This is a genomic window from Streptomyces sp. NPDC012637, assembly GCF_042954805.1.
Classification (GTDB): Bacteria; Actinomycetota; Actinomycetes; order Streptomycetales; family Streptomycetaceae; genus Streptomyces.
Genome location: NZ_JBIBDS010000003.1, coordinates 224,027 through 676,586, shown reverse-complemented (window position 1 = coordinate 676,586; position 452,560 = coordinate 224,027). Strand labels below are relative to the sequence as shown.

At 72.3% G+C, this 452,560-nt stretch carries 396 protein-coding genes, 1 tRNA gene, 1 other RNA gene, 11 pseudogenes and 2 riboswitches (2 of these 411 cut by a window edge); of the genes and pseudogenes, 197 read left to right on the top strand and 212 right to left on the bottom strand.

Annotation, left to right across the window (positions count from 1 at the left end; all coding sequences use genetic code 11):
- From ACFY8W_RS16110 to ACFY8W_RS16100, 3 genes are all read left to right on the top strand, one after another.
- Positions 1 to 403, top strand: the end of a protein-coding gene (locus ACFY8W_RS16110) for a hypothetical protein (protein ID WP_391105208.1). 734 nt of this gene lie to the left of the window's left edge; the window shows 403 of its 1,137 coding nt (coding positions 735–1,137); the start codon falls outside the window, past its left edge; it ends in the stop codon at positions 401 to 403.
- Positions 404 to 580: 177 nt separating this feature from the next.
- Positions 581 to 1,630 carry a pseudouridine-5'-phosphate glycosidase gene (locus tag ACFY8W_RS16105; RefSeq protein ID WP_391105206.1) on the top strand — a complete coding sequence of 350 codons (1,050 nt, stop codon included), beginning with the start codon at positions 581 to 583 and terminating at the stop codon, positions 1,628 to 1,630.
- 44 nt (positions 1,631 to 1,674) lie between these two features.
- On the top strand, positions 1,675 to 2,610 hold the full coding sequence (locus ACFY8W_RS16100) for a PfkB family carbohydrate kinase (protein ID WP_391105204.1): 936 nt from the start codon (positions 1,675 to 1,677) through the stop codon (positions 2,608 to 2,610).
- A gap of 175 nt (positions 2,611 to 2,785) precedes the next feature.
- Here ACFY8W_RS16100 and ACFY8W_RS16095 read toward each other — a convergent pair whose 3' ends face one another.
- On the bottom strand, positions 2,786 to 3,421 hold the full coding sequence (locus ACFY8W_RS16095; RefSeq protein WP_391105203.1) for a uridine kinase: 636 nt from the start codon (positions 3,419 to 3,421) through the stop codon (positions 2,786 to 2,788).
- A gap of 98 nt (positions 3,422 to 3,519) precedes the next feature.
- Here ACFY8W_RS16095 and ACFY8W_RS16090 point away from each other — a divergent pair, with 98 nt between their 5' ends.
- The gene (locus ACFY8W_RS16090; RefSeq protein ID WP_391105201.1) at positions 3,520 to 4,359 is read left to right on the top strand and encodes an SDR family oxidoreductase; all 840 of its coding nucleotides are present in this window, start codon (positions 3,520 to 3,522) and stop codon (positions 4,357 to 4,359) included.
- 26 nt (positions 4,360 to 4,385) lie between these two features.
- A pseudogene (locus ACFY8W_RS16085) lies at positions 4,386 to 4,721 on the top strand (MerR family transcriptional regulator); the annotation flags it as partial.
- Between the two features lie 242 nt (positions 4,722 to 4,963).
- Here the strand turns inward: ACFY8W_RS16085 and ACFY8W_RS16080 are convergent.
- Complete coding sequence (locus tag ACFY8W_RS16080) at positions 4,964 to 5,506, bottom strand: cupin domain-containing protein (RefSeq protein ID WP_391105199.1); 543 nt, start codon at positions 5,504 to 5,506, stop codon at positions 4,964 to 4,966.
- An 84-nt stretch (positions 5,507 to 5,590) separates the two neighbouring features.
- Entirely contained in the window at positions 5,591 to 6,238 is a 648-nt protein-coding gene (locus tag ACFY8W_RS16075) for a winged helix-turn-helix transcriptional regulator (protein WP_391105197.1), read from the bottom strand.
- A gap of 84 nt (positions 6,239 to 6,322) precedes the next feature.
- On the opposite strand from ACFY8W_RS16075, the gene ACFY8W_RS16070 reads away from it, so the two are divergent.
- The 3 genes from ACFY8W_RS16070 to ACFY8W_RS16060 all read left to right on the top strand — a co-directional run bounded on the left by ACFY8W_RS16070 (position 6,323) and on the right by ACFY8W_RS16060 (position 8,960).
- A complete protein-coding gene (locus tag ACFY8W_RS16070) occupies positions 6,323 to 7,534 on the top strand; it encodes an aminotransferase class I/II-fold pyridoxal phosphate-dependent enzyme (protein WP_391105195.1) in 1,212 nt (403 codons plus the stop codon).
- A gap of 85 nt (positions 7,535 to 7,619) precedes the next feature.
- A complete protein-coding gene (locus ACFY8W_RS16065; protein WP_391105193.1) occupies positions 7,620 to 8,078 on the top strand; it encodes a hypothetical protein in 459 nt (152 codons plus the stop codon).
- 222 nt (positions 8,079 to 8,300) lie between these two features.
- Positions 8,301 to 8,960, top strand: a complete 660-nt coding sequence (locus ACFY8W_RS16060) for a DUF2293 domain-containing protein (RefSeq protein ID WP_391105191.1) — start codon at positions 8,301 to 8,303, stop codon at positions 8,958 to 8,960.
- Positions 8,961 to 9,280: 320 nt separating this feature from the next.
- Here ACFY8W_RS16060 and ACFY8W_RS16055 read toward each other — a convergent pair whose 3' ends face one another.
- The 3 genes from ACFY8W_RS16055 to ACFY8W_RS16045 all read right to left on the bottom strand — a co-directional run bounded on the left by ACFY8W_RS16055 (position 9,281) and on the right by ACFY8W_RS16045 (position 15,277).
- Complete coding sequence (locus ACFY8W_RS16055) at positions 9,281 to 10,084, bottom strand: chaplin family protein (protein ID WP_391105189.1); 804 nt, start codon at positions 10,082 to 10,084, stop codon at positions 9,281 to 9,283.
- Between the two features lie 838 nt (positions 10,085 to 10,922).
- A complete protein-coding gene (locus tag ACFY8W_RS16050) occupies positions 10,923 to 12,356 on the bottom strand; it encodes an SWIM zinc finger family protein (RefSeq protein ID WP_391105187.1) in 1,434 nt (477 codons plus the stop codon).
- Positions 12,353 to 15,277, bottom strand: coding sequence for an SNF2-related protein (locus ACFY8W_RS16045; protein ID WP_391105185.1), 2,925 nt, complete (start codon positions 15,275 to 15,277; stop codon positions 12,353 to 12,355). Before ACFY8W_RS16045 ends, ACFY8W_RS16050 begins: the two co-directional genes overlap by 4 nt.
- Before the next feature lie 187 nt (positions 15,278 to 15,464).
- Between ACFY8W_RS16045 and ACFY8W_RS16040 the strand changes: the two genes are divergently transcribed.
- Positions 15,465 to 15,800, top strand: coding sequence for a hypothetical protein (locus ACFY8W_RS16040; protein ID WP_391105183.1), 336 nt, complete (start codon positions 15,465 to 15,467; stop codon positions 15,798 to 15,800).
- 12 nt (positions 15,801 to 15,812) lie between these two features.
- Here ACFY8W_RS16040 and ACFY8W_RS16035 read toward each other — a convergent pair whose 3' ends face one another.
- A complete protein-coding gene (locus tag ACFY8W_RS16035; protein WP_391105181.1) occupies positions 15,813 to 16,541 on the bottom strand; it encodes a methyltransferase domain-containing protein in 729 nt (242 codons plus the stop codon).
- A gap of 107 nt (positions 16,542 to 16,648) precedes the next feature.
- On the opposite strand from ACFY8W_RS16035, the gene ACFY8W_RS16030 reads away from it, so the two are divergent.
- Entirely contained in the window at positions 16,649 to 16,963 is a 315-nt protein-coding gene (locus ACFY8W_RS16030; RefSeq protein ID WP_391105179.1) for a DUF6343 family protein, read from the top strand.
- Positions 16,964 to 17,049: 86 nt separating this feature from the next.
- On the opposite strand, the gene ACFY8W_RS16025 is transcribed toward ACFY8W_RS16030, so the two are convergent.
- The 4 genes from ACFY8W_RS16025 to rpsA all read right to left on the bottom strand — a co-directional run bounded on the left by ACFY8W_RS16025 (position 17,050) and on the right by rpsA (position 20,966).
- Positions 17,050 to 17,469: a tetratricopeptide repeat protein gene (locus ACFY8W_RS16025; protein WP_391105177.1), complete on the bottom strand. Its 420-nt coding sequence runs from the start codon at positions 17,467 to 17,469 to the stop codon at positions 17,050 to 17,052.
- Between the two features lie 129 nt (positions 17,470 to 17,598).
- Entirely contained in the window at positions 17,599 to 18,204 is a 606-nt protein-coding gene (gene coaE / locus ACFY8W_RS16020) for a dephospho-CoA kinase (protein WP_391105175.1), read from the bottom strand.
- 31 nt (positions 18,205 to 18,235) lie between these two features.
- On the bottom strand, positions 18,236 to 19,174 hold the full coding sequence (locus tag ACFY8W_RS16015; protein WP_391105173.1) for a PAC2 family protein: 939 nt from the start codon (positions 19,172 to 19,174) through the stop codon (positions 18,236 to 18,238).
- Between the two features lie 298 nt (positions 19,175 to 19,472).
- On the bottom strand, positions 19,473 to 20,966 hold the full coding sequence (rpsA, locus tag ACFY8W_RS16010) for a 30S ribosomal protein S1 (RefSeq protein WP_031072721.1): 1,494 nt from the start codon (positions 20,964 to 20,966) through the stop codon (positions 19,473 to 19,475).
- A gap of 361 nt (positions 20,967 to 21,327) precedes the next feature.
- Between rpsA and ACFY8W_RS16005 the strand changes: the two genes are divergently transcribed.
- Positions 21,328 to 22,170 carry a methyltransferase domain-containing protein gene (locus ACFY8W_RS16005; protein WP_391105171.1) on the top strand — a complete coding sequence of 281 codons (843 nt, stop codon included), beginning with the start codon at positions 21,328 to 21,330 and terminating at the stop codon, positions 22,168 to 22,170.
- Positions 22,171 to 22,621: 451 nt separating this feature from the next.
- The gene (locus tag ACFY8W_RS16000; RefSeq protein WP_391105169.1) at positions 22,622 to 25,279 is read left to right on the top strand and encodes an ATP-dependent helicase C-terminal domain-containing protein; all 2,658 of its coding nucleotides are present in this window, start codon (positions 22,622 to 22,624) and stop codon (positions 25,277 to 25,279) included.
- Here ACFY8W_RS16000 and ACFY8W_RS15995 read toward each other — a convergent pair.
- The 3 genes from ACFY8W_RS15995 to ACFY8W_RS15985 all read right to left on the bottom strand — a co-directional run bounded on the left by ACFY8W_RS15995 (position 25,263) and on the right by ACFY8W_RS15985 (position 28,347).
- Positions 25,263 to 26,291 carry a porin PorA family protein gene (locus ACFY8W_RS15995; protein ID WP_391105167.1) on the bottom strand — a complete coding sequence of 343 codons (1,029 nt, stop codon included), beginning with the start codon at positions 26,289 to 26,291 and terminating at the stop codon, positions 25,263 to 25,265. The genes ACFY8W_RS16000 and ACFY8W_RS15995 overlap by 17 nt on opposite strands.
- Positions 26,292 to 26,302: 11 nt before the next feature.
- Complete coding sequence (locus ACFY8W_RS15990) at positions 26,303 to 26,443, bottom strand: SPW_0924 family protein (RefSeq protein WP_384419978.1); 141 nt, start codon at positions 26,441 to 26,443, stop codon at positions 26,303 to 26,305.
- 164 nt (positions 26,444 to 26,607) lie between these two features.
- Complete coding sequence (locus ACFY8W_RS15985; RefSeq protein ID WP_391105165.1) at positions 26,608 to 28,347, bottom strand: lytic murein transglycosylase; 1,740 nt, start codon at positions 28,345 to 28,347, stop codon at positions 26,608 to 26,610.
- 194 nt (positions 28,348 to 28,541) lie between these two features.
- On the opposite strand from ACFY8W_RS15985, the pseudogene ACFY8W_RS15980 reads away from it, so the two are divergent.
- Positions 28,542 to 29,381: pseudogene (locus tag ACFY8W_RS15980) on the top strand (DUF4184 family protein); the annotation flags it as partial.
- Between the two features lie 607 nt (positions 29,382 to 29,988).
- Here ACFY8W_RS15980 and polA read toward each other — a convergent pair.
- Positions 29,989 to 32,709, bottom strand: a complete 2,721-nt coding sequence (polA, locus tag ACFY8W_RS15975) for a DNA polymerase I (RefSeq protein WP_391105163.1) — start codon at positions 32,707 to 32,709, stop codon at positions 29,989 to 29,991.
- Between the two features lie 155 nt (positions 32,710 to 32,864).
- Here polA and ACFY8W_RS15970 point away from each other — a divergent pair, with 155 nt between their 5' ends.
- The 9 genes from ACFY8W_RS15970 (at position 32,865) to ACFY8W_RS15930 (ending at position 43,591) form a co-directional block, all read left to right on the top strand.
- On the top strand, positions 32,865 to 35,147 hold the full coding sequence (locus ACFY8W_RS15970; RefSeq protein ID WP_391105161.1) for an FdhF/YdeP family oxidoreductase: 2,283 nt from the start codon (positions 32,865 to 32,867) through the stop codon (positions 35,145 to 35,147).
- Positions 35,148 to 35,212: 65 nt separating this feature from the next.
- Positions 35,213 to 35,722 carry a hotdog fold thioesterase gene (locus ACFY8W_RS15965; protein ID WP_391105159.1) on the top strand — a complete coding sequence of 170 codons (510 nt, stop codon included), beginning with the start codon at positions 35,213 to 35,215 and terminating at the stop codon, positions 35,720 to 35,722.
- 237 nt (positions 35,723 to 35,959) lie between these two features.
- Positions 35,960 to 36,844: a trypsin-like serine protease gene (locus ACFY8W_RS15960; RefSeq protein WP_391105157.1), complete on the top strand. Its 885-nt coding sequence runs from the start codon at positions 35,960 to 35,962 to the stop codon at positions 36,842 to 36,844.
- A gap of 152 nt (positions 36,845 to 36,996) precedes the next feature.
- Entirely contained in the window at positions 36,997 to 37,281 is a 285-nt protein-coding gene (locus tag ACFY8W_RS15955; protein WP_391105155.1) for a hypothetical protein, read from the top strand.
- A 449-nt stretch (positions 37,282 to 37,730) separates the two neighbouring features.
- Entirely contained in the window at positions 37,731 to 38,966 is a 1,236-nt protein-coding gene (locus ACFY8W_RS15950) for an ABC transporter substrate-binding protein (RefSeq protein WP_391105153.1), read from the top strand.
- 131 nt (positions 38,967 to 39,097) lie between these two features.
- The gene (locus ACFY8W_RS15945; RefSeq protein WP_384418858.1) at positions 39,098 to 40,030 is read left to right on the top strand and encodes a branched-chain amino acid ABC transporter permease; all 933 of its coding nucleotides are present in this window, start codon (positions 39,098 to 39,100) and stop codon (positions 40,028 to 40,030) included.
- Positions 40,031 to 40,035: 5 nt separating this feature from the next.
- The gene (locus ACFY8W_RS15940; protein ID WP_391105151.1) at positions 40,036 to 41,802 is read left to right on the top strand and encodes a branched-chain amino acid ABC transporter permease; all 1,767 of its coding nucleotides are present in this window, start codon (positions 40,036 to 40,038) and stop codon (positions 41,800 to 41,802) included.
- 5 nt (positions 41,803 to 41,807) lie between these two features.
- Positions 41,808 to 42,878, top strand: a complete 1,071-nt coding sequence (locus ACFY8W_RS15935; RefSeq protein WP_391105553.1) for an ATP-binding cassette domain-containing protein — start codon at positions 41,808 to 41,810, stop codon at positions 42,876 to 42,878.
- Positions 42,875 to 43,591: an ATP-binding cassette domain-containing protein gene (locus ACFY8W_RS15930; protein WP_391105149.1), complete on the top strand. Its 717-nt coding sequence runs from the start codon at positions 42,875 to 42,877 to the stop codon at positions 43,589 to 43,591. Before ACFY8W_RS15935 ends, ACFY8W_RS15930 begins: the two co-directional genes overlap by 4 nt.
- A gap of 83 nt (positions 43,592 to 43,674) precedes the next feature.
- On the opposite strand, the gene ACFY8W_RS15925 is transcribed toward ACFY8W_RS15930, so the two are convergent.
- The gene (locus tag ACFY8W_RS15925) at positions 43,675 to 44,343 is read right to left on the bottom strand and encodes an ANTAR domain-containing response regulator (protein WP_385694913.1); all 669 of its coding nucleotides are present in this window, start codon (positions 44,341 to 44,343) and stop codon (positions 43,675 to 43,677) included.
- Positions 44,344 to 44,445: 102 nt separating this feature from the next.
- Between ACFY8W_RS15925 and ACFY8W_RS15920 the strand changes: the two genes are divergently transcribed.
- Both ACFY8W_RS15920 and ACFY8W_RS15915 read left to right on the top strand, forming a co-directional pair.
- A tRNA-Leu gene (locus tag ACFY8W_RS15920) sits at positions 44,446 to 44,528 on the top strand.
- 81 nt (positions 44,529 to 44,609) lie between these two features.
- Positions 44,610 to 45,398 (top strand): helix-turn-helix domain-containing protein, encoded by a 789-nt coding sequence (locus tag ACFY8W_RS15915; protein ID WP_391105147.1) that lies wholly within the window; start codon positions 44,610 to 44,612, stop codon positions 45,396 to 45,398.
- 3 nt (positions 45,399 to 45,401) lie between these two features.
- Here the strand turns inward: ACFY8W_RS15915 and pyk are convergent, their stop codons facing one another.
- Together pyk and ACFY8W_RS15905 are read right to left on the bottom strand one after the other, a co-directional pair.
- Complete coding sequence (gene pyk / locus ACFY8W_RS15910; RefSeq protein WP_391105145.1) at positions 45,402 to 46,832, bottom strand: pyruvate kinase; 1,431 nt, start codon at positions 46,830 to 46,832, stop codon at positions 45,402 to 45,404.
- 146 nt (positions 46,833 to 46,978) lie between these two features.
- A complete protein-coding gene (locus ACFY8W_RS15905) occupies positions 46,979 to 47,653 on the bottom strand; it encodes an SIMPL domain-containing protein (protein ID WP_391105143.1) in 675 nt (224 codons plus the stop codon).
- 126 nt (positions 47,654 to 47,779) lie between these two features.
- On the opposite strand from ACFY8W_RS15905, the gene ACFY8W_RS15900 reads away from it, so the two are divergent.
- Complete coding sequence (locus ACFY8W_RS15900) at positions 47,780 to 49,576, top strand: 5'-nucleotidase C-terminal domain-containing protein (protein WP_391105141.1); 1,797 nt, start codon at positions 47,780 to 47,782, stop codon at positions 49,574 to 49,576.
- Between the two features lie 19 nt (positions 49,577 to 49,595).
- Here the strand turns inward: ACFY8W_RS15900 and ACFY8W_RS15895 are convergent, their stop codons facing one another.
- From ACFY8W_RS15895 to ACFY8W_RS15870, 6 genes are all read right to left on the bottom strand, one after another.
- Positions 49,596 to 51,008: a SidA/IucD/PvdA family monooxygenase gene (locus ACFY8W_RS15895; protein WP_391105140.1), complete on the bottom strand. Its 1,413-nt coding sequence runs from the start codon at positions 51,006 to 51,008 to the stop codon at positions 49,596 to 49,598.
- Positions 51,005 to 52,381 (bottom strand): aminotransferase class V-fold PLP-dependent enzyme, encoded by a 1,377-nt coding sequence (locus tag ACFY8W_RS15890; RefSeq protein ID WP_391105138.1) that lies wholly within the window; start codon positions 52,379 to 52,381, stop codon positions 51,005 to 51,007. Before ACFY8W_RS15890 ends, ACFY8W_RS15895 begins: the two co-directional genes overlap by 4 nt.
- A gap of 167 nt (positions 52,382 to 52,548) precedes the next feature.
- Positions 52,549 to 55,032 (bottom strand): aminopeptidase N, encoded by a 2,484-nt coding sequence (gene pepN / locus ACFY8W_RS15885; protein WP_391105136.1) that lies wholly within the window; start codon positions 55,030 to 55,032, stop codon positions 52,549 to 52,551.
- A gap of 118 nt (positions 55,033 to 55,150) precedes the next feature.
- Complete coding sequence (locus tag ACFY8W_RS15880; protein ID WP_391105134.1) at positions 55,151 to 56,146, bottom strand: asparaginase domain-containing protein; 996 nt, start codon at positions 56,144 to 56,146, stop codon at positions 55,151 to 55,153.
- Positions 56,146 to 56,502: a chorismate mutase gene (locus ACFY8W_RS15875; RefSeq protein WP_391105132.1), complete on the bottom strand. Its 357-nt coding sequence runs from the start codon at positions 56,500 to 56,502 to the stop codon at positions 56,146 to 56,148. Before ACFY8W_RS15875 ends, ACFY8W_RS15880 begins: the two co-directional genes overlap by 1 nt.
- An 11-nt stretch (positions 56,503 to 56,513) precedes the next feature.
- On the bottom strand, positions 56,514 to 57,401 hold the full coding sequence (locus ACFY8W_RS15870) for a helix-turn-helix domain-containing protein (protein WP_391105130.1): 888 nt from the start codon (positions 57,399 to 57,401) through the stop codon (positions 56,514 to 56,516).
- A 95-nt stretch (positions 57,402 to 57,496) separates the two neighbouring features.
- Here ACFY8W_RS15870 and ACFY8W_RS15865 point away from each other — a divergent pair, with 95 nt between their 5' ends.
- Positions 57,497 to 59,326, top strand: coding sequence for a beta-galactosidase (locus tag ACFY8W_RS15865; protein WP_391105128.1), 1,830 nt, complete (start codon positions 57,497 to 57,499; stop codon positions 59,324 to 59,326).
- Between the two features lie 156 nt (positions 59,327 to 59,482).
- Here ACFY8W_RS15865 and ACFY8W_RS15860 read toward each other — a convergent pair whose 3' ends face one another.
- Positions 59,483 to 60,271 carry a trypsin-like serine protease gene (locus ACFY8W_RS15860; RefSeq protein WP_391105126.1) on the bottom strand — a complete coding sequence of 263 codons (789 nt, stop codon included), beginning with the start codon at positions 60,269 to 60,271 and terminating at the stop codon, positions 59,483 to 59,485.
- Positions 60,272 to 60,490: 219 nt separating this feature from the next.
- On the opposite strand from ACFY8W_RS15860, the gene ACFY8W_RS15855 reads away from it, so the two are divergent.
- Positions 60,491 to 61,330, top strand: a complete 840-nt coding sequence (locus ACFY8W_RS15855; RefSeq protein WP_391105124.1) for a hypothetical protein — start codon at positions 60,491 to 60,493, stop codon at positions 61,328 to 61,330.
- A gap of 67 nt (positions 61,331 to 61,397) precedes the next feature.
- Positions 61,398 to 63,311: an ankyrin repeat domain-containing protein gene (locus ACFY8W_RS15850; RefSeq protein ID WP_391105122.1), complete on the top strand. Its 1,914-nt coding sequence runs from the start codon at positions 61,398 to 61,400 to the stop codon at positions 63,309 to 63,311.
- A gap of 11 nt (positions 63,312 to 63,322) precedes the next feature.
- Here the strand turns inward: ACFY8W_RS15850 and ACFY8W_RS15845 are convergent, their stop codons facing one another.
- From ACFY8W_RS15845 to ACFY8W_RS15830, 4 genes are all read right to left on the bottom strand, one after another.
- Positions 63,323 to 65,077, bottom strand: coding sequence for a protein kinase (locus ACFY8W_RS15845; protein ID WP_391105120.1), 1,755 nt, complete (start codon positions 65,075 to 65,077; stop codon positions 63,323 to 63,325).
- Positions 65,078 to 65,205: 128 nt separating this feature from the next.
- Complete coding sequence (locus tag ACFY8W_RS15840) at positions 65,206 to 65,772, bottom strand: GNAT family N-acetyltransferase (protein ID WP_391105118.1); 567 nt, start codon at positions 65,770 to 65,772, stop codon at positions 65,206 to 65,208.
- 39 nt (positions 65,773 to 65,811) lie between these two features.
- A complete protein-coding gene (locus tag ACFY8W_RS15835) occupies positions 65,812 to 66,687 on the bottom strand; it encodes an SDR family oxidoreductase (RefSeq protein WP_391105116.1) in 876 nt (291 codons plus the stop codon).
- On the bottom strand, positions 66,674 to 67,456 hold the full coding sequence (locus ACFY8W_RS15830; RefSeq protein ID WP_391105114.1) for an SDR family oxidoreductase: 783 nt from the start codon (positions 67,454 to 67,456) through the stop codon (positions 66,674 to 66,676). The genes ACFY8W_RS15835 and ACFY8W_RS15830 overlap by 14 nt, the downstream gene beginning before the upstream one ends.
- Before the next feature lie 64 nt (positions 67,457 to 67,520).
- Here ACFY8W_RS15830 and ACFY8W_RS15825 point away from each other — a divergent pair, with 64 nt between their 5' ends.
- Genes ACFY8W_RS15825 through ACFY8W_RS15805 form a run of 5 tightly spaced genes read left to right on the top strand, consistent with a single transcriptional unit; the run spans position 67,521 to position 71,809 of the window.
- Positions 67,521 to 68,273 carry an enoyl-CoA hydratase family protein gene (locus ACFY8W_RS15825; RefSeq protein WP_391105112.1) on the top strand — a complete coding sequence of 251 codons (753 nt, stop codon included), beginning with the start codon at positions 67,521 to 67,523 and terminating at the stop codon, positions 68,271 to 68,273.
- On the top strand, positions 68,270 to 69,127 hold the full coding sequence (locus tag ACFY8W_RS15820; RefSeq protein WP_391105110.1) for a CoA-transferase: 858 nt from the start codon (positions 68,270 to 68,272) through the stop codon (positions 69,125 to 69,127). The genes ACFY8W_RS15825 and ACFY8W_RS15820 overlap by 4 nt, the downstream gene beginning before the upstream one ends.
- Complete coding sequence (locus ACFY8W_RS15815; protein ID WP_391105108.1) at positions 69,124 to 69,840, top strand: CoA-transferase; 717 nt, start codon at positions 69,124 to 69,126, stop codon at positions 69,838 to 69,840. The genes ACFY8W_RS15820 and ACFY8W_RS15815 overlap by 4 nt, the downstream gene beginning before the upstream one ends.
- Positions 69,841 to 69,851: 11 nt before the next feature.
- Entirely contained in the window at positions 69,852 to 70,898 is a 1,047-nt protein-coding gene (locus ACFY8W_RS15810) for a nitronate monooxygenase (RefSeq protein WP_391105551.1), read from the top strand.
- An 11-nt stretch (positions 70,899 to 70,909) separates the two neighbouring features.
- A complete protein-coding gene (locus tag ACFY8W_RS15805) occupies positions 70,910 to 71,809 on the top strand; it encodes a tyrosine-protein phosphatase (protein WP_391105106.1) in 900 nt (299 codons plus the stop codon).
- 58 nt (positions 71,810 to 71,867) lie between these two features.
- Here ACFY8W_RS15805 and ACFY8W_RS15800 read toward each other — a convergent pair whose 3' ends face one another.
- From ACFY8W_RS15800 to ACFY8W_RS15785, 4 genes are read right to left on the bottom strand one after another with little or no spacing between them, the layout of a single operon-like run.
- Positions 71,868 to 73,025, bottom strand: a complete 1,158-nt coding sequence (locus ACFY8W_RS15800; protein ID WP_391105104.1) for an acetyl-CoA C-acetyltransferase — start codon at positions 73,023 to 73,025, stop codon at positions 71,868 to 71,870.
- Between the two features lie 17 nt (positions 73,026 to 73,042).
- Positions 73,043 to 73,660, bottom strand: a complete 618-nt coding sequence (locus ACFY8W_RS15795) for a TetR family transcriptional regulator (protein WP_391105102.1) — start codon at positions 73,658 to 73,660, stop codon at positions 73,043 to 73,045.
- 15 nt (positions 73,661 to 73,675) lie between these two features.
- Positions 73,676 to 74,461, bottom strand: coding sequence for an SDR family oxidoreductase (locus tag ACFY8W_RS15790; protein WP_391105100.1), 786 nt, complete (start codon positions 74,459 to 74,461; stop codon positions 73,676 to 73,678).
- Positions 74,458 to 75,615, bottom strand: coding sequence for an acyl-CoA dehydrogenase family protein (locus tag ACFY8W_RS15785; RefSeq protein ID WP_391105098.1), 1,158 nt, complete (start codon positions 75,613 to 75,615; stop codon positions 74,458 to 74,460). Before ACFY8W_RS15785 ends, ACFY8W_RS15790 begins: the two co-directional genes overlap by 4 nt.
- 82 nt (positions 75,616 to 75,697) lie before the next feature.
- Here ACFY8W_RS15785 and ACFY8W_RS15780 point away from each other — a divergent pair, with 82 nt between their 5' ends.
- Both ACFY8W_RS15780 and ACFY8W_RS15775 read left to right on the top strand, forming a co-directional pair.
- Entirely contained in the window at positions 75,698 to 76,870 is a 1,173-nt protein-coding gene (locus tag ACFY8W_RS15780; RefSeq protein ID WP_391105096.1) for an acyl-CoA dehydrogenase family protein, read from the top strand.
- On the top strand, positions 76,870 to 77,856 hold the full coding sequence (locus tag ACFY8W_RS15775; RefSeq protein WP_391105094.1) for an acyl-CoA dehydrogenase family protein: 987 nt from the start codon (positions 76,870 to 76,872) through the stop codon (positions 77,854 to 77,856). The genes ACFY8W_RS15780 and ACFY8W_RS15775 overlap by 1 nt, the downstream gene beginning before the upstream one ends.
- An 18-nt stretch (positions 77,857 to 77,874) precedes the next feature.
- Here the strand turns inward: ACFY8W_RS15775 and ACFY8W_RS15770 are convergent, their stop codons facing one another.
- From ACFY8W_RS15770 to ACFY8W_RS15755, 4 genes are all read right to left on the bottom strand, one after another.
- Positions 77,875 to 78,402, bottom strand: coding sequence for a pyridoxamine 5'-phosphate oxidase family protein (locus ACFY8W_RS15770; RefSeq protein ID WP_391105092.1), 528 nt, complete (start codon positions 78,400 to 78,402; stop codon positions 77,875 to 77,877).
- A gap of 118 nt (positions 78,403 to 78,520) precedes the next feature.
- Positions 78,521 to 78,910 carry a VOC family protein gene (locus tag ACFY8W_RS15765; protein ID WP_391105090.1) on the bottom strand — a complete coding sequence of 130 codons (390 nt, stop codon included), beginning with the start codon at positions 78,908 to 78,910 and terminating at the stop codon, positions 78,521 to 78,523.
- Positions 78,911 to 78,977: 67 nt separating this feature from the next.
- Complete coding sequence (locus tag ACFY8W_RS15760) at positions 78,978 to 79,697, bottom strand: VWA domain-containing protein (protein WP_391105088.1); 720 nt, start codon at positions 79,695 to 79,697, stop codon at positions 78,978 to 78,980.
- Entirely contained in the window at positions 79,688 to 80,314 is a 627-nt protein-coding gene (locus tag ACFY8W_RS15755) for a helix-turn-helix transcriptional regulator (RefSeq protein WP_391105086.1), read from the bottom strand. The genes ACFY8W_RS15760 and ACFY8W_RS15755 overlap by 10 nt, the downstream gene beginning before the upstream one ends.
- Positions 80,315 to 80,431: 117 nt before the next feature.
- Between ACFY8W_RS15755 and ACFY8W_RS15750 the strand changes: the two genes are divergently transcribed.
- The 3 genes from ACFY8W_RS15750 to ACFY8W_RS15740 are packed head-to-tail and all read left to right on the top strand — an operon-like array spanning position 80,432 to position 83,156.
- Complete coding sequence (locus ACFY8W_RS15750) at positions 80,432 to 81,559, top strand: LLM class flavin-dependent oxidoreductase (protein WP_391105084.1); 1,128 nt, start codon at positions 80,432 to 80,434, stop codon at positions 81,557 to 81,559.
- On the top strand, positions 81,556 to 82,281 hold the full coding sequence (locus tag ACFY8W_RS15745) for a glucose 1-dehydrogenase (RefSeq protein ID WP_391105083.1): 726 nt from the start codon (positions 81,556 to 81,558) through the stop codon (positions 82,279 to 82,281). Before ACFY8W_RS15750 ends, ACFY8W_RS15745 begins: the two co-directional genes overlap by 4 nt.
- The gene (locus ACFY8W_RS15740; RefSeq protein WP_391105081.1) at positions 82,278 to 83,156 is read left to right on the top strand and encodes an alpha/beta hydrolase fold domain-containing protein; all 879 of its coding nucleotides are present in this window, start codon (positions 82,278 to 82,280) and stop codon (positions 83,154 to 83,156) included. Before ACFY8W_RS15745 ends, ACFY8W_RS15740 begins: the two co-directional genes overlap by 4 nt.
- A 236-nt stretch (positions 83,157 to 83,392) precedes the next feature.
- On the opposite strand, the gene ACFY8W_RS15735 is transcribed toward ACFY8W_RS15740, so the two are convergent.
- The 3 genes from ACFY8W_RS15735 to ACFY8W_RS15725 form a co-directional block, all read right to left on the bottom strand.
- Positions 83,393 to 84,853: a glutamate synthase small subunit gene (locus ACFY8W_RS15735; RefSeq protein ID WP_391105079.1), complete on the bottom strand. Its 1,461-nt coding sequence runs from the start codon at positions 84,851 to 84,853 to the stop codon at positions 83,393 to 83,395.
- Positions 84,846 to 89,423 carry a glutamate synthase large subunit gene (gltB, locus tag ACFY8W_RS15730; protein WP_391105077.1) on the bottom strand — a complete coding sequence of 1,526 codons (4,578 nt, stop codon included), beginning with the start codon at positions 89,421 to 89,423 and terminating at the stop codon, positions 84,846 to 84,848. Before gltB ends, ACFY8W_RS15735 begins: the two co-directional genes overlap by 8 nt.
- A gap of 512 nt (positions 89,424 to 89,935) precedes the next feature.
- Positions 89,936 to 90,664: a VIT1/CCC1 transporter family protein gene (locus ACFY8W_RS15725; protein WP_391105075.1), complete on the bottom strand. Its 729-nt coding sequence runs from the start codon at positions 90,662 to 90,664 to the stop codon at positions 89,936 to 89,938.
- A gap of 370 nt (positions 90,665 to 91,034) precedes the next feature.
- Between ACFY8W_RS15725 and ACFY8W_RS15720 the strand changes: the two genes are divergently transcribed.
- From ACFY8W_RS15720 to ACFY8W_RS15690, 7 genes are read left to right on the top strand one after another with little or no spacing between them, the layout of a single operon-like run.
- The gene (locus tag ACFY8W_RS15720) at positions 91,035 to 92,075 is read left to right on the top strand and encodes an ADP-ribosylglycohydrolase family protein (protein WP_391105549.1); all 1,041 of its coding nucleotides are present in this window, start codon (positions 91,035 to 91,037) and stop codon (positions 92,073 to 92,075) included.
- Positions 92,075 to 93,649 carry an ADP-ribosylglycohydrolase family protein gene (locus ACFY8W_RS15715; RefSeq protein ID WP_391105073.1) on the top strand — a complete coding sequence of 525 codons (1,575 nt, stop codon included), beginning with the start codon at positions 92,075 to 92,077 and terminating at the stop codon, positions 93,647 to 93,649. The genes ACFY8W_RS15720 and ACFY8W_RS15715 overlap by 1 nt, the downstream gene beginning before the upstream one ends.
- Positions 93,582 to 94,781, top strand: a complete 1,200-nt coding sequence (locus tag ACFY8W_RS15710; protein WP_391105071.1) for an ADP-ribosylglycohydrolase family protein — start codon at positions 93,582 to 93,584, stop codon at positions 94,779 to 94,781. Before ACFY8W_RS15715 ends, ACFY8W_RS15710 begins: the two co-directional genes overlap by 68 nt.
- A complete protein-coding gene (locus tag ACFY8W_RS15705) occupies positions 94,778 to 96,199 on the top strand; it encodes an ADP-ribosylglycohydrolase family protein (RefSeq protein WP_391105069.1) in 1,422 nt (473 codons plus the stop codon). The genes ACFY8W_RS15710 and ACFY8W_RS15705 overlap by 4 nt, the downstream gene beginning before the upstream one ends.
- Positions 96,196 to 97,089 carry a ribokinase gene (gene rbsK, locus ACFY8W_RS15700; RefSeq protein ID WP_391105067.1) on the top strand — a complete coding sequence of 298 codons (894 nt, stop codon included), beginning with the start codon at positions 96,196 to 96,198 and terminating at the stop codon, positions 97,087 to 97,089. The genes ACFY8W_RS15705 and rbsK overlap by 4 nt, the downstream gene beginning before the upstream one ends.
- Positions 97,086 to 98,303 (top strand): CoA transferase, encoded by a 1,218-nt coding sequence (locus ACFY8W_RS15695; protein ID WP_391105065.1) that lies wholly within the window; start codon positions 97,086 to 97,088, stop codon positions 98,301 to 98,303. Before rbsK ends, ACFY8W_RS15695 begins: the two co-directional genes overlap by 4 nt.
- Positions 98,300 to 99,106, top strand: a complete 807-nt coding sequence (locus ACFY8W_RS15690; protein WP_391105063.1) for an aldolase/citrate lyase family protein — start codon at positions 98,300 to 98,302, stop codon at positions 99,104 to 99,106. The genes ACFY8W_RS15695 and ACFY8W_RS15690 overlap by 4 nt, the downstream gene beginning before the upstream one ends.
- A gap of 159 nt (positions 99,107 to 99,265) precedes the next feature.
- Here ACFY8W_RS15690 and lgt read toward each other — a convergent pair whose 3' ends face one another.
- The 11 genes from lgt to hisI form a co-directional block, all read right to left on the bottom strand.
- Positions 99,266 to 100,273 (bottom strand): prolipoprotein diacylglyceryl transferase, encoded by a 1,008-nt coding sequence (gene lgt / locus ACFY8W_RS15685; protein ID WP_391105062.1) that lies wholly within the window; start codon positions 100,271 to 100,273, stop codon positions 99,266 to 99,268.
- Positions 100,274 to 100,361: 88 nt separating this feature from the next.
- Positions 100,362 to 101,210 carry a thioredoxin domain-containing protein gene (locus ACFY8W_RS15680; protein ID WP_391105060.1) on the bottom strand — a complete coding sequence of 283 codons (849 nt, stop codon included), beginning with the start codon at positions 101,208 to 101,210 and terminating at the stop codon, positions 100,362 to 100,364.
- Between the two features lie 64 nt (positions 101,211 to 101,274).
- Positions 101,275 to 102,096, bottom strand: a complete 822-nt coding sequence (gene trpA, locus ACFY8W_RS15675) for a tryptophan synthase subunit alpha (RefSeq protein ID WP_391105058.1) — start codon at positions 102,094 to 102,096, stop codon at positions 101,275 to 101,277.
- Positions 102,093 to 103,340: a tryptophan synthase subunit beta gene (gene trpB, locus ACFY8W_RS15670; protein WP_391105056.1), complete on the bottom strand. Its 1,248-nt coding sequence runs from the start codon at positions 103,338 to 103,340 to the stop codon at positions 102,093 to 102,095. Before trpB ends, trpA begins: the two co-directional genes overlap by 4 nt.
- Positions 103,341 to 103,754: 414 nt before the next feature.
- Positions 103,755 to 104,033: a tryptophan biosynthesis modulator TrpM gene (gene trpM, locus ACFY8W_RS15665; RefSeq protein WP_391105054.1), complete on the bottom strand. Its 279-nt coding sequence runs from the start codon at positions 104,031 to 104,033 to the stop codon at positions 103,755 to 103,757.
- A 7-nt stretch (positions 104,034 to 104,040) separates the two neighbouring features.
- Positions 104,041 to 104,850 (bottom strand): indole-3-glycerol phosphate synthase TrpC, encoded by an 810-nt coding sequence (gene trpC / locus ACFY8W_RS15660; RefSeq protein ID WP_391105052.1) that lies wholly within the window; start codon positions 104,848 to 104,850, stop codon positions 104,041 to 104,043.
- A gap of 121 nt (positions 104,851 to 104,971) precedes the next feature.
- Positions 104,972 to 105,616, bottom strand: a complete 645-nt coding sequence (locus tag ACFY8W_RS15655; protein WP_391105050.1) for a DUF2752 domain-containing protein — start codon at positions 105,614 to 105,616, stop codon at positions 104,972 to 104,974.
- 82 nt (positions 105,617 to 105,698) lie between these two features.
- Entirely contained in the window at positions 105,699 to 105,959 is a 261-nt protein-coding gene (locus tag ACFY8W_RS15650; RefSeq protein ID WP_391105049.1) for an HGxxPAAW family protein, read from the bottom strand.
- Positions 105,960 to 106,095: 136 nt separating this feature from the next.
- Entirely contained in the window at positions 106,096 to 106,752 is a 657-nt protein-coding gene (locus ACFY8W_RS15645; protein WP_391105047.1) for a TIGR02234 family membrane protein, read from the bottom strand.
- A 25-nt stretch (positions 106,753 to 106,777) separates the two neighbouring features.
- Entirely contained in the window at positions 106,778 to 108,271 is a 1,494-nt protein-coding gene (locus ACFY8W_RS15640; protein ID WP_391105045.1) for an anthranilate synthase component I, read from the bottom strand.
- 11 nt (positions 108,272 to 108,282) lie between these two features.
- Positions 108,283 to 108,651, bottom strand: coding sequence for a phosphoribosyl-AMP cyclohydrolase (hisI, locus tag ACFY8W_RS15635; RefSeq protein ID WP_384422606.1), 369 nt, complete (start codon positions 108,649 to 108,651; stop codon positions 108,283 to 108,285).
- 84 nt (positions 108,652 to 108,735) lie between these two features.
- Here hisI and ACFY8W_RS15630 point away from each other — a divergent pair, with 84 nt between their 5' ends.
- Positions 108,736 to 109,371, top strand: a complete 636-nt coding sequence (locus tag ACFY8W_RS15630) for a TIGR03085 family metal-binding protein (protein WP_391105043.1) — start codon at positions 108,736 to 108,738, stop codon at positions 109,369 to 109,371.
- A 22-nt stretch (positions 109,372 to 109,393) separates the two neighbouring features.
- On the opposite strand, the gene ACFY8W_RS15625 is transcribed toward ACFY8W_RS15630, so the two are convergent.
- The 10 genes from ACFY8W_RS15625 to hisD form a co-directional block, all read right to left on the bottom strand.
- On the bottom strand, positions 109,394 to 110,944 hold the full coding sequence (locus ACFY8W_RS15625; protein WP_391105041.1) for an MFS transporter: 1,551 nt from the start codon (positions 110,942 to 110,944) through the stop codon (positions 109,394 to 109,396).
- Between the two features lie 5 nt (positions 110,945 to 110,949).
- On the bottom strand, positions 110,950 to 111,537 hold the full coding sequence (locus tag ACFY8W_RS15620; RefSeq protein WP_391105040.1) for a helix-turn-helix domain-containing protein: 588 nt from the start codon (positions 111,535 to 111,537) through the stop codon (positions 110,950 to 110,952).
- A 117-nt stretch (positions 111,538 to 111,654) separates the two neighbouring features.
- Positions 111,655 to 112,410 (bottom strand): imidazole glycerol phosphate synthase subunit HisF, encoded by a 756-nt coding sequence (gene hisF / locus ACFY8W_RS15615; RefSeq protein WP_391105038.1) that lies wholly within the window; start codon positions 112,408 to 112,410, stop codon positions 111,655 to 111,657.
- Positions 112,407 to 112,802 (bottom strand): Rid family hydrolase, encoded by a 396-nt coding sequence (locus tag ACFY8W_RS15610; protein ID WP_391105036.1) that lies wholly within the window; start codon positions 112,800 to 112,802, stop codon positions 112,407 to 112,409. The genes hisF and ACFY8W_RS15610 overlap by 4 nt, the downstream gene beginning before the upstream one ends.
- Positions 112,799 to 113,521, bottom strand: coding sequence for a bifunctional 1-(5-phosphoribosyl)-5-((5-phosphoribosylamino)methylideneamino)imidazole-4-carboxamide isomerase/phosphoribosylanthranilate isomerase PriA (gene priA, locus ACFY8W_RS15605; RefSeq protein WP_391105034.1), 723 nt, complete (start codon positions 113,519 to 113,521; stop codon positions 112,799 to 112,801). Before priA ends, ACFY8W_RS15610 begins: the two co-directional genes overlap by 4 nt.
- A gap of 17 nt (positions 113,522 to 113,538) precedes the next feature.
- Complete coding sequence (gene hisH, locus ACFY8W_RS15600) at positions 113,539 to 114,186, bottom strand: imidazole glycerol phosphate synthase subunit HisH (RefSeq protein WP_391105032.1); 648 nt, start codon at positions 114,184 to 114,186, stop codon at positions 113,539 to 113,541.
- Positions 114,183 to 114,347: a hypothetical protein gene (locus ACFY8W_RS15595; RefSeq protein ID WP_391105031.1), complete on the bottom strand. Its 165-nt coding sequence runs from the start codon at positions 114,345 to 114,347 to the stop codon at positions 114,183 to 114,185. The genes hisH and ACFY8W_RS15595 overlap by 4 nt, the downstream gene beginning before the upstream one ends.
- A gap of 2 nt (positions 114,348 to 114,349) precedes the next feature.
- Positions 114,350 to 114,943 carry an imidazoleglycerol-phosphate dehydratase HisB gene (hisB, locus tag ACFY8W_RS15590; RefSeq protein ID WP_030492957.1) on the bottom strand — a complete coding sequence of 198 codons (594 nt, stop codon included), beginning with the start codon at positions 114,941 to 114,943 and terminating at the stop codon, positions 114,350 to 114,352.
- Entirely contained in the window at positions 114,940 to 116,070 is a 1,131-nt protein-coding gene (locus ACFY8W_RS15585; RefSeq protein ID WP_391105029.1) for a histidinol-phosphate transaminase, read from the bottom strand. Before ACFY8W_RS15585 ends, hisB begins: the two co-directional genes overlap by 4 nt.
- A complete protein-coding gene (gene hisD / locus ACFY8W_RS15580) occupies positions 116,067 to 117,410 on the bottom strand; it encodes a histidinol dehydrogenase (RefSeq protein WP_391105027.1) in 1,344 nt (447 codons plus the stop codon). Before hisD ends, ACFY8W_RS15585 begins: the two co-directional genes overlap by 4 nt.
- A gap of 173 nt (positions 117,411 to 117,583) precedes the next feature.
- Here hisD and ACFY8W_RS15575 point away from each other — a divergent pair, with 173 nt between their 5' ends.
- From ACFY8W_RS15575 to ybaK, 4 genes are all read left to right on the top strand, one after another.
- Positions 117,584 to 119,185: an oxidoreductase gene (locus ACFY8W_RS15575; RefSeq protein ID WP_391105026.1), complete on the top strand. Its 1,602-nt coding sequence runs from the start codon at positions 117,584 to 117,586 to the stop codon at positions 119,183 to 119,185.
- 146 nt (positions 119,186 to 119,331) lie between these two features.
- Positions 119,332 to 120,408, top strand: a complete 1,077-nt coding sequence (locus tag ACFY8W_RS15570) for a hypothetical protein (protein WP_391105024.1) — start codon at positions 119,332 to 119,334, stop codon at positions 120,406 to 120,408.
- A 5-nt stretch (positions 120,409 to 120,413) separates the two neighbouring features.
- On the top strand, positions 120,414 to 121,151 hold the full coding sequence (locus ACFY8W_RS15565) for an LON peptidase substrate-binding domain-containing protein (protein WP_391105023.1): 738 nt from the start codon (positions 120,414 to 120,416) through the stop codon (positions 121,149 to 121,151).
- 12 nt (positions 121,152 to 121,163) lie between these two features.
- The gene (ybaK, locus tag ACFY8W_RS15560; protein WP_391105021.1) at positions 121,164 to 121,661 is read left to right on the top strand and encodes a Cys-tRNA(Pro) deacylase; all 498 of its coding nucleotides are present in this window, start codon (positions 121,164 to 121,166) and stop codon (positions 121,659 to 121,661) included.
- 49 nt (positions 121,662 to 121,710) lie between these two features.
- On the opposite strand, the gene ACFY8W_RS15555 is transcribed toward ybaK, so the two are convergent.
- From ACFY8W_RS15555 to ACFY8W_RS15540, 4 genes are all read right to left on the bottom strand, one after another.
- Entirely contained in the window at positions 121,711 to 122,343 is a 633-nt protein-coding gene (locus tag ACFY8W_RS15555) for a DUF2567 domain-containing protein (protein ID WP_391105019.1), read from the bottom strand.
- Between the two features lie 97 nt (positions 122,344 to 122,440).
- Positions 122,441 to 123,268 carry an ABC transporter permease gene (locus ACFY8W_RS15550; RefSeq protein ID WP_391105017.1) on the bottom strand — a complete coding sequence of 276 codons (828 nt, stop codon included), beginning with the start codon at positions 123,266 to 123,268 and terminating at the stop codon, positions 122,441 to 122,443.
- A 55-nt stretch (positions 123,269 to 123,323) separates the two neighbouring features.
- Positions 123,324 to 124,295, bottom strand: coding sequence for an ATP-binding cassette domain-containing protein (locus ACFY8W_RS15545; protein ID WP_391105547.1), 972 nt, complete (start codon positions 124,293 to 124,295; stop codon positions 123,324 to 123,326).
- Positions 124,296 to 124,315: 20 nt separating this feature from the next.
- Complete coding sequence (locus ACFY8W_RS15540; RefSeq protein ID WP_391105015.1) at positions 124,316 to 125,620, bottom strand: NYN domain-containing protein; 1,305 nt, start codon at positions 125,618 to 125,620, stop codon at positions 124,316 to 124,318.
- 261 nt (positions 125,621 to 125,881) lie between these two features.
- Here ACFY8W_RS15540 and ACFY8W_RS15535 point away from each other — a divergent pair, with 261 nt between their 5' ends.
- Positions 125,882 to 126,055: a hypothetical protein gene (locus tag ACFY8W_RS15535; RefSeq protein WP_391105013.1), complete on the top strand. Its 174-nt coding sequence runs from the start codon at positions 125,882 to 125,884 to the stop codon at positions 126,053 to 126,055.
- A gap of 140 nt (positions 126,056 to 126,195) precedes the next feature.
- Here the strand turns inward: ACFY8W_RS15535 and dnaE are convergent, their stop codons facing one another.
- Positions 126,196 to 129,735: a DNA polymerase III subunit alpha gene (gene dnaE / locus ACFY8W_RS15530; protein WP_391105011.1), complete on the bottom strand. Its 3,540-nt coding sequence runs from the start codon at positions 129,733 to 129,735 to the stop codon at positions 126,196 to 126,198.
- Positions 129,736 to 129,926: 191 nt separating this feature from the next.
- Between dnaE and ACFY8W_RS15525 the strand changes: the two genes are divergently transcribed.
- The 5 genes from ACFY8W_RS15525 (at position 129,927) to ACFY8W_RS15505 (ending at position 136,190) form a co-directional block, all read left to right on the top strand.
- Positions 129,927 to 131,252: a DUF2252 family protein gene (locus ACFY8W_RS15525; RefSeq protein WP_391105009.1), complete on the top strand. Its 1,326-nt coding sequence runs from the start codon at positions 129,927 to 129,929 to the stop codon at positions 131,250 to 131,252.
- Positions 131,253 to 131,334: 82 nt separating this feature from the next.
- A complete protein-coding gene (locus ACFY8W_RS15520; RefSeq protein WP_391105007.1) occupies positions 131,335 to 132,075 on the top strand; it encodes a hypothetical protein in 741 nt (246 codons plus the stop codon).
- A 90-nt stretch (positions 132,076 to 132,165) separates the two neighbouring features.
- Entirely contained in the window at positions 132,166 to 132,981 is an 816-nt protein-coding gene (locus ACFY8W_RS15515; protein WP_391105005.1) for a thioredoxin domain-containing protein, read from the top strand.
- 250 nt (positions 132,982 to 133,231) lie between these two features.
- Positions 133,232 to 134,881 (top strand): alkaline phosphatase D family protein, encoded by a 1,650-nt coding sequence (locus ACFY8W_RS15510; RefSeq protein ID WP_391105003.1) that lies wholly within the window; start codon positions 133,232 to 133,234, stop codon positions 134,879 to 134,881.
- A 337-nt stretch (positions 134,882 to 135,218) separates the two neighbouring features.
- Positions 135,219 to 136,190, top strand: a complete 972-nt coding sequence (locus ACFY8W_RS15505; RefSeq protein WP_391105001.1) for a M43 family zinc metalloprotease — start codon at positions 135,219 to 135,221, stop codon at positions 136,188 to 136,190.
- 73 nt (positions 136,191 to 136,263) lie between these two features.
- Here the strand turns inward: ACFY8W_RS15505 and ACFY8W_RS15500 are convergent, their stop codons facing one another.
- Both ACFY8W_RS15500 and ACFY8W_RS15495 read right to left on the bottom strand, forming a co-directional pair.
- The gene (locus ACFY8W_RS15500; protein ID WP_391104999.1) at positions 136,264 to 136,833 is read right to left on the bottom strand and encodes a dienelactone hydrolase family protein; all 570 of its coding nucleotides are present in this window, start codon (positions 136,831 to 136,833) and stop codon (positions 136,264 to 136,266) included.
- A 99-nt stretch (positions 136,834 to 136,932) separates the two neighbouring features.
- On the bottom strand, positions 136,933 to 138,519 hold the full coding sequence (locus ACFY8W_RS15495) for a Na+/H+ antiporter (RefSeq protein ID WP_391104997.1): 1,587 nt from the start codon (positions 138,517 to 138,519) through the stop codon (positions 136,933 to 136,935).
- A gap of 111 nt (positions 138,520 to 138,630) precedes the next feature.
- On the opposite strand from ACFY8W_RS15495, the gene ACFY8W_RS15490 reads away from it, so the two are divergent.
- Positions 138,631 to 138,819 carry a hypothetical protein gene (locus ACFY8W_RS15490; protein WP_384422996.1) on the top strand — a complete coding sequence of 63 codons (189 nt, stop codon included), beginning with the start codon at positions 138,631 to 138,633 and terminating at the stop codon, positions 138,817 to 138,819.
- 161 nt (positions 138,820 to 138,980) lie between these two features.
- Here ACFY8W_RS15490 and ACFY8W_RS15485 read toward each other — a convergent pair whose 3' ends face one another.
- The 4 genes from ACFY8W_RS15485 to ACFY8W_RS15470 form a co-directional block, all read right to left on the bottom strand.
- Positions 138,981 to 139,460, bottom strand: a complete 480-nt coding sequence (locus tag ACFY8W_RS15485) for a GNAT family N-acetyltransferase (RefSeq protein ID WP_391104995.1) — start codon at positions 139,458 to 139,460, stop codon at positions 138,981 to 138,983.
- Positions 139,457 to 140,398 carry an RluA family pseudouridine synthase gene (locus ACFY8W_RS15480; protein WP_391104993.1) on the bottom strand — a complete coding sequence of 314 codons (942 nt, stop codon included), beginning with the start codon at positions 140,396 to 140,398 and terminating at the stop codon, positions 139,457 to 139,459. The genes ACFY8W_RS15485 and ACFY8W_RS15480 overlap by 4 nt, the downstream gene beginning before the upstream one ends.
- A gap of 44 nt (positions 140,399 to 140,442) precedes the next feature.
- Positions 140,443 to 141,015, bottom strand: coding sequence for a signal peptidase II (gene lspA, locus ACFY8W_RS15475; protein WP_391104991.1), 573 nt, complete (start codon positions 141,013 to 141,015; stop codon positions 140,443 to 140,445).
- Positions 141,016 to 141,077: 62 nt separating this feature from the next.
- Positions 141,078 to 141,545, bottom strand: a complete 468-nt coding sequence (locus tag ACFY8W_RS15470; protein WP_391104989.1) for a TraR/DksA C4-type zinc finger protein — start codon at positions 141,543 to 141,545, stop codon at positions 141,078 to 141,080.
- Positions 141,546 to 141,639: 94 nt separating this feature from the next.
- Between ACFY8W_RS15470 and ACFY8W_RS15465 the strand changes: the two genes are divergently transcribed.
- Positions 141,640 to 142,101, top strand: coding sequence for a hypothetical protein (locus tag ACFY8W_RS15465; RefSeq protein WP_391104987.1), 462 nt, complete (start codon positions 141,640 to 141,642; stop codon positions 142,099 to 142,101).
- Positions 142,102 to 142,627: 526 nt separating this feature from the next.
- Complete coding sequence (gene ileS, locus ACFY8W_RS15460; RefSeq protein ID WP_391104985.1) at positions 142,628 to 145,768, top strand: isoleucine--tRNA ligase; 3,141 nt, start codon at positions 142,628 to 142,630, stop codon at positions 145,766 to 145,768.
- A gap of 392 nt (positions 145,769 to 146,160) precedes the next feature.
- Here the strand turns inward: ileS and ACFY8W_RS15455 are convergent, their stop codons facing one another.
- From ACFY8W_RS15455 to rsmH, 16 genes are all read right to left on the bottom strand, one after another.
- A complete protein-coding gene (locus tag ACFY8W_RS15455; RefSeq protein WP_391104983.1) occupies positions 146,161 to 147,225 on the bottom strand; it encodes a DivIVA domain-containing protein in 1,065 nt (354 codons plus the stop codon).
- Positions 147,226 to 147,292: 67 nt separating this feature from the next.
- Positions 147,293 to 147,583 carry a YggT family protein gene (locus ACFY8W_RS15450; protein ID WP_361164094.1) on the bottom strand — a complete coding sequence of 97 codons (291 nt, stop codon included), beginning with the start codon at positions 147,581 to 147,583 and terminating at the stop codon, positions 147,293 to 147,295.
- A gap of 83 nt (positions 147,584 to 147,666) precedes the next feature.
- On the bottom strand, positions 147,667 to 148,290 hold the full coding sequence (locus ACFY8W_RS15445) for a cell division protein SepF (RefSeq protein WP_128982254.1): 624 nt from the start codon (positions 148,288 to 148,290) through the stop codon (positions 147,667 to 147,669).
- A gap of 138 nt (positions 148,291 to 148,428) precedes the next feature.
- Entirely contained in the window at positions 148,429 to 149,148 is a 720-nt protein-coding gene (locus ACFY8W_RS15440) for a YggS family pyridoxal phosphate-dependent enzyme (protein ID WP_391104981.1), read from the bottom strand.
- A gap of 8 nt (positions 149,149 to 149,156) precedes the next feature.
- The gene (gene pgeF / locus ACFY8W_RS15435; RefSeq protein ID WP_391104979.1) at positions 149,157 to 149,894 is read right to left on the bottom strand and encodes a peptidoglycan editing factor PgeF; all 738 of its coding nucleotides are present in this window, start codon (positions 149,892 to 149,894) and stop codon (positions 149,157 to 149,159) included.
- 4 nt (positions 149,895 to 149,898) lie between these two features.
- On the bottom strand, positions 149,899 to 151,113 hold the full coding sequence (gene ftsZ / locus ACFY8W_RS15430; protein WP_391104977.1) for a cell division protein FtsZ: 1,215 nt from the start codon (positions 151,111 to 151,113) through the stop codon (positions 149,899 to 149,901).
- A 282-nt stretch (positions 151,114 to 151,395) separates the two neighbouring features.
- Positions 151,396 to 152,193, bottom strand: a complete 798-nt coding sequence (locus ACFY8W_RS15425; RefSeq protein ID WP_391104975.1) for an FtsQ-type POTRA domain-containing protein — start codon at positions 152,191 to 152,193, stop codon at positions 151,396 to 151,398.
- 43 nt (positions 152,194 to 152,236) lie between these two features.
- The gene (murG, locus tag ACFY8W_RS15420; protein WP_391104973.1) at positions 152,237 to 153,331 is read right to left on the bottom strand and encodes an undecaprenyldiphospho-muramoylpentapeptide beta-N-acetylglucosaminyltransferase; all 1,095 of its coding nucleotides are present in this window, start codon (positions 153,329 to 153,331) and stop codon (positions 152,237 to 152,239) included.
- A gap of 6 nt (positions 153,332 to 153,337) precedes the next feature.
- Positions 153,338 to 154,678, bottom strand: a complete 1,341-nt coding sequence (gene ftsW / locus ACFY8W_RS15415) for a putative lipid II flippase FtsW (protein ID WP_391104971.1) — start codon at positions 154,676 to 154,678, stop codon at positions 153,338 to 153,340.
- A gap of 55 nt (positions 154,679 to 154,733) precedes the next feature.
- Positions 154,734 to 156,173: a UDP-N-acetylmuramoyl-L-alanine--D-glutamate ligase gene (gene murD / locus ACFY8W_RS15410; protein ID WP_391104969.1), complete on the bottom strand. Its 1,440-nt coding sequence runs from the start codon at positions 156,171 to 156,173 to the stop codon at positions 154,734 to 154,736.
- Entirely contained in the window at positions 156,155 to 157,225 is a 1,071-nt protein-coding gene (gene mraY, locus ACFY8W_RS15405) for a phospho-N-acetylmuramoyl-pentapeptide-transferase (RefSeq protein ID WP_391104967.1), read from the bottom strand. The genes murD and mraY overlap by 19 nt, the downstream gene beginning before the upstream one ends.
- Positions 157,222 to 158,652 carry a UDP-N-acetylmuramoyl-tripeptide--D-alanyl-D-alanine ligase gene (murF, locus tag ACFY8W_RS15400; RefSeq protein ID WP_391104965.1) on the bottom strand — a complete coding sequence of 477 codons (1,431 nt, stop codon included), beginning with the start codon at positions 158,650 to 158,652 and terminating at the stop codon, positions 157,222 to 157,224. Before murF ends, mraY begins: the two co-directional genes overlap by 4 nt.
- 4 nt (positions 158,653 to 158,656) lie before the next feature.
- Entirely contained in the window at positions 158,657 to 160,339 is a 1,683-nt protein-coding gene (locus ACFY8W_RS15395; protein WP_391104964.1) for a UDP-N-acetylmuramoyl-L-alanyl-D-glutamate--2,6-diaminopimelate ligase, read from the bottom strand.
- Between the two features lie 40 nt (positions 160,340 to 160,379).
- Positions 160,380 to 162,356 carry a penicillin-binding transpeptidase domain-containing protein gene (locus tag ACFY8W_RS15390; RefSeq protein WP_391104963.1) on the bottom strand — a complete coding sequence of 659 codons (1,977 nt, stop codon included), beginning with the start codon at positions 162,354 to 162,356 and terminating at the stop codon, positions 160,380 to 160,382.
- Between the two features lie 3 nt (positions 162,357 to 162,359).
- Complete coding sequence (locus tag ACFY8W_RS15385; RefSeq protein WP_391104962.1) at positions 162,360 to 162,959, bottom strand: septum formation initiator family protein; 600 nt, start codon at positions 162,957 to 162,959, stop codon at positions 162,360 to 162,362.
- Between the two features lie 88 nt (positions 162,960 to 163,047).
- Positions 163,048 to 164,007, bottom strand: coding sequence for a 16S rRNA (cytosine(1402)-N(4))-methyltransferase RsmH (rsmH, locus tag ACFY8W_RS15380; protein WP_391104961.1), 960 nt, complete (start codon positions 164,005 to 164,007; stop codon positions 163,048 to 163,050).
- Positions 164,008 to 164,311: 304 nt separating this feature from the next.
- Between rsmH and ACFY8W_RS15375 the strand changes: the two genes are divergently transcribed.
- From ACFY8W_RS15375 to ACFY8W_RS15360, 4 genes are all read left to right on the top strand, one after another.
- Entirely contained in the window at positions 164,312 to 164,866 is a 555-nt protein-coding gene (locus ACFY8W_RS15375; RefSeq protein WP_391104959.1) for a carbonic anhydrase, read from the top strand.
- Between the two features lie 202 nt (positions 164,867 to 165,068).
- Positions 165,069 to 166,097, top strand: a complete 1,029-nt coding sequence (locus tag ACFY8W_RS15370) for an AAA family ATPase (RefSeq protein WP_391104957.1) — start codon at positions 165,069 to 165,071, stop codon at positions 166,095 to 166,097.
- On the top strand, positions 166,097 to 167,467 hold the full coding sequence (locus ACFY8W_RS15365; protein ID WP_391104955.1) for a DUF58 domain-containing protein: 1,371 nt from the start codon (positions 166,097 to 166,099) through the stop codon (positions 167,465 to 167,467). The genes ACFY8W_RS15370 and ACFY8W_RS15365 overlap by 1 nt, the downstream gene beginning before the upstream one ends.
- The gene (locus ACFY8W_RS15360; protein ID WP_391104953.1) at positions 167,464 to 169,851 is read left to right on the top strand and encodes a transglutaminaseTgpA domain-containing protein; all 2,388 of its coding nucleotides are present in this window, start codon (positions 167,464 to 167,466) and stop codon (positions 169,849 to 169,851) included. Before ACFY8W_RS15365 ends, ACFY8W_RS15360 begins: the two co-directional genes overlap by 4 nt.
- 129 nt (positions 169,852 to 169,980) lie before the next feature.
- Here ACFY8W_RS15360 and ACFY8W_RS15355 read toward each other — a convergent pair whose 3' ends face one another.
- The 3 genes from ACFY8W_RS15355 to ACFY8W_RS15345 form a co-directional block, all read right to left on the bottom strand.
- Positions 169,981 to 170,379, bottom strand: a complete 399-nt coding sequence (locus ACFY8W_RS15355) for a DUF3040 domain-containing protein (RefSeq protein WP_384422039.1) — start codon at positions 170,377 to 170,379, stop codon at positions 169,981 to 169,983.
- A 330-nt stretch (positions 170,380 to 170,709) separates the two neighbouring features.
- Entirely contained in the window at positions 170,710 to 171,498 is a 789-nt protein-coding gene (locus ACFY8W_RS15350; RefSeq protein ID WP_391104951.1) for a methyltransferase, read from the bottom strand.
- An 84-nt stretch (positions 171,499 to 171,582) separates the two neighbouring features.
- Complete coding sequence (locus ACFY8W_RS15345) at positions 171,583 to 172,113, bottom strand: SAV_6107 family HEPN domain-containing protein (protein WP_391104949.1); 531 nt, start codon at positions 172,111 to 172,113, stop codon at positions 171,583 to 171,585.
- A 167-nt stretch (positions 172,114 to 172,280) separates the two neighbouring features.
- Here ACFY8W_RS15345 and ACFY8W_RS15340 point away from each other — a divergent pair, with 167 nt between their 5' ends.
- The 5 genes from ACFY8W_RS15340 to ACFY8W_RS15320 all read left to right on the top strand — a co-directional run bounded on the left by ACFY8W_RS15340 (position 172,281) and on the right by ACFY8W_RS15320 (position 178,348).
- The gene (locus ACFY8W_RS15340) at positions 172,281 to 173,255 is read left to right on the top strand and encodes an ATP-binding cassette domain-containing protein (RefSeq protein WP_391104947.1); all 975 of its coding nucleotides are present in this window, start codon (positions 172,281 to 172,283) and stop codon (positions 173,253 to 173,255) included.
- Positions 173,242 to 175,335 carry a YhgE/Pip family protein gene (locus ACFY8W_RS15335; protein WP_391104945.1) on the top strand — a complete coding sequence of 698 codons (2,094 nt, stop codon included), beginning with the start codon at positions 173,242 to 173,244 and terminating at the stop codon, positions 175,333 to 175,335. Before ACFY8W_RS15340 ends, ACFY8W_RS15335 begins: the two co-directional genes overlap by 14 nt.
- A 36-nt stretch (positions 175,336 to 175,371) precedes the next feature.
- Positions 175,372 to 175,980 (top strand): TetR family transcriptional regulator, encoded by a 609-nt coding sequence (locus ACFY8W_RS15330; RefSeq protein ID WP_391104943.1) that lies wholly within the window; start codon positions 175,372 to 175,374, stop codon positions 175,978 to 175,980.
- Positions 175,981 to 176,289: 309 nt separating this feature from the next.
- The gene (locus tag ACFY8W_RS15325; RefSeq protein ID WP_391104941.1) at positions 176,290 to 176,904 is read left to right on the top strand and encodes a DUF4126 family protein; all 615 of its coding nucleotides are present in this window, start codon (positions 176,290 to 176,292) and stop codon (positions 176,902 to 176,904) included.
- 10 nt (positions 176,905 to 176,914) lie between these two features.
- On the top strand, positions 176,915 to 178,348 hold the full coding sequence (locus ACFY8W_RS15320) for an FAD-dependent oxidoreductase (RefSeq protein ID WP_391104939.1): 1,434 nt from the start codon (positions 176,915 to 176,917) through the stop codon (positions 178,346 to 178,348).
- Positions 178,349 to 178,355: 7 nt separating this feature from the next.
- Here ACFY8W_RS15320 and ACFY8W_RS15315 read toward each other — a convergent pair whose 3' ends face one another.
- The 5 genes from ACFY8W_RS15315 to ACFY8W_RS15295 form a co-directional block, all read right to left on the bottom strand.
- Positions 178,356 to 179,123 (bottom strand): hypothetical protein, encoded by a 768-nt coding sequence (locus ACFY8W_RS15315; protein ID WP_391104937.1) that lies wholly within the window; start codon positions 179,121 to 179,123, stop codon positions 178,356 to 178,358.
- 51 nt (positions 179,124 to 179,174) lie between these two features.
- A complete protein-coding gene (metF, locus tag ACFY8W_RS15310) occupies positions 179,175 to 180,092 on the bottom strand; it encodes a methylenetetrahydrofolate reductase [NAD(P)H] (RefSeq protein WP_384422023.1) in 918 nt (305 codons plus the stop codon).
- A gap of 138 nt (positions 180,093 to 180,230) precedes the next feature.
- Entirely contained in the window at positions 180,231 to 180,881 is a 651-nt protein-coding gene (gene thiE, locus ACFY8W_RS15305) for a thiamine phosphate synthase (RefSeq protein ID WP_391104935.1), read from the bottom strand.
- Positions 180,882 to 181,002: 121 nt separating this feature from the next.
- Positions 181,003 to 181,377: an Rv2175c family DNA-binding protein gene (locus ACFY8W_RS15300; RefSeq protein ID WP_391104933.1), complete on the bottom strand. Its 375-nt coding sequence runs from the start codon at positions 181,375 to 181,377 to the stop codon at positions 181,003 to 181,005.
- A gap of 43 nt (positions 181,378 to 181,420) precedes the next feature.
- Entirely contained in the window at positions 181,421 to 182,710 is a 1,290-nt protein-coding gene (locus ACFY8W_RS15295; protein ID WP_391104931.1) for an FAD-dependent oxidoreductase, read from the bottom strand.
- An 83-nt stretch (positions 182,711 to 182,793) separates the two neighbouring features.
- Positions 182,794 to 182,906: riboswitch (TPP riboswitch) on the top strand.
- Here ACFY8W_RS15295 and thiO point away from each other — a divergent pair.
- The 5 genes from thiO (at position 182,904) to ACFY8W_RS15270 (ending at position 188,066) form a co-directional block, all read left to right on the top strand.
- Positions 182,904 to 184,097 (top strand): glycine oxidase ThiO, encoded by a 1,194-nt coding sequence (thiO, locus tag ACFY8W_RS15290; protein ID WP_391104929.1) that lies wholly within the window; start codon positions 182,904 to 182,906, stop codon positions 184,095 to 184,097. Its footprint overlaps the riboswitch before it by 3 nt.
- A complete protein-coding gene (gene thiS / locus ACFY8W_RS15285; protein ID WP_391104928.1) occupies positions 184,094 to 184,306 on the top strand; it encodes a sulfur carrier protein ThiS in 213 nt (70 codons plus the stop codon). The genes thiO and thiS overlap by 4 nt, the downstream gene beginning before the upstream one ends.
- 5 nt (positions 184,307 to 184,311) lie before the next feature.
- Positions 184,312 to 185,106 carry a thiazole synthase gene (locus ACFY8W_RS15280; protein ID WP_391104926.1) on the top strand — a complete coding sequence of 265 codons (795 nt, stop codon included), beginning with the start codon at positions 184,312 to 184,314 and terminating at the stop codon, positions 185,104 to 185,106.
- A 197-nt stretch (positions 185,107 to 185,303) separates the two neighbouring features.
- Positions 185,304 to 187,208 carry a Stk1 family PASTA domain-containing Ser/Thr kinase gene (gene pknB, locus ACFY8W_RS15275; RefSeq protein WP_391104924.1) on the top strand — a complete coding sequence of 635 codons (1,905 nt, stop codon included), beginning with the start codon at positions 185,304 to 185,306 and terminating at the stop codon, positions 187,206 to 187,208.
- A gap of 6 nt (positions 187,209 to 187,214) precedes the next feature.
- Positions 187,215 to 188,066 carry a deoxyribonuclease IV gene (locus ACFY8W_RS15270; RefSeq protein ID WP_391104922.1) on the top strand — a complete coding sequence of 284 codons (852 nt, stop codon included), beginning with the start codon at positions 187,215 to 187,217 and terminating at the stop codon, positions 188,064 to 188,066.
- A 56-nt stretch (positions 188,067 to 188,122) separates the two neighbouring features.
- Here ACFY8W_RS15270 and ACFY8W_RS15265 read toward each other — a convergent pair whose 3' ends face one another.
- A complete protein-coding gene (locus ACFY8W_RS15265) occupies positions 188,123 to 188,314 on the bottom strand; it encodes a hypothetical protein (RefSeq protein ID WP_391104920.1) in 192 nt (63 codons plus the stop codon).
- Between the two features lie 6 nt (positions 188,315 to 188,320).
- On the opposite strand from ACFY8W_RS15265, the gene ACFY8W_RS15260 reads away from it, so the two are divergent.
- Complete coding sequence (locus ACFY8W_RS15260) at positions 188,321 to 188,755, top strand: DUF4396 domain-containing protein (RefSeq protein WP_391104918.1); 435 nt, start codon at positions 188,321 to 188,323, stop codon at positions 188,753 to 188,755.
- A gap of 65 nt (positions 188,756 to 188,820) precedes the next feature.
- Here ACFY8W_RS15260 and ACFY8W_RS15255 read toward each other — a convergent pair whose 3' ends face one another.
- On the bottom strand, positions 188,821 to 189,462 hold the full coding sequence (locus tag ACFY8W_RS15255; RefSeq protein WP_386865010.1) for a sulfite oxidase-like oxidoreductase: 642 nt from the start codon (positions 189,460 to 189,462) through the stop codon (positions 188,821 to 188,823).
- Positions 189,463 to 189,650: 188 nt separating this feature from the next.
- Here ACFY8W_RS15255 and bfr point away from each other — a divergent pair, with 188 nt between their 5' ends.
- Positions 189,651 to 190,127, top strand: coding sequence for a bacterioferritin (gene bfr / locus ACFY8W_RS15250; protein WP_309549481.1), 477 nt, complete (start codon positions 189,651 to 189,653; stop codon positions 190,125 to 190,127).
- Between the two features lie 27 nt (positions 190,128 to 190,154).
- On the opposite strand, the gene ACFY8W_RS15245 is transcribed toward bfr, so the two are convergent.
- Both ACFY8W_RS15245 and ACFY8W_RS15240 read right to left on the bottom strand, forming a co-directional pair.
- Complete coding sequence (locus ACFY8W_RS15245; RefSeq protein WP_391104916.1) at positions 190,155 to 190,427, bottom strand: (2Fe-2S)-binding protein; 273 nt, start codon at positions 190,425 to 190,427, stop codon at positions 190,155 to 190,157.
- A gap of 122 nt (positions 190,428 to 190,549) precedes the next feature.
- On the bottom strand, positions 190,550 to 191,902 hold the full coding sequence (locus ACFY8W_RS15240) for a class II 3-deoxy-7-phosphoheptulonate synthase (protein WP_391104914.1): 1,353 nt from the start codon (positions 191,900 to 191,902) through the stop codon (positions 190,550 to 190,552).
- 160 nt (positions 191,903 to 192,062) lie between these two features.
- Here ACFY8W_RS15240 and ACFY8W_RS15235 point away from each other — a divergent pair, with 160 nt between their 5' ends.
- The 3 genes from ACFY8W_RS15235 (at position 192,063) to ACFY8W_RS15225 (ending at position 196,964) form a co-directional block, all read left to right on the top strand.
- Entirely contained in the window at positions 192,063 to 194,846 is a 2,784-nt protein-coding gene (locus tag ACFY8W_RS15235) for an N-acetylmuramoyl-L-alanine amidase (protein ID WP_391104912.1), read from the top strand.
- A gap of 25 nt (positions 194,847 to 194,871) precedes the next feature.
- Positions 194,872 to 194,970 carry a trp operon leader peptide gene (locus ACFY8W_RS15230; RefSeq protein WP_391104911.1) on the top strand — a complete coding sequence of 33 codons (99 nt, stop codon included), beginning with the start codon at positions 194,872 to 194,874 and terminating at the stop codon, positions 194,968 to 194,970.
- 95 nt (positions 194,971 to 195,065) lie between these two features.
- Positions 195,066 to 196,964: a chorismate-binding protein gene (locus tag ACFY8W_RS15225; RefSeq protein WP_391104909.1), complete on the top strand. Its 1,899-nt coding sequence runs from the start codon at positions 195,066 to 195,068 to the stop codon at positions 196,962 to 196,964.
- 125 nt (positions 196,965 to 197,089) lie between these two features.
- On the opposite strand, the gene ACFY8W_RS15220 is transcribed toward ACFY8W_RS15225, so the two are convergent.
- From ACFY8W_RS15220 to ACFY8W_RS15200, 5 genes are all read right to left on the bottom strand, one after another.
- Entirely contained in the window at positions 197,090 to 198,088 is a 999-nt protein-coding gene (locus ACFY8W_RS15220; protein WP_391104907.1) for an NAD(P)-dependent oxidoreductase, read from the bottom strand.
- A 102-nt stretch (positions 198,089 to 198,190) separates the two neighbouring features.
- A complete protein-coding gene (locus ACFY8W_RS15215; RefSeq protein WP_391104905.1) occupies positions 198,191 to 199,180 on the bottom strand; it encodes an ATP-dependent 6-phosphofructokinase in 990 nt (329 codons plus the stop codon).
- Positions 199,181 to 199,290: 110 nt separating this feature from the next.
- Positions 199,291 to 199,938, bottom strand: a complete 648-nt coding sequence (locus ACFY8W_RS15210) for a response regulator (RefSeq protein WP_391105545.1) — start codon at positions 199,936 to 199,938, stop codon at positions 199,291 to 199,293.
- 38 nt (positions 199,939 to 199,976) lie between these two features.
- Positions 199,977 to 201,209, bottom strand: a complete 1,233-nt coding sequence (gene macS / locus ACFY8W_RS15205; RefSeq protein WP_391104903.1) for a MacS family sensor histidine kinase — start codon at positions 201,207 to 201,209, stop codon at positions 199,977 to 199,979.
- A 31-nt stretch (positions 201,210 to 201,240) separates the two neighbouring features.
- Positions 201,241 to 201,972, bottom strand: coding sequence for a 1-acyl-sn-glycerol-3-phosphate acyltransferase (locus ACFY8W_RS15200; protein WP_391105543.1), 732 nt, complete (start codon positions 201,970 to 201,972; stop codon positions 201,241 to 201,243).
- A 237-nt stretch (positions 201,973 to 202,209) separates the two neighbouring features.
- Here ACFY8W_RS15200 and ACFY8W_RS15195 point away from each other — a divergent pair, with 237 nt between their 5' ends.
- Together ACFY8W_RS15195 and ACFY8W_RS15190 are read left to right on the top strand one after the other, a co-directional pair.
- The gene (locus ACFY8W_RS15195; RefSeq protein WP_391104901.1) at positions 202,210 to 203,001 is read left to right on the top strand and encodes an alpha/beta fold hydrolase; all 792 of its coding nucleotides are present in this window, start codon (positions 202,210 to 202,212) and stop codon (positions 202,999 to 203,001) included.
- Positions 202,994 to 203,839, top strand: a complete 846-nt coding sequence (locus ACFY8W_RS15190; protein WP_391104899.1) for a hypothetical protein — start codon at positions 202,994 to 202,996, stop codon at positions 203,837 to 203,839. The genes ACFY8W_RS15195 and ACFY8W_RS15190 overlap by 8 nt, the downstream gene beginning before the upstream one ends.
- Before the next feature lie 75 nt (positions 203,840 to 203,914).
- Here ACFY8W_RS15190 and ACFY8W_RS15185 read toward each other — a convergent pair whose 3' ends face one another.
- The 6 genes from ACFY8W_RS15185 to ACFY8W_RS15160 form a co-directional block, all read right to left on the bottom strand.
- Positions 203,915 to 204,667 (bottom strand): endonuclease/exonuclease/phosphatase family protein, encoded by a 753-nt coding sequence (locus ACFY8W_RS15185; protein ID WP_391104897.1) that lies wholly within the window; start codon positions 204,665 to 204,667, stop codon positions 203,915 to 203,917.
- Between the two features lie 86 nt (positions 204,668 to 204,753).
- On the bottom strand, positions 204,754 to 205,695 hold the full coding sequence (locus tag ACFY8W_RS15180) for an ROK family glucokinase (protein WP_391104895.1): 942 nt from the start codon (positions 205,693 to 205,695) through the stop codon (positions 204,754 to 204,756).
- A 77-nt stretch (positions 205,696 to 205,772) separates the two neighbouring features.
- Positions 205,773 to 206,267, bottom strand: coding sequence for a DUF5304 family protein (locus ACFY8W_RS15175; protein WP_391104893.1), 495 nt, complete (start codon positions 206,265 to 206,267; stop codon positions 205,773 to 205,775).
- 50 nt (positions 206,268 to 206,317) lie between these two features.
- On the bottom strand, positions 206,318 to 207,451 hold the full coding sequence (locus tag ACFY8W_RS15170; protein ID WP_391104891.1) for an ArsA-related P-loop ATPase: 1,134 nt from the start codon (positions 207,449 to 207,451) through the stop codon (positions 206,318 to 206,320).
- A gap of 89 nt (positions 207,452 to 207,540) precedes the next feature.
- Positions 207,541 to 207,984: an SRPBCC family protein gene (locus ACFY8W_RS15165; RefSeq protein ID WP_391104890.1), complete on the bottom strand. Its 444-nt coding sequence runs from the start codon at positions 207,982 to 207,984 to the stop codon at positions 207,541 to 207,543.
- A gap of 79 nt (positions 207,985 to 208,063) precedes the next feature.
- Entirely contained in the window at positions 208,064 to 208,819 is a 756-nt protein-coding gene (locus ACFY8W_RS15160) for a metallophosphoesterase (protein ID WP_391105542.1), read from the bottom strand.
- 271 nt (positions 208,820 to 209,090) lie between these two features.
- Here ACFY8W_RS15160 and ACFY8W_RS15155 point away from each other — a divergent pair, with 271 nt between their 5' ends.
- Both ACFY8W_RS15155 and ACFY8W_RS15150 read left to right on the top strand, forming a co-directional pair.
- Complete coding sequence (locus tag ACFY8W_RS15155; protein ID WP_391104888.1) at positions 209,091 to 210,887, top strand: AMP-binding protein; 1,797 nt, start codon at positions 209,091 to 209,093, stop codon at positions 210,885 to 210,887.
- 109 nt (positions 210,888 to 210,996) lie between these two features.
- Positions 210,997 to 211,521, top strand: coding sequence for a hypothetical protein (locus ACFY8W_RS15150; RefSeq protein ID WP_391104886.1), 525 nt, complete (start codon positions 210,997 to 210,999; stop codon positions 211,519 to 211,521).
- 44 nt (positions 211,522 to 211,565) lie between these two features.
- Here the strand turns inward: ACFY8W_RS15150 and ACFY8W_RS15145 are convergent, their stop codons facing one another.
- Entirely contained in the window at positions 211,566 to 212,708 is a 1,143-nt protein-coding gene (locus tag ACFY8W_RS15145) for a glycosyltransferase (RefSeq protein WP_391104884.1), read from the bottom strand.
- A gap of 87 nt (positions 212,709 to 212,795) precedes the next feature.
- On the opposite strand from ACFY8W_RS15145, the gene ACFY8W_RS15140 reads away from it, so the two are divergent.
- The gene (locus ACFY8W_RS15140; protein WP_391104882.1) at positions 212,796 to 214,121 is read left to right on the top strand and encodes a glycosyltransferase 87 family protein; all 1,326 of its coding nucleotides are present in this window, start codon (positions 212,796 to 212,798) and stop codon (positions 214,119 to 214,121) included.
- On the opposite strand, the gene ACFY8W_RS15135 is transcribed toward ACFY8W_RS15140, so the two are convergent.
- On the bottom strand, positions 214,073 to 215,557 hold the full coding sequence (locus ACFY8W_RS15135) for an MATE family efflux transporter (protein WP_391105540.1): 1,485 nt from the start codon (positions 215,555 to 215,557) through the stop codon (positions 214,073 to 214,075). The genes ACFY8W_RS15140 and ACFY8W_RS15135 overlap by 49 nt on opposite strands.
- Before the next feature lie 120 nt (positions 215,558 to 215,677).
- Between ACFY8W_RS15135 and ACFY8W_RS15130 the strand changes: the two genes are divergently transcribed.
- Complete coding sequence (locus ACFY8W_RS15130; RefSeq protein WP_391104880.1) at positions 215,678 to 216,256, top strand: helix-turn-helix transcriptional regulator; 579 nt, start codon at positions 215,678 to 215,680, stop codon at positions 216,254 to 216,256.
- A 37-nt stretch (positions 216,257 to 216,293) separates the two neighbouring features.
- On the opposite strand, the gene ACFY8W_RS15125 is transcribed toward ACFY8W_RS15130, so the two are convergent.
- The 5 genes from ACFY8W_RS15125 to ACFY8W_RS15105 form a co-directional block, all read right to left on the bottom strand.
- Entirely contained in the window at positions 216,294 to 217,508 is a 1,215-nt protein-coding gene (locus ACFY8W_RS15125) for a hypothetical protein (protein ID WP_391104879.1), read from the bottom strand.
- A gap of 44 nt (positions 217,509 to 217,552) precedes the next feature.
- A complete protein-coding gene (locus ACFY8W_RS15120; RefSeq protein ID WP_391104877.1) occupies positions 217,553 to 218,566 on the bottom strand; it encodes an NlpC/P60 family protein in 1,014 nt (337 codons plus the stop codon).
- A 205-nt stretch (positions 218,567 to 218,771) separates the two neighbouring features.
- Positions 218,772 to 219,800, bottom strand: coding sequence for an NlpC/P60 family protein (locus ACFY8W_RS15115; protein ID WP_391104875.1), 1,029 nt, complete (start codon positions 219,798 to 219,800; stop codon positions 218,772 to 218,774).
- Positions 219,801 to 220,055: 255 nt separating this feature from the next.
- Complete coding sequence (locus ACFY8W_RS15110; protein WP_391104873.1) at positions 220,056 to 221,420, bottom strand: NYN domain-containing protein; 1,365 nt, start codon at positions 221,418 to 221,420, stop codon at positions 220,056 to 220,058.
- Between the two features lie 43 nt (positions 221,421 to 221,463).
- Complete coding sequence (locus ACFY8W_RS15105; protein WP_128976779.1) at positions 221,464 to 221,706, bottom strand: hypothetical protein; 243 nt, start codon at positions 221,704 to 221,706, stop codon at positions 221,464 to 221,466.
- Positions 221,707 to 221,857: 151 nt separating this feature from the next.
- Here ACFY8W_RS15105 and ACFY8W_RS15100 point away from each other — a divergent pair, with 151 nt between their 5' ends.
- Entirely contained in the window at positions 221,858 to 222,601 is a 744-nt protein-coding gene (locus ACFY8W_RS15100) for a rhomboid family intramembrane serine protease (protein WP_391104871.1), read from the top strand.
- A complete protein-coding gene (locus tag ACFY8W_RS15095) occupies positions 222,598 to 222,879 on the top strand; it encodes an Lrp/AsnC family transcriptional regulator (protein ID WP_128976777.1) in 282 nt (93 codons plus the stop codon). The genes ACFY8W_RS15100 and ACFY8W_RS15095 overlap by 4 nt, the downstream gene beginning before the upstream one ends.
- Before the next feature lie 113 nt (positions 222,880 to 222,992).
- On the opposite strand, the gene ACFY8W_RS15090 is transcribed toward ACFY8W_RS15095, so the two are convergent.
- From ACFY8W_RS15090 to ACFY8W_RS15065, 6 genes are all read right to left on the bottom strand, one after another.
- Complete coding sequence (locus ACFY8W_RS15090; protein ID WP_391104869.1) at positions 222,993 to 224,393, bottom strand: aminotransferase class V-fold PLP-dependent enzyme; 1,401 nt, start codon at positions 224,391 to 224,393, stop codon at positions 222,993 to 222,995.
- Positions 224,394 to 224,573: 180 nt separating this feature from the next.
- A riboswitch (SAM riboswitch) is annotated at positions 224,574 to 224,690 on the bottom strand.
- Between the two features lie 87 nt (positions 224,691 to 224,777).
- Entirely contained in the window at positions 224,778 to 225,842 is a 1,065-nt protein-coding gene (gene trpD / locus ACFY8W_RS15085; RefSeq protein ID WP_391104867.1) for an anthranilate phosphoribosyltransferase, read from the bottom strand.
- 136 nt (positions 225,843 to 225,978) lie between these two features.
- Positions 225,979 to 227,604, bottom strand: coding sequence for a cytochrome b N-terminal domain-containing protein (locus ACFY8W_RS15080; protein ID WP_391104865.1), 1,626 nt, complete (start codon positions 227,602 to 227,604; stop codon positions 225,979 to 225,981).
- Positions 227,601 to 228,653: a Rieske 2Fe-2S domain-containing protein gene (locus tag ACFY8W_RS15075; protein WP_391104863.1), complete on the bottom strand. Its 1,053-nt coding sequence runs from the start codon at positions 228,651 to 228,653 to the stop codon at positions 227,601 to 227,603. Before ACFY8W_RS15075 ends, ACFY8W_RS15080 begins: the two co-directional genes overlap by 4 nt.
- Positions 228,650 to 229,459, bottom strand: coding sequence for a c-type cytochrome (locus ACFY8W_RS15070; protein WP_391104861.1), 810 nt, complete (start codon positions 229,457 to 229,459; stop codon positions 228,650 to 228,652). Before ACFY8W_RS15070 ends, ACFY8W_RS15075 begins: the two co-directional genes overlap by 4 nt.
- A 74-nt stretch (positions 229,460 to 229,533) precedes the next feature.
- Positions 229,534 to 230,154, bottom strand: coding sequence for a cytochrome c oxidase subunit 3 (locus ACFY8W_RS15065; RefSeq protein ID WP_391104859.1), 621 nt, complete (start codon positions 230,152 to 230,154; stop codon positions 229,534 to 229,536).
- Between the two features lie 187 nt (positions 230,155 to 230,341).
- Here ACFY8W_RS15065 and ACFY8W_RS15060 point away from each other — a divergent pair, with 187 nt between their 5' ends.
- Positions 230,342 to 230,743: a hypothetical protein gene (locus ACFY8W_RS15060; protein ID WP_391104857.1), complete on the top strand. Its 402-nt coding sequence runs from the start codon at positions 230,342 to 230,344 to the stop codon at positions 230,741 to 230,743.
- A gap of 15 nt (positions 230,744 to 230,758) precedes the next feature.
- Here the strand turns inward: ACFY8W_RS15060 and ACFY8W_RS15055 are convergent, their stop codons facing one another.
- The 4 genes from ACFY8W_RS15055 to coxB all read right to left on the bottom strand — a co-directional run bounded on the left by ACFY8W_RS15055 (position 230,759) and on the right by coxB (position 235,226).
- Complete coding sequence (locus ACFY8W_RS15055) at positions 230,759 to 232,015, bottom strand: Ig-like domain-containing protein (RefSeq protein WP_391104855.1); 1,257 nt, start codon at positions 232,013 to 232,015, stop codon at positions 230,759 to 230,761.
- Between the two features lie 117 nt (positions 232,016 to 232,132).
- A complete protein-coding gene (locus ACFY8W_RS15050) occupies positions 232,133 to 232,531 on the bottom strand; it encodes a cytochrome c oxidase subunit 4 (protein WP_391104853.1) in 399 nt (132 codons plus the stop codon).
- The gene (gene ctaD / locus ACFY8W_RS15045) at positions 232,528 to 234,264 is read right to left on the bottom strand and encodes a cytochrome c oxidase subunit I (RefSeq protein WP_391104851.1); all 1,737 of its coding nucleotides are present in this window, start codon (positions 234,262 to 234,264) and stop codon (positions 232,528 to 232,530) included. Before ctaD ends, ACFY8W_RS15050 begins: the two co-directional genes overlap by 4 nt.
- Complete coding sequence (gene coxB, locus ACFY8W_RS15040; protein WP_391104849.1) at positions 234,261 to 235,226, bottom strand: cytochrome c oxidase subunit II; 966 nt, start codon at positions 235,224 to 235,226, stop codon at positions 234,261 to 234,263. The genes ctaD and coxB overlap by 4 nt, the downstream gene beginning before the upstream one ends.
- 326 nt (positions 235,227 to 235,552) lie before the next feature.
- Here coxB and ACFY8W_RS15035 point away from each other — a divergent pair, with 326 nt between their 5' ends.
- Positions 235,553 to 236,938: an aminotransferase class V-fold PLP-dependent enzyme gene (locus ACFY8W_RS15035; protein WP_391104847.1), complete on the top strand. Its 1,386-nt coding sequence runs from the start codon at positions 235,553 to 235,555 to the stop codon at positions 236,936 to 236,938.
- Between the two features lie 52 nt (positions 236,939 to 236,990).
- Here ACFY8W_RS15035 and ACFY8W_RS15030 read toward each other — a convergent pair whose 3' ends face one another.
- On the bottom strand, positions 236,991 to 237,965 hold the full coding sequence (locus tag ACFY8W_RS15030) for a PfkB family carbohydrate kinase (RefSeq protein ID WP_391104845.1): 975 nt from the start codon (positions 237,963 to 237,965) through the stop codon (positions 236,991 to 236,993).
- Between the two features lie 131 nt (positions 237,966 to 238,096).
- Here ACFY8W_RS15030 and ACFY8W_RS15025 point away from each other — a divergent pair, with 131 nt between their 5' ends.
- Together ACFY8W_RS15025 and ACFY8W_RS15020 are read left to right on the top strand one after the other, a co-directional pair.
- Positions 238,097 to 238,303 (top strand): hypothetical protein, encoded by a 207-nt coding sequence (locus ACFY8W_RS15025; RefSeq protein WP_384421545.1) that lies wholly within the window; start codon positions 238,097 to 238,099, stop codon positions 238,301 to 238,303.
- A gap of 92 nt (positions 238,304 to 238,395) precedes the next feature.
- Entirely contained in the window at positions 238,396 to 239,889 is a 1,494-nt protein-coding gene (locus tag ACFY8W_RS15020; RefSeq protein ID WP_391104843.1) for a hypothetical protein, read from the top strand.
- Positions 239,890 to 239,985: 96 nt separating this feature from the next.
- Here ACFY8W_RS15020 and ACFY8W_RS15015 read toward each other — a convergent pair whose 3' ends face one another.
- On the bottom strand, positions 239,986 to 240,342 hold the full coding sequence (locus ACFY8W_RS15015; RefSeq protein ID WP_019885637.1) for an iron-sulfur cluster assembly accessory protein: 357 nt from the start codon (positions 240,340 to 240,342) through the stop codon (positions 239,986 to 239,988).
- A 269-nt stretch (positions 240,343 to 240,611) separates the two neighbouring features.
- Between ACFY8W_RS15015 and nadA the strand changes: the two genes are divergently transcribed.
- Positions 240,612 to 241,799 (top strand): quinolinate synthase NadA, encoded by a 1,188-nt coding sequence (gene nadA, locus ACFY8W_RS15010; RefSeq protein WP_391104840.1) that lies wholly within the window; start codon positions 240,612 to 240,614, stop codon positions 241,797 to 241,799.
- An 81-nt stretch (positions 241,800 to 241,880) separates the two neighbouring features.
- On the opposite strand, the gene ACFY8W_RS15005 is transcribed toward nadA, so the two are convergent.
- The 5 genes from ACFY8W_RS15005 to ACFY8W_RS14985 form a co-directional block, all read right to left on the bottom strand.
- Entirely contained in the window at positions 241,881 to 245,030 is a 3,150-nt protein-coding gene (locus ACFY8W_RS15005; RefSeq protein ID WP_391104837.1) for an efflux RND transporter permease subunit, read from the bottom strand.
- Positions 245,031 to 245,190: 160 nt separating this feature from the next.
- Positions 245,191 to 245,937, bottom strand: coding sequence for a response regulator (locus ACFY8W_RS15000; RefSeq protein WP_391104836.1), 747 nt, complete (start codon positions 245,935 to 245,937; stop codon positions 245,191 to 245,193).
- On the bottom strand, positions 245,934 to 247,172 hold the full coding sequence (locus ACFY8W_RS14995; RefSeq protein WP_391104833.1) for a histidine kinase: 1,239 nt from the start codon (positions 247,170 to 247,172) through the stop codon (positions 245,934 to 245,936). Before ACFY8W_RS14995 ends, ACFY8W_RS15000 begins: the two co-directional genes overlap by 4 nt.
- Before the next feature lie 79 nt (positions 247,173 to 247,251).
- Complete coding sequence (locus ACFY8W_RS14990) at positions 247,252 to 247,530, bottom strand: hypothetical protein (protein WP_391104831.1); 279 nt, start codon at positions 247,528 to 247,530, stop codon at positions 247,252 to 247,254.
- A 35-nt stretch (positions 247,531 to 247,565) separates the two neighbouring features.
- Positions 247,566 to 248,369 (bottom strand): PspA/IM30 family protein, encoded by an 804-nt coding sequence (locus tag ACFY8W_RS14985; protein ID WP_391104829.1) that lies wholly within the window; start codon positions 248,367 to 248,369, stop codon positions 247,566 to 247,568.
- Between the two features lie 259 nt (positions 248,370 to 248,628).
- Here ACFY8W_RS14985 and ACFY8W_RS14980 point away from each other — a divergent pair, with 259 nt between their 5' ends.
- The 3 genes from ACFY8W_RS14980 (at position 248,629) to ACFY8W_RS14970 (ending at position 252,197) form a co-directional block, all read left to right on the top strand.
- Entirely contained in the window at positions 248,629 to 249,231 is a 603-nt protein-coding gene (locus ACFY8W_RS14980) for a DUF3043 domain-containing protein (protein WP_391104826.1), read from the top strand.
- Positions 249,232 to 249,257: 26 nt separating this feature from the next.
- Positions 249,258 to 250,034: a methyltransferase domain-containing protein gene (locus ACFY8W_RS14975; protein ID WP_391104823.1), complete on the top strand. Its 777-nt coding sequence runs from the start codon at positions 249,258 to 249,260 to the stop codon at positions 250,032 to 250,034.
- A gap of 300 nt (positions 250,035 to 250,334) precedes the next feature.
- Positions 250,335 to 252,197 carry an ABC transporter transmembrane domain-containing protein gene (locus ACFY8W_RS14970; RefSeq protein WP_391104820.1) on the top strand — a complete coding sequence of 621 codons (1,863 nt, stop codon included), beginning with the start codon at positions 250,335 to 250,337 and terminating at the stop codon, positions 252,195 to 252,197.
- A gap of 328 nt (positions 252,198 to 252,525) precedes the next feature.
- On the opposite strand, the gene ACFY8W_RS14965 is transcribed toward ACFY8W_RS14970, so the two are convergent.
- Complete coding sequence (locus tag ACFY8W_RS14965) at positions 252,526 to 252,732, bottom strand: hypothetical protein (protein ID WP_391104817.1); 207 nt, start codon at positions 252,730 to 252,732, stop codon at positions 252,526 to 252,528.
- A gap of 91 nt (positions 252,733 to 252,823) precedes the next feature.
- On the opposite strand from ACFY8W_RS14965, the gene ACFY8W_RS14960 reads away from it, so the two are divergent.
- The 4 genes from ACFY8W_RS14960 to ACFY8W_RS14945 all read left to right on the top strand — a co-directional run bounded on the left by ACFY8W_RS14960 (position 252,824) and on the right by ACFY8W_RS14945 (position 257,762).
- The gene (locus ACFY8W_RS14960) at positions 252,824 to 254,026 is read left to right on the top strand and encodes a bifunctional adenosylcobinamide kinase/adenosylcobinamide-phosphate guanylyltransferase (protein ID WP_391104814.1); all 1,203 of its coding nucleotides are present in this window, start codon (positions 252,824 to 252,826) and stop codon (positions 254,024 to 254,026) included.
- Between the two features lie 73 nt (positions 254,027 to 254,099).
- Positions 254,100 to 255,167, top strand: a complete 1,068-nt coding sequence (gene cobT / locus ACFY8W_RS14955) for a nicotinate-nucleotide--dimethylbenzimidazole phosphoribosyltransferase (protein WP_391104811.1) — start codon at positions 254,100 to 254,102, stop codon at positions 255,165 to 255,167.
- 100 nt (positions 255,168 to 255,267) lie between these two features.
- On the top strand, positions 255,268 to 257,040 hold the full coding sequence (locus ACFY8W_RS14950; protein WP_391104808.1) for a phosphatidylglycerol lysyltransferase domain-containing protein: 1,773 nt from the start codon (positions 255,268 to 255,270) through the stop codon (positions 257,038 to 257,040).
- Entirely contained in the window at positions 257,037 to 257,762 is a 726-nt protein-coding gene (locus ACFY8W_RS14945; protein ID WP_391104805.1) for a hypothetical protein, read from the top strand. Before ACFY8W_RS14950 ends, ACFY8W_RS14945 begins: the two co-directional genes overlap by 4 nt.
- Here ACFY8W_RS14945 and ACFY8W_RS14940 read toward each other — a convergent pair.
- Positions 257,699 to 258,466: a hypothetical protein gene (locus ACFY8W_RS14940; protein WP_391104802.1), complete on the bottom strand. Its 768-nt coding sequence runs from the start codon at positions 258,464 to 258,466 to the stop codon at positions 257,699 to 257,701. The two genes, ACFY8W_RS14945 and ACFY8W_RS14940, sit on opposite strands and share 64 nt — an antisense overlap.
- Positions 258,467 to 258,558: 92 nt before the next feature.
- Between ACFY8W_RS14940 and ACFY8W_RS14935 the strand changes: the two genes are divergently transcribed.
- Both ACFY8W_RS14935 and ACFY8W_RS14930 read left to right on the top strand, forming a co-directional pair.
- Positions 258,559 to 259,323, top strand: a complete 765-nt coding sequence (locus ACFY8W_RS14935) for an adenosylcobinamide-GDP ribazoletransferase (protein WP_391104800.1) — start codon at positions 258,559 to 258,561, stop codon at positions 259,321 to 259,323.
- A gap of 68 nt (positions 259,324 to 259,391) precedes the next feature.
- Positions 259,392 to 260,606, top strand: a complete 1,215-nt coding sequence (locus ACFY8W_RS14930) for a hypothetical protein (RefSeq protein ID WP_391104797.1) — start codon at positions 259,392 to 259,394, stop codon at positions 260,604 to 260,606.
- Between the two features lie 61 nt (positions 260,607 to 260,667).
- On the opposite strand, the gene ACFY8W_RS14925 is transcribed toward ACFY8W_RS14930, so the two are convergent.
- From ACFY8W_RS14925 to ACFY8W_RS14905, 5 genes are read right to left on the bottom strand one after another with little or no spacing between them, the layout of a single operon-like run.
- Positions 260,668 to 261,456: an endo alpha-1,4 polygalactosaminidase gene (locus tag ACFY8W_RS14925; protein WP_391104794.1), complete on the bottom strand. Its 789-nt coding sequence runs from the start codon at positions 261,454 to 261,456 to the stop codon at positions 260,668 to 260,670.
- A complete protein-coding gene (locus tag ACFY8W_RS14920; RefSeq protein WP_391104791.1) occupies positions 261,453 to 262,070 on the bottom strand; it encodes a spherulation-specific family 4 protein in 618 nt (205 codons plus the stop codon). The genes ACFY8W_RS14925 and ACFY8W_RS14920 overlap by 4 nt, the downstream gene beginning before the upstream one ends.
- A 14-nt stretch (positions 262,071 to 262,084) precedes the next feature.
- Positions 262,085 to 263,569, bottom strand: coding sequence for a hypothetical protein (locus tag ACFY8W_RS14915; protein ID WP_391104788.1), 1,485 nt, complete (start codon positions 263,567 to 263,569; stop codon positions 262,085 to 262,087).
- A complete protein-coding gene (gene pelF / locus ACFY8W_RS14910) occupies positions 263,566 to 265,080 on the bottom strand; it encodes a GT4 family glycosyltransferase PelF (protein ID WP_391104786.1) in 1,515 nt (504 codons plus the stop codon). Before pelF ends, ACFY8W_RS14915 begins: the two co-directional genes overlap by 4 nt.
- A gap of 58 nt (positions 265,081 to 265,138) precedes the next feature.
- Positions 265,139 to 267,238, bottom strand: a complete 2,100-nt coding sequence (locus ACFY8W_RS14905) for a hypothetical protein (RefSeq protein WP_391104783.1) — start codon at positions 267,236 to 267,238, stop codon at positions 265,139 to 265,141.
- 306 nt (positions 267,239 to 267,544) lie between these two features.
- On the opposite strand from ACFY8W_RS14905, the gene ACFY8W_RS14900 reads away from it, so the two are divergent.
- The 6 genes from ACFY8W_RS14900 (at position 267,545) to ACFY8W_RS14875 (ending at position 277,361) form a co-directional block, all read left to right on the top strand.
- The gene (locus tag ACFY8W_RS14900; protein WP_391104780.1) at positions 267,545 to 269,053 is read left to right on the top strand and encodes a leucyl aminopeptidase; all 1,509 of its coding nucleotides are present in this window, start codon (positions 267,545 to 267,547) and stop codon (positions 269,051 to 269,053) included.
- Positions 269,054 to 269,361: 308 nt separating this feature from the next.
- A complete protein-coding gene (gene lpdA, locus ACFY8W_RS14895; RefSeq protein WP_391104777.1) occupies positions 269,362 to 270,750 on the top strand; it encodes a dihydrolipoyl dehydrogenase in 1,389 nt (462 codons plus the stop codon).
- A gap of 60 nt (positions 270,751 to 270,810) precedes the next feature.
- A complete protein-coding gene (gene sucB / locus ACFY8W_RS14890; RefSeq protein WP_391104774.1) occupies positions 270,811 to 272,574 on the top strand; it encodes a 2-oxoglutarate dehydrogenase, E2 component, dihydrolipoamide succinyltransferase in 1,764 nt (587 codons plus the stop codon).
- A gap of 132 nt (positions 272,575 to 272,706) precedes the next feature.
- Positions 272,707 to 273,330 (top strand): GntR family transcriptional regulator, encoded by a 624-nt coding sequence (locus ACFY8W_RS14885; protein WP_384423595.1) that lies wholly within the window; start codon positions 272,707 to 272,709, stop codon positions 273,328 to 273,330.
- A 330-nt stretch (positions 273,331 to 273,660) separates the two neighbouring features.
- Positions 273,661 to 276,363: a pyruvate dehydrogenase (acetyl-transferring), homodimeric type gene (gene aceE, locus ACFY8W_RS14880; RefSeq protein WP_391104771.1), complete on the top strand. Its 2,703-nt coding sequence runs from the start codon at positions 273,661 to 273,663 to the stop codon at positions 276,361 to 276,363.
- 35 nt (positions 276,364 to 276,398) lie between these two features.
- The gene (locus tag ACFY8W_RS14875) at positions 276,399 to 277,361 is read left to right on the top strand and encodes a WYL domain-containing protein (RefSeq protein WP_391104769.1); all 963 of its coding nucleotides are present in this window, start codon (positions 276,399 to 276,401) and stop codon (positions 277,359 to 277,361) included.
- A 46-nt stretch (positions 277,362 to 277,407) separates the two neighbouring features.
- On the opposite strand, the gene ACFY8W_RS14870 is transcribed toward ACFY8W_RS14875, so the two are convergent.
- Positions 277,408 to 278,337 carry an SDR family oxidoreductase gene (locus tag ACFY8W_RS14870; protein ID WP_391104766.1) on the bottom strand — a complete coding sequence of 310 codons (930 nt, stop codon included), beginning with the start codon at positions 278,335 to 278,337 and terminating at the stop codon, positions 277,408 to 277,410.
- Positions 278,338 to 278,447: 110 nt separating this feature from the next.
- On the opposite strand from ACFY8W_RS14870, the gene ACFY8W_RS14865 reads away from it, so the two are divergent.
- Entirely contained in the window at positions 278,448 to 278,969 is a 522-nt protein-coding gene (locus ACFY8W_RS14865) for a DUF4240 domain-containing protein (RefSeq protein ID WP_391105538.1), read from the top strand.
- Positions 278,970 to 279,005: 36 nt separating this feature from the next.
- Here ACFY8W_RS14865 and ACFY8W_RS14860 read toward each other — a convergent pair whose 3' ends face one another.
- Positions 279,006 to 279,800, bottom strand: coding sequence for an SDR family NAD(P)-dependent oxidoreductase (locus tag ACFY8W_RS14860; RefSeq protein ID WP_391104763.1), 795 nt, complete (start codon positions 279,798 to 279,800; stop codon positions 279,006 to 279,008).
- A gap of 143 nt (positions 279,801 to 279,943) precedes the next feature.
- Here ACFY8W_RS14860 and ACFY8W_RS14855 point away from each other — a divergent pair, with 143 nt between their 5' ends.
- Entirely contained in the window at positions 279,944 to 280,579 is a 636-nt protein-coding gene (locus ACFY8W_RS14855; RefSeq protein ID WP_391104760.1) for a TetR family transcriptional regulator, read from the top strand.
- 55 nt (positions 280,580 to 280,634) lie between these two features.
- Here ACFY8W_RS14855 and ACFY8W_RS14850 read toward each other — a convergent pair.
- Both ACFY8W_RS14850 and ACFY8W_RS14845 read right to left on the bottom strand, forming a co-directional pair.
- A pseudogene (locus ACFY8W_RS14850) lies at positions 280,635 to 280,946 on the bottom strand (GNAT family N-acetyltransferase); the annotation flags it as partial.
- A 270-nt stretch (positions 280,947 to 281,216) separates the two neighbouring features.
- A pseudogene (locus tag ACFY8W_RS14845) lies at positions 281,217 to 281,393 on the bottom strand (GNAT family N-acetyltransferase); the annotation flags it as partial.
- A 46-nt stretch (positions 281,394 to 281,439) separates the two neighbouring features.
- Here ACFY8W_RS14845 and ACFY8W_RS14840 point away from each other — a divergent pair.
- Both ACFY8W_RS14840 and ACFY8W_RS14835 read left to right on the top strand, forming a co-directional pair.
- A complete protein-coding gene (locus ACFY8W_RS14840) occupies positions 281,440 to 282,360 on the top strand; it encodes a TIGR01777 family oxidoreductase (protein ID WP_391104757.1) in 921 nt (306 codons plus the stop codon).
- A gap of 205 nt (positions 282,361 to 282,565) precedes the next feature.
- A complete protein-coding gene (locus ACFY8W_RS14835; RefSeq protein WP_391104754.1) occupies positions 282,566 to 283,969 on the top strand; it encodes an FAD-dependent oxidoreductase in 1,404 nt (467 codons plus the stop codon).
- A 24-nt stretch (positions 283,970 to 283,993) separates the two neighbouring features.
- Here the strand turns inward: ACFY8W_RS14835 and ACFY8W_RS14830 are convergent, their stop codons facing one another.
- Positions 283,994 to 285,526 carry a regulator gene (locus ACFY8W_RS14830; RefSeq protein WP_391104751.1) on the bottom strand — a complete coding sequence of 511 codons (1,533 nt, stop codon included), beginning with the start codon at positions 285,524 to 285,526 and terminating at the stop codon, positions 283,994 to 283,996.
- Positions 285,527 to 285,889: 363 nt separating this feature from the next.
- On the opposite strand from ACFY8W_RS14830, the gene lipB reads away from it, so the two are divergent.
- From lipB to ACFY8W_RS14810, 4 genes are all read left to right on the top strand, one after another.
- Positions 285,890 to 286,741 (top strand): lipoyl(octanoyl) transferase LipB, encoded by an 852-nt coding sequence (lipB, locus tag ACFY8W_RS14825; protein WP_391104748.1) that lies wholly within the window; start codon positions 285,890 to 285,892, stop codon positions 286,739 to 286,741.
- Between the two features lie 102 nt (positions 286,742 to 286,843).
- Complete coding sequence (gene lipA / locus ACFY8W_RS14820) at positions 286,844 to 287,812, top strand: lipoyl synthase (RefSeq protein ID WP_391104745.1); 969 nt, start codon at positions 286,844 to 286,846, stop codon at positions 287,810 to 287,812.
- Between the two features lie 155 nt (positions 287,813 to 287,967).
- On the top strand, positions 287,968 to 288,177 hold the full coding sequence (locus ACFY8W_RS14815) for a hypothetical protein (RefSeq protein ID WP_391104742.1): 210 nt from the start codon (positions 287,968 to 287,970) through the stop codon (positions 288,175 to 288,177).
- 10 nt (positions 288,178 to 288,187) lie between these two features.
- Positions 288,188 to 288,901, top strand: a complete 714-nt coding sequence (locus ACFY8W_RS14810; protein WP_391104740.1) for a DUF4191 family protein — start codon at positions 288,188 to 288,190, stop codon at positions 288,899 to 288,901.
- A gap of 196 nt (positions 288,902 to 289,097) precedes the next feature.
- On the opposite strand, the gene ACFY8W_RS14805 is transcribed toward ACFY8W_RS14810, so the two are convergent.
- Positions 289,098 to 289,565, bottom strand: coding sequence for an RDD family protein (locus tag ACFY8W_RS14805; protein ID WP_391104737.1), 468 nt, complete (start codon positions 289,563 to 289,565; stop codon positions 289,098 to 289,100).
- Between the two features lie 234 nt (positions 289,566 to 289,799).
- Between ACFY8W_RS14805 and glnA the strand changes: the two genes are divergently transcribed.
- On the top strand, positions 289,800 to 291,209 hold the full coding sequence (gene glnA, locus ACFY8W_RS14800) for a type I glutamate--ammonia ligase (protein ID WP_391104734.1): 1,410 nt from the start codon (positions 289,800 to 289,802) through the stop codon (positions 291,207 to 291,209).
- Positions 291,210 to 291,287: 78 nt separating this feature from the next.
- On the opposite strand, the gene ACFY8W_RS14795 is transcribed toward glnA, so the two are convergent.
- Positions 291,288 to 292,574, bottom strand: a complete 1,287-nt coding sequence (locus ACFY8W_RS14795; protein ID WP_391104732.1) for a Cys-Gln thioester bond-forming surface protein — start codon at positions 292,572 to 292,574, stop codon at positions 291,288 to 291,290.
- A gap of 232 nt (positions 292,575 to 292,806) precedes the next feature.
- Here ACFY8W_RS14795 and ACFY8W_RS14790 point away from each other — a divergent pair, with 232 nt between their 5' ends.
- The 3 genes from ACFY8W_RS14790 to ACFY8W_RS14780 all read left to right on the top strand — a co-directional run bounded on the left by ACFY8W_RS14790 (position 292,807) and on the right by ACFY8W_RS14780 (position 295,892).
- A complete protein-coding gene (locus tag ACFY8W_RS14790; RefSeq protein WP_391104730.1) occupies positions 292,807 to 293,781 on the top strand; it encodes a helix-turn-helix transcriptional regulator in 975 nt (324 codons plus the stop codon).
- Between the two features lie 189 nt (positions 293,782 to 293,970).
- Positions 293,971 to 294,708, top strand: a complete 738-nt coding sequence (locus ACFY8W_RS14785; RefSeq protein ID WP_391104728.1) for a tRNA-dependent cyclodipeptide synthase — start codon at positions 293,971 to 293,973, stop codon at positions 294,706 to 294,708.
- A complete protein-coding gene (locus ACFY8W_RS14780) occupies positions 294,705 to 295,892 on the top strand; it encodes a cytochrome P450 (RefSeq protein ID WP_391104726.1) in 1,188 nt (395 codons plus the stop codon). The genes ACFY8W_RS14785 and ACFY8W_RS14780 overlap by 4 nt, the downstream gene beginning before the upstream one ends.
- Positions 295,893 to 295,959: 67 nt before the next feature.
- Here the strand turns inward: ACFY8W_RS14780 and ACFY8W_RS14775 are convergent, their stop codons facing one another.
- On the bottom strand, positions 295,960 to 296,235 hold the full coding sequence (locus ACFY8W_RS14775; protein WP_384423373.1) for a hypothetical protein: 276 nt from the start codon (positions 296,233 to 296,235) through the stop codon (positions 295,960 to 295,962).
- Between the two features lie 136 nt (positions 296,236 to 296,371).
- On the opposite strand from ACFY8W_RS14775, the gene ACFY8W_RS14770 reads away from it, so the two are divergent.
- On the top strand, positions 296,372 to 296,731 hold the full coding sequence (locus ACFY8W_RS14770) for an ArsC/Spx/MgsR family protein (RefSeq protein ID WP_391104724.1): 360 nt from the start codon (positions 296,372 to 296,374) through the stop codon (positions 296,729 to 296,731).
- Between the two features lie 2 nt (positions 296,732 to 296,733).
- Here the strand turns inward: ACFY8W_RS14770 and ACFY8W_RS14765 are convergent, their stop codons facing one another.
- Positions 296,734 to 297,693: an alpha/beta fold hydrolase gene (locus ACFY8W_RS14765; RefSeq protein ID WP_391104722.1), complete on the bottom strand. Its 960-nt coding sequence runs from the start codon at positions 297,691 to 297,693 to the stop codon at positions 296,734 to 296,736.
- Between the two features lie 76 nt (positions 297,694 to 297,769).
- On the opposite strand from ACFY8W_RS14765, the gene ACFY8W_RS14760 reads away from it, so the two are divergent.
- Positions 297,770 to 298,252: a MarR family transcriptional regulator gene (locus ACFY8W_RS14760; protein ID WP_391104721.1), complete on the top strand. Its 483-nt coding sequence runs from the start codon at positions 297,770 to 297,772 to the stop codon at positions 298,250 to 298,252.
- Here the strand turns inward: ACFY8W_RS14760 and ACFY8W_RS14755 are convergent.
- Positions 298,203 to 299,180 (bottom strand): Gfo/Idh/MocA family oxidoreductase, encoded by a 978-nt coding sequence (locus tag ACFY8W_RS14755; RefSeq protein WP_391104719.1) that lies wholly within the window; start codon positions 299,178 to 299,180, stop codon positions 298,203 to 298,205. The genes ACFY8W_RS14760 and ACFY8W_RS14755 overlap by 50 nt on opposite strands.
- 330 nt (positions 299,181 to 299,510) lie before the next feature.
- On the opposite strand from ACFY8W_RS14755, the gene ACFY8W_RS14750 reads away from it, so the two are divergent.
- The 4 genes from ACFY8W_RS14750 to ACFY8W_RS14735 all read left to right on the top strand — a co-directional run bounded on the left by ACFY8W_RS14750 (position 299,511) and on the right by ACFY8W_RS14735 (position 304,260).
- A complete protein-coding gene (locus tag ACFY8W_RS14750; protein ID WP_391104717.1) occupies positions 299,511 to 300,932 on the top strand; it encodes a hypothetical protein in 1,422 nt (473 codons plus the stop codon).
- The gene (locus ACFY8W_RS14745; protein ID WP_391104715.1) at positions 300,929 to 302,116 is read left to right on the top strand and encodes a hypothetical protein; all 1,188 of its coding nucleotides are present in this window, start codon (positions 300,929 to 300,931) and stop codon (positions 302,114 to 302,116) included. Before ACFY8W_RS14750 ends, ACFY8W_RS14745 begins: the two co-directional genes overlap by 4 nt.
- 140 nt (positions 302,117 to 302,256) lie before the next feature.
- Entirely contained in the window at positions 302,257 to 303,288 is a 1,032-nt protein-coding gene (gene glnII, locus ACFY8W_RS14740; protein WP_391104712.1) for a glutamine synthetase, read from the top strand.
- 456 nt (positions 303,289 to 303,744) lie between these two features.
- A complete protein-coding gene (locus ACFY8W_RS14735; RefSeq protein WP_391104710.1) occupies positions 303,745 to 304,260 on the top strand; it encodes a winged helix-turn-helix domain-containing protein in 516 nt (171 codons plus the stop codon).
- Here the strand turns inward: ACFY8W_RS14735 and ACFY8W_RS14730 are convergent, their stop codons facing one another.
- Both ACFY8W_RS14730 and ACFY8W_RS14725 read right to left on the bottom strand, forming a co-directional pair.
- Positions 304,261 to 305,781 (bottom strand): PepSY domain-containing protein, encoded by a 1,521-nt coding sequence (locus tag ACFY8W_RS14730; RefSeq protein WP_391104707.1) that lies wholly within the window; start codon positions 305,779 to 305,781, stop codon positions 304,261 to 304,263. It abuts the gene before it with no gap.
- A gap of 99 nt (positions 305,782 to 305,880) precedes the next feature.
- On the bottom strand, positions 305,881 to 306,504 hold the full coding sequence (locus ACFY8W_RS14725; RefSeq protein WP_391104704.1) for a hypothetical protein: 624 nt from the start codon (positions 306,502 to 306,504) through the stop codon (positions 305,881 to 305,883).
- 278 nt (positions 306,505 to 306,782) lie between these two features.
- On the opposite strand from ACFY8W_RS14725, the gene ACFY8W_RS14720 reads away from it, so the two are divergent.
- The 4 genes from ACFY8W_RS14720 (at position 306,783) to ACFY8W_RS14705 (ending at position 311,944) form a co-directional block, all read left to right on the top strand.
- Positions 306,783 to 307,583 (top strand): tyrosine-protein phosphatase, encoded by an 801-nt coding sequence (locus ACFY8W_RS14720; protein ID WP_391104702.1) that lies wholly within the window; start codon positions 306,783 to 306,785, stop codon positions 307,581 to 307,583.
- 221 nt (positions 307,584 to 307,804) lie between these two features.
- Positions 307,805 to 309,766 carry a hypothetical protein gene (locus ACFY8W_RS14715; protein WP_391104700.1) on the top strand — a complete coding sequence of 654 codons (1,962 nt, stop codon included), beginning with the start codon at positions 307,805 to 307,807 and terminating at the stop codon, positions 309,764 to 309,766.
- A 184-nt stretch (positions 309,767 to 309,950) separates the two neighbouring features.
- A complete protein-coding gene (locus ACFY8W_RS14710; RefSeq protein ID WP_391104697.1) occupies positions 309,951 to 310,841 on the top strand; it encodes a metal-dependent hydrolase in 891 nt (296 codons plus the stop codon).
- Positions 310,838 to 311,944, top strand: a complete 1,107-nt coding sequence (locus tag ACFY8W_RS14705; protein WP_391104695.1) for a 2Fe-2S iron-sulfur cluster-binding protein — start codon at positions 310,838 to 310,840, stop codon at positions 311,942 to 311,944. The genes ACFY8W_RS14710 and ACFY8W_RS14705 overlap by 4 nt, the downstream gene beginning before the upstream one ends.
- A 6-nt stretch (positions 311,945 to 311,950) precedes the next feature.
- Here ACFY8W_RS14705 and ACFY8W_RS14700 read toward each other — a convergent pair whose 3' ends face one another.
- Positions 311,951 to 312,259 carry a hypothetical protein gene (locus tag ACFY8W_RS14700; RefSeq protein ID WP_391104692.1) on the bottom strand — a complete coding sequence of 103 codons (309 nt, stop codon included), beginning with the start codon at positions 312,257 to 312,259 and terminating at the stop codon, positions 311,951 to 311,953.
- Positions 312,260 to 312,297: 38 nt separating this feature from the next.
- Between ACFY8W_RS14700 and ACFY8W_RS14695 the strand changes: the two genes are divergently transcribed.
- Positions 312,298 to 313,011 carry a TetR family transcriptional regulator gene (locus tag ACFY8W_RS14695; protein WP_391104690.1) on the top strand — a complete coding sequence of 238 codons (714 nt, stop codon included), beginning with the start codon at positions 312,298 to 312,300 and terminating at the stop codon, positions 313,009 to 313,011.
- Here ACFY8W_RS14695 and ACFY8W_RS14690 read toward each other — a convergent pair.
- Positions 312,996 to 313,328 (bottom strand): 5-carboxymethyl-2-hydroxymuconate Delta-isomerase, encoded by a 333-nt coding sequence (locus ACFY8W_RS14690; RefSeq protein ID WP_391104687.1) that lies wholly within the window; start codon positions 313,326 to 313,328, stop codon positions 312,996 to 312,998. The two genes, ACFY8W_RS14695 and ACFY8W_RS14690, sit on opposite strands and share 16 nt — an antisense overlap.
- Positions 313,329 to 313,381: 53 nt before the next feature.
- On the opposite strand from ACFY8W_RS14690, the gene ACFY8W_RS14685 reads away from it, so the two are divergent.
- The gene (locus ACFY8W_RS14685; protein ID WP_391104685.1) at positions 313,382 to 313,894 is read left to right on the top strand and encodes a GNAT family N-acetyltransferase; all 513 of its coding nucleotides are present in this window, start codon (positions 313,382 to 313,384) and stop codon (positions 313,892 to 313,894) included.
- 63 nt (positions 313,895 to 313,957) lie between these two features.
- Here ACFY8W_RS14685 and pulA read toward each other — a convergent pair whose 3' ends face one another.
- From pulA to ACFY8W_RS14650, 7 genes are all read right to left on the bottom strand, one after another.
- Complete coding sequence (gene pulA / locus ACFY8W_RS14680) at positions 313,958 to 319,264, bottom strand: pullulanase-type alpha-1,6-glucosidase (RefSeq protein ID WP_391104682.1); 5,307 nt, start codon at positions 319,262 to 319,264, stop codon at positions 313,958 to 313,960.
- Between the two features lie 69 nt (positions 319,265 to 319,333).
- Positions 319,334 to 321,034, bottom strand: a complete 1,701-nt coding sequence (locus ACFY8W_RS14675) for a carbohydrate-binding module family 20 domain-containing protein (RefSeq protein WP_391104679.1) — start codon at positions 321,032 to 321,034, stop codon at positions 319,334 to 319,336.
- A gap of 170 nt (positions 321,035 to 321,204) precedes the next feature.
- Positions 321,205 to 322,272: a substrate-binding domain-containing protein gene (locus ACFY8W_RS14670; protein WP_391104676.1), complete on the bottom strand. Its 1,068-nt coding sequence runs from the start codon at positions 322,270 to 322,272 to the stop codon at positions 321,205 to 321,207.
- Positions 322,260 to 323,942, bottom strand: a complete 1,683-nt coding sequence (locus ACFY8W_RS14665) for an alpha-amylase family glycosyl hydrolase (protein WP_391104673.1) — start codon at positions 323,940 to 323,942, stop codon at positions 322,260 to 322,262. The genes ACFY8W_RS14670 and ACFY8W_RS14665 overlap by 13 nt, the downstream gene beginning before the upstream one ends.
- 63 nt (positions 323,943 to 324,005) lie before the next feature.
- Positions 324,006 to 324,920 (bottom strand): ABC transporter permease subunit, encoded by a 915-nt coding sequence (locus ACFY8W_RS14660; RefSeq protein WP_391104670.1) that lies wholly within the window; start codon positions 324,918 to 324,920, stop codon positions 324,006 to 324,008.
- On the bottom strand, positions 324,917 to 325,930 hold the full coding sequence (locus tag ACFY8W_RS14655; RefSeq protein WP_391104667.1) for an ABC transporter permease subunit: 1,014 nt from the start codon (positions 325,928 to 325,930) through the stop codon (positions 324,917 to 324,919). The genes ACFY8W_RS14660 and ACFY8W_RS14655 overlap by 4 nt, the downstream gene beginning before the upstream one ends.
- A 57-nt stretch (positions 325,931 to 325,987) precedes the next feature.
- The gene (locus ACFY8W_RS14650) at positions 325,988 to 327,265 is read right to left on the bottom strand and encodes an extracellular solute-binding protein (protein ID WP_391104664.1); all 1,278 of its coding nucleotides are present in this window, start codon (positions 327,263 to 327,265) and stop codon (positions 325,988 to 325,990) included.
- A 303-nt stretch (positions 327,266 to 327,568) separates the two neighbouring features.
- On the opposite strand from ACFY8W_RS14650, the gene ACFY8W_RS14645 reads away from it, so the two are divergent.
- Together ACFY8W_RS14645 and ACFY8W_RS14640 are read left to right on the top strand one after the other, a co-directional pair.
- Positions 327,569 to 328,609 (top strand): substrate-binding domain-containing protein, encoded by a 1,041-nt coding sequence (locus tag ACFY8W_RS14645; RefSeq protein WP_391104661.1) that lies wholly within the window; start codon positions 327,569 to 327,571, stop codon positions 328,607 to 328,609.
- 87 nt (positions 328,610 to 328,696) lie between these two features.
- Positions 328,697 to 329,635, top strand: a complete 939-nt coding sequence (locus tag ACFY8W_RS14640) for a phosphatase PAP2 family protein (protein ID WP_391104659.1) — start codon at positions 328,697 to 328,699, stop codon at positions 329,633 to 329,635.
- On the opposite strand, the pseudogene ACFY8W_RS14635 reads toward ACFY8W_RS14640, so the two are convergent.
- Positions 329,619 to 330,372: pseudogene (locus ACFY8W_RS14635) on the bottom strand (amidohydrolase family protein); the annotation flags it as partial. The gene ACFY8W_RS14640 and the pseudogene ACFY8W_RS14635 sit on opposite strands and share 17 nt — an antisense overlap.
- Here ACFY8W_RS14635 and ACFY8W_RS14630 point away from each other — a divergent pair.
- Together ACFY8W_RS14630 and ACFY8W_RS14625 are read left to right on the top strand one after the other, a co-directional pair.
- Positions 330,348 to 330,812 (top strand): annotated as a pseudogene (locus ACFY8W_RS14630) (TetR/AcrR family transcriptional regulator C-terminal domain-containing protein); the annotation flags it as partial. The pseudogenes ACFY8W_RS14635 and ACFY8W_RS14630 overlap by 25 nt on opposite strands.
- A complete protein-coding gene (locus ACFY8W_RS14625) occupies positions 330,806 to 330,988 on the top strand; it encodes a hypothetical protein (protein ID WP_391104656.1) in 183 nt (60 codons plus the stop codon). The pseudogene ACFY8W_RS14630 and the gene ACFY8W_RS14625, both read left to right, overlap by 7 nt.
- An 81-nt stretch (positions 330,989 to 331,069) precedes the next feature.
- Here ACFY8W_RS14625 and ACFY8W_RS14620 read toward each other — a convergent pair whose 3' ends face one another.
- A complete protein-coding gene (locus ACFY8W_RS14620) occupies positions 331,070 to 334,072 on the bottom strand; it encodes a bifunctional [glutamine synthetase] adenylyltransferase/[glutamine synthetase]-adenylyl-L-tyrosine phosphorylase (RefSeq protein ID WP_391104653.1) in 3,003 nt (1,000 codons plus the stop codon).
- A gap of 110 nt (positions 334,073 to 334,182) precedes the next feature.
- On the opposite strand from ACFY8W_RS14620, the gene ACFY8W_RS14615 reads away from it, so the two are divergent.
- Positions 334,183 to 334,614: a VOC family protein gene (locus tag ACFY8W_RS14615; protein WP_391104650.1), complete on the top strand. Its 432-nt coding sequence runs from the start codon at positions 334,183 to 334,185 to the stop codon at positions 334,612 to 334,614.
- A 6-nt stretch (positions 334,615 to 334,620) separates the two neighbouring features.
- On the opposite strand, the gene ACFY8W_RS14610 is transcribed toward ACFY8W_RS14615, so the two are convergent.
- The gene (locus tag ACFY8W_RS14610) at positions 334,621 to 335,124 is read right to left on the bottom strand and encodes a GNAT family N-acetyltransferase (RefSeq protein ID WP_391104647.1); all 504 of its coding nucleotides are present in this window, start codon (positions 335,122 to 335,124) and stop codon (positions 334,621 to 334,623) included.
- 92 nt (positions 335,125 to 335,216) lie between these two features.
- On the opposite strand from ACFY8W_RS14610, the gene ACFY8W_RS14605 reads away from it, so the two are divergent.
- A complete protein-coding gene (locus ACFY8W_RS14605; RefSeq protein ID WP_391104644.1) occupies positions 335,217 to 336,263 on the top strand; it encodes a LuxR C-terminal-related transcriptional regulator in 1,047 nt (348 codons plus the stop codon).
- Positions 336,264 to 336,444: 181 nt separating this feature from the next.
- The gene (locus tag ACFY8W_RS14600; protein WP_391104642.1) at positions 336,445 to 336,867 is read left to right on the top strand and encodes a proteinase inhibitor I36 SMPI; all 423 of its coding nucleotides are present in this window, start codon (positions 336,445 to 336,447) and stop codon (positions 336,865 to 336,867) included.
- Positions 336,868 to 336,949: 82 nt separating this feature from the next.
- On the opposite strand, the pseudogene ACFY8W_RS14595 reads toward ACFY8W_RS14600, so the two are convergent.
- A pseudogene (locus ACFY8W_RS14595) lies at positions 336,950 to 337,036 on the bottom strand (glutamine synthetase); the annotation flags it as partial.
- 433 nt (positions 337,037 to 337,469) lie between these two features.
- On the opposite strand from ACFY8W_RS14595, the gene ACFY8W_RS14590 reads away from it, so the two are divergent.
- From ACFY8W_RS14590 to ACFY8W_RS14575, 4 genes are all read left to right on the top strand, one after another.
- Complete coding sequence (locus ACFY8W_RS14590) at positions 337,470 to 338,867, top strand: UvrD-helicase domain-containing protein (protein ID WP_391104640.1); 1,398 nt, start codon at positions 337,470 to 337,472, stop codon at positions 338,865 to 338,867.
- A complete protein-coding gene (locus ACFY8W_RS14585) occupies positions 338,864 to 339,547 on the top strand; it encodes a DarT ssDNA thymidine ADP-ribosyltransferase family protein (protein ID WP_391104638.1) in 684 nt (227 codons plus the stop codon). The genes ACFY8W_RS14590 and ACFY8W_RS14585 overlap by 4 nt, the downstream gene beginning before the upstream one ends.
- Before the next feature lie 22 nt (positions 339,548 to 339,569).
- Entirely contained in the window at positions 339,570 to 341,408 is a 1,839-nt protein-coding gene (locus ACFY8W_RS14580; RefSeq protein WP_391104635.1) for an ADP-ribosylglycohydrolase family protein, read from the top strand.
- Positions 341,409 to 341,567: 159 nt separating this feature from the next.
- Positions 341,568 to 342,344 carry an NUDIX domain-containing protein gene (locus ACFY8W_RS14575; protein ID WP_391104633.1) on the top strand — a complete coding sequence of 259 codons (777 nt, stop codon included), beginning with the start codon at positions 341,568 to 341,570 and terminating at the stop codon, positions 342,342 to 342,344.
- A 93-nt stretch (positions 342,345 to 342,437) separates the two neighbouring features.
- Here the strand turns inward: ACFY8W_RS14575 and ACFY8W_RS14570 are convergent.
- Positions 342,438 to 343,037 (bottom strand): annotated as a pseudogene (locus tag ACFY8W_RS14570) (helix-turn-helix domain-containing protein); the annotation flags it as partial.
- 616 nt (positions 343,038 to 343,653) lie between these two features.
- Between ACFY8W_RS14570 and ACFY8W_RS14565 the strand changes: the two are divergent.
- The 13 genes from ACFY8W_RS14565 to ACFY8W_RS14505 all read left to right on the top strand — a co-directional run bounded on the left by ACFY8W_RS14565 (position 343,654) and on the right by ACFY8W_RS14505 (position 354,479).
- Complete coding sequence (locus tag ACFY8W_RS14565) at positions 343,654 to 343,923, top strand: hypothetical protein (protein WP_391104631.1); 270 nt, start codon at positions 343,654 to 343,656, stop codon at positions 343,921 to 343,923.
- Positions 343,920 to 344,108, top strand: coding sequence for a hypothetical protein (locus ACFY8W_RS14560; protein WP_391104629.1), 189 nt, complete (start codon positions 343,920 to 343,922; stop codon positions 344,106 to 344,108). Before ACFY8W_RS14565 ends, ACFY8W_RS14560 begins: the two co-directional genes overlap by 4 nt.
- Positions 344,105 to 344,347 (top strand): hypothetical protein, encoded by a 243-nt coding sequence (locus ACFY8W_RS14555; protein WP_391104628.1) that lies wholly within the window; start codon positions 344,105 to 344,107, stop codon positions 344,345 to 344,347. The genes ACFY8W_RS14560 and ACFY8W_RS14555 overlap by 4 nt, the downstream gene beginning before the upstream one ends.
- Positions 344,344 to 345,540, top strand: a complete 1,197-nt coding sequence (locus ACFY8W_RS14550; RefSeq protein WP_391104626.1) for a hypothetical protein — start codon at positions 344,344 to 344,346, stop codon at positions 345,538 to 345,540. The genes ACFY8W_RS14555 and ACFY8W_RS14550 overlap by 4 nt, the downstream gene beginning before the upstream one ends.
- An 80-nt stretch (positions 345,541 to 345,620) precedes the next feature.
- Positions 345,621 to 347,936 carry an FtsK/SpoIIIE domain-containing protein gene (locus ACFY8W_RS14545; protein ID WP_391104623.1) on the top strand — a complete coding sequence of 772 codons (2,316 nt, stop codon included), beginning with the start codon at positions 345,621 to 345,623 and terminating at the stop codon, positions 347,934 to 347,936.
- 228 nt (positions 347,937 to 348,164) lie between these two features.
- Positions 348,165 to 348,758 (top strand): hypothetical protein, encoded by a 594-nt coding sequence (locus tag ACFY8W_RS14540; protein WP_391104621.1) that lies wholly within the window; start codon positions 348,165 to 348,167, stop codon positions 348,756 to 348,758.
- Positions 348,755 to 349,111 carry a hypothetical protein gene (locus ACFY8W_RS14535; protein WP_391104619.1) on the top strand — a complete coding sequence of 119 codons (357 nt, stop codon included), beginning with the start codon at positions 348,755 to 348,757 and terminating at the stop codon, positions 349,109 to 349,111. Before ACFY8W_RS14540 ends, ACFY8W_RS14535 begins: the two co-directional genes overlap by 4 nt.
- Before the next feature lie 28 nt (positions 349,112 to 349,139).
- Entirely contained in the window at positions 349,140 to 349,328 is a 189-nt protein-coding gene (locus tag ACFY8W_RS14530; RefSeq protein ID WP_391104617.1) for a hypothetical protein, read from the top strand.
- Between the two features lie 9 nt (positions 349,329 to 349,337).
- Complete coding sequence (locus ACFY8W_RS14525) at positions 349,338 to 350,003, top strand: hypothetical protein (RefSeq protein ID WP_391104614.1); 666 nt, start codon at positions 349,338 to 349,340, stop codon at positions 350,001 to 350,003.
- A gap of 84 nt (positions 350,004 to 350,087) precedes the next feature.
- Entirely contained in the window at positions 350,088 to 350,933 is an 846-nt protein-coding gene (locus tag ACFY8W_RS14520) for a bifunctional DNA primase/polymerase (protein ID WP_391104612.1), read from the top strand.
- Between the two features lies 1 nt (position 350,934).
- Positions 350,935 to 352,410: an ATP-binding protein gene (locus ACFY8W_RS14515; protein WP_391104609.1), complete on the top strand. Its 1,476-nt coding sequence runs from the start codon at positions 350,935 to 350,937 to the stop codon at positions 352,408 to 352,410.
- A gap of 487 nt (positions 352,411 to 352,897) precedes the next feature.
- The gene (locus ACFY8W_RS14510) at positions 352,898 to 353,128 is read left to right on the top strand and encodes a helix-turn-helix domain-containing protein (protein ID WP_391104606.1); all 231 of its coding nucleotides are present in this window, start codon (positions 352,898 to 352,900) and stop codon (positions 353,126 to 353,128) included.
- Between the two features lie 85 nt (positions 353,129 to 353,213).
- On the top strand, positions 353,214 to 354,479 hold the full coding sequence (locus ACFY8W_RS14505) for a tyrosine-type recombinase/integrase (RefSeq protein WP_391104604.1): 1,266 nt from the start codon (positions 353,214 to 353,216) through the stop codon (positions 354,477 to 354,479).
- Between the two features lie 75 nt (positions 354,480 to 354,554).
- Here ACFY8W_RS14505 and ACFY8W_RS14500 read toward each other — a convergent pair whose 3' ends face one another.
- On the bottom strand, positions 354,555 to 355,916 hold the full coding sequence (locus tag ACFY8W_RS14500) for a glutamine synthetase family protein (protein WP_128983329.1): 1,362 nt from the start codon (positions 355,914 to 355,916) through the stop codon (positions 354,555 to 354,557).
- Positions 355,917 to 356,218: 302 nt separating this feature from the next.
- Here ACFY8W_RS14500 and ACFY8W_RS14495 point away from each other — a divergent pair, with 302 nt between their 5' ends.
- The 4 genes from ACFY8W_RS14495 to ACFY8W_RS14480 all read left to right on the top strand — a co-directional run bounded on the left by ACFY8W_RS14495 (position 356,219) and on the right by ACFY8W_RS14480 (position 358,491).
- Positions 356,219 to 356,554, top strand: a complete 336-nt coding sequence (locus ACFY8W_RS14495; RefSeq protein WP_391104601.1) for a hypothetical protein — start codon at positions 356,219 to 356,221, stop codon at positions 356,552 to 356,554.
- Between the two features lie 76 nt (positions 356,555 to 356,630).
- Positions 356,631 to 357,305 carry a DUF3105 domain-containing protein gene (locus ACFY8W_RS14490; RefSeq protein ID WP_391104599.1) on the top strand — a complete coding sequence of 225 codons (675 nt, stop codon included), beginning with the start codon at positions 356,631 to 356,633 and terminating at the stop codon, positions 357,303 to 357,305.
- Positions 357,302 to 357,934, top strand: coding sequence for a DUF305 domain-containing protein (locus ACFY8W_RS14485; RefSeq protein WP_391104597.1), 633 nt, complete (start codon positions 357,302 to 357,304; stop codon positions 357,932 to 357,934). Before ACFY8W_RS14490 ends, ACFY8W_RS14485 begins: the two co-directional genes overlap by 4 nt.
- A 137-nt stretch (positions 357,935 to 358,071) precedes the next feature.
- Positions 358,072 to 358,491: a CBS domain-containing protein gene (locus tag ACFY8W_RS14480; protein ID WP_391104595.1), complete on the top strand. Its 420-nt coding sequence runs from the start codon at positions 358,072 to 358,074 to the stop codon at positions 358,489 to 358,491.
- 150 nt (positions 358,492 to 358,641) lie between these two features.
- Here ACFY8W_RS14480 and ACFY8W_RS14475 read toward each other — a convergent pair whose 3' ends face one another.
- The 3 genes from ACFY8W_RS14475 to ACFY8W_RS14465 form a co-directional block, all read right to left on the bottom strand.
- Complete coding sequence (locus ACFY8W_RS14475; RefSeq protein WP_391105536.1) at positions 358,642 to 359,490, bottom strand: alpha/beta fold hydrolase; 849 nt, start codon at positions 359,488 to 359,490, stop codon at positions 358,642 to 358,644.
- A gap of 71 nt (positions 359,491 to 359,561) precedes the next feature.
- Positions 359,562 to 360,341: a DUF998 domain-containing protein gene (locus ACFY8W_RS14470; protein WP_391104593.1), complete on the bottom strand. Its 780-nt coding sequence runs from the start codon at positions 360,339 to 360,341 to the stop codon at positions 359,562 to 359,564.
- A 13-nt stretch (positions 360,342 to 360,354) separates the two neighbouring features.
- On the bottom strand, positions 360,355 to 361,845 hold the full coding sequence (locus ACFY8W_RS14465; RefSeq protein WP_391104591.1) for an amino acid permease: 1,491 nt from the start codon (positions 361,843 to 361,845) through the stop codon (positions 360,355 to 360,357).
- A gap of 209 nt (positions 361,846 to 362,054) precedes the next feature.
- Here ACFY8W_RS14465 and ACFY8W_RS14460 point away from each other — a divergent pair, with 209 nt between their 5' ends.
- Positions 362,055 to 362,915, top strand: a complete 861-nt coding sequence (locus ACFY8W_RS14460) for a DUF4352 domain-containing protein (protein ID WP_391104588.1) — start codon at positions 362,055 to 362,057, stop codon at positions 362,913 to 362,915.
- A 65-nt stretch (positions 362,916 to 362,980) separates the two neighbouring features.
- Positions 362,981 to 364,762, top strand: coding sequence for an NAD+ synthase (locus ACFY8W_RS14455; RefSeq protein WP_391104585.1), 1,782 nt, complete (start codon positions 362,981 to 362,983; stop codon positions 364,760 to 364,762).
- Positions 364,763 to 364,769: 7 nt separating this feature from the next.
- Here ACFY8W_RS14455 and ACFY8W_RS14450 read toward each other — a convergent pair whose 3' ends face one another.
- From ACFY8W_RS14450 to ACFY8W_RS14440, 3 genes are all read right to left on the bottom strand, one after another.
- Positions 364,770 to 365,792, bottom strand: coding sequence for an endonuclease/exonuclease/phosphatase family protein (locus ACFY8W_RS14450; protein WP_391105534.1), 1,023 nt, complete (start codon positions 365,790 to 365,792; stop codon positions 364,770 to 364,772).
- Between the two features lie 199 nt (positions 365,793 to 365,991).
- Positions 365,992 to 366,699, bottom strand: coding sequence for a TetR/AcrR family transcriptional regulator C-terminal ligand-binding domain-containing protein (locus tag ACFY8W_RS14445; RefSeq protein ID WP_391104582.1), 708 nt, complete (start codon positions 366,697 to 366,699; stop codon positions 365,992 to 365,994).
- A gap of 22 nt (positions 366,700 to 366,721) precedes the next feature.
- Positions 366,722 to 368,296 carry a DHA2 family efflux MFS transporter permease subunit gene (locus tag ACFY8W_RS14440; RefSeq protein WP_391104579.1) on the bottom strand — a complete coding sequence of 525 codons (1,575 nt, stop codon included), beginning with the start codon at positions 368,294 to 368,296 and terminating at the stop codon, positions 366,722 to 366,724.
- Between the two features lie 373 nt (positions 368,297 to 368,669).
- Here ACFY8W_RS14440 and panB point away from each other — a divergent pair, with 373 nt between their 5' ends.
- From panB to ACFY8W_RS14425, 3 genes are all read left to right on the top strand, one after another.
- Positions 368,670 to 369,533 carry a 3-methyl-2-oxobutanoate hydroxymethyltransferase gene (gene panB / locus ACFY8W_RS14435; protein WP_384413802.1) on the top strand — a complete coding sequence of 288 codons (864 nt, stop codon included), beginning with the start codon at positions 368,670 to 368,672 and terminating at the stop codon, positions 369,531 to 369,533.
- A 158-nt stretch (positions 369,534 to 369,691) separates the two neighbouring features.
- A complete protein-coding gene (locus tag ACFY8W_RS14430; protein ID WP_391104576.1) occupies positions 369,692 to 370,705 on the top strand; it encodes an ATP-binding cassette domain-containing protein in 1,014 nt (337 codons plus the stop codon).
- Positions 370,702 to 371,565, top strand: a complete 864-nt coding sequence (locus ACFY8W_RS14425) for an ABC transporter permease (RefSeq protein ID WP_391104574.1) — start codon at positions 370,702 to 370,704, stop codon at positions 371,563 to 371,565. The genes ACFY8W_RS14430 and ACFY8W_RS14425 overlap by 4 nt, the downstream gene beginning before the upstream one ends.
- A gap of 34 nt (positions 371,566 to 371,599) precedes the next feature.
- Here the strand turns inward: ACFY8W_RS14425 and ACFY8W_RS14420 are convergent, their stop codons facing one another.
- A complete protein-coding gene (locus tag ACFY8W_RS14420; RefSeq protein ID WP_391104571.1) occupies positions 371,600 to 375,004 on the bottom strand; it encodes a BTAD domain-containing putative transcriptional regulator in 3,405 nt (1,134 codons plus the stop codon).
- A gap of 144 nt (positions 375,005 to 375,148) precedes the next feature.
- Here ACFY8W_RS14420 and ACFY8W_RS14415 point away from each other — a divergent pair, with 144 nt between their 5' ends.
- Positions 375,149 to 375,946, top strand: coding sequence for a site-2 protease family protein (locus ACFY8W_RS14415; protein ID WP_391104568.1), 798 nt, complete (start codon positions 375,149 to 375,151; stop codon positions 375,944 to 375,946).
- 81 nt (positions 375,947 to 376,027) lie between these two features.
- Here the strand turns inward: ACFY8W_RS14415 and ACFY8W_RS14410 are convergent, their stop codons facing one another.
- Both ACFY8W_RS14410 and npdG read right to left on the bottom strand, forming a co-directional pair.
- The gene (locus tag ACFY8W_RS14410) at positions 376,028 to 376,255 is read right to left on the bottom strand and encodes a hypothetical protein (protein ID WP_391104567.1); all 228 of its coding nucleotides are present in this window, start codon (positions 376,253 to 376,255) and stop codon (positions 376,028 to 376,030) included.
- A 36-nt stretch (positions 376,256 to 376,291) separates the two neighbouring features.
- Positions 376,292 to 376,993, bottom strand: a complete 702-nt coding sequence (npdG, locus tag ACFY8W_RS14405) for an NADPH-dependent F420 reductase (RefSeq protein WP_391104564.1) — start codon at positions 376,991 to 376,993, stop codon at positions 376,292 to 376,294.
- Between the two features lie 101 nt (positions 376,994 to 377,094).
- Here npdG and ACFY8W_RS14400 point away from each other — a divergent pair, with 101 nt between their 5' ends.
- Positions 377,095 to 377,700 (top strand): hypothetical protein, encoded by a 606-nt coding sequence (locus tag ACFY8W_RS14400; protein WP_391104562.1) that lies wholly within the window; start codon positions 377,095 to 377,097, stop codon positions 377,698 to 377,700.
- A gap of 173 nt (positions 377,701 to 377,873) precedes the next feature.
- On the opposite strand, the gene ACFY8W_RS14395 is transcribed toward ACFY8W_RS14400, so the two are convergent.
- A complete protein-coding gene (locus tag ACFY8W_RS14395; RefSeq protein WP_391104560.1) occupies positions 377,874 to 378,374 on the bottom strand; it encodes a hypothetical protein in 501 nt (166 codons plus the stop codon).
- 22 nt (positions 378,375 to 378,396) lie between these two features.
- The gene (locus tag ACFY8W_RS14390; RefSeq protein WP_391104558.1) at positions 378,397 to 378,900 is read right to left on the bottom strand and encodes a copper-binding protein; all 504 of its coding nucleotides are present in this window, start codon (positions 378,898 to 378,900) and stop codon (positions 378,397 to 378,399) included.
- A gap of 113 nt (positions 378,901 to 379,013) precedes the next feature.
- Between ACFY8W_RS14390 and ACFY8W_RS14385 the strand changes: the two are divergent.
- A pseudogene (locus ACFY8W_RS14385) lies at positions 379,014 to 379,586 on the top strand (RNA polymerase sigma factor); the annotation flags it as partial.
- Positions 379,587 to 379,756: 170 nt separating this feature from the next.
- Positions 379,757 to 380,458: a zf-HC2 domain-containing protein gene (locus ACFY8W_RS14380; RefSeq protein WP_391104556.1), complete on the top strand. Its 702-nt coding sequence runs from the start codon at positions 379,757 to 379,759 to the stop codon at positions 380,456 to 380,458.
- A gap of 248 nt (positions 380,459 to 380,706) precedes the next feature.
- On the opposite strand, the gene ACFY8W_RS14375 is transcribed toward ACFY8W_RS14380, so the two are convergent.
- Positions 380,707 to 380,982 carry a hypothetical protein gene (locus ACFY8W_RS14375; protein WP_391104554.1) on the bottom strand — a complete coding sequence of 92 codons (276 nt, stop codon included), beginning with the start codon at positions 380,980 to 380,982 and terminating at the stop codon, positions 380,707 to 380,709.
- Between the two features lie 57 nt (positions 380,983 to 381,039).
- Here ACFY8W_RS14375 and map point away from each other — a divergent pair, with 57 nt between their 5' ends.
- Entirely contained in the window at positions 381,040 to 381,897 is an 858-nt protein-coding gene (gene map, locus ACFY8W_RS14370) for a type I methionyl aminopeptidase (protein WP_391104552.1), read from the top strand.
- Between the two features lie 124 nt (positions 381,898 to 382,021).
- On the top strand, positions 382,022 to 382,675 hold the full coding sequence (locus tag ACFY8W_RS14365) for a biliverdin-producing heme oxygenase (protein WP_391104550.1): 654 nt from the start codon (positions 382,022 to 382,024) through the stop codon (positions 382,673 to 382,675).
- 42 nt (positions 382,676 to 382,717) lie between these two features.
- On the opposite strand, the gene ACFY8W_RS14360 is transcribed toward ACFY8W_RS14365, so the two are convergent.
- Complete coding sequence (locus tag ACFY8W_RS14360; protein ID WP_391104548.1) at positions 382,718 to 383,404, bottom strand: PhzF family phenazine biosynthesis protein; 687 nt, start codon at positions 383,402 to 383,404, stop codon at positions 382,718 to 382,720.
- 442 nt (positions 383,405 to 383,846) lie between these two features.
- Between ACFY8W_RS14360 and efeO the strand changes: the two genes are divergently transcribed.
- From efeO to ACFY8W_RS14340, 4 genes are read left to right on the top strand one after another with little or no spacing between them, the layout of a single operon-like run.
- The gene (gene efeO, locus ACFY8W_RS14355) at positions 383,847 to 385,013 is read left to right on the top strand and encodes an iron uptake system protein EfeO (protein WP_391104547.1); all 1,167 of its coding nucleotides are present in this window, start codon (positions 383,847 to 383,849) and stop codon (positions 385,011 to 385,013) included.
- Between the two features lie 14 nt (positions 385,014 to 385,027).
- Positions 385,028 to 386,320, top strand: a complete 1,293-nt coding sequence (gene efeB / locus ACFY8W_RS14350) for an iron uptake transporter deferrochelatase/peroxidase subunit (RefSeq protein ID WP_391104544.1) — start codon at positions 385,028 to 385,030, stop codon at positions 386,318 to 386,320.
- A gap of 18 nt (positions 386,321 to 386,338) precedes the next feature.
- On the top strand, positions 386,339 to 387,223 hold the full coding sequence (gene efeU / locus ACFY8W_RS14345) for an iron uptake transporter permease EfeU (protein ID WP_391104542.1): 885 nt from the start codon (positions 386,339 to 386,341) through the stop codon (positions 387,221 to 387,223).
- Positions 387,183 to 388,193 carry a hypothetical protein gene (locus ACFY8W_RS14340; RefSeq protein ID WP_391104539.1) on the top strand — a complete coding sequence of 337 codons (1,011 nt, stop codon included), beginning with the start codon at positions 387,183 to 387,185 and terminating at the stop codon, positions 388,191 to 388,193. Before efeU ends, ACFY8W_RS14340 begins: the two co-directional genes overlap by 41 nt.
- A 198-nt stretch (positions 388,194 to 388,391) precedes the next feature.
- On the opposite strand, the gene ACFY8W_RS14335 is transcribed toward ACFY8W_RS14340, so the two are convergent.
- Positions 388,392 to 389,171: a bifunctional DNA primase/polymerase gene (locus ACFY8W_RS14335; RefSeq protein ID WP_391104536.1), complete on the bottom strand. Its 780-nt coding sequence runs from the start codon at positions 389,169 to 389,171 to the stop codon at positions 388,392 to 388,394.
- Positions 389,172 to 389,268: 97 nt separating this feature from the next.
- Positions 389,269 to 389,895: a TetR/AcrR family transcriptional regulator C-terminal ligand-binding domain-containing protein gene (locus ACFY8W_RS14330; protein ID WP_391104534.1), complete on the bottom strand. Its 627-nt coding sequence runs from the start codon at positions 389,893 to 389,895 to the stop codon at positions 389,269 to 389,271.
- A 185-nt stretch (positions 389,896 to 390,080) separates the two neighbouring features.
- Here ACFY8W_RS14330 and ddaH point away from each other — a divergent pair, with 185 nt between their 5' ends.
- The gene (ddaH, locus tag ACFY8W_RS14325) at positions 390,081 to 390,914 is read left to right on the top strand and encodes a dimethylargininase (RefSeq protein ID WP_391104531.1); all 834 of its coding nucleotides are present in this window, start codon (positions 390,081 to 390,083) and stop codon (positions 390,912 to 390,914) included.
- A gap of 146 nt (positions 390,915 to 391,060) precedes the next feature.
- Here the strand turns inward: ddaH and ACFY8W_RS14320 are convergent, their stop codons facing one another.
- From ACFY8W_RS14320 to ACFY8W_RS14310, 3 genes are all read right to left on the bottom strand, one after another.
- Positions 391,061 to 392,050, bottom strand: a complete 990-nt coding sequence (locus ACFY8W_RS14320) for a small ribosomal subunit Rsm22 family protein (protein ID WP_391104528.1) — start codon at positions 392,048 to 392,050, stop codon at positions 391,061 to 391,063.
- A gap of 9 nt (positions 392,051 to 392,059) precedes the next feature.
- Positions 392,060 to 393,442 carry a Bcr/CflA family efflux MFS transporter gene (locus ACFY8W_RS14315; RefSeq protein WP_391104526.1) on the bottom strand — a complete coding sequence of 461 codons (1,383 nt, stop codon included), beginning with the start codon at positions 393,440 to 393,442 and terminating at the stop codon, positions 392,060 to 392,062.
- 112 nt (positions 393,443 to 393,554) lie between these two features.
- Entirely contained in the window at positions 393,555 to 395,189 is a 1,635-nt protein-coding gene (locus tag ACFY8W_RS14310; RefSeq protein WP_391104523.1) for an alkaline phosphatase D family protein, read from the bottom strand.
- A gap of 133 nt (positions 395,190 to 395,322) precedes the next feature.
- Between ACFY8W_RS14310 and ACFY8W_RS14305 the strand changes: the two genes are divergently transcribed.
- Positions 395,323 to 396,066: an SDR family NAD(P)-dependent oxidoreductase gene (locus tag ACFY8W_RS14305; protein ID WP_391104520.1), complete on the top strand. Its 744-nt coding sequence runs from the start codon at positions 395,323 to 395,325 to the stop codon at positions 396,064 to 396,066.
- A gap of 239 nt (positions 396,067 to 396,305) precedes the next feature.
- Here the strand turns inward: ACFY8W_RS14305 and ACFY8W_RS14300 are convergent, their stop codons facing one another.
- Complete coding sequence (locus ACFY8W_RS14300; protein WP_391104517.1) at positions 396,306 to 396,638, bottom strand: nuclear transport factor 2 family protein; 333 nt, start codon at positions 396,636 to 396,638, stop codon at positions 396,306 to 396,308.
- 127 nt (positions 396,639 to 396,765) lie between these two features.
- Here ACFY8W_RS14300 and ACFY8W_RS14295 point away from each other — a divergent pair, with 127 nt between their 5' ends.
- The gene (locus ACFY8W_RS14295; protein ID WP_391104514.1) at positions 396,766 to 397,134 is read left to right on the top strand and encodes a MazG-like family protein; all 369 of its coding nucleotides are present in this window, start codon (positions 396,766 to 396,768) and stop codon (positions 397,132 to 397,134) included.
- Positions 397,135 to 397,334: 200 nt separating this feature from the next.
- On the opposite strand, the gene ACFY8W_RS14290 is transcribed toward ACFY8W_RS14295, so the two are convergent.
- A complete protein-coding gene (locus ACFY8W_RS14290; RefSeq protein WP_391105532.1) occupies positions 397,335 to 397,688 on the bottom strand; it encodes a hypothetical protein in 354 nt (117 codons plus the stop codon).
- Positions 397,689 to 397,704: 16 nt separating this feature from the next.
- Entirely contained in the window at positions 397,705 to 398,961 is a 1,257-nt protein-coding gene (locus ACFY8W_RS14285) for a helix-turn-helix domain-containing protein (RefSeq protein ID WP_391104512.1), read from the bottom strand.
- A gap of 347 nt (positions 398,962 to 399,308) precedes the next feature.
- Between ACFY8W_RS14285 and ACFY8W_RS14280 the strand changes: the two genes are divergently transcribed.
- The 5 genes from ACFY8W_RS14280 (at position 399,309) to ACFY8W_RS14260 (ending at position 402,294) form a co-directional block, all read left to right on the top strand.
- Positions 399,309 to 399,515 carry a hypothetical protein gene (locus tag ACFY8W_RS14280; protein ID WP_391104510.1) on the top strand — a complete coding sequence of 69 codons (207 nt, stop codon included), beginning with the start codon at positions 399,309 to 399,311 and terminating at the stop codon, positions 399,513 to 399,515.
- A gap of 79 nt (positions 399,516 to 399,594) precedes the next feature.
- Positions 399,595 to 399,855 carry a putative ATP-grasp-modified RiPP gene (gene tgmA / locus ACFY8W_RS14275; RefSeq protein ID WP_391104509.1) on the top strand — a complete coding sequence of 87 codons (261 nt, stop codon included), beginning with the start codon at positions 399,595 to 399,597 and terminating at the stop codon, positions 399,853 to 399,855.
- Between the two features lie 5 nt (positions 399,856 to 399,860).
- Positions 399,861 to 400,820, top strand: a complete 960-nt coding sequence (tgmB, locus tag ACFY8W_RS14270) for an ATP-grasp ribosomal peptide maturase (protein WP_391104506.1) — start codon at positions 399,861 to 399,863, stop codon at positions 400,818 to 400,820.
- Positions 400,817 to 401,980 (top strand): ATP-grasp peptide maturase system methyltransferase, encoded by a 1,164-nt coding sequence (tgmC, locus tag ACFY8W_RS14265; protein WP_391104504.1) that lies wholly within the window; start codon positions 400,817 to 400,819, stop codon positions 401,978 to 401,980. Before tgmB ends, tgmC begins: the two co-directional genes overlap by 4 nt.
- Positions 401,981 to 401,997: 17 nt before the next feature.
- Positions 401,998 to 402,294: a DUF6087 family protein gene (locus ACFY8W_RS14260; RefSeq protein ID WP_391104502.1), complete on the top strand. Its 297-nt coding sequence runs from the start codon at positions 401,998 to 402,000 to the stop codon at positions 402,292 to 402,294.
- A 276-nt stretch (positions 402,295 to 402,570) separates the two neighbouring features.
- Here ACFY8W_RS14260 and rnpB read toward each other — a convergent pair.
- Positions 402,571 to 402,969: RNase P RNA component class A (gene rnpB, locus ACFY8W_RS14255), an RNA gene on the bottom strand.
- A 54-nt stretch (positions 402,970 to 403,023) separates the two neighbouring features.
- A complete protein-coding gene (locus ACFY8W_RS14250) occupies positions 403,024 to 403,602 on the bottom strand; it encodes a Uma2 family endonuclease (protein WP_391104499.1) in 579 nt (192 codons plus the stop codon).
- Between the two features lie 134 nt (positions 403,603 to 403,736).
- Here ACFY8W_RS14250 and ACFY8W_RS14245 point away from each other — a divergent pair, with 134 nt between their 5' ends.
- Both ACFY8W_RS14245 and ACFY8W_RS14240 read left to right on the top strand, forming a co-directional pair.
- Positions 403,737 to 404,486 (top strand): MerR family DNA-binding transcriptional regulator, encoded by a 750-nt coding sequence (locus ACFY8W_RS14245; protein ID WP_391104497.1) that lies wholly within the window; start codon positions 403,737 to 403,739, stop codon positions 404,484 to 404,486.
- Entirely contained in the window at positions 404,483 to 405,388 is a 906-nt protein-coding gene (locus tag ACFY8W_RS14240) for a hypothetical protein (protein WP_391104494.1), read from the top strand. Before ACFY8W_RS14245 ends, ACFY8W_RS14240 begins: the two co-directional genes overlap by 4 nt.
- Here ACFY8W_RS14240 and ACFY8W_RS14235 read toward each other — a convergent pair.
- Complete coding sequence (locus tag ACFY8W_RS14235) at positions 405,333 to 406,778, bottom strand: RNB domain-containing ribonuclease (protein WP_391104493.1); 1,446 nt, start codon at positions 406,776 to 406,778, stop codon at positions 405,333 to 405,335. The genes ACFY8W_RS14240 and ACFY8W_RS14235 overlap by 56 nt on opposite strands.
- Positions 406,779 to 407,203: 425 nt before the next feature.
- Here ACFY8W_RS14235 and yaaA point away from each other — a divergent pair, with 425 nt between their 5' ends.
- Entirely contained in the window at positions 407,204 to 407,971 is a 768-nt protein-coding gene (gene yaaA / locus ACFY8W_RS14230) for a peroxide stress protein YaaA (protein WP_391104492.1), read from the top strand.
- Between the two features lie 264 nt (positions 407,972 to 408,235).
- The gene (gene eda, locus ACFY8W_RS14225; RefSeq protein WP_391104491.1) at positions 408,236 to 408,871 is read left to right on the top strand and encodes a bifunctional 4-hydroxy-2-oxoglutarate aldolase/2-dehydro-3-deoxy-phosphogluconate aldolase; all 636 of its coding nucleotides are present in this window, start codon (positions 408,236 to 408,238) and stop codon (positions 408,869 to 408,871) included.
- A 39-nt stretch (positions 408,872 to 408,910) separates the two neighbouring features.
- Here eda and ACFY8W_RS14220 read toward each other — a convergent pair whose 3' ends face one another.
- The 5 genes from ACFY8W_RS14220 to ACFY8W_RS14200 form a co-directional block, all read right to left on the bottom strand.
- The gene (locus ACFY8W_RS14220; protein WP_391104489.1) at positions 408,911 to 409,702 is read right to left on the bottom strand and encodes a GNAT family N-acetyltransferase; all 792 of its coding nucleotides are present in this window, start codon (positions 409,700 to 409,702) and stop codon (positions 408,911 to 408,913) included.
- A gap of 229 nt (positions 409,703 to 409,931) precedes the next feature.
- On the bottom strand, positions 409,932 to 411,371 hold the full coding sequence (locus ACFY8W_RS14215; protein ID WP_391104488.1) for a bifunctional RNase H/acid phosphatase: 1,440 nt from the start codon (positions 411,369 to 411,371) through the stop codon (positions 409,932 to 409,934).
- Entirely contained in the window at positions 411,371 to 412,114 is a 744-nt protein-coding gene (locus ACFY8W_RS14210; RefSeq protein WP_391105530.1) for a C4-type zinc ribbon domain-containing protein, read from the bottom strand. Before ACFY8W_RS14210 ends, ACFY8W_RS14215 begins: the two co-directional genes overlap by 1 nt.
- Positions 412,115 to 412,161: 47 nt before the next feature.
- On the bottom strand, positions 412,162 to 412,980 hold the full coding sequence (locus tag ACFY8W_RS14205) for a Nif3-like dinuclear metal center hexameric protein (RefSeq protein ID WP_391104485.1): 819 nt from the start codon (positions 412,978 to 412,980) through the stop codon (positions 412,162 to 412,164).
- 149 nt (positions 412,981 to 413,129) lie between these two features.
- Positions 413,130 to 414,167, bottom strand: coding sequence for an ABC transporter substrate-binding protein (locus tag ACFY8W_RS14200; RefSeq protein ID WP_391104483.1), 1,038 nt, complete (start codon positions 414,165 to 414,167; stop codon positions 413,130 to 413,132).
- Positions 414,168 to 414,534: 367 nt separating this feature from the next.
- On the opposite strand from ACFY8W_RS14200, the gene ACFY8W_RS14195 reads away from it, so the two are divergent.
- Complete coding sequence (locus tag ACFY8W_RS14195; RefSeq protein ID WP_391104481.1) at positions 414,535 to 415,704, top strand: hypothetical protein; 1,170 nt, start codon at positions 414,535 to 414,537, stop codon at positions 415,702 to 415,704.
- Between the two features lie 50 nt (positions 415,705 to 415,754).
- Positions 415,755 to 415,877, top strand: coding sequence for a hypothetical protein (locus tag ACFY8W_RS14190; protein ID WP_391104479.1), 123 nt, complete (start codon positions 415,755 to 415,757; stop codon positions 415,875 to 415,877).
- Between the two features lie 144 nt (positions 415,878 to 416,021).
- Here ACFY8W_RS14190 and ACFY8W_RS14185 read toward each other — a convergent pair whose 3' ends face one another.
- Genes ACFY8W_RS14185 through ACFY8W_RS14175 form a run of 3 tightly spaced genes read right to left on the bottom strand, consistent with a single transcriptional unit; the run spans position 416,022 to position 418,949 of the window.
- A complete protein-coding gene (locus ACFY8W_RS14185; protein ID WP_391104476.1) occupies positions 416,022 to 416,966 on the bottom strand; it encodes a 3-oxoacyl-ACP reductase in 945 nt (314 codons plus the stop codon).
- 29 nt (positions 416,967 to 416,995) lie between these two features.
- Positions 416,996 to 418,072, bottom strand: a complete 1,077-nt coding sequence (locus ACFY8W_RS14180) for an alcohol dehydrogenase catalytic domain-containing protein (RefSeq protein ID WP_391104474.1) — start codon at positions 418,070 to 418,072, stop codon at positions 416,996 to 416,998.
- A 22-nt stretch (positions 418,073 to 418,094) separates the two neighbouring features.
- Complete coding sequence (locus ACFY8W_RS14175) at positions 418,095 to 418,949, bottom strand: MaoC/PaaZ C-terminal domain-containing protein (RefSeq protein ID WP_391104472.1); 855 nt, start codon at positions 418,947 to 418,949, stop codon at positions 418,095 to 418,097.
- 550 nt (positions 418,950 to 419,499) lie between these two features.
- Between ACFY8W_RS14175 and ACFY8W_RS14170 the strand changes: the two genes are divergently transcribed.
- From ACFY8W_RS14170 to ACFY8W_RS14160, 3 genes are all read left to right on the top strand, one after another.
- Positions 419,500 to 420,477 (top strand): ATP-binding cassette domain-containing protein, encoded by a 978-nt coding sequence (locus ACFY8W_RS14170; RefSeq protein ID WP_391105528.1) that lies wholly within the window; start codon positions 419,500 to 419,502, stop codon positions 420,475 to 420,477.
- Positions 420,474 to 421,196, top strand: coding sequence for an ABC transporter permease (locus ACFY8W_RS14165; protein WP_391104469.1), 723 nt, complete (start codon positions 420,474 to 420,476; stop codon positions 421,194 to 421,196). The genes ACFY8W_RS14170 and ACFY8W_RS14165 overlap by 4 nt, the downstream gene beginning before the upstream one ends.
- Positions 421,197 to 421,276: 80 nt before the next feature.
- Positions 421,277 to 422,440: a histidine kinase gene (locus tag ACFY8W_RS14160; RefSeq protein ID WP_391105526.1), complete on the top strand. Its 1,164-nt coding sequence runs from the start codon at positions 421,277 to 421,279 to the stop codon at positions 422,438 to 422,440.
- 10 nt (positions 422,441 to 422,450) lie between these two features.
- On the opposite strand, the gene ACFY8W_RS14155 is transcribed toward ACFY8W_RS14160, so the two are convergent.
- The gene (locus ACFY8W_RS14155; protein WP_391104466.1) at positions 422,451 to 422,687 is read right to left on the bottom strand and encodes a hypothetical protein; all 237 of its coding nucleotides are present in this window, start codon (positions 422,685 to 422,687) and stop codon (positions 422,451 to 422,453) included.
- A gap of 341 nt (positions 422,688 to 423,028) precedes the next feature.
- Here ACFY8W_RS14155 and ACFY8W_RS14150 point away from each other — a divergent pair, with 341 nt between their 5' ends.
- The 3 genes from ACFY8W_RS14150 to ACFY8W_RS14140 all read left to right on the top strand — a co-directional run bounded on the left by ACFY8W_RS14150 (position 423,029) and on the right by ACFY8W_RS14140 (position 425,196).
- Positions 423,029 to 423,448 (top strand): tyrosinase family oxidase copper chaperone, encoded by a 420-nt coding sequence (locus tag ACFY8W_RS14150; RefSeq protein ID WP_391104464.1) that lies wholly within the window; start codon positions 423,029 to 423,031, stop codon positions 423,446 to 423,448.
- 147 nt (positions 423,449 to 423,595) lie between these two features.
- A complete protein-coding gene (locus tag ACFY8W_RS14145) occupies positions 423,596 to 424,423 on the top strand; it encodes a tyrosinase family protein (RefSeq protein WP_391104462.1) in 828 nt (275 codons plus the stop codon).
- Between the two features lie 140 nt (positions 424,424 to 424,563).
- Positions 424,564 to 425,196, top strand: coding sequence for a response regulator (locus ACFY8W_RS14140; RefSeq protein WP_391105524.1), 633 nt, complete (start codon positions 424,564 to 424,566; stop codon positions 425,194 to 425,196).
- A gap of 37 nt (positions 425,197 to 425,233) precedes the next feature.
- On the opposite strand, the gene ACFY8W_RS14135 is transcribed toward ACFY8W_RS14140, so the two are convergent.
- The 4 genes from ACFY8W_RS14135 to ACFY8W_RS14120 all read right to left on the bottom strand — a co-directional run bounded on the left by ACFY8W_RS14135 (position 425,234) and on the right by ACFY8W_RS14120 (position 434,044).
- On the bottom strand, positions 425,234 to 428,851 hold the full coding sequence (locus ACFY8W_RS14135; protein WP_391104460.1) for a FlgD immunoglobulin-like domain containing protein: 3,618 nt from the start codon (positions 428,849 to 428,851) through the stop codon (positions 425,234 to 425,236).
- A gap of 140 nt (positions 428,852 to 428,991) precedes the next feature.
- A complete protein-coding gene (locus ACFY8W_RS14130; protein WP_391104458.1) occupies positions 428,992 to 430,533 on the bottom strand; it encodes a DHA2 family efflux MFS transporter permease subunit in 1,542 nt (513 codons plus the stop codon).
- Positions 430,534 to 430,630: 97 nt separating this feature from the next.
- Positions 430,631 to 431,824, bottom strand: coding sequence for a beta-ketoacyl synthase N-terminal-like domain-containing protein (locus ACFY8W_RS14125; RefSeq protein WP_391104455.1), 1,194 nt, complete (start codon positions 431,822 to 431,824; stop codon positions 430,631 to 430,633).
- 39 nt (positions 431,825 to 431,863) lie between these two features.
- Positions 431,864 to 434,044 (bottom strand): acyl-CoA dehydrogenase family protein, encoded by a 2,181-nt coding sequence (locus ACFY8W_RS14120; protein ID WP_391104453.1) that lies wholly within the window; start codon positions 434,042 to 434,044, stop codon positions 431,864 to 431,866.
- A 286-nt stretch (positions 434,045 to 434,330) separates the two neighbouring features.
- On the opposite strand from ACFY8W_RS14120, the gene ACFY8W_RS14115 reads away from it, so the two are divergent.
- Positions 434,331 to 434,750 carry a DUF4259 domain-containing protein gene (locus ACFY8W_RS14115; RefSeq protein WP_391104451.1) on the top strand — a complete coding sequence of 140 codons (420 nt, stop codon included), beginning with the start codon at positions 434,331 to 434,333 and terminating at the stop codon, positions 434,748 to 434,750.
- Positions 434,751 to 434,942: 192 nt separating this feature from the next.
- Here ACFY8W_RS14115 and ACFY8W_RS14110 read toward each other — a convergent pair whose 3' ends face one another.
- Entirely contained in the window at positions 434,943 to 439,238 is a 4,296-nt protein-coding gene (locus ACFY8W_RS14110; protein WP_391104449.1) for an FG-GAP-like repeat-containing protein, read from the bottom strand.
- Between the two features lie 837 nt (positions 439,239 to 440,075).
- On the opposite strand from ACFY8W_RS14110, the gene ACFY8W_RS14105 reads away from it, so the two are divergent.
- A complete protein-coding gene (locus tag ACFY8W_RS14105) occupies positions 440,076 to 446,372 on the top strand; it encodes a polymorphic toxin-type HINT domain-containing protein (protein ID WP_391104446.1) in 6,297 nt (2,098 codons plus the stop codon).
- A gap of 71 nt (positions 446,373 to 446,443) precedes the next feature.
- Positions 446,444 to 446,917, top strand: a complete 474-nt coding sequence (locus ACFY8W_RS14100; protein ID WP_391104444.1) for a hypothetical protein — start codon at positions 446,444 to 446,446, stop codon at positions 446,915 to 446,917.
- 237 nt (positions 446,918 to 447,154) lie between these two features.
- On the opposite strand, the gene ACFY8W_RS14095 is transcribed toward ACFY8W_RS14100, so the two are convergent.
- The 3 genes and pseudogenes from ACFY8W_RS14095 to ACFY8W_RS14085 form a co-directional block, all read right to left on the bottom strand.
- Positions 447,155 to 448,399: a tyrosine-type recombinase/integrase gene (locus ACFY8W_RS14095; protein ID WP_391104442.1), complete on the bottom strand. Its 1,245-nt coding sequence runs from the start codon at positions 448,397 to 448,399 to the stop codon at positions 447,155 to 447,157.
- Complete coding sequence (locus ACFY8W_RS14090; RefSeq protein WP_391104439.1) at positions 448,399 to 448,623, bottom strand: helix-turn-helix domain-containing protein; 225 nt, start codon at positions 448,621 to 448,623, stop codon at positions 448,399 to 448,401. Before ACFY8W_RS14090 ends, ACFY8W_RS14095 begins: the two co-directional genes overlap by 1 nt.
- Positions 448,623 to 450,066, bottom strand: a pseudogene (locus ACFY8W_RS14085) (replication initiator). The gene ACFY8W_RS14090 and the pseudogene ACFY8W_RS14085 overlap by 1 nt, the downstream one beginning before the upstream one ends.
- A gap of 186 nt (positions 450,067 to 450,252) precedes the next feature.
- On the opposite strand from ACFY8W_RS14085, the pseudogene ACFY8W_RS14080 reads away from it, so the two are divergent.
- Positions 450,253 to 451,101, top strand: a pseudogene (locus ACFY8W_RS14080) (transposase); the annotation flags it as partial.
- Between the two features lie 247 nt (positions 451,102 to 451,348).
- On the opposite strand, the gene ACFY8W_RS14075 reads toward ACFY8W_RS14080, so the two are convergent.
- Both ACFY8W_RS14075 and ACFY8W_RS14070 read right to left on the bottom strand, forming a co-directional pair.
- Complete coding sequence (locus ACFY8W_RS14075) at positions 451,349 to 452,287, bottom strand: alpha/beta hydrolase fold domain-containing protein (RefSeq protein ID WP_391104437.1); 939 nt, start codon at positions 452,285 to 452,287, stop codon at positions 451,349 to 451,351.
- Between the two features lie 98 nt (positions 452,288 to 452,385).
- On the bottom strand, positions 452,386 to 452,560 hold the final stretch of the coding sequence (locus ACFY8W_RS14070; RefSeq protein ID WP_391104434.1) for a hypothetical protein. Its footprint extends 251 nt past the window's final position; only the last 175 of its 426 coding nucleotides appear in the window; the start codon falls outside the window, past its right edge; it ends in the stop codon at positions 452,386 to 452,388.

The window sequence follows — 452,560 nt, the reverse complement described above, 5'->3', positions numbered from 1 at the left end:
GCTGCCCACGCCGGTGGCCGCGCTGCGCGACATCCGCTCGCTCGTCTCCGACGGCAGCACCTGGGCATGGGTCGAGGGCGAGACCGAGCCCCGCCTGATGGTGTGGCGCACGGGCGACGCACGGCCCTGGGCCGCCGTGACCACCTCGCCCGCCGCGGACGGCATGGACCAGCTGCGGATCGCCGGCCGGCTGGTCACCTGGCGCACGCCGGAGACCTCGTACGCCCTGGACCCCGGCCCCGGCTCGTACGCGCGGATCACTCCCCCGTACGGCTATGCGGCGGCCGACGGGAGCGCCCTGGTCCTCGCGTACAGCGTCGGCAACGCCAAGACCGCGGGCGCGCGAGCCGTGGTCCAGGTCGTGGACGCCGCCCGGCTGCCCGCGCTGCCGCGCTGCGGCTGATGGCCCTGAACATGGCTGCGGCCGCGGCTGATACCGCGGCTGCGGCTGACTGTGACCCTGACCGTGCCCCCCCTGGCTGGGGTTGCGGCTGCGGCTACGCCTGACGCCGTGGCTATGGCAGTGGCTGATGTACGACGCCGAGGTTTGCGAGGCGCGTGGGTGCGCCAGAGATCCAGCATGCCCACACAGGTGTCCGAAGAGGTACGGGAGGCGCTCCATGAGGGGCGGCCCGTCGTCGCGCTGGAGTCGACGATCATCGCCCACGGCCTGCCGCGTCCGCGCAACCTGGCCGTGGCGAGGGAGCTGGAGGGCCTGGTACGGGACGGCGGGGCGGTGCCCGCGACGATCGCGGTGCTCGACGGCGTCGCCCGGATCGGCCTGGACGGGGCCGCGCTCACCCGGATCGCCGAGGACCCCTCGGTCCGCAAGCTCGGCCACCGCGATCTGGCCCCCGCGCTCGCCGTCGGGGCGTCGGGCGCGACGACCGTCTCGGCGACGGCCTGGCTCGCCGACTCCGCCGGCATACGGGTCTTCGCGACGGGCGGTCTCGGCGGGGTGCACCGGGAGTGGACCGAGACCCAGGACGAGTCGGCGGACCTGCGCCTGCTCGCCGAGGTCGGCATCACCGTCGTCTGCGCGGGCGTGAAGTCGATCCTCGACGTGCCCGCCACCCTCCAACGCCTGGAAACCCTCGGCGTGACCGTCGTCGGCTACGGCACGGAGACCTTCCCCGGCTTCTACCTCTCGTCCTCCGGCGAGCGCGTCGACTGGACCGTGCGGACACCGCAGGGCGTGGCACGGGTGATGCGGGCCAGGGACGAGCTGGGCGGGCCGTGTTCGGCGCTGGTCGTAGGCAACCCCGTACCGACGGAGCAGCAGCTCGACCCGGCGCTGCACGACCGGGTCCTCGCGGCCGGCCTCGCGGCGGCGCGGGAGAAGGGGATCACGGGGCAGGCGGTGACGCCCTTCCTGCTGGAGTACCTGACGGTGCACACGGAGGGAGCGTCCCTGGAGGCCAACCTGGCGGCGGTACGGGGCAATGTGTGGCTCGCGGCCCGGATCGCCGCCGCCTACCACGGACAACTGGACGCACTCCCCGACGAGCGCGGAAACAGGCAGAGGCACGGGCAGAGGCAGGGACAGGGACACGGGAAGGGGCAGGGAGAGGGACAGGCGCAGAGGCAGGGACACGGACTTGGCCACGGACGCGGGCACGGGCAGCCGTGACCGATCGGTGGACGCGGCCCGGATCCGGTTCGGGGACGGAGCCCGTGCCCGGGCCTGATCCCGGGCCTGATCCCGGACCCGCGACCGGGCCCGGCGGCCCGGGGGCCCTGCTGGTCGTCGGGGACGTCGTCACCGACGTGGTCGCCCGGCACCGCACGCCGCTCGCGCCCGCGACCGACACGGCCGCCGAGATCCGCACCCTGCCCGGTGGCGCCGGGGCGAACGTGGCCTGCTGGGCGGTGCGTTCGGGCTGCCCGGAGGCACGGCTCCTCGCCCGGGTCGGCACCGACTCCGCCGTCTGGCACGACCTGGAGCTGCGCCGCGCGGGCGTACGGCCGCTGCTCGTACCGGACTGGGAGGCGCCGACCGCGACCGTGATCGCCCTGGTCGGCGCGGACGCGGAGCGTACGTTCCTGACGGACAGCGGTGCGGCACTGCGGCTCTCGCCAGGCGACTGGTCGCCGCGGCTGCTCGACGGGGTCGCCCGGGTGCACCTGTCCGGCTACCTCTTCTTCGGCGACCGGAGCCGCGAGACGGCCGGGCGGGTGCTGCGTGACGCGGCCGCGGCGGGGGTTCCGGTGAGCGTCGACCCGGCCTCGGCGGGCTTCCTCTCGGAGCTCGGCGCCGAGGCGTTCCTCGCCGCCGCGGCCGGTGCCGAGTGCCTGCTGCCCAACGCGGACGAGGCCCGCACCCTGACCGGTCACGCGGACCCCGCCACGGCTGCGGTGGCGCTGAGCACGCGCTTCCCGCTGGTCGCGGTGACCCTGGGCGCCGACGGCGCCCTACTCGCCGCCGACGGCCGGGTGACCGCGCGGGTCCCGGCTCCAGCCGCCCGTCCGGTCGACACCACCGGCGCGGGCGACGCCTTCACCGGCGCCTTCCTGGCGGCCCGGCTCACGGGCACGGCCCCGGCCGGCGCGGCGGAGGCGGGCTGCCGCGCGGGGGCACGGGCGGTGACGGCGGTGGGCGGGCGGCCCTGATCCACGGACCGGGTCGCCGTGGGCGCCGGGTGGTCTCGCCCTGCCCGTGGAGCCCTGGCGGTCAGTCCACAAAGCCGGTACAGCCCTGCCGTCCAGCCACACCGGTCCAGCCCTGCCATCCAGTCCTGGCCATCGAGCCCTCCCGGTCCAGCCCTGGCCATCGAGCCCTGGCCCGTCAGTCCATGAAGCCGGTCCAGGCCGGCCGCCGCGGGTCGTCGACGCGGACGACGGCGTCGGCGACGTCGGCGGGCCCGACCTCCTCCTCGTACCGCGCGAACGCGGGCAGCGTCCACGGGTCCTCGGTGCGGCGGGCCAGCGCACCCGGCGAGAGCCGCAGGTGCAGCTTCACGTCGAAGGGGAACCAGTGGCCGAGCAGGAACGGGCCGTGGACCACGAGGACTCCACCCGGCCGCAGCGGGACGGCGGGGCTGCGTGTGGCCCGGTCGGTCACGGGGTTCCACAGGTCGGGCAGCACCCGCCCGCTGCCGCCCGGCTCCAGCGGGCCGAAGACCTCCCGCCACAGCGCCCCGGTGTCGTACCAGCCGCTGTAGTACGCGTCGGGGTCCTGCCTGCCGTGCTCGAAGCGCAGCGACGCGGGGCGCAGGAAGCCGCCGGTCGCGACGACGAGCACGGACCTGCCGCGCAGCCGCAGCACCTCGGCGACGCGTTCGGCGAACTCCCCGCCCGGCGTGGCCGGGGCACCGTCGACACCCACCTTGAGCCAGTCGCTGCCGTCGCCGGGTTCGGCCCGCTCGACGCGGTCGGCCACGGTGTCGGCCAGCCGCTCCCAGCTGATCGCTTCGAATCGCATCCGCCCCATCCTGCCGTACGGATCCGGCCCGCCCGCTCCAAGCTTGGTGGCGGACGGTCTTGACCTTGCCACTGGCGGCAGGGTTCGACGATCACCCCATGAACAGCGAGACGCAGACGGAGCACATACCGGCACCGACGCGGACGGAGACGCAGACGCAGACAACCACACCAGCACAAGCCCCGGCGCAGACGCGCGGCACCGCCCGGGTCGTCGTGGTCACGGGCGCGGGCACCGGGATCGGCCGGGCCACGGCGCGGGGCTTCGCCCGGCAGGGTGCGACGGTCGTCGCGGTGGGCCGCAGGCCGGGCCCGCTCGACGAGACGGCGGAGGGCTTCCCGCGGATCCGGCCGCTGGTCGCGGACATCACGGCGCAGGGCGCGCCGGAGGACGTCGTCCGCGCCGCCGTCGAGACGTACGGACGGCTCGACGTGCTCGTCAACAACGCGGGGATCGCCTGCGGCGGTCCGCTCGGCACCCTGGGCCGCGAGGTGATCGGCCCGCTCGTCGAGACCAACCTCGTCGCGCCGGTGCTGCTCACGCAGGCCGCCGTGCCGGCCCTCGAGGCCTCGCGGGGCGTCGTCGTCAACGTGACGACGACGGTCGGTCAGCGCGGCTGGCCGGGCAACTCCGTCTATCCGGCCACGAAGAGCGCCCTGGAGACGCTGACCCGCTGCTGGGCCGTGGAGCTCGCGCCGCGCGGGATCCGGGTCGTGGCGGTCGCACCCGGGGCGATCGAGACGCCGATCGCCGACCACATGGGGCTCTCCGCGGAACAGCGCGAGGCGGTCCGGAAGTGGCAGCTGGCGCACATCCCGCTGGGCCGGATCGGCCGCCCCGAGGAGGTGGCCTGGGCGATCACGGCGCTGGCCGCGCCGGACGCCGGGTACCTGACGGGCACGGTGCTGCCCGTGGACGGCGGGGCGCTGGTGTCGTGATACGACTGCGCGGGGAGGTGGGGGCCTTGCGCATCGGTGAACTGGCCCGGAGGACCGGGACGACGGCACGCGCGCTGCGCCACTACGAGCAGGCGGGGCTGATCTCCTCGGTACGAGCGGCGAACGGGTACCGGGTGTACGAGGCGGACTCCGTGGTCCGCGTGGCCAACATCCGCTACCTGCTCGGCGCGGGTCTGACGCTGGACGACGTGGCCGCGTTCGCGAGCTGCCTCGACGGGGACATGCCCGCGACCCGGCCCTCCGTCGGCGGTCTGCGGATCGCCCGCGAACGCCTCGCGGTGCTCGACGCGCGGATCGCCGCGCAGACGGAGGCGAGGGACCGCCTGGCCGCGGCCCTGTCCCGCTATCCGGAACCGGCACCGCCGGACCCGCACGACGGGGACGACGGGAACGGCGGGAACGGCGGGAACCGCGGGAACGGCGGGAACGGCGGGAACGGCGGGAACGGCGGGAACGGCGGGAACGACCCAGACGGCCACAACGAAGGGGACAGCCTCGCCTGCCGGGAAGTCCCAGAGGCCGCTGACCTCGCGGACCTCGCGGACGCCAAAGACGTCAGGGACGTCACGGACGTCGTACCCGGTCATCCCTTCGGCGCCTCCTGCGCCGTCGCGCACGCCGGGGCCGGCTCGTCGACCGACAGCGGCGCGCCCTTCGGCAGCAGATAGGTCACGTGGAGCACGACGGGCTCCGTGCCGAGGTTGCGCCCGATGTGGACGTGGTGCGCGCCGGACGGCTCGACGAAGGCCTCGCCCGCCGAGGTCTCCTCGACCGAGCAGTCGTCGAGCGTACGCGTCAGGGTGCCGGACTGGACCACGGCGATCAGCTGGCCGGGGTGGTGGTGCCAGCCGGTGGAGCCGCCGGGCACGACGGTGATGGTGCGGACGACCACGTCGGTGTCGCCCTTGGGCGGCTTGATCGTGAGCCTGCCGTCCGATGTGCCCTTCGCGAGCACCGTGCCGCTCACGCCGCTGCCCGTCGTGGCAACGGCCGCCGCCGGAACCACCGCCACCGCGGCGACGGTGCCCGCGACGACGAGAGCCTTGCGCAGCCGTGCGCCGCGCCCTTCCTCGCGTATGCCCTGCGCCGTGTCCCGTCCCGCGCCCGCCCCAATGCCCTGCTCCATTGCCGTGCCCCTCCAACTGCTCGACGTGGCCGTCCGGTTCACGACGTCGATATCCAGCCACACGCTACCGCCGGAGGGGAGGAGTCAGGAGGCGTACGCCTCGTCGCGGAGTTCGGCGCGGCCCGTTTCGACCGCCTGGGCGAGGGTCAGTTCTCCGTCCGCGAGCGCCCGGCAGGTGGCCGCGTCCGTGCGCAGCCACACCTCGGCGTCCGCCGCCGGCCCTTCCCCGTACGAGAGCACTCCGCCTGCCCCGGCGCGTACGTGGAACTCGCCCTCGTCCAGCGTCACCTGGACGACCTTCGCGCCGAGCCCGGCCAGGGCGTCGAGCAGCGGGATCGCGAACCAGTGGGCGCGGACGGCGTCGGTCGGCCGGGGTTCGCCGAGCGCGGGCGCGCCCCACGCGGCGAGGGCGCGCAGCACGGGCTGCAGCTCACGCCCGCGCTCGGTGAGCTCGTACACGTACGCGGAGACGGGCGGCGGCAGCCTGCGCCGGGTGACGAGTTCCGCACCCTCCATGTCCTTGAGCCGGCCCGCGAGCATGTCGGTGCTGACGCCGGGGAGATCGGCGTGCAGATCGGTGTAGCGCCGTGGACCCGCGAGGAGTTCACGGACGATCAGCAGCGTCCACCGGTCACCTACGGCGTCGAGGGCGCGCGCTGCGGCGCAGTACTGGTCGTAGCTCCGGCGGCGCGGTTGACGCGACGAGCGTGACTGAGGCGACTGAGGTGGCATGCGACGCAGTCTAGACATGTTGTTGGACTTTCCAAGCTCGAACTTGGTAAAACCAAGCATCAACACTTCTGGGGAGGTCGGCGCATGGAGTTCCGGCAGTCGAGCAAGCTGAGCGAGGTCTGCTACGAGATCCGCGGCCCGGTCATCGAGCAGGCCAACGCCCTGGAGGAGGCGGGCCACAGCGTCCTGCGCCTCAACACCGGAAACCCGGCGCTCTTCGGCTTCGAGGCGCCCGAGGAGATCGTCCAGGACATGATCCGGATGCTCCCCAAGGCGCACGGCTACACCGACTCGCGCGGCATCCTGTCCGCCCGCCGCGCCGTCGTCCAGCGCTACCAGTCGATGGGCCTGACGGACGTGGACGTCGACGACGTCTACCTCGGCAACGGCGTCTCCGAGCTCATCTCCATGGCCACGCAGGCCCTCCTGGAGGACGGCGACGAGGTCCTCATTCCGGCCCCCGACTACCCGCTGTGGACGGCGGTCACGACCCTCGCGGGCGGCAGGCCCGTGCACTACCTGTGCGACGAGTCCGCCGACTGGTACCCGGACCTCGACGACATGGCCTCGAAGATCACCGACCGGACCCGGGCCGTCGTCATCATCAACCCGAACAACCCGACCGGCGCGGTGTACCCGAAGGAGATCCTGGAGGGCATCCTCGACCTCGCCCGCCGGCACGGCCTGATGGTCCTCGCCGACGAGATCTACGACCAGATCGTCTACGACGACGCCGTCCACCACCCGGTCGCCACCCTCGCCCCCGACCTGGTCGTCCTCACCTTCGGCGGCCTGTCCAAGACCTACCGGGTGGCCGGCTTCCGCTCCGGCTGGCTGGTCGTCAGCGGCCCGCGGGAGCACGCCAGGAGCTATCTGGAGGGCCTGACCATGCTGGCCTCCATGCGGCTCTGCCCCAACGCGCCCGCCCAGTACGCCATTCAGGCCGCGCTCGGCGGAAGGCAGTCCATCCACGAGCTCACCGCCCCCGGCGGCCGGCTGCGCGAGCAGCGCGACCGGGCCTGGGAGAAGCTCAACGAGATCCCCGGCGTCACGTGCGTGAAGCCGAAGGGCGCGCTCTACGCCTTCCCGCGCCTCGACCCGGCCGTGCACCGGATCCACGACGACGAGAAATTCGTCCTCGACCTGCTGCTGCGGGAGAAGATCCAGGTGGTGCAGGGCACCGGCTTCAACTGGGCGCGCCCGGACCACTTCCGCATCCTCACGCTGCCGTACGTCGACGACCTGGACGCCGCGATCAGCCGCATCGGCCGCTTCCTCGGCGGCTACCGGCAGTAGCGTCCGGACTCGCCGCGACTCCGCCCCTCCTGCGATGATCTGACGGATCATCGCAGGAATGACCGGAGAAAGGGGCCGATCCGCCATGGACGCCGCGCTGATAGCCGTCGCCGGAACCCTGCTGGGCGTGGTGGCCACCCACTGGTTCCAGGGCCGCGCCGCCGAGCGCACGGCCTCGCTTACCAGGACCGAGCAGCTGCGGCAGGAACGGATCGCGAGCTACAGCTCCTTCGCCGGAGCGGTCGTCGACTACCGGCAGAGCCAGAACGACCGCTGGTTCCGGGCCCATCTGGAACCCGGCACGGAGGAGGCGGAGCAGTCCCGCCACGCCTCGTACCGGCAGCGCAGCGCCGCCCGGCAGGCGCTCTTCCGGGTCCAGCTGATCTGCGACGACTCTGAGACCCGACGGCTCGCCCAGGAAGCCTTCGTGAAGACCCACTGCATGCACGAGGCGACGGACGACGAGGACCGCGTGCGGCGTTCGGACGAAGCGAAAGAGGCCCTGGCGCGCTTCATCGAGTCAGCCGCGCCGAGCGTGCGCTGAGCCGACGGCGGAATGCGCCGAGCCGATGGCGGAATGCGCGAAGTCCGCGGGCGGAATGCGCGAAGTCGGCGGCGTGATGCATCGATCCGGCGTCGGCGTCCGGTGAGCTGACCGCGCGACGGGTGCGCGACGCGGGCGATGCGAAGAGTCCTCCACGCGCGCGCGTGCGCGAGTGCGCGCGCGGGAAGTCTGCGCGTACTGACCCGCGGGTAGGACATCCGTGTGGATCTCGTCGCTCCCGTCGTGGTCGAACCGCTCAGGCGGCGCCGCTGCTCGGAATGCCACCAGGGCCCGCTGGAGCGGATGATCGTCGAGTTCAACGCGCCCGTCTGCCTGGACTGCGCCGACCTCGGACACCTCGTCTTCCTGCGGCGCGGCGACACCGCGCTCACCCGCCGCGCCCGCGAGGGCAGTTCGCTGTGGGCGGTGGTCGTACGGCACAACCGGCGCCGCACCCGCTACGAGCGCCAGGGCCTGCTCGTCGAGGAGGCCGCGCTCGCCCGTGCGGAGGCCGCCTGCCTCGCCGACGCCGAGGCCCGGGCGCGCCGCCGGGCCCGGGACGCGGCGCGCAGGGCCGGGCGGGACGCGGAGATCACGGCTGCCCTGGAGGCGGAGATCCTGCGCCTGTTCCCGGGCTGCCCGGCCGAGCGGGCGGAGCGGATCGCCTCGCACGCCTCGGCCAAGGGCAGCGGACGGGTGGGGCGTACGGCGGCCGGCCGGGCCCTCGACCCGGGCGCGGTCACGGCCGCGGTGCGGGCCGCCGTACGCCATGTCGACACCGACTACGACGCCCTGCTGATGGCCGGGGTGCCCCGGCACCAGGCCCGGGCCCGGATCGCACCCACCGTCGAGACGGTGCTCCGTTCGTGGCGGACGGGATGAGGGACCGGCGGACAGAGGCGCGGGCGGACAGAAGGACGATCGACTGAGGGCGACTGCCTGAAAGACGATCGGCTGAGGGGTGATCGACTGCAGGACGATCGGCTGAGGGACGGGCGGGCTGAGGGACGGGCGGGCTGAGGGGCGCGGCGACGCGGCGCCCTGAACTCGGCCCTGGCCCGCCCTCGGCGGGCGGGGGTCCGGCTGCGCGACCGGTGCGAGCACCGGCGCGAGTCGGTACGGGCGCCGGTGCGGGGGTGCAGGTGTCGGTACGAGCCGGTGCGCACCGGCGTGAGCCGGTACGGGCGGTACGAGCCGGTGCGTCAGGCCTGGTCGGCCGCGCGGCGGGCCCTGCGGTACAGCAGCGCTCCGCCGAGGAGCAGGGCGGCGCTCGCCGGTGCCGCGTAGCCGAGGGAGTCGGCGCCGGTGCTGGCGAGCTGGACCGAGCGGGACTGCGGCGCCGGGCCGGGGAGCTGCTCGGTGCTCGGGGCGGGCGGCAGGTTGCGCACCGGGGTCTGCGGGCGCGGGGTCGGGGTCTCGGGGTGCTCGCACTCCTCTTCGGGTCCCGACTCGTTCACCGAGGTGTTGCCGAAGGCGGGGTTGCCGATGCCGACCACGTTGAGCGAGTTGCCGCTGAGGTTGACCGGGAGGTCCACGGGCAGCTGGATGCCGTTGCCGGAGAGGACGCCCGCGGAGCCCTCGGTGTGGCTCCCGGCGTTCGCGCCGCCGCCGTTGTGGGCTCCGCCGCCGTGGTGGGATCCCCCGTGCCCGGGACCGCCGCCCGCGCGGGAGTCGCTGTCGGACGAGCCGGACCGCGGGGTGCCCGGCAGGTCCTTGTGGGCCGGGCGGCCGGCGGCGCGGTCCTCGGAACCGTGACCCGACCCGGAGCGGTTGGCACAGCTGTTGCCCGCCGCCGGGTTGAGCAGACCGACGACGTTGACGGTGTTCCCGCAGACGTTCACGGGGACGTGCACCGGCAGCTGAACCGCGTTGCCGGAGCCGACCCCCGGCGAACCTGCGGCGACGCCCTGCGCCGCGGAGTCCGCGTGGGCGGCGCCCGCCGACAGCGCGAGCGCGCCGCCGGTGACCAACAGTGTGGCCAGACCACTTCGGCCAATCTGCCTCATGGTTTCCTGCCTTCCGGATGTCTTCACGGGCCCTCGCCCGTATCCGAAATAACGCCATCCGCTGGGTGGCCGGATCCGACCGTCCGCGTGTTTCACTCCATCGAGGGAGCGTGAGGCGGTCGATCATGGCCCGACGTCGGGCGTTCGCGGTGCGTCACGGTGACGCGGGAGGGGGGTGAGGTGACCGTGGGGACGGAGCGACCGGGGGTACCGGTGGGGCGGGACACGGCGCGCCGGCGGACGCTCGGGACCACGCACACGGGTGCTGCCCGTCGTCCACGACGTCACCTCGGCGACCCCGACTGCCCGACGTACTCCCCCTCTTCGACGACGCCACGTACGTGCAGACGCCGGCCACCTGCACCGACTCGTCCCCGTTCCCGGCCGGGGGCGACGAACTGCTCCGCACGGCCGGGCTGGCGGTGAACCCCGGGGAGCAGGCGACGGCACTGGCCGCCGAGAGCCGCGTGGACCTCGCGATCAGCGCGAGCCACGGAAACGAACTCCATCTCTCCCAGGGGAAGTTGACCATCTTCTCACATGGCCCTGGATGCCACCGGCTCCCGGGCGCGGGGCGCGGGAGCCGCGCGGCTGGACCGTCGAATGCGCCGCTCCCGCCGCGGACTTCGGGTGGGCGCCGGTGTTCGTCATCGATCCGGAGTGCCTCTCCTGACCACGCTCCCCCGCCCCGACGGTTTCGCCGCCCCCTGCGCCCCCTTCGCCCAGGCCTCGGCCGCCGCCCAAGCCTGGAGGGCGAGCGGCCGCCGCGGCGACCGCGGCGGCAAGGTGGTGGCGCAGCAGCCGTCCCACGGCGACGGCCGAGCGGGTATGGCGGCGGTCACCTTCCGAGCAGGTCGGTGATCACGCCGACCGGGTCGGCGTCGGGGGTGCCGCGCGGCCACCAGTCCTCGCGGTCGGCGTCCGACTCGTACCCGTACCAGAGTCCGTCGCGGCCGAAGCGGAGCTGGAGGGAGCGGATGGAAAGCCGGTTGCGCCAGGGGCGGAAGGCCGGCAGGTCGGCGGCGAGCAGGGCGGGCCTCGCCCGGTCGAAGGGCCCGGCGGGCGGGTCCCAGGCCTCCTCCAGGACGGCGAGTCCGGCGGGGCCGCCCTGCCGCCAGGCGGCGACCGCGCGGGACAGGTCCGTGGGAGTGCGGTCGAGGGCGTAGGCGAGGTCGCGGTAGAGGGCGCGGGTGGAGGCGGTGAGGCCGGAACCGGGGTGTGCGGCGGCCAGCCGTACCGCGTCCTGCCAGGGGGTGAGCGCGGCGACGGGGTCGTGGCCGGTGGTGAGGAAGGTGTGGGCGCGGGCGGCGGCCTCGCCGGCGAGGAGGTCGAGCGCGAGCGGGTCGGGGGCGTCGGGGTCGGCGGGGAACACGGCGGGCCGGCCGGGCCGCGCGGGCGCGGGCAGCGGCGGGGGCAGCGGCGGCAGGCTGTGGCCGGTGGCCGGGGCGAGCACGGTGCGCGCCGGGACGGTGGGAAGGGCCGGGGCGGCCGCCGCGGCCAGGGCGCTCTCGGCGGCGGAGCGCGCCGCGTTGCGCCGGGTGAGCTCGGCGAGGAGTTCCTGTTCGCCCCGGCCGCGCATCAGGAACAGGACGAAGGGGTCCTCGTCGAGGAGGCGGGCGGCCTGGTAGCAGAGGGCGGCGGCGTGCTTGCAGGGATAGCCGTCGTCGGGGCAGGTGCAGTCGGGGACGAGGTCGCCGGGGGCGGGCAGGAGTCCGGTGACGGCCTCCAGGGCGTGGGGCACGTCCTTGTCCAGGAGGGCGGCGATGTGCTCGGGCCGTGCGGTGGCCTCGTCGAGGAAGCGCTCCCAGTCGTCGTCGCCGAGGGTCCTCAGCCGGATCTCCGCGCGGTACGGCCGGGCGCGGCTGCCGTGTACGTAGGCGACGACCCGGCCGGGGGTGACGGTGATCGCGTCGACGTGGCCGCGCTGGGCGTAGGCCCTGCCCCGGGCGAGACGGGCCGGGTCGAGCGCGGTGTCCTCCAGGGCGTCCACCCACGCGTTGCCCCACCAGCTGGCGGCGAACCGTCCGTCGGGGGCTTCGTGCGGGACGAGCTGGGGGAAGCTCCTCCGCCGGTCGTCGTGGCGGGGCAGGGCACCTCGGGCCCCACCCGCGCGCAGACGGGAGGGCCCGGCACGCCCGGGGAGGCGGGGGCCTTCGGCGGGACGGCGGCCTTCGGTGGGACGGGAGCCGTTGGCGGGACGGCGGCCTTCGGCGGGACGGGAGCCGTCGGCGGGACGGGAGCCGTCGGCGGGACGGGGGCCTTCGGGGCTCATGCGGGCCTCCTCAGGGACACCAGATCGGCCAGCTCGCGGTCGGTGAGCTCGGTGAGTGCGGCCTCGCCGGTGCCGAGGACGGCGTCGGCGAGGGCCCGCTTGGCGCGCAGCATCTCGGCGATCCGGTCCTCGACGGTGCCCTCGGCGATCAGCCGGTGGACCTGGACCGGCTGGGTCTGGCCGATCCGGTAGGCGCGGTCGGTGGCCTGCTCCTCGACGGCGGGGTTCCACCAGCGGTCGTAGTGCACGACGTGGCCGGCCCGCGTCAGGTTGAGGCCGGTGCCGGCGGCCTTCAGGGACAGCAGGAAGACGGGGATCTCCCCGGCCTGGAAGCGGTCGACCATCCGCTCGCGCTCGGCGACGGGCGTGCCGCCGTGCAGGAGCTGGGTGGCGATGCCCCGGCCCGCCAGGTGGTCGGCGAGCAGCCGCGCCATCGACACGTACTGCGTGAAGACGAGGACCGAGCCGTCCTCGGCGAGGATCGTGTCGAGGAGCTCGTCGAGCAGGGCGAGCTTGCCCGAGCGGCCGGCCAGCCGCACGCCGCGGGCCGTGGCGCGGGCGGCGGAGCCCGGTGCGGGCCGCTCCTTGAGGAAGAGCGCGGGGTGGTCGCAGATCTGCTTGAGCGAGGTCAGCAGCTTCATGACGAGACCGCGCCGGGCCATGCCCTCGGCGCCCTCGATGTGCGCCATCGTCTCGCGCACCACCGCCTCGTAGAGCGAGGCCTGTTCGCGGGTGAGGGCCACGGGATGGTCGGACTCGGTCTTCGGCGGCAGTTCGGGGACGATGCCCGGGTCGGACTTGCGGCGGCGCAGCAGGAACGGCCGGACGAGCCGCGCCAGACGCTCGACCGCCTCCTCGTTCTCGATCTCCTCGCCGTTCTCCACCGCGCGGGCGTGCCGCGAGCGGAAGGCCTTCAGGGGGCCGAGGAGACCGGGCGTGGTCCAGTCGAGGAGTGCCCACAGCTCGGAGAGGTTGTTCTCCACGGGCGTGCCGGTGAGGGCGACCCGGGCGGGGGCGGGCACGGTGCGCAGTGCCTTGGCGGTCGCCGAGAAGGGGTTCTTGACGTGCTGGGCCTCGTCGGCGACGACCATGCCCCATTCCTGCTCGGCGAGGCGGGGCGCGCTGGTGCGCAGGGTGCCGTAGGTGGTGAGGACGAATCCGCCGTCGAGTCCTTCGAGGGTGCGGTCGGCGCCGTGGAAGCGGCGGACGGGAACGCCGGGGGCGAAGCGTTCGATCTCGCGCTGCCAGTTGCCGAGGAGCGAGGCAGGGCAGACGACCAGGGTCGGCGCGGAGCGTGCGCGGCGCAGATGGAGGGCGATGAGGGTGACGGTCTTGCCGAGGCCCATGTCGTCGGCGAGGCAGCCGCCGAGGCCGAGCGAGGTCATGAGGTCGAGCCAGGCGAGGCCGCGCAGCTGGTAGTCGCGCAGGGTGGCGTCGAGGCCGGGCGGCTGGGGCACGTCCTCGGGGCCGGCGAGCAGCCGGTCCCGGAGGGCGGCCAGAGCGCCGACGGGGACGGCGGGAACGGTCTCTCCGTCGACGTCGGCGGTGCCGGTGAGGGCGACGGCGAGCGCGTCGACCGGTTCGAGCAGGCCGAGTTCGCGCTTGCGGGCCTTGCGGACGAGATCGGGATCGACGACCACCCACTGGTCGCGCAGCCGGACCACGGGCCGGTGGGCCTCGGCGAGGGCGTCCATCTCGCGGGCGGTGAGCGGGTCGCCGTCGAGGGCGAGCTGCCAGTTGAACCGCAGGAGTTCCGTGCTGTCGAAGAAGGCGGTGCCGTCGGTGGCCGAGCCGGGCGCGGCACGGTCGGGCCTGACGACGGCGGAGGCGGTGAGGGCGCGCGCGAGGTCGCGGGGCCAGTGGACGGCGACGCCCGCGTCGGAGAGCCGGGCTGCGGCCGGGCCGAGCAGCTCGTACAGCTCGTCCTCGGCCAGGGACAGGACGTCGGGCACGCCCCGTTCGAGCAGGCGGCCGAGGGGCGGCCAGACGCGGGCGGCCCGGCGCAGTGCGAGGACGGCGTCGATCCGGGCGCGCGGACCGAAGTGCTCGTCGCCGTCGCCGGCCCAGAGGGCGGCTGCGTCGATGACGAGGGTGGGGTCGGCGAGGCTGTGCACCTGGAGGAGTGCCGCCGCGGCCTGCCGCACCTCGCCCGTCCCGGCGGCGTCCGCTCCTGCGGACGCGTCGAAGAGCTCGAACGGGGACAGGTCGAGCCGGAGCGAGATCCGGACGCCGGCGTCCATGCCGGCCGCGGCTTCCGCGGCCCAGGCCCGCGCGTGCGGCAGCCGGCTGGCCTCGCGCGCGGCGAACGGCGCTCCGGCCGCGTGGGGCGCGGCCGGGGTGCGGGGCAGGGTGTCGGCGACGGCGTCGAGGAAGGCACGGACCAGTGCCTCGGGCTCGGGCAGCCGGAGGGGTCCCGGTCCGGGCACGGGCGTCGCGTGGGCCTCGTAGGGCATGGCGGCGGCGACGGCCCGCAGGTGGGCGATGTCGTCGGCGTCGAGCGGCCCGGCCCGCCAGGCGTCGTGGTCGTCCGCGGTGAGTCCCGGCAGCAGCCGCCCGCGGGCGACCAGGTGCAGGGCGTGCAGGGCGGCGGCGCCCCAGCAGGCGGTGGCGGGGTGGGCTTCGGGGTGGTGGCGGGCGGCGACGAGGTGGGGCAGGGCGTCGGCGACGGGCAGCAGCACGGCGGGCACGGTCCGGCCGCGTGCCCCGGCGCCGTGTCGCCGCACCACCGTGAGCTCGCCGCGCTCGGCGGTGGCGGGCAGGCCCGTCCCGCCGTCCGCGCCGGGAGGACCGCCGGGCAGGCTGCCGCCGTCGGGCGCCCAGAAGGCGACCCGGCCGTCCCTGGGCAGGGCCGCGGGCAGGAAGACGGCGGCGGCGCCGGGGAAGACGCGAGGTGTCGCCGACGGGGTCACTGCTGGGGTCACGGCGCTGCTCACCTCCCGGTCCGCGACGGATTCCGACTGGACTTCCGACCTTACGGGTGGGGTCTGACAACGGCCTCACGCGGCGCTTCCCCCATGCGGCCCAACAGAACATGACACCCGGACCGGGAGGCGGCAGGGTGGCGGGGAACAGGCTTCGTCCACCTCTCGACAGACGAGGAATCCCGCCATGTCCCTTCACCGGCGTCTCACCATCGCCACCGGGGCCGCCCTGCTCTCGCTCGCGGTCGCGGGCTGCTCGGGGCTCGGCCGCAGTGCGGTGGGCACGATCTCGTACGAGACCGGGCGGGATGTCGGGGTGATGGTGACCAGCCCCTCCGTGAAGGGGTGCCACCGGCTGGCACCGGCGGGCGCGACGAAGATCGAGAACTCGACCCTGGTCGACATCATCCTCTACCGGACGCGGGACTGCCGGGGCAAGGACCCCATCTACGTCGCGAGCAACAGCGGGAACGAGATCACGCCGGGCACCCTGCCCTGGCGAAGCTACACCGTCGTCCACTGATCCCGGCAGGCTTCAGACGCCGCCCCCGGCGGGCCGGGCCAGGACCCAGATGCCGTCGTCGGTCAGATAGCGGTCGACGACCAGTCCGGCCTGCTCGAGGTGCCCTTCGAAGGCCTCGGTCGAGAGCTTCCTGGACAGGAAGGTCTGGGTCCAGCGCGCATCCGGGAAGACGTACTCGCACCGCACCCGGTCGACGCCGTCGCCGACCGGCTCCGCCGACACGATCCGCACCGTGTAGCCGGCCGGATCGTGCCGCTCCCGCGGCACGTCGTCGTGGTAGTCCGCGCCCTCGCGCTGGATGAGGACCCGGCCGTCGTCCTTCACGTGGCGGCGACAGGTCTCCAGGAGTCCCTGCCGGGTGCGGTGGTCGGCGGTGTGCACGAGGAACGAGCCGAGCACCACCGCGTCGAAGCGGCGGGGCAGCCGCAGGTCCTCGATGGGACTGAGCACGGTCTCGACGCCCGGGGCGCGCTCGCCGACGACGGCCAGCATCTCGGCGGACTCGTCCACGGCCGTCACCGCGAAGCCGCGTTCGGCGAGCGGTGCGGTGACCCGGCCCGCTCCGCTGCCGAGCTCGAGGAGCGAGGCGCCGGCCGGCAGCGCCGCCTCGATCACCTCGGGTTCCGTGCCGACCGACAGCCGCCGGTAGAGATCGACGGCACAGCCGTCCGGGGTGATCGGACCCGGGCCGCTCCCTCCGTGCCCGTCGCGCTTCCGCTGGTCGTTCCGGGGTTCGCTCATGCCCTCTCACGTCCTCTCGGCTCAGTGGTCGACGTGCTTTCGGATCGCGCTCTACGGGTAGATGCTGGAAGTGCCCGGGGGGACACCTCACCCGGGAGATGTGAGTCATGCGTACGGGGAGTGAACCGGCGACCGCGCGCAGTGCGCTGCGGCTGCGGTTCTGGCTGAGTCTGTGGGGCGTGCTGTGGGCCGCCTTCGGGACGGTGGTGTTCTCGCTGGTCGAGCGGCCCGGCTGGGCGGCCGCGTGCGCGGTGCTCTTCGTGGTGGCGGCCGTCGATCTGACGCTGGTCACGCGCCACATCCGGCAGGGCCCGCACTGGCAGCCGGGGCGCGACATCCCGCCGTACGAGCCCGATCACGGCGGCCGCGGCCGCTGGGGCCGTCCGGCCGACGTCGACCGGGAACCGCCGAAGCGGCCCTAGGGTCTGTCCGCCTCTGGCCGGCGTGTCAGGCCCCAGGGTCTGTCTGGCCCCTGGGATCTGTCTGGTTCCTGGGGTGTGTGTGGTCCCTAGGGTCTCTCTGGTGAAGCGGGCCCTGATCCGCCGCCGGGCAGGCCCTGTCCGTCCGCGGGACCGAAGCGGGCCGCCTCCAGGTACTCCGGCTTGGGGTCCAGTGCGGCGGCGAGGCGGAAATGGCGCACGGCCTGGTCGGGGCGGCCGGAGCGTTCGAAGGTACGGGCGAGCGCGAAGTGCGCGAACGCGTTGTCCGGCTCCCTCTCCAGGACCAGGCCGAACTCGAGCTCGGCCGAGCGCAGTTGGGCGGCGGCGAAGAAGGCGCGGGCACGCAGCAGCCGCGCGGCGGTGTTCTCGGGGTGAGCGGCGATCACCGAGTCCAGGAGCTTGACGGCGCCTCGCGGGTCCCGCGCGGCCAGCAGCTGCTCGGCGGCACGGAAGTCGATGACATGGGTGTCCGGGTTGCTCTCGGCCACGGTGGATTCCTTCCCCTCGCTCCGGCGGTTCAACAGCGGGCACGGTGGCCGTATTCCGTCGGGCCCGCGGCGGCGGGCCCTCGCGAGGGTCATCTCTACCCAGTCCGGAGGGTCTTGTGCCCCCGAGGGTCAGGAGGCGTCCGCGGCCCGCTGCCTGAGCTCCTCCCAGACCTTGCGGACCTGCGGCTCCAGTGCCTCCAGGGGGCCGTCGTTGTCGATGACCAGGTCGGCGACGGCCCGCCGCTGGGCGCGGGTGGCCTGGGCGGCCATGCGGGCGCGGGCCTCGGGCTCGGTCATGCCGCGGAGCCGTACGAGCCGGTCGAGCTGGGTCTCGGGCGAGGCGTCCACGACGACGACCAGGTCGTAGAGCGGGGCGAGGCCGTTCTCGGTGAGCAGCGGCACGTCGTGGACGACGACGTCGCCGGGGCCGGCGAGGCCCTCGAGCTCGGCGGAGCGGGCACCGACGAGCGGGTGGACGATCGCGTTGAGGGCGGCGAGCCGCTCGGCGTCGGCGAAGACGATCGCGCCGAGCGCGGGCCGGTCGAGGGTGCCCTCCGGGGTGAGGATGCCCTCCCCGAACTCCGCGACGACGGCCGCGAGCCCGGGGGTGCCGGGCTCCACGACCTCGCGGGCGATCCGGTCGGCGTCGATCAGGACGGCCCCGTACGACACGAACAGCCGGGACACTTCGCTCTTGCCGGCGCCGATACCGCCGGTCAGACCCACCTTCAGCATGAGCGGCAGCTTAGATCCCGCCGCCGGCCGGCTAGGCGTCGCCCTCCCGTTCGGCGAGGAAGCGCTCGAACTCGCGGCCCAGCTCGTCGGCGGAGGGCAGGTCGACCGGCTCGGCGACCAGGCTGCCGCGGGTCTCGGCGCCCGCCATCGCGTCGTACTGGTGCTCCAGGCCCTGGACGAGCGCGATCAGCTCCTCGTCGCCCTCGCCGATCTGGCGGTCGATCTCGGTCTGGGTCCGCCGGGCCTCGGTGCGCAGGGCGTGCGCGACGCCGGGAAGAACCAGCCCCGTGGCGGCGGTGACCGCCTCGAGGGCGGTGAGGGCCGCGTCCGGGTAGGGCGAGCGGGCCACGTAGTGCGGGACGTGTGCGGCGACGCCGAGGGTGTCGTATCCCGCCTCGGTGAGGCGGAACTCGATGAGGGACTCGGCGCTGCCGGGCACCTGGGCCTCGTCGAAGGGGCTGCGGTGGCCGGGCATGAGGTCCGTGCGGCTCCCGTGCGGGGTGAGGCCGACGGGGCGGGTGTGCGGGACGCCCATGGGGATGCCGTGGAAGTTGACCGAGAGCCGGACGCCCAGGCGCTCGACGATCTGGCGCACGGCGGCGGCGAAGCGCTCCCACTCGACGTCCGGCTCGGGGCCGGACAGCACCAGGAAGGGGGCTCCGGTGGCGTCCTGGACGATGCGCACCTCGATCGCCGGCGTCTCGTACGAGGTCCAGCGGTCGCGGCGGAAGGTCAGGAGGGGGCGACGGGCCCGGTAGTCCACCAGCCGGTCGTGGTCGAAGCGGGCCACCACCTGGTGGGGCAGCGTGTCGAGCAGGCGCGTGACGATCTGCTCGCCGGTCTCACCGGCGTCGATGTAGCCGTCGAAGTGGTAGAGCATGACCAGTCCGGCCGACTCCTGCGCCAGGGCCATGTCGACCACGGCCAGACCCTTCTGGTCCCATTCGTACAAATCCTGGGGATCAAGCACGATTTCCGCTCCTCCTCGCGTTCTTCCTGGACAACGCCGGCCGGTGCGGCGCCATTCCCCGGTCTGCGGTGAAAGGCCGCGAAGACCGAGGCGGTGAACGGTGAGGGCCGAGACGGCGAGGGCCGAGCCGGAGGAGGCCGAGACGGTGAGGGCCGAGCCGGAGGAGGCCGAGCCGGAGGACGCCCCACGCGGAAGACACCCAAGCGAAAGACACCCGAGCGGAAAACGACCGAGGCCCGCCTCCCCGGAGGGAGGCGGGCCTCGACGCTAGCTACTGGAGCTCAGCGGAGAGCCGGATTCAGCTCTGGCCGCCGGCCAGCTTCTCGCGCAGGGCGGCGAGGGCCTCGTCCGACGCCAGGGCGCCGGAGTTGTCGTCCGACTCCGAGGAGTAGGAGCCACCGGTCGGCGCGGCGGCCGGAGCGGCGGCGCCACCCTCGGCAGCAGCGGCCTCGTCGGCCTCGCGGGACTTGATGACCTGAGCCTGGTGCTGCTCGAAGCGCTGCTGCGCCTCGGCGTACTGGGTCTCCCACGCCTCGCGCTGGGCCTCGTAGCCCGGCAGCCAGTCGTTGGTCTCGGGGTCGAAGCCCTCGGGGTAGATGTAGTTGCCCTGGTCGTCGTAGGACGCGGCCATGCCGTACAGGGTCGGGTCGAACTCGACCGAGGCCGGGTCGGCACCGAAGGACTCGTTGGCCTGCTTCAGCGAGAGGCTGATGCGACGACGCTCGAGGTCGATGTCGATGACCTTGACGAAGATCTCGTCGTTGACCTGGACGACCTGCTCCGGGATCTCCACGTGGCGCTCGGCCAGCTCGGAGATGTGGACCAGACCCTCGATGCCCTCGTCCACGCGGACGAACGCACCGAACGGAACCAGCTTGGTGACCTTACCCGGAACGACCTGGCCGATCTGGTGGGTACGGGCGAACTGCTGCCACGGGTCCTCCTGGGTCGCCTTCAGCGACAGGGAGACGCGCTCGCGGTCCATGTCCACGTCGAGAACCTCGACGGTGACCTCCTGGCCGACCTCGACAACCTCGGACGGGTGGTCGATGTGCTTCCAGGACAGCTCGGAGACGTGCACGAGGCCGTCGACGCCACCCAGGTCCACGAAGGCACCGAAGTTGACGATCGAGGACACGACGCCGGAGCGGACCTGACCCTTCTGGAGGGTCGTGAGGAAGGTCTGGCGGACCTCGGACTGGGTCTGCTCGAGCCAGGCGCGGCGGGACAGGACCACGTTGTTGCGGTTCTTGTCCAGCTCGATGATCTTCGCCTCGAGCTCCTTGCCCACGTAGGGCTGGAGGTCGCGGACACGACGCATCTCGACCAGGGAGGCCGGGAGGAAGCCGCGGAGGCCGATGTCGAGGATGAGACCACCCTTGACGACCTCGATGACGGTACCGGTGACGATGCCGTCCTCTTCCTTGATCTTCTCGATGGTGCCCCAGGCACGCTCGTACTGGGCGCGCTTCTTCGAGAGGATCAGGCGGCCTTCCTTGTCCTCCTTCTGGAGAACCAGGGCCTCGATCTCGTCGCCGACCTTGACGACCTCGTTCGGGTCGACGTCGTGCTTGATCGAGAGCTCGCGGCTCGGGATGACACCTTCGGTCTTGTAACCGATGTCGAGCAGGACCTCGTCCCGGTCGACCTTCACGATGACGCCGTCGACGATGTCGCCGTCGTTGAAGTACTTGATCGTCTCGTCGATCGCGGCGAGGAAGGCTTCCTCGTTACCGATGTCGTTGACCGCAACCTGCGGGGTGGTGGCGGTGGTCTCGGTGCTGCTCGTCATGTGGGAAAGGGCTCCGGTACGGACATGAAGTCGTAGGTACTGCTACGCCGAGAGCCCGTATCGCAGCTGAAGAAGCCGGACAGCAAAGGAAGCACCTGGCCCGGTGAAGGGCGGCGCCTCGAGAACCGAGGGGACATACAACAGATGCGAGCGCGGCCTGCTCCGTCTGAGGCGCGCAGGCCCGCAGCGCAACCTTTAGCATACGGGGGCGGCCGGACAGGGTCAATGCGCGAAGCGCACACCCGGGGCGGATCGCCGCATACCCGGCACAACTCATGTCGGCCCAGGCCATCCTGGCCACGGGCGAGCCGCGACGCGCACCCGCTCGCGGTTCTGAGCGCAAACTACATCGACGGGCGAGATGAACCAAGAGTACGGACAGGAAGACGGCCCCGGCGGGGCCGCGGACGAGGCGGAGGCGACCCGGCGTGACGCCGGGGACGCGGAGAGCAGCCGGGCGAGCCGGGGCTGGTGGGACCGCAACGCCGACGAGTACCAGAGCGAGCACGGCGCGTTCCTCGGGGACGACCGGTTCGTCTGGGGTCCGGAGGGTCTGGACGAGGCGGAGGCCGGGCTGCTGGGCCCGGCCGGCTCGCTGAAGGGCCTCGCCGTGCTGGAGATCGGCGCGGGCGCGGCGCAGTGCTCCCGCTGGCTGGCCGCCCAGGGCGCCAGGCCGGTGGCTCTGGACCTCTCGCACCGCCAGCTGCAGCACGCGCTGCGGATCGGCGACGAGGTGCCGCTGGTGGAGGCGGACGCGGGGGCGCTGCCGTTCCGTGACGGCAGCTTCGACCTGGCGTGCTCGGCGTACGGCGCGGTGCCGTTCGTGGCGGATCCGGTACGTGTCTTCCGCGAGGTCCGCCGGGTGCTGCGGCCGGGCGGGCGGTGGGTCTTCTCGGTGACGCACCCGATCCGCTGGGCCTTCCCGGACGAGCCGGGGCCGGAGGGGCTCTCGGTCGCGGCCTCCTACTTCGACCGGACGCCGTACGTGGAGCAGGACGAGAAGGGACGCGCGGTCTACGTCGAGCACCACCGCACGATCGGGGACCGGGTGCGGGACGTGGTGGCCGGCGGTTTCCGGCTGGTGGACCTGGTGGAGCCGGAGTGGCCTGCCTGGAACAGCCAGGAGTGGGGCGGCTGGTCCCCGCTGCGCGGCAATCTGATCCCGGGCACGGCGATCTTCGTGTGCGAGCGCGCGGACGACTGAGCCAGGCGGACGGCAGAGCTTGGCGGACGGCAGAGCTTGGCGGACGGCTGATTTGGCGGACGGCGGACGGCGGACGATGGACGGCCGACGGTGGACGGCCGACGGTGGACGGCGGACGGCGGAGCCGGGCGGGGTGAACAGCCGAGTCCGGTGGCTGGCGAAGCCCGGCGGACGGCGGACAGCCGAGCCTGGCGGACAGCCGCGCCCGGCGGACGGTGAACGACCGAGCCCGGCAGCCGGCAGAAGGCCGAGCCAGGCGGACGGCCGATCCCGGCGGACGGCCGATGGCGAGCCCGGTGGCCGGCAGGGGTCGGGGCCGGGCCCCGCACGTCCGGATTCCGTCGGCCGCTCCGGCCGCGGCCGGTCAGCCGCACACCATTAGTCATATGAATCGGTGTTGCCTGTGGACAACCGGACGCACCCGGTCGGCCCGTCGTACGAGACTTGCGACGTGATCCGAAACGACGCACTCGACCTGCTTCCCGTCCGCCATGCCGTCCCCGAGCTGCTGACCGCGCTCGAGGAGCGCGGCACGGCCGTGCTGCACGCCCCGCCCGGGACCGGCAAGACCACGCTGGTCCCGCTGGCGCTCGCGGGGCTTATAGGGGACGGACCGGAGCGGCGGGTGCTGGTGGCCGAGCCGCGCCGGATGGCGGTGCGGGCGGCGGCGCGACGGATGGCCTGGCTGCTGGGCGAGGAGGTCGGCGGGGCCGTCGGCTTCTCCGTGCGCGGGGAGCGGCGGGCCGGTCCGGCGACCAGGGTCGAGGTGGTGACCACGGGAGTGCTGCTCCAGCGGCTCCAGCGCGACCCTGAGCTGTCCGGGGCGGACGTGGTGCTGCTCGACGAGTGCCACGAGCGGCATCTGGACGCGGACACGGCGCTGGCGTTCCTGGTGGACGTGCGGGCGACGCTGCGGCCCGAGCTGAAGCTGATCGCCGCGTCGGCGACGAGCGACGCGGAGGCCTGGGCGAATCTGCTGACGGTCCTGGACGGCAGCGGCGGCCCGGCTCCGGTCGTGCGGGCCGAGGGCAGGATCCACGGCTCGGCGATCCACTTCGCGCCACCGCCGTCCGGCGTGCGGCCGGCGCACGGCACCTGGGTGGATCCCGCGCTGCTGCGCCATGTCGCGGCCACCGTCCGGGAGGCCCTGGAGCGGCACGAGGGCGATCTGCTCTGCTTCCTGCCGGGCACCGGGGAGATCGCCCGGACGGCGGGGCTGCTCGCGGACCTGGACGTCGAGGTGCTGCAGCTGCACGGGCGGGCGCCGGCGGCTGTGCAGGACGCGGTGCTGCGGGGAGCCGGGCCGGGCGGGCGGCGCCGGGTGGTCCTGGCGACCTCGGTGGCGGAGTCGAGCCTGACGGTGCCCGGAGTGCGGATCGTGGTGGACTCCGGGCTCTCCCGGGAGCCGCGTATGGACCACGCGCGGGGCCTCGGCTCGCTGGCCACGGTGCCGGTGTCGGTCGCGGTCGCGACCCAGCGGACGGGCCGGGCCGGGCGCGAGGGTTTCGGGACCGTGTACCGCTGCTGGTCCCTCGTGGAGGACGCGCGGCTCGCCCGGTTCCCCGCGCCCGAGATCAAGGTCGCCGACCTGGCCGACTTCGCCCTGCGGGCCGCGTGCTGGGGCGATCCGTCGGCCGCCGGGCTCGCGCTGCTCGACGCGCCGCCGGCCGGGGCGATGGCGGCGGCCCGGCAGGTCCTCACGGCGATCGCGGCCGTGGACGAGGACGGCCGGGCCACGGACCGGGGCGTGCGGATGTCCCGGCTCGGTCTGCATCCCCGGCTCGGCCGGGCCCTCCTCGACGGGGCGCCCGAGGTCGGGGCGCGGCGCGCCGCGGAGGTGGTGGCGCTGCTGAGCGAGGAGCCGCCCCGGGAGTACGGGGACGATCTGGCGGCTGCCTGGCGCGAGGCGCGCCGGGGCGGCGACGGGTACGCGGCGCGCTGGAAGGCGGAGGTGCGTCGCCTTGAGCGCTCGGCCGGCGAGGAGGCCGGTGCCGGCGCGGGTGGCGGGCGGCGCTCGGCCGGCGAGGAGGCCGGTGCCGGCGCGGGTGGCGGGCGGCGCTCGGCCGGCGAGGGGGCCGGTGCCGGCGCGGGTGGCGGGCGGTCCGGGTCTTCCGACGGGGGCGGCGGGGAGGACGCGGTGGCGGGGCTGGTGACGGCCCTGGCGTTCCCGGAGCGGGTGGCGCGGGCGCGGGAGCAGGGCGGCCTGCTGATGGTCTCGGGCACGGGGGCGCGGCTGGCGGAGGGTTCGGGACTGCGGTCGAGTCCGTGGCTGGCCGTGGCGGTGGCGGACCGTACGGCACAGAGCGCCACGGCGCGGGTGCGGCTGGCCGCCGTGGTGGACGAGGAGGTGGCGCGACGCGCGGCGGGGCATCTGCTGAGCGTGGGCGAGGAGGTCCACTGGGAGGACGGGGACGTGGTGGCCCGGTCGGTGGAGCGGCTCGGGGCGGTGGAGCTGACGGTCCGGCCGCTGCGGGACGACGCGGATCCGGCGCTGGTGCGGGAGGCGCTGCTCGACGGGCTGCGCCGCGAGGGCACCGGGCTGCTGCGCTGGAGTCGGGACGCGGAGGAGTTGCGCCACCGACTGGCCTTTCTGTACCGGGAGTTGGGCGAGCCGTGGCCGGACGTGTCGGAGGAGGCGCTGCTCGGCCGGGCCGCCGACTGGCTGGAGCCCGAGCTGTCGCGGGCGCGCCGGCGGGTCGATCTGGGGCGGATCGACGCCGGTGAGGGGATACGGCGGCTGCTGCCGTGGGCGACCGGCGAGGCGGTTCGCCTGGACGAGCTGGCGCCGGAGCGGATCGAGGTGCCGAGCGGTTCGCGGATACGGGTGGAGTACGGCGGGGAGCGGCCGGTGCTCGCGGTGAAGCTCCAGGAGATGTTCGGGCTCGCGGAGACGCCGCGGGTGGCCGGGGTCCCGGTCCTGGTGCATCTGCTCTCCCCCGCCGGGCGGCCGGCGGCCGTGACGTCCGATCTGGCCTCGTTCTGGCGGGAGGGCTACCGGGCGGTGCGGGCGGAGCTGCGGGGTCGCTATCCGAAGCATCCGTGGCCGGAGGACCCTTCGGCGGCGGAGCCGACCCGGCACACCAGCGCCAGGCTCAGACGGGAGCGGTGACGGGTGCCGGTCCCGGGCCGGCGTCCGGTCCCGGGCCGGCGTCCGGTGCGGGACCGGTGTCCGTACCGGGTGCGGGGCGGCGGGAGCGGGCTTCGAGCCAGAAGGAGAGGGCGAGCAGGAGGACGGCGAGGACGGTGAAGGTCCACGGGAGATAGGAGACGAGCATCAGGACCATCAGCCGGTTGCTCTCGACCAGGTCGACGACGTAGGCGATGTAGTCCTCGCGCATCTTCACGTGGCCCTCGAAGACGGTGACGGTGTCCTGGCCCATCAGGGCGCGGGCGTTGCGGAGCTCCTCCTTGTGGATCTCCTCGCCGTTGACGGGGGCGCCGGTGACGGGGTCGATCCAGAACATGCGCTTGGTGCTGTACCAGCGGGTGAGGCCGGTCTTGGCGAGGACGTCGGGTGCGATGTCGATGGGCATCGTCTTGGGCATGGGGACCTTGGTCCAGGGAATGGTCTGCTCGAAGTAGTAGACCTCCAGGCCGCGGAAGGTGCGGGTGCCCTTGTAGTGGATGGGGGCGGAGGTGCGGGTCTGGGCGTCGAAGTACTGGTAGTCCCGCTTCTCGGTGAGGAAGGGCCACTTGAACTCGATGCCCTCGCGGCGGACCGGGTCGCCGTCGACCGTCTCGCCGGTGGCGTGGACCGGGTCCTGGGTGTGGGCGTCGAAGATGTAGCGCTCGGGGATCTTGGAGACCATCTTGCCGTCGGGGCCGAGGACGTAGGAGAGGGAGTCCCAGACGACGACGTCGCGGCCGGCGTCGCGCTCGATCTTCTTCGACTCCTCCACGTTGCCCTTGAGGGTCTGGACGATGGTGATCTTGTCGACCTTCTCCGCCTTGAGGGTGGAGTAGTCGAGCAGGGTCGCGGGCTTCGCCTCCAAGACCGTCTCCTGGTACTGGTTCGGCGGGATCTTGGCCAGGCGGGGGAAGGCGTACCAGCGCATCGTGGGGGCCATGGCGACGAAGAAGACGGCGAAGGCGAGCAGGACGAGGCTGGCTCTGCGGCGCATCGGGCGGCCCCTCACTTCTTGGGGCCGGGATCGGCGGTGAGCAGGGGCTGCGGCGAGGTGGGCCCGTCCGGCGGCAGATCGACGAAGGAGACGAGGAGGATGAACAGGAGGACGGGAACGAGTCCGATGGCGGCGGCGGCAAGAGCGCGCAAGGTCGGCCTCCCGGTGCTCGATCTGATACATCGTCAGGGCGGGGGCACCGTAGCAACGTCGCCGCGAGATGAGAACACGTTGCACTCGGAACACGTGCGCCGCCCTCGCGTCCGATGGGGGACACGAGGGCGGCGTGTGGTGACGAGCGGGAGACCTCGGAAGGTCAGGAGGTCGGCGTGGCCTCCGGGGTACCGGTGGACGAGGAGGGCGACGGCGTCGGCGTCGGCTCGGGCGCCGGGGCGGTCACGTTGATCGTGATCGTCACCGTGCCGCCGCCGGGCGCGGTCAGCCGGAGCAGGAAGGTGCCGGTCTTGTCGCCCGCGAAGATGTCCGGCAGCTCGTAGGTGCCGTCGGCGCGGGTCGTCAGGCCGGTCAGGGTGCGCACGGCGCTGCCGTCGGCGGCCTTGAAGTAGGGGCCGTCGGTGGCGGGCTGCGGGTCGGTCGCGGACGTGACGAACTCGGCGGTGAGGGCGACGCCCGCGGCGACGGCCCCGCCGGCGGTGGCCTTGACCGTCACCGGGCCGGTGACGGCGGCACCGGTGGTGGCGGTGAGCTCCTTGGCGTCGACGTGGGTGAGGGTGTCGGCGGAGCGCTCGGTCACGGTCGCGGAGAACTCGGCCGCGTTCAGGGCGCGGCCCACGACGGTGGCGCTGACCGTGAAGCCGCCGGTCAGCTCGCCGGCCTTCAGGGTCGGCGCGACGGCCTTGCCGTTCGACCCGGTGACGGCGGTGACCTCGCGCGCACCGACGGCGAACCGGGTGTCCGTCTCGCCGGTGATCCGGAAGCGCACCTGGACACCGGCGACCGGCCTGCCGGCCAGGTCGACGGCGAGCACCGTCGGCCGGGTGGCGAAGGTGCCGCCGGCGTTGGCGCGGAGGGCGGTGGCGCCGTCCTTGTTCAGGCGCACCACCTTGGCCGCCGGGTCGGTGGTGGGCGGCGTGGTCGGCTTGGTGGGCGTCGGCTCGACCGGCTTGGACGGGGTCGGCTTCGGCGTGGTCGGCGTCGGCCTCGGCGACGCGGGGGCCGTCGGCGTCGGCCGGGCGCCGTGCCTGCTGCCCGGGTTGTCACTGCGGTTGCCCGGGAGCACTCCGGTGCCGTCGGGCACCTGGTGGGTGCCGCGCTTGTAGTACTCGAACCAGGACAGGACCGTGTTCAGGTACTCCCGCGAGCGGTTGTAGCTGAGGACCGCCTGGTCCAGGTCGGCCTTGACGGCGAGGTTGCGGCCGTTGGCGCAGAGGTAGAGACCGGCGGCCTGGGCCGCGTCGTAGATGTTGTTCGGGTCCTTCTTCCCGTCGCCGTTGGCGTCCTGGCCCCAGGTGGCCCAGGTGGACGGGATGAACTGCATCGGGCCGACGGCCCGGTCGTGCGTGCTGTCGCCGTCGTAGGCACCGTTGTCGGTGTCGGAGATGTTGGCGAAGCCGACGCCGTTGAGGACGGGGCCGAGGATCGGCGAGTTGGTGGTGCCGTTGGCGTCGACGGCTCCGCCGCGCGCCTGCCCGGACTCGACCTTGCCGATGCCGGCGAGCAGTTGCCAGGGCAGGTTGCAGCCGGGGTCGGTGGAGCGTATCGACTGCTCGGCGCGCTGGTAGGCGGCGAGGACGGACGCGGGTATGCCGGCCGCCGCGGGGCCGGTGACGATCGGCAGCGTGCCGGTCGGAGCGCCCGGCTTGTTGGGCGTGTTCAGCGGAGGCAGCTCGGTGTAGTAGGGCGAGTCGCCGGAGGCCGAGCCGTCCGGGGACGTCGCGGTGTCGCCGGCCCCGATCGGGAGGTCACCGCTCGCGCCGTCGGCGGGCGGCTGAGTCGTGCCCGGCCCCTGCGAGGCGGCCAACGCCGCGACCGCCGCGGCCACCACCGCACCGCTGGTGGCTCCCCTGCGCAGCCGGCGGCCCAAGTGCGCTGCCATACGTGTGGTCCCTCCCCGAGTCCCGCGTCCGCGCTCCCCGCGCGAGTCCGACCCGCCGACCCTATGCCAACTCCGAGGCACGGAACACCGCGCCCTGACCGTGTTTCACGGTTTCGTCACCACTTGGCCGTCCGGGCTTTCCGCTCGGGACGGTCAGGAATACTTGGCTGGCACATCGGACGAGGGGGAGCTCGGTGCCTTTCACGCTCAGTCATGCCGCCGCGGTGCTTCCGGGACTCCGGCGGGACGCCACGGCACGGGGGCCGTTGGTGGCATCGGCCCTGGTGGCAGGCTCGTTCTCGCCCGACATGACCTACTTCGCCGCCTCTGTCGTGCCCGGGGCCATGCTGTTCGGGAAGGTGACGCACTCGTTCCTCGGAGTCGTCACGGTCGACGTGCTCATCACCGCCGTGGTGGTGGCGTTGTGGCTGATGGTGCGTGAGCCCCTGGTGGCGCTGCTCCCGCCGCGGTGGCGCGGGCGGGTGTACGGCTTCGTTCGCGGCCGGTCGTGGCGGGAGCGCCGCCCGGTGGCCCTCGCCGGCTGGTTCGCCGTGTCGGCGGCGATCGGTGCGACCACACACGTCGTCTGGGACGCCTTCACCCATCTCGACCGCTGGGGCACCCGGCTGATCCCGGTCCTCGGCGAGGTGGTGGGCGGATTCCCCGTCTATCTGTACGCGCAGTACGGGGGTTCGGCGCTGGCCCTGGTCCTGCTGGGCTGGTTCACGCTGCGGGCGCTGCGCGCCGTGCCCGCCGACGGGCCGCCGCACGCGCGGGTCCCGGTCCTCGACCGGCGCGGGCTGCTGCTCGCGGCGGGCGTGATCGGGGCGTGCGTCCTGGCCGGGGTGGTCCAGCGGGTGCTGCGCTTCTACGCGTACTGGGGCGGGATCGGCACGCCCGTGGACATCATCCCGACGATCTGCTTCGGAGCGGGCTCGGGCCTCATCCTCGGCGTGCTGCTCTACGGCGCGGGGATGCGCCTGTGGGCGGCGCGGGCGGCCTCGCGTCCGGCTCCTCGCGCGGAGGAGGGCCTCTGTGCGGAGGAAGACCGCCGTACGGAGGACGGCCGTACGGAAGACGGCCGTACGGAAGGCCGCCCTACGGAAGACGGCCGTACGGAAGGCCGCCCTACGGAAGACGGCCGTACAGAAGGCCGCCCTACGGAAGACGGCCGTACAGAAGGCCGCCCTACGGAAGACGGCCGTACAGAAGACGGCCGTACGGGAGACGGGCGAACGGATGGCCTCCGTGCGGAAGGTCCGGCCTCGGGGCGGCGGCCGGAGCACTCCCGCCCGGGACCTCGCTGATCCCCTCCGCCGCAGTGGAGCCGCGGGCCGCCGCGCCTCCGCCGAGGCGCCGGTGGACGGCGAGCGCGACCCCCTCCAGGGTGCGCAGCTCCCGGGTGCGCCCCCGTACCTCATGGTCTCGTTGTCGTGGCCGAGCAGGGCGAGCCGGTAGTCGAGCCGGTGCCGCGGACGAGGCCGGTGCTGTGCACCACCCGCCAGGTCCATCTGACCCCCACCGGCGCCGGCCGCGGACCCACGCCATGGCCCGTGCACGCCGGCCACAGGGCCCCACGCCGCCGCCCATGCGCGGGCGGCGGCGGGTGCGGCGCCGGGCGGTGCGGCGCCGCGATTTCCGTCAGTGGGCCGCCGAGTCCCAGTTCGGGCCCACGCCCACCGAGACGTCCAGGGGGGCGCGGAGGTCGACCGCCGTGGACATCTGGGCGCGGACGAGGGACTCGACCTGGTCCCGCTCGCCGGGGGCGAGTTCCAGGACGATTTCGTCGTGGACCTGGAGCAGCATGCGGGAGGCGAGGCCGGCCTCGGTCAGGGCGCGGTCGACGCCCAGCATGGCGACCTTGACGATGTCCGCGGCGGTGCCCTGGATGGGGGCGTTGAGCGCCATGCGCTCGGCGGCCTCGCGGCGCTGGCGGTTGTCGCTGTTGAGGTCCGGGAGGTAGCGGCGGCGGCCGAGCATCGTCTCGGTGTAGCCGGTGGCCCGGGCCTCGTCGACGACGCGGCGGAGGTAGTCGCGCACCCCGCCGAAGCGCTCGAAGTACGTCTCCATCAGGCCGCGGGCCTCGGCCGGTTCGATGCCCAGCTGCTGGGAGAGGCCGAAGGCCGAGAGGCCGTACGCCAGGCCGTACGACATGGCCTTGATCTTGCGGCGCATCTCGGCGTCGACGGCGGACCGCTCGACGCCGAAGACCTGCGAGGCGACCGTGGTGTGCAGGTCCTCGCCGGAGGTGAAGGCCTCGATCAGGCCCTCGTCCTCGGAGAGGTGGGCCATGACGCGCAGCTCGATCTGGCTGTAGTCGGCGGTCATGAGGGCGTCGAAGCCCTCGCCGACGACGAAGCCGTGCCGGATGGCGCGGCCCTCGTCCGTCCGCACCGGCACGTTCTGCAGGTTCGGGTCGGTGGAGGAGAGGCGGCCCGTGGCGGCGACGGTCTGGCTGAAGGTGGTGTGGATGCGGCCGTCCGCGGCGACGGTCTTGATCAGACCCTCGACCGTGGACCGCAGGCGGGCCTGCTCACGGTGGCGGAGCATGATCACCGGGAGCTCGTGCTCGGTCTGGCCGGCCAGCCAGGCCAGGGCGTCGGCGTCCGTCGTGTAGCCGGTCTTGGTCTTCTTGGTCTTCGGCAGGTTGAGCTCGCCGAAGAAGACCTCCTGGAGCTGCTTGGGCGAGCCGAGGTTGAACTCGTGGCCGACGGAGGCGTGGGCCTCCTTGACCGCCTGCTGCACGGCGCCCGCGAACTGCTGCTCCAGTGCCTCCAGGTGGTCCCGGTCGGCGGCGATGCCGTGCCGTTCCAGGCGGGCGAGGAGGACCGAGGTGGGCAGTTCGACGTCGTGGAGGAGGTCCTTCGCGCCGACCTCCGCGAGCTTCTCCTCGAAGGCCGTGCCGAGGTCCAGGACGGCCCGGGCCTGGCTCATCAGGGCCTCGGCCTCGGCGGTGTCGTCGGCGCCGAACGCGAGCTGGCCGTCGGCGGCCGCGGCGGGCGCGAGCTCGCGTCCCAGGTACTCGACGGACAGCGCGTCCAGCGCGAAGGAGCGGCGGCCGGGCTTCACCAGGTACGCGGCGAGCGCGGTGTCCATGGTGACGCCGGCGACGCTCCAGCCGTGCTCGGGGAAGACCCGCATGGCGCCCTTGGCGTTGTGCATGACCTTGGGCCGGGCGGGGTCGGCGATCCACGCCGACCAGGACCGCTCGTCCGCCTCGTCCAGCTGGCTCGGGTCGAACCAGGCGGCGGCGCCGTCGCCGGACGCGAGGGCGATCTCCGAGACGTTCCCGGTGCCCAGGGCCCAGCTGTCGACGGTGGCGATGCCGAGGGGCTGCGCGCCGTGCTCGGCGAGCCAGCCGGCGAGCTCGCCGGTGCCGAGGACGGTGAAGTCGAGCGCGACGCCGGGCGCGGGGGCCGGGGCGGCCTCCTCCGCGGCGCCGGGGTCGACGGCGAGGAGCCGCTCGCGCAGCGAGGGGTTGCGGATCTCCAGGGTGTCGAGGACGAGCGCGACGGCCGTGCGGTCGTACGGCTCGCGGGCGAGGTCCTGCACGGTCTTCGGCAGCTCGACGTCGCGGACCATCTCGGTGAGGCGGCGGTTGAGCCTCACCGACTCCAGATGGTCACGGAAGTTCTGGCCGGCCTTGCCCTTGACTTCCTCGGCGCGCTCGACCAGCTCGGCGAAGGAGCCGAACTGGTTGATCCACTTCGCGGCGGTCTTCTCGCCGACGCCGGGGATGCCGGGCAGGTTGTCCGACGGGTCGCCGCGCAGGGCCGCGAAGTCGGGGTACTGGGAGGGCGAGAGTCCGTACTTCTCCTGGACCTTCTCCGGGGTGAAGCGGGTCAGCTCGGAGACGCCCTTGGTGGGGTAGAGCACCGTGGTGTGCTCGGTGACCAGCTGGAAGGAGTCCCGGTCGCCGGTGACGATCAGGACCTCGAAGCCCTCGGCCTCGGCCTGGGTGGCGAGGGTGGCGATGACGTCGTCGGCCTCGAAGCCGTCGACCGCGAAGCGCGGGGCGTGCATCGCGTCGAGCAGCTCGCCGATCAGCTCGACCTGGCCCTTGAACTCGTCGGGCGTCTTGGAGCGGTTCGCCTTGTACTCGGGGAACTCCTCGGAGCGCCAGGTCTTGCGGGACACGTCGAACGCGACGGCGAAGTGCGTGGGCGCCTCGTCGCGGAGCGTGTTCGCCAGCATCGACGCGAATCCGTAGATCGCGTTCGTCGGCTGCCCGGTCGCGGTGGTGAAGTTCTCCGCGGGCAGTGCGAAGAACGCCCGGTACGCCAGGGAGTGCCCGTCCATGAGGAGCAGGCGCGGGCGGTTCTCTTCGGTCACATCGGTCTTCTTCGCTGCTGTCTCGGCCACGTGACGATCCTGCCACGCGTCACTGACATTCCCGTCCACTCCCGTCCCTCCCCCGGCCCCGCGCGAACCGTCACCGACGGTGCGTCGTGCGTTGTCGGTGGCGCGTGACAGGATCGGAGACGTACGACACTCGTCACCGCTCAAGGGAGAGCGCGATGGTCAGCAAGCCGCCCGCCGGCGACCCGGTACAGGACGCGCCGCAGGTCGCGGCGCCGCAGCACGCCGCGGCCGGGCTGCCCGCCATCGGGCACACCCTGCGGATCGCACAGGCGCAGATGGGCGTGCGGCGCACCGCGCGGACGCTGCTCAAGGTCAACCAGAAGGACGGCTTCGACTGTCCCGGGTGCGCCTGGCCCGAGGCCGACAAGCGCCATGTGGCGGAGTTCTGCGAGAACGGGGCGAAGGCGGTCGCCGAGGAGGCGACGCTGCGCCGGGTGACCCCGGAGTTCTTCGCCGCGCACCCGGTGGCGGACCTGGCGACGCGCAGTGGCTACTGGCTGGGCCAGCAGGGCCGGATCACGCAGCCGATGTACCTGCCGGAGGGCGGCGACCGGTACGAGCCGGTGAGCTGGGAACGGGCGTTCTCGATCCTCGCGGAGGAGCTGAGGGCGCTCTCCTCCCCCGACGAGGCCCTGTTCTACACCTCGGGCCGGACCAGCAACGAGGCCGCGTTCCTGCTCCAGCTGTTCGCCCGCGAGTTCGGCACCAACAACCTGCCGGACTGTTCCAACATGTGCCACGAGTCCTCGGGCTCGGCGCTGACGGAGACGATCGGCATCGGCAAGGGCAGCGTGTCCCTGGAGGACCTGCACCGGGCCGACCTGATCGTCGTGGCCGGGCAGAACCCGGGGACGAACCATCCGCGGATGCTGTCGGCCCTGGAGAAGGCGAAGGCGGCGGGCGCGCGGATCATCTCGGTGAACCCGCTGCCCGAGGCCGGTCTGGAGCGGTTCAAGAACCCGCAGACGGCGCAGGGCATGCTCAGGGGCGCCGCGCTCACCGACCTCTTCCTGCAGATCCGCATCGGCGGCGACCAGGCGCTGTTCCGCCTGCTCAACAAGCTGGTCCTGGAGACGGAAGGGGCGGTCGACGAGGCTTTCGTACGGGAGCACACCCACGGGTACGAGGAGTTCGCGGCGGCCGCGAAGGCGGCCGACTGGGACGAGACCCTGGCGGCGACGGGTCTGTCCCGGGCGGAGATCGAGCGGGCCCTGGAGATGGTGCTCGCCTCGGAGCGGACCATCGTCTGCTGGGCGATGGGGCTCACCCAGCACAAGCACTCCGTGCCGACCATCCGCGAGGTGGTCAACTTCCTGCTGCTGCGCGGCAACATCGGCCGGCCCGGTGCCGGCGTGTGCCCGGTGCGCGGTCATTCGAACGTGCAGGGCGACCGCACGATGGGGATCTTCGAGCGGCCGGCGCCGGCCTTCCTCGACGCCCTGGACAAGGAGTTCGGCATCGTCTCGCCGCGCCACCACGGTTTCGACGTGGTGCGTTCCATCCAGGCGCTGCGCGACGGCGAGGCGAAGGTCTTCTTCGCGATGGGCGGCAACTTCGTCGGGGCGACGCCGGACACGGACGTCACCGAGGCCGCGATGCGGAACGCCCGTCTCACGGTGCACGTGTCGACGAAGCTGAACCGCTCGCACGCGGTCACCGGCACGCGCGCGCTGATCCTGCCGACGCTGGGCCGCACGGACAAGGACGTGCAGGAGAGCGGCAAGCAGTTCGTGACGGTCGAGGACTCGATGGGACTGGTGCACGCCTCGCGCGGCAACCTGCCGCCGGCGAGCCCGCACCTCCTGTCCGAGCCGGCGATCGTGGCGCGGATGGCGCGGGCGGTCCTGGGCGAGGGCTCGGCGACGCCGTGGGAGGAGTTCGAGGCGGACTACGGGCGGATCCGCGACCGCATCGCGCGCGTGGTGCCCGGTTTCCAGGACTTCAACGCGCGGCTGGCCGCCGACCCGGGTGGTTTCGCGCTGCCGCACGCGCCGCGCGACGAGCGCCGTTTCCCGACGAAGACCGGCAAGGCGAACTTCACGGCGGCGCCGGTGGAGTACCCGAGGGTGCCGGAGGGCCGGCTGCTGCTGCAGACGCTGCGCTCGCACGACCAGTACAACACCACGATCTACGGTCTGGACGACCGCTACCGCGGCATCACGGGCGGCCGCCGGGTGGTCCTGGTCCACCCGGAGGACGCGGCGGCGCTCGGCTTCGCGGACGGGGCGTACGCGGATCTGGTGAGCGAGTGGACCGACGGCAGCGAGCGGCGGGCGCCCGGTTTCCGGGTGGTGCACTATCCGACGGCCCGGGGCTGCGCGGCGGCCTACTACCCGGAGACGAACGTGCTGGTGCCGCTGGAGTCGACGGCCGACGTCAGCAACACCCCCGCCAGCAAGTCCGTGATCGTGCGTCTGGAACAATCCGAATCCGCCTAAGCGTTTGCTCAGGCAGCTCGGAGTGATCGAGAGACCAGCCGTACGACGACGAACGGAGCCCGGCGATGGGTGAGCAGCAGCACGTGAAGTTCCCGCAGGAGGTCATCGACGAGTACGCCTCGCTCGGTGTGGACCTGCCGGCGCTCTTCTCCGCCGGGCACCTGGGCAACCGGATGGGCGTGCAGATCGTGGAGGCCTCGGCGGAGCGGGTGGTCGGCACCATGCCGGTGGAGGGCAACACCCAGCCGTACGGTCTGCTGCACGGCGGCGCCTCCGCGGTGCTCGCCGAGACCCTGGGCTCGATCGGTTCGATGCTGCACGGCGGAGTGTCCCGGATCGCCGTGGGCGTGGACCTGAACTGCACCCACCACCGCGGGGTGCGCAGCGGTCTGGTGACCGGCGTCGCGACGCCGGTGCACCGGGGCCGCTCGACCGCCACGTACGAGATCGTGATCACCGACGAGCAGGACAAGCGGGTCTGCTCGGCCCGGCTGACCTGCATGCTCAGGGAGATCGGCGCGAGCGACGCGAACAACCTCCCGGCGGCGGGCCGCCTGGACGGCGCCGGCGCCTGACCGCCGCCCCGGCCCTTTCGCGGCCCGGTACGGAACCTCCCGTACCGGGCCGCGGTGCGTTCCGGGACCTCCGCGACTTCCCGGAACCAATCGGCCTCACAGGACGGGTGGCCCCCAACTCCCTTGTCCACGTACCCCCTTGCCCTCGCGCGCGGCAGCCGCTTCACTGGCCAGCCTCCCCCCGCAGGAGAAGGCCCGATCCGCTCGTCCAAGCGTTCATCGACCAAGGGGTTCTTCTTGACCGCCGTACGCACCACGACCGTGGCGACCGCTGTGACCGCCGCGGCCTGCGCTGCCGTTCTCGCCACCGCGATCCCGTCCGCAGCGATCAACTCGTACAACGCGACACCCGCGCCCGAGCGCACCGAGGTCGGCGCACTGGTCGCCACCTGGGACAACGACGACGACCCGAGCACACCCGACCGGGTCGACTGGGTCTGTTCCGGAACCATGATCGACGCCGACACCTTCCTGACCGCGGCGCACTGCACGACCGACTGGCCGGAGAACGTGCGTTTCTACGTCTCGCTCGACCAGGACGTGCAGGCCGGCCTGGACCGGGCCGCCGCCGAGCACCCGGGCGACCCGGCGGCCGTGGCGCGCGCCGTCGCCGTCGAGGGCGTCGCGCACAGTCACCCTGCCTACCCGGGACCGGCCTCCGATACCCATGACATCTCGGTGATCGAGCTGCCCTCGGCCAAGATCAAGGAGCGCTGGAGCTTCACCCCGGCCGCCCTGCCGAAGGCCGGCCGGCTGGACGCGCTCGGCCCGCGGGGACTGAACGGCACCGACTTCCTGGTCGCCGGTTACGGCACCGAGGAGTCGCAGCGGGGGCCGGGCGGGCACACCCACCCGGGCGGCGGGGTCCGCATGAAGGCACCCGTGACCTTCGAGGCCCTGAACGACGCGTGGATCCGGCTCGGCATGACCGCTCCGCAGGGCAACGGCGGTGCCTGCTACGGCGATTCGGGAGGTCCGAACTTCGCCACGGTGGACGGCAGGCGGACCCTGGTGGCGACCACCATCACGGGCGACATGCCCTGCTACGCCACCAATGTCGTGTACCGGCTCGACACTCCCGGGGCCCGCGAATTCCTGAGGCCGTACGTCCAACTCCCGTGACCCCTGGACTGTCAGCTCCGGTCAGGGCCGCGCTCGCCGCGGCCCTGACCGGCTGCGTCCTGGCCCTGTCGGCCGGCTGTCAGGCGCCTCGCGAGCCGGCCGCGGCGCCGTCACCCCGTACCAGTTCACCCGCGGACGTCTGCACAAGTCTCGTGTCCTACTGGGTGAAAGAGGCCCTGAAGGGCAGCAAGTGGGCGGGGCTCGACTGGGAGCAGAAGGGGATGTCGAACGAGCAGTACGGGATCCACGACGAGGTGCTCGTCGCGGCGCGGTCGGAGGAGCGCCGCGCGGGCCGCGAGGCGGCCTTCGCGCTGACCGACCGTGAGACCCGGCGGCGCTGCGAGGCGGCGAGGGGCGCGACGGGAAGTTCGGAGAACTGGCGACCGCCCAGCGAACAGCGCGTACCTACCAGCGGTTCCCGGCCATCCCCCTCGTGACTCTGCGTGACGTTCCCACGAAGTGGCACCGGTGGCGGAACGGAGGCTTCCGGTCAGTCCCGCCGTTCGCTGAGATCAGCAGGGGTGTCCGCTATTCGGACAGCTGCTCAACTGCATCGTAAGCACCAAGATCTACCCAAGCCCCTTAGCGGAACTGGGCGTTCTCAGCATGTGAACACCAAGCCACCGACCCATTTGCCCCAGTTTGCCCACAGCCTGCACACCGGTTCCCCCTGTCGGCATAACAAGACAGTCACATCATGACCTCGGCGCTCCCGGTCCTTCCCTGGCTGCGCTTAGAGTCACGGCCAGTCACCGCGCCGCCGGGCGCATCCTCTGCACGGCCCTGCTCCACCAGTACGGCCCGGCATCGAAAACGGCACCTCTAGCTACACAGCTTCACGGCACCGCCTCAGCTTGAGGGGGCCGCGCCAGGGAAAGGAATCTTCGTGCGACACCGTTCTTTGCTCATCCTGACCAGCGTGCTCACCACGGGTGCGCTCACCCTCACCGCCTGCGGTTCGCGTGACGAGGGCAAGGGCGGCGGCGACAACGCCGGCGGCACCACCACCGTCGTCATCGGTGTGGACGCCCCGCTCACCGGTTCGCTTTCCGCCCTGGGCCAGGGCATCAAGAACTCCGTGGACCTGGCGGTCCAGACCGCCAACAAGAACAAGGAAGTCCCGGGCGTCACCTTCAAGATCGAGGCCCTCGACGACCAGGCCGTCCCCGCCTCCGGCCAGGCCAACGCCACCAAGCTGGTCGGCAACAAGGACGTCGTGGGCGTCGTCGGCCCGCTGAACTCCGGCGTCTCCCAGCAGATGCAGGGCGTCTTCGCCTCCGCCAACCTGGCCCAGGTCTCCCCCGCCAACACCAACCCCTCGCTCTCCCAGGGCGACAACTGGGGCAAGGGCGACTTCAAGCGCCCCTTCAAGACCTACTTCCGCACCGCCGCCACCGACGTGGTCCAGGGCAAGTTCGCCGCCCAGTACCTCTTCAAGGACGCCGGCAAGAAGAAGGTCTTCGTCGTCGACGACAAGCAGACCTACGGCGCCGGCCTCGCGGCGATCTTCTCCGACGAGTTCAAGCGCCTCGGCGGCCAGGTCGTCGGCACCGACCACGTCACCGTGAAGGAGACCGACTTCTCCTCCACCGCCGACAAGGTCAAGGGCACCGGCGCCGACTCCGTCTACTTCGGCGGCCAGTACCCCGAGGGCGGCCTGCTCTCCGACCAGATCAAGAAGACCGGCGCCAAGGTCCCCGTCATGGGCGGCGACGGCATCTACGACCCCGCCTTCATCAGCGCCTCCGGCGAGGCCAACGAGGGCGACCTGGCCACCTCGATCGGCTACCCGGTCGAGAAGCTCCCGACCGCCAAGAAGTTCATCGAGGACTACAAGGCGGCCGGCTACAAGGACCCGTACGCGGCCTACGGCGGCTACTCCTACGACGCCGGCTGGGCGATCATCCAGGCCGTCAAGGCCGTCGTCCAGGCCAACGGCGGCAAGGTCCCGACCGACGCCCGCGCCAAGGTCACCGAGGCCCTCGGCAAGGTCTCCTTCGACGGTGTGACCGGCAAGGTCTCCTTCGACGAGTACGGCGACACCACCAACAAGCAGCTCACGGTCTACAAGGTCGAGGGCGGCAAGTGGATCGACGTCAAGAGCGACACCTTCAACCAGTAAGCACCACCGCCCCGGCGCCGCACCCCACGGCCAGGCGCCGGGAGACCCGCACGAACTGAAGCAAGCCGCGCGAGGGCGCAAACAGCGCCCTCGCGCGGAGTCTTATCCGACAAGCTCATCGGAGGCCTGCGGTGCACGAACTGCCGCAACAGCTGGCCAACGGTCTGGCCCTCGGTGCCCTCTACGGCCTCATCGCCATCGGGTACACCATGGTCTACGGCATCGTCCAGCTCATCAACTTCGCCCACGGCGAGATCTTCATGATCGGGGGCTTCGGCGCCCTCACCACCTACACCGCTCTGCCGAGCGGAACGTCCCTTCTGGTGGCGATCCCGCTCATGATCCTCGGTGGCGCGATCGCCTCCGTGGCCGTCGCCACCGCCGCCGAGCGGTTCGCCTACCGCCCACTGCGCAACGCGCCGCGGCTCGCCCCGCTCATCACCGCGATCGGCCTCTCCATCGCGCTCCAGCAGCTCGTCTGGCAGTTCTACCCGGACGCCAAGAAGGCCGTCAGCTTCCCCGAGTTCAAGGGCGAAGCCTTCCAGATCACCGAAAGCCTCCAGATCCAGCGAGCCGACGCCTTCGTCCTCGTCCTCGCGCCGCTCTGCATGCTCGCCCTCGGCCTCTTCGTCTCGAAGAGCCGCAGCGGCCGCGCCATGCAGGCCACCGCGCAGGACCCCGACACCGCGAAGCTGATGGGCATCAACACCGACCGCATCATCGTCATGGCCTTCGCCATCGGCGCCGCGTTCGCCGCCGTCGCCGCCGTCGCCTACGGCCTCGACAAGGGCCAGATCAACTTCGAGATGGGCTTCATCCTCGGCCTCAAGGCCTTCACCGCGGCCGTCCTCGGCGGCATCGGCAACATCTACGGCGCCATGGTCGGCGGCGTGGTCCTCGGCATCGCCGAATCCCTCTCGATCGCCTACATCGAGGACATCCCCGGCATGCAGCAGCTCGGCGGCGGTGCCTGGTCCAACGTGTGGGCCTTCGTCCTCCTCATCCTCGTGCTCCTCGTCCGGCCCCAGGGCCTGCTCGGCGAGCGCGTCGCGGACAGGGCGTGAGCACCATGAGCGAGAACACCATCACCACCGAAGCCACCACGACCGTGGCCAAGACGTCCGTCGCGCCCGCCGCACTGCTGTGGACGATCGTCGCCGGCTCCGTCGCGACCCTCGCGAGCACCTTCCTCGCCTGGACGTGGACCACCGAGTTCCCCGGAAACCTCACGGTCTACGGCTACCCGGCCCCGCTCCAGATGCTGACCCTCGTCGGAGCCGCACTCACGGGCCTCCACGCCCTCGCCGCGCTCGGCATCAAGGGCCTCGGCTGGCTCATCCCGACCGGCGCCCGCAAGGCACTGTGGATCCTGGCCCTGGGCACCTTCGCCACCACCCTGTTCACCGCGATATCCATCATCGTGGAACTGGGCGCCCTGGTGGACCTCGAGCCCGGCGCCGGCGTCGCCGTCATCGCCGCCGCCGTCCCGGCCATCGCCGCCTACAGGCTGCCCGACGACACCCACAAGGCCGCACCCGCCAAGACGCTCCCCTCGTGGGCCGAGATCCTCGTCATCGTCGCCGTCTTCGCCCTCGGCCTCTACGTGGTCACCTTCGGCATCGACACCGAGGACTCGGAACCGCAGCTCTTCATCGCGTACCTGATCCTCGTCGGCTCCGCCGCCACGGCCCTGGTCAAGTCCGGCCTCACCCAGCGCCTCGCACAGATCACCGCACGCAACCGCCAGGTGACCATCGTCGCCAGCATCGTGATGGCGATCGCCTTCCCGTTCATCCAGCAGAGCGGCGACACGTACACGCTGATCGCCGTCAACATCCTGATCTTCGCGACCGTCGCCCTCGGCCTGAACATCGTGGTCGGCCTCGCGGGTCTGCTCGACCTCGGATACGTCGCCTTCCTCGGTGTCGGCGCCTACACCGCGGCCCTGGTCTCCGGAGCCACCTCCTCCGCCTTCGGAGTCCAGTTCCCCTTCTGGGCCGCCGCCCTCACCGGCATGGCCGCCTCACTGGTCTTCGGCGTCGTCATCGGCGCCCCGACCCTGCGACTGCGCGGCGACTACCTCGCCATCGTCACCCTCGGCTTCGGCGAGATCTTCCGCATCGCCATGGGCAACCTCGACGGCACCTCCGGCCCGCAGATCACCAACGGCCCGAACGGCATCCCGAACATCCCGCAGCTGGAGTTCTTCGGCTACAACTTCGGCGAGCCGCACACCGTCCTCGGCATCGAGCTCGGCGCGTACGCCAACTACTACCTGCTCATGATCCTGATCATGGCACTGGTCGTCCTCGTCTTCTCCCGCGCCGGCAACAGCCGCATCGGCCGCGCCTGGGTCGCGATCCGCGAAGACGAGACCGCCGCCACCGCGATGGGCATCAACGGCTTCCGGGTGAAGCTCGTCGCCTTCGCCCTCGGCGCGGCCCTCGCCGGCCTCGCCGGCACGGTACAGGCGCACGTCAACACCACGGTGGTCCCGGAGAACTACGTGTTCGCCGGACCCGTCCCGCCGAACTCGGCGTTCCTGCTCGCAGCCGTCATCCTCGGCGGCATGGGCACGATCACCGGCCCCATCGTCGGCTCCGCCCTGCTCTTCCTGATCCCGGCCAAGCTGCAGTTCCTCCAGGACTACCAGCTGCTCGGCTTCGGCATCGCCCTGATCCTGCTCATGCGCTTCCGCCCCGAAGGCCTCATCGCCAACAAGCGGGCGCAGCTGGAATTCCACGAGAACGACGACGACCAGCTCGCCGTACCGGAGCAGCGCCAGTCCGCCGAGGCGGACACGCAGGCCGACGGCACGGCGAAGGCGGGGGCGTGAACGACATGACGACCACCACCGAGACCGGTGCCGCCAAGACGGCGACCGCCGCGACCGTCCTCGACGCCAGCGGCGTGACCATGCGCTTCGGCGGTCTGACCGCCGTCCGCGATGTCGACCTGACCGTCCGCGAGGGCGAGATCGTCGGCCTCATCGGCCCCAACGGCGCCGGCAAGACCACCTTCTTCAACTGCCTGACCGGCCTGTACGTCCCGACCGAAGGCCAGGTCAGCTACAAGGGCACGGTCCTGCCCCCCAAGCCCCACCTGGTCACCCAGGCCGGCATCGCCCGCACCTTCCAGAACATCCGCCTCTTCTCCAACATGACGGTCCTGGAAAACGTCCTCGTCGGACGCCACACCCGGACCAAGGAGGGCCTGTGGTCCGCGCTGCTGCGCGGCCCCGGCTTCAAGAAGGCGGAAGCCGCCTCCCGCGAACGAGCCATGGAACTCCTGGAGTTCGTCGGCCTCGCCAACAAGGCCGAACACCTCGCGCGCAACCTGCCGTACGGCGAACAGCGCAAGCTCGAGATCGCCCGCGCACTCGCCAGCGACCCCGGCCTCCTGCTGCTCGACGAGCCGACCGCCGGCATGAACCAGAGCGAGACCCGCACCACCGAGGAGCTGGTCTTCGCGATCCGCGACCGCGGCATCGCCGTCCTGGTCATCGAGCACGACATGAAGTTCATCTTCAAGCTGTGCGACCGCGTCGCCGTCCTGGTCCAAGGCGAAAAGCTCGTCGAAGGCACCGCCGAGGTCGTCCAGGGCGACGAGCGCGTCGTCGCCGCCTACCTCGGCACGCCCTACGAGGGCGCACCGGGCGAGGCCGAGGTCGCCGAGGTCGAGGCCGCGGAGGCCCACGCGGAGGCCGAGGCCGCCGCCGAAGCCACCGAGGAGGCCGCCGAAGCCACCGAGGCCGCCGCCGACGAGGCGGAGACGGCCGAGGAGTCGGCCCAGGAGACGGACGAGGCCGCGGCCGAGGACGCTCCGGCGGACGCCGACGACGCCGAGCCCGCCGACGCGGCTCCGGCGGACGCGGCCGACGAGCACAGCACCACCGAAGGAGACTCCAAGTGACCGCTCTTCTCGAGGTCGAGGACCTCAGGGTCGCCTACGGCAAGATCGAGGCCGTCAAGGGCATCTCCTTCTCCGTCGAGGCGGGCCAGGTCGTCGCCCTGATCGGCACCAACGGCGCCGGCAAGACCACCACCCTGCGCACCCTGTCGGGCCTCCTCAAGCCCACCTCGGGCAAGATCACCTTCGACGGCCAGGCGCTCAACGGCGTCCCCGCCCACAAGGTCGTCTCCCTGGGCCTCGCCCACTCCCCCGAAGGCCGGCACATCTTCCCCCGGCTCACCATCGCCGAAAACCTCCAGCTGGGCGCCTTCCTGCGCAGCGACAAGGACGGCATCGAGCGGGACATCCAGCGCGCCTACGACCTCTTCCCCATCCTGGGCGAGCGCCGCAAGCAGGCCGCCGGCACCCTCTCCGGCGGCGAGCAGCAGATGCTGGCGATGGGCAGGGCACTGATGTCCCAGCCCAAACTGCTGATGCTGGACGAGCCCTCCATGGGCCTGTCCCCGATCATGATGCAGAAGATCATGGAGACCATCGCCACCCTGAAGGCGGAGGGCATGACCATCCTGCTGATCGAGCAGAACGCCCAGGCCGCACTGTCCCTCGCGGACCAGGCCTACGTGCTCGAGGTCGGCAAGATCAAGCTGTCCGGCACCGGCCAGGACCTGCTCGTCAACGACGACGTCCGCAAGACGTACCTCGGCGAGGAGTAGCCGCCACTCAAGGCAGAAGGCCCGCCCCACGACGACGTGGGGCGGGCCTTCTTCATGTCCGCGGGGCTTCATGCCCCCCGGCGCTACTGATCCTTGGCCTTGGCGGCCTTCTTCTCCTCGGCGTCCTCGATGACCGCCTCCGCGACCTGCTGCATCGACATCCGGCGATCCATCGACGTCTTCTGGATCCAGCGGAACGCCGCCGGCTCGGTCAGCCCGTACTGCGTCTGCAGGACCGACTTGGCACGGTCAACCAGCTTGCGGGTCTCCAGACGCTGCGAGAGGTCGGCGACCTCCTTCTCCAGGGCACGCAGCTCCGCGAAGCGGGAGACGGCCATCTCGATGGCCGGCACCACGTCGCTCTTGCTGAACGGCTTCACCAGGTACGCCATGGCGCCGGCGTCCCGGGCGCGCTCGACGAGCTCGCGCTGGGAGAAGGCGGTGAGCATCAGGACCGGGGCGATGGACTCGCCCGCGATCTTCTCGGCGGCCGAGATGCCGTCGAGGACCGGCATCTTCACGTCGAGGATGACGAGGTCGGGGCGGTGCTCGCGGGCCAGCTCGACGGCCCGGGCCCCGTCACCGGCCTCGCCGACGACGGTGTAGCCCTCCTCCTCCAGCATCTCTTTGAGGTCCAGGCGGATGAGGGCCTCGTCCTCGGCGATGACGACGCGGGTCGTCAGCGGCGGGACGTGCGACGCGGTCGCGGCGTCGTCGTCGGCGGCGGGCTGGGGCGACTCGGGGGCGGTCACGCGGGCTCCTCGTTCAAGGCCTCGGTAAAGGCGGTACTGCACATGAAGGGTACCTAGCTGCCACAGGGCTTACGCACCGGGTACACTCCGATCAGTTATCTGGCCGGGTTGGTGGAACGGTATACACGGAGGTCTCAAACACCTCTGCCCGTGAGGGCTTGCGGGTTCGAGTCCCGCACCCGGTACAGCTGAAGTGGAGGTTCACATTCTCGTGAATCTCCACTTTTTGTTACACAGAGACACGGTTGGCCACGCAAAGTGGCCGTATGAACTTCCATGGAACTGAAGTACGACAGCAGGCGCTCACACTTCTCCGCGGCGGGGCCCGGAACTGCGATGTCGCGCGGAGGCTGAGTGTGCCGTACGGCACCATCAGCTATTGGAAACACATCGACCTGGCCAAACGTGGCGAGAGTCCGGGCAGTCGCCGTGCGAGTGCACAGTGCCCCCGCTGCGAGGGAACGGAGTTCGACGAGGTCGCGTACGCGTACCTGCTCGGCCTCTACCTCGGTGACGGCCACATCGTCTCCCGTCACAAGCAGCACCACTTGTCCATCTACTGCAACGCGACCCAGACCGGCCTGATCGACGCGGCCGAGGACGCCATGCGCAGGGTGATGCCCCGGCCCCGCACCGGGAGGCGACACAAGACCGGCTGCGTCGAGGTGAAGTCCTACACCCAGCATTGGGTCTGCCTGTTCCCCCAGCACGGCCCCGGCAAGAAGCACGAGCGGCGCATCGTGCTCGAGCCCTGGCAGCAGGAGATCGTCGACGCGCACCCGTGGGAGTTCGTGCGAGGGCTGATCCACTCCGACGGGTGTCGGCTGATCAACTGGGCGAGTCGCGTCGTGCGAGGCGAGAAGAAGCGGTACGAGTACGTCCGCTATTTCTTCACCAATGTCTCCGACGACATCCGGCGCCTCTACACCGACACGCTCGACAAGCTGGGCGTCGAGTGGACGCACTGCACGCGTGCGGGCAGGCCGTACAACATCTCCGTTGCTCGCAGGGCCTCCGTCGCCCTCATGGACGCCCACGTCGGCCCCAAGTACTGAGCCTCAGTTCGCGACGGGGTCCCCGATGTGGTGGACCCGGACCATGTTGGTGGAGCCCGCCACGCCGGGCGGCGAGCCGGCCGTGATGACCACGATGTCTCCCTTCTTGCAGCGGCCGATGCGCAGCAGTTCCTCGTCGACCTGGGCGACCATGGCGTCGGTGGAGTCGACGTGCGGGCCGAGGAAGGTCTCCACGCCCCAGGTGAGGTTGAGCTGGGAGCGGGTCGCCGGGTCCGGGGTGAAGGCGAGCAGGGGGATGGGTGAGCGGTAGCGGGAGAGGCGTTTGACGGTGTCGCCGGACTGGGTGAAGGCGACGAGGAACTTGGCGCCGAGGAAGTCGCCGATCTCGGCGGCGGCGCGGGCGACGGCGCCGCCCTGGGTGCGGGGCTTGCTGCGCTCGGTCAGGGGTGGCAGGCCCTTGGCGAGGATGTCTTCCTCGGCCGCTTCGACGATGCGGCTCATGGTGCGGACGGTCTCGATCGGGTATTTGCCGACGCTGGTTTCGCCGGAGAGCATGACGGCGTCGGTGCCGTCGATGATGGCGTTGGCGACGTCGGAGGCTTCGGCGCGGGTGGGGCGGGAGTTGTCGATCATCGAGTCGAGCATCTGGGTGGCGACGATGACGGGTTTGGCGTTGCGCTTGGCGAGTTTGATCGCGCGCTTCTGGACGATCGGCACCTGCTCCAGCGGCATTTCGACGCCGAGGTCGCCGCGGGCCACCATGATGCCGTCGAAGGCGGCGACGATGTCGTCGATGTTCTCGACGGCCTGTGGCTTTTCGATCTTGGCGATGACGGGGACTCGTCGGCCTTCCTCGGTCATGATGCGGTGGACGTCCTCGACGTCGCGGCCGCTGCGGACGAAGGAGAGGGCGATGACGTCGGCGCCGGTGCGGAGTGCCCAGCGGAGGTCGTCGACGTCCTTCTCGGAGAGGGCGGGGACGGAGACGGCGACGCCGGGCAGGTTGAGGCCCTTGTTGTCGGAGACCATGCCGCCTTCGATGACGCGGGTGTGTACGCGGGGGCCGTCGACGGAGGTGACTTCGAGGGTGACGCGGCCGTCGTCGACGAGGATGCGTTCGCCGGTGGTGACGTCGTCGGCGAGGCCGGCGTAGGTGGTGCCGCAGGTGTGGCGGTCGCCTTGTACGGGTTCGACGGTGATGGTGAAGTCGTCGCCGCGTTCGAGGAGTACGGGGCCTTCGCGGAATCGGCCGAGGCGGATCTTCGGGCCTTGAAGGTCGGCGAGGACGCCGACGTTGCGGCCGGTCTCTTCGGCGGCCTTGCGGACGCGCTGGTAGCGCTCTTCGTGTTCGGCGTAGCTGCCGTGGCTGAGATTGAAGCGGGCCACGTCCATTCCGGCCTCGATCAATGCCTTGATCTGGTCGTATGTTTCGGTGGCGGGCCCAAGGGTACAAACGATTTTTGCTCGGCGCATAGGGCGAGCCTAGGCCTTACCAGCGGGTAGCGAGGTGGCTGGGCATGACTACTCAACAACCTTTCCGTGAAAGGTTGTTGACAAGTCTTGAATTTGTGCGGCGGGCTGCTCCGATGAGCGGTTTAAGGCCCGAAAAGCCGTTCGTCTCAGAGTGCGGGCGGCGTCATCGTGAATCGTGCCGCGACTTCCGCGGTGACCGTCTGCCGTTGCGGTTCCAGATCGAGCGGGGCGGGCGTTTCCGTCGCTTCCGCGGCGAAGGCCATGCGCATTCCGCCGGCGGGCGTGGGCATGCCGGGCGTGAGTCCCGTGTCGGAGAGTTCGAGCAGTGCCGCCAGCGAGGTGCCGAGTGCGTCCGTGTACTCGCGGGCCCGCCGCACCGCTTCCCGTACCGCCATGCGGCGGGCCTCCGCGTGGGCGGGCGAGTCGGGGCGCAGGGACCACCACGGGCCGTCGACCCGTGTCCACTCCAGGTCGGCGAGGCGCATGGTCAGCTCGCCCAGGGCGGAGAAGTCGGTGAGCTCGGCCGTGAGGTGCACCCAGCCCTGGTGGGCGCGGACCCGTTCCCCGCGGCCGTGCCGGACCGGCTCGGGTGTGACGGACAGGGCGCCGGTCTCCAGGGTGGCGACGGCTTCGCCGTACGACTTGATCAGGGTGATCGCCTCGGCGTTGCGGGTGGTCAGGGTGGCCAGGACTTCGGTCCGGTCGGTGCCTCTGGCGCGTACCGACACGCCGATGCGGGCGAGTTCCGGCTCCACTTCGAGACGGCCCTCGCCGCGGACCGTCACCTGGGGTGCTTCGGGGGTGGGGTGCGGCTGTGTCATACCGAACACTTTCCCACTCCGTAACCCGAAAGGGCTGTTGCGACAGTGCGGTCTGAGCCAGAATCTACGCGCGTTGTGCGCCACTGAAGGGCGCCTGCGCCGCAGATCACAAGGGGAGAAACGCACATGCCGCTGAACCGCCGGGCCTTCTTGGAGAGCTCCGCCGCCGTCGGAGCCGGAGTCGCACTCACCGCGGGGGCGGCCGCCCCCGCGGAGGCCCACGATGCCCGCCCCCGGCCGGCGAAGCGGTACTCGTTCACCGTGATGGGCACCACCGACCTGCACGGAAACGTCTTCAACTGGGACTACTTCACGGACAAGGAGTTCGACGACAAGGCCCACAACGACGTCGGCCTCGCGAAGATCTCCACCCTGGTCGACCAGGTGCGCGAGGAGAAGGGCCGTCGCAACACGCTGCTCATCGACGCGGGCGACACCATCCAGGGCACCCAGCTGTCCTACTACTACGCCAAGGTCGACCCGATCACCCAGGCCGGCGGCCCCGTCCACCCGATGGCCCAGGCCATGAACGCCATCGGCTACGACGCGGCCGCGCTCGGCAACCACGAGTTCAACTACGGCATCCCGGTGCTCCGCAAGTTCCAGGACCAGTGCGACTTCCCGCTGCTGGGCGCCAACGCGCTCGACGCGAAGACGCTGCGCCCGGCCTTCCCGCCGTACAGCATGCACTGCCTGCGCACCCCGCACGGCCGTGACGTCAAGGTCGCCGTGCTCGGTCTCACCAACCCCGGCATCGCCATCTGGGACAAGGCCAACGTCACCGGTCAGATGGTCTTCCCGGGCCTGGAGGAGCAGGCCGCGAAGTGGGTGCCGAAGCTGCGTTCCATGGGCGCCGACGTGGTGATCGTCTCCGCGCACTCCGGTTCCAGCGGCACCTCTTCTTACGGCGACCAGCTCCCGTACATCGAGAACGCGGCCGGTCTGGTCGCCGAGCAGGTCCCCGGCATCGACGCGATCCTCGTGGGCCACGCGCACACCGAGATCCCCGAGTACAGGGTCACGAACAAGGAGACCGGCAAGGACGTCGTTCTGTCCGAGCCGCTGAAGTGGGGTCAGCGCCTCACCCTCTTCGACTTCGACCTGGTGTGGCAGAAGGGCCGCTGGGTGGTCGAGAAGGTCGGCGCGAAGGTCCTCAACTCCAACACCGTGGCGGAGGACCCGGAGATCACGGCGCTGCTCTCCGACGAGCACAAGAAGGTCGTGGAGTACGTCAACCAGGTCATCGGCACGTCCACCGCCGTCATGACCACGGCCGACGCGCCGTGGAAGGACGAGCCGATCATCGACCTGATCAACGTCGTGCAGGCCGAGACGGTGAAGGCGGCCCTGGCGGGCGGCGAGTACGCGAACCTGCCGGTGCTCTCGCAGGCTTCCTGCTTCTCGCGTACGGCGCGCATCCCGTCCGGGCAGATCACCATCAAGGACGCTGCCGGGCTCTACCCGTTCGAGAACACGATGGAGGCCCGTCTGATGACGGGTGCCCAGCTCAAGGACTACCTGGAGTTCTCGGCGCGGTACTACGTGCAGACCGCGGCGGGTGCTCCGGTGGACACCGCGAAGCTGACCAACGCGAACGGCACTCCGGACTACAACTACGACGCCGTGTCCGGTCTGACGTACGAGATCGACATCGCCAAGCCGGCCGGCTCGCGGATCGTGAACCTGTCCTTCCAGGGCGAGCCGCTCGACCCGGCGGCGCGGTTCGTGTTCGCCGTCAACAACTACCGGGCGAACGGCGGCGGCGCCTTCCCGCACGTCGCCGCCGCTCCGAAGCTGTGGTCGAACTCGGACGAGATCCGCAACACCATCATCCAGTGGGTGAAGGCGAAGGGCACCGTCGACCCGGCGGCCTTCGCGTCGGTGGACTGGAAGCTGACCCGGGACGGCGTCCCGGTGTTCTAGTGGGTCCGTACCCCGTGCGTCAGTGTTGTACGAGAGGCGTCAGCTTCTGGCCCTGGGCCGGAATGCCCGGCGCCTCTCGCGCGTCCAGGCCGAAGGTGGTGAAGGCGGTGCGGCGCGGCAGCGGGTACGGCTCCTTGCCGGTCACCGAGTTGAGGATGACCGCGCTGCGCCAGGCGGCCAGTCCCAGGTCGGGCGCGCCGACGCCGTGGGTGTGGCGCTCCGCGTTCTGCACGTAGACCGAGCCGCTGACCGACTCGTCGAGGACCAGCCGGTACTCGGCGTCGATCCGGGCCCGGCCGGTGGAGTCGTGGCGCAGGTAGGGGTCGAGTCCGGCGAGCATCCGGTCGAGCGGGCGTTCGCGGTAGCCGGTGGCGAGGACGACGGCGTCGGTGGTCAGCCGGGAGCGGGTGGACTGCTGGACGTGCTCCAGGTGGAGCTCGACCTGGGTGGTGGCGACGCGGCCGGCGGTGCGGACGCGGACGCCGGGCGTGAGGACGGCGTCCGGCCAGCCGCCGTGCAGGGTGCGGCGGTAGAGCTCGTCGTGGATGGCGGTGATGGTGTCGGCGTCGATGCCCTTGTGCAACTGCCATTGGCGGGGCATGAGTTCGTTGCGGACGGGTTCGGGCAGGGCGTGGAAGTAGCGGGTGTAGTCGGGCGTGAAGTGCTCGAGTCCCAGCTTGGAGTACTCCATGGGTGCGAAGGCTTCGGTGCGGGCCAGCCAGTGCAGTTTCTCCGCGCCGGCCGGGCGGGCGCGGAGCAGGTCGAGGAAGACCTCGGCGCCGGACTGGCCGGAGCCGATGACGGTGACGTGGCCGGCGGTGAGCAGGGACTCGCGGTGGGCGAGGTAGTCCGCGGAGTGGATGACGGGGACGCCGGGGGCGTCGGCGAGGGGCTTGAGGGGTTCGGGGACGTACGGTTCGGTGCCGACGCCGAGGACGACGTTGCGGGTGTACGAACGGCCCAGGGCCTCGGCCTCGCCGTCGGCGTCGAGTTGGGTGAAGTCGACTTCGAAGAGGCGGCGTTCGGGGTTCCAGCGGACCGAGTCGACCTGGTGGCCGAAGTGCAGGCCCGGGACCTTCTCGCTGACCCAGCGGCAGTAGGCGTCGTACTCGGCGCGGTGGATGTGGAACTTCTCGGCGAAGTAGAACGGGAAGAGCCGGTCGCGGGAGCGGAGGTAGTTGAGGAAGGTCCAGGGGCTGGCCGGGTCGGCGAGGGTCACCAGGTCGGCGAGGAAGGGGACCTGGAGGGTGGAGCCGTCGATGAGGAGCCCGGGGTGCCACTGGAAGGCGGGGCGCTGCTCGTAGAAGGCGGTGGCGAGGTCGCCGGGGACGCCGTGGGCGAGCGCGGCGAGCGACAGGTTGAACGGGCCGATGCCGACGCCCACCAGGTCGTGCGGACGGTCGAGGTCGTGCTGCGGGGTGCTGCCGGTCATCGGTGGGTGCTGCCTTCCACGAGGGTGAGGATCTCTTCGAGGTCGCCGGGGGTGGCGTGGGGGTTGAGCAGGGTGGCCTTGAGCCAGAGCCGGCCGTCGGCGGCGGCTCGGCCGAGGACGGCGCGGCCCTCGGTGAGCAGGGTGCGGCGGATGGCCGCGACGGCCTCGTCGGGGGCGCCGTACGGCCGGAGGAGGACGGTGGTGAGGGTGGGCCGGGCGTACAGCTCCAGGGCCGGTGCCTTTTCGACGAGGTCGGCCAGGTGTCGCGCCTGGTCCATGCACGCGTCGACGAGCGCGCCGAGGCCGGTGCGGCCGAGGGCGCGCAGGGTGACGGCGGTCTTGACGACGTCGGGGCGGCGGGTGGTGCGCAGGGAGCGGCCGAGGAGGTCGGGCAGTCCGGCCTCGGTGTCGTCGTCGGCGTTCAGGTAGTCGGCGGTGTGCTCGAGTACGGCGAGGTCGGCGGCGTCCCGTACGGCGAGGAGTCCGGCGGCGGCCGGCTGCCAGCCCAGTTTGTGCAGGTCGACGGTGACGGTGCGGGCGTGGCCGAGGCCGTCGAGGAGGTGCCGGTGGGTGTCGCTGAAGAGGGCGGGGCCGCCGTAGGCGGCGTCGACGTGGAGCTCGGCGCCGTGCGCGGCGCACAGTTCGGCGATCCGCGGGAGCGGGTCGATCAGTCCGGCGTCGGTGGTGCCGGCGGTCGCGGCGACGAGGACGGGCCGCCCGGCGAGGCCGGTGAGGGCCTCGTCGAGGGCGACCGGGTCGAGGGTGCCGCGGGGGGTGGGGACGACGACCGGCTCGGGCAGGCCGAGGAGCCAGGCGGCGCGCTGGAAGGAGTGGTGGGCATTGGCGCCGATCACGGTGCGGACGGTGCCGTGCCGTTCCCTGGCGAGGAGCAGGGCGAGCTGGTTGGACTCGGTGCCGCCGGTGGTGACGAGGGCGTCGGGCGCCGGGGCGCCGGGGAACACCTCGGCTGCCAGGGTGGTGGTGACCAGGGCTTCGAGTGCGGAGGCGGCCGGGGCCTGGTCCCAGGAGTCCAGGGAGGGGTTGAGCGCGGAGGCGGCGAGGTCGGCGGCGACGGCGAGCGCGAGCGGCGGGGTGTGCAGGTGCGCGGCGCAGAGCGGGTGCGCGGGGTCGGCGGCACCGGCGGCGAGCGTCCGCACGATCGTTCGGAGGGCCTCGTCCTGGCCGGTGCCGTCCTGTGGCAGCACGGCGCCGACGGCTTCTCGCACCCGGCGCGCCACGGCGTCGGCGCCTCCGTCGGGGAGCGGGCCGCCGCGCGCGGCGGCGCCGTCGCGCAGGGCCCCGAGGACGATGTCGAGCAACGGGCGCAGGGCTTCCGGCCCGTGAGCGCCTCCGGCGAGGGGTATGGCACGCATGGACGACAGGGTGCCGGGGGTTGTCGGGGATTGTCCGGAGAGTGTGGTGGTGTGACCCGAAAGGGGGACGGGCGCCGGGGCGTGTCTTGCGGATCTTGCCGGCGTTCCGGCGTCCGGCGCGCGCGTCTGCCCGGCCCGATCCGGAAGACACGCCCTCGGCCCTGTCCCTAGCCGCGTGCTCGAAGGGCCCGGCGCAGGTCGTCCAGCTGGTCGGTCAGCTGGCGGTGGAGGGCCGGGATCATCGTGTCCTGCGCGAGGTGGCGCTCGCCGAGTGCCAGGGACTCCGCGTCGACCGCGTACGACGGGAAGCCCCGGCGGCCGGCGGCCTCCGCCATGGCGGGGCCGCGTCGCTGGGCCATCGCGGTGACGTCCGGGTAGAAGCGGGGCAGGTAGTCGCGCAGCAGCTCGGCCTGCTCGGGCTGCCAGAAGCCCTGGGCGGTGGCCGTGAACAGGTAGTTCGACAGGTCGTCGGAGTCGAACATGGCGGACCAGGCGGCCGCCTTCGCCTCGGCCGTCGGCAGCGCGGCGCGGCAGCGGGCCGCGCCCTCCTGGCCGGTGGCGCTGGGGTCGCGCTCCAGCTCGGCGGCGATGGCGGCCTCGTCCGTCGCGCCGAGGACGGCGAGCCGGGCGAGGATCCGCCAGCGCAGCTCCGGGTCGAGCTCGGGGCCGCCGTGGACGGTGCCCTCCTCCAGCCAGGAGGCGATCTTGTCGGGTGTGGTCGCGCTGTCGACGAGGACGCGCACGGCGGTCAGGCGCAGGCCCGGTGCCTCGCCGTCCTCGGTGCGGCGCAGCAGGTCGCGGGTGATCGCCGTGAGCGTGGCGAGGGCGGCGGGCCGCTCGTCCTCGGAGACGTAGCGGTCGGCGATCTGCGTACGGGCGAAGCCGAGCACGCCCTGGACGACGGCGAGTTCGGTTTCCTCGGGGAGGTGCGCGGCGGCGAACTCCAGGTACTCGGTGCCGCCGAGTTCGCCGTCGCGGACCATGTCGCGCAGGGCGTTCCAGACGACCGCGCGGGTCAGCGGGTCGGGGATGCGGGAGATGCCGCGCAGCCCGCTCTCCTCGGACACCTCGTCGAAGCGCATCTTGGCGTAGGTGAGGTCGCCGTCGTTGAGGACGACCAGCGCCGGGCGCGGGCCGTCGAGCGGGATCGGGGCCTCCTGCGGGACGTCGGCCCACACGCGCTCGCGCAGCACGAGGTCGCCGGCCGCGTCGTGGTCGTAGACGCCGACGGAGAGCCGGTGCGGGCGGCTGCCGCGGCGGTCGACGGTGAGCCGCCACTTGGTGCCCTCGCCTTCGAGGCGCGGCGTGAGGACGTCGACGCCCGTGGTGCGCAGCCACTGCTCGGCCCAGGCGTGGACGTCGCGGTCGGTGGCGGCGGCGAGGTTGTCGATGAAGTCGGCGAGGGTGGCGTTGCCGAACTTGTGGCGCTTGAAGTGGATGTTGATGCCGGCGAGGAAGTCCTCCTCGCCGAGCCAGGCGACGAGCTGCCGCAGTGCGGAGGCGCCCTTGGCGTAGGAGATGCCGTCGAAGTTGAGCAGCGCGGACGCGGTGTCGGGGACGGCGTCGGGGTCCGGGGCGACGGGGTGGGTGGAGGGCCGCTGGTCGGCCTCGTAGCCCCAGGACTTGCGGGTGACGCCGAAGTCGATCCAGGTGTCGGCGAAGCGGTCGGAGCAGGCCTCGTTGATGGTCTGGTAGCCCATGTACTCGGCGAAGGACTCGTTCAGCCAGATGTCGTCCCACCAGCGCAGCGTGACGAGGTCGCCGAACCACATGTGGGCCATCTCGTGGGCGATGACCATGGCGCGGGTCATGCGCTCGGTGTCGGTGACGGCGGAGCGGAAGACGAACTCGTCGCGGAAGGTGACGAGTCCGGGGTTCTCCATGGCCCCGGCGTTGAACTCGGGGACGAAGGCCTGGTCGTACGAGTCGAAGGGGTACGGCTCGTCGAACTTCTCGTGGTAGCGGTCGAAGCAGGCCTTGGTGACGTCGAGGATCTCGTCGGCGTCGGCGTCCAGGTGGGGTGCGAGCGAGCGGCGGCAGTGGATGCCGAAGGGCAGGCCGGCGTGCTCGGTGCGGACCGAGTGCCAGGGGCCGGCGGCGACGCAGACGAGGTAGGTGGAGAGCAGCGGGGTGGGTGCGGCCTTCCAGCGGCCGTCCGGCTGCTGCTCGGTGATGCCGTTGGAGAGGACGGTCCAGTCCTCGGGCGCGGTGACGGAGACCTCGAAGACGGACTTGAGGTCGGGCTGGTCGAAGGCGGCGAAGACGCGCTGGACGTCCTCCATGAACAGCTGGGTGTAGACGTACGTCTCGCCGTCGGTGGGGTCGGTGAAGCGGTGCATGCCCTCGCCGGTGCGCGAGTAGCGCATGGTGGCGGTGACGGACAGGGTGTGCTCGCCCTCGGTGAGGGTGAGCGGGAGCCGGTTGCCGTCCAGGGTGGCGGCGTCGAGCGGCTCGCCGTCGAGGACGGCGGAGTGGAGGGTGTCCGGCTTGAGCTCGACGAAGGTGGTCCCGGCGGCGCGGGCGCTGAACCGGATGAGGCTGGTGGACCCGAAGGTCTCGTCGCCGGTGGTGAGGTCGAGGTCCACGGTGTAGTGGTGGACGTCGAGGAGCTGGGCACGGGTCTGCGCTTCGTCGCGCGTCAATACGGACATGGGCCCATGCTGCCCGATGCCTCCCTGCCCCGGGAGGGGCGTTCACCGAGAGCTCAGGACCGGGGCGGGTCCGGCGGAGCCGGTCCTGGGTCGCCGGACGGGCTCCGGGACGGCCGGGTCAGGCGAGTCCCGCGCCGTCGAAGTGGGCGAAGGCGGCGGAGATGCGGGGCCGGTCGTAGCCGGCCGGGCCCTTGGCGCCGCTGGAGAGCAGGGCGTGCAGCAGCAGCCGGGCCTTGGCCGGGGCGAGCGGGCCCGCCGGGATCAGGCCGCGGTGCAGCAGGTCGTACTCGGAGCCGGGGCTCCGGTAGGTGTGGGAGAGGGTCGCGCCGGCGCCGGTGCGGGAGGCGAGGACGACCGGCATGCGCGCGGCGAGCGCCTCCAGCGGCTCGACGAACCAGGCGGGCACGTGTCCGGCGCCGAAGGCGGCGACGACGAGGCCGTCGTGGCGTTCGGCGACGGCTTCGAGGAGTTCGCCGCGGTCGCCGAGGGAGAGCGTCAGGAGGGCCACCCGTACGTCCGGGTCGAGGCGCAGCGGGCAGACCCGGGCGGGGACGGCGGGGCGCAGCAGGATCCGCGGCTCGCCCTCGACGACGACGCCGAGGGGTCCCGCGCCGGGTGAGGTGAAGGTGGCGACGGAGGTGGTGTGGGCCTTGTGGGCGAAGCGGGCCGCGTGGATCTCGTCGGCGAGGACGACGAGGACGCCGAGCCCGCGGCAGCCGGGGTCGGCGGCGACGGCGAGGGCGGCGGCCAGGTTGGCGGGGCCGTCGGCGCCGGGCAGGTCGGGGCGGCGCATGGCGCCGGTGACGACGACCGGCTCCTCGGTGGTGCAGAGGAGGTCGAGGAGGAAGGCGGTCTCCTCCAGGGTGTCGGTGCCCTGGACGACGACCGCGCCGGAGCCCTCGGCGACCGTCCTGCCGACCTCGTCGGCGAGGGCGGCGAGGTCCTCGAAGGAGAGGGTGGAGCTGGGGACGCGCCGGAAGTCCCGCAGCTCGACGTCCACGCCGACGGGCGCGACGCCGAGCTCGGCGAGCACCTCGGCGCCGGACATGCGGCTCGCGTCACCGCCGCGCGCGGAGATGGTGCCGCCGAGGGTGAATACGGTGACGCGTGCCATCAGCGTGCTCCGTCCGCGATCGTCCGGTCCGTCGTCGCCGCCGCGCCGTCCGCGGCCGTCCCGTCCGCGATCGTCTCGTGGTGGCGGATGACCTCCGCGATGATGAAGTTCAGCAGCTTCTCCGCGAACGCCGGGTCCAGTTTCGCGCTCTCGGCGAGTTCCCGCAGCCGGGCGATCTGGCGGGCCTCGCGGGCCGGGTCGGCGGGCGGCAGCTGGTGCTTCGCCTTGAGGACGCCGACCTGCTGGGTGCACTTGAAGCGCTCGGCGAGCATGTGGACCACCGCCGCGTCGATGTTGTCGATGCTCTCGCGCAGCCGGGTCAGCTCGGCCCGTACGGACTCGTCGATCTCGCTCATGACCAGCGAGCCTATCCGGATCCGGTGAGGATGGTGGGCGGGTGTTCGGGATCCGGAACGGTGTTGCTCCAGCCGCCCGGCACGGTCCGGCCCTGCTGCTCGCGGAAGCGGATCGGGGCGGTGCCGACCCGGCGGGTGAAGAGCCGGGAGAAGTAGGCCGGGTCGTCGTAGCCGACGCGGCGGGCGACGGCGGCGACCGGCAGATCGGTGGCGGCGAGGAGTTCCTTGGCGCGGCCGAGGCGGACGGTGAGCAGGTAGTCCTTGGGGCTGCAGCCGGCGGCCCGGCGGACGGCGGTGCGCAGCTCGGCGGCCGTCATGCCGTGCCGTGCGGCGTGCTCGGCGACGGACATGCGGCTGAAGGCGTCGCGGGCGAGGGCGGACAGGACCGGGTCGCCGTCGGCGTTGGTGTCGGCGCGGGCGCGGCGCAGCGCGACCAGGAGTTCGTGGACGGCGGCGGCGGTCTCGACCTCCAGGAGCGGGTTCCCCGGGCGGGCGGCGCGGGCGATGCGGCCGATGGCGGCGCGGGCGGGCGCGGCGTCGGCGAGCGGGACGACGGGCCGGTCGGGTTCGATGTAGCCGAGTTCGGTGTAGGTGGCGGTGGCGGGTCCGGTGAAGTCGACGAAGGACTCGTCCCAGCCGGTGCCGGGGTCGGCGGAGTAGTGGTGGGGCGCGCCGGGGGTGAGCCAGATCAGGGCGGGCGCGGTGACGGTGGTGCGGCGGCCGTCGGGGCCGCGGTACCAGCCGCTGCCGGAGCTGACGACGACGGCGACGTGGTGGTCGAGGGTGCGCGGGCCGACGGTGGGCAGGGCGCCGTGCTGGAGGCCGACGCCGAGGCAGACCAGGCCGAGGCGGTGGTGGACGGGGCTCGGCGTGAAGTAGCGCATCCAGGTGTGGTACATGGCGCGGCTTCCTCCCTGTCGTCCGCCTGAAGGTCCAAACTGCGACGATCTTTGTCCATGGACCGGTCCGCCGCCAGAGGGCGAAGGTGAGGCGCATGAGCGAGTTCAGCCAGTTCAGCCAGTCCGGCCGGTCCCGGCAGTCCGGCCCGTCCGGCCGGTCCGGGCGGTCCGGGCAGTCCGGGCGGTTCGTGGTGGGCGACGAGGACTTCCTTCTCGACGGGCGGCCGGTGCGGCTGCTCTCCGGGGCGCTGCACTACTTCCGGGTGCACGAGGGGCAGTGGGACCACCGTCTCGGGATGCTGCGGGCCATGGGCCTCAACTGCGTCGAGACGTACGTGCCGTGGAACCTGTACGAGCCGGAGCCGGGCCGGTACGGGGACGTGGCCGCGCTCGGCCGCTTCCTGGACGCGGTGGCGCGGGCCGGGATGTGGGCGATCGTGCGCCCGGGGCCGTACATCTGCGCGGAGTGGGAGAACGGCGGTCTGCCGCACTGGCTGACGGGGCCGCTGGGGCGGCGGGTGCGCACGGACGACGCGGAGTACCTGGCCCCCGTGGACCGCTGGTTCCGGCGGCTGCTCCCGCAGGTGGTGGAGCGGCAGATCTCCCGGGGCGGCCCGGTGGTCATGGTGCAGGTGGAGAACGAGTACGGCAGTTACGGCACGGACGCCGGCTATCTGCGGCACATGGCGGAGCTGCTGGTGGAGTGCGGGGTGGAGGTGCCGCTGTTCACCTCGGACGGCCCGGAGGACCACATGCTGACGGGCGGCTCGGTCCCGGGCGTGCTCGCGACGGCGAACTTCGGCTCGGGTGCGCGGGAGGCCTTCGCGGCGCTGCGGCGGCACCAGCCGACGGGGCCGCTGATGTGCATGGAGTTCTGGTGCGGCTGGTTCGACCACTGGGGCACGGAGCACGCCGGGCGGGACGCGGCGGACGCGGCGGCGACCCTGCGGGAGATCCTGGAGTGCGGGGCCTCGGTCAACGTCTACATGGCGCACGGCGGGACGAGCTTCGCCGGCTGGGCGGGGGCGAACCGGTCCGGCCGGCTGCACGACGGCGCGCTGCGGCCGACGGTGACCTCGTACGACTACGACGCGCCGGTCGACGAGGCGGGGCTGCCGACGGAGAAGTTCCGGCTGTTCCGCGAGGTGCTCGCGGAGTACGCGGAGGAGCCGCTGCCGGCGGTGCCGGAGCCGCCGGTACGGATCGGGGCGCCGGCGGCCGGCTTCCCGGACGGCTGGGCGCCGCTCGCGGAGGTCCTGGAGGTGCTGGGCGACGAGGAGTCGCAGACGCCGGTGCCGCCGGCCTTCGAGGAGCTGGGCGTGGACCGGGGTGTGGTCCGCTACCGGGTGGCGGTGCCGGGGCCGCGGCAGCCGTACCCGCTCTCCGTGACGGGGCTGCGGGACCGGGCCGTGGTGTACGTCGACGGGCTCCCGGCCGGGGTCCTGGAGACGGAGGACGCGGTGCTCGCCGAGCCGGTCGCGGGGCCGGCCGTCGTGGACCTGTGGGTGGAGTCGCTGGGGCGGGTGAACTACGGGCCGCGGCAGGCGGAGCCGAAGGGCATCACGGGCGGGATCCGGCACGAGCGGCAGTTCCTGCACGGGGTGCGGGCGCGGGGCCTGCGGCTGGACGCGTTCGAGGCGGCGGCGGTGGCGAAGGTCCCGTTCGGTCCCGTGGCCGCCGACGCCGGGCCGGGGCTGTACCGGGCCTCGGTGGAGGTCGGCTCGCCGGGTGACGCGTGGCTGCGGCTGCCGGGCCGGACCCGGGGGTTCGTCTGGGTCAACGGCTTCTGTCTGGGCCGCTACTGGAACGCCGGACCGCAGGACTCCCTGTACGTGCCGGGCCCCGTGCTCACGGCGGGCACGAACGAGGTGTGGGTGCTCGAGCTGGAGGGCGGCGGCGCGGCCGGGCCGGTGGAGCTGGCATAGGCCGTCTCTTCCGGATGCCGGCCCGGTCCGCGGCGTGTCCGGCCCTGGTCAGAAGGAGACGGCCTCGCGCGGGAGTGCCCGGGGCCTGTCGGTCCCGGGCACTCCGTACGGCTGCGAGCGGTGCCGCGGCGTGGCCGCGTGTGCGTGCGGGTGGTGCTACAGCGTGGCCGCCGCGGACTTGATCGCGGAGGCGAAGGTGGACACCTCGGTGTAGACGCCGGGGTAGCCCGCGCGGGCGCAGCCCTCGCCCCAGCTCACGATGCCGACCTGGATCCAGGCGCCGTTGTTGTCCTTGCGGAACATCGGGCCGCCGGAGTCGCCCTGGCAGGTGTCGACGCCGCCCTCGTTGTAGCCGGCGCAGATCTCCTCGCCGGGGACGAGGGAGCTGCCGTACGCGGACTGGCAGTCGGCGTCCGAGACGAACGGGACGGTCGCCTTGCGCAGGTACCGCTGCTGCGAGCCGCCCTCACGGGTGGCGCCCCAGCCGGCGACGGTGAAGGTGCCGCTGTTGTACGCGGTGGTCTCGGCGATCTTCAGGTTCGGCAGGCTGGTGATGGGCGAGGCCAGCTTGATGAGGGCCCAGTCCTTGCCCTGCCCGTTGTAGCCGGGGGCCTGGTAGACCTTGGTCGAGCGGACCTTGATGGCGCTGCCGGACTGGAGGTCCACGACACCGGCGGTGGCGGTGATGCCGGTGTTGTTGCCCGAGCCGCTGACACAGTGCGCGGCGGTGAGGACGACCTGAGGGGTGATCAGGGAGCCGCCACAGCCCATGGAGAGCCTGACCATCCAGGGGAACTCGCCCTGGGCGGCGCGGGTGCCTCCGACGACCGGCGCGGGCGCGGCGGAGGCGGTGGTGGTGGGCTGGAGGCTGACGGCGGCGAGGACGACGGCGCCCGCGGCGGCGAGTTTCTGCAGCGCGCGGACCAGCCTGTTCTTCTTCTGCATACGACTGCCTTCTTTCATGGGGGGTTGATCTTGATGGCATGTGCCCGTCAAGACGTGGTCCGGATTATGGAGAGGGCGCAACGGGCGTCACAAGAAGGCCTTTTCGGCCAGACGGGCGACGGCCCGGGCCGGGTCCCGTCCGGCGGACCGGGCCGCCATCGGCCGGAGGGGCCCAGGTCGGCCGGCGCCCGTACCCTGGACGGCAGGGGGTGATCCGGGATGCCGCACAGCGATGAAGTCTCTCCCGTGGTCCACGGGTTCCCGCACCTCGACACGGTCCGCTCGTCCATCACGGCGCTCTATCGGCGGCTCTCCCCGGACGGCGTACGGCGCTACGAGGTCAGCGTCCCGGCCTCCGACGTCCTGGTCGACGACAGCGACGGGCTGCACCTCGGCGCCCAGCGGGTGGCCCGCGCGCTCGTCCGCCAGCTGCGGCTGCCGGAGGCGCGGATGGTCGTGAGCTTCCGGGCCATGGAACACGCGGCGAGCGTCGAACTGAGCGCGGGCCCGGAGTACTTCGTCGAGCTCAACGAGCGCTTCGCCCGCCGCGAGCACCGGCGCGACATCGGCGCCGCGCTCGCCCACGAGATCACCCACGTCCTGCTGCACCGGCTCGGCCTCACGATGCCCACGACCGCCGGGAACGAGATCCTCACCGACGTCGCCGCCACCTACCTCGGCGCGGGCTGGCTGCTCCTGGACGCCTTCCGCCAGGACGGCATGTCCAGCCAGAAGCTCGGCTACCTGACGCCCGAGGAGTTCGGCTACGTGCTCGCCAAGCGGGCCGCGGTGTTCGACGAGGACCCTTCGCCGTGGTTCACCAGCGCCGTCGCGTACGAGGCGTGGCTGCGCGGCCGGGAGGAGGCCGCCCGCGACTGGCGCCGCCCGCCGCTGGCCGGCGCCGGCTGGGCGGCCCGGCGCAGGGCCCGGGCGGCCGGCGGGGACGGTGCGTTCCCGTGCCCGGTGTGCGGGCAGCGGCTCCGGGTGACCGCGGGCGGGCAGCGCCGGGTCAGGGCCAGGTGCGGGGTGTGCGGCACGGTCCTGGAGTGCGCGCCCTGACCGTGGGGAGTGCCGCGCGCCGCAATGCATTTGCGCCGTTCGGGTGCTTCGGGTGAGGGTCGGGCACATGAGCAGGTTGTGGGACGCGCTGTGGGCCGGGGACGACGACGGGCTGGTCCGGGCCCTGCGGGAGGGTGCCGACGCCGAGACCCGGGACGAGGGGGAGACGCCGCTGTACCGGGCGGCCGTCGGGAACCAGGCGGTCGCCGTGCGCGTGCTGCTCGCCGCCGGCGCCGACCCCGGGCGGGCGAGCGGCGAGGACGACGGGGACCTGCCGCTGTGCGGTGCGGCGTGCGGCGGCCACACCGAGGTCGTACGAGCGCTGCTCGCGGCGGGCGCGGACCCCGACCAGGAGGAGGGCTACGGCTTCACCGCCCTGGCCTGGGCCGTACGGCTCGGGCACACCGAGGCGGCCGGTGCGCTGCTCGCGGCGGGCGCGGATCCCGCCCGGCCCGGCCCCGACGGGCTCGCCCCGCTGACCGCCGCCGCCCGGCGCGGCTCGCCCTCGCTCGTCCGCGCACTCCTGGAGCACGGCGCCGGACGCGACCGCGGGGCCCTCGCGGAGGCGCTGGCCGAGGCCAGGCGCTGGATCGGCGTCGACATGGCGGCGGTGCTGCGGCGCGGTCTGGTCGGGAGCGGCGGCGCCGCGGACACCTACGAGGCGGTGGTGCGGCGCGTGCCGGAGGACGGCGGGATCACTGTGGTCGTGGAGCTGCTGCGCGAGGACGGCGCGCCGAGCCGCGGCGACGAGCGGCAGACCGGCCACGCCGCCGTCGCCACTCTCCTGGAGGGCGCCCTCGGCGAGTCCGTGCCGCCGGAGGAACTCGCCGGTCGCGCGCTGGCCTGCGGCGATCCCGAGCAGGACGACTGGACGACGGCGGTCGACGCGCTCGCCGCCCGCGCCGACGAGACGGTCTTCGTCACCGCCACCGGCTGGTGCGCGAGCCCCGACCCGCTGCGCCGCGCACTGGGCGCCCGCGTCCTCGCGGCCCTGCCCGGTTTCACGACGAGCGCCGTACCGATCCTGCGGCGCCTGGCGGCGGAGGAGGCGGGGGCATGGACCCTGGCGGGGGCAGGGGCCCTGACGGGGGCGGGGGCCCTGGCGGAGGCAGGGGCCCCGGCGGGGGCAGGGGCCCTGACGGAGGCGGGGGTCGGCGCTGAGGCCGGGGCCAGGGCAGGGGGCCGGAACGACGCCGGGGCGGGGGCGAGGGCCGGGGCGGGAGTTGCGTCCGCGGCCGGGAATGACGCCGAGGCCGGTGCTGAGGCCAGGGCCGAGACGGAGGCTGGGGCTGCGGCCGGGAGTGGGGCTGGGGGCGGGACTGGGGCTGCGGCCGCGGCCTGGCTCGGGGCCCGGACTGACGCCGGGGTCGAGCCGGAGGCTGCGGCCGGGCTCGGGGCCCGGACTGACGCCGGGGCCGGAGCTGCGGCCGCCGGAGCTGGGGCCGGGCCCGAGGCAGGGGCTGCGGGCGGTGCTGCGGCGGGCGCGGGCGGGCGGGAGCCGGTCGCCTCCGTTGTCGGCGCGCTCGGGCGGTGCGGCGACGGGAGCGCCGTGCCCGAACTGCTCGCCTTCGCCGGACATCCGGACGCCGAGGTACGGCGGCAGGTGGCCGCCGCGCTCACGGGCATCGTGCCGGCCGGGCACGCCGAGGCGGTCGGGACGATCACGGCGCTGAGCCGGGACCCCGACGCGCGGGTGCGGGACTGGGCGACGCTCGCGCTCGCCGAGCTGCCCGACGACACGCCCGTCGTCCGGGAGGCGCTGGCCGCCCGGCTCGCCGACCCGGACCCGGAGACGGCCGCCGAGGCGGCCCGCGGCCTGGCCATCCGTCAGGACCCGCGCGCCGTCGAGGCCCTGGCCCGCGTCCTGGCGGACGGCGACCCGGAGGGCCCGGCCCGCGAGACGGCCCTGTCCGCGCTGGAGCACGTGACGGACCCGCGCGTCAGGACCCGTCTGGAGTGGACGGCCCCGCGCTGCCGCTGACGCTCCCGCCTTCAGCGCCCGGCCGTGGCGCCCCGCTCGGTCGCGTTCGGCCAGACCGTCAGGTCGACCATCACGAAGCTCGGCAGGCGCCCGGGCATCGCGGTCGCCTTCACCTGGACCACCAGCAGCGCGATGTCTCCGGAAGGGTGCCTGACGCAGATCTCGCTGCCCGCCGACACCGCCGCCAGCGGCAGGCTGTGGCTCTTGCTGGCGGTGGCGAGGAGCCGGCACTCGTCGAGACCGGCCCCGGGATCGCCGTACATGAGGATGATCGTGCTGCTGTCGCTCTTCAGCTCGCAGTCGTTCTGGTCGCACTCCAGAAGAAGGTCGCCCTTGCGGTCCTTGCGGTCGACCGGCTTCCTGATGCCCAGCGAGTTCTTCTCGTCCAGGGTCCGTCCCGGGTAGCCCACCGGCCGCGGCGAGGCGGACGGTCCGGCCGTCACGGTCGCCGTGTCGCCCTTCCCGCCCGCCAGTCCCGCCGTTCCCGCCGACCCCGCAGATCCCGTCGAGGCCGTCGAGCCCGGCGAAGCCGAGGAGCCCGCGCCTCCCGTCGGGCGCGAGGAGGACGACGAAGGGTCCTGCGCGCCGCGGTCGGACAACCGGTCCAGGGCGTCTCCGACCAGCAGGCTCACCCCGGTCAGCAGCAGCGCCGCGGCCGCCACGGCCCCGGTCACGACCAGCGCGGTGCGCCGCCTGCGCGCCCGGCGCTCCCCGGGCGACTCCTCCGCGCGGCCCGACGGCGCGTGCGGCTGCGGCCAGGGAGCCGAGGGCGGCAGATGGACCGGTGCGGGCATCGCCACCGGTGTGAGCGCGGACGTGGGCATCGCCACCGGCACCACCGGCGCCACGGGCGTGGGCTCGGGGACCGGCGGCGGGATCTCCGGGTCGGGCCCCTTCACCTCCCGCCAGACGGCCGGGCCGACGCCCGCGTCGAGGTCCCCGCCGAGGTGCCGGCGGCACCACTCGACGACCTCCTGCGCGGTGACCCGGTCCGCCGGCGCGGCGGCCAGGCAGCGGGCGATCAGCGGACGGAGCTGTTCCGGCAGGAGCGACAGGTCGGGGTCCGAGTGGACGATCCGGTACAGCACGCTGACCCCCGGCCCGTCCCCGTACAGCGGCCGGCCGAGGGCCGCGAACGCCGCCGTCTGGCCGAGCGCGAAGATGTCGGTGGCCGGGGTGACCTCGCCGGCGGAGGCCTGCTCGGGCGCCATGAACGAGGGGGTGCCGACGGCGGCGCCGGTGGCGGTGTGCGAGGAGACGCCCGACGCCAGCGAGATCCCGAAGTCGATCACCCGGGGCCCGTCGGCGGCGAGCAGCACGTTCCCGGGCTTGAGGTCCCGGTGCACCACGCCCACGCCGTGGATCGCCTGCAGCGCCTCGGCCACGCCGGCCATCAGCCACAGCACCGCCGGGACCGGCAGGGGCCCGCGGCGGACGACGGCTTCCGCGAGGGAGGGCCCGGGCACGTACAGGGTGGCCAGCCAGGGCGGTGTGCCGTCCGCGTCGCCGTCGATCAACTCGGCGGTGTACGCGCCGCGGACGCGGCGGGCGGCCTCCATCTCCCGGCGGAACCGCCGCCGGAAGTCCGGGTCGTCGGCGAGCTCGGGCCGCACCACCTTGATCGCCACCGGCCGGCCGCCCTGCGTGTGCGACAGGTAGACCCGCCCCATGCCGCCGGCACCGAGCCGGGCGGCGAGGCGGTAGCCGCCCGCCTCCACCGGGTCGTCCGCCTGCAGTGGTTGGAACACCTCGGTCGCGCTCTTCATCCGCCTCGTCCCCCCGTTCCTCCGGCCGACCGGCGCGTCGACCAGGGCAGAAGCCTAGGCGAGCGGACCCGGCGGACCGACGGAAGGGGCCGGGTCAGCGGCCGTGGACCGCGGCGCGGTACGGGAGTTCAGGCGTCCCTGTGACGTGCGTGCAGATGGCCGTCGAGCGGGAAGTCGGGCGGTGACGCGGGCAGGACCCGGTCGAAGCCGTAACGGCTCTTCTGCGCCACGCGGCACGAGGCGAGGTTGTCCACCTGGTGCAGGAGTTCGAGCCGCCCGAGTCCGCCGTCCCCGAACGTGTCGAAGGCCCAGCCGGTGAGGGCCTCCAGCGCGCGGGGCGCGATGCCCCGTCCGCGTGCGTGCGCCGCGGTCCAGTAGCCGACTTCGGCCGACGGCGTGCCCGGCGCCACCCCCTTGAGGACCGCGCCCCCGGCCAGCTGTGCGTGGTCCGTGCCGGGGCGCACCTCCAGGACCGCGAAGCCGAACCGGTCCCCCGCCGCCCGTCCCCGCTCCTGTTCCCGCACCCACCGCGTCGCGTCGGCGTCGTTCTCGACGGCGATGCTGGTCCATTGGCGCAGTGCGGGATCCCGGCACACGTCGACGAGTGCGGCGATGTCCTCCGGGCCCCAGGGGCGGAGGACGAGGGCGGGGGCGGACGGCGTCGCGTCGGCACGCAGTAAGAGGGTGTCGTTCACCCCGTCATCCTAGGCACGGGGGCCGCGGGCGGGGCTTGGTCAGGTGCCGTAGACGGGATGCGGGGGCTCCGACGCGGCGAGGAGTTTCAGGGTGGCCTCGCCCGCTTCCCTGGGGGTCCAGCGGGTGGGGCTGGTCGCCGTGGGGCCCGGGCGCCAGCCTTCCATGACCGTCAGGCGGCCGCCCTCCGCCTCGAAGACGCGGCCGGTGACGCCGGCGGACGCGGTGGAGCCGAGCCAGACGACGAGGGGGGAGACGTCCTCGGGGAGTGCGGCGAGGTCCGCGAAGGTCTGCTCGGTCATGCGGGTGCGGGCCGCCGGGGCGATCGCGTTGACCTGGACGCCGTAACGGGCCGTCTCCGCCGCCGCGACCAGCGTGAGGCCGACGATGCCCGCCTTGGCGGCCGCGTAGTTGCCCTGGCCGACGCTGCCGAGGAGTCCCGCGCCCGAGGTCGTGTTGATCACGCGGGCGGCCACCTGACGGCCCGCCTTGGACTCGGCCCGCCAGTGCGCTGCGGCGTGCCGCAGCGGCAGGAAGTGGCCCTTCAGATGGACCCGTACGACCGCGTCGAAGTCGTCCTCGCCCAGGTTGACGAGCATCCGGTCGCGCAGGAAGCCGGCGTTGTTGACCAGGGTGTCGAGCCTGCCGAACGACTCGAGCGCGGTCCGCACCAGTGCCGCCGCGCCTTCCTCCGTCGCGATGTCGCCGCCGTGGGCGACCGCCTCGCCGCCCGCCGCGCGGATCTCCTCGACGACCCGTCCGGCGGGGCTGTCGGCGTCCGGCCGCCCGTCGAGCCCGACGCCGAGGTCGTTGACGACCACCCGCGCGCCCTCCGCGGCGAAGGCCAGCGCGTGCGCGCGTCCGAGCCCCCGTCCCGCGCCGGTCACGATCACCACGCGTTCGTCACACAGACCCATGTCCGTCCTCCTTGTCGGCTGTCGCGGCGTCCAGGAACGCGGGTCGCTCCCCGCCGCCGTGTACGAGCAGCGACGCCCCCGACACGTACGCCGCCCGGTCGGAGGCGAGGAAGACCGCCGCCTCCCCGATCTCGATCGGCTCCGCGAGCCGCCCGAGCGGCACGGTGCGGCCGACGGCGGCGATGCCCTCGGCGTCGCCGTAGTGCAGGTGGGACAGTTCGGTGCGCACCATGCCGAGGACGAGCGTGTTGACCCGTACGTCGGGGGCCCATTCGACGGCCATGGTGCGGGCCAGGTTCTCGAGCCCGGCCTTGGCGGCTCCGTACGCGGCGGTGCCGGGCGAGGGCCGGGTGCCGCTGACGCTGCCGATCATGACGACGGAGCCGCGGGCGGCGCGCAGCCGCTCGTACGCGGCGAGCGAGGTGACGAGCGGGGCGGTCAGGTTCAACTCCAGCACCCGGGCGTGCCGTTCGGCTTCCTCCGCTCCTCCCAGCGGTCGGTACGGCGTCCCGCCCGCGTTGTTCACGAGCGTGTCGAGCCGTCCGTACCGCTCGGCGACCCGGGCGAGGAAGGCCGTCACTTCCGCGGGTCTGCGCAGGTCGGCAGGCTCGAACACGGCCGTGCGGCCCGCTTCTTCCACCGGTTCGTCCGGTGGTCTGCGGGCGCAGACGACGACCTCCGCGCCGGCCCGCAGAAAGGCCCGGGCGATGCCCGCGCCGACCCCTCGGGTTCCGCCGGTGACGACGGCGACCCTCCCGTCCAGCTCCATGGGCTGCTACCTTCCTCCCAGCGTCACCTAACAAACGTTTGGTGGAAAGGTAGCTGATCCGCTCATGGGTGTCTCCACCTCCCGCCCGGACAAGGGCGTCGCACTCGTCACCGTCGACTTCCCACCCGTCAACGCCCTCCCCGTACAGGGCTGGTACGAGCTCACCGACGCCCTCCGCACCGCCGGGCGCGACCCGGAGATCCGCTGTGTCGTCCTCGCCGCCGAGGGCCGCGGCTTCAACGCGGGCGTCGACATCAAGGAGCTCCAGCGCGACCCGGGCCACGACGCGCTGGTCGCGGTCAACCACGGCTGCGCGGAGGCCTTCGCCGCCGTCTACGACTGCGAGGTGCCGGTGGTCGCGGCGGTCGGCGGCTTCTGCCTGGGCGGCGGCATCGGCCTGGTGGGCAACGCGGACGCGATCGTCGCCGCCGACGACGCCGTCTTCGGGCTGCCCGAGCTCGACCGCGGCGCGCTCGGCGCCGCCACCCATCTGGCCCGGCTCGTGCCGCAGCACCTGATGCGCGCCCTGTACTACACCTCGCGCACCGTCACCGCCCGGGAACTGCACGCCCACGGCTCGGTCTGGAAGGTGGTGCCGCGCGAGGAACTCCTCGCCTGCGCCAGGGAACTCGCCGGCGAGATCGCCGCGAAGGACGGCACGCTCCTCCGGCTCGCCAAGGCCGCCATCAACGGCATCGACCCGGTCGACGTCCGGCGCAGCTACCGCTTCGAGCAGGGCTTCACCTTCGAGGCCGCTCTCGCCGGAGTGGCCGACCGCGTCCGGGACACCTTCGGAAGGGACGGCGGGGAGCGGTGACCGACAAGACCATGACCCCGGACGAGGTCGTCGGTCGGCTCCGCTCCGGCATGACGATCGGGATCGGCGGCTGGGGCTCGCGGCGCAAGCCGATGGCACTGGTCAGAGCGCTGCTCCGGTCCGAGATCACCGATCTCACCGTCATCTCCTACGGCGGCCCCGACGTCGGCCTGCTCGCCGCCGCCGGCCGGATCCGCCGGCTCGTCGCGCCCTTCGCGACCCTCGACTCCATCCCGCTCGAACCGCACTTCCGGGCCGCCCGCGAGCGCGGCGCCTTCGCCCTCACCGAGCTCGACGAGGCCATGTTCATGTGGGGCCTGCACGCCGCCGCGAACCGGCTGCCCTTCCTGCCCGTACGGGCCGGGCTCGGCTCCGACGTCATGCGGGTCAACCCCGAACTGCGCACGGTCACCTCCCCCTACGAGGACGGCGAGGAGTTCGTCGCCGTGCCCGCGCTGCGCATGGACGCCGCCCTCGTCCACCTCAACCGCGCCGACCGGCTCGGCAACGGCCAGTACCTGGGCCCCGACCCGTACTTCGACGACCTGTTCTGCGAGGCCGCCGACACCGCGTACGTCTCCTGCCACCGGCTGGTCGACGGCTTCGGTCCCGACACCGTCCCCCAGACCCTGCTCGTCTCCCGGCACAGCGTCACCGGCGTCGTCGAGACCCCGGACGGCGCGCACTTCACCTCCTGCGTCCCCGACCACGACCGCGACGAGCCCTTCCAGAAGCTGTACGCGACCACGCCCTGGCCCGAGTTCGCCGAGCGCTTCCTGTCCGGCAAGACCGAGGACGACTACCAGGCCGCGGTGCGCGCCTGGCACGACGAGCGCACGGAAGGAAGGAAATGACCGTCACCCGAGCCGAGTACTGCGTCGTCGCCTGCGCCGAGGCCTGGCGCGACGACGGCGAGGTCCTCGCCAGCCCCATGGGCCTCGTCCCCTCGTTCGGCGCCCGCCTGGCCAAGCGGACCTTCTCCCCCGACCTCCTCCTCACCGACGGCGAGGCGCTGCTCGTCGGCCTCGACGGGCGGCCCGAGGGCTGGCTGCCGTACCGCCGCCACCTCACCATGGTCACCGGCGGCAGGCGGCACGTGATGATGGGCGCGAGCCAGATCGACCGCTACGGCAACCAGAACATCTCCTGCATCGGCGACTGGGAGCGGCCCGCCCGCCAGCTGCTCGGCGTGCGCGGCGCCCCCGTCAACACCCTCAACAACCCGGTGAGCTACTGGATCCCCCGGCACTCGCCCCGGGTCTTCGTCGAGCGCGTCGACATGGTCAGCGGAGTCGGTTACGACCACGCCGTCGGCCCGTACCACCGCCTGCCCCGGGTGGTCACCGACCTCGCCGTGCTCGACTTCGCGACGCCCGACCACCGCATGCGGCTCGCGTCCGTGCACCCGGGCGTCACCGTCGACGAGGTCCGGGCCGCGACCGGCTTCGAGCTGGTGACGGACGGCGAGGTGCCGTACACCCGCGAGCCGAGTGCCGAGGAGCTGCGGCTGATCCGCGAGGTCGTCGACCCGGGCGGGCTGCGCGACCGGGAGGTCGCGCCCCGATGACGGCCCCCGTCCTGAAGACGGCGCTCACCGAGCTCGTCGGCGTCGAGCACCCGATCGTGCAGACCGGCATGGGCTGGGTGGCCGGACCCCGGCTGGTCTCCGCCACCGCGAACGCGGGCGCCCTCGGCATCCTCGCCTCCGCCACCATGACCGCCGGCGAATTCCGGTCCGCCGTACGGGAGGTGAAGTCCCGCACCGACCGGCCCTTCGGCGTGAACCTGCGCGCCGACGCGGGCGACGCCCGCGAGCGCGTCCGGATCATCGTCGACGAGGGCGTCCGGGTGGCGTCCTTCGCCCTCGCGCCCTCCCGCGACCTGATCGCCGAGCTCAAGGACGCCGGCGTCGTCGTCATCCCGTCCGTCGGGGCGCGCCGGCACGCCGAGAAGGTCGCCGCCTGGGGCGCGGACGCGGTCGTCGTCCAGGGCGGCGAGGGCGGCGGACACACCGGCGAGGTGGCGACGACCGTCCTGCTGCCGCAGGTGGTGGACGCCGTCGGCATCCCGGTGGTCGCGGCCGGCGGCTTCCACGACGGGCGCGGCCTGGTCGCCGCGCTCGCCTACGGGGCGGCGGGCATCGCGATGGGCACCCGTTTCCTGCTCACCTCCGACTCCACCGTGCCCGAGGCCGTCAAGGCGAGGTACCTGGCGGCGACGGTCAGGGACGTCACCGTCACGACCGCCGTGGACGGGCTGCCGCACCGGATGCTGCGCACCGAGATGGTCGCCGCGCTCGAACGGGCGGGCCGGGTACGGGCCCTGGCGCAGGCCGTGCGCCATGCCTCCGGGTTCCGCAGGATCTCCGGCCTGTCCTGGTCCGCGATGGTCCGCGACGGGCTCGCGATGCGCCACGGCAAGGACCTGTCCTGGAGCCAGGTCCTGCTCGCCGCGAACACCCCGATGCTCCTGAAGGCTTCCATGGTCGAGGGCCGCACCGACCTCGGCGTCATGGCCTCCGGACAGGTCGCGGGGGTGATCGAGGACCTGCCGAGCTGCGCGGAACTCGTGACCCGCGTCATGTCCGAGGCCGCGCACGTGCTCCGTACCCTTCCACCCTCGTAAGGGAGTCAGCCATGTCTCTGTCGAGACGCGCACTGCTGAGCACCGCCGGTGCCACCGCCCTTCTCGCGGTCGCCGCCCCGCCCTCACTCGCCCGGCCCCGGCCCCGGGTCACCGCGAACGCCATCCGGCAGATCCCGCTCCAGGGCGCGGTCAACGTCCGTGACCTGGGCGGCTACCTCACGTACGACGGGGCCCGGGTCCGCGACGGCCTGGTCTACCGCGGCGACCACCTCGGCAAGCTGACCACCGCCGACGTGGCCGCGCTCGGCGCGCTGGGGCTCTCCCGCGTGATCGACTTCCGGATTCCGCTGGAGGTGCAGTACGACGGCGCGGACCGGCTGCCGGCCGGGGTCGCCGGGGTCTCCCGGTCCGTCACGGACAACGGCCTGTTCGGGCAGCTGCTCACCGCGATCGGCTCGCGCGACCCGGTCCGGCAGGAGGAGATGCTGGGCGGCGGCCGGGCCGCGGCCTTCATGACCGGGGTGTACCGCACCTTCGTGACGAACGCCGCGAACCGGCAGCAGTTCGGCGCGACCCTGCGCGAACTCGCCGCGCCGGGCTCGGGCCCCCAGCTCTACCACTGCACCTCGGGCAAGGACCGTACGGGCTGGGCGAGTTGGCTGGTGCTCACGCTGGTCGGGGTGCCGGAGCGCTCGGCCACCGAGGACTACCTGGCCTCCAACGTCTTCCGCGCCGCCTACGACGCGCGGGTGCGCGAGGGCCTGAAGCAGGGCGGGCTGATGCAGAACCCGGACCTGATCATCCCGCTCCAGGAGGTGCGCCAGGAGTACCTGGACGCGGCCCTCGCCGAGGTCCGGACCGGCTACGGCAGCCTCTACCAGTACGTGACGCAGGGCCTGGGCCTGGACCTGCGCACGCTCGCGGGCCTGCGGGAGCGGCTCGTCGGCTGACGCGCCCCGTACGCGGGAACGGCCCGCGCCCCTCCCGGGCGCGGGCCGCAGCCGTCGGTCAGAGCCGCTCGATGATCGTGACGTTCGCCTGTCCCCCGCCCTCGCACATGGTCTGCAGCCCGTAGCGGCCGCCCGTGCGCTCCAGTTCGTGCAGGAGGGTCGTCATCAGCTTGACGCCGGTCGCACCGAGCGGGTGGCCGAGGGCGATCGCGCCGCCGTTGACGTTGACGCGTTCGGGGTCGGCGCCGGTCTCCTTGAGCCAGGCGAGGACGACCGGGGCGAAGGCCTCGTTGATCTCGACGAGGTCCATGTCGTCGATGGTCATCCCGGTCTTCTTCAGGGCGTGGGCCGTCGCGGGTATCGGCGCGGACAGCATCCGGATGGGGTCCTCGCCGCGCACCGACAGGTGGTGGATCCGGGCCCGCGGGGTGAGCCCGTGCTCGCGTACGGCGCGCTCGCTCGCGACCAGCATCGCCGCCGCGCCGTCGGAGACCTGGGAGGAGCAGGCGGCGGTGATGGTGCCGCCCTCGACGACCGGGTCGAGCCCGGCCATCTTCTCCAGGCTGGTGTCGCGGCGCGGTCCCTCGTCGACCGTGACGTCCCCGTAGGGCACGGTCTCTCGGGCGAAGCGGCCCTCGTCGATCGCGCGGATCGCCCGCCGGTGCGAGCGCAGGGCGAACTCCTCCTGGTCGCGGCGGGTGATGCCCCACTTCGCGGCGATGAGCTCGGCGCCGTGGAACTGGTTGACCGGAGCGTCTCCGTACCGGGCGCGCCAGCCCTCGGAACCGGCGTACGGGCCCTGGGTGAGGCCGAGCGGTTCCGCGGCCTGCCGGGAGGCGAAGGCGATCGGGATCATGGTCATGTTCTGGGTGCCGCCCGCGACGACGAGGTCCTGGGTGCCGGAGAGCACGCCCTGGGCGGCGAAGTGGATCGCCTGCTGGGAGGAGCCGCACTGGCGGTCGACGGTGACGCCGGGGACCTCCTCGGGCAGTCCGGCGGCGAGCCAGCTGGTGCGGGCGATGTCGCCGGCCTGCGGCCCGACGGTGTCGAGGCAGCCGAGGACGACGTCCTCGACGGCGGCCGGGTCGACGCCGCTCCGCTCGACGAGCGCCTTCAGGACGTGGGCGCCGAGGTCCGCCGGGTGGACGGCGCCGAGTCCGCCCTTGCGCCGGCCCACCGGGGTGCGGACCGCTTCGACGATGTAGGCCTCGGCCATGGCTGTTCCTCCTGTGGCTACGGGGTACGTACGGCGATGCCGTCGAGCACCATCGACAGGTACTGACGGGCGATCTCCTCCGGGCTGTGCTGTCCGCCGGGGCGGTACCAGGACGCGGCGACCCAGACGGTGTCGCGCACGAAGCGGTAGGTGAGCCGGATGTCGAGGTCGGCGCGGAAGGCGCCGGACCGGACGCCGCGCTCCAGGGTGCCGAGCCAGGCCTTCTCGAACCTGACCTGCGAGTCGGTGAGGTAGTGGAAGCGGGGCTGGTCGACGAGGTGACGGGCCTCCTTCTGGTAGATCGCGACGGCGGCGCGGTGCCGGTCGATCTCCCGGAAGGACTCCGTGACGAGGGCCTCGATGGTCTCCCTGGGTCCGAGGCCGGCGGCGAGCACGGCGTCGTAGCCGTCCCACAGCTCGTTCAGGAAGGTGGAGAGGATCTCGTCGAGCATCGATTCCTTGGAGTCGAAGTGGTAGTAGAGGCTGCCGGCGAGCATGCCCGCCTCGTCCGCGATCCTGCGGACGGTGGTGGCGTTGTAGCCCTGGGCGGCGAACACCTCGGCCGCCGTCTCGAGGAGTTCCCTGCGCCGCTCGGGCGAGGCGGTCACCTGCGTGTTCTTCTTTGTCGTTGGCACGCTTCCATTCTGGTCCTAGGCGCGCCGGCTGCTGACGGAGACCGTCTCCCCCGTCATGTACGACGAGTAGCCGCTGGCCAGGAAGACGATGACGTTGGCGACCTCCCAGGGTTCGGCGTACCGCCCGAAGGCCTCCCGTTCGGTGAGTTCGGCGAGCAGCTCGGCGGAGGTGACCTTGACCAGGTGGGGGTGCATCGCGAGGGAGGGGGCGACGGCGTTGACGCGGACGCCGTGGGCGGCGGCCTCGACGGCGGCGCAGCGGGTCAGGGCCATGACGCCGGCCTTGGCGGCGGCGTAGTGGGCCTGGCCGGCCTGGGCGCGCCAGCCGACGACGGAGGCGTTGTTGACGATCACCCCCTCGTTCCCGCTGTCGCGGAAGTGCCGGAGGGCGGCGCGGGTGCAGCGCATGGTGCCGGTGAGCGTGACGTCGAGGACGCGGTCCCACTGCTCGTCGGTCATGTCGGCGAGTTCGGCGGTGCCGCCGAGGCCCGCGTTGTTGACGAGGACGTCGAGGCCGCCGTGGAGCCGCACGGCCGTGTCGTAGAGGGCCTGGACCTGGCTCTCGTCGGTGACGTCGCAGGGCAGGGCGGCGACCCGGTCGGCGCCGAACTCGGCGGCGAGGGCGGTCTCGGTCTCCTTGAGGCGGCGCGTGTGGGCGTCGCTGACGAGGACGCGGGCGCCTTCCTCCAGGAGGCGGCGGGCGGTGGCGCCGCCGATCCCGGCGCCGGCGGCGGCGGTGACGACGGCGGTGCGGCCGGCGAGCAGCCCGTGGCCGGGCACGTACTCCGGTGTGGTGCTCATGGGCGCGGCTCCTTCGGGAGGCCGAGCACCCGCTCGGCGATGATGTTCCGCTGGATCTCGCTGGACCCGGCGTAGATGGTGTCGGCGCGGGAGAAGAGGAAGAGCCGCTGCCAGTCGTCGAGTTCGTAGGGCTCGCCGGCGGCGAGGGTCGCGGCGGCGCCGCGCACGTCCATGGCGAGTTCGCCGAGGTCGCGGTGCCAGTGGGACCAGTAGAGCTTGGCCGTGGAGGGGTCGGTGCCGCACAGGGCGTTGGCGCGCATGGCGCGCAGCCCGGTCCAGGCGCGGACGAGCCGGTCCCGGATCAGCGGGTCGGCGGCGGCGCCGTTGGCGCGGGCGAGGCGGATCAGGGCTTCGAGCTCGCGGCGGAAGCCGACCTGCTGGCCGAGGGTGGAGACGCCGCGCTCGTAGCCGAGGGTGGCCATGGCGATGCGCCAGCCGTCGCCGGGCGCGCCGACCACGTGGCTCGCGGGTGTCCGGGCGCCGTCGAAGAAGACCTCGTTGAACTCGCTGGTGCCGGTGAGCTGGGTGATGGGCCGGATCTCGACGCCGGGCTGGTCGAGCGGGACGAGGAGGTAGGAGAGCCCGGTGTGCGGGCGGGCGCCGGGGGCGCGGGCCTGGGTGCGGGCGATGACGAAGCACCACTGGGATTCGTGGGCGAGCGAGGTCCAGGTCTTCTGGCCGTGCACGACCCACTCGTCGCCGTCGCGGACGGCGCGGGTGCGGACGGCGGCGAGGTCGGAGCCGGCGTCGGGCTCGCTGTAGCCCTGGCACCAGAGTTCCTCGACGGCCCGGATCCGGGGCAGGAAGCGGGCCTTCTGTTCCTCGGTGCCGTGGTCGATCAGGGTGGGGCCGAGGAGCTGTTCGCCGATGTGGTTGACGCGGGCGGGGGCGTCGGCGAGGGCGTACTCCTCGTGGAAGGCGATCTGCTCCTCGACGCTCGCGCCGCGGCCGCCGTACTCCTTTGGCCAGCCGACGCAGGTCCAGCCGTGGGCGGCCATGTGGCGCTCCCAGGCGAGCCGTCCGGCGAACGCCTCGTGCTCCCGGCCGGGTCCGCCCAGGCCCTTCAGCGCGGCGAACTCGCCGCTCAGCCGGTCCTCGAGCCAGTCGCGTACCGCGGCGCGGAACTCCTCGACGCCGCCCGTGGCGCTACTCATGGCCGTACGTTAACCTACCAAACACTTGTTAGGGAAGGATGCCCTTGTCCGACGATGCCGTCCGTACGGAGGCGAACGCCTGATGGACCTCACCCACGACGCGGACACGGAGGAGTTCCGGGCCGAGGCCCGCGCCTGGCTGCGCGACCACGTGCCCGCCCGGCCGCTGCCGTCCCTGGAGACCGAGGAGGGCTTCGCCGCCCACCGCGCCTGGGAGGCCGAACTCGCCGCCGGCCGCTGGTCGGTGGTCTCCTGGCCCGAGCGCTACGGCGGCCGCGGCGTGGACATCTTCCGCTGGCTGGTCTTCGAGGAGGAGTACTACGCGGCGGGCGCGCCCGGCCGGGTCTCCCAGAACGGCATCCACCTGCTCGCGCCCACCCTCTTCGAGCACGCCACCGAGGAACAGCGGGCCCGCGTCCTGCCGTCCATGGCGACCGGCGCGACGATCTGGGCGCAGGCCTGGTCCGAGCCCGAGGCGGGTTCCGACCTCGCCTCGCTCACCTCGCGCGCGGCGCGCACCGAGGGCGGCTGGCTGCTGTCCGGGCAGAAGACCTGGTCCTCGCGGGCCGCCTTCGCCGACCGGGCCTTCGGCATCTTCCGCACCGACCCGGCGCCGGCGGCGGAGGGCCGCCCGCACCGGGGCCTGACGTACCTGATGTTCGACCTCCGCGCCCCCGGCGTGACGGTGCGGCCCATCGGACGGCTCGACGGCCGGCCGGCCTTCGCCGAGCTGTTCCTGGACGAGGTGTTCGTACCGGACGAGGACGTCATCGGCGAGCCGGGCCAGGGCTGGCGGATCGCCATGTCCACCACCGGCAACGAGCGGGGCCTCACCCTCCGCTCGCCCGGCCGCTTCCTGGCCGCCGCCGACCGGCTCGTACGGCTGTGGCGGGAGCGGGCGGACGAGGGCGACACCGCGCTGCGCGACCGGGTCGCGGACGCGGTGATCGGGGCGCGCGCCTACCAGCTGTTCACGGCGGCCGGCGCCTCCCGCCTCGCGGCGGGCGAAGCCGCCGGGGCCGGCAGGGCCGTGGGTGCCGAGTCCAGCCTCAACAAGGTGTTCTGGTCGACGTACGACATCGCCCTGCACGAGACCGCGCTCGACCTGCTCGGCCCGGACGGCGAGCGGGCGGACACCGAGTGGGCCGAGGGCCATGTCTTCTCGCTCGCGGGACCGATCTACGCGGGCACCAACGAGATCCAGCGCGACATCATCGCCGAGCGCCTGCTCGGCCTCCCGAAGGGCCGCCGCTGATGCGTTTCCTGCCGACCGACGAACAGCGCGACTTCGCGCGCTCCCTCGACGCGATGCTGACCGCGGCGGCCGCTCCCACGGCGGTACGGGCCTGGGCGGCCGGCGACCCGGGCCCCGGGCGCGCCCTGTGGGGGCGGCTCGGCGGGGCCGGCGTCTTCGCGCTCGCGGCGCCCGAGGCGTACGAGGGGATGGGCCCGCTGCCCGTCGAACTCGCGCACGCCCTGGTGGAGTCGGGCCGGCACGCCGTCCCGGGCCCGCTGGTGGAGACGGTAGCGGCGACCGCGCTGCTCGCCGAGCTCGCGGTCCTGGGCGAGCCGGCCCCCGCGAAGCGGCTGCTGCCGGGACTCGTGTCCGGGAGCACGGTGGCGACGCTCGCGATGGCCGGCGTCTCGCCGTACGCGCTCGATCCCGACACCGCCGACCTGGTGTTCGCCGTCGACGGCGAGGAGCTGCGGCTCGCTCCCGGGCACGAGGACGTCCACGTGTCCGCCGATCCGGTACGACGGCTGGCGCGGCCCGCGCCGGGCGGCGAGCTGCTGGCGGCCGGGCCCGCCGTGGCCGCCGCGGCGCGGCACGCCCGGAAGTGGGCGCTGCTCGCGACGGCCGCCCAGTCCCTCGGCGTCGGCCTCGCGCTGCTGGACCGGACGGTGGCGTACGCGAAGCAGCGCACCCAGTTCGGCACGGTGATCGGCTCGTTCCAGGCGGTGAAACACCGGCTCGCGGACACCCTGATCGGCCTGGAGTTCGCCGGGCCCCTGCTGTTCGGAGCGGCGCTCACCTTCGCGAGCGGCGATCTCGCGGCGGCCAAGGTGGCGTCCGGCGAGGCGGCGCACACGGCGGCCGCGACCGCCCTCCAGATCCACGGCGCCGTCGGCTACACCGAGGAACTGGACCTCTCCCTGTGGCTGCGCAAGGCCCGCCCCCTGCGCGACGCCTGGGGCACGCCGTCCTGGTGCCGGGCGCAGGTGCTCGCGGCGCCCCGCTAGGGCCTGTCCGGCGCCCCGCTAGGGGGCGTCCTCGCGCGGCGGGCTGTCGTCGTTGCCGCGCCGGAGCGTGCGCACCCCGCGCCCCGGGGACCAGGTGCGCAGGACGATCTCCTCGCCGTCGACGTACGTCCGGACGACCTCCGTGAGCTCGACCCGGAAGACATGGAACGGCATCGGCATGCCGACCTCGGTCGCGTACCAGTCCAGCTTCCGCGGGTCGGTGACCTCGACCGCCCGCCCGGAGACGCGGACGTCGCCGCCGCCCATGCTCGTGCCCTCGCCCGGGTTGGCGAGCAGCGAGAAGCGCGGGTCGCGCCGCACGTCACGGGCCTTGAGCGAGTTGGGCATCATGCCGAGCCACAGCTCACCGGCCCGGAAGTCGGCCTCGATGCCGCTGAGCCGCGGCGAGCCGTCCTTGCGCAGGGTGGCGAGGGCGTGGTGGGTGTACTGGCCGAAGCGCTCGCGCACGGTGGCGGCGAGCTCGGGTTCGACGGCCTCGAAGTCGGACCAGGTGACGGCGGTCGGGGTGGTTCCGGTGGTTCCCATGGTTCCAGGGAACACCGGAAACCCGACATCTTCTGTCCGGATTACTCCGGACCAGGGCCTGGCCGGCGGATCAGGGTCGGATACGCCCCGGACCCGGCCGTGATCCGCCGGACGGGCCCTACGCCTGCGCGGGGGTGGCGGCGCGCTCGGCCTTGCTGCGCTCGACGCAGAACTCGTTGCCCTCCGGGTCCTGGAGGACCACCCAGCCCGTGCCGTCGGGCCGGCGCTGGTCGTCGAAGAGCGTGGCGCCGAGCGCGATCAGTCGCTCGACCTCCTCGTCGCGGGTGCGGTCCTGCGGCTGGAGGTCCAGGTGGACCCGGTTCTTCACCGACTTCTTCTCCGGGACCCGGATGAAGAGCAGGCCGGCCCCGGGCGTCTCGACCAGCGCCTCCGGGTCGCCGGGCTTGTCGTCTTCGGAGACCCTGGAGTCCAGGACCCCGGCCCAGAACGAGGCGAGGGCGTAGGCATCGGAACAGTCGATGGTGACGTGTCGCACGAGGGAAGTCATGCGGTCACTATCGCCCGCCGCGAACCCTCCTGACGAGTGGTTTGATCCCGCGTCACGGCCGTCCGGCTCAGCCCCGGACGATGCCCTGGGCGCGGGCGGCGGCGAGCCAGGCGGGAAGGTCGGCGACCAGCCGGTCGTACAGCTCCTCGTCCCGGACCCGCCGCGGGTCCTTCCCGGCGTGGAAGAACCCGGAGTTGTCGACCGGCCGTTTCGCCGGCACCGCCAGCTCGTCGAGCCGGCGCAGGAACTCGAACTGCCGGCTGCCCGGGTCGCCGAAGCCGACGAACTGCCAGAAGACCGGCAGCCGGGCCGCCTTGCAGACGTACCGCTCGGCGGCGAGCTTGTTGATCGGTCCGCCGTCGGTCTGGAAGACGACGAGGGCGGGCGCGGTCGACCCGCTGTCGAGGTAGTGGTCGATGACCGCGTCCATGGCCAGGTGGTAGCTGGTCTTCCCCATGTGGCCGAGTCCGGCCACGATCCGGTCGATCCGCCCCTCGTGCTCGCCGAGCACGATCTCGGTCTCCGCGTCGACGTCGGTGGAGAAGAACACCACCGGCACCCGGCCGTCGTCGTCGAGCTGCGCCGAGAGCCCGAGCACGCGGTCGGCGAGGGCCTGCACGGTGCCGTCGGCGTAGTACGGCTTCATGGAGCCGGAGTAGTCGACGACGAGGTAGACGGCGAGCCGCTGCCCGTCGATCCCGTGCCGGCGGAGCGAATCCCCCGCCTTCTTGTACAGGTCGACCAGCGCGGGCGCCGCCTCCTCGACCTTGCGCAGGCTCAGAGCCACGGACGGTCCCCCTCCTTCGTGCCTTCGGCGCCCCGCCGCCGCTCGCGCTCCGCCTCCAGCTCCTCGATGTCGGCGAGCATGGCGTCGGCGAGGTCGCGCTCGGCTGCGTAGTACCGCTCGGCCCACTTGAGGGTGAGCGTGGGGTAGGCCCAGGCCTCGTCGGCCCTGGCGCCCTCGGCGTCCTCCTCGGCGCGCTGCCGCATGGTCTCGGCGAACTCGCGGTGCCCGGCCAGGATCTCCCGCATCCGCTCGGGTTCCAGCAGGTGGCCGAGCCAGAGCCGCAGCATCGGCCCGTGCTTGAGGACGGGCGGGTCGAGCGGCGCGGTGCGGGCCCAGGCGCGCACGGCGGCGAGGCCCTCGTCGGTGATGCGGTAGACCCGCTTGTCCCGGGTGCCGACGTCCGGCGCGACCAGCCGCGAGCTCGCGTACCCGGCCTTCTCCAGGCGCTTGAGCTCGCCGTAGATCTGGCTGAACGACGGGCTCCAGTAGAAGAGGCCCAGTGACCGGTCCGACCACTTCTTCAGGTCGTAGCCGGACAACTCCCGTCCGAAGGACAGCAGTCCGAGCACCGCCCAGCTGGTCGCGGGAAGCCCCGGCACGCCCTCTTCGTCCACCACGGACGGCAGTTTACGGCCCTTCCCTCTCCTTCCTATGCCTGCTAGAAGCATTTCGATTAGGCATACACGTCGGCGGCCGTCGGCAGCCACGCCGGTCGGCACCGGGAGGAGCTCCCCGTGAAGTTCTCGATGATCTTCGAAGCACAGCTCGTCGACCCCACCCCCGAACGCGAACGCCAGGTCCTCCACGACTGCGTCGAACAGGCCGTCTACGCCGAGGAGATGGGCTTCGACCGGATCTGGGCGGTCGAGCACCACTCCCTCACCCAGTACGCCCACATGAGCGCGTCCGAGATCTTCCTGACCTGGGTCGCCGCCCGGACCAGGACCATCCGGATCGGCCACGGCGTCGTCACCATGCCCTTCGGCTACCAGCACCCGGTGCGGGTGGCCGAGCGCGCCGCCATGCTCGACGTCCTCTCCGGCGGCCGGGTCGACGTCGGCGCCGGACGCGGCGCGACCAGGCAGGAGATGCGGATGTTCGGGGTCTGCCCCGACGACACGCAGCCGCAGACGGAGGAGGCGCTGCGGATCTTCGCCTCGGCCTGGCGCGAGGAGGAGTTCGAGTGGCACGGCTCGCTCGACATCGGCCCCGGCACGGTCCTGCCCCGCCCCGTGCAGGCACCGCACCCGCCGCTCTTCATGGCCTGCTCCAGGCACGACACCCTCAAGGTCGCGGCCGAACTCGGCATCGGCGCCCTGGTGATGGGCTTCGCCGGCGCCGACGACGTCCGCGCGATGCGCCGGGTGTACGACGAGGCCATCGCCGTGCGCGACGGCTCGCGGCTCGTCTCCACCGAGGTCAACGACCACTTCTCGGCGCTCTGCCCGACGATCGTCCTGGACGACGCGGCCCGCGCGCTGCGGCTCGGCACCCGCGGACAGCGCTTCTTCGCCGAGTCGATCGCCCACTGGTACGGCGGCGCGCCCGCGCCCACCGGATACGCGGAGGACGAGGACCACGTCGGCGCCCTGGCCCGCGAACGCGACGAGCTGGTCGCCCGCCTCCACGAGGCGGACATCCCCGCCAGGCCCGTCGACACCGGCACGTACAACACCGACCACGCCTACGGCGACGCCGACACCGCCGTCGCCTACGTCGAGCGGCTGCGGCGGATCGGCGTCGACGAGGTGATGTGCCTGATCCAGATGGGCACCGTGCCGCAGGAGGTCTGTATGGAGACCATCCGCCAGTGGGGCGAGAAGGTCATCCCGCGCTTCCGCACGCCGAAGGCGGCGTCGTGAGCCCGGGACTCGCGGACAAGGTCGTGATCGTCACCGGCGCGGCCCGCGGTCAGGGCGCCGCCGAGGCACGGCTCCTGGTGGAGGCCGGGGCGCGGGTGCTCCTCACCGACGTACGGGAGGAGGAGGGCCGGGCGGTCGCGGCGGAGCTGGGCGCGGAGGCCCTGTTCGTCCGGCACGACGTGACCTCGGCCGAGGACTGGAAGACGGTCGTCGGGAGCGCCCTCGCCACCCACGGCCGGCTGGACGGCCTGGTCAACAACGCGGCCCTGTGGCGGACCGCGCCCGTGGGTTCGGAGACGTACGAGAACTTCGAACTCCTCCTCAGGGTCAACCTGCTGGGCCCCTTCCTCGGCATGCAGGCGGCGCTGCCGGCGCTGTGCGCCTCGGACGGGGCCTCGATCGTGAACGTCTCGTCGACGGCCGGCCTGGCAGGCATCCCCGGGCACGCCGCCTACGGCGCGGGCAAGTTCGGGCTCCGCGGGCTCAGCCGCTCGGCGGCCCGCGACCTCGCGCCGTACGGCGTCCGCGTCAACACGGTCCACCCGGGCGCCGTCGACACCCCGATGACGGCGGCGGTCACGGACCGGGACTGGTCGCACGTACCGCTCGGCCGCATGGGCCGGCCGCGGGAGGTCGGCGAACTGGTCGCCTTCCTGCTCTCGGACGCGGCCTCGTACGTGACGGGCGCCGAGTTCACCGTGGACGGAGGCCTCACCGCATGACGACCGACCCCTTGACCCCGGCGGCCCGCGCCCTGTGCGACGCGATGGCGGCCGCCTTCCCCCGCCCCGGGGCGGACCCGGCGGTCTTCCGGGCGGCGGCCCGGGCGCACCTCGGCGAACTCCCGGCGGGCTCCGTGGACACGGAGGCGCGCGGCGTCCCGGTCCGCGTGTACGAAGGGCAGGCCGGCCCGGTCGTCGTCTTCGCGCACGGCGGCGGCTGGGTCCTGTGCGACCTCGACACCCACGACCGCCTCTGCCGCGCGCTGGCCGCCCGCACCGGCGCCACCGTGCTCTCCGTCGACTACCGCCGCGCCCCCGAGCACCGCTTCCCGGCGGCCGAGGACGACGTGTACACGGTCCTGGAGTGGGCGGCGGCCCGGTATCCCGGACGCCCGCTCGTCGTGGCCGGCGACTCCAGCGGCGGCAGCCTCGCCGCGGCGGCGGCCCTGCGCGCCCGCGACCACGCCGGCCCGGCCGTCGCGGGCCAGCTCCTCGTCTACCCGGTCCTGGACCACCGCCTCGACGGGGAGTCGGCACGCACGTACGCGACGGGCTTCTTCCACACCACGGCCCATATGCGCTGGTACTGGGAGCAGTACCTGGGCCCCGGAGGCGACCCGGTCGCCGCCTCGCCCGGCCTGGCGGACGACCTCGCGGGCCTGCCCCCGGCCCTGATCGTCCTCGCCGACTGCGACCCGCTGCGCGACGAGGGCCTGGCCTGGGCCCGCCGGCTGTCCTCCGCGGGCGTCACCGCCCAGGTGCGGTTGCACACCGGTGTGTTCCACGGCTTCCTGGGCGGCCTCGGCCTGCTCCCGGAGGCGGCCGAGGCGCTGGACGGCGCCGCGGCCTGGCTGTCCACGCTCGCCCTGCCGTAGGCCGGGTCTCCTCACGTACCCCCGAGAACCGCCGGCCCCCACCGACCCGCGCCGCACCACAGCGGAAACCGTACGCGCGGGCGCGGCCACCACCCCGGCCCACCACAGAGGATCGCGGACCTCGGGCGCACGCACCGCGGCGCTCGCCCAGTCGTCCAGGTCGGGGACAGTGGGGCAAGCGCCGCGCTCAGTTCCGTACGTCGTTGTACGGGACGGATGAGGGGTGATCCGGCGGATCAGACCGTCAGTGCACGGTCCGTCGGGCGGATCGGGGCCGGCAGGGAGCTGGCGCCCGTCAGGTGGCGGTCCACGCCGCGGGCTGCCGAACGGCCCTCCGCGATGGCCCAGACGATCAGCGACTGACCGCGGCCGGCGTCACCGGCGACGAAGACGCCATCGACATTGGTGGCGAAGTCCGCGTCACGCGCGATGTTACCCCGCTCGTCGAGGTCCAGACCAAACTGGGCGACCAGGCCGTTCTCCACGTCCGTGCCGGTGAAGCCCATGGCGAGCGTGACCAGCTGGGCGGGGATCCTCCGCTCGGTGCCCGGCTTCTGGGTCAGCTTGCCGTCGACGAACTCGACCTCGACCAGGTGCAGGAACTGGACGTTGCCGTCCTCGTCGCCCTCGAAGTGGGTGGTGGAGACGGAGTAGACCCGCTCGCCGCCCTCCTCGTGCGCGGACGTGACCTTGTAGAGCATCGGGAAGGTCGGCCAGGGCTGGTTGGCGTTCCGCTCCTCGCCCGGCCGCGGCATGATCTCCAGCTGCGTGACCGAGGCCGCGCCCTGGCGGTGCGCCGTGCCGACGCAGTCCGCGCCGGTGTCGCCGCCGCCGATGACGACGACGTGCTTGCCCTCGGCGGTGATCGGCGGGGTGACGAAGTCGCCCTCGACGACCTTGTTGGCGAGCGGCAGGTACTCCATCGCCTGGTGGACGCCCTTGAGCTCGCGGCCCGGCACGGGCAGGTCGCGGGCGGTGGTGGCGCCGGCGGCGATCACGACCGCGTCGAACCGCTTGCGCAGGTCGGTGGCGGTGACGTCGCGGCCGACCTCGATGCCGGTGCGGAACTTGGTGCCCTCCGCGCGCATCTGCTCGATGCGGCGGTTGATGTGCCGCTTCTCCATCTTGAACTCGGGGATGCCGTAGCGCAGCAGACCGCCGATGCGGTCGGCCCGCTCGTACACGACCACGGTGTGGCCGGCCCGGGTCAGCTGCTGCGCGGCGGCGAGACCCGCCGGGCCGGAGCCGATCACCGCGACGGTCTTGCCGGACAGGCGCTCCGGCGCCTGGGGCCTGACGTCGCCGCCGTCCCAGGCCTTGTCGATGATCGAGACCTCGACGTTCTTGATGGTGACGGCCGGCTGGTTGATGCCGAGCACGCACGCGGCCTCGCACGGAGCCGGGCACAGGCGGCCGGTGAACTCCGGGAAGTTGTTCGTGGCGTGGAGGCGCTCGGACGCGGCCGACCAGTCCTCGCGGTAGGCGTAGTCGTTCCACTCGGGGATCAGGTTCCCCAGCGGGCAGCCGTTGTGGCAGAACGGGATGCCGCAGTCCATGCAGCGGCCGGCCTGCTTGCTGATGATCGGCAGCAGGGAGCCGGGGACGTAGACCTCGTTCCAGTCCTTGACGCGCTCGCCCACGGGCCGGGTCTTGGCGACCTCACGCCCGGTGGTCAGGAAGCCCTTCGGGTCAGCCATGGGTCGCCGCCTCCATCATCTTCTCGGTGGTCTCGGCCTCGGAGAGACCGGCGAGCTCAGCGGCGTCCTTGGCGGCGAGCACTGCCTTGTACGTGGTCGGGATGATCTTGCTGAAGCGGCTCACCGCCGCGTCCCAGTCGGCGAGGAGCTTCTCGGCCACGGTGGAGCCGGTCTCCTCCTGGTGGCGGCGCACGACATCGTGCAGCCACTCGCGGTCGGTGTCCGACAGGGCCTCGACCGCCTCCAGGTTGCCGGAGTTGACGTTGTCCCGGTCGAGGTCGATCACGTAGGCGACGCCGCCGGACATGCCGGCCGCGAAGTTGCGTCCGGTCTCGCCGAGGACGACCGCCGTGCCGCCGGTCATGTACTCGCAGCCGTGGTCGCCCACGCCCTCCGAGACGACCAGGGCGCCGGAGTTGCGGACGCAGAAGCGCTCGCCGGTGCGGCCGCGCAGGAACAGCTCGCCGCCGGTCGCGCCGTACGCGATGGTGTTGCCCGCGATGGTGGAGTACTCGGCCAGGTGGTCGGCGCCGCGGTCCGGGCGGACGATCACCCGGCCGCCCGAGAGGCCCTTGCCGACGTAGTCGTTGGCGTCGCCCTCCAGGCGGAGCGTGACACCGGCCGGCAGGAAGGCGCCGAAGGACTGGCCCGCGGAGCCCGTGAAGGTGATGTCGATGGTGTCGGCCGGCAGGCCCGCGCCACCGAACTTCTTCGTCACCTGGTGGCCGAGCATGGTGCCGACGGTCCGGTTGATGTTCCGGATCGGGACCTGCGCGCGCACCGGCTGGGCGGCCTCGGCGGACTCGGCGCCCAGGGCCTCGGCGGCGAGCTCGATCAGCTCGTTGTCGAGGGCCTTCTCCAGCCCGTGGTCCTGCTCGACCAGGGCGTGGCGGACCGCGCCCTCGGGCAGCTCGGGAACGTGGAAGAGCGGCTCCAGGTCCAGGCCCTGCGCCTTCCAGTGGGAGACGGCGCGGCTGGTGTCGAGCAGCTCGGCGTGGCCGACCGCCTCCTCCAGCGTGCGGAAGCCCAGCTCGGCGAGGAGCTCGCGGACCTCTTCGGCGATGAACTCGAAGAAGTTGACGACGTACTCGGCCTTGCCGGAGAAGCGGTCGCGCAGGACCGGGTTCTGCGTGGCGATGCCGACGGGGCAGGTGTCCAGGTGGCAGACGCGCATCATGACGCAGCCGGAGACGACGAGCGGCGCGGTCGCGAAACCGAACTCCTCGGCGCCGAGCAGCGCGGCGATGACGACGTCACGGCCGGTCTTCAGCTGGCCGTCGGTCTGGACGACGATCCGGTCCCGCAGCCCGTTGAGCAGCAGGGTCTGCTGGGTCTCGGCGAGACCCAGCTCCCAGGGGCCGCCCGCGTGCTTCAGCGAGGTCAGCGGCGAGGCGCCCGTACCGCCGTCGTGGCCGGAGATGAGGACGACGTCCGCGTGGGCCTTGGACACACCGGCGGCGACCGTGCCGACGCCGACCTCGGAGACCAGCTTCACGTGGATGCGGGCGACCGGGTTGGCGTTCTTGAGGTCGTGGATCAGCTGGGCCAGGTCCTCGATGGAGTAGATGTCGTGGTGCGGCGGCGGGGAGATCAGGCCCACGCCGGGCGTCGAGTGACGCGTCTTGGCGACCCACGGGTACACCTTGTGGCCGGGCAGCTGGCCGCCCTCGCCGGGCTTGGCGCCCTGGGCCATCTTGATCTGGATGTCGTCCGCGTTGACCAGGTACTCGCTGGTGACGCCGAAGCGGCCGGAGGCGACCTGCTTGATCGCGGAGCGGCGCTCCGGGTCGTACAGGCGGTCCGGGTCCTCGCCGCCCTCACCGGTGTTGGACTTGCCGCCCAGCTGGTTCATGGCGATGGCGAGGGTCTCGTGGGCCTCGCGCGAGATGGAGCCGTACGACATGGCGCCGGTGGAGAAGCGCTTGACGATCTCGGAGACCGGCTCGACCTCGTCGACGGGGATCGAGGGGCGGTCGGAGGTGAAGCCGAACAGACCGCGCAGCGTCATCAGCCGCTCGGACTGCTCGTTCACCCGCTCCGTGTACTTCTTGAAGATGTCGTACCGCTTGGAGCGCGTGGCGTGCTGCAGGCGGAAGACGGTCTCCGGGTCGAACAGGTGCGGCTCGCCCTCGCGGCGCCACTGGTACTCGCCGCCGATGTCCAGGGCGCGGTGCGCCGAGGGGACGCCGGTGGCCGGGTACGCCTTGGCGTGGCGGGCGGCGACCTCCTTCGCGACGACGTCGAGGCCGGCGCCGCCGATCTTGGTGGCGGTGCCGTTGAAGTACTTCTCGACGAAGGCCGTGTCGAGGCCGACGGCCTCGAAGACCTGGGCGCCGCGGTAGGAGGCGACGGTGGAGATGCCCATCTTGGACATGACCTTGAGGACGCCCTTGCCGAGGGCGTAGATCAGGTTCCGGATGGCCTGCTCGGGCTCGATGTCCGTGATGAAGGTGCCGGCCCGGACCAGGTCCTCGACGGACTCCATCGCCAGGTACGGGTTGACGGCGGCGGCGCCGTAGCCGATGAGGAGGGCCACGTGGTGGACCTCGCGGACGTCACCGGCCTCGACCAGCAGACCCACCTTGGTGCGCTGCTTGGTGCGGATGAGGTGGTGGTGGACGGCCGCGGTGAGCAGCAGCGACGGGATCGGCGCGTGCTCGGCGTCGGAGTGCCGGTCGGACAGGACGATCAGGCGGGCGCCGCCCTCGATCGCCGCGTCGGCCTCGGCGCAGATCTCCTCGATGCGGGCGGCGAGCGCGTCGCCGCCGCCGGTGACCCGGTAGAGGCCGGAGAGGGTCACGGCCTTCATGCCCGGCATGTCGCCGTCGGCGTTGATGTGGATGAGCTTGGCCAGCTCGTCGTTGTCGATCACCGGGAAGGGCAGCGTGACGCTGCGGCACGACGCGGCGGTGGGGTCGAGCAGGTCGCTGCCGGGGCCGAGCGAGGAGCGGAGGCTCGTCACGAGCTCCTCGCGGATGGCGTCCAGCGGCGGGTTGGTGACCTGCGCGAACAGCTGGGTGAAGTAGTCGAAGAGCAGCCGCGGGCGCTCGGACAGGGCCGCGATCGGCGAGTCCGTGCCCATGGAGCCGATCGGCTCGGCGCCGGAGCGGGCCATCGGGGCGAGGATGACGCGGAGCTCTTCCTCGGTGTAGCCGAAGGTCTGCTGGCGGCGGGTGACCGAGGCGTGGGTGTGCACGATGTGCTCGCGCTCGGGGAGGTCGGAGAGCTCGATCTCGCCGGTCTCGAGCCACTCCGCGTACGGCTGCTCGGCGGCGAGGGCGGCCTTGATCTCGTCGTCCTCGATGATGCGGTGCTCGGCGGTGTCGACGAGGAACATCTTGCCGGGCTGCAGGCGGCCCTTGCGGACGACCTTGGCGGGGTCGATGTCGAGGACGCCGACCTCGGAGGAGAGGACGACGAGGCCCTCGTCGGTGACCCAGTAGCGGCCGGGGCGCAGACCGTTGCGGTCGAGCACCGCGCCGACCTGGACGCCGTCGGTGAAGGTGACGCAGGCCGGGCCGTCCCAGGGCTCCATCAGGGTGGAGTGGTACTGGTAGAAGGCGCGGCGGGCCGGGTCCATGGAGTCGTGGTTCTCCCACGCCTCGGGGACCATCATCAGGACCGCGTGCGGGAGGGAACGCCCGCCGAGGTGGAGCAGCTCGAGCACCTCGTCGAAGGAGGCGGAGTCGGAGGCGTCCGGCGTACAGACCGGGAAGATCCGCTCGATGCCCCGGCCGTCGGCACCGGTGCCGAAGACGTCGCCGGCGAGCTGGGCCTCGCGGGCGGTCATCCAGTTGCGGTTGCCCTTGACCGTGTTGATCTCGCCGTTGTGCGCGACGAAGCGGTACGGGTGGGCGAGCGGCCAGCTCGGGAAGGTGTTGGTGGAGAACCGGGAGTGGACCAGGGCCACGGCGGTGGCGCAGCGGCGGTCCGACAGGTCCGGGAAGAAGGGCTCGAGCTGGCCGGTGGTCAGCATGCCCTTGTAGACGATGGTGCGGGCGGAGAGCGACGGGAAGTAGGTGCCCGCCTCGCGCTCGGCGCGCTTGCGCAGGACGAAGGCCTTGCGGTCGAGGGCGATGCCGGCGGCCTGGCCGTCGGCGTCCGCCACGAACAGCTGGCTGAACACCGGCATGGTGGCGCGGGCGGAGGCGCCGAGCAGCTCGGGAGCGACGGGGACCTCGCGCCAGCCGAGGACGGTCAGACCCTCCTCGGACGCCAGCGTCTCGATCCGCGAGACGGCCTGTGCGGAGCCGTCTGCGGGGAGGAAGGCGATGCCGACGGCGTAGGAGCCGGCCTCGGGGAGCTCGAAGTCGGTGACCTCGCGGAGGAAGGCGTCCGGGACCTGGAGCAGGATGCCGGCACCGTCACCGGAGTCGGGCTCGGAGCCGGTGGCGCCGCGGTGCTCGAGGTTGCGCAGTACGGTCAGCGCCTGCTCGACCAGCGCGTGGCTGGCAACACCGGTGAGGGTGGCCACGAACCCGACACCACAGGCGTCGTGTTCGTTACGGGGGTCGTACATCCCCTGCGGGGCGGGGCGACCGTCCATGGGCGACCAGGCGTCGGAACGCATCGGCTCTCCCGTCGTCGTCGTGGCATATGCAGCAGCCGAGGGACGACGTTGGCCCTCCGCGAAATTTCGTGCAGGTTACATGATGGCTGGCTTCTCGGAAAGTGGATAGCGCATTCCAGCATGCGGACACCGCCGATACGGGCGGTGGCGGGTGGTTCAGCTGTGAGACACGGGAACTACGGCGTTCCCGTAGGGGACGGAGCGAGGATTCCGGGGTGATTCCGGGTTCTCCGGCGGCCCGTCGCAAGAGCGGGCTTCATTGCCCGCGGCGCTTGTCCCTCATGCCCGGCGGCCGAGGTTTCGAAACCGGCAGGTAACCGGCTAGTTATGTGGCGCCGTGCATAGTGTCCCACCACGGAGGCCGATCCGCCCAGGGAGATACGTCACAGGGACAGGGCGGACGAACCGTGCGCGGGAACGCGCAAGGCCCCCGGCCGGGACGACCGGGGGCCTTGCGGAGGGGCCACGACGGCGGGCGCGCAGGCCCGGGCTGCGACGCGGGCGCCGAGCGGCTACAGCGCGGCGCCGAACAGCATGCCGAGCCCGTACGTGACGGCCGCGGCGGCGCCGCCCAGGACGAGCTGGCGCAGTCCGCTGAACCACCAGCTGCGGGCGGTCACCCGGGCGACGAGCGCGCCGCAGGCGAAGAGGCCGAACAGCGCGAGCAGGACGGCCGGCCACAGGGCGGTCGCACCGAGCAGGTACGGCAGTACGGGCAGCAGCGCGCCGAGTGCGAACGAGCCGAACGACGACACCGCGGCGACCGTCGGCGACGGCAGGTCGTCGGGGTCGATGCCCAGTTCCTCACGGGCGTGGATCTCCAGCGCCTGCTCCGGGTCGCGGGACAGCTGCATGGCGACCTCGCGGGCGAGCGCGGGCTCGACACCACGGGAGACGTAGAGCGCGGCGAGCTCCTCCATCTCGTCGACCGGGTGCTTGCGCAACTGGCGGCGCTCGACGTCCAGTTCGGCCTGGACGAGCTCACGCTGCGAGGCGACGGAGGTGTATTCGCCGGCGGCCATCGAGAACGCGCCCGCGGCGAGACCGGCGAGACCGGTGATGACGATGGTCTGCGAGGAGACCGCGCCGCCCGCCACACCGGTCATGAGCGCGAGGTTGGAGACGAGCCCGTCCATCGCGCCGAAGACCGCGGGACGCAGCCAGCCGCCGTTGACGTCACGGTGGGTGTGGTTGTCGCGGTGGGCCTCGTGGAGCGGCGCGACGGCTTCGATGATGGACATGCTTCTCCCCTTGTCTTTCTGCGGGTTCGGCTGCCCGCCCCCCTTCGACACCCTCGAAAATACGCCCGATGTAAGGGGCGTGCCAGCAAGGCAGGCCGTACTTAGTAAGGCTCGCCTTGGTGGGCGGCGACGACTGACGAGGTGTCAACGGGGTGACAGAAACGTTTCCGTGAGCTTCGGACGCACGCGCGTGGCAGGGATGTGGAGGGAGCGCGGAAGGGGAGCGCGAAAGGGAGGTGGAGGGGCGGGGGCCGAGAACGGCGGGGCAAAGAGGCGGGCGAGAAAGGGGAACGAGGACGAGATGACCGGGGAGACGACCGGGGAGACGACCGGCGGGCCGGCCGACGGGCCAACGCGTGGGGCCGCGACAGTGATGACGACGGCGGGCACGGCAACGACGGCGGGCAGCACGGCGGTCCTGGCGGCGGAAGGGGCCGGGGTCCGGGAGCGGGCGCGGGGTGCGCTGCTCGGACTCGCGGTGGGCGACGCGCTCGGCGCGCCCGCCGAGAACCTGCGGCCCTCGGAGATCCGCCGCCGCTGGGGCCGGATCGAGGGCTTCCTGACGGACCGGCCGGCGGGAACGGACGACACCGAGTACGCCGTCTTCTCCGGGCTGCTGCTCGCCCGGCACGGCTCGGCCCTCACCGTCGCGCACGTCGAACGGGCCTGGCACCACTGGATCGCCGACCTCGACGAGGGCCCGTTCCGGGGCGCCGGCTTCTCCGAGCGCGGCACTCTGGAGAACCTCCGCCGGGGCCTGGCCGCACCCATCTCGGCGCAGCACCGGCACGCGTGGAGCGACGGTCTCGCCATGCGGGCGGCGCCGTTCGGCGTCTTCGCCGCCGGGCGGCCCGCGGAGGCGGCGAGGCTCGTCGCCATCGACGGCAGCGTCAGCCACGAGGGCGAGGGCATCTACGGCGGCCAGGCGGTCGCGGCGGGCGTCGCGGCGGCGATGGACGGCGCCTCGGTCACGTCGGTGATCGCGGCGGCCCTCTCGGTGGTGCCGATGGATTCCTGGACGGCCCGTTCGCTGCGCCGCGCGGTGGTGGCGGCGCAGCGGGTCGAGCCGGATCCGCTGACGCGCGAACGCGCGGTCCGCTCGGCGGTCGTCATCGGCGGCTACCCGTGGACCGACCTGGCCCCCGAGGCCGTGGCCCTGGCCTTCGGCGCGTTCGCCGCGGCCCGGGGAGACTTCCGCACCTCGGTCCTGACCGCCGTCAACATGGGCCGCGACGCCGACACGACGGCAGCGGTCGCGGGCGCCCTCGCCGGCGCACTGGGCGGCGCCGCGGCGATCCCGGAGGAGTGGTCCTCCGCCATCCCCCCGGTCGCCGGCAGCTGCCTCCCTTCGATGCGTGGCTACCACGTCCTGGACATCGCGGACCTTCTGACCCCGGAGGAGGACTCCTGATGAGCGCCGACCTGACCACCACGGCACCGGCGGACACCCCAACGGAAGCCCCCGCCCGCCGGACGGGAGAAGACCTCGGAGCCCCCGCCGACGGCTCGCCGGGCAGGACGCCGGAGGGCCCGGCGTCACCGACGGCCGGCGGTGACGCCGCCGCGGCACGCGCCGGGGCCCTCGCAGGTCACCGACTCCCCCGGGACGAGAACGGGAAGCCGGGCCGTCCGACGTGGCCCGTCACGGACCACGGCGACCCCCCGGCGGACGCCCCACCGCACGACCCGCTCCAGCCCCCGGCCACCCCGGCCCGCGGCCGGGTGCGCGCCGGCGGGCCGGACGGGCGACGGCGGGCGCCCGTGCTCGGAGTGCGCAAGGGGCGCGCGGCCATGTCGTACCGCGAGCGGGTCGAGGGGCTGTTGCTCGGGCTGGCCTCGGGGGACGCCGCCGGGTGGCCCGCCGCGCGGCACCGGGCCGCCCGGATGCCCGAGTGGACGCGCCGCCTCACCCGCGAGCTCGACACCTTCGCCGAGGACAACGCGACGACCACCCTCCCCGTCCCGATCGCCCTCAACCAGCCGCCCGAGCCGCTCCGCCTCGGTCCCTCCGACGACGCCGAGTGGGCGGTGTTCACCGCCGAGGCGCTGCTCGCCGCGACCGGTCTCCTCTTCCGTACCCTCGCCCCGGAACGCCGGCTCCGCGCCGCCGTCGACCTCGCCTGGAACGCGCTGGCGAGCCAGGTCGCCGCGGCGGCCGACCGCGCGCCCGAGGTCGAGTCCGCCGTCCTCCCCCTCCGCGCCCGGATCTCCGTCCGGGCCGGTCTCGGCAATCTCGCGACCGGCCTGCGCCCGCCCGCCACCGGCCACGACAACCCGCACTACTTCGACGACGCGGCCTGCGTGCGTGCCGCGGTCCTGGCGCTCGCCCACCCGGGCGAACCGCTTCCCGCCGCCGAACTCGCCGAGTTCGACGCCCGCTACACCCAGGACGGCGACGGAGTCCACGGCGCCCGTGCGATGGCGGCGGCCGTCGCGGCCGCCCTCGGCGGTGCCTCGGCCGACGAGGCGGTGCAGGCGGCGCTCGCACAGCTCCCGCCCGCGACGGAGATCGGCCGCAACGGCCGGTACGCGGTGCGGCTCGCCCGTACCGCCGGCACCGCCTTCGAGCTGGTCCCGCTCCTGGAACACCAGATCGTGGACCACGTCTACAGCTACGGCATCGCCGCCGCCGAGACCGTTCCGGTCGCCCTCGCCCTGGCCCTCGCCGCCCGCGGGGAGCCGGCGGCAGCGGTGCCGGCCGCCGCCTGCCTGTCCCGGGTCGCCGACTCGGCCCCGGCACTCGTGGGCGCGCTCACCGGGGCGCTGGGCGGCGGAGCTTCGGTCCCGGCGACCTGGCGGGAGGCGTGCCGCAGGCTCGCGGGCTGCGCGCTGCCCCGCCTCGCGGGCACGGACCTGGTCGAACTCGCCGGTCTCCTCGCAGCCACGGAACCGGCCACCCCGGGTGGACAATTCCGCCATGACCCCTCAATCACACCAAACCCCTCACACCAGTCGAATCCCTCGATCTCTCCCCACTCTGGATGACCGGATCACCGGCAGTCTGCTCGGGGCCGCCGTCGGCGACGCCCTCGGCGGTCCCGTCGAGGGCTACACCCCCGAGCAGATCCTGGAACGCCACGGCGGCCGCGTCACCGGCGTCGTCGGCCCCTGGAACGGCGAGGCCTGGCGCACCGCGCGCCCCATCGCGCCGTACCACAAGGGCGACGGGCACGTCACCGACGACACCCTCATGACGCACGCCCTGATCAGGGTGTACGAGAAGGTCCGCGACCACCTCGACGCGTATGCCGTCGCCGAGCACCTGGTCCCCGAACTCATGGGCCGTACGGTCTGGATCCCGGAACTGGAGGCCGAGGCGCTCCCGCTCCAGCGGGTCTTCCTCGCCGAGAAGTGGATCGTCACCCGGCTCCACTACGGGCACGCCGACCCGCGCGAGGCCGGCAACGGAAACATCGTCAACTGCGGTGCGGCCATGTACATGACGCCGGTCGGCCTGGTCAACGCCGCCCACCCGGCCGGCGCCTACGCCGAGGCCCTCGACATCGCGGGCGCCCACCAGTCCTCGTACGGGCGGGAGGCCGCGGGCGTCTTCGCGGCGGCGGTGGCGGCGGCGTGCGCGCCCGGCGCCACACCGCGCTCGGTCGTCGACGCGGCGCTCGCCCTCGCGAAGGACGGCACCCGGGCGGCCATCGCGGCGGTCGCCGAAGTGGCGGACGGGCACCGCGACTTCGAGACGGCCCTGGCTCCGCTGCGCGCCGCCGTCAGCCCGTACGACTCGGTCGGCCCCGACTACCGTGCCCCGTCCCTCGACGCCCGCCGCCCGTCCCGCGTCCACGCGATCGAGGAACTTCCCGTCGCCCTCGGCATGCTGCTGGTCGGCGAGGGCGACTACCGCCGCACGGTCCTCGGCGCCGTCAACTACGGCCGCGACTGCGACTCGATCGCCACCATGGCGGGCGCGCTCGCCGGCGCACTGCACGGCGAGTCCGCCGTTCCGGCGGCATGGGCGAAGCAGGTCTCCGAGGCCAGCCGGCTCGACCTGCACGGCCCGGCCACCGCGCTGGCCGCGGTGACCCACGAGGTCTTCGCCCGCGACACGGCACGCCGCCGCGCCCACGAGTCCGCCTTTGCGGCCCTGACGGACGCCGCGCGATGACGCCCGGCGCGACGACGGACGCCGTCCGGCTCACCTGGGTCCAGCCCGAGGACCTGGTGGGCCACGAACTGCGCCAGGCGGCGGAGGACGGTCGCGACGTCCGCGCCCTCGCCGCCCGCTGGCACGCCGCCGGCGGCCCCGAGGCCCCGCCCACGGCAGGCGCCTCCCCCATCCCGTGCCCCGACCTGCGCCCCCTGGCCGAACACCTCCTCGACGCCCTGGCCGCCCTCCCCTCCCCCCTGGCCCCCCACGAACCCACCCGCCTCACCGACCTCACCGCCACCTGCCCCCACTGGCCCGCCCCTCGCCCGCCCGTCCCGGGAAGCGACCGGGTGGCGCAGGACGCGCAGGACGCCCTGCTCCGGCGACTGCACGCCGCCTGGCTCGGCCGCGCCGCCGGGTGCCTGCTCGGCAAACCCGTCGAGAAGCTGCCGCTGCAGGGCATCCGGGCGCTCGCCCGGGCCGCCGGGAACTGGCCGCTCGGCGGCTGGTTCACGGCGCGCGGCGTGCCGACGGAACTGCTCGCCGCCTACCCCTGGAACCGCCGTTCCGCCGGCACCTCCCTCGCCGAGAACATCGACGGGATGCCCGAGGACGACGACCTCAACTACCCCCTCCTCAACCTGCTGCTCCTCCAGCGCCACGGCCGTGGCTTCACCACCGCCGACGTCGCCCGGCTCTGGCTCGACGAACTGCCCGCCGGGCGGACCTTCACCGCCGAGCGGATCGCCTACCGCAACCTCCTCGACGGCGTCGAGCCGCCGCTCACCGCCTCCCGCCGCAACCCGTTCCGGGAGTGGATCGGCGCGCAGATCCGCGCCGACGTGCACGGCTGGACCAACCCCGGCGACCCGGCCGCCGCCGCCCGGCAGGCCTACCGGGACGCGGTGCTCACCCACACCGCCAACGGCGTGTACGGCGCCATGTTCGTCGCCGCGACCGTCGCCACCGCCGCCGACGGCACCGCGGACGTGCACGAGGCCCTGGCCGGCGGGCTCGCGGTCGTACCGCCGGGGTCCCGGCTCGCGAAGGCGGTCCGGTTCGGCATCACCACCGCCCGCGCACACCCCGCGCACCGCGACTTCGACACCGTCGTGGACCGGCTCCACGCCGAACTCGGCGGGTATCACTGGGTCCATGCCGTGCCCAACGCCGCCCTGCTCGCCGCCGCGCTCACCCATGCCGACGGCGACTTCACGCGCTCCGTCTGCGCGGCCGTCTCCGGCGGCTGGGACACCGACTCCAACGGGGCCACCGCCGGCTCGGTCGCGGGGCTGCTGGCCGGACACCCCGACCGGCTTCCCGAATCCTGGACCTCCCCTCTCAAGAACCGGCTCTCGACCTCGGTGCCGTCCTTCGACGGCATCGGCTTCGACACCCTGGCCGCACTGACGCACTCGGAGGCAGTACGCCCATGACCAGCAGCATCGTCGTGCTCGGCAGCACGAACATGGACCTCGTGGCCTATGTGGCCAAGGCACCCGCCCGCGGCGAGACCGTCACCGGCCGCGAGTTCCTCACCGTGCCCGGCGGCAAGGGCGCCAACCAGGCCGTCGCCGCCGCCCGCGCCGGCGCCGAGGTGTCGATGATCGGCGCGGTCGGCGCCGACGACTTCGGCGTACGGATGCGGGCCGCCCTGGAGCACAGCGGCGTCGACACCGACCTGCTGCGCACCGTCGAGGGCCCGTCCGGCACCGCGCACATCGTCGTCGACGACGAGGGCGGCAACGCGATCGTCGTCGTCCCCGGCGCCAACGGCACCGTGACCTCTCTCAGCCACGGCGACGAGGCGTTGATCGGCACCGCCGACGCCCTGCTCCTCCAGCTCGAACTCCCCCTCTCCGTCGTCGTCGAGGGCGCCCGCGCGGCCCGCGAGCGCGGTGTCCGCACCGTCCTCACGCCCTCCCCCGTTCGCGCCCTCCCTCCGGAACTGCTGGCCGCTACCGACCTGTTGGTGCCGAACGAGCACGAGGCCGTCGCCCTGACCGGCCGCACCGATCCGCACGCCGCCGCGCAGGCCCTCCTCGAGCAGGTGCCGGAGGTGGTGGTCACGCTCGGCTCGGCCGGCTGCCTCTACGCCGCACGCGGCACCGAACCGCTGACCGTGCCCGCGCCCAGCGTCCGGGCCGTGGACACCACCGCCGCCGGTGACACCTTCGTGGGCGTCCTGGCCGTGGCCCTCACCGAGGGCCGGCCGATGCCGGAGGCCCTCTCCTGGGCGGCGGCGGCCGCGGCGCTCTCCGTCCAGCACGCGGGCGCGTCCACCTCGATGCCGTACCGCGTCGCGATCGAGGCGGCCCTCGCATGAGCGACCTGCGCACCCCGGCTCCCGCCCCCGCCCGGCCGCTCGACGGGCTGCGCGTCCTCGACGTCGCCACCCTCTTCGCCGGTCCGCTCGCCGCGACGCTGCTCGGCGACTTCGGCGCCGACGTGGTCAAGATCGAGCACCCGCGCAAGCCCGATCCGTCCCGCGGCCACGGCCCCGCCAAGGACGGCGTCGGCCTGTGGTGGAAGGTCCTCGGCCGCAACAAGCGGACGATGACGCTCGACCTGTCCACCCCCGGCGGACGCGACACCCTCCTACGGCTCGCCGCCGACGCCGACGTGGTCGTGGAGAACTTCCGCCCCGGCACCCTCGAACGCTGGGGTCTCGGCTGGGAGGAGCTGTCCACGGTCAACCCGCGGCTCGTGCTCGCCCGGGTCACCGGCTTCGGCCAGTTCGGCCCGTACGCCCACCGGCCGGGATTCGGCACCCTCGCGGAGGCGATGAGCGGCTTCGCCGCCATCACCGGCGAACCCGACGGACCGCCGACCCTGCCGCCCTTCGGCCTCGCCGACTCGATCGCCGCCCTCACCACCGCGTACGCCGTGATGACCGCGCTCGCCGCGAGGCACACCACCGGCCACGGCCAGGTCGTCGACATGGCCATCATCGAACCGATGCTCTCCGTCATCGGACCCCACCCCCTCTGGTACGACCAGCTCGGCTACGTCCAGCCCCGCACCGGCAACCGCTCCCGCAACAACGCCCCGCGCAACACCTACCCGACCGCCGACGGCTCCTGGGTCGCCGTCTCCACCTCCGCCCAGTCGATCGCCGAACGCGTGCTGCGGCTCGTCGGCCGCCCGGAGCTGGTCGACGAGCCCTGGTTCGCCACCGGCACCGGCCGCGCCGCGCACGCGGAGGTCCTCGACGAGGCGGTCGGCTCGTGGATCGCCCGCCACACCCGCGACGAGGCCATGGCCGCGTTCGAGAAGGCGGAGGCCGCGATCGCCCCGGTCTACGACGTCCGGGACGTCCTCGACGACCCCCAGTTCCAGGCCCTCGGCACCGTCACCGAGGTCCCGGACCCCGAGCTCGGCCCGATCCGGATGCAGAACGTGCTCTTCCGGCTCTCCGACACCCCGGGCGCCATCCGCTGGACCGGCCGGCCGCACGGCGCCGACACCACGGAACTCCTCACGGAGCTCGGCCTCGGCCCCGACGAGATCGACACCCTGCGCGCGGAAGGAGCCGTATGAACCCGGGCACCCCTCCCCTCACCTGGCTCTACGCCCCGGGCGACCGCCCCGACGTGGTCCACAAGGCCCTCGCCTCCGGCGCCGACGTCGTCATCGTCGACCTGGAGGACGCGGTGGCCCCGGACCGCAGGGCCTACGCCCTGGCGGCCACCCGCGACCTGCTCGCCGACCCCCAGCCCGTACCGGTCCACGTCCGCGTCCACGCGCTCCGCGACATCCCATCCCTGGTCTCCCTCCCCGGACTCGTCGCTCTCCGTGTTCCCAAGGTGACACACGCCACTGACATCGCCCGGATCGTCGAGCTCTCCGCGGGCCTCCCGCTGTACCCGCTGTTGGAGAACGCCCTCGCGGTGGAGCACGCCTACGCCATCGCCTCGGCCCACCCCTCGGTCCACGGCATCGCGCTCGGCGAGACCGATCTCGCCGCCGACCTGGGCGTACGCGAGGACCGCGGGCTCGACTGGCCGCGCAGCCGGATCGTGGTCGCCGCCCGGGCCGCCGCCCTGCCGCCACCCGCCCAGTCCGTCCACCCCGACGTCCGCGACCTCGACGCCCTCGCCGAGGGCTGCGCGCGGGGCCGGGCGATGGGGTTCCTCGGCCGGGCCGCGATCCACCCCCGCCAGCTCCCGGTCATCGAGCGGGCCTATCTCCCCACCGCCGACGAGATCGCCGCCGCCGAGGAGGTCGTCAAGGCGGCGGAGGCCCAGGAGGGCGCCCTCGCCCTGCCCGACGGCCGCTTCGTCGACGCGGCCGTCGTCACCGGCGCCCGCCGCGTCCTGGCCCTTGCGTCCCGCCGGTCGTAGGAGGATCTCCCGTCCACCGCGCCGGGCAAGCCAGCTCGCGTGAACGACGGAAACCACGGAAGCCACGGAAATCGACGGAAACCAGGGAGACCGGGGAAACGACGGAGGGCCGCCGGGACCAGCTGGTCCCGGCGGCCCTCCGCCCTGTGTCCTGCGGGTTCAGCGCCCGCCGGCCCCGGCGCCGTTCCCGGCACCGTCCTTGTCCTTCACGTCCTCGACGGAGACCTCGTCCGCGGGCGCGTCCGCGTCGCCGGGAGCGGCGTCCTCGGCCGGCCCACCGTCGGCCGCCGCCTCGTCCGCCGGGTCCGCCTCGTCCGCGTGCTCGGCCTTCCCGGCCTTCTCGCCGTCCACGGCCTTCTTCGGCTCGACGGTCTCCTCACGGCCGGGACGCACCTTCGCCGAGATCACGATGTACGCGACGGCGAGCAGGCCCACGATGATCGCGGTCCACACGTTCAGCCGGAGGCCGAGGATGTGGTGCGCCTCGTCGACGCGCATGTACTCGATCCAGGCGCGGCCGGCGCAGTACGCGGCGACGTAGAGCGCGAAGGCGCGGCCGTGGCCGAGCTTGAAGCGGCGGTCGGCCCAGATGACGAGGAGCGCGACGCCGATGCACCACAGCGACTCGTACAGGAAGGTCGGGTGGTAGACGCCCTCGACCCGGTTGGTGCCGGCGCTGATCTCCAGGCCCCACGGGAGGTCGGTCGGCTTGCCGTACAGCTCCTGGTTGAACCAGTTGCCCCAGCGGCCGACGGCCTGGGCGAGGGCGATGCCGGGCGCGATGGCGTCCGCGTACGCCGGGAGCGGGATGCCGCGTCGGCGGCAGCCGATCCAGGCGCCGACGGCACCGAGCGCGATGGCGCCCCAGATACCGAGGCCGCCCTCCCAGATCTTGAAGGCGTCGACCCAGTTCTCACCCTCGCTGAAGTACAGCTGGTAGTCGGTGATCACGTGGTAGAGCCGGCCGCCGACGAGGCCGAAGGGCACTGCCCAGACGGCGATGTCGGCCACGGTGCCGGCGGTGCCGCCCCGGGCGATCCAGCGCTTGTTGCCGAGCCAGACGGCGACGAAGACACCGATGATGATGCAGAAGGCATAGCCGCGCAGCGGGATCGGTCCGAGGTGGATCACGCCGGTCGACGGGCTGGGAATGAAGGCAAGGTCCATGGCAGGACCGACGCTACCCTGCCGGGCGGGCCGTGCGGCAGCCAGCCCGGCAACTTCTCCGTAACGCCGTCGGGAACGACACCGGTCCTCAGCGGCCGACGGCGGCCCCGGCGGCCGGGGATCCGGCGGCCGGAGAGGCGGTGCCGGCCTTCTTGCCCTTGTTGGCCTCGGCGACCCACTTCTTCAGGTTCTCCACGGAGATCTGCTCGTTCCCCTTCTTCGGGAAGATCGATTCTCCGTTGAGGAGCACGGACGGCGTGCCGCTGAAGTCGCTGCTGCGGAAGGCGTCGTTCGACTTCTTCACCCAGCCGTCGTGCGTGCCGTCCTCGACGCAGCTGCGGAAGGCGGGCGTGTCGAGCCCGGGGACCTTCGCGGCGAGCTCGACGAGCTTGGCGTTGTCGGCGTAGGCGTCGTCGGTCTCCTGCGGCTGGTTCACGTACAGCGTGTCGTGGTACGCGGTGAACTTCCCGGCGTCCTGGGCGCAGGCCGCGGCGTTCGCGGCGCGCAGCGAGCCGCTGCCGCCCAGGTTGCCGTCGATGAGGGTGGCGAGGTGGTACTCGGCCTTGACCGCGCCGGCGGCCTCCAGCTCGTGGATCGTGTCCCGGAAGAAGTTCTCGAACTGGGCGCAGGCGGGGCAGCGGAAGTCCTCCCAGATGGCGAGCGTGGACGGGGCGTCCGGCTTGCCCTGCGGGATGGCGGGCTTGTCTCCGCCGACGGCGCCGGCCGGGGCGACGACGGGGCCTGCCTTGTCCGAGCTGTCCTTGCCCCCGCTGTTGGCCGCGATCACGCCGACGACCGCGGCCAGGCCGAGGACGCCGACCACCGCCGCCGACACGATGAGGACGCGGCGCTGCTTCTCGCGGGCCTTCTCGCGCTCGCGCTGCTGTTGGAGGCGCTCCCGCGCGCTCCGGTTACCGTCACGGTTCTTCTCGCTCACGCCCACGAGAACGAACCGGGGAGGCACGCGCGTGCCTCCCCGGTCACGAATCCACCCGTATGGGTTACTTCCTGCGACGGACTCCCTCGGCCAGTTCGGCCGCCAGTTCCCTTACGGCGCCGAGCGCGGCGGCCTCGTCGCCGCCCGCGTCGAGGATCCGCTTGACGAAGGCGGAGCCCACGATGACGCCGTCGGCGAAGCCGGCGACCTCCTCGGCCTGGACGGCGTTGGAGACGCCGAGGCCCACGCAGACGGGCAGCTCGCTGGTGGCCCGGGTGCGCCGGACCAGGTCGGCGGCCTGCTCGCCGACCGACTCGCGGGTGCCGGTGACGCCCATGAGGGAGGCGGCGTAGACGAAGCCGGACCCGGCGGCGGTGATGGTGGCCAGGCGCTCGTCCCTGCTGCTGGGGGCGACGACGAAGACGGTGGCGAGACCGTGCTTGTCGGCGTGCTCCCGCCATACGGCGGACTCCTGGACCGGCAGGTCGGGCAGGATGCAGCCCGCGCCGCCGGCCGCGGCCAGCTCCTCGGTGAAGCGCTCGATGCCGTACCGGTCGATGGGGTTCCAGTACGTCATCACGAGGACCGGCTTGCCGGTGGCCGCGTGGGCCTCCTTGACCGTGCGCATCACGTCGGCGATCTTCACGCCGCCGCGCAGGGCGATGTCGTCGGCGGTCTGGATGACCGGGCCGTCGAGGACCGGGTCGCTGTGCGGCAGACCGACCTCCACGACGTCGGCGCCGCCGTCGAAGACCGCCTTGATCGCGGCGATGCCGCCGTCGACGGTCGGGAAGCCGGCCGGCAGGTACGCGATGAGCGCGGCGCGGTTCTCGGCCTTCGCCTTGGCGAGGGTGTCGCTGAGCAGCTGGATGTTTCCGGTCGTCACTTGGAGCCCCCCTCGGCGCCGTTGTCGTAGAGGCCGAAGTAGCGAGCGGCGGTGTCCATGTCCTTGTCGCCGCGCCCGGAGAGGTTCACGACGAGCAGCCCGTCCTTGCCGAGCTCCTTGCCGATCTCCAGGGCCCCGGCGAGGGCGTGCGCCGACTCGATGGCCGGGATGATGCCCTCGGTGCGGGAGAGCAGGCGCAGCGCCTGCATGGCGGCGTCGTCGGTGACGGCCCGGTACTCGCCGCGGCCGCTGTCCTTCAGGAAGGCGTGCTCGGGGCCGATGCCGGGGTAGTCGAGGCCGGCCGAGATGGAGTACGGCTCGGTGATCTGGCCCTCCTCGTCCTGGAGGACGTAGCTCCTGGACCCGTGGAGGATGCCGGGCTCGCCGGCGGTCAGGGTCGCGGCGTGCTCGCCGGTCTCGACGCCGTGGCCGGCCGGCTCGCAGCCGATCAGCCGGACGGAGGCGTCCGGGATGAAGGCGTGGAAGAGGCCGATGGCGTTGGATCCGCCGCCGACGCAGGCGACGGCCGCGTCGGGCAGGCGTCCGGCGCGCTCCAGGATCTGCCGGCGGGCCTCGACGCCGATGACGCGGTGGAAGTCGCGGACCATGGCGGGGAAGGGGTGCGGTCCCGCGACGGTGCCGAAGAGGTAGTGGGTGTTGTCGACGTTGGCGACCCAGTCGCGGAACGCCTCGTTGATGGCGTCCTTCAGGGTGCGGCTGCCGGACTTCACGGCGATGACCTCGGCGCCGAGCATGCGCATGCGGGCGACGTTGAGGGCCTGGCGCTGGGTGTCGACCTCGCCCATGTAGATGGTGCAGTCGAGGCCGAAGAGGGCGCAGGCGGTGGCGGTGGCGACGCCGTGCTGGCCGGCGCCGGTCTCCGCGATGACACGGGTCTTGCCCATGCGCTTGGTGAGCAGGGCCTGGCCGAGCACGTTGTTGATCTTGTGCGAGCCGGTGTGGTTGAGGTCCTCGCGCTTGAGGAAGACACGGGCGCCGCCGGCGTGCTCGGCGAACCGCGGGACCTCGGTGAGGGCGGAGGGACGGCCGGTGTAGTCGACCATCAGGTCGTTGAGCTCGCGCGCGAACTCGGGGTCGTGCTTGGCCTTGTCGTACTCGACGGCGACCTCGTCGACGGCGGCGACGAGGGCCTCCGGGATGAACTTGCCGCCGTAGGCACCGAAGTAGCCCTCGGCGGACGGGACCTGACCCTCCGGGTCGGGAATGAAGAACTCGCTGGACATGCGGTTGCTCCTCGCGGGGCCGGTGGCCCCCATGACGTGCGGTTGATGGTCACGTTATGCGCGCGAGTCCCTGACGCCGGTCAGCAGACCGGTGCGGCGCGAACGGCGCCGGACCGGCCGGCCTCCGCCCTTCCGTTATGGGCGTCCGCCCCCGTTGTGGGCAGTCGTTCCGCGGGGCGGAACGGGTGGGCACAACGGACGGCGCCCCTTGCCGGGCCTGGGCTTCCGCGCCTTGACGGTCACCCGTAGGGCGCGGCGCCCGCGGGGTGCGGGCAGGCACACGGGCGGGGCGGCGGCCACACGGCGGGGATGGGGCGAAGGTCCGGCACGGGAGCTCCGACGGCACGGCAGGCCGCCGCGCGCCCACGCGGAGTGGGCGGGAGGCGGCGCAGGGGCCGGTTCGGCTGCGAGGTGTCAGGAAACGCGCGCGGGGCGCGGGCGCCATCGCATGCCGTTGACCTGGCCCGGCTCGTCGCCGATCACATAACGCACCCGGCGCCCGTGCACACGGCGCGCCGGCGCGCGGCAGCCGCGTGGGCGGCAGCCGCGGGCGAGCGGGGCGTGGGCGGGCACGGAGGCGGTACGGAGCAGGGTGCGGCGCCCGGGCGCGGCACCGACCGCCGACGGCGCGCCGACCGCGCCCCGGGCGGCGGGGCCCGGGACGTACGGCGGCGTGTCGTGGCGGAGGGTCATGACCGGGTCAGCTCCGGCCGTGGCGCAGGGCCGGGTGGGCGCCGGCGGCGACCAGATCGGCGACGGCGGCCTTCGGGTCGCGGCCGGTGACCAGGGACTCGCCGACCAGGACCGCGTCGGCGCCGGCGTTGGCGTACGCGATCAGGTCGTGCGGGCCGCGGACGCCGGACTCGGCGACCTTGACGACGCCGGCCGGGATCTCGGGCGCGACGCGCTCGAAGGTGGAGCGGTCGACCTTGAGGGTCTTCAGGTTGCGGGCGTTGACGCCGATGATCCGGGCGCCCGCCTCGACGGCCCGCTCGACCTCTTCCTCGTCGTGGACCTCGACCAGCGGGGTCAGACCGATGGACTCGGCCCGCTCGATGAGGGAGACCAGCGCCTCCTGCTCCAGGGCGGCGACGATCAGCAGCGCGAGGTCCGCGCCGTACGCCCGGGCCTCCCACAGCTGGTAGGCGGTGACGATGAAGTCCTTGCGCAGGACCGGGATGTCGACCCTGGCGCGGACGGCCTCCAGGTCCGCGAGCGAGCCGCCGAAGCGGCGCTGCTCGGTGAGGACGGAGATGACGGCGGCGCCACCCGCCTCGTAGTCGGCGGCGAGTCCGGCCGGGTCGGCGATGGCGGCGAGCGCGCCCTTGGACGGGCTGGAGCGCTTGACCTCGCAGATCACCTTGACGCCGTCCCCGCGCAGCGCGGCGACACCGTCCTTGGCCTGCGGCGCCTTTGCGGCGCGCTCCTTGAGCTCGTCGAGGGAGACCCGCGCCTGCCGCTCTGCGAGGTCGGCGCGCACGCCTTCGATGATCTCGTCGAGCACACTCACGCGAGAGGCCCCCTTCCGGGATTCGATGAACACGGTTCAGCCACGTCGATGGTATCCGCAGGTGGGCCACTGACCCGCATCGGTTCGCGTCGCGTCCCATCTGCTGGGACTTCGGACGGGCTCACGGGGCCAGCGCGGAGCCGAAGGGAAGGTTCCGTACGAGCGTGAACAGGGCCAGAACGCCGCCGATGCCCCACCACAGGACCGGGGAGACCTCCAGGCGCATGGGGAGGCCGCGGACGGCACGAACCAGCCAGAGGACCATGACGACGGCGAAGACGCCGTAGCCGACGACGGCGAGCGCGTTCGAGCCGAGGGCGGCGCCCAGGTCGCCGTGGACGAAGGCGTGGGCGCTGCGCAGTCCGCCGCAGCCGGGGCAGTAGACGCCGGTGAAGCGCAGCAGCGGGCAGACGGGGTAGTGGCCGGGTTCGTTGGGGTCGACGGTCCCGACGTACGCGAAGGCGGCGGCTACCGCGGCGAGCGTGCCGAGCGGCGCGAGGAGCCGCCGGGCGAGCGGCCTCGGCGGGGGCGGCGCGAACGGCACGTACGCGCCGGGGCCCTGCCACTGGCCCTCCCCGTGGCCGTGCCCGTGCTCACGCGGGCCGGAGGCGGCCGGGGCGGAGTGGGCGGGGGTGCCCGGGGCGGACGGGGCGGGGGCGGCCGCGCCGGAGGAGGCGATGGCACCCGGGGCTGGGGCGGCCGCGGCCGGCGGCTCGGGGGCGTGCTCGGGTTCGGTCACGGCTCCCGCCGTCGGATTCGGGTCCACCCGGTGATTCTCGCCCGTACGGCGCGAAGGCGCAGCCCCGCGTCGCGGGACTGCGCCTTCGGGGTGAACCGGGGCCGCGCGATCAGGCGCCGGCCCGCTCGAGCGCACTGCGGGTGGCGGCCTCGCGGGCGGCCACGACGGCGGCGGACTCCTTGGGCATGCCCATGCCCGCGACCTTCATCGCGCCACCGACGACACCGCCGAGCGCGATGACACCCATACCGGCCCAGAAACCGGGCACGTTGGCCGCCACCATGAAGACGCCGGCGATGCAGAAGCCGATGAAGGAGATGATGACACCGGTCCAGGCGGCCGGGGTGTGTCCGTGGGCGCTGCCCGCCATGAGTTGCTCCTCGTTGGTGTTGCTCGGTGGTGACGCCTCATTCTTCCGTACATGCGGGCGCCGTGATGCATCGGGGTGCCCGAACGATCACGCGTCGCGGTCACGTCGCGGTCACCGTACCGGGAGGAGACCCGGATCAGCTTCCGTGCGTCGGGTCCTCGCCGCGGTCGAGGGCCTTCCAGAGGTCCTCGGGGCGGTCCGGGTCGACGGTCGCGGGGCGGCGGGCGGCACGCGGGGCGCCGGAGCGTTCGTAGCGGCCGCCCATGGCGGGCCACGACGTGCCGAAGCGCAGCGCGAAGAGCCCGGCGGCCAGGATCAGGACGGCGCCGGCCGCGGTGACGTAGGGCCAGACGGTGTGGCTGAGGCTGCCCACGGCGGCGGCGGTGTTGCCGCTGATCCTGGCCGCCTCGGCGTTCAGCGCGGAGCTGTCGGAGGCGCCGAGGACGGCGGCGACGGCCGCTCCGGCGCCGCTCAGGGCGAGCAGCGCGGCGACCATGGTGCGGCCGGTGCGGCGGACCGCGAAGACGGCGACGAGCGCGGCGAGGCCGACGATCGCCAGGGCGGTCGGGACGCCGGTGACGGCTCCGCCGTCGGCCTCGACGGGGACGGTGCCGCCGCCGACGGCCGCGGTGCCCTCGGCCCAGATCTGGCCCGCGGAGAGCAGTACGACGGTGGCTCCGAGGGCGCCGAGCAGCAGGGCCGCGGCCAGGCTGCGGCGGGCACCGGAGGAGGCGGCGCCGCCCGTTCGGGCGGCTCGGGGCTGGGGTACGGGTACAGCACTCACGTACCCCACTATCCCTTACCGGCGCACCGCTCGTTCATCCGGTCGTGTGCATCCGGTTCGCCGTGTGGACGGCCCGGAGCACCGCGGCGGCCTTGTTGCGGCACTCGTTGTCCTCGGCGACCGGGTCGGAGTCGGCGACGACACCCGCTCCGGCCTGCACGTACGCGGTGCCGTCGCGCAGCAGCGCGGTGCGGATGGCGATGGCGGTGTCGGAGTCGCCGGCGAAGTCGAGGTAGCCGACGCACCCGCCGTAGAGGCCCCGGCGCGAGGGCTCCAGTTCCTCGATGATCTGCATGGCGCGGGGCTTGGGAGCGCCGGACAGGGTGCCGGCCGGGAAGCAGGCGGTGAGCACGTCGAAGGCCGTCTTCCCTTCGGCGACCTTGCCGGTCACCGTCGAGACGATGTGCATGACGTGCGAGTAGCGCTCGATCGACATGAAGTCGACGACCTCGACGGATCCGGGTTCGCAGACCCGGCCGAGGTCGTTGCGGCCGAGGTCGACGAGCATGAGGTGCTCGGCGCGCTCCTTGGGGTCGGCGAGCAGTTCCTCGGCGAGGTCGTGGTCCTCCTGCGGCGTGGCTCCGCGGTGCCGGGTGCCGGCGATCGGGTGGAGCATGGCCTGCCCGTCCTCGACCTTGACCAGGGCCTCGGGCGAGGAGCCGACGACGTCGAAGCCGTTCTCGAAGCGGAACAGGTACATGTACGGGGACGGGTTGGTGGCCCGGAGCACCCGGTAGACGTCGAGGGCGGAGGCGGAGCAGGGGGTCTCGAAGCGCTGGGAGGGCACGACCTGGAAGGCCTCGCCGGCCCGGATGCGCTCCTTGATGTCCTCGACGGCGTCCTGGTAGGCGGGGCCGCCCCAGAGGGCCGTGTACTCGGGGAGCGCGGACTCCGGCAGCGCGGCGGGGGTGGTGGCGACGGGGCGGGCCAGGTCGGCCTCCATCGCGTCGAGCCGGGCGACGGCTCCCGCGTAGGCCTCGTCGACGCCGGTGTCCAGGTCGTTGTGGTTGATCGCGTTGGCGATCAGCAGCACGGTGCCGTCCCAGTGGTCGAGGACGGCGAGGTCGCTGGTGAGCAGCATGGTGAGCTCGGGCAGCCTGAGGTCGTCGCGGCCGTGCTCGCCGATGCGCTCCAGGCGGCGGACGATGTCGTAGCCGAGGTAGCCGACCATGCCGCCCGTGAACGGCGGCATGCCGGACGCGAGGTCACGCGGGGTGTGCAGGGTCTCGACGGTGGCGCGCAGGGCGGCCAGCGGGTCGCCGTCGACCGGGACGCCGACCGGTGGCGTGCCGAGCCAGTGGGCCTCGCCGTCCTTCACCGTCAGCGTGGCGTCGCTGCGGACGCCGATGAAGGAGTAGCGGGACCAGCTGCGGCCGTTCTCCGCGGATTCGAGGAGGAAGGTGCCGGGGCGTTCGGCGGCGAGCTTGCGGTAGAGCCCGACCGGGGTGTCGCCGTCCGCGAGGAGCCTGCGGCTGACGGGGATGACGCGGCGGTCGGCCGCCAGCTTGCGGAAGGTCTCGAGATCCATGGCGCCAGACCCTACTCGGCCGCGAGGAGCACGTCGGCGTCGAAGCAGGTGCGCGCGCCGGTGTGGCAGGCGGCGCCGACCTGGTCGACCTTGACGAGGAGGGTGTCGGCGTCGCAGTCGAGGGCGACGGACCTGACGTGCTGGACGTGGCCCGACGTGTCGCCCTTGACCCAGTACTCCTGGCGGCTGCGGGACCAGTAGGTGGCGCGGCCGGTGGTGAGGGTGCGGTGCAGGGCCTCGTCGTCCATCCAGCCGAGCATGAGCACCTCGCCGGTGTCGTACTGCTGGGCGATGGCGGGGACCAGTCCGTCGGGGCTGCGCTTGAGGCGGGCGGCGACGGCCGGGTCGAGGTCGCTGGGGGTCCGGGGCGTGGTGCTCATGGCGCCATTGTGCCGTGACCGGGGGTGCTGTCCGGCGGTGCGTCCACTGGGCGGACCGGTGGCCGCGGTCGTACGCTGGCGAGCATGTCGACCCATGCCAAGCGTGAACGGCTTCTGCTCGCGGACCTGTTGGAGGCGGCCGGCCCGGACGCCCCGACGCTGTGCGAGGGCTGGCGGGCCCGGGACCTGGCCGCGCACGTGGTGGTGCGGGAGCGCCGCCCGGACGCGGCGGCGGGTTCGCTCGTCCCGGCGTTGAAGAGCCGGCTCGACCGGGTGCAGGCGGAGTTCGCCGAGAAGCCGTACGAGGAGCTGGTCCGGCTCATCCGTACGGGGCCGCCGCGGCTTTCCCCGTTCACGATCAAGCAGGTGGACGAGGGCGCGAACGTGGTCGAGTTCTACGTGCACGCCGAGGACGTGCGCCGGGCGCAGCCGGACTGGTCGCCGCGCGAGCTGGACCCGGTCTTCGCGGACGCGCTGTGGTCCCGTCTGGAGAAGTCGGCGCGGCTGCTCGGCCGCAAGGCCCCGGTGGGTCTGGTGCTGCGCCGCCCGGACGGGCGGACGGTGGTGGCGCACCGCGGCACCCCGGTGGTGACGGTCTCCGGGGAGCCGGGCGAGCTGATCATGTTCCTGTTCGGGCGGCAGGACGCGGCGAAGGTGGCGCTGGACGGCGAGCAGCAGGCCGTGGACCGGCTGCACGAGACGAAGCAGCTGGGCATCTGACCGGGGCCGTGGGGCGTCGGCGTCAGCCCGGCAGTTCGGCGCGGCGCAGGGCCGGGACGACGAGGGCGAAGACGCCGCTGAGTGCGCAGACGGCGGCGCTCACGGCGTAGACGGGTCCGGGGCCCCACACGCCGATCGCGGCACCCGTGAGCGGGAAGCCGAGCGGGGCGATGCCGAGCGAGCAGAGGCCGGCCACGGCGGTGACGCGGCCGAGGTAGGCGGGGTCGCACTCGGTCTGGAGGATGGCGTTGGCGAGCGCGCCGGAGAGTCCGGCGAGCAGGCCGACGGCCAGGGCGACGGCGACCGCGACGGGCAGCCGCGTCGCGTGGGCGAGGGCGCCGATGGAGACGGCGCCGACCGTCATCGTCCAGCCGCTGACGGCTCCGGCGCGCGGGACGCGTCCCCGTACGGTCAGGAGCAGGGAGGCGGCGCCCGCGCCCGTGCCGAAGCCGGCGAGGATCCAGCCGATGCCGGAGGCACCCCAGCCGCGCTGCTCGGAGAGGACGGCGAGGCCGACGTTGAGCGGGCCGACGAAGCCGAGGTCGCTGAGGGCGATGACGATCATCAGCGGGCCGAGGACGCGGTGCCCGCGCAGGTAGCGCAGCCCGTCGGCGAGATCGCGCAGGGCCGTGCGGTCGCCTGCCCGGTCCGTGACGGGCCCTTCGGTGGCGGGCCCGTCCGTGGCCGACGGGCCCGTCGCGGGCTCGTCCGTGGCCGACGGGCCCGTCGCGGGCTCGTCCGTGGCCGACGGGCCCGTCGCGGGCTCGTCCGTGGCGGGCAGCGGGCGCAGCCGGAGCGTGCTCAGCAGGGGTATCGAGAGGGCGAAGAGCGCTCCGGCGACGCCGAAGGCGGTGGCCGGGCCGCCGAGGGCGACCGCGAGGCCGCCGAGCGGGGCGCCGAGCACGGCGCCGCAGCGGTACGCCAGCCCGCGCAGGCCCTGGATCCGGGCGAGCTGGTCCTGCGGGGCGATCCGGGGCGGCAGGGCGCCGACGGCGGGCAGGAACAGGGCGTCGACGACACCGAAGACGAAGGCGACGGCGGCGAGCACCCACAGGGCGGGCGAGGCGAGGAACAGGGTCGCGGCGAGGCCGAGGACGACGAGGCCGCGGACGGCGTCGGACCCGATGACGACCCGTCGCGGGCCGAGTCGGTCGGCGACCACTCCCCCGCCGAGCATCAGCAGGGCGCGGGGCACGGCGCTGACGGCCATGACGAGGCCGGCCTGGGCGGGGGTGCCGGTGCTGACGACGGACCAGGACAGGGCGAGGTAGTAGACGCTGTCGCCGAGCGTGGAGGCGGTGTACGCGCCGGCCCAGCGCAGCACGTTGGGGTCGCGGTGGGCGGGGCGGGCGGGGCGGGCGGCGAGAGCGGTGGCGGCCGGGGCCGGGATCCCGGCCCCGGCCTCGGTCCCGGTCCCGCCCCTCGCCCCGGTCCCGGTCCTGGTCTGGGGCCCCGTCGCGGCCCGGGCCCCGGTCCCGGTGCCGGCCCTGGCCCCCGTCCCGGCCCTGGCCCCCGTCCCGGTCCTGCTCTGGGCCCCCGTCCCGGCCCTGGCCCCGGTCTCGGACTCGGTCATCGCGGTCATCCTCGGTAGGGGAAGCCGTGGAGGTGGACGGCGACGTTCTCGCGGCCCTCGGTGTCGCCCGCGGCCTCGGCGGCGCGGGCGGCCCGGTCGTACTTCGTGAGGACGGCTTCCAGCTCCTGGCCGAGCGCGGAGAGTTCGGCGGCGGTGAGCCGGGGCAGCCACTCCGAGCTGATGGACGCGGTGCGCCACTCCTCGGACCAGGTGTGCCGCTCGTCGAGGAAGCGACTGTGCAGCGCGGTGCGCTGTTCGTTGAGGGTGCGGCCGAAGGCGGCGCTCGCGGCGGCGAGTTCGGGGGCGCCGGCGATGTCCTCCTCGTGGATGCTGAACCCGTACGAGCTCGGTTGCCACCAGCGCTCGCGGCCGTCGGCGGACTGGGGCTCGGCCTCCTCGATGAGGCCGTGCTCGGCGAGCTTGCGCAGGTGGTAGCTGACGAGCGAGACCGCCTCGTCGACCTGGTCGGCGAGCTGCGAGGCGGTGGCGGTGCGGGCGACGAAGAGGGCGCGGTAGAGGCGCATGCGCAGGGGGTGCGCGATGGCCTTGAGGGTGCCGGCGTCGGTGATCCTGCGGTTCTCCTGCGAGGTCATGCCCCGACCGTAGATGCGAAAGAAATCTTGCGCAATGGAAGTTGCACAAATAATCCTGTGTATCTCGGCGAAGAAGAAGGGCCCCCTCAGGGGCCCTTCTACGAAGCGGAACGCGGCTCAGCGGACCTCGTGGCCCGCTTCCCGCAGCGCCTGCTTGACCTCACCGATCCGCAGGTCGCCGAAGTGGAAAACGGAGGCCGCGAGCACCGCGTCCGCGCCGGCCGCGACGGCCGGCGGGAAGTCGGAGAGCTTGCCCGCACCGCCGGAGGCGATCACCGGCACGGTCACGTGCTTGCGCACGGCCGCGATCATCTCGGTGTCGTAGCCGTCCTTGGTGCCGTCCGCGTCCATCGAGTTGAGCAGGATCTCCCCGGCGCCCAGCTCGGCGGCCCGGTGCGCCCACTCGACGGCGTCGATGCCGGTGCCCTTGCGGCCGCCGTGCGTCGTCACCTCGAAGGAGCCGGAGGCCGTACGCCGGGCGTCCACCGACAGGACCAGCACCTGGCGGCCGAAGCGCTCCGCGATCTCCTGGATCAGCTCGGGGCGCGCGATGGCGGCCGTGTTCACGCCCACCTTGTCCGCCCCGGCCCGCAGCAGCTTGTCGACGTCCTCCGCCGAGCGCACGCCACCGCCCACGGTGAGCGGGATGAAGACCTGCTCGGCGGTGCGGCGCACCACGTCGTAGGTGGTCTCCCGGTTCCCGGAGGAGGCGGTGATGTCGAGGAAGGTCAGCTCGTCGGCGCCCTCGGCGTCGTACAGCTTGGCCATCTCGACGGGGTCGCCCGCGTCGCGCAGGTTCTGGAAGTTGACCCCCTTGACGACCCGGCCGTTGTCCACGTCCAGGCAGGGGATCACGCGTACGGCGAGGCTCATGACGACGCTCCTCGGTAGGCCTCGAGCTCGACTTCGACGAGGATGCGGGGGTCGACGAAGCCCTCGACGACCATCAGGGTCGTCGCGGGGCGCACGTCGCCGAACACCTCCTGGTGGGCCCGGCCCACCGCGTCGACGTCCCGGGCGTGGGTCAGCAGCATCCGGGTCCGGATCACCGCTTCCGGGCCGAGCCCGAACTCGGCGATGGCCTCCAGGGCGGTGCCGAAGGCCACCTTGGCCTGCTCGTACGGGTCGCCCTCGCCGTAGAGCACCGAGCCCTTGAAGGAGGTGGTGCCGCCGACGACCACCCGGTCACCCGCGGCGACGGCCCGCGAGAAGCCGAAGACGTCCTCCCAGGGGCTCCCGCTCCGCACCCGCTCGATCGCGGTCATGCCGACGCCACCGCCTCCAGGGCCTCCTCCAGGGTGAAGGCCTTCGCGTAGAGCGCCTTGCCGACGATCGCGCCCTCGACGCCCAGCGGCACGAGCCCGGCGAGGGCCCGCAGGTCGTCCAGGGAGGACACGCCTCCGGAGGCGACGACCGGCTTGTCGGTGGCCGCGCAGACGTTCCGCAGCAGCTCCAGGTTCGGGCCCTGCAGCGTGCCGTCCTTGGCGATGTCGGTGACGACGTAGCGGGCGCAGCCCTCGGAGTCGAGGCGGGCCAGCGTCTCGTACAGGTCGCCGCCGTCGCGGGTCCAGCCGCGGCCCTTCAGCGTGGTGCCGCGCACGTCCAGGCCGACGGCGATCCGGTCCCCGTGCTCGGCGATGACCTTGGCGACCCACTCGGGCGTCTCCAGGGCGGCGGTGCCCAGGTTCACCCGGGTGCAGCCGGTGGCGAGGGCCGCTGCCAGCGAGGCGTCGTCGCGGATGCCTCCGGAGAGCTCCACCTTGATGTCCATGGCCTCGGCCACCTGGCGGACCAGGTCGCGGTTGTCACCCGTGCCGAAGGCGGCGTCCAGGTCGACCAGGTGCAGCCACTCGGCGCCGGAGCGCTGCCAGGCGAGGGCGGCCTCCAGCGGGGAACCGTAGGAGGTCTCGGTGCCGGACTCGCCGTGCACGAGGCGGACCGCCTGGCCGTCGCGGACGTCGACGGCGGGGAGGAGTTCGAGCACGTTTGCAGTCGACGCAGTCACAGGGTTCCGATCCAGTTGGTGAGGAGCTGGGCGCCGGCGTCGCCGGACTTCTCGGGGTGGAACTGGGTGGCCCACAGGGCGCCGTTCTCGACGGCGGCGACGAAGGGCTCGCCGTGGGTGGCCCAGGTGACCTTCGGCGCGCGCATGTTCGGGTTGCCGATCTCCAGGGTCCAGTCGCGCACCGCGTAGGAGTGCACGAAGTAGAACCGGGCGTCGGCGTCCAGACCCGCGAACAGCTCGCTGCCGGCGGGCGCGTCGACCGTGTTCCAGCCCATGTGGGGCACGACCGGGGCGTCGAGCGGCTCGACGGTGCCGGGCCACTCGTCGAGGCCCTCGGTCTCGACGCCGTGCTCGATGCCGCGGGCGAACAGGATCTGCATGCCGACGCAGATGCCCATGACGGGCCGCCCGCCGGACAGCCGGCGTCCGACGATCCAGTCGCCGCGGGCCTCCTTGAGGCCCTCCATGCAGGCGGAGAAGGCGCCGACGCCCGGGACGAGGAGTCCGTCGGCGTTCATCGCCTTCTCGTAGTCGCGGGTGATCTCGACGTCCGCGCCGACCCGGGCGAGCGCCCGCTCGGCGGAGCGCACGTTGCCGAAGCCGTAGTCGAAGACGACGACCTTCTTGGGAGTGCCCGTCGTCATGACCACACGTCCAGACGCAGGATGCCGGCCGACAGGCACATCGCGGCACCGATGGAGAGCAGCACGATCAGGCCCTTGGGCATCTGCTGCTTGACGAAGGAGTAGATGCCGCCGAGCAGGAAGAGCCCGACGACGATGAGGACGGTGGAGAGGCCGTTCACGGTTACAGGGCGCCCTTCGTCGAGGGGAGGATGCCGGCGGCGCGCGGGTCGCGCTCGGAGGCGTAGCGCAGGGCACGGGCGAGGGCCTTGAACTGGCACTCGACGATGTGGTGCGCGTTGCGCCCGTACGGGACGTGGACGTGCAGCGCTATCTGCGCCTGGGCGACGAAGGACTCCAGGATGTGCCGGGTCATCGTGGTGTCGTAGGAGCCGATCATCGGCGCCATGTTCTCGGGCTCGGTGTGCACCAGGTAGGGGCGGCCGGAGAGGTCGACGGTGACCTGGGCGAGCGACTCGTCCAGCGGGACGGTGCAGTTGCCGAAGCGGTAGATGCCGACCTTGTCGCCGAGGGCCTGCTTGAAGGCCGCGCCCAGCGCGAGGGCGGTGTCCTCGATGGTGTGGTGCGAGTCGATGTGGAGGTCGCCGTCGGTCTTCACGGTCAGGTCGAACAGACCGTGCCTGCCGAGCTGGTCGAGCATGTGGTCGTAGAAGCCGACCCCGGTCGACACGTCGACCTTTCCGGTGCCGTCGAGGTCGATCTCGACGACGACGGACGTCTCCTTGGTGGTGCGCTCAACGCGGCCTACGCGGCTCATGCGTTCTGCTCCTTCTTCAGCTCACGAACCGCGTCGAGGAACGCGTCGTTCTCTTCGGGGGTGCCGGCGGTGACCCGCAGCCAGCCCGGTACGCCATTGTCCCGGACCAGGACGCCCCGGTCGAGGATCTTCCGCCAGGCCTCGTGGGAGCCCTCGGCCCCGTCGAAGCGGCCGAACTGGACGAAGTTGGCGTCGGACTCGGTGACCTCGTAGCCGGTGGCACGCAGCTCGGCGACCAGCCGGTCGCGCTCGGCCTTGAGCTGCTCGACGTACCCGAGGAGGGTGTCGGTGTGCTCCAGGGCGGCGAGCGCGGTGGCCTGGGTGACGGCGGAGAGGTGGTAGGGCAGGCGGACCAGCTGGACGGCGTCGACCACGGCGGGGTGGGCGGCAAGGTAGCCCAGACGCAGTCCGGCGGCGCCGAAGGCCTTGGACATGGTCCGGGAGATCACCAGGTTCGGGCGGCCCTCGATCAGGGGCAGCAGCGAGTCCCGGTGGCTGAACTCCACGTAGGCCTCGTCGACCACCACCAGCGAGGGCTTGGCGGCCTGGGCCGCCTCGTACAGCGCGAGGACGGTCTCCGCCTCGACCGCCGTGCCCGTGGGGTTGTTGGGCGAGGTGACGAAGACGACGTCCGGCGCGTTCTCGGCGATGGCCTGCTCGGCCGCCGCGAGGTCGATCGTGAAGTCCTCGTTGCGCGGACCGGAGATCCAGCCGGTGCCGGTGCCGCGGGCGATCAGGGCGTGCATCGAGTACGAGGGCTCGAAGCCGATCGCGGTGCGGCCGGGGCCGCCGAAGGTCTGCAGCAGCTGCTGGAGCACCTCGTTGGAGCCGTTGGCGGCCCACACGTTCTCCCGGGCGACCGGGTGCCCGCCCGTACGGGTGAGGTAGCGGGCCAGCTCGGTGCGCAGCTCGACGGCGTCCCGGTCGGGGTAGCGGTTGAGGCCGCGGGCGGCCTCGGCGACCCGCTCCGCGATCCGGGCCACCAGGGGCTCGGGCAGCGGGTAGGGGTTCTCGTTGGTGTTCAGCTGGACGGGCACGTCGAGCTGGGGCGCGCCGTAAGGGGACTTGCCCTTCAGCTCGTCACGGATCGGCAGGTCGTCGATCCCGATGGTCTTGCGCTGGGTCACTTGCTCTCGGGGACCTTCCATCCGAACCGTGCCTTGATCGCGGCGCCGTGGGCGGGCAGGTCCTCCGCCTCGGCGAGGGTCACCACGTGGTGGGCGACCTCGGCGAGGGCGTCGCGCGTGTAGTCCACGATGTGGACGCCACGGAGGAAGGACTGCACGGACAGGCCGGAGGAGTGGCAGGCGCAGCCGCCGGTGGGCAGCACGTGGTTGGAGCCCGCGCAGTAGTCGCCGAGGGAGACCGGCGCCCAGGGGCCGACGAAGATCGCGCCCGCGTTGCGGACCCGGTCGGCGACGGCGGCGGCGTCGGCGGTCTGGATCTCCAGGTGCTCGGCGCCGTAGGCGTCGACGACCTTGAGGCCGTCGGCGAGGTCACTGACGAGGACGATCGCGGACTGCTTTCCGGCCAGTGCCGGGACGATCCGGTCGTCGACGTGCTTGGAGGCGGCGACCTGGGTCTTCAGCTCGGCCTCGGTGGCCGCGGCCAGCTCCTCGGAGTCGGTGACGAGGACGGAGGCGGCCATCGGGTCGTGCTCGGCCTGGCTGATCAGGTCGGCGGCGACGTGGACCGGGTCGGCGGTGGAGTCCGCGAGGATCGCGATCTCGGTCGGTCCGGCCTCGGCGTCGATGCCGATGCGGCCCTTGAGGAGGCGCTTGGCGGCGGCGACGTAGATGTTGCCGGGGCCGGTGACCAGGTTGACGGGGGCGCAGCCGGGCTCGCCGGCGGTGCCCTCGGTGCCGTACGCGAACATGGCGACGGCCTGGGCGCCGCCGGCGGCGTAGACCTCGTCGACGCCCAGCAGGGCGCAGGCGGCCAGGATGGTGGGGTGCGGCAGTCCGCCGAACTCCTTCTGCGGGGGCGAGGCGATGGCGACGCCCTCGACACCGGCTTCCTGGGCCGGGACGACGTTCATCACGACGGAGGACGGGTAGACGGAGCGGCCGCCCGGCACGTAGAGGCCGACGCGCTCGACGGGGATCCACTTCTCGGTGACCGTGCCGCCGGGCACGACCTGGGTCGTGTGGGTGGTGCGGCGCTGCTCGCGGTGGACGAGGCGGGCGCGCCGGATGGACTCCTCGAGGGCCGCGCGGACGGCGGGGTCGAGCTCGTCGAGGGCGCGGGTGATCGCCTCGGCCGGGACGCGCAGGCTCGCGACCCGCACGCCGTCGAATTTCTCCCCGTAGTCGATCACTGCCGCCGCGCCATGATGCCGTACGTCCTCGCAGATCGGCCGCACCGTCTCCAGGGCGGCTTCCACGTCGAACTCGGCACGGGGCAGCAGGTCACGCAGGGCGGAACCCTCGGGGAGGGCCTCGCCGCGCAGATCGATTCGAGAGATCACGGGTCAATTCTCTCAGACGGCCCACGGCGCCGGACGCCCGTATCACTGGCTGATACGGGCCACACTGGCGTCTTGTCGCCACTCCTGACCGTTAGCGTTCAGTCCGTCACTCAGCGGGAAGAACGGCTGTACGAATCCGGGGAAGCGGAATCGTGGGAAGCGAGGGGGCGGCAGTGACCGAGCCGCGCGAGGACGACGGGATGCCGGAGGGCCTGACCCGGCCGGAGCGGGTCATGTGGAGGGCGTTCCGGGTGGGCGGGACGTGCGACCTGAGGGAGGGGATCGCCGAGCGGGACGACCCGTTCGCGCTGCGGACGGCGTGGGGGCCGGCGCGCAGCGTCCGGGCGGAGATCGTGGCCCTGCTGCTGCTCGACGGGCCGCCGGCGGTGTCCGGGCGCGTCGCGGCGCTGAAGCTGCGCGGGGCGCGGATCACCGGTGTGCTGTACCTCGCGGGCGGCACGATAGGGCCGTACGTGGAGCTGCACGGCTGCCGCTTCGACAGCGAGGTGGTGCTCCCCGAGGCCCGCTTCGGGACGCTGCGGATGGTGGAGTGCGCGATACCGCGCCTGGAGGCGGCGCGGCTGCACACGGAGGGCGACCTGCATCTGCCGCGCTGCCGGGTGGAGCGGGGCATCCGGCTGACGGACGCGCAGATCGGCACGGACCTGCTGATCAACCAGATCCGGGTGTGGCCGGACCGGCGGGGCCGGGCGATCACGGCGGACGGCATGGTGGTCGCGCAGGACCTGCAGGCCGAGCTGATCGAGACGTACGGGGAGGTGAGCCTGCGCGGCGCGAAGGTCGGCGTGTCGCTGAGCCTGCGGGGCAGCGTGCTGCGCGGCGCCCAGCAGCGCCGCGCTCTCAACGCGCCGCAGCTGACGGTGGAGCGCACGCTCTACCTGAACGCGGCCTGGGTCTACGAGACCTCGGGGAACGCGACGGCCACCCCGCCCTACGGGGTGACGCCGGCGCAGGGCGCACGGCGCAAACCGGTCGAGTGCCACGGCGGGGTGCGGCTGGACGACGGCCGCTTCGGCGACTCGGTCGACCTGCACTACGCCCGGTTCGTGCTCGACGGCTCGCGCCGGGAGGAGCTGTCGCTGCGCCGGATCGTGACCCCGGAGCTGCGGTTCAACGGGGAGCGCCCCGAGGAGGGCCGGGTGGTGCTCAACGGGGCGAAGGTGGTGACGCTGATCGACCTGGCCGGCAGCTGGCCGGGCCCGGGCGGGCTCGCCATGGGCGGCTTCGTCTACGAGAACCTGGTGCCGTACGGGCACTTCCCGCTGGCCCGGCGCCTGGAGTGGGTCGCGGCGGCCACCCCGGAGTACGCGCCGGAGCCGTACGAGCGCCTGGCGACGGTGCTGCGCGGCAGCGGGGAGGACGCGGACGCCCGCGAGGTGCTGCTCGCCAAGCAGCGGCGGCGGCGCGAGACGCTTCCGCTGGCCGGGAAGCTGTGGGGCTATGTCCAGGACCTGGCGGTGGCCTACGGCTACCGGCCCGGCCGGGCGGCGCTGTGGATGGCCATCCTCTGGGCGGCGGGCACGGTGGCCTTCTCGCGTTACGACGCGGTGCCGCTGAAACCGGGCGAGTCGCCGCACTGGAACGCCACGCTGTACGCGCTCGACCTGCTGCTTCCGGTGATCGACCTGGGACAGGTGGGCTACTGGCGGCTGGAGGGCTTCTGGCAGTGGGCGTCCACGGTGCTGATCCTGCTGGGCTGGGTGCTCGCCACGACGGTGGCGGCGGGCGCGTCGCGGCTCCTCCGCAGGGGCTGACCGCTTCCGGTTGTGCGGACGGGGGGTGGTGTGCGCACCGATTCGCCCCTTTCTTTACGCTGTCTTGACCCCCGTCAGCACAACCTTCCCGCCGCCACCAAAGCTTCACAGTCCCCCACTGGCGCGGCCCTCACCTGCGGTTTTCAATGTTTCGCACCATGTCACTGCTCCGCGCCCTGATCGGCACCTCCCGCATGGTCCGGCACGCCCCGCGGCTCGCCGCCGCCCTCGCGCCGGACGACGACGTGCTGCTCGACGCGCCGGACGGGCGACTGGCCCCGGCGCTGGTCGCCGCGGCCCTCGCCGACCCGGAGCCGGCGGCCAAGCTGCTCGCCACCACCCGGGACGCCGCCGAGTGGGAGGACCGGGACCGCTACGTCACGCGCCTGAGCGCCTTCGCGTACCGCAGGGACGGCTGGCTCCGGCACTGGCTGTCGACCGCCCCGCGCGACCCGGACGCCCTGCTCGTGAAGGCGCAGCTCGCGGTCCGCCGGGCCTGGGAGTCACCCGCCAGGGCCGAGCGGCTGCGCGAGCTCGGGCCGCTGATCGAGGCCGCCGCCGAGGCCGCGCCGCGCGACCCGGTGCCGTGGCGGCTCGCCCTGGACCACGCGCGCGGCACCCACGCCGGGCACACGGTCTTCGAGGCGCTGTGGGAGCAGGCCGTGCGCCGCGCCCCGCACCACTACGGCAGCCATGTGGCCGCGCTGAAGTACCTGTCGGCGCAGTGGTACGGCTCGCACCGCGAGTGCTTCGACTTCGCCGAGCAGGCCGCGGAGGACGCGCTGCCCGGCTCGCTCGCCCAGGCCCTGCCGGTGCGGGCGGCCTTCGCCCAGCTGCTCGCCGGACCCGGCCCCGAGCACGGCGTGCCCGCCGACCGCATCGACGCGGCGGTCGACCGGGCCCTCGCGCTGTCGGCGGAGTACCCGGCGGGCGACCTGTGGCCGGCCGAGGTGCGCAACCTGCTGGTGCACGTCCTGGTGGAGCGCGGCCGCTGGCACGACGCCCTCGCCGAGTTCGGCCGGATCGGGCGGCAGGCCATCTCGTTCCCGTGGACGCTGGTCGCCGAGGACCCGCTGTGCGGCTTCCTGGACGCACGCGCCCTCGCCGTGCGGGAGGTGGCGCGGCGCACTCCGCTGGGCGCGCCGGCCGGGCGGCCGCCGGAGGTCCCTCCGGCCGTTGCGGGACGGGCCGACGGGGGCGGGCCCGGCGGCCATTACGCTTGACCGCTGTGACCACCGCCCGTCTGCCTCTCTTCCCGCTCAACACGGTGCTGTTCCCGGGGCTCGTGCTGCCGCTGAACGTCTTCGAGGAGCGTTATCGCGCCATGATGCGCGAGCTGCTCCGCACGGACGAGTCCGAGCCGCGGCGCTTCGCCGTCGTGGCGATCCGCGACGGCCGCGAGGTCGCGCCGACGGCGCCGGGCCTGCCGGACCAGACGGCGCTGCCGGAGAAGGGTCCCGCGGCCGGTTTCGGCCCGGACCCGATCCAGGCCTTCCACCGGGTCGGCTGTGTGGCCGACGCGGCGTCGATCCGGCAGCGCGCGGACGGCGGCTTCGAGGTGATGGTCACCGGGACCGTCCGCGTGAAGCTGCTCTCGGTCGACGCGAGCGGCCCCTTCCTCACCGCGGAGGTGGAGGAGATCCCCGAGGAGCGGGGCGAGGAGGCGGAGGCGCTGGCCGAGGGCGTGCTGCGCGCCTTCCGCTCGTACCAGAAGCGGCTCGCGGGGGCCCGGGAGCGGTCGATGACGACGAGCGAGCTGCCGGACGACCCCTCGGTCGTGTCGTACCTGGTCGCCGCGGCGGCCGTCCTCGACATCCCGGCCAAGCAGCGGCTGCTCCAGGCGCCGGACACGGCGACCCGGCTGCGCGAGGAGCTGACCCTGCTCCGCTCGGAGACGGCGGTGCTGCGCCATCTCCCGTCGCTCCCGGCGGTGGAGCTGACCCGCGCGCCGACCAGCCCGAACTGAGGAGGGCCCTCCGTGGCGAAGAAGCAGAAGAAGAACGGCGGCGGCACCCCGGCGACGGTGGCGCTGACGGCCGCGGGCACGCCGTACACGCTGCACGCGTACGAGCACGACCCGGCGAGCCCGTCGTACGGCGAGGAGGCGGCCGAGGCCCTGGGCGTCTCCCCCGACCGGGTGTTCAAGACGCTGGTCGCGGACGTGGACGGCGAGCTGACGGTCGCCGTCGTCCCGGTCGCCGGGCAGCTCGACCTGAAGGCGCTGGCCTCGGCGGTCGGCGGCAAGCGGGCGGCGATGGCGGACCCGGCGGCGGCCGAGCGCACCACCGGCTACGTACGCGGCGGCATCTCGCCGCTCGGCCAGCGCAAGCGGCTGCGCACGGTCCTGGACGACTCGGCGTCCGGGCACGCGACGATCTGCATCTCGGCAGGCCGCCGCGGCCTGGAGGTCGAGCTGGCGCCGGCGGACCTCGCGGCCCTGACCGGCGCGGTGCTGGCACCCATCGGCCGCGGCTGACGCGGACACCCGGCGACGGCGGGCCCGCGCGGCACCCCGGACCCGGCGGTCAGGCCGCCGGCGGCTTCGGCACCGGCGGCCAGGTCCCGTCCTCGGGCTCCGGGTCGCGCGGTCCGAACAGGGCGGTCAGGCCGAGGTGGACGATCATCGCGGCGACGGGCCAGGCCAGCATCGCCGCGGCCCACATCTTGAGCTCCAGCGGCGCCTCGAAGAACACGTCGGGGCCGACCGCCTTCGCGTGGGCGACGACGTTGCGCTCCGGGCCGAACCAGACGCCCACGCCCCAGCCGAGGAGCGAGCCGAGGACACCGCCGGCCGCGAGGCCGAGGACGAGCGCGACGCCGCCGTGCCGGTGGAACAGGAAGACCAGGACCGCGGCGAGCACGCCGAAGCCGAGGGCGATCAGGACGAACGTCCCGTCCATGCCGATGGCCGACTCGCCCTCGCTGTTTTTGAGGTAGACCGCCTTGCCGTCGGAGAACAGCGTCACCCGCGGCGCGAGCCACAGCCACAGCAGACCGAGCAGCGCTCCGGCCACCACGGACGCGGCGACCACCACGGCGGACTGCCGCAGCTCGGTCGCCGTGCTCGGGGCGCCGCCGGATGCGGGCGGCACCGGGTCGGGCGCGGGCCAGGCGGAGTCGTGCGGCGGCTGGTGCGGCGGAGTCAGAGGTGCGGTCACGACGCCATCGTGCCAGGTACGGCTGTGAGCCGCCTCAGCGGACCGGGACCCGCGGCGGCCCCGGGGCCCCGTCCGGCCCCGGCCGGCCGGCGGCCCCTCAGCGGACCGCGGCCCTCCGGTACGCCCAGGTCGCGATCGCGAGCGAGACGACGCCCACCGCCCCGCACACCGCGAGGTCGAGGCAGACCGCCGTCCAGTCCGGGTGGCCGTCGAAGGTACGGGCCAGGGCCTCCACCCCGTACGTGGAGGGCATCAGGTCCCGTGCCCAGCCGATCGGCGTGGGCAGCCGCTCGGCGGGCAGCACGCCGAGCAGCAGCGCCGCCGACATGCCGAGCTGGCCGAGCAGGGTGGCCAGCTCCTGCCGCGGGGCGAGGAGGCCGAGCGCCGCGCCGAGCCCGGCGAGCGCGGCCCCGGACAGCGGCACCACCGCCGCGAGGATCCACAGGTGGCCGAGCGGAAGCCCGAAGAGCACCGAGCCGGCGACCGCGGTCACCACCGTCCCGGGCACGGTGAAGGAGGCGTAGGCGCCCGCCGCGCCGAGCACCACGGCCGCGGGCGGCACGGGCAGCGTCGCGTAGTGGTCGAGCCCGCCGCTCGCACGCAGCTGCCCGAAGTACTGGGCGAGCAGGTTGAGCGCCACGAAGGCCACGACGAGGACGGAGGAGCCGGCGACCACGGCGCGGGCCTCCGAGCCGCCGTCCACGACGCCCCGCATCAGGACCATGATCCCGATCGACTGGAAGGTCGCCACGAAGAGCAGCGGGATCCGGGCGACCCGGGCGCGCGAGAGCTGGGCGCGGTAGACGGCGCCGAGCGCGGGGAACAGCCGGGCGCGCGGGGCGAGCGGTGCCGCGTCCGGCTCCTCTTCGCGGGCCTGGCCGACGGGCACGCCGGCCGTGAGGGCCTCGGCGGGCAGGGTGCTCAACTCGTCCAGCTCCTGACGGTCGACCCGTACGCGTACGGGTACGTCATGCGGTGCGTCATGCCTTCACCAGTCCCCGGGTCTCGCCGCCGAGCGCCAGGTACACGTCCTCCAGGCTGGGCGTCGCCAGGGTGAAGTCGTCCAGGGCCGCGAAGGCCGCCCCGCCGGTCACCGCGGCGACCGCGGCGCGGGCCTCGTCCGGGGCGAGCCGGAGCACCCAGCGGCGGCCGGACTCCTGCGCGGAGGTGCGCAGCGCGGCGACCTCGGGGACGTCCAGCGGGGGGCGCTCGCGCCAGACGAGTTCGACCCGCACCTCGCCCGCGACCCGCTCCTTGAGTCCGGCGGGTGTGTCGCAGGCGATGACCCGGCCGCGGTCGAGGACGGCGACCCGGTCGAGGACGGTCTCGGCCTCGATGACGTTGTGGGTGACGAGCAGGACGGTGGTGCCGTGGTCGGCGCGCCGCCGGTCGACGGCGGCCCAGACGGCCCGGCGGGCGACCGGGTCCATGCCGGTGGTGGGTTCGTCGAGGACGAGCACGGGCCGCTCGCCGACGAGGGCGGCGGCGACGCAGGCAAGCCGGCGCTGGCCGCCGGAGAGCTTCTTCAGGGGCCGGCCGGCAAGCTCGCCGAGGCCCAGCTCGTCGAGGACGGCGTCGCGCTCGGCGCGGGCCTCGCGGATGCCGAGGCCGCGCAGCCGGCCGGTGGTCTCGGCGGCGAGGGCGACGGTCAGCTCGTCGAGGGCCGTGGACTCCTGGCCGAGGTACGCGAGGAGCCGGGCGGCCCGCTCGGGGTGGCGGACCAGGTCGTGGCCGAGCATCCGGACGGTGCCGGAGTCGGGGCGCATGAGGCCGGTGAGCTGGCGGACGAGGGTGGACTTGCCGGCGCCGTTGGGGCCGAGCAGGCCGAAGATCTCGCCGCCGCGCACATCGAGGCTGATCCCGTCGGTGGCCCGTACCTCGGGGGTCGCGGGCGTGCCGCGTCTGCCGCGTGTGGCGGGGTACGTCTTCACCAGGTCCCGCACCGCGCACACCGTACTCACAAGGGATGAGCCTACGGGGTCCCCCGGCTCTCCTCGGGCGCGGGGGCGTGCTGTGCGGCGGCGTGGACGTCGATCTCGCGCCAGAAGCCGGCCCGGATCGCGTAGCGGTCGTGCTCGTCGATCTGGTCGTCCTTGTGGGCGAGCAGACCGAAGCGGGCCGCGTAGCGGAGGAGTTCGCCGTCGATGCGGTGCGGGATGCGCGGGTACATGGTGGCGAGCTTCGGGACGTGGCCGGGCTCGGGGAGCCGGTCGAGCCAGCGGCGGGCGAAGACCTGGCCGACCTCGTAGGGGTCGCCGCCGACGGTGGTGATGTCCTCCTCGCGGTCGGCCCAGCGCTGCTCGGCGCTGGTGAGCTGGGCGAGGGTGGGCAGGGACGCGGTCTCGGCGGGCTCGCCGAGGGGCGGGGCGGGGCGGTCGATCCAGCCCTTGTCGGAGGACCAGCGCAGGGTGGCGCCGTGTGCGTTCGGCGCGGCCGTCAGGGTGGGGCCGCGCAGGGCGGCGAGGTCCTTGGGGGTGGGGACGTTCCGGGCGCCGGCGGGCGCCGGGACGCCGGTGCCGTTGACCGGCTCGCCCGTGGGGGCCGGCTCGGGGTCCGGGGCCTCGGCGGGAGCGGCGGGCGCGGACGCGGCGGAGCCGTTGTGCGCGGCCGCGGCGGCCCGCTCGGCGGAGGCGGCGAGGGCGGACTCGGGCAGCGGCGCGGAGAGGATCGCGGCGATCTCGGGGCGGGGCGCGGGCTGCGGGGCGCACAGTCCGGCGAGGTCCCGGGCGCGGATGGCCCGGGTGATCCAGGCCCGGTCGAGGACGCGGCGCTCGTCGGCCTCGGCGACCAGGTCCTCCGACTGGTTGTAGTCGCCGTCGGCGGCCTGGACGGCCCACAGGTGGACGGCGACGCCGTGTTCCTTGGCGGACATCAGGCCGGGCAGCAGGTCGCCGTCGCCGGTGACGAGGACGATGTCGGAGCAGGCGCGGTTGCGGGAGAGCTCGGTGAGCTCGGTGTGCATGGCCGCGTCGACGCCCTTCTGGGCCCAGCGGCCGTCGCTGCGGGTCAGGGCGCCCAGCCGGACGGTGACGCGGGGCATGACGCGCAGCCGGCGGTGCTCGGGCTGCGGCACCCGGTCGGGGGCGCCGTCGAACCAGTAGATCCGCAGCAGGGGCTGCCGGGTGTCGGCCTCGGCGCGTTCGCGCAGCTGCTGGACGAGTGCGGCGTGGTCGACGGTGATCCGCGAGCGGGCCGGTTCTCCGGCGAGGAGGCTGGCGGCGGCGCCAAGGAGGTAGCCGGCATCCACCAGGACGACGCATCGGTCCACGTGTTCCACCCTCTTTCGGAAAGCGCTTCGGGAAGCTTCGGGAAGCCCTGCGGGAACCTCGGGATCGGAAGTGCTCCGGGTTCCTCCGAGTCTGCCCGACCGCGGTGGGGTTGACGTCCGGAACTGGATCATCGGCGTGGCGGATCTCACGTGAGGGTGCTCGAGAGGGGCGTTTACCGTCCGTAATGATCCAAAATGCGGCGCTTCCTGCCGTGTGTGAGTCTGACAGCGGCCCTGGCCCCCACACCCCCTTGAGGAGGCATCATCACCATGGCCAAGAACCGGAAGCAGGACCGCAGTCAGCAGCGCGGCTCGCAGGCCGAGCGCGGTGCGCAGCAGGCCCAGCAGTCTTCGATGGAGTCCCAGGCCGATCAGCGCGCCGCCCAGGTCACCCCGGGCGACATGGCCCGCAAGGGCCGGCAGAAGCGTTTCGGCCACAACTGACGAGCCGACGGCAGACAGCCGACGGCGCGCGAGCCGACGGCAAAGGGGCGCGCCCGTGACGACGGGCGCGCCCCTTGCGCGTGCGGCGGGTGCGCGTCCCCTGCGCGTGCGGCGGGGTCCGGGCGACCGGACCGGGTCCGCTATCCGGCCAGGCAGGACGGGCCGAGCAGCACCTTGAGGTCGCCGAAGAGCGCCGGGTCGGGCTGGACCCGGTGCCGGTCGAGCCGGAGCACGGTGGTCGAGCGCGGCCCCTGGAGCTTGATCCGGACCTCGGTGTTGCCCTTGTGGTGCTGGAGGATCTCGCCCAGGCGGCTGATCATCGGCGGGGTGACCTTGACCGTCGGGATGGTCAGGATGACCGGCGCGTTGGTGCCCGCGTTCGACAGGTCCGGGACCATCAGCTCCATGGCGACCAGACGGGGGACGTCCTCGCGCTTGTCGAGCCGCCCCTTGACGAAGACGACCGCGTCCTCGACCAGCTGGGTGGAGACCAGCTGGTAGGTGGCCGGGAAGAACATGCACTCGATGGAGCCGGCCAGGTCCTCGACGGTGGCGATGGCCCAGGCGTTGCCCTGCTTGGTCATCTTCCGCTGGAGGCCGGAGATGATGCCGCCGATGGTGACGACCGCGCCGTCCGCGTGCTCGCCGCCGGTGAGCTGGGAGATGCCGGCGTCGGTCTTGTCGGACAGGACGTGCTCGAGGCCGAAGAGCGGGTGGTCGGAGACGTAGAGGCCGAGCATCTCGCGCTCCTGGGCGAGCAGGTAGGCCTTCTCCCACTCGACGTCGGAGAACTCGACGTCGAGGCCGAAGCCCGGCTCGTCGCCGCCCTCGTCGCCCATGCCGCCGAAGAGGTCGAACTGACCCTCGGCCTCCTTGCGCTTGACCGCAACCACGGTGTCGATCATGGGCTCGTGCTGGGCGACCAGGCCCTTGCGGGTGTGGCCCATGGTGTCGAAGGCGCCGGCCTTGATCAGCGACTCGATGGTCCGCTTGTTGCAGACCACGGCCTCGACCTTGTCGAGGAAGTCGGGGAAGGAGCTGTACTTTCCCTTGCTCTTGCGGGTCTTGATGATCGACTCGACGACGTTGGCGCCGACGTTGCGGACGGCCGTGAGGCCGAAGAGGATCACGTCGTCGCCCTGGGCGGCGAAGTTCGACTCGGACTCGTTGACGTTCGGCGGGAGCACCTTGATGCCCATGCGGCGGCACTCGTTCAGGTAGACGGCGGACTTGTCCTTGTCGTCCTTGACCGAGGTGAGCAGTCCCGCCATGTACTCGGCCGGGTAGTTCGCCTTGAGGTACGCGGTCCAGTAGGAGACCAGGCCGTACGCGGCGGAGTGCGCCTTGTTGAAGGCGTAGCCGGCGAAGGGGACCAGGACGTCCCAGAGGGCCTGGATGGCCTCGTCGCTGTAGCCGTTCTTCTGGGCGCCGGCCTGGAAGATGGTGAAGTTCTTCGCCAGCTCGTCGGGCTTCTTCTTGCCCATGACGCGGCGGAGGATGTCGGCCTCGCCGAGCGAGTAGCCGGCGATGATCTGGGCGGCCTTCTGCACCTGCTCCTGGTACACGATCAGGCCGTAGGTGACGTCGAGGACCTCCTTGAGGGGCTCCTCCAGCTCCGGGTGGATCGGAGTGATCTCCTGCTGCTTGTTCTTGCGCAGGGCGTAGTTCGTGTGCGAGTTCATGCCCATCGGGCCCGGGCGGTAGAGCGCGGACACGGCGGAGATGTCTTCGAAGTTGTCGGGCTTCATCAGCCGCAGCAGGGACCGCATGGGGCCGCCGTCGAACTGGAAGACGCCGAGGGTGTCGCCGCGCTGGAGCAGTTCGAAGGTCTTCGGGTCGTCCAGCGGCAGGGCGAGCAGGTCGAGCTCGATGCCCTTGTTGGCCTTCACCATCTTGACGGCGTCGTCCATGATGGTCAGGTTCCGCAGGCCCAGGAAGTCCATCTTCAGCAGGCCGAGCGACTCGCACTGCGGGTAGTCCCACTGCGTGATGGTGACGCCGTCCGTGTGCCGCACCCAGATCGGGGCGTGGTCGACGATCGGCTCGCTGGACATGATCACACCGGCGGCGTGCACGCCCATCTGCCGGACCAGGCCCTCGACGCCCTTGGCGGTGTCGATGACCTTCTTCACGTCCGGCTCGTTCTCGTACATCGCCCGGATCTCGCCCGCCTCGCTGTAGCGGGGGTGACTGGGGTTGGTGATGCCGTCGAGGTCGATGCCCTTGCCGAGGACGTCGGCGGGCATGGCCTTGGTGAGCCGGTCGCCCATCGCGTACGGGTAGCCGAGGACGCGGGCGGAGTCCTTGATCGCGTTCTTCGCCTTGATCTTGCCGTAGGTGCCGATCATGGCGACCTTGTCGGCGCCGTACTTCTCGGTCACGTACCGGATCACCTCGACGCGCCGGCGCTCGTCGAAGTCGATGTCGACATCGGGCATCGAGATGCGCTCGGGGTTGAGGAAGCGCTCGAAGATCAGGCCGTGCGGGATGGGGTCGAGGTCGGTGATGCCCATGGCGTACGCGACGATCGAGCCGGCCGCGGAGCCTCGGCCGGGTCCCACGGCGATGCCCTGCTTCTTCGCCCACATGATGAAGTCGGCGACGACGAGGAAGTAGCCCGGGAAGCCCATCGAGATGATGGTGTCCATCTCGTACTCGACCTGCTTCATGCGGTCCTCGGGGATCCCGTTCGGGAAACGGCGGTGCATGCCCCGCATGGTCTCCTCGCGGAACCAGCTGACCTCGGTGTAGCCCTCCGGGATGTCGAACTTCGGCATGAGGTTCTTGGCCTCGAACATGCCGGTGGTGTCGATCTGTTCGGCGACCAGGAGGGTGTTGGCGCAGCCCTCCTGCCAGGCGTCCGAGGAGTCGATGGCGTACATCTCGTCCGTGGACTTCAGGTAGTAGCCGGTGCCGTCGAACTTGAAGCGGTCCGGGTCCGAGAGGTTCTTGCCGGTCTGGATGCACAGCAGGGCGTCGTGGGCGCCGGCCTCGTGCGCGTAGGTGTAGTGCGAGTCGTTGGTGACCAGCGGCGGGATGCCGAGCTTCTTGCCGATCTCCAGGAGGCCGTCGCGGACCCGGCGCTCGATCTCGATGCCGTGGTCCATCAGCTCCAGGAAGTACCGGTCCTTGCCGAAGATGTCCTGGTACTCGGAGGCGGACTTCAGGGCCTCGTCGAACTGGCCGAGGCGCAGCCGGGTCTGGAGCTCGCCGGAGGGGCAGCCGGTGGAGGCGATCAGGCCCTCCGACCACTGGGAGATGGTCTCCTTGTCCATGCGCGGCCACTTCTGCAGCCAGCCCTCGGCGTACGCGTCGGAGGACAGCCGGAAGAGGTTGTGCAGGCCGGTGGCGTTCGCCGCCCAGATCGTCTTGTGGGTGTAACCGCCCGAACCGGAGACGTCGTCCTTCTTCTGGTGCGGCTGGCCCCACTGGATCTTCCGCTTGTTGCGGCGGGACTCCGGGGCTACGTAGGCCTCGATGCCGATGATCGGCGTCACACCGGCCTTCTTGGCGCTGTGGAAGAAGTCGTAGGCGCCATGGAGGTTTCCGTGGTCGGACATGGCGATATGGGTCATGCCCATCTCGTTGCACGCGTTGAACATGTCCTTCAGCCGCGCGGCACCGTCCAGCAGGGAGTACTGGGTGTGGACGTGGAGGTGCGTGAAGGGCGGCTTGGTCACGGGGGATGCCTCCGATGAACTTCTGGGGGGTCAGCGTGGAAGTCTACGTCGCCCGACCGACAGTGGCCGGGCACTCGTGGGTACCGTCGCGCGTTGGGAGACAGAGAACACCTGTCCCATTTGTCATGCACAATTTTCAGCCATACCCCGCGCGGCCCGCACCCCGCGCTCCCCACCAGGAGGCTTCCTCGATGCCGGTCCCCCAGCCCACCGCCGCCGAGCGCGGTGAGCAGATCCTCGCCGTCTTCGACACCGCCTTCGGCGAGCTGCTCGCGGCCGACCCCGCCGCCTTCAAGGTCAAGTTCCGGAAGATGGCCGGTTCCGCCTTCGCCTTCTACCGGGGCACGGCCTGCCTGTTCTACAAGGACCTGGAGCGCGAGGCCCACGGCGGTCCCTACCTGGACGAGCGGACCGGCCGGGTGTGGATCCACGGCGACCTGCACGCCGAGAACTTCGGCACCTACCTGGACGCCAACGGCCGGCTGATCTTCAACGTCAACGACTTCGACGAGGCCTATGTCGGCCCCTTCACCTGGGACCTCAAGCGGCTCGCCGCCTCCCTGGCCCTGATCGGCTACGCCAAGGCGCTCAGCGACCGGCAGATCACCGAACTCGTCCGGATCTTCGCCGCCTCCTACCGGGAGCGGATCCACGCGCTGGCGACCGGCGCCAAGAGCGACGAGATCGCGCCCTTCACCCTGGACAGCGCCCAGGGCCCGCTGCTCGACGCGCTGCGCGAGGCCCGCTCGCTGACCCGCTTCGGGCTGCTCGACTCGATGACCGAGATCCGCGAGTTCGAGCGCCGCTTCAGCGCGGGCGGCGGCTCCATGGAGCTGGACGCGGCCACCCGCTACAAGGTGCTCGCCGCCTTCGACGGCTACCTGGAGACGCTGCCGGAGTCGAGCCTGGCCCGCCCGGACTCGTACCGGGTCAAGGACGTCGTCGGCCGCCGCGGCATCGGTATCGGCTCGGCTGGCCTGCCCTCGTACAACATCCTCCTCGAGGGCAACAGCGACGCCCTGGAGAACGACGTCGTCATCTACATGAAGCAGGCGCAGACCCCGGCGGTCTCCCGCCATGTGACGGACGCGGCGGTGCGGGCCTACTTCCACCACGAGGGCCACCGCACCGTGATCTCGCAGCGGGCGCTGCAGGCGCACGCCGACCCGTGGCTGGGGTGGACGGAGCTCGACGGCACCGGACAGCTCGTGGCCGAGGTCTCGCCGTACGCGGTGGACCTGGACTGGTCGGACATCGACGACCCGGAGGAGATCGCGGCGACCGTCGCCGACCTCGGCCGGGCGACGGCGGCCATGCACGCGGCGGCGGACGACTCCAGCGGCCACTCCCTGGTGCCGTTCTCGACCGAGCGGGCCATCGACGCGGCCATCGCGGCCGACGAGGAGGGCTTCGCCGAGCTCCTGGTGGACTTCGCCCACGCGTACGGGGCACGCGCGCGTGCCGACCACCAGATCTTCGTGGACCTGTTCCGCAACGGCCGGATCCCGGGCCTGTAGCGGGCGCGGGAGGGGCCCGGAGGCGCCTCACAGCTCGGCCTTAGGGACGCCTTACGGCCGGGCATGGCACACTTCCACGGCGATGAACATGGCAGGAATCCAGATGAGAGCCCTCCGGGCGGCGTTCTTCACGGCACTGGTCGTGACGCTGTCCGTGGCCTCGCACGTCCTGCTCTCCGGGGTGCCGCTGCCGCTCGGTGCGGTCGTCCCGGTCGCCGCGGCCGTCTTCGCGGCGGCGTTCGCCCTGGCCGGCCGCGAGCGCGGCTTCGGTCCCATCGCCGGGCTCCTCGTCCCGCTCGAACTGGCCGCCGACACGCTCTTCACCAGCGGGCAGGCCGCCTGTTACGGGCCCGCCGGCGGACCGGTCGCCGGTTCGCTGCGCGCGGTCGGCTTCGACGTGGACGCGCTGTGCGGCGGCGCCGTCGGCGGCCCGCTGCCGGGCGTGGCGGCTCCCGGGACCGGTACGGCCGCGGCCCTCCTGAGCTCGCCCGATCCCGCCGTGCCCTGGCTGCTGCTCGCCGCCCACGTGGCGGTCGGACTGGGCGCGGCCTCCTGGCTGCGCGGCGGCGAGCGGGCCCTCGCCCGGCTGCTGCGGGCGGCCGTGGCCTTCGCCTTCCGGCCGCTGCTCGTGGCGGCGGCCTTCTTCCGCGCCGCCGGGGCCCGCCCGCGGCGCGCCGGGCACCCCGTGGACCGGCCGCGCCGGTCCCGCACCCGGCTCTTCGCGCATTCCGTGGGGCGGCGGGGACCGCCTCGCAGCGCGCGCCCGGGGCGTACGGCTCCGGCCGGCGCGCCCGTACCCGCGCTCGTGCCCGCCCTCGTCTGAGCGACCCGCTCGACGGGCGGCACGCGGCGGGCAGTGCGCGCCTTCCCTCCCTTTCTCCCTTTTCTTCTCCCCGTCACGGAGTGCAGGACCATGAGCAAGCGCAACAGCCAGGCAAACAAGGCGGCCGCCCGCGAGCGGCTGCGGATCGAGCGCGAGAAGCAGGCCAAGAAGGAGAAGGCCCGCCGCCAGGTGATCGTCGCCGGATCGGCGCTCGGCATCCTCGCGATCGCCGGCGGCATCGGCTACGCGGTCGTCCAGGCGAGCAAGCCCGGCGCCTGGGAGACCGCCGCCGACGCGAAGAACGTCACGGCGCCGAAGAACACCGAGGGCACGGACGGCACGACCGTGGTCCTCGGCAAGCCGGAGGCCAAGCAGACGCTGGAGATCTACGAGGACTCCCGCTGCCCGGTGTGCGCGACCTTCGAGCAGAGCGTGGGCGCCACCGTCGAGAAGGACGTCGCCGACGGCAAGTACAAGCTCAAGTACGTGGGCGCGACCTTCATCGACAACGCCGACCAGGGCGAGGGCTCCAAGAACGCCCTGTCCGCGCTGGGCGCGGCCCTGGACGTGAGCCCGGAGGCCTTCCTGAAGTACAAGGCGGCGCTGTACTCGACGAAGTTCCACCCCGAGGAGAGCCAGGACAAGTTCGCCAAGGACTCCTACCTGCTGGAGGTGGCCGACTCCGTCCCGGTGCTGAAGGGCAACGCGGAGTTCAGGAAGAACGTCGAGAACGGCACCTTCGACGCCTGGGCGATGAAGATGTCCAAGGCCTTCGACGAGAGCGGGGTGCGCGGCACGCCGACGCTGAAGATGGGCGACAAGACGCTGACGGCCGAGGGCAGCGACAACCCGCCGCTGACGGTGGAGCAGTTCAACGCGGCGCTCGGGAAGGTCCTGAAGGGCTGACGCCCGCGCACCCGAACGGCCCCGGTAGCCCCTGGAGTTCACTGCTCCGGGGGCTTTCCCGTACCTCGGACGGGCGTCCGACGGGTGTCGACGGGTGTCCGACGCGTGTCCGACGTGCGCCTGACGGAGGCCTGAGGGACGCCTGACCAGGCGGTCCGGTGCGGGCCGGGAGGAACGGTCCGGGAAGAGTGGGCGAACATTTGCGCAGAGGTCTGCCAGTTCGCCCTACCAGTCGGTAATCTGACGGCCCGTGACCAGTCGTAACCACATATCCGCCCCCAGCCGCCGCACCGTGGTGAAGGCCGCCGCCGTGACGGCCGTCGCCGCGCCTGCGCTGGTGGCCGCCGCCTCGCCCGCACTCGCCGATGCCGGGGCGCCCTCCTTCCTGCACGGTGTCGCCTCCGGCGACCCGCTGCCCGACGGCGTCCTCCTCTGGACGCGCGTCACCCCCACTCCCGACGCCCTGCCCGGTTCCGGCCGGGGCCCTGACGTCACGGTCGGCTGGGAGCTGGCCGAGGACCGCGACTTCGCCCGTACGGTGACGAGCGGCACCGCCGTCGCCGGCGCCGCCTCCGACCACACCGTGAAGGTGGACGTCCGGGGCCTGCGGCCCGCCACGGCCTACTGGTTCCGCTTCACCGCGGGCGGGACCGTCTCCCCCGTCGGCCGCACCCGTACCGCGCCCGCCGCCGACGCGGCCGCGCCGGGAGTCCGCTTCGGCGTGGTGTCCTGCGCCAACTGGGAGGCCGGGTACTTCTCCGCGTACCGCCACCTGGCCACCCGGACCGACCTGGACGCGATCCTCCATCTCGGCGACTACATCTACGAGTACGGCACCGGCTCCTACCCCGAGGCCGAGTACACCGTCCGGCAGCACCAGCCGGCGCACGAGATCGTCTCGCTCGCCGACTACCGGCTGCGGCACGCCACCTACAAGTCGGACGCCGACCTCCAGGCACTGCACGCGGCGCACCCGGTCGTGGCGATCTGGGACGACCACGAGTTCGCCAACGACGCCTGGTCGGGCGGGGCCGAGAACCACACGCCCGGGACCGAGGGCGCCTGGGCGGACCGGGTCGCGGCGGCCAAGCGGGCGTACTTCGAGTGGATGCCCGTGCGCGCCTCCACCGAGGGCACGGTCTACCGGCGGCTGCGCTTCGGCCGCCTGGCCGATCTGCATCTGCTCGACCTCCGCTCCTTCCGCTCGCAGCAGGCGGGCGTGGGCAGCGGCAAGGTGGACGACCCGGAGCGCTCGATCACCGGGCGGGCACAGCTGGACTGGCTGAAGTCCGGCCTTTCGGCCTCGGACGCGACCTGGCAGCTGGTGGGCACGTCCGTGATGATCTCGCCGGTGGCCTTCGGCGCGCTGCCGGCCGACCTGCTCGGCCCGCTGGCCGAGTTGCTCGGGCTGCCGCAGGAGGGTCTGGCGATCAACGTCGACCAGTGGGACGGCTACACGGACGACCGCAAGGAGCTCCTGAAGCACCTGACGGACCGGGGCATCCGCAACACGGTCTTCCTGACCGGTGACATCCACATGGCCTGGGCCAACGACGTGCCGGTGAAGGCCTCGACCTATCCGCTGTCGGGCTCGGCGGCGACGGAGTTCGTGGTGACCTCGGTGACCTCGGACAACCTCGACGACCTGCTGCACGTGGCGCCGGGCACGCTCTCGGTGGTGGCCGCGGGCGCGATCAAGGCCGCCAACCGCCATGTGAAGTGGGTGGACATGGACCACCACGGGTACGGCGTGCTCGACGTGACCGCCGAGCGTTCGCAGATGGACTACTACACGGTCTCCGACCGGTCGGACCGGGACGCGACGGCGGCCTGGGCGCGTTCGTATCGCACGCTGACCGGAACGCAGCGTGTCGAGCGGGTGTACCAGCCGGTGCGCTGACGGAGACCACTGGACATCGCTACGGCGATTTTCAGCCATGATCTTTCGTGTTAACGGAAGATCACATCACTACGGCGGGTGGTGAGTTCGGAGGATCGAATCCGGACACACCACCCGCCTTCGGCGTCTCTTCTGTTACGTCCACGTCTCAAACTCCGGAAGCGGCGCAAGTTTTTCTTCCCGATGATCCGATTTGCCCGACGAATGATTGGGCTTGATCAATCCTCAACGACATATGACATGGACGCGTAATCTCCCCGGCGGTGGCGAGGAAGTACCTCTCCCCAACCCCCACGAGGAGTCACCCGTGCGTGCTCTTGCCCGTATATCCCCGCGTATGTCACGTCGTATGCTCGGCACCGCCGTCATGGCCGGAACCCTGGCCCTGGCCCCGCTGTCCGCCCCGGCGGCCGCCCCGTCGACCGCCACCCTGGCCGGCGCCTCCGCCGAGAAGTGCGAGGACGGCACCGCCGCCCTGTCCGGCGCGCGCAAGGCCAAGGGTGACGCCCACAAGGCCGAGCCCAACGAGGTCACCGCCGACCAGGCCAAGGCCATGGACGCGGACCTGAAGAAGAGAGTCGCCGAGGCCCGCCTGTCCGGCCGTGCCGACGCCTCCGGCGCCCTCGGCGCCACCGCGGTCTCGATCCCCGTCTACTTCCACGTCGTCCACAGCGGCACGACGGGCAAGCTCAGCGCGACCGACATCAACAACCAGCTCGCCGTCCTCAACGCCGCCTACGGCGGCCAGGGCACCGGCAACGTGAACTCGGGCTTCCAGTTCACCCTGGCCGGAACCGACTACACGGACAACGCCAGCTGGTACAACCTGGCCTCCGGCTCCACCGCCGAGAAGCAGATGAAGCAGACCCTGCGCAAGGGCGGCGCCAACGCGCTGAACTTCTACACCGCCAACCTCAGCGGCGGCCTGCTCGGCTGGGCGACCTTCCCGTCCTCCTACCAGTCCAACCCGTCGATGGACGGTGTCGTCGTCCTCGACACCTCGCTGCCCGGTGGCTCCGCCGCCAACTACAACGAGGGCGACACCGCGACCCACGAGGTCGGCCACTGGCTGGGCCTCTACCACACCTTCCAGGGCGGCTGCAACGGCAACGGCGACTACGTCGCCGACACCCCGGCCGAGAAGAGCGCTGCCTACCAGTGCCCGACCGGCCGTGACTCGTGCGCGTCCAAGACCGGTGTGGACCCGATCCACAACTTCATGGACTACACGTACGACTCCTGCATGTACCAGTTCACCGCCGGCCAGGTGGCCCGCATGAACGACGCCTGGACCGCGTACCGCGCCTGACGGACCGTCCGGACACAGACGTGGCCCCCGGGGAACCGCTCCCCGGGGGCCACGCCCCTTTTCCCGTACGGGCCTACAGGCTGTCCAGGAACGACAGCGCCACCGCCCAGGTCCGCTCCGCCGCCTCCGCGTCGTAGTCCGGCAGCTCCGGGTCGGTGTACAGGTGGCCGGCGCCGCGGTAGCGGTAGACCTCCACGTCCGCGCCCGCCCTGCGCATCTGCAGGTACCACGCCGACAGCCAGTCGTCCGTCTCGAACGGGTCCGGCTCGGCCACGTGGAGCTGCACCGGAAGCTCGTCCACCGAGGCCGACTCGGCGATGTCCGAGGTCCCGTGGAACAGCAGCAGGCCGCGCGCCTTCTCGTCGCCGAGCGCCAGCGTCTGCGCCACCGAGGCACCGAAGGAGAGGCCCATGTACACCAGGCCCCGCTCCGAGTAGGGCGCCGTCGCGAGGACGGCCCGCTTCAGCAGCTCGTCCTTGCCGATCCCGTCCCGGAGTTCCATGCCCTCCTCCACGGTCCCCACCGTCCGGCCGTCGAAGAGGTCGGGCGTCCACACCTGGTGCCCGGCGGCGCGGAGGCGCTCGGCGGCGGCCTCGACGGAAGGGGTCAGTCCGTAGACGGAGTGGAAGAGCATGATGTCCATGCGCCCCATCCTGCCACCCGCGGCCCGACGCCCCGGCCGCCCGCCGACCGTCCCGCCCCGCCGGGCCGGCGCGCTGTGCGGGAACGGCCCGGCGGCGCCTCAGCGCATGCTGCGCACGTCCAGCTGCCGCAGCACGCGGTCCACCACCTCCGGGTCCGCTCCCGGCTCGCTGCGCGCTGAGAGCACCGCGTGCCGGGCCGCCGACATCATCTCCTTCTGGATCCGCTGCACCGACCTCAGCCGCTCCACCCGCTGCGAGAACGCCGCCCGCCGCTCCTCGTCCACCATGTCCGGGCTGATCCGCGCCCCGATGTCGTAGGCCCCGCGCTGCAGCCTTTCGGCCACCTCCTCGGGCAGCTCCTCCAGCTCCTCGATCTCCTTCAGCCGGTGCTTGGCCGCCTTCGCCGCCCGGATCGCCAGATCCCGCTCGAAGGCCCGCTCGGCGTCCGTGTCCGCCTTCACACCGAGCGTGCGCACCAGCCAGGGCAGCGTGAGGCCCTGCACCACCAGGGTCGCGATGATCACGCAGAAGGCGATGAAGACCAGCTCGTCCCGGCCGGGGAAGGGCGAGCCGTCGTCCGTACGGAGCGGGATGGCGAGCGCGAGCGCCACCGAGGCCACCCCGCGCATCCCGGACCACCACATGACGACGGTCTCCCGCCAGCTCATCGGGATCTCCTCGGCGACGTCCCGGCGGTCGTGCATCCGCTGCGCCAGCCACGTGGCCGGCAGCAGCCACAGCAAGCGCACCCCGACCACCACCCCGACCACGGCCAGGCCCCACCCGAGCATCTGCGCCCCGCGCCCCTCGGCCACGCCGAAGACATGGACGAGCTCCAGACCGATCAGGCCGAAGGCGATGCCGGTGACCAGGGTGTCGACGACCTCCCAGAAGGTCTGGCCGGCCAGCCGCCCCATCACGTCGTCGGCGTCGGCCGCGTGCTCGGCCAGGAAGAGCGCCGTCAGGAGCACGGCGAGCACGCCGGAGCCGTGCAGCTCCTCGGCCAGGACGTAGGAGACGAAGGGCACGAGGAGGGTGAGCCCGGTCTGCAGGGTGGCGTCGCCGAGGAAGCCCATCAGCTTGTTGGCGGCCCAGCCGAGGGCGAGCCCCACGGCGACCGCGACGACGGCCGACAGGACCAGCTCGCCCAGCGCCTCGGGCCACGAGAAGCGGCCGCTGACCACCGCGGTGATCGCCACGTGGTAGAGCACGATCGCGGTGACGTCGTTGAACAGGCCCTCGCCCTCCAGGATCGACACGAGCCGCCGGGGCAGGCCGAGCGAGCCGGCCACCGCGGTCGCCGCGACCGGGTCGGGCGGCGCGACCAGCGCGCCGAGGGCCAGCGCGGCGGCCAGCGGGATCCCGGGCACCAGGGCGTCCGCGACGGCGCCGACGGCGGCCGTCGTGACGAACACCAGGGCCACCGCGAGCAGGAAGATCGGCCGTCTGTTGGCCGCGAACTGCCGCCAGGAGGTGCGCTGCACCGACGCGTAGAGCAGCGGCGGCAGGACCAGCGGAAGGATGAACTCGGGCGGGATGTCGACGTTCGGCACGAAGGGCAGGAAGGCCAGCACGATCCCGACGAGGGTCATCAGGACGGGGGCCGGCAGCCCGAGCCGGTCCCCGAGGGGGACCGTGAGCACGGCGCCGAGCAGCAGCAAGAACAGCAGGGCGAGCTGGTCCAAGACGTCCCTTTCGGCCTCACGGCAGGTCGGTGATCACCTTCTCACCCTGCCAGGCGAACCGGAGAGACATAGCATAAAAGGGACATTCCGCCAACTCGTCAGGAGGATGTCATGCAGATGAAGCGCATAGGGCGCGGCACGGCCGCTCTCGTACTGGCCATCACCGGCGTTCTCGGCGCCGGCTCGGCCGCGCTGGCGACCCCGCACCCGCCCACCAACGGCGGAAACGGCGGCGGCCAGAGCGGCCAGTGCACCGGACCCGCGGACGAGCGTCCGCACGGCTGCCACACCTGGAAGTAGCCGACACCACGATCAGCGAGCCCGGGGCGAGAACACCGTCCCCGGCGTCACACAGGGCCTGTTCCCCGCAGGCCCTCCTCTATGCCGGAACCCTGTGCCGGCACGGCGGCTCTTCCGCCCGCACCACGCTCCTCATGCCCGCGCGGCGGCTCTTCCGACGCCTACAGCGTCCGCCGCATCGCCCGGTGCGGCATCCCCGCGTCCGCGAACTCGGGACCGTAGGCCACGTACCCCAGCCGCTCGTAGAAGCCGAGGGCGTGCGTCTGCGCGTGCAGGTCGACGGCGCTCAGCCCGCGCTCACGGGCCGCTGCCTCGATGCCCCGCACCAGTGCCGCGCCCACCCCGAGGCCACGGGCGGCCTCGGCCACCGCGAGCCGCCCGAGCGAGCCCACCGACGCGTCGCCGCCGGTCTTGCCGACCGCGTCCGCCCCGAGGAGGAGCCGCCCGGTGCCCAGCGGCACACCGTCCGCGCGGACCGCCAGCACGTGCACGGCGGTCTCGTCGTACGCGTCGTACTCGAGCTCCTGCGGCACGCCCTGCTCGACCACGAAGACCTCACGGCGGACCGCGAAGCACGCGTCGCGGTCGTCGTTGCCCACGGCCTCCCGGACGTCGTACGGAGCCGGCTCCGGGGCGCTCACCGGCTCTCCGCGGCGATCCTGCCGAGGGCGGTCTCGAGGTCCGCCGGGTAGGTGCTCGCGAACTCGACCCACTGCCCGTCCCCGGGGTGCTCGAAGCCGAGGCGTACGGCGTGCAGCCACTGGCGGGTCAGGCCGAGGCGCTTGGCCATGGTCGGGTCGGCGCCGTACGTGAGGTCGCCGACGCACGGGTGACGGTGGGCGGACATGTGCACCCGGATCTGGTGGGTGCGGCCCGTCTCCAGCTTGATGTCGAGCAGCGAGGCCGCGCGGTAGGCCTCGATCAGGTCGTAGTGCGTCACGGACGGCTTGCCCTCGGCGGTCACGGCCCACTTGTAGTCGTGGTTCGGGTGCCGGCCGATCGGCGCGTCGATGGTGCCGCTCAGCGGGTCCGGGTGGCCCTGCACCAGGGCGTGGTAGCGCTTGTCGACCGTGCGCTCCTTGAACTGGCGCTTCAGCGACGTGTACGCGTACTCCGACTTCGCGACCACCATCAGACCGGAGGTGCCGACGTCGAGGCGGTGCACGATGCCCTGGCGCTCGGCGGCGCCGGAGGTGGAGATCCGGTAGCCGGCGGCGGCCAGGCCGCCGATCACGGTGGTGCCGGTCCAGCCGGGGCTGGGGTGGGCGGCCACGCCGACCGGCTTCATGATCACGACGATGTCGTCGTCGTCGTGGACGATCTCCATGCCCTCCACGGGCTCGGCCACCACCTGCACCGGGGCGGGCGCGCCGGGCATCTCGACCTCGAGCCACGCGCCGCCGCTGACCCGCTCGGACTTGCCGACGACGGAACCGTCGACCTGGACCTTGCCTGCGGCGGCCAGCTCGGCCGCCTTCGTACGGGAGAACCCGAACATGCGGGCGATGGCGGCGTCGACGCGCTCGCCCTCCAGGCCGTCGGGAACGGGCAGCGTGCGGATCTCGGGACTCGTGCTCACCCGTACGAGTATGCCTTGTGCGGCGAGTGCCCGGTCCGCCGCGCTCAGTCCTTGTGGACGGTGCCGTCGGGGTCCAGGCCCCGGAACGACAGCAGGACGATCAGGATGCCGCCGCACACGATCGCCGAGTCGGCCAGGTTGAAGACGGCGAAGTGGGCCGGCGCGATGAAGTCCACGACCGCGCCCTCGAAGACGCCGGGCGAGCGGAAGATCCGGTCCGTCAGGTTGCCCAGCGCGCCGCCGAGCAGCAGGCCGAGCGCGATCGCCCAGGGCAGGCTGTAGAGCTTGCGGGCCAGCCGGATGATCACCACGATGACCGCGGCCGCGATGCAGGTGAAGATGATCGTGAAGGCCTCGCCCATGCCGAAGGCGGCGCCGGGGTTGCGGACGGCCTCGAAGCGGAGCAGGTCGCCGATCACCCTGATCGGCTCGTGGCCCTCCAGCTTCGCCACCACGATCATCTTGCTGCCCAGGTCGAGGGCGTAGGCCAGCAGGGCCACCACGAACAGCGCGGCGATCTTCCGCTTCCCCTTCGGCTGCGGCCGCTCCTCGGGAGCGGCCGCCTCGTCGGCTCCTGCTGAATCCGGCGTACCGATGACGCTCTCCGCCTCTGCCACGTGAGTCCCTCAACCTAGGTGCCTGATGTGCACCGAGGGTACGTCACACCCGTCGGGCGGCGTCAGCCCCGGCGCTCCTGCTTCTGCTTGTCCTCCACGCAGAGGGTGGCGCGCGGGAAGGCCTGCATCCTGGCCTTGCCGATGGGCTTCCCGCAGACCTCGCACAGGCCGTACGTGCCCGCGTCGAGCCGCTCCAGGGCGTGCTCGGTCTGCTCCAGCATCTCGCGGGCGTTGGCCGCCAGGGCGAGCTCGTGCTCCCGCGTGATGTTCTTGGTGCCGGTGTCGGCCTGGTCGTCACCGGCACCGTCGCCGGAATCGCGCATCAGACCGGTCAGCTCCTCCCGGGAGTGCGCCAGCTCGCTGCGCAGCCGCAGCACCTCCGCCTGGAGCTCGTTGCGGGCCTCGGTGACCTCCTCAGGGGTCCAGGGATCCTCCCCGGGCCGTACGGCGAGCTCACCGGTACGGGCCGGAGGCACCGCGGCCTCGCTCCCGGCCGTCGTGACGCCAACCGCGGTCTTCTTCGCTGCCACCGTCCTGGCTCCTGTCTTCCGGTTCTTCGGGGCGGCCCCACCGGCCGGGGCCGCCGTCTCTGATGGCTCCGCCGTCTTGTCGGCGGACTGTTCGGTGGCCGTCTTCGTGGCGGCCGTCTTCTTCTCCGCCGTCTTCGTGGCGGCGGTCTTCCTGGTGGCCGTGCGCGTGGTGGCCGTCTTCTTGGCGGTCGTCGTCCCGCCTGCCGTCTTCTTCGCCGTCGCCTTCTTCGCGGCCGTCTTCTTCGCGGCCGTCTTCGTGGCGGGGGCCGCGGCGGTGAGGGCCGACGTGTCCGCCGGATCGGCGGCGGGCACGGGTGTCTTCCCGGCGGGTGCCTTCCTGGCCGGCGCTTTCCTGCCCGGCGCCTTCTTGGCGGATGAATTGTTGGCGTGTGCCTTCTTGGCGGGTGCCTTCGCCGCCTTCTTCGCGGGCGCGGTCGTCTTCGCGGGCGCGGTCGTCTTCGCGGCCGGTGCCTTCGCGGCCGTGGATTTCGTGGCCGTCGTCTTCCTCGCGGCGGTCTTCTTCGCCACCATGTCGCGGCCCCTTCACATTTTGTGATCTTGCTCGCGAATCGTGCTGGGACGATAAATCGGCCCAAGGCCCGCGGCAACGGGGCACGCCGCCCATTCCACCCGCTCCGGCGCCCTGCGGGGCGAGTCTGCATCGGTTGTGCCCAGCTCCCCGGCGGGTTATCCGCGCCGCACCTCCCCCACTTGGCCGCAGCCGAAGTCCGCGCGGTGCCGTGTGGCCATTCGGGTCACCGGAAAAGCGGTCGGCCGACCCCGCCGGGGGCCCGTACACTGGCCTGAGCGAAAGGCTTGGATGGGGACGAGTAGCGTCGTACGCAGCCATGAGCGACCCGGGGACGGTGCGAGCCCGGGGGCGAGCCCGATGTGAAGCATCACCCCGGAGCTGCCGGAAGAAAGCCGCGGTCGTCGATTCGGCCGTGACGAGTAGAACCGGTGTCGCGACCCCAATGAGGGGGCTCAGGGCATCCGTGCCCGGGGCCAAGGAGGGTGGTACCGCGGGAGCAGTGCTCTCGTCCCTCCGGACGGAACGAGGCACATCCGCCGGAGGAAGATCGATGTCTTCGCAGTACCGCCAGGTACCCGCCCAGGTAGACCTGCCCGCGCTCGAGCACGCCGTGCTCGACTTCTGGCGCGAGAACAAGGTCTTCGCCAAGACCCTGGAGCAGTCCGAGGGACGCCCGGAGTGGGTGTTCTACGAGGGCCCGCCGACCGCCAACGGCATGCCCGGCGCCCACCACATCGAGGCCCGCGTCTTCAAGGACGTCTTCCCCCGCTTCCGGACCATGCGCGGCTACCACGTCGCCCGCAAGGCCGGCTGGGACTGCCACGGCCTGCCCGTGGAGCTCGCCGTCGAGAAGGAGCTCGGCTTCTCCGGCAAGAAGGACATCGAGGCGTACGGCATCGCCGAGTTCAACGCCAAGTGCCGCGAGTCCGTGACCCGCCACACCGACGCCTTCGCCGAGCTGACCACGCGCATGGGCTACTGGGTCGACCTCGACGACGCCTACCGGACCATGGACCCCTCGTACATCGAGTCGGTCTGGTGGTCGCTCAAGCAGATCTTCGACAAGGACCTCCTCGTCCAGGACCACCGCGTCGCGCCGTGGTGCCCGCGCTGCGGCACCGGCCTGTCCGACCACGAGCTCGCGCAGGGCTACGAGACGGTCGTCGACCCGTCCGTCTACGTGCGCTTCCCGCTGACCTCCGGCCCGCTCGCCGGCAAGGCCGCGCTCCTGGTGTGGACGACCACGCCGTGGACCCTGGTGTCCAACACGGCGGTCGCCGCCCACCCCGAGGTGACCTACGTGGTCGCCACGGACGGCGACGAGAAGCTGGTCGTCGCCGAGCCGCTCCTCGAGAAGGCGCTCGGCGAGGGCTGGGTGACCACCGGCGAGTCCTTCACGGGCAAGGACATGGAGCGCTGGACGTATCAGCGCCCCTTCGACCTGGTGGAGTTCCCGGACACCGCCCACTACGTGGTCAACGCCGAGTACGTGACGACCGAGGACGGCACGGGTCTGGTCCACCAGTCCCCCGCCTTCGGTGAGGACGACCTCAAGGTCTGCCGCGCCTACGGCCTGCCGGTCGTGAACCCGGTCCGCCCCGACGGCACCTTCGAGGAGGACGTGCCGCTGGTCGGCGGCGTCTTCTTCAAGAAGGCCGACGAGGCGCTCACCGCCGACCTGGAGGCGCGCGGCCTGCTCTTCAGGCACATCGCCTACGAGCACAGCTACCCGCACTGCTGGCGCTGCCACACGGCGCTCCTGTACTACGCGCAGCCGTCCTGGTACATCCGCACCACCGCGGTCAAGGACCGCCTGCTCGAAGAGAACGAGAACACCAACTGGTTCCCGGACTCGGTCAAGCACGGCCGCTTCGGCGACTGGCTGAACAACAACATCGACTGGGCGCTGTCCCGCAACCGCTACTGGGGCACGCCGCTGCCGATCTGGCGCTGCGAGGACGACCACCTGACGTGCGTGGGCTCGCGCGCGGAGCTGTCGGAGCTGACGGGCACGGACCAGTCGGCCCTGGACCCGCACCGCCCGTACATCGACGACGTCACCTTCGCCTGCCCGGCGGAGGGCTGCGGAAGGACCGCGACGCGGGTCCCCGAGGTCATCGACGCCTGGTACGACTCGGGCTCGATGCCGTTCGCGCAGTACGGCTACCCGTACCAGAACAAGGAGCTGTTCGAGAGCCGCTACCCGGCGCAGTTCATCTCCGAGGCGATCGACCAGACGCGCGGCTGGTTCTACACGCTGATGGCCGTCGGCACCCTGGTCTTCGACAAGTCCTCGTACGAGAACGTGGTCTGCCTCGGCCACATCCTCGCCGAGGACGGCCGCAAGATGTCCAAGCACCTGGGCAACATCCTCCAGCCGATCCCGCTGATGGACCAGCACGGCGCCGACGCGGTCCGCTGGTTCATGGCGGCCGGCGGCTCGCCGTGGGCGGCGCGCCGGGTGGGCCACGGCACCATCCAGGAGGTCGTCCGCAAGACCCTCCTGACGTACTGGAACACGGTCGCCTTCCAGGCGCTGTACGCCCGTACGTCGGGCTGGGCGCCGAGCGCGGCGGACCCGGCCCCGGCCGACCGCACGGTCCTCGACCGCTGGCTCCTGTCCGAGCTGAACACGCTGGTGACCGAGGCCACCGAGGCGATGGAGGCGTACGACACCCAGCGCACCGGCAAGCTCCTGTCGGCCTTCGTCGACGACCTGTCCAACTGGTACGTGCGCCGCTCGCGCCGCCGGTTCTGGCAGGGCGACAAGGCGGCCCTGCGCACCCTGCACGAGGTCGTGGAGACGGTCACGCGCCTGATGGCCCCGCTCACCCCGTTCATCACGGAGCGGGTCTGGCAGGACCTGATCGTCCCGGTCACCCCCGACGCCCCGGAGTCGGTCCACCTGGCGACCTGGCCGGAGCCGGACACCGCCCTCGTGGACCCGCCCCTCTCGGAGCAGATGCTCCTGGTCCGCCGCCTGGTGGAGCTGGGCCGCGCCACGCGTGCGGAGTCGGGCGTGAAGACCCGCCAGCCGCTCTCGCGGGCGCTGGTGGCGGCCGCGGGCTTCGCGGATCTGTCCGAGGACCTCCAGGCGCAGATCACCGAGGAGCTCAACGTCTCCTCGCTCGCCTCCCTGTCGGAGGTGGGCGGCAGCCTGGTCGACACGACGGCGAAGGCGAACTTCCGGGCGCTGGGCAAGCGCTTCGGCAAGGGCGTCCAGGACGTGGCGAAGGCGGTGGCGGCGACGGACGCGGCGGCGCTGGCGCTGGCGCTGCGCGACGGCGAGGCGACGCTGGAGGTCAACGGCGAGCAGATCACCGTGACCCCCGAGGAGATCATCATCACGGAGACCCCGAGGGAAGGCTGGTCGGTGGCCTCGGACTCGGGCGCCACGGTCGCCCTGGACCTGGAGATCACGCCGGAGCTCCGCAAGGCGGGTCTGGCCCGTGACGCGATCCGCCTGATCCAGGAGGCCCGCAAGAACAGCGGCCTGGACGTCGCGGACCGCATCGCCCTCCGTTGGACCTCGACGTCGCCGGAGACGGCGGAGGCCCTCACGGCCCACGCGGCCCTGATCGCGGACGAGGTCCTGTCCACGGACTACGCGCAGGGCGAGGCCGACGGCACGTACGGCGCCGCCTTCGAGGACGAGTCCCTGTCCCTCGTCTTCCGCCTCCGCAAGGCGTAACCACCCCGGCAAGGGCCCGGCACCGAGCACCTCGGTACCGGGCCTTCGCCGTCTGCCCGGCGCCCCGCAGCCACCCCAGCAGCGAGCGCCGGCGCCCACCTACGCCTGGGGCCCCGCCCCGACCTCCCCGCCGCCCCGAGGCCAGGGGCCCGCCCTCCCGGAGGTCCGTGGCGGAGCCCCGGTTCGGGAAGGGGCGGGAAGGAGCGGGCGGGGCGGGGTGGCGAAGAGAGGCGCGCCGCAGGCGTGCCCACCGGAGCCGCAGGCGGAGGCCGCCCCGGCCCCGCCCACCCGTCCAGGTACGCCGAAGGGCCGGGCCCCGGTGTTCACCAGGGTCCGGCCCTTCAGGACTGCCGACGACGGCTACGCGTTCGACACGCGTTGATCCGCCGGCCTCAGTTGTCGTCCTCGTCGATCAGGAAACCGCGCATCGGCGCCGGTGCCTGCTGCATCGGCTGCGGGGCCTGCGGGCGGACCGGAGCCATCGGCTGGGTCATCGCCGGGGACATCTGCTGCTGACCGCCGTACGACGGGGCGCCGCCCATCGGGCTGTTGCCGCCGTAGGACGGGGCGCTCGCGCCGGCCGGGGCCATCGACGGGGACGGCGGAAGCGACGCGGTCGCCGGGGTGCGCGGCGGGGCCAGCGAGTCGTCGGCCTGGGTCTCCAGCTGACGCAGCTGGGACTCGAGGTACGACTTCAGACGGGTCCGGTACTCGCGCTCGAAGCCCCGCAGGTCCTCGACCTTGCGCTCGAGGGTGGCGCGGGCGGACTCCAGGGAGCCCATCGCGACGCGGTGCTTCTCCTGCGCGTCCCGCTCCAGGGCGTCGGCCTTGGCGCGGGCGTCCCGCTCCAGGCCCTCGGCGCGCGAGCGCGCCTCGCCGACGATCTTGTTGGCCTCGGAACGGGCCTCCGCGATCGCCTGGTCGGCGGTCTGCTGCGCCAGCGAGAGGACGCGCGCGGCGCTGTCGCCACCGGGGCCCTGCGGAGCCGGCTGCATCGGCTGCTGCTGCGGGTGACCCATGGGGCCGCCCTGCATCGGGCCGGGGCCCATCGGGCCGCCCTGCATCGGGCCGGGGCCCATGGGGCCGCCCTGCATGGGACCACCCTGCATGGGGCCGGCGGGAAGCGCGGGGGCACCGGACGGCAGCTGCGGCGGGCCCTGCATGCCCTGCTGCTGGGCCGGCGGTCCGGATATGGCGGCGGGCACGGGGGCGCCGGGACCGACGGGACGATCCTGCGGCTCCGGCGGCTTGCGCATGCCCTGCTGCTGCTGGTTCTGCGCGGCAGCACGGGTCGCCGCGGCCAGCTTGGCGCGCAGGTCCTCGTTCTCACGGAGCAGTCGGGTCAGTTCGGCTTCGACCTCGTCGAGGAAGGCATCGACCTCGTCCTCGTCATAGCCTTCTCGAAGGCGGACGGTCGTGAACTGCTTGTTCCGCACGTCCTCGGGGGTCAGCGGCATCTCTTCTTCACCTCTACGTAGTCGTCGGCAGTCGGCAAGACCGTATCGTCCACAGATTCCTCCACCCTCACCTCGCGAAGCTGCTCACGACGGAGATCAGGATGTAGACGATGATCATCAGAACGAAGAAGGACAGGTCGAGTGCCACGCCCCCGAGACGCAGCGGCGGGATGAGCCGCCGCAGAAGCTTGAGCGGTGGATCGGTCACAGTGTAGGTGGCCTCCAGGACCACCACCATCGCCTTACCGGGTTGCCATGACCGGGCGAACTGGAAGACGTAGTCCATGACCAGCCGGAAGATCAGCAGGACGAGGAAGCACATCAGCGCGATGTAGACCACCTGCAGTGCGACGCCCATCCCGCGGTTCCCTCTCCCCTGGCTCTCGTGCTCTCACATGTCCGGCCGCTCTCCGCGGCCGGGCCGTTCTCGGTCTCGTTCTTTCAGCTCTGGTTGAAGAATCCGCCCTCTGCGATGCGGGCCTTGTCCTCCGCCGTGACATCGACGTTAGCAGGCGACAACAGGAACACCTTCTGCGTCACGCGCTCAATGCTGCCATGGAGCCCGAACACGAGTCCGGCAGCAAAGTCGACAAGTCGCTTCGCGTCGGTGTCGTCCATCTCCGTGAGATTCATGATCACCGGGGTGCCCTCACGGAAGTGTTCCCCGATGGTACGGGCCTCGTTGTAGGTCCGCGGGTGCAGCGTGGTGATGCGGTACGGCTCCCGCTCGGACACGACCTTGGGCATGATCACCGGTGCGTTCTTCTCCAGGCTCGGACGTTCGGGTGTGATGGATGCCACGGGGGCAATTCGGGCAGGACGTCCGCTTTCAGCGTGTACCGGCACAGACTGAGCCACCGGCTCGCGCGGCGCCGGTGGCGTGACCACCCGCACCGGCTCCTCCCGCTCCACCTGGCGCGGAGGCTGGTGGTGGCGCCGGTCACGCTCGGGCTCGGGCTCCAGCTCGGGTTCGAAGTCGTCGTCGGGGTCGAATCCCCGGCCGTCGTAGCCATCGTCCTCCACGAGGCCGAGGTAGACCGCCATCTTGCGCATCGCGCCGGCCATTCTCTGCATCCTCCGCTCTGTGGTGGATCGCCCTTACCGAATGTCGCAGTGTCACCAAGTGCCCGCGATCCACGGGTCCGTCCGCCTTCTCGGCGGAATGACCATATTTTCTGCTGTGGTCCGACTTGCTTCGCGACGTTACCCGAGCTTCGGGCGGACTCCGAGTACCGCCGTACCGATGCGCACGTGTGTCGCTCCGGCCGCCACGGCCTCCTCGAGGTCCGCACTCATGCCTGCTGACACCATGTTCGCAGTTGGACGGGTCGCGCGCAGGACAGTCGACAAATCCATCAGCCGCTCGAAAGCGGCCTGTTGCCGGCCCGCGTACGGACCGGCCAGCGGCGCGACGGTCATCAGGCCGTCGAGCCGCAGCGAGGGAGCGGCGTCCACGGCGGCCGCCAACTCCTCGATCCCGTCCGGGGCCACCCCGCCGCGCTCGCCCCGGTGCCCGGACTCGGCGTCGAGGGCGACCTGGACCAGGCAGCCCAGCTCGCGCCCCGCCTTCTCCGCGGCCGCGGAGAGAGAGGAGACGAGCCGCAAACGGTCGACGGACTGCACCACATCGGCATAACCCACCACGGATCGGACCTTGTTGGTCTGCAACTGGCCCACGAAGTGCCAGGTCAGGTCGAGGTCCGCACAGGCGGCGGCCTTGGGGGCCGCGTCCTGGTCCCGGTTCTCGGCGACGTGCCGCACTCCGAGTTCGTGCAGCAGCCTGACGTCGCTCGCGGGGTAGGTCTTGGTGACCACGACGAGGGTCACGTCCTCCCGCGCCCGCCCGGCGGCGGCGCACGCGGCGGCGATGCGCTCCTCCACCCGGGCGAGGTTCTCGGCGAGTTCCGACTTGCGGTCCGTCATATCTCTTCTCAGATCAACCAGACATATCCCGCGAGTCGCCCTGTGGTGCGATCGCGGCGGTACGAGTAGTGGTCGCGGGACTCCAGGGTGCAGACCCCGGCGTCCTCGACGTCCCGGACCCCGAGACGCTCCAACTGGGCGCGCACTCCGGCGGCCACGTCGACGGCCGGGGTGCCCCAGCTCGTCACGGCGTGCGCGGCCGGCTCGACCGCGGCCACCTCGGCGCGCATCGGCTCGGGCACCTCGTAGCAGCGTCCGCAGACCGAGGGTCCGGTGCGGGCGGTGATGCGGGAGGGGTCGGCGCCGAGGTCGGTCATCGCCTTCACGGCGGCGGGCACGACGCCGGCCACCATTCCCGGCCGCCCCGCGTGGGCGGCGGCCGCGACCCCGGCGACGGGATCGGCGAGCAGGACCGGGACGCAGTCCGCGGTGAGGACGGCGAGGGCGAGGCCGCGGGTGGCGGTCACGATCGCGTCGACGGAGGGGACCACGTCGGCGGGCCCTCCGCTCCAGGGGCCTTCGACCACGGCCACGTCGGCGCCGTGCACCTGGTTCATCCAGACCACCCGCGCCGGATCGAGCCCGAGCTCCTCCGCCACCAGTGTCCGGTTGGCCCGTACGGCCGTCGGCTCGTCGCCCACGGCGCCACCGAGGTTGAGCTCCTCGTACGGAACGGCGCTCACCCCGCCCCACCGGTCGGTGAAGGCGAAGTGCGCGCCGCTCGTCTCGTAACGCTGCCCTATCAACGTGTCACTTCAGGAAGTCCGGGACATCAAGCTCTTCGGCCTGGGTGTCCGGGTACGGGCGGGCCGGCGGGACCACCGGCGGCGCGACGGGCGGCAGCGAGGTCTCGCCGACGGCCGGCGCGGGCTCGGCGGGGGCGGCCGGCTCCTCGCGCGGGGTCACCGTGCCCAGACCGCCGAGCGGGCGGGAGGTCTCGGTGGGGCGGGGCGCCGGGGCGGGCTCCTCGCGCTTGGCGGAGACCGAGCCGATGATGTTGTCGCGGCGGGCCGGCGGCTGGCCGCCGTCGAAGCCGGCGGCGATGACGGTGACCCGGACCTCGTCGCCGAGGGCGTCGTCGATGACGGCGCCGAAGATGATGTTCGCCTCGGGGTGGGCGGCCTCGCTCACCAGCTGGGCGGCCTCGTTGATCTCGAAGAGGCCGAGGTCGCTGCCGCCGGAGATGGACAGCAGGACACCGCGGGCGCCGTCGATGGACGCCTCCAGGAGCGGCGAGGAGATCGCCATCTCGGCGGCGGCCACGGCGCGGTCGTCGCCGCGGGCGGAGCCGATGCCCATGAGGGCGGAACCGGCCTCGGACATGACCGACTTGACGTCGGCGAAGTCGAGGTTGATCAGACCGGGGGTGGTGATGAGGTCGGTGATGCCCTGGACACCGCTGAGGAGCACCTGGTCGGCCGACTTGAAGGCGTCGAGCACGGAGACCTGGCGGTCCGAGATCGAGAGCAGCCGGTCGTTCGGGATGACGATGAGGGTGTCGACCTCTTCGCGGAGCTCGGCGATGCCGTCCTCCGCCTGGTTGGCGCGACGGCGGCCCTCGAAGGTGAACGGGCGGGTGACCACGCCGATGGTGAGGGCGCCGAGCGAGCGCGCGATGTTGGCGACGACGGGCGCGCCGCCGGTGCCGGTGCCGCCGCCTTCGCCGGCGGTGACGAAGACCATGTCGGCCCCCTTGAGGACCTCCTCGATCTCCTCGCGGTGGTCCTCTGCCGCCTTGCGGCCGACGGCCGGGTTGGCCCCGGCCCCGAGGCCGCGGGTGAGTTCACGGCCGACGTCGAGCTTGACGTCGGCGTCGCTCATCAACAGCGCCTGCGCGTCGGTGTTGATGGCGATGAACTCGACGCCCTTGAGACCGACCTCGATCATTCGGTTGATGGCATTGACACCACCGCCGCCGACACCGATGACCTTGATGACTGCGAGGTAGTTCTGCGGTGCTGCCACGTCGAAGGCCTCTCGCCTCGAGTTACGTGTCGCCGCTCCGCGGTGGTTAGACGCGTTGCTGACGACGGATGCCGATTGGGACGGTCCATGACGCCGACCCAAACCCTAACGTTGAAGTTTAGGGTTACCAGTGTCTCTGTTCGCTGGACTCTTCCGAACAGGACACTAAGTCGACAAGTGGCGCACGTTCAACGAACACGCCGAACCTCCCGTTTTTCTTTTCACCCTATGTGATCACCCGTAGCGCTGGCCAACCAGGGTGCTGGCCAGCACAGATGAGCGTCAACTTCCCGACGAGGCGGGTGCGGTGGGGGCACTTACATCGAAGTGCCCCGCTTTGGGAGTCGCTTTCATGAGCGCGGTGAGAACGCGGGCCTTCACGGGACCGTCCTCACCGCTGCCCCAGAAGACGCTGCGGCCCTTGCCGAGTTCCAGAGTGATGGAGTCGAACGACGTGATCCGGACGACACGGACGTCCTGGGCGATTTTCTCCGGGAGTTCGCCCGTCACGCCTACCGCGGCCTTCAGCAGCCGCTCGCTGTCGAAGCGGCGCAGGCTGGGAGAGGCGGCGGCGTCGAGGACGAGCCGGGGTACGCCGCGGGGCGGGGTGGCCACGGTGGCGAACCGCACGCCGCCCGCGTCCACTTCATCGTATTTCCGGCCGTTCTGGAGCAGCAGGACCGGGCGGCGTTCCGTCACTTTCAGACCGATTCCGTGCGGCCAGGACCGGACGACGTCCACGCTGTCGATGCGGGGAAGTTCCTCGCGCAGCCGGGCCTCGATGGCGTCGGTGTCGACCGAGACCAGCGGCGCGCCGAGCGGCACGGCGGCGATCCGCTCGACCTCGCCACGGGTGAGCACCTTCGTGCCGGAGGTGCTCACCTTCTCGACCCGGAACCAGCCGGAGCCGTAGAGCGCCCAGACGACGCCCGCCGCGAGGAGGACGGCACCGAGGACGGCCAGGAGCACGCGCGGGCCGGGCACCCGGAACTTCCGGGTGCCCGGTCGGGACGGCTGCCGCGGCGCCGCCTTGGACCTGCTCGTTCCACTCTTCTCGGCGGTCGTCGGTCCGGCTGCCACGGTGGCGTCTCCTGCCTGTTGCCTCTGCTCGGCGCGGCGCGCGCTACGCCTGTCGGCGGGCGGCGATCGCCTCGTACACCATGCCGACGAGCAGCTCGTCGGCGTCCCGGCGGCCGAACTCGGCGGCGGAGCGGGACATCTCGTACAGGCGGTGCGGATCGGCCAGTACGGGCAGGACGTTGGCCTGCACCCACTGCGGCGACAGTTCCGCGTCGTCGACGAGGAGTCCACCGCCGGCCTTGACCACCGGCTGGGCGTTGAGCCGCTGTTCGCCGTTGCCGATGGGCAGCGGGACGTAGGCGGCCGGCAGTCCGACGGCGGAGAGCTCGGCGACGGTCATCGCGCCCGCGCGGCAGAGCATCATGTCGGCGGCGGCGTACGCGAGATCCATCCGGTCCACGTACGGTACCGGCACGTACGGCGGCATTCCGGGCATGTTGTCGACACGCGGCAGTTCGTTCTTCGGGCCGACCGCGTGCAGGATCTGGATGCCGGAGCGCTGGAGCACCGGCGCGATCTGCTGGATGACCTCGTTGAGCCGGCGTGCGCCCTGGGAGCCGCCGGAGACCAGCAGGGTCGGCAGGTTCGGGTCGAGGCCGAACGCGGCGCGCGCCTCGGGGCGTACGCGGGCGCGGTCGAGGGTCGCGATGGAGTGCCGCAGCGGGATGCCGATGTAACGGGCGTTCCGCAGCTTGGAGTCCGGGGTGGCGACGGCGACACCGGCCGCGTAGCGCGAGCCGATCTTGTTGGCCAGGCCGGGCCGGGCGTTGGCCTCGTGGACCACGATCGGCACGCCGAGCCGCTTGGCGGCCAGGTAGCCGGGCAGCGCCACGTAGCCGCCGAAGCCGACCACGCAGTCCGCCTTGGTGCGCTCCAGGACCTGCTCGGCGGCCTTGATCGTGCCGCGCAGCCGTCCGGGGACGGTGATCAGCTCGGGCGTGGGCTTGCGGGGCAGCGGCACGGCCGGGATGAGCGCCAGCTCGTAGCCGCGCTCGGGCACCAGCCGGGTCTCCAGGCCCTTCTCCGTGCCCAGCGCCGTGATCCCCACGGAGGGGTCCTGCCTGCGCAGGGCGTCCGCGAGGGCGAGCGCGGGCTCGATGTGACCGGCTGTACCTCCGCCGGCGAGTACGACATGCACCGAAATTCACCGCTCTCCGGACGGACGCTTCTTGACGCGCCGTCGCATCGACTTCCATCTCCCCCCGACCCGCTTGCCCCATCCGGGGCGCCGCATGGCCAGGGCCGCTTTCGCGGCGGGATCCTGTCGCGCGAAGGCGATCAGGAGCCCGACGGCGAACATGGTCGGCAGCAGGGCCGACCCTCCGTAGGAGAACAGCGGGAGCGGGACTCCGGCGATCGGCAGCAGACCGAGCACCGCACCGATGTTGATCACGGCCTGGGCCGTGATCCAGGTGGTCACGCCTCCCGCGGCATACCTGACGAAGGGGTCCTCCGTACGTCCGGCCACGCGGATACCCGCATAGCCTAGAGCCGCGAACAGGGCCAGCACCGACAGCGTCCCCGCCAGGCCCAGTTCCTCCCCGGTGACGGCGAAGATGAAGTCGGTGTGCGCTTCAGGGAGTTGGCCCCATTTTTCCACACTTGCCCCGAGTCCGGAACCGAACCATCCGCCCGAGGCCAGGGCGTAGATTCCGTGCGCGGCCTGCCAGCACGGGTCTCCCGCGCCGCCCGGGTCGCTGGCGCCGAGGCAGCCGAAGCGCTCCAGACGGTGCGGGCTGGTCTTGATGAGCAGCCCGCCGATCACCGCGGCGACGGCGAGCACCCCGACGAAGAGCCGGGTGGGCGCGCCCGCGGTCCACAGCAGGCCGAACAGGATCGCCGTGAGAATGATCGCCGTGCCCATGTCACCGCCCAGCATGATCAGACCGAGCAGCAGGAACGCTCCGGGCACCAGCGGCACCAGCATGTGCTTCCACTGGGTGAGCAGCTTCATGTCCTGCTTGCGGGCCAGCAGGTCGGCTCCCCACAGGATCAGCGCCAGCTTGCCGAACTCGCTGGGCTGGAGCATGAACGGTCCGCCCAGCGAGATCCAGTTCTGGTTGCCGCCGACCGAGACCCCTATCCCGGGGATCTGGACCAGCACCATCAGGAAGATCGCGCCGACCAGGATCGGGTAGGCGAGCGCCCGGTGCAGCTTCACCGGCATCCGGGAGGCCAGGAACAGCAGCCCCGCGCCGAGCAGCGCCGCGAAGAACTGCTTGCGGAAGAAGTACGAGGGCACCAGGTCATAGCGGAGCGCCGTGATCATCGAGGCCGAGTAGACCATCACCAGGCCGAGCGCGGTGATGAGCAGTCCCGCGCCGACGATCACGTAGTACGCGGTGAGCGGCCGGTCCCAGGCCCGGCGGCCCCGCTCGTAGAGCCCCCGCACCCCGCCCGCGCGGCGCTTCCTCGGCGCCGCGGGGGCGCGGCCGGCGCCGCGTACGGCGGCCGGCCGGCGTGTCCCGGCGGTTCTGCTCGGCATGGTCGCTGTCCCCTCCAGTCGTGCCCGGCGCGGCCGGACCTCCTTGCTGGTCAGGTCAGGCGTCGCCGGTGGCGGCGAGGGCGCGGACGGCGTCCGCGAAGGCCTCGCCCCGCTTGTTGTAGTTGGCGAACATGTCCATCGACGCACAGGCCGGGGCCAGCAGGACCGTGTCCCCCGGCCGGGCGAGCGCGGCCGCCTCGCGCACCGCCGCGGACATCGCCCCAGTGTCGGTCCGGTCGAGGTCCACCACCGGGACCTCCGGGGCGTGTCGCGCCAGCGCTTCGCTGATCAGCGCCCGGTCCTGGCCGATCAGGACGACTCCGCGCAGCCGCTTCGCGGACTTCTGCACGAGCTCGTCGAAGGTCGCGCCCTTGGCGAGGCCGCCGGCGATCCAGACGATCGGGTCGTAGGCCGCCAACGAGGCTTCCGCCGCGTGGGTGTTGGTGGCCTTGGAGTCGTCGACGTAGGTGACGCCCTGGATCTCCTCGACCAGCTCGATGCGGTGCGGATCCGGCCGGAAGGCCCGCAGCCCGTCCCGTACGGCCTTCGGTTCGACGCCGAAGGCGCGGGCGAGGGCGGCCGCGGCGAGCGCGTTGGCGATGTTGTGCGGGGCCGGCGGCTGGACGTCGGAGACCTGGGCCAGCTCCTGGGCGTTCTTCTGCCGGTTGGGGACGAAGGCCCGGTCGACGAGGATGTCGTCGACCACGCCGAGCTGGGAGGGGCCGGGCGTACCGAGGGTGAAGCCGATGGCCCGGCAGCCCTCCTCGACGTCGGCCTCGCGGACCAGGTCCTCGGTCACCTCGTCGGCCACGTTGTACACGCAGGCGACCCGGTTGCCCTCGTAGACCCGGCCCTTGTCGGCGGCGTACGCCTCCATGGAGCCGTGCCAGTCGAGGTGGTCGGGCGCCAGGTTGAGCACGGCGGCCGAGTGGGCGCGCAGCGAGGGCGCCCAGTGCAGCTGGTAGCTGGAGAGCTCGACGGCGAGCACGTCGTACTCGTCCTCGCCGAGCACGGCGTCGAGGAGCGAGACGCCGATGTTGCCGACGGCGGCCGTCCGCAGGCCGGCCGCCTCCAGGATGGAGGCGAGCATCCGCACGGTCGTGGTCTTGCCGTTGGTGCCGGTGACCGCGAGCCACGGGGCCGCGTCCGGGCCGCGGAGCCGCCAGGCCAGCTCGACGTCGCCCCAGACCTCCACGCCCGCCGCCTCGGCGGCCCGGAAGAGCGGCTTGTCGGGCTTCCAGCCCGGCGCGGTGACGATCAGCTCGGTGCCGGGCGGCAGGGTCGCCCCGTCGCCGAGGCGGACGGTGATCCCCTCCGCCTCGAGCTCGGCCGCCTGCGTCCGGGAGCGCTCGTCGTCGCCGTCGTTGACGACCGTGACGACCGCGCCCAGGCCGTGCAGGACCCGGGCGGCGGGGATGCCGCTCACGCCGAGCCCGGCGACGGTGACCCGCTTGCCCTGCCAGTCCAGCTGCTCGCTCACTTTTCGGATGCCCATCCCGCGTAGAAGAGGCCCAGGCCCACGATCACGTAGATGCCCTGGATGATCCAGAAGCGGACGACGACCAGGACCTCGGACCACCCCTTGAGTTCGAAGTGGTGCTGGAGGGGCGCCATCCGGAAGACACGCTTGCCCGTCATCTTGAAGGAGCCGACCTGGATGACCACGGACATCGTGATCATCACGAAGAGGCCGCCGAGGATGGCGAGCAGCAGCTCGGTGCGGGAGCAGATGGCCAGACCCGCGAGCGCGCCGCCGAGGGCCAGCGAGCCGGTGTCGCCCATGAAGATCTTGGCGGGCGAGGTGTTCCACCACAGGAAGCCGAAGCAGGCGCCCATCAGCGCGGAGGCAACGACGGCGAGGTCGAGCGGGTCGCGCACCTCGAAGCAGGCGTTCGGGTTGGTCAGGGTCATGGCGTTGGCGCACGACTCCTGGAACTGCCAGAGCCCGATGAAGGTGTAGGCGCCGAAGACCATCACCGACGCGCCGGTGGCCAGGCCGTCCAGACCGTCCGTCAGGTTCACGCCGTTGGACATGGCCAGGATCATGAAGAGCGCCCAGACCACGAACAGCACCGGCCCGATGGACCAGCCGAAGTCGGTGATGAAGGAGAGCTTCTCGGAGGCCGGGGTGTTGCCGCGCAGGTCCGCGAACTGCAGCGAGAGCACCGCGAAGGCGATGCCGACGATCAGCTGGCCGGCCATCTTCGCCTTGGCCCGCAGACCGAGCGAACGCTGCTTGACGATCTTGATGTAGTCGTCGAGGAAGCCGACCAGACCCATGCCGGCCATCAGGAACAGCACCAGGACGCCCGAGTACGTCGGGTCCTCACCGGTGATGACCTTGGCCAGGGCGTACGCGATGAGGGTGGCCAGGATGAAGGAGATGCCGCCCATGGTGGGCGTGCCCTTCTTGCCGGCGTGGCCGCGCGGGCCGTCGTCGCGGATGAACTGGCCGTATCCCTTGCGGGCGAGCAGCTTGATGAGCAGCGGGGTGCCGATCAGGGTCAGGAAGAGCCCGATGGCCCCCGCGAAGAGGATCTGCCTCATCGGCCGGCCGCCTCACCCTCGGCGGTGTTCTCGAGCAGTGCCAGGGCGACCCGCTCCAGACCCACCGACCTGGAAGCCTTCACCAGGACGATGTCCCCCGGGCGCAGCTCACTGCGCAACAGGTCGACCGCCGCCTGCGCGTCGGACACGTGCACCGACTCCTCACCCCACGAACCCTCGTTATAGGCGCCCAGTTGCAGCCAGGACGCTTCCCTGTCCCCGACCGCGACGAGCTTGCTGACGTTGAGCCGGACGGCGAGCCGTCCGACCGCGTCGTGCTCGGCGAGCGACTCGTCTCCGAGCTCGGCCATCTTGCCGAGCACCGCCCACGTACGGGAACCCCGGTCCTGTGCGGACCGGCCCATGGCCGCGAGCGCGCGCAGCGCGGCTCGCATGGACTCGGGGTTCGCGTTGTAGGCGTCGTTGACGACCGTCACGCCGTCCGGACGCTCGGTGACCTCCATGCGCCAGCGCGACAGGGTGCCTGCCTCGGAGAGCGCGGTGGCGATCTCCTCGACGGGCATGCCCAGCTCATGGGCGACGGCGGCCGCGGCGAGCGCGTTCGACACGTGGTGCTCACCGTACAGGCGCAAGGTCACGTCGCTGCACCCGGTGGGTGTGTGAAGCCTGAAAGAGGGCTGTCCGGTTTCTGTGAGGCGGACGTTCTCGGCACGTACGGCCGCTTCGTCCGCCTCTCCGAACAGGGTGACGCGCGCCTTGGTACGGCTCGCCATGGCGCGGACGAGCGGGTCGTCGGCGTTGAGGACCGCGATGCCGCCGTCCTCGGCGGCCGGCAGGGACTCGACGAGCTCGCCCTTGGCCACGGCGATCTGCTCGCGGCCGCCGAACTCGCCGATGTGGGCGGTGCCGACGTTGAGCACGAGTCCGATCCGCGGCGGGGTGAGGCCGGTGAGGTAGCGGATGTGGCCGATTCCGCGCGCACCCATCTCCAGGACGAGATGGCGGGTTTCGGCGGTGGCCGTGAGCGCGGTCAGCGGCAGGCCGATCTCGTTGTTGAGCGATCCCGGCGTCCACACGGTGGGCGCGTGCCGCTGCAGGACCTGGGCGATGAGGTCCTTGGTGGAGGTCTTGCCGGCCGAGCCGGTGAGCGCGACGACATCGGTGCCGAGGCGTTCGACGACCGCGCGGGCGAGGGCCCCGAGCGCCGCCTGGACGTCCTCGACGACGATCGCGGGCACGCCGACGGGGTGCGCGGCCAGCACGGCCGCCGCACCCGCCTCGACGGCTCGCGTCGCGTAGTCGTGGCCGTCGACGCGTTCGCCGGCGAAGGCGGCGAACAGGCTGCCGGGCTTCACCTCACGGGAGTCGATGACGACCGGGCCGGTGATCCGGACGGCCGGATCCGGTATGTCGTGCGGCCGCCCGCCGACGATTTCGGCGATCTCGGCGAGGGAGAGGGCGATCACTGCTTCATCCCTGACTGTTCTGGTGACGGTGTGCGTCCTGCTGGCTCGGCCGGCTGAGAATGGCCTCGCGCAGGACCTGACGGTCGTCGAAGGGGCGGACCACGCCGGCGGCCTCCTGGCCCTGCTCGTGGCCCTTGCCCGCGACCAGGACGGTGTCGCCCGGCTGCGCGCGGGCCACGGCCGCGGCGATGGCGGCCGCCCGGTCGGCGTCGACCAGGACCTCGCCGCGCTGGTACGCCGGCACCTCGGAGGCGCCGGCCAGCATCGCGGTGAGGATCGCGAGCGGGTCCTCGGAGCGCGGGTTGTCCGACGTGAGGACGGCGGTGTCGGCGAGCCGGGCCGCGGCGGCGCCCATCGGGCCGCGTTTGGTGGTGTCGCGGTCGCCGCCGCAGCCGATGACGACGTGGAGCTTCCCGCGGGTCACCTCGCGCAGCGAGCGCAGGACCGATTCGACGGCGTCCGTCTTGTGCGCGTAGTCGACGACCGCGAGGAACGGCTGGCCGGCGTCGACCTTCTCCAGGCGGCCCGGGACGCCGGGCACGGCGGCGACGCCGTCGGCGGCGGTCTGCGGGTCGATGCCCGCGGTGGCGAGGGTGACGATCGCGGCGAGCGTGTTGGCCACGTTGAACGGGCCGGGCAGCGGCGCGGTGGCGGAGATCCGGGTGCCGTCCGGACCGACCACCGCGAAGGTGGAGTCGGCGGCTCCGGTGACGACGTCCTCGGCGCGCCAGTCGGCGTTCGGGTCGCCCGCGGCGGAGAAGGTGACGACCGGGACGGTCGCCTCCTTCGCGAGCCGGCGGCCGTACTCGTCGTCGAGGTTCACCACGCCGCGCCTGCTGCGCGCGGGCGTGAACAGCCGCGCCTTGGCCTGGAAGTAGTCCTCCATGTCGGAGTGGAACTCCATGTGCTCCGGGCTCAGGTTGTTGAAGACGGCGACGTCGAAGACGCAGCCGTCGACCCGGCCGAGCACGAGGGCGTGGCTGGAGACCTCCATGGCGACCGCCTCGACGCCGCGCTCGCGCATGACCGCGAACAGGGCCTGGAGGTCGGTGGCTTCGGGAGTGGTCCGCTCGGACTTGATGCGCTCGTCGCCGATGCGCATCTCGACGGTGCCGACCAGGCCGGTGGCCTTGCCCGCGCCGCGCAGGCCGCCCTCGACGAGGTAGGCCGTGGTGGTCTTGCCCGAGGTGCCGGTGATGCCGATCTGGAGGAGGTCCTCGCCCGGCCGGCCGTAGATCTCGGCGGCGAGCTCGCCCATCCGGCCGCGCGGGTCCTCGGCGACGAGGACCGGCAGGCCGGTCGCGGCGGCGCGCTCGGCGCCCGCCGGGTCGGTCAGGACGGCGGCGGCGCCGAGGCCGGCGGCCTGGGCGACGAAGTCGGCGCCGTGGGCGCGGGCGCCCGGCAGGGCCGCGTACACGTCGCCGGGGCGCACCGCCCGCGAGTCGTGGGTGATGCCCGAGACCTCGACGCCGTGACCGGAGCCGGGGATCTCGGTGCCCAGCCGGCCGGCGAGCTCGCCCAGGGGTGTCGGGCGGAGCCGCTCCGGGCGGGGCGGGGTGGTTCGGGACTGATCAGCGTGTGGCACGGCGGTGAGCGTACCGGGCGCACCCTGCACAGGGCTAAATCGGGCCGCGGCGTCGCCGGAGTTCGATTTCCGGTTCCCGGAGGGTGGGGTGATCGTTGTCACTGGTGCTCCCGAAGTGTCACGGGTGTTCACGTTCGTGGGCCTAAGGGGTGAAGAACACCGGCAGGCGGGCGGGCTCGCTGCCGGTCGGCGGGACGTGGAGGGTCTTGAGGGCGAACTCCATGACCTTCTTGTAGATGGGTCCGCAGATCTGGCCGCCGAAGTAGCTGCCCTTGGTGGGGTTCTGGATGGCGCAGTAGACGGTGATGCGGGGCTGGTCGGCGGGTGCGAAGCCGGCGAAGGACGCGGTGTAGCCCTTGTAGCGGCCGAGTTCGGGGTCGACGCGGTTGGCGGTGCCGGTCTTTCCGGCGACGCGGTAGCCGGGGATGGCGGCCTTGGTGCCGGTGCCCTCCTCGTCGTCGACCACGGACTCCAGCATCTGCGCGAGGGTCTTGGCGGTCTTCTCGCTGATCACCCGGGACTCCTGGGGCGCCGGCGCCGGGGTGAAGCGGCCGTCGGGGCCTTTGGTGCCGCGCACCAGGGTCGGCTCGATCCGGACGCCGCCGTTGGCGATGGTCGAGTAGACGGACGCCGCCTGCATGGCGCTGACCGAGAGGCCCTGGCCGAACGGGATCGTGTACTGCTGCGAGGTCGACCAGTCCTGGGGCTTGGCGAGGATGCCGGGCGTCTCGCCCGGGTAGTCCAGGCCGGTGGGACTGCCGACGCCGAACTTGCGCAGGTAGTCGTACAGCACCTTGTTGGCCTCGGGCTGGGTCTTGCCGAGCTGGCCCGTGGCCAGGATGGTGCCGATGTTGCTGGACTTGGCGAGGACGCCGTTGAGGGTCAGGTACCAGGTCTTGTGGTCGACGTCGTCGGCGAAGAGCCGGTCGCCGCGGTGCAGCCGGTTGGGGACGGTGACCCGGGTGTCGGGGGTGGCCGCGCCCTCCTCCAGGACGGCGGCCATGGACATGACCTTGGCGGTCGAGCCGGGCTCGTAGGCGTCCTGGAGGGCTGCGTTGCCCATGGCGGTGGCGTTGGCCTGGGAGAGGTCGTTGGGGTCGAAGCCGGGGGCGTTGGCCATCGCCAGGACCTCGCCGGTCCGGGTGTCCTGCACGACGACGTAGCCGCGGTCGGCCTTGGACTTGCGCACCTGCTCGGTGATGGCCTGCTGGGCCGCCCACTGGATGTCCCGGTCGATGGTCAGCTCGATGTCGGAGCCGGGGACGGCCGGGGTGCCCTGGGAGCCCGCGGTGGGCACCCGGCGCCCGCCGGCCTGGGCGAAGCGGATCTTGCCGTCCTTGCCGGCCAGTTCCTTGTCGAGCATGGACTCCACGCCGCCGGCGCCGCGGCCCTCGGCGTTGACGTAGCCCAGTATCCCGGCGGCGAGCTCGCCGTTCGGGTACACGCGCTTGGTGCTGGGCTCGCCGAGGACGCCGCCGAGCAGGTTGATGCCGTTGCCGCCGTTGGCGGGCTTGGCCTTCTGCTCGTAGACCTTCTTCAGGTCCTTGATCTGGTTCCAGACCTGGGGCGTCTGCTTGCGGGCGAGCATGGTGTAGCGGGACTTGGGGGTGCGCAGCTTCTTGGCGAGCTCGGCCGGTTCCTTGCCGAGGAGCGGGGCGAGCAGCGCGGCCGCCTGCTCCGGGGCGTCGTCGGTCTTCGCGTCCTCGGGCGTGAAGAGCTTGGGGTCGGCGGTGATGTCGTACGCGTCGACGCTGGCGGCCAGCGCGACCCCGTTCCGGTCGGTGATCTCACCGCGGTCGGCGGAGAGCGTGTACTCCTGGTAGCGGTGCTTCTCGGCCTTCGCCGCGTACGCGCTGGCGTCCACGGCCTGGACCTGGAGCAGCCGGACCACGAAGACCAGCATGACCAGGGTCAGGCCGAGGGAGACCAGGCGCAGCCTGGGCTTGGGCCTGCCGAGCCGGATCGTGCGCGCCCTGGCCGCGGGCCGGGCCGCCGGGCGCCGGGGCTGCGCGGGCCTCGGGGCGGGCCGCGGCGCAGGCCTGCCGGAGGCGGCGGGACGGGGGCGTGCGGGCCGCGCGGGGCCGGGGACGCGGCGGCGCGGGGGCTCCTTGGAGGGCACGGGTCACCTGCCGGAGGTCGTGGGGGCGGTCGCGGTGGTCTTCGTCGGTGTCGCGGAGGTGCCGGCGCTGCCGGGGGTGCCAGGAGTGCCCGGCGCGTCGGACGCGGTCGAGACCGCGGGCCGCGTGGCGCCGGACGGCGTCCCGGCCGGCCCGGACGGCTCTGCGGCCCCGGACGGGGCGCCTGGTCCCGGGGCGGTCGCGCCGGCCGACGGGGTGGGCTTGGGCGAGGGCTTCGGGGAGACCGCGACGGAGGGCTCGCCGCGCACCTTGCCGTCGGGATCGAGGAAGGCGGGCGTGCCGCCGGGCACCATGCCGAGCTCGCGGGCGCGCCGCTCCAGCGCGTCGGGGGCGGCGCTGTCGTCCACGTCCCGCTGGAGGGCCTGTTCCTCGTCGGTGAGTTCGGTGGTCTTCTTCTTCAGCTCGCTGAGCTCGAAGGAGCCCTGGTTGAGGGCGGAGTTGAGGAGCAGCAGGGTGATCAGGCCGCCGCCGAGGAGGAGCACGACGAGCAGGACGAACGGAGTACGGGCCGCGGTGCTCGGCCCGGAGGGCATGAGCCGGCCGAGCCGTGCGGCCCGCCCTTTGAGGGCCCCCTGTTTCGTCATCGCCCGTCCTTCTCCGCTTCCCGGCGCGCGGGGCGCGCCGGAGCGGCCGTCGCCGTCGTCTGCGGTCCGGTGGCCCCGCGCACGTCGCTCACGCGCTCTCGTCCTCCCTGATCCGCTGTGCACCCCGCAGACGCGCGGGCGCCGCTCGGCGGTTCTCGGCGACCTCCTCCTCGGTGGGGAGTTCGGCGCCGCGGGTGAGGAGCTTGAGGCGTGGCTGGTAGCGCTCGGGGACGACGGGGAGGCCGGGCGGGGCGGTGTTGGCGGCGCCCGCCGCGAACACCTGCTTGACCAGCCGGTCCTCCAGCGAGTGGTACGAGAGGACGGCGATCCGGCCGCCGACGGCGAGGGCCTTCACCGCAGCCGGAATGGCCCGCTCCAGGACCGAGAGCTCTCCGTTGACCTCGATGCGCAGGGCCTGGAAGGTGCGCTTGGCCGGGTTGCCGCCGGTGCGCTTGGCGGCCTGCGGCAGGGCGTCACGGATCAGCTCGACGAGTCGGGCGCTGTTGCTGAACGGCTCCTTCTCGCGCTCGCGCACGATCGCGGAGACGATCCGCTTGGCCTGCTTCTCCTCGCCGTAGGCGCGCAGGATGCGGACCAGCTCGCCGGCCGGGTAGGTGTTGAGGACCTCGGCGGCGCTCATGCCGGTCGTCTGGTCCATGCGCATGTCGAGCGGGGCGTCCTGGGCGTAGGCGAAGCCGCGGTCGGCCTCGTCCAGCTGCATCGAGGAGACGCCCAGGTCGAAGAGCACGCCGTCGACGCGCGCGATGCCGAGCCGGTCCAGGACCTCGGGCAGCTCGTCGTAGACCGCGTGCACGAGGGTGGCGCGCTCGCCGTAGGGGGCGAGCCGCTCGCCGGAGAGGCGCAGGGCCTCCTTGTCGCGGTCGAGGGCGACCAGCCGTGCCTCGGGGAAGCGCCGCAGGAGCGCCTCGCTGTGTCCGCCGAGGCCCAGGGTGCAGTCGACGACCACGGCACCGGGGTGTTCCAGGGCGGGCGCCAACATGTCCAGGCACCGCTGGAGCATCACCGGGACGTGTCGGTCGTTGCTCAAAGCGCCCTCTCAGATCCGGCGGAGACAGGTACCGCCGGCGAGCGGAAGGGGCCGAGCCGTGGGTACCGCCGCGTAAATGGGGACAATCGGCGGAAATCGCTCGATGTCTCCGTGAACTTCGCGTCACTCTAGTCCACGGGACCCGCCGGTCAACCAACCGGCTGGCGCGTCGCGCGCCCCGGGCGCTCACCCGAATGGCCCCGGCCTCCGCCACCTGTGGGTTAGCTCACAACAAGGTTCATTGGGACTCTTTGTCCCCTCTCACAGCAGGCCTTCGGGTGCCGTGACCACTAACGTCGGAGACATGTCGACACTGCCGCACACCTCCGCCGACGCGATACGCCACGAGAGCAGCTCGGTCACCGACCGGCTCGTCAAGGCGAACGCGCAGTACGCCGCCGGCTTCACCGACCCCGGAATGGACGCGCGGCCCGTGCTGCACGTCGCCGTGGTCGCCTGTATGGACGCCCGTCTCGACCTGCACGCCGCCCTCGGCCTCGAACTGGGCGACTGCCACACCATCCGCAACGCGGGCGGAGTCGTCACCGACGACGTGATCCGTTCGCTCACGATCAGCCAGCGCGCCCTCGGCACCCGCAGCGTGATGCTGGTGCACCACACCGGCTGCGGCCTGGAGTCGCTCACCGAGGACTTCCGGCACGAGCTGGAGGACGAGGTCGGGCAGCGTCCGGCCTGGGCCGTCGAGGCCTTCCGCGACGTCGACCAGGACGTCCGCCAGTCGATGCAGCGGGTGCGCACCTCCCCGTTCCTGCTGCACACCGACGACGTGCGGGGCTTCGTGTTCGACGTGACGACGGGTCTGCTGCGCGAGATCCACGCGTCCGCGACGGCCGAATAGCCGCCCCGTCAGGTCGCCACACCCAAGCGGAACGCACCGGCGCAAGCCCGCAAACCCCGGCAATTCGCCCGGAGTTATCCACAGGCGAGCCGCCGGCAAGTGACACGACCCGGTCACGGCCACAAGAATGCACGGGTGACACCCCCCGGCCATCGTGCCGGGGGCAGGTGTCGGTGCTGCGGAAAGGGCCGAGGAGGGCCGGGTGACGACCTATGACGACCGAGCGAGCCTCACAGATCTGACCACGACCGCGGAGCGGGTGCGCAGGTCGGTGGAGGGTGTGATCGAGGGCAAGCCCGAGGTCGTACGGATTGCGCTGACGGTGCTGCTCGCCGAGGGACATCTCCTCATCGAGGACGTCCCCGGCGTCGGCAAGACCATGCTGGCCAAGACGCTGGCGCGGTCGATCGACTGCTCGGTCCGCCGGATCCAGTTCACGCCCGACCTGCTGCCTTCGGACATCACCGGCGTGTCGATCTTCGACCAGCAGCGGCGCGAGTTCGAGTTCAAGCCGGGTGCGATCTTCGCGCAGATCGTCATCGGCGACGAGATCAACCGGGCCTCGCCCAAGACCCAGTCGGCGCTCCTGGAGTCCATGGAGGAGCGCCAGGTCACGGTCGACGGCCAGACGTACGAGCTGCCCAGCCCGTTCATGGTGGTCGCCACCCAGAACCCGGTGGAGATGGAGGGCACCTACCCGCTGCCCGAGGCCCAGCGCGACCGCTTCATGGCCCGGGTCTCCATCGGTTACCCGAACGCCGAGGCCGAGCTGAAGATGCTGGGCGTGCACGGCTCCGTCTCCCCGCTGGACGACCTCCAGCCGGTGGCCCATGCCCACGACGTCCTCAAGCTGATCGAGGCCGTGCGCAAGGTGCACGTCGCCGACGCGGTCCAGCGGTACGCGGTGGAGCTCGTCTCCGCCACCCGCACCCACCCCGACCTGCGGCTCGGCGCCTCGCCGCGCGCCACGCTGCACCTGCTGCGGGCCGCGAAGGCCTCCGCCGCGCTCAGCGGCCGGGAGTACGTGCTGCCCGACGACCTCCAGGCGCTCGCCGCCCCGGTGCTCGCCCACCGTCTGCTGCCCACAGCGCAGGCCCAGCTCAACCGCCGCACGGCCGAGCAGGTCGTGCACGACATCCTGCAGCGCACGCCCGTGCCGGCCGCCGCGCCGCCCGCGCAGCAGACCGGCCCGTACTACGGCCAGCAGCAGCCCGGCGCCCGGCGGCTGTGATGAGCGCCGCCGCTCCGCAGGGGCCCGCCCCGGCGCGGTGGGGGGACGGCGACCGGGGCAGCCTGCGGGCCGCCCTGGCCGGGCTCACCACCCGCGGCCGTTCCTTCCTCGCCGCCGGGATCGCGGCCGCCGTCTGTGCCTACGTGCTCGGCCAGGTCGACCTGCTGCGCGTCGGGCTGCTGCTCGCCGTGCTGCCGCTGATCTGCGTGGTCGTGCTGCACCGCACCCGCCACCGGGTCGCGGCCGGCCGCCGGCTCTCCCCGCAGCGGGTCGAGACCGGCACAGAGGCCAGGGTCCACCTCCGCATGGACAACGTGTCCCGGCTGCCCACCGGCCTGCTGATGCTCCAGGACCACGTCCCGTACATGCTGGGGCCCCGGCCCCGCTTCGTGCTCGACCGCGTCGAGGCGGGCGGCCGCCGCGAGGTGTCCTACCGGGTCCGCTCCGACCTGCGCGGGCGCTTCCCGCTCGGCCCGCTCCAGCTGCGGCTCACCGACCCCTTCGGGATGTGCGAGCTGACCCGCTCCTTCAGCGCGTACGACACGCTGACGGTCATCCCGCGCACCGAACCGCTCCCGCCGGTCAGGCCCGGCGGCGAGTCCGCCGGTTTCGGTGAGGGGCAGCAGCGGGCCCTCGCGCTCGCCGGGGACGACGACATCATCCCCCGCGCCTACCGCCACGGCGACGACCTGCGCCGGGTGCACTGGCGCTCCACCGCCCGCTACGGCGAGCTGATGGTGCGCCGGGAGGAGCAGCCGCAGCGCGCCCGCTGCACGGTGCTGCTCGACACCCGGGCGATCGCCTACGAGGGCGGTGGTCCCGACTCGGCCTTCGAATGGGCCGTCTCCGGCGCCGCGTCCGTCCTCACGCACATGCTGGAGCGCGGCTACTCGGTGCGGCTGCTCACGGACGCGGGCAGCTCGGTGCCCGGCGACGGCGCCGAGGGCTTCGCCGGAGCCGGCCGGGCCGACCAGGACTCAGCCGACACCGTCGGCCTGATGATGGACTCCCTCGCGGTCGTCGACCACTCCGAGGGAGCCGGCCTGTCCCGCGCGTACGACGTGCTGCGCGGCGGACACGAGGGCCTGCTCGTCGCGTTCCTCGGCGACCTCGACGAGGACCAGGCGGCACTCGTGGCCCGGATGAGGCAGCGCGGCGGCGCGGCCGTCGCCTTCGTGCTCGACTCCGGTACCTGGCTGACCGGCGGCGCCGTCGCCGGTGCGGTCGAGGACCGGCTGCACCGGCTGCGGGAGGCCGGCTGGCAGGCCTTCGCCGTGCCCCCGGGCCTCCGGCTCGGCGATCTGTGGCAGCAGGCCGGCGGGGCGGCCGCGCAGGCCCCCGCCGCCGACACCTACGGAGGTTGGTCATGAGCGGGCGCGCGCGGCTGACGCTCGCGGCCTACGGCGCGACGCTCGCGGCGTCGCTCGCCCTGCTGCCGCTGGTCAAGCCGGCCACCTGGATCTTCACGGCGGCGATCCTGCTGGGCCTGCAGAGCGCGGTCGGCACGGCGACCCGGCGGGTGCCGCTCGCCCGGCCGCTGACGGTCGCCGCCCAGGCGGTCCTCACGCTGCTCGTGCTCACGGTGATCTTCGTGCGCGACCAGGCGGTCCTCGGTGTGCTGCCGGGACCCGAGGCCTTCGCGGCCTTCGGGACGCTCTTCGAGGCGGGCGTCGCCGACGTCGGCACGTACGCGACACCGGCGCCGAACACGCCCGGCATCCGGCTGCTGCTCGTCACCGGCGTCGCCGCGATCGGCCTCCTGGTGGACGCCCTCGCCGTGACCTTCCGGAACGCGGCCCCGGCGGGACTGCCCCTGCTCGCGCTGTACTCGGTGGCCGCCGGGCTCGCCGGCGGCGGCGCGGGCGCCACGGCCTTCCTGCTCGCCGCCGCCGGCTACCTGGTACTGCTCCTGGCCGAGGGCCGGGACCGGCTCTCGGCCTGGGGCCGGGTCTTCGGCGGCGCCCAGCGCTCCGCCAGGCCCGGGTCCGCGATCGGGGAAGGCGGTCCGGCGTTCGCGCCGACGCGCACCGGGTGGCGGATCGGCGCCGTCGTCCTGGTCATCGCGCTCCTGGTGCCGCACGTGCTCCCGGGGCTCGGCGGCGGCATCTTCGGCGACAACGGCGGCGGCGAGGGCTCCGGCGGCAAGGGCGGCACGATCTCCGCCGTGAACCCGCTGGTCTCGCTGCAGAACGACCTGCGCCAGCCGGAGGACCGCGAGGTCCTGCGCTACCGCACCAACATCACCGACACCAGCGGGCTCTATCTGCGGCTGGTCGCGCTCGACCAGTTCGACGGCACCGCCTGGAAGTCCTCGGTCCGTCCCATCGAGGACGTGCCCGAGCAGCTGCCCTGGCCGGACGGCCTCGCCCGGGACGTCCGCGTCACGGAGGTCACCACCAACTTCGTCGCCTCACCGCAGTACGAGCAGAAGTGGCTGCCGATGCCCTACCCGGCGTCCAAGGTGTCCGTCCCGGGCGGCTGGCGCTACGAGCCGGCCGGCCGGATGGTCGTCGGCGACAACGGGCAGACCACGCGCGGCGCCGGCTACTCGGTGACCAGCCTGGCCGTGCAGCCCACCGGTGAGCAGCTTGCGGCGGCCCCGGCCGCCCCGGACAAGCTCCGCCGGGAGTACACCCGGGTGCCCGCCACGCTGCCGCCCGACGTGAGGTCGACGGCCCTGGAGGTCACCCGCGGGGCGCGCAACGACTACGAGCGGGCGGTGAAGCTCCAGAACTGGTTCACCGAGGACGGTGGCTTCCGCTACAGCGTGAAGGTCGACTCGGGCACCGGCGTCGGAGCGATCACCCGCTTCCTGAAGGACAAGGAGGGCTTCTGCGTCCACTTCTCCTTCTCGATGGCGGCGATGGCCCGTTCCCTGGGCATCCCGGCCCGGGTCGCGGTCGGCTTCATGCCGGGCACCCCCCAGGCCGACGGCTCGGTATCGGTCGGCATACGGGACGCCCACGCGTGGCCCGAGCTGTACTTCGAGGGCGCCGGCTGGACCCGCTTCGAGCCCACGCCCTCGCGCGGCTCGACGCCGGACTGGACCCGGGAGCAGTCCTCGGGCGGGGCGGCGACGCCCTCCGCGCGGCCCTCGACCGGCGCGTCGGCGCAGCCCTCGGCGGTGCCCAGCGCCTCGGAGAGCTGCACGCCGCAGCAGAAGAAGCTCGGCGAGTGCGGCCAGGACCAGGCGGCGGGCGGCGCGCTGTCGGGCGGCGACGGCGGCTTCCCCTGGCAGCTGCTCCTGGTGGTTCTGGGCGTGCTGCTGGTGCTGGCGCTCCTGCTGTTGCCGCTGATGTGGCGCAGCCGGGTCCGGGCCAGACGTCTCGGCCCGGCGGGTGATCCGGTCACCCGGGTCCTCGCGGTCTGGCAGGAGATCAACGACACGGCCTGGGACCACGGTGTGTTCCCCGACGAGTCGCGGACGCCCCGCCGGACGGCCGCGCGGCTGGCCCGCGAGGGCGAGCTGCCGCCGGACGCGGCGGACGCGGTGCACCGGGTGGCGCGCGCGGTGGAGGAAGCCCTGTACGCGCCGGTTCCGCGCCCGGCCACGGGTCTCACCGAGCTGGCCGTCGTGATCCGTCGCGGCTTCGACGCCTCCGCCTCTCGGGGCACCCGCCTGCGGGCCCTGCTGGCACCCCGGTCGGCCGTGAGGCTGAGCTGGGCTGCCCGGGAGCGCCGGGCGGCGGTGCGCGAGGCGTGGCGGGCGAGGGTCGGCGCCACGGTCCGGATGCTGGCCCGCAAGCCGTCCTGACCCGGTCGCACGGAACGGGACGCACGAACCCCGGACGCACGAAACGCTGTGGGCCCGCACCTGACGGTGCGGGCCCACAGCGTTTCGTGCTCGGTCGACGGTCTCAGACCGCCGGTCGGGCGGGCCGCCTCAGTGGTGGCCGCCCTGCTGTTCGTCGCGGCGGCGCTGCCACCGTTCTTCGATGCGGGTCATCATCGAGCGTCGCTGTCGGGACTGACGGCCGCCTCCGGCGGCTCCCCGCACATGCTCACCCGGCTTGGGCGCCTTGCGCCATCCGGTGACCGCCAGGACCGCGCAGCCCAGCATGACGAGGAATCCCACCACGCTGATCCAGATCTGCTGAGCGACCATTCCGGCCATGAGGAGCGCGATACCCACCAGGAAGCCGGCGACTGCCTGGTAGACCCGTCGCCGGGTGTACGTACGCAGCCCGCTTCCCTCGAGCGCTGTCGCGAACTTGGGATCTTCGGCGTACAGCGCTCGCTCCATCTGCTCGAGCATTCGCTGCTCGTGCTCCGAGAGCGGCACGGAGTCCTCCTCGTCGTCGGTCGCGGGGGCGACCGGTTTGCGGCCCTTTCAGGATAGGCAGGGAATCGCCCCCGTGAAACCCGCCCTCAATGCCAAATCGCCAATCCGGGCCGCCATGCGGATCGGATGCTGAGGCGTTGATTCCCCAGCCCCCTGCCCGTCATGCCGGATGGTGTCCCTCGATCATACGGGGACAAGTCCCCGTTCGGGCGGGCTGTGGCGTACTCCATCTGCGGCTGCGTCGCTGCTCAGCGCATACGGCGGTGCCCCGGGGCGCAGGCTCCGGGGCACCGCCGTGCGGGTGGCCGGCCGCGACCGGCGCGGTCCCGCTCAGCCGTGCTTCTCGCCGAGGACGTGCAGCTGGGTCGCGATGGCGTGGAAGGACGGCAGCTCGGCGGCCGCGGCCTCCAGCCTGAGCAGGGCCTCGGCGGCACCCGGCTCGGTGTCGACCAGGACGCCGGGGACCAGGTCGGCGAAGACCCGCACGCCGTGCACGGCGCCGACGTCGAGACCGGCTTCGGCGGCGAGCTCGGTGAGCTGCTCGGCGGTGAACCGCCGGGGCACCGGGTCGCCCTCGCCCCATCGGCCGGCCGGGTCGCTCAGCGCGTGCCGGGCCTCGGTGAAGTGCCCGGCGAGTGCGCGGGCCAGGACGGCACCGCCGAGCCCGGCGGCGAGCAGGCTGAGGCTGCCGCCGGCGCGCAGCGCGGCCGTGGCGTTGCGGACGCCCTCGGCGGGGTCGTCCACGTACTCCAGGACGCCGTGGCACAGCACGGAGTCGAAGCCCTCGCGCTCGACCACGTCGAACAGGCCGCGGATGTCGCCCTGGACGCCCTGGACCCGGTCGGCTACGCCCGCCTCGGCGGCGCGCCGCTCGAGCGCGAAGAGCGCGTTGGGGCTGGGGTCGACGACGGTCACCCGGTGGCCGAGCCGGGCCACGGGCACCGCGAAGTTGCCGGAGCCGCCGCCCGTGTCGAGGACATCGAGGCTGTCCTTCCCGGTGGCCTTGACCCGGCGGTCCAAGGCGTCTTTGAGGACGTCCCACACGACGGCGGTGCGCAGGGAGGCACGCGACGGGCGCGAGGTCGCCTCTCGACCGGAGACAGGGGAAGGGTCCGACACGGCTGTTGACTCCTCGGTGACGGGTACGAACGCCTCCACCCTATGGCCTCGGCTCTCCTCTCCCGATCATCCGGCCGGTTCCGGTCATCCGGCGGCCTCCCCTGCGGCCGGCTGGCGCGGCAGCACCGGCTGGAGGACCAGGAGCCGCTCGACGAGGCGCAGAAACACGGCGGCGGCGCGGATCAGGTCGTCGGCGTCGCGGCGGCTCGCGGCGCCGGTGATGCCGGCCTCGGCACGGGCCCGGCGCTCGGCACCGGAGGCGAAGAGCGCGCTCCACTCGGTGAGCTCGGGCGCTATCTCGGGCAGCACCTCCCAGGTGCTGCGGATGCGGGCCCGCTTGCGGGGGTCGCTCTCGGGGCGGCCCCGGGCGGCGAGCACGGCCGCGGCGGTGCGCAAGGCGGCGAGGTGGGCGGTGGCGTACCGCTCGTTGGGCACGTCGAGCGCGGCGGCCTCGTCGAGTCCGGCCCTGGCCTTGGCGAGCAGGTCGAGGGCTGCGGGCGGTGCCGAGGAGCGGCGCAGGACCGGGTGGATGTCGGACGCGGGTCCGAGCTGGGCGGGGGCGGGGCGCGATCCGGTGCGGCGCCGGGACGTGGCTGCGGCGTTGTGGCCGGCCATGACGAGCCTCCTGTCGTCGGGTGACGGCGCTGTGGCCGTATGTGTTCATCGTGCACGGCCCCACTGACAATCCGGCTGACCTGGGATTTTGCCTCTTCGCCAACTGGGCGGTAACTTTTTGCACTGACTGGTCAGTTCAAAAGACGTTTCCATACCGAGGGGGGATCGTGGACGCGAACCCGGACGAGCCGTACGGCGCCGCCGTCGTCGCGGACGGTTTCGGCCTGAAGGGCCCGCGCGGCTGGGCGTTCCGCGGGGTCGGCTTCGAGGCCGCCCCCGGGACCCTCGTCGCGATCGAGGGCCCGTCCGGCTCGGGCCGTACCTGCCTGCTGCTCGCGCTCACCGGCCGGATGAAGACCCACGAGGGCCACGCGGACGTCGCCGGCTTCCGGCTGCCGCGCAAGATGGCCGCCGTGCGCCGGATCGCCGCGCTCGGCCCCGTGCCGGGCGTGAGCGACCTCGACCCGGCCCTCACCGTCGCCGAGCACCTGCGCGAGCGGGCCCTGCTCCAGCGCCGCTTCGACGGCTCGCTGAAGGCCCTGCTGCGCCCCGCCGGCGAGCGCGCCGCCACCGCCCGGACCCGGATCGACGAGGCCCTGGCCGCCGCGGGCCTGGACGTCGACGCCCTGCCGAAGGGCGAGCGGACCTCGGTACGGGACCTGGAGCGGCTGGAGGCGCTGCGGCTCTCCGTCGCGCTCGCGTTCATCGGCCGGCCCCGGCTGCTCGCCCTGGACGACACCGACCTCAAGCTCTCCGACGCCGACCGCGCCGAGGCCTGGGGCCTGCTGCGCTCCGTCGCCGCCTCCGGCACCACCGTCCTCGCCGTGTGCAGCGAGGCCCCGGAAGGCTCCCTCCGCGTCTCCACGGCCCCGGCCAGGACGGCGGCCGACAGGCCCGCAGAAGCCCCTGAGGCCGCCGAGCCCGCTGATGCCACCGAGGCCACCGGGGCCGCTGAGCCCGCTGAGGCCCCCGAGGTCACCAAGGCTGTCAGGGCCACCAAGGCCCCGGCCACGACGGCCACCCCGGCCACCGAAGCCCCCTCGGCCACCGAAGCCACCGAAGCCACCGAAGCCACCGAAGCCACCGAAGACGACACGACCGCCACGAAGACCGAGAAGGGGGACGCCGATGGGCTCGCATAAGCTCGCCGCGCTCGAGCTGAAGCGGTTCGGCAGGGGGAAGCTCCCGCGGGCCGCGATGGTCGCGATCCTGCTGCTGCCGCTGCTGTACGGCGCGCTGTACCTGTGGTCGTTCTGGGACCCGTACAGCCGGCTCGACAAGATCCCCGTCGCCCTGGTCAACGAGGACAAGGGCGCCACCACCGGCGGTCAGAAGATCACCGCGGGCGCCGACATCACCGAGAAGCTGCGCGAGAGCGCCGTCTTCGAGTGGCACGAGGTCGGCGACGAGGAGGCCCGCGAGGGCGTCGAGGACGGGACGTACTACCTCTCCCTGACCATGCCGGCCGACTTCAGCGAGCGCATCGCCTCCAGCTCCGGCGACTCCCCCGAGGCCGGCGCGCTCAGGGTCCGCACGAACGACGCCAACAACTACATCGTCGGCCAGATCTCCCGCACGGTCTTCTCCGAGGTGCGCACCGCCGCCTCCACCAAGTCCTCGCGCACCTTCCTGGACAAGATCTTCATCTCCTTCTCCGACCTGCACGACGCCACCGCCGAGGCGGCCAAGGGCGCGGGTGACCTCAAGGACGGCGCCGACAAGGCGAAGGCCGGCTCCAAGAAGCTGGCCGACGGCCTGAAGGACGCCAAGAAGGGCAGCGGCGACCTCGCCTCGGGCATCACGAAGCTCGACAAGGGCGCCAAGGACCTGGAGACCGGCTCCCGCAAGGTCGCCAACGGCACCCAGCAGCTCGCCGACAAGGTGAACGCCAAGGCCGACCAGGTCCGCCCGTACCTGGCGAACAACGGCAAGTCGATCCGCGACACCGCCCGGCTCGTCTCCGACTCGGCCTCCGCCGTCCAGCACAACCTGGACGACCTGGTGCGCCGGGCCCCGGTCGCCCGCGAGGCGGCCCACGTGGCCGACGACGAGCTGTCGGCGTACTACCGCAAGCAGTGCGTGACCAGCCTCGACCCGCTGAAGGACGCCAAGGGCTGCGAGCTCCTCAAGAAGGCCTCGGTGACCGCCGCCGACGTCGCGAAGATCGCCGACGACCTGCACGAGCTGACCAAGGACGCCAAGGGCGACCTGAAGACCCTGGACACCCGGCTCACCAAGCTCAAGAAGGACGCCGACGAGCTGGCCCGGCGCGCCCCGCACCTCGACGAGGACATCGAGGGCGCCATCAAGAAGATCAACGAGCTCAACAAGGGCGCCCACCAGGTCGCGGACGGCGCCGGCCGGCTGCACACCGGCCTCACCAGCGCCCGCACCGGCTCGTCGAGCCTGGACACCGGCGTCGGCAGGCTCAAGAAGGGCGCGGGCGAGCTCGACGGCGGCCTGTTCAAGCTGGCCGACGGCTCGGGCGAGCTGGCCACCGGGCTCAGCGACGGCGTGAAGAAGATCCCCGACTACGACAAGCAGGAACGCGACCGCCGCACCGAGGTGATGGCCGACCCGGTCAAGCTCGCCGCCCAGTCGATGCACAAGGCGCCCAACTACGGCACCGGCTTCGCCCCGTACTTCATCCCGCTCTCCCTCTGGGTCGGCGCGATGGTCGCGTACATGATCATCCAGCCGCTCAACCGGCGTGCCCTCGCCGCCGGCGCCTCCGCCTGGCGGATCGCGCTCGCCGGCTGGCTGCCCGTCGCCGCGATCGGCGTCCTCCAGGTGGGCGCGCTGATGTCCGTGCTCCACTGGGGCCTCGGTCTGCAGATGGCGAGGGCCGCCGGCACGGTCGGCTTCCTCGCGCTGGTGACCTGCTGCTTCGCCGCCATCATCCAGTGGCTCAACGCCCGCTTCGGCGCGGCGGGGCGGATCCTGGTGCTCGCGGTCCTGATGCTCCAGCTGACCTCGGCGGGCGGCACCTACCCCGTCCAGACCAGCCCGGGCTTCTTCAACGCGATCCACCCGTACCTGCCGATGACGTACGTCGTCGAGGCGCTGCGCCGGCTGATCACGGGCGGCGGCATCGGACCGGTCTGGCAGGCGGTCGCGGTCCTCACCGCGTTCACCGTGGGCGCGCTCGCACTGACCGCGCTCTCCGCCCGCCGCAAGCAGGTGTGGAGCCTGGACCGGCTCCACCCGGAACTGTCGCTCTAGGCCGGTACCCTCCGGCGGACCTGTGAGAATCGAGCCATGGACAGCAGCAGCACCAGACGGCAGGCCACCCGCGCCAAGCTCTACGAGGCGGCCGTCACCCTCATCGCCGAGCAGGGCTTCTCGGCGACCACGGTCGACGAGATCGCCGAGCGGGCGGGGGTGGCCAAGGGCACGGTCTACTACAACTTCAAGAGCAAGACCGAGCTCTTCGAGGAGCTGCTGCGGCACGGCGTCTCGCTCCTCGCCGCGTCCCTGAGGGCCGCGGCCGAGGAGACCGCCGAGCGCGGCGGCAGCCGGGTCGAGGCGCTGGACGCGATGATCAGGGCCGGCCTCGTCTTCATCCAGCGCTACCCGGCCTTCACCCAGCTGTACGTGGCCGAGCTCTGGCGCACCGGAAGGGCCTGGAACTCGACCCTCCTGGTGGTCCGTCAGGAGGCCGTCGCCGTCGTCGAGGACGTGCTGCGGGAGGGTGTGGCGGCCGGCGAGCTGAGCGAGGAGATCGACGTCCAGCTGACGGCGGCCGCACTGGTCGGCATGGTCCTGGTGGCCGCGCTGGACTGGCAGGCCTTCCAGAGCGAGCGCTCCCTGGACGACGTGCACGCGGCGCTCTCGCGGCTGCTGCACGGCCGCGTGAGCGGCTGCTAGCCCGTACCGGACGGGCACCCCGTACCACCAAAAAAGGCGCCGGTCCGGCGAGGCTCGATCCCCCCGAGCCTCGCCGGACCGGCGCTGTGTCGCGCTCCCCTCGCACTTCCGTGCGCCCCCGGAGAGCAACCCCCGTTCCCCCGTGCCGGCAGGCGCGCGACCCCGTTCCGCCGCCCCGTGCCGGCGGTCCCGGAGCCGCGCCCCTTCCGTGCGGTCCACTCTCCCTTCCGCGCAGGTCACGGCCCATCCGCATCCCTACTCATCTCGCCGTCTAGGTACGGGTACTCAGGGCTGGCTACGATCGCGGACGTGTCCGTACTCCCCCTGGTCTTCACGAGCGGCTGGGCGAGCGGGATCAACGCGTACGCGGTGGTCCTGCTGCTCGGCGTCTTCGGCGCCACCGGCCTCAGCGACGAGGTGCCCGAGGCCCTGCAACGGCCCGACGTCCTGATCGCCGCCGGTGTGCTGTTCCTGTGCGAGGCGGTCGCGGACAAGATCCCGTACGTCGACTCCGTGTGGGACTCGGTCCACACGGTGATCCGGCCGGTCAGCGGCGCGGTGGTGGCGGCGCTGCTCGCCGGGCAGTCCGGTTCGCTGCCGGAGCTGGCGGCGGGCGCGGTCGGCGGTTCCACGGCCCTGATGAGCCACTTCGTCAAGGCCGGGACCCGGATGGCGATCAACACCTCGCCGGAGCCCTTCTCCAACGTCGCGATGTCCACGGCGGAGGACCTCGGCGTCGCCGGCATCATCACCTTCGCCATATTCCATCCGGTCGCGGCGGCGGTCGTGGCGGCCGTGCTGCTCGTGCTCGGCCTGGCGATACTGGCCTTCCTCGCCCACCGCATCCGCCGCTTCCGGCGACGCCGGGCACAGCGACGGGAGGAGCGGCGCCTGGCCGACCGGGCTGTCGGCGGGGGCGGCTAGAGTCCCTGACATGGCACGGATTGTGGTGATCGGCGCGGGGCTCGGCGCCATGGCGGCAGCCGCACGGCTGGCCGTGGCGGGCCACCGCGTGACGGTGTACGAGAGCGGCGAGACGTACGGCGGCGGCGTCCGCCGCCTCACGCGCGACGGCTTCGGCTTCGACACCGGTCCCGGTCTGCTGCACCTGCCCGCCGTCTACCGCGACCTGTTCGTCAAGACCGGCAAGCAGCCGCTCGAGGAGTGCGTGACGCTCGGCCAGGTCGACCCGGCGAGCCGCCACGTCTTCGCCGACGGCACCCGCGTCGACCTGCCCAACGCGTCGCGCGCCGGGACCGTCTCGGCCCTGGACGCGGCGCTGGGCGCGGGCGCGGGCGAGCGGTGGGGCGAGTTCCTGGTGCGGGCCCGCGAGGCCTGGGACCGCACCCGCCGGCCGCTCCTGGAGGAGCCGCAGCCGGCCGACCTCACGCCGCTGGGCCGCGAGCCCTACCCGGCCCTGAAGGCGGGCCTGCTGCGCCGTCCGACGACCACGCTCGCCCGGGTCGGCGCCCGCGAGCTGCGCGACCCGCGGCTCGCCGCGCTCCTCGACTCGTACGCGTGGGGCTACGGCTTCGACCCGGCGACCGCGCCGGCCGCGGCGGCCGTGCTGCCGTACATGGAGCAGACCTTCGGCAGCTGGTACGTGGCCGGCGGCATGCGGGTGCTGGCGGACGCGGTGTACGAGCGGTGCGTGCAGCGGCGGGTGGAGTTCGTCTTCGACGCGCACGTCGTGAAGGTCCTGGAGAAGGACGGGAAGGCCTGCGGGGTCGAGCTGGCCGGCGGGGAGACCGTCGACGCGGACCACGTGGTGTCGGGCGCGCCGGTGCCCCTGCACCACGACGAGGACCGGATGCTTCCTCCGGACGGCGCGGAACTCCGGCCGTCCCGTGGGGAGGCGACCGGCCGGGTGACGGTCTGTCTGGCCCTGCGCGGGGCCCGGGAGTCCGGTGCGGTGCACCGCACGGTGGTGCACGCCTCCGGCGCCCTGCCGACGGTGACCGTCCTGCGGCCGGACGACCCGGAGCTGCGCCCGGACGACGCCCACGAGTCGGTGACGGTCACGGCGACCGTCCGCACCGCAGGCGGGCAGGACTGGAACGCGTTCGCCGGGCGGATGCTGCGGCAGGCCGAGGCGGCCGTGCCGGGGCTCCGGGAGCGGCTGCTCTGGCAGGAGGTCCGCACGCCGGAGCACACGCTCCGCGAGACCGGCGTCGCCGAGGTGCCCGGGCCCGCCCTGGCGGGAGCGGGCGGGCGGTACCTGCCGTCGGGCAACGTCTCCCTGCTGCCCGGCCTCCACTTCGCCGGCGGCTGGTCCCACCCCGGCGGCGGGCTCGCGCACGCCGGGATGTCGGGTGCGCTGGTCGCCGGGCTGATCGTGGAGGGCGCGGACTTCCGCGGCTCGCGGTGAGGGCCCGTCAGTAGCGGTACTGCTGGTCCTCGCCGTAGCCGTACTGCTGCTGTTCCTGCTGCTCGGTGTCGCGCTGCTGCGGCACCCACACGCCGCCGGGCGGCGTGTCGTAGGTGTAGGAGGGCGCGTACGGGTCGGCGTACGGCTGCTGCGGGTACGAGCCGTACTGCTGGCCGCCGTCGGTGTACGCCTGCTGGCCGATGTACGGGTCGGAGTAGGCCGCGTACTGCTGCTGACCGCCGGTGCCGTAGTCGTACGCGTGCTGCTGGTCGTACCCGGCGGCGTACGGGTCGGCGTACGGCGACTGCTGGTGCTGCTGGTCGTAGGAGGTGCCGTAGACCGCGTACTGGCCGGTGTCCTCGGGCATCGGCTCGGGCTCGTACACGGCGGCGGTCCCGGCGGCCGCGAAGCCGTCCTGGTCCGCGTCCTGGTCCAGCGGCTCGTAGGCGAGGTCGCTGACCTCGAGGGTCGGCCCCTCCTTCGCCGCGGGCCCGGACCTGCGGCGGCGGCTCGCGCCCGGGCTGCCGCCCAGGGCCCAGCCGGTGGAGAAGCCGCGCCGGAAGGAGAGCGTGACGTAGGTCTGGCCGACGGCGAAGGCGATCGCGCCGGCGACGATCACCAGGACCGAGGGCAGCAGCACGCCGAGGACGACGCCGAGGAAGCCGCTGAAGGCGAGCAGCCGCCAGCGCAGCCGCGCCTTGTACTGCAGCAGCACCTCACCCAGCAGCCACAGCGCCACGACACCGAAAGCGATGTAGAGGACCGTCCACCACATGCCCGCCCCTCTCCTACGGCCACCGCCGCGGGTAGGGGCGGGTACGACCGGTCACGACTGCTGGTGCAGTCCGAGATTCTCGTAGATCTCGAGCGTCGCCCTGGAGTTGTTCAGCGTGATGAAGTGCAGCCCTGGGACACCCTCGGACAGCAGCCGCGCGCAGAACTCCGTCGCGAACTCGATGCCCATGGAGCGTACAGCGGCCGGATCGTCCTTGACCGCGAGGATGCGTTCTTTCACATTCTCGGGGAAGAGGGCGTTGCTCAGGACGGGCAGCCGTTCCAGGGTCCGGACGCTCACGACGGGCATCACCTCGGGGATGATCGGCGTCTCGCAGCCGGCCTTCTGCACGCTGTCGCGCAGCCGCAGGTAGGCCTCCGGGTCGAAGAACATCTGGGTGATCGCGTAGTCGGCGCCGGCCTTGCACTTGTCGACGAAGTGGCGGACGTCGGTGTCCCAGTCCGTGGAACGCGGGTGCATCTCCGGGAAGGCGGCGACGCCGACGCAGAAGTCGCCCGACTCCTTGATCAGCCGGACGAGGTCTGCGGCGTAGTGGACGCCCTCCGGATGGGCGACCCACTCGCCGAGCGGGTCGCCCGGCGGGTCGCCGCGCACGGCGAGCATGTTCCGGATGCCCGCGTCGGCGTACTGGCCGAGGATGTTGCGGAGTTCGGCGATCGAGTGGTCGACGGCGGTGAGGTGGGCGACCGGGGTGAGGGTGGTGTCGGAGGCGATCTTCTGGGTGGCCTTGACCGTGCCGCCGCGGGTGGAGCCGCCGGCGCCGTAGGTGACGGAGACGAAGCTGGGGGCGACCGCTTCGATCCGGCGCATGGCGTTCCAGAGGCTCTGCTCGCTCTTCTCGCTCCGGGGGGCGAAGAACTCGAACGAGTACGACGTGCCACCGGAGGCGAGGATGTCGCGGACCGTGCGTGCGCGGTCCGAGCGGACGGAAGCGGTACCAAGGGCCATACGGGCAGGTTAGACGGGGTCCAGGAGTCGAGTGAAGTCGAGTCCGCGTTCTGGACATGTTTCAGGACACCGTGCACAAGCCACCGGGCCCCCGTGACCACGATGTGGACCCGGGCGGGCCCCGCTCCCGTGCCGAGCTCAGGCCAGGCGCTCGCGGACCCGCTTCGCGAGGGAGGCCGTGGCGGCGGCGGGGTCGTCGGCCTCGGTGATCGCGCGGACGACGACGATCCGGCGGGCGCCGGCGTCGAGGACCTCGTCCAGGTTGGTCTCGTCGATGCCGCCGATGGCGAACCAGGGCCGGTCCTGGGCCAGGCCCGCCGCGTACCGCACGAGGCCGAGGCCCGGCGCGTACCGCCCGGGCTTGGTGGGGGTCGGCCAGCAGGGGCCGGTGCAGAAGTAGTCCACGCCGGGCTCGGCGGCGGCCGCGGCCGCCTCCTCCTCGGCGTGGCAGGAGCGGCCGATCAGCACCTCGTCGCCCAGGATCGCCCGGGCGGCGGGCACGGGCAGGTCGCCCTGGCCGAGGTGGAGCACGTCGGAGCTGGTGGCGTGGGCGACGTCGGCCCGGTCGTTGACGGCGAGGAGCTTGCCGTGCCGGCGGCAGGCCTCGGCGAACACGGCGAGGTGCTCCAGCTCCTCGCCGGCCTCCATGCCCTTGTCGCGGAGCTGCACGATGTCGACGCCGGAGGAGAGCACGGCGTCGAGGAAGGCGGGCAGGTCACCCTGGCGCTTCCGGGCGTCGGTGCACAGGTAGAGCCGGGCGTCGGCGAGCTGCGCGCGAGGCGTGGGCATGTGGGTCCCCCCGTCGGGTGGTGCCGGTGCCGGGCCGCCGACCGGAGTCGGCCGGCGGCCCGGCACCAGTGGTGGTGTCTTCGGTGCGGCTCGGCGAGCGTACGTCGGACGGCGCCGGCCGTCAGACGGCGAGCGCCTGGGCGCGGCGCTTCACCTCCGTGCCGCGATTCTCGCCGAGGGCCTGCGCGGGCGTGCCGGGCAGGGTCGGGTCCGGAGTGAAGAGCCACTCCAGCATCTCTTCGTCGCTGAAGCCGTCGTCCCGCAGGAGCGTCAGGGTCCCGGCGAGGCCCTTGACGACCTTGCCGTCCTGGATGAAGGCGGCAGGCACCTGGAGGATCTTCTCGCCGGGGCGCACTTCGCGTCGGACGGCGATGAGCTGGCCCTCCTTGACCAGCTGCCGTACGCGCGTCACCTCGATGTCGAGCATCTCCGCGATGTCGGGGAGGTAGAGCCAGGCGGGGACGAGAGCATCGGTCTTTGCGTCAATCTCGGTCACGGGACAAGCCTGCCATCCCGGACTGACAGTCGGTAGTCGGGCCCTACCGGACTGCCGCCTTCAGGGGTACGGAGGGGTCGGCGGCCCTCGCCGGGTCGACGGCGGTGCCGTGCTCGATCAGCCTGCGGCCCTGGGCCAGGTCGCGCGGCCGGCCGACGGCGAGCAGGGCGACCGGGGTCTCGCCGCGCAGCCACAGGACCGTCCAGGCCTCCTCGGCCGGGTCGCCGCGCCACAGCAGGGTGTCGGCGGCGCCGTGGTGTCCGGCGTACTGGACGAAGCGGCCGAACTGCTCGGACCAGAAGTAGGGCACCGGGTCGTACGGCTCGGGCGCCTCGCCGACGATGCCGGCGGCGACGGTGCGGGGGCCCTGGAGGGCGTTGTCCCAGTGGTGGACGAGGAGCCGTTCGCCGTAGCGGGCGGACGGGAAGGAGGCGCAGTCGCCGACGGCGTACACGTCGGGCAGCGAGGTGCGCAGGTGGGCGTCGGCGGTGAGCGCGCCACTGGGGTCGAGGGCGGCGCCGGAGCCTTCGAGCCAGCCGGTTGCGGGGCGGGCGCCGATGCCGACGACGACGGCGTCGGCGGGCAGCTCACGGGCCTCGCCGGTGGCGCCGAAGTCGTCGGAGTCGGCCGTGAGGACGACGCGCCCCTCCTCGACGTGCTCCACGCGCGCGTGGAGCCGGAGTTCGGCGCCGCTCTCGGCGTACCAGGCGGCCATGGGCGCGGTGACCTCGGCGGGGAGCGCTCCGGGGAGCGGGCGGCCGGCGGCCTCGACGACGGTGACGGCGCAGCCGGCCTGCCGGGCGGCGGTGGTGAACTCCGCGCCGATCCAGCCGGCGCCGACGACCACGATGCCGTGGCGGCGTTCCAGGACGGGCTTGAGCCGGGCGGCGTCGTCGAGGGTGCGCAGCAGATGGACGCCGGGGACGCCTTCGGAGCCGGGCAGGGTGAGCGGGTGGGCGCCGGTGGCGACGACGAGGACGTCGTACGGGACGGGCCCGGCCTCGGTGTCGACCTCGTGGTCGGCGGCGCGCAGTCCGGTGACCTCGACGCCGAGGCGGAGGTCGACGTCGAGGGCGGCGAAGTCGACGTCGAAGGCGGAGTCCTCGGCCTTGCCGAGCAGCACCGCCTTGGACAGCGGCGGCCGGTCGTAGGGCTGGTGGGGTTCGGCGCCGATGAGGGTGACGGGTCCGGTGAAGCCCCGCTCGCGCAGGGCGACGGCGGTCTGGACGCCTGCCATCCCGGCGCCGACGATCACGACGTGCCGTTCGGTCCGGTCGGGTGACTGCTGCTGCGACTGGTCCCCGGCCTGCTGCTGCTCGCTCTGCTCGCTCACCCGACCACTGTATTCACCTGACGGACCGTCAGGAAGGGAGGGGTCCTGTGGCGGTCCGGCCCCGGCGGTTAGTCTGGCCGCCGTAGAGCACTCGCGGGAGCCCGGACGGACCGGGCTGAGAGGGAGGCTGGCCGGCCTCCGACCGTACGAACCTGATCCGGGTCATGCCGGCGAAGGGAGGGGCTGGACGCCCATGTCGCGTACACGCAGTACCGGCGGTACCCGCAGCACACGCACCACCTCGGACGTTCTCGTCGTCGGAGGCGGCATCATCGGCCTGGTCACGGCCTGGCGCGCCGCGCAGCGCGGACTGCGCACCGCGGTGGCCGACCCCGAACCGGGCGGCGGGGCCGCCCGGGTGGCGGCGGGCATGCTCGCCGCCGTCACCGAACTCCACTACGGCGAGGAGACCCTGCTCGGCCTCAACCTGGCCTCCGCCCGCCGCTATCCGGACTTCGTCGCCGAACTCGCCGAGGCGACCGGCGGCATGGACGTCGGCTACCGCGCCTGCGGCACCCTCGCCGTCGCGCTCGACGCCGACGACCGGGCCCACCTGCGCGAACTCCACGCCCTGCAGACCCGCTGCGGGCTCGCCTCCGAGTGGCTGAGCGGCCGCGAGTGCCGCCGCCTCGAACCGATGCTGGCCCCGGGCGTGCGGGGCGGGCTGCGCGTGGACGGCGACCACCAGGTCGATCCCCGGCGGCTCGCCGACGCGCTCGTGGTGGCGTGCGAGCGGGCCGGGGTGGTCTTCCACCGCTCGCTCGCGGAGCGGCTCACGGTGGAACGGGACCGGGCCGCGGGCGCGGTGCTCGCGGACGGCACCGAGCAGGCCGCCGAGCAGGTGGTGCTCGCCGCCGGCAGCATGAGCGGACGGCTCGCCGGGGTGCCGGAGCGGGTCCTGCCGCCCGTGCGGCCCGTGAAGGGGCAGGTGCTGCGGCTGCGGGTGCCGCCCGCGTACGCGCCGTTCCTCTCCCGGACGGTCCGGGCGGTCGTCCGCGGCAGCCATGTCTACCTCGTGCCGCGCGAGAACGGCGAGCTGGTCGTCGGCGCGACCAGCGAGGAGCTCGGCTGGGACACCACCGTCACCGCCGGCGGGGTGTACGAGCTGCTGCGCGACGCGCACGAGCTGGTCCCCGGCATCACCGAGCTGCCGCTCACCGAGACCCGCGCCGGGCTGCGTCCCGGCTCGCCCGACAACGCGCCGCTGCTCGGCCCGAGCGCCCTGCCCGGGCTGCACCTGGCCACCGGCCACTACCGCAACGGGGTGCTGCTCACCCCGGTCACCGGCGACGTCATGGCGGAGGCGCTGACCACCGGCGCGCTGCCGGACGAGGCACGCCCCTTCACCGCCCGCCGCTTCTCCTCCGCGCACCTGGAGCACGCATGAACGCGCCCCTGTCCGTCTCCGTGAACGGGGAGCCCCGGGCCCTGCAGGGCCCGCTCTCCCTCGACGCCCTCGTCGCCACCCTCACCACGGCGCCGTCCGGAGTGGCCGCCGCCGTCAACGAGACCGTGGTCCCGCGCAGCCAGTGGGCAGCGACGCTGCTCGGCGACGGCGACCGGGTCGAGGTCCTGACCGCGGTGCAGGGAGGATGAGCGCAATGTCCGACGACGTGTTCCTGCTGGGCGGTACGGAGTTCTCGTCCCGTCTGATCATGGGTACGGGCGGCGCGCCCAGCCTCGACGTCCTGGAACGCTCGCTCGTCGCGAGCGGCACGGAGCTGACGACGGTCGCGATGCGCCGGCTGGACCCGACGGTCCGGGGTTCGGTCCTGTCGGTCCTGGAGCGGCTCGGCATCCGGGTGCTGCCGAACACGGCGGGCTGCTTCACGGCGGGCGAGGCGGTGCTCACCGCCCGGCTCGCCCGGGAGGCCCTGGGCACCGAGTGGATCAAGCTGGAGGTCATCGCCGACGAGCGGACCCTGCTGCCGGACGGCGAGGAGCTCCTCGCCGCCGCCGAGACCCTCGTGGACGACGGCTTCGTCGTGCTGCCGTACACCAACGACGACCCGGTCCTCGCGCGGAAGCTGGAGGACGTCGGCTGCGCTGCGATCATGCCGCTGGGCTCGCCGATCGGTTCCGGCCTGGGCATCCGCAACCCGCACAACTTCGAGCTGATCGCGGACCGGGCGGGCGTGCCGGTGATCCTGGACGCGGGGGCGGGGACGGCGTCGGACGCGGCGCAGGCGATGGAGCTGGGCTGCGCGGCGGTGATGCTGGCGTCGGCGGTCACGCGGGCGCAGGAGCCCGTCCTGATGGCCGAGGCGATGCGGCACGCGGTGGAGGCGGGCCGCCTGGCCCACCGCGCGGGCCGCATCCCGCGCCGCCACTTCGCCGAGCCCTCCTCCCCGCACGCCGGCCGCGCCCGCCTCGACCCGGAACGCCCCGCCTTCTAGGGACCGCCGCCCCTGGACAGGCCCGGGCCTCGGGCAGGCTCCTGCCCCGGACAGGCCCGGGCGGGCCCCGACCCCCCGGGCAGGCCCCGGACCCGGCCGTCGCTGCGGCTCGCCCCGCCCGCCCGCTCGTCACAGCTGCGCTGCAGTACGGGGCGCGGGGGCCGGGGCGGGTCCGGGGCCCTCGTAGACTCGACGCCGTGGACACGACCCTTCAGGACCCCCTCGTCGGGCGGCTGCTCGACGGCCGCTACCGCGTCGACGCGCGTGTCGCCGTCGGCGGGATGGCCACGGTCTACCGGGCCGTGGACACCCGGCTCGACCGGGTGCTCGCGCTCAAGGTGATGCACCCGGACCTCGCCACGGACGCCGCGTTCGTGGAACGGTTCATGCGGGAGGCCAAGTCCGTCGCACGGCTCGCGCACCCCAACGTCGTCGGGGTCTTCGACCAGGGCGCGGACGGCGCGTACGTCTACCTCGCGATGGAGTACGTCGCCGGCTGCACCCTCCGCGACGTCCTGCGCGAGCGCGGCGCGCTCGCTCCCCGGGCCGCGCTCGACGTCCTGGAGCCGGTGCTCGCCGCCCTCGGCGCCGCGCACCGGGCCGGGTTCGTGCACCGCGACATGAAGCCGGAGAACGTCCTGATAGGGGACGACGGCCGGGTGAAGGTCGCCGACTTCGGGCTCGTACGGGCCGTGGGCTCGGTCACCGACACCACCGGCTCGGTCCTCGGCACCGTCTCGTACCTCGCGCCGGAGCAGATCGAGCACGGCACCGCCGACACCCGCGCCGACGTGTACGCGTGCGGCGTGGTCCTCTACGAGATGCTCACCGGCGGCAAGCCGCACTCCGGGGACACCCCCGCCCAGGTGCTCTACCAGCACCTGAACACCGACGTCCCCGCGCCCTCCGCCGCCGTCCCCGGCCTCGCCGTGGAGCTGGACGAGCTGGTGGCGGGCGCGACGGCGCGGAATCCCGACCTCCGGCCGTACGACGCGGTGGACCTCCTCGCGCGGACCCGGGAGGCCCGTGCCGCGCTCGGCGACGAGCAGCTCGACGCCGTGCCCCCGCAGGCCCGTGCCCAGGCGGCGGAGGACGGCGGCGGGGAGGACCCGACCTCCGTCATCCCGCGCGTCCGGCCGCTCCCCGTGGAGCACACCAGCCTGCTGCCCCCACCGGTCGCCGCAGCCACGGCGGCGCCGCCCGCCCCGCGGCGCCGTCCACGCGGGCCGCTCCTCGTCGTCGCCGCCGTCCTGCTCGCCCTCGGCATCGGGACCGGCGTCTGGTACATCAACTCCGGCCAGTTCACCCGCGTCCCCGCCGTCCTCGGCCAGACCGAGGCGCAGGCCACGAAGCGCCTGGCCGACGCCGGGCTCGACGTGGGCACGACGGAGCGGGCGTTCAGCGACGTGTACGAGCGCGGCACCGTCATGGCGGTCGACCCGGCGCCCGGCGAGCGCATCCGCGGCAACGGCACGGTGACGCTCACCCTGTCCCGCGGCCCGAAGATCGTGAAGGTCCCGAACCTGAAGGGCACGCCGCTCGCCGAGGCCAGGAAGACCCTGGCCGAGGAGGGCCTGGCGACCGGCGTGGTCACGTACGAGTTCAGCGACTCCGTCGCGCAGGGCGCCGTGATCGGCTCCGACCCGGAGCCGGGCACCGAGCGCGGCCCCGACTCGGCCGTCGCGCTCGTGGTCAGCAAGGGCACGCCGATCGACGTCCCCGCCGTCACCGGCGAGTCGGTCGAGGACGCCACCGCCCTGCTCCAGGAGGCCGGTCTGAAGGTGGCCGTCGCTCCGGAGAAGATCAACTCGCCCGAGGAGGCCGGTTCCGTCGCCGCGCAGTCCCTCGCCGAGGGCAGCCGGGCGGCGAAGGGCGACACGATCACCCTGACCGTCTCCAAGGGGCCGAAGATGGTCGAGGTCCCGGACGTGGTCGGCATGTCGACCGACGAGGCCCGCACCGAGCTGGAGGACGCCGGCTTCGAGGTGAAGGTCGAGAAGACGTTCCCGTTCCTCGGCGACACGGTCACCGGCCAGTCCGTCGACGGCGGCTCCACCGCCGCCGAGGGCTCCACCATCACCGTCACGATCAAGGGACTGTAGGAACTCATGCGCAACCCCGTCGGCGGCCATGTCCCCGTGGCCGGCGGTCTCGCCACGGTCGGTCTCGGTTACGCCCGGGAGCTCGGCGCGGAGACGGTGCAGGTCTTCGTCGCCAACCCGCGCGGCTGGGCCACGCCGGCCGGCAACCCGGCCCAGGACGAGCTGTTCCGGGCCGGCTGCGCGGCCGAGGGCCTGTCGGCCTGGGTCCACGCCCCGTACCTGATCAACTTCGGCTCGCACACCGAGGCGACCGTGGAGAAGTCGGTGGAGTCGCTGCGGCACTCACTGCGCCGCGCGCGGCAGATCGGCGCCAGGGGCGTGGTCGTGCACACCGGCTCGGCGACCGGGGGCCGGCCGCGCGCCGAGGCCCTGGCGCAGGTGCGGGAGCGGATGCTGCCGCTGCTCGACGAGCTGACGCACGAGGACGACCCGGACCTGCTCATCGAGTCGACGGCCGGGCAGGGCTTCTCGCTCTGCTCGACGGCGGAGGACTTCGGCCCGTACTTCGAGGCCCTCGACCGCCATCCCAGGCTGGGCGTCTGTCTCGACACCTGCCACATCTTCGCCGCGGGCCACGACCTGACCGGCCCCGACGGCGCGGCGCGCACGCTCGACGAGCTGGTGGCGGTGGTCGGCGAGGGCCGGCTGAAGCTGATCCACGCCAACGACTCCAAGGACGTCGTGGGCGCGCACAAGGACCGGCACGCCAACATCGGGGCCGGTCACATCGGCCAGGACGCCTTCCGGAATCTGCTGGGCCACCCCGCGACCGACGGCGTTCCGTTGATCATCGAGACGCCCGGTGGGCCACAGGGGCACCGGGCGGACGTGGAGCTGCTGAAGAAGCTGCGGGTCTGAATTCCCGTTGAGGAATACCCTAGGGGGGTATACGGTTCCCGAGTACGGAGGAACCGCTACCCGAACTTGGGGGCACCATGCAGCACGAAGCGCACGCCCACCACGAACAGCACCAGACCCACGAGGGCCATGAGCACCACGAGCACCACGCAGCTCATGGGCAGCACAGCGCTCACGACCAGCACGCAGGCCACGCGGGCCACACGGCTCACGAGGGTCACGAGCAGCACCAGCACCACCACGGGCACGGCAAGGTGTCCTGGTCGATGGCCGCCCAGGCCACGCTCCACTGCCTCACCGGCTGCGCCATCGGTGAGGTGCTGGGCATGGTCATCGGCACGGCGCTCGGCTGGGGCAACCTGCCGACGATGGTGCTCGCGATCATCCTGGCGTTCTTCTTCGGCTACGCGCTCACCCTGCGCGGCATCCTGAAGGCCGGCGTCGACTTCAAGACCGCGTTCAAGGTCGCGCTCGCCGCCGACACGCTGTCCATCGCGGTCATGGAGATCATCGACAACGGTGTGATCGCCCTGTGGCCCGGCGCCATGGACGCCCACCTCTCCGAGCCGCTGTTCTGGATCGTGCTCGCCATCGCGCTGGCCGCCGCCTTCGTGATCACCACGCCGGTCAACAAGTGGATGATCGGCCGCGGCAAGGGCCACGCCGTCGTCCACCAGTACCACCACTAGGCACGACAGGGCCGCCAGGCCGTCCGGATCCCGGCCGCGTCCGGGCCCGATCCGAAGGAACCGGCCTAGAGCTCAGGGCCGTCGCCCGGCTCCTCCTGGTACGAGTAGCGCTGCTCCGTCCACGGGTCACCGATGTTGTGGTACCCGCGCTCCTCCCAGAAGCCCCGCCGGTCGGCGGCCATGTACTCCACACCGCGGACCCACTTGGGCCCCTTCCAGGCGTACAGGTGCGGCACCACGAGCCGCAGCGGGAAACCGTGCTCGGCGGTGAGCAGTTCGCCGTCCTTGTGGGTGGCGAAGATCGTGCGCTCCGAGGCGAAGTCGGCGAGCCGCATGTTGGCGCTGTAGCCGTACTCCGCCCAGACCATGACGTGGGTGACGTTCGGCGCGGGCGGGGCGAGTTCCAGGAGCGTACGGGCGGGCACACCGCCCCATTCGGCCCCGAGCATGCTGAATTTCGTCACGCAGTGCAGATCGGCCACGACGGTGGCGAAGGGCAGCGCCGAGAACTCCTCGTGGTTCCAGCAGCGCTTGTCGCCGTCGGCGGTCGCCCCGAAGACCCGGAACTCCCAGCGCTCCGGCTTGAACCGGGGAACGGGGCCGTAGTGGGTCACCGGCCAGCCGCGCTGGAGCCGCTGCCCCGGCGGCAGATCCGACGAAACCGCCACTCCTGTTTCCCGGCGTGCTCCGCCCTCCGGCTGACCCATGTCATCCATGGTGACAGACCGCGAGGGGTGGTCATGACCAGCCATGCCTCGACATCTTTGGGGATATTCTGACAATTAAGGCAACCCACAGTAAGCCTGCACTTACTGGACGCCACCCATTCGCGCTGCGAGGATGCGGCCATCCTGCCCAGTGGCGGCACCGACATGCGTGGAAGGATCCTGAAGCGATGCAGGGCGACCCCGAGGTCCTCGAATTCCTCAACGAGCAGCTGACCGGCGAGCTGACGGCGATCAACCAGTACTGGCTGCACTACCGCATCCAGGACAACAAGGGCTGGACCAAGCTCGCCAAGTACACCCGCGAAGAGTCCATCGACGAGATGAAGCACGCGGACAAGCTGACCGAGCGCATCCTCATGCTCGACGGCCTGCCCAACTACCAGCGGCTCTTCCACGTCCGCGTCGGCCAGACGGTCAAGGAGATGTTCGAGGCCGACCGCCAGGTCGAGGTGGAGGCGATCGACCGGCTCAAGCGCGGGATCGAGGTCATGCGCGCCAAGGGGGACATCACCTCGGCGAACCTCTTCGAGGAGATCCTGGCGGACGAGGAGCACCACATCGACTACCTCGACACGCAGCTGGAGCTGATCGAGCAGCTGGGCGAGGCGCTGTACTGCTCCACCCTCATCGAGCAGCCGAGCTGACCCCGGCGGCCGCGCCCGAAGACGGCCTCAGGCGGCTTCGCGCAGCTGCGCGACCTCGGCGGTCTCGGTCACCTCGGTGACCTCCGCCGCCAGTGCCGGCATGCCCTGGTCCAGCAGCTCACGGCGCGGGCAGTTGCCGCGCCCGAGAATGGCCTGAATGCGTCGTACACACGAACCACAGTCGGTGCCTGCCTTGCAGGCGGAGGCGATCTGGCGAGGCGTGCAGGCGCCGGCCTCGGCATGCTCCTTGACCTGCTTCTCCGTCACTGCGAAACATGAGCAGACGTACACGCGGTTCACCTCCCGCCTAGATCGATAAGGCTAACCTAACCTTACCCGGCGGTCCGGGGGCGCAAAAGTCCCCGATACGACAGTGGGGCGCGGATCACAAGGATCCGCGCCCCACTGTCGTAGGAAGCTACTTACTGATCGCGGTACATCTCGGCCACGAGGAACGCGAGGTCGAGCGACTGGCTCCGGTTGAGCCGCGGGTCGCAGGCCGTCTCGTAGCGCTGGTGCAGGTCGTCGACGAAGATCTCGTCGCCGCCGCCCACGCACTCGGTGACGTCGTCACCGGTGAGCTCGACGTGGATGCCGCCCGGGTGGGTGCCCAGCTCCTTGTGGACCTCGAAGAAGCCCTTGACCTCGTCGAGCACGTCGTCGAAGCGACGGGTCTTGTGGCCCGAGGCCGCCTCGAAGGTGTTGCCGTGCATCGGGTCGGTCACCCAGGCGACCGTCGCGCCCGAGGCGGTGACCTTCTCGACCAGCTCGGGGAGCTTGTCGCGGACCTTGTCGGCGCCCATGCGCACGATGAAGGTCAGCCGGCCCGGCTCGCGGTCCGGGTCCAGGCGCTCGATGTACGTCAGCGCCTCTTCCGGAGTGGTCGTCGGACCCAGCTTGATGCCGATCGGGTTCGCGATCTGCGAGGCGAACTCGATGTGGGCGTGGTCGAGCTGGCGGGTGCGCTCACCGATCCAGACCATGTGGCCGGAGGTGTCGTACAGCTTGCCGGTGCGCGAGTCGGTGCGCGTCAGCGCGCCCTCGTAGTCGAGGAGCAGCGCCTCGTGCGAGGCGTAGAACTCCACCGCGCGGAACTCGGCCGGGTCGGTGCCACAGGCCTTCATGAAGTTCAGCGCGTTGTCGATCTCGCGCGCCAGCTGCTCGTAGCGCTGGCCCGACGGGGAGGACTTCACGAAGTCCTGGTTCCAGGCGTGCACCTGGCGCAGGTCGGCGTAGCCACCCGTGGTGAAGGCGCGGACCAGGTTGAGCGTCGACGCGGAGGCGTTGTACATCCGCTTCAGGCGCTCGGGGTCCGGGATGCGGGCGGCCTCGGTGAAGTCGAAGCCGTTGACGGAGTCGCCCCGGTAGGTCGGGAGCGTCACGCCGTCGCGGGTCTCGGTCGGCTTCGAGCGCGGCTTGGAGTACTGCCCGGCGATGCGGCCGACCTTGACGACGGGCACGGAGGCCGCGTACGTGAGGACGGCGCTCATCTGGAGCAGGGTCTTCAGCTTGGCTCGGATGTGGTCGGCGGAAACGGCGTCGAAGGCCTCGGCGCAGTCGCCACCCTGAAGGAGGAACGCCTCGCCACGGGCGACGGCTCCCATCCGGGCGCGCAGCTGGTCGCACTCGCCGGCAAAGACGAGCGGAGGATACGACTCGAGGTCCGCGATCACATCGCGCAGAGCCTCGGCATCGGGGTACTCGGGCTGCTGCGCCGCGGGCAGGTCTCGCCAGGTCGCCTTGGCGACGGCGTGGGTATCAGCGTTCACGGTCACGCGACAACAGTACGGGGTCTTCGCCCCGTCTCGTCCCTCTGCCCAGCTGCTGAGACACGGACCCGCCATCCGGACACGGACGCGACACCTTCCGTGGGTCTGCGCGTTGAACAGCGCTGTTAGTTTCCGGCCCTTCTGACAACTGAACCGAGGGGTGGGCGTGATCCCCAGACACCGCAAGGACCGCAAGAAGAAGCGCCTGTTGTACGGCACGCTGGCGGGCGTCGTCGTCGGCGCCACGATCGGCACCCTCGCGGTCGCCGCTCCCGGCGCCCTCCGCGGCGAGGACGACGGGAAGGCCGCCGAACCCTCGCTCCGCTCGGCCTTCGCCGACGCGGCGCGCGAGTTCGACGTGCCGCAGAGCGTGCTGATGGCGGTCTCGTACCGGCAGACCCGCTGGGATTCGCACGACGGCGAGCCCAGCACGACCGGCGCGTACAACGTCATGGGCCTGACCGACGTCGACCCGGACGACGTCGGGGCGGAGGACGACGAGGAGCGCCTCGCGCACCTCAACGAGAGCGGCCGCCCGGAGATCGAGAAGACCTTCGACGCGGCCAGGGCCCTGGCCGCCCTGCCGGAGCGGGCCGTCGACACCGGCGATCCGCGGCTGCACACCGCGGACGCGGCCGCCGCGCTGATCGACGACTCCGCCGAGTCCGTGAAGGGCGACCCGGCCCAGAGCATCCGGGCCGGCGCGGCGCTGCTCGCGGAGTACCAGCGGCAGGCCACCGGTGGCGACGAGCTGCCGGACGCGCCCGGCGCCTGGTACCCGGCCGTCGCGCGCTACAGCCAGTCGCCCGACCGCAAGGGCGCCGAGCTCTTCGCGCGGCGCGTCTTCGAGTCGATCAGGACCGGCGAGAGCGAGCTGACGGCGGACGGCGAGCAGGTCGTCCTGCCGGCCGACCCCTCGGTGCGGCCGGCCAAGCCCTCGCGGATGCCGCTCGCCGTCACCTCCGCGAGCACCACGGCCGTTCCGACGCCCGAGTGCCCGTCCGGTCTGACCTGCAACTTCGTGCCCTCGCGTACGGCCGCCGACGGCAGCACCCGCAACTACACCCTCGCCGACCGCCCGAACCAGGACGTCGGCATCCGCCAGATCGTGATCCACGACACCGAGGGCGGCTACGACGGCTCGCTCGCCTCCCTCACCAACCCGGACGTCAAGGCGAGCGCCCACTACCTGGTCCGCGCCTCCGACGGCCTGGTCACGCAGATGGTGGAGAACCGGAACCTGGCGTGGCACGCGGGCAACTGGACGCTCAACATGCACTCCATCGGCGTGGAGCACGAGGGCTACGCCATCAAGGAGGGCAGCTGGTACACCGAGTCGCAGTACGCCTCGACCGCCGCCCTGGTGAAGTTCCTGGCCGGGAAGTACGGCATCCCGCTGGACCGCGAGCACGTCATCGGGCACGACGAGGTGCCGATGCAGCTGGACGGCTACAGCGGCAGGACCCACTGGGACGCCGGGCCGTACTGGGACTGGAACCACTTCATGGCGCTGATGGGCGCGCCCACGGGCGCGGGCGGCGCGGGCGGGCGGCTCACGGCCGGCCAGGTGGTCCGGGTCGTCCCGCCGTTCACCACGGCCAACCAGCCGCCGCTGACGTACGGCGGCAGCGCGGTCCCGGCCCGGCCCGCCAACTTCGGCTACCTGTACACCGCCGCGTCCACCGGTTCGGCGCCGCTCACCGACCCGTACTTCTCCTCCCTCTGGACGGAGGGCTCGAACTGGGGGAACAAGGTCCGCGCGGGCGCCACCTACGTGGTCGCCGACCGGACCACCGACTGGACGGCCGTCTGGTACGCGGGGAAGAAGGCCTGGTTCCACAACCCGGGCGGGCAGTACACCGTGCCCGTGACGTCCACGCCGATCCGGGTGCGGGCCAAGGCCGGGGTGACGGTACGGATCTACGGCCGCTCGTATCCCGAGACGTCCGCCTACACGGCCGCGGGCCTGCAGGCGCCGACCGACGACCCCGACCACCTCTCCAAGTACACCCTCACGGGTGAGTACGCGAAGGCCGGCGCCGAGGTGAAGGGCGACGACTGGTTCGGCTCCGCCCGGAAGAACGTCGTCGGCACCGTCACGTACGTCCCGATCCACTACAACCACCGTCTCGCGTGGGTGCGGGCCGACCAGGTGGAGCAGGTGCCGGGCGTCGCGCCGGACCCCGGCACCACCCGGCACAACGTGCTCGCCCGTGACGCGTCCGGCGTGCTGTGGCAGTACCAGGGCAGCGGCGACCCGGCCGTCCCCTTCCTCACCCGGTACCGGATCGGCCCGGGCTGGAACGCGTACGACGTGATCAGCGCGACGGGCCCGCTGCGGGCCGACGGCACCGGGGACCTGGTGGCCCGCGACGGCTCCGGCCACCTCTGGTACCACCAGGGCACCGGCAATCCCTCGGCGCCGTTCGCGGCCCGGCTCGACGTGGGCACCGGGTGGGGGATCTACAACCGGATCTCCGGCGCTCGTGACCTCACCGGTGACGGCAGGGCCGACCTCGTCGCCCGCGACTCCTCCGGCTACCTCTGGCTGTACAAGGGCACCGGCACCCCGTCGACGCCGTTCGCCACCCGCGTGCGGATCGGCGGCGGCTGGAACCTGTACGACCGGCTGGTCCCGACCGGCGACATCACCGCCGACGGCAGGGCCGACCTCGTCGCCAGGGACGGCTCGGGCTACCTGTGGCTGTACAGGGGCACCGGCAGCGCCACCGCCCCGTACGCCACCCGGGTGAAGATCGGCGGCGGCTGGAACGCGTACGACCGGCTCCTCGCCGTCGGCGACGTCACCGGTGACGGCCGGGCCGACCTCGTCGCGCGCGACCCCTCCGGCTACCTCTGGCTGTACAGGGCCACCGGCAGCGCCACCACGCCGTACGCCACCCGGGTGAAGATCGGCGGCGGCTGGAACGTCTACGGCCTCCTGATCTGACCCGGCCGTGGGTTAGAGTTCGCCCATGTTCGCGCAGACGACCCAGGACTGGTGGTGGACCGCTCATCCGGCGGCCCGTCCCCAAGCTCTTCGAGCTGGGGGATATCCCAGTTCGCGCGACTAGTCGAACGCGAAGGCCGCCCGAGGGGCGGCCTTCGTCGTATCCACGAGGCCGTTCCTCTCCGAACCCCGCCCCAGGCTCCCGGAAGGAACACGCTCATGGACCTCTCCCGTCTCCTCGACGCATCCGCACCCCCCTTCGCCCTGCTGCGCCGCCGCACCCCCGGCCGCGACCACGACACGGTCGAGGTGCTGACCGGCCCGGTGCACGAGGCCGGGCGGCTGGCCGAGCTGCCGGTACGGGACCTGCCCACGCTGGCCCTGGTGCCGTTCCGGCAGATCCGCGAGCGCGGCTTCGACGTGCGCGACGACGGCACCCCGCTCTCGGTCCTCGTCGCCGAGGAGGCGTACGAGCTGCCGCTCGCCGACGCCCTCGCGCAGCTCCCCGACCACGACGTACGGGTGGAGGGCGGCGGCTTCGACGTCTCCGACGAGGAGTACGGCCGGATCGTGCGACGCGTCATCGACGAGGAGATCGGGCGCGGCGAGGGCGCCAACTTCGTCATCCGCCGCACCTTCACCGGCGAGGTGCCGGGCTTCGGGCGGGCCGACGCGCTCGCGCTGTTCCGGCGGCTGCTCACGAGCGAGCGGGGCGCCTACTGGACCTTCGTCGTCCACACCGGGGACCGCACCCTGGTCGGCGCGAGCCCGGAGGTGCACGTGCGGATGTCGGGCGGCACGGTCGTGATGAACCCGATCAGCGGCACCTACCGCTACCCGACGGGCGCCGCGCCGACCCCGGACGACCTGCTGGCGTTCCTGGCCGACCGCAAGGAGACCGAGGAGCTGTCGATGGTGGTCGACGAGGAGCTCAAGATGATGTGCACGGTCGGCGACCGGGGCGGGGTGGTGATCGGGCCGCGGCTGAAGGAGATGGCGCACCTCGCGCACACGGAGTACGAGCTGCGCGGCCGCTCCTCGCTCGACGTGCGCGAGGTGCTGCGGGAGACGATGTTCGCGGCGACCGTGACCGGCTCGCCCCTGCAGAACGCCTGCCGGGTGATCGAACGGCACGAGGTCGGAGGCCGGGGCTACTACGCGGGCGCGCTGGCGCTGCTGGGCACCGACGAGAACGGGGCGCAGACCCTGGACTCGCCCATCCTCATCCGCACCGCCGACATCGCGGCGGACGGGACGCTGCGGGTGCCCGTCGGCGCCACGCTGGTGCGGCACTCCGACCCGGCGGGCGAGGTCGCCGAGACCCACGCCAAGGCGGCGGGCGTGCTGACGGCCCTGGGGGTCCCCCCGCTTTCCCAGGGCGCGGGGCGGGTACGGGAGGGCCGGCCGGGCGACGGAGCGGCGGTGCCGGCCCGGCTCGCCGACGATCCGCGGGTGCGGGCGGCGCTTGACGCGCGGCGGGCGGATCTGGCGCCGTTCTGGCTGAAGATGCAGGTGCGCTCCGCGGAGCTGTCCGGGCACGCGCTGGTGATCGACGCGGAGGACACCTTCACCGCGATGCTGGCGCACCTGCTGCGCTCCTCGGGCCTCGAGGTGTCGGTGCTGCGCTACGACGAGCCGGGCCTCCGCGAGCTGGCGCTCGGGCACGAGGGCCCGGTGGTCCTCGGCCCCGGCCCCGGCGACCCGCAGGACGCGGCCGATCCGAAGATGCGCTTCCTGCGCGGGCTGACGGCGGAGCTGCTGCGCGGCCACCGGCACGGCGTGCTCGGCGTGTGCCTCGGCCATGAGCTGATCGCGGCCGAGCTGGGCCTGGAGATCGTCCGCAAGCGGACCCCGTTCCAGGGCGCGCAGGTGCGGATCGACCTGTTCGGGCAGGAGCAGACGGTCGGCTTCTACAACAGCTTCACGGCGCGCTGCGACGGGCGGACGGCGACCGAACTGGCCCTGCACCGGATCGAGGTGAGCCGGGACGAGGCGACGGACGAGGTGCACGCGCTGCGCGGCCCCGGGTTCGCGGGCGTGCAGTTCCACCCGGAGTCGGTCCTGACGATGGACGGGGCCGCGGTGACCGCCTCGCTGCTGGCGGGCGTGCTGGTCTGAACGGCGCTGGGGCGCGTCCTTCGGATCGGGCCGGGCGTCGGGACGCCGGCGGGATCCAGGGGGCGCGCCCTGGGCCGTTTCTCTCGGATCAGGCCGGGACGCCGGCAGGATCCGGAGGGCGCGCCCTAGGGGACCCGCGGTACCAGGACGTTCTCGCCGCGTCGTCCCGCGGCGTGGTCGAGGACGTTCCGGACCGTGGTGTCGATGATCTGGCCGACGGCGTCGGCCGTGTAGTACGCCTGGTGGGAGGTGACCACGACGTTCGGGAAGGTCACCAGGCGGGCCAGGGTGTCGTCCTCGACGCCGGCGAGCGACTTGTCGAGGAAGAAGAGCCCGGCCTCGGCCTCGTACACGTCGAGGCCGACGCCGGTGAAGCGGCCCGCGCGCAGTTCGCGCACCAGGGCCTCGGTGTCGACGAGGCCGCCGCGGCTGGAGTTCACCAGGATCGCGTCGTCCTTCATCGAGGCCAGGGCGGCCGCGTCGATGAGGTGATGGGTGGCCGGGAGCAGGGGCACGTGGAGGCTGACGAGGTCCGCCTCGGCGAGGAGCGTCTCCTTGTCGACGTACTTCATGCCGAGTTCGACGCAGGCCGGGTTCTGGGCGGCGTCCCAGCCGAGCAGGTTCATGCCGAAGCCGTGGGCGATCCGGGTGAAGGCCTCGCCGATCCTGCCGGTGCCGAGGACGCCGACGGTGCGGCCGCGCAGGTCGCGGCCCATGAGCCCGTCGAGCCGGAAGTCGAAGTCGCGGGTCCGGTTGGAGGCGCGGACGATCCGCCGGTTGACGGCCATGGCGAGGGTCCAGGCGAACTCGGCGACGGAGTACGGCGAGTAGGACGAGACGCGGGCGACGGTGAGGCCGAGCCGCTCGGCCACGTCGAGGTCGATGTTGTTGAAGCCGGTGGAACGCTGGGCGACCATCTGGGTCCCGCCGGCCGCGAGGGTCTGCAGCACGCGGTGGTCGAGGCTGCAGTTGACGCTGGTGGAGACGACCTCGTGGCCGGCGGCGATGGGCGCGGTGTCCTCGGTGAGGAAGACGTCCAGGCACCGCACCTCGTAGTGCCCCTCGAAGGCCTTCTCGATCAGCGGCTTCTCGTCCCTCTGTACGCCGAATGCCAGGATCTCCACGGGCCCTCCGAAGTCGTGCCGGAATTTTGTGGGTACGGGGCGAATATACGGGCCGGAGCCGGGCCCGTCTCGGGCGCGGGGCCGGCCCGGGCGCAGGACGGCTCAGCCGAAGAAGACGCCCGCCTCCGCGTAGAGCCCCGGGTCGACCGTCTTCAGGCGGGCGGTGGCTGCGGACAGCGGGACCCGGACCACCTCGGTGCCGCGCAGCGCGACCATCGTGCCGTGCGCCCCGTCCCGTACGGCGTCCACGGCGTGCAGTCCGAAGCGGGTGGCCAGCCAGCGGTCGAAGGCGCTGGGGCTGCCGCCCCGCTGGACGTGACCGAGGACGGTGGTGCGGGCCTCCTTGCCGGTGCCCCGCTCGATCTCGCCGGCCAGCCACTCCCCCACCGGCCCGGTGACGGGCCCGCCTCCGCGGGGTCTGGCGCCCTCGGCGACGACGAGGATCGGGGCGTAGGTGGCCCGGAAGCGGGAGGCGACCCAGGCGAGGACCTGGTCGAGGTCGAAGCGCTGCTCGGGCACGAGGATGACGTTGGCGCCGCCCGCGAGCCCGGCGTGCAGGGCGATCCAGCCGGTGTGCCGGCCCATGACCTCGACGACGAGGACCCGGCGGTGCGAGTCGGCGGTGGTGTGCAGCCGGTCGATGGCCTCGGTGGCGATGCCGACGGCGGTGTCGAAGCCGAAGGTCCAGTCGGTGGCCGTGAGGTCGTTGTCGATGGTCTTGGGGACGCCCACGACGGGCAGCCCGTGCTCGGCGTGCAGCCGGGCGGCGATGCCGAGGGTGCCGCGGCCGCCGATGGCGACCAGCGCGTCGGTGCGGTGCTTGGCCAGGGTCTCGCGGACCCGCCGGACCCCGTCGCGCACGGCGAACGGGTCGGTGCGGGAGGAGCCGAGCACGGTGCCGCCGCGCGGCAGGATGCCGCGGACGGCCCGGACGTCGAGCGTCTCGGTGTCGCCCTCGACGACCCCGCGCCAGCCGTCGCGGAAACCGGTGAAGCTCCAGTCGTACTCCTGGACGCCCTTGCGGACCACGGCGCGGATCACCGCGTTGAGTCCGGGACAGTCGCCTCCGCCGGTCAGCACACCGACGCGCATGGGCCGCACTCCTTCGCCGTACGTGGGGGATGCGGCCCACGCTAGTGGTGACGCGGGTCACACCGACACGGCGAACAGGGTGAACCTTCCGCGCGGACCGGGCGGCGGGGTCAGGCGTCGTCGAGGCCGCGCTCGATGGCGTAGCGGACGAGCTCGACCCGGTTGTGCAGCTGGAGCTTGCCGAGGGTGTTCTGGACGTGGTTCTGCACCGTGCGGTGCGAGATGACGAGGCGTTCGGCGATCTGCTTGTAGCTCAGGCCCTTGGCGACCAGGCGCAGCACCTCGGTCTCGCGCTCGGTGAGCTGCGGGGCCTTCGGCTCGTCGGCGCCGGGCGCCGGGCCGGGCTCGGAGGCGAGCCGCCGGTACTCGCCGAGCACCAGACCGGCCAGGCCCGGGGTGAAGACGGGGTCGCCGGCGGCGGTGCGGCGCACCGCGTCGATGAGCTCCTCGGTGCTGGCCGACTTGAGCAGGTAGCCGGTGGCGCCCGACTTCACGGCCTCCAGGACGTCGGCGTGCTCGCCGCTCGCGGAGAGCACCAGGACCCGCAGCCGCGGGTTGGCGCCGACCAGCTCCTTGCAGACCTGGACGCCGGGCTTGAGCGGCAGGTTCAGGTCGAGGACCAGGACGTCCGGGTCGGCCGCGGCGGCGCGGCGCACCGCCTGCTCGCCGTCGCCCGCGGTGGCGACCACGTCGAGGCCCGCCTCGCCGAGGTCGCGGGCGACCGCGTCCCGCCACATGGGGTGGTCGTCGACCACCATGACCCTGATCGGCCGCTGCGGCTGCTCGTTCTGCTCGCTCACTTCGCTCCTGCCTTCCCCCGCCGTTCCCGCGGCGCGCGCGGGACCTTCAGTTCCACTTCGGTGCCCTGTCCGGGGACCGAGATCAGCTCGGCGGTGCCGCCGAGGTCCCGCAGTCTGCCCCGGATGGACAGGGCGACGCCCATCCGGCCCTCCCCCTCGGCCTGCGCGAGCCGGCCCTCGGGGATGCCGGGCCCGTCGTCCCGGACGGTCACTATCACCTCGTCGCCCCAGTCCTCGACCAGGATCCAGGCCCGCGCGCCGTCTCCCGCGTGCACCCGCACGTTGTCCAGGGCGGCTCCGACGGCGGCGGCGAGTTCCCGGGCGGCCGGCGCGGGCAGCACGACGGGCGCGCCCGGGTCGGCGAGGGTGACCAGGGCCCCGGCGCGCGGCGCGAGCAGGGTCCGCAGGTCGATCTCGGTGCCGTGGGCGTCCTCGGCGTCCGGGACCTCCACCACCCGGACGACGGCGCCCTCGGACTCGTCCTCGGAGACGCGCGAGGTACGGGTGAGACCGCCGGCGACCAGGGTGCGCAGGGCGACCTCCTGCTCGCCGGCCATCCTGCCGAGTTCGGCGGCCTCGCCGCCGAGGGCGGTGCCGCGCCGCTGCACCATGGCGAGGACCTGGAGCACGCTGTCGTGGATGTCGCGGGCGAGCCGCTCGCGCTCGCGGGTCGCGGCCTCGATCTCCAGGGCCCGGGCGAGGGTGCGTTCGGAGGCGCGGGCGACCTCGACGACGTAACCGATGGCGATGGAGGCGACCCAGACGAGGAGCACGTTGTGCACGGTGTCCCGGCTGGGAGAGCCGCGCTCGATGATGTTGGCGACGGCGACGAGCGAGGAGGCGAAGCCGGCCCAGCGCCAGCCGCCCCTGAGCGCCCAGGTGAGGGCGGTGCCGGCGGTCCAGATCGTCGGCAGGGTGGGGTGGTCGGTCGACTGGGCGTGGACGTCCGCGAGCGGGGTGAGGAGGATGCCGGTGAGCGCGACGGACAGGTCGGCGACCAGGAAGCGCTTGGTGCAGCCGGCCGCGTTCGCCACCTTGGGGAGGGTGGCGAGCGTCCACACGCACAGGACGGCGAGGAAGCCGATGGCTATCCACGGCCGTTCGTACCGCTCGCGTCCGAAGACGAAGACCAGTACCGCGTAGACCATGGTGCCGACGCGGTACGCGGTGACCGCCCGCCACAGCGGCTGCTCGACCGACATGCGCACGACACGTTCACGTCTGGCCATGTACCCCACCCCCACCGCGCCCGCCCAGGGGTCAGGCGCCGGACTCTTCCCGTGCCGCGATCTCGGCCTTGACGGCCTCCTTGGCGGCCTTCTCGGCCTCCGCGATCTGCCGCTTGGCGGCCGTCGCGTAGATGTCCACGTACTCCTGGCCGGACAGCTTCATGATCTCGTACATGACCTCGTCGGTCACCGAGCGCAGGATGAAGCGGTCGCCCTCCATGCCCCGGTAGCGGCTGAAGTCGAGCGGCTCGCCGATCCGGATGCCCGGGCGCATCAGCTTGGGCACGACCTTGCCGGGCGGCTGGATCTTCTCGGTGTCGATCATCGCGACGGGGATCACCGGCGCGCCGGTGGCGAGCGCCACGCGCGCGAGGCCGCCGGGCTTGCCGCGGTAGAGCCGGCCGTCGGGCGAGCGGGTGCCCTCGGGGTAGATCCCGAACAGGCCGCCCTTCTCGATGACTTCGATGCCGGCCTTGATCGCCGCCTCGCCGGCGCCGCGCGCGCCGGAGCGGTCGACCGGGAGCTGGCCGACGCCCTTGAAGAAGGCGGCGGTCAGCCGGCCCTTGACGCCGGGGGTGGTGAAGTACTCGGCCTTGGCGATGAAGGTCACCTTGCGGTCGAGGACCGCCGGCAGGAAGAAGGAGTCCGAGAAGGAGAGGTGGTTGCTCGCGAGGATCGCCGGCCCCTCGGCGGGAATGTTCTCGAGGCCCTCCACCCAGGGCCTGAAGGCGAGCTTCAGGGACCCTCCGAGGGAGAACTTCATTGCGCCGTAGATCAACTCGCCATGCCTTCCGTGTGCCGTCACGACGACCTTATCCCGTACCGGCCCGGCCGGTCCGCCGCAGGCGCCGCGGCTCGCGCCCGTTCGCCGCTCCCCGGGGTGCGAACGACCCTGGTCGGTGTCGGTCCGGTCGCGTACGGTGAAAGCCTTCCCCTTACCGAAGCCGCTTCGGCCGCCCGCGAGAGCGCGGCCCGGAGTCGAACCCGAACAGGAGACCCCGTGCCGGTCCTTCCTGGAGCCGAGCCGTACCGCCACGAGGGCGGAGAGGTCGGCGTCCTTCTCTGTCACGGATTCACCGGTTCCCCGCAGTCGATGCGGCCCTGGGCCGAGTATCTGGCCGGGCGCGGACTGACGGTGTCGCTGCCGCTGCTGCCCGGGCACGGCACCCGCTGGCAGGACATGCAGCTCACCACCTGGCACGACTGGTACGCGGAGGTCGACCGCGAGCTGCGCGAGCTGACCGCGCGCTGCGAGCGGGTCTTCGTCATGGGCCTGTCGATGGGCGGCGCCCTCACGCTGCGGCTCGCGGCGAAGCACGGCGACGCGGTCAGCGGCATCGTGCTCGTCAACCCGGGCAACAAGGTGCACGGCCTGGCGGCCTACGCGCTGCCGGTCGCCCGCCACTTCGTGCCCTCCACCAAGGGCATCGCCAGCGACATCGCGAAGGACGGCGTGGACGAGCTCGGGTACGACCGGGTGCCACTGCACGCCGCGCACTCGCTGCGGCGCTTCTTCCAGGTCGTCGACGGCGAGCTGCCGCAGGTCACGCAGCCGATGGTGCTGCTGCACAGCCCGCAGGACCACGTGGTTCCGCCGGCCGACTCGGCGCGGATCCTCGCCCGGGTCTCGTCGACGGACGTCAAGGAGATCCTGCTGGAACAGAGCTACCACGTGGCGACGTTGGACCATGACAAGGAGCGGATCTTCGAGGAGAGCTGGGCGTTCGTGACCCGGCTGGCCCCGGAGCTGGTCGGGGAGAACGCCGAGAAGGGAAGCGCGAGCGGTGGCTGAGCAGCAGGACGGGGAGCGCGAGCCGCAGCCCATCGACGAGGAGGCGGCCTGGGCCGCGATCGTCGCGGGGTACGGCGAGGAGCCCGCCGATCCTCCGGGCGCGCGCCCGTTCCGCCCGGTGGAGGACCTGGCACTGCCGGACCTTCCGGAGGACGAGGACGACGCCGAGGACGACCCCGACGGCGGGGGCGGGAAGGCGGCTCCCGGGGCCGACGCCGGCCCTTCCGGCACCGCCGGGAGCTCCCGCGCGGCCGACGCCCCCGACGCCCCCGACGCCCCCGGGTCCGACGGGGTCTCCGGGCCTTCCGGCGACGTCGAGGCCTCGGGCACGGCCGGTCCTTCCGGTGCCGGCGACGCAGCCCGCGGCTCCGCGGGCCTGGAGAAGCCCGACAAGTTCCGCAAGCCGGAGGCGCCCGGGGCGGCCGACGGGTCCGACGGGTCCGGGGCGCCGGACGAGCCGGGGAAGCCCGCGCTGGGCTCGTCCGTGGTCTTCGCCCCGGGCGTGGGCCTGGGCGGCGGCCCGCGTGACTACTCGCTCGCCGAGCCGGACGAGCCCGGCGACGCCGCCGGGACCTCGGACGAGGGCCACTTCGTCCCGCCGGAGCCGCCGCCGCTCCCGGAGGCCGACACCACGACCAAGTTCGCCTGGCTCGCGGTGGTCGGCGGACCGGTCCTGATGCTGCTCGCCGTGCTGTTCCAGTGGGACATGACCTGGTGGCTCACCACCGTGTGCGTGGGCGGCTTCCTGGGCGGCTTCGCGACCCTGGTGGCCCGGATGAAGCACGACGACGAGGACGACGACGGCTTCGACGACCCGGGCCGCGGCGCGGTCGTCTGACCCCGTACGGCAGGAACGGCGGGGCCTCGGAGGGCCGCGCCGGCCTCCGGCGCCGGGTGAGCGGGGCGCTCGCGCTCAGCCCGGCGGGTCCGCCGGCACACGGACCACCGCCAGCACCGGCAGGTGGTCCGTCGCCGTTCGCAGGTCCCCGGGATCGAGGTCCGTCGGGACGCCGCAGGCGAGGAAGTCGATGCCCGGGGTGGCGAGGACCGCGTCGATGCGGCGGTCCGGCGCGGTGACCGGCCAGGTGTGTTCGGCGCCCCAGGGAGCGGTGTCCCAGCCGTCCTGGAGTTCCTTCGTGAGGCGGGTCCGGCTCCGGCCGCCGGGGCGCTCGTTGAGGTCGCCCGCGACGACGGCGTACGGCGTGCCGAGGGCGGCCACCCGTTCGAGGAGCAGGCCCGCCTGCGCGTAGCGCTCGTCGTCGCGCAGGCTCAGGTGGCAGCTGACCAGGCCGAGCCGAGCACCGCCGAAACGGACCACGGCGGTGGCGAGACCGCGCCGGTGCAGCCCGGGCGTGAGGGGCAGCAGAACGTCCTCGGTGCGTTCCACGGTGGCCCGCAGGGAGCACAGCAGCAGCGGCCCGGCGGCCGTGGCGCCGCCGCTCAGGACGACGAGCTCGCTCTTGGCGGCCAGCCGCGCCGCGTGCTTGCGCCAGCGGAAGAAGCGCGGGGCCTCCTGGACGAAGACGAGGTCGGGGGCGCAGGCCCGGATCACCCGGGCGAGCGCGTCCTCGTCGTCGCGCATCGAGCGCACGTTGTAGGAGAGGATCCGTACCACGGCGGAACCGTCCGGCTCGGTACGGGAGTTGGGCAGCTCGCTCATCGCCATGGGGCCACCATAAGCACGGTGCCCGCCGCGCCCCAGAGGGCACGACGGGCACCGAGGTGTGAACGGCCGGCCCCGGAGGACCGGCCTCAGCCCTGGCGGGCGAGGTCGGCCGCGCCGACCAGACCGGCCTTGTTGCCGAGCTGCGCGGCGAGCACCTGGGCGTGCGGACGCCACTGGCCGCCGATCAGCCAGCGCCGGAAGGACTTGCGGATCGGGTCGAGGACCAGCTCGCCCTCGTCGGAGACGCCGCCGCCGACGATGAAGGCGGACGGGTCGAACAGCGACGCCAGGTCCGCGAGGCCGGCACCCGCCCAGCGGGCGAGCTCGCGGAAGGAGTCGACGGCCACCTTGTCGCCCGCGCGGGCCGCCTGGCTGACGTGCTTGCCCTCGATGCCGGCGGGGGTGCCGTCGCCGAGCCCGAGGAGGATCTCCGCGTTCTCGGGCGTGGCGGCGGCGCGCTGCCTGGCGTACCGGACGAGGGCGCGCCCGGAGGCGTACTGCTCCCAGCAGCCCTGGCTGCCGCAGCCGCACAGCAGTCCGTCGGGGACGACCCGGATGTGGCCGAACTCGGCGGCCACGCCGAAGCGGCCGCGGCGCAGCTTGTTGCCGATGATGATGCCGCCGCCGAGGCCGGTGCCCAGCGTGATGCAGATGACGTCCTCGTGGCCCTGGCCGGCACCGAAGCGGTACTCGCCCCAGGCGGCGGCGTTGGCGTCGTTCTCCACGACGACGGGGAGGCCGACGCGCTGTTCGACCTTGTCCTTCAGCGGCTCGTGCCGCCAGTCGATGTTGGGCGCGAAGAGGACGGTGGCGCGCTTGTCGTCGACGTAGCCCGCGGCTCCGATGCCGACGGCCTCGATCTGGTACCCCTTGCCCGCCTCGGAGACCGCGGCGCAGATGGCGTCGACGATGCCCTCGGGGGTCGGCGGGGTCGGCACGGTGTGCGTGTCGAGGATGTTGCCCTCCTCGTCCACCACGCCGGCCGCGATCTTCGTGCCGCCGATGTCGACGCCGATGGTGAGTCCCATGTGTCCCTCAGTTTTCGGTCGAGCCCCGCTACGGCCCACCGTACCCGAGGAGGACGGCCCTCCTGATCGCTCCGGGATCAGTCGAGGTCGATCTGCTGCCCGGTTCCGGACCCGTCGTCGGGGCCCTCGTCGGGGCCGTCGCCCCGGCGTTCGTTCCCCTGTTCGTTCCCGGGTTGGTTCCGGCCCGCGTCCTCGCCGGTGGCCTGGCGGGTGTCGCCGCGGGTCCACCGGGCCTCCTGGCCCTGGACGGCGGAGCGGTACGCGGCGAGCAGCTCGTTGCCGGCGGCGGCGAGGTGGTCGAAGACCTGCGGGTTGCGCTCGATGACGGGCTCGACGAGAGCCTTCGCCTGGTTGACGACCTGCTGGACGGTGGCCGCGGCCTGGCCGCCGGCGAGGGATCCGCCGAGCGGGCCGCCCAGCGTGCCGGAGAGCTTCTCGGCGACGGCCTCGAAGAGCTTGCGGAACTCCTCGGCCGGAGAGCCGGGCTCCTCACCGCCACGCGCCCGGCGGCGGGCCTTCTCGGCCTCCAGGTCCTCGGCGCAGGCCTCGGCCCAGGCGTCCGAATCGCTCATGGCGTACTCCTCAGGTCTCCTACGGTCGACGGTACACGCCCCGCGCCGGGTCAGGGAGCGGTCCTCGGCCACAGTCCGGGGTCGGGCGTGAACCGGATCCGCAGGTCGCCCTCGACGAGCCCGGCGCCGGTGACGGTGCAGCGGCGCAGCACCGCGGGCAGCGGGACGGCGCGGCGGAACGGTCCCGCACCGAGCAGGAGTTCGTCTCCCCGGCGGACGAGCGACAGGCCGTCCTTGACGGCGCCGGGGAGCGGGATGTGCCAGACGAGGATGCCGTCCTCGCCGCGCCGGTCCTCGACGGTCCACGCGGGCGGCGCCGCGGGCGCGGCAGGCCCGGTGACGGCCAGCAGGGCGAGGTCCTCGGGGCCGCGGACCGCGCGGCCGAGGTGCGGCAGCTCGTGCAGGCCGGGGTGGGCCTCGCGCAGGGCGGCGAGGTGGCGGTGCTGTTCGGCGGCGAGGCCGGCGAACCAGGGGTCGGGCGAGTCGGCGGGCAGCACCCGGTTGGCGACGACGCCCTCCAGGGCCAGGCCCTGGAGGGCGAGGCCGAGCCGGGCGGTGGTCAGCGCGTCCTCGGCGCCGGGCCCCGGCTCGACGACGAGCCGTACGGCGGTGCCGGGCGCGTCGAGGACGTCCTGGACGGCCGCCAGCTCGGCCTCCCAGCGGGCGGTCGTCTCGTACAGCCACTGCGCCGGCAGCGGTACGCCGGCGAGCTGGGCGAGCATGGGGCGCAGCGCGCGGGCGGCCTGGCGCTCGGGCGGCAGGAGGCGGCGCAGGTAGCGTCGCAGCTGGGCGGGAAGGGCGAGCAGGGCGAGCGCCTCGGTCACCGGCGGCAGCTCGGCGACCACGAGGTCCCATGCACCGGCGGCGGCGTCCCGCAGGGCCCTGAGCAGGGCGAAGTCCCGGCTTCCGGGAAGCTCGGTCAGTTCGGCGTCCTCGAAGGGCGCGGCGCCGAGCAGGTCGAGGGCGGCGCTCGAGCGGGCCTGGAGGGCGAGGAACTCGCGGCGGAAGTCCGCGGCGGGATCGGGCACGAGCAGGCGCAGGCCCTCGCCGGCCACGGCCGCGGGCTCGGCGTCCGCCGACACCAGCAGCACGCACCGCCCGGCCCGGGCCTCGGCGAGCGCGGTACCGACGGCCACGGAGGTCCGCCCGGCGCCGCCGTTCCCGGTGACAAGAATGATCCGCATGCGCCGACGGTACCGGCGTCCGCGCCGGACGACGGCGGGGAGGGGCCGGGCCGCGCGGGCCCCGGGGCCCGGCGGGTCGCGCGCCGGGGTTACTTCGGGGACTCGACCCGGGCCTTCAGGCCCGCCAGCGCCCGGTCGATGATGACCTTCTCGGCCTTGCGCTTGATCATGCCGAGCATCGGGATCTTGACGTCGACGGTCAGCTGGTACGTCACCTCGGTGCCCTTGCCGTCCGCCGTGGGGGCGAGGCGGTAGGAGCCGTCGAGGGCGCGGAGCATCTGGGACCTGACCAGGGTCCAGCTGACCTCGTCGTCACCGGTCCAGGTGTAGGCGAGGGTGTGGTCGTCCTTGATGGCGCCGGCGTCCAGGAGCAGCCGGACCTTCTCCGCGCGGCCGGCCGCGTCCGTCTCCAGGACCTCGGCCTCCTTCACCTCGCCCGTCCACTCGGGGTAGCGGGCGAAGTCGGCGATCACGTTCATGACCTCGGCCGGGGCCGCCTCGATGGTGATGCTCGAGCTGGTGTGTTCCGCCATCGCGGTGGCTCCTCGTATGGACGCGATCCGTATCTGCGTGAAGGCTATCGCGCCCTCGTGACGGGCCCGTACGCGACCGTCACCACTCCAGGGTCCACGGCCGGCCGGTCGCCGCGAAGTGCCCGACGTTCACGCACTCGGTCGCGCCGACCCGCATGCGGCGGGCCAGCGGCTGGTGGACGTGGCCGAAGAGGGCGTACCGCGGGCGGACCCGGCGGATCGCGTCGAGGAGGGCGCGGCTGCCGCGCTCGAAGCGGCGGGCGACGGTGTCGTAGGTGAGCTCGGGGACGTCCGGCGGGATGTGGGAGCAGAGCACGTCGACCTCGCCGAGCGCCTCGACCTTCGCCGCGTACTCCTCGTCGGAGATCTCGTACGGCGTGCGCATCGGGGTGCGCAGGCCGCCGCCGACGAAGCCGAAGACGAGGCCGTCGAGCTCGACGCGGTCGCCGTCGAGGACGGTGGTGCCGGGTCCCGCGTACTCGGGCCACAGGCCGGGGATGTCCACGTTTCCGTACGTGGCGTAGGTCGGCGTGGGGAAGGCGGCGAACATCTCGGCGTACTGGCGGCGGACGGCCGACTCGATGGCCGTGGCCCGGTCGATGCCGAGCTCGGCCCAGAGCCGGCGGCCGAGGTCGCGGGCATCGTCGAAGCGGCGGGCGGTGCGCAGCTCGACGATGAGGTCGGCGTTCTCGACGCCGAAGAGGTCGGGGAAGATGCCGCGGCTGTGGTCGGCGTAGTCGAGGAAGAGCACCAGGTCGCCGAGGCATATCAGCGCGTCGGCGCCCTCCCCCGCCTTGGCGAGGGCTCCGGTGTTGCCGTGCACGTCGCTCACCACGTTGATCCTCATGACGTCAGCCTAGGGGGTGCGACCTGCGGTTACTTGGGAGTCGGGAAAGCGGTGGACTACTGTGCGCCAAGGAACGCCATCCATGTGTGACGCACGGAACATCTGGCCTGAACCCTCTATCCGGAACCGTGTACTGATGGGTAACGTCCGGGCAGTCCACAGTCGTGCTCACCCCCACGAAGAGCACCTGCCCGATCATGGACCACACCGGTGCATCACACAGAGCCGTGGCGCCGGCGCCCGATGAGGAGCAGCAGTCTTGCGCGAGTTCAGCCTTCCGGCCCTGTACGAGGTCCCCACGGACGGCAACCTGACGGATCTCATCCGCCGCAACGCCTCCCAGCACCCAGATGTCGCCGTGATGGGCCGCAAGGTCGCCGGAGTCTGGACCGACGTCACCGCGAAGCAGTTCCTCGCCGAGGTCCGGGGGGCGGCGAAGGGCCTGGTCGCGGCCGGTGTCGAGCCGGGCGACCGGGTCGCGCTGCTGTCCCGTACCCGTTACGAGTGGGTGCTCCTGGACTTCGCGATCTGGAGCGCGGGCGCGGTGACCGTGCCGGTGTACGAGACCAGCTCCCCGGAGCAGATCCAGTGGATCCTCGGTGACTCGGGCGCGTCCCTCGCGCTCGTCGAGACCCCGGCCCACGAGGCCTCGGTGGAGTCGGTACGGGCGAACCTGCCGGCCCTGAAGGGCGTGCGGCAGATCGAGGCGGACGCGGTGGCCCGCCTGACCGCGGAGGGTGCGGACGTCTCCGACGAGGAGCTGGACCGCCGGATGTCGATCGCGCACGCGGACGACCCGGCGACGATCGTCTACACCTCGGGCACCACCGGCCGCCCCAAGGGCTGTGTGCTGACCCACCGCGCCTTCTTCGCGGAGTGCGGCAACGTGGTCGAGCGGCTGAAGCCGCTGTTCCGCACCGGCGAGTGCTCGGTGCTGCTGTTCCTGCCGGCCGCGCACGTCTTCGGGCGTCTGGTCGAGGTCGCCTCCGTGATGGCGCCGATCAAGCTCGGCTGCGTGCCCGACATCAAGAACCTCACCGACGAGCTGGCGGCCTTCCGGCCGACGCTGATCCTCGGTGTGCCGCGGGTCTTCGAGAAGGTCTACAACTCGGCCCGGGCGAAGGCGCAGGCCGACGGCAAGGGCAAGATCTTCGACAAGGCCGCGCACACGGCGATCGCCTACAGCCGTGCGCTGAGCACCCCGCAGGGCCCGTCCTTCGGCCTGAAGCTGAAGCACAAGGTCTTCGACAAGCTGGTGTTCAGCAAGCTGCGCGCCGTGCTCGGCGGGCGCGGCGAGTACGCGATCTCGGGCGGCGCGCCGCTGGGCGAGCGGCTCGGCCACTTCTTCCGCGGCATCGGCTTCACGGTCCTGGAGGGCTACGGCCTGACGGAGTCGTGCGCGGCGACCGCGTTCAACCCGTGGGACCGGCAGAAGATCGGCACGGTCGGCCAGCCGCTGCCCGGTTCGGTGGTGCGCATCGCCGACGACGGCGAGGTGCTGCTGCACGGCGAGCACATCTTCTCCGGCTACTGGAACAACGAGGCCGCGACGGCGGAGGCGCTGGCGGACGGCTGGTTCCACACCGGTGACATCGGCACGCTCGACGAGGACGGCTACCTCGCGATCACCGGCCGCAAGAAGGAGATCCTGGTGACGGCGGGCGGCAAGAACGTCGCCCCGGCGGTCATCGAGGACCGGATCCGGGCGCACGCCCTGGTCGCGGAGTGCATGGTCGTGGGCGACGGGCGGCCGTTCGTGGGCGCGCTGGTCACCATCGACGAGGAGTTCCTCGGGCGCTGGGCGGCCGAGCACGGCAAGCCGGCCGGCGCGACGGCAGCCTCGCTGCGGGAGGACGCGGACCTGCTCGCGGAGGTCCAGCGCGCGGTGGACGACGGCAACGCCGCGGTCTCGAAGGCGGAGTCGGTGCGGAAGTTCCGTATCCTGTCCGCGCAGTTCACGGAGGAGGCGGGGCACATCACCCCGTCGCTGAAGCTGAAGCGCAACGTGGTGGCGAAGGACTTCGCCGACGAGATCGAGGCGATCTACCGAGCCTGACGGTTCTTCGGAACGCCCCTGGCGGGCCCGGGTCACGGGCCGGCCGGGGGCGTTCCCGCGCGTCAGGCCCGGAATGGTCAATTCCGTACACACGAGAGGAAATGCCGTCATGCGGCTCCCGCGAACCGCCGCCGCCCTGGGCGCGGCCCTTACCGCCCTCGTCGCCCTCACCGGGTGCGGCAGCGACTCCTGGGGCGAGGACGCCGGCCTTCCGGCGGCCGGCGACATGGCGGCGATCGAGAAGCTCGTCGGGACCCGCACGATGTGCAGCGACCTGCGCACGGGTGTGGCCGGCGGCACCATGAGCGAGGAGTCGCGCGACCCGGCCTGGGCGGTCAAGGAGCGCGGGGTGTGCGGCGACGACGCCCGCGACACGCTCACGCTGCTGTCCGTCTCGGACATGGCGAAGTTCCAGCAGTCCGCGAAGAAGGCCGCCGCCGCGGGCCACGCCACCGGCTTCCTGCTCGGCCAGGACTTCGCGGTCGTGACGCCGGACCCGGAGGCGGCGAAGGCCCTGATGGCCTCCGACGTCCTCTTCTTCACCTGCGAGAAGGGCTTCAAGGTCCCGGACGGCTACCGCAGCGAGAAGCTCCTCGTCGACGGCTGCGCCCTGACGGACTACCTCCCGGCGTAGCCCGGAGCGGCCCGGGACCCCGCTCGGGGCCCCGGGCCCTGCCGCTACAGCAGTTCCCTCAGCCGGTCCGCCAGGAGGTCCCAGCGCCAGCGGTCCTCGACCCACCGGCGGCCGCGCTCGCCCATGCGGGCGCGCAGGTCGGGGTCGAGCAGGAGCGTGGCGATGCGGTCGGCTGAGTCCTCGGGGACGCCGCCCCGGACGACCCAGCCGGTCTCGCCGTCGAGGACGGCGTCCGGTGCGCCGCCCGAGTCGCCGGCGACGACCGGGAGACCGGTCGCGGAGGCCTCCAGGTAGACGATGCCGAGGCCCTCGACGTCCAGGCCGCCGCGCCGGGTGCGGCACGGCATGGCGAAGACGTCGCCCGCTCCGTAGTGGGCGGCGAGCTCCGACCACGGCACGGCGCCGGTGAAGCGGACGGAGGCGGCGACGCCGGTCCGGACGGCGAGCTTGCGCAGCTCCTGCTCGTACGGTCCGCCGCCGACGATCAGGAGCACCGCGTCGGGCACCCGCCGCAGGATCTCCGGCATGGCGAGGATCAGGGTGTCCTGGCCCTTGCGCGGCACGAGCCGCGACACGCACACCACCACGGGCCGGTCGTTCAGCCCGAGCCGCTCGCGCACCTCGGCGCCGCCCGAGTCGGGGTGGAAGGTCTTCTCGTCGACGCCCGGCGGCAGCTGCACCATGCGCGCGGCGGCGGCCGGGCTGAGCGCGGTCGCGATCCGGGAGCGGGTGTACTCGCCGAGGTACGTGATGGTGTCCGTGCCCTCGCCGATCCGCCGCAGCAGCTGCCGCGCCGCGGGCAGCTGCGCCCACCCGGCCTCGTGCCCGTGCGTCGTGGCGACGAGCCGGCGCGCACCGGCCCGCCGCAGCGCCGGGGCCATCAGGCCGAGCGGGGCCGCCGCGCCGAACCACACCGACTCGCAGCCGTGCTCCCGCAGCAGCGCGGTCGCGCGCGCGGTGACCCGAGGAGTCGGCAGCAGCATGGTGGTGCGATCGCGGACGACCGTGAAAGGCTGTTCGGCGTCGAACGCGGCGGTCGCCTCGATCCCCTCCTGGCCGCGCTTCCACGTGGAGGCGTAGACCACGATCCGCTCGGGATCCAGACGCAGCGCCATGTTGTGCAGGAAGGCCTGGATTCCGCCCGGACGTGGCGGAAAGTCGTTCGTTACGATCAGGGTCTTGTGCATCGTGGCCGACAGTACCGCGATCGCGCCCCCAGCCCGGCACCACCACCCTCCGCCCCGGCGGACCGACAGGACAGGAACAGGACAGGTATGACGGGCGCAGTGGGCACGGCGGTACGTGACGGACTGGCGCGCGCCCGCGACGCGGTCGACGCACGCGACGGGCGGCTGGCCCGGCCGCTGGGCCTGTGGGCCTTCTCCCGTGTGCTGATACTGCTGTGCGTCTTCAAGATCGTGGTGATCCCCGGTCCGGACGTGACCAGCGACGTCGAGCAGATCTACCAGGGCTGGTACGAGGTCCTGCGGACCGGCACCTACCCGCTGGACGACGTCACCTGGCAGTACCCGCCGGCCGCCGCGCTCGCGATCCTCTCCCCCGCCCTGCTGCCGTTCCTCGGCTACTCCTCCGCCTTCTTCGTGCTCGCGCTGCTCTGCGACGCCTTCGTCTTCGGCCTCCTGGTGTACGCGGGCCGGCGCCCGGGCCGGTCGATGCGCGGTGCCTGGCTGTGGCTGGCCGGGGTGCCGCTGCTCGGCCCGACCGCGTACTCCCGCTACGACCTGATGGTGACGGCGGTGGCCGTGGCGGGCCTGCTCGCGGCGCTGCGCAGCCCGGTCGTGCTCGGCGCGCTCGCGGGCTTCGGGGCCGCCCTGAAGGTGTGGCCGGTGCTGCTGCTCGCGGGCGCGGCGCGCGGCCGGGCCGCGTTCCGCTCGACGGCCGCGGCGGCGGGCACGGCGGCCGGTGTGCTGCTGGCCTGCTCGCTCGCGGCACCGGGCGCACTGGCCTTCCTCGGCTTCCAGCGGGACCGGGGCACGGAGATCGAGTCGCTGGGCGCGATGGTCTTCCACGTGGCCCGGCACTTCGGCTGGCCGGGCGAGGCCCGGATGAACTACGGCTCGATCGAGTTCCTCGGCCCGGGCGTGAAGGCGGTGTCCACGGCGGCGATGCTGCTGTCGGTGGCCGCGTTCGGCTGGCTCCTGGTGTGGTGGTGGCGGGCCCGCCGGCGGACGACGGGCACCACGGCGGACGCGGCCTTCGTGGCGGTGCTGCTGTTCACCACGACGAGCCGGGTGATCAGCCCGCAGTACATGATCTGGCTGGTCGGTCTGGCCGCGGTGTGCCTGGTCTACCGGGCGAGCCGGATGCGCAGGCCCGCGTATCTGGTGCTGTGGGCGACGGCGGTCACGCAGTTCGAGTTCCCGGTGTGGTTCTCGCACGTCGGGGACAGCGATCCGCTGGGCGTCGGGCTGCTCCTGATCCGCAACGGGCTGCTGGTGGCGGCCACGTTCTCCGCGTGCCGGATCCTGTGGCGGCAGACGGTCGTGGAGCCGCGCCTGGAGGCGGCGGCGGGCCCGGTGCGGCTGCCGGCTCAGTCCGACGTGGAGCGGACGCCCGTCGCGGTCTCGTCTTCTTCCTGAGGCACGGCTTGTTCCCGAGGTGCGGCTTCTTCCTGAGGCCCGGCCCCGTCGCCCGCGGCCCCGCGCCCGGGGCGGCGGTGCAGCAGCCCGATGGCCGCGCACTGCGCGGCCATCGCGAGCGCCATGGCGAGGCAGACCCCGCCGAGACCGAGCGCGCCCGAGAGCACGTACGCGAGCGGTAGCTGGAGCAGGACGCCGCAGACGGTGATCCGGGCGAGCAGCGGGGAGTCGCCGGCGCCTTCGAAGACTCCGGCGAGGGCGATGAAGAGGGCCATGAGCAGCAGGTACGGCCCGAGGCAGCGCAGGAACAGCGCGCCGGCGGCGGCGACGGCGGGCTCGGCGCCGAAGCCCCGCATGACCGGCCCGGCGGCGACGAGCAGCAGCACGGCGGCCCCGGCGCCGAGCAGTCCGCCGAGGGCGAGGGCCTGGCGGCCGACGGCGCGGCGCTCGTCCCTCCCCCGCGTTCCCGGCTCCGCCCGACCGGGAGGTACGCCCAGGACTCCCAGCCGGTGCGCGGTGTGGATGGCGGCGGCCTGCCGGACGGCGTAGAAGGCCATGGTGGCGACGTACATGGCCTTGGTGGCGATGCCGTAGGCGGCGATCTCGGTGACGCCGAGCCGGGCGGTCACGGAGACCAGGGCGAGCGCGCCGCCCATGCGTACGGCGAAGTCGACGGACATCGGCAGGCCCAGGGCGGCGGTACGGCGCACGGCTGCGGCCAGGCCGCCGGCCGGCCGGGCGGCGCGGGCGGCCCGCAGATGGGCGTTGCGGCGCAGCGCGAGGAGTCCCACGACGAGCGCCGCGGTGCGGCCGACGACGGTGGAGACGGCGGCTCCCTCGACCCCGTACGCGTGGACGAGCAGCGGGTCGAGGACCAGGATCAGCCCGTTGGCGAGGAAGGCGAGCCGCATGGGCGTGCGGGTGTCGCCGGTGCCCTTGAGGACGCCGTCGAGGACGGTGGTGGCGAAGAAGACGGCCGTGCCGGGCAGGGAGATCGCGAAGTAGGCGGTCGCGAGGGCGTGTGCGGGATGGCCGGACCCGCCGAGCAGGAGGGCGGCGAGCGGCTCCCGCAGCAGGTAGCCGCCGATCGCGACGGGCGGGACGAGCAGGGCGCCGAGGGCGGCTCCGCCGCGCGCGGCGGAGCGCAGGGCCCCCGGGTCGCCGGCGCCCCTGGCCCGGGCGACGAGCACGGTGGTGCCGGAGGCGGCCATGAGGACGACGCCGAGGAGCAGGTTCTCGACGTTGGTGGCGACGGCGACGGCGGCGACGGCGTCCCCGCCGAGGCGGGCGACCCAGACCATGTTGATGATCCCGGCGGCGACTCCCGCGAGGAGCTCCAGATAGACGGGCCCGGCGAGCCGGACGAGCGTACGGCGGTGTTCCTTCCCGGTCGTGGACGCGGTCGTGGTCGCGGTCGTGGACACAGGCGTCGGCATGGCCATGGACACAGCCCCCTCTTTTCGAGTTACCTCGATTCGAGGCAACTCGAAAAGAGGTAACATAGCGACCGGGTCCCCGACAAGCGCGAGGAAGCGCAGAGGCCGAAGGAGCAACCGGTGCTGGAGCTGACGATCCTGGGCTTCCTGGACGACGCCCCTTTGCACGGCTACGAGCTGAAGGAACGCATCCAGGGCCTGAGCGGCCACGTCCGGCCGGTCAGCGACGGCGCCCTGTACCCGGCGATCACCCGCCTGGTGAAGAACGGCCTCGTCGACAGCCGCACGGAGCCGGGCGCGGGGGCGGCCCCCCGCCGGGTCCTCTCCCTGACCTCCGACGGCCGCGCGGAGCTGCTCGCCCGGCTGCGCTCGCCGAAGGACGTCGAGATCACCGACGGCCAGCGCTGGTTCACCCTGCTCGCCTTCCTCGGCCGGCTCCCCGACCCGGCCGAACAGGCCGCCGTCCTGCGCCGCCGCCAGGACTTCCTCGACGCCCCCGCCAGCTTCTTCTACGAGGAGGGCGCCCCGGTCCGCGCGGAACAGGAACCGGACCTCTTCCGCCAGGGCATGCTCCGCATCGCCCGGGCCACGGGCACGGAGGAGAAGGCCTGGCTGACCGAGGCCCTGGCCGAACTGGACCGGAGGGCGGCGCGGCCCCAGGCCCTGTCGTCGAACCAGGCCCAGAGCGGGTCTTCCTGATCAGACCGGGGCGCCGGCAGGAACCGGAAGACCCGCCCTAGCCCAGCCGCTCGCGCAGATACTCCCGCCACTCCGCCGTGAACTCCTCCGGCGTCGTGTCCAGGACGTCCTCCAGCGCCTTCTCCAGCGCGCCCTCGCGCTGCGGATGGGCCCCGACGGCGCGGTAGAAGTCGGTGAGGCGCTGGTCGCCCCACCGTTCGGCGATCAGCAGGCAGGCCAGCCAGCCGCTCTCGTACGCCCGGGCCATCGCCTCGGCCTCGCCGCCGAAGGCGAACTCCTTGTCCTCCGGCAGCGCGGCGGGCGTCCGGCCGGCCCGTACCGCGCGGGCGAGTTCGGGCGCCGCCTGGGCCGGTGTGCGGCCGGTGCCGCGGTAGGCGACCCAGTCGGCGAAGCCCTCGGAGAGCCACAGAGGAGTGGCGGCGGTGGTCTGGACGCGGGTGGCGACGTGGGTGGTCTCGTGGGTGAGCACGAACCGCCTCCCGAACTCGCCCAGGACGCCGTACGCCTCCGGGTTGACGATCACCCGGTCCGCGGGCGCCGTCGGGCCGCCGCCGATCTGGCCGGTGGTGACCGCCGCGATCCCCCGGTACGAGGCGGCGGGCGCGCCGAGCAGCCTGCCCATCGCGTCCACCGAGGCGGGGACCAGGACCACGATCCGGCCCGCCCAGGGCGAGGGCCAGGCGTCGCCGACGGCAGGAACCGCCCGGTCCGCCGCGTCCGCGATCTCCCGCAGCCGCTCCTGGGACTGGCCCACTCCGAGGACGAGGCTGCGCCGGCCGGTCACGGTCGTGACCTCGCCCTGCTGCCACAGCTGCTGCGGGGCTCCGTCGGCCACGCGTTCTCCCGTGACGTACCAGCGGCCGTCCCGCTCGGCGAGGTCCAGGATCCGCTCGCTGGTGGCGGGCCCGGAGTCGTAGCCCTTGATGCGGTAGCCGAGTTCGGCCCGGGCGGTGGCCCGTCCCTCACCGGCCGGGTCCACGGCCGTGACCCGGTACCGGACGCCGCCGAGCGGGATCGGCGCGAGCCGGTCGAACTCGGTGCGCGCGGCGGGCGCGTGGGCCGGGTCGAGGCCGGCGAGATAGCCGGCCTCGTCGCGTTCGAGCAGGGCGGCGGCGTGCCGGTCGAGCAGGCTCTGCACCTCGGCGCGCGCCGGGCCCTCCGGCTCCTGTGCCGCGCATCCGGTGAGGGCGAGCAGCCCGGCGAGCAGGCACACGCCCGCACCGCGCACCGCTCCGCTCCCCTGACCTGCCACGCTCCGATCGTACGGGGGAACGGCGAAAGCGGCGCCGGGCCGGCTCAGACCCGGGTGACCGTCACGTGGGACATCATGTTCACCGGGTCGTAGCGGACCCGTGCGCCGGGGTAGGGCGCGTGGATGACCTGGCCGTTGCCCGCGTAGATCGCCACGTGGCTGGCGTCGCCGCGGTAGGTGACGAGGTCGCCGGGCTGCGCCTGGGAGAGCGGGACGCGGCGTCCGGCGTTGCGCTGGGCCTGGGAGGTGCGGGGGAGGGCGATGCCGGCCTGGCGGTACGACCAGACCATCAGGCCCGAGCAGTCGAAGGCGGAGGGGCCGGTCGCGCCCCACACGTACGGCCTGCCGATGGCGCTGCGCGCGGCGATCACCGCGGCGGCGGCGCGCGAGGGGCCGAGGTCGCCGATCGGCGGGAGTTCCTCGTCGAGGGCCGCGCGGCCGGAGCGGGAGGCCCGCTCGAAGCCGGCCCGTTCGTCGGCGGAGAGGGAGGCGAGCACCCGGCGGGCCTCGGCGAGCTTGCGCTCGACGGTGCGCTTGTGCCGGGCCACCTCGCTGCGGCTGCGCTCCAGTTCGGCGAGGCTCTTGCCGGCCTCGGCGCGCTGCTGCGCCAGCCTGCGCAGCTCGCCCTTGAGTTCGTCGAGGGCGGCGCCCTGGCGGGCGGTGACCCGGTCGAGCACGGAGGCCCGTTCGAGATAGCTGTCCGGGTCGGAGGAGAGCAGCAGGGCGAGGGCCGGGTCGATGCCGCCGGAGCGGTACTGGGCGCCGGCGACCGAACCGAGCGCGCCGCGCATGCGGTTGATCCGCTCCTGGGCACGGGCGAGGCCGTCCTGAGCCTGGGAGACCGTCCTGCGCAGCCGGTCGGCCTTCTCGTCGGCGCGGTTGAAGCCCTCGGTGGCGCGCTCGGCCTCCTCGAAGAGCCGGTCGACGGTGGCGCGGGTGGTCTCGGCCGTGGCGCCGCCCGGGTCGGCGTACGCGGGGACGGCGCCGAGGGCCGTGGCCGCGGTGGCCGCGGCTGCGGTGAGGACGGTGACCCTGGCGGGTCGTCGGTGGGACGCCACGAATCGCGCTCCGTTCGGCTCGACGGACTGGCGCGGCAGACAGTAGCCGGTGATCAACCCCCGTCCAACGAGGCCGCCGGGCACACAAAGTGACGCCCCGCCGGAGACCACAAGGTCACCGGCGGGGCGTCACGTCAGTCCTGGATCCGGCAAACCACCCGTTCGGAGGGCGGGTCGCGCGGGTCGGGCGCCGTCGCGGCTCGCGTCAGATGCGCACGCCGAACTGGAAGGTGCCCATGTAGTCCATCGACTCGTAGCGGACCACGGCGCCCGGCTTGGGGGCGTGCAGGATGGTGTTGTTGCCCGCGTAGAGGCCCACGTGCGACAGGCTGTTGAAGAAGACCAGGTCGCCCGGCTTGAGCTGGCTGCGGCCGATCTTCACGCCGTCGTTCTGCTGGGTGTAGGTGGTGCGGCTGATGCCGACGCCGGCCTGGCGGTAGGCCCACTGCGTCAGACCGGAGCAGTCGTACGAGTTGGGGCCCTCGGCACCGGAGACGTACGGCTTGCCGAGCTGGGTGGCGGCCGCGTTGAGGGCGGCGGCGCCGCGCTGCGAGGCGGGCACCTCGTTGCCGAGGTCGACGCGGTCTCCGGCGGCGCGGCTGGCGCGCTGCTCCTCTTCCTGGATCTTCGCGCGCTCGGCGGCGGTCAGGGTGTTGAGCAGCTTCTGCGCCTCGGCGAGCTTGCCCTGGAACTTCTTCTTCTTCTCGCCGAGGGTCTTGCGGACGTCCTCGAGGTCGGCGAGCTTCGTCGTCGCCTCGGCCCGCTGCTGGGCGAGGGTGCGCTGCTTCGCCTGGATGGACTGCAGCACGTCGGCCTGCTTGGCGCCGAGCTGGTCGATCGCGGACGCCTTGTCGAGGTAGGTGTCCGGGTCGGAGGAGAGGAAGAGCTGGAGCGCCGGGTCGATGCCGCCGGAGCGGTACTGGGCGGTGGCGACCGAACCGATCTGCCCGCGCAGGGTGTTGAGCTCCTGCTGGCCGCGGGCGACCTTGTCCTGGAGGGCGCCGATCTCCTTCTGCAGCTTCTCGCGGCGTTCCTCGGCGAGGTTGTACTGCTCCGTGGCCTCTTCGGCCTCGTGGTGCAGCTTGTCGACCTTCGACTTGACCTCGTCGATCTTCGGCTTGGGGGCCGCCTGGGCGCCCGACTGGGCGGAGAGCGCGACGGCCGCGGCGGCGGTCGCGGTGAGCACGGTCACACGGGTGCGGCTCGGCTGCTTGGGACGACGGTGGGACGCCACGAAGGCGATCTCCTTCTTCCTCGAGCCGCCGACCGGGCAGCGGCAGGCGGGACCTACGCTGTCATCCCCGATGGATGATCAACCGCGCGAAGGTTCGAGGCCCGACCCTAGTGACCATCTTGTGATCAGTTCAAATCCCAACGGGCAAAATCTGGCCCGCTCAACACATTATTTACGCGCACCCCACGGGCAGTAGCGGCCACTTGACCCTCTGCGGATCAGAAAAGGGGCATTACGGTCGCACGTGACGAGTTGTCACGAGAGGCGCGAAAGGCGCTTCAGCAACAAGGCGGACGCGACCGGCCGCGCACCGGACTTGGCGACCCCGTCGGCCACCTCCCGGTCGGTGGAGACCACCACCACGGGCCGGCCGGGCGGCTCCGCGCGCACCAGCTGACGGATCAACTCGTCCGCCGTGACACCGGGCTTGGAGAACAGCACCCGCACGCCGCGCGGCGGGGCGAGCAGCACGGGAGCCGCCAGCTCGGCCCCGTCGAAGACACAGGTGACCTCCGCGCCCGAGCGGGCCGCCAGCGCGGACAGACCGCCGAGCAGCCGGAGTCGCTGCTTCTCCAGCGGCATCGTCGGATAGCCGGTCTTCGTCACGTTGTAGCCGTCCACGACCAGGTGCGTCTGGGGCAGTTCGAGCAGCTGGTCGAGGAGCGCGGGATCCGTCTCGGACAGGGCGCGGGCCGCGATGTCCTTCGGCGACATCCGGCCCGGCTCCACCGCGTCCACGGTGTCCGCCGGGTGCATCGACACCGGCGGCAGGGCGAGTTCGCGGCGCAGCCCCTGGGCGGCGTCGAGCACCGTGTCCAGGAGCAGCCGCAGCCGCATGTCCTCCACCGAGCGGCCCTCGCGGGCGGCCCGCCGGCTGGCCTCCAGGGCGGCCTCGACCTCGCCGAGCCTGGCCTTGAGGCGCCGGCTCTCGCTCTCGGCGGCCGACACCTGCGCGGCTGCCTCGGTGCGCGCCGTGTCGATCTCGGCCTGGACGCGGCGCAGCGCGGCCTCGCCGCGCTTGACGTCGCTCTGGGCGCTGCGCAGCTTCCGGTGAAGCGATTCCGCTTCCTTGCGGGCGGCCTCCAGGTCGCGCCGCAACTGCTCGGTCTCGACCCGGGCGCGCTCCTTCGCCGCCGCGACCTCCTCGCGCAGCCGCTCCATCTCGCGCCGGCCGGCCTCGTCGGCGCGCTCGGCGTCGGCGCGCTCGGCCTCCTCGCCCGCGGCGGCCACGAGCTTGCCCCAGCCGGGCGGGCGCAGCATGTACGCCGCCGCGGCCACGTCGACCGGGTCGGCGGCGGCCGGCGGGGCACCGGACTCGACGGCCCCGGCCAGTTCGGGCTGGGACTCCTTGAACCGCTCCCCGATCCGCTGCCGGAACAGGGGATCGCCCTCCAGGGCGGCGGCCATCGCGTTCCCGGCGAACTTGGCCCGCCGGGAGGCGGTGAACCGGGCGTACTGACGCAGGGCGGCGGGCAGCTCGGCGACGGTCAGACCGCCGAAGGCGTCGGCGACGAGCGCGACGACCTTACGGCGTACGGCTTCGGGCAGCGGTCGGTCGAGCGCCTCGGCAGCGCCGTCTGCCGAGCCTTCCGGCCCGGCACCGTGCGCGGGCTGCTCCACGATCCGTCACCCACTCCCTGTCTCGCCCTCGCCGGGCCGCTCCTCAGGAAGCGGCGCCCGGCCTGTCCACCAGTTCGATCTGATCCACCGCGTTGCACCAGCGGCAGCGGACCGACTCGATGGTCTCACTGACCACCTCGCGCTCCTCGACCTTGGGCTCTCCGGCGAGGTCCAGATGGACGTACTCGACGACCTTGGACGAGCGGGTCACGTCGAAGCGGGTCAGGTTGCCGCAGAGGGTGCAGCGCCAGCGGGTTTCGGCGGTCGGCAGGGGAACCGTCGTCATCGTGCCGTCCTCTTTCCGTACGAGGCTTTACGGGCCCGCGGTGCGCCGTCGAACTGCGGGAGTACTGCCCGTAACCCTACGGCCTCGCGGGTACCCCGTGTCACGGCGAGGCACTCTGTCCAGGTGGGCCCCGGTACGCCATGATCTGTCCATGATCGACTGGCGGAGCGCGGCCCTCGGCGCCTGGCGCGGCGCCCGGAGCGGGCCCACCGTGACCTACGGACTCATCGCCTGCTGCGTGCTGCTCTTCGCCGCGAGCCCGGTGTCGGGACTCGGTCCGGGACACGGCACGGGCGACGAGCTGCTCGCGGCCCAGAGCGCGTACTTCCAGCGCTGGGGCGTCATCCCCGCGGACCTGACACAGGGCGGGCCACGCGCCCTGCTCACGCCGCTGACCGCGCTCTTCGTCCACGGCAGCTGGCTGCACCTGCTCGGGAACATGCTGTTCCTGTACGTCTTCGGCGCCATGGCCGAGGAACGGATGGGCGCGACCGGGTTCGGCCTGTTCTACCTGGGCGTCGGGTACCTGGCCCTCGCCGGCTACGCGGCGGTGCACTTCGACCAGGCGGACAGCGAGCAGACGCTGGTCGGGGCCTCGGGAGCGATCTCGGGCGTACTCGGCGCCTTTCTCTACCTCTTCCCGCGCTCCCGGGTGACCAGCCTCTTCCCCTTCCTCTTCTTCCTGCCGCTGCGCTTCCCGGCCTGGATCGTGCTGGTGTTCTGGTTCGCGCTCCAGTGGCTGGCGGCCCGCTCGGCCGGGGCGGGGCCGGGAGTGGCATACCTGGCGCACGTGATCGGCTTCGCGCTGGGCTTCCTCTACGCGTGGGCGCGCTACGGGCGTGGGGATAAGGTGAAGCCACCAGCCGCGGCCACCGAGGGAGAAAGCCAGCCGTGATCACCGCGATCGTGCTCATCAAGACCAGCGTGGACCGCATCCCCGAGATCGCCGAGGCCATCGCCGCGATCGACTCCGTCAGCGAGGTCTTCTCGGTCACCGGCACCTACGACCTGATCGCCATGGTCCGGGTCGGGCGCCACGACGACCTGGCCGACATCATCCCGGGCCAGATCTCCAAGATCCCCGGTGTCGAGGCCACGGACACGCACGTCGCCTTCCGCGCGTACTCGCAGCACGAGCTGGACGCGGCCTTCGCCATCGGCCTGGAGTCGTAGGGCTCGGAGAACCCCCTGGCACACCGGTGAAGCCGGCCTCTCCCCCGCGGGAGGCCGGCTTCGCTCGTATCACTCGAACGGGGGAACGCGGTCGGCCGCGGTACGGCCCCGGTTCAGCCGCGGTCCGGAACGCAGCGGCCGTCCTCGGTGCGGTACTTCCACTGGGCGCCGTCGCGCACCAGCTCCTTCACCGCGCCGACGAACCGCTCCACGTGCTCGTCGGGCGTGCCCGCGCCGAAGCTCACCCGGATCGCGTTGAGGGAGCGCTCGCCGGGGGCCGCCTCCGGGGCGCCGCACTCGCCCGGGTCCTGCGGGTCGCTGCCGAGCAGGGTGCGCACCAGCGGGTGGGCGCAGAAGAGGCCGTCGCGGACGCCGATGCCGTACTCGGCGGAGAGCGCGGCGGCGAAGTGGGAGCTGTTCCAGCCCTCCACGACGAAGGAGATGACGCCGACGCGCGGAGCGTCGTCGCCGAACAGGGAGAGCACCCGGACCTCGGGCACCTCGGCCAGACCCTCGCGGACCTTGGCGATGAGGTGCCGCTCGCGGGCGACGAGGGAGTCGAAGCCGGCCTCGGTGAGCGCCTTGCAGGCGGAGGCGATGGAGTAGACGCCGATGACGTTCGGCGAACCGGCTTCATGCCGGGCCGCGGTGGTGTGCCACTCCACGTCCACACCACCGTCGGCCCGACGGGCCACCTTGCGGGAGGCGCCGCCGCCCGCGAGGTAGGGCTCGGAGTCCTGCAGCCAGTCGGCGCGCCCGGCGAGGACGCCTGAGCCGAACGGGGCGTACAGCTTGTGCCCGGAGAAGGCGACCCAGTCCACGTCCAGCTCCCGTACGGAGACGGGGTGGTGGGGCGCGAGCTGGGCGGCGTCCAGGACGATCCGCGCGCCGTGCGCGTGCGCGGCGGCGGTGAGTTCGCGCACCGGCCACAGCTCGCCGGTGACGTTCGAGGCGCCGGTCACGCAGACCAGGGCGGGGCCGTAGGGGTCCCGGTCGGCGAGGGCGCGCTCCAGGATGGCGACGGCCTGCTCCGGGGTGCGCGGCGCGTCGAGGTAGGTGACGCGGGCGTCCCGCCACGGGAGCAACGAGGCGTGGTGCTCGGTCTCGAAGACGAAGACCTGGCAGTCGGCGGGGATCACCTGGGCGAGCAGGTTGAGCGAGTCGGTGGTGGAGCGGGTGAAGACGACCTGGTCGCCGGGGCGGCAGTCGAGGAACTCGGCGACGGTGGCGCGGCTGTTCTCGAAGAGGTCGGTGGAGAGCTGGGAGAGGTACCCGGCGCCGCGGTGGACGCTGCCGTAGTACGGGGCGTAGGCGGCCACGTCGTCCCAGACGCGCTGGAGCGCCGGGGCGCTGGCGGCGTAGTCGAGCGCCGCGTAGGTGACCTCGCCGCCGGTGACGAGGGGGACGGTGACGTCACGGCCCAGGACCGGCAGCGGCGCGTCGCAGCAGGGGTCGGAGTCGGCCGGGGCGGCGGCGGAAGCGGTGACGGAAGCGGCGTTCGGGCGTGCGGACATGACGGTGTCTCCCGGCATAAAAGGGGCGCGAAAGGGCGTGAGGGGGCCGCGGGCGGCAGCGCGCAGACGGGTGCCGCGTACGGATGTCGGAGTGGAGAAAGGGGCCGGAGGCCCTAGCGCATTCGCTTGCTCACGAGACAACGCTCCCTAGAGGACCAAGGACCCCAGGGTGTGCGCAGGGGTCCGCGCTTGCCGCAGGCTTCTGCTCGTGCGGCCTGGTCTTCACCCGGGGCACCCCGCCACGGACGGAGGGTTGCCGGACAGCCAGCCGGGGCTTTGTCGCTGTCACTCATGACCTGGTCCAGAACCTATGCCAGACGATCACGACGACGCAACCCCGTCCCGGCATCCGGGACGGGGCCGCAACGTGCCGTTCACACGGGCTCAGGCGTTGCTGGCCGCGATCCAGCGCTCCAGGACGCGGCGGGCGGAGCCCGAGTCGATCGACTCGGCGGCCCGGTCCATGCCGGCCCGCAGCTGCTCCGCGAGGGTGCCGTCGCCCGGCTCCAGGGCGACCAGCGCGGCCGCCGAGTTGAGCAGCACCGCGTCCCGTACCGGGCCGGTCTCGCCGGCGAGCAGCCGCCGGGCGACGTCGGCGTTGTAGGAGGGGTCGCCGCCGCGCAGGGCGTCCAGGGTCACCGGCTCGATGCCGACGTCCCGCGGGTCGAAGCGCTCCTCGCGGACGGCGCCGTCGCGCACCACCCACACCCGGGAGGTGCCGGTGGTGGTCAGCTCGTCCAGGCCGTCGTCGCCGCGGAAGACGAGGGCGGAGTTGCCGCGGTCGGCGAGCACGCCGGCCACGATCGGCGCCATGCGCGGATCGGCGACGCCGACGGCCTGGGCGCGCACCTTGGCCGGATTGGTGAGCGGGCCGAGCACGTTGAAGGTGGTGCGGATGCCGAGCTGGCCGCGGGCGGCGGCGACGTACCGCAGCGAGGGGTGGAACTTCACCGCGAAGCAGATGGTGATGCCCGCCTCCTCGGCGACCTCGGCGACCCGCTTCGGGGTGAGGTTCAGGTTGATGCCGAGCTTCTCCAGGACGTCGGAGGAGCCGGAGGCGGAGGAGGCGGCGCGGTTGCCGTGCTTCACGACCCTGACCCCGGCGCCGGCCACCACGATCGACGACATCGTGGAGATGTTCACCGTCTTGGCCCCGTCGCCGCCGGTGCCGACGATGTCGACGCTCGGCCCGGCCACCTCGATGACGTTGGCGTGCTCGTACATGGTCCGTACGAGACCGGAGATCTCCGCCACCGTCTCGCCCTTGGCCCGCAGGGCCACCATGAACCCGGCGATCTGCGCGTCGGTCGCCTCGCCGCGCATGATCAGGTCCATCGCCCAGGCGGTGTCGTCGGCGGACAGGTCGCGGCCTTCGAGGAGTCCGTTCAGCAGGACGGGCCAGGAGCGGCCCGCCGCGAAGTCGCCTCCAGCGGGGTTCACAGCGCTCATGGTCGCTCCTGGTGTGTACGTGCGGGACTGCGAGGTCGTCTCCCACCCTATCGATCTCCGGGGACGGCAAAGAGCCCCGTCCATCGAATGGACGGGGCTCTCGCCGTGGCGACTACCAGGTCAGGTGGTCAGGTGATCAGTGGTGGCCGTGGCCGCTCTCGATCTCCTTGAACTCCTCGACCGTCGGCTTGGCGACCTGGTTGTCCGCGCCGTAGTAACCCCGGTTGAGCTTGACCCGGAGCTTCTCCATGCGGCCGATCTTGCGCTCCACGCCGTTCTCGTCGACGGCCGGCGGCAGCTCGGCCGGCTCGTACTGCTCGTGGGCGGTGAGCTTGTAGCGCTCGCCCTGGCTGAGCGGCTGGTGGACCTCGACGAACTCACCGTGCGGCAGGCGCTTGATGATGCCGGACTCGCGACCGTGCAGCACCTTGTCCTTGTCCCGGCGCTGGAGGCCGAGGCAGATCCGCTTGGTGACGATGAACGCGATGACCGGTCCGACGAAGAAGAAGATCCGGACGAACCAGGTGATCGCGTTGATCGACAGGTGGAAGTGCGTGGCCCAGAGGTCGTTGCCACCACCGACGAGCATGATCATGTACGCGGTGATCCAGGCGACACCGAAGGCGGTGCGCGTCGGAGCGTTGCGCGGGCGCTGCGCGATGTGGTGCTCGCGCTTGTCGCCGGTGATCCAGGACTCGATGAACGGGTAGACCGCGATGGCCGCCAGGACCACCGGGAAGATCACCAGCGGGATGAAGACGCCCAGGACCAGCGTGTGGCCCCAGAGGTTGATCTCCCAGCCCGGCATGACGCGGATCAGACCCTCGGCGAAGCCCATGTACCAGTCGGGCTGGGCGCCGGTGGACACCTGGTCCGGGCGGTACGGGCCGAGGGCCCAGATCGGGTTGATCGAGGCGATCGCCGCGATGACCGCGATGACGCCGAAGACCAGGAAGAAGAAGCCTCCGGCCTTGGCCATGTACACCGGCAGCAGCGGCATGCCGACGACGTTCTTGTTCGTGCGGCCGGGGCCCTCGAAGTGGGTGTGCTTGTGGACGAACACCAGGATGAGGTGCGCGACCACCAGGCCGAGCATGATGCCCGGGAGCAGCAGCACGTGCGCCGAGTAGAACCGGGCGACGAAGTCGCCGCCGGGGAACTCGCCGCCGAACAGGAACATCGACAGGTACGTGCCGACGATCGGCACGGACAGGATCGCGCCCTGCATGAAGCGGACACCGGTGCCGGAGAGCAGGTCGTCCGGGAGCGAGTAACCGGTGAAGCCGGTGAACATGCCCAGGAAGAACAGCAGGAAGCCGAACAGCCAGTTGATCTCACGCGGCTTGCGGAACGCGCCGGTGAAGAACACGCGCATCATGTGCACGAACATGCCGGCGAGGAAGATCAGCGCCGCCCAGTGGTGGATCTGCCGGATGAGCAGACCACCGCGCACCTCGAACGAGATGTGCATGGTCGAGTTGAACGCCTCGGACATCAGCTGTCCCTGGAGCGGGACGTACGGTCCGACGTACTCCACCTCGTTCATCGACGGGTGGAAGAACAACGTCAGGTAGACGCCCGTCAGGATGATGATGAGGAAGCTGTAGAGGCAGACCTCGCCCAGCATGAAGGACCAGTGGTCCGGGAAGATCTTCCGCATGTTGGCCTTGGCCAGCGTGTAGATCCCCAGGCGGCCGTCGGCCCAGTCGGCGATCCGCTCACCGGCGGGCGCCTTCTTCTGCGTGTTGGTCACAGTGCTCATCCGCGCTCCCAGAAAGCAGGACCGACGGGCTCTTCGAAGTCGCCGTGCGCCTCGAGGAAGCCCTTGTCGTTCACGCCGATCCGCAGCTGCGGGAGGGCGTGGCCGGCCGGGCCGAAGATGACGCGGGCGCCGTCGGACAGGTCGAAGGTGGACTGGTGGCACGGGCAGAGCACGTGGTGCGTCTGCTGCTCGTACAGGGAGATCGGGCAACCGACGTGGGTGCAGATCTTCGAGAAGGCCACGATGCCCTCGTGCGACCACTCGAGCTCGCGCTTGTCCTTGATGTCCTCCGGCTGGATCCGGACGATCATCAGGGCGGCCTTGGCGATCTCGGTCTGGAAGTGGTGGTCGTGCTCCTCCAGGCCCTCGGGCTTGGCGAACGTCAGCGAACCGACCGCGACGTCCTCGGGACGCAGCGGCTCGTTGGTGTTCATGTTGATGAGGAGCTTGCCCTTCGCCCACAGGGTGGAGCGGAGCTTCTTCTCGGGCAGCGGACCCATGTCACGCAGCAGCACCACGCCGGAGAGCGGCACCAGGGCCAGCGCGCCGAACAGCGTGTTGCGGACGAGCTTGCGGCGGCCGAAGCCGGACTCGGCGGCACCGGCCGCGAAGTCCGCCATGACCTTGGCCTTGACCTCGGGCGTCGCCTCCATCGGGTGACGCTCGTCGGCGACCTCGACGTCGGACATCAGGGTGCGGGCCCAGTGGACCGCGCCCGCGCCGATGAAGAACAGGGCCAGGCCGAGCGTCCAGCCCAGGGCGAAGTTGAGCGCGGACACCCGGCCGAAGGGCCAGATGTACACGATCTTGTCGACCGGGAAGATCACGTACGAGGCGATGAAGCCGATCGTGGCCAGCATCGACAGCGTGAACATGAAGGCGATCGCACGCTCGGACCGCTTGGCGGCCCGCTCGTCGATGTCCTGGATGCGCGGCTTGTGGGGCGGGAGGCCCGGGTCGGCGAACGGGTCGTCGGCGACCTTCACCGCGACGTGCGCGGTGGCCTGCTCGGTCGGCAGGTTCTCTTCTGGATTCTCTTGGGTACTCATGACTTCTTGGCCTTAGCGGTGTGGGCCGCGACCCAGACGGCAACTGCGATCAGCGCGCCCAGACCGAAGACCCACGCGAACAGACCCTCGCTGACGGGGCCGAGGCCACCCAGCTTGAGACCACCCGGGTTGTCGGCCTTGTCGCTGTTCACGGCCTGGACGTAGGCGATGATGTCCTTCTTCTGCTTCTCCGGCATCGTGGTGTCGGGGAAGGAGGGCATGTTCTGCGGGCCGGTCTGCATGGCCTCGTAGAGGTGCTTCGGGTCCACGCCCTCGAGGCTCGGGGCGTACTTGCCGTAGGTCAGGGCGCCGCCCTCACCGGTGAAGTTGTGGCACTGGGCACAGTTGGAGCGGAACAGCTCGCCACCCTTGGCGACGTCGGCGCCCTCAGGGCTGTACTGGTTGGCCTTCGGCACGGTCGGGCCGGCACCGAGGGAGGCGACGTACGCCGCGAGCTGATCGATCTCAGCCTGCGTGTAGATGACCTTCTTCTTCGGGACCTGCGCGCCCGGCTGCTGCGCGGGCATGCGGCCGGTGCCGACCTGGAAGTCCACGGCCGCCGAGCCCACGCCGACCAGGGACGGGCCGTCAGAGGTGCCCTGACCGCCGGTTCCGTGGCAGCTGGCACAGCCGACGGAGTAGAGCTTCTTGCCCTCCTCGATGGCCAGGGACTGGGCGGTTTCATCGGCCTTCGCCGTGCCCGCGGGCGCGAACGCGGCGTAGAGCCCCCCAGTTGCCGCCAGCGCGAGAAGTAGGACGACGACCGCCGCCAGCGGATGGCGTCGTCGTGCGGAGAGCTTTTTCACGGATTACCCCGGTGTCAGGATCTTCTGCGTCGATGCTTGCTGGATGTGTCGGTCCGCCCGGAGGCGGAGCCCGATTACTTGATCAAGTAGATCGTGGCGAAGAGGCCGATCCAGACGACATCGACGAAGTGCCAGTAGTAGGACACGACGATGGCGGCGGTTGCCTGCTCGTGAGTGAACCTCTTGGCGGCGTACGTCCGGCCGAGGACCAGCAGGAAGGCGATGAGACCGCCCGTCACGTGCAGGCCGTGGAAGCCGGTGGTCAGGTAGAACACCGTGCCGTACGGGTCGGAGGACAGCGAGAGGCCGTCCTTCTTCACCAGCTCGGTGTACTCGAAGACCTGGCCGCCGATGAAGACCGCGCCCATCACGAACGTGATGATGAACCACGTCCGGAGCTTCTTCACGTCACCGCGCTCGGCGGCGAAGACGCCGAGCTGGCAGGTGAGGGAGGAGAGCACCAGGATCGTGGTGTTCGTCGCGGAGAACGGAAGGTTCAAGGCCTCGGCCTTTTCCGTCCAGAACTCCGCGCCCATCACGGATCGCAGGGTGAAGTACATCGCGAAGAGGGCCGCGAAGAACATCAGCTCGGAGCTCAGCCAGATGATGGTTCCGACGCTGGTGAGGTTCGGTCGATTGACCGACGGGTGCGCGTGCCCGGTATCTACTGTCGTTACTGTCGCCACGACCGACATTATGTCGGTCGCTTATCCCGCCCTCACTCCGGGGGGTGCCGTTCGGAGTGTCCGGGGCGCGTGTCCTGCCCGAACGGCCCATCCGGGAGGGCTTCCGGCACCCTTCGAACAGGTGCTGAACGGGTGTTGACGGGGTGTGGAGCGGAGTAGCATCCGCGCAACGGCCGACCACCTTCACGGAGGAACGATGCAGTCGAGCGCCACGGTCCTGGTCTACAGCGACGACGCGAACACCCGCGCGCAGGTCCGCCTCGCGGCCGGGCGCCGGCCCGCCGCCGATGTTCCCCCGGTCGAGTTCGTGGAGTGCGCGACGCTGCCGGCGGTGCTCACGGCCCTGGACGAGGGCGGCATCGACGTCTGCGTGCTCGACGGCGAGGCGGTGCCGGCGGGTGGCATGGGCGTGTGCCGTCAGATCAAGGACGAGGTCTTCCGCTGCCCGCCGGTGCTGCTCCTCATCGGCCGCCCCCAGGACGCCTGGCTGGCCACGTGGAGCCGCGCGGACGCCGCGGTCACCCTTCCGGTGGAACCGGTCGAGTTCGCGGCGTCCCTGGCGGCCCTGCTGCGCTCGCGCCTGTCCATCGACGCGTAGCACCGCCCGTACGGGCTACAGGCTCGGCCTGAGCCGGGCCTTCGCGTCCTCGGTGGCCGTGGGATCGCCCTTCTCGGCCACCAGGGCGCTGCCCCTGCGCCACTTGTCCCAGGTCAGGTTCCAGTCGCCGAAGCCGTTGCCGAAGGTGTCCATCATCTCGCCGGAGCTGTTGACCACCTTGACGATGTCACCCGGGCGGACGTTCTCGAAGAACCACGCCGCGTTCCCGGTCGACATGCCGGTGCAGCCGTGGCTGACGTTGGCGACGCCCTGGGAGCCGACGGACCAGGGCGCGGCGTGGACGTACTCACCGCTCCAGGTGACCCGGGTGGCGTAGTAGACCGGCAGGTCGTACGACTCCGAGCTGCCTTCGGCGATGCCGATGCTGGTGCCGCGCATCCGGACGTAGTACTCCTTGCCGAGCACCACTTTGATCCCGTTCCGGGTGGAGAAGCCCGGTTTTCCGGTGGTCACCGGAATGGTGTTGATCACTTCTCCGTTCCTGCGCACCGTCATGTAGTGGGAGCCGGCGTCCGTGACGGCCTCGACGCGGTCGCCGATGGTCAGCTTGAGCGGCTTGGAGTCGCCGCCGTAGAGCTTGTCGCCGACCTTGACGCCCGCCAGGTTGCCGGTGACCGTGACGGTCGCGCCGGTGGGCCAGTAGTCCTTCGGGCGGAAGTGCAGCTTCTTGTCGTCGACCCAGTACCAGGAGCCCTCCACGGCAGGTACGGAGCGGACCTTGAGGGCCCGTTCGACGACCGCGCGGGCCTTCCGGTCCTTCACCGGGAGGCTCAGCTCCGCGGTGATCGGCTGCCCGACGCCGTACTTGCCCGCCTCCGGGCCGAACGTGACGGTCAGAGCCCCTTTGGCCGGGGCGGTCTCGAACGTGAACGTACGGGCTCCTGGGGCGCCGTCCTCGTCCTCGGTGGCCACCCGGACGGTGTAACGGGCGCCGGCCGCCAGCGCGGCCGTGGAGCGCCACTTCTGCCCGTCGGCGGTGAGCTCGCCGGCCAGGTGGTGCCCGGACTCGTCGGTCGCGGTGACGTCGGTGATCCGCCCGTCCTCGCCCTTGGCGGTGATCTCCAGGGGCTTCTCGGGGTCGGCCTTCCGCCCGTCCGGGGGCGCGTTGAAGGCGATCCGGTCCGCCGCGTCGAAGGGCCTCGCCGACAGCGGATGGCCCCCGCCGCCCGCGCACGCCGTGACGCCCGCCGTGACGGTGAGGGCCAGAAGGGTGCAGCTCAGAACAGTCCGAATGCGCGGCGTGTCGTTCATGACTTCACGCTAAGAACAATCCTCGCGCCCGGCGCGCCGAGCGCGGCAAAAGAGGGGCCCGGCCGCTTCGTCGGAACGAAGTGACCGGGCCCCTCGGGGTGTTACGGGGTGCTGCTGCTACTGGTTCTGGTTCTCACCGCGGTAGAACTCGAACACCCAGCCGAAGATGCCGACCAGGATCAGCGGGGCGGAGAAGTACATGATCCACCACCCCATCGCGATGGAGAGGAAGGCGAGCGCGCCGCCGACGGCCAGCGAGAGCGGCTGCCAGCTGTGGGGGGCGAAGAAGCCCACCTCGCCGGCCTCGTCCGCGACGTCGGCCTCCTTGTCGTCCTGCGCCATGGCGTCGACCCGCTTGGCCGTGAAGGCCAGGTAGTAGCCGATCATGATGCAGAGACCGAACGCCAGGAACAGCGCCGTCGTACCGACCGGCTCCTTCGACCACACGCCATAGACGATCGCCATGGCGAGGACGAAGACGCTCAGCCAGATGAACATCTTGCCCTGGATCTTCACTTGCCGGCCTCCTTGCCGCCGCTGAGGGCCGCCACCTCGTGAGGCTTGTTCTCGAGCTGGTCGAGAGCCGCGATCTCAGGGTGGTGCAGGTCGAACGCCGGGGATTCGGAACGGATCCGCGGCAGGGTGAGGAAGTTGTGCCGCGGCGGCGGGCAGGACGTCGCCCACTCGAGCGAACGGCCGTAGCCCCACGGGTCGTCGACCTCGATCTTCTTGCCGTACTTGGCGGTCTTCCAGATGTTGTAGAAGAACGGCAGGATCGACAGGCCGAGCAGGAACGAGGAGATCGTCGAGATCGTGTTCAGCGCGGTGAAGCCGTCGGCGTCGAGGTAGTCCGCGTAACGACGCGGCATGCCCTCGGCACCGAGCCAGTGCTGCACCAGGAACGTGCCGTGGAAGCCGATGAACAGCGTCCAGAAGGTGATCTTGCCGAGGCGCTCGTCCAGCATCTTGCCCGTGAACTTCGGCCACCAGAAGTGGAAGCCGGAGAACATCGCGAAGACCACGGTGCCGAAGACGACGTAGTGGAAGTGCGCGACCACGAAGTACGAGTCGGAGATGTGGAAGTCCATCGGGGGCGAGGCCAGGATGACGCCGGTCAGACCACCGAAGGTGAAGGTGATCAGGAAGCCGACGGCCCAGAGCATCGGGGTCTCGAAGGACAGCGAGCCCTTCCACATCGTTCCGATCCAGTTGAAGAACTTCACGCCGGTCGGTACGGCGATGAGGAACGTCATGAAGGAGAAGAACGGGAGGAGCACGCCACCGGTGACGTACATGTGGTGCGCCCACACCGTCACGGACAGACCCGCGATCGCGATCGTCGCGGCCACCAGACCGATGTAGCCGAACATCGGCTTGCGGCTGAAGACCGGGATGACCTCGGAGATGATGCCGAAGAACGGCAGGGCGATGATGTACACCTCTGGGTGTCCGAAGAACCAGAAGAGGTGCTGCCAGAGCAGGGCACCGCCGTTGGCCGCGTCGAAGACGTGGGCACCGAACTTGCGGTCCGCCTCCAGGGCGAACAGCGCGGCCGCGAGGACCGGGAAGGCGAGCAGGACCAGGACACCGGTCAGCAGCACGTTCCAGGTGAAGATCGGCATGCGGAACATCGTCATGCCCGGAGCGCGCATGCAGATGATCGTGGTGATGAAGTTGACCGAGCCGAGGATCGTGCCGAAGCCGGAGAAGGCCAGACCCATGATCCACAGGTCGGCGCCGACGCCCGGCGAGCGGACCGCGTCCGACAGCGGGGAGTAGGCGAACCAGCCGAAGTCGGCGGCGCCCTGCGGGGTGAGGAAGCCGCCCACGGCGATGATGGAGCCGAAGAGGTACAGCCAGTAGGCGAACATGTTCAGCCGCGGGAACGCCACGTCGGGCGCGCCGATCTGCAGCGGCATGATCCAGTTCGCGAAACCGGCGAACAGCGGCGTCGCGAACATCAGCAGCATGATCGTGCCGTGCATCGTGAACGCCTGGTTGAACTGCTCGTTCGACATGATCTGCGTGCCCGGACGGGCCAGCTCGGCGCGCATGAAGAGCGCCATCAGGCCGCCGATGCAGAAGAAGGCGAACGACGTGACCAGGTACATCGTGCCGATGGTCTTGTGGTCGGTGGTCGTCAGCCACTTCACCACGACGTTGCCGGGCTGCTTGCGGCGTACCGGGAGCTCGTTCTCGTACGAGTCCTCAGCCGCGGCCGCACCCTGGGGTTCGTTGAGGATGCTCACAGTTGGTTCTTCTCCGCATTCCGGGCGGGGTCCGTCTGCTCGATGCCCGCGGGGATGTAACCGGTCTGGCCCTTCTCCGCCAGCTCCTTCAGGTGCTGCTGGTAGCGCTCCGGGGAGACCACCTTGACGTTGAAGAGCATCCGGGAGTGGTCGACACCGCACAGCTCGGCGCACTTGCCGAGGAAGGTGCCCTCCTGGGTCGGGGTGACCTCGAAGGAGTTGGTGTGACCCGGAATGACGTCCTGCTTCATCAGGAAGGGAACCACCCAGAAGGAGTGGATGACGTCACGCGAGGTCAGGACGAAGCGGACCTTCTCACCCTTCGGCAGCCACAGGGTCGGGCCCGGGTTGCCGGTCTGCGGGTTCCGGGTGCCCGGGATGCCCGCGTCGTAGACACCGCCGGCGTTCGCCGGGAAGTCGTCCTTGAACTTGTCCGGGATCGCCGCGAGGTTCGGAGCCTTCTTGGCGTCGCCGGTCACGCCGGGGACGTTCTCGATGTAGTTGAAGCCCCAGCTCCACTGGTAGCCGACCACGTTGACCGTGTGCGCCGGCTTCGGGGTGAGCTCGAGGAGCTTCGACTCGTCGCGCGCGGTGAAGTAGAAGAGCACCGAGACGATGATGAGCGGGGTGACCGTGTACAGCGCCTCGATCGGCATGTTGTAACGGGTCTGCGGAGGTACCTCGACCTTGGTGCGGCTGCGCCGGTGGAAGATGGTGGCCCACAGGATGAGGCCCCACACCAGCACGCCGGTGGCGAGCGCGGCGGCCCACGAGCCCTGCCAGAGGGAGAGGATCCGCGGAGCCTCTTCCGTCACGGGGGTGGGCATGCCAAGGCGAGGGAAGTCTTCCCAGTTGTACGAGCAGCCGGTGGCTGTCGCCAGGATCAGGCCCGCAGTCAGCACCTGCGGCAGCTTCCGCCGCATCGGGCGCCGCGACGAGCGGTCGGAGCCGTTGGGACTCACGTAGCGCCTTCCCGAGAGTCTCGGCCCGCGTAGGTCGGCTGCCACGGCCGTCCGTCTCGCTGGTCGGTCGCCGCCCCGGCCGCGGGCAGGGGTTTGGATGTTTATGCGGACCAAACCCTACTGGACGCTATTTGGGGTCGCGCGGGGAGGGTGCCCAACGCGCCGTCCGAGTCCCCGAAGGGGTGGACTCCGGCGTTCCGCAGAGGGTTTCCGGGGGGCCGTACGGCGGTCGACCGGCGGTCCGGGCGGGGCTTCTGACGAGGGATCACGCGGGCCGGGGCAGGGCCTTGCCCCGGGTTCGCGACAGCAGGCCCTACCGTGGGCGGATGCCGTACTTCGACGCCGCGTCCGCCGCTCCGCTGCACCCCGTCGCCCGCCAGGCGCTCCTGGCCGCCCTGGACGAGGGCTGGGCCGACCCGGCCCGGCTGTACCGGGAGGGGCGGCGGGCCCGGCTGCTGCTCGACGCGGCGCGGGAGGCCGCGGCGGAGGCGGTGGGCTGCCGGCCGGACGAGCTGGTGTTCACTCCTTCGGGGACGCGCGCGGTTCACGCGGGAGTCTCCGGGGCGCTCGCCGGCCGTCGGCGTGTCGGGGACCGGCTCGTGGTGTCGGCCGTCGAACACTCCTCCGTGCTGCACGCGGGCGAGGCGCACACGGCGGCGGGCGGGACGGTGACCGAGGTGCCGGTGGGCAGGTCGGGCGCCGTGGATCCGGAGCGCTTCGCCGCGGCGCTCGACGCCCGTACCGCGCTGGCCTGTCTGCAGTCGGCCAACCACGAGGTGGGCACCGAGCAGCCGGTCGCCGAGGTGGCGGAGGCCTGCCGGGCGGCGGGGGTGCCGCTGCTCGTGGACGCGGCGCAGTCGCTCGGCTGGGGGCCGGTGCCGGAGGGCTGGTCGCTGCTCGCGGCGAGCGCGCACAAGTGGGGCGGCCCGGCGGGCGTGGGGCTGCTCGCGGTGCGCAAGGGCGTCCGGTTCGCGCCCCAAGGGCCGGGTGACGAGCGGGAGTCGGGGCGGGCGCCGGGCTTCGAGAACCTGCCGGCGATCGTGGCGGCGGCGGCTTCGCTGCGGGCGGTACGGGCGGAGGCGGCGGCCGAGTCGGCGCGGCTGCGGGCCCTGGTGGACCGGATCCGGGCGCGGGTGCCGGAGCTGGTGCCGGACGTGGAGGTGGTAGGCGATCCGGTGCGGCGGCTGCCGCATCTGGTCACCTTCTCCTGTCTCTATGTCGACGGGGAGACGCTGCTGCACGAGCTGGACCGGGAGGGTTTCTCCGTTTCGTCCGGTTCGTCGTGCACGAGCTCCACGCTGACGCCCAGCCATGTGCTGCGCGCCATGGGCGTCCTGAGCGAGGGAAACGTCCGGGTCTCGTTGCCGGCGGGCACCACCGGGGAGGACGTGGACCGCTTCCTCACCGTCCTGCCGGGCCTGGTCGCCGCCGTGCGCGAGCGGCTCGGCGCCCCGCACCCGGCGGCCGTGTCCGGCGCGGCCCCGGACACGCTCCTGGTCGACGCCCTCGGCAAGCGCTGCCCGATCCCGGTGATCGAGCTGGCCAAGGTGATCGGCGACGTGCCCGTGGGCGGCACGGTGACCGTGCTCTCCGACGACGAGGCGGCCCGCCTGGACATCCCGGCCTGGTGCGAGATGCGCGGCCAGGAGTACGTGGGCGAGGAGCCGTCGCCGAAGGGCGGCACCGCGTACGTGGTGCGCCGGGTGGCGTGACGCGACAGGACCCCGGGCGCCGTGGGGCGCCCGGGGTCCGGTGGCGTGCGGGTCAGGCCAGGTGGGCCTGGACCTCGGCGGCGGCCTCGTCGCCGTACGCCTTGGTGAAGCGCTCCATGAAGTTGGTGCGGCGCAGGGTGTACTCCTGGGTGCCCAGGGTCTCGATCACCAGGGTGGCGAGCATGCAGCCGACCTGGGCGGCGCGCTCGAGGCTGACGCCCCAGCCGAGGCCGGTCAGGAAGCCGGCCCGGAAGGCGTCGCCGACGCCGGTCGGGTCGACCTTGGCCTCCTCCTCCGGGCAGCCGACCTCGATCGGGTCCTCGCCGGCCCGCTCGATGCGCACGCCGCGCGAGCCGAGGGTGGTGACCCGGTGGCCGACCCGGCCGAGGATCTCCTCCTCGGTCCAGCCGGTCTTCGACTCGATGAGCCCCTTCTCGTACTCGTTGGAGAAGAGGAAGGCCGCGCCGTCCATGAGGGTGCGGATCTCCTGGCCGTCCATGCGCGCGATCTGCTGCGAGAAGTCGGCGGCGAAGGGGATCTCGCGGGTCCGGCACTCCTCGGTGTGGCGCAGCATCGCCTCCGGGTCGTCGGCACCGATGAGGACCAGGTCGAGGCCGCCCACGCGGTCGGCGACGGCCTTGAGCTCGATCAGCCGGGCCTCGCTCATGGCACCGGTGTAGAAGGAGCCGATCTGGTTGTGGTCCTTGTCCGTGGTGCACACGAAGCGCGCGGTGTGCAGCACCTCGGAGATGCGGACGGAGCCGGTGTCGACGCCGTGCCGGTCGAGCCAGGCGCGGTACTCGTCGAAGTCGAAGCCGGCCGCTCCCACCAGGACCGGCCTGCCGCCGAGCTGACCCATGCCGAAGGAGATGTTCGCGGCGACGCCGCCCCGGCGGACGTCGAGGTTGTCGACGAGGAACGACAGCGAGACCGTGTGGAGCTGGTCGGCCACGAACTGGTCGGCGAACCGGCCGGGGAAGGTCATGAGGTGGTCGGTGGCGATGGAGCCGGTGACTGCGATACGCACGGCTGGGCGCTCCTGGTGGAGGGACGGCAATGACAGTTCACGCTACCGGGTGCGGGGGCGGAAGCCGAACAGCGGAAACTACCCCAGAGTAGGCCTTTTCCCCAGAGCCGGAGCGTGCGTACGGTGCGGCCATGACCGAGTACCCCGCTCCTCGTGAGCCCCAGGAGTCCGATTTCAGCCTCGCCGAGCTGTGCGGGGACGGCGCGCGGATGGCACCGCACTGGGTGACTCCGTCAAGTCCGGCGGCCGCGCCGGTGTCCCCCGCGCTGATCCACGGCGTCGAGGTGCCGGCCGCGTCGGCCAGACTCATCGCCGCCACCTCCGAGTACGGGGTCTGAGACACCCCTGGAGCAACCGGTCCGCCACCGGTCCGGAGCAACCGGGGAACCGGAATCGCGTCGCCCTCGTCCCATGGGTGTCTTCCGCAGGGATGCCACGTCTGGAGGAGCGCGCGGTGAGCAGCAGTACGGAGAACCGGCCCGGCAAGCGCGGTCAGCTTCTGGTCGCCTCGGTGGCGGCGGGAGTGCTCCTCGTGGGCGGCGGCGGCGTGTACTACGCCACCACCGCCCAGGGCGACGGCGGGGACGCCAAGGCCGCGGAGGGAGCGGCCGCCGCTCCCCCGCCGCTGAACCTGGGCGGCACGACGGACGGCGGTCCGGGGATCGCGCCGGGCGAGCCCGACCCGGGCGGCGACCCCAACGGGACCGTCTACAAAGCCAAGGGCCCCCTCCCCCACGGGCCCTCCTCGGCCGCGGTCCACCGGCCCGAGGGCCGGGTCACCCCGGCGGAGGTGACCCGGCTCGCCGAGGCCCTGGGCATCCCGGGCACCCCGCAGCTGGTCGGCGAGGTCTGGCGGCTGGCCCCGGAGAAGGACGCCTCGGGGCTGCGCCTCGACGTGTCGGCGAAGGCGCCGGGCAGCTGGACGCTCAGCCGGTACGACGGCGGTCCGGTCGGCGACACCTGCCTCAAGGGCAAGGCCTGCCCGCCCCCGGGAGAGGCGAAGCCGCCGAGCGGCGGCTCGCCGGTGAGCGAGGCCGCGGCGAAGGCGGCGGCCGCGCCGGTGCTCAAGGCGATCGGCCAGGACGACGCCAAGGTGGACGCGAGCCAGGTGATGAACGGCTCGGACCGGGTGGTCAACGCCGACCCGGTGGTCGGCGGGCTGCCCACGTACGGCTGGTCCACCGGGATCCACATCGGCCCGGACGGTTCCGTGACGGCCGGCAGCGGGCGCCTGAAGGCGCCCGCGAAGGGCGACACCTATCCGGTGGTCGGCGCGGAGAAGGCGCTCGCCGAGCTGAACGAGGCCTCGAAGGGCACCGGCCCGGTCGGCATCGGCGGCTGCGCCACGGACCCGCCGGCGGACCAGCCCCTGACCGGTGGCAAGGGCAAGGGCGAGACGGGGCAGGCGCCCTGCCAGACGATCGTCGACCTGGCGGCGCCGGACGAGGTGACGGTGACGGGCGCGGTGTTCGGTCTGGCCGCGCAGTACGTGGACGGCGAGCAGGTGCTCGTGCCGGCGTGGCTGTTCACGGCGGAGGCGAAGCCCGGCGCCAAGCCGTACACGGTGGTGCGGACGGCGGTGGACGCGCGCTATCTGACCCCGCCGGCCAAGCCCTCGCCGACCCCCACGCCGGCGCCCGACCAGGGGACGGCGCCGGCCCGGCAGGTCACCTCGTTCACGACGGACGCGAGTGGCCGGAAGCTGTCGGTGACCTTCTGGGGCGGGGCGTGCAGCGACTACGCGGTGACGGCGCAGGAGGACCCGCGGCAGGTCGTGGTGCGGATCAAGGAGACGCCGCGGGACCCCGGACGGGCGTGCATCATGGTCGCCCTGGAGATCACGAAGACGGTGACGCTGCGGGCGCCGCTGGGTGACCGGCCGGTCGTGGACGGGGCGAGCAACGAGGCGGTGCCGCGGCCGTAGGGCCTCCGGCTCGGGCCGGAACGCGCGTGAGGGCGGCACCCGGACCTCCGGGTGCCGCCCTCACGCGTGCGTACGGCTCAGGCCGTCTCTTCGGGCTTAGCTGAAGCTGTCGCCGCAGGCGCAGGAGCCCGTGGCGTTCGGGTTGTCGATCGTGAAGCCCTGCTTCTCGATGGTGTCGACGAAGTCGATCGACGCGCCGCCCAGGTACGGGGCGCTCATGCGGTCGGTGACGACCTTGACGCCGCCGAAGTCCTTGACGACGTCGCCGTCGAGCGAGCGCTCGTCGAAGAACAGCTGGTAACGCAGGCCGGAGCAGCCACCGGGCTGAACGGCGACGCGCAGGGCCAGGTCGTCACGGCCTTCCTGGTCGAGCAGGGCCTTGACCTTGGCCGCGGCGGCGTCGGACAGGAGGATGCCGTCGCTGACAGTGGTCTTCTCGTCCGATACGGACATCTGCTTCTCTCCCGGGTTGGTACGGAGACTGCTTGCCGACGGTTGCAACCGGCGGGGCCGCGGATTCATTCCGGGCCGAGGCGTGTCTTTCCCCTTCATGCTCGCACACCGCACCCCGGGACGTGGAAGGCGAAGTGGCGAGACCCACGGAGAGGCGCGAGGCGAATTCGTCACATCGACACTATGGACATCGTCAAAGTGACGTGAACCGGTTATGATAGATAGCGTCATTTCGACGAAAAGGCTTTACGAGGCTCACTGTAGAAAGGGTGCGTGACGTGACCACCGCCCAGCCCCTGGACGTCCAGCCGACGCCGCTCGCCCTTCTCCTGCTCGGCCGCGAGGCCGACCCCAAGAGCGAGCGTGGCGTGGAGTGCCCCGGCGACCTGCCGTCGCCGTCCGACCCCGACCTGGTGGAACGCGCCCGCGTCGCCAAGGAGAAGCTCGGGGACAAGGTCTTCGTCCTCGGGCACCACTACCAGCGCGACGAGGTCATCCAGTTCGCCGACGTCACCGGCGACTCCTTCAAGCTCGCCCGTGACGCCGCCGCCAAGCCGGAGGCCGAGTACATCGTCTTCTGCGGCGTGCACTTCATGGCCGAGTCGGCGGACATCCTGACCGGTGACGACCAGAAGGTCGTGCTGCCCGACCTGGCCGCCGGCTGCTCGATGGCCGACATGGCCACCGCCGAGCAGGTCGCCGAGTGCTGGGACGTGCTCACCGAGGCCGGCATAGCCGAGCAGGTCGTGCCCGTCTCGTACATGAACTCCTCCGCCGACATCAAGGCCTTCACCGGCAAGCACGGCGGCACCATCTGCACCTCGTCGAACGCGAAGCGCGCCCTGGACTGGGCCTTCGAGCAGGGCGAGAAGGTGCTCTTCCTGCCGGACCAGCACCTGGGCCGCAACACCGCCGTCCGCGACATGGGCATGTCCCTGGACGACTGCGTCGTCTACAACCCGCACAAGCCGAACGGCGGCCTGACCGCCGAGGAGCTGCGCGGCGCGAAGATGATCCTGTGGCGCGGCCACTGCTCGGTGCACGGCCGGTTCAGCCTGGACTCGGTCAACGACGTGCGCGAGCGCATCCCGGGCGTCAACGTGCTGGTCCACCCCGAGTGCAAGCACGAGGTCGTGGCCGCCGCCGACTACGTGGGCTCCACGGAGTACATCATCAAGGCCCTGGAGGCGGCCCCGGCCGGCTCGAAGTGGGCGATCGGCACCGAGCTGAACCTGGTCCGCCGCCTGGCGAACCGCTTCGCCGCCGAGGACAAGGAGATCGTCTTCCTCGACAAGACGGTCTGCTTCTGCTCGACCATGAACCGCATCGACCTGCCGCACCTGGTCTGGACCCTGGAGTCCCTCGCCGAGGGCAACCTGGTCAACCGGATCCAGGTCGACAAGGAGACGGAGTCCTTCGCCAAGCTCGCCCTGGAGCGGATGCTGGCTCTGCCGTAACGATTCCTCGATACGGACGGCACGGACGTACGGAAGGGGCGCCCCGCACTCGCGGGGCGCCCCTTCGTCATGCCGTACGGATCAGGAGTCCAGGGCGTCCAGCAGCGTCGCGTCCACCGGGGTGACGTCCGGCTGCTCCGGGATGACCGTCCCGTCGCCCTTCTTCCCCGTCTTCTTCGCCGCCTTCTTCTTCGCGCGGCGCTCCTTGCGGAGCTCCACCATCGCGTAGAGCGTCGGGACGAGCAGCAGGGTCAGCAGCGTCGAGGTGATCAGACCGCCGATCACCACCACGGCCAGCGGCTTCGCGATGAAGCCGCCCTCGCCGGTGATGCCGAGCGCCATCGGGAGCAGCGCGAAGATCGTCGCCAGGGCCGTCATCAGGATCGGGCGCAGACGGTGCCGTCCGCCCTCGATCACCGCTTCGACCACGCCCAGGCCCTGGGCCCGGTACTGGTTGATCAGGTCGATCAGGACGATCGCGTTGGTGACCACGATGCCGATCAGCATCAGCATGCCGATCATCGCCGGGACCCCCATGGGCGTCCCCGTCGCGACGAGCAGGCCGATGGCGCCGGTCGCCGCGAACGGGATGGAGACCAGCAGGATCAGCGGCTGGATCAGCGAGCGGAAGGTCGCGACCAGGAGCATGAAGACGATCGCGACGGCCGCGAGCATCGCCAGGGCCATGCTGCTCGCCGCCTCGGCCTGGTCCTCGGAGACACCGCCGATGGAGGCGGTGGCGCCGTCCGGGAGGTCGAGGCCGTCGATCTTCTTCCGGAGCGCCGCGCTGACCTCACCGGTGTTGTCGGTGGTCGGCTTGGCGGTGATCGTCGCCGCGCGGGCGCCGTCGATCCGGGTCATGGAGACCGGTCCCGCCACCAGCTCGACGGTGGCGACGTCGCCCAGCCTCACCGGGCCGAGCGGCAGCGCCTTCAGCTCGGCCAGGGTGGTGGCCGGCTTCGCCGAGGTGATCAGGACGTCCCGCTCGGTGTCGTCGAGGGTCGCCTTCGCGGCCGGGATGCCGCGTACGGCCTGGGAGACGACCATGCCGAGAGTGGTGTCGTCGAAGCCCGCGTCGGCGGCCTTCTCGTTGGCCTTCACCGAGATCCGGGGCACCGACTGCGACAGGTCGCTCTGGACGTCGGTGACGTCCTTCAGCTCCGCCACGGCGTTCCTGACCTGCTCGGAGGCCTTCTTCAGGACCGCCGGGTCGCCGGCCTTGACGACCACGCTCAGGTCCTGGTTGCCGAAGCCGTCGCCGGCCGCGATGGAGGTGTCGCCGATGCCGTCGAGCTTCCCGAGCGCCGCGTCGATCGCGTCCCGGGTCTTCTCGTACGAGGCGGAGTCCTCCAGGGTGACCTGGAAGGAGGCCTGGTTGGAGCCGGTGCCGCCGCCGAAGGCCGCCATGAAGCCGGAGGAGCCGACCGTGACCTGGTAGTCCTTGACGCCCTCGGTGCCGGCGAGGACCTTCTCGATCTTCTTCGCGGCCTCGTCGGAGGCGGCGAGGCTGGTGCCGGGCGCCAGCTTCTGCTTGACGGTCAGGACCTGCTGCTCGCCCTGGTCGAAGAAGTTGGTCTTCAGCAGGCCGCCCATCCCGAAGGTGCCGAAGAGCACCACGAGGGCGATGGCCACGCTGGTGAGACGGCGCCGGGTCGCGAACCGCAGCACCGGCACGTACGCGCGCTGCAGCCGGCTCTTGTTCTCCTTCTCCTCGGCCAGCCTGCGGGCCTCCGCCGGGTCCTCCGGCGTGCCCTTGGGGGCGCGCAGGAACCAGTACGAGAGGACCGGCACGACGGTGAGCGAGACGAGCAGCGACGCGAGGAGCGCGGCGGTGACGGTCAGGCTGAACGAACCGAAGAGCTCGCCGATCATGCCGCCGACCAGACCGATCGGCAGGAAGACGGCGACGGTGGTGAGCGTCGAGGAGGTGACCGCGCCGGCGACCTCCTTGACCGCCGTGACGATCGCGGCCTGCCGCTCCTCGCCGTAGCCGAGGTGCCGCTTGATGTTCTCCAGGACCACGATCGAGTCGTCGACGACCCGGCCGATGGCGATGGTGAGCGCGCCGAGGGTCAGCACGTTCAGCGACAGGTCGCGGGTCCACAGCACGATCAGGGCCAGGACGACCGACAGCGGGATGGAGACCGCGGTGACCAGGGTGGAGCGCAGCGAGGCGAGGAAGACCAGGATGACGAGGACGGCCATGACGAGGCCGAGCGCGCCCTCCGTGGTGAGTCCGGAGATCGACTTGGCGACGGCCGGGCCCTGGTCGGAGACCACGGTCAGCTCGGCGCCCGCGCCGAGGTCCTTGCGCAGCTGGGGCAGCTTGTCCTGGACCGCGTCGGAGATGGCGACGGCGCTGCCGTCCTTGTCCATGGTGGCCATGACGGCGAGGCTGGGCTTGCCGTCGGTCCGGGTGAGGGAGACGCGGCGCGACTCCTCCTGCTCGACCGTGGCGACGTCGCCGAGGCGGACCGCCCTGCCCTTCTCGGGCTTGATCCGCAGGTCCTCGATCTGCCGGAGCGAGGTGTAGCCGCCGCCGACCTGGACGGTGCGGCTCTTGCCGGCCTCCGAGAAGGCGCCGGCGGGCATGGTGCCGCCGCCGTTCCTGATCGCCTCGGCGAGCTTCATCGGGTTCAGTCCGGCCGCCGCGAGCTTGCGGTCGTCGGGCGTCACGGAGACCTGGAGGTCCTGCACCCCGTCGATGGAGACCTGGGCGACGCCGTCGATGTCCTCGAGTACCGGGACGACGGTCCTCTCCAGCTGGTCGGCGAGTGCCTGCTGGTCCTTGTCGGAGGTGACGGCGAGGACGACGGTCGGGATGTCGTCGGTGGAGCCGGCCACCACCTGCGGGTCGACCGAGTCGGGCAGCGTGGCCCGGGCCCGGTTCACGGCCTGCTGGACGTCGGCGACGAGCTGCTTGGTCCCCTCGTCCCCGTAGTCGAAGCTGGCCATGATGACGGCGTTGCCCTCGGAGGCGGTGGACGTGATGCCCTTGATGCCGTCGACGGCCTTGAGGTTGTTCTCGATCGGCTGGACCACCTGCTTCTCGACCACGTCGGGCGAGGCGCCCTGGTACGGGGCGAGGACCGAGACCATCGGGAGCTCGATCGAGGGGAACAGCTGCTGCTTCAGCTGCGGGATCGCGATCACTCCGAAGAGGAGCGCGACGAGGGACATCAGCCCGATCAGGGCCCGTTGCGCGAGGCTGAATCTGGACAGCCAGGACATGGGGACTCTCTTCTGTGGCGTACTCGGCGGCCGGACACCCTCAGGGGCCCCCAGGGGTGTCCGCTTATACGATCAGCCACGCGAAGGGCCCGATCCTCGGCCCCCGGGCCCAATTCCTTATGCCGCGCATACCGCGTCTGGAGTACGCCCGCCCCCCGGGTCACTCCACCCTTGGGCGTACGAGCCCCGACTCGTAGGCCGTGACGACCAGCTGGGCCCGGTCCCGGGCGCCCAGCTTGGCCATGGTCCGGTTCACATGGGTCTTCACGGTGAGCGGGCTGACGTCGAGCCGGTCGGCGATCTCGTCGTTGGAACGGCCGCTCGCCACCAGCACGAGCACCTCCCGCTCGCGGGCGGTGAGTGCCGACAGGCGCTCGGAGTACGCCGGTGCCTCCCGGCCCGCGTCCGCGCCGCCGCCCTGTGCGAGGAACGTGGCGATCAGGCCCTTCGTCGCGGCCGGCGAGAGCAGCGCCTCGCCCGCGTGCGCGACCCGGATGGCGCCGAGCAGCTCCTCCGGCTCCGCGCCCTTGCCCAGGAAGCCGGAGGCCCCGGCGCGCAGCGACTGCACCACGTACTCGTCCACCTCGAAGGTGGTGAGCATGACGATCCGGACACCGGACAGCTCGGGGTCCGCGGTGATCAGGCGGGTGGCGGCGAGCCCGTCGGTGCCGGGCATCCGGATGTCCATGAGGACCACGTCCGCCCGGGTGGCCCGGGCCAGGGCCACCGCCTCGGCGCCGTCGGCGGCCTCGGCGACCACCTCCATGTCGGGCTCCGAGTTCACCAGGACCTTGAAGGCGCTGCGCAGCAGGGCCTGGTCGTCGGCGAGCAGCACCCTGATGGGCCGGTCCGGGTCCCCGTCCCCGCCCTGGAAGGTGTCCGTGCCCGTGCCCTCGTCGGTCGTCATGCGTCGTCCTCCCCCGTGCGGCCGGTCACGGGCAGTATCGCCTGCACCCGGAAGCCGCCTCCGTAGCGGGGTGCGGCGGTCAGCGTGCCGCCGAGGGCGGTCACCCGCTCGCGCATCCCGACCAGGCCGTGGCCGCCGCCGGGCACCGGTTCGACGAGCAGCGGGCCGTCGTCGAGGACGGTGATCTCGACGGTGCGGCCGACCCTGACCACGCTCACCTCCGCCCTGGCCTCGGCCCCCGCGTGCTTGCGCACGTTGGTCAGCGCCTCCTGGATGATCCGGTACGCGGCGAGGTCGACGGCCGCGGGCAGGGCGGCGCCGCCGTCGGTGCGGGCCAGCTCGACCGGCAGCCCGGCGTTGCGGAAGGTGGCCAGCAGGTCGTCCAGGACGGCGAGGCCCGACACCGGCTCCGTCGGGGCCTCCGGGTCGCCCGACTGGCGCAGCAGCCCGACCGTGGCGCGCAGCTCGTCGAGCGCCGAACGGGAGGCGGTGCGCACGTGCGCCAAAGCCTCCTTGGCCTGGTCGGGGCGCTTGTCCATGACGTGCGCGGCGACCCCGGCCTGCACGTTCACCAGCGCGATGTGGTGGGCCACGACGTCGTGGAGGTCGCGGGCGATCCGCAGCCGTTCCTCGGCGACCCGCCGCCGGGCCTCCTCCTCGCGGCTGCGCTCGGCGCGCTCGGCCCGCTCCCGTATGGCGTCCACGAAGGCTCGGCGGCTGCGCACCGCGTCCCCGGCCGCCGCGGCCATCCCGGTCCAGGCGAAGACGCCCAGGTTCTCCTGCGCGTACCAGGGTGTCGGTCCGAAGACCATGGCGGCGAAGGTCATCGCGGCCATGGTGGCCAGGCCGAGCCGCCAGGTGGTGGGCCGGTCGGTGCGGGAGGCGACGGTGAAGAGGGCCACGACGGCGCTCATGGCGACCGGGGCGGGGCGTGCGTCGCCGATCAGCGCGACCAGGGAGAAGAGGGTGGTGGCCGCGAGCACCGCGATGGGCTGCCGGCGCCGGAACACCAGCGCCGCCGCCCCGAGCAGCATCAGGACCACGCCGGAGGCGGTGGGCACCCTGTCCCCGAAGGTGGGCCCGTCGGGGCTGCCGTGCGGGTCGGTGAAGGAGCCGGTGACCATGCACGCGAGCACGACGAGGGCCAGGCCCGCGTCGAAGGCCAGAGGATGCGCCCGCAGCCGGTGCCGGGTCCGCGCGAGCGGGGTCGCGAGCGGGGTGCCGTTGGTCGTCACAGCAGAAGACGGTACGGGGTCACGGGGCCCGGACGCACCGATGCCCCGTCCCTGGGGGACGGGGCATCGGCGGGAGCGCTCAGCCGGGGAGGAGGCCGTCGTCGGAGAGCATCGCGCGGACCTCGTCGAGGCTCGCGTCAGGAGCGGGCAGGATCAGTTCGGAGGGTTCCAGCGCGTCGTCCGGCAGCGGCTCGCCGATCTCCCGGACCTTGTCGAGCAGGGCGTGGAGCGTGCGGCGGAAGCCCGCCCCGTCGCCCGACTCCATCTCCTCCAGGAGTTCGTCGTCGAGCTTGTTCAGCTCGGCGAAGTGACTGTCGGCCAGCTTCCACTGGCCCTCCCCCATGATCCGTACGATCATGACGCGTCCTCTTCCGTGGACTGCTGCTGGTCGGCCTACTGCTTGTCGAAGCGGGGCTGGGACTGCTGCTGGTTCTGGCCCTGGTTCTGCGCGGCGCCGTTGCCGCCCTCGAGTGCCTGCTGCTGCGCCGAAGGACCGCCGGCCAGCTCGGCCTTCATCCGCTGCAGCTCGAGCTCCACGTCCGTACCGCCGGAGAGGCGGTCGAGCTCCGCCTGGATGTCGTCCTTGGCCAGACCGGACTGGTCGTCGAGGGCGCCCGAGGCGAGCAGCTCGTCGATCGCGCCGGCCCGTGCCTGGAGCTGGGCGGTCTTGTCCTCGGCCCGCTGGATCGCCAGACCGACGTCGCTCATCTCCTCCGAGATGCCGGAGAACGACTCGGCGATCCGGGTCTGCGCCTGGGCGGCCGTGTACGTCGCCTTGATCGTCTCCTTCTTCGTACGGAAGGCGTCGACCTTGGCCTGCAGCCGCTGCGCGGCGAGGGTGAGCTTCTCCTCCTCGCCCTGCAGGGTCTGGTGCTGCACCTCCAGGTCGCTGACCTGCTGCTGCAGCGCGGCCCGCCGGGACAGCGCCTCACGCGCCAGGTCCTCGCGGCCGAGCGCCAGCGCCTTGCGGCCCTGGTCCTCCAGCTTGGCGGACTGGCCCTGGAGCTGGTTCAGCTGCAGCTCCAGGCGCTTGCGGGAGGTCGCCACGTCGGCGACGCCCCTGCGCACCTTCTGCAGCAGCTCCAGCTGCTTCTGGTAGGAGTAATCGAGGGTCTCGCGCGGATCCTCGGCCCGGTCGAGGGCCTTGTTTGCCTTCGCGCGGAAGATCATCCCCATACGCTTCATCACACCGCTCATGGGCTTCGCGCGCCCCCTTCTGACGGACTCGGCTCCAGCACTCCAACAAGAACCACAGTACGGTTCCTCACTCCATTACCGCACTGTTCGGGGCCCGATGTGCTCCTCCCCAAGGACGAGTGGGGATCACCGCACCTCCGGCCCAGGGAGTAGGGAGACCCCTGGCCGCCCCGTTCCCCGCAGGCGGAGACGCAGGGTGTTAGCGGATCGTTCCCGGCCGCGCTGGGGTCCATGCCTGGCAGCACGTACCCTTGGCGTTGTGTTCCGTAGCCGTTCGAAGGATGAGAAGGCCCCCACCGACAAGGTGACGGCGGACCTCTCCAAGCAGCCCCGCGACCCCGAGGCCCCCAAGGGCCGCCCGACCCCGAAGCGGAGTGAGGCCCAGACCCAGCGCCGCCGTGCGCAGTCAGCGCCGATGGACCGCAAGGAGGCCGCCAAGCGTCAGCGCGAGGCTCGCCGTGCGGACCTGGCCCGTCAGCGCGAGGCGCTGAACAGCGGTGACGAGCGCTTCCTGCCGGCCCGCGACAAGGGCCCGGTGCGGCGCTTCGTCCGCGACTTCGTCGACTCGCGCTTCGCCGTCGCCGAGTTCTTCCTGCCGATGGCCGTGGTGATCCTCGTCCTGTCGCTGTTCGGCAACACCAACCGCCAGCTGCAGAACATCTCGCTGCTGCTGTGGGCCGGTGTCATCGTCATGATCGTCATCGACTCGATCGGCATCTGGCTGCGGCTGCGCAAGCAGCTGGCCGAGCGCTTCCCGAACGAGTCGAAGCGCGGCGCGATCGCGTACGGCCTGATGCGCACGCTCCAGATGCGCCGGCTGCGGCTGCCGAAGCCGCAGGTCAAGCGCGGAGAGCGGCCCTGAGCGCGGAGGAATCGGCCGCGGGTGAGGTGCTGCCCGTCGTCGGCCACTGGCCCGCCGTGCCCGGCGGGCTGCGCGACACCGTCCGCCAGGAGCTGATCGCGCGCCAGCTCGACGAGCAGATAGCCGCGCGCTACCCGGTGGGGCAGCGGCTGCGCATCCTCGACGCGGGCATGGGACAGGGCACCCAGGCCCTGCGCCTGGCCCGCGCCGGTCACACCGTGACCGGTATGGAGGCCGACCCCGAGCTGCTCAAGGCCGCCCGCGATTCGCTGGCGACCGAACCGGCCGGCATCCGCGAGCGGGTCCGGCTGATCGAGGGCAACGGCCGCGAGACCGGGGTGCACTTCCTGCCCGGCAGCTTCGACGTCGTCCTGTGCCACGGCGTGCTCCTGCACGCCGACGAACCGGACGCCCTGCTCGCGGGCCTGGCCCGGATGCTGGCCCCCGGTGGCCTGCTGTCCCTGGTGGTACGGAACGCGGAGGCGCTGGCCATGCGGCCGGGCCTCGCCGGGGACTGGGCGGGCGCGCTCGCGGGGTTCGAGTCGGACGTCTACACCGACGGGAGCGGCGCGAAGGTACGCGCCGACCGCCTGGACGCGCTCACCTCGACGCTCGCCGGCATCGCCGCGCCGCTGCACGCCTGGTACGGCGTGCGCGTCTTCACCGACGGCATCCCCGGCGACCTCGGCCTGCCGGCCGCCGACGAACTGGAACGCCTCCTGGCCGCGGAGGACCGCGCCGGCCGCACCGACCCGTACCGCCGGATCGCGGGGCTGCTGCACCTCTGCGGGGTACGGGGCTGAGTCGGAGCCCGGTCCGGGGGTCGTGAGCCGGTGGCGACGGCGGGGCCTGTCCTGCCGTCGGTGTCGGTGGCGACGGGCAGTGTCCTGCCGCAGCGGTCGCGGCGGCCGCCGGCCCCGTCTGCCGCCGGTCATGCCGGGTGGCGGTGGGCTCGGTCTCCTGTCGGTGTCGGTGGCGACGGGCAGTGCCCTGCCGCAGCCGGTCGCGGCGGCCGCCGGCCCCGTCTGCCGCCGGTCCTGCCGGGTGGCGGTGGGGCAGCGGCGGCGGTCAGGTGATCGGGGCGGGGACGCGTCCTGGTCGGTGTGACCGCCATCGAACCGGCCTCCGAAGCCGCCACCGCCGTACCCGCCCGTCTCGTCTGGCGCGCCCTCTACGCGCACTTCCGCCCGCACCGGGCCGCCGTCGCGCTGGGCGCGCTGCTCGCGCTGATCGGCGCGGCGAGCGGCCTCGCCCAGCCGCTCGCCGCGAAGGCGCTGGTGGACCGGCTGGGCCAGGACGAACCGATCGCAGCCGTCCTGCTCGCCCTCACCGCCCTCGTCGTCTTCGGCACGGCGGTCGACGCGCTCGGCTCGTACGTCCTGGAACGCACCGCCGAGTCCGTGGTGCTCGCCGCCCGGCGCTCGCTGATCGGGCGACTGCTGCGGCTGCGGCTGCCGGAGGTCGAGAAGACCCAGCCCGGCGACCTGATGTCCCGGATCACCTCCGACACCACGCTGCTGCGCGCCGTCACCACCCAGTCCGTGGTGTCGGCGGCCACCGGCGGGCTCTCCTTCGTCGCCACGCTCGTCCTCATGGGCTTCATGGACCCGGTCCTGCTCGGCGTCACCCTCGGCGTGATCGTGCTGATCGGCGGCGCGGTCGCCCTGCTCATGCCGCGGATCGCGGCGGCGACCCGGCGCTCGCAGGAGGCGGTGGGAGAGATCTCCACGGTCCTGGAGCGTGCCTTCGGCGCCTTCCGCACCATCAAGGCGTCGGGCGCGGAGGCCCGTGAGACGGCCGTCGTGGACGCGGCGGCGGAGCGGGCCTGGCGGCACGGCGTGAAGTCGGCGAAGTGGCAGTCGCTCGCCGGGTCGTCGATCGGCCTCGCCGTACAGGTGTCGTTCCTCGCGGTGCTCGGCATCGGCGGCGCGCGGGTGGCGTCGGGAGCGACGACGGTCTCGTCGCTGATCGCCTTCCTGCTGTTCCTCTTCTACCTGATCGAGCCGGTGTCGAAGCTGGTCGAGGCGGCGACCCAGTTCCAGGTGGGCTCGGCGGCGGTGTCGCGGATCCTGGAGGCGGAGGCGCTGGAGGTCGAGGAGGCCGGAGAGGCACGGGACGCCCGGGAGGCCGGCGGTCCGGTCGGCGGTCCGGCCGGGGACGGTGGCCCGGCGGAGCGGGCCGTGGGCGCCGGGCCCGCCTCGGTCGTCTTCGACGACGTCGCCTTCCGGTACCGGGACGACCTGCCGCCCGTCCACCACGGCGTCTCCTTCGAGGTTCCCGGCCGGGGCATGACCGCGTTCGTGGGGCCGTCCGGGGCGGGCAAGACCACGGTGTTCGGGCTGATCGAGCGCTTCTACGAGGCGACCGGCGGCCGGGTGCTGGTCGACGGGCGCGACGTACGGGAATGGCCGCTCGCCGAACTGCGGGCCTCCATCGGGTACGTGGAGCAGGACGCGCCCGTGCTGTCCGGAACCCTCCGCGAGAACCTGACCTTCGCCGCGCCGGACGCCACCGAGGAGGAGATCCGGCAGGTCCTCGTACGGGCGCGGCTCGACGGTCTGGTGGAGCGGCTGCCGGACGGTCTCGACACCGTCGTCGGTCACCGCGGCTCCAAGCTGTCGGGCGGCGAGCGGCAGCGGGTCGCCATCGCGCGGGCACTGCTGCGGAAGCCGCGGCTGCTGCTGCTCGACGAGGCCACCTCGCAACTGGACGCGGTGAACGAGCTGGCGCTGCGGGACGTGGTGGCGGAGGTGGCCCGGGACGTGACGGTCCTCGTCGTGGCGCACCGGCTGTCGACGGTGACGATGGCGGAGCGGATCGTCGTCATGGAGGCGGGCCGGGTACGGGCGGTGGGGACGCACGCGGAGCTGGTGGCGGGCGACGAGTTGTACGGGGAGCTGGCGGCGACGCAGTTCCTGGCGGCGGCGGAGGGGGCGAAGGAGGGGGCGCCGGTCGGGACCGCGTGATCGTCACGCGTCCGCGGGCCGGTCGGTCCCACCCGGTTCCCGCCCACCCGCAGTCCGCCGGGCGGCGCCCCCACCCGGTTCCCGCCCACCCGCAGGACGGCGCCCCTTGCCGGGCCCAGGCTCCCGCGGCTGGACGGTGACCGACAGGGCGCGGCGCTCCAGGGGTGCGGGTGGGTGCGGGGGCGAAGGCGCCGCCAAGGGCGCCGTCCCGTGTGCCCACCCGTCCCGCCCCAGCGGGACGAATGCCCACACGGAGGCGGGCGACAAGGCCACGGGCGCCCGAGGGGCGGGGCGGGTCGGCGTGGGAGCCGGCGCCCCGCCCTGGGGGTCAGCCTTCCGCGTCCAGCGGCATCGGGCCGTAGATCTTCGCGCCGTCCTCCGACAGCGTCACCTGCGCCGCGCCGCCCTCGAGGAGGGCGCGCCAGTGCTCGCCCAGCCAGGATTCCGCGTCGCCCTGGGTGGTGAACTCCTCAGGAGTCACCGTCGGCGGGACCTCGGTGCCGTCGGACTTCTCGAACCGCCACGTCCATGCCATGTCCGCCTCCTGGCGCTCACCGGATGATCGGTTTCCTGCCCGCAGCGTAGCCGGGCGCGCACCCCTTGCGGTGTCGCGGGAGGATCTAGGGGTGGAACTGACTCTGCTCGGCACCGGCGCCCCCCTCGGACTCCCCCGCCCCGACTGCCCGTGCGCGGTGTGCGCGCTGTCCCGTGGCGGGCGGGCGCGGGCCGCGACCTCGCTGCTGGTGGACGGGGCGCTGCTGCTGGATCTGACGCCGGGTGCCGCGCTGGCCGCCGCCCGTTCGGGGCACTCGCTGGTGGGCGTACGGCAGGTGCTGCTCACGCATCCGCACGACGGGCCGGCCGTGGAGGTGCCGGCGGGGCTGCCGACGGCCGGCCGGGTGCCGGACGGGCGGGAGTTGACGCTCATCAGCGGTCACCGGGTGCGGGCCGTGGCGATGGACTCGCCGGGCACCGGGTACGAGGTGACCTCGACGGACGGTGAGCGGCTGCTCTACCTGCCGCCCGGCGGCGCGCCCGCCGGGATCGGGGAGACGCACAGCGCCCCGTACGACATGGTGATCGCCGACGTGACGGGGCGGCCGGACGGCCTCGCCCGGCTGCGGGCTTCGGGGGCGGTCGGGGCGGTCACGGACGTGATCGCCGTGCACCTGGACCACGACGCGCCGACCGGCGCCGAGCTGGACCGGCAGCTGGCGGCGGCGGGCGCGCGGGCGGTGCCGGACGGGACGACGCTGTACGTCGGCGAGTACCACGCCGTGCCGGAGGTGCCGCGGCGCACGCTGGTGACGGGCGGGGCCCGGTCGGGGAAGTCGGTGGAGGCCGAGCGGCGTCTGGAGACCTTCCCGGAGGTGCTGTACGTGGCGACGGGCGGCACCCGCGAGGGCGACCCGGAGTGGGCCCACCGGGTCGGCCTGCACCGGGAGCGGCGGCCGGGTTCCTGGCGTACGGAGGAGACCTGCGACCTCGTGCCGCTGCTGCGGGAGGAAGGGCCCCCGCTGCTCGTCGACTGTCTGTCGCTGTGGCTGACGGACGCCATGGACCGGGTCGGTGCATGGGACGACGAGACCTGGGCGAACGGCGGGCGGGAGGCCCTGGGCGAGCGGGTCGCCGAACTGGTCGCCGCGGTGCGCGGGACGCCCCGCACGGTCGTGGCCGTGACCAACGAGGTGGGTTCGGGCGTGGTGCCGGCGTCGGCGTCGGGGCGGCGCTTCCGGGACGAGCTGGGCCGGCTGAACGCGGCCTTCGGCGACGAGTGCGAGCAGGTGCTCCTCGTGGTCGCGGGGCAGGCGCTCGTGCTGCGCGGGTAGGGTGCGAGCGACTGGCCCTGATCCACCTCCCGGGCCGTGCCCACGACCGTGTGATTCCTAGGCGGAAGCAACCTTGAACCTCGACGACTTCTCCGATCTGATCGAGCGCCCCGACGGGGGGATACGGCGTGACGCCGAGGAGCGCAGGGAGCGGCTGAGCGTCCGTCCCGGTGCGCTGGGGCGGCTGGACGAGCTGGGCGAGTGGCTGTCGGCGGCGCAGGGCGCGGTCCCCGTGCGGCCGGTCGAGCAGCCGAAGGTGGTGCTGTTCGCGGGTGACCACGGGGTGGCCTCGCTCGACGTGTCGGGGCGGGCCGCGGGCGGTGCGTACGAGCTGGTGCGCGCGGTGCTCGACGGGGCGAGCCCGGTGGCGGTGCTCGCACGGGCCCAGCAGGTGCCGGTGCGGGTCGTGGACGCGGGCCTCGACTGCGATCCCGAGCTGCTGCCCGCGGAGGTGACCCGGCGCCGGGTGCGGCGCGGTTCGGGCCGTATCGACGTGGAGGACGCTCTGACCGTCGAGGAGGCGCGGGAGGCCCTGGAGCTGGGGATCGCCGTCGCCGACGAGGAGGCCGACTCCGGGACCGATCTCGTGGTGCTCGGCGACGTGAGCGTGGGGGGCACGACTCCCGCTTCCACGATCATCGCCGCGCTGTGCGGGACGGACGCCTCGGTGGTGACCGGGCGGGGCGGTGCCGGGATCGACGATCTGGCCTGGATGCGCAAGTGCGCGGCGATCCGGGACGCGCTGCGCCGGGCGCGGCCGGTGCTCGGTGACCAGCTGGAGCTGCTCGCCGCGGTCGGCGGCGCCGATCTGGCGGCGATGACCGGTTTCCTGCTGCAGGCCTCGGTGCGGCGGATGCCGGTGGTGCTCGACGGCGTGGTGGGCGCGGCCTGTGCCCTGGTGGCGCAGCGGGCGGCGTTCCGGGCGCCCGACTGGTGGCTGGCGGGCCAGGTGAGCGGGGAGCCGGCGCAGGCGAAGGCGCTGGACCGGATGGCACTCAACCCTCTCCTGGACCACGGCGTCACTGTGGGCGAGGGAACCGGGGCCCTGCTCGCGCTTCCCCTCGTCCGGGCCGCCGCCGCGCTGGCCGCGGAGCTGCCGGAGGTGACCTCTCCGGTGGCCGCACCGGCCGAGGAGAGCTGAGAAGACGGATCACGGCACCGGGTGCGAACGGGCCGCCACGCGCGGCCGGCCGCACCCGGCGACCGGCCGTGCGGAGCGATGCCCCATATGATCGCTTTTCATGGGAGAGGTCCGTTTGTCCAGCGAAGGAGCGCCCCAGAGCACGGTCCGTTCGCGGCGCAGCGCCGCGTTCGCCGTCTGGTATCTGCGGGTCGTCACGTTCATCAACTTCCTGAGCGCCGTGTGGGTCTCGTTCGGCCAGGACCTGCGCCGGCACAACGAGGACGACTACTTCACCCCGTACATGCTGACCGCCGGCTTCGCGTCGGGCGTCTTCACGCTCTTCCTGGCGATCACCATGCGCCGCCGCAAGCGCGCCGCGTGGATCCTGAACTTCGTGCTCTCCGGGCTCTTCCTGCTGCTCTTCGCGGTGGTGATGGTCTTCCCGGAGATCCGTCAGCACGCCCAGAACTGGATCTCGCTGGTCCTGACGGCGGCCTTCTTCGCCGCGCTGCTGCTCGGCCGCAAGGAGTTCTACGCGAAGGGCGACCGCTCCAACCCGCTGCTCGCGACGGCCGTCGCGGTCGGCGGGCTGCTCGTCACCTCGCTGCTCGCCGCCGCCCTGGTCACCGTCACCAACGAGTCGACCGCCCACTCCACCTTCCTGGAGCGCTGGCGCTACGGCGTGATGAGGCTGGTCACCGTGGCTGCCGACGACTCGCGTTTCCCCGGCATCTCCACCCCGGGCTGGGTGAACGTGGTCATCAACGTGATGTCCACGCTGCTGCTGTTCGCCGTGCTCTTCGCGGCCTTCCGCTCGCGGCGGGCCGTCGACCCGCTCACCGAGGAGGACGAGGACCGGCTGCGGGTGCTGCTCGACAAGCACGGCGACCGGGACTCGCTCGGCTACTTCGCGCTGCGCCGGGAGAAGAGCGTCATCTGGTCGCCCAGCGAGAAGGCGGCCATCGCCTACCGGGTGGTGGGCGGCGTGTCGCTGGCCTCCGGTGATCCCATCGGCGACCCGGAGGCCTGGCCCGGCGCCATCGAGCCCTGGCTGGCCGAGGCCCGCGAGCACGGCTGGATCCCGGCCGTGATGGGCGCGAGCGAGGAGGCCGGGACGATCTACGCCCGGCACGGGCTCGACGCCCTGGAGCTGGGCGACGAGGCGATCGTCGAGACCGACGAGTTCACGCTCGACGGGCGGGCCATGCGCACGGTGCGGCAGGCCTACAACCGGGTCAAGCGGGCCGGTTACGAGGTCCGGATCAGGCGCCACGAGGACATCCCCGCCGACGAGATGGACGAGCTGCTCCGCAAGGCCGACGACTGGCGCGACGGCGCCACCGAGCGCGGCTTCTCCATGGCGCTCGGGCGGCTCGGCGACCCGAGGGACGGGCGCTGCGTGATGCTCGAGTGCCGGGACGCCGGCGGCGGGGAAGGGGCCGAGCTGCGGGCGGTGCTGTCCTTCGTGCCGTGGGGGCCGAAGGGCCTCTCGCTGGACCTGATGCGCCGTGACCGGGACTCCGAGAACGGTCTGATGGAGTTCATGGTCATCGAGCTGCTCCAGCGCGCGAAGGAGATCGGGATCACTCAGGTCTCGCTGAACTTCGCGATGTTCCGGTCCGTCTTCGAACGCGGCTCGAAGCTCGGGGCGGGACCCGTGCTGCGGATGTGGCGTTCACTGCTCAGCTTCTTCTCGCGCTGGTGGCAGATCGAGTCGCTGTACCGTGCCAACGCCAAGTACCGACCGATCTGGGAGCCCCGATTCATGCTCTTCGAGAAGAGCGCCGACCTGCTGCGGATCGGCCTCGCCGCCGGCCGCGCCGAAGGCTTCCTGGAGGCTCCGGGCCTGCCCAAGTGGCTGCACCGCAAGCATCTGGCGGGCCGGCGTTGAGCAGGAACCCCAAGGGGTTCGCACGCCGCGAGTGGGGCCCGCTGTTCGGCACGGTGCGGACGGCGCTCGTCACGAGGAGGTGGCGCGCGATCCCGATGACGCTGACCGCCGTCTGCCTCACCTCCGTGTTCCAGATCGTGCAGAACCAGGACTGGGGCTACCAGCCGGTCCAGGACATCGGCTCGGTGCGCGCCGAGGACCCGCTGGGCCCCGCCCTGCTCCGTACCCCGCTGTCTCTGTTCGTCCCGGCGCTCGACCTGCCGGTGTGGGGCGCGCTCGCACAGGTCCTGCTGGTCTTCGGGATCGCCGAGATCTGCCTCGGCCGGTGGCGGACCCTGGTGCTCGCGTACGTGGCGACGCTCGCCGGCACCCTGTACGCCCGGGTCGGCATCGCCCTCGGCCCGGACAACCCGCTGGGACTGCCCGCCTCGGACGCGCAGGTGGTGGACACCGGCCCGTCGGCGGCGGTCGTCGGGCTCGCGGTGTACGTGTGCTGGCGCTACCGGGCCTGGTGGACCGGGTCGCTGGTGATCGTGGCGATGGTCGTCGAGGTGATGATCAAGAACAACCTGGCCGGCAAGGAGCACCTGGCGGCGATCGCCGCGATCCTGGTGATCATCGCCGTGCAGGAGTGGCGGGAACGGCGGGAGCGGCGCCGTCAGCGCGACGGCGTGGAGCCGCGGCCGGGCACCCGTTCCTGGAAGCCGCCGATCAGGTCCTGAGCCCGGCGGCGCACCCGGACCCAGCGCTTGTCGTGCCGGTAGGTGCGGATCCGGGAGCGGGCCCGGGCCCGGTGGCGGCGGCTGTAGAGGTGCCGGGACCACCAGGAGCCGGGGCGGGCGAGGCGGACCGCGCCGATGATCGCGACGAAGGGGATCAGGGTGCCGAGCACGGCCATCCGGAACTTCCCCTTCACCAGGGTGACCAGCACCAGGACGAAGTTGAGCACCAGGGTCAGGATGAACGTCGCCCGGTCCTGCTGCTCCTCGGACGTCATGTCGTTCACACCGAGCGGCGAGAAGCCGGCGAGCGTCAGCAGCACCAGGGCGGCGGTCAGGACGACGACCTCGACGCTCTTGCGGCCGTCGTCCGACCAGTAGACGTCGTCGAGGTGCAGGATCAGCGCGAACTCGTCGAGCACGAGCCCGGCCCCGATCCCGAAGACCACGGCGAAGACCGCCGCCCCGACGCCGTGCCGGCCGCTGCCGACCGCTCCGAACCCGCCGAGGACCGTGAGCACGACGCCCGGCACCACGTGGTGGATGTGCACCCCGCCCGAGGAGATGTTCCCGAAGGGGCCCCTGCCGGCGCGGATGAGCCGGGTGATGGTCCGGGTGACGGCGAAGGTCAGCACGAACGAGGTCAGGGCGAGGAACATCGGGAGCTTCCCGGGTTCGACGATGTTGCGCGAGAACCAGTGACCCATGCCACCCTCTGCCTGTCGCTCGGTGCCGATTCGTCAGTTTTCTTCCTTTGGGGCCAATTTAGCCTCTCACCAGGGGCACTACCCTTCCGCGGATGGACGGCCTGCGTTTCGCCTTCGGCACCCTCACCGTGCTTCCCGCCCGCATCACCCGCTGGGACCGTGACGCGGCACGCGCCGGGATGCTCTGCGCCCCGCTCGCGGGCCTGGTCGTCGGCCTGTTCGCGGCTGCCGTCGGCGGGGTGTTCCTGCTGCTCGGCTCGGGCCCGCTGCTCGCCGCCGTGCTCACCGTCGCCGTCCCGGCGCTGCTGACCCGTGGCCTGCACCTCGACGGGCTCGCCGACACCGCCGACGGGCTCGGCAGCGGCAAGCCCGCCGAGGACGCGCTGCGCATCATGAAGCAGTCCGACATCGGGCCCTTCGGCGTCATCACGCTCGTCCTCGCGCTGCTCGCCCAGGTCGCGGCGCTGTACGAGCTGTACGGGGAGGACTGGGCACGGGGCACCGTCGCCGCCGCGCTCGCCGCGACCGTCGCCAGGCTCGCCCTCACCCACGCCTCCCGCACCGGCGTCCCGGCCGCGCGCCCCGAGGGCCTCGGCGCGGTCGTCGCGGCGACCGTCCCGATCCGCGCGGCCGCCCTGGCGACCGCCGCGGTCCTGGTGCTGTGCGCGGTGTCCGGCGCCCTCTTCTCCGGGTACGACGCCGTACGGCAGGTCCTCGCCGCGCTCGCCGCGCTCGCCGTGGCGGAACTGCTGCTGCGGCGGTGCGTACGGCGCTTCGGCGGAGTGACGGGCGATGTCTTCGGCGCGGTGGAGGAGACGGCCGCGACGGCGGCGCTGGTCGCGCTGACGCTCGGCTGACGGCCCGGAGACCAAGCCGTGACCTGCACGGAGGGCAACCTTCCGGGTTCCGGGGCGGTCATGTGGGCATGATCAGACGCCTTGCCCGTACGGGCGCGGTCCTCGCCACCGCGTCCCTGCTCCTGACCGCCTGCTCCGGCGCGGACGACGCCGAGCCGAAGGCCGCGCCCACGAAGCACCCGGTCTTCGACCAGAAGCTCGACCGTCAGATGTTCCTGGCCCTGCGTCAGACGCAGAAGGCGGGCAGTGCGAGCTTCACCCAGACGCTGACCCTGGAGACGAAGAAGGGGAAGGCCGTCCAGACCCTCGAAGGCCGGCTGGACTTCGCGAAGAACACGGGCGACGCGAACATCCGCTGGAAGGTGCCGGAGAAGTACTCCGACGCCGCCAAGGACGCGATCCTCGGGCGCGCCCCGGGCCGGTCCAACGCCGACGCCACCGGGCACTTCCTGGTCGACGGCCAGGACATCACCTACCGGGCCGGGTCCTCCGACTACTGGCTGCGCTACGGGTACGGCGACTACGACGCCGGCCAGAAGACCCTCGACCAGCTGCGCGGCACCGAGGCCCCCGTCGGCGGCACCCTCCTGGAGGGACTCGGCGGCGCCGAGGCCAAGAGCCGCCAGGGCGCCAACTACCGGGCCGAGGTCGACTCGGAGCCGCTCTGGGAGATGCTCCCCGGCGAGATCTCCGAGCAGCTGGCCTCCGAGATGTACACGCCGGGCATCACGAGGTCCAAGAAGGTGCTCCTGGCCGTGTCCCTCGACCGCCAGGGCAGGGTCACCCACGTCCGTGCCGACCTCTCGCGCATGCTCGGCAAGAAGGGCAGCGTCTTCTCCGACGCCACGTCCCTGACGATGGAACTCACCCTGAGCGGTCACGGCGGGTCGAAGCCCGCAGGCCGGGCGGACGGCGACCGGGTCCTGGACGCGGGGAAGACGGTGCGGTCGATCCACGACGTGGGGCCCGGGCACTGCGTCGACTTCAGCACCGGCCAGCGTGACGCCGAACTCGTCGCGGACGTCTCCTGCACCGGGCCCCACGACGGCCGCGTCCTCGCCCACGCCTCCTACGGCGGCCGGGCCTACCCGGGCAAAACCGCCGCCAAGTCGCAGGCGAGCCAGGCCTGCGACCGCGCCTACCGCCGCGTCTCCGACAGCTGGACCGCGGACTCGGCCAAGAAGGACTCCTACTGGTACATGTGGAGCGGCGAGCACGCCTGGCAGCAGGCCGGCAAGGGACGCACCACCTGCTACGTCGTCACGGCCAAGGGCGCCGCCTAGGCCGCTTGTTGCGGATCAGGGCCGGACGCCGCGGGCCCGGCGAGGATCGGGAAGAGACGGCCTAGCAGGCCCGGCGCCACACCCCCAGCTCGTACTCCTTCCGCATCGAGCTCAGGCCCAGCTCCCGCACCCGCGGGCAGAACTCCTCCGGCTCCAGCTCGTACTCGACGTGGAAGACCGCCTTGCCCGCCTTCACGAAAGGCGTCAGCCGCTCGCACTCCCCGTACTCGGCGCACTGTTCGTTGACCGCGAAGTCGAAGTCCGGGAGGAGCTGGGGGATCTGGTCGAGGTCGTTCTTCAGGCCGACCGACAGGCCTCGGTCGTGGGCCAGGCGGGCGATCAGGCGGTTGTAGCGGAGCTGGTCGGCCGCGGTGAGCGGGAAGCCGGTGGCGTTGGCGTAGCCGTCCATGTTGTCGGGTTCGACGGCGTCGAAGCCCTTGGCACGGCACATGTCGAGGCGGGCCGCCATCAGCGGGGCGAGGAGGTCGGTGCGGCGGATGTCGAGCCAGCGTTCGCCGGGCCAGCCGTTGCCCTTGCCCAGGAGGGACGCGGGGAACTCCGCCGCGTCCGGACGGAAGTCCTCCCACGCGCCCGTGGAGAGGTAGCAGATGACCTTGCGGCCGCGTCGGTGCAGGTCGGCGACGGTGGCCGCCGGGTGGTCGAAGCCGTCGATGTCGTAGACGGGGACGTCCACCGCCGGATCCAGACGGCCGCTGAGCTGCCACTGCCAGGCGAGGCCCGGGCGGGGCTGCCAGCGGGTGGCGGGGGTCCGGTCGTCGGCCGGCGGCGGGGCCGTCGTGCAGGCCGCGGCGAACAGCAGCAGGGCGAGCAGGGGCAGCAGGCGTCTCACCGGACGGGCTCCAGGGTGTGCGGGAGGGTGCCCCACGGGTGGGCGCCGGTGCCGGGGACCGCGCAGTGCACCGCGGTCGCCGGGCGGGCGTCGGCCGGGGCCGCGTACACCAGGTGACAGTAGTGGTCGGCGACCGGCAGGTCGAGGAGGCGGTAGGCGTCCCAGGGTCCCTCGAAGGTGACGAGCAGGTCCGCGAGGGCCTCGTAGCCGGGGGCGGGGTGCGCGCCGTGGTTGAGGACGAGGGTGCGGGCGCCGGCCGCCCGCGCCGCCACGGCGAGGCGCCGGTAGTGCGGCAGCGCGTCGGGCGCGGTCGGCACCTGGTCGAGGAAGGCGCCGTCGGCCCCGTACCAGTCGCGGTGCCGCACCAGGTCGGCGACCACCTCGGCGTGCGGGCGGCGGCCGTAGTCGGTGTCCGCGTAGCCGAGGAGCCGCACGCCCGCGCCCCGCAGCCGGGCGGCGACCTCGGCGAAGGCCGGGTCGGCGGCCGTGCCGGCGCCGCTCGCCGGGTTGAGGACGACGCCGTAGAGGGCGGGGGCCGCAGCGACGACGGCGGCCCAGTCGTCGGGACGGTCGGCGGGATGCTCGTAGAACGGCACCAGGAGGGAGGAGTGCACAGTCCGGCCCCTGTTCAGCAACGGTGGGCGGTCGGTCGTACCAGCAGAACACGGGTGAGCACGCACAGCGCGACGGCCGCGGCGCCCGCGGCCGCGGGCCCGGCCGCCGGGGCGAAGGCCTGGGCGAGCCCCTGGGCGGTCGCCGCGAGCAGGCACACGACGGCCGCGCTCACCACCGCCCCGAAGGCCTGGAGCAGCAGCCCCAGCCACAGCACCGCGCCGACCAGCAGCAGCGACACGACCCGCTGCGGGGAGACGGCGGCGGCACCGGGCCACAGCACCGCGGCCGTGACGGTCAGGACGAACAGCACCGCCAGATAGCCGCCGAGGCAGCGGGCGAGCGTGCCGGTGACGGCGCGCCGGAACTCGTACGCCGTGGTCAGCAGCCGCAGCCGGGCCAGGCCGGCGGCGCGGAAGCGGTGGAGCAGCCATTCCGCCGGGCCCATGGAGAGGGTCAGCGCGATCACCGCGTCGGCGCCCGCGTACAGCACGAGCAGTCCGCTGCCGAGGCCGAACAGGCCGTACGGGAGCGAGGCGGCGAACGGCGGTCCGCCCCGGCCCCGTGCGCCGCGTCGCAGTCCCGGGCGCAGTTCGAACGCGGCGAAAGCGGTGGTGGCGGTGAGCGAGAGCACGAGCAGCGCGATCCGCAGCGGCTCCGGCAGGTCGTGACGGAAGGCCGGGACGGCGCCGGCGAGTGGGGTGAGCGCGACGAGCAGGACCCGTTCGCGGCCGAGGACGAGCAGGACGGTCGCCGCGGCCAGGTACAGGGCCTGGCCTGCGCCGAACAGGGCGGCGGGCCGTTCGCCGGGACCGGCGGCGGCGACCGCGACGGCCGCCCCGGCGAGCGCGCCGGACGGGGCGCCGGTGAGCAGGGCGCGGACGGCCGCGTGGCGGTCGCCGAGGCCGAGCCAGGTGTACGCGCGGTGGGCGAGGGCCTGGTTCCACACCCAGCCGGTGACGGCCCCGGCGAACAGCGGGACCGTGCCGGGCGGGAGCCCGTAGCGGCCGGGGCCGGTGGCGAGCAGCGGGGCGCCGAGGACGTACGCGAGGCCGGGCAGCGCGAAGACCAGGCCGCGCAGGAGGCAACCGGCGAGGCCGGTGTGCCAGGGATCGGCGGGCTGCGCCTCGGGGGCGGGGTGGCGGCGTTCGGTGCGGGCGTAGAGGTCCTCGGCCAGGGCGAAGGAGTCGGGGCGGCCGTAGGTGAGGCGGATGTGGTCGTCGGTCATGCCGTCGGACTCGAGGATCGCGGCTATCTCGTCGGGGTGGACGGCCACGGCGGCGAGGGCGTCGAGGCGGCCGGCGAGTTCGTCCAGCGGGTCGGCGGCGAGGACGACGGCGGGGGCGGGCGGGGCGGGGGCGGCGAGGGGTCTGCGGGGTCCGGGGCCTCCGCGGGGGCGGGAGGCTCCGGACTGCCGCCTTCCCGCCGTCGGCCGCTGACGGGGGATCACCGGGAGGGTGTCCTGCGTGGTGCCCGGCTTCAGCCAGAGGGAGCCGCTCATGTCCACGCGCCTCCGGCCAGTTCGACGCGCCACGGGTCGGTCAGACGGACCGTCCAGTCGTCGGGCTCCGTCGGGAGTTCGGGGCGGCGGCCCGCCAGTTCCAGGTAGATGCGGCGGAAGCCGTCGACCGAGCGGTGGAGGGTGAAGCGGTCGACGACGCGCCGGCGGGCGCGGGCGGCCAGGTCGGCGCGGCGGGCGTCGTCGTGGAGGAGTTCGGTGACGGCGGCGGCCATGACGGCCGGTTCGCGGGGCGGCACGACCAGGCCGGTGTCGCCGACGGCCTCGCGGACGCCGCCGACGTCGGTGGAGACGGTGGCCCGGCCGCAGGACATGGACTCGATGAGGGAGAAGGGGAAGCCCTCGCTGATGGAGGAGAGCATCACGACGTTGCCCGCCGCGTAGGCGCCGGCGACGTCGGAGGTGCGGCCCTCGAAGGTCAGGCCGTCGGTGACGCCGAGCTCGGCGGCGAGCTTCTCCAGGCGGGTGCGGTAGTCCTCGTTGCCGGCCGGGACCGGGCCGAAGAGGCGGAGGCGCAGCTCGGGGATCTCCGCCCGGGTGATCGCGTACGCCCGGATCAGGGTTTCCAGGTCCTTGATGGGGTCGATGCGGCCCACCCAGCTGAGGGTGGGGGTCTCGGGCTCCGGGCCGGCCCAGGGGAAGGCCGTGGGGTCCACGCCGTTGTAGACCGTGCGGATGCGGTCGACCGGTGCGCCGCCCCGTTCCTCCCAGCGGCGGTTGTACTGGTTGCAGGGGGTGATGAGGTCGGCCTTGCGGTAGCCGAGGGTGTTGAGTTCGCGGTAGAAGCCGAGGAGGACGGACTTGACGGGGAAGCGCTGGGGGGCGGTCCGGTAGCCGAGGTAGCGCTCGCGCAGGTAGATGCCGTGTTCGGTGAGCAGGAAGGGCACTCCTTCGAAGTGCTGGGCGGCCAGCGCCGGCAGCGTGGCGAGCCCGCTGGAGACGGCGTGCGCGACCCGGTCGCCGGATATCCGGGCGCCGAGCGGGCGCAGCGCGTGTTCGAGCAGGTCGGTGGCGGTGAGGGCGTCGTGGACGGTGGGCCGGGCCGCGGACGTCGGCAGGTGCGGCATGGCCCAGATCCACATGAGGGTGCGCAGGACGCGTTCGGTGCGGAGCGCGGCGGTCAGGCGTCCTTCGCGGGCGAGTGCGGCCAGTTCGTAGAGCGCTTCGCCGAAGTCGTAGCCGGCGGCGGGGTCGAGGATCGACAGCAGGAAGCGTTCGTAGGTGTCCTGGAAGCGGCGTCGGGCCGCGCCGCGCGGGGCGCTCCTGGCCCGCGCGGGGGCGGGGCCCCAGAGCGGGAAGGAGGTGCGGGCGGTGAGGTTCGACGGCAGTTCCCACGTGACGGGTTCACGGCCGCTGCCGGTGAGGGCGAGGACGTGGAAGTCGACCTCGGGCATGCCGCGGATCAGCTGGTCGCACCAGGTGCTGACGCCGCCGTGGACGTGTGGATAGGTGCCTTCGGTGAGCATGGTGACGTGACGGCCACTGCTCGGCATGTGCGTTCCCCCGGAGCGCGTGGATCGGCGGATTCCGACGTCGGGTCAGCCGGTCGGGTCAGGTGGTCGGGAGCTTGAGCGTGACGGCGCTCTGCAGCGGTTCGGGCGTGGTCCAGGCCGAGCGCGTGCCCGCGTAGGCGGTGCCGAAGACGGCGGTGCCGAGGAGGAGTTGCTTGCGGGTGCCTTCGGGTGCGGTGACCGGGACGGCCACGCCGGACGGGGCCTTGACGGTGACGGTGGTGCCGACGCGGTAGGCGGTGACCTGGCCGGCGTCGAGCGCCCGCTCCCAGGCGGCGCGGCGGTTCAGCTCGGTGCCGACGTCCTTCTGGCGCGGGTTGACCAGGGGCGTGTTGTCGGCGAACAGGGCGCGGTAGTCGGCGAGGACCTTGTCGAGGACGGGGTAGAGGAGGCGTTCCTCGGCGAGGTTGGACTGGTGGACGTAGTGCGGCCGGGGGTCGTTGCCGAGGACGTGGGACAGGGCGGTGCGGGCCTCCTGCGGCACGATGTGGGCCGCGTAGCCGGTCGCGGTGTCGAGCGGGGCGGGCAGGCAGGTGGAGGACGGGTTGTTCTCGCAGATGCCGCTGCCGCCGTCGGCGCGCGAGGTGTAGATCCAGTTGTACTCGTCGGCCATCTCGGCGGCGGTGCCCACGTTGTAGTAGACGTTCATGGGGTGGCGGGGCACCGTCTGGGCGGCGCCGGAGCCGGTGCCGAGGGAACGCTGGGCCGGCTCGCGGGAGTTGTCGCTGGCCGTCCACTTCACGCCGTTGTCGGCGAGCGCGCCGGCGAGGTTGGGGTTGTCGGCGGGCTGCTGGGGCAGGGTCCTCAGTCCGGAGTGCTCGCCGGTGACGAGTTCGGTGCGGTCGACGGGGAGGCCCTTGCCGTAGGCCCATTCGAGGTTGTCGCGGATCTGGGCGGAGATCTCGGAGCGGCTCACCCAGGCCGTCGCGCCGGTGCCGGTCTTGGCGCAGCTCCAGGGGACGGTGGTGGCGTCCTGGACGCAGCCGAGGAAGGGATGGGTGTAGGTGTGGTTGATCCAGCGGTACTGGGCGCGGTCGGCGATCAGCCGGGCGGCGAGCGGGTCGGTGCCGCCGTGTTCGGCCTTCCACTGCTCGCCCTGGCCGCCGTTGTAGACCATGTCGAGGAGGAAGCCGGAGGACTTCTGCCAGGCGGCGGCGTACGCGGCGTCGGCGGCGGTCATCCGGACGGGGTTCTCGCCGGCCTCGCCGTCGCCGCCGGGGCAGTCGAGGTCGCCGGGCGTGCAGTTGCGGGCGGTGTCCCAGCGGGCGTCGGGCGCGAAGACGTCGTCGACGTGGACCGAGAGGTAGTTGCGGGAGCGGCCGAGGTGGACGCCCTGGGTGAGCCATTCGACGATGCCGCGGGCGAGCGCCCGGAACTGCCGCTGGTGCGGGTTGTAGGCGAAGGTGACGACGAGCTCGCGCCGTCCGTCGTGGGCGTACTCGCCGACGAGGCTCATCCGGCCGCCGTCCGCGGCGGGCATGTCGAGGTAGCTGGTGTAGCCGGCCCGGGGGCGGCCGGCGTAGCCGTAGCTCTCGGAGACGTTCGGGTCGTTGTCCTCGAAGGTCAGCGGTCCGCGCAGGTCGCGGAAGGGTCCGGCCTGGCCGGCCGGGGTGACGTGGGCGGACGCTCCGTCGAGGACGCCGCTCCAGCCTCCGTCCGAGGTGTAGTCGAGGCCGACGCCCGGGTGGGCCCACGTGTAGGCGTCGACCTGCGGGATGCCGTAGGTCTTCTCGTACGCGACGAGGGCGGCCTGCTCGGCGGAGTCGGGGCCGAAGACGGCCTCGTGCGGCAGGACGACGCCCTGGTACCGGGCGCGGGGCCGGCCGGTCGCGCTGTCGGAGGGTTCGCTGAGGAACCCGGCCGTGAGCACCGGGCGGCCGGGGTCGTTCAGGTCGAGCGTGCGGTACGGGATCCCGGAGCCCTTCAGCTCGGCGGTGATCGCCTCCACGGCGCTGCCGCCGTCGTCGACGACCAGCACCGTCAGGTCGATCCGCGGGGCCGGGTCGGCGGCTCCGGCCTGCGCGGAGGGCACGACGGTGGCGAGCAGTCCGGCGGCGGCGAGGGCGGCGAGCCGGGGAGCGCTTCCCCGGCCGGAGGCGCCGCGAGAGCTTCTGGGCGTGCGGGAACGGCTGGAAACCATCGGTGGGTGTCCCCCCTCGGCAGGCGCCCGCCCGACCGGCGGGACCTGTGGAGATGTCGCAGATGAGGCGAAGGGCGGTGTGTCGTCCTTGCGCGGTTGAGGCGAGTGTGAAACGCACCCGGCGGATCCGGCACCCAAACCCGGCAGAGACACCACGGATGAGTGAATCACCACCGCCGTGAGCGAAAGCGGCGAGCGAGCGTAGGCTTCGTTCCCAGCGCTCATCGGGCCGAAATACGATGCGGCGGGCACGGTCGGCCCATCCCTCGACCGCCAAGAACTCAATGGAAGCGAGAATTCACCACCGTGACTGCTCTCACTCTCAGCACCGCAGGAGCGGCGACGCTGCGTGCCGACGCCCTCGTGGTCGGCGTCGCGAAGTCCGGTAAGGCGCTGACCATCGCCCCGGGCGCCGAGGTCGTCGACCAGGCCTTCGACGGCGGTCTCGCCGCCGTCCTGGAGACGCTGGGCGCCTCCGGCGCCGAGGGTGAGGCGACCAAGCTGCCCTCCCCCGCCGGCCTCAAGGCCCCCGTCGTGCTCGCCGTCGGCCTGGGTTCCGCGCCCGAGGACGGCGAGGCCTACGGCACCGAGGCGCTGCGCCGTGCCGCCGGCACCGCCGCCCGTGCCCTGACCGGCTCGAAGAAGGCCGCGTTCGCGCTGCCGATCGCCTCGCCCGAGGGCGCCGCCGCCATCGCCGAGGGCGCCCTGCTCGGCGCGTACGCCTACACCGCGTACCAGGAGAACGGCCAGGGCGGGAAGAAGCCGCTGGCCGAGGTCGCCCTGCTCGGCGCCAAGCCGCGCGACAAGGCCTACAAGGCCGCCGCGGAGCGCGCGCTCGCCGTCGCGGAGGAGATGAACCGCGCCCGCGACCTGATCAACCAGCCGCCGAACGACCTGACCCCGGCCGCGTTCGCCGCCGCCGTCCAGGCCGCCGGCAAGGAGCACGGCCTCAAGGTGCAGGTGCTCGACGAGAAGGCGCTCGCCAAGGGCGGCTACGGCGGCATCCTGGGCGTCGGCATCGGCTCGGTGAACCCGCCGCGCCTGGTCCGCGTCGCCTACACCCACCCGAAGGCGGAGAAGACCCTCGCCCTGGTCGGCAAGGGCATCACCTACGACTCGGGCGGCATCTCCCTGAAGCCGGCCGGCCACAACGAGACGATGAAGTGCGACATGAGCGGCGCGGCCGCCGTGTTCGCCACCGTCGTGGCCGCGGCCCGGCTCGGCCTCGCCGTCAACGTCACCGGCTGGCTGGCCCTCGCCGAGAACATGCCGTCCGGCTCCGCCACCCGCCCGGGTGACGTGCTGCGCATGTACAGCGGCAAGACGGTCGAGGTGCTCAACACGGACGCCGAGGGCCGTCTGGTCATGGCCGACGCCCTGACCAAGGCCTCGGAGGAGCACCCGGACGCGATCGTCGACGTGGCGACCCTGACCGGTGCCATGGTCCTGGCGCTCGGCAACCGCACGTTCGCGATCATGGCCAACGACGACGACTACCGGTCCGCGATCCACGAGATCGCGGACGAGGTCGGCGAGCAGTCCTGGCCGATGCCGCTCCCGGCGGACCTGCGCAAGGCCATGGACTCCCCGACGGCCGACATCTCCAACATGGGCGAGCGGATGGGCGGCGGCCTGGTGGCCGGTCTGTTCCTGAAGGAGTTCGTGGGCGAGGGCATCACCTGGGCCCACCTGGACATCGCGGGCCCGGCCTTCCACGAGGGCGCCCCGTACGGCTACACCCCGAAGGGCGGCACCGGCTCCTCGGTGCGCACCCTGGTGCGCCTCGCCGAGCGCACCGCGGACGGCGAGCTCTGAGCGGTCGCCTGAGGTGAGGCTCCGGCCCCGGGGACCCGGTCCCCGGGGCCGTGCCCGTTCGCGGTACACCGGCCCCGGTCCGTTCGCCCGCGACGAAATCCGTAGGTTCGCACGCGGCCCTACCCGTCCGTACGGACGATCAGCCGTCTCAGAGCACGGCCCCGCGTCCCGCCGTCCGTCAACAAGTGCGAAGATGGGTTCTCGGCAGGACAGGGCCCCCACCACAGGGCCGAAGAAAAGCGGCCGGAACCAGCCGCCGCCCCGTCACCGAAGACGGGCGACGAGCGCACATGCATGGAGGACGTGACGTGGCGAACGACGCCAGCACCGTTTTCGACCTAGTGATCCTCGGCGGCGGTAGCGGCGGTTACGCCGCGGCGCTGCGCGGAGCGCAGCTGGGCCTGGACGTCGCACTGATCGAGAAGAACAAGCTCGGCGGCACCTGCCTGCACAACGGCTGCATCCCGACGAAGGCCCTGCTCCACGCCGGCGAGGTCGCCGACCAGGCGCGCGAGGCGGAGCAGTTCGGTGTCAAGGCCTCCTTCGAGGGCATCGACATCAAGGCCGTGCACAAGTACAAGGACGACGTGATCTCGGGCCTCTACAAGGGTCTGCAGGGTCTGGTCGCCTCCCGCAAGGTCACCTACATCGAGGGCACCGGCCACCTGTCCTCCCCGACCTCCGTCGACGTGGACGGCCGTCGCGTCGAGGGCCGTCACGTCCTCCTCGCCACCGGTTCCGTGCCGAAGTCGCTGCCGGGTCTGGAGATCGACGGCAACCGCATCATCTCCTCGGACCACGCGCTGACCCTGGACCGCGTCCCGGAGTCCGCGATCATCCTCGGCGGCGGTGTCATCGGCGTCGAGTTCGCCTCGGCGTGGAAGTCCTTCGGCACCGACGTCACGGTGATCGAGGGTCTGAAGCACCTGGTCCCGGTCGAGGACGAGAACAGCTCGAAGCTGCTCGAGCGTGCCTTCCGCAAGCGCGGCATCAAGTTCAACCTCGGCACGTTCTTCCAGTCGGCCGAGTACACCGAGACCGGTGTGAAGGTCACCCTGGCGGACGGCAAGACCTTCGAGGCCGAGGTGCTGCTCGTCGCCATCGGCCGCGGCCCGGTCTCCGCCGGCCTCGGTTACGAGGAGCAGGGCATCGCGATGGACCGCGGCTACGTCCTGGTGGACGAGTACATGCGGACCAACGTGCCCACCATCTCCGCGGTCGGCGACCTGGTCCCGACGCTCCAGCTCGCGCACGTCGGCTTCGCCGAGGGCATCCTGGTGGCGGAGCGGCTGGCCGGTCTGAAGCCCGTGCCGGTCGACTACGACGGCGTGCCGCGGGTGACCTACTGCCACCCCGAGGTCGCCTCCGTCGGCATCACCGAGGCCAAGGCCAAGGAGATCTACGGCGCGGACAAGGTCGTCGCCCTGAAGTACAACCTCGCGGGCAACGGCAAGAGCAAGATCCTCAAGACCGCGGGCGAGATCAAGCTCGTCCAGGTCAAGGACGGTGCCGTGGTCGGCGTCCACATGGTCGGTGACCGCATGGGCGAGCAGGTCGGCGAAGCGCAGCTGATCTACAACTGGGAGGCGCTGCCGGCCGAGGTCGCGCAGCTCATCCACGCCCACCCGACGCAGAACGAGGCGCTCGGCGAGGCCCACCTGGCCCTGGCCGGCAAGCCTCTGCACTCCCACGACTGACGCTCACGTCACACGGGCGCGACGACCACTTTCCGCAATTCGTTAGGAGCAACTGAAACCATGTCGGTTTCCGTAACCCTGCCGGCGCTCGGCGAGAGCGTCACCGAGGGCACCGTCACCCGCTGGCTCAAGGCCGAGGGTGAGCGTGTCGAGGCCGACGAGCCGCTGCTCGAGGTCTCGACCGACAAGGTCGACACCGAGATCCCCGCCCCCGCCTCGGGCATCCTGGCCTCCATCAAGGTCGCCGAGGACGAGACGGTCGAGGTCGGCGCCGAGCTGGCCATCATCGACGACGGCTCCGGCGCTCCGGCCGCCGCTCCGGCCCCGGCCGCCGAGGCCGCTCCGGCTCCGGCCGCCGCTCCGGCCCCCGTGGCCGAGGCCCCCGCCGCCCCGGCTCCGGCTCCGGCCGCCGAGGCTCCCGCCGCCGCTCCGGCCGGTGGCGCCCAGGGCACGGACGTCGTCCTGCCCGCGCTCGGCGAGTCGGTCACCGAGGGCACCGTGACCCGCTGGCTGAAGTCGGTCGGCGAGACCGTCGAGGCCGACGAGCCGCTGCTCGAGGTCTCCACGGACAAGGTCGACACCGAGATCCCGGCCCCGGCCTCCGGTGTGCTGCTCGAGATCGTCGTCGGTGAGGACGAGACCGCCGAGGTCGGCGCCAAGCTCGCCGTCATCGGTGCCGCGGGTGCCGCCCCGGCCGCCGCCCCCGCCCCGGCCGCCCCGGCCCCCGCCGCCGCTCCGGCTCCGGCCGCTCCGGCCGCTCCGGCTCCGGCGCCCGCCCCGGCCGCCCCGGCGCCCGCTCCGGCTCCGGTCGCCCCGGCCGCTCCCGTGGCCGCCCCGGCCCCGGTCACCCCGGCTCCGGCCGCCCCTGCCCCCGCCGCCGCACAGCCGGCGGAGGACGGCGCGTACGTGACCCCGCTGGTCCGCAAGCTCGCCACCGAGAACGGTGTCGACCTGGCGTCGGTCAAGGGCACGGGCGTCGGCGGTCGCATCCGCAAGCAGGACGTCCTCGCCGCCGCCGAGGCCAAGAAGGCCGCCGTCGCCGCCCCGGTGCCGGCCGCCGCTCCGGCCGCCGCCGCGAAGGCTCCGGCCCTCGAGGTCTCCCCGCTGCGCGGTCAGACCGTCAAGATGACCCGCATGCGCAAGGTCATCGGCGACAACATGATGAAGGCGCTGCACGGCCAGGCCCAGCTGTCCTCGGTCGTCGAGGTCGACATCACCAAGCTGATGAAGCTGCGCGCCCTCGCCAAGGACGCGTTCGCCGCCCGTGAGGGCGTCAAGCTGTCCCCGATGCCGTTCTTCGTGAAGGCGGCGGCCCAGGCGCTGAAGGCCCACCCGGTCATCAACGCCCGGATCAACGAGGACGAGGGCACCATCACGTACTTCGACTCGGAGAACATCGGCATCGCCGTGGACTCCGAGAAGGGTCTGATGACGCCGGTCATCAAGGGTGCGGGCGACCTGAACATCGCCGGCATCTCCAAGGCCACCGCCGAGCTGGCCGGCAAGGTCCGCGGCAACAAGATCACGCCGGACGAGCTGGCCGGTGCGACCTTCACCATCAGCAACACCGGTTCGCGCGGTGCGCTGTTCGACACGATCATCGTCCCGCCGAACCAGGTCGCCATCCTGGGCATCGGCGCCACGGTCAAGCGTCCGGCCGTCATCGAGACCGCCGAGGGCACCGTCATCGGCGTCCGCGACATGACCTACCTGACGCTGTCCTACGACCACCGTCTGGTGGACGGCGCCGACGCCGCCCGCTACCTGACGGCCGTCAAGGCGATCCTGGAGGCCGGCGAGTTCGAGGTCGACCTCGGTCTCTGAGGGCACGTGGCCGAACGGGGCCGGAAGGCAACGTAACAAGCCTCACCTGCGGCGCCCCCGCCCGGATGTGTTTCCGGGCGGGGGCGCCGCCGTATTGTCTAGGTGTCTACTGACTCCCAAGGAGCGGCCCCCATGACCATGCCCGTCGTCCATTCGCTGCGCGAGCAGATCCGCGAGCACATCGTGGAGGGCATCGTCAGCGGCCGCTGGAAGCCGGGCGAGCGCATCGTGGAGCGGCGGATCGCGACGGAGCTGGAGGTCTCGCAGACCCCGGTCCGGGAGGCGCTGCGCGAACTGGAGTCGCTGCGGCTGATCGAGTCGGCGCCCAACAAGGGCGTCCGGGTGCGCAACCTGACGGCCGCCGACCTGGAGGAGAGCTATCCCGTACGGGCCGGTCTCGAGCAGATCGCGGCGGAGCTGGCGGCGGGCCGGCTCGCGGCGGACTGCTCGGCCCTGGAACCCCATGTCGCGGCGCTGTACGAGGCGGACGCGGCCTCGGACGGCACGGCGCAGGTGCGCCACACGGTCGCGTTCCACCGGGAGTTGGTGAAGGCGGCCGGGAACGGCGTGCTGCTGCACACCTGGGAGGGCCTGGGCATCGAGGTGTTCACGGCCCTGTCGATCCGCTGGCTGGGCACGGTGCAGAAGTCGTACGCGGAGGAGCACCAGGAGCTGGTGGAGGCCTTCCGCCGCAGGGATCCGAACATCGGGGCGCTGGTGAAGGCGCATGTGCTGGGGTGCGCGCCGAGGGCGTGATCCGGCCACGCGGACGGGGAGCGGGTCCACCTCCGGGTGGGCCCTTTCGTCTTTCCGCGAGGAGATCCGCTTCCTCCGGGAGGGCCGCTCGTTTGTGCGAGCCCCGCCTCAGACTGTCGACCCCACCTGCGAAAACAAGGCACCGGGTGCCCATTTTCGCGGCACCCTGTGCCGACTTTGGTGCTCCGGGCATCTTTTTCACCCCGAAGCTTTGATCGATCATCGATCGTCGGCTTACAGTCTTCGGCGGGCCGTACCCCGGTCCTTCGCCCTGTCCTGCCAGACAAGGCCCCTTTATCTCCACCCCCACCTGTCCGGAAGGCGGCGATCATGACCGATCCCGTAGGCAAGATTCCGAGCGAGCTCGACCAGCTCCCGGACCGTGACACCGAGGAGACCGCCGAGTGGGCGGCCTCCCTCGACGCCGTCACCAAGGCCGCCGGCCCCCACCGGGCCGCCTACCTGATGCGCCGCACGCTCCAGCACGCCGAGGGCGCGGGCCTCGCCCTGCCCAAGCTCCTGGAGACGGACTACCTCAACACCATCCCCACCTCCGCCGAGCCCGTCATCGACGGCGACGAGGAGATGGAGCGCCGGATCACCGCCTGGAACCGCTGGAACGCGGCCGCGATGGTCACCCGCGGCGCCAAGCACGGCGTCGGCGGCCACATCGCCACCTTCGCCTCCGCGGCCTGGCTCTACGAGACCGGCTTCAACCACTTCTTCAAGGGCAAGGAGGGTGACGGCTCCGGCGACCAGCTCTACATCCAGGGCCACGCCTCCCCCGGCATCTACGCCCGCGCCTTCCTCGACGGCCGCCTGAACGAGTCGCACCTCGACAACTTCCGGCAGGAGTCCGGCGGCAACGGCCTGCCCTCCTACCCGCACCCGCGCCGCCTGCCCTGGCTGTGGGAGTTCCCCACCGTCTCCATGGGCCTCGGCCCGCTCTCCGCGATCTACCAGGCGCGCTTCAACCGCTACCTGACCAACCGCGGCATCAAGGACGTCTCGGCCTCCCACGTCTGGGCCTTCCTGGGCGACGGCGAGATGGACGAGCCCGAGTCGACGGCGGCCCTCGCACTCGCCGCCCGCGAGGGTCTGGACAACCTGACCTTCGTCATCAACTGCAACCTGCAGCGCCTCGACGGCCCGGTCCGCGCCAACTTCAAGATCGTGCAGGAGCTGGAGGCGCAGTTCCGCGGCGCCGGCTGGAACGTCGTGAAGACCCTGTGGGGCAACGCCTGGGACGAGCTGTTCGCGCTCGACACCACCGGCGCCTTGGTCCGCCGCCTCCGCGAGGTGCCGGACGCTCAGGTCCAGACGTACCAGACCCGCGACGCCGCCTACATCCGCGAGGACTTCTTCGGCAAGGACCCGGCCCTCGTCGAGATGGCGAAGCTGCTGTCCGACGACAAGATCCTCGAGTGCTTCCACCTCTCGCGCGGTGGCCACGAGCCGCGCAAGGTGTACGCCGCGTACAAGGCCGCCCTGGAGTTCAAGGGCGCGCCGACCGTGATCCTGGCGCAGACCGTCAAGGGCTTCACCCTCGGTGAGGGCTTCGCGTCGAAGAACGCGAACCACCAGATGAAGAAGCTGAGCACGGACGAGTTCAAGCAGATGCGTGATCTGCTCGACCTGCCGATCTCGGACGCGCAGTTCGTCGACGGCGTCGTGCCGTACGGCCACCCGGGCGCCGACGCGCCCGAGGTCCGCTACCTCCAGGAGCGCCGCGCGGCCCTCGGCGGCCCCGCCCCGGCCCGCCGCGTCCACCCGGTCGCCCCGCTCCCGGCCCCGGCCGAGAAGGCCTTCGCCGCCTTCGACAAGGGCTCCGGCTCGCAGTCCGTGGCCACCACGATGGCCTTCGTGCGCCTGGTCAAGGACCTGGTCCGCGACAAGGAGACCGGCAAGCGCTGGGTCCCGATCGTCCCGGACGAGGCCCGCACCTTCGGCATGGAGTCCCTCTTCCCCTCGCTCGGCATCTACTCGCCGAAGGGTCAGACGTACGAGCCGGTCGACCGCGACCAGCTGATGTACTACAAGGAGGCCGTCAACGGCCAGATCCTGAACGAGGGCATCACCGAGGCCGGCTCGATGGCCGACTTCATCGCCGCGTCGACCGCGTACTCCACGCACGGCGAGACGATGATCCCGTTCTACATCTTCTACTCGATGTTCGGCTGGCAGCGGACCGCCGACCAGATGTGGCAGCTCGGCGACCAGCTCGGCCGCGGCTTCCTCGTCGGCGCCACCGCCGGCCGTACCACCCTCACCGGTGAGGGCCTCCAGCACGCGGACGGCCACTCCCCGATGATCGCGGCCACCAACCCGGCGGCGCTGACCTACGACCCGGCGTTCGCCTACGAGGTCGCGGCCATCGTCAAGGAGGGCCTGCGCCGCATGTACGGCGAGGCGGCCGAGGGCGAGGACCAGGACGTCTTCTACTACCTCACCGTCTACAACGAGCCGATGCCGCAGCCGGCCAAGCCGGGCCACGCGGGCGTCGACGAGGGCATCGTCAAGGGCCTCTACCGCTTCAACACGGCGGAGTCGGCCGGCCTGACGGTCCCGGCCAACGCCCCGCGCATCCAGCTGCTCGGCTCCGGCACCGCGATCCACTGGGCCCTGGAGGCGCAGAAGCTGCTCGCCGAGGAGTGGGGCGTGGCCGCCGACGTGTGGTCCGCGACCTCCTGGACCGAGCTGCGCCGTGACGCGCTGGAGGCCGACGCGGCCCTGCTGCGCGGCGAGGAGCGCGTGCCGTACGTCCGCCGGGCCCTGGAGGGCGTGGACTCCCCCGTCCTCGCGGTCTCCGACTACATGCGCCAGGTCCCGGACCAGATCGCGCAGTGGGTGGAGCAGGACTGGTCCTCGCTGGGTGCCGACGGCTTCGGCCTCTCGGACACCCGCGACGCGGCCCGCCGCCACTTCGGCGTCGACGCGCAGTCGATCGTCGTCGCGTCCCTCGCCCAGCTCGCCCGCCGCGGCGAGGTCCAGGCGACGGCCGTGAAGGAGGCGCGGGAGCGCTACGGCCTGTAAGGCCCGTTGTCGGTGGCGGCGCGCATGATGGCCTCATGCGCGCCGCCCGACTCATCAAGATGGTCCTGCTCCTCCAGAACCGCACCTCCATGACCGCGGCCGAACTGGCCGCCGAGCTGGAGGTGTCGGAGCGGACCGTGACCCGTGATGCCCTCGCCCTCTCGGAGGCGGGGGTTCCGGTGTACGCGGACCGGGGCCGGGCCGGTGGGTACCGGCTGGTCGGCGGGTACCGTACCCGGCTGACCGGGCTCGCCCGGGACGAGGCGGAGGCGCTCTTCCTCTCCGGACTGCCGGGTGCGCTGCGGGACATGGGGCTCCAGGACGCGGCCTCGGCGGCCCGCCTGAAGGTGACGGCGGCACTGCTGCCCTCGCTGGCGGACGCACCGGGTTCGGCGGCCCGCCGGTTCCACCTCGACGCGCCCGGCTGGTACCAGGAGCCGCAGACACCGGAGTTGCTGCCGACGGTCGCGGAGGCGGTCTGGGACGACCGGTGGATCTCCGCGCGCTACCGGCGCGGGGACGGCGAGGAGGTCGAGCGCGAGCTCGCACCGCACGGACTCGTGCTGAAGGCGGGTGTCTGGTACGTGTGCGCCCGCGCGGGGAGCTCGTACCGCACCTACCGGGTGGAACGGTTCACGGCGGTGGCGCTGGGCCAGGAGCGGTTCGACCGCGATCCGGGGTTCGAGCTGGACGCCTTCTGGGCGGAGCGGTCGGCCGGGTTCGCGCGCTCGCTGCTCCGCGCCGAGGTGGAGCTCCGGCTCACGGAGGCGGGCGCGCGCCGGCTGCCGTACGTGACGGACCGCGCGGCGGCCGAGGAGGCGCTGGCGGCGGGAGTGACCGAGGACGGCCGCGTCCGGGTGGTCCTGCCCGTGGAGAGCGAGGACGTCGCCTTCGGCCAGCTCCTCGGGCTCGGCCCGGAGGCGGAGGTGGTGGCCCCCGCCTCCCTGCGCGAGCGGTTCGCCGCCGCGGCCCGGGGCATGGCCCGGCTCTACGGGTAGTCGTCCGCCTGAGGGCGGCCACCGGCGACCGGCCACCCGCGATCCGCTACCGGTAGTCGTCCACCCGCGTGTCCGGGTCGGTCTCCTTGGCCAGCATGAACCCCCACGCGTCGGGCCGGGACCCGTCGGCGTCGGTGAAGCCGTACTCCCGGGCGAGCTGTCCGCTGTCGAGCGACCGCCCGTTCCAGCGGGCCCGGCCGGGGTCGGCGGCGAGGGCGGCGACCGCCCGGCCGACGTAGACCGGGGACTCGGAGACGGCGAAGTCGGGGAGCTCCTTCGTCGCGTCGCGCCAGTTCTCCTCGGTGACGCCGAAGTGGCCGAGCATCTGCTCGGAGCGGAGCCAGCCGGGGCTGACGGAGACGGCCGTGCCGGCGGAGTCCGCCAGTTCCCTGGAGAGGCCGAAGGCCATCCGGATGGGGGCGTTCTTGGCGAGGTCGTAGAAGAGGTTCTCGCGGTAGTGGTCGCGGTTGTACGCGGTGGTGCCGTCGGTGATCTCGACGACGAGGCCGCCGGGACGGCGGGTGAGCAGCGGGAGGGCGGCGTGGGAGGTGACGAGGTGCGTCTTCACGCCGAGTTCGAGCATCCGCAGGCCGTCGGCGAGACCGATCTCCCAGGTCTTCTTGCCGAAGGACGGACCGATGAGGTGTTCGCCGCCCCAGACGTCGTTGACGAGGACGTCGAGCCTGCCCCGCTCGCGGTCGACGCGCTCGACCAGGGCGCGGACCTCGTCGGCCTCCAGGTGGTCGGTGGGGACGGCGACGCCCTCGCCGCCGGCGGCCGTCACCAGCTCGGCGGTCTCCTCGATGGTCTCGGTGGCCCGGCCGACCTCGCTGATCCGGTCGCGGGTGGTGCGCCCGGTGACGTAGACGGTGGCTCCGGCGGCGCCGAGCTGGACGGCGATGGCGCGTCCGGCGCCCCGGGTGGCACCGGCGACGAGGGCGATACGGCCGCTGAGCGGCTTCGTTTCCGTGGTCATGCCTCCACGGTGGCAGGAAAGCACGACATCTTCTGTCCGGATTGTTTTCGGCTGGCTTTCAGCCGGTTCAGGGTGCGTCGCCCGGCGCCACACACGATGCTGGTGCCGTGATGGACGAGACGGAGTTCTGGGAGATCATCGACTCCACCCGGGAGCGCGCCGAGGGCGATCCGGAGGAGCACGCCGACCTGCTCGTGGAGCGCCTCACCCAGCTCGACCCGGACTCCGTGGTCGACTTCGCCCGCCACTTCGAGGCCCGCTACAACCGCGCGTACAGCTGGGACCTGTGGGGCGCGGCCTCGGTGCTGCTCGACGGGGCGGCGGACGACACCTTCGACTGGTTCCGGTGCTGGCTGATCGGCCAGGGCCGGGAGGTCTTCGAGGGCGCGGTGCACGAGCCGGACGCGCTGGCGGAGCTGCTGGAGGACTTCGACGAGGAGATCGACGGGGACGGCGAGGAGCTGGGTTTCGCCGCGGACGAGGCGTACGAGCAGCTGACCGGCGCGGAGACGCCGGACCTGGGGATTCCGCCGCCGGGTGCGGAGCCGCTGGGCACGCCGTTCGACCTGGACGACGACGCCGTGCTCGCGGCCCGCTTCCCACGGCTGTGGGCCCGGTTCGGTCCCGGGTAGGGGTACGGAGGGACCGGACCGGGCGGTCCTGGTGCGTCAGAAGTGGGTGCCGCCGTCGATGCGGACCTCGGTGCCGGTGATGAACCTGCCGTCCTCGGAGGCGAGCATCGCGACGACGCCTGCGACGGTCTCGGGGCCCGCGAAGCCCTGGCCGAGCGCGGGGGCGAGCTTGGCGAAGAGGGACCAGTCGGTGTCCTCGGGCAGGCCGGGGCCCTGGGACTGCTTGCTGGCGCCGGAGCCGTCGGTCATGCCGGAGGAGATGGAGCCGGGCTGGACGGCGGTGAAGCGGATGCCCTGCTTGGCGTACTCGGCGGCGAGCGCGTGGGTCATGGACTGGACGCCGCCCTTGCTGGCCGCGTAGGCCGCCATGTAGGGGTGGGCGAACATCGCCGAGGTGGAGGAGAAGTTGACGACGGCGGAGCCGTTGCCCTCCAGGAGCGCCGGTATGGCCTCGCGGATCACGAGGAAGGTGCCGGTGAGGTTGATCCGGATCACCTGCTCGAAGGCGTCGAGTCCGGTCTCGTGGGTGTGCGAGGAGCGGAGGATGCCGGCCGCGTTGACCAGGACGTCCAGCCCGCCGAGGGCGGTGACGGCGGCGGCGACGCCCTCGCGTACGGAGGTCTCGTCGGCGATGTCCACCACGAGCGTGGTGAGGCGGCCGGCGGCGTCGCCGGCCTTGGCGACGGTGTCCTTGAGGCCGTCCTCGCTGATGTCGGCGGCGACGACCGTGCCGCCCTCGGCCAGCATGCGCAGCACGGTGGCCTGGCCGATGCCGGAGCCGCCGCCGGTGACGAGTGCGCGGCGTCCCTCGTAGCGGGTCAGCTGGTTCATGACGACAACCTCTCGATCTCACGCTTCCGGAGCATGCGGGGGCGATGCTCCGGGGAATGCCGACCACCGTACGTCGAAGTGGCACGTTTTGCCATAGCTGCACGAAGTGCCCACCTGGCAGTCGCGGGCGTACGCTGGGTCGCGTGAGCACCAAGCCCCCCTCCCTGACCGAGCGCCGCAAGGCCGCGACCCAGCTCGACATCGCCCGCGCGGCGGCCGAACTGTTCACCGAGCGCGGGCCCGACGACACCACGGCCGAGGACATCGCCCAGCGGGCCGGGGTCGCGCTGCGCACCTTCTACCGCTACTTCCGCTCCAAGCAGGACGCCGTCGCCCCGCTCCTCGCGGGCGGCGCCGACCGATGGCGCGCCCAGCTCGCCACTACCGGGCCCGGTACGGCGCTGCCCGCCGCCCTGGAGCGCTCCATCGCCGGCTCCCTCGCGGCCGAGGGCCCGGAGGCCGAGGAGGGCCTCCGCTGGACCCGCGGCCTGCTCCGCGCGGCCGAACGCGACCCGGCGCTGCGGGCCGTCTGGTACCGCGTCAACCAGGAGTCCGAGGAACGGCTGCGCGAGGTCCTCACCGCCCTCGCGCCTCCCGGCACGGACCCCCTGGAACTCCGCCTCACGGCGGCCGCGGCCACCGCGGCCATCCGCGTCGCCCTGGAGACGTGGTCAAAGACGGACGCCCCGGTCCGCGGCGAGGGCGCGCCGGCCGAGCTCGCGGTGCGGTGCCTGCGCGAACTGACGGGAGGGACGCGGCCGCCGGCCGGGGCGGAGTGAGGGGGCGGACCGGCGCCGGGGACCGGGGGCCCTGGCCGGCGCGTCCGCGGAGGGCTCAGCTCAGGGCACGGCCCATGAGGACGTCGTCCACGTACGTGCCGTCCAGCAGGAACTCGCCCGGGAGGACGCCCTCGACCCGGAAGCCCTCGGCCTCGTAGAGGGTGCGGGCCGGCGTGTTGTGGCCGAGGACGCGGAGCGTGAGGCGGGTGGCGCCCTGGGCGCGGGCCCGGGCCATGGCGGCGCGCAGGAGGGCGCGGGCCACGCCCCGGCCCCGGGCGTCGCCGGAGACGGCGAGGCCCTGGATCTGGCGGACGTGGGCGTTGGCGGCCAGCGGGGTCGGCGAGCCCAGCCGCACGTAGCCGACGACGCCCGAAGCCGCGGTCTCCGCGCTTTCCGGACCGTCCGCGGCCTTCGCGACCTCCGGACCGTCCGCGGCCTTCGCGACCTCCGGACCGTCCGCGGCCTTCGCGACCTCCGGACCGTCCGCGGCCTTCTCGCCCTCCGGACCGTCCGCGGCCTTCTCGCCCTCCGGACCGTCCGCGGCCTTCTCGCCCTCCGAGCCGTCCGCGGCCTTCTCGTCTTCCGAGCCGTCCGCGGACTCCCTGATCTCCGCGGCGTTCGCAACCTCCACGGCCTTCGCGATCTCCGCGACCAGGTAGTGCTCCGGCAGATGACGCTCGTCGAAGAAGGGCCGCCCCGGCTCCGGGACCGGCGTCACCGCGTGGAGGGGCGACCAGGTGGTGCGGTCGAGCTCGGCGAGGGCGGGCTCGTCGGCGGTCACGGCCCCGCGTATCCGTATCTCCGGCACGATCATGCGGGCCACTGTGTCACAGCGGGGCCGGGGAGGGCAGGATGGCGGCATGCAGCCCTCCTCGCAGCACTCGTCCCGCAAGCGCGTGGCCGTCACCGGCGCGTCCGGACTCATCGGCTCCGCCCTCGTGCGCTCCCTGCGCGCCGACGGCCACGAGGTCCTCCGGCTCGTCCGGCGGCCGGCCGCCGCGGCCGACGAGGTCGAGTGGGACCCGGCCCGGCTGTACGTGGACGCCGCCGGGCTCGTCGGGGTCGACGCCGTCGTCCACCTGGCGGGCGCGGGCGTCGGCGAGCGGCGCTGGAGCGAGGCGTACAAGAAGGAGATCCGCGACAGCCGGGTCCTCGGCACCCGGGCGGTCGCCGAGGCGCTCGCCTCGCTCGCCGACCCGCCCGAGGCGCTGGTCTGCGGCACGGCGCTCGGCTACTACGGCGACACCGGCAGCCGCGCGGTGGACGAGAGCGCGCCGGCGGGCGAGGGCTTCCTGCCGTCCGTCTGCGTCGACTGGGAGGCCGCGGCGGCACCCGCCGAGGCCGCCGGCATCCGCGTGACGTACGCCCGCACCGGCCTGGTGGTGGCCCGCGAGGGCGGGGCCTGGGGGCGGCTCTTCCCGCTGTTCCGGGCCGGGCTCGGCGGGCGGATGGGCGACGGCCGCCAGTACTGGAGCTTCATCTCGCTGCACGACGAGGTCGCCGCGCTGCGCCACATGGTGGACACCCCGTCCCTGTCGGGACCGGTGAACCTGACCGCACCCGAGCCGGTCACCAACCGCGAGGTGACGGCCTCGATGGGACGGGTGCTGCGACGCCCGGCCTTCCTCCACGTGCCCGCGCCGGCGCTGCGCGTGGCGCTCGGCGAGTTCGCCCGGGACGTGCTCGGCAGCCAGCGGGTGCTGCCCGGGCGGCTGTTGGAGACCGGCTTCGACTTCGCCTTCCCGACCATCGAGGACGCGGTGCGGGCCGCCGCGCGCTGACGCGCCGCCACCGCCCGTACCTCCCGCGCTCGCCCGCAGGACACCGTCCGCTCTCCGGGACGTGCTCCCCCGTGCTCCGCGCTCCCCGTCGCGCGCTGCTCCCCGCCGTGGGAGCGCTGCCTAGTCTCGTTGCGAACTAGGGCATTCCGGAGGCCGGTTGGGGGCATAGGCCTCCCACAAGCCGCGCCGACCTGGGGAGGGGCACGTGCTCAACAAAGCGGACGTCGTCGTCGTAGGGGCCGGGATCGCGGGTCTCGCGACGGCTCATCAGCTGACCGAGGCCGGTCTCTCGGTCACGGTCCTGGAGGCCGAGCAGCAGGTCGGCGGCCGGATGGCGACGGACACCGTCGACGGCTTCCGGCTCGACCGCGTCGGGCCGCTGTTCACGACGCCGGAGGTCGCGGGCGTCCGGCTGCGGCCGCTCGCGCCCGGGGTACTGGTGCACAGCGACGGGCGGTACGCGCGGTGGGGCGCGCCGCACGCACCGTGGAGCACCACCCGCCGGCCGTCGCCGCACGCCTCCTGGGGCACGGCGAGTGCCGGGAGCGCAGGGGGCGCAGGGGGCGCAGGGGGCGTACGGGGCGCGGGAGGCGCCTGGGGCGGGGTCCCGGCCGTCCGGGGCGTGGAGGCGGCACGCGGCATGGCGCGGGCCCTCGCCGGCGCCCCGCGGAACCCGGCCGTCTCGCTCGACCAGGCGCGGCTGGGCGCCTCGCTGGTGCGGCTGGCGACGACGCCCACCCAGCGGCTGCTGACCCGGACCGAGCGCACCGCGCGCGAGGCCCTGCTGGCCAGGCTGCCCGCCCGTACGGTCCAGGGGGTGTTGCGGCCGCTGCTGGCCGCGCTGCTCGGCGACGCCGACCTGACGACCTCGAGCCGCCGCGCCGACCTCGCGCTGCGGTCCTTCGCGCGGGGCCGGCTCGGCGTGCCGGAGGGCGGTTCGGGCGCGCTGGTGGAGCGGCTCGCGGCGGCGCTGCCGCCGGGCTCGGTCCGTACCGGCGTACGGGTCACGGAGGCGTCGATCTCGCGGGTGACGACGGCGGAGCACGGGGTGTTCGGCTGTCGCTCGGTGGTCCTGGCGACGGGCGGGCGGACGGCGGCTGAGCTGCTGCCGGGTCTGCGGGTGCCGGAGTACGTCGGGACGACGGTGCTGCACCACACGGCGCCGGCCGCGCCGGCCGGCGACCCGGTGCTGCTCCTGGAGTCGGACCCGGGCGGCCCGGTGGCGCACACGGCGGTGATGAGCGCGGTCGACCCGACGCGGGCGCCGGACGGCCGGGTCCTGATCACCTCGACGGTGCTCGGTCCGCCGCCGGACGACACCGAGCGCCGGGTCCGCAAGCACCTGGCGACGCTGTACGGCGGGTCCACGGACGACTGGGAGCTGCTCGGCCTGCACCACACGCCGTGCGCCTTCCCGGCGATGCGGCCGCCGTTCGACCCCGAACGGCCGGTCCGGGTGCTGTCCGGCCTCTACGTGTGCGGCGACCACCGCGCCACCGGCACTCCCGTGGGCGCCCTGTCCTCGGCCCGCCGTGCCGCCGCCGCCCTCCTGGCCGACCTGGGCATCCGTCCGACGGCTCCGGAGCCGGGCGAGCGGCGGGCGGCGTAGGTCCGGGCGCCCGGCGCCCGGACGTCAGCCCAGGGTCGAGACGCGGTCGCGGTAGGTGCGGGCGGCGGGGGCGTCCCGGTAGGGCTCCAGACGGCGCTCGAAGTCGCGGACGTACTCCACCGCGCGCGCCGAGCGCATCTCGGAGGCCTGCTGGGCCGCCTCGGCGCCCAGCGCGCAGGCCTGGTCGAGCTCACCGAGGGCGAGCCGGGCGGAGGCGAGGACGACCCGGCAGAAGAGCCGGCTCCGGGCGAATCCGGGGGCGCGCAGCTGGAGGGCGCGCTCGGCGTGCTGGGCGGCGGCCCGGTACTGCTGGAGGTCGCGGTGGCAGTGCCCGAACTCGTCGGCGAGCTGGGCCTCGTCGAAGGACCTGGCCCAGTACGGCACCTCGTCGCCGGGCCTGGCCGCCTCCAGGGCGCGCTCGGCGCGGGCCAGGGAGGCGCCGCAGGCCCGGGAGTCGCCGAGCACGCCGTGTCCGCGCGCCTCGACCGAGTGGAGCAGGGCCTGGACGACGGGCGGGGCGGCGGAGCCGACGCCCTGCTGGGCGACCCGGGCGAGCTGGACGGCCTCGCGGCCGTGGCCGAGGTAGACGGCCTGGTGGCTCATGGTGATGAGGACGTACGAGCCGTAGGCCCGGTCCCCGGCCGCCTGGGCGAGCCGCAGCGCCTGGACGAAGTACCGCTGCGCCAGGCCGTGCGCGGCGATGTCGTACGAGGTCCAGCCGGCGAGCCGGGTGAGGTCGGCGGCGGCGCCGAACAGCCGGCGCCCGACGCTCTCGCCGTACGTGCCGCGCAGCATCGGCTCGGCCTCGTGCTCCAGGTAGCGGACGAGGGCCTGGCGGGCGTGGCCGCCGCCGTAGGCGTGGTCGAGGGTGCGGAAGAGCTCGCCGACGGAGCGCAGGGCGGCGATGTCCCCGCTGGAGACCCGCTGGCCGGGGCCGCGGTCGGTGCCGCGCTGGCGGGGCACCGAGAACCGGCCCTGGACGGGCACGCGCGGGTCGGCACCGTGCGTCCGCGTACCGGCGCCGACGGCTGCGCCCAGGCTCGCGCCGAGGCCGGCACCCGGGCCCGGGTGAACGCCGCCGCCCGCTCCCCCGCCCGGCTCGCCACGGGCGACCCGCTCGTCGGCCCGCCCGATCAGCCAGTCGCGGCTGGGGACGACGAGCCCGGCCGGGGTGAAGGCGATCTTCCGCAGCTCGGCGTGGCTCCCGGAGTCCTTGCGCCACAGCCCGCTGACGATGTCGACGGCCTCCTCGGGCGTCGCCGCGAACTCCAGGCCCGCGTAGACCGGCGCGCAGGCGTCGAGCCCGAGGTCCTGCGCGGAGAGCCGGCGGCCGAGGCGACGGGTGAAGACCTCGGCGATCAGGGCCGGGGTGGTGCCGCGCGGCTGCTGCCCGCGTAGCCAGCGGGTCACCGAGGTCTTGTCGTACCGGAGGTCGAGGCCGTGCTCGAGGCCGAGCTGGTCCACCCGTCTGGCGAGACCCGCGTTGGAGAAACCTGCTTCGGCGATGAGCGCGGCGAGCTGGCGGTTCGGGATGCGCTGCGGGGGTCGTTCCGTCATCAGCTGTGCGGTCTCCTGCCTTCCGGGCCCGGGTGGCAGCCCGTATGGACCCTCATGGCCCTCATGGAACGGCGTGAATTTAGCGGCAGTCGCCGCCCTTACCGCCACCTTCGCCCCACATTCATCCGATCGTGTGAGGAACGCGATCAAGGGTTGTCGCAGGCCGGTGACCAGGAGCATGGGAGCGGTCCCCCGGGCCGGGGCGCCGGGGCCGCCCGCATCCGCCCGCACACCTGCCCGAGGCCCACCTCGCGCGCGGCCGTACAGTGGCATGGGCGCGAATGACGCATGGTGCCGCCGCCGGCTCCCGCCCCGGGACGATCCCCGGAACCCGGCTCACGGCACCCAGGAGGAGGCATTGCCGTGAGTGAGCTGCGATTCGTCCGTCTGGGCTTCGGCGACGACGCCGTCGACTACCAGGTGGCGTGGGACAAGCAGCGCGAGGTGCACGCCGCCCGGTTCGCCGACGAGACCGAGGACACCTGCCTGCTCCTGGAGCACCCGCCCGTGTACACCGCGGGCCGGCGCACCGCCGACAGCGAGCGGCCCCTGGACGGGACGCCGGTCGTGGACGTGGACCGCGGTGGCAAGATCACCTGGCACGGCCCCGGCCAGCTGGTGGGTTACCCGATCATGAAGCTGCCCCGCCCGGTCGACGTGGTCGCCCACGTCCGCCGCCTGGAGGAGGCGCTGATCCGTACCGCCGCCGAGTTCGGCGTCGAGACCAGCCGGGTCGAGGGCCGCAGCGGCGTCTGGGTGCTCGGCGACCCGGTCGAGCAGCGTCCGGCGCTCGGCGGGCTCTCGCTCGACTTCGACCCGCGGCTCACCGACGAGGAGTTCGACCCGCGCCTGAACGGCCCGGAGTACGCCCCGTCCAACGCCGGCCAGCGCCGCGAGGACCGCAAGCTCGCGGCCATCGGCATCCGGGTCGCCAAGGGCGTCACCATGCACGGCTTCGCCCTCAACGTGAACCCGGACAACACCTGGTTCGACAAGATCATCCCGTGTGGCATCCGGGACGCCGGCGTGGCCTCGCTGGCCAACGAGCTCGGGCGGGACGTCACGATCGAGGAGGTGCTCCCGGTCGTCGAGAAGCACCTGAAGGACGTGCTGGAGAACGCGGAGCTCAAGCCGCGGCCCATCGAGCGCGACAGCGCGGGCGAAGCGGCGCGCGACAGCGCTGGCACGCACGAGACGGTACGGGCCTCGGCCTGAGGAATGCCGAGCCTTGGCCACGGGTTGGCCAGAGCGTCAGGGCATGGGAAGCAACGGGCGTACCCTGGTGTACGCCGAAGAATCGAAGCTACAGGAGCCGATGTGTCCGCAGTCGCACCCGACGGACGCAAGATGCTGCGCCTTGAGGTCCGGAACAGCCAGACCCCCATCGAGCGCAAGCCCGAATGGATCAAGACGCGGGCGAAGATGGGGCCCGAGTACAACAAGCTGCAGGGCCTGGTGAAGAGCGAGGGCCTGCACACGGTCTGCCAGGAGGCGGGCTGTCCCAACATCTTCGAGTGCTGGGAGGACCGCGAGGCGACCTTCCTCATCGGCGGCGACCAGTGCACCCGCCGCTGCGACTTCTGCCAGATCGACACCGGCAAGCCGCAGGCCCTCGACCGTGACGAGCCGCGCCGCGTCGGCGAGTCCGTCGTCACGATGGACCTGAACTACGCCACCATCACGGGCGTCGCGCGCGACGACCTGGAGGACGGCGGCGCCTGGCTGTACGCGGAGACCGTGCGCCAGATCCACCAGCAGACCGCGGAGCGCGCCGCCGGCCGCACCAAGGTCGAGCTGCTGGCCCCCGACTTCAACGCGGTGCCGGAGCTCCTGGAGGAGGTCTTCGCCTCCCGCCCCGAGGTCTTCGCGCACAACGTCGAGACGGTGCCGCGGATCTTCAAGCGGATCCGCCCGGGCTTCCGCTACGAGCGCTCCCTCGAGGTCATCACCAAGGCCCGGGACTACGGTCTGGTCACGAAGTCGAACCTGATCCTCGGCATGGGCGAGACCCGCGAGGAGATCAGCGAGGCGCTGCGGCACCTGCACGACGCGGGCTGCGAGCTGATCACCATCACCCAGTACCTGCGTCCGTCCGTCCGGCACCACCCCGTGGAGCGCTGGGTGAAGCCGCAGGAGTTCGTGGAGCTGAAGGAGGAGGCCGACGAGATCGGCTTCTCCGGCGTGATGTCCGGCCCGCTGGTCCGTTCGTCCTACCGCGCGGGTCGCCTCTACCAGCAGGCGATCGAGCGGCGCGGGGCCGTCGACAACGCCACGCAGGCCGTCTGACCTCCGCACACGTGTCGATGGGGCCGTCCGTACGTCGTACGGACGGCCCCATCAACGTTTCATCAGTGTTTGACCACCGGGTCACGCCCTGGTAACACCAGTCTGTGAGGCTGTACTCACTCACCGCCACCGAGCGTTCACGGAGGCCCTCGCCCATGCAGGCCGCGCACATCCGAGCCAACGCCCTCCCGTCCGTCACCGACGCCCTGCGCGCCGTCGAGTCCGTGCTGCTCGCCCGCGGGCAGCGCACCGCCCGGCGCAACGCCTGGACGTCCGTCCTCGAGGACCGTCGCCGCGCCAAGGACCGCGTGGAGGCCCAGCACGTGATGGAGGCGGTGGCGGGCCGGGCTTCCCTGGGCACGTAAACTTCAGGACATGGCGAGGAAGGCAAACACGGGCGGCGCTGACGCCGCGAACCCCGGGCGACTGAAGCAGATCGCCCTCACGTACAAGATGACCCGGAAGGCCGATCCCAAGGTCGGTCTCGTCGTCGCGGGCGTGGGCATCGTCGTACTCGGTGTCCTCCTCGCGATCGGCTTCCTGATCGGTCACCCGGTCTACCTGGGCATTCTCGGCTTCGTGCTGGCGTTCCTGGCGATGGCCATCGTCTTCGGACGGCGCGCCGAGAAGGCGGCCTTCGGGCAGATGGAGGGCCAGCCGGGCGCCGCCGCGGCGGTGCTGCAGAACATCGGGCGCGGCTGGACGGTGACGCCCGCGGTCGCGATGAACCGCAACCAGGACGTCGTGCACCGCGCGGTCGGCCGCCAGGGCATCGTCCTGGTCGCCGAGGGCAACCCGAACCGGGTGAAGACGCTGCTCGCGGCCGAGAAGAAGAAGATGGCCCGGATCGTGGTGGACGTCCCGGTGACGGACATCGTCGTCGGCAACGACGAGGACGCCGGCCAGGTGCCGCTGAAGAAGGTCCGCACCAAGATGCTGAAGCTGCCCCGGCTGCTGTCCGGCCCGCAGGTGACGGCCGCCAACGACCGGCTGCGGGCGATGGGCGACCTGATGAGCAACATGCCGCTGCCGAAGGGGCCGATGCCGAAGGGCATGCGGATGCCCAAGGGCGGCGGGAAGATGCGCTGAGCGCGCACGTCCGATCCGTACGCACGAGCCGATCCGTACGCACGAGCCGGCCCGTAAGCACGAGCCGCACGAACGATCTGCACGCACCATCCGCACCCTCCGCACCAACGGGAAGCGCCCCGGACCGGTCCCGGTCCGGGGCGCTTGTCGTTCCCTGTCGGATGCCCGTGGCGGATGCCCGTGGCGGGCGGCCGTGTCAGACGCGGACCTGGACGGCGCCGGAGAAGCGGTCGTGCAGACCGCGGCCGTCGCGGTCCCAGATGAGGGCCGGGACGGCCAGGCAGACCAGCAGGGCGCGGAGCACGGCGCGCAGCGGGCCGAGGCGGCCGCCCTTCACGGAGACGACGCGCAGGCGGAGGAGGAGCTTGCCCGGCGTCGCGCCGACGGAGCCCACGGTCAGCGCGCTCATGACGAAGAGGATGAGCAGCGCCCAGTTGCCGGTGGCCTGCCGGTAGCCGTCGGTGATCAGGCCGTATGCGATCACCATGCAGAGGGCCCAGTCGACGGCGAGGGCGCCGAGGCGGCGGCCGGGGCGGGCGATGGAGCCGGGGCCCTCCTCGGGCAGGCCGAGCTGCTGCCCGCGGTAACCGAAGTCCACGCCCGCTTCTTCGGCCGCGGCGCGGGGGCCGGAGAGCCATGATCCGAGTGCTTGCCTGTTGTCCACCCGACCACGGTACTGCGCCCGTTTTCGATCACTTCGGTCCGGGTGCGGGAACAGCGCGTGCGCGATGCCGTGGCCGCGGGGCACCGCCGGGCCGGTTAACTTCCACGAAACAAATGGGTCATGCTTGAGAAATCCCGCCTGCCTATGGTCGGGTCCAGCGTGTGGGCCACCGCACTGGCCCTACGACCGAGCTGCAACCCCGCCCCTCCCCGGGCCGGGAGTAGGAGGAGTTGGATGTTCCAGAACGCCGACGAGGCCAAGAAGTTCATTCAGGACAACGACGTCAAGATGGTCGACGTCCGGTTCTGCGACCTTCCGGGCGTGATGCAGCACTTCACGATCCCGGCGACGGCGTTCGACCCGTCCGAGGAGCTGGCCTTCGACGGCTCGTCGATCCGCGGCTTCCAGGCCATCCACGAGTCGGACATGGCCCTGCGCGCCGACCTGTCGACGGCCCGCCTGGACCCGTTCCGCCGCGACAAGACGCTGAACATCAACTTCTTCATCCACGACCCGATCACGGGCGAGCAGTACAGCCGTGACCCGCGCAACATCGCGAAGAAGGCGGAGGCGTACCTCGCCTCCACCGGCATCGCCGACACCGCGTTCTTCGGTCCCGAGGCCGAGTTCTACGTGTTCGACTCGGTCCGCTTCGAGACCTCGGCGAACCAGGGCTTCTACCACATCGACTCCGAGGCCGGCGCCTGGAACACCGGTGCGGTCGAGGACAACCGCGGCTACAAGGTCCGCTACAAGGGCGGCTACTTCCCGGCCCCGCCGGTCGACCACTTCGCCGACCTGCGCGCGGAGATCTCCCTGGAGCTGGAGAACGTCGGCCTGCAGGTCGAGCGCCAGCACCACGAGGTCGGCACGGCCGGACAGGCCGAGATCAACTACAAGTTCAACACGCTGCTCGCCGCGGCCGACGACCTGATGCTCTTCAAGTACATCGTGAAGAACGTCGCCTGGCGCAACGGCAAGACCGCGACCTTCATGCCGAAGCCGATCTTCGGCGACAACGGCTCGGGCATGCACGTCCACCAGTCGCTGTGGCAGGGCGGCGAGCCGCTCTTCTACGACGAGCAGGGCTACGCCGGCCTGTCGGACACCGCCCGCTACTACATCGGCGGCATCCTGAAGCACGCCCCGTCGCTGCTGGCCTTCACCAACCCGACGGTGAACTCCTACCACCGCCTGGTCCCGGGCTTCGAGGCGCCGGTCAACCTGGTCTACTCGCAGCGCAACCGCTCCGCCGCCATGCGCATCCCGATCACGGGCTCGAACCCGAAGGCCAAGCGCGTCGAGTTCCGCGCCCCGGACCCGTCCTCGAACCCGTACCTCGCCTTCTCGGCCCTCCTGCTCGCGGGCCTCGACGGCATCAAGAACAAGATCGAGCCGGCCGAGCCGATCGACAAGGACCTCTACGAGCTGGCTCCGGAGGAGCACGCCGGCGTCGCCCAGGTCCCGACCTCCCTCCCGGCCGTCCTCGACGCCCTCGAGTCGGACAACGAGTACCTGCAGGCCGGCGGTGTCTTCACCTCCGACCTCATCGAGACCTGGATCGACTACAAGCGCACGCAGGAGATCGCCCCGATCCAGCTGCGCCCGCACCCGCACGAGTTCGAGCTCTACTTCGACCTCTAAAGCTCGGCTGCCCACAGCGTGAGAAGGGGCCCCGGGCCGGCGTCACCGCCGGCCCGGGGCCCCTTGTCGTCGCCCGGCTCAGTCCCTGGTGCGGAAACGCCGGCGGTACTCGTGCATCAGGACCACGGCGCCTCCGATCGCGGCCAGCCCGCCGGCGGCGGTGGCGACGAACCCGAGGGCGCCACCGGAGCCGGTGGAGGCGAGTTCCGAGCCTTCGGGGGCGGCGGAGGGCGTGGCCGCGCCGGCGGTGGGGGGCGTGCTCGCCGGAGCACTGGCGCCGGGAGTTCCCGGGTCGGTCGTGGTTCCCGGTGCGGTCGGGGAAGCCGACCCGCTCGGGGACCCGCTCGGGGCGGAGCTCGCCGATTCGCCCGGGTCCGCCGTGGGCGACGGCGAGGTCTCGGCGGCCGTCCAGCCCGCCTTCGCCTCCGCGGCGACGGGAATCCGGTCGCCGCTCAGCAGGGCCAGCGCCTGGCTGTCCGCACTGACGAGCTTCCGGCCCCGCGCGGCGGGGACGTCGGCCGTCGCGGAGACGGTCGCGCCGCCCTCCCCCGCGTCGGCAGGGGCCTTCACGAACAGCGATTCGCCGTTCTTCGCGGGTCGGGTCAGCTTGCCGCTGTCGTCGGACAGCACGTCGCCCTGCCGGTCCGTCAGCGCCACGCCTGCCTTGACGGCCGCGGGGTCGAGGGAGACACCGACCTGGTCGCCGGTGGAGCTGATCCTGATCGGGCCGAGGAGTGAACCGGCCGTCCCCGTGACCGTGCCGGGGGCGAGGATCAGCGGCCGGGCCGGTTCCTCGACGTCCTCGGCGTGGGCCACGAGGTAGTCGGCGAGCTCGGCCGCGGCCGGGTCCCACGGGACCGCCTCGACGTGGTTGGAGAGGCGCCAGATGGCGGCCTGGGTGCCACCGGCCGCCGCGTTCTTGGAGAGCTTTACGCCGATCAGCCCGCCGAGCACGTCCTCGGAGGCGGCCGGGTACCCGTGCCGCAGGATCCAGTCGATCTTCGCGGCGTCCGGGTTCCCCTTCAGCGTGGGTACGCCGGACCGGTCGGCCTCCCGGTACGTGGCGCCGCGCTTCGTCTGGGCGCCGGAGTCCAGGCAGTACGCGTAGAGGACGCGGCCGTCGCTGGTCGTCACCTTGATCAGGCCGCCGGGTGCCCCGTCGTCCTTGCCCCCGGGCCGGGGAAACAGGTGCGCGATGTAGTCGCTCTCGAGGACCTCGTACGTCATGCCGACGATCCCCTCGGGTCCGGTGCCGCCGGCACCACCGTCCGCCGCGGTCGCCGTCCCGGTCGCCGCGGCGACCGCCCACAGCACTCCGCTCGCGAGCCCGACGATTGCCCCACGGGTTGCGTTCTTCCGCCCCACTCTTGCTCTTCTCCTGGATGGATCACCACGGACCCGAGAAAAGCTATGGGCGACCGGACGGAGACCAGGGCGGAAATCGGGGGCATTTCCTGCGGTTCACGGCTGCAGCTTCCTGCAGTCCTATGACCCCATAGCTCCGGCTTATGGGCAGCTATGGACTTAGGTCCCTGGGAAGCGGACCCGGTCTGTTGGACGATCACCGTCGTTTCGTACGGCTGACAGGGAATTCGGGATGGACACGGTGGAAGGCAACACACTCGCGCCCCTCGGGGTGAGCGCGAGCGAGGAAGCGGTCTACCGGATGACCTTGCGGTCACCAGGGGTCGGAATCGCCGCGATCGCCCACGGGTGCGGGATGAACGAGGAGAGCGCCCGGGCCGCGCTCGACAGGCTCCGGGACTTCGGCATGGTGGCCACGCCCGACCAGCGGACGTTCAGCGGCGCGGACCCGGTGTCCGTGGTCGACCGGCTGGCACGGATGCGGATCCACGGACTGCAGGGCGAGATCCGGCGCGTCGCCTCGTCGCGGCATCTGGTGGAGAGTCTGGCCGAGGACCGGCGCGCGGGGCAGTGGGGGCAGACCACCGAGCTGGAGCACATCGAAGGTCTCGACCAAGTGGTCTCGTACGTGGACGAGTTCTCGTTCTTCGCCCGCGAGGAGCGACTGACCACGCACCCGGGACCGGTCCTCACCGCCGCGTTCGACGCGGTCAGGAGAACCGACCTGAAGTACCTGCAACGGGGTCTGCGGATGCGGACCATCGTGCACACCCGTGCGCTCGGCTCCCCGGGCGTCGGTCACTTCGTCTCCGAGCTGTCGGAGCGGGGGGCCCGGGTCCGGGGCACGGCCGGACCGCTCGAACGGATGGTGATCTTCGACCGGCGGACCGCCCTGGTGGCGACCGACCCGACGGACATCACGCGCGGCGCCCTGGTCGTCCGTCAACCCGGCCTGGTGTCCTGCCTGCTGGCTCTCTTCGAACACCGCTGGTCCCGATCGTGCGCGCTCGCGGACGACCTGCCGAGCGCCACCGAGCGCCGCGTCCTTCGCGCCATGGCGCGGGTGGACAAGGACGACGCGGGCGCGCGCGAGCTCGGCATGTCCGTCCGGACCTACCGGGGCCACGTCGCCGCACTCATGCGCCGCCTGGGGGCACCGAACCGCTTCCGGGCCGCGCTGGCGGCCCGCGAGCGGAACTGGCTCTGAGCCGGGCCGCCCGCCCCCGCTCGTGTCCCGCGAGTGACGGAAACATGACGAGCTGACGAATTCACGCCCCTACCTCCGAGTAGACGTGTCACCCTCCGCGACTGATCGATAGCGTGTCGTCGTCGCTGCCGCCACACCCGGAGCACAGGGCTCCGCTGGGACTAGTTGGCGCGATGAGGATTTTCGAACGTGACTCAGGCGGCCTACGCCCCTGCAGAGACGCTCCGACTCCAGCCGTACACCGATCACTGCCGCGTCATCGCCGACGAGGGCGCGCACGTGGTCATCGGCGTCTCACCGGGGAACAGCTATTTCACCGCCCAGCGACTGCGCGAGTTGACGCGCTGGGGTCTGGACCACTTCGACCAGGTCGATCTCGTCTACACCGATCTGCATGTCGCGGACATGTACGAGGCGTTGGGGTACGGGGTCGACGAGGCGCGGCGGAAGGCCGTGAAGAACCTGCGGGGGGTGCGGGCGAAGGTCGGGGCGGCCGTCGAGGAGGCCGACCCGACGGGAGTGCGGGTGCGGGCCCGCGGGATGTCGGAGTTCGGGGACGTCCCCGCGTACCGGGAGCTGCACCGGCAGGTCGTGGCCGCGGTCGACGGGGATCCGGTGGTGCGGGCGACCTGTGACGCGCTCACCGGGATCTTCCTCGCCGGCAAGCTGGCGCCGGGGCAGGAGACGAGCGAGCGGCAGCGGGAGGTGTGCCGGGCGTACATCTGCGCCGAGGTGCCGCTGTTCCTGGACACGCCCGCGATCCTCGGGGTGCCGTCCTCGCTCAACTGCTACCACCAGGCCCTGCCGTTGGCCGACCTGCTGTACGGGCGGGGGCCCGGGCTGCGGGCCTCGCGCAACCAGGGCCACGGCATCCTCACACCTGCCGAGACCGCCGAGACCGTCGATGCCGAAGGAGATGCGCGATGAGCGTCGCCGTCGAGACCCTGCCCGCTTTCCCCTTCGACTGGGACGGCACCCGGCTGCCCGCCGAGGTCGAGGCGCTGCGCGCCGAGCCGGTGCGGAAGGTACGGACGATCGCCGGTGCGGACGCCTGGCTGGTGTCCTCGTACGAGCTGTGCCGGCAGGTCCTGGAGGACCCGCGGTTCAGCCTGAAGGACACCTCGGCGCCGGGGGCGCCGCGGCAGTACGCGCTGACGATTCCGCCGCACGTGGTGAACAACATGGGCAACATCACCGGTGCCGGGCTGCGCAAGGCGGTGATGAGGGCGATCAACCCGAAGGCGCCGGGCCTCGAGGAGTGGCTGCGGGCGCGGGCCGGGGCCCTGGTGGACGCGCTGGTCGCGGACGGGGCGCCCGGGGAGCTGCGCGGCGCCTTCGCCGACCCGTACTCGTCGGGGCTGCACTGCCGGATGCTGGGCATCCCGGAGGAGGACGGGCCGCGGCTGCTGCGCAGCCTGGACGTCGCCTTCATGAACGCGCCGCGCGAGGTCGAGGCGGCGCGGCTCAACTGGGACCGGGACATCGCGTACATGACCGGGCGGCTCGACGACCCGGCGACCGGCGGGCTGATGGCGGAGCTCGCGGCGCTGCGCGACGACCCCGAGTACGCCCATCTGACCGACGAGATGCTGGCGACGGTCGGTGTGACGCTGTTCGGGGCCGGGGTGATCTCCACCGCCGGGTTCCTGACGATGGCCCTGGTGTCGGTGCTGACCCGGCCGGACGTGCGGGAGGCGCTCGCCGGGGGCCGCGGGGTCGCCGGGGCGATGGACGAACTGCTGCGGGTCAACCTGTCGATCGGCGACGGGCTGCCGAGGCTCGCCATGGAGGACGTACGGCTCGGCGAGGTCGACGTACGGGCCGGTGAGCTGGTGCTCGTGCTCGTGGAGGCGGCGAACCACGATCCGGCGCACTTCCCCGACCCGCTGGCCTTCCGGCCGGACCGGGAGAACGCCTCCGAGCACCTGTCCTTCGGTGGTGGCCGGCACTACTGCCCGGCGACGGCGCTCGGCAAGCGGCATGCCGAGATCGCCCTGGAGACGGTGCTCGAACGGCTGCCGGGGCTGCGGCTCGCGGTCCCGGTCGAACAGCTCGTGTGGCGCACCAACTTCATGAAGCGGCTGCCCGAGCGGCTGCCCGTGGCCTGGTAGCCGCCGCATCCGGGAACGGTGCTGCCCGGCCCGGCCCCTCGGGGCGGGCCGGGCAGCACCCTCGGGGTCAGCGGCCGTAGCGGATCAGGGCACGGACCATGTGGCAGGTGGTGTCGGACGGCGGGTGGATGCCGAGCTGGGCGGCGGTCGTCCGTATCCTCGCGTTCGTCGCGCGCGAGGGCAGGTAGACGCCCGCGTCGAGCAGGGCGATGGCGAGGCGCATGGCCTTCAGCCGCCGGTTGTGCGTGACGTACCACTCGCGGGGGCGGCCCGCGGGCAGCGGCTTCTTCTGGAGCGGCTTCCAGGGTTCGAGGGACGGTGTCCGGATCATGGCGACAGCCATGGGCGACCTCCTGGCGAACGGTGGGCGGGGGCCCTCCCCGGGACCCTCGCCTTCACCCCCGATTTTAGTGGCCACCACTGACAATCGTCCCTGGCCAGACCGGCTTTGGCGGTTCCTTTGGCGGTACGTTGGGAGCATGGAGATCTGGATCAATCCCGCCTGTTCCAAGTGCCGCAGCGCACTGACGCTGCTGGACGCCGAAGGCGCCGACTACACCGTGCGCCGCTACCTGGAGGACGTGCCGTCACCGGACGAGATCCGGGAGGTGCTGAAGCGGCTCGGCCTCGAGCCGTGGGACATCACGCGGACACAGGAGGCGGCGGCGAAGGAGCTGGGCGTCAAGGACTGGCCGCGGGACGGGGCGAACCGCGAGCGGTGGATCGAGGCACTCGCCGCGCACCCGAAGCTGATCCAGCGTCCGATCATCACCGCCGAGGACGGCACGGCCGTGGTCGCGCGCACCGAGGACGCGGTGCGGGACGCCCTGTCCCGCTGACCTCAGCCGACGAGATGGCGGGCGATCCGGGCATGGGTGCCCGGCGGGGCCGCCACCGGCAGCGTGAAGTGGGTGGCGTCGGGCAGGACCGCCGTCTCCACGCCCGGGACGGCGGCCCGGGCCCGGCGTTCCACGGCGTACGGGTCGTGCGCGCGGGAGCGTCCGGCGAGCAGGACCAGGGCCGGCGGCTCCAGCGTGCCGAGCCGCTGACGGCCGGGCCGGGGCCCGTTCACGGGGCGGACGCCGGGGAAGGCCGCCGCGAGGCCGTGGAGCCGGCGCCAGTCGGGGTCGAGCGCCGTGCCCCGGGTCTCCCAGTCGAGGAGCGCGGTGCCGCGCGCCGGGGTGGGGCGCAGCAGCACCGGCAGGGCGCGGAGCAGGAAGCGCGGTGCGAATCCGGTGAAGCAGTTCGTGGGATCGAGGAGCACGAGCCGGCCGGTCCGCCGGGGCGCGGCGAGCGCGTACTGGAGGGCGATCCACGCGCCGTAGGAGTGGCCGGCGAGTCCGACCGTGCGGGTCTCCGGTATGCCGAGGGCGTCGAGCAGCGCGTCGAGCCAGCCGACGAGGTCCTCGGCGGTGCGCAGCGGGCGCCGGGGGTCGGGAACGCTGCGGCCGGCCTCGCCCACCAGGTCCACGGCGTGGACGCGGTGCGTGCCGCCGAGCGCGGCGGCCGTGCCGTACCAGCCGGTGGCGGTGGCGCCGCCGCCCGGCAGGAGCAGGACGGGCGGGGCGTCGGCGGGTCCGTGGCCGATGACGTGGGTCAGGCCGTACGGGGTGGGCACGGTGGCGGTGGTGGTGCCGGGCGGCCATTTCGCCAGGACGGCGTCGTAGGCGAGGTCGAAGGGCGCGACGGCTTCGAGCGGCCGGCGGGGTTCGAGCGGGGAGCGTGCCTCGAGGGGTGTGTGTGATGCGGACGGTCTGCGTGATGCGAACGGCCGGGAAGGTCGGAGTGGTTCGCGGGACATGACGCGGATCCTCTCGCTCGGCGATAATCTCGCTGAGCGAGATAATAGGACGGAAGACGGGACACAGGACACCTCCATGACCCAGACCGAGTCGGAAGAGCTGAGGATCTTCCACCTGCTGCGTGCGGTCACCGTCGAGTTCGGCCTGCGCCAGGCCGAGTTCGCCGCCGCCAACGCCATGCACCCGACCGATGTGCGCGCCCTGATCTGCCTGCTCGACGCCGAGCGGGCGGGCACCGACGTCACACCCGGCCTGCTGGGCGCCCGGCTCGGCCTCAACTCCGCCGGCACCACCTCCGTCATCGACCGCCTCGAACGGCTCGGTCACCTCGCCCGGGTGCGGGACGAGCGCGACCGGCGCCGGGTGCTGCTGAAGGTCGAGGACGGGGCGAAGGAGCTGGGCCGGGCCTGGTTCGGACCGCTGATCGAGGGCACCGTGGGCCTGCTCGGTGACTTCGACGCGCGCGAGACCGAGGCCGTACGCCGGTTCCTCGGCGGCGTGCGGGACGTCATGGCCGGGCTGCCCGCTCCTCCCCCGCCGGCGTCGCGGCCGACGTGACCGACGATTCCGCCTCGGCCAGGATCTCGGTGAGCCGTGCCCCGAAGCGGACGTCGCAGGAGTGCGGCTCGCCGGTCCGCATCGCCTTCAGGAGCGCGTCCACGGCCGCCCCGAAAGCGCCGAGCGCGCCGTCCCAGCCCGGCATGGTGACCCGCCCCCGCTCCCCGTACAGCGAGAGCGCCGCCTCCGACGCCCCGGGCGGGGCGCTCAGGGTGAGCGTCGCCGTGCTGCTCGCGCCCGAGGCGTGGCGCAGCACCAGGTGGCGGGTGTCCGCCGGGCCGGCGACGCAGGTCACGGAGGTGACGTCGCCGAGGACCGGCAGGTAGACGGACAGCACGTGCGGCCCGACGTCCCACAGGCCGCCCTTCTCGCGCCGCCAGGGCGAGGCCGCGTACGCGCTGTCGGAGCCGGGGGCGAAGAGGGAACCCAGCCAGTGCGCCTCGCCGAGGAACCAGCCGCCCGCCGCGGCCTGTTCCTCGATCCAGCGGGCGGTGGGCTCGGCGAAGCGCAGGGTGCAGAAGACCACGGACGCCACCCCGGCCGCCGTCACGGCGTCGGCCAGCGCCCGGGCCGACGCCACCGAGGTCGCCACCGGCTTGTCGAGGATCACATGGCACCCGGCCGCCGCGGCCCTGGCCGCCAGCGGGGCCTGGACGTCCGGCGGCAGGGCGAGCGCGACGGCGTCGCTCGCCGCGAACAGGGCGTCCGCGTCCTCGTACGCCCGCGTCCCGCACGCGGCCGCCACCGCCGCGGCGGCCTCCGGGCGTCTGCCCCACACCCCGCTGAACTCCACGCCCGGATGCGCCGCGAGCGCGGGCGCGTGGGTGCGCTCGGCCCACGGGCCGGTGCCCAGGAGTCCGATGCGCGGCAGGCCGCCGGTGCGGACCGGATTGGCGGTGCGGGGCGTCGTGCCCGGGAGGTTCGTCATGGGCACCAGTCTGCCGGGCCGTGCCGTCGGGCGGCCCCGGGATTCCGCCGACCCGGCCGGAGCGTGCGCCCGGGCCCCGAGCGCACGCTGCGGCTCCGGACCCGTCGCCGCCGTCGTCGGCCTCGGGCCCGCCTGGGCCCCAGGCCTCCCCCTCCGTCGCCGTCGGGCCCCGCAGCCGATATCCGGTGGAACTCCGCCCCTCCCCCGGTGTTAACGTGCCGTCGCCGGCCGCGGGACTCCGGTGCGACTTCCGGGACCTGCCTCTGAAGCAACGTATTCGCTGTTCGCGCCCCCATTCCCCGGCCGGCACCCCACGCGCAAGGAGCCACGATGTCCGACTTGCTCGCCGCCGAGGACGTCCTGCTCTTCGTCAACGCGGCCGTCACCGCCACCGGGCAGCGCGAGTTCCGCGCCACCGCCGAGGAGCAGCGGCTCTCGCTCGACTTCCTGCACGAATACGTGCGCGTCAACTACCGGCCGCTGTACGCCGCCGCCCTCGCGCTCGACATCAACGACCACAACGCGGCCATGATCGTCGAGCAGCTGCTGCGCAGTTCCCGCGACGCAGGCCCGGTGGAGGTCCGGCGGGAGGGCCGGCTGATCGCCGCGCGGCTCGCGAAGCTGCCGCCGCAGCGCGTCTACCGGCTGTTCCGCGCGCTGCGCGCGGCCGGAGTCAACAACCGCCGCACCCGGGCGATCATGCGCGACTGGCTGGCGGCCCGCCCCGACCTCGCGTACGACGCCGTGAAGTACCGGTCCGGGCTCAGGTCGGCCGCCCGCCACGCCCACCTGCCGCTCGAGGGGAACGGGGGCGAGACCGGCGACTTCCTCTTCGCGCCGCGCCGCCGCACCCGCTACGCACAGCCCGTCCTGGAGGCGTTCCGCCGGGCGCGCCACGAGCAGGGGGCGCTGTACGAGCTGCCGTTCACCGTCGCCGAGGGCTTCGCCGCCCGGCACGGGATCGCGCGTGAGGTGTTCCTGGAGCGGATGGCGCCGCGCATGACGCGCCTGGAGCGGCTGCGCGCGCGTCCGGCCGCGAGCGATCTCTCCACGATGCCGCTGACCCGGCTCGCGCTGTACGTGCTGTCCCTCCCCTTCGCGGAGAGGCGGGAGCGGCGTTCCGAGCTGACCGGCGCCCTGCGGGCTGCCGCGCGGCGGGTGGCCGGACCCCACGCGGGGACCTGGGGACGGGTGGCGGCGGTGCTCGACGACAGCTGGTCCTCGTCCGGCTCGGCGGTGAAGCGGCGCCGACCGCTGGCCGTCGCCCTCGGCTGCCACTTCCTCCTGGAGGCGCTGGCCGCGCCCGGCGCCTACACGGCGCACTGGACCTCGGGCGCACGCGATCCGCTGCTCGTACGGCCGTGGGGAGCGACGCCGCTCGGCGCGCGGATCCTGGACGCCCTGGAGGACGCTCCCGAGCGGCTGGTGCTCGTCTCCGACGGCTGGGACAACGCGCCGCCCGGGCTCGCGGGCGAGGTCCTGCGGGTGTGGCGGGCCCGGCTCGATCCGGAGCACGGGACGCACGTGATCCATGTGAACCCCGTATACGACGCCGACGTCTTCGACGTGCGCCGGCTCGCGCCCGCCGTCCCCACGGCGGGCATCCGGGACGCGGAGGACCTTCCCGCCCTCGTCGAGATCGCCCGCTTCGCGGAGGGCCGCGAGGGCCTGCCCGCACTGCGGGCCTATCTGGACCGCCGTGTGGAGCTGTTCCTGGACGGCACGGGGAACGAGGAGGGGCGGCCGGCATGACGCGGATCGATCTGAGCGGGCTCGCCGTACGGCCCTCGCAGGTGTGGGGCGGCGTGCGGCTGGTGCCGCTCGTGCGGGAGGAGCCGGTGGAGGGGCTCCGGCTGCGGCGCGAGGTGTACGCGCGCTCGTGGGGGCCCGACACGGTCGACGTCGGTGACGGCACCGCGTACACCTCGTACGTCCCGCACGGTTTCGTCGCCGACTGGAGCGGGGACGGGAGCGGGGCGCAGGGCGCCGCCTACGGGACGCGGCTCGGGGACGAGCCGCCCGTCGCCGTACCCGTGCGCCGGCTCGCCCGTCGGCGGCAGGGCGAGCACCGGCTGCGGTTCCTGCCGGTCCACCTGGCGGTCGAGGGCTATCTCGCGCTGCACTTCGGCGGTCCTTCCGTGGTGTGGGACGAGTGGTCCAGGGAGGCGGTGCGCCGCGGCCTCCCGCCGCGCGCGGAGGCGGCGTACGCGGGTTGGCAGGTGCCCGGGCTGGCGGAGGCGCTGCGGGTCTTCGAGATCCACCCGGGGCAGTGCGGGGTGATGCTGTACGTCGCAGACGCGCTCGCCGCGGCCTTCGTCGTGCCGCACCCGGACGACTACCGGCTGCTGCACGCCACGCTGGTGGAGGACCTCTTCGGGGAGCTGGTCCACCAGTACGCGCACTACGGTGCGCCGGTCGGCGACTTCACCGCGTCCCTCGGCGACGGCGGGGGTGTCCGTTCGCTCGCCGATCTGCGCCGGGCCGCCGTGCGGGAGGAGCGGGCGTGGGCCGATGCGCACGACGGGCTGATGGCGCGGGACCTGCTGGAGACCCCGTACGCCTTCGAGCGCGTCCACACGATGGGCGGCTTCGGGCTGTACCGCTTCCTGCCGCCGTTCCTGCGCTCCGGTCAGGAGCAGCACATCGGGGAGCTGATCAGCGACCACCGGGGCCGGACGGCCTATCTGAAGACGTTCCGGCTGTCGGAGAAGCAGATCCGGCGCGGGCACCTGCTGCGCCGGCTCGCCGACTGCGACTGGCACCTGGGGCGTACGGCGGAGGCCCTCGGCACCTCGTACGCCGAGGTGGTGGCGCGGATCGAGCGGGCCGGGTTCGGCGCGCTCCTGAACTCCCGCGTCCGCTCGGCTTCGTTCGAGCAGGGGGTGTCCCCGGCGTCGTCGCACGGCGGGGGCGCGATACGGAGGAAGGCTGAGTAACACGGGGTTCACAAACGGGCAACCGACGGGAAATCCCGTGTTGCAAAGCTGCGCTCGGACGCAGACACGCCGCCACCGCAGCTCTCGCAACGTCGCGAGCGGCCGCCGAGGACCCGCAGCACGCCAAAGGATGAGGCCCCGTGACCTTCAAGGCTGAGTACATCTGGATCGACGGCACCGAGCCGACCGCCAAGCTCCGCTCCAAGACGAAGATCATCCCCGGTGACGGTCTTCCGCTGGAGGAGCTGCCGATCTGGGGCTTCGACGGTTCCAGCACGAACCAGGCCAAGGGTCACGCCTCGGACCGCGTCCTCAAGCCGGTCTTCTCCTGCCCGGACCCGATCCGCGGCGGCAACGACGTCCTGGTACTGTGCGAGGTCCTCAACACGGACATGACGCCGCACGAGACCAACACGCGCGCCGCGCTGGCCGAGGTGTACGCGAAGTACGCCGCCCAGGAGCCGATCTTCGGCATCGAGCAGGAGTACACCTTCTTCGACGGCGAGCGCCCGCTCGGCTTCCCCGTCGGTGGCTTCCCGGCCCCGCAGGGCGGCTACTACTGCGGCGTCGGCGCCGACGAGATCTTCGGCCGTCCGATCGTCGAGGCCCACCTGGAGAACTGCCTCAAGGCGGGTCTGGGCATCTCCGGCATCAACGCCGAGGTCATGCCGGGCCAGTGGGAGTTCCAGGTCGGCCCGCTCGCGCCGCTGGACGTCGCCGACCAGCTGTGGGTGGCCCGCTGGCTGCTCTACCGCACGGCCGAGGACTTCAACGTCTCCGCGACCCTGGACCCGAAGCCGGTGAAGGGCGACTGGAACGGCGCGGGCGCGCACACCAACTTCTCCACCAAGGCGATGCGCGAGGGCTACGACGCGATCATCACCGCGTGCGAGTCGCTGGGCGAGGGCTCGAAGCCGCTCGACCACGTCAAGAACTACGGCGCCGGCATCGACGACCGCCTGACCGGTCTGCACGAGACCGCCCCGTGGGACAAGTACTCCTACGGCGTCTCCGACCGCGGCGCCTCGGTCCGCATCCCGTGGCAGGTCGAGCAGGACCGCAAGGGCTACATCGAGGACCGCCGCCCGAACGCGAACGTCGACCCGTACACGGTGACCCGCCTCCTGGTGGACACCTGCTGCGAGGCCCTGCAGAAGGCCGGCCAGGTCTGATCCGCGCACGTCGTACGAGGGGTGCCCGCCGCGTTCCGCGGCGGGCACCCCTCGTCCCGTTGCCGGAGACCCCGGCCCGGGACGCGGCCGTGCGGGCCGCGGGGGTACGGGGTCGCGGACGCCGACCGGCGTGAGCGGTCGGCCTGTCGCACCGCCTTGCGACCCATCATGTGACGCGCATGTGACGCACCGGGGGTGCTCAGAAGCATTCCCTGCTGGTTTAATAGGGATATGGCCAGCTTCCAGAACGACAGCACGACGGGTCGCCGTGACCTCGAGCCGTTCTGGCCTTCCCGGCAGCACCATGACTTCGACCGCTGCTGTCGGCGCGTGAGGAACGCGTCGGCCCTCTAAAGCCCGATCGGAACCGATTCCGGTCCCCGGCCTTCGGCCGACGCGCAAGACGTACGACGTGCACCGTCCGTTCGCAACTCGCGCGAAAGAGCTGAGACTTCCATGGCCCACACCCAGGCTGCCGCCCCCCTGACCGCCGTCCGCCCCCGTCTGCGGGCCGTCGCGCCCGACGAGGTCGCCGGGCTCGCCCAGGTCGCCGACTTCCTGCCGCCCGGCGCCACGCTCCTGCCCGCACCGCAGCACTCCGTACCGGCGCTGCCGGGCCGGCCTCCGATGGTCGGGTACCTCGTCCTGCTGCCGGCCGACCAGCAGCCGCCGGCCCCGCCCCTCGTCGAGGAGGGGCCGGTGGTCATCGACAGCGTGCAGCGGATCGCCCGCGTCGACGGGCGGGCGCTCGACCTGACGTATCTGGAGTTCGAGCTGCTCGCCCACCTCGTCGCCCGCCCGCACCGGGTGCACACCCGGGACCAGTTGGTCACGACGGTGTGGGGATACGGGCACGTGGGCGACGGCCGGACCGTCGACGTCCACGTGGCCCGGCTGCGCCGCAAGCTGGGCGCCGAGCACCGCCGCACGATCCAGACCGTGCGGCGGGTCGGCTACAAGTACACGCCCTGATCAGGCGGTTCGCTTCGACCTCGCCCGCGCGGCGAGCCCCAGGGCGAGGTCGACGGCGAGGAAGGCCACCAGGCTGAGGCCGAGGAGCGGGACGAACCAGCCCACCAGTGCCGTCGCCGCGAGCAGCGGCAGCAGCACCGTCGGCGGCACGCGCCGCCAGGCCCCGCGGGCGACCGGCCGGCGGGCCGGGCGGCGCAGCCACCACATGCGGTAGCCCCAGACGACCAGCATCACCAGGGCGAGCGCGAGGGCGGCGAGGGCCAGCTGGTTGAACAGGCCGAGGAACAGGCCCATGTGGGCGTCGATGCCGACGCGGGTGAGCTTCGCGAGCAGCGGGTACTCGGCGAAGCGGAGCTCGTCGAGGACGGCGCCGTCGGCCGGGTTCACCGCCACCGAGTCCAGCTGGACCGGGAACTGCTTGTCGGTCTCCTTCACCACGTATCCGCTGCCCTCGGCGGGCAGCACGACGGAGATCGACGGGCTGTCGATGCCGGCCGCGCGGGCCGCCGCGACGGCCTCGTCGATCCCGATGTCCGCGCTCCGGCCCGCGTCGCCGGACGGCGGTGCCGGGTGGTGGCCGGCGCCGTGGCCGGCGTGTTCGCCGCCGCTCGCGTCGCCGCCCGGGGTGACGGCCGCCGAGAGCTTCGGGGTCGCGCCGCCGAGCCGGTCCTGGACGCTGCCGATGTTCTCGCCCGCGTACCGCGACCAGGTCAGGCCGGTGGCGGACAGCGCCACGAGCCCGGCCACCGCCCACAGGCCGACGGTGCCGTGCCAGGAGAGCGTGCGGCGGCGGGACTTGGGGCCGCGCTCCGGCAGGAACAGGGCACGGCGGTTCTTCCGGCGGCGTCCCAGCCACAGGGCCAGGCCGCCGAGCGCGACCACCCACAGCCAGCTGGCGGCCAGTTCGCTGTAGTTGCGGCCGAGTTCGCCCAGGTGCAGGTCGACGTGGAGCCCGGATATCCAGGTGCGCAGCGGAAGCGCGCCCGAGCTGCCGTAGCTGGGCAGCTGTCCGCGCACGTCGGCGGTGTACGGGTCGACGAAGACGGCCGTGGAGGTGCCCTCCGGGGCCTCCGGGTCGGCCATGAGGACCCGGGTGGTGGCGCCGGGCTCGGCTCCGGGCCACACGGCGGTGACGGTGCCGTCCGGGTTGGCGGCGCGGGCCGCCTCGACCTGACGCGCGAGCGGCAGGGCGCCGGCACCGCCGTCCGGAACCGGGACTTCCAGCTCCTGGGCGTAGATCACCTTCTCGGCCGGGACGGCGAGCGCGTAGAGCAGTCCGCTGACGGCGGCGAGAAGGAGGAACGGGGCGATGAGGACGCCCGCGTAGAAGTGCATGCGGAGCACGAGCGGGCGCAGGGCCGCCCAGCCGCGCGGTGCCCTGCCGGGGGCGGCGGTCCCGGTGGTCGCGGCGGTGGTCGTGTCGGCAGTCGTACCGGTGGCCTTTTCGGTGGCCGTGTCGGTTGCCGTGTCGGTGGCGGGCGTCCCGGACGTGTCCGGGCGCGCGAGATCGTCGATGGTCATGACGGTCCTCGGAGTGGTGACCCGGCCTCGGACGGCGGCGAACGCCGCCGTCTGCCGGATCGTGTGTCGACAGGGGAAAGCGACCCCCGGTCGGTCACGTCAGTGAGGTGCTCCGAGGGCCGTGGCGCGGAAGGCGAACGGCGGGCGGGGCGGGCCGCGTCGGGAGACCGCGCGCGCGAGGACCACGCCGTGGAGCGGGCGGGCGTGGCGGCGCGGCCGTACGGGACGGCGCCGGGCCGGGAGCGCGGGCACGAGGATCCGCACCGCGGCGAGCAGCAGCCGCAGGGGCGCCCACGCGCGGGCGCCGACGGTACGGGCCAGGGCGAACAGCGCGGCCTCGCCGCGCGCCAGCCAGAGCCCGCAGGCCAGGGCCGCGAGCAGGTGCGCGGCGAGCATCCCGGTGCCGGATCCGGCACCGGCGCCCGCGGCACCGTCCACGACGTGCGCCACGTGACCCGACTGGGTGGCGGCGTGCGCCGCGTGAGCAGCGTGGGCCGCGTGCGTCAGGTACGGGTCGGCGAGGACCTCCGCCGGCAGCTCCGGTCCGGGCGACCCGCCGTGCTCCCCCGCCCCGAAGACGAGGTGCAGCGTGCCCTGGACGGCCGACAGTCCGGTCGCGACGGCGACGGGACCGCGCCGCCGCCCGGCGGCGGCCCAGGCGAGGCCGGCCGTCACGGCGAAGGCGGTGAGGAGCGAGGTCAGCGGGATGGCATGGGCGGACATGGACGAATGCCCCACCGCCGCCAAAGTGACGCACACCGCCGCGAAGAGTGCGGCCCGGAGGGCGCGCAGGGGCGACCGGGTGTGCGTCATGGTGCACCCATGCTGTCACCCCGCTCCCGCGCGCGGCGCACCGCCTCCCGCCGGAGGCGGGCGGGCCGGGCGCCCGTCGCACGCGGGGACGCCTTCCGCCCCCATCGGCTACGGTTCACAGGAAGAGTGCGAATGGTCCTGTTCGCACGGTTCCGTCCCGCTTCATGCCACTTCGGAGGAGTCGACGCATGCCCGCCCTTCCCGCCGCCACCGTCGCCAACCTCCGTGATCTCGGCACGCTTCCGCTCGGCGCGGGGCGCAGTGTCCGTGAGGGGCTGGTGTTCCGGGCCGGGCAGCTGGACCGGCTGGACCCGGAGGACTCCGTGGTGGCCGGACTCGGGATCCGGACGGTCGTGGACTTCCGGACCGACGCCGAGCGGGCCGAGCGGCCCGACCGGGTGCCGGCGGGCGGGCGGCTGGTGGTCGCCGACGTGCTCGCCGACTTCCTGGCGACCAGCGGACTGCCGCCGGCCGCCCGCCTCAAGACGCTCCTGTCGGACCCGGCGCTCGCCGAGGAGCACCTCGGCGGCGGACGGGCACAGGCGGCGTTCGCCCGGACGTACCGGGCCTTCGTGAACACCGACTCCGCCCGGGCCTCCTACCGTGCCTTCCTCACCGAGCTGGGCGATCCCTACGCCGGGCCGCTGCTCTTCCACTGCACCGCCGGGAAGGACCGCACCGGCTGGGCCGCGACCGTCGTCCTGTCGCTGCTCGGCGCGGACGAGAAGACCGTGATGACGGAGTACCTCTCGGTCAACCCGGGGGTACGGCAGGCCTTCGCGCCGCTCATCGAGGGGTTCACGGCCCAGGGCGGCGACCCCGAGCTGGCGCTCGCGCTCATCGGGGTCGTACCGGAGTACCTGGAGGCGGCCCTGGACGAGGTCGCGGTGCGGCACGGGTCGATGGAGAAGTACGTGCGGGAGGGGCTCGGCGTGCCGGACGAGGTCACCGACATCATCCGCGAACGGCTCACGGTCCACGCGGCCTGATCCGGACCACCCGCACCACCCGGATCACCGGACTCCCTGCCCCCGGACCACCGGACTCCTGCCCCGGACCACTGGACTCCTGCCCCGTCCGGCGCAATGGGCGCCTGCCCGCACGGCGCACCGACGCACGCCCGCCCATATGCCCGTCCGCGCCCCCGGCTGGCCCGTCCGGGGGGCGCCTTCCGGGGTGACCATCGCAAGATTCGCTCGTTCTGCTGAACGTGAGCACCCAGGAACTCGCCTCCTCCGCCTCCCTCCCCTCCCCCGGTCCGGTCGACGTCGAGCAGGCCGAGGCCGCGCTCGTCGAGCACTATCCGCGGCTGGTCCGGATCGCCTATCTGGTGCTTCCGCCCTCGCTCGGGCGCAACCGCCGGGTGCTGACCGCGCACGCGCTGGTGCAGCGTTCGCTGCCGCGCCGCCGCACGGCCGGCGCCGTCGCGGTGCCCGGGGCCCGCCGGGCGGACGAGGACGCGGTCGATCCGGGCTACGCCTACGTACGGGGCGAGGTGCTGCGGCAGGCGCTGGTCGCCGGTCTTCCGCTGCGCCGCCGCGCGCTGCCCCGGCGGGCGCAGTTCCCGCCGCTGCTGCCGCAGGTGTGGGGGCTCCGGGTGTTCCCGCGGGCCGGCGGTGCCGACGAACTCGCCCTGGACCAGCGGCTCTCCGCGCTCTCCGGGCCGGCGCGCGCGGCGTACGTGCTGCGCGGCCTGGAACGGCAGGGCGACCCTGAGGTGCTGCGGGTGCTCGCGGCGGCCGGGGTCGAGGACCCCCAGGCCGCGCTCGGGGAGGCGGACGAGGTCGAGGGGCCGGGCGGGGCGGCGCTCCTGGAGTCGGCGGAGTTCGACCCGTGCTCGCTCCAGGCCCGGCCGACGGACCTGATGCGGCGGCGCCAGCACGGCAGGGCGGCGCTGGCGGCAGCGGCGGCGGTCGTGGTGTGCGGGGCGCTGCTCGGGCTGCCGGGCGACGGATGGGGCAGAAACGGTGCTGCGGCGCCTTCGTACGCCCGTAACCCGGCGGCGGAGGCGGCGCTCGACCCGGCGGGCCTGAAGCGGGTCGGCGCGGCCGACTGGCGGACCTCGGCGCGGACGGACTTCTCGGTGTGGCCCGCCAGGGGCGGGCTCACCGGCGACTCGGCGCTGCTGCGCCGGGCGCTCGCCGTGTGGGCGCGGCCGGGCCCGGCCGTACGGACGTCCGCGACGCCCGGGACGCCGCCGGGACCGCCGATGGGTTCGCCGCACCTGCTGTTCGCGAGCGAGGTCGACGCGGCGCGCGTGGTGCTGTTCTTCGACGGGCTGCGGGTGGTGCGGTACGCCGAGCCGGCCGGCGGCACGGGTGGCGCGGCGCTCGACTTCGCCCGTACGGACGGGGCGGACGCGGTGGGCTCGGCGGCGCTCGTGGTGTCGCGCGCCGGGGGCAACGTCCGCTATCTGACGGCGCCCTGGGTACGCGAGGCGGCCGTACGGGACCTGCTGCTGCCGGAGAAGGCCGCGCGGGTCCTGACGCGTGACGGGTACGGGGTGACCGAGCCGATCCCGAGCCCTGCGACGGCACCGGGCTGTACGCGCTGGAGCGCGCTCCAGGTGCGGGACGGGACGGGGCCGCGGGTCCTCACCGACCTGGGCGAGCTGGCCCCGGCCCGGCTGACCTCGGGCCCGCCCGGACGGCCCGCGGACCTGGCGGGCGCGGCGGCGCTCGAGGAGTGGGCGCGGGTGGCGTGCCGGCTGTCGGCGGTGCGCTCGCACGGGGTGCGGTCGGTGAACTCCTGGGCGTACGCGGCGCAGCCGCTGCCGGAGGGCGCTGGGCGCGCGGAGTGGACGTGCGCGCGGGCGGAGACGTGGCGGGGCACGGGCAGCCGGGCGCTGGCGCTGTTCCGCGTCGCGGGCGCGGCAGGTGTGGCCGGCGGGCCGGCCCCGGCGGACACGGCGGCGCTCGCCGCCCGCTCGGAGGGCTCCCCGGCCTGCGGGCCGCGCGATCCGCGGGTCCTCGCGGGAGTGGTGTGGCAGGCGAAGAGCGGGCAGTGGTACGTACTGGCCGCCGGGTCGCCGGACTTCGCGTCGCTGACGCTGTCGGGCGGGGTGAAGGGCAGGGCCGAGGGGCGCCTGCTCGCGGTGAAGGCGGCGCAGGGCAGTCGGGCGGATCTCGTGGGCACGCTGGCGGACGGGAGGCGGACGGGCGCGTTGCGCTGAGCGGCCGCGGATCGGCGGCGACGTCCGTACGGCGGCGGGCAGGTGCAGGTGCGGTCCGTGCCCGCCAGGTCTCCGTCCCGTGTGCCCGGCCGTCCCGCCCCGCGGGTCGAACGCCCCACGGAGGCCCGAAAAAGTCCGTGCGCGGAGTCTGGTCGGGGCGCTTACCGCTCAGTACATTGACGGCATGTCTAATACGCAGCCCGTGCCGGTGGCGTCGGAGCACATCGAGCTCAAGGCCCGCAAGGTCTCCTTCGACTGGGAGCGGACCCCGCTCCACTGGGTGCCCGGCGACCCGTTCACCACCCACACCATCAATGTGCTGCACCTGCTGCTCCCGGCCGGCGAACGCTGGTTCGTGCACGTCTACAAGCAGGTCCTGCCGTACATCACGGACGAGCGGCTGCGTGCGGACGTCATCGGGTTCATCGGGCAGGAGGCCGTGCACTCGCAGGCGCACGACGACGTGCTGCCGCACCTCAAGAAGCTCGGGCTCGATCCCACGCCGTACACCGCGCAGGTCGACTGGTTCTTCGAGAAGCTGCTCGGCGACCGGACCCTGCCGCCCGGGCGGCCGCGGCGCTGGTGGCTGATGGAGCGGGTCGCGCTGATCGCCGCCATCGAGCACTACACCGCCTTCCTCGGCAACTGGGTGCTCAACGCCGAGGAGCTGGACCGGGTCGGGGCCGACCCGGTGATGCTGGACCTGCTGCGCTGGCACGGCGCCGAGGAGGTCGAGCACCGCTCCGTCGCCTTCGAGCTGTTCCTGCACCTGGACGGCGGCTACCGGCGGCGCGCCCGCACCTGGGCCGCGGCGTTCTCCGCGCTCGTTTTCCTCTGGCAGCGCGGGGTCCGCTTCTTCATGGAGAACGACCCGACGGTCCTCGACGCCCGGCCGAGCGTGGGCCAGTTCGTGCGCAAGGGCCGCGAGGGCGTGCTGCCGTCCACGCCCGACATGCTGCGCTCCATCCCCCGCTACCTGAGCCGGAGTTACCACCCGAGCCAGGAGGGCTGCACCGCCCAGGCCGCCGCCTACCTCGCGAGCTCCCCCGGCGCCAACGGAGGCCGGATCCGATGACCCGCATCCCCACCCGTACGCGCACCCTCCGTACCGTCGTCCTCGTCGCCGGGGCCGCGCTCCTCGCCAAGCGGGCGATGCGGCGCCGGATCGACGCGTCGCCGCTGTGGCCGATGCCCGCGCTCGACGAGCCGGTGTCGGGCCGCGGGCGGCACTCCACCGTCGCCCGCCGCGTGCTCGTCGCCGCGCGCACCGAGCCCGCCGAGGGCGTGGTCCAGCTCCGGCTGGAGGGCACCGGGCTGCCCGACTGGCAGCCCGGTGCGCACATCGACCTCGTCCTGCCCTCGGGGACCGTACGGCAGTACTCGCTCTGCGGCGACCCGGCCGAGCGCGACGCGTACACCGTCGCGACGCGGCTCATCGGGGCCGGGCAGGGCGGCCGCGGCGGCTCGCGCGAGGTGCACGAGCAGCTGCACGTGGGCACGGAGCTGGAGATCCGCGGGCCGCGCAACCGCTTCCCCCTCGCGTCCGCGCCCTCGTACGTGTTCGTCGCCGGCGGCATCGGCATCACGCCGATCCTGCCGATGGTGCGGGCGGCGGAGGCGGCCGGGGCGGACTGGCGACTGCTCTACTGCGGCCGCAGCCGCGCCACCATGCCGTACCTCGACGAGCTCGGGAAGCTCGGGACGGAGGCCGGGAAGCCGGGGCGGGCCGAACGGGTCACGGTCGTCGCCGAGGACGAGGACGGGCGGCCCGACCTCTCCTTCCTGGCCGGGCTCCCGGAGGCGACGGAGGTCCACTGCTGCGGGCCCGAGGGCCTGATGGACGCGGTGGGCGCCGCGATGCCCGAAGGCCGGACGGCGCGGTTCGAGCGCTTCTCCGCGGCGCGTACCGAGGGCGGCACGGCCTTCGAGGTCGAACTGCGCCGCACCGGACGCACGTTGACGGTGCCGGCCGACCGGTCGGTGCTGTCCGCGGTGCGCGAGGCGGTGCCGGGCGTCCTCTACTCCTGTCAGCAGGGTTTCTGCGGCACCTGCCGACAGCGGGTCCTGGAGGGCGAGGTCGACCACCGCGACGAGCTGCTCACCGACGCCGAGCGGACGGACTCCATGCTGATCTGCGTCTCGCGCTGCGCCGGCGAACGGCTCGTCCTCGACCTGTGACGAGCCCTACGGCAGGATCAGCCAGTCCAGGGCGAACGCGGTGAGCAGACCGCCCACCAGGAGCCAGGTGGCCAGCCGGGTACGGCCGTTGCGGGAGAGTTCGATCACGACCCCGCAGAGGATCATGGCGAGTCCGTACACGCCGACGACGAGCACGGACGTATGGCTCGCCAGCCGTACCCCCAGCACCGCGGCCGTCACGACGAGCAGCACCGATCCGGCGACGATCCGCAGCAGCCGTGCCTGCCGGGGCGTGAGGCCGGTCGGCTCCGTCTCGGTCCCGGTCTCCGGGATGTCCTGCTCAGAAGCACTCATGTGCCGGGAGCGTAACGGACTCCCGTTAGGCTGTTCGCATGACGACCGGGGTACGCCGAAGGATGGGCGTCGAGGAGCGCAAGCAGCAGCTGATCGGGGTGGCCCTCGAGCTGTTCAGCCACCGCTCTCCCGACGAGGTCTCCATCGACGAGATCGCCGCGGCCGCGGGCATCTCGCGGCCGCTGGTCTACCACTACTTCCCCGGCAAGCAGTCCCTCTACGAGGCGGCGCTGCGCCGTGCGGCCGACGAGCTGGCCGCGCGCTTCGTGGAGCCGCCGCAGGGCCCGCTCGGTGCGCGGCTGCTGCGGGTGATGGGCCGGTTCTTCGACTTCGTGGAGGGCCACGGCCCGGGTTTCGCGGCGCTGATGCGCGGCGGCCCGGCGGTCGGCTCGTCGACGACGAACGCGATGATCGACGAGGTGCGGCAGGCGGCGTACGAGCAGATCCTGGCCCACCTGGAGGTCGAGGAGCCCTCGGCGCGGCTCGAACTGGTCGTCCGTTCCTGGGTGTCGCTCGCCGAGTCGACGGCGCTGCTGTGGCTCGACGGGCGCCGGGTACCGCGCGGGGAGCTGGAGCTCCAGCTCGTGCACGACTTCTCGGCGTTGATGGCGGTGAGCGCGGCGTACGACGAGGACATGGCTCAGATCGTGGTCCGCGTCCTCGCGGGCGAACCGGCCGACGGGCCGTTCGGCGACCTGGTCGGCCGGCTCGCCGCGCTCGTCCCTCAGGTGCCGGATCAGCGCTTGGCGTAGGACGGATCGAGGTCCCGCACCTCGGCGGAGACCCGGACGCCTTCCGTCTCCTTGAGGTGGCCGGGCACCAGGTCGAGCACGGCCCGGCTGAGGCGGGCCTTGGCCTCCTCGGTGCGGCCGGCGAGCAGCGCGATCTCGACGTGGACCACGGCGTCGTCCGTGGCGCCGTCGCCGACCACCAGCTCCTCGACCTCGCGGAAGCGGGTCTTGCAGGCTTCGAGCCGGGCGTCGACCGTCTCCACGACGAGCCCGTGCAGCGCGAGGGCGAAGCCGCGCCGGTCGAGGGGCGCGGAGTAGTCGACGGTGATCTGGGGCATGGGGGTCGCTCCTGGTGGTCCGGATGTCTGGCCACACCCTTACGGTGATCCCCATGACGGCACAAGTGACCTTCCGGCAGGCGGACGATCGTGACCTGGACGCCTTGGTGGAGCTGCACGACGGTGTGGCGCACCGGATGCTGCGCGAGGGCATCGACCAGTGGCGGCCCGGGTCCCGCGGGCCCGAGCACTTCCGCGCGCGGATCGCGGCGGGCGAGGTGTGGCTGGCGGAGCACGGGGGCCGGGCGGTCGGCGCGTACGAGCTGTGGTGGGAGGACGCGTCGGTCTGGGGGGCGCAGCCGCCGGTGGCGGGCTATGTGCACCGGCTGATGAGCGACCGGGAGGCGGCGCCCGCCGGTACCGGGAGGCGGCTGCTCGCGCACGCGGAGCGGCGGATGACCGCCCGGGGCCGGACGGTGGCGCGGCTCGACTGCGAGGCGCGGGATCCGCGCCTCGGGGCCTACTACCGCGCCGCCGGGTACACGGCCGTCGGCGCGCCTCTGGAGAAGGTCGCCGCCGACGGACGGCGGTACGCGGTGGTGCTCATGGAGAAGGCCCTGGTGTGACGGGAACGCCGGAGGCCGTGCCCCGGTGGTGCCGGGGCACGGCCTCCTCCTCCGTGCGGAAGGTCAGCGCGCCGTGAAGACGGCGACCGTGCGGGCCGGAACCGTGAAGGTGCCGGTGCCGGTCTCGTAGGCGGCGGACCTCACCGTCGCGTCGGAGCCGTTCGCCTGGACCGGGTGGAGGCGGTAGCCCGTCCCGGTCAGGGCGCCGACGGTCTGCTTCTGCTCCTGGGGGGTCGCGTTGAAGACGACGACCAGGTCGCCGAGGCGCATGGTGATCACGCCCGGGGTCTCGTCACGGCCCGACAGCGGGAAGGACAGGGTGTCCTGGACGCGGGCGGCCGTGCCGAGGGAGAAGACCGGCTCGGTGGTACGGATCTTCTGCAGGTCCCGGTAGGCGGCCGAGGCGCCGTCGATCTCCGCGCAGCCGGGCGTGACGGCCTGGTTCACCAGGAGCGGCTTGCCGTAGCCCCACTTGGCCTTGTTGTCGGCGGCCGGCGGGAGGCCCCGTCCGAAGCCGTTGCCGTCGCGGCAGTCCCAGTGGATCGCGTTGAACCAGTCGCCGCTGTCGTACGAGTTGCGGTCGAGGGACTTGGACCGCAGCAGGTCGCTGCCCGCCTGGGAGAGCGCCGGCCCCTGGGAGAGGGTGGCCGTCGCCATGGCGAGGACCTGCATGCGCGCCCGGTCGGCCGCGGACGTGCCGGCCGGCAGCTTGAAGGCGAGGGCGTCGTAGAGGGTCTCGTTGTCGTGGGCGTCGGCGTAGGCGAGGGCGTCGCCGGGTGCGGCGGCGTAGCCGGCCGGGGCGCCGTTGTAGTCGACCTCGGAGCCCTTGACCGTACGGCCGGCGGTGTCGGTGAAGGTGTACGGGGCGAGGTTGCCGGTGAGCCCGACCTTGATCAGGTCCTGGTAGTGGAGGAGCCGGGCCTTCTGCTGCTCCGGGCTGCCGTTCGCGGGCGAGGAGTTGGGGTCGGTGTACAGGCCCGACGCGAAGCCCTGGACCCCGGGGTCCTCGTCGAAGGGGCCGCCGCCGCGGACGGCGTCGCGGGCCCGGTCGGAGAAGGTCGCGACGCCCGTGCCGGCCATGTTCTTCTGGGTGGCCTGGACGAAGCGGGAGTCGTCGGCGATCTCGCCGAAGTTCCAGCCCTCGCCGTAGAGGACGATCGCCTTGCCGTCGACGCCGTCCTTCTCGACGGTCAGGGCGTCGAGCGCCCTGCGGACGGCGAGGATGTTCTCCTTCGGGTGGTGGCCCATGAGGTCGAAGCGGAAGCCGTCGACCTTGTACTGCTTCGCCCAGGTGACGACCGAGTCGACGACGAGCTTGCCCATCATGGCGTTCTCGGGCGCGGTGTTGGCGCAGCAGGTGGAGGTGGCGACGGAGCCGTCGGCCTGGAGGCGCTGGTAGTAGCCGGGCACGATCCTGTCGAGGACGGACTTGTCGGACTGTCCGGCCGCGACGGTGTGGTTGTAGACGACGTCCATGACGGTGCGCAGGCCGTCGTCGTTGAGGGCCTGGACCATCCGCCGGAACTCGACGGTGCGGCGGGTTCCTTCGGGGTCGGTGGCGTACGAGCCCTCGGGCACGGTGTAGTGCAGCGGGTCGTAGCCCCAGTTGTAGGCGTCCTTGGCCGCGGCGGCGGCCACGCAGGCCTGCTGCTCCTCGGAGTCGGGGGCGTAGACCTTCAGGTCGCAGGCGGGTGCGGTCTGCTCGGACTTCTTCTCGGGGATGGTGCCGATGTCGAAGGCCGGGAGCAGGTGGACGTAGCTGGTGCCGGAGTCGGCGAGGGCCTTGAGGTGCCGGGCGCCCTTGCTGTCCTCGTCCGTGAAGGCGAGGTAGGTGCCGCGGTGGCCGGCCTTCGCCGTCGGGTCCGCGACGGAGAAGTCGCGGATGTGCAGCTCCTGGATCTGCGCGTCGCGCAGCGGGACGGCGGCCGGCTTCTTCAGGGTCTTCCAGCCGGCCGGCGCCAGCGCCGGGTCGGCGAGGTCGACGACGAGGCTGCGGGCGGAGTCGGTGGTGAGGGCGGTGGAGTAGGGGTCGGTGACCCGGTTCTCGACGAGCTTCTGGACGCTGGGCGCCCAGACCTTGACGACGTAGCGGTACGGCTTGCCGTTCCAGCTCTTCGGTCCGGTGACGGACCAGACGCCGGAGGACGCGTCGCGGCGCATGGGCACGCTCTTGCCGTCGAGTTCGAGCGCGACGGTCTGGGCCGTCGGGGCCCACACCGACAGGGTCGGGCGGCCGCCGCGGAAGACCGGTCCGAGGCCGGCGCCGGTGGCCCTGCCCGCGTACAGGTCGTCGAGGACGCCGGCGGTCTGGACGCCGGTCGCGGCGAGCAGGGCGCCGTTGGCGGCGCGCTGGGTGGCGATCAGCTGGCCGCGCAGGGCGCCGCGGGCGCGGTCGGCGTCGCGCGGGTCGACGGTGAAGGCCGGGTGGTCGCGCAGGTGCGGGAACCTCGCCTTCTGGGCGTCGGTCAGCGCGGCCGGCGTGAGCCGCAGCCAGCGGCCCTCGGCGCTGAGGGCGCCGTCGGTGACGGTGATGCCGCCGTTCTCCGCGTAGACCAGCTGCTGGCTGGTGGAGTCGGTGGTCTTCACCTTCCAGACGACGGTGTTCCGGTCGATCCACTGGGCCTCGGCCTTGCCGAGGTCGAGGTTCGGGGCGCCGCCGGTCGTCGGGAGCAGGTACTTCTGCTGTCCGGCGAGCAGCCACACCTCGTTGCCGTGGGTGGCGAGGTCGAGGGACTGGTCGGTGGGCAGGTCCTTCTGGTCGCCCTTGTGGACGATGTACGACAGGGAGGTCGCGCCGGCGGCGAGCGGCACCTCGTAGACGGCGCCGTAGGCGTCGACGCGGGTGGGCATCAGCGGCTTGGACCAGTCGGTGGGCTGTGCGGCGCCGGTCCACAGGTGGAGGCCCCAGCCGTCGTAGTTCCCGTCCGCGCGCTGGTAGTGGAGGACGGCCTTCGACCTGTCCTGGGGCACGGGGGCCGGGTTCGTGTCGGACTGGCCGTCCTGGCCCTGCGTGATCCAGACCTCGCCGGTGCGGCCGAGGCTGATGCTTCGCTGCGGGCCGTCGGCGGTGCCGTCCTTCTCGACGGTGTACGCGACGCTGGAGGCACCCTCGGGGACCTTCACCCAGGCGAACGCGCCGAACGCGTCACGGCCGCTGAAGACGGCCTCCTGGCCCGCGGTCCTGAGCTTCCAGCCGTCGTAGTCGCCGTCCTGGCGCTTGTAGTGGACGACGGCGTACGGGCGCTCGACGGCGACGGGCTTCTCGGGCGCGGGGACCTGGCCCGCGGTGCTCGTGGCGAGGGCGCTCGCGGTGCGTCCGGCGGCGTCGACGGCGACGGCCTTGTAGCGCAGGGTGGTGCCGGCGGGCGCGGTGACGTGCTGGGTGACCTTGTAGGGCGCGTGGTCGGCGGTGCCGAGGGTCTTCCAGGGGCCGTTGCCGACCTGGGCGGCGAAGACGACGCGGTTGAGGCCGCCGCCGGTGACGTCGGCGGAGAGCTCGACGGTGCCGGTGGCTCCGGCGGCCGGGGCCTTCAGGCTGACGGCGGGCTTGGCGGCAGGGGCCGGGAGCGGCGCGTCGGCCTTCAGGACCAGCGAGGACAGGGCCGGGACGGTGACGGTGACCGCTCCGTCCTCGGCCGTGACGGCGCCCTGCCCCCCGTACAGGGCGTGGAAGGCGGCCGAGTCGACGGGCACGGTGACGGTCCGGTCGGTGGTGGCGCTGTTGGTGGCGACCAGGTACTCGGTGCGCTGCGCGGCGTCCGTGCGGGAGAAGGCGTAGACGGAGCCCTCGGCGTACCGCTCCTGCTGGACGCCGTCGCGCAGCGCCGGGTGGTCCTTGGTGAGCTTCGACAGCCGGGCGATCGACCGGTAGACCGGGTGCGTGGTGTCGTACGCGTCGGAGGCGTGGGTGCGGTCGGTGCCGAGCTGGTCGTCGTCGAGGTAGTCGGCGGTCCGCGAGGCGAACAGGGTCTGGCGGGCGTCCTTGTCGCCGCCGGCGCCGGTGTAGCCCTGCTCGTCGCCGTAGTAGACGACCGGGTTGCCGCGCGAGAGGAACATCAGCTCGTTGGCGAGGCGGGCCCGCCGGACGAGTTCGGCGTCGGAGGCGCCCGGGTTGTCCTGCTTCAGGAAGGTCCCGATGCGGCCCATGTCGTGGTTGCCGAGGAAGCTGACCTGCTCGTAGGCGTTGGCCTTGTCGGTGGTGTAGCGGTAGTCCCCGGCGAAGACCCCGGCGAGCCGGTCGGCGCCGGCGCCCTGGGAGGCGAAGGCGCGGGCGGCGTCCTGGAAGGGGAAGTCGAGGGTGGCGTCGAGCCGGCCGCGGGTGACGTAGGGGCTGGTGACGGTGGTGTCGGCGGAGTAGACCTCGCCGAACATGAAGAAGTCGTCCCGGCCCTGCTTCCTGGCGTAGGAGTCGAGCGCGGTGGCCCACTGGGTCCAGAAGTCCAGGTCGACGTGCTTGACGGTGTCGATGCGGAAACCGTCGATGTCGAAGTCGTGGACCCACTTCTCGTAGATCCTCTTCATGCCCTCGACGACCTCGGGCCGCTCGGTCCACAGGTCGTCGAGGCCGACGAAGTCGCCGTACTCGGCGGACTCGCCGGCCCAGGTGGAGTCGCCCCGGTTGTGGTACATCGTCGGGTCGTTGAGCCAGGCGGGGACCTTGGCGGCCTTGTCGTCGGGCTTCTGGACGGGCGTGTACGGGAACGCGTCGGCGTCGGTCTGCGGGCGCGGCCCGGCGGCGCGGTCGTCGAAGGGACGGCCGGTGGCGTCGAGGTACGGGTAGGCGCCCTTGGGGCGGTAGCCGTACTTCTTCTCGGCGTAGTCGACGGTGTCCGCGGTGTGGTTGGTGATGACGTCGAAGAAGACCTTCATGCCCTTGGCGTGGGCGGCGGCGATGAGCTTCCTCAGGTCGTCGTTGGTGCCGAAGTGCGGGTCGACCTGGGTGAAGTCGGTGATCCAGTAGCCGTGGTAGCCGGCGCTGGCGTCCTTGCCCTCGCCCTGCACCGGCCGGTTCTTGAAGATCGGCGCCATCCAGATGGCGGTGGTGCCGAGGCCCTTGATGTAGTCGAGCCGCTCGGTGAGGCCCTTGAGGTCGCCGCCCTGGTAGAAGCCCTTGTCGGCGGGGTCGAAGCCGGTGGCCGTGCGGCTGCCGGTGAGGCCGCCGCGGTCGTTGGACGGGTCGCCGTTGGCGAAGCGGTCGGGCAGGACGAAGTAGAACTGCTCACGGGTGAGGTCGTGCCGGGCGGGGGCCGCGGCGAGCGCCCGGTCGGAGGGCGGCGCCGGGGGCCGGGGCGCCGCGGCCGCGGGGACGGCGGGCACGAGAGCGGCGCACAGGGCGGCGGCCAGCGCGGCCGCCGTTCTCTTGCGTGTCACGGGGGTGCTCCCTGGAGGTACGGGAAGAGAGGGCCGCCCCGGCGGGGCGGCCCTTGTGCGGGAGGAAGGTCAGTTGCGGAAGGTGTCGTTCAGGACGACCTGGCCGGAGGCGGGGACGGTCGCGGTGCGGTTGGCACCGGACTCCCAGGTGACGTTTCCGGCCGCGTCCTTGCGGACGTACTTGTACTCGAAGGCCGTGCCGGCGGGCAGCGTGACGGCGAGCTTCCACACCGGGTACGCGGCGGGGTCGAGCTTGAGGGCGGCGGCCGGGGACCAGTTGCCGAGCTCGGGACGGTTGCCGGTGACGTAGACGTTCTGGCCGCTGACCGTGGTGGCGTTGACGTTGAACGAGGCGCCGGTGGTGACCGCCTGGGACGCGCAGCTCGTGGCGTTGACGTGGAGGGCGAGGGCGGTGTTGGCCCCGAGGGTGGCGGTGAACTGGCCGGTGGAGTTCACGGTCACGGGGTTGCCGCTCTGCACGTCGCAGTAGGTGCCGGCGGGCAGGGAGGTCTGGAAGGTGCGGCTGAGGGCCGAGGTCTCGTGGTTGATGGCCACGTAGGCCTTGCTGCCGCGGCCGAACGCGACGGCGTTGTTGCCGTTGTCCCACCAGTCGGTGACGGCCTGGCCGCGGGCGGTGTTGCGGAAGGCCACCATGGAGGAGATCTCGCGCCAGGCGTGCTGGCACTTCCAGCCGTTGCTGTAGCAGGCGCTCACCTGGTGGTTGTTGGGCGCGCCGGCGTCCTTGTCGCTCCACTCGTAGCCGGAGTGGACGTCCGGGGAGCCGTAGGGCCAGGCGAGCATGAAGACGGAGGCGAGGGTGTAGTTCGCGCCGTCCTTGTAGTTGAGGGTGTCGCCGCCGCGCTCGGTGTCGTGGTTGTCGACGAAGACGCCGGACTGCCCGCTCGGCATGTAGCCCCAGGCCTCGCCGAAGTTCTTGAGGTAGGCGAGCTTCTCGTTCTGCAGGACCCGCTTGAGGTCGCGGGCGTAGCGGAACTCCTGGACGTCGCCGTTGCCGAGGTACTCGCTCGGGGAGACGGCCTCGCCGGCGCCGTGGATGGCCTCCTGCTTCCAGTAGACGGAAGGATTCGTCAGCCGGGACTTGATGTTGGCGAGGTCGGCGGCCGGCATGTGCTTGGCGGCGTCGACACGGAAGCCGTCGACACCGAGCGACAGCAGGTCGTTCATGTAGGCGGCTATCCGGCCGCGGACCCAGTCCTCGCCCGTGTCGAGGTCGGCGAGGCCCACGAGTTCGCAGTTCTGGACGTTCGCCTTGTCCTGGTAGTTGGAGACGGTGGCCCGGCAGTCGTCCATGTCGGCGCCGGAGTAGATGCCGGGGTAGTTGTACTTGCTGTAGGCGGATCCGCCGGTGCCGGTGAAGGTGGCGTTGGGGTCCGACGGTCCGGCCATGTGGTTGACGACCGAGTCGGCGACGACCTTCACCCCTGCCGCGTGGCAGGTGTCGATCATGCTCTTGAACGCGGTGCGGTCGCCCAGCGGACCGGCGATCTTGTAGCTGACGGGCTGGTAGGCGGTCCACCACTGTGTGCCCTGGATGCGCTCCTGGGGCGGGGAGACCTGCACGTAGCCGTAGCCGGCGGGGCCGAGCTGGTCGGTGCATGCCTTGGCCACCGAGGCGAAGTTCCACTCGAACATCACCGCGGTGACGTCCTTGGTCCCGGGGGCCGAGGCCTGCGCGGTGGGGGTTCCCGTGACGGCCACAGCGGCTCCAGCCACAAGGGCGAGTGCAGCGGCCACGGTCTTTCTTGCCATGCTTCCTCCTGTACGACGTCCCTGTCGCAAGAGCGGCTCTCGGGCTCTGGAGAGCCGGTTCGCAAGAAGTTGCCGAAACTGACAGCAACTGTTTTCAGCCGCGACGGTAGGGGTGCACAGGCGTGTGGTCAAGAGTTCGAACATCTCAACGCAAAGGCTTGCGCAAGGAGTTACGAAGGCGTATGCGGCGGCTGCGCCGTCGAGCCGCGCACCACCAGCTCGGGCTGGAACACGAACTCCGTGCGCTGCACCGGGTTTCCCTCGATCTCCTCGAGGAGCGCGCCGACCGCCGCCGTCGCCATGGCCTGCACCGGCTGGCGCACGGTGGTCAGCGGCGGATCGGTGAACGCGATCAGCGGGGAGTCGTCGAAGCCGACCACCGAGACGTCACGGGGCACGTCGAGGCCCCGGGCGCGCGCGGCCCGGATCACGCCGAGCGCCATCAGGTCGGAGCCGCACACGATCGCGGTGCAGCCCTCGGCGAGCAGCAGGTCGGCGGCGGCGTGGCCGCCCTCCACACCGAACAGGGTGGGCCGCACGAGACGTTCGGCCTCCTCCCGCTCGACGCCCAGCTGGTCGCGGAGTTCGGCGGCGAAGCCCTCCGCCTTGCGGCGCGAGGGCACGTAACGGGTCGGCCCGATGGCGAGCCCGATCCGTTCGTGGCCGAGCTCGACCAGGTGCCGTACGGCCATGCGGGCCGCGGCGCGGTCGTCGGGCGAGACGAAGTTGGCGTCGATGTGCTCGTTGAAGCCGTTGATGAGGACGAACGGCACCCCGCGCGCGGCGAGCCGGGTGTAGCGGACCGGGTCGGCGCTCGCGTCGGCGTGCAGCCCGGACAGGAACACGATCCCTGCCACACCGCGCTCCACCAGCTGCTCGACCAGCTCGTCCTCGGTGGCGCCGCCCGGCATCTGGGTGCAGAGCACCGGGGTGTAGCCGTACCCGGCCAGGACCTGTTCGATGACCTGGGCGAAGGCCGGGAAGATGGGGTTGGTCAGCTCCGGCACGACCAGGCCGATGAGGCCGGCGCTGCGCCGTTTGAGCCGTACGGGACGCTCGTAGCCCAGCACGTCGAGCGCGGCGAGCACCTTGTGGCGGGTCGCGCCCGCCACTCCCGCCTTGCCGTTGAGCACCCGGCTGACGGTCGCCTCGCTCACCCCGGACTGGGCCGCGATGTCCGCGAGCCGCGGGGCGCCGGCTCCGGCGCCCCGCGGCAGGGGGATCGTCACACCGCCCACCAGGCGGTGCTGTCGGCGGGCAGTTCCGCTGTGCCCTCGCCGTCGGCAGCGACGATCCTGATCTCCTCGTTGGAGAGGAGCAGCCGGCCGGGCAGCGGGACGGAGATGGCCCGGCCGGTGGTGTTGGCGACGCAGACGAAGCCGTCGCGTCGGAAGGCGAGGACGCCCTCGGGGGCGTCCAGCCACTCGACGGCCTCGCCGGCGCCGAGCCCGGGCTGCGTGCGGCGCACGGCGAGCGCGCTGCGGTACAGCTCCAGGGTGGAGGTGGGGTCGCCGGTCTGCGCCTCGACGCTCAGGCCGCCCCAGGTGCCGGGCTGCGGCAGCCAGGAGCCGCCGGCCCCGAAGCCGTACGAGGAGCCCTCGACGGTCCACGGGATCGGCACCCGGCAGCCGTCGCGGAAGCCGTCCTGACCGGTGGCCCGGAAGAAGGACGGGTCCTGGCGGACCTCGTCGGGCAGGTCGGTGACGTCGGGCAGGCCGAGCTCCTCGCCCTGGTAGACGTACGCGGAGCCGGGGAGCGCCAGCATCAGCAGGGTGGCGGCGCGGGCCCGGCGCAGACCGAGCTCGCGGTCGCCGGGGGTGCGCAGCTGGGTGCCGAGGCCCGCCGGGTTGGCGAAGCGGGTGGCGTGCCGGGTGACGTCGTGGTTGGACAGCACCCAGGTGGTGGGGGCGCCGACCGGCTCCATCGCGGCGAGCGAGGCGTCGATCACGCCGCGCAGTTCGGCGGCGTCCCAGTGGGTGCCCAGGTACTGGAAGTTGAAGGCCTGGTGCATCTCGTCGGGGCGCACGTAGTTGGCGGTGCGCTCGACGGTCGGGGTCCAGGCCTCGGCGACGAGGACGCGCTCGCCGTCGTACTCCGAGAGGACCTTGCGCCAGGAGCGGTAGATCTCGTGGACGCCGTCCTGGTCGAAGAAGGGCATGACGTCGTTGCCGAGCAGCTTCAGCTGGTCGTGGGCGCCGATGTCGGGCAGGCCCGCGGCCTTGACCAGGCCGTGGGCGACGTCGACGCGGAAGCCGTCGACACCCATGTCGAGCCAGAAGCGCAGGATGGAGCGGAACTCGTCGCGGACGGCCGGGTGTTCCCAGTTGAAGTCGGGCTGCTCGGGCGCGAAGAGGTGGAGGTACCAGTCGCCGGGCGTGCCGTCCGGGTTCTCCGTGCGGGTCCAGGCGGGGCCGCCGAAGATGGACTCCCAGTCGTTGGGCGGGAGTTCGCCGTTCGTGCCCTTGCCGGCGCGGAAGTGGTAGCGCTCGCGCAGCGGGGAGCCGGGGCCCTCGCGCAGGGCGCGCTGGAACCACTCGTGCTGATCGGAGGAGTGGTTGGGGACCAGGTCGACGATGATCCTGAGGCCCAGCTCGTGGGCCTCGCGGATCACGGCGTCGGCGTCGTGGAGCGTGCCGAACATGGGGTCGATGGCCCGGTAGTCGGCGACGTCGTAGCCGGCGTCGGCCTGCGGGGAGGCGTAGAACGGGGAGAGCCAGACGGCGTCGACGCCGAGCTCCTTGAGGTACGGCAGCCGGCTGCGGATGCCCGGCAGGTCGCCCATGCCGTCACCGTTGCCGTCGGCGAAGCTGCGCGGGTAGACCTGGTAGATCACCGCGTCTCTCCACCAGCCCGACTGCGTGCCGGTGGCGGTTGCGGCGTCGGCGGGGGCGGCGAGGTGCTGGGTCATGTCTTCCTTGCGTCGTAAGGAGCGTGCGGACACGGGATGCGCGGACACGGGGCCCGGCCGGGCTCAGCCCTTGACGGCGCCGGCGGACATGCCGGTCACCAGGTGGCGCTGGGCGAAGAGGAACACCAGGGCGGCGGGGACGGCGATGAGCACGGAGGCCGCGGACATCGGGCCCCACTGGGCGCCGTACTGGTTGACGAACTTCTGGAGTCCGCCGGCGAGGGTCAGGTTCTCGTCGCCGACCATGAAGGCGGACGCGTAGGCGACCTCGCTCCAGGCGGTGATGAAGGAGTAGAAGGCGGTGACCGCGATGCCCGGCTTGGCGAGCGGCAGGATCAGCCGCCAGAAGGTGCCGAACGGCGTGAGGCCGTCGACGTAGCCCGACTCGTCGATCTCCCTCGGGACCGTGTCGAAGAAGCCCTTCATCATCCACGCGCAGAACGGGACGGCGATGGTCAGGTACGTGATGACCAGGCCGGCCGCGCTGTTGAGCAGGCCCATCGCGGACATGATGTTGTAGATCGGCACGATGAGGACGGCGACCGGGAACATCTGGGTGACCAGCAGCGTCCACATCAGTCCGCGCTTGCCGGGGAACCGGAAGCGGCTGACGGCGTAGCCGGTGGTGGAGGAGACGAAGACGCCGAGGACCGTGGTCAGGGCGGCGATCAGCAGCGAGTTGCCGAACCAGGTGAGGAACGGGGTGTCGTTCAGGAGGTTCGTGTAGTTCTCGAGCGTCGGCTCCTTCACGAAGTCCGTGGTGGTCGCGAACTTCGCGGGCTTGAGCGAGGTCAGCAGGACCCACAGCACCGGGAAGACGGCGATCACGGAGGCGACGATCAGGGTCGCGTGCAGGCCGACCGAGGCGAGCGGCGAGCGGCGGCCGCGGCGCGGCGCGGCGGCCGGGGACCCGGGGCGGGCCTTCCCGCGGTTGCCGGCGCGGTTCTTCGCGTGGGCGGGGGCGGTTGCGGTGGTCACCAGACTTCTCCCTGCTTGCGGAGGACCCGCCGGTAGACCGCGGCGAAGACCATCAGGAGGACCAGGATCAGCACGCCCCACGTGGAGGACTGCGCGTAGTCGCGCGGGCTGATCTCGAAGGAGAACTTGTAGGCCTGGGTCACGAGGATCTGCGTGGCCTCGCCGGGCCCGCCCCGGGTGAGCAGGAAGATCACCGGGAACATGTTGAAGGTCCAGATGGTGCTCAGCAGGATCACCGTCGTGCTGACGGACCGCAGCCCGGGCAGGGTGATGTGGCGGAAGCGCTGGAGGGCGCCGGCGCCGTCCATCTCGGCGGCCTCGTAGAGCTCGCCGGGGATGGACTGGAGCCCGCCGAGGAGGGCGACCATCATGAACGGGACGCCGAGCCAGACGTTGACGGCGATGACCGAGAACTTGGCCCAGGTGGGGTCGTTGAGCCACGGCACCGCGTCGATGCCGCCGCCCGCGAGGATCTTGTTGAGCAGGCCGTTGTCCTCGTTGTAGAGGAAACGCCAGGCGAAGACGGAGACGAAGCCGGGCACGGCCCAGGGCAGGATCAGCAGCATCCGGTAGAAGGAGCGGCCGGCGATCTTGCGGTTGAGCAGGTTGGCGAGACCGAGTCCGAGGGCGAAGGTGACCGAGACACAGGCCACCGTCCACACCAGGGTCCAGCCCAGGGTGCTGAGGAACTGGCTTCCGGTGAGCGCGTCCACGTAGTTGTCCACGCCGACGAACTCGTAGCTCGCCGGGATGTGGTTGACGCCGATGGAACGCTCGACGTTGCGCTCGTTGGCGTCCGTGAGCGACAGCCAGATGCCGCGGACCAGCGGGTATCCGATGATCACGCCGATCACGAGCACGACCGGGGCGACCATCGCCCAGGCGTACCAGTGGGTGGAGAGGGAACGCCTTGCCGCTCCCTGCCGGTTGCCAGTTCCGCGGCGCCGGCCGCGGGCGATGTCGTCGCCCGCGGCCTTCGCCACCGACTGGCTGCTGGTGTCCACAGCCATCAGCCGGTCTGCCTTCCTTCCCGCTTCGTCATTTCCCGGCGAGCCCTCGCGGACCCGTTACTTCCAGTCCTTCAGGAGCTTGCGGTAGGACTCGCCCGCCGTCTTCGCTCCCTGCTCCGGGGTGGCCTGGTTGGTGAGGACCTTGGTGTACTCGGTGACGAGCGGGGCGAAGAGGCTGCCGCCCTCCGGGATCCACGGGCGCTCGACGGACTTCTCGACGACCGGCTTGAAGAAGGTGATCATCTCGTTGGTGGCCACCTCCGTCTTGCCGTAGACCGAGGTACGGGTCGGGAGCAGGCTGAGCTCCTTGCCGACCTGGGCCTGCACCTCGGGCGAGCTCATGTACTCGACGAAGGCGTACGAGGCGTCCAGGTTCTTGGAGCCCGCGTAGACGGCGAGGTTGTGGCCGCCCTGCGGGGCGCCCTGACCGGCGGAGCCGGCCGGGACCGGGGCGATGCCGAGGTTGGCCTTGTCGGCGAACTCCTTGCCGGCGTAGGTGTCGGCGACGGCCCACGGGCCGTTGATCATCATCGCGACCTTGCCGTCCTTGAAGGCCGACTGCATGTTGTTCCAGCCGTCGGTGGCGTCGGTCTTCGCGGCACCGGAGTCGACCAGGTCCTTGACGACCTTCAGCGCCTTGACGCCGGCGGCGTTGTCGATGGTGACGGTCTTGGTGTCGGCGTTGACCATGTCGCCGCCCTCGCCGTACAGGAAGGAGAGGAACCAGTAGGCGTCGTCACCGCGCAGGTACAGGCCGGTCTTGCCGGTCTTCTGCTTGATCTTGGCGGAGACGGCCTTCAGCTCGTCGACGGTCTTGGGGACCTCGACGCCGGCGTCCTTGAAGATCTTCTTGTTGTAGAAGATGCCCATGGAGTCGATGACCTGCGGCACGGCGTAGGTCTTGCCGTTGTACTTCGTGGACGCGGCGGCCTGCTTGAGGAAGTCGTCCTGGTCCTTCAGGGCGGCGGTGCCGTCCAGCGGGGCGAGGTAGCCGAGGTTCGCGAAGTCCGGGGTCCAGGCGACCTCGGAGCGGATCACGTCGGGCGCGCCGGAGCCGGACTGGGCGGCGTTCTTGAACTTGTTCTGGGCGTCGCCGAAGGGCACGTTGACGTACTTGACCGTGACCTTGGGGTGCTTCTTGGTGAAGCCCTCGGCGATCTTCTTGAAGACCTTGTCCTCGGAGCCCACCGTGGAGGTGTCCCACCAGGTCACGGTGCCGGAGAGCTCGCCCGAGCCCTTCGAGCCGCCGTCCTTCGAACCGCTGTCGCTTCCGCACGCCGCCAGGGTCACGCCCAGGGCGGCGACCAGCGCGGTGGCCGCTATGCCACGCCGCATGTGAACTCCTTCAGATGGTCCCGGATGGACGAGGGGCTGGAACCTTCCTCATGCGACCGCTCCCTCGCGGCGCGCCGGGTTGCCAGGAACGTAACAGGGATGAAAACGAGCCGAAAGAGCTTGCGTCAAATTTCTGCAAGACACGGCGATCGTTACATCCACGTGTCCCTAAGGTTGCCGACGAGCCGCTTGACAGCTTCCGGGACCCGACATCTCTTGCAAGAACTTGCGAAAACCTGACGACAACGGCCGGAACCCGCGTTCGGTGGGCAATCCGACGCCCGACCGGTACAGTCCACTCCCATGACCGCGCGGCTCGCCGACATCGCAGCCCAGGCGGGGGTCAGTGAAGCCACAGTCAGCCGCGTGCTCAACGGCAAGCCCGGTGTGGCCGCGGCCACCCGTGAATCCGTGCTTGCCGCACTCGACGTGCTCGGCTACGAGCGCCCCGTGCGGCTGCGCCAGCGCAGCGCGGGCCTCGTCGGACTCATAACCCCCGAACTGGACAACCCGATCTTCCCCGCGCTCGCGCAGGTCATCGGGCAGGCCCTCACCCGGCAGGGATACACCCCGGTGCTCGCCACCCAGACCCCCGGCGGGTCCACGGAGGACGAGCTCACCGACATGCTGGTCGAGCGGGGCGTGGCCGGCATCATCTTCGTCTCCGGGCTGCACGCCGACACCACGGCCGACACCACCCGCTACGACCAGCTGCGCGGCAAGGGCGTCCCGTACGTCCTCATCAACGGCTTCTCCCCCAAGGTCCAGGCCCCCTTCGTCTCGCCCGACGACCGGGCGGCGATGGTGCTGGCCGTGACGCACCTGGCGGCGCTCGGCCACACCCGGATCGGGCTCGCCGTCGGCCCCAAGCGCTTCGTGCCCGTCCTGCGCAAGATCGAGGGTTTCCGCAAGGGCATGCAGGACCGCTTCGGCCTCGAGCCCGAGGAGACCGAGCAGCTCGTCCAGCACTCCCTCTACACCCTGGAGGGCGGCCAGGCCGCCGCCTCCGCGCTCATCGCCAAGGGCTGCACCGCGGTCGTCTGCGCGAGCGACATGATGGCGCTCGGCGCGATCCGGGCGGCCCGGCAGCGGGGCCTCCAGGTCCCGAAGGACGTCTCGGTGGTCGGCTTCGACGACTCTCCGCTCATAGCCTTCACCGATCCGCCGCTCACCACGATCCGCCAGCCGGTGCAGGCGATGGGCCAGGCGGCGGTGCGGGCCCTCCTGGAAGAGGTCGGCGGCACCCCGGCCCCGCACAGCGAGTTCGTCTTCATGCCCGAGCTGGTGGTGCGCGGCTCGACCGCCTCGGCCCCGGCCGCTCCGCCCCGGCCCCCTCAGGGCTGACGTCCGTCGGAAGGTGGACCGGGTGCGCCCCGAACCCGACTGGAGGATGATCGGTCGGGGGGAAGGGATCTGGCAGACTCTCCTCCTATGGGTGAAACGACCGTGAAGAGTTTGGAAAACCGGACGACCCCGTCGTCACCCATCGTGGCCGACGGACGGTGGGCACGGCTGCGCGCCCGCACGCCGCGGCGACCGCGGATCTGGTTCGAGATCCTGCTCATCGCGGTCAGCTACTGGCTGTACTCGCTCATCCGCAACGCGGTGCCCGAGCAGAAGGCCCAGGCGCTGAAGAACGCGGACTGGATCTGGCAGGCCGAGCACTCGATCGGCCTGGCCTTCGAGCACACCGTCAACCACGCCGTGAACTCGGTGACATGGCTGATCGTGTCGATGAACTACTACTACGCCACTCTGCACTTCGTCGTGACGATCGGTGTGCTGGTGTGGCTGTACCGGTGGCAGCCGGGCCGTTACGCGGCGTTCCGCACCGTCCTGTTCGCGACGACGGGCGTGGCCCTGGTCGGCTACTACCTGTACCCGCTGGCCCCGCCGCGGCTGATGAACGGGCAGAACTTCATCGACACGGTGCTCGTGCACCACACCTGGGGCTCGATGGCCTCGGGCAACCTCAAGCACATGTCGAACCAGTACGCGGCGATGCCGTCGATGCACATCGGCTGGTCGCTGTGGTGCGGCGTGACCATCTTCCTGCTCGCGAAGGCGCCCTGGGCGCGGATCCTCGGCCTGCTCTACCCGATGGCGACGCTGGTCGTCATCGTGGCCACCGCCAACCACTTCTGGATGGACGCGGTGGGCGGCATCATCTGCCTGGCCTTCGGCTTCGCCGTCTCGTACGTCTGGTACGGCTCGCGCCCGCACAAGCTCCCGAAGCTGGTGGAACCGGCCGCGTCGACGCCGCAGGGCGTCACGCGGGGTGACACCCGGGGCGGCCCGCGTGACGGGGCGGACCGCGCGTCCGAGGACGCCGAGGAACGCGACGGGGAGCGGGTCAGCTCCTCCAGGTGATCCGCCCGCCGGCGACGGTGAGGCGGACCGGCGCCTCGGCGGTCTCGTCGGACCCGGCCTCGGCCGGGTCGACCGCGAAGGCGGTGAGATCCGCGCGATGGCCGACGGCGATCCGGCCCGAGAACCGCTCCTCTCCCGCCGCCAGGGCCGCGTGGGTGGTCGTGCCCTCCAGCGCCATCAGGCCGGTCAGTCCCGGCCGGGCCGAGGCGGCGCCGCGGAGGCCCGTGCGGTGGCGAGGACCTGACGGGCGTCGTAGTGGGCGATGGGCCAGTCCGAGCCGAGCGCGAGGACGGCGCCCGCGTCCCTGAGTCGCGGCAGTGCCAGGCCCGCGCGGCCCGCTCGTCGCCGAGCCGCCTGGACCACTCGTCGGTGCCGTCGGCGCGCGTGCAGGCGGTGTGCGGGGGCTGCATCGAGGCGACGACGCCGAGCGCGGCGAAGCGGCCGAGCCGGCCGTCGGGGACGGTCTCGATGTGCTCGATCCGGTGCCGCGGGCCGCCTCTCCCCAGGCCTTCCACGGTGTCCAGGGCGTGCCGGACGGCCGCGTCGCCGATCGCGTGGGTGGCCGTGCCGACGCCCGCGCGGTGGAGGTGCCGTACGGCGGCGGAGTACGCGGCCGGGTCGGGCCAGAAGGCGTCGGTGCCCTGGCCGTGGCAGTCGGCGTGCTCCAGCCAGGCGGTGCCGCCCTCGACGGTGGCTTCCATGAAGAACTTGACGCCCCTGGGACGCGGCCATGACCGCCTGGGCCCGCTCGTACGGCGCCGCCTTCGCCGCCCATCCGCGCACGATTCCGCTGCTCACCACCTCGCGGGTACGCGCGCCGACGGTGCTCCTGCAGTACGAGAAGGCCGTCGTCCGCCTCCTGGACGCGGGCTTCCCGCTCGCGGACGTGATGCCGGTGATCACCGGCCTGGAAAACCTGGTGCTCGGCTCCGCCCTCGACATGGCGGCGCCCGAGATGATGTGGGAACTCGCCGACGAGACCGCCACGCCAGGCCTCGCGGACGCCGTGGCGGCGGTCGCGGGAAGTCGCGCGGACGCGGCCTTCGAGCTGGCGCTCGCGGGCTACGCGGAGCACTGCCGGAAGCTGCTGAACACCACGTGGAGGCCTATGCTCTTTCTGTGGGCCCCGTTCGGACCGCTGGATGCCGTGAATCCGGATCGGAGGCGAGGATGCTGATCCATCGCGCCACGGCGGCCGCCCTGTTCGTCGTCCTGGCCCTCACCGCCTTCCTCGTCCCCTCCCCCGCCGCCTCCGCCGCGGCCGCCCAACCCGGGCCCGGGACACTCGTGGTGAGCTACGAACCCGGCGAGACCGAGGCGGACCGGGCCGAGCAGGAGTTCCCGACGGGGTGAACGGGCTCCACGGGCCGACCGGGCTGGGTCGGCGTCAGGTCCCGTAGGAGTCAAGGCCCGTCGGCGTCGGGACCCGCTGCGTCAGGCCCCGTAGAACAGCTCCTCCATCACCGCCCGCGCGCGGCGGGTGATCCGGCGGTAGTCGTCCACCATCTCGCCGACGTGGCCGGGCCCGTAGCCCATGTACCGGCCCACCGCCGCCAGTTCGCGCGGCTCGGACGGGAAGGTGTCGCCGGGCCGGCCGCGGACCAGCATCACCGCGTTGCGCACCCGGGTGGCGAGCACCCAGGCCTCGTCCAGGATCTGCGCCTCGTCCGTCGGGATGAGACCGGCCGCGTGGGCGGCGGCCAGGGCCTCGCGGGTACGGGGGGTGCGCAGGCCCGGCTCGGCCCAGCCGTGCCGCATCTGGAGCAGCTGCACCGTCCACTCGACGTCGCTCAGCCCGCCCCGGCCCAGCTTGGCGTGCAGGGTCGGGTCGGCGCCGCGCGGCAGCCGCTCGGTCTCCATGCGGGCCTTGAGGCGGCGGATCTCGCGTACCGCCTCGTCGCCCAGCCCTTCCATCGGGTAGCGCAGCGGGTCGACCAGGTCGATGAACCGCCGGCCGAGCTCCACGTCGCCGGCCATCGGTGCGGCCCGCAGCAGGGCCTGGCTCTCCCAGACCAGGGACCAGCGGCGGTAGTAGGCCTCGTAGGACTTCAGGGTGCGGGCGAGCGGGCCGTTCCTGCCCTCCGGGCGCAGGTCGGCGTCGATGAGCAACGGCGGGTCGGCCGTGGGCAGCTGGAGCAGCCGGCGCATCTCGGTGACCACCTTGTTCGCGGCCCGCGCCGCCTCCTGCTCGTCGACGCCCTCGCGTGGTTCGTGCACGAACAGCACGTCCGCGTCGGAGCCGTAGCCGAGCTCGTGCCCGCCGAAGCGGCCCATGCCGATGACCGCGAAGCGGGTCGGCATCTCGTCGCCCCACTCCTCGCGCACGGCGGCCCGCAGCGCGCCCGCGATGGTGGCCGCGTTGAGGTCGGTGACGGCCTGCCCGACCCGGTCGACCAGCGCGCCGGGGTCGGGTTCCCTGGGGAGGTCCTCCGTGCCGTACGAGCCGATGAGGTCGGCCGCGGCGGTACGGAACAGCTCCCGGCGGCGCACCCCGCGGGCCGCCGCCACCGCCTGCTCGGCGCCGTCCGCGCGGCCGACCGCGGCGAGGACCTCCTGCTCCAGGTGGTCCCGGCCGCGGGACCTGAGACCTTCGGGGTCGCCGAGGATCGCGACCGCCTCGGGTGCGCGGAGCAGCAGGTCGGGCGCGAGCCGGCCGGCCGAGAGGACCCGGGCGAGGTTCTCGGCGGCGGCGCCCTCGTCCCGGAGCAGCCGCAGGTACCAGGGCGTCTTGCCGAGTGCGTCGGAGACCTTGCGGAAGCCGAGCAGGCCGGCGTCCGGGTCGGCCGAGTCGGCGAACCAGCCGAGCAGCACCGGCAGCAGCGTCCGCTGGATCGCGGCCTTGCGGCTGACCCCGGAGGACAGGGCCTCCAGGTGGCGCAGGGCGGCGGCGGGATCGGCGTAACCGAGCGCTTCGAGCCGCTGGCCGGCGGCCTTCGGGCTGAGCCGGATCTCGCCGGGGGCGAGCTGGGCGACGGCGTCGAGGAGCGGCCGGTAGAACAGCTTCTCGTGCAGGCGCCGGACGACGGCCGCGTGCCGCTTCCACTCGCGGTTCAGCTCGGCGACCGGGTCGGTGCGCAGTCCGAGCGAGCGGCCGAGGCGGCGCAGGTCGTCCTCGGCCTCGGGGACGAGGTGGGTGCGGCGCAGCCGGTACAGCTGGATGCGGTGCTCCATGGCGCGCAGGAAGCGGTAGGCGTCGTCGAGCTGGGCGGCGTCGGCGCGGCCGACGTAGCCGCCGGCGGCGAGGGCGGCGAGCGCGTCGAGGGTGGTGCCGCTGTGCAGCGAGGCGTCGCTGCGGCCGTGCACCAACTGAAGGAGCTGCACGGCGAACTCGACGTCGCGCAGGCCGCCGGGGCCGAGCTTGAGCTCGCGGTCGATCTGCGCGGCGGGAATGTTGTCGACGACCCGGCGGCGCATCTTCTGCACGTCGGGGACGAAGTTCTCGCGCTCGGCCGCCTGCCAGACCAGCGGGGAGACGGCGTCGATGTACGCGGCGCCGAGCTCGGCGTCGCCGGCCACCGCCCGGGCCTTCAGCAGGGCCTGGAACTCCCAGGTCTTCGCCCAGCGCTGGTAGTAGGCGAGGTGGGAGGAGAGGGTCCGCACGAGCGGGCCGTTGCGGCCCTCCGGGCGGAGGTTGGCGTCGACGGGCCAGATGCTGCCCTCGACGGTGGTCTCCGAGCAGATCCGCATGAGGTGGGAGGCGAGCCGGGTCGCGGCCTGGAGCGCCTTGGCCTCGCCGCCGTCCCGGGCGGCGGCCTCGTCCGCCGCCTCCCCGACGAAGATCACGTCGACGTCGGAGACGTAGTTGAGCTCGTTGCCGCCGCACTTGCCCATCGCGATGACGGCGAGCCGGCACTGGGCCGCGTCCTCGGGCGCGGCCGCGCGGGCGAGGCGGAGCGCGGCGCGCAGGGTCGCCGTGGCGAGGTCGGCGAGTTCGGCGGCGGTCTGGGCGACGTCGGTGGTGCCGCACACGTCACGGGCGGCGATGGACAGCAGACAGCGGCGGTAGGCGACCCGCAGCGAGACCAGGTCGGTGGCCTCGGCGAGCCCGCGCTCGAACTCGGCGACGCCCGGGTGCAGATCGGCCGCCTCGTAGGTGACCAGGGCGTGCCAGTCGCGCGGGTGGCGGGCGAGGTGGTCGGCGAGCGCCTCGGAGGTGCCGAGCACGCCGAGCAGCCGGTCGCGGAAGGGCTTCGCGGAGAGCAGCGTGGTGGTGAGGGCCGGGCGCTCGGCCTCCGGCTGGGCCTCGACGAGCCGGACCAGACCGCGCAGCGCGAGGTCGGGATCGGCGGTGGCGCCGAGGGCGTCCAGGAGGACGGAGTCACCGCGCAGCGGCGTGAGCTCGTCCAGGTCGAGCAGCCGCTCGGCGGCGGACGGATCGGTGAATCCGTGTCGCAGCAGCCGGCTGAACGTGCTGCTCCTGCGTCCCGGCACCGTCATCCCGCCGCTCCTCCACCGGTCGATCGAGCCCCGGCCCGAGCCTATCCGGCGAACCGGTCCCAGGGCGTGCCGGGGAGCGCGGGGCGGGTCCTGGCGGCAGAATCGGCGGCATGGACTGGACCCTCGAAGTGGTGACCGTGCCCGTCACCGACCTGGACCGGGCGAAGGAGTTCTACGGCGAGAAGCTCGGCTTCAGGGTCGATCTGGACCAGGAGGTCGCGCCGGGCACGCGCATCATCCAGATCACCCCGCCCGGCTCGCGCTGCTCGATCTCCCTCGTCCAGGGCATGCCGCCGTTCCCGGGCACCGGGGTGATGGCTCCCGGCACCCTGCACGGTCTCCAGCTGTGCGTCACCGACATCGAGGCGGCGCGCGAGCAGCTGCTCGCGTCGGGCGTGCACGCGACGCCGGTGATGCACGTGGGCGCGTCGGGCTGGGAGGCCGGCAAGGGCGGCACCTGGAACTCGTTCTTCACCTTCCGGGACCCGGACGGCAACGGGTGGTGGGTCCAGGAGGCGCCCTCGGAGCTGTCGGAGCGCTGAGGGGCCTTACCCGGCGAGGACCAGCCGGTAGTTCCGCACGCGCTCGTCCTCGCCCTCGTAGGCCATGCCCGCCGCCTCCATCACGCGGTGGGAGGGGACGTTGTCGAGGTCGGCGTCACCGCGGACCGCCGTGGCGCCGGCCTCGCGGGCGCGGCCGATCAGGGCGCGCAGCGCCTCGCCGGCGTACCCGTGTCCGCGCGCGCCGGGCACGAGCCCGTACCCCACCGTGACGACCCCGCCCTCGTCCGGCGGCCCGTGGAAACCGATGCCGCCGATGATCGTGCCGTCCGCCAGGAGCTGTATCTGGTACGGCCGGTAGACCCCGGGATCGCCGCGCTCGGCGACGCCGTTCATGAAGCCGCGGGCGCTACGGGCGTCGCCGTCCTCGGGATACCCCTCGGCCCAGCGGTCGCCGGGCGCGGGCGCGGCGTCGACGATCCGCCGGGCGCCGTCGACGGTGAGCGGGAGCAGCAGCAGCCGGGCCGTCTCGATGATCTTCACGTCTGTCACGGGCGGCAGTGTCGGCCGGGCGCGGAGCGGCACGCAACCGATTTCGGCCCGGTCGACAGCCCCATTACCTGCGCTTCTCCCCCCTGGAAAGGATGATCACGCGCCACGAGACTCGCCTCGCCGAGTTCGCGCGCCACGGGGAGGGCTGCCTGATGCGCCTGTGCAAGGACCACTGCCCGACGGAGAATTCCGCTCCGTGCCTGGAGGCACTGGAGGTCTACCGGACCGCCGTCGCGGACGGAGGGCTGGAGGATGCCCCTCCGCCGTGCCTGACCGGTCTCGGACTGCTCCGTCCGCACCCGGAGGACCCCGGACGGCTCGTGCCGGTACCGCCCGACGTGGCCGAGCACCACCTCGTCCAGCCTCTGGAGCAGGCCCTGCACACGGGGCGCAGCAGACTGCTCTCCATCCGGCAGACGCTGGCCAGGGTGGAGTCCGTGTACCGCGAGGAGACACAGCGCGCCGCCGCCCCCGTACAGCTGCTGCGCGGGAACGACGTCATCCACAAGAAGCTGCGCCAGCTCAACGCCGCGTGCCGGCACGAACTGCAGGCCGTCCAGCCGGGCGGCCCCAGGTCCGCCCCCGCGCTCGCCGAGGCGCTGCAGCAGTTACCGGGCGTGATCGCCCGCGGGGTGCGGCACCGCACGCTCTACCAGCACACGGTCCGCGGCCACCGTCCGATGATCGAGTTCATGACCGCCATCCAGAAGGCGGGCGGGCAGTTCCGGACCACGGGCCAGCTCGTCGACCGGGTGATCCTCTACGACCGGTCCGTCGCCCTGATCCCCGACCACCGGTACTCGCGCCCCGATCACGCCCTGCTGATCGAGCATCCCGCCATCACCGCTTACCTCGCCGGTGTCTTCGACGTCATCTGGGACTCGGCCGAACCGGTCGGGCCGCTCGAAGCGCCCACGGGCACGCCGCCGCTGCTGACGGACGAGAAGCAGCTCAGCGTGCTCCGGCTGATGGTCCAGGGGCACACCGACGCGAGCATCGCGGCCCGTCTGGGCATGAGCGCCCGGACGGTGTCGGCCCACGTCAACCGGGCCTCCACCACCTGGGGCAGTCGGAGCCGGGCCCACCTCGCCTACCTGCTCGCCGAGAACGGCGCCCTGCGCACGGCGTCGGAGACCTGATCCACCGCCCCGATCGTCCGCTTCCGCACCCTTTCGCGGGGCCGCGACTTTCCGCATTGCCGGATCCCGCAACGGATCTTCCCTGGAGGGCACCGTCGGGAGGTCGGCAAGCTCGTCGGCACCGGTGGTCGCGAAGGCCACCGACGGTTCGGCAGTACACCGACGAGAACGGAGCTTTCCCATGAGTCTCAAGCGCAAGTCGGCCGTTGCCCTGTCCGCGCTCGCCCTGGCGGCGGCCGGCACGGCCGTGACGGCGTCGCCCGCCGCGGCGGTGGGCGGCTGTCCCTCGGCCACTCTCTGCCTGTCCGAGGACACGAACTACGTCGACATCGACGTCACGTCCAAGACCACCGCCCAGAACTGCATCGCGCTCGGCCACTACGGCGAGACCGGCTTCTACAACGGCATCCGCTCGTACGTGAACAACCTGCCCGTCAACGTCGACGTCTACTTCTACAACGGCAGCGTGGGCGACCCGTACAAGTACGAAGCGACCATCCGCCCGGGCGGCTTCAGCAGCAACACCACGGACGTGTACAAGTTCGGCTACCGCGGCGCCGTGTGCACCGGCGGCGGCAACCCCAACGTCCTGCTCGTCTCCTGACGCACACCCCGTGACCCCACCGAGGCCCCGGCCCCGGCGGCACTCCGCCGCCGGGGCCGGGGCCTCGCCGTGCGTCGGCGCCCTACAGCACCGGCAGGTTCTTGCGGAGCTCGAAGGCGGTGACCTCGGAGCGGTACTCCTCCCACTCCTGCTTCTTGTTGCGCAGGAAGTGACGAGACGCCGAGGTCACCTCAGCAACAGCAGGAATGAGCACGTGATAGCGCTTCGCACATGGTGGTTGTTGGGGATCTGTGGCTACCGATGGCGGCCCCAGGGCGGCCCAGAGACGGCCCAGCTCTGTGCGATTCGACGGAGATGAGCACCTGAGGGTTCTCGTGCCGGGAGGGGTTCACGCGAGAACGTCATCCTCGCGACCGGGCCAAGCAAGGAGATACCTGTCAAGCTCGAATCTCCTGGTTGCACGCCAGAGCCGCGTCGCCGCGCCCACCCCCGTTGGGCCGAGGAGATCAACCCCGCGATACGACGGGACACCGACATTCAGCAGCCACGCGCCGGCCAGCATCCGGAGCCAAGTCGCCCCACACGGCTCAGGCTTCTGGCAACTGCCAGCGTCGCTGCACTGACGGCCCCATACTGATTTCATGGTGGTCACACTCCCTGAACCGCAGGGCAAGCAGCGCGAGGTCATCTACCTTCCCGGGCACGGCCATTGCGTCGTACTGGGTACCGCCGGAAGCGGGAAGACCACGATGGCGGTCCACCGCGCACGCTACCTAGCCGGCGCACCGGGCCTGGCAGGTCCTACGCTGCTGGTTACGTTCAACAGGGCTCTTGTGACTTACCTGAAGTCCATGGGGGCAGCCGGCTCCAACCTGACGGTCGAGAACTACCACACCTTCGCCCGCGGCTACCTTCACTACGCGACCAAGCAGCATGTTCTTATCTGCGACTTCAAGGACACTCTGGTCGAAAAGGCGCTGACAGAGGTTCGGGCCGTTGCCGGCCAGCGTGCCGTAGCTTCCCGGCCACTCCGATTCTTCCTGGACGAGTTGCACTGGATGGCCGGCCACGGCCTGACCGAGAAGACCGCCTACATCAACGGCGCGAGGCGGGTGGGCCGGGGTACACCGCTGGCTCCAGCGGACCGTGCCGTGGTCCACGAGGTCTATCGTCGCTACGTGACCCTACGCGCTCAGGCAGGGCACACCCAGGACTGGGATGACCTGGCGACCAACGCTCTGGCAATGCTGAGGAACGACGCAACTCCACGGCGCTATCGACACGTCGTCGTGGATGAGGGACAAGACTTCACCCCGGAGATGATCCGTTCGCTCGCCGCAGCAATCCCCCCAAACGGCTCATTGACGTTCTTCGGGGACTACGCTCAGCAGATCTACGGCAGCTTGATGTCGTGGCGCTCGCTCGGTCTCGTGGTACCCAACAAGCCAGTCGAGTTCGAGCAGAACTATCGCAACAGCCGCCAGGTCGCACGACTAGCTCAGGCTGTCTCCGAGATGCCTCACTTCCGCGACGTGGTGGACCTCGTCCAGCCAAAGGCCCCTCAAGCCGACGGGCCGAAGCCAACTGTCATCAGAGTCGCGCGCAAGGAAGAACAGATCCGACGCGCCGCAGAGTATGCGAATGCCTTGTCTGCGGACCGGCAGGTGGCCGTGCTGATGCGGACACGCGACCAGGAGGGCGAGCTCCGCCGATACCTCGACAGCCGCCGCCGCATCACCCGGGTACACAAGTGGCTGCGTAGTTGGCCTCAAGGCCCGGGCGTTTTCTACGGCACCTACTCTGCCGCCAAGGGCTTGGAGTTTGACTCGGTCATCCTTCCCCTATGCGACTCGGACGAACTGCCGAAGCTCTCAGAGGTCGAGGCGCACGGCCTCGAGGAAGCCAAGGCCCGCGAGGCCCGGCAGCTGTACGTTGCGGTCACCCGGCCCCGAACTGAGCTCGTGATCCTCCACTCGGGCACGATGACGGAACTACTCCCCAATGAGTTGTCAGACCTCTTCACTAGGCTGGAACCGTGAACGAGATCCTGCTTGAGGCCCAGGGGCGTGGCATCACCAGACTGTGCCACTTCACCAAGTCCGCCAACCTCGCCCACATCCTCGCAACCGGCGAAATACGTAACGCAGCGTCACTTCGCGGTAGCGTGGAAGGGTTCCGTCCCACTGATGTGGTTCGGTTGGATGGCCATCCGGACCACATCAACTGCAGCCTCGAGTACCCCAACACTTGGTACCTAGACAAGGCCAGCCGAGACGACCCCCACTTCAGGGACTGGGTGGTCCTTGATCTCGACATCACCCTCCTGGCTCGCGAGGGGGCCAAGTTCTGCCCCTTCAATGCAGCGCGCAACAACGGTGGTTGGATCGGGAGTGGACTCGCTGCCTTCACCGGGATGTTCAACCCTCGCGTCGTGGGCAATGCAGCACGCGCTCGTGACGCCTTACACCCATCATGGTGGCCCACCGATGATCAGGCTGAAGTCCTACTCCCGGGCGCCATCCCAGTGAGCCAGATTCGGGCCATTATCGTCAAAACCGACGAACAGGCCGAGCTCGAGTACTACCGCCTTACTCAGCATCTCGAGATGGGGGCAGTGCTCCCGCCCATCGTCGTTGCACCCATGCTGTTCGACAAGTATGGGCTCAGCAGAAGCGTCCGTAATGGTAGGCGCCCCGTCGAACGTCCCTATCGTCCATGAACGACTCTGGCAGAGTGACCCCGTGAATCCTGAGCTGCACCCCTGGCAAGACCGTGCTCGCGGCATGCTGCTGGCCGCCGCGGTGGGCGACGCACTGGGCTGGCCGCACGAGCGTCAAGACCGCACGAAGCAGCTTCCGTCAGCGGAGCAGACCGCAGGGCGGTTCTTCGCCTGGGAACGCACAGGCAATCGCTTCAGGCCCTTCGTGGAGAAGGTTGATGCAGGGGCGTACAGCGATGACACACAGATGATCATTGCGGTGAGCCGCGCTCTTCTTACAGCCGGCGATGACTGGCAGACTTGGCTGGAGCGAGTCGAGTGGCCGTTCTTCCTCGCATACGAACGAGGTGCTGGCGCGAGCGTCAAGCGCGCCTGTCGTGCATGGGCGCAAGGGCGCAATCCTTGGTCAGTCGGTGACGTTGACGCCCGGAAGTACTTCGAAACCGGCGCCAATGGCGCCGCAATGCGAATCGCGCCGCACGTAGTTCGCCATCACGCTGACGCAACCTTCGACCAGCTAGCTCAAGCGGTTACCCGTGATGCGACAACCACCCATGGGCATCCAAGAGCAATCGTCGGCGCGTTGGTCCACGCTTATGCCCTGTGGATCAGTATGCGGCAACCTTCTCCGCTGCCCTACGGATGGCTTATTGAGGCGCTTCTCACCGATGCGGAGGCATGGCAGCAGCCTTTCTGGCAGGTTCTGCCATCCACCTGGCAGCGACGTGCAGGCAAGCTACTGGGGCAGCCCCTCGAAAAACTCTGGGAAAGCACTGTGCGCGAGGTCGAGGAATTGCTCACAGACGCTCTCAGCGACCTTCGGGATGGAGCAGTCAGCGCGCCGGCGGTCTTTCTGAAATCTCAAGGTCTGACCTCCATTAAGACCCGCGGATCTGGCACACTATGTGCAGTTGCTGCCGCTTATCTTGCTGCACGCTCTGCTTCAAACCCCGAGCGGGGCATTCTGACAGCAGCACGGCTCGATAACGCCGACACAGATACCCTGGCTTCGATGACTGCCAGCCTAATGGGTGCCGCACTGGGGCAGGAGTGGCTCGGCAGCTACGGGCGCAACGTTCAAGATCACTCCTTGCTGAGCGCGCTGGCTGAAGCGCTACTCCAACCCGTGAATCAACCTCGCTTGCGTCTACCAAGTCCTGATGAAGCACGTAATGCGCTCGCCAGCTTCACCATTTCGCTTTCCGATGCTGCCGTGGGTAGCCACATCAGGCTGCCTGACCGGCGAGTAGCAGAGGTCATTGCGCACGGAACAGCCGGCACCAAGGGATGGGTCCGCCAGGAAACCACACTGCTCACAACAGACCAGCAGACTCTGCAATTCCTACACTCCGTTCAACGCCGCGATGCACGTCACGCATCTGGGCTTATCGACAGGGTCGTTCCTACACAGGAGCGCTTGCCGGAGGGGCCTGAGGCTAGCGGCAGGGTTGACGCGGCGCAGCGTGTTCCTCAATCCACGGAAGGACGCTCTCCTGGCGGGAGTCAGACCTATCTGCAAGGCGCATATATCCCCGTTCACAGCATCGCGCGGGTCCGGCAATGCCTTGAAAGAGTCTTCGGATTGACCCCTTCGCGATATGGGGACAATTGGGCCGCGTACGAAAACCTCGTGATTACCGAAGATGCCTCAATTCCATTGACCTCTAATCAGCCTCAGGCGCAACTCCGTATGGCTACGGATCACCCGGAACAGGTACTGCAGCGCATTTGGGAGTTCGGCCTTTCAATCTCTACAAGAGACGACAAGGGCATCTTCTCTGTCTCTATCGACCCTCACCTGACAGTGGTCTTCGGCAAGCTCGGAGAGAGGAGCGTTGCAGGTTGGCACGACTCTCCGTAGTAAGCGTGGAACGGCATCACGCACACGTAAACGCTCGGCCGGCGCTTATCCGCCTCACGCGAGAAATACGAGGCGGATAGCAGTTTTCGGGTTAGAGAGTAATTGATCTCTTGGTATGCTAGCCGAAATCAAGCCGCAATCCGGGGGTGCAAGTAGACGATGGGACCCAAGACGCAGAGGGTCTATGAGACCATCCGTTCCTGGATCGAGACGGGACGCTACGACCCCGGCGAAAAGCTACCGTCCGAACGGGCGTTGAGCGCTGAACTGGAGATTGGTCGCACCGCGCTGCGCCAGGTACTGACCCGCCTATCGAGTGAGCACTTCATCCGGGCCTACGGCCGCAGCTCCTATCGCGTTCTCGGCGGTGGGAACGTTCCGATGCCGGCTGAGATGGAACCGTGGAAGATCTACGGCTCCCGTCACGTCTACGAGAACCCGTGGGTGACACTGGACCTCGTAGACGTCGAACCCCCCGGCATTGAACGCTTCGAGCATCACGTTGTCCGGCTCTTCCGCGTCGCCATTACCGCCGTGATCGACGACCAAGACCGCGTGCTCATGCTGTGGCGGTACCGCTTCGTCCCGCAGCAATGGGGGTGGGAGTTGCCTGGCGGGATCGTGGACGCGGGCGAGGATGCCGCCACCACGGCGGCCCGCGAGACCGAGGAAGAGACCGGATGGCGTCCCGGCCCGGTCGAGCACGTCGTCAGCTATCAGCCGATGATCGGCATGGTCGACTCGCCGCACGAGATCTTCGTGGCCCGTGGCGCCGAGAAGATCGGGGAGCCGACCGACGCCGAGGAGGCCGGGGAGATCGCGTGGATTCCCCTGGCCGACATCCCGCGCCTGATGTCCGAGGGCAAACTCATGGGCTCCGGCACCCTCGTGGCCCTGCTTCACATTCTGGCCTCCCGGGCTAGAGGCGACCGGTAAGGAGCTCCACACGCCGGCGGTACCGCACGGATCCGGTGCGGTTCGCCAACAGCCGTGCCTGCTGAAGGTGGCTTCGGGCGTCATCGAACTCGCCGCGTGCGAGAAGAGCGGCGACTCGGCGTCTTGGGCGGCTTTCTTGGCCAGCTCGTACCGTCGCCATGCCCTGTCTACGGCGCCGGCGTCCAGCGCCTGCCATGCGGCGAGGGTGGACGCTCCCGCGAGCGCGGTCGCGATAGGGCGTCGCGCCCCTGACAGTACGGCGAAGGTCAGCGCTTCCTCCATCGCTGCCAGATGGCCATTCATCTGGTCGACCAGGCCGGTCGCGCCCATCTGCCGGTCCATGGTCCGGAGTAGCTCGGTCTGGGCCAGGAACGACGGGACCATTGACTCGCTCAGACTGCCCGCCGCATCGATCCGGCTCAGCAAATCCGCGTATCCGTCTGCCTGCGGCTCGGGCGCCTCGGGCTCGCCTCGCAGTTCGGTGTCCGTGACCCCGAGGAGCGGCCGGAGGATCGCGGCGTATCGGTCCGTGATGGTGCGTCGACCGTTCTCCCACTCAGAGATGTAGGTCTTGAGACTCGTGGCCGAGGCGATGTCGATCAGCCGTTGTTCCGCGAATCGCCGCATCTCGTGAACCAGTCGATCCTGCGACCAACCGCGCGCGGTCCTGACTGCCCTTAACCCCTTAGCCATGCCGCCTCCTGCAAAGCCCCAGGTGAAAGCCGGTTAACACCCCTGAGGTTAACCCCAGTTGGCTACCGCGGCACCCAACTCGGGCCGTTCTCTGGAGATGCACACCGACACGCAACCCGAACGAGGGGGTTGCATCTGGTGCGCACCAGATGCACTCTACTGGTGCGCACCAGATGGGCCAGGAACGGCCCGACTGGTGTGTGACTAAGGCGGGGACGCTGCAATCCCGCTGAAGGCCAGGGGACAGGGCTTCGGCCCGACTGGCGAGGTGGCCCGGTGACCGCGAGCAACGGCCGGAGAGTGGGGACGAGGTCCCCCTTGCAGTGATCCATCCCTGTTTGTTCGACGCCAAGGAGGTCCCGATGTTTCGACGAAGACTTCTGGCGCCGCCCCCGCTGGACCGGCGAAGGCGGCAGCGCCGACAGCGTCGCTCGACCTCCGCAGCCACTCGGCTGCGGCCGGTTGCCTCCTCCGCCCGGCCGGCCTCCATTGCGGAGCGCCGCACGGGCGGGGTTGAGGGGAGCCGGAGATTCCTGGTTCTGACGGCGAGAGGCCCCGGAGCGGCTACTCCGGGGCCTCGGTTCGGGCCGTCCCACCGAGAGAGGAAGTACGACCCATGAACGTGATCGTTGCTGGTCAGAGGATCGTTACGCAGACCGAGCTGATCGAGGCCGCGCTCGGCTTCGACGCCGACCCGGTCGAGACGCCGGAGTTCGACTCGGCGGCCGGCCAGGACGCGCTGCGCGACATCGTCGACGTGCTGGAGGCCAGCGCCGACACGGACGTCGACGCGGAGGACATCGCGTACTACCGGAGCCTGCTCGGCGCCCGTGTCCTGGCATTCCCTCGCCGCTCCACCCTCGGCTTCGAGCGGGGTGCCGCATGAACCTCATCGCCTACTGGACCCTGATCGCCCTGTGCGTCGGCATCGAGATCTGGGGCCAGATCATCGGCCTTCAGGACCTCAGCCTCGTCGGAGTCTTCGCCGGACTCGGCGTGATCGCCGTTCACCGGCTCCTTCTCCGAGTCGACCGCTTCGAGGAGTTCGTCGAGGCGGGTGAGGAGCTGTGAGGACCGTCGCCCAGATCCTTCTGTTCGTCCTGACCGTTCTGGAGCTCACGCTCGGCCTGGTGGCCGGCGCCGTCGCGCTCCTGAGCCTGGTCACCGAGACGATCGCCCGGGCCACCACGGCCGTCGACGAGCGGTTCGCCCGCCGTTTCCGGATCGCCCGGGTCTCCCCGAAGCTCCGCAAGGAGCTCGCCGACGTCCTGTACGGGATCACGACGACGCCCGCCGGAGGTACCCGATGAGCTCGTACCGCGAAGACCGCCGGGCCGACCGGGCCGCCGAGCGGGCCCAGGACCGTGAGGACCGCCGCCTGGAGCTCGAGGCCGCCCGTGAGCGGGAGGCCGCGCGGGCGGAGGAGAAGCGCAAGGACGCCGAGGCCAAGCGCCGCCAGGAGCAGGCCGACCGCAAGGCCAAGCTCGCGGAGCGGCAGGCGAAGAAGGCGGCCGCGGCCGCGAAGCGCGCCAAGCTGGTGCGCTGGCTCAAGGTGAACCCTGCGACGCTGTTCGTGGCGTTCGTGATGGTCGCCTCCATCGTCCCGGCCGTGCTCTCCCAGATCGGCGCCCTGACCGGTGCGAGCGTGGCGGCGCCGATGGCCGGCCTGCTCGCGGCGATGCTGGAGGGCGGCGCCTGGGCGATCACGTTCATGGGCAAGCAGGCCGACGACTCTGGCCGCGAGCCCCGCAAGTACCGGATCGCCACCTGGGCGGTCGCGGTGGTCGCGGCGGCGGTGAACTTCTGGCACGGCCTGGAGCAGTACCGCGCCCACCCGTGGGTCGCGCTCGTCCTCGGCGCCTCTTCGCTGTTCGCGATCTACATCTGGGACCTGAAGACCCACGGCTCGCACGGCAAGACCAAGGCGGAGAAGAAGGCCGAGAAGGACCGGGCCCGGCATGTGGCCGCGCGCCGCAAGCACCACCCGCAGATCGTCGAGGCGGCGGTGAAACTGCAGTCTGCGCTGCCGTTCGGCGTACTCGACGACGAGGCCGCGTTCGCGGCGGCGTGGCGGATCCACACCGGCGCCGAGCCGGGCCTGTCCGCCGAGCTGTACGCCACCGCCACGAACGCGGTGCTGAACCTGGGCGCGGCGTTCGAGCTCGGCGACAACGTCCGCGAGGAGCTGCTGGAGACCGGCTTCAAGGCCGCCCGCCTCAACCCCTTCCCGGAGCTGACCCAGGCTCCCGAATCCCAAGCGGGAATTGGGTCGAACACTCCCGAAAAGCCCGTCGAGCCGCCCCGCCAGAACGGTCCCCGGGGCCGGTCCGAGGAGGAGCTGAAGGAGCTCCTGCCCGACGCCCTGACGGTCGCCGCGGACCTCGTCGCCGAGGGCCGCCAGATCTCCGCCTCGGCGCTCGCGAAGCGGCTGCAGATCCGCCGCGAAGACGCCGTCGTCCTGCGCGACCTCGTGGTCGCCCAGCGCCGCCTGCACGTCGCCTGACCCACCCCAGTACGCGGGGCCCGACCCTCGCCTGGCAGCACCGGCCGGGCCCCGCTACCTCACCAGGAGGCACAGCAAGCATGACCGAGCACCTGCCTGAAGAGACCACCACCCCCGAATCCGACACGCTCGCGACCGTCACCCCCCTGCGCCCCGTCCCGGCCCCGACCGTGGAGGACGGCATGAGGTACTGGGAGGAGGACGAGTTCGACCCCGCCCCGGCGGCCCAGCCGGTCGTGGTGCCGCCGATGCCGACCGAGCCGCCGGCCATCGGCCCCGACGACCGCACCGTGGTCTTGGAGACCGCCCGCCTCATCCTCGACAAGCAGGCCGCCCCGGCCGTGCCCGAGGCGAAGGTGGTCGCGAAGGTCGACCTGGACGACTTCGACGACGCCCCGCTCATCCCCGCGTGGATGAAGACGCCCGAGGGCTGGGCCGCGTGGTCCGGGGTGTTCTACCGCGCCCGCCAGCGGGACTTCCGCCGCTGGGTCCGCCGCCAGCGCACCGACAAGGGCCACATCCGCCAGTTCGGGCGCGGCGTGCGCCGCTCGCACGAGTGGGTCGTCGGCTTTGAGGGCGTCCGCGTCCAGAGTGCGGCGCACACCGCGCACGTCCTGACCCGTGAGGCCCGGATCGCCGCCAGGTCGGCCCGGTTCACCCCGCGCATCCTCGGGGCGAAGAAGGAACTCGCGATGAAGGCGGCCGAGAAGGCGACGAAGGCCGCCGAGGAGGCCGTGCTCCTGCACAAGAAGGCGAAGAAGGACCGCAACCGGGCCCGGAACCTGCGGGCCGGTGTCGTCTACGGTCCGCCGCTCGCCGCGATCGGCTCCGGCTACGCCTACGGCGGCAGCCTCGGGCTGGCGGCCGGGCTGCTGTCGACGTTCGCCGGCGGCGCGTTCATCGGCCGCCACCCGTACAACGAGGAGACCGACTGGACCACCGAGTGGCGCTCGCTCGGCGACGGCGACCGGATGACAGCGCCGATGCTCGACCAGTCGTTCCGCGCGGCGAAGGTCATCGGCAACGACGAGTCGCTGCGTGTGGTGCAGATGCCGATGCTCGACAACCGCGGCGCCTGGACCGCGATCCTCGACCTTCCGCCGGGGGTGCCGGCCAAGCGCGCGATCCGCGCGACGGACGAACTGGCCGCCGCGTTCGGCGTCGAGGAGGCCCAGGTCTCCATTGCGAAGAAGGGACGCTCTGGCCGCATCGAGCTCTACGTCTCGCGCGACCTGCCGTTCACCGACAAGGCCGCCCCGGGCCCGCTGCTCGCGCTGAAGGCGGCCGCGAACTTCTGGAGCCCGATCAGCATCGGCCCGGACGTGCGCGGACTGCCGATCTCCATCTCGGTCGTCGAGCGGTCCGGTCTGATCGGCGGTGAGCCGGGCGCGGGCAAGTCGGCCTCGGGCAACACGATCCTGCTCGCGGCCGCGCTCGACCCGCGCGTGATCCTCGTCCTGGCCGACGGCAAGGGCGGCGGCGACCTGGAGCCGTTCGAGCACCTCTGCGAGTGCTTCGAGGGCGACGCCGATCCCGAGGCGTTCTACGAGCTGCTCAAGGAGCAGGTCGAGGACATGAAGCGCCGCTACGCGCTGCTGAAGAAGCTCGGCAAGCGGAAGGTCACCGAGGAGCTCGCCAACAAGTACCCGGAGCTGCGGCAGAAGCTCATCTGGGTCGACGAGCTGATGTTCTACACGACCGACGAGGAGTACGGGAAGAAGATCACCAAGCTCCTTCGCAACCTCGTCTCGCGGGGTCGCGCGGCCGGGATCATCACCTTCTGCGCCACCCAGAAGCCCGGCTCCGACGTCGTCGACACCTCGCTGCGCGACCTGCTGTCCATCCGGTGGGCCCTGCGCTGCACCACCCCCGAGGCGTCCGACACGATCCTCGGCAAGGGCGCCGCCGCGAGCGGCTACTCGGCGAAGACGATCCAGTCGGAGATGCGGGGCGCCGGCCTGCTGTGGGCCGAGGGCACCAACCCGACCATGGTCCGCGCCGACTACTACACCGACGAGCAGGTCGAGGAGCTCCTGGAGCGCGCGACCGAGTGGCGCCGCCAGGCAGGGACCCTGCCCAACGCCCCCATGTCCCTGGCCGACCAGCTCCGGGCCCAGGGCGACGACGACGCGCAGATCCTCGCCTTCGTCCTGGACGTCTTCGCCGCCCATGGCACCGACGAGGAGCCCGCCGACTGGCTGCCCGGGCAGCTCCTGCTCGACCGGCTCAAGGCGGCCGGCCACGCGGTCACCGCCGAGAAGCTCGGCGCCCTGATCGTCCGCACCGACGAGGAGAAGGCCAAGCGCCCGTGGGGTGAGAAGGGTTCGCGCGTCACCGGCTACCCGCTCGCCCGCGTCGAGGCCGCCGCCACCGGCCGATTCGGGCTCACCGCCTGATCCCACCCCGGACACGACCCGGACACCCGCCCGATATGACCCGGTCCACCCCCGGGCATGACCGGGCCCGACCTGGACGCCGAAGCAGCCGACCCGGACACCCGCGTCCGGGTCGGCCCCGGATCCGTCCGAGTCGTCCACCTCCCTGACCTGCGTAAACGCGGAGCCGTCCGGGCCGCGTCCAGGTCTCCGCCCTAGCCCAAACCGGTACATAAGGGGTAAGTCTCCGTGACCGTCCAGACACTCACCATCCCCGCCGTCCCGGCCCCGGAACTCGCCGACGAGGCGGCGCTCCTGGTGCGGGAGATCGAGCAGTACCTCACCGCCCGCGTCCGTACCACCGCGCACCCGCTCGTCACCAAGACAACCGCCGAACTCATCGCCGAAGCCCTCGGCACCGCCCCGACCCCGGCCGCGCCGGTTCTCACCCCGCCCGCGCGCGCCCTGCGGCTCCTGCCTGACTGGGTTCTCGCTTTCCCGCTGCTCCGCCAACTCCACGGCGCCGGACGGCAGATCAGCGTCGCCGAGCATCTGGAGCTGACCGCTCTCGTCATCGAGCGCTACGGCTGGCACCGCGGCGCGCTGCGCTCGGCGTCGGGCCGCCGCTGCATCCTCGGCGCCCAGGCTGTCCTGTTCCGCCTCGGCTACGGCGACGAGACGACCGCCCTCGCGGCCGGCCACCGTCTCCAGGCCGTCCTCGCCGCGCGCGGGATCAGCGAGCCCTACCACCGCTGGAACGACGCCACCGGCCGCACCCGCGCCGAGGTCCTCGACCTCGTCCGCACCGCCGCCGCCCACGCCCGCCAGGAGGCCCGCCAGTGATCTCCCGCGACCGCATCCGGCAGATCCGTGCCGAGTCGGAGTCCGAGCACCGCACCCAGGAGTGGGCCGATCGCGTCATCGACGAGCTGCTGACCGAGGCTGAGACCCGCAACGCCGTCGACACCGCCGTCCGCGGCATGACCGACTCCAAGGGCCGGAACCTCGCCCAGCGCATCGTCACAGTGAAGCGGTACGGCACGCCGCCCACCGCCGCCGAGCTCGACGAGGCGTACGACCTGCTCGCCCTCGTTCTCGCGGCCGGCGCCAAGTACGGGCTCACGCTCAACGACTGGGACCTGGTCGACGACCTCCCCGGCACTTGCCGCGACCTGATCCGCCACAAGCGCCGCTGATCACGCCCGCCCGCGAAGGAGATCCACCGTGGTCATAACCGTCTCGCTCGTCGCCCTCTTCGGGCTCGTCCTGTACTTCCTCCTCCGCGCCGGAAGCCTCACCTACGGGGCCGCGTTCGTCGCCGCCGGCTTCGGCTTCTTCCTCGCCTCCACCGGCGCCGCCACCCCCATCAACCAGCTCACCAACAGCGTCATCGACGCCCTCTCCAACCTCTGAGGAGCCCTCTTGTCCACCAAGACCCTGCCCTGGTTCGAGACCCTCACCGACAGCGTCTTCGCCCTCGGCGCCGCCGCCCGCGAGACTCTCACCGCCCGCCAGGCCGCCCAGGCCGCCGCCGCCCAGTACGACCTCGACCGCGTCCGCCTTCTCGACGGTGAGATCACCGTCCCCGGCCGGTTCTCCCCGTCCCGGCCCCACGACCGTGCCGTGATGGGCATCGGCAAGGCGCTGCAGGAGTGCCGGGACCGGATGGAGCGCCTCTACACCGACGCCGCGCTCGGCTATGCCTACGGCACCGCCTGGGCCATCCTGCGCGTCCTCGACGGCCAGGAACCGCCCCGCGTCGAGCTCGGTCTCACCGCCGAGGGCGGCCTGATCATCCCGGCCCAGCTCGCCCCCATCCCGCCCGTCATCGAGGGACTGGGCCGCTGGCGGGACAACGCCAAGTTCGAGAAGGCCCGCCAGCGGTGGTGGGGCTGCGACTCCGCCGGCGAATACGCCTCCGCCCTCGACGACCAGGACTACCTCACGGACCACGACGCGTACGAGATGCACCAGGCGTTCGCTGAGGCGAGCGGCATGGCAGACGCCGCCTACGCCTACGGCGTCCTCGCAGAATCCGCCCTCCGCTTCACCCTGCTCGGCACCCGCGCCCGCCACACCAACCCGTAGCTACGCCGAGGGCGGCCCCCGTCTCGCCAAAGTCCAGGGCCGCCCTCGTCTACCAGCACCTTCTACAGAACTGGAGACACCAGCATGACCCATCCGACGTTGATCCGGCGAGACAGCGCGCTCACCCTCGCCGCCAACGGTCTACCGGTACTTCCGCTGAGCGCCGACAAGCGGCCGTTCGGCAACTGCCCCGACTGCCGCGACAACCGCTGCGGCGGCCGGCCGAACATGAAGACCCCCGGACCCTGCCAGTGCCCCCGCCCGTGCCACGGATGGGCCGCCGCCACCACCGACCCCACCGTGCTCTCCTCCGTTCCGTGGGCGGGCGCCTGGTGCCGCGCCGGGGCCGTCGCCTACCACCCCGGCGCCGCCGGAGTGACCGTCGTCGACCTGGACGACGTGGACGCGATCACGTGGGCCCGCGAAACCCTGCCCCCGACCCGCACTGTCGCCACGACGCGGGGCGAGCACTGGATCTACCGGGGAACAATGCCGTCTGCCAATGGTGTGCGGCCGGGCGTGGACATCAAGTCGTCCATGTCCTACGCCCGCTGGCTCGGGCCCGGCGCCGGCGTCATGGCGGTCCTGCCGTCGGTCGCCCGCGCCCTGGTCGAGAAGAAGCCGTCCACGGTCCGGCCCATGCCGACCACCGTGTCGCCGCCGGCCGGGGGCGGGAAGTGCCCGCACCGCTCGCCCGCCTACCTGGAGCGCGGGATCGCCATGGCGGAGCAGCGGATCGCCGATGCCACCAGCGCGGTGCACAACACGGTGTACGGGACGTTCCTGGCGGTGCTGTCCGTCCACGGCCGGTGCGGCTGCCTCACCGAGGCGCACATGGCCCGTCTGTTCGCGGCCGCGCAGGCCAAGGGCGAATCCGCGCGGCACTGCACGGACGCGTGGTCCAACGCCCTTGCCGCTCTGGGGATGTGAGATGTCCGAGGACGAGAAGACTCCGGCCCGCGAGGTCATCACCGAGTACGCGCAAGCCCACTTCCGGTACTTCCGCACCGCCGACGGCACCGTCTACGCCCAGCGCAACGGACAGCCCGTCGCCCGGCCGATCCGCTCGCAGGGCACCGCCGGCAGCCACCGGCAGGAACTCATGGTCGGGCTGTTCAACGACGGGCTCGGCGTGTTCAACGGCACCGCACTCAAGGAGGCTCTGGACTTGATCGAGGCACTGGCCATGACCGAAGAGGTGCAGCCCGTCCACATCCGGGTCGCCCCCGGCTCCGACGGAGCCACCTGGCTCGACCTGGGCCGCAACGACGGCAAGTCCGTCCGCATTCACCCAACCGGGTGGGAGATCGTCACCCCCGAACCGCGCGAGGTGTGCTGGCGACGCACCCAGCTCACCGGGGAGCTGCCCCTGCCCGCGAAGGACACCGACGGCAAGGGCATCGACCTGCTGCTGCGGCTGTGCAACTTCGCCAACGCCCAGACCGAGTGCCTGGCCATCGCCTGGCTCATCGGCTGCCTCGGGCCGTCCGTGCCCGTGCCCGCCCCCTTCCTCACCGGCCCGCAGGGCGCGGGCAAGTCCACCGGCGGGCGGATGCTGGTGCGGATCGTCGAGGGCATGAGCGGCGACCTGCGCCGCCCGCCGAAGGACGAGGAGAACCTGATCGCCGCCGTCGCGGCAGGATGGGTCACCGCCCTGGACAACCTCTCCCACCTCGCCCCCGACCTGTCCGACCTCATGTGCTGCATCGTCACCGGCGCCGAGACCGTCAAGCGCGCTCTGTTCACCGACGGCGACGTCGTCCGCTCCCGCTACCGCCGACCGCTGCTCCTGACCGGCATCGACGTCGGCGTCATCCGGCCCGACCTCGCCGAACGCCTCCTCCCTCTCCGCCTGGAACGCCCTCGGGTGCGGCGGACCGAGGCCGAGCTGTGGGCGGAGTTCGAAGAGGCCCTGCCCGTCATCCTCGGCTCCCTTCTCGACCTCACCGTCAAGGTCCGCGCGACCGAGGCCGACATCCCCACCGACCTGCGCATGGCCGACTTCGCCCACCTGTGCGCGCAGCTGGACGCGGCCACCGGCTTCGGTGCGCTGGACGCCTACCGGGCCAGCCTGGACGACCTCAACGACGACGTCATCGAGGGCGACCTGCTCGCCCAGACCGTCCTCAAGCACGCCGCCGGCATCGAGCCGGGCACCGAGGTCCGGATGACGTCGTCCGAGTGGCTCCACTGCCTCACCCAGCTCTACACCGGCGAGGACTTCCGCCCTCTGCCCAAGGGGTGGCCGACTACCGGAAAGGTCCTCTCCGACCGTCTCAAGCGCCTGCAGCCCGTCTTCACCGCCCGTGGCGTCCTGGTCGACTGGGGCCGGACGCGTTCCGCCCGCTACATCGAGATGGCCCGCCCTGCGACCCCGGCGCCGGACGAGCAGAGCGAGATGTTCTAGCCGCGGCCGCACGGCCGGCCGCACAAGCAAGAGGAGCACCCCGCCCGGCGGGACGTGCTCCTCTTGTTCTGCGGCGGCAGCGCCGCCGCTCAAAGAACGCGCCGCTCTGCGGCTCCTTCTTCACGCCTGAAGGCACGCACAGCAACAGACACCACCCATCTCTTTTCCTAAGAGAAGAGAACCTGCGTCACCCACGTCACCAGAGCTACCAAAACGATCTCTGACCTGGAACTACAGCGGTGACGCAGACGGCCGATACCTGCGTCAGCCCGCGTCACCTGTGTCACAGGTGACAAGGACCCGTGTCACCGATGACGCACCCCGGAACTCCCTGTGTCACCCAAACCAGCAGGTCAGACGGTCAAGTGACCCAGACGACGCAGTGACGCAGAAATCAGCCCCTAGGACAGACGCCGCCCGCCTTCGCCCCGCGTCGCTGGCGGCTGAACCCCGGCTAACCGTCGCTCGAACCTACGGAGGGCAGCGAGTGAAGCCCAGCTTCGACCCCCAAGCCGTACTCCGAGGCGGTCTCCCCGACCGATACCTCACCCCCGAGGACATCTCCGCGATGTTCTCCGTGCCGATCGAGACCGTCTACCACTGGCGCAAGCAGCGCACCGGCCCGCCCGGATTCCGCGTGGGCCGCCACGTCCGGTACGACCCCGTCGCCGTCCAGGCGTGGGTCGCCGAGCAGAGCCAGCTCGACGCCGCAGCCTGACCCATTCCTCCACGCCGGCCCGTGCCGCCCCTCTTCCGGGGCGGGACGGGCCTTTCCCGTACGTCGAAAGGAACCGCAGCCACCCATGGCCGGCCACGTCCAGGACCGCTGGTACAAGACCGAGACCGACGCCGACGGCAAGGAGCGCCGGGTTAGGACCGACCGCTACGGCAGCGGCATGCGTTACCGGGCCCGCTACATCGGCCCCGACGGCACCGAGAAGTCCAAGAGCTTCCCGGACAAGAAGAAGAGGCTCGCGGAGAAGTGGCTCTCCACCACCGAGGCCGACATGTCCCGGGGGCAGTACATCGACCCGTCCGCCGGGCGGATCACGTTCCGGCAGTACGGCGAGAAGTGGCTCGCCTCCCAGACCACGGACCCGACGACACGCACGACGGTGGGCGTCCACCTTCGGCTGCACGCGTTCCCGTACCTCGGGACGCGGCCTATCGACTCGTTCCGGCCCGAGCACATCCGCGAGTGGCTCGCGGCACTGGAGAAACCCCTGCCTGTCTCCTCGTACCGCCGGGTCATCTTCGCCAGCGTATCGGCCGTGCTCGCTGCGGCCGTGGACGACGAGCTGCTAGCCAAGAACCCGTGCAGGTCCCGTTCGGTCCGGCCACCGGCGCCGGGTGATCCTCGGGTGAGGCCGTGGACATCGGAGCGGGTATTCGCCATTCGCTCGGCGCTCCCGAAGCGCTATCAGGCCATGGTCGACATCGGCGGCGGCTGCGGTCTCCGCCAAGGCGAGATCTTCGGCCTGGCGGAGGAGCACGTCAGGTTCGACACCGGATGGCTCCATGTCGCGAATCAGGTGAAGGTCGTCAACGGGCATCTCGTCTTCGGGCCGCCGAAGCGCGGAAAGGAGCGGGACGTCCCGCTCCCCCGCCAGGTCGCCCGCGTTCTCCGCGAGCATTCCGAGGAATTCCCGCCTGTCGACGTCTCCCTGCCGTGGCTGAAGCCGGACGGGCCGCTCGTCACAAAGCGGCTGTACTTCTCGCTCACCGGCGGCGGCGCCGTGCGGCGGACCGACTTCAACACCCGCGTGTGGAAGCCCGCCCTCGTCCAGGCCGGCATCATTCCGGAGCCCAGGGAAGGCGAGCGGCATCAGGCGGCCCGCGAGCACGGAATGCACGCGCTGCGGCACTTCTACGCCTCCGTGCTCCTCGACGCCGGCGAGAACATCAAGGTGCTCAGCTCGTACCTCGGTCACGGCGACCCCGGGTTCACGCTCCGGGTCTACACGCACCTCATGCCGAGCAGCGACGGACGGGCCCGCCGGGCCGTGGACGGGCTCTACGAAGGCCCCGGTTCGACGCCTGACGGCCCAGGGACGGCCCAGGACGAGTGAGACGGCTCAGGGCCGACGGTTCGCCACCGTCGGCCCTGAGCGTCAGTTCCAGGCTCTACCTGCTCTGACCTGCGGCTACAGCACCGGCAGGTTCTTGCGCAGCTCGAAGGCCGTGACCTCCGAGCGGTACTCCTCCCACTCCTGCTTCTTGTTGCGCAGGAAGAAGTCGAAGACGTGCTCGCCCAGGGTCTCCGCGACCAGTTCGCTGCGTTCCATCAAAGTGATGGCCTCGCCGAGGTTCTGCGGGAGGGGCTCGATGCCCATCGCGCGGCGTTCGGCGTCGCTGAGGGCCCAGACGTCGTCGTCGGCGCCGGCCGGGAGTTCGTAGCCCTCCTCGATGCCCTTGAGGCCGGCGGCGAGGAGGACGGCGTACGTGAGGTAGGGGTTGGCGCCCGAGTCGATGGAGCGGACCTCGACGCGGGACGAGCCCATCTTGCCCGGCTTGTACATGGGGACGCGGATCAGCGCGGAGCGGTTGTTGTGGCCCCAGCAGATGTACGCGGGGGCCTCGCCGCCCGAGCCGGCGGTGCGGCCCGAGCCGCCCCAGATGCGCTTGTACGAGTTGACCCACTGGTTGGTGACCGCGGCGGTCTCGGCGGCGTGCCTGAGCAGGCCCGCGATGAAGGAGCGGCCGACCTTCGACAGCTGGTACTCGGCACCGCTCTCGTAGAAGGCGTTGCGGTCGCCCTCGAAGAGGGAGAGGTGGGTGTGCATGCCCGAGCCGGGGTACTCGGAGAAGGGCTTCGGCATGAAGGTGGCCTGGACGCCCTGCTCGAGCGCGACCTGCTTCATGACCAGGCGGAAGGTCATGATGTTGTCGGCCGTCGAGAGCGCGTCCGCGTAGCGGAGGTCGATCTCCTGCTGGCCCGGCGCGCCCTCGTGGTGGGAGAACTCCACCGAGATGCCCATGGACTCGAGCATGGTGATGGCCTGGCGGCGGAAGTCCATGCCCACGTTCTGCGGGGTGTGGTCGAAGTAGCCCGAGTTGTCGGCCGGGGTCGGGCGGGTGCCGTCCAGGGGCTTGTCCTTCAGCAGGAAGAACTCGATCTCGGGGTGGGTGTAGAAGGTGAAGCCCAGGTCCGAGGTCTTGGCGAGGGCGCGCTTCAGGACGTAGCGCGGGTCGGCGAAGGACGGCGAGCCGTCCGGCATCAGGATGTCGCAGAACATCCGGGCCGTGCCCGGGGCCTCGGCGCGCCAGGGCAGGATCTGGAACGTGCCCGGGTCGGGCTTGGCGATCATGTCGGACTCGTATACGCGGGCGAAGCCCTCGATCGCGGAGCCGTCGAAGCCGATGCCCTCGTCGAAGGCCTGCTCCAGCTCGGCGGGCGCGACCGCGACCGACTTCAGGAAGCCGAGCACGTCGGTGAACCACAGACGCACGAAGCGGATGTCGCGCTCCTCGAGCGTACGGAGCACAAATTCCTGCTGCTTGTCCATTTCCACACCCATCCTCGCTGGTCAGGCCGCCTGCTCCCACCGCCTCGAGCACTTCGGGGGGCGCCTGAGCATCCCACCACATGGTTTCGTGCACGTTGCACACCCATACTGCCTGCTCCGCTGTGACACAGGTAACGGGGGAACGGCCGAAAAGCGGCGGTTGGGCGGCGGCCTCCCGGTGCCGCTCGGCGAGGGCCGGTACCGACTGGTACCCCGTTCGGCCCACGGCCCCCCTTCTGGCACTACGATCTGCGCCCATGGGGGGCCCACGGCGCACACGCCCGTCCCGGAACCCGCGTCCCGTGGCACTGGCGAGTGCCGTGGCGACGCTCCTCGGCGCGCTCTTCCTCTGTCTGGGCGCCGGCACCCCGGCCGAGCGGGCCGAGCACGAGCGGACCGCGCACGCGACCCAGGGCGACCGGTACGTCCAGTACGCCTGCCCGTACGACCGCGGCGACTGCTCCCTCTTCCCCGCGCTCTCCCCCGCCGTGCTCAGCGCGCCGCCGCTCGACCCGCCGCTGAACGCGGAGGGCGGGCTGCCGCGCCCCGAGGCCTCGCCCGCCGGCGGCCGGGTGCTCCTCGCCGGCGCACGGCCGCGCGCGCCGGACCTCCACGTCCTTCAAGTCCTGCGGACGTGAGCGGCCGGGCTTTCCGTCACGTTCGTTCCGTTCCGCAACCCCCCGCCTTTTCTCACTTCAGAAGGACGACATCACCATGGCGAACCGTTCCACCACCGCCGACCGCCGCGCCCGGATAGAGGAGATGCGCCGCGCCGAGCTGGCCCGCGAGCGCCGCAACCGCGTCCTCACCATCGGCGTCAGCGCCGTCGTCGTGCTCGGTCTCGTCGGCTTCGGCGGCTGGGTGATCAACAAGGAGAACAACAAGCAGGAGCAGCAGGAGGCCGCCGCCAAGGCCCCCATCAAGGACGAGAAGTCCTGGGACGCCAAGAAGCTGACCCGCAACCACGTCCAGACCCCGGTCAAGTACGAGATGAACCCGCCGGTCGGCGGCGACCACAACCCGGTCTGGCAGAACTGCAACGGCGACGTCTACGACAAGCCGGTCAACGACACCAACGCCGTGCACTCCCTCGAGCACGGCGCGGTGTGGGTGACGTACAACAAGAAGGCCGCCGCCGGCGACCTCGACAAGCTCAAGGCCAAGGTCAAGAAGACCCCGTACTCGCTGATGAGCCCGATCGAGAACCAGTCCGGCGCGATCATGCTGAGCGCCTGGGGCAAGCAGGTGACCGTGGACGGCGCGGACGACCCGCGCGTGGACGCGTTCTTCACCAAGTACGTCAACGGCCCGCAGACGCCCGAGCCGGGCGCGGCCTGCACCGGCGGCGTGGGCGCCGACGGCCAGGGCGGCGCCGGGATGGGCCAGTGAAGCTGAACCGGACGCAGTGGGCGTCCGTCACGGCCGTGGCCCTGGCGGTGCTGTTCGCGGGCGGTGCGGTCACCGTCGCCTCCGCCGACAAGGACGAGACCCCGCGGACGCCCACGGCGGAGTCGGCCGACGCGGGCTTCGCCCGTGACATGTCCGTGCACCACCAGCAGGCCGTCGAGATGTCGTTCATCGTCCGCGACCGGACGAGGGACGAGGAGGTCCGCCGCCTCGCCTACGACATCGCCAACACCCAGGCCAACCAGCGCGGCATGATGCTGGGCTGGCTCGACATGTGGGGGCTGCCGAAGGTGCAGTCCGGCGTGCCGCCGATGACCTGGATGGGCATGGGCGGGCACGCCGACGGCGCTGCCGCCGAGGACGGCGAGCTGATGCCGGGCATGGCGACCCGCGCCGAGATCGCCCAGCTGACCAAGGCCTCGGGCCGCGAGGCCGAGGTGCTGTACCTGAAGCTGATGACCGAGCACCACAAGGGCGGCATCCACATGGCCCAGGGCTGCGTGGAGCGCTGTGTGCCGGGTGTCGAGCGGGATCTCGCGCAGGGCATGGTCGACGCCCAGGAGTCCGAGATCAAGCTGATGGCCGACATGCTCAAGGCGCGCGGCGCGTAGCCGCGGCGGCGTCCGGTGCGACGGCCCCCGTGACCTCTGCGGTCGCGGGGGCCGCGTCGTGAACGGAGAATGGGAGCGCTCGGGGACACGGACGTACGACCGCAGTACGACGACGTTCTACGAAAGGTACGCACCCCATGACCACGGCTAGGGACATCATGCACCGGGGGGCCCAGTGGGTCCCGGCACACGAGACGCTCGACCGCGCAGCGCAGCTGATGCGCGACCTCAACGTGGGCGCGCTGCCCATCGCCGACGAGAACGAACGGCTCTGCGGCATCCTCACGGACCGCGACATCGTGGTCGGCTGCGTGGCCATGGGCCACGACCCCGCCAGGATCACCTGCGGCGAGATGGCCAAGGGCACCCCGCGGTGGATCGACGCGGGCGCGGACGTGGGCGCGGTCCTGGAGGAGATGCAGAGCCACCAGATCCGCCGGCTCCCGGTGATCGAGAACAAGCAGCTGGTGGGCATGATCAGCGAGGCCGACCTGGCCCAGCACCTGACGGACGACCAGCTGAAGGCGTTCTGCGAGCGCGTGTACGCCTCTTCCTGACCGCAGGTCCGCGGCACCGCCGACCGGCGGCGCAGCCCCTCCGGCAGCACGGTGGACCGGCGGCACCGCCGATCGGCGCGCAGCTGCCAGGCGCGGCCGCCCGCGCGCGCCGCTCCTCGACTCGTCCCGCTCCTTTCCGTGTCCCGCGCCTCAGCGGCCCACGTCGAGGACGGCCCGGGCGATCGCGTCCGGGCGGTCCAGCATGACCAGATGGCCCGACGGTTCGGCCGCCTCGTAGCGGGCGCCGAGCCGCCGGGCCAGCGCGCGTTGGCGCCGCTCCCAGCGGGCCGAGCCGTCGGGTGCGGCGAGCACGGTGACCGGAAGGCCGGGCGGCAGCGGGGCGCCCTCGCGCAGGGCGAGCAGCTCGGCGGCGACGGCCCCGTAGCGGGCGTTCTCGTCGAGGGTGCCGCGCAGCACGCGTGAGGTGCGGTAGACGCGGCGGACCTCGGCGGGCGGGGACGGGTCGGGCCGGCGGTGGGACGAGAGGCGTACGGTCAGGCCGCGGCCGGCGGGCCCCAGCGCGGCCGGGACTCCGGCGGCGCACAGGGCCGCGCCGAGCGCGCGGGCGAGGGCCGGCCCGGTCCGGGAGGCGCGGGGCCGCTCCTCCACGGAGGAGTCGACGAGCACGAGCGCCGCTGTGCGGGCGGGGTGGAACCGGGCGAAGGCCTCGGCGTGGAAGCCGGCGATCGAGTGCCCGACGACCGTGACGGGCGCGAGGTCACGGCCGTCGGCGGTGCGCGCCGGCGAGGCGTCGCGGGCGGCGCCGGGGACCGCGTCGAGGACGGCGGCGATCCGGTCGGCCTCCCCGGCGGCGGTGCTCGGCGCGGCGGAGGGCTGCGAGAGGCCGTGGCCGGGGCGGTCGAAGCGGACGACGGTGCGGTACGGGGCGAGCAGGGGGACCACCGGGTCCCAGTCGAACCAGCTCATGCCCAGCCCGGCGGCGAGCACGCACACCGGTCCCGAGCCGTCGACGACGACGTGGTGGGCGACGCCTCCGATCCGTACGAAGGTCCGTTCGGAGGTCCGAACGGAGGTCGGCACCGAGGCCGGTGCCGAGGTCGGTGGAAAGGTCAACGCGTCTCCCGCTTCCTGGTCGTTTCCCCGGCCGCTGCCGTTCCCCCGGCCCCGGCCCCTGCCCCGGTCCCGGTCCCTGCCCCGGCCGCTTCTCTCGCCACCGCGCCCGCGAGGACCGCGAGCCACACCGCCACGAGCAGCACCTGGAGGCGCTGTCCGGCGCCGAGCGACCAGGTGCCGCGCCCGGCCTCGAAGGCGGCCACGGCGGCCAGCGTCCAGGCGGTGGCGGCGAACTCCAGGACGACGAGGGCCGGTCCGGTACGGGCGAGCGGCGCCCAGAGGCCGTAGCGCCGCGCGGCCACCGTCAGCGCGACCATCGCGGTCAGCGCGCCGAGCATGGCGAGCGTGGAGCTGACGGCGTGCGCGGTGTGGGTGGCGGGCACGAGTCCGGCCGTCTCGCGGGCGGCGCACTCGGGATCGACGGTGGGCGTGCAGCTGAGCGGCAGCCGCGAGTCGGCGACGGTGGCGGCCCCGAAGACGGCGAGGGCGAGCCAGCCCAGGGCCGTCCAGGGCCGGCGCGAGCCGGCGAGGGACAGGCCCGTCAGGGCTCCCGCGAGGACGAGGAGACCGGCCGTCAGGTCCGTGGCGCGGAACAGGCCGCCGAGCGGCTGGTCGGCGGCGGCGAGCTCGGAGACGTAGGTGCGGACCGGGTCGAGACCGGTCCGCACCACGACCTCGAGGACCCAGGCGGTGTACGCCAGCGCGCCGAGGCCGAGCAGCGCGGCGGCGGCTCGGGTGAGCCTCGCGGCGTTCCGCCTCGCGGCATTTCTGGACACAGTGGGTCGAACGTCAGGGCGAGGCCGTGGGTTCCCGGTGTTCGGGGTGGATCCAGCCCGGCTTGCGGTACTTGAGCAGCGCCGCCGGGATGGCGACGCCGAGCAGCAGCAGTCCGCCGCCGACGATCAGGAGGTAGCGCCACAGCGGCTGGTTGCCGAACTGGTCGGGCGGGACGAAGCCGATGACGAGCGCGGCGAGGGAGGAGACGAAGCCGATGCCCGCGACCCATTCGACGGCCGGGACGCGGAAGCCGCGCTCGACGGACGGCCGGGTACGCCGCAGCCTGACGACCGCGACGAACATCAGCAGGTAGGCGATGAGGTAGATCTGCACGGTGATCACGGAGAACATCCAGTACGCGCTGGAGACGTCGTCGCTGAAGGCGTAGAGGATGCCGATCAGGGTGGTGACGACGCCCTGCGCGACCATGATGTTCATCGGCGCGCCGTCCTTGTTGAACTTCTGGAAGGCGGGCGGCAGATAGCCCTCCTGCCGGGAGAGCAGGACGAGTCCCCTGGCGGGTCCGGACAGCCAGGTGAGCATGCCGCCGAGGGCCGCGCAGACCAGCATGATGCCGACGACCTTGGTCATCCAGCCGATGGAGAAGTGGTCGAAGAAGGCCTGGAAGGCCTGCATCAGACCGGCGGTCAGGCTGAGCTGCTCCGCGGGCATCACCCAGGCGATGGCCAGGGCCGGAAGGATGAAGATCAGCAGGACCAGGCCGGTCGCCAGGAACATCGACCTCGGGTACTCGCGCTTGGGCTCGCGCAGCGAGGACACGTGCACGCCGTTCATCTCCATGCCCGCGTAGGACAGGAAGTTGTTGACGATGAGCACGAGGCTCGCGAGGCCGGTCCACGGCGGCAGCCAGTGGTCGGGGCTCATGGGCTGCGCGGACGGATTGCCCTGGCCGAGGAAGACGACGCCGAGGGCGACGAGCAGGACGCCGGGGACGAGGGTTCCGACGATCAGGCCGAAGGACGACAGGCCGGCGATCGTCTTCGTGCCGCGCGAGGAGATCCAGACGCCGGACCAGTAGACGACGACGATGACGATGGCGACGTAGAGGCCGTTCTCCGCGAGGGAGGGGTCGATGACGTACGCGAACGTCGAGGCCACGTAGGCGAGCAGGCTCGGGTAGTACGCGATCGTCATGGCGAACTGGCACCAGACGGCGAGGAAGCCGAGCGGCTTGCCGAGCGCTTCGCTGACCCAGCGGTAGATGCCGCCGCTCCAGCCGGAGGCGAGCTCGGCGCCGACGAGGGCGGTGGGAAGCAGGAAGACGACGGCGGGGAGGAGGTAGAGGAAGATCGCCGCGAGGCCGTACACGGCCATGGAGGGCGAGGGCCGCAGGGAGGCGACGGACGCGGTGGTCATGAAGGCGAGCGTCAGCCAGCTGACGAACTGGCGTCGCGTGCCGTCGTCCTGGCGGAGTGTCGCTTCGCCGGCGGCGGTGGTCGTGGTGTTGCCTGCCGACTCCGCCGGTTCGTCAGTGGTCGTCATGGGCCCATGATCAGCGGGTGGGACGAGGTTCGCATGTCGGCGGAAACCCGGGGGAATCCGTGCGGGTTCCGCCCGGAAGTGGATCACGAACACATCTCGTTCACAAATCAGGTGGTGTCTTCACAATCGGCTGGCTTACGGTCGTGATCTCCAGGGGGTGGGGCGCTCGCGCCGGTGCCCCCGCGCACCCCCGCCCCGAAGGACAGCGCATGACCATGCCCACCCACTCCCCCGACCAGCCCTACGGCCCGCCCGGGATGCCCGGCGCGCCGCAGGCGCCCGTCCAGCCGCCCCGCAACGGGCTCGGCACCACGGCGCTGGTCCTCGGCATCCTGGGCGTGATCTTCGCGATCATCCCGGTCACCTTCTGGCTGGGCGGCATCCTGGGCCTCCTGGCCCTGATATTCGGCGTCATCGGCTCCGCCCGGGCCGGCAAGGGCCTGGCGACGAACAAGGGCAGCGCCGTCACCGGCCTGGTCCTCGGCGCCCTCTCGATCGTCGTCGCGATCGTGTGGACGATCGTCATCGCGACCGCGGTGAAGGACGTCGCCGACGAGCTCGAGAAGGAGCTCGGCCAGAAGGGCGGGACGAAGGGCGGGACGACCGCCTCCGCCACGCCCGGCACGGACGGCGGCGCCCCGGCCTCGGAGGCGCCGGCGGACAAGGCCCCCGGGGAGCTGAAGTTCGGCGAGACCTTCACGTACGAGGACGGGATCAAGGTCACCGTCTCCCAGCCGAAGGCCCACAAGCCCGACGGGTTCGCCGTGGGCCACGCCAAGGGCAACAGCGCCTTCCAGGTGACGATCACGATCGTCAACGGCAGCAAGAAGGCGATCGACGTCACCGGCGCCCTGCCGGACGCGAAGGACGCCGAGGGCGCGGACGCCGAGATGGTCTTCGACGGCGGCAACGCCACGAAGCCCTTCGAGGGCAAGGTGCTCCCGGGCAAGCAGGCCAAGGGCGACTACACCTTCTCCGTGCCGGCCGCCGCGGCCGGTTCGCTGCAGGTGGAGATCTCCCCGACCATCCTGGAGCACGAGTCGGCGATCTGGACCGGCCCGACGAAGTGACCCCCGGCCGGAGGTTCCCGTCCGTTCGCCACGACATAGCGTCGAATTGACGATAAACTGAGCGCGTGCCTCAACTACGCCTCGCTCTGAATCAGATCGACTCCACGGTCGGCGACCTCGCCGGGAACGCCGAGGCCGTCGTCCACTGGACCCGGCACGCCGCCGGCCAGGGTGCGCACCTCGTCGCGTTCCCCGAGATGACGCTGACCGGCTATCCCGTCGAGGACCTGGCGCTGCGCCCCTCGTTCGTCGAGGCCTCCCGGGCCGCCCTGAGGGCGCTCGCCCGGCGGCTCGCGGACGAGGGGTTCGGCGAGCTGCCCGTGGTCGTCGGATACCTCGACCGCTCCGAGCGCGCGGTGCCGCGGCTCGGGCGGCCTGCCGGGTCGCCCGAGAACGCGGCGGCGGTGCTCCACCGGGGCGAGGTGGTGCTGCGCTTCGCCAAGCACCACCTGCCCAACTACGGCGTGTTCGACGAGTACCGCTACTTCGTCCAGGGCGACACCATGCCCGTGCTGCGCGTCCACGGCGTGGACGTGGCCCTCGCGATCTGCGAGGACCTGTGGCAGGAGGGCGGCCGGGTGCCGGCGGCCCGCAGCGCACGGGCCGGCCTGCTGCTGTCGGTCAACGCCTCGCCGTACGAGCGCGACAAGGACGACACCCGGCTCGAACTGGTCCGCAAGCGGGCCCAGGAGGCCGGCTGCACCACCGCCTACCTGGCGATGACCGGCGGCCAGGACGAGCTGGTCTTCGACGGGGACTCGATCGTCGTCGACGCGGCCGGCGAAGTGGTCGCGCGTGCCCCGCAGTTCTCCGAGGGCTGCGTGATGGTCGACCTCGACCTGCCGGCGGCGCTCCCGCTCGCGGAGGCGCCCGCGAACGGCACGGTCGTGGACGACGGGCTGCGGATCGACCGGGTGGTGCTCTCGGAGGAGCCGCTGCCCGCCTACGAGCCCGAGCTGACGGGCGGTTACGCGGAGCGGCTCGACGACGACGAGGAGGTCTACTCGGCCCTGGTCGTCGGCCTGCGTGCGTACGTGAACAAGAACGGTTTCCGCTCCGTGCTCATCGGCCTGTCCGGCGGCATCGACTCGGCCCTGGTCGCCGCGATCGCCTGCGACGCGCTCGGGGCCGCGAACGTGCACGGCGTGTCGATGCCGTCCAAGTACTCCTCGGACCACTCGCGCGGCGACGCCGCCGAGCTGGCCCGGCGCACCGGCCTCGACCTCCGCACGGTGTCGATCGAGCCGATGTTCGACGCCTACATGGGTTCCGTGGGCCTCACCGGGCTCGCCGAGGAGAACCTCCAGGCGCGGCTGCGCGGCACGCTGCTCATGGCGCTGTCCAACCAGGAGGGCCACCTCGTCCTCGCCCCGGGCAACAAGTCCGAGCTCGCCGTGGGCTATTCGACCCTGTACGGGGACGCGGTGGGCGCCTTCGGGCCGATCAAGGACGTCTACAAGACCTGGGTGTTCCGGCTCGCCCGCTGGCGCAACCGGGCCGCCGAGGAGCGCGGCCAGACCCCGCCGATCCCGGAGAACTCGATCTCCAAGCCGCCGAGCGCCGAGCTGCGCCCCGGTCAGGTCGACACGGACTCGCTGCCCGACTACGAGGTCCTGGACCGGATGCTCGAGCTGTACGTCGACCGCGACCAGGGCAAGGACGAGCTGGTGGCGGCGGGCTTCGACCCGGAACTGGTGGCCCGGACCCTGCGCATGGTCGACCTGGCCGAGTACAAGCGCCGCCAGTACCCGCCGGGTACGAAGATCTCCGCGAAGGGCTTCGGCAAGGACCGCCGGCTGCCCATCACCAACCGCTGGCGGGAGACTCCTTCCGCGGAGCCCTCCTGAGCGGCGGTCAGAGCTTGACGCGGGCGGCCACCGGAAGGTGGTCGCTCCTCGTCTCCGGCAGCGTCCAGGAGGACAGCGGCTCCACGCCGCGGACCAGGATCTGGTCGATGCGGGCCATCGGGAAGGACGCCGGCCAGCTGAAGCCGAAGCCGTCGCCCGCCGCGCCCTGGGTGGAGCGGAGCTGGGAGGTCACGGCGTTGAGGGCGCGGTCGTTCATCGTGCCGTTGAGGTCGCCGAGGAGGACGATCCGCTGATGCGGGTCGTGCGAGATGGCCTCGCCGAGGGCGTCGGCGCTGTTGTCCCGCTGGTTGGCGGTGAACCCGGCGTCCATCCTGACGCGTACGGAGGGGAGGTGGGCGACGTAGACGGCCACCTCGCCCGCCGGGGCGGCGACCGTGGCCCGCATGGCGCGGGTCCAGCCCATGCGGATGTCGACGGGTCCGGCGTCGCGCAGCGGGTACTTGCTCCACAGGCCGACCGTGCCCTGCACCGAGTGGTGCTTGTACGTGTCGGCGAGGACCCGCTCGTACTCGGGGACCACGTCGCCCTTGAGCTCCTCCAGGGCCACCACGTCGGCGCCGGAGGCGGCGATCTGACGGGCCGTGCCCTCGGGGTCGGGGTTGTCGGCGTTCACGTTGTGGGTGACCACGGTGAGGTCACCGCCGCTCCGCGACTTGTCGACGACGAGCCCGCCGAAGAGGTTGAGCCAGACCACGGCCGGCAGGACGAGGGCGATCAGGGCGGTCGCGGAGCGCCGCAGCACGGCGAGGACGAGCAGCACCGGCACGAACAGGCCGAACCAGGGCAGGAAGGTCTCGGTCAGGCTGCCGAGGTTGCCGATCCGGTTGGGGATGTCGGAGTGGAGGCCCATCACCAGGGCGAGCAGCACGGCGCACAGCGCGAGGACGATGCCCCGGCGCCAGATGCCGCGGTCGCCGCGCAGGCGCTGCAGGGCGGCCCGGAACCGTGAGCCGGAGCGCTCGGTTCCCGCTCCGCCGTGCTCGGTCCCCGTCATGTCCACCCGCGCCATCACTGTCGTCCTCACTGCCTTGCTGCCTTGCCGTGCGACCCGGTGTCGACCCTAGGCGATGCCGGGCCGGTCGTACTCTTCGAGGGACGACAGCCGCGCGTGGCGGGTTCCTGCAGGTGGCGCGGGGCGTACGGCTGTGACAGAACGCGCACATTCGTACGGATCGCCCGGTCCCGGCTGCTCAGTCGGCCCGGGCGGCTCAGTCGCGCGGGCGCAGACCCTCCAGGACGGCGTCCACGATCTCCTCGGGCAGACCGGGCGACAGGGGGGCGCCGGGGCGGATGACGGTGCGCAGCAACAGCGGGCCGACGAAGAGGTCGTTGACGAGTTCGACGTCGAGGTCGGCGCGGAGCTCGCCGCGCTCGATCCCGCGCCGGATGGCGTCGAGGCCCATGCGGCGGCGGGGCTCGATGACGGTGTGGTGGTAGGCCTCCCACAGCTTGGGATACGACTGCATCTGCGAGAAGACGTTGTGCAGCAGCGCGGAGGTCCGCTTGACGAGACCGCGCTGGCGCAGCGACTCCAGGAGCCTGACGAGGTCGTCACGGACCGAGGTGCCGGGCAGCACCGGGTCCGGGGGCTCGACCGAGCGCAGGAGCTCGATCAGGAGCTCCTCCTTGCCGGCCCAGCGGCGGTAGATCGTGGCCTTGCCGACGCCGGCGGTGCGGGCGATCTTCTCGATGGACAGGTCGGTGAGCGGCACTCCGCTCTCCAGGAGCCCGACCACCGCGTCGAAGATCGCCTGGTCCGCGGCCTCGCTGCGGGGCCGCCCGCGCCGTACGGCTCCGGCGCCCGCGCCCGGTCCGGCCTCGGGGCCGGAGCCGGGGCAGGCGGGAGCGGGCGCGGCCGCGCAGACGGGGCCGGGGCCGGGGCCGGTCGTGACCGCCCGGCCGTTCTCCTGCGACACGTCTTCCGCCTCTCCTCCTGGGCTACCTCGGGACCGATTCTCCCGCCTCGGCGCGGCTGCCCGGGACGGCCGGGGCCTGGTCCCGGCCTCCGGGGGCGCGGCCGGGCAGGAACAGCGCGACGACGACCGCGCCGAGGACGGCGACGGCGGCCGAGCCGACGGCGGTGACGTGCATCGCGTCGAGGAAGGCGTCGTACGCCGGGGCGACGAGGCCGCGGCCCGCCGGGCCCAGCTTGTCGGCGACGGCCAGGGTCGCCTCGATCGACTCGCCCGCGGTCTCGCGCAGGCCCGCGGGGACGGCGCCGAGGTGGCCCTCGATCTCGCCGCGGTAGGTGCCGGAGAGCACGGAGCCGAGGACGGCCACGCCGAGGGCACCGCCGACCTGGCGGAAGGTGTTGTTGACGGCGGAGCCGGAGCCGGCCTTCTCGCGCGGCAGCGACTGCATCACGGCGACCGTGACCGGCGGCATGATGTGCGCCATGCCCGCGCCCTGGAGGAAGAAGACGACCTCGAGGACCCATACGGGCGTGTCCGCGTCGAAGAAGGCGAAGGCGGCCAGCCCCACGGCGACGGCCAGCATGCCGACGGTGCACACGGCCTTCGCGCCGAAGCGTTCGACGACCAGCCGGGCCCGCGGCGCGAACACCATCTGGGCGACGGCGAGCGGCAGGACGAGCAGGCCGGAATCCAGCGCGCTGTAGCCGCGGACGCTCTGCAGGTAGAAGGCGGAGAAGAAGGTCACGCCCATGAGGGCGAAGAAGACCAGCGCGATGGCGGCGACGGCGGCCGAGAAGGCGGGCTTGCGGAAGTACGAGACGTCGAGCGCCGGGTGGTCGCTGCGCTTCTCGTACAGCACGAAGGCGACCAGCACCGCGAGGCCCCCGAGGGACGGGAGGAGCACGGTGACGTCGGTGAAGCCGGCGAGCTCGCCGCCGCGGATGATGCCGTACACGAGCAGGACGAGCCCGAGGACGGACAGCAGCACGCCGGGCACGTCGACGCGGCCGGGCCTGGGGTCCTTCGACTCGGGGACCAGCCAGAGCATGAGCACGAGGGCCAGGATCACGACGGGCACGTTGACCAGGAAGACGGAGCCCCACCAGAAGTGCTCCAGGAGCACGCCGCCGGTGATGGGCCCCACGGCGATGGCGAGGCCGACGCCGCCGGCCCAGATGCCGATGGCCTTGGGCTGCTCGTCGCGCTCGAAGACGTTCATGAGGACGGCGAGGGTGGCGGGCATGACGAAGGCGGCGCCGAGGCCCATCACCGCCCGGTAGGCGATGAGCTCGCCGGGGCCGGTGGAGAACGCGGCGAGCGCGGAGCCGATGCCGAAGACGGTGATGCCGAAGAGCAGGACCTTCTTGCGGCCGAGGCGGTCGCCGAGCAGGCCCGAGGTGAAGAGCAGGCCCGCGAAGACGAGCGTGTAGGAGTTGATGGCCCACTCCAGCTCGCTCTGGGTGGCGCCGATGCCGACCGGGGCGGGGCCGGCGATCGTCTTGACCGCGACGTTGAGGATCGAGTTGTCGAGGACGACGATCAACAGGCTGAGCATGAGCACGCCGAGGATCGCCCAGCGACGGCTGTGTGACGTTGACATGCTCCCACCCTAGGCTCATTTCGATACGAGACCGTCTCGTATCGAAAAACCTGACAGACTCTTTACGTTCCGGCCGACCCCGTCCGACACCCCGTCCGACGCCCTGCGGACGCCCTGGTCGGCGCCCTGCGGACGCCCTGGTCGGCGCCCTGCCGGCGCCCCGGCCAGCGCCCCTGCGGAGCCCCTGCCGGCGTCGGTGAGCCTCGCTCGGCGTTTCCGCGACCGCGCCCGCGTTCACATCTCCGTGGTGTGAACAGCGCCACGCCGCTCCGCTGCCCCGCCCCGCTTCCCCGCCCGCCCCGCGAGGTGCCACCATGGATGTGGTCCGGGGACGCCACAGGGCGCCTCGAGATGACAAAAGGAGCCGTTCACCATGACGCTTCAGGCTGCCCAGAAACCGCCCGCCGACAGCAGCAAGGCGCTGTACGGAGGGAAGGGCACCCGCCGCATCACCGTCCACGACATCGCCGCCGCCAAGACCCGCGGCGAGAAGTGGCCCATGCTCACCGCCTACGACGCCATGACCGCCTCCGTCTTCGACGAGGCCGGCATCCCGGTGATCCTCGTCGGCGACTCCATGGGCAACTGTCACCTCGGCTACGACACCACCGTGCCCGTCACGATGGACGAGATGACGCTGCTCTCCGCCGCCGTCGTACGGGGCACCAGGCGCGCCCTCGTCGTCGGCGACCTCCCCTTCGGCTCGTACCAGGAAGGGCCCGTCCAGGCCCTGCGCAACGCCACCCGACTGGTCAAGGACGCGGGCGTCGGCGCGGTCAAGCTGGAAGGCGGCGAGCGCTCGCTGCCCCAGACCGAGCTGCTCGTCCAGGCCGGCATCCCCGTCATGTCCCACCTCGGCCTGACCCCGCAGTCCGTCAACACCATGGGCTACCGGGTGCAGGGCCGCTCCGACGAGGCCGCCCACAAGCTGCTGCGCGACGCCAAGGCCGCGCAGGACGCGGGCGCCTTCGCCGTGGTCCTGGAGCTCGTCCCGGCCGAGCTGGCGGCCGAGGTCACCCGCTCCCTGCACATCCCCACCATCGGCATCGGCGCCGGTCCCGACACGGACGCCCAGGTCCTCGTCTGGACCGACATGGCCGGTCTGACCGGCGGCAAGGTGCCGCGCTTCACCAAGCAGTACGCCAACCTGCGCGAGACGCTCGGCGACGCCGCCCGCGCCTTCGCGGAGGACGTCACCGGCGGGGCGTTCCCCGCCGAGGAGCACACCTTCCACTAGCCAGCCCGGTAAGACGACAGCCCGCCGACCGTCCCCCGTCGGCGGGCTGTCGACATCTCCGCCGGCATCTCCGCCGGCGTCCCCGCCGACATCCGTCGGCGCGCTGTCGGCGGTGCTGTCGGTCGGCTGTCGGTGCCCTGTCGGTGGCCGCCTGTTCCATGGTGGACATGACGCGATCACACACCAACGCCGTCGAGGTCCGGGGCCTCGTGAAGCACTTCGGCGAGACCAGAGCGGTCGACGGGATCGACCTGGACGTGCGCGAGGGCACCGTCCTCGGCGTCCTCGGCCCCAACGGCGCCGGCAAGACCACCCTCGTCCGCTGCCTGTCCACCCTCGTCGTCCCGGACGCCGGGACCGCCGTCGTCGCCGGTTACGACGTGGTGCGCCAGCCCCGCCAGCTGCGTCGCACCATCGGCCTCACGGGCCAGTACGCCTCCGTCGACGAGAAGCTGTCCGGCTGGGAGAACCTCTACATGATCGGGCGGCTGCTCGACCTCTCCCGCAGGGACGCCCGCCGCCGCGCCGACGAGATGCTGGAGCGCTTCTCCCTCACCGAGGCCGCCAAGCGCCCGGCCATGAACTACTCCGGCGGCATGCGGCGGCGCCTCGACCTGGCCGCCTCCATGATCGGGCAGCCCGCCGTGCTCTACCTGGACGAGCCCACCACCGGTCTCGACCCGCGCACCCGCAACGAGGTCTGGGACGAGGTCCAGCGGATGGTCGCCGAAGGCACGACCGTGCTGCTCACCACCCAGTACATGGAGGAGGCGGAGCAGCTCGCGAGCGAGCTGACCGTCATCGACCGCGGCCGGGTCATCGCCAGTGGCGGCGTCGACGAGCTCAAGGCCCGTGTCGGCGGCCGCACCCTCCAGGTCCGCCCCGCCGACCCGGCCGACCTGTCCGCCATGGCGGCGGCGCTCCGCGAGGCCGGCCTCGACGGGATCGGCGGCGCGTCCGTCGTCCCCGACGAGGGCCTGCTGTACGTGCCGATCCTCAGCGACGAGCAGCTGACCGCCGTCGTGGGGCTGTTCGGCGCCCGCGGCTTCGGCATCGCTCACATCGGCACCCATCTGCCCAGCCTCGACGAGGTGTTCCTCGCCATCACCGGCGAGAAGACGACCGCCACCGACGCCGACCGTGACGCGATCCACCAGGAGGTCGCCGCATGAGCACCACCACGCTTCCCCAGTCCCCCGTGGACGCGCGGGGACCCGGCGGCACGCCCGCCAAGGCCCCCGTCGGCCGCGCCGACGGCCGGATCGGCCTGCGGGCCAACCTCCGCCACATCGGCGCCCTCGCCCGGCGCAACGCGCTGCAGATCAAACAGGACCCGGAGTCGATGTTCGACGCCGTCCTGATGCCGATCATCTTCATCCTGCTGTTCGTGTACGTCTTCGGCGGCGCCATGGCCGGCAAGGGCAACCAGCAGGAGTACGTGAACTACCTGGTGCCCGGCATGATGGCCATGATGGGCATGAACATCGCGATGGCCGTCGGCACCGGCATCAACGACGACTTCAAGAAGGGCGTCATGGACCGGTTCCGGACCATGCCGATCGCCCGTTCCTCGGTCCTCATCGCGAAGATCGTCGTCGAGATCGGCCGCATGCTGGTCGCCACCGCGATCCTGCTGGGCATGGGCTTCCTGCTCGGCCTGGAGATCCGCACCTCGGTGCTCGACCTGGCCGCCGCCGTCGGCCTGTCCATGGTCTTCGGCGCCGCCCTGATGTGGATCTTCATCCTGCTCGGTCTCACCATGAAGACGGCCCAGGCCGTCCAGGGAATGGCCATGCTCGTGCTGATGCCGCTGCAGTTCGGCTCCTCGATCTTCGCCAAGCCGACCACGATGCCCGGCTGGCTGCAGACCTTCACCGACTACAACCCGCTGTCCAACCTGGCCGACGCCGCCCGAGCCCTGATCAACGGCGGCCCCGTCGCCCACTCCGTCTGGATGACGCTCGCCTGGGCCGTCGGCATCACCGTCGTCACGGCGCCGCTCGCGGTCGCCAGGTTCCGCAAGAAGACCTGACCCGCCGACGCGGGGGAACGGTACTCGGCGCGCCTCAGATCGCGTCGGCGCGTTCGAGCAGGGCGGCGGCCTCCTCCAGGGAGAGGCCGCCGCCCTCGGCGTACGCGGCCTCGAACGCCTCGTCGTCGGCGAGCGCGGCCCGGGCGAGCGCGGTCGCCCGGGCCACGTTCTCCCGCTCGATGGGAGGAGCCAGGTGGGCGGGCGGCAGCAGCGCCTCGTAGGCACCCAGCAGCACGGCCGCCGTACGGGCCGAAGGGCCGCCGAGCCCGGCCAGCGCCCAGGCCGCGGTGACCGCGTGGATCGCCGGCATCTGCGGGGCCACCATCAGCGACAGCGCCCCGAGGGAACTCAGGTACGCCCGCCGGGACACGTCGAACGCCGCGGCGTACTCCCCGTCCAGGTTGTGGACCCAGCCCAGACTGCCCAGGGTGAAGCCCTCGAAGATGGAGAAGGTCTCCGAACTGAACTCCTCGAGGAGCCGCTGGAGGTGCACCCGCGCCTCGGCGGTCCGGCCGGTCCTGCCGAGCAGCATCGCGAGGAAGATCCGGGCCGCGAGCATCGGCTCGTGGCCGCGGCCGTGCTCGCCGTCGACGATCTCGCGCAGGATCCGCTCCGCGTCCTCCTGCCGGCCCGTCTCGATCAGCATGTCGGCGTACCGGGCACGCAGCAGCGCCATCTGGGACTGGGCGCCGATCCGCCGCGCGTACTCGATCGCCGCCGCGAAGTCCTCGGCCGCGCCCTGGAACTCGAGCCGCCGTTCGCGGGCCTCGGCGCGCGAGGACAGGGCCTCGGCAGCGCCCCAGGCGTCGTCGAGACGGACGAAGATCTCCAGGCTCTCCTCGGCGTCGGCTGCCGCGCTCGCGGCCAGGTCGGCCCGGTTGGCCCGCAGGTTGGCGCGCAGCTGGAGGGCGTTGCCGAGCTCCCACTCGTAGCCGTAGCGGCGGCAGGCGTCCACATGGGCGTCCAGGGCCTCGCCCATGCGGCCGGGTTCGGCGATGAGCAGGACGGCGAAGACGCTGAAGGAGCCGGGCAGCCGGCAGGTCTGCGGCAGCCCGGGCGGGTAGCTCTCGTTGATCAGCCGCAGCCGCGCGACGCCCTCGGGCGTCGTCCAACGGCCCGTCTCGTGGTCCATGTTGAGCAGCTCGATCATCCGCACCCCGCGCCTGGCCTCCCACAGCTGCTCCTCGCTCAGTGGCGGCGGCGCGGCGGTGACCGGCTCGTACAGCGGGACGACGGGACCCGCGTCCGGCCCGAACGGGTCGGGCCCGAGGGCGGCGACGGACTCGGCCCAGTGCAGGGCGTCGGAGCGCAGGTCGCGCATGTTCCAGTACCAGAGCAGCGCGTGCACGAGCACCAGTCCCTCGTGCTCGTCGCGTGCGGCGACGGCGCGGCGCAGCGCGGTGCGCAGGTTGCCGTACTCGGTGCCGAACCGGGCCACGGCGGCGACCTGCCGGCCGGTGCGCAGCTCGGGATCGGTGAGGCGGGCGAGCTCCCGGTAGTAGGTGAGGTGCCGCCGCTCGGCCGCCGCCCGGTCCCCGGCCTCGTCGAGCCGCTCGGCGGCGTACTCGGCGACGGTCTCGAGGAGCCGGTAGCGCATGCCGGGGGCGGCCCCGGCGCTGCCGGCGGCGTCGGTGGCGACGACGAGCGACTTGTCGACGAGCGAGCCGAGCACGTCGAGCACGTCGGCGGGCGCGGGTCCGTACGGGGCGAGCGGGGCGTGCTGGTCGCGTGGGTGGTGCCGGCCGTGTGGGTCGTGCTGGTGGCCTCGCTCGCGCGGGCCGGCGCGGTGGGCCGACGGTTCGCCGCAGACGGCCTCCGCCGCCTCCAGGTCGCAGCCGCCCGTGAAGACCGACAGGCGGCGCAGGACCGCGCGTTCGGGCTCGTCGAGGAGGTCCCAGGACCAGTCGACGACCGCGCGCAGGGTCTGCTGGCGCGGCAGGACGGTCCGGGCACCGGAGGTGAGCAGCCGGAAGCGGTCGTCCAGCCGGTCGGCGATCTGGCGAGCCGTCAGTATCCGCAGCCGCGCAGCCGCGAGCTCGATCGCCAGCGGCAGGCCGTCGAGGCGGCGCACGATCTCGGCCGCCGCCTCCGGGTCCTCCCCCACCGAGAAGCCGGGCCGTACGGCGGCGCCGCGCTCGCCGAGGAGGCGGAGGGCGGTCTCCGGAGGCAGCGGGCCCACCGGGCGCAGCACCTCGCCCGGCACGCCCAGCGGCTCCCGGCTCGTCGCGAGGACGGTCACGCCCGGGCAGCGGGCGAGCAGCGTCTCCGCCAACGCGGCGGCCGCGCCCACGAGATGCTCGCAGTTGTCGAGCAGGAGCAGCATCCGACGACCGGCGCAGTGCTCGACGAGCCGGTTGCCGGGCTCCTCGCCGAGGCGCAGTTCCTCGGCTCCCGCGCCGCGCAGCACCGTCTCGCGGGCGCCGAGCGCCCCGAGGACGGCCTCGGTGACGGCCTCCGGGTCGGTGACGGGGGCGAGTTCGACGAGCCAGACGCCGTCGCGCCAGGCCCCGCCCGCGCCGGCCCGCTCGGCGGCCTCCTGCGAGAGCCGGGTCTTCCCGGCGCCGCCGGGCCCGAGGAGGGTGACGAGCCGCCCGGCCCGCAGGGCGTCCTGGAGGGCGGAGATGTCGTCCTCGCGGCCGACGAAGCTGGTGAGCCGGGCGGGCAGGTTCCCCGCGAGGGGAGCGGAGCCGGGAGGGGCCGCGGGAGGCGGAGCGGCCGGCGCGGCGCCGGCCAGCAACTCGGCGTGCAGGGCGCGCAGTTCCGGGGACGGGTCCGCGCCGAGCCGCCCGGCCAGCTCCCGCCGCACCGCCTCGTAGGCGGCGAGCGCCTCCGACGGACGGCCCGTGTCCCGCAGGGCGCGGATCCGCAGGGCCTGCAGGGGTTCGTCGAGCGGGTGCCCGGCGCACAGGGTGTCGAGCTCGGGCAGCACGGCGGCCGCCTCGCCGAGCGCGAGCGCGGCCGCCAGCCTGGCCCGGCGGGCGTCGAGCCGGCGCGCCTCCCAACGGGCGGCCTCGGCCGCGCCGTCGGGCAGATCGGCGAGCGCCGGGCCCTTCCACAGCGCCAGCGCCTCGTCGAGCAGCCGGGCGGCGCGCTCCGGCCGCCCCGCGTCCAGTTCCCGTACGCCCTCGGCCGCGAGCCGTACGAAGCGGTGGGCGTCGACGTCGTCGGGCTCGGCCGCGAGCCGGTAACCGCCCTCGGTGGACAGCACCCGCTCGTGCCCGAGGGCCCGGCGCAGCCGTCCGACGAGCGCCTGCAGCGCGGCGACCGCGTCGGCGGGCGGCTCGTCGCCCCACACCTCGTCCACGAGCACGCCCACGGGCACCGCCCGCCCGGCCCGCAGCGCGAGGACGGTGAGCAGCGCGCGCACCCGCGGCCCGCCGACGCCGACGGTGCCTTCTGACGTGTGGGCCCCGGCGGCCCCGAGGACGGAATAGCGCACGCCCCCCATTCTCCGCGAGCCCGCCTCCGGCCCGCGCGCGGGCCGCCGTACGGGGGCCGGGGCCGGAACCCGGGAGGGGGACCGGTACGTTTCCCGCACACGCGGCCGACCGGCCGACGGACCGCAGCCCCGGGGAGAAGCTCCATGTCCACGACCACCCATCGCCACGACGAGCGGCGGATCAGCCCCGTCTTCCTGGCGATCCTCGCGGTGATGGCCGTCACCGGCTGGGCCGTGTGGACGGACTTCGCCGCGCTGCCCGGGCTCGCGGTGTTCCTCTTCGTGACCGCGGCGTGGATCGTGTCCCTCTGTCTCCACGAGTACGCCCACGCCCGTACCGCGCTGCACAGCGGGGACATCACGATCGGCGCCCGGGGCTATCTGACGCTCAACCCGCTCGCGTACACCCACGCGGTCCTGAGCATCATCCTGCCGGTGCTCTTCGTGATCCTGGGCGGCATCGGTCTGCCGGGCGGCGCCGTCTTCGTCGACCGCGGCCGGGTGCACGGCCGCTGGAAGCACAGCCTGATCTCGGTGGCCGGGCCGCTGGCGAACGTCCTGTTCGCCGTCGTCTGCACGGCGCCGTTCTGGCTCGACGCGCTCGACGGCGTGCCGACCGCCTTCCGGTACGCGCTCGCGTTCCTGGCGTTCCTCCAGGTCACGGCGGCGCTCCTGAACCTGCTGCCGGTGCCGGGCCTGGACGGCTACGGCGTGATCGAGCCCTGGCTCTCGTACAACGTGAAGCGGCAGATCGAGCCCTACGCGCCGTACGGCTTCTTCGTCGTCATCGCGCTGCTCTTCGTCCCCGCGGTCAACGGGGCCTTCTTCGACGTGATCGACGGGCTGATGCGGGCGCTGGGCGTGCCGGAGCTGTCGCGCGCCTGCGGCTCCGAGATGTACCGCTTCTGGCAGGGCGAGGCGCCGGAGATCTGCGGGGTCTGACGCGGCCCGTCGGACACGCCGCAGGGCCTGTCTTCCGGATCGGGCCGGGACACCGGCAGGATCCGGAAGGGACGGCAGGGCCTAGGCGTCGCGGGTGGCGCGGGCGCGCTTCACGTAGTACCACGCCATGTTCGAGGACAGGCCGGCGAACAGCACCCACACCACTCCCAGCCAGCTGCCCTGGGCGAAGGAGACGACGGCGGCCGCGACCGCGAGGACGCAGACGGCGAGGGCGTAGAGGGCGAGACGGGGCATGGGGGTCGGCTCCTGTCCGGGTACGGCTGATGGTGCCCGTCCAGTGTCCCCCATGCCCTCCGTCACGCCGGGACCGGCTCGGCGTCCGGCTCAGACGTCGGTGACGCGCAGGCCCGCGTGGGCCTTGTAGCGGCGGTTCACCGAGATCAGGTTCGCGACCAGCGACTCGACCTGGTGGGCGTTGCGCAGCCGGCCCGCGAAGACGCCGCGCATGCCCGGGATGCGGCCGGCCAGGGCCTGGACGAGCTCCACGTCGGCGCGGACCTCGCCGAGGACCATCACGTCGGTGTCGATCTCGTCGATCGACGCGTCCTGGAGGAGGACCGCCGACAGGTGGTGGAAGGCGGCCGTGACCCGCGAGTCCGGGAGCAGCGCGGCGGCCTGCTCGGCGGCCGAGCCCTCCTCCGGCTTGAGCGCGTAGGCGCCCTTTTTGTCGAAGCCGAGCGGGTTGACGCAGTCCACGACGAGCTTGCCCGCGAGCTCCTCGCGCAGGGACTCCAGCGTCTTGGCGTGGCCGTCCCACGGCACGGCGACGATCACGACGTCGCTGCGCCGGGCGCACTCGGCGTTGTCGGCGCCCTCGACGCCGAGGCCCAGCTCGTCGGCCGCCGCCCGGGCGCGGTCGGCGGCGCGCGAGCCGATGATCACCTTCTGGCCGGCCTTGGCGAGCCGGTAGGCGAGCCCCCGGCCCTGGTCGCCGGTGCCGCCGAGGACGCCGACGACGAGTCCGGAGACGTCGGGCAGGTCCCAGGGGTCCTTCGGGGCCTGCGGTGCAGTGGTGGAGGAAGTCATGGCCTCGACATTACTGGCCGGTCGGCCCGGTGGTCCCCGTCCGGGTGAGTCCGCTCGGAAGGGCTGCGCGCGGCGGGCCGGGCGGGGCACCATGCCGGGGCATGGACGCCGTACGTGTCGCGCTGCTGCGCGAAGTGCTCGCCGGGACCGAGTGGCCGGCCGCCGCCCGGCGCTTCGCGGGCTCCCTCCGGTCCTCCGTCGTCTCCCACGGCGGCGGGCTGCTGCTCGTCGGCACGGCGGAGTACGAGCCCTGGCACCTGGCCGCGCACCTCGTCGACGAGTCCGCCTGGTCGGGCCGCCCCGAGCTCGCCCCGACCCTGGTCCGGCACCGGGTGCGGGCCGGCGACCCGGCGCACCTGGCCGTCGGCCTCGGGCGGATCGAGTCGGCGGGGCGCGGGGCGACGCTGCTCATGGTGGCGCCGTCCCGGCCGGACGAAGGGCTGCTCGAACGGGTCCACGACGCGCGCCGGGCGGGCGCCACGGTCCTGTCGCTGGACGGCGGCGACGCCGAGCTGCTCGGCCTCGCGCACGAGACTCTGACGGTGGCGCCGGACGGCGAGGTCGACCTGGACACGGTGGAGCACCTGGTGAGCGCGGCGACCGGCGAGAACTGCCTGCCGCCGGCGCCGCGCGGCCGTCTCCGCTTCCGCGACCGCCTCTCGCGCCTCGCCGACCAGCTGACGGCCCCGCCGCCGGCGCGCTGGTGACGGGTGCGGCCCGCGCCAACGCCGGGCACGCTCCGGGCACGCGCCGGGTCATGCGGTTGCCCGGGGCGAGGGCCGTGCCGAGCATGACGCGTCGTGCATCGCCTCGCCCGCCTCCTCCCCGACCTCGCGCCCTGGCGCGGCAGCGGCCTGACCCCACGTCGTACGGGCCGTCCTCACCTCCCGGGACGGTGGCGGGGGTGAGGTCGGGGGTGAGGGTCCGGCTCCCGGTGCGGGTCCGGGTGGGAGTGCGGGGGATGCAAGGGGTGAGGGAGGTGCTGGAAGTGGTGGTGGCTGAGCGTGGCCACCGCCAGTGTGGTCAGGACGATCACGCCCGCCGTCTCCAGGCCCAGGGTGGGCCGCACCAGCTCCGCGTCCGGCGACTCCTGGAAGCCGAACAGGCCCGTGGTGAGGCTGAGGAACAGCGCGCCCAGGGACCCTGCCGTGAACAGCGCCGTCACGGCGGCCACCGGCCCGAGCCACCGCGTGGGCGTGACGAGCAGCGCCACGGCGAGGACGCAGCCGACGACGCCGTTGAACAGGAACAGCGCACCGATGGTGGCGAGGTCCCGGTATCCGGAGTCCCACAGGTGCAGGTGGATCCCGGCCATCGCGGCGGTCAGGCCCGCGGCCGCGACGCGCAGCACGACCGTCGCCACCGTCCGTCTCGTAGCCATGTCCGGCTCCTCGTGGCCGTCTCTAGTAGCCGGTGCCGGGGCTGTCGGTGCCGGGGCTCTCGTCCGGCGTGCCGTTCGTACCGGCGCCCACGGTGATCTCGGTCTTCATGCCCCTGTCCTTGTGGCCGTCGACGGGGCAGTAGACCTCGTACGTGCCGGACTCGAGGGTCACCTTCAGGGTCGTGGACCCCCCGGGTCCGATGGTCTCGCTGCGGTTCTCGCCGCCGGGCCCCTCGAACTCCAGGGCGTGGTCGTGCTGCCCGGTGTTCTTCGCGGTGAACGTGTAGTCGCCGGGCGCGAAGGTCTCCTGCGAGAACGTGATGCGGAAGTCGGAGAGCGTCGCGTCGACCTGGGTCGAGGCCGTCGTGTCGGCCGGCGGCGGAGTGGTGGTGGCGCCGCCCCCGTCGCCGTCTCCGTCGCCGCACGCGGCGGCCAGCAGGGCGGTGAGAGCGGCGGCCGACACGCCGAGCGCCACTCGGTCGCGTCGGCTGCGGCGGGTGCCTCGGGTGCTGCGTGAGTACGTCATGGTTCGGTCCTCCGCAGGGGATACGGCGCAGCCGCGGGAAGGGATTGCGGCGGACGTGCGGCGGACAATGGCCGTAGGCAATCCCCTCGGGGCGACGGAACGTATCCACGGGTATGCGGCGCATGGCCCTTCCCCTCGGAGGCCTGCCCCTCGGGCGGGTGTCCGACGAGGCACTGCTCTCCGGGCTGACGACGGGCGATCCGGAGATCGCGGTCGCGTTCGTGCGCCGTTTCCAGCGCACCGTCTTCGGTGTGGCCGTCGCCGTCGTCCGTGATCCCCAGCTCGCCGAGGACATCGCCCAGCAGACCTTCGAGCGGGCGTGGCGGCACGCGCAGGTGTACGACCCGCGGCGCGGTTCGGTGCGGACCTGGCTGACGGCCGTCGCCCACAACCTGGCGGTCGACGCGGTACGGGCACGGCGGGCCAGCCCGGTCCCGCCGGAGGACCTGGACGCGCTGCTCGGCCTGGTGACCGAGACGCCGGAGCGGTGGGCGCTCGCCGACGAGAGCGCGCGGCGGGTGCGGCGGGCGGTGGCGGCGCTGCCGCGGGGGCAGGCCCGGGCGCTGGTGATGGCGGGGATCTACGGGATGACGGCGCGGGAGGTCGCCGGGGTCGAGGGCATCCCGCTGGGCACGGCCAAGACGCGGATCAGGACGGGGATGCTCCGGGTGCGGGCGCTGCTCGAAGAAGGCGGGCCCGAGGAAGGGGACCTCGGAGAAAGGGAGCACGGGGAAAGCACGATCGGAGAGAGGAAGGTCGGAGAGAGGAAGCCCAGAGAGAGGAAGCCCGGAGAGAGGCGGCCCGGAGAGAGGCGGCCCGAGGAAGGGGAGCCCGAGGACGGGGAGGAGGAGAAGCCGTGAGCGGCCCGGAGTGCGAGCGGCTGCGGGAACAGGTCGCCGAGCTGGCGCTCGGGGTCCTGCCGGCCCGGGAGCGGGCCGAGGCGGTGGCCCATCTGGACGGCTGCCCGGACTGCCGGGAGCGGGTCCGGGAGCTGACGGCGGTCGGCGACGGGCTGCTCGGGCTGCTGCCGGAGGCCGAACCGCCGGTCGGCTTCGAGACCCGGGTGGTCCGGGTCGTGGCCCCTGAGCCGCCCGCGCCACGGCGGGCGGGGCGCGTCCGCGGGCGGCGCCTGCGGCTCGCGGCGGCGGCCGTCGCCGGCGCGTTGGCCTTCGGCTTCGGCGGCTGGGCGGTCGGCACGGCGGTCCAGGGCCCGCCGACGGTGGCCGAGCGGACGGACGGGACGCGGCTGCGGGAGGCGGCGCTGCTCGCCGACGGCCAGGAGGTGGGCCGGTTCTACGCCCATGCGGGGGCCGGCGGCTGGGTGTACATGTCGGTCGACCTGGACCGGGCCGCCGGCGGCCCGGTGCGCTGCGTCCTCGTGGGCGCCGACGGGTCGACCAGGCCCGTGGGGTCGTTCCCTCTGAAGGGTGGTTACGGATACTGGGGCGCGCCGGTCACCGGAGTGGATCCCGGCGCGGTGGCGGGCGCCCGCCTCCTGGCCCCGGACGGCACCGTCCTCGCCGAGGCCCGCTTCGACGGCACGGCCGCCGCACCCTAGGGGGTGGGCGCAGGGCGTGTCCGCGAAGTCCCGCCTGGCCTGCGGGCAGACGGAGCTGCTTTCCGGACACCTCCTGGGTCCTGTCGTCGGACTCCCGTCGTCGCCCGGAGGGCGGCCCTGCGGCGTCAGGTGCGTGCTCTCGGCGTGCCTGGCGCAGGGCCTCGTACGGGACGTGCTCGGGCTTGTGCCCGGTGCGGCGAGAGCACGTGCACGGCGTCGCGGAACAGGCGGGAGTGTGACGACAGGCCCTAGCGGCCGAAGCCGTCCTGGTCGCCCGGGTCGTCGCCGCCAGCCGGTCCGTCGCCCGTCCTGTCGCCCGTCCTGTCGTGCCAGCGCGGGTCGGTGTCCCACTCCAGGTTCCGCTCCCGGGCGGTCTCCATGGCGTGGGCGGCCTCCTCACGGCTGGTGTACGGGCCGAAGCGGTTCTTGGCCGGGCACTCGGGGCCCTCCTCGACCTTCTTGTGCTCCAGGCAGTAGTACCACTCGCCCGGCTTGCCCGACGTGCGCTTCTTGAACAGGGCCATGTCGGCTCCTTCCTCCGTCACCATGCTGCCCCAGACGCGGTCGTTAGACTCGCTGACATGTCTGGCCAGTCGCTTCTCGTACCGGGGGAGCTCTCCCCCCACCGTTCCGTTCCCGGGTCCATCCGCCGTCCCGAGTACGTCGGAAAGCCCGCCCCCACGCCGTACACCGGTCCTGAGGTGCAGGACGCCGACACGATCGAGCGGATGCGCGTGGCCGGCCGCCTCGCCGCACAGGCGATGGAGGAGGCCGCCAAGCACATCGCGCCGGGCGTCACCACGGACGAGCTGGACCGGGTCGCCCACGAGTTCCTGTGCGACCACGGCGCCTACCCCTCCACGCTCGGCTACCGCGGCTTCCCGAAGTCGCTGTGCTCGTCGGTCAACGAGGTCATCTGCCACGGCATCCCCGACTCGACCGTCCTGAAGGACGGCGACATCGTGAACCTGGACGTGACCGCGTTCATCGGCGGCGTGCACGGCGACAACAACGCCACCTACCTGTGCGGCGACGTGGACGAGGAGTCCCGGCTGCTCGTCGAGCGGACCCGGGAGTCCCTGAACCGGGCCATCAAGGCGGTCAAGCCGGGCCGCCAGGTCAACATCATCGGCCGGGTCATCGAGTCGTACGCCAAGCGCTTCGGCTACGGCGTGGTGCGGGACTTCACCGGGCACGGCATCAACTCGTCGTTCCATTCCGGGCTGATCATTCCGCACTACGACTCGCCGCACCACACGACGGTGATGCAGCCGGGCATGACCTTCACCATCGAGCCGATGCTGACGCTGGGCACCCACGAGTACGACATGTGGGACGACGGCTGGACCGTGGTGACCAAGGACCGGAAGCGGACCGCGCAGTTCGAGCACACGCTCGTGGTGACGGAGAACGGGGCCGAGATCCTCACGTTGCCCTGACGCGTCAGAGGGGTACGTTCTTACCGACAGGACGTCGGGAACCAATTGACTTAGGTATGCCTAAGTCGGCACTATCGGCAGTGGTTCCCGACCCCTACGGTCCCGACGGTCCCGGAGGCACGCCTTGGACACGCCCTTCTCGACGCTCATCCGCACCGCCTCGCACGAGCAGCACACGGAAGCGGAGTCGTCGTCGTTCATGAGCGACCTCCTCGGCGGACGGCTGGCCGTCGACGCCTACGCCCGCTACACGGAGCAGCTGTGGTTCGTGTACCGGGCGCTCGAGGACGGCGCGGAGGCCCTGAAGGCCGACCCGGTCGCCGGGCCCTTCATACAGCCGGAGCTGTTCCGCACGGAGGCCCTGGAGCAGGACCTCGCCCACCTGCGCGGGCCCGGCTGGCGCGCCGGGCTGACCGCGCTGCCCGCCACCGAGGCGTACGCGGCGCGGATCGCCGAGTGCGCCCGCGACTGGCCGGCGGGCTACGTGGCGCACCACTACACCCGCTACCTCGGCGACCTCTCGGGCGGCCAGATCATCCGCGACAAGGCCGAGCGCACGTGGGGCTTCACGCGCAAGGGCGACGGCGTGCGCTTCTACGTCTTCGAGGACATCGGCAACCCGGCCGCCTTCAAGCGGGCGTACCGGGAGCTGCTCGACGGGGTGAACGCCGACGACCTGGAGAAGCAGCGGATCGTCGACGAGTGCAAGCGCGCGTTCGACTTCAACGGCGCGGTGTTCCGGGAGCTGTCGGGCGAGTTCCCGCTCAGCGCCGCCTGACGCCCGGACGGGCAGGGCCCGCGCGCTCACGCACTCACGTGCTCAGACGGTCAGGGTCCGCTCCAGGCGGACCCGGCCGCCGAGTTCGATGATGCCGTCGGGGCCGGGCGCGGTGAGCATCTGCGAGCCCAGTCCCTGGGTGATGTTGAGGGCGCGGCCCAGTTCGGCGGTGAGCAGCAGCGCCGCCGCGCCCGTCGCCTCGTCCTCGTCGATGCCGTCGCCGCGGCCGGGGAAGCCACGCGCCCTGACCCGGCCGGCGGCCTCCTCCTCCCAGGCCCAGGCGTAGATCCACTCCCCCGGCTCGGGCACCTCGAGGGCGTCGACCTCGGCGGCGGAGCCGTACTGGCGCAGCGTGCGCGGCGGGGCCCACTCGGCACGGGCCTCGATCCAGGTGAACTCCCCGTCCCCGCGCACCCACACCTCGCCGGCCGGCGGGCAGACCACCTCCACGTCGAGCAGCCAGGCCACGCCGACGAGCGGGTGCCCGGCGAAGGGCAGGCGGACTCCGGGCGTGTAGATGTCGACGGTCCCGCGCTCGGGGTCGTCGACGAACACGGTCTCGCTGAAGCCGAGTTCCTTCGCGAGCGCCTGCCGGGCGGCCTCGTGGGGATAGGTCCGCCCGTCGCGCACGACGCCGAGGGCGTTGCCGTACCGGCCGTCGCCCGCACAGAAGACCCGCAGGACGTCGATGTCAGTGGCGGCCAAGAGGCTCGTCTCGGTCGTGTTCATGACGGAATTGAAGCATCAAGGCGTTCCGTTCCGCGGCACCACCCGGAATCGGCCGGGTGGGCGTGCCGTCCTCGCCGTCGCTCCGGTCCGGCCCCACGGCCACCGGGTCCGGCCCCTCCGCGAGGGCCGCCACCACGCGGTCGCGCCCGTCCAGGACCAGCCCCGCCGACCCGCGGACCGGCCCCGCTCGTGCTGCGCGTGCGCGCGGCACCCACACCCTCCGCCCTACCCGCGCGTAACCGAAATGCGGACAATACGCCCCGCTTGACCGGCCCTTGACCAAGCCGTGAAAACCCCATGAGCCCCCTGTGACCGCGCCGTGTCCGGTCCGCCGGACCTGAGAGCTGAATCACTGGACGGGCGGGTATGGCTGAGGTAAGCCTCGGTTAAGTTAGGTCCGCCTCACCCCCGCCCCCGCCCTCCGTCCCCGAGTGGAGCCCACATGCGAGCCGTCCGTCTCTCCGTCGTCACCGCCGCCGCGACCGCGGCGACCCTGGCCGCCGTCACGGGCTGCGCGCAGAAAAGCGACGACTCCAAGGGCGCTGACGGTGCGATCACCGTGGTCGCGAAGGACGACTCCTGCGAGGTCTCCAAGAAGGACTTCCCGGCCGGTCACCTCAAGCTGAACGTGGAGAACCGCGGCAGCAAGGTCACCGAGGTCTACGTCCTCTACCCGGACGACCGCATCGTCACCGAGCGCGAGAACATCGGCCCCGGCACCAAGGCCACCATCACCGCCGAGATCAAGGCCGGCGACTACGAGATCGCCTGCAAGCCCGGCATGAAGGGCGACGGTATCCGCCAGCAGGTCAAGGCCACCGGCGCCGGTGCCGGTGCCGGCGCCGCCAAGCGCTCCCCCGAGATGGACGCCGCCGTCGCCGCCTACCGCCAGTACGTGCAGGCGCAGGCCGACGAGACGCTGCCCAAGGTGAAGAAGTTCACCGACGCCGTCCGCGCCGGCGACGTCGAGGCCGCCAAGGCCGCCTACGCCGACTCACGCATCGGCTGGGAGCGCACCGAGCCGGTCGCCGAGTCCTTCGGCGACATCGACCCGAAGGTCGACGTCCGCGAGGACGGCCTGGAGGAGGGCCAGGACCCGGCGAAGGACTGGACCGGCTGGCACCGCCTGGAGAAGGCGCTGTGGCAGGACAAGAAGATCGGCGACCGCGAGAAGCAGCTCGCCGACCTCCTCGACAAGGACCTCGCGGACTGGGTGAAGCGGGCCGGCAAGGCCGACATCACCCCGACCTCGATGGCCAACGGCGCCAAGGAGCTCCTGGACGAGGTCGCCTCCCGCAAGGTCACCGGCGAGGAGGAGCGTTACTCCCACACCGACCTGGTCGACTTCAAGGCCAACGTCGAGGGCGCCCAGAAGGCCTTCGAGCTGCTCAAGCCGGTCGCCCAGAAGAACGACCCGAAGCTGGTCGCCGAGCTCGACAAGCAGTTCGCCGCCCTGAACACGCTGCTCGACAAGTACCGCACGGACAAGGCGAGCTACGTCTTCACCTCGTACGACAAGGTCTCCAAGGAGCAGCGCAAGGAGCTCTCGGACGGCGTGAACGCGCTGGGCGAGCCGCTCTCCAAGCTCGCCGCCGCGGTCGTGAAGTAACGGGGGACGCAGAGATGACCGAGCAGCACACCGAGGCCGCCGGGAGCACCGGGGCCTCCGAGCAGCAGGGCGGCGGCGCGCCCTCCCGCCGCAGCGTCATCGGCTGGGGCGGTGCCGGGCTCGCGCTCGGCGCCGCCGCGGCGGGCGGCGCCGTGGTCCTGGCCCAGGGCCGTACGGACGACACCGCCCCGGTCGCCGACTTCGGCGGCGCCGTCCCCTTCCACGGCGCGCACCAGGCCGGCATCGCCACCCCGGTCCAGGACCGGCTGCACTTCGCGGCCTTCGACGTGAAGACGAAGGACCGCGAGGAGCTGATCCAGCTCCTGAAGGACTGGACCCGGGCCGCCGAGCGCATGACGGCGGGTCACGAGGTCGGCGAGGGCGCCTACGGCGGTCTGCCCGAGGCCCCGCCGGACGACACCGGCGAGGCGCTCGGCCTCAAGCCCTCCCGGCTGACCCTCACCATCGGCTTCGGCCCCTCGCTCTTCGACGGCCGCTTCGGCCTGCGGGACCGGCGGCCCGAAGCACTGGTCGACCTGCCGAAGTTCCCCGGCGACAACCTCGACAAGGCGCGCAGCAACGGCGACATCTGCATCCAGGCCTGCGCCGACGACCCGCAGGTCGCGGTGCACGCCATCCGCAACCTGGCCCGGATCGGCTTCGGCAAGGTCGCGGTGCGCTGGTCGCAGCTCGGCTTCGGCAAGACGTCCTCGACCACCCCGGACGCGCAGACCCCGCGCAACCTGTTCGGGTTCAAGGACGGCACCCGCAACATCGCGGGCACCGACACGGCGCGCCTCGACAAGCACGTCTGGGTGTCCGGCAAGGCCGCCCAGGGCCCGGCGGCCTGGATGGACGGCGGCTCGTACCTGGTCGCGCGCCGGATCCGGATGAACGTCGAGATCTGGGACCGCACTCCGCTCCAGGAGCAGGAGGACATCTTCGGCCGCGACAAGAAGGAAGGCGCGCCCGTCGGCAAGGCCAAGGAGCACGACGAGCCGTTCCTGAAGGCGATGAAGCCGGAGGCGCACGTACGGCTCGCGCACCCGGACTCCAACAACGGCGCGACGATCCTGCGCCGCGGCTACTCCTTCACGGACGGCACGGACGGTCTCGGCCGCCTGGAGACGGGCCTGTTCTTCCTCGCGTACCAGAAGGACGTCCGCACCGGCTTCATCCCGGTGCAGACGTCGCTGGCGGCCGACGTCCTCAACGAGTACATCCAGCACGTGGGTTCGGCGATCTTCGCGGTCCCGCCGGGCGTCCGCGACAAGGACGACTGGTGGGGCCGGGCGCTGTTCGCGTGATCCAAGAAGGAGTCCGACGTGTTCGGGAACTATCTGATCGGCCTGCGTGAGGGCCTCGAGGCCAGCCTCGTCGTCTGCATCCTCATCGCCTACCTGGTGAAGACGGACCGCCGTGACGCCCTGAAGCCGATCTGGATCGGCATCGGCGTCGCGGTCGGGCTCGCGCTCGCCTTCGGCGCCGGCCTGGAGTTCGGCTCGCAGGAGCTGACCTTCGAGGCGCAGGAGCTGCTCGGCGGCTCGCTGTCGATCCTCGCCGTGGTGCTCGTGACCTGGATGGTCTTCTGGATGCGGCGCACCGCGCGGCACCTGAGGGCCGAGCTGCACGGCAGGCTGGACGCCGCGCTGCAGATGGGCACGGGCGCGCTGGTCGCGACCGCCTTCCTGGCGGTGGGCCGCGAGGGCCTGGAGACGGCGCTGTTCGTGTGGGCGTCGGTGCGGGCCTCCTCGGACGGCACGTACGCGCCGCTGGCCGGCGTGGTGCTCGGCCTGCTCACGGCGGTGTTCCTGGGCTGGCTGTTCTACCGGGGCGCGCTGAGGATCAACCTGGCGAAGTTCTTCACCTGGACCGGCGGCATGCTGGTCGTGGTGGCGGCCGGCGTGCTCGCGTACGGCGTGCACGACCTCCAGGAGGCGCGCTTCCTGAGCGGTCTGGAGAACAAGGCCTTCGACGTCTCCGCGACGATCCCGCCGGACAGCTGGTACGGCACGCTGCTCAAGGGCGTGTTCAACTTCCAGCCCGATCCGACGGTCGTTCAGGTCACGGTGTGGGCCCTGTATCTGATCCCCACGCTCGCGATCTTCCTGGCCCCGGTAGGGTCGGGTCCGTCCAGGCGGGTGGAGAAGCAGAAGGCGACCGAGACCGATGAGAAGGCTGAGGCGAACCGGGCCGAGGCGGCAGGCTGACACGCTCCTCGCGGCGGTCACGGCGTCCGTCCTCGCGCTGGGCGCGAGCGGGTGCGTGACCGTGCACGGCGAGCGGGAGCTGATCCCGGCGGCGAGCGAGGCCGAGGCCGACCGGGCCGTCAAGGACTTCACGGACGCCTACAACAAGGCCGACAAGGCCTACGACCCGGCCCTGGACGCGGGCCGGGTCACCGGTCCGCTCGGGGAGATCAACCAGGCGGGTCTGCGGTCGCGCCAGAAGATCAGCCCGGACGGCAACAAGGACCACTCGCCGCTGGAGCTCACGGACGCGAAGTTCGTCATACCGCGCAAGGCGGGCTGGCCGCGCTGGTTCGTCGCCGACACCGACTCCAACCGCGACACCGACAAGGACTCCGGCGACACCCGCTGGCTGCTCGTCTTCGTGCGCGGCAGCGCCTCCCAGCCGTGGGAGGTCGCCTATCTGTCGATCCTGACGCCGGACGAGATCCCCGCGTTCAAGAAGGAGGCGGGGTACGCGGTGCCGGTCGCCGCCGACAGCGCCGCCGTGGCGGTCGCGCCGGCGCAACTGGGCGAGCGCTACGTGTCCTTCCTGAAGGACGGGCAGGAGGGGCCGTTCGCGCCCGGCCCGCACACCACCGGCTGGCGCGACGACCGCAAGAAGGCGGGCACCCGGCCGGGCCTCGCCACCCAGTACGTCGACCAGGTCGAGAACCGCGGCGACTTCGCCCCGCTCGCCCTCGCGACGGAGGACGGCGGCGCCCTGGTCTTCTTCGCCACCCGCTACTTCGAGCGCCAGACGGCCGCGCCCGGCTACCGCCCGAAGGTCGGCCCGGAGGTGCGGGCCCTGATGACCGGCGAGATCAAGAACACGGTCACCAAGCGCTGGGTCTCCAGCCAGTCCGCCCTGGTGAAGCCGACGGGTACGACGACCGCGGCCGTCGAGGTCCTGGCCCGCCTCCAGGGAGTGACGGCGGCGGAGGGCTCGTAAGCCGTCACCGGCCGAGCGGGCCCGCGGCTCGACGCAGCGGGGCTCGGAGGCTCGGACGCAGCGCGGTCGAGCGGGCCCGCGGCTCGACGCAGCGCGGGCTCGACGGCTCGGCTCGGAGGCAGCGGCCGAGCGGGCCCGCGGCTCGACGGAGCACGGGGCTCGACGGCTCGGCTGAGCCGCCCCTTCGGCGGCTCGGCCTCAGCGGCTCAGGGGCCAGGCGGGCTCGTGCGCGGTGGGGGCGCCCTGCTCGGCCCGGGCGGCCGCGTGGCGGGCGCACGCGTCGGTGAGGGCTTCCAGGAGGTTCAGCGGCTCGGGCAGGGCGTGCTCGGGGCCGCGGAGCCAGGCGAGGACGGGCTGACTGCCCTCGTCGCCGGGAAGCCGGGACGGCGGCACGAGGACGTACGAGCCTCGGCAGTGCCAGCGCAGGCCCGGATGCTCGTCCATGGTCTCCGGATGGCAGTCCAGTTCGCACGGCCACCACTCGTCCTCGTCCTCGGGCGTGCCGCGGGTGGCGGTGAAGAAGAGCATGCGGCCCTCGTCGGGCCGCTCCTCCACGGCGCCGGAGACGGCGACGGGTCCGACCTCGACGCCCTCGGCGAGCAGCCGGTCCAGGGCGGCCCGGCCGGCGGGAAGGGGCACGTCGAGCACGTCGTGGACCATGCCGGTGGCGGTGATGAAGTTGGCCTCGGGCTCGTTGCGGGCCCAGCGCTCGATCTGGGCGCGGTCGGTGGTGGACTGGGTCTGCCAGGCGAAGGAGACCGGGTGCCGGGCCGGGGTGGGGCAGCCGATCCGCTCGCAGGAACAGCGGTAGCCGACGGGGTACGCGGCGGGGGCGATGGGCATCCCCGCGGCGGCGACGGCCAGGAGCGACTTCTCGCGGTCGTTCTCCAGGTCGGCCGCGCTCTGCTTGGGGCGCCTGCGCAGCCACTGCGCGAGTCTGCTCTCCGTGCCGCGGTAGCGGCCGATGCCGTCGCCCATCTATCCCCTCACCTCATGCTCGCCCGTTCGGTCCTACGGGCCCTCCATGGTCCCACCATCCTGCGCCCCGGGTGACCGGAGTCGGGAACCGGGGGTCTCACTTCTTCGCGGACAGGCCGCGCAGGGCGAGATCGACGAGGGTGTCGGCGTAGGCGTGGGTGACCGGCAGGGTGCGGTGGAGCCAGCGGTGGTGGAGGGGGCCGACGAGGAGCTCCAGGGCGATCCGCGGGTCGACGTCGGGGTCGACCTGTCCGGCGGCCTGGGCGGCCTCGATGCGGCGCACGTAGGACTGGAGCTGGGGTTCGAGCAGCTTGGCGGTGAACTCGGCGCCGAGCACCGGGTCGACGACGCCCTCGGCGGCGAGCGCGCGGGTGGGCCGGTCGAAGGCGGGGTTGTTGAGCTCGTCGACGGTGGCGCGGAGCACCAGCTTGAGGTCGGCGGCGAGGTCGCCGGTGTCGGGGATCTCACTCCGGGCGTCGCCGCCCAGCGCCTCGCCGGCCTGCTCGGCGAGGTCGAGGAAGGCCTCCATGAGGACGGCGGCCTTGGAGTTGGCGGGCCACCAGCGGTAGATGGTCTGTTTGCCGACGCCGGCGCGGGCGGCGATGCCCTCGACGGTGGTCTTCGCGTAGCCCTGCTCGGAGACGAGGTCGAGGGCGGCGGCGTAGATGGCGCGGCGGGAACGCTCGCTGCGCCGGGAGGAGTCGGGCGCCTTGGTGTCGGACATGCGTCCACGCTACCAGGCGGCGAGACGACCCGTCTCGCCACCCGTCCGGTCGCCCGCTCTTCATCCGAACCACCCGAACGGTCCACTGCGCACCGACCCCGGAAAGCGGACCATGGGCTCACGATCGGCGTCGACGACCGGTCCCGCCGACGAGCTCCAGTCCAGCGACCGTAGAGGAGCCCTCTTTGCGCACCACTCCGCGTGAGCCCTCGCCCCGCCGTTACCTCATGTGCCCACCCGCGCACTTCGAGGTGACGTACTCCATCAACCCCTGGATGGACCCCACGAAACCGGTCGACCTGCCGCTGGCGCTCGCGCAGTGGGAGGACCTGCGCGACCGCTACCGCGGGCTCGGCCACACCGTGGAGCTGCTCGACCCGGTGCCCGGGCTGCCCGACATGGTGTACGCCGCGAACGGCGCGACCGTGGTCGGCGGCCGGGTGTTCGGCGCGAGGTTCGCCCACCCGGAGCGGTCCGCCGAGGCAGCGGTGCACCTGGACTGGTTCCGCAGAAACGGTTACCCGGACGCGGACGTACGGGTTCCCGAGCACGTCAACGAGGGCGAGGGCGACTTCGCCGTGACCGCCTCCTGGATCCTGGCCGGCCAGGGCTTCCGCTCCAGCCCGCTCTCGCACCACGAGGCCCAGGAGTTCTTCGGCCGGCCGGTGGTCGGCCTGGAGCTGGTGGACCCGCGCTACTACCACCTGGACACCGCGCTCTGCGTCCTGGACGACGTCCGCGACGAGATCATGTACTTCCCGGACGCCTTCTCGCCCGGCAGCCGCGCCGTCCTGAAGCGGCTGTTCCCGGACGCCCTGCTCGTCTCGGCCGGGGACGCCGCCGTGCTCGGCCTGAACGCGGTGAGCGACGGCCGGCACGTGCTGCTGCCGCAGGCGGCCGTGGGCCTCTTCGAGCCGCTGCGGGCACGCGGCTTCGAACCGCTCGGGATGGACCTGAGCGAGCTGCTCAAGGGCGGCGGCAGCGTGAAGTGCTGCACCCAGGAGCTGCGGGCGGAGTAGGGCCGGCCCCGCCCCGAGCGCCCGTCCGGCCTCCCGCCGGGCGAGGCCTGGGCCGATCCCTTCGGACCCGGCCCTGATGCCGATCCCTTCGAACCCGGTCCTGATGCCGATCCTTTCGGACCCGGCCAGGATCCGGAAGAGACGGCCTAGCCCTCCTCGGGAGGGCCCTCCGGGGGCCAGGGGTCGCCCCACTCGGCGTCCCTGGCCTCCTTGTAGAGCGCGCCGTGCCGCTTGCTGACCGTCTCCCGGGCCAGGCCGTCCGGCCCGCACAGGTCGAGCAGCACCTGACCCTTGCGGATCTGCGGCCTGCGGGTCACCCGGGAGGCCGCCGGGGCGACGGGGAAGCGGGCGGCGGCCACGTACGCGTACTTCTCGTCCTCGTACGGCAGCGAGCCGCCCTTCACCTTCCGGTGCAGCGAGGAACGGCTGACCCGGGCGGCGAAGTGGCACCAGTCGGTGCCCGGCACGATCGGGCAGGCGCCGCTGTGCGGGCAGGGCGCGGCGACGGTGAAGCCGGCCCCGACGAGGAGGGAGCGGGCGGCGATGATCCGCTCGTAGCCGTCGGGCGTGCCCGGCTCGACGATCACGACGGCCCGCGCCGCGCGCGCGGCCTCGGTGACGAGGGCGGTGCGGTCGGCCTCGGTGAGCTCGTTGAGGACGTACGAGACGGTCACCAGGTCGGTGTCGGCGAGCCGCAGGGCCCCGCCGATCCGCTCCCGGCGCCACTCTGCCTCGAAGACGCCGCGGGAGAGCTCCGCGCCGATCGTGAGGGCCGGCTCGGCCCAGTCCAGGACGGTGGTGCGGGCCGCGCCCTCCCAGGCCTCGGCGACCGCCCAGCTCGCCGCCCCGGTCCCGCCGCCGACGTCGGTGTGCGTGGCGGGCGCCCAGTCCGGCGCGGCGTCCGCGAGGGCGTACACGGCGGCCCGTACCGCCTCGAAGGTGGCCGGCATCCGGTACGCGGCGTAGGCGGCGACGTCGGAACGGTCACGCAGCACGGGCGCGTCGGTCGGGGTGGCCCCCCGGTAGTTCGCGATCAGCCGCTCGACGGCCTGCGCGGCCTGCCGCGGCGGCAGCCCGTCGAGGACCGCGCCGAGCGCGCTGCGCAGGGTGTCGGCGGAGGGGAGGGAGGCGTTCACCTCGACATTCTAGTGTTCGGCCGCGGCCGTCCCGGTGCGCCAGGGGCGGCACATCAGCAGGAAGCAGCCGAGGGCGGCGACCGCGCAGCTCACCTGGACGACGGCCATCGGGACGGCCGTCGTCTCGCCGGCGATGCCGACGAGCGGGGAGGCGACGGCACCGATGAGGAACGAGGAGGTGCCGAGCAGCGCGGAGGCGGATCCCGCGGCGTGCGGGGTGCGCATCAGGGCCTGGGCGTTGGTGTTCGGCATCGCGAGGCCCATCGCCGACATCAGCACGAACAGCCCGGCGGCCACCGCCGGCAACCCCGGGTCGCCGAGGACGCCGCTGGTCATGACGAGCAGCGCGAGCGCGGCGACGAGGATGATGCCGAGGCCCCAGCCGAGCACCTTGTCGAGGCTGACCCGGCCGACGAGCAGCTTGCCGTTGACCTGGCCGACGGCCACGAGACCGATCGAGTTGAGCCCGAAGAGCAGGCTGAAGGTCTGCGGAGAGGCGCCGTAGATCTCCTGGACCACGAACGGCGAGGCGGAGATGTAGGCGAAGAGGACGGCGAAGGCGAGACCGCCGGCCAGCATGTAGCCGGTGAAGACCCGGTCCGCGAGCAGTCCGCGCATGGTGCGCAGCGCCTCGCCGACGCCGCCCGCGTGCCGCCGCTCCGGCGGCAGGGTCTCGTGGAGGAAGCGCCACACGACCAGGGTGAGGACGAGGCCGACGACGGTGAGGACGTGGAAGACGCCCCGCCAGTCGGTGATCCGCAGGATCTGGCCGCCGATGAGCGGCGCCACGATCGGCGCGGCGCCGGAGATGAGCATCAGGGTGGAGAAGAACCGGGCCATCTCGACGCCGTCGTACAGGTCGCGGACGACGGCCCGGGCGATCACGATGCCGGCCGCGCCCGCGAGGCCCTGGGCCAGCCGGAAGCCGATGAGCAGGCCGGCGGACGGGGCGAAGGCGCAGACGGCGGTGGCGAGGACGTACACGACCATGCCGACGAGCAGCGGCCGCCGCCGGCCCCACTTGTCGCTCATGGGGCCGACGACGAGCTGGCCGAGCGCCATGCCGGCGAGGCACGCGGTCAGGGTGAGCTGGACGGTGGCGGCGGGGGCGCCCAGCGCCTCCGTGACCTCCGGCAGTGCCGGCAGGTACATGTCCATGGAGAGCGGCGGGAGGGCCGTGAGCCCGCCGAGGACGAGGGTGACGAGGAGCCCGGCCCGCCGGGCGGCGGCCGATGCGGCCGATGTGGTCGGTGCGGCCGACGCGGCCGGTGCGGCCGACGTGGTCGGTGCGGCCGACGTGGTCGGTGCGGCCGATGTGGCCGGTGCGGTGGCCGCCGTCGTCGGTATGTGACTGCTGCTGTCCTTGGCGGTGGCCCGGCCGCTCTCCGGCATCGACTGCTCCGTTTCGTTGGGATCCTCCGCAAGGTTACGCGTGTCAGGCACGTGCCCGGCAGAGGTCGGGCGGCGGTCGGGCGGCGGCTGGGCAGAGGCCGGGCGGCGGAGGTCAGGCCGGGGTGAGCCCCGGGTTGCCGGCCTCCGTGACGAAGGACGCGGCGGTCGTGACGGGTGCGCCGGGCGTGGTGACGGCGGACACCGTACGGAAGTCGACGCGGGCGCTCTCGAGGCCGAGCGTGACCTTCGCGTAGCCGCGGCGCCCGTTGTAGAACCTCATGTGCGGGTTGGCCCGCATCAGGGTGGCGTGGTTGGCGGGGCGGTCGGCACCGTTCCGGCCGCTGGACACGGACGTGGTGACGATCTCGGTGCCGACGGTGCGGGAGGACGGGTCGCCGAAGTCCTCCTTGATGTCCATGGCGAAGGCGACGTGGACGTCTCCGGTGAGCACCAGCAGGTTCTCGACGCCGGCCGCGGCGGCGCCGTCGAGGACCCTCCGCCGGGAGGCCCGGTAGCCGTCCCACGCGTCCATGGACAGCTTGTACGCGGCGGTCGCCAGGTTGCGCCGCTCGGAGAACATGACCTGCTGCGGGAGGACGTTCCACCGGGCGCGCGAGGCGCGCCAGCCGTCGACGAGCCAGCGTTCCTGGGTGGCGCCGGTGAGGGTGCGCGACGGGTCGTCGACCAGCGGGCCGGGAAGCTGCCAGCCGTCGCCGTAGACCTGGTCGGAGCGGTACTGGCGGGTGTCGAGGACGTCGAACTGGGCGAGCCGCCCGAACGTCAGCCTCCGGTACAGCTTCATGTCCGTGCCCAGCGGCCGCTGGGGCCGGCGCAGCGGCTGGTTCTCCCAGTAGGCGCGGTAGGCGGCGGCGCGGCGGATCAGGAACTCCTCCGGCGACTGGTCGTTCTGCGGGATGCCGGCGGCGTAGTTGTCCTCGGCCTCGTGGTCGTCCCAGGTGACGACGAAGGGGTGGGCGGCGTGGACGGCCATCAGGTCGGGGTCGGACTTGTAGAGGGCGTAGCGCAGCCGGTAGTCCTCCAGGCTGACCGTCTCGTGGTCGAACACGTCCGGGAGCGTGCCGGGCTCGTAGGCGCGGTCGGCGGCGGTGGAGGGCACGGCGTACTCGTAGATGTAGTCGCCGAGGTGGAAGACGACGTCGACGTCCTCCTGGGCGAGGTGGCGGTGGGCGGTGAAGTAGCCGTCCGGGTACGCCTGGCAGGAGACCGCGGCGAGCTTCAGGGAGGTGTTGCGGGCGCCGGCCGCGGGCGCGGTGCGGGTGCGGCCGACGGGGCTGGTCCAGGAGCCGGCGCGGAAGCGGTAGAAGTAGTCGGTGCCCGGGGCGAGGTGCTCGACCTCGACGTGCACGGAGTGGTCGAACTCGGGGTGCGCGATGGCGGTGCCGCGCCGGAGGCCGCGGGTGAAGCGCTCGTCCTTGGCGAGCTCCCAGGCGACGTCGACGCGGGTGCCGGTGGGCAGGCCGCCGCCGGTCTCGTACGGGCGGGGGGCGAGCCGGGTCCACAGCAGGACGGAGCCGGGCAGCGGGTCGCCGGACGCCACGCCGAGGGTGAAGGGGTCGTCGGTGATCCGGCGGGCGTCGAGCTCGGCCGCGGCGGCCGTGCCGGCGCCCGGGAGGTTGACGGCGAAGGCGAGGGCGGCGGCGGACCCGGTGACGGTGAGGAAGTGTCGGCGCCCGAAGTGGCGGGCGACGGAGCGCAGTTCGTCGGCGTAGGTGGGTGCGGCGGTCATGGTCCCCTCCCCTGACGGATGTTGTGCTTCCGATTGCAGGGGGACGGGACGACTTCACGTTGTCGGGTACAGAACATCCACGTGTCGGACGGATGAGTTCGTGGCGCCCGCGTCTGCCGTACGCTGCGCGCCCATGAGCATCGCAGTGGTGACGGGAGCGGGTTCGGGCATCGGCCGGAGCGTGGCGCGGGCCCTCGCGGCGGCGGGCTGGTCGGTGGCGCTCGCGGGCCGCCGGGCGGAGCCGCTGGAGGAGACGGCCGCGGACATGCCTGCCGACCGTTCCCTGTGCGTGCCGACGGACGTGACGTCGGCGGACCAGGTGGCGTCGCTCTTCGAGGCGGTACGGGCCCGATGGGGCCGGGTGGACCTGCTCTTCAACAACGCGGGCACGTTCGCCGGCGGCGGGGTGCCGGTGGAGGAGCTGGACCCGGAGACCTGGCGGTCGGTCGTGGACGTCAACCTGACGGGCGCGTTCCTGTGCGCGCAGGCCGCGTTCCGCGCGATGAAGGAGCAGTCACCGCAGGGCGGCCGGATCATCAACAACGGCTCGATCTCGGCGCACGTGCCGCGCCCGCACTCGATCGCGTACACGGCGACGAAGCACGCGATGACGGGCCTGACGAAGTCCCTGTCGCTCGACGGCCGTCCGTACCGGATCGCGTGCGGTCAGATCGACATCGGCAACGCGGCGACGGAGATGACGGCGCGGATGCAGACCGGGATCCTCCAGGCCAACGGGGAGCTGGCGGTGGAGCCGGTGATGGACGCGGCGGACGTGGCGGCGACGGTGGTGCACATGGCGGCTCTGCCGCTGGAGGCGAACGTGCAGTTCGCGACGGTGATGGCGACGACGATGCCGTACATCGGGCGGGGCTGAGGGCGGAGCAGGGGGCGAGCCGAGGGCGGAACCGGGGACGGATCCGGTGGCGGGGCCGAGGACCACGCCATGGACGGAGCCGGGAACGGAACTGGTGGCGGGGCCGAGGACCACGCCATGGACGGAACCGGGAACGGAACCGGTGGCGGGCGAGGACCCCGCCATGGACGGAGCCGGTGACGGAACCGAGGGCAGAGCGGAGGCGGGGCCCGAGGGCCCCGCCCGGGGTGCGGCCGCCGTCAGTCGGCGGGGGCCTGGCCGGTCTCGAACCGGGAGATCCGTCCGCCGGTCACGGTGAAGCGCCAGGCGGTGCGCATGGAGCCCCAGGTGTCGTTGGTGTAGGTGGCGACGAGGGTGCGGCCGCCGTCGGTCTCGTGCTCCACCTCCATGCGGCCGTTGGAGGAGAAGACCTCGCGCTCGGTCCACTCCTGGAGGTTCCGGTCGGAACCGTCGTCGGACATGGTGGCGTCGGAGGTCAGGAGCCCGAAGAAGGCCTCCTGGTCGTTGGCGTTGAGGGCGGTCACGAAGGCCCGCACGACGGGGTCGCTGAGCCGGTCCACGGGAATGGTCATGCCCTACCCGTACACCGCAACCGTTCCCCGGCCCGGGAACCGGGCCGGGCGCCCGCACCGCGGCTCGGCCACCCGGGCGAGCGCCGGGGCCGAGGCCGCCGTCGCGGAAACCTGCCAGGCTTCGCCCATGACGGACACCAGCACGGGGGCCGAGACCGCCGCCGAGACCGCCGCCCAGGACCCCTGGCCCACCATCTCCCGCCTCCACACCTGGCTGACGGCCCACCAGGACCTGCCCCGCAACGAGGAGATCCTGCTCCGCGTCCTCAAACTCTCGGAGGAGGTCGGCGAAGCGGCCCAGGCGGTGATCGGCGCGACCGGCCAGAACCCGCGCAAGGGCACGAGCCACACGTGGCAGGACGTCGAGGCCGAACTCTGCGACGTCGTCATCACGGCGATGGTCGCCCTGCGAACCCTGACCCCGAAGGCCCCTGAGGTCTTCGCACGCCACGTGGAACGGGTGGCGGAGCGCTCGCTGGAGGGATCCGACGGCTGAGGGGCCGGGCGGCCCGGCTGGAGGGAGGGAGGGAAGGAGGGAGGGGCAGACGAGTCGGGCTGTACGCCGGGTTCTGTCGGCGCAGCGCTATGACCTGCACAGACGTGCAGGGATGGTGCTTCCGTGGCTGCTTTGACAAGGCTACGTAGTAAACGTCCCCGCCCGGATCGGCCCGGACGGGGACGTCGTCGCTCCTGAGGTCAGGCGGTCCCTTCGATGCGTTCGAAGATGTCCGCGTCCGTCTCCCGCTGCCAGACCGGCAGGTCGGACCAGTCGGCAACATATCCGGGCTTCGGGTCTTCGAAGTGCCTGAACATCTGGGCGGTCCAGCAGATCGCGACGAATCGGCCCTTCTGCTCACGGGTGAGCCGGGCCGCATGCCCGCCGCTGACTTCGATGAAGTCGCGCACCTGCCGGTAGACGGCAGCGGCGGCTTCGCGCTCCCACGCGGGTGTCTCGTCCCACGGCGAGACGTATCCGGGCTTGGGCTCGCCGGGGAAGTGCTTGTTCACGCCGTCGATCCACGCCTCGCGGAAGATCCGGCCGTCATTCATGCGCGTGTCCCTCTCGTCATGCGGTGCGCGGAAGCGCCGCGATTCGGTGATCAAGAGTCGAGACTCGGTCATCGGACATGAGCGGGGCAAGACGCCCCCGAAGCCCGTCCAGCTTCTTGCCGATGAATCCCGAATTCGACCGGTCGGCCAGTCCGAGTGCTTGCTCCGCGTAGTGCACGACCTGGTCGATGTCCCGCCTGTGCGCCCCGAGCACGGCGAGGTCGCTCAGAACGGCGGCGCGGCGACGCAGGGACAGGGGCTGGGCAAGGGCTGCGGTGAGTGCTTCCTCGGCGAGATCAGGGCGGCCCAGTTGGAGGTAGCAGGCCCCCCTCTCCTCTGCCAGGCGGGAGCCGTCGAAGCGGAGCCAGCCGCCGTTGTGGGAGTGAGCGCCGTCGAGAGCGTGCACTTTCTCAGCTTCGTCCAGAGCCCGGTTGCACGCGTCGAGATCTCCTACGGCCGCGTATGCCTGCGCCTGGACAGCCGCGACCCAGTGGCGGGTGGAGAGAGTGTCGTCGCCCCTCCGGGCGATGCGGAAAGCTGCCGCGAGCAGGGGCTGGGCAGCGTGCGCGCGGCGCGCGTACAGCTCGACGTACGCGTGGCGGGTCATGGCACAGGCCCACAGGTCGTGGTCGCCGCCGGCGTAGGCCGCGTTGGCGGCCAGTGTGTAGCACTGCGCAGCGTCGGTGTACCGGTTGGCGTCGAAGAACAGCTCACCGACGAGCTGATAGAGGTCGGCCGTCATCCGACACAATCGGGACCGATCCACAGCAGTACGGGGCTCGGTCAGACCCTTCGCCATCACGTCGAGCTGTGCGCGCACCGCGGGAAAGACGACCTGCTTGGCGTCCGATAGCGCGTAGACCTGCCAGAGGCTGCGGTGTAGCGCGTCCCCTGTCTCCAAGAGCGTCGATACTGCTCGCCCTCGGGCGGCCTCACCAGGATCGGGAAGAGCGACCAGCGCACCCGTAACAGCGAGCAGACCCAGGACTTCGCGGCGCTTCATGTCGTCATCATCACCATGGAGGAGGGGTGGAGCAGCGGAGAGCCCGGCTGTCTCGGCCGGCTGTTCGTCGGAGAGAAGGGCTTCCAGCTCGGGGAGGGTCACTCCCAACAGCCCTGCGATCTTCGGCCGTTGGTGGGGACGCGGGGTGGCACGACCACTTTCCCAACGGACCACGGTGGACGTGGCCACCGAAAGCGCTTCTGCGAATTCCTCCTGAGAGTAACCCTGGGCCGCGCGCCGTTCCGCAAAGTGCTTACGCCTCGACGTCATAGGTCTCCCCTCACGAGAACCCTTGCACGCAGGCATGCCCGCCACGCGCCAATGCCTGGGAAACGCCCGGGCATTGCGCGAGGTTCGCTCTGGGAGAAGGTAACGGATCGTCGTTCACTGGTCACACGCCGCTCGGAGGCCGAAGGACCCTCCGGGCGGCTCCTCACGGAGAGGAGCGACCGCGTGACAACCTCCGGACTGCCCCGCAGGAACCCTGGCGCCAGTGGCCGTGCGTACACGCCGCCGGAGCCCCGGCCGGGTGCGCCGAGCCCAGCTCTGCGGGTACGGGCGGCCGGCGGCTGGGCGAGGTTCATGCGCCGCGCCGAGGCGCGGCAGGAGCCGGAGGAGTGAACCCGGTCGGTTCCGACGGCTACGAGCATCACCCGCTCCTGGACACGCGTGTCCGTGACATCGCCTCGCGCGGGGAGGGTGTGCTCGTCGCCGTCACACACGAGCTCCACAACCACGGCACGGTCCGCATCGCGCACATCCGGCCCGCGTCCGGAGTCGAGTGGACAACCGCGGCCGGCAACATCCAGGCCGCCCGCCCCTGAGCCGCGGCCCGCAGATCGCCGTCCGCGCCCCCTGACGCAGACGGATTCCCGCACCACATCCTTCAACCCAAGGAGTCTCATGACCACCCCTGTCGCACTCCCCTCCCCCACGCGGCCGTGGGGTGCGGGCCGACTCGCGCCCTACCCGACGGTCGTCCGCCGACCCCACGCCACGGTCGCCATCGACCCCACGACGCAGCTCGGGGTGTTCCGCGACCGCGTCGGGCAGGTGGTCGAGATGGGCAAGCACGGCACCAGCTCCGGCACCGAGACCTCCACGACGACGAACTCGGACTCCCAGAACGACCAGGGTCACGATCAGGACAGCACGCAGGACTGATGACCATGACCGAGGAGAGGCCGGTTCTGGTGGCCACCGAGGCGGACGACATCACCGCCGACATGGTGATCACCGAACTCAACCGGCGCGATGTGCCGGTGGTCCGGTTCAACCCCGCCGACTTCGGCGAAACCCTCGCGGTCTCGGCTCGGTTCGGCACCTGCTCGGCCCCGATGGTCGGGCAGGTGCGCACCCCGTCGAGAACCGCTGATGTGACCCAGGTCCGGTCGGTGTACTGGCGCCGCCCGGAATGGCCCACGTTTCCCCACCTGTCCGCTGACGACTCACGGTTCGCGGCGGCGCAGGTCCGCTACGGACTCGGTGGCACCCTCTACGCCCTGGGCGGCCCGCTCTGGGTCGACCACCCCCTGCGCGTTGCCGCAGCCGACTACAAACCCGCGCAGCTCGTTCTCGCCCAGCAACTCGGCTTCACCATCCCGGCCACCCTTGTCACCAACGACCCGGTCGAGGCCCGCGAGTTCGTCGAGGCTCAGAGGCAGGCGATCTTCAAGACGCTGCGATGGACCCCCTACACGCGTGATGGCGTACCGGTGACGGGGTGGGCTGCCCCCGTCGCCCCCGAGGAGATCGACGACAGCGTTCGGGTCGCGCCCCACCTGTTCCAGGCCCGCGTGGACAAAGGCGCCGACGTCCGCGTACTGCTCGTAGGCCGGCATACGTTCGCCGTACGCATCGACTCCGATCTCCTGGACTGGCGCGAGTACTACAGCGCCCTGACCTACACCGTGGAGCACCTTCCCGACCGGGTGACCGAGGGACTGCACGCCTACCTGGACCGGCTGGACTTGGTCTCGGGAAGCTTCGACCTCGCGGTCGACCGCGCCGGGGACTACTGGTGGCTGGAACTGAATCCCAACGGACAGTGGGGGTGGCTGGAGACCGAGACCGGCCTCCCGATGTCCGCCGCCTTCGCCGACCTACTCGCACAAGGAGGCCGCCGATGACCGACCCGGCATGCGAGCGACGCCGTATGGCGACCGTTCTCGTGATTGAAGGGGTCCTGAAATCCCCCTGGCTGCGTGAGGCCGTCGAGTCCGTCCCCCGCGAGCGGTTCCTCCACCCGGGAGTGTTCCTGGACGAGGGGCGGACCTGGCGGCCTGTCACCGCCGCAGGCGCGGACCCGGACGAGTGGCTGAAGATCGCATACAGCGTCGACACCCTTACCACCCAACTCGATGGTCACCTCACCGCCGACCAGGCCGGCGAACCCGTCGTGGGCGTGCCCACGTCCTCCTCGACCGACCCGGCCACCGTCGTCGGCATGATCGAGACCCTGGACCTCGCGAAGGGCCACCGAGTCCTGGAGATCGGCACAGGCACCGGCTACTCCACAGCCCTGATGTGCCACTACCTCGGCGAGGACAACGTCACCACGGTGGAGGTCGACGCACAGGTGGCCACCCGGGCCGATGCCGCTCTCGAAGCCACCGGCTTCTCGACGTGGACGGTGGCGGGCGACGGCCTCCTCGGCCACCCGTACCGGGCACCGTACGACCGCGTCATCGCCACCTGCGCGGTCCGCCGCATCCCGTACGCATGGATCAGGCAGACGAGACCCGGAGGCGTTGTCCTCGGCACGGTCGGCTCGTGGCCGTGGGGAACCGGCCTCGCGAAACTGGTCGTCGGCGACGACGGCACCGCCGAGGGCTCGATCGTCGGGCGCTCCGCCTTCATGCAGGCGCGGGCCCAGGCAGTGGATCCCGTGGCCGGCGATCTCTCCGCCCGGACCGCGTACGCGGACAGTGAGCGGACCGCTCTGTTGCCCCCTCTCGTCCTTGAGGAATGGATGCCCGCCTTCCTGGCACAGCTGGCCGCGCCCGGCGCTCAGTTCGTCCGCGCGATGGACGGTGACGGGTCGCCCATGCTGTACCTGTTCGATCCGGAGAAGGAGTCGTTCGCTGAGTTCCTCGCCGACGGCAAGAGCTGGACCGTTCGCCAGGGCGGCCCGGTGGCCTTGTGGGACGACGTGGAGCGTTCTCTCGTCGCCTGGCAGGACGCCGGGGCGCCGGGGATCGACTCCGTAAGGCTCCATGTGACGCCCGCGTCCCACCGGTACTGGATCGGCCGGGTCCCCTCCCTGCGCTGGGAGCACCGGATCGCCTGACCCACTACGCTCCGGACATGGACGACGAACCGCTCTCCCAGTGGGCCGAGCGTCGTGACGCGAGGATCGGGCAGCTTCGCGCCGTCCCCCTCGTGAGCGGCGACGGCCCGAGGGCATCGCATCTGAACCCCGATGCGCCCCGTGCGATCCAGCGGTGGAACGGCCATCTGTGGGAGGCGCACGGCTTCGCGGCGAATCTCGCGGAAGCACGGCGCATCCTGTTTCCCCACGCCGAGGCTGCCGCCACTCCTGAGGCGTCACCGAAGCTCGGCCCCGGTACCGGCAGACATCGGAAGCCTCCGACGCCCTCATGACTCTGCTGGATCACTGGCCCGTGCCATGCCTCCGAAACGGCGCCCTCGCGGCAGACCGCCTGACGATCCAAATCGTCGGCGCCACCGAGGCGTAGACGCATAACGGTGAAGGCCGCCCCGGCACGGCCGACACCCGCACCAATCCCGCCAAGCGTGGCTACCTTCGTAGCGGCGAGGTTCGGTTTGGACCGGTACGGAACGAGGTGAGGCGCATCCACGATTCCGCGCGAGAAAAGTCCCCTGACCTGCGATATCGAATGTCAGAGACCTAAGGGGCAGACGAGTCGGGCTGTACGCCGGGTTCTGTACCCCGGGACCTCGCGGTCGTCGGGGTGACGGCCATCCATCTAGGACCGGCGTTGCCGCCGGCCTCGTGCGGTCTACCCGCGAACTCGGGCGGGCAGCCCTCGATCGTTCGCGCAGGGACACCGAGGTGTCCCCTTTTGACCTTGCTCCTGGTGGGGTTTACCTAGCCGCCTGAGTCACCTCAGGCGCTGGTGGTCTCTTACACCACCGTTTCACCCTTACCGAGGACCGAGGTCCCCGGCGGTCTGTTTTCTGTGGCACTGTCCCGCGGGTCACCCCGGGTGGCCGTTAGCCACCACCTTGCCCTGTGGAGCCCGGACGTTCCTCGGGAGGATCCGAAGACCCCCACGCGGCCGCCCGCCCGGCTCGTCTGCCGTGCCGACCATGCTACCTGGCGTTCCGGTCGGGCCGGGTCGGGCCGGGTCAGAGGAGGTCGGACGTCTCCAGGTCGAAACCGAAGGGCTCGGGCAGCGGGACCGGCTTGCCGAAGGGCACCCGGTGCTGCTCTCGGTAGTCACCGTTCTGCGGATCGGTGAAGAGCGTCACGGTGGAGTCGTCGCGGTCCACCAGCAGGTGGAGCGGGATACGGCCGCGGGCGTAACAGCGGCGTTTGACGTCGCGATCCTTGTTCGGCCGGGTCGAGGTGACTTCGAGGGCCATGGCGACGCCGTCACCGGGCATCCAGGAGTCGGCGCCTCCGAACACGTCCGCGACGAGGGGCGCAAACGTGATGTCCGGGATGACATGGTCACGGGGCTGGCCGGCAGCACTCGTCAACCGCAGGCCCTTGTTGCCCGAGAAGTCCATGTCGGCCAGTGCCCGCCGGATCACCTGCCTGGCGATCCGACTGATGTGCTTCTCATGGTCCCCGTCCGGCGGCGGCGTCACGACGATCTCCCCTTCGATCAGCTCCGCGCGGAAGCCCTCCGGCGTGTCCAGCGCCAGAAAGCCCTCCAGCAGGACGTCCTCCTGCGTGAGTGGTTCGTGCGGCATGGCAGTCATGCCGTGATCGTCGGACATGGAGACACCGGCCGTCCCTGAGATCGACTGTCGCTCCCTCGATCGTGGCACACGATCCGCAGCGGCCCCCGGACCGCGCTTGACCTTGTCGCAGCGTCAAGGTTTCTACTGGAGCCATGCGTATCGGCGAGATCGCCGCGCTCGTCGGGGTCACCCCGCGGGCCGTGCGGCATTACCACCGGACGGGGTTGTTGCCCGAGCCCGCGCGGCGGGCCAACGGGTACCGGGAGTACGGGATCCGGGACGCCGTGCTGCTCGCGCGGATCCGGCGGCTGGCGGAGCTGGGGCTCGGGCTCGACGAGGTCGGGGACGTGATCGCGGACGACGAGGGGCGGGAGCTCGTGGAGGTGCTGGAGGAGCTGGACGCGGACCTGGAACGGCAGGAGCGGGTGCTGCGGGAGCGGCGGGCGCGGCTGGCCGAGCTGCTCGCGCGGGCCCGGGAGGGCCGGCTCGCCGCCGAGGGGCCCGTCTCGCCCGAGCTGGCCGCGCTCCTCGCCGACCTCGGCGAGCCCGGCGCGCCCGGCGGTCCGGCCGACTCGCCGATGGCGGCCAAGGACCGCGAGATCCTCACCCTGCTCGACACCGTCGTCCCGGAGGAGGAGCGGGCCCGGCTCATGGAGCTGATGCGCGGCACCGCCGCCCACGCCTCCGCGATCTACGCCCGGCTCGACGCCCTCGCCGACGCCGCGCCCGACGACCCGCTGGTCACGGAGGCCGCCGCGGTGCTCGCCGCCGCCCTGCCGGACGAGGCGGGCGTCGAGGTACCGGAGGACGGGCTCGCCGAGGTGTTCTTCGGCGACCTCGCCCCCGCCCAGGCCGCCGCCGTACGCCTCGCCCTGCGTCTCGTGGCGGAGCGTGCGCGATGAGCGGGGCCACCGGGGCCATGGCTCGGGGCAGGGCCGCCACCGCCTGGCGCCGGCTCGTGAACTGGTTCGCGTACGCCCTGCTGCCCGCCGAGTTCGTCCTCGTCGTGTGTCTCGTCGCCGGCGTGCGGATACCTCCCGCCGTCCTCACCGTCTCCGAGGTCGCCGTCACCCTGCTGCTCCTCGCCCACGGCGTCGCCTTCCTGCGCCTGCGGCGGCGGGGGCTGGGGGCACGGGAGGCCGTGCGCGCGCTGGTGCCCGAGCCCGCGCTGCGGCTCGTGGGGCACGAGTTGCGGCTGATGGCGAGCCTCGGCCGGTGGACGGCCCGGCGGCCGGACCTGGGAGGGCCGGGCGCGACGGCGTTCCCGCACGCCCGCGACCAGGCTGCCCTGATGTACGGCTTCGCCTTCGTCTGCGTCGTCGAGACGGTCGGCATGTCGTACCTCCTGGCCGACTGGCCGGTGGTCCACGCGGTCGTCCTGGTCCTCGACGTGTACACCGTGCTCTTCGTCCTCGGTCTGCACGCCGCCTCCGCGACCCGGCCGCACCTGCTGACCGGCGACGCCCTGCACGTACGGCAGGCGGCCCACGTGGACGTGACGATCCCGCTGGAGCGGATCGCCGCCGTGCGGCAGGAGTCGCTGTTCTCGCACGCGAAGAAGGACGGCGAGCTGAACCTCGCCGTCGGGTCCCAGACCTCGCTCACCCTGGAGCTGACCGAGGCGGTCGACGCGCCCCGGCTGCTCGGCGGGCCCCGCCCGGTACGGGTCGTCCGCCTCCACGCGGACGACGCCCGCGCCCTCCACCGCGCCCTCCGGGACGCCCTTCACGACCGGCCCGAGGCCTCCCTCACGCCGGGACGAACCGCGCCTTCGCCCGTCCCGGATCCGCCTGCGTCAGCCTGACCCGCAGCCACTCCCCCAGCGGCAGCCCGGCCTCGCCGCCGCCCTCGATGCGGGCGACGACAGCCGGCTGCTCCAGGTGGACGGTGCCGACCGACGGTTCGCGCTCCTTGACGTCGATCACATACGCGTCGAAGAGCTCCCCGATCCGGCCGCTGAGCAGCGCCGCCTCCACGATGTCGACGCTCTCGCGCTCGACGGCGTTGGCGCGGCGCGCGCCCGACGCCATCTCGTCGGGCAGGGCGGGCAGGGCGGCCCGCACCCACTCCGGCGGCTCCTGCCCCGCCATCGCCGCCACGCACAGCTCGCCGGCGTAACGGTCGACCAGCCGCCGCAGCGGCGCCGTGCAGTGGGTGTACTCGTCGGCGACGGCCGCGTGCACGGCGGGCATCGGCACCTCGCCGTCGGTGAAGACGGTGTAGCCCGCGCCGCGCAGCAGGGTCGTGCACTCCTGGAGGAAGGCGGCGTGCCGCGGGTCCGTGGGGTCGACGGAACGGACGACGTCCGCGTACGAGACGTGGTGCGGCCAGTCGACCCCGAGCGCCTGCGCGGACCGGCGCAGCCGGGCCACGGCGCCGTCGGGCGCGGTGGGCAGGGTGCGCAGGATCCCGGTGCCGGCGGCGGTCATGAGGTCGGCGGCGGCCATGCCGGTGAGGAGGGAGATCTGCGCGTTCCAGCCGTCGGCGGGGAGCGGGGCCCGGTAGGCGAGCGTGTAGGTGTGGTCGTGCTCGACGATCTCCTGCTCGGGGACGTTGAGGGAGATGCCGCCGCGTTCGCCCTCCAGCCGCTCGCGCAGGGTGCCGATCTCGCGGAGCAGCGCGAGCGGTTCCTCGGCGGTACCGGCGTCGATGCGGCGCTGCACACCCTCGTAGTCGAGCTTCTCCCGGCTGCGGACGAGGGCGCGGCGGACGTCGGTGGCCACGCGGCGCCCGTCGGCGTCGAGGTCGATGCGCCAGAGCACGGCGGGCCGGGGCTCGCCGGGGAGGAGGCTGGCGGCGCCCTCGGAGAGGACGGCGGGGTGGAGGGGGACCTTGCCGTCAGGGAAGTAGAGGGTGAGGACGCGGCGGTGCGCCTCGGCGTCGATCGCGCCGCCGGGCGTGACGAAGGCGGCGACGTCGGCGATGGCGTAGTGCACGCGGTAGCCGCCGCCGGCCCGGCGGGCGAGGTGCATGGCCTGGTCGAGGTCGGTGGAGGTGGGCGGGTCGATCGTGAAGAAGGGCAGGTCCGTCGCGTCGCGCCCGGGCAGCCGGGGCGCCTTGGCCGCGGCCTCCGCCTCGGCGAGGACGTCGGCCGGGAACGCGCCCGGAGTCCCCAGCTCCGTCCGAAGCGCGCGCAGCGCGGCCCGCAACGGAGCCTCGGCTGCGCCGGTCACGTGAATGTGGCGACGGGGCATGGACCGAGCGTATGGCCGGGGACGGAGGGTGGCACGTCGTGCGGGAGGGGGACGGCGGCTGACCGGCAGCGGCCGACCGGCCGGGAGCCGCCCCGTGGCCGCGCGAGCGGGCCGGAGGCCGCCCCATGGCCGCGCGAACGGGCCGGAGGCCGCCCCATGGTCGCGCGAACGGGCCGGAGGCCGCCTCATGGTCGCGCGAACGGGCCGGGGGCGGCTGCGGTGCCGTGCCTGCCTGCCTGCGGTGCCGTGCCTCCTGGCCCGCCTGCCTGCGATGCCGTGCCCGCCTGCCTGCGGTGCCGTGCCCGCCTGTGCGCCTGCCCGCGACCCGTCCGCCGACGACGTCCGGCCGGGGCCGGTCCGCCCACCTCGTACGCTGGGGCACTGGGGCCGCACCCCCACCCCCGTACGTACGAAGGAGAACCGCCGTGCTCGTCCTGTTGCCGCCCTCCGAAGGAAAGGCCTCCTCGGGGCGTGGGGCGCCGCTGAAGGCGGAGGGCTTGTCGCTGCAGGGGCTCGCGGAGGCGCGGGCCGCGGTGCTCGACGAGCTGGTCGAGCTGTGCGTCGGCGACGAGGAGAAGGCGCGCGAGGTGCTGGGGCTCAGCGAGGGGCTGCGCGGCGAGGTCGCCAAGAACGCCGGGCTGCGGACGGCCGGGGCGCGGCCCGCCGGGGAGATCTACACCGGTGTGCTGTACGACGCCCTCGGCCTCGCCACGCTCGACGCGGCCGCACGGAAGCGGGCCGCGGGCTCGCTGCTGGTGTTCTCGGGGCTGTGGGGCGCGGTCCGGGTGACCGACCGGATCCCGTCGTACCGCTGCTCGATGGGAGTGAAGCTGCCGGGTCTCGGCGCGCTCGGCGCGCACTGGCGCGGGGCGATGGCCTCGGTCATGCCGGAGGCGGCGGGCGACGGCCTGGTCCTCGACCTGCGCTCGGCGGCGTACGCGACGGCCTGGAAGCCCAAGGGCGAGGTGGCGGCCCGGACGGCGACGGTGCGGGTGCTGCACGCGCCGACGCGGAAGGTGGTCAGCCACTTCAACAAGGCGACGAAGGGGCGCATCGTGCGCAGCCTGCTGGAGGCGGGCGCGGAGCCGGCGGGCGTGGCGGACCTGGTGGAGGCGCTGCGCGATCTGGGCTACGTGGTGGAGGACGGCGGCAAGGCGGGCGCGCTCGACGTGCTGGTCGACGAGATCCACTAGGGCCGTCACGCATAAGGGAGCCGGGCCGGCCCCTCGCGAGGGGCCGGCTCTGGCCTCACGAGGGGCCGAACCTCACCTGACGAGGGGGCCGGGCCCTGACCTCACGAGGGGCCGAGCTCTCATTCCGCAAAGGGGCCGGGTTCTCGGGCCAGGCATCGCTTCGCGAGGGGCCGGTCAACCCCTTACGAGGGCCGGCATCACCTCGCGTTGCAGCATACGCAACGTTCGTTGCGTGCTCCGCTTGCCGTCGGCAGGATGGAGCGCATGACGAGCGTGCTCGACCTCGCCCCCGTCGTTCCCGTCGTCGTGATCGAGGACGCCGCCGACGCCGTGCCGCTGGCCCGCGCACTCGTGGCCGGCGGCCTTCCGGCGATCGAGGTGACCCTGCGCACGCCTGCCGCGCTCGACGCGATCCGGGCCGTCGCGGACGGCGTCCCCGAGGCCGTCGTCGGTGCGGGCACGGTCGTGTCGGCGGCGGGCGTCGCGGACGCGGTCGGCGCCGGGGCCCGGTTTCTCGTCAGCCCCGGCTGGACGGACTCGCTGCTCGACGCGATGCGGGACTCGGGCGCGCCGTTCCTGCCGGGGGTGTCGACGACCTCGGAGGTCGTGGCGCTCCTCGAACGCGGCGTCACGGACATGAAGTTCTTCCCGGCGGAGGCGGCGGGCGGCGTCCCCTACCTCACGTCGCTCTCCGGCCCGCTCCCCCAGGCCCGCTTCTGTCCCACCGGCGGCATCTCGCTCGCCTCCGCGCCGTCCTACCTCGCCCTGCCGAACGTGGCCTGCGTCGGCGGCACATGGATGCTGCCGGCGGACGCGCTCGCGACGCGCGACTGGCCGCGGGTCGAGTCACTGGCCCGCGAGGCGGCGGCGCTGGCCCGCCGGGCGGTTCCTGGGCCCTAGTCCGCGACGGGTCCGGCCGGTCCTGGTCGCCGGACGGGCCTACGCGAACTCCACGGCGGAGTGGTCGCCGATCGGGCGGTAACCGAGGCGCTGGTAGAGGGCGTTGCTCGTCGGGTTGGCCACGTCGGTGAAGAGGAGGACCTGGTCGGCGCCCGCCGCGCGGGCGGCGCGGGTGACCGCGACGGTCACGGCGCCGCCGTAGCCCCGGGCGCGGTGGGCGGGCGGGGTGTAGACGGGCGAGACGCGTGCGTGGCCCGCGGCGGGACGTGAGACGCTCGCCATGGCGACGGGCTCGCCGTCCGTCTCCCAGAGAAGGAGCCGGCCGTCCGCGACGCGGGCCTCGACGTTCGCGGTGTAGTCGGCGTCTGCGTCCTCGCCGACGTCCCGGGCGAACTCCCGCATCCACGCGGCCGCGAGCGGCACGTCGGCCTGCCCCGCCACGCGCGGCGCGCCCGGCGGCGCGGGATGCGGCGGCGTCAGCTCGGCGAGCCGGTACAGCCGCAGCCGCAGGGTGGTCCGCCACGGGCGGCCGGTGGCCCGCGCGTACGCCTCGACGGTCCCGGACTCGCCCCGTACGGCGGTGACTTCGGCTTCGTACGGCAGGGCGACGGCGCCCAGCGCACGTGCGGCGGCGTCGGACATCACCCCGAGCAGCAGCATCCCGGCCGGCGTCGCGAGGAAGCCGCCGCCGCCCGGGCCGTCCCACCATCCGCGCGGCCCGTCGGCGTCGAGCATGCCGAGCAGCGTGGTGTTCCGTGCCGGTTCGGCGCTCAGCCGCGCGTGCGCGGCGCGCCGGAAGACCTCGGGATCCTCGGTGAAGTGCCAGCCCATGCGGTGATGGTCATACGGCCCCGGGCCGGGGTCCAGCCGTTTTCGCCGCCCCTGCACCCGGCAGCCCCGCACACCGGCCGCCCCGCGCACCGGCCGGATCGCGCACCGGCCGCCCGTCGAACCGGCCGGATCGCGCACCGGCCGCCCATCACCCAGCCACCCCGCGAACCGGCCGGATCGCCCACCGGCCGCCCCCCGAACCGGCCGGCTCACCCGCCGGCCGGATCGCCTACCGCAGGTGCGACGTGTCGTTCAGGAGCCGTACCGAGGCGTTGCCGTCCGCGTAGTAGGCGACCGCCGAGATCGAGGCCGCCGAGAGTTCCATGCGGAAGAGGGACTCCGGCGGGGCGCCGAGGGCCAGGCGGACCAGGGTCTTGATCGGCGTCACGTGGGTGACGAGGAGGACCGTGCGGCCCGCGTGGGCGGCGGTCAGGCGGTCGCGGGTCGCGGCGACGCGGCGGGAGACCGTCGCGAAGCTCTCGCCGCCGCCGGTCGGCGCTGCCTTCGGGGAGGCGAGCCAGGCGTCCAGGTCGTCCTTGTACCGCTCGCGGACCTCCGCGAAGGTCAGGCCCTCCCAGGCGCCGAAATCGGTCTCGCGCAGCCCGTTGTCGATCCGGACGTCCAGGCCGAGGCGGTCGGCGACCGCCTGAGCGGTCTGGCGGCAGCGGGTGAGCGGCGAGCTGACGATCTCCTGGATCGTGCCGCGCGCGGCGAGGCCCGCCGCCACGGCCTCGGCCTGCCGGAGCCCGGCCGGGGACAGCTCCGGGTCCGCGCCGCCGCTTCCCGAGAACCGCTTCTCGGGCGTCAGCGCCGTCTCCCCGTGCCGCAGCAGCACGAACGTGGCGGGCGCGCCCATGTCGGGTCCCGACCAGCCCGGCGCGGTCGGCGCGGCGGGCGCCTTGGTGGCCGGCGTCAGGGCCGGCGGGCGTTCCGTGGGCGTCGCGCCGGCCGTCGGGTGGGCCGCCTCCGCCTCGAAGTCGCCGCTCGTCGCGGCCTCGCGGTCGGTGGTGGCCGCGGTGGCCAGGGAGGCGCGGGCCTGGGCCGCCAGGGCCGCGTCGGGGGCGAACAGGCCGTCGGGCTCCGGCTCGGGCCGCGCGCCGGCGGTGGCGGTATCCGGGCGGGAGGCCGTACCCGCGCCCGTCAGGGCCGCCCTCGCCCGGGCCGCGCCGGCCGTCGCGTCGCCGGCGGCCGCGCGCGCCGTCGCGAGTCCGGCGGCGTGGTCCACGGCCGCGGTGGACGCCGAGGGCGACCACTGCTCGCCGCGGCGCCCGGCGTCCATCGCCTCGTTCGCGAGCCGGTCCGCGTGCTTGTTGCGCTCGCGCGGGATCCACTCGTACCGCACCCGGCCCGGCGGGAAGACCCGGCCCGCCTCGGCGGCCAGCGGCTTCATGTCGGGGTGTTTGATCTTCCAGCGGCCGGACATCTGCTCGACGACCAGCTTGGAGTCCATGCGGACGTGGACGGTCGCGTCCGGGAAGAGCTCGAAGGCCGCCCGCAGACCGGCCACCAGGCCCTTGTACTCGGCCACGTTGTTCGTGGCGACGCCGATGTACTCGGCCCGCTCGGCGAGGGTCTCCCCCGTCGCCGGGTCGAGGACCACCGCGCCGTAGCCGGCGGGTCCCGGGTTGCCCCGGGAGCCGCCGTCGGCCTCGACCACGAGTTCGCGCATTACAGGCCGGACTCCGACGTGCGGACCAGGATCCGGCGGCAGTTCTCGCAGCGCACGACCGCGTCGGCCGCGGCCGCCCGGACCTCGTTGAGCTCGGTGATGTTCAGCTCGATGTGGCAGCCCTCGCACTTGCGCTGGTACAGCCGCGCCGCGCCGACCCCGCCCTGCTGCTCGCGCAGCTTCTCGTACAGCTTCATCAGGTCGGCCGGGACGGAACCCGCCACGAGCTCACGCTCCTTGGCGACCGAGGCGGCCTCGCCGTCGAGCTCCGCCTGGGCGGCGTCACGGCGGCCGGTCGCGTCGTCGACCTTGGCCTGGACGGCGGAGACCCGCTCGGTCAGCTCCGCGACCCGCTCCTGCGCGGACTCGCGGCGCTCCATGACCTCGAGGACGATCTCCTCCAGGTCGCCCTGGCGCTTGGCCAGCGAGGTGATCTCGCGCTGGAGGTTCTCCAGGTCCTTCGGCGAGGAGACGGCGCCGGAGTCGAGGCGCTGCTGGTCGCGCGCGGCGCGCTGGCGCACCTGGTCGACGTCCTGCTCCGCCTTGGTCTGCTCGCGGGCGCAGTCGCTCTCCTCGGTCTGCGCGGCGACGAGCAGGTCGCGCAGCTGGGTGAGGTCCTTGTTGAGCGACTCGATCTCGGCGTGCTCGGGCAGCGACCTGCGCTTGTGCGCGATCTGCTGGAGGCGTACGTCCAGCGCCTGGACGTCGAGGAGTCGGATCTGGTCGGCGGGCGCGGCGTTCAGTTGGGGGCTCCAGAAGAGGTGTAGTCGGAAGGGGCGCGCGTAGCGCTCTATGGGAGGGCGGCGGCGGGGGCGACGTGAGCGGACCAGGGGTCGGTGACCGTCTTCGAGACGTGGACCCTGAGGTCCCAGCCGTGGCGGTCGGAGATCGTGTCGAGCTGCGCGGCGGCCTGCTCGCACCAGGGCCATTCGGTGGCCCAGTGAGCGGCGTCGACGAGCCCGATGGGTGAGTGCTGGGTCGCCTCGGAGACCGGGTGGTGGCGGAGGTCCGCGGTGAGGAAGGCGTCCACGCCCGCGGCCCGGACGGCGTCGAAGAGGCTGTCGCCCGAGCCGCCGCTGACGGCGACCCGGCGCACCCGCATGTCCGGGTCGCCGGCGACCCGGATGCCCTGCGCCGTGGCGGGCAGCCGCTTCGCGGCGCGCGCGGCGAACTCGGCGAGGGTCTCCGGCTGGTCGAGCTCGCAGATCCGGCCGAGGCCGTTCTCCGGGACGAGCGGCCCGGTGACCCGCAGGTCGAGGGCGCCGGCGAGGGCGTCGGAGACGCCCGGCTCGGCGGTGTCGGCGTTCGTGTGCGCCACGTGCAGGGCGATGTCGTGCTTGATCAGGGTGTGCACGACCCGGCCCTTGAAGTGGGAGGCGGCGACGGTGGTCGTGCCGCGCAGATAGAGCGGGTGGTGGGTGACGACCAGGTCGGCGCCGAGGCCGATCGCCTCGTCGGCGATCTCCTGGACGGGGTCGACGGCGAAGAGGACGCGGCGGACCTCCGCGTCGGGGTCGCCGCAGACCGTGCCGACGGCGTCCCACTGCTCGGCCCGCTCCGGTGGCCAGAGGGCGTCGAGCTCGGCGATGACTTCAGACAGACGGGGCACGGGAGAAAGGCTACCTGTCTCCTGTTTGCGCCTGAACCGGCGCCGCTCCCGCGGAGGTGGTCGCCGCCGGGGTCACGCGGTCGGCGGTTGCGGTGATCTTCGCGGAAGGAGCCCCTGGTGCCGTCGGCCGGCGCCGGGGGCTCCTCCTCCTACTTCACGAGGTCGGCGCGCAGGTCGTCGAGCACGCTGTCGGCGGCCGTCACGCCGAGGCCCAGGTACCAGGTCTCGTCCGGGACGTCCTTCGCCCGGCCGGCCTTGACCGCCTCGAGGTTCTTCCAGAGCGGGTTGCCCTGCGCGGTGTCGCGCTTGGTGGCCTTCGGGTCGCCGTACACGCCGGTGAAGATCCAGTCGCCGTCGGCCTGGTCGATCTTCTCCGGGCTGACCTCGACGGCGAGGTCGTTCACCTGCTGGTTCTTCGGCCGCGGCAGGCCGACGTCCTCGAGGATGGTGCCGATGAAGGAGGCCTTGGCGTAGAGGCGGATCTTGCCCGGGAGGTAGCGGACCATCGACACGGTCGGCTTGTTCGGGCCGATGTCCTTGCCGAGCTGCCCGGCCTTGGTCTCGTACGCGGCGAGCTTCGACTTCGCCTCGGCCGTCTTGTCCAGGGCGGCGGCGTTGAGGAGGTAGTTCTCCTTCCACGTGAAGCCCGGACGGATGGAGAAGACGGTGGGCGCGATCTTCGACAGCTCGTCGTACTTGTCGGCGGCGCGCAGCTGGCTGCCGAGGATGAGGTCGGGCTGGAGGTTGGCGATGGCCTCCAGGTTGAGGTTGTTGATGGTGCCGACGGACTTCGGAGCGCCGGCGTCCTTGGCGAGGTAGCCGGGGATGCCGTCGTCGCCCTCGGAGGGGGCGTAGCCGACGGGCTTGATGCCGAGGGAGACCACGTTGTCGAGCTCGCCGACGTCGAGCACGACGACGCGCTTCGGGGCGGACTTGATCTCGGTCTTGCCGAGTGCGTGGGTGAGCGTGCGCGGGAACCGGCCGGCCTCGGCGTCGGTCCCCATGGCCGCCGTCTTGGCGGCGGCGTCGCCGAAGTCCTTGCCGCCGACGGCGACGTCCTTCTTCTTGCCGCCCTCGTCCTTCTTGGCGCCCTCCGGGGAGCCGTCACCGCCTCCGCAGGCCGCGAGGGTGAGCGCGGCGGCGAGGCTGAGGGCGGCGGCTGCGATGCCGCGGCGGCGAAGGGACATGGCGGGTCTCCTGTACGCGTACGGGGTGGGACTGCGGGGACTACTGCATTCGGAGCACGGACCGCTTCCGGACCGCCGGCCGCGTCCTGACGGCGGTCCGCGGACCGAGGCCAGAGCCGCGGGACCGCAGGAACGCACGACCGCAGGACTGCCGGGCCGCCGGAAACGGCAGCTCGCGACCCGTCCGCGGACTCACTGATTCCACTTAGGGTCGCCTTACCTTATCCACCCCGGGCCCCACCAGCACAACCCGCCCCCTCCGCTCGGAGAAAGCGAACGACCGCCACCCTTTGGGGTGAAGTGGGGTGGCTCGTGTTGTTCGGCTGGAAGTGCGAAAACTAGCTTCGTGGCCGGAGGTGACGATCCGATGACAGCCTGTGCCATCGAGACGACCACGGGAGACGGCCACGGAAGCCCCGCCGCCAGCCCCGGAGCGTTCACGATCACCGCGAACGGCGCCTACGCGGCGCGGCTCGCCGGTTCCGGAGACGCCTTCTACGTGGAGCGTTGGACCCTCGACGGACCCGAGCCCTACGCCGTACCGCTGCCGCTCGCGCAGCCCGAGGAGCCCGGCGCGCTCCTGACGCCGCTGGCGGACGGCCGCGTGCTGGTCGGCCGCGCCGTGGACGGCCGCCGGTACGCGTTCTCGCTCCTCTACCCCACCGGGCCCGACACCGGCCAGCTCTCCCTCGGCTCCGTCGAGGCACCCGCGCCCGGCGCCCTGACACTGCTGCCGCCGTCGCCGGACGGCATCTGCGCGTACGCGATGTGCGTCGGCCCCGACACCACCACCCTGTGGCTGGTGGCGGGCGGGGCCTTCGGCCCCGAGCAGGTGGCCGTGGTCAAGGGCCGCTGCACGGGCGGCGTCTGGCTGGACCGTACGGGACGGATGCTCGCGCTCGACCGGCAGCTGGACGACGGCCCGGTGAAGGCGGTCGCCATCGACCTGGAGCGCGGTGGCGAGGTCACGCCACTGCTCCAGATCACCGAGGACAGCAACGACCGGCTGCTCCTCGCCGATCCCGACAGCGGTCTGCTGCTCATCCGCTCCGACGCGCCGTCGCCGGGCCACGACCGGCTCGGCTGGGGCGTGCTCGGCAGCCTGCTGCCGGTCCGCTTCCCGGAGTGCCTGCGGCTCGACGACGCGGCGGTGACGCCCATCGCCGTCCAGCCCGGGCAGGTGCTGGTGCCGGAGAACTGCGGTGTCGCACTCCGGATCGACGCGATGGCCGGCAGCTGGGTGGGCGTGTGGCGGCCCTCCTCACGACGGATGCGCCACCTCGCCGCGCCCGTCGGCTGGCTGGCCGGCTCGGGCCTGTGGACGGCCGACGGCGTCCTGCTCCTGCCGTACGCGACGCCCGGGGCTCCCTGCGGCCTCGCCGCCCTGGCGGAGCCGGCCGAGGAACCGGCCGAGGCGGGGCCCGAGGGTGCCGAACCCTCCCTGTCCGAAACGGAAAGCGGCGCTCCGGAGCCCAGGGTGTGCCGCCCCGTGCCGTTGCAGCAGGCTCCGCTCACCAACCGTAAACCCGCTGGCTAGACTCTCGGGGCCGCACCAGAAAGAGCGACGACTACGGGGTGAGTTCCACCATGAGCAACACGGACGCGCAGGATCAGAACGGCTCGGGCAAGCACCGCGGACCGGCCGCGCCGGCGGAGGACTCGTCGTCCTCCCCGCACGGCCGCCACCGGCGCGAACCCGACGCGCGATGACTGCGCTCTGAGCACGCGAACGGCCCCCGGACGACGGTCCGGGGGCCGTTCGCGTTCCCCACCACACCCCCGTGTGGATGGTCTTCGGCGACCCTGACGGACCCCGGGCAGTCCTGGCTCCCGCCCCTGGCCGTCGCTCCCGGGTCAGCCCTTCTTCAGGCCCAGCACCTCCGCCGCCGCGAAGGTCTCGCCCGCCGGGCGCGCCGCGTAGTGCGGCGTCAGGAGTCCGTCCAGCTCCTCGTACGTGAAGACGTCCTTCGCCGTGTCGAACTTCGCGGCCACCCTGGGCCGTTCCACGATCGCCACCATGCCGCCGTGGACGACGAGGAGCTGGCCGTTGACGCCGGCCGCCGCCGGGGAGGCGAGATAGCCGACGAGCGGCGCCACGTGCTCCGGCGACAGCGGGTCGAGCTCGTCCTCGGCCGTCGGCTCGGCGAAGCCGGCGAACACGTCCTCGGTCATCCGGGTGCGGGCCCGCGGGCAGATGGCGTTCGCGGTGACGCCGTACCTGGCGAGGGCCAGCGCCGTGGAGGTGGTCAGTCCGACGATCCCGCCTTTCGCGGCAGCGTAGTTGGGCTGACCGGCCGAACCGGCCAGGAAGGCCTCGGACGAGGTGTTGACGATCCGGCCGTAGACGCCGCTCTCGCCCGCCTTGGCCCGGCCGCGCCAGTGCACGGCGGCGAAGTGCGTGGTGTTGAAGTGGCCCTTGAGGTGGACGCGGATGACCGCGTCCCACTCGTCCTCGCTCATCGAGAAGACCATCCGGTCGCGCAGGATGCCCGCGTTGTTGACCAGGACGTCCAGCTTCCCGAACTCGCCCACGGCCAGGTCGACCAGACCGCGCGCGGTCTCGAAGTCGGCGACGTCGCCGAGGTGGGCGACCGCCCGGCCGCCCGCCGCGCGGATCTCCGCCGCGACCTCCTCGGCGGGCGCCGCCGAGGCCTCGCCGGAGCCGTCGCGCCCGGGCTGGCCGTAGTCGTTGACGACCACCGCCGCGCCCAGCCTGGCCAGTTCCAGCGCCTCGGCCCGGCCGAGGCCGCGGCCGGCACCGGTGACGATCGCGCTCAGCCCCTCAAGAGGCAGTGACATGGGCAGGTCCTCCCAGGTGTGAGTGCCGGTCAGATCTCGATGCAGGTGCGCAGGGCGACGCCCGTCCGCATCTGCTCCAGCGCCTCGTTGATCCCGGCGAGCGGCACCCGGTGGGTGATCAGGGACGCCAGGTCGATGCGGCCCGCCCGCCAGAGCGCGATGGCCCGTTCGTACGAGCGGAGCACGTCCCCGCCGCCGTACATCGACGGCAGGATCCGCTTCTCGTCGAAGAACAGCTCGAACATGTTGAGCTGGAGGAAGTCGTCGAGCGCGCCCGCGCCGACCACGCACAGCGTGCCGCCGCGCCGGGTCGTCTCGTACGCCGTGCGCGCGGTGGCGGACCTGCCGACGACCTCGAAGACGTAGTCGAAGCCCTCGCCGCCGGTGATCCGCTGCTTGGCGTCGGCGAGCGCGTCGGGCGCGACGGCCTCGGTGGCGCCGAAGCGGAGGGCGGCCTCGCGGCGGGAGCCGACCGGGTCGACGGCGACGATCTGGGCGGCGCCCTGGAGCTTCGCCCCCTGGATGGCGGAGATGCCGACGCCGCCGCAGCCGATGACGGCGACCGACGAACCGGCCTCCACCTTGGCGGTGTTGATGGCGGCACCGAGGCCCGTGGTCACGCCGCAGCCGATGAGCGCGGCGATGTCGAAGGGCACGTCGTCGGGGATCGGGACGGCGCAGCCGGCGTCGACGACGACCTCCTCGGCGAAGGTGCCGGTCCCGGCGAAGCCGAAGAGGTCACCGCCGGGGCGCTTGAAGTTGGGGGTGCCGGCGTTCATGAAGCCGGCCAGACAGAGCTGGGTCTGGCCGCGCTTGCAGGCGGGGCAGCTGCCGCAGGCGGGCAGCCAGCACAGCAGCACCCGCTGGCCGACGCTCAGTCCGGTGACGCCGTCGCCGATGTCGACGATGTCGCCGGCGCCCTCGTGCCCGGGGACGAAGGGCGCGGGCTGCGGCAGGACGCCGCTCATGGCGGAGACGTCGGAGTGGCACAGGCCGGTGGCCCGGACCCGGATCCGCACCTTGCCGGGGCCGAAGCCCACCGCCTCGACGTCGTCGAGGACCTCCAGTTTGTCCTGGCCGATCTCGTGCAGTACGGCTGCGCGCATGGTGCGGCTCCCCTCGGGGGTGTCAGGAGTGTTCGACGACGGTGTCGGCGAGTACGGGAGCGTCGTCCCGTTCGACGGCGGTGACCGCCACCTGCGTACGGCCCTCGGCGGACCACATCCGGATCCGCAGGGTCTCGCCCGGGAAGACGATCCCTGCGAAGCGGGTGCGGTACGAGCGGACGCGCGTGACGTCGCCGTCGAGGAGGGTGTCGACGACGGCCTTGAGCGTCATGCCGTACGTGCAGAGGCCGTGCAGGATCGGCCGGTCGAAGCCCGCGAGCTTGGCGAACTCGGGGTCGGCGTGGAGCGGGTTCCAGTCGCCGGAGAGCCGGTAGAGCAGGGCCTGGTCCTCCCGGACGGGCCGCTCGGCGATGGCGTCGGGCTTCCGGTCCGGGAGTTCGAGGCGCTCGGAGGGCCCGCGGTCGCCGCCCCAGCCACCCTCGCCGCGTACGAAGATCTGCGCGTCGCTGGTCCACAGCGGCCCGTCGTCGTCGGCGGCCTCGGAGCGGAGCACGAGGACGGCCGCCTTGCCCTTGTCGTACACGGCCGCGACGCGGGAGGTGGAGACCGCCCTGCCGGCCACGGGCAGCGGGCGGTGCAGGGTGATCGACTGTCCGCCGTGGAGGACGGCGGCGAGGTCGATGTCGATGCCGGGGGCGGAGAGCCCGCCGACGACACCCATGCCGGCGCCCGCGACGGTGGCGAAGCTGGGCAGGACGTGGAGCCGGGATTCGAGGGTGTAGCGCAGCTCGTCGGGGTCGGTCGCGGGGACGCCCGCCCCGAGGCCGAGGTGGTAGAGCTGGACGTCCTTGTGGTCCCAGGCGATCTCCGCGCTGCGGGGCTCGGCGGCGACGGCCTTGGCGGCGTCAATGGGCATCGCTCTGTTGCTCCTTGTGACAGGTGAAGACCTCGGCGCGGCCGTCCGCACCGTCGACCGCGCCGAGGCCGTGCGGGGGCGTTCTAGAACGCGTTCTAGAACGGTGATCCCCATGTATAGCCGAGCCCCTGGAAGTTGTGAACCCTCCTGACGGCATGTCAGATACGAGCCGAACCCGCGCCGGACCCGGGACATTTGTCACCGCCAGGTCCGTACGTCCGGGCCTGCCGGGGCCCGGGCCCCGCTCCGTAACTTCGTGGTCATGACGAACGAGACAGCGGGGCCGGCGCGGACGGCGAGGCCGGCGGAGACGGCGGAGACGGCGGAGACGGCGGGGGCGGCGGGGGCAGCGGGGGCAGCGGGGGCAGCGGGGCCGCCCGAGACGGCGGGGCCGGCGCGGACGGCGAGGCCAGCGGAGACGGTGGGGCCGGCGGAGACAGCGGAGACAGCGGGGCCGCCCGAGACAGCGGGGCCGGCAGGGACAGCGGGGCCGGCGGTCGCCTTCTCCGCGGTGACCAGGACCTTCGGCGCCGTACGGGCCGTGGACGGGATGGACCTCGCCATCCGCCGCGGCGAGACCGTGGCCCTGCTCGGCCGCAACGGCGCCGGCAAGTCGACCACCATCAACCTCCTCCTCGGCCTCGACGAGCCCGACGGCGGCCGGGTCCGGCTCTTCGGCGCCGAGCCGGCCCGCGCGGTGGCGGCCGGCCGGGTCGGCGCGATGCTCCAGGACACCCGCCCGGTGCCCCGGGTCACCGTCCGCGAGCTGGTCGGCTTCGTCGCGCGGACCTACCCGGACCCGCTGCCCGTCGACGAGGCCCTCACGCTCGCCGGCCTGACCGAGCTCGCGGGCCGCCGCGTCGACCGGCTCTCCGGCGGCCAGGCGCAGCGCGTGCGGTTCGCGGTCGCGCTGGCCGGCAACCCCGAACTGCTGGTCCTGGACGAGCCGACGGCCGCGCTCGACGTCGAGGCCCGCGAGGCCTTCTGGGACTCGATGCGCCGCTACGCCCGGCGCGGCAACACCGTCCTCTTCTCCACCCACTACCTGGAGGAGGCCGACGACCACGCCGACCGGATCGTGCTCGTCGACTCCGGCCGCGTCCTCGCCGACGGCACCGCCGAGCAGCTCAAGCGCGCGGCCGGCGGCTCGACGGTCTCCTTCGACCTGGCCGGCCGGCCCACCGACGGTCTTGCCGTGCTGCCCGGCGTGACCTCGGTGGAGATCCGCGGCGACCGGGCCCGGCTGCGCAGCGACGACTCCGACGCGACGGTGCTGGCGCTGGCGGCCGGGGGCCTCGTCCGGCGCCTGGAGGTGGCCCCGGTCTCGCTCAACGACGCCTTCCTGGCCCTCACCCGGGGCGCCGCCCACGCCACCCACGCCGCCTCTGCCACTTCTGCAATGCCTGCAACTTCTGCCATGTCTGCCACGCCTTCCACGCCTTCCACGCCTTCCACGGCCGCCACGCCTGCCACGCCTGGCACCCGAAGCGCCCACGGCACCGACGACACCCTGGAGCGGGTCCGATGATCACCGCCTACGTACGCCTCGAGGTCCGCCGCACCCTGCGGGACGCCGGTTTCGCGATCTCCTCCGTCGGCGTGCCGGTCATGATGTACCTGCTCTTCACCAACCTCGGCGGCCAGAACAGCGCCGGGTTCAAGACGTCCGCGATGGTCGGCATGGCGGCGTACGGCGCGCTGGGCGCCGCGCTGTCGCTCGGCACCGGGGTCGCCGAGGACAAGTCCTCCGGCTGGCTGCGGCAGTTGCGGATCACTCCGATGACGCCGCGCCAGGTGGTCACCGGCCGTGCCCTGACCGGTACGGTCGTCGTCCTGCCCGCCATCGCCGCGGTGCTGCTCGCGGGCGGTCTCGCCAACGGCGTACGGCTCGACGCCTGGCAGTGGGCGGTCCTGGCCCTCGCGCTGTGGGCCGGTTCGCTGCCCTTCACCCTGCTCGGCCTCGGCAACGGCTACCGCCTCTCCGCGCAGACGACGGGAGTCGTCAACGTGGCCTGCAACCTGGGCCTCGCGGTGGTCGGCGGCCTGTGGTTCCCCGTCGACCTGTTCCCGGAGTGGCTGGCGACGCTCTCCTCGTACACCCCGACCAGCCGCTTCTCGGAGCTCGGCCGCGCGGTCGCGGAGGGCACGGCGCCGGGGGCGGCGGCGCTGACGGTCCTGGCGGCGTGGACGGCCCTGTTCGGCGCGTACGCGGCGGTCTCGTACCGTCGTTCGGCACGCGCGGCGTGAACGCGACGGCACCACAGGGGTGACGGAGCACGGCGCGGAGGAGCGGGGATGCGGGCGGGGACGAGGGACCGGTGGCGCGGATGAGGGACTGGTGGCGGTGCAGGCGCGCGGCGCTGCGGGCGCGCGCGGAGAAGCGGCACCAGGAGGGACCGAGCGGGCTGAGCCTGCTGCCGTGGCTGCTGATGGGCCTGGGCGCACTGTCCCACCTGATCAGCGGTGAGGCGCCGAACCCCTGGATCGGCGGCCTTGGCCTCTTCGCCTTCAACACCCTCTACATCGCGATCGTCGTCCGCGCCTTCGACAGGCACCGCCGCGAGACCGCGTTCACCTGGTGGCTCCTCGCCGCACTGGCGGTGCTCACCTTCGCGCTCGCCATCGGGTACGGCAGGGAGTGGCTGCTCCTCTTCCCGCTGCTCGGCCTCGCGGTCGGCGCGATCGTACGCGGCGCGGTGCTGCTGCGGCTGATCGTCTTCCCTCTGGTCCTGGCGGTCTCGGCGGTGACGTTCTGGCGGGACGGCTGGGACTCCTTCGGGGTCGTGTACGGCACGTTCATCTCGGTCATGGTGACGGCGGCGATCCTCACCCTGAACAGCACGGTCCTCCAACTGCGGGCCACCCAGGAGGAACTCGCCCGCACGGCGGTGGAGAAGGAGCGGCTGCGCTTCTCCCGCGACCTGCACGACCTGCTCGGCCACACGCTGTCCGTCGTCGTGGTGAAGGCGGAGGCGGCCCGCCGCCTGGCGCCGCGCGACCTGGACCTGGCGTTCGCGCAGCTCGCGGACATCGAGACGGTCGGCCGGCAGGCGCTGACGGAGATCCGCGAGGCGGTGACGGGCTACCGGGAGGCCTCGCTCACGACCGAGCTGGACCGCGCCCGCGACGCCCTGTCCTCCGCCGGCATCGCGCCGGTGGTCCGCCAGTCGGGCCCGCCCCTCGAACCGCAGACGGAGGCCCTGTTGAGCTGGGTGGTCCGCGAGTCGGTGACGAACGCGGTGCGGCACAGCGGCGCGACCCGCTGCGAGATCGAGGTCGGTGGCGGTCCCGAGCGGGTGCGGGTGACGGTGACGGACGACGGTCGCGGCGTCCCCGCCGGCGCCGCGCCCGGCAGCGGTCTGCGGGGCCTGCGGGAACGGGTCGCCGCGGCGGGCGGCACCCTGGACTCGGGGCCGGGCCCGCGCGGCGGGTACCGGGTGACGGCGGAGCTGCCGGTGGAGCCCGGGGTGGAGCCGGCGACGGAGCCGTAGCCCCGGTCCGTCAGGTGTGCTGCTCGCTGACCTGCCCGCCGATGTTCGCGTCGGAGCTGTTCCCGCTGATCGACGCCTGGGGCTTGTTGTCGCGGCCCACCTCGTCGAGGCCGAGCAGGTCGACGAGACCGGCGTCCTGGGCCTGGGCGTGCGGGTTGTCGGCGGCGAGGGCCTGCGGGGCGCCGCAGAGACCGAGGGCGGCTCCGGCGAGGAGGACGGCGGCACATGCGCGCTGGGTGGTGTTCATGCCCTGCCAACGAGCGGGGTGCGACGAGGGGTGCGGCACCGGGGGTGCGGTCGCTATCCGGACACGTTGACGGGGTGGCCCCCACCACACGGCGCGGCCGCCTCGGAAGATCCTTCGCGGCACGCCGCCCCCACCTGCGGAACATTTCCCTCCGCGCGCTCGGCGGAGACCCGCACAGCAAGATCAACTCCGTTCAACTTTGCACTTTACGCACGAAGTTGTCCACTTCGCGACCAACCCGTTCCCGGCGATTTCCGGCAACCCGGCCGTCGACGGTACCGATGGGATCTACCGGGGGCATATGACCAACCCCCGGCTGCACAGACCATCAGGGGGTTTCCATGTCCAGCATCACTCGCCGCAAGGCCCTGGGCGTCGCCGCCGGCGCCGCCGGGGCCGCAGCGGGCCTCGCCCTGGCCGGCCAGGCCAGCGCCGCCGGCTCGCCCGTCGCGGCCGCGACGGGCGGCGCCTCGGCTCCGGGGTCGTTCGACGAGGTCTACCTGGGCCGCCGCATCAAGGGTGGCCCCGCGCAGGGCGGCGGACACCACGGGGGGTCCCACGGAGGTGGCCACGGGGGCGGCCACGGCGGGGGCTACAGCGTCACGATCGACGGGGCGGAACTGCACGTCATGCAGAACGCCGACGGCACCTGGATCAGCGTGATCACGCACTACGAGCCCGTCGCCACGCCCAAGGCGGCCGCCCGCGCGGCCGTCCGCGAGCTCCAGGGCGCACCGCTCGTCCCGCTCACCGTCGCCTGATCCGCAGATCCCGCCCGGTCCGCCCAGTGCCGGTCCGGCTGATCCACCGATCCGCCCGGTCCGCCGGTCCGCCCGGTCCGCCGGTCCGCCCGGTCCGCCGATCCGCAGATCCGCCCGAACCACCAGCTCCAGGAGCCGTACACCGTCATGACCATACGCAAGAACCAGGCCACGCTGACCGCCGACGAGAAGCGGCGCTTCGTCGCCGCGCTGCTCGAACTCAAGCGCTCCGGCCGCTACGACGCCTTCGTCACCACGCACAACGCCTTCATCATGGGCGATACGGACACCGGCGACCGCGTCGGGCACCGGTCGCCGTCGTTCCTGCCGTGGCACCGGCGCTTCCTCCTGGAGTTCGAGCAGGCGCTGCAGTCGGTCGACCCGACCGTCGCCCTGCCCTACTGGGACTGGACGGCCGACCGCACCTCCCGCTCCTCGCTCTGGGCGCCCGACTTCCTCGGCGGCACCGGCCGCGCGCGTGACGGCCAGGTGCTCGACGGCGCGTTCGCCCGGTCCGGCAACCGCTGGACGATCAACGTCCGGGTGGACGGCCGCGACTACCTGCGGCGCGACCTGGGCGCGGGCGGGCGCCAGCTGCCGACGCGCGCCGAGGTGGACTCGGTCCTCGCCATGGAGACGTACGACACGGCTCCGTGGAACAGCTCGTCGGAGGGCTTCCGGAACCACCTGGAGGGCTGGCGCGGCGTGAACCTCCACAACCGCGTCCACGTCTGGGTCGGCGGCCAGATGGCCACCGGGGTGTCCCCGAACGACCCGGTGTTCTGGATGCACCACGCCTTCGTCGACAAGCTGTGGGCCGACTGGCAGGCCCGCCACCCCAAGTCGGCCTACCTCCCGGCCGCGGGCACCCCGAACGTCGTCGACCTCAACGACACGATGCGCCCGTGGAACGACGTGACCCCGGCGGACATGCTGGACCACACGGCCCACTACACCTTCGACACGGCCGCGTGACACCGCCGGGAGGCCCGCGCGACCCGTCCCGCACGGCGGCCCGGTCCCGTCCCGACGGCACGTCCGTCCCGTACGGCGGCCCGGTCCCGTACGACGCGCCCCAACAGGCCTCCCGGCCTACGCTGTTCCCTGTGAACGAGATGCCGCAGGACCACCGCCCGGCCAAGTCGACCAGGGTCCTCCTCGCCGAGGACCAGGGGATGATGCGGGGCGCGCTCGCGCTGCTGCTCGGGATGGAGCCGGACATCGAGGTCGTCGCGCAGGTGGGGCGGGGCGACGAGATCGTGGCCACCGCGCTGACGGCCCGGCCGGACGTGGCGCTCCTGGACATCGAACTGCCGGGCCGCTCGGGCCTGGAGGCGGCGGCGGACCTGCGGGACGAGGTGCCGGACTGCCGGGTCCTGATCCTGACGACCTTCGGCCGGCCCGGCTACCTGCGCCGCGCGATGGAGGCGGGCGCGGCGGGTTTCCTGGTGAAGGACGGCCCCGTCGAGGAGCTGGCCGAGGCCATCCGCAAGGTCCTGCGCGGCGAGACGGTCATCGACCCGGCCCTCGCGGCGGCGGCCCTCAGCGCGGGCCCGAACCCGCTGACGGCCCGCGAACGCGAGGCCCTCGGCGCCTCCGTGGACGGCGCGACCATCGCCGACATCGCGGCGAAGCTGCACCTCTCCGAGTCCACGGTCCGCAACTACCTCTCCTCGGCCATCGGGAAGACGGGCACCCGCAACCGCATGGAAGCGGTGCGGGAGGCCCGTCAGCAGGGCTGGCTGTAGCCGGGGAGCCGGCCGGTCCGGGGCCGGGGCCGCCGGCTCAGCCCGTGTAGTAGCCGGCCACGTCGGCCAGCAGGTCGAGCGAGCCCGACTTGTTGTAGAACGTGACCTTGCCGTCCTTCACCGGCACCACGACCAGGTTCGGGACCGTCTGACCGGCCACCACGTTCAGGTTCGACGCGCTCGTGCGCGTCGTGCCCGCCGGGTAGACCGACACGAAGGTGCCCGCCGTCGCGTTCGTCGCCGTCACGTTCATCACCACGGCCGTCACACCGGACGCCGGGACGCCACCCTGGCCGGCGACCGTCAGCGTCACCGTGCCACCCGGGCCGACCTTGGCCTTCGGCACGCCCACACCACTACGGGTGTCCATCACGCGCGACGGAGTGACGGGCTCGTAGAGGGAGCCGGTGGGCTCCGTCGTGTAGTAGCCGGCGACGTCCGCGAGGAGGTCGACGGTGCCCGCGCGGTTGTAGAAGGTGACCTTGCCGTCCTGTACGGGGACGATGACGAGGTTCGGGACGGTCTGGCCGGCCACCACGTTCAGGTTCGACGCGCTCGTGCGCGTCGTGCCCGCCGGGTAGACCGACACGAAGGTGCCCGCCGTCGCGTTCGTCGCCGTCACGTTCATCACCACGGCCGTGACGTTCGAGGCGGGGACCTCGCCCTGGCCGGCGACCGTCAGGGTCACCGTGCCGCCGGCACCGACCTTGGCCTTCGCCACGCCGACGCCGCTGCGGGTGTCCATCACGCGCGAAGGCGTCACCGGACGGAAGCGGGATCCCTCCCCGTCCGTCGTGTAGTAGCCGGCCACGTCGGCGAGCAGGTCGAGCGAGCCCGACTTGTTGTAGAACGTGACCTTGCCGTCCTTCACCGGCACCACGACCAGGTTCGGGACCGTCTGACCGGCCACCACGTTCAGGTTCGACGCACTCGTACGCGTCGTGCCCGCCGGATAGACCGACACGAAGGTGCCCGCCGTCGCGTTCGTCGCCGTCACGTTCATCACCACGGCCGTCACACCGGACGCCGGAACGCCACCCTGGCCGGCGACCGTCAGCGTCACCGTGCCACCCGGGCCCAGCTTCGCCTTCGGCACGCCCACACCACTACGGGTGTCCATCACGCGCGAAGGCGTCACCGGACGGTAGGTGCCGGAGGCCGCGCCGCCGAGCACATGGACCGGGCCGGTGCGCTGCAGCACCGGGCCCGCGCCGTCCGCCGGGACGGCGGTCAGGGTCCAGGTGTACGCGCCGTTGGCGACGGACTTGCCGGCCTCGTCCTTGCCGTCCCAGGCGGCGTCCACCCGGCCCCGGGCGTCGGTGCCGCGCACGGTGCGGACGACGTCGCCGGTCGCCGCGTGGCGGAGCGTGAACTCCCAGGACGCGGCGGGCTTGGAGAGCCACCAGCGGCCGCCGACGCTCGCGCCGGAGGTCGTCAGGTCGAGAGCCGTGCCCGGCACCGCCTGGTCGATCACGGTGAGCGGGGAGGTCTGGACGCCGGTGGGCACGACCCGCACGCGCCGGTCGTCGCCGACGTACGCCAGGTGACCGCCGAAGCGGTCCACGGTCCAGTTGACCCGGGCCCGGGTGGACGTGCCGAGGTCCGCGCCGCTCACCGCGTTGCGCTTGGGCAGGTCCGCATGGGTGCCGGAGGCCGGCAGTCCGCCCTGGAGGTCGTAGACGTCGATGCCCTGGCCCTCGTTGGCGACGGCGAGGTAGCCGTCACCGAGGAGGGTCGAACCGGCCGGGGCGGTCGTGAACTTCTTCGCCTGGCGGTCGTAGACGCCCGCGCCCCGGAAGCTCCCGCTGTAGCCCTCGTCGCAGTGCCAGTAGACGAAACGTCCCACCGCCTGGAGCTCGGACGGGCGGCAGGCGCCCGGGATGGCGAAGGACTCGGTGACGGTCGTGCCACCGGCCGCCAGGGACGTGGCGCTGACGGTCGAGCCGCTCTTGCCCGCGCCCCACAGCGTGTCGCCCCAGAGCGCCGCCGGCATCGGGTCGCGCTTCAGCACCACCTTGGGCGCCGTGCCCTTGCCGGCGCCGGTGCCGAAGTCCACTACGGCCTGCGGGCCGCCCTGGACGGCTTCCTGGACCAGGCCGTAGCGGCCGGAGAGGTCCGCCATCCGCGGTGTGGACACCACGCCGTCGATCCGCGGTCCCCACTCCTGGGAACCGTTCTCCAGGAGCACCGTCCCACCGGGCCAGCGGGAGTTCTTGCGTCCGTGGAGGCCGTCGCCGGAGGCGAACATGGTGAGGCAGTAACCCTGCTCGGCGTCGCACTCCTCGTCGTCGCCGCTGATCAGGCCGTCCGTCGTGGTGCGGCCCGGCTCGGGGCGGCCCGAGGTGTTCAGCCAGGTGCTGCGGTACGCGCCGACGTAGGTGTGCGGCGCGTAGGCGTGCGAGTCGTCGGCGGTGGTCAGGATGCCGCTGCCGAGCGCGATGCCGAACGGCCTGGCCTCCATGTCCTCGATGTCCGCGACCTTGGTGCGGGTGACGCTGCCGTCGGCGGCGAGGGCGAAGCGGTAGTAGGCCCAGTCGGGAGCGCCGTACGAGGGCACGGTCTCCGCACCGGCGACGATCACCGATCCGTCGGGCAGCGTGACGAGCTGGCCCCTGGCCAGTTCGAGCACGGCCTCGTTGCCGACGCCCGGGCGGTAGGTGAACAGCGGTGCGCCCCGGTACTCGTTGTTGCCCGGCTGGATCCCGCCGAGGCTGAGCAGCACGGTGGCGTCGGGCTTCGTGCCGAGGGCGACGTAGTCGTCCCCGTAGGGCATGTCCCGCAGGTCGAGGTCCCGCCCGGCCGCCGCGGGGTCGTTCCGGTCGAGGACCGTGGCCTCGTAGTAGCCCTTGCGCAGGATGTGGTCGGGGCCGAGCTTGAAGGTGTCCCAGGTCTGGCGCTGCGGCAGCGGCTCGAGGACGCCCTCGGCGAGGTTCACCAGCCACGAGGCGGTCTCGGCCGTCGAGTCGACCCAGCGGCTCGCGCTGATGACGATCGACTTCTTGTCGCTGTCGTTGACGTAGACCCGCCAGCCCTCGGGAAGCCCGGTGAGCGGGCGGTCCTGGGTGGTGCCGTCGGCGCCGGCGGTGAGCAGGTGCAGCGACGTGGTCGCCGCCACCGTCCCGGTGCGGGTGACGACGGTGGTGCCGTAGGTGCCGACGTACGACTGGCCCTCGGGGATGTCGATCACGGTGACCTCGGCGGTGCCGTCGGCCGGGCCGCTCTTCACGGGCAGCAGGCTGACGTGCGGCTTCGGGCTCTCCGCGTAGAGCGCGAAGTAGTCCATGCCGTAGCCGTGTCCGCCGACCGCCGGCTCGGAGGTGAACCGGCCGTTGTCGACGTCGTACACCGGCTTCTGCGGGAGCCGCTGGTCGAGGACGGTGGTGGCGCCGGTGGCGTAGTCGATCCAGCGCAGGCGGTCGTCGCCCTCCTGCGCGGTCAGGAAGCCGGTCTGGCCGGCGTTGAGGACGAGCGTGGCGCGCGGGACGAAGCGCGCGCCCGCGGGGACGACGACCGGCGCCGTCGCCGGGTCGGTCGCCGGGTCCGCGGCGAACGCCGCACCGGCGGCACCGAGGCCCGTCGGTACGGCGAGCGAGAGAACGAGGGCGGCGTGGACGAAGCCGCGCGCCCGCCCGCGCCTGCGGGTTGAGCTGCTCAAGTGGGTTCCTCCCCCATGGGATGCGGTACGGGGAGGCCGTCGGCGGTGGTCGTGCCACCGTCCCGGTCCGGCGCGAGGGCCCCCAGCCCTCCGCGTCCGCTCACCCGTACGAACGGCGTGACTCTAACAGCCGTGTGCGACTACTTCTGATCTTTTCCCGTCGCCTTCGGCGCCGGCTTCGGCAGCCACACCGCCATCACCACCGCCGTGGCCGTCAGCACGCCCGCCGCCACCCGGAACGCCGCCGCGTAGCCCGAGGTCAGGGCCTCCGGGTCGGTCCCGCCGGCCGTGACCGAGGCCGCCACGGTGGAGAGGACGGCGAGGCCGAGGGCGCCGCCCATGGTGCGGGAGGTGTTGATGAGGCCGGAGGCGAGACCGGCCTCGGCCGCGGGCACCCGGCTGGTGGCCAGGACGGCGAGCGGCGTGGAGCCGAGGCCGATGCCGAACATCATCAGGACGCCGGGCAGCAGGATCGCGGTGAGGTACGAGCCGTCGGCCGTCATCGTCGACTGCCAGGCGAAGCCGCCCGCGGCGACCAGCGCGCCGAGGACCGCGACCCGGCGGGCGCCGAGCCGGGGCAGCAGGCGCGGGGCGAGCTTGGATCCGGCGATGACGCTGGCGGAGCTGGGGACGAGGGCGAGCCCGGCCTCCAGCGGCTCGTAGCCGAGGACGTTCTGCGCGTAGAGCGTCATGAAGAACCACATGCCGAACGAGGTCGAACCGCACAGCAGCATCGTCACGTTGGCGGCCGACACCGCCCGCGTACGGAAGATCCGCAGCGGCATCAGCGGCTCCGCCGCCACCCGGGCCTCGACGGCGACGAAGGCCGCGAGCAGGAGCAGTCCGGCGGCCAGCGGCACCAGGGTCGCGGCGGACGTCCAGCCGGACTCCTCCGTCTGCACGATGCCGTACGCGAGGGTCGCCAGGCCGGCGGTGACGAGGACCGCGCCCGGCAGGTCGAGCCGCCGGCCGCCGCCGACGCGGCTCTCGCTCAGCCACCAGAAGGCGCCGGCGAGGACGAGCGCGCCGACGGGCACGTTGATGAGCAGCACCCAGCGCCAGGAGAGCAGGTCGACCAGGACGCCGCCGACGAAGCCACCGGCGGCGCCGCCCGCCGCGCCGACCGCCGTCCAGGTGCCGACGGCCCGGCCGCGGGCGGGCCCGGCGGGCACGGCCGCCGTGATGAGGGTGAGCGTCGACGGGGACAGGACGGCCGCGCCGAGGCCCTGCACGGCGCGGGCGGCGAGCAGCTGCCAGCCCTCCTGGGCGAGGCCGCCCGCGACCGAGGCCAGGGTGAAGAGGGTGAGGCCGACGACGAACATCCGCTTGCGGCCGAAGAGGTCCGCCGCCCGGCCGCCGAGGAGCATGAAGCCGGCGAACGCGATCGAGTACACGTTGACGACCCACTGCAGCCCCGATGCCGTCAGCCCGAGCGCCTCCCGCATCGACGGCAGCGCCACGTTGACCACCGACACGTCGAGCACGACGAGGAACTGGGCCGCGCTGGCGACGAGCACGACCAGCCAGGGGCGGCGGGCGGAGGACGAGGGTATGGACGGGTCGGCCGTCTTCGCGGCCGGCGGGGCAGAGGCCGAATCGGAGGCCGAACCGGAGACGGAATCGGAGTCGGAGACGGAATCGGAGACGGAATCGGAGTCGGCGGCGGGGTCGGTTCGCGGCATGCGTGTCATGGTCGCAGACGTGCCAAGACCCGTACATCGGGATAACGTCCTACGACCCCGAGGACGACCGCCCGACCCGGCCCCTCGGCACAGCGCCCTACGACCTCCGCAGCATCGTCACCACCGCCGCGCCGCCCAGGCCGATGTTGTGGGCGAGGCCGACGCGTGCGCCCGGCACCTGGCGCGGGCCCGCCTCGCCGCGCAGCTGCCAGACCAGTTCGGCGGCCTGCGCGAGGCCGGTGGCGCCCAGCGGGTGGCCCTTGGAGATGAGCCCGCCGGAGGGATTGACGACCCAGCGGCCGCCGTACGTCGTGGCGCCGGACTCGACGAGCTTGCCGGACGCGCCGTCCTCGCACATGCCCAGCGCCTCGTACGTGAGGAGCTCGTTGACGGAGAAGCAGTCGTGCAGCTCGACGACGTCGACGTCCTCGATGCCGAGCCCCGAGGCCTCGTACACCTGCCGGGCGGCGGACCGCGACATGGGCCGGCCGACGACGTCGATGCAGGAGCCGGAGGCGAAGGACTCCTCGGTGTCGGTGGTCATGGCCTGGGCCGCGATCTCCACGGCCCGGTCGCGCAGGCCGTGCTCGTCGACGAAGCGCTCGGAGACGACGACCGCCGCGGCCGCCCCGTCGGAGGTGGGCGAGCACTGGAGCTTGGTCAGCGGCCGGTGGATGGTCCGGGCGGCGAGGATCTCCTCGACCGAGTAGACGTCCTGGAACTGGGCGTTGGGGTTCCGGGAGGAGTGCTGGTGGTTCTTGGCGGCGACGGCGGCGAGCTGCACCTCGGTGGTCCCGTAGCGGTCCATGTGCTCGCGGGCCGCGTTGCCGAAGATCTGCGCGGTGGGCGGTGCCATCTCGAAGCCGTGTCCGGCCGCCATGATCCCGTAGTGCCGGGCGACCGGTGAGCTCGCGAAGTCCCCGCCGTCCGATCCGCCGCCGAGGGCGCCGCGTGCCATCTTCTCGAAGCCGAGCGCGAGCACGCAGTCGGCGGCGCCGCCCGCCACGAACTGCCGGGCCATCATCAGCGCCGTGGACGCGGTGGCGCAGTTGTTGTTGACGTTGTAGACGGGCACGCCGGTGAGCCCGAGTTCGTACGCGGCGCGCTGTCCGGCCGTCGAGGCCTGGAAGCAGTAGCCGACGGGCACCTGCTGGACGAGGCCGTACGGGATGCCGGCGTCGTCCAGGGCGGCGGTGCCGGCCTCCTTCGCCATGTCCCAGTACTGCCAGTCGCGGGTCTCCGGCTTCTCGAACTTCGTCATGCCGACGCCCACGATGTACGTCTTCCCCATGTCCGGGGCCCCCTCGGTCTCTCGGTTCGGTGTCTCGGGTCAGTCTCTGGGCAGGCCGAGCAGCCGCTCGGCGACGACGTTGAGCTGTACTTGCGTGGTGCCGCCCGCGATGGTCAGGCAGCGCGACATCAGCAGTCCGTGGACGGCCCGTTCACCGGGACCTTCGGCCACGGCGCCCGCCGGGCCCAGGAGTTCGAGGCCGAGCTCGGCGACCTTCTGCTGGTGGAGGGTCTGGACGAGCTTGCGGACGCTGGCGCCGGGGCCCGGTTCGAGGCCGGACACCTGGAGGAGCGTGGTGCGCAGGCCGATGCAGGCGAGGGCGTGCGCCTCGGCGACGAGGCCGCCGATCCGGGCCCGGAGCGCGTGGTCGGCGGTGTCGCGCGCCGAGGCGGCGATGAGCGCTTCGAGGCCGGTGTCGAAGGCGACCTGGTCGGCCATGTGGACGCGCTCGTTGCCGAGGGTGTTGCGGGCCACCCGCCAGCCGTCGTCGACCTCGCCCACGACGGCGTCGGCGGGCAGCACGGCGTCGTCGAACCAGACCTCGTTGAACAGCGACTCGCCGGTGATCTCCTTCAGCGGCCGGATGTCGATGCCGGGCGTGTTCTTCATGTCGACGAGGAAGTAGGTGAGGCCGCGGTGCTTGGGCGCGTCGGGATCGGTGCGGGCGAGGAGGATGCCGTAGTCGGCCCACTGGGCCGAACTCGTCCACACCTTCTGCCCGTTGACGCGCCAGCCGCCACCTTCGACGGGTTCGGCGCGGGTGCGGAGGGAGGCGAGGTCGGAGCCGGCCTCGGGTTCGGAGAAGAGCTGGCACCACTGCTGTTCGCCGCGCAGGGTGGGCCCGAGGTGGCGGGCGCGCTGGGCGGGCGTGCCGTAGGCGATAAGCGAGGGCACGACCCAGGTGGCGATGGACAGCGGGCTGAGCCGGATGCCGAGGGCCTCCGCCTCGCGCTGGACGGCGAGCTGTCGCACCGGCCCGGCGCCGAGCCCGTACGGCTCCGGCAGGTGTGGTGCGGCGTAGCCGGTCCCGGCGAGGGCCTTGCGCGCGGCGTGCGGGTCGAGCCCGACGGCGGGCGCGAGGGCTTCGCGGGCCTCGGCCCGGAACTGCTTCGCTTCCTCGGGGAGTTCGATACGGAGTTCGCGCCGGGTCCCGGCAGCGGTGAGACGGGCGGCGGCGAGGCGGTGGCCGTCGCCGGTGCCGAGGATCTGGCGGGCGACGAGGGCGCGGCGCAGGAGGAGGTGGGCGTCGTGCTCCCAGGTGAAGCCGATGCCGCCGAGGATCTGCACGCAGTCCTTGGCGGTGGTGTAGGCGGCGTCGAGGGCGGTGGCGGCGGCGAGGGACGCGGTCAGGGACCGCGCGTCCCCTCGGGTCTCGCGGGCGGCGCGGGCGGCGTCCCAGGTCAGGGCGCGGGCCTGTTCGAGCCGGACGAGCATGTCGGCGCAGAGGTGTTTGACGCCTTGGAACTGTCCGATGGGACGGCCGAACTGGACGCGGGTGCGGGCGTGTTCGGCGGCGGTGTCGAGGGCGCGGGAGGCGGTGCCGCAGGCGTCGGCGGCGAGGAGGACGGCGGCGAGGTCGTGGACGAGGCCGGAGTCGGCGGCGAGGACGCGTCCGCCGGGCACGAGGACGCCGTCGGCGCGGACCTCGGCGGTCGGCCGGGTGGGGTCGGCGGAGGCGTGGAGGCGTACGGCGAGGGCGTCGGCGTCCACGGCGAGCCACACGGTCCCGTGGACGGCGCGCGCGGGCAGGACGATCAGGTCGGCGCAGGCGGCGCCGAGCACGGGCGGGGCGACGCCGTCGAGGACGAGCCCGTCGCCGGTGCGGGAGGGCGCGGCGGTCAGGGTGCCCGCACCGAGGGCCACGGCCGCGACGCGCCCGCCGCCCGCGACGGCGGCGGCCTCCTCGCCGTGTCCGGCACGGTGCAGCAGCTCGGCGGCGAGGACGCTCGGCAGGTGGGGCCCGGGCAGCACGGCCCGCCCGGCCTCCTCCAGGACCACGGCGAGGTCGACCAGATCGCCGCCCCCGCCCCCGCACTCCTCGGGCAGATGCACCCCGAGCAGTCCCTGCCCGGCGGCGCCGTCCCAGTACGCGGGGCGGGCGGCCGCGAGGTCCGGGAGGTCGAGGTGCTTGCGGACCTCCTCCGGCGGTACGGCGCGGGTGAGCCAGCCGCGGACGGACCGGGCGAGCTCCCGCTGTTCGTGCGTGATGGCGATGCCCATGGCACGGCAGACTAGAACACGTTCCAATCTGACGGAAGGTCAGATGCGGGCCTGATCTGAAGGCGGATGCTGCGGGGCGGCGGGGAGGTGCGGGCGGCGGGGATGAGAGAGGCGGGCGGCGGGACGGGACTGCGGCATGGGGTGCGGGGCGCGGGCTGGCGGTCTACGGCCTGCGGGCCGGCGGGTTGCGGGATCGGCTCTGCCCGGCCCGTGGGCGGGCGTTGTCAGTGCCGCCTGTCACGATGCGGAGCAGAAGACAGGACAGGACAGAGAGGGCGCACGCGCCATGGGTACCTGGGACATCGGCCCCTTCGACAACGACACCGCCGCGGACTTCTCGTACGCGGTCGACGAGGCACCGGCGGAGCAGCGGGCCGGGGTGCTCCTCACCGCGTTCCACGAGGTGACCGGCGTCGGTGAGGAGTACCTGGACGCCGACCAGGCGGCGGAGGCCATCGCCGCCGCCGCCCTGGTGGCCGCACAGTGCCCGGGCGGCGCCCCGGTCACGACCTCGTTCGCCCCGAAGCAGCCGATACCGCAGCTCCCGGCCGCGCTCCGCCCCGCGGCCGTGGAGGCCTTGGACCGGATCCTCACCGAGCCGTCCGAACTGCTCGAACTGTGGGCGGAGTCGGACGGCGACGAGTGGAAGGCGGGCGTACTGCGACTGCGCACGGTGCTCGCGGGAGCGTCGCCCACCGCGGACTAGCTCGTGCCAGGGCAGGAGGGTTCAGCGCACACGGTCCTTCACATGTAAGCCGACAGCGAAGCTCGGGTGAGGCAGTAGCCGAGCCGGACTCGCGCCGCCGCTCGACCACCCTGACGATGGGAGCGAACCATGGTCCGCCTTCCCCTAATTGAGAGAAGGGGCAAGACGGACCTTGGCGAGAGCGCGGTGTGATTACAGCTGGTGTTCGAAGAACGTAACCCGATTAAACGTCCAGTTGTTCGGTGCGGCATACCAGCTGCCGGTCGGGCCGTCGAACTTGCTACTGGTGTTGGTGCTCCACGTGTACATGCGCACGCTGCCGTCGTTGTAGCCGTACAAGGCACCGAGGTCGTCGCGGCCGTCGCCGTTGTAGTCGCCAGTGACGAGTTTGACGTTCTCGCGCCACATGCTGCCAGCGGGGGCGGTCCAGGCCTCGTAGCCGGTTGAGAAGGATCCGGTCGGTGCGCTGGGCCAAACGAAGACGGCGTCGTGGCCATCGGCGTAGTCATACCAGGCGGCGACGTCGTCGCGACCATCGCCGTTGAAGTCACCAGCATGCAGAGTGGTGCGGTTGAAGTCACCCCAGGTGGTGCTGGACCAGGACGACGACTCCGCGAAAGTGCCGGCGGCGGTGGAAGCAAACGTCCACAGCTTCTCGCTGCCGTCGGCATAGCCGTACATGACACCGAGGTCGTCGCGGCCGTCTGCGTTGAAGTCGCCAGCCACGGTCTTGGTGCGGGACTTCTCCCAACCGGTGAAGCGGTTCCACGAGGTCACAGGACGGTTGAACGCGCCCTGGACGGTGCTGGTGAAGGTGAAGATAGTGTCGGACTTGTCGTAGTAGTCGTACCAGACGGCGATGTCGTCGCGCCCGTCACCGTTGAAGTCCCCACTGTGCGGCGTCATGCGGGCGAACGTCCAATGGCCGGAGGGGACCTGCCAGGACTTGACCGGGGCGGCGAACGTACTGTCACCCTTCCCGATCCAGGTGATCAGTGCCACGCCACCGTCGCTGTACCCGTACATCGCGGCGAGATCACCGATGCCATCGCCGTTGTAGTCGCCGGTCACGCGCTTCATGTTCTCGGCGTAGTAGTTGCCAGCGGCGACTGACCAGGCGCTGCGGGGCGCCTGGAAGGTGCCATCGGAGTTGGCCGTGAAGGTATGGACCGCGTCACTCCCGTCGGCGTAGTCGTACCAGTTGGCCATATCACCTCGGCCGTCGGCGCTGTAATCGTGACGGGTGCCACTGCCGCTGGACCACAAAGACTGGTTCTTCTCGTTGTATACGACCAGGTCACCCGCATCCTGGAGCAGGGCGTACCCCGCAGCGGAGTTAGCCGCCCCTGTCGACCACAGACGACTGTTGTCGGGGGCGTATCCGGCGATGTTGCCGTTGGCCTCGACGCGGGCAATGGCGCCGGGTATACCACCGGTCGTGGTCCAGAGCTTCTTGTTGGTCTTGGTGGAGAGAATGCTCAGGTTGCCATCGGCACCCATGACAAGCTTGGTCGACTGGACGACCACTGTCTGGCCGGCTGTCAGTTGGGTGCCGGCGACCAGGCGACTACCGCCCACGACGCCGTCGATTATGAACTGCGTTCCGAATCCGGTCAGCGAGAAGGGTGTGCCCATACCTGGCCAACCGACCATGCTGTCATCGGTCTTCCGGGCCCAAAGATCCAAGATGCCGTCGCTGTCGAAATCTCCCGACGTTCCCACCTGGGGGTACTGGGACTTCGGGACGCCCGCGCCGATCTTCACACGGTCGGTACCCCAGGTCGCGAAGTTGAGCGCTTTGGTCGCGGGGTCACTGCTGCCGTAGGAGCGGTACAGGTCTCCGGAGGCGTCTTCGCGCAAGAGGAGGTCGGGGAGCTCGTCGCCATTGATGTCTCCGGTGGAGATGATGGTGAACTTGTCCCAGTGGGAACCGCCCACGAGGGTCGGCCGGCCCTTCGTGCCGTTCAGTCTGCTGCTGCGGTTGCCCTGGTAGAACCACAACTGGTTGTGCTGCTTGACGAGAATGTCCGGTTTGAAATCGGCGTTGTAATCACCGGTCTGGATCTGCTCGGCGTCCTTCCAATGGTTGTTGCCCTTCCAGTCGGGCTCGTCCGCCGGGACGCCGCACCGGGTTGCTTCGTCTACCTCGGGACACTTGACCGTGAGCGTGTAAGGGCTTGAGGTGTCGAGGATGCCTTCGCCTCTGTTGGCGTAGACCTGAAGGTCCTTCCTCCCTTCGTTGTTCGGGTTGGTCACGAGAGCCACCAGGTCGTTGTACCCGTCTTCTCCCCAGTCGCCGGCGAAGGCGACCTGCCGGTCGGGAAAGGTGACGTGTCCAAGGGTGCCGTTGACCGTCGAGAAGTGGCGATTGCCAGCACCTGCGTACGCAAGGAGGACGCCGTTGCTGTTGGGGCTCCAGATGTCCTTGTAGTCGTCGCCGTTCAAGTCGCCGAGACTGTCTCTCATCACGCTGCCTGCCGCGTAGTAGAGATAGGTGGCCGTGTCGGAGCGGTTGCCGGCTCCGTCGACGCTGTAGGCGTAGATGAGGTGCGGACCGGCCGAGGTGATGTCGACCAGACCGGAATGGACACCGTTGGCAAACTGAGCTTCATGGAGATCGGGGTGGGTGTCGGTCCACCAGTAGATCTTCTGGACGTCCTGAACGCCGTTGGGGTCGAAGGTGAACGTTGCCGTCTCCCGTGCCGGGCCCGTCTCCTTGGGGCGCCCTGCATCTCCCGACGGGTAGATAGGCTTTCCGTCGCTGCCGGTGGGCGAGATGATCTGCGGAGCGTTCTGGGGGCGGGTGCGGTCGATGGTGAAGGCGCAGGGCGCGTCCTTCCAGCCGGAAGACGCTCCGTCGGCGTCAACGGCCTTGACTCGCCAGGAGTAACTGACACCGTCACCGCCGGGTGTCAAGGCGGCGGGTACGACAACCGTCGCGTAGCGGTCCTTGAGCGCAGGAATGTTCTGCGCGAGGACACGAGTGCTGGCGGTGCCCTTCTTCTCGTAGAGCTCGAAGACAGCAGTGAGGTTGCCGGCGTCCTTGTCTCGGACCTTGGCGTACAGGCTCACCGTGGTGTTGCCGATCATTGCCCCGCTGCTGCACTGAGAAGCCGGGCTGGTGCCCAAGCCGCTGGGCAGTTCGGGCAGGTGGTTGTAGACGGTCTCGAGGACTGCCGTCTTGGGATCGAACTTCTTCCAGCCGTAGGTGTCGCTCTCGTCCGCAGCCCTCATCCCCAGAGTCATGCTCTCCTTGCCGTCCCCGGCTGCGGTGCGCATCCAGCTGGTGGCGTCGAACTCAAGGTTGCCGGCCCCGCACTGCGACGACCACCCCTTGGATGCGTTGACCTCGCTCATCGGCGTGTTGGGCACCGGTGCGGGCTGGTTCGTCCAGTTGGTCTTGGAAGTGATGGGCCCGCTGAGGAAGAGCTGCACCTTGCGGGGTTCACATGACCACGACCAGGTGTTCTTGATCCGGAAGGTCGCCGACTTGATCTGCGCCCCCTTCAGACCGCTGGTGTCGACCTGGAAGAAGGACCGGGACAGTCCGTTGGTCTCGTTCTCGTACCCCACACGGACGACGTCCTTGGCGTTCCAGTAGGAGTTCTGCGGGTACTTCTTATAGACGCGGGTCCAGTTCCACTTCTGGCGGTCGCCATACCCCCAGCTGGGGTCGATGTACACCGGGTAGGTGGTCTCCGCTCCCGTCAACAGCTGCTGGTCGGGGGTGATCGTCAGAGAGTCGGCGGTCAGCTCAGTGGGCATCTGGGCGTCCTTCGCCCCAGCGCCCGGCTCGAACACCTCATCCCCGTCGGCCTCGCTGGCGCTCCCGACAGTCGTCGTAGTCGTCGTCCGCCTGGCGGTCGCCCCTGAGGACCCACTCGACGTGGACGTCGAGTCCCACATCATCGGAGCGGTGCTGGAGAAGACGATCTGTCCGGCCGGGTCCTTGGCCGTCAGGCTCTCAGTTTCCGTGTCCTTGTGGACGCTCAGGCCCACTGTGTCAAGGCCGAACTGCAGCTTGGCAAGCTCAGGGTTCTTCGCGGCCTCTGCGGACTTGACCACGAACAGCTGCGAGAAGCCTTCGACCTCGGCCTTGAGCTGGAGATCGACACCAGGCAGGATCTCGGCGTACGTCGCGATGTTGCCGGCCAGGACGGGCTTGGGCAGCGCCGCCGGCCAAGTCAGCGAAAGCGTGCGGCCGTCCATTGCGCCGGAAATCAGTGGCATGGAGCCACCACCGGAGAACTTCACCGCGACGCTAGTCGCCTTAGCGACAACGGAACCGTCCTCGGCGAACGCCAGGCTCGGATCTGCGTCAACCCACCACCCATCGCGCCACAGACGCACCGGTGTCCCGTACTCCTGCACCTTGAACCCGCCCTCTGGCTGCGCCCAGGTGTCCGACATCTCGGTTCGGGCGGAGACCAGCTCGTACGGTGCTCCGGTCGCTGCCGCTTGCTGAAGTGCGTAGTCCTCCTCGCTCAACGCCCCAGTGGCGACTGGATCGAGCACCGCGCTCGGAGCCCACGACGGGGCGGGGGCGGCGGCCGTTCCGGAAGCGAGCAGCCCACCAGTCAATAGTCCTGGAGCAAGCCACGCCCCCCACCTCGATCTGACAAACAATGATTTCTTTATGGACACGATCTACGCCTCCCCATATCAGTGTCCGGAAAGTCTCTCGCCGACTCTACCGCGAGAAACACGGCGCCCCCGAGGGTCCTCGTACCGCAGAATCAACACTGCGGCGATCGTGCGGCCCGTGAGGTCAAGGCGACTGCCAGCGCGACGAGTTGCGGTCTTGGGAGGGTCTTCGTCACCTACCACCCAGGGGTTAGCGAAACTCACATGCACATCAAAGGAATTCCGTTGCTACTGTGTCGCGGATTTACTTTTCCAGAGGGGTGGGACGTGAGACGCTTCCGAATACGGAGATGGGCTGCGGCGTTGGCCGCAACAATGACAGTCGGCCTGACGCCGCCCACGGCCACAGCCGTAGGCGCCGCAGAGTCTTCTTCGCTGAGGACATCGCTGCCGAGTCTGAAGCAACCGAAGCCAGTACCAGTCGCACCGCTGCGAACCGGTGGTACTCGCAACCGTCAAGATGACGCGGCCGCCACAGCAGTGACGCGCGCGGCGTGGCCGGCCCCCGCAGCGCAGACCGTCGCGGTCACCGACACCCAGCCCGCGCTTCGCAGCCGTGCTGCACTCGGTGCCGGACTGCCGGTCACCGTGACGGCCGTCACCGAGAAGGGGAGGAACGCTCGGGCGGTGACACGGGCGAGGATCTCGGTCGAACCGCGTGCTGCGGCCGAGAAGGCCGGCGTGGACGGCATCCTGGTGTCCGTCAGTAGAGCAGACGGCGTGCGGGCCGGGGGGCAGGTCCGCGTCAGCGTCGACTACTCGAGCTTCAAGGACGCCTACGGCGGCGACTGGGCGGCGCGACTGCGCCTGGTCCAGCTCCCGGCCTGTGCTCTGACGACACCGGACAAGGCGGCCTGCCGCGTCGCCAAGACGCTGGCGACCACGAACGACACGAAGAGCCAGGAGCTGACGGCTGTCGCACCGGTGCCTGCCAGCTCGAGCTCTGGCGCGCTCGCGCCGAGTGCGATGTCCGTACTCGCCGCGGCCTCGAGCGAAGGCGGCCCGACCGGCACCTTCAAGGCCACGTCCCTCGAGGCATCCGGCGCTTGGAACGCCGGCGGCGCCACCGGCGCGTTCACATGGAGTTACCCGGTGAAGACGCCGCAAGTTCCGGGCGGACTCAGTCCCAGCGTCACGCTCTCGTACAACTCACAGTCGGTCGACGGCCGCATGGCCGCCACCAACAACCAGGCGGGCTGGATCGGCGACGGCTGGTCGTACGAGCCGGGCTACATCGAGCGTCGCTACAAGTCCTGCGAAGACGACAAGACCGGTGGGACCAATACCACCCAGGTCGGCGACCAGTGCTGGTACACCGACAACGCAACGCTGTCTCTCGGCGGCAAGACCACCGAGCTCGTCTACGACTCAGCCAAGGGCTGGCGCCCCGTCTCCGACGGCGGCGAGAAGATCGAGAAACTGACCGGAGCGACCAACGGCGACCTCGGCATCGCAGGTGCCAAGGGCGAGGGCGGCACCGGCGAGTACTGGAAGATCACCACGCTCGACGGCACCCAGTACTTCTTTGGACGCAACCGGCTCCCCGGCTGGGCCAGCGGCAACCCGGAGACCAACTCCACCCTGAATGCGCCGATCTTCGGCAACCACTCCGGCGAACCTTGTTACAACGCCTCCTTCGCTGCCGCGTGGTGCCAGCAGGCGTGGCGCTGGAATCTCGACTACGTCGTCGACCCGCGCGGCAACGCCATGGCCTACTTCTGGAAGAAGGAAAGGAACAACTACGGCCGCAACGTCAACGCAACCACGGGAACGTCCACCAAAACACCCTACGACCGCGGGGGCTACCTCGAGCGCATCGAGCACGGCCTGCGCGACCCCGCTCCGTACGGGGCGAAAGCCATGGCAAGGGTGCTGTTCACGTCCGTCGACCGATGCGATGCAGGAAACACCTGCCCCTTCGACGCTACGAACGCCCCTAAGTGGCCTGACACCCCTTTCGACCTGTACTGCGCGGACAGCGCTACGACCTGCAAGGACCAGACATCACCCAGCTTCTGGTCCAAGGTGCGACTGCAGAACATCAAGACGCAGGTCCTCACCGGCGGCACCTACGCGGACGTCGACAGCTGGGACCTGACCCAGTCGTTCCCACCGTCCGGAGACGGCATCTCGCGGCCCATGTGGCTGGCCGGAATCTGGCGCAAGGCTACGGACGGCACGACCACCGTCGACATCCCCACCGTCACCTTCTCCGGCCAGCAGAAGGCCAACCGCGTCGACAAGCTCGGTGACGGCCTGGCACCGTTCATCCGGCTGCGCATGTCACAGATCACCACCGAGACCGGCGGCACCATCGGTGTCTTCTATCACGACCCTGACTGCACAGCGTCGACCCTGCCCCCGCTGGACGCCACCAACGGAACCCGCTGTTACCCCGTCAAGTGGGAAGCGGAGGGAACCAGTCCCACGCAGGACTGGTTCAACACCTACCCCGTCAGCAAGGTGGTGGAGGGGGACAACCTCGTAGACACTCCAGACGCCGTCACCGAATACAGCTACGTCGGCGACGCAGAGTGGGCGAAGAGCGAGGACGAGTTCACCAAGGCCGAGTACCGCCAGTACTCCGAGCCGCGCGGCTACTACCTTGTCCAAACCCGGAAGGGCGCCGGCCTGGACCCGCGCACCCTGACCGAGACTCGCTACTTCCGCGGCATGGACGGCGCCCAGGTGAAGAACACCGCCGACGTCTCCGTAACAGACCGCAAACAGTTCTCCGGCACACCCCGTGAACAGGTCACGTACAACGGCGACGGCGGAGCGTTCGTCAGCTCGACCTCGTACACTCCGTGGTCCTCGGACGCCACAGCAACTCGCAGTCGATCAGGCCTTCCCGACCTCAACGCCTTCATGACCGGCACCGAGGCCGAGGAGACTCGCACGGCGGTCACCGGCGGCAAACGGTCCACCAAGAGCATCCGCACCTTCGACGAGTACGGGCTGCCCAAGACCGTCTCCGATCTCGGCGACACCGCCAAGACCGGCGATGAAAAGTGCACCACCCTCACCTACGCCCGCACCGGCACCACGACGATCCTGGACAAGGTCGCACGCGCCGAGACCGTCGCTGTCGCCTGCGGGGCAGCGGTGTCCAGGCCCGGTGACATCGTCGACGACGTCCGCACGTACTACGACAGCAAGGCTCTCGGTGAGGCACCGGCCAAGGGCCTGGTGACCAAGACCGACCGCGTCAACGGCGCGGGCAACGACTACGAGGACATATCCTCCACGCCCAGCGACTGCGGATCGGATGGCAAGCAGCTCTGCTACGACGACTACGGCCGCCAGCTCGCCACAGCCGACGCGTACGGCGAGGTGACGCGCACCGCCTTCACGGGGACGGCGGGCGAAGTACCGACCGGCATGACCGTCACCAACCCGCTCCTGCACACGGTCACCACGGCCCTTGAACCGCGGCGCGGCCAGCCGACCAAGATCACCGATGCCAATGGCAAGGTGAAGACCATGGTCTACGACCCGCTCGGTCGTCTCACCAAGGCCTGGCTGCCGTCACGCCCGCAGGCCTCGAACCCGACCTCCCCGAACTTCCAGTTCGACTATCTGGTCCGCAACAACGGGCCGGTCATCACCACTACCAAGACGCTCAGCCACGACAACAGGTACCAAACCACCTACACCTTCCAAGACGGCCTCCTCCGTGCCCTGCAGACCCAGCGGGAATCCCCGGACCGCGCCGGCCGACTCGTCACCGAGTTCTTCTACAATTCGCGTGGCGAGACCGTCCGAGACTCCGGCACCTATTTCGCCGACGGCGCTCCTGAGCAGGTTGCTGTCACCGGCCAGGCCACCATGTACCCGTCGTCGACGGAAACGCTCTACGACGGCGCCGGCCGAGCCGTCGCGGTGATCGCGAAGAAGTACACGACCGAGACCAAGCGCACCACCACCACGTACTCCGGCGACACGACCACGGTCGTTCCCCCGGCCGGTGGGACCGCGACCACTACGGTCGTGGACGCCCTGGGCCGCAGGGTCGAGGTCAAGGAGTACACAGACACGGCTCGCAGCACGTCGCAGTCGCTGACCTACGCCTACGACAAGCACGGCCGCGTCAAGAAGATCACCGATGCCTCCGGCGCCGCGTGGACCTACGGGTACGACGTCCGTGGCCGCCAGACGGACGTGACGGACCCTGACAAGGGCTCTACGCACACGGACTTCGACAAGGGCGATCGCGCCATCGACGTGATCGATGCGCGTCAGATCAAGCTCCACACCGACTACGACAAGCTCGGCAGACCCACGGCTCGCAAGAAGGGGACGACTCTTCTCGCCGACTGGACGTATGACGCCCTGAACGCCAAGGGACTGCCGGCGAAATCGACGCGGTACGACGAGAAGGGCAATGCCTGGGTCACGGAGACCAGTCATTACGACGGTCTCGATCTCCCGACCGTGACGAAGGTGACGGTGCCGGCCTCCGAGACGGGGCTCGCGGGGACGTACGAGTGGTACACCACGTACAACCCGAACACGGGCCAGGTCGCCGACGTCGAGCAGCCGGCGATGGCGGACCTTCCGTACGAGATGGTCAGCAACGGTTACACCGCCGTTACCGGTCTGCCCGACAGCGTCACCACGGACGACCACACGCTGATCTCGCAGACCAGGTACGACCACTACGGCCGTCCGACGCGCATCGAGTACAGCGAGTTCGGCCGTCACCTGGTGAAGACCTCCGAGTACGACGAACACACGGGAAATCTGACCCACTCCTACACCGACCGGGACACGGCCCCTCAGCGCATCGAGGACACCGCATATACCTATGATCCGGCGGGCAACATCACCCGGATCGCGACCGCCTACGGCCAGGACGCGGCCCGCACGACCGACACGCAGTGCTTCCAGACCGACGCCCTGCGCCGGATCACCGAGGCGTGGACCAACACGGGCACCGAATGCGCCGCGACTCCGTCGGAGAGCGTGGTCGGTGGTCCGGACGCCTACTGGACCAGCTACACCTACGACGCCGTCGGCAACCGTAAGACGGAGGTCCAGCACAAGACAACGACGGGCCCGACGGCCGACATCACCCGCACGTACACGGCACCGGACACTGGCAAGCACAACCTGCCTTCGGTGACGCAGACGGGTCCAGGTGAGCGTACGGACACGTACACGTACGACGAGGCCGGCAACACTGAGACCCGGAAGATCGGCACCGCGGATCTGGAGAGCTTCGCCTGGGACGACGAGGGCCACCTCAAGTCCACCACCAAGGTCACCGACACCACCAGCTACCTTTACGACACAAGTGGTGCGCGCCTGGTGCGCCGGGACTCGACGGGAACGACGCTCTACCTCCCTGGCGGCAACGAGCTGCACCGCGACAAGGACAACAAGGTCACGGGCACTCGCTACTACGGCAACTACGCCATGCTGAAGGGCGGCAAGCTCACCTTCCTCCTGACAGACCACCACGGCACGAGCACGACCCAGATTACTCACGACGCCCCGCAGACCGTCACGCGCCGCAAGACCACCATCTTCGGGGCTCCCCGCGGCAACCAGCCCACTGACTGGCTCGGCGACAAGAGCTTCGTCGGCGGCACCAACGACGCCGACACGAACCTGACCCATATCGGCGCCCGCGAATACGACCCGATCACGGGCCGCTTCATCAGCGTCGACCCCCTCCTGGAACTCGACAAGCTGCAGACCCTGTCCGGCTACAGCTACGCCGCCAACAACCCCGTCTGCTTCTCCGACCCGACGGGTCTCGGTCTCGACGACGGCACCGGCCACACGGAGCGAACGGACGGGAAGGCGGGTCAGGGAGACGGGAAACAGTGGTGGCAGCGAGATAGCGGCGAACTGAATGAGACTACCGTCGCAGCTGTCACCGACCCTGCAAACGAAACCGAGCGCTTCATCACCGAAGCGGCCAAGAAACATCTGGGCACCGGTGACGGCTATGCGAAATGGCGGCTGGTCTACCAGCGCTACATAAACACTTGGCCCGGAGAATCCGCGACCGCACAGGAACTGATGGCGGCTGCCGCAGCCTCCTGCATCGGCCCCAACGCTGCGGAATGCCCTCCAGCTTTGGTCAGTTTGTTCTGGGACATTTCACAGTACCGTGACCTCGTTGTCATCCCTGATGAATACGGGGCGTACGAAGGTGCCCCGCGCGCTCCAGGAGGCGAGGGAGTCCGAGGGCAGTCGAGAGGCTGCACCAAGTGCTTCTTGGCTGGCACCGACGTCAAGATGGCCGACGGATCCACCAAGGACATCGAAAAAATCGAGGTCGGCGACCGGGTTCTCGCGACCGATCCCTACACCGGAAAGACCGAGGGGCGCACAGTCACTCAGCTCATCGTCACGGAGGACGATAAGAAGTTCAACGACCTGACAATCCTCACGCCGCACGGTCGCGAAAATCTCACGGCTACGCACGAGCACCCTTTCTGGGCCGCTTCCGAGCACCGCTGGATCGAGGCAGGGAACCTGCAGGCAGGGATGACTCTGCGCACCGAAAGTGGCTCTCTGGTCACCGTCACCGGAAATCGCCCCTTCTCAAAGCCAGCTCGCACCTACAACCTTACGGTTGACGGTCTGCACACGTACTATGTGCTGGCGGGCGCCACTCCGGTCCTCGTTCACAACAGCAACTGTGGAATTGGTCGGGAGCTGATCGGTGACGAGAGGTCGGATCACATCCTTGATGGTCACAGGTACCCGGGGGCGGCGGGTAAGGACGCTTTCCCGAAGGGATGGTCCGATGACCAGATTCTGGATGCTGTTGCTGACGTGGTGACGAGTCCAAATAGCCAAAGGACCTGGTACAAGGGATCTGCTGTGCATGCCGAGAGGACCCTGAAGACCAGGAAGGGCGAACCTGCGGTTCAGAATGTGATCGGGACCGTGGGAGGGGTGAGAATTCTGGTGCGTTACGAGCCTCTCACTGGAAAGGTGCTCACAGCGTTCCCACACTGAGGAAATAGTTCAATCGATCCGGGTGTGGCATCTTCGATGATTGGAGGATCATGGAGAGAGATGCGAGTCTGATGGAAATGTTGCATCGTCTGGATGATCCCGAATGGCCAGAAGCGCCGGCTGACTACAATGCAGCCGATGCTGCAGCTTCATTCAGTGGTCTGGCTGTGCAGGTAGGTTCTCGCTTCTCGACGCCTTGTGAAATCGATCGAGACATCCAGGACTCCGCTCAGTACGGACGAATCGAAGTCCCGGGGGAAGCCACAGTTTGCGGGACGAGGATCGTTGTCCTGGTGAGCAAGTTCAAGCCATTGGCAATGGTGGCGGCCGATAACCCTGGCGCCTTCTTGGGTACTGATGAAGCACGCGCTGAAGGCGAGCTCGACGCGAGTGACCTTGAGAAGGTAGAGCAAGTTCTTGCTGGATCGGGGTACGTCACGATTCCGGAAGAACTTCTCACAAGTCGCTATGACGGATCCACTCTCCTGCGTTTCCACGGTTCTGGGGAGCCGAGTTGGTGGGACCGATTCTTCGGTTCTTTCTGATGGGTCTCAAGTATCGGGTTCCATAATGTTGGCGCTCATGGGCCGCATGGGATTCGATATCCGATTCGACCTAGCCGCGCCATGAGAAGGAGCATGCAGTGGCAAAGATCAGCCCCGCCGAGCTGCGCTTGGCGGGGCTGATCTGGTGTTTGACGGCAGTAGTTGACGGCAACGTCAGCGGACGCCAGCGGCGCAGGGTGGCGGTTCATCGCCGTCGGAGCGCGCCGTCTCGGTCGTCTAAGGGCTGCAGAGCGCAATGCCGAGGGTGTTGATGGCGTCTCGCTGGAGGCGTAGTCGGACGTGGGCGTAGACGGTGGCGGTGACGCCGATGTGGGCGTGGCCGAGGAGTTCCTTGATCACGACGAGTTCGACGCCTTGTTCCAGGAGGAGAGTGGCGGTCGAGTGGCGGAGGTCGTGGAAGCGGATGCGGCGGAGGCTGGCCTTGCGGAGGAGCGTGGTGAAGGCGCGGGTGAGGTTGGTCGGGTCGATCGATCCGCCCTGCGCAGTGGTGAACACATGCCCGCTGTCCTGCCACGCGGTGCCTGCTGCCTTGCACTCACGCTGCTGCTGTTCGTGGTGGAGCTTCAGCGACTGGACGCAGCGGGCGGGGAGGGCGATGCGGCGTTCGGAAGCCCGGGTCTTGGTGGGCAGCGTGGTGAGCCCGCTTGCGGTGGTGCGCTGCAAGGTTCGGCGGATTGCGGCGGTGCCCGCGTCGAGGTCGAGGTCTTCCCAGCGCAGGCCGAGGAGTTCGCCCTTGCGGAGTCCAGTGTGGAGGGCGAGTTCGAACAGGGCGTGCAGCCGGTGTCCACGCACTGCGGTAAGGAACTGGCGGGCTTCGTCGGCGGTGAGGGGTTCGAAGCGTCGGGGCCGTGGGGTGCCGGTGCGGACGTTGCGGGCGACGTTGCGCGGGATCTCTTCCTCGCGGACGGCGTGCTCCAGGGCGGACTTGAGCACGGAGTGGATGTACGTCAGCGTCAGCGGAGAGAGCAGCTTGCGGCAGCACTGGCCAGCGGCGCAGCAGCGGGGCCTATCACGCCCCGTATCGATGCCGCGCGCGCAGCACTGGCACGCGGTGCGGAGCTGGTTGAGCCAGGTGCGGACGTCCTTGGCGGAGAGTTTGGCCAGCTTCTTCTTGCCCAGGCCGGGGACGAGGTACCGGTCGACGCAGGCGCTATAGCGGGTGTGGGTGGTTTCGCGCAGGTGGTGGACGGCGACGTTCTCCAGCCAGTACGTCAGGTACGCGGCCAGGCTGCCTTGCGCGGAGGGGACGGGGAGGCCGCGGTTGCTGGCGGCGGTCTTCTCGGTGAGTTTGGCCAGGGCCGATTTGCGGGTGGTGCCGTAGACGCGGATGCGTTTGCGGGTGTTGCCGGGGGCGAGGACGTATCCGGCGGCTTCCCAGCGGCCGTCCTTGCGCTGGTAGACGGTTCCGTCGCCGTTGGCCCGGGTGCGGCGGGAGGCGGGGTTGTCGCGGGGCGTGGTCATCAGGCGGCTTCCTGGTCGAGGCGGGTGCGGATGAAGTCGGCCAGCTCGTGGGCGGGGATGCGGCGGGCGCGGCCGAGGGTGATCGAGGCGAGCTGGCGGGTGCGGAGCAGGTCGTAGACGGCGGAGCGGCCGAGCTGGAGGCGGGCCATGACCTGCGGCACCGTCAGCAACTCCTCCGGGGTGATCGGCCCGTCGTGGGACATTGCGGGCCGGTGGGCGGTCATCAGCAGCCCCCTTCGGCGATGAACCGGCGTTCCAGTTCCTTGCGGTGCCAGACGGCGGCGGCGAGCAGCGAGGCGCCGGGACTGTAGCCGCTGCCGAGGTAGGCCCAGTGGCCGACGACGAGGGTGGTGTCCGAGTCGGAGACGGGCAGGCCGGCGTGGGCGTGGGCCTATTCGGTGCGCCAGGTGCGGCGGGCTTCGCGGAGCGCGCCGAGGGTGGTGGAGTAGCTGCGGGACTTGGTGGAAAAGTGGCCCCGGAAGCCGAGCATGTGCGCCCACTTCCAGAGCTTCAGGTGGGCGAACTCCGGCAGCCTGCCGAGCTCCCAGCAGGTGCGGATCATCTGCCGCACGTGTCGGGCGACGCCGAGGCGGGGCAGGGGCCGGGCCGTCCGGTGCCGTCGCAGGCGGTGCACGGGAGCGGGGTTCCGTGGGGCAGGAGGGTGGCGCCTCGCCCCTGGCAGGGGCGGCAGAACAGGGCGCGGTCGAGGGTGCCGGAGGCGTCGGCGGACTTGGTGGCGGACTTCGCCACGTAGGCGGCCACGGCCTGATCGGTGAACTCGGCGTCAGCACCGAAGGCGGCGATCTCGCGTACGTCGAGCTGTGCGCCCCAGGCGAGTTCGCGTTCCCCGACCGCATCCGAGGTGACAGTGATCCGGACCCGTGCGGCGGCGGCGCGTACGGCGTCGGTGAGCACGACGACGGTGGCATACGGCGGCGGAGGCTGACCGGTGCCGTCCGGGCCGTCGAGGCGGATCACGGCGTGGAAGTGGACCAGGCCGCGCTGCTGGTATTCGGCGACCTTGGCGAAGGAGACCCGCAGGACCGCGTGGGCGGCTTTCTGGGTCATGCCGAGCCCGGCGGCGAGCTCGCGGCGCAGGTAGGTGGAGAAGCGGGCCCACAAGGCTCCGGCATGGGTGTTGAACAGGACCGCGCCCGCGTAGTCGTACGTCGCCGGATGCAGGGGCGTGCCGAGCAGGACGGCCGTGGGTTCGTGGAGCTTGCGGCAGCGGCAGAGCCGGATGCCGCCGCCGGGCGTGGTGGGGCGGTTGTGGACAGGGCCGAAGGACGGCGGGGTGAGAGTGACGAAGACGCGAGGTAGGCGCGGACGGTATCGGGCACGGTCTTGCCACCAGACAGGCCGAAGCGGATGAGGTGGTAGGTGTCCGCGGCGTAGAGGCGGGAGCAGGCCGGGCAGCGAGAGGCGCGGCGGTTGCCGCACGCGGTGAGCAGACTGCCCGCAGGTTCGTCGGAGGAGGTGTAGGAGCGCAGCACCTCACCGGTCGTGGTGTCGGCGGTGGCGGTGTGGCCGGTCAGGCGCACGGGTTCAGTGCAGCCGCCGAGGCGTTCGATCTGCTGGCGTGTGCGGTCGAAGTCGGGGTGGTTGACGAGGTGGAGCAGGTCCCGCACGGCGGGGCTTGCCACGTGGCGCAGGTCCAGGGTGACCATTCGGGGCGTGTCCCTTCTGTCGGGGGATCCGCAGACCTCGCTGACCTCGACTGTTACCGCCCGGGCAGAGCTGAGATCGTTCGATGCGGCAGCACCGCCAGATGCGCCACGCGGTCGTACCCGCCTGTCCGCGTTCAGGGCGACGGCCGGGACGTGGTCTCGCAGGCCGGGGCGGTGCTGATGGTGGTCGACCACGGGCCCGCCGGGTCGGGTTGAACCGGTCGCGGGCCTGCTGCGGCCAGGGAATGCAGGCAGCAACACCGTCGCCCGACCACGTCGAAGCTACCTGCCTGGCCCTGTCCGAACTGCCGAAGACGTACCGGCGCGGCCGCGAGACCCTGATCTGCACCGACTCCGGCGGTGGCACCCACGAGTTCCTGAACCGGCTCGCCGCCCGCGGATGCTGGCTGGCTACTCGGTTGGCATGACCATCACCGAAGCCATCCACCAGGCCGTAGGGTCTGGTGCCGGCTTCGGCGTGGACGCCAGCTGTCGAACCGGACGGCTTGGTCCGCGACGGCGCATGGGTCGCCGAGCTCGCGGGCGACGTCCTCAAGGGCTGGCCGAGGGTATGCGGCTGATCGCGTGCAAGGAACGGCCGCATCCCGGTGCGCAGTTGCGCTTCACCGGCGCGGACGGGATGCGTCTGACCTGCTTCGCCACGAACACCGCGAACACGCCGATCGCCAGGCTGGAGCTGCGGCACCGGCAGCGGGCCCGGGCCGAGGAACGCATCCGTGCGGCCCGTGACACCGGCCTACGCAGTCTCCCGCTCCACCACGCAGCGCAGAACCGAATCTGGCTGGAGATCATTTAGATGGCATTGGACCTGCCTGCCTGGATGCCGATACTCGCCCTGGTAGGCGATGCCAGCCGCTGGGAGCCCAAGTGCCTGCGGCTGCGGCTGTTCTCCACTGCCGCCCAGCTCATCACGACCGGCCGTGTCAGCTCCCTCCGCCTCGCCCGTCACTGGCCCCGGACGCTCCTGATCACCGACGCGTTGACCGCCTGCAGCCCCTACCGAAACCCGGTTGAGCAGCAACAGCACCCCTATCCCGATGATCGCTCCCGTCCCGGAGCAGTGAACATCGCGCCCGCCCGACGCGATAGCCGGGCTACCAGCCTGCCACCACTCGCTCCAACCCGCAGATACGGCCTGTCGGAAGAACCGACGGTTCATCACGGACGATCGAGGCTAGTGCGGCGTATGGCGGGTGCTGCTCGTTGACAAGGAGGTCTTCATCCCAAGCGCTTCATCGCCGGACGGCATCGAGGCGCGTCACTAGGGAACAGCGCTCAGCGCGAGCAGCCGGCGGAGCCAGCGGGTGCGGGTGGCTCGGGCGTCGGTGGTGAGGGCGGCATGGCGGGCCAGGCCGTCGAAGCCGTGGCAGGCGCCCGGGACGACGTGGAGTTCGGCCTGGCCGCCGGACTGCCAGATGAGGTTCGCGTACGCCACGCCCTCGTCGCGGAACATCTCCGCCGAGCCGACCTCCACATACGCCGGAGGCAGCCCCGACAGGTCCGTGGCGCGAGCCGGAGCCGCGTACGGCGGCAGCTCGGCGGACCCATGGAGATCACCCAGATACGCCCGCCAGACCGTCGCGTGTGACGTCAGGTCCCAGACGTCCACGCCCGACATCTGGCGCGCCGAGTACGTCTCCAGGCTGTCGTCCAGCATCGGGGAGAGGAACAGCTGGCCGAGCACGGCCGGGCCGCCGCGGTCCCTCGCGAGCAGGGCGAGCGCCGCGGCGAGCCCGCCGCCCGCGCTCTTGCCGCCGATGACGATGCGGCCCGGGTCCACGTCCAGTTCGGAGGCGTGCCCCGCCGCCCAGACCAGCCCCTCGTACGCGTCCTCCAGCGCGGCCGGGTACGGCGCCTCCGGCGCCAGGCGGTACTCGACCGAGAGGACGGCCATGCCCAGCGGCTCCGCCCATTCGCGCAGCACCGTCGGCAGCACCGACCACGCGTTGCCCATGACCATCGCGCCGCCGTGCAGGTAGTAGAGCAGTGGCAGCGGCCCGCCGCGCCCGGCCGGCCGCGCGCTCACCAGCGTCACGTCCCCCGCCCGCAGCTCCTCCACCTGGAAGCGGCCGTCCGCCCGCAGCTCCTCGGCCGTCGGCCGCGGGCGCGCGGCGGCGTCCCGCGCCCGCCGCTCGGCCAGGTTCTCCGGGGTGACCGGCTCACGCCGGTCCGCGCCCAAGGCGGCGATGGCGGCGGCCACTTCGGGATCGAACGGCGTCGGCCCGTTCGTCGGCCCATTCGTCCGTCCGGTCGTCGGACCGTTCGTCAGCCCGCTCGTCGGTCCGTACTTCGTGCCACTCATCGGCCCGCCCACCGCGCGCGCACCGCGTGGACGACGGCCGTACCCGTCGCCGCGATCCCCGTGGCGCCGAGGACGAGCAGCGAGGGGTTGACCCAGGCCGGGACGATCTCCTCGCCGTTGCAGACGAGGCTGACGGGCAGGGCGCCGGAGGAGTCGGGTGTGACCTTCGCC

Coding starts and splice junctions, on each gene's coding strand:
- ACFY8W_RS16105 (WP_391105206.1), top strand. CDS start 581: ATGCCCACACAGGTGTCCGAAGAGGTACGGGAGGCGCTCCATGAGGGG.
- ACFY8W_RS16095 (WP_391105203.1), bottom strand. CDS start 3,421: ATGCGATTCGAAGCGATCAGCTGGGAGCGGCTGGCCGACACCGTGGCC.
- ACFY8W_RS16090 (WP_391105201.1), top strand. CDS start 3,520: ATGAACAGCGAGACGCAGACGGAGCACATACCGGCACCGACGCGGACG.
- ACFY8W_RS16080 (WP_391105199.1), bottom strand. CDS start 5,506: ATGGAGCAGGGCATTGGGGCGGGCGCGGGACGGGACACGGCGCAGGGC.
- ACFY8W_RS16075 (WP_391105197.1), bottom strand. CDS start 6,238: ATGCCACCTCAGTCGCCTCAGTCACGCTCGTCGCGTCAACCGCGCCGC.
- ACFY8W_RS16070 (WP_391105195.1), top strand. CDS start 6,323: ATGGAGTTCCGGCAGTCGAGCAAGCTGAGCGAGGTCTGCTACGAGATC.
- ACFY8W_RS16065 (WP_391105193.1), top strand. CDS start 7,620: ATGGACGCCGCGCTGATAGCCGTCGCCGGAACCCTGCTGGGCGTGGTG.
- ACFY8W_RS16055 (WP_391105189.1), bottom strand. CDS start 10,084: ATGAGGCAGATTGGCCGAAGTGGTCTGGCCACACTGTTGGTCACCGGC.
- ACFY8W_RS16050 (WP_391105187.1), bottom strand. CDS start 12,356: ATGAGCCCCGAAGGCCCCCGTCCCGCCGACGGCTCCCGTCCCGCCGAC.
- ACFY8W_RS16040 (WP_391105183.1), top strand. CDS start 15,465: ATGTCCCTTCACCGGCGTCTCACCATCGCCACCGGGGCCGCCCTGCTC.
- ACFY8W_RS16035 (WP_391105181.1), bottom strand. CDS start 16,541: ATGAGCGAACCCCGGAACGACCAGCGGAAGCGCGACGGGCACGGAGGG.
- ACFY8W_RS16030 (WP_391105179.1), top strand. CDS start 16,649: ATGCGTACGGGGAGTGAACCGGCGACCGCGCGCAGTGCGCTGCGGCTG.
- coaE (WP_391105175.1), bottom strand. CDS start 18,204: ATGCTGAAGGTGGGTCTGACCGGCGGTATCGGCGCCGGCAAGAGCGAA.
- rpsA (WP_031072721.1), bottom strand. CDS start 20,966: ATGACGAGCAGCACCGAGACCACCGCCACCACCCCGCAGGTTGCGGTC.
- ACFY8W_RS16005 (WP_391105171.1), top strand. CDS start 21,328: ATGAACCAAGAGTACGGACAGGAAGACGGCCCCGGCGGGGCCGCGGAC.
- ACFY8W_RS15995 (WP_391105167.1), bottom strand. CDS start 26,291: ATGCGCCGCAGAGCCAGCCTCGTCCTGCTCGCCTTCGCCGTCTTCTTC.
- ACFY8W_RS15985 (WP_391105165.1), bottom strand. CDS start 28,347: ATGGCAGCGCACTTGGGCCGCCGGCTGCGCAGGGGAGCCACCAGCGGT.
- ACFY8W_RS15970 (WP_391105161.1), top strand. CDS start 32,865: ATGGTCAGCAAGCCGCCCGCCGGCGACCCGGTACAGGACGCGCCGCAG.
- ACFY8W_RS15965 (WP_391105159.1), top strand. CDS start 35,213: ATGGGTGAGCAGCAGCACGTGAAGTTCCCGCAGGAGGTCATCGACGAG.
- ACFY8W_RS15940 (WP_391105151.1), top strand. CDS start 40,036: ATGAGCGAGAACACCATCACCACCGAAGCCACCACGACCGTGGCCAAG.
- ACFY8W_RS15935 (WP_391105553.1), top strand. CDS start 41,808: ATGACGACCACCACCGAGACCGGTGCCGCCAAGACGGCGACCGCCGCG.
- ACFY8W_RS15915 (WP_391105147.1), top strand. CDS start 44,610: ATGAACTTCCATGGAACTGAAGTACGACAGCAGGCGCTCACACTTCTC.
- pyk (WP_391105145.1), bottom strand. CDS start 46,832: ATGCGCCGAGCAAAAATCGTTTGTACCCTTGGGCCCGCCACCGAAACA.
- ACFY8W_RS15905 (WP_391105143.1), bottom strand. CDS start 47,653: ATGACACAGCCGCACCCCACCCCCGAAGCACCCCAGGTGACGGTCCGC.
- ACFY8W_RS15900 (WP_391105141.1), top strand. CDS start 47,780: ATGCCGCTGAACCGCCGGGCCTTCTTGGAGAGCTCCGCCGCCGTCGGA.
- ACFY8W_RS15895 (WP_391105140.1), bottom strand. CDS start 51,008: ATGACCGGCAGCACCCCGCAGCACGACCTCGACCGTCCGCACGACCTG.
- ACFY8W_RS15890 (WP_391105138.1), bottom strand. CDS start 52,381: ATGCGTGCCATACCCCTCGCCGGAGGCGCTCACGGGCCGGAAGCCCTG.
- pepN (WP_391105136.1), bottom strand. CDS start 55,032: ATGTCCGTATTGACGCGCGACGAAGCGCAGACCCGTGCCCAGCTCCTC.
- ACFY8W_RS15880 (WP_391105134.1), bottom strand. CDS start 56,146: ATGGCACGCGTCACCGTATTCACCCTCGGCGGCACCATCTCCGCGCGC.
- ACFY8W_RS15875 (WP_391105132.1), bottom strand. CDS start 56,502: ATGAGCGAGATCGACGAGTCCGTACGGGCCGAGCTGACCCGGCTGCGC.
- ACFY8W_RS15870 (WP_391105130.1), bottom strand. CDS start 57,401: ATGTACCACACCTGGATGCGCTACTTCACGCCGAGCCCCGTCCACCAC.
- ACFY8W_RS15865 (WP_391105128.1), top strand. CDS start 57,497: ATGAGCGAGTTCAGCCAGTTCAGCCAGTCCGGCCGGTCCCGGCAGTCC.
- ACFY8W_RS15860 (WP_391105126.1), bottom strand. CDS start 60,271: ATGCAGAAGAAGAACAGGCTGGTCCGCGCGCTGCAGAAACTCGCCGCC.
- ACFY8W_RS15855 (WP_391105124.1), top strand. CDS start 60,491: ATGCCGCACAGCGATGAAGTCTCTCCCGTGGTCCACGGGTTCCCGCAC.
- ACFY8W_RS15850 (WP_391105122.1), top strand. CDS start 61,398: ATGAGCAGGTTGTGGGACGCGCTGTGGGCCGGGGACGACGACGGGCTG.
- ACFY8W_RS15845 (WP_391105120.1), bottom strand. CDS start 65,077: ATGAAGAGCGCGACCGAGGTGTTCCAACCACTGCAGGCGGACGACCCG.
- ACFY8W_RS15835 (WP_391105116.1), bottom strand. CDS start 66,687: ATGGGTCTGTGTGACGAACGCGTGGTGATCGTGACCGGCGCGGGACGG.
- ACFY8W_RS15830 (WP_391105114.1), bottom strand. CDS start 67,456: ATGGAGCTGGACGGGAGGGTCGCCGTCGTCACCGGCGGAACCCGAGGG.
- ACFY8W_RS15825 (WP_391105112.1), top strand. CDS start 67,521: ATGGGTGTCTCCACCTCCCGCCCGGACAAGGGCGTCGCACTCGTCACC.
- ACFY8W_RS15815 (WP_391105108.1), top strand. CDS start 69,124: ATGACCGTCACCCGAGCCGAGTACTGCGTCGTCGCCTGCGCCGAGGCC.
- ACFY8W_RS15805 (WP_391105106.1), top strand. CDS start 70,910: ATGTCTCTGTCGAGACGCGCACTGCTGAGCACCGCCGGTGCCACCGCC.
- ACFY8W_RS15800 (WP_391105104.1), bottom strand. CDS start 73,025: ATGGCCGAGGCCTACATCGTCGAAGCGGTCCGCACCCCGGTGGGCCGG.
- ACFY8W_RS15790 (WP_391105100.1), bottom strand. CDS start 74,461: ATGAGCACCACACCGGAGTACGTGCCCGGCCACGGGCTGCTCGCCGGC.
- ACFY8W_RS15785 (WP_391105098.1), bottom strand. CDS start 75,615: ATGAGTAGCGCCACGGGCGGCGTCGAGGAGTTCCGCGCCGCGGTACGC.
- ACFY8W_RS15780 (WP_391105096.1), top strand. CDS start 75,698: ATGGACCTCACCCACGACGCGGACACGGAGGAGTTCCGGGCCGAGGCC.
- ACFY8W_RS15775 (WP_391105094.1), top strand. CDS start 76,870: ATGCGTTTCCTGCCGACCGACGAACAGCGCGACTTCGCGCGCTCCCTC.
- ACFY8W_RS15770 (WP_391105092.1), bottom strand. CDS start 78,402: ATGGGAACCACCGGAACCACCCCGACCGCCGTCACCTGGTCCGACTTC.
- ACFY8W_RS15765 (WP_391105090.1), bottom strand. CDS start 78,910: ATGACTTCCCTCGTGCGACACGTCACCATCGACTGTTCCGATGCCTAC.
- ACFY8W_RS15740 (WP_391105081.1), top strand. CDS start 82,278: ATGACGACCGACCCCTTGACCCCGGCGGCCCGCGCCCTGTGCGACGCG.
- ACFY8W_RS15735 (WP_391105079.1), bottom strand. CDS start 84,853: ATGGCTGACCCGAAGGGCTTCCTGACCACCGGGCGTGAGGTCGCCAAG.
- gltB (WP_391105077.1), bottom strand. CDS start 89,423: ATGCGTTCCGACGCCTGGTCGCCCATGGACGGTCGCCCCGCCCCGCAG.
- ACFY8W_RS15725 (WP_391105075.1), bottom strand. CDS start 90,664: ATGTCCATCATCGAAGCCGTCGCGCCGCTCCACGAGGCCCACCGCGAC.
- ACFY8W_RS15715 (WP_391105073.1), top strand. CDS start 92,075: ATGAGCGCCGACCTGACCACCACGGCACCGGCGGACACCCCAACGGAA.
- ACFY8W_RS15710 (WP_391105071.1), top strand. CDS start 93,582: ATGACCCCTCAATCACACCAAACCCCTCACACCAGTCGAATCCCTCGA.
- ACFY8W_RS15705 (WP_391105069.1), top strand. CDS start 94,778: ATGACGCCCGGCGCGACGACGGACGCCGTCCGGCTCACCTGGGTCCAG.
- rbsK (WP_391105067.1), top strand. CDS start 96,196: ATGACCAGCAGCATCGTCGTGCTCGGCAGCACGAACATGGACCTCGTG.
- ACFY8W_RS15695 (WP_391105065.1), top strand. CDS start 97,086: ATGAGCGACCTGCGCACCCCGGCTCCCGCCCCCGCCCGGCCGCTCGAC.
- ACFY8W_RS15690 (WP_391105063.1), top strand. CDS start 98,300: ATGAACCCGGGCACCCCTCCCCTCACCTGGCTCTACGCCCCGGGCGAC.
- lgt (WP_391105062.1), bottom strand. CDS start 100,273: ATGGACCTTGCCTTCATTCCCAGCCCGTCGACCGGCGTGATCCACCTC.
- trpB (WP_391105056.1), bottom strand. CDS start 103,340: ATGTCCAGCGAGTTCTTCATTCCCGACCCGGAGGGTCAGGTCCCGTCC.
- trpM (WP_391105054.1), bottom strand. CDS start 104,033: ATGACCCTCCGCCACGACACGCCGCCGTACGTCCCGGGCCCCGCCGCC.
- ACFY8W_RS15650 (WP_391105049.1), bottom strand. CDS start 105,959: ATGGCGGGCAGCGCCCACGGACACACCCCGGCCGCCTGGACCGGTGTC.
- ACFY8W_RS15640 (WP_391105045.1), bottom strand. CDS start 108,271: ATGGATCTCGAGACCTTCCGCAAGCTGGCGGCCGACCGCCGCGTCATC.
- hisI (WP_384422606.1), bottom strand. CDS start 108,651: ATGAGCACCACGCCCCGGACCCCCAGCGACCTCGACCCGGCCGTCGCC.
- ACFY8W_RS15630 (WP_391105043.1), top strand. CDS start 108,736: ATGTCGACCCATGCCAAGCGTGAACGGCTTCTGCTCGCGGACCTGTTG.
- ACFY8W_RS15625 (WP_391105041.1), bottom strand. CDS start 110,944: ATGACCGAGTCCGAGACCGGGGCCAGGGCCGGGACGGGGGCCCAGAGC.
- ACFY8W_RS15620 (WP_391105040.1), bottom strand. CDS start 111,537: ATGACCTCGCAGGAGAACCGCAGGATCACCGACGCCGGCACCCTCAAG.
- hisF (WP_391105038.1), bottom strand. CDS start 112,410: ATGAGCCTCGCCGTACGCGTGATCCCCTGCCTGGACGTGGACAACGGC.
- ACFY8W_RS15610 (WP_391105036.1), bottom strand. CDS start 112,802: ATGACCGCGATCGAGCGGGTGCGGAGCGGGAGCCCCTGGGAGGACGTC.
- hisH (WP_391105032.1), bottom strand. CDS start 114,186: ATGACGACGGGCACTCCCAAGAAGGTCGTCGTCTTCGACTACGGCTTC.
- hisB (WP_030492957.1), bottom strand. CDS start 114,943: ATGAGCCGCGTAGGCCGCGTTGAGCGCACCACCAAGGAGACGTCCGTC.
- ACFY8W_RS15570 (WP_391105024.1), top strand. CDS start 119,332: ATGTTTCGCACCATGTCACTGCTCCGCGCCCTGATCGGCACCTCCCGC.
- ACFY8W_RS15535 (WP_391105013.1), top strand. CDS start 125,882: ATGGCCAAGAACCGGAAGCAGGACCGCAGTCAGCAGCGCGGCTCGCAG.
- ACFY8W_RS15525 (WP_391105009.1), top strand. CDS start 129,927: ATGCCGGTCCCCCAGCCCACCGCCGCCGAGCGCGGTGAGCAGATCCTC.
- ACFY8W_RS15520 (WP_391105007.1), top strand. CDS start 131,335: ATGAACATGGCAGGAATCCAGATGAGAGCCCTCCGGGCGGCGTTCTTC.
- ACFY8W_RS15515 (WP_391105005.1), top strand. CDS start 132,166: ATGAGCAAGCGCAACAGCCAGGCAAACAAGGCGGCCGCCCGCGAGCGG.
- ACFY8W_RS15505 (WP_391105001.1), top strand. CDS start 135,219: ATGTCACGTCGTATGCTCGGCACCGCCGTCATGGCCGGAACCCTGGCC.
- ACFY8W_RS15500 (WP_391104999.1), bottom strand. CDS start 136,833: ATGGACATCATGCTCTTCCACTCCGTCTACGGACTGACCCCTTCCGTC.
- ACFY8W_RS15490 (WP_384422996.1), top strand. CDS start 138,631: ATGCAGATGAAGCGCATAGGGCGCGGCACGGCCGCTCTCGTACTGGCC.
- ileS (WP_391104985.1), top strand. CDS start 142,628: ATGTCTTCGCAGTACCGCCAGGTACCCGCCCAGGTAGACCTGCCCGCG.
- ACFY8W_RS15455 (WP_391104983.1), bottom strand. CDS start 147,225: ATGCCGCTGACCCCCGAGGACGTGCGGAACAAGCAGTTCACGACCGTC.
- ACFY8W_RS15450 (WP_361164094.1), bottom strand. CDS start 147,583: ATGGGCGTCGCACTGCAGGTGGTCTACATCGCGCTGATGTGCTTCCTC.
- ACFY8W_RS15445 (WP_128982254.1), bottom strand. CDS start 148,290: ATGGCCGGCGCGATGCGCAAGATGGCGGTCTACCTCGGCCTCGTGGAG.
- ACFY8W_RS15440 (WP_391104981.1), bottom strand. CDS start 149,148: ATGACGGACCGCAAGTCGGAACTCGCCGAGAACCTCGCCCGGGTGGAG.
- ftsW (WP_391104971.1), bottom strand. CDS start 154,678: ATGCCGAGCAGAACCGCCGGGACACGCCGGCCGGCCGCCGTACGCGGC.
- murD (WP_391104969.1), bottom strand. CDS start 156,173: ATGGGCATCCGAAAAGTGAGCGAGCAGCTGGACTGGCAGGGCAAGCGG.
- mraY (WP_391104967.1), bottom strand. CDS start 157,225: ATGAGGCAGATCCTCTTCGCGGGGGCCATCGGGCTCTTCCTGACCCTG.
- ACFY8W_RS15385 (WP_391104962.1), bottom strand. CDS start 162,959: ATGACGAAACAGGGGGCCCTCAAAGGGCGGGCCGCACGGCTCGGCCGG.
- ACFY8W_RS15375 (WP_391104959.1), top strand. CDS start 164,312: ATGTCGACACTGCCGCACACCTCCGCCGACGCGATACGCCACGAGAGC.
- ACFY8W_RS15365 (WP_391104955.1), top strand. CDS start 166,097: ATGAGCGCCGCCGCTCCGCAGGGGCCCGCCCCGGCGCGGTGGGGGGAC.
- ACFY8W_RS15360 (WP_391104953.1), top strand. CDS start 167,464: ATGAGCGGGCGCGCGCGGCTGACGCTCGCGGCCTACGGCGCGACGCTC.
- ACFY8W_RS15345 (WP_391104949.1), bottom strand. CDS start 172,113: ATGGCCGGCCACAACGCCGCAGCCACGTCCCGGCGCCGCACCGGATCG.
- ACFY8W_RS15335 (WP_391104945.1), top strand. CDS start 173,242: ATGGGCTCGCATAAGCTCGCCGCGCTCGAGCTGAAGCGGTTCGGCAGG.
- ACFY8W_RS15330 (WP_391104943.1), top strand. CDS start 175,372: ATGGACAGCAGCAGCACCAGACGGCAGGCCACCCGCGCCAAGCTCTAC.
- ACFY8W_RS15320 (WP_391104939.1), top strand. CDS start 176,915: ATGGCACGGATTGTGGTGATCGGCGCGGGGCTCGGCGCCATGGCGGCA.
- ACFY8W_RS15315 (WP_391104937.1), bottom strand. CDS start 179,123: ATGTGGTGGACGGTCCTCTACATCGCTTTCGGTGTCGTGGCGCTGTGG.
- metF (WP_384422023.1), bottom strand. CDS start 180,092: ATGGCCCTTGGTACCGCTTCCGTCCGCTCGGACCGCGCACGCACGGTC.
- thiE (WP_391104935.1), bottom strand. CDS start 180,881: ATGCCCACGCCTCGCGCGCAGCTCGCCGACGCCCGGCTCTACCTGTGC.
- thiO (WP_391104929.1), top strand. CDS start 182,904: ATGTCGCGTACACGCAGTACCGGCGGTACCCGCAGCACACGCACCACC.
- thiS (WP_391104928.1), top strand. CDS start 184,094: ATGAACGCGCCCCTGTCCGTCTCCGTGAACGGGGAGCCCCGGGCCCTG.
- ACFY8W_RS15280 (WP_391104926.1), top strand. CDS start 184,312: ATGTCCGACGACGTGTTCCTGCTGGGCGGTACGGAGTTCTCGTCCCGT.
- ACFY8W_RS15270 (WP_391104922.1), top strand. CDS start 187,215: ATGCGCAACCCCGTCGGCGGCCATGTCCCCGTGGCCGGCGGTCTCGCC.
- ACFY8W_RS15255 (WP_386865010.1), bottom strand. CDS start 189,462: ATGGGTCAGCCGGAGGGCGGAGCACGCCGGGAAACAGGAGTGGCGGTT.
- bfr (WP_309549481.1), top strand. CDS start 189,651: ATGCAGGGCGACCCCGAGGTCCTCGAATTCCTCAACGAGCAGCTGACC.
- ACFY8W_RS15230 (WP_391104911.1), top strand. CDS start 194,872: ATGTTCGCGCAGACGACCCAGGACTGGTGGTGGACCGCTCATCCGGCG.
- ACFY8W_RS15225 (WP_391104909.1), top strand. CDS start 195,066: ATGGACCTCTCCCGTCTCCTCGACGCATCCGCACCCCCCTTCGCCCTG.
- ACFY8W_RS15215 (WP_391104905.1), bottom strand. CDS start 199,180: ATGCGCGTCGGTGTGCTGACCGGCGGAGGCGACTGTCCCGGACTCAAC.
- ACFY8W_RS15210 (WP_391105545.1), bottom strand. CDS start 199,938: ATGGTGGTCGACGACCACCCCATGTGGCGGGACGCGGTCGCCCGCGAC.
- macS (WP_391104903.1), bottom strand. CDS start 201,209: ATGGCCAGACGTGAACGTGTCGTGCGCATGTCGGTCGAGCAGCCGCTG.
- ACFY8W_RS15200 (WP_391105543.1), bottom strand. CDS start 201,972: ATGAAGTTCTCCCTCGGAGGGTCCCTGAAGCTCGCCTTCAGGCCCTGG.
- ACFY8W_RS15185 (WP_391104897.1), bottom strand. CDS start 204,667: ATGGCGATGAGCGAGCTGCCCAACTCCCGTACCGAGCCGGACGGTTCC.
- ACFY8W_RS15180 (WP_391104895.1), bottom strand. CDS start 205,695: ATGGGACTCACCATCGGCGTCGACATCGGCGGCACGAAGATCGCGGCC.
- ACFY8W_RS15175 (WP_391104893.1), bottom strand. CDS start 206,267: ATGAGCGATTCGGACGCCTGGGCCGAGGCCTGCGCCGAGGACCTGGAG.
- ACFY8W_RS15170 (WP_391104891.1), bottom strand. CDS start 207,451: ATGCGGATCATTCTTGTCACCGGGAACGGCGGCGCCGGGCGGACCTCC.
- ACFY8W_RS15165 (WP_391104890.1), bottom strand. CDS start 207,984: ATGGCGGAACACACCAGCTCGAGCATCACCATCGAGGCGGCCCCGGCC.
- ACFY8W_RS15150 (WP_391104886.1), top strand. CDS start 210,997: ATGCGGCTCCCGCGAACCGCCGCCGCCCTGGGCGCGGCCCTTACCGCC.
- ACFY8W_RS15145 (WP_391104884.1), bottom strand. CDS start 212,708: ATGCACAAGACCCTGATCGTAACGAACGACTTTCCGCCACGTCCGGGC.
- ACFY8W_RS15140 (WP_391104882.1), top strand. CDS start 212,796: ATGACGGGCGCAGTGGGCACGGCGGTACGTGACGGACTGGCGCGCGCC.
- ACFY8W_RS15135 (WP_391105540.1), bottom strand. CDS start 215,557: ATGCCGACGCCTGTGTCCACGACCGCGACCACGACCGCGTCCACGACC.
- ACFY8W_RS15105 (WP_128976779.1), bottom strand. CDS start 221,706: ATGACGACGGTTCCCCTGCCGACCGCCGAAACCCGCTGGCGCTGCACC.
- ACFY8W_RS15100 (WP_391104871.1), top strand. CDS start 221,858: ATGATCGACTGGCGGAGCGCGGCCCTCGGCGCCTGGCGCGGCGCCCGG.
- ACFY8W_RS15090 (WP_391104869.1), bottom strand. CDS start 224,393: ATGTCCGCACGCCCGAACGCCGCTTCCGTCACCGCTTCCGCCGCCGCC.
- trpD (WP_391104867.1), bottom strand. CDS start 225,842: ATGAGCGCTGTGAACCCCGCTGGAGGCGACTTCGCGGCGGGCCGCTCC.
- ACFY8W_RS15080 (WP_391104865.1), bottom strand. CDS start 227,604: ATGAGCACTGTGACCAACACGCAGAAGAAGGCGCCCGCCGGTGAGCGG.
- ACFY8W_RS15075 (WP_391104863.1), bottom strand. CDS start 228,653: ATGAGTACCCAAGAGAATCCAGAAGAGAACCTGCCGACCGAGCAGGCC.
- ACFY8W_RS15065 (WP_391104859.1), bottom strand. CDS start 230,154: ATGTCGGTCGTGGCGACAGTAACGACAGTAGATACCGGGCACGCGCAC.
- ACFY8W_RS15060 (WP_391104857.1), top strand. CDS start 230,342: ATGCAGTCGAGCGCCACGGTCCTGGTCTACAGCGACGACGCGAACACC.
- ACFY8W_RS15055 (WP_391104855.1), bottom strand. CDS start 232,015: ATGAACGACACGCCGCGCATTCGGACTGTTCTGAGCTGCACCCTTCTG.
- ACFY8W_RS15035 (WP_391104847.1), top strand. CDS start 235,553: ATGCCGTACTTCGACGCCGCGTCCGCCGCTCCGCTGCACCCCGTCGCC.
- ACFY8W_RS15025 (WP_384421545.1), top strand. CDS start 238,097: ATGACCGAGTACCCCGCTCCTCGTGAGCCCCAGGAGTCCGATTTCAGC.
- ACFY8W_RS15020 (WP_391104843.1), top strand. CDS start 238,396: ATGCCACGTCTGGAGGAGCGCGCGGTGAGCAGCAGTACGGAGAACCGG.
- ACFY8W_RS15015 (WP_019885637.1), bottom strand. CDS start 240,342: ATGTCCGTATCGGACGAGAAGACCACTGTCAGCGACGGCATCCTCCTG.
- ACFY8W_RS15005 (WP_391104837.1), bottom strand. CDS start 245,030: ATGTCCTGGCTGTCCAGATTCAGCCTCGCGCAACGGGCCCTGATCGGG.
- ACFY8W_RS15000 (WP_391104836.1), bottom strand. CDS start 245,937: ATGACGACCGACGAGGGCACGGGCACGGACACCTTCCAGGGCGGGGAC.
- ACFY8W_RS14990 (WP_391104831.1), bottom strand. CDS start 247,530: ATGATCGTACGGATCATGGGGGAGGGCCAGTGGAAGCTGGCCGACAGT.
- ACFY8W_RS14985 (WP_391104829.1), bottom strand. CDS start 248,369: ATGAGCGGTGTGATGAAGCGTATGGGGATGATCTTCCGCGCGAAGGCA.
- ACFY8W_RS14965 (WP_391104817.1), bottom strand. CDS start 252,732: ATGGCATGGACGTGGCGGTTCGAGAAGTCCGACGGCACCGAGGTCCCG.
- ACFY8W_RS14950 (WP_391104808.1), top strand. CDS start 255,268: ATGGGAGAGGTCCGTTTGTCCAGCGAAGGAGCGCCCCAGAGCACGGTC.
- ACFY8W_RS14940 (WP_391104802.1), bottom strand. CDS start 258,466: ATGGGTCACTGGTTCTCGCGCAACATCGTCGAACCCGGGAAGCTCCCG.
- ACFY8W_RS14935 (WP_391104800.1), top strand. CDS start 258,559: ATGGACGGCCTGCGTTTCGCCTTCGGCACCCTCACCGTGCTTCCCGCC.
- ACFY8W_RS14930 (WP_391104797.1), top strand. CDS start 259,392: ATGATCAGACGCCTTGCCCGTACGGGCGCGGTCCTCGCCACCGCGTCC.
- ACFY8W_RS14915 (WP_391104788.1), bottom strand. CDS start 263,569: ATGAGCGGCTCCCTCTGGCTGAAGCCGGGCACCACGCAGGACACCCTC.
- pelF (WP_391104786.1), bottom strand. CDS start 265,080: ATGCCGAGCAGTGGCCGTCACGTCACCATGCTCACCGAAGGCACCTAT.
- ACFY8W_RS14905 (WP_391104783.1), bottom strand. CDS start 267,238: ATGGTTTCCAGCCGTTCCCGCACGCCCAGAAGCTCTCGCGGCGCCTCC.
- sucB (WP_391104774.1), top strand. CDS start 270,811: ATGTCGGTTTCCGTAACCCTGCCGGCGCTCGGCGAGAGCGTCACCGAG.
- ACFY8W_RS14885 (WP_384423595.1), top strand. CDS start 272,707: ATGACCATGCCCGTCGTCCATTCGCTGCGCGAGCAGATCCGCGAGCAC.
- aceE (WP_391104771.1), top strand. CDS start 273,661: ATGACCGATCCCGTAGGCAAGATTCCGAGCGAGCTCGACCAGCTCCCG.
- ACFY8W_RS14875 (WP_391104769.1), top strand. CDS start 276,399: ATGCGCGCCGCCCGACTCATCAAGATGGTCCTGCTCCTCCAGAACCGC.
- ACFY8W_RS14870 (WP_391104766.1), bottom strand. CDS start 278,337: ATGACCACGGAAACGAAGCCGCTCAGCGGCCGTATCGCCCTCGTCGCC.
- ACFY8W_RS14865 (WP_391105538.1), top strand. CDS start 278,448: ATGGACGAGACGGAGTTCTGGGAGATCATCGACTCCACCCGGGAGCGC.
- ACFY8W_RS14860 (WP_391104763.1), bottom strand. CDS start 279,800: ATGAACCAGCTGACCCGCTACGAGGGACGCCGCGCACTCGTCACCGGC.
- ACFY8W_RS14840 (WP_391104757.1), top strand. CDS start 281,440: ATGCAGCCCTCCTCGCAGCACTCGTCCCGCAAGCGCGTGGCCGTCACC.
- ACFY8W_RS14830 (WP_391104751.1), bottom strand. CDS start 285,526: ATGACGGAACGACCCCCGCAGCGCATCCCGAACCGCCAGCTCGCCGCG.
- ACFY8W_RS14815 (WP_391104742.1), top strand. CDS start 287,968: ATGCAGGCCGCGCACATCCGAGCCAACGCCCTCCCGTCCGTCACCGAC.
- ACFY8W_RS14810 (WP_391104740.1), top strand. CDS start 288,188: ATGGCGAGGAAGGCAAACACGGGCGGCGCTGACGCCGCGAACCCCGGG.
- glnA (WP_391104734.1), top strand. CDS start 289,800: ATGTTCCAGAACGCCGACGAGGCCAAGAAGTTCATTCAGGACAACGAC.
- ACFY8W_RS14790 (WP_391104730.1), top strand. CDS start 292,807: ATGGACACGGTGGAAGGCAACACACTCGCGCCCCTCGGGGTGAGCGCG.
- ACFY8W_RS14780 (WP_391104726.1), top strand. CDS start 294,705: ATGAGCGTCGCCGTCGAGACCCTGCCCGCTTTCCCCTTCGACTGGGAC.
- ACFY8W_RS14775 (WP_384423373.1), bottom strand. CDS start 296,235: ATGGCTGTCGCCATGATCCGGACACCGTCCCTCGAACCCTGGAAGCCG.
- ACFY8W_RS14770 (WP_391104724.1), top strand. CDS start 296,372: ATGGAGATCTGGATCAATCCCGCCTGTTCCAAGTGCCGCAGCGCACTG.
- ACFY8W_RS14765 (WP_391104722.1), bottom strand. CDS start 297,693: ATGTCCCGCGAACCACTCCGACCTTCCCGGCCGTTCGCATCACGCAGA.
- ACFY8W_RS14760 (WP_391104721.1), top strand. CDS start 297,770: ATGACCCAGACCGAGTCGGAAGAGCTGAGGATCTTCCACCTGCTGCGT.
- ACFY8W_RS14755 (WP_391104719.1), bottom strand. CDS start 299,180: ATGACGAACCTCCCGGGCACGACGCCCCGCACCGCCAATCCGGTCCGC.
- ACFY8W_RS14750 (WP_391104717.1), top strand. CDS start 299,511: ATGTCCGACTTGCTCGCCGCCGAGGACGTCCTGCTCTTCGTCAACGCG.
- ACFY8W_RS14745 (WP_391104715.1), top strand. CDS start 300,929: ATGACGCGGATCGATCTGAGCGGGCTCGCCGTACGGCCCTCGCAGGTG.
- ACFY8W_RS14735 (WP_391104710.1), top strand. CDS start 303,745: ATGGCCCACACCCAGGCTGCCGCCCCCCTGACCGCCGTCCGCCCCCGT.
- ACFY8W_RS14730 (WP_391104707.1), bottom strand. CDS start 305,781: ATGACCATCGACGATCTCGCGCGCCCGGACACGTCCGGGACGCCCGCC.
- ACFY8W_RS14725 (WP_391104704.1), bottom strand. CDS start 306,504: ATGTCCGCCCATGCCATCCCGCTGACCTCGCTCCTCACCGCCTTCGCC.
- ACFY8W_RS14720 (WP_391104702.1), top strand. CDS start 306,783: ATGCCCGCCCTTCCCGCCGCCACCGTCGCCAACCTCCGTGATCTCGGC.
- ACFY8W_RS14710 (WP_391104697.1), top strand. CDS start 309,951: ATGTCTAATACGCAGCCCGTGCCGGTGGCGTCGGAGCACATCGAGCTC.
- ACFY8W_RS14705 (WP_391104695.1), top strand. CDS start 310,838: ATGACCCGCATCCCCACCCGTACGCGCACCCTCCGTACCGTCGTCCTC.
- ACFY8W_RS14700 (WP_391104692.1), bottom strand. CDS start 312,259: ATGAGTGCTTCTGAGCAGGACATCCCGGAGACCGGGACCGAGACGGAG.
- ACFY8W_RS14695 (WP_391104690.1), top strand. CDS start 312,298: ATGACGACCGGGGTACGCCGAAGGATGGGCGTCGAGGAGCGCAAGCAG.
- ACFY8W_RS14690 (WP_391104687.1), bottom strand. CDS start 313,328: ATGCCCCAGATCACCGTCGACTACTCCGCGCCCCTCGACCGGCGCGGC.
- ACFY8W_RS14685 (WP_391104685.1), top strand. CDS start 313,382: ATGACGGCACAAGTGACCTTCCGGCAGGCGGACGATCGTGACCTGGAC.
- ACFY8W_RS14675 (WP_391104679.1), bottom strand. CDS start 321,034: ATGGCAAGAAAGACCGTGGCCGCTGCACTCGCCCTTGTGGCTGGAGCC.
- ACFY8W_RS14665 (WP_391104673.1), bottom strand. CDS start 323,942: ATGACCCAGCACCTCGCCGCCCCCGCCGACGCCGCAACCGCCACCGGC.
- ACFY8W_RS14655 (WP_391104667.1), bottom strand. CDS start 325,930: ATGGCTGTGGACACCAGCAGCCAGTCGGTGGCGAAGGCCGCGGGCGAC.
- ACFY8W_RS14650 (WP_391104664.1), bottom strand. CDS start 327,265: ATGCGGCGTGGCATAGCGGCCACCGCGCTGGTCGCCGCCCTGGGCGTG.
- ACFY8W_RS14645 (WP_391104661.1), top strand. CDS start 327,569: ATGACCGCGCGGCTCGCCGACATCGCAGCCCAGGCGGGGGTCAGTGAA.
- ACFY8W_RS14640 (WP_391104659.1), top strand. CDS start 328,697: ATGGGTGAAACGACCGTGAAGAGTTTGGAAAACCGGACGACCCCGTCG.
- ACFY8W_RS14625 (WP_391104656.1), top strand. CDS start 330,806: ATGCTGATCCATCGCGCCACGGCGGCCGCCCTGTTCGTCGTCCTGGCC.
- ACFY8W_RS14620 (WP_391104653.1), bottom strand. CDS start 334,072: ATGACGGTGCCGGGACGCAGGAGCAGCACGTTCAGCCGGCTGCTGCGA.
- ACFY8W_RS14615 (WP_391104650.1), top strand. CDS start 334,183: ATGGACTGGACCCTCGAAGTGGTGACCGTGCCCGTCACCGACCTGGAC.
- ACFY8W_RS14605 (WP_391104644.1), top strand. CDS start 335,217: ATGATCACGCGCCACGAGACTCGCCTCGCCGAGTTCGCGCGCCACGGG.
- ACFY8W_RS14600 (WP_391104642.1), top strand. CDS start 336,445: ATGAGTCTCAAGCGCAAGTCGGCCGTTGCCCTGTCCGCGCTCGCCCTG.
- ACFY8W_RS14590 (WP_391104640.1), top strand. CDS start 337,470: ATGGTGGTCACACTCCCTGAACCGCAGGGCAAGCAGCGCGAGGTCATC.
- ACFY8W_RS14575 (WP_391104633.1), top strand. CDS start 341,568: ATGGGACCCAAGACGCAGAGGGTCTATGAGACCATCCGTTCCTGGATC.
- ACFY8W_RS14565 (WP_391104631.1), top strand. CDS start 343,654: ATGAACGTGATCGTTGCTGGTCAGAGGATCGTTACGCAGACCGAGCTG.
- ACFY8W_RS14560 (WP_391104629.1), top strand. CDS start 343,920: ATGAACCTCATCGCCTACTGGACCCTGATCGCCCTGTGCGTCGGCATC.
- ACFY8W_RS14550 (WP_391104626.1), top strand. CDS start 344,344: ATGAGCTCGTACCGCGAAGACCGCCGGGCCGACCGGGCCGCCGAGCGG.
- ACFY8W_RS14545 (WP_391104623.1), top strand. CDS start 345,621: ATGACCGAGCACCTGCCTGAAGAGACCACCACCCCCGAATCCGACACG.
- ACFY8W_RS14520 (WP_391104612.1), top strand. CDS start 350,088: ATGACCCATCCGACGTTGATCCGGCGAGACAGCGCGCTCACCCTCGCC.
- ACFY8W_RS14515 (WP_391104609.1), top strand. CDS start 350,935: ATGTCCGAGGACGAGAAGACTCCGGCCCGCGAGGTCATCACCGAGTAC.
- ACFY8W_RS14505 (WP_391104604.1), top strand. CDS start 353,214: ATGGCCGGCCACGTCCAGGACCGCTGGTACAAGACCGAGACCGACGCC.
- ACFY8W_RS14500 (WP_128983329.1), bottom strand. CDS start 355,916: ATGGACAAGCAGCAGGAATTTGTGCTCCGTACGCTCGAGGAGCGCGAC.
- ACFY8W_RS14490 (WP_391104599.1), top strand. CDS start 356,631: ATGGCGAACCGTTCCACCACCGCCGACCGCCGCGCCCGGATAGAGGAG.
- ACFY8W_RS14480 (WP_391104595.1), top strand. CDS start 358,072: ATGACCACGGCTAGGGACATCATGCACCGGGGGGCCCAGTGGGTCCCG.
- ACFY8W_RS14465 (WP_391104591.1), bottom strand. CDS start 361,845: ATGACGACCACTGACGAACCGGCGGAGTCGGCAGGCAACACCACGACC.
- ACFY8W_RS14460 (WP_391104588.1), top strand. CDS start 362,055: ATGACCATGCCCACCCACTCCCCCGACCAGCCCTACGGCCCGCCCGGG.
- ACFY8W_RS14450 (WP_391105534.1), bottom strand. CDS start 365,792: ATGGCGCGGGTGGACATGACGGGGACCGAGCACGGCGGAGCGGGAACC.
- ACFY8W_RS14440 (WP_391104579.1), bottom strand. CDS start 368,296: ATGTCAACGTCACACAGCCGTCGCTGGGCGATCCTCGGCGTGCTCATG.
- panB (WP_384413802.1), top strand. CDS start 368,670: ATGACGCTTCAGGCTGCCCAGAAACCGCCCGCCGACAGCAGCAAGGCG.
- ACFY8W_RS14430 (WP_391104576.1), top strand. CDS start 369,692: ATGGTGGACATGACGCGATCACACACCAACGCCGTCGAGGTCCGGGGC.
- ACFY8W_RS14425 (WP_391104574.1), top strand. CDS start 370,702: ATGAGCACCACCACGCTTCCCCAGTCCCCCGTGGACGCGCGGGGACCC.
- ACFY8W_RS14415 (WP_391104568.1), top strand. CDS start 375,149: ATGTCCACGACCACCCATCGCCACGACGAGCGGCGGATCAGCCCCGTC.
- ACFY8W_RS14410 (WP_391104567.1), bottom strand. CDS start 376,255: ATGGGGGACACTGGACGGGCACCATCAGCCGTACCCGGACAGGAGCCG.
- npdG (WP_391104564.1), bottom strand. CDS start 376,993: ATGACTTCCTCCACCACTGCACCGCAGGCCCCGAAGGACCCCTGGGAC.
- ACFY8W_RS14400 (WP_391104562.1), top strand. CDS start 377,095: ATGGACGCCGTACGTGTCGCGCTGCTGCGCGAAGTGCTCGCCGGGACC.
- ACFY8W_RS14395 (WP_391104560.1), bottom strand. CDS start 378,374: ATGGCTACGAGACGGACGGTGGCGACGGTCGTGCTGCGCGTCGCGGCC.
- ACFY8W_RS14390 (WP_391104558.1), bottom strand. CDS start 378,900: ATGACGTACTCACGCAGCACCCGAGGCACCCGCCGCAGCCGACGCGAC.
- ACFY8W_RS14375 (WP_391104554.1), bottom strand. CDS start 380,982: ATGGCCCTGTTCAAGAAGCGCACGTCGGGCAAGCCGGGCGAGTGGTAC.
- map (WP_391104552.1), top strand. CDS start 381,040: ATGTCTGGCCAGTCGCTTCTCGTACCGGGGGAGCTCTCCCCCCACCGT.
- ACFY8W_RS14360 (WP_391104548.1), bottom strand. CDS start 383,404: ATGAACACGACCGAGACGAGCCTCTTGGCCGCCACTGACATCGACGTC.
- efeO (WP_391104547.1), top strand. CDS start 383,847: ATGCGAGCCGTCCGTCTCTCCGTCGTCACCGCCGCCGCGACCGCGGCG.
- efeB (WP_391104544.1), top strand. CDS start 385,028: ATGACCGAGCAGCACACCGAGGCCGCCGGGAGCACCGGGGCCTCCGAG.
- ACFY8W_RS14340 (WP_391104539.1), top strand. CDS start 387,183: ATGAGAAGGCTGAGGCGAACCGGGCCGAGGCGGCAGGCTGACACGCTC.
- ACFY8W_RS14335 (WP_391104536.1), bottom strand. CDS start 389,171: ATGGGCGACGGCATCGGCCGCTACCGCGGCACGGAGAGCAGACTCGCG.
- ACFY8W_RS14330 (WP_391104534.1), bottom strand. CDS start 389,895: ATGTCCGACACCAAGGCGCCCGACTCCTCCCGGCGCAGCGAGCGTTCC.
- ACFY8W_RS14315 (WP_391104526.1), bottom strand. CDS start 393,442: ATGCCGGAGAGCGGCCGGGCCACCGCCAAGGACAGCAGCAGTCACATA.
- ACFY8W_RS14310 (WP_391104523.1), bottom strand. CDS start 395,189: ATGACCGCCGCACCCACCTACGCCGACGAACTGCGCTCCGTCGCCCGC.
- ACFY8W_RS14305 (WP_391104520.1), top strand. CDS start 395,323: ATGAGCATCGCAGTGGTGACGGGAGCGGGTTCGGGCATCGGCCGGAGC.
- ACFY8W_RS14300 (WP_391104517.1), bottom strand. CDS start 396,638: ATGACCATTCCCGTGGACCGGCTCAGCGACCCCGTCGTGCGGGCCTTC.
- ACFY8W_RS14295 (WP_391104514.1), top strand. CDS start 396,766: ATGACGGACACCAGCACGGGGGCCGAGACCGCCGCCGAGACCGCCGCC.
- ACFY8W_RS14290 (WP_391105532.1), bottom strand. CDS start 397,688: ATGAATGACGGCCGGATCTTCCGCGAGGCGTGGATCGACGGCGTGAAC.
- ACFY8W_RS14285 (WP_391104512.1), bottom strand. CDS start 398,961: ATGACGTCGAGGCGTAAGCACTTTGCGGAACGGCGCGCGGCCCAGGGT.
- tgmA (WP_391104509.1), top strand. CDS start 399,595: ATGACCACCCCTGTCGCACTCCCCTCCCCCACGCGGCCGTGGGGTGCG.
- tgmB (WP_391104506.1), top strand. CDS start 399,861: ATGACCGAGGAGAGGCCGGTTCTGGTGGCCACCGAGGCGGACGACATC.
- tgmC (WP_391104504.1), top strand. CDS start 400,817: ATGACCGACCCGGCATGCGAGCGACGCCGTATGGCGACCGTTCTCGTG.
- ACFY8W_RS14260 (WP_391104502.1), top strand. CDS start 401,998: ATGGACGACGAACCGCTCTCCCAGTGGGCCGAGCGTCGTGACGCGAGG.
- ACFY8W_RS14250 (WP_391104499.1), bottom strand. CDS start 403,602: ATGACTGCCATGCCGCACGAACCACTCACGCAGGAGGACGTCCTGCTG.
- ACFY8W_RS14245 (WP_391104497.1), top strand. CDS start 403,737: ATGCGTATCGGCGAGATCGCCGCGCTCGTCGGGGTCACCCCGCGGGCC.
- ACFY8W_RS14240 (WP_391104494.1), top strand. CDS start 404,483: ATGAGCGGGGCCACCGGGGCCATGGCTCGGGGCAGGGCCGCCACCGCC.
- ACFY8W_RS14235 (WP_391104493.1), bottom strand. CDS start 406,778: ATGCCCCGTCGCCACATTCACGTGACCGGCGCAGCCGAGGCTCCGTTG.
- eda (WP_391104491.1), top strand. CDS start 408,236: ATGACGAGCGTGCTCGACCTCGCCCCCGTCGTTCCCGTCGTCGTGATC.
- ACFY8W_RS14220 (WP_391104489.1), bottom strand. CDS start 409,702: ATGGGCTGGCACTTCACCGAGGATCCCGAGGTCTTCCGGCGCGCCGCG.
- ACFY8W_RS14215 (WP_391104488.1), bottom strand. CDS start 411,371: ATGCGCGAACTCGTGGTCGAGGCCGACGGCGGCTCCCGGGGCAACCCG.
- ACFY8W_RS14200 (WP_391104483.1), bottom strand. CDS start 414,167: ATGTCCCTTCGCCGCCGCGGCATCGCAGCCGCCGCCCTCAGCCTCGCC.
- ACFY8W_RS14195 (WP_391104481.1), top strand. CDS start 414,535: ATGACAGCCTGTGCCATCGAGACGACCACGGGAGACGGCCACGGAAGC.
- ACFY8W_RS14190 (WP_391104479.1), top strand. CDS start 415,755: ATGAGCAACACGGACGCGCAGGATCAGAACGGCTCGGGCAAGCACCGC.
- ACFY8W_RS14185 (WP_391104476.1), bottom strand. CDS start 416,966: ATGTCACTGCCTCTTGAGGGGCTGAGCGCGATCGTCACCGGTGCCGGC.
- ACFY8W_RS14180 (WP_391104474.1), bottom strand. CDS start 418,072: ATGCGCGCAGCCGTACTGCACGAGATCGGCCAGGACAAACTGGAGGTC.
- ACFY8W_RS14175 (WP_391104472.1), bottom strand. CDS start 418,949: ATGCCCATTGACGCCGCCAAGGCCGTCGCCGCCGAGCCCCGCAGCGCG.
- ACFY8W_RS14170 (WP_391105528.1), top strand. CDS start 419,500: ATGGACCTCGCCATCCGCCGCGGCGAGACCGTGGCCCTGCTCGGCCGC.
- ACFY8W_RS14165 (WP_391104469.1), top strand. CDS start 420,474: ATGATCACCGCCTACGTACGCCTCGAGGTCCGCCGCACCCTGCGGGAC.
- ACFY8W_RS14160 (WP_391105526.1), top strand. CDS start 421,277: ATGAGGGACTGGTGGCGGTGCAGGCGCGCGGCGCTGCGGGCGCGCGCG.
- ACFY8W_RS14155 (WP_391104466.1), bottom strand. CDS start 422,687: ATGAACACCACCCAGCGCGCATGTGCCGCCGTCCTCCTCGCCGGAGCC.
- ACFY8W_RS14150 (WP_391104464.1), top strand. CDS start 423,029: ATGTCCAGCATCACTCGCCGCAAGGCCCTGGGCGTCGCCGCCGGCGCC.
- ACFY8W_RS14145 (WP_391104462.1), top strand. CDS start 423,596: ATGACCATACGCAAGAACCAGGCCACGCTGACCGCCGACGAGAAGCGG.
- ACFY8W_RS14140 (WP_391105524.1), top strand. CDS start 424,564: ATGCCGCAGGACCACCGCCCGGCCAAGTCGACCAGGGTCCTCCTCGCC.
- ACFY8W_RS14130 (WP_391104458.1), bottom strand. CDS start 430,533: ATGCCGCGAACCGACCCCGCCGCCGACTCCGATTCCGTCTCCGATTCC.
- ACFY8W_RS14125 (WP_391104455.1), bottom strand. CDS start 431,824: ATGGGGAAGACGTACATCGTGGGCGTCGGCATGACGAAGTTCGAGAAG.
- ACFY8W_RS14120 (WP_391104453.1), bottom strand. CDS start 434,044: ATGGGCATCGCCATCACGCACGAACAGCGGGAGCTCGCCCGGTCCGTC.
- ACFY8W_RS14115 (WP_391104451.1), top strand. CDS start 434,331: ATGGGTACCTGGGACATCGGCCCCTTCGACAACGACACCGCCGCGGAC.
- ACFY8W_RS14100 (WP_391104444.1), top strand. CDS start 446,444: ATGGAAATGTTGCATCGTCTGGATGATCCCGAATGGCCAGAAGCGCCG.
- ACFY8W_RS14095 (WP_391104442.1), bottom strand. CDS start 448,399: ATGACCACGCCCCGCGACAACCCCGCCTCCCGCCGCACCCGGGCCAAC.
- ACFY8W_RS14090 (WP_391104439.1), bottom strand. CDS start 448,623: ATGACCGCCCACCGGCCCGCAATGTCCCACGACGGGCCGATCACCCCG.